Source organism: Acinetobacter sp. Marseille-Q1618 (assembly GCF_902809855.1).
GTDB lineage: Bacteria > Pseudomonadota > Gammaproteobacteria > Pseudomonadales > Moraxellaceae > Acinetobacter.
Window position 1 is genome coordinate 576,715 of the sequence record NZ_CADDWJ010000001.1, and the last position, 461,373, is coordinate 1,038,087.

General features: G+C 36.7%; 449 protein-coding genes, 3 tRNA genes, 3 rRNA genes and 4 pseudogenes (2 of these 459 cut by a window edge). 198 read left to right on the top strand and 261 right to left on the bottom strand.

Annotated features, from left to right (window positions below; translation table 11 throughout):
- Positions 1–705, top strand: the 3' end of a protein-coding gene (locus tag HUS24_RS02595; protein ID WP_173910483.1) for an insulinase family protein. The gene continues 2,235 nt to the left of window position 1, outside the view; 705 of the gene's 2,940 nt are visible here — the last part of the coding sequence; its start codon lies beyond the left edge, outside the window; it ends in the stop codon at positions 703–705.
- A gap of 20 nt (positions 706–725) precedes the next feature.
- The gene (locus HUS24_RS02600; RefSeq protein ID WP_173910484.1) at positions 726–1,877 is read left to right on the top strand and encodes a phospholipase A; all 1,152 of its coding nucleotides are present in this window, start codon (positions 726–728) and stop codon (positions 1,875–1,877) included.
- Positions 1,878–1,938: 61 nt separating this feature from the next.
- On the opposite strand, the gene HUS24_RS02605 is transcribed toward HUS24_RS02600, so the two are convergent.
- The 4 genes from HUS24_RS02605 to HUS24_RS02620 all read right to left on the bottom strand — a co-directional run bounded on the left by HUS24_RS02605 (position 1,939) and on the right by HUS24_RS02620 (position 5,175).
- Positions 1,939–3,291 (bottom strand): TrkH family potassium uptake protein, encoded by a 1,353-nt coding sequence (locus tag HUS24_RS02605; protein WP_173910485.1) that lies wholly within the window; start codon positions 3,289–3,291, stop codon positions 1,939–1,941.
- Position 3,292: 1 nt separating this feature from the next.
- A complete protein-coding gene (locus HUS24_RS02610; protein ID WP_173910486.1) occupies positions 3,293–3,946 on the bottom strand; it encodes a TrkA family potassium uptake protein in 654 nt (217 codons plus the stop codon).
- Between the two features lie 230 nt (positions 3,947–4,176).
- A complete protein-coding gene (locus HUS24_RS02615) occupies positions 4,177–4,785 on the bottom strand; it encodes a nucleoside triphosphate pyrophosphatase (RefSeq protein ID WP_173910487.1) in 609 nt (202 codons plus the stop codon).
- A gap of 6 nt (positions 4,786–4,791) precedes the next feature.
- Positions 4,792–5,175, bottom strand: a complete 384-nt coding sequence (locus HUS24_RS02620; protein ID WP_173910488.1) for a DUF2237 family protein — start codon at positions 5,173–5,175, stop codon at positions 4,792–4,794.
- Between the two features lie 140 nt (positions 5,176–5,315).
- Here HUS24_RS02620 and HUS24_RS02625 point away from each other — a divergent pair, with 140 nt between their 5' ends.
- From HUS24_RS02625 to fba, 3 genes are all read left to right on the top strand, one after another.
- Entirely contained in the window at positions 5,316–6,503 is a 1,188-nt protein-coding gene (locus tag HUS24_RS02625) for a phosphoglycerate kinase (RefSeq protein ID WP_173910489.1), read from the top strand.
- A gap of 147 nt (positions 6,504–6,650) precedes the next feature.
- The gene (locus HUS24_RS02630) at positions 6,651–6,932 is read left to right on the top strand and encodes a hypothetical protein (RefSeq protein WP_173910490.1); all 282 of its coding nucleotides are present in this window, start codon (positions 6,651–6,653) and stop codon (positions 6,930–6,932) included.
- A gap of 133 nt (positions 6,933–7,065) precedes the next feature.
- Positions 7,066–8,103, top strand: a complete 1,038-nt coding sequence (gene fba / locus HUS24_RS02635) for a class II fructose-bisphosphate aldolase (RefSeq protein ID WP_173910491.1) — start codon at positions 7,066–7,068, stop codon at positions 8,101–8,103.
- A 221-nt stretch (positions 8,104–8,324) separates the two neighbouring features.
- Here the strand turns inward: fba and HUS24_RS02640 are convergent, their stop codons facing one another.
- Both HUS24_RS02640 and HUS24_RS02645 read right to left on the bottom strand, forming a co-directional pair.
- A complete protein-coding gene (locus HUS24_RS02640; RefSeq protein ID WP_173910492.1) occupies positions 8,325–9,815 on the bottom strand; it encodes an amidase in 1,491 nt (496 codons plus the stop codon).
- Between the two features lie 27 nt (positions 9,816–9,842).
- The gene (locus HUS24_RS02645; protein WP_173910493.1) at positions 9,843–11,303 is read right to left on the bottom strand and encodes a GGDEF domain-containing protein; all 1,461 of its coding nucleotides are present in this window, start codon (positions 11,301–11,303) and stop codon (positions 9,843–9,845) included.
- Positions 11,304–11,561: 258 nt separating this feature from the next.
- Between HUS24_RS02645 and HUS24_RS02650 the strand changes: the two genes are divergently transcribed.
- Positions 11,562–12,047: a hypothetical protein gene (locus HUS24_RS02650; protein ID WP_173910494.1), complete on the top strand. Its 486-nt coding sequence runs from the start codon at positions 11,562–11,564 to the stop codon at positions 12,045–12,047.
- A gap of 114 nt (positions 12,048–12,161) precedes the next feature.
- On the opposite strand, the gene HUS24_RS02655 is transcribed toward HUS24_RS02650, so the two are convergent.
- Positions 12,162–12,941, bottom strand: coding sequence for a ferredoxin--NADP reductase (locus HUS24_RS02655; RefSeq protein ID WP_173910495.1), 780 nt, complete (start codon positions 12,939–12,941; stop codon positions 12,162–12,164).
- 107 nt (positions 12,942–13,048) lie between these two features.
- On the opposite strand from HUS24_RS02655, the gene tsaA reads away from it, so the two are divergent.
- Complete coding sequence (gene tsaA / locus HUS24_RS02660) at positions 13,049–13,798, top strand: tRNA (N6-threonylcarbamoyladenosine(37)-N6)-methyltransferase TrmO (protein WP_173910496.1); 750 nt, start codon at positions 13,049–13,051, stop codon at positions 13,796–13,798.
- Positions 13,799–13,848: 50 nt separating this feature from the next.
- Here the strand turns inward: tsaA and HUS24_RS02665 are convergent, their stop codons facing one another.
- Positions 13,849–16,809, bottom strand: a complete 2,961-nt coding sequence (locus HUS24_RS02665) for a hypothetical protein (RefSeq protein ID WP_173910497.1) — start codon at positions 16,807–16,809, stop codon at positions 13,849–13,851.
- A gap of 249 nt (positions 16,810–17,058) precedes the next feature.
- Positions 17,059–17,706 (bottom strand): hypothetical protein, encoded by a 648-nt coding sequence (locus tag HUS24_RS02670; RefSeq protein ID WP_173910498.1) that lies wholly within the window; start codon positions 17,704–17,706, stop codon positions 17,059–17,061.
- 99 nt (positions 17,707–17,805) lie between these two features.
- Here HUS24_RS02670 and ispF point away from each other — a divergent pair, with 99 nt between their 5' ends.
- Together ispF and HUS24_RS02680 are read left to right on the top strand one after the other, a co-directional pair.
- Positions 17,806–18,297, top strand: coding sequence for a 2-C-methyl-D-erythritol 2,4-cyclodiphosphate synthase (gene ispF, locus HUS24_RS02675; protein ID WP_173910499.1), 492 nt, complete (start codon positions 17,806–17,808; stop codon positions 18,295–18,297).
- Positions 18,298–18,545: 248 nt separating this feature from the next.
- A complete protein-coding gene (locus tag HUS24_RS02680) occupies positions 18,546–19,115 on the top strand; it encodes a 2OG-Fe(II) oxygenase (protein WP_173910500.1) in 570 nt (189 codons plus the stop codon).
- Positions 19,116–19,160: 45 nt separating this feature from the next.
- On the opposite strand, the gene HUS24_RS02685 is transcribed toward HUS24_RS02680, so the two are convergent.
- From HUS24_RS02685 to HUS24_RS02695, 3 genes are all read right to left on the bottom strand, one after another.
- Positions 19,161–19,685: a protein tyrosine phosphatase family protein gene (locus tag HUS24_RS02685; protein WP_173911381.1), complete on the bottom strand. Its 525-nt coding sequence runs from the start codon at positions 19,683–19,685 to the stop codon at positions 19,161–19,163.
- A gap of 56 nt (positions 19,686–19,741) precedes the next feature.
- Positions 19,742–20,833, bottom strand: a complete 1,092-nt coding sequence (locus HUS24_RS02690) for a 3-deoxy-7-phosphoheptulonate synthase (protein WP_173910501.1) — start codon at positions 20,831–20,833, stop codon at positions 19,742–19,744.
- A gap of 142 nt (positions 20,834–20,975) precedes the next feature.
- Positions 20,976–21,860 (bottom strand): sulfite exporter TauE/SafE family protein, encoded by an 885-nt coding sequence (locus HUS24_RS02695; RefSeq protein WP_173910502.1) that lies wholly within the window; start codon positions 21,858–21,860, stop codon positions 20,976–20,978.
- Between the two features lie 188 nt (positions 21,861–22,048).
- Here HUS24_RS02695 and lpxB point away from each other — a divergent pair, with 188 nt between their 5' ends.
- Positions 22,049–23,221, top strand: a complete 1,173-nt coding sequence (gene lpxB / locus HUS24_RS02700; protein WP_173910503.1) for a lipid-A-disaccharide synthase — start codon at positions 22,049–22,051, stop codon at positions 23,219–23,221.
- A 125-nt stretch (positions 23,222–23,346) separates the two neighbouring features.
- The gene (locus tag HUS24_RS02705; RefSeq protein ID WP_173910504.1) at positions 23,347–24,117 is read left to right on the top strand and encodes a hypothetical protein; all 771 of its coding nucleotides are present in this window, start codon (positions 23,347–23,349) and stop codon (positions 24,115–24,117) included.
- 59 nt (positions 24,118–24,176) lie between these two features.
- On the opposite strand, the gene HUS24_RS02710 is transcribed toward HUS24_RS02705, so the two are convergent.
- A complete protein-coding gene (locus HUS24_RS02710) occupies positions 24,177–25,049 on the bottom strand; it encodes a DUF2797 domain-containing protein (RefSeq protein WP_173910505.1) in 873 nt (290 codons plus the stop codon).
- A gap of 32 nt (positions 25,050–25,081) precedes the next feature.
- On the opposite strand from HUS24_RS02710, the gene HUS24_RS02715 reads away from it, so the two are divergent.
- The 4 genes from HUS24_RS02715 (at position 25,082) to HUS24_RS02730 (ending at position 28,957) form a co-directional block, all read left to right on the top strand.
- Positions 25,082–25,552, top strand: a complete 471-nt coding sequence (locus tag HUS24_RS02715; protein WP_173910506.1) for a DUF6231 family protein — start codon at positions 25,082–25,084, stop codon at positions 25,550–25,552.
- 270 nt (positions 25,553–25,822) lie between these two features.
- Positions 25,823–26,431: a YidB family protein gene (locus tag HUS24_RS02720; protein WP_173910507.1), complete on the top strand. Its 609-nt coding sequence runs from the start codon at positions 25,823–25,825 to the stop codon at positions 26,429–26,431.
- A 423-nt stretch (positions 26,432–26,854) separates the two neighbouring features.
- Positions 26,855–28,153, top strand: coding sequence for an MFS transporter (locus tag HUS24_RS02725; protein WP_173910508.1), 1,299 nt, complete (start codon positions 26,855–26,857; stop codon positions 28,151–28,153).
- A gap of 105 nt (positions 28,154–28,258) precedes the next feature.
- A complete protein-coding gene (locus tag HUS24_RS02730) occupies positions 28,259–28,957 on the top strand; it encodes a Sir2 family NAD-dependent protein deacetylase (protein WP_173910509.1) in 699 nt (232 codons plus the stop codon).
- A 14-nt stretch (positions 28,958–28,971) separates the two neighbouring features.
- Here HUS24_RS02730 and HUS24_RS02735 read toward each other — a convergent pair whose 3' ends face one another.
- The 5 genes from HUS24_RS02735 to HUS24_RS02755 form a co-directional block, all read right to left on the bottom strand.
- Complete coding sequence (locus HUS24_RS02735; RefSeq protein WP_173910510.1) at positions 28,972–29,460, bottom strand: GNAT family N-acetyltransferase; 489 nt, start codon at positions 29,458–29,460, stop codon at positions 28,972–28,974.
- A 192-nt stretch (positions 29,461–29,652) separates the two neighbouring features.
- A complete protein-coding gene (locus HUS24_RS02740; RefSeq protein ID WP_173910511.1) occupies positions 29,653–30,852 on the bottom strand; it encodes an acyl-CoA dehydrogenase family protein in 1,200 nt (399 codons plus the stop codon).
- Between the two features lie 39 nt (positions 30,853–30,891).
- A complete protein-coding gene (locus HUS24_RS02745; protein WP_173911382.1) occupies positions 30,892–32,178 on the bottom strand; it encodes an acyl-CoA dehydrogenase family protein in 1,287 nt (428 codons plus the stop codon).
- A gap of 247 nt (positions 32,179–32,425) precedes the next feature.
- The gene (locus tag HUS24_RS02750; RefSeq protein WP_173910512.1) at positions 32,426–33,799 is read right to left on the bottom strand and encodes an AarF/ABC1/UbiB kinase family protein; all 1,374 of its coding nucleotides are present in this window, start codon (positions 33,797–33,799) and stop codon (positions 32,426–32,428) included.
- Positions 33,800–33,964: 165 nt separating this feature from the next.
- Positions 33,965–34,270, bottom strand: coding sequence for a hypothetical protein (locus HUS24_RS02755; protein WP_173910513.1), 306 nt, complete (start codon positions 34,268–34,270; stop codon positions 33,965–33,967).
- A gap of 136 nt (positions 34,271–34,406) precedes the next feature.
- Between HUS24_RS02755 and HUS24_RS02760 the strand changes: the two genes are divergently transcribed.
- From HUS24_RS02760 to aroC, 4 genes are all read left to right on the top strand, one after another.
- Positions 34,407–34,631: a hypothetical protein gene (locus HUS24_RS02760; protein ID WP_065994985.1), complete on the top strand. Its 225-nt coding sequence runs from the start codon at positions 34,407–34,409 to the stop codon at positions 34,629–34,631.
- 307 nt (positions 34,632–34,938) lie between these two features.
- Positions 34,939–35,325 carry a lysozyme inhibitor LprI family protein gene (locus HUS24_RS02765; protein WP_173910514.1) on the top strand — a complete coding sequence of 129 codons (387 nt, stop codon included), beginning with the start codon at positions 34,939–34,941 and terminating at the stop codon, positions 35,323–35,325.
- A 92-nt stretch (positions 35,326–35,417) separates the two neighbouring features.
- Positions 35,418–36,428 (top strand): 50S ribosomal protein L3 N(5)-glutamine methyltransferase, encoded by a 1,011-nt coding sequence (gene prmB / locus HUS24_RS02770; protein ID WP_173910515.1) that lies wholly within the window; start codon positions 35,418–35,420, stop codon positions 36,426–36,428.
- Positions 36,429–36,440: 12 nt separating this feature from the next.
- Positions 36,441–37,535, top strand: coding sequence for a chorismate synthase (gene aroC / locus HUS24_RS02775; protein ID WP_173910516.1), 1,095 nt, complete (start codon positions 36,441–36,443; stop codon positions 37,533–37,535).
- Positions 37,536–37,601: 66 nt separating this feature from the next.
- On the opposite strand, the gene HUS24_RS02780 is transcribed toward aroC, so the two are convergent.
- Positions 37,602–38,066, bottom strand: a complete 465-nt coding sequence (locus HUS24_RS02780; RefSeq protein ID WP_173910517.1) for a hypothetical protein — start codon at positions 38,064–38,066, stop codon at positions 37,602–37,604.
- Positions 38,067–38,197: 131 nt separating this feature from the next.
- Positions 38,198–38,671, bottom strand: a complete 474-nt coding sequence (locus HUS24_RS02785; RefSeq protein WP_173910518.1) for a CinA family protein — start codon at positions 38,669–38,671, stop codon at positions 38,198–38,200.
- Positions 38,672–38,999: 328 nt separating this feature from the next.
- Here HUS24_RS02785 and HUS24_RS02790 point away from each other — a divergent pair, with 328 nt between their 5' ends.
- On the top strand, positions 39,000–39,233 hold the full coding sequence (locus HUS24_RS02790; protein ID WP_065994991.1) for a hypothetical protein: 234 nt from the start codon (positions 39,000–39,002) through the stop codon (positions 39,231–39,233).
- A 95-nt stretch (positions 39,234–39,328) separates the two neighbouring features.
- On the opposite strand, the gene HUS24_RS02795 is transcribed toward HUS24_RS02790, so the two are convergent.
- Together HUS24_RS02795 and HUS24_RS02800 are read right to left on the bottom strand one after the other, a co-directional pair.
- Positions 39,329–39,772 (bottom strand): universal stress protein, encoded by a 444-nt coding sequence (locus HUS24_RS02795; RefSeq protein ID WP_173910519.1) that lies wholly within the window; start codon positions 39,770–39,772, stop codon positions 39,329–39,331.
- Positions 39,773–39,937: 165 nt separating this feature from the next.
- Entirely contained in the window at positions 39,938–40,384 is a 447-nt protein-coding gene (locus HUS24_RS02800) for a universal stress protein (RefSeq protein WP_173910520.1), read from the bottom strand.
- 503 nt (positions 40,385–40,887) lie between these two features.
- Here HUS24_RS02800 and HUS24_RS02805 point away from each other — a divergent pair.
- Positions 40,888–41,448 (top strand): FxsA family protein, encoded by a 561-nt coding sequence (locus tag HUS24_RS02805; protein ID WP_173910521.1) that lies wholly within the window; start codon positions 40,888–40,890, stop codon positions 41,446–41,448.
- A gap of 165 nt (positions 41,449–41,613) precedes the next feature.
- On the opposite strand, the gene HUS24_RS02810 is transcribed toward HUS24_RS02805, so the two are convergent.
- Positions 41,614–42,342 (bottom strand): UDP-2,3-diacylglucosamine diphosphatase, encoded by a 729-nt coding sequence (locus tag HUS24_RS02810; protein ID WP_173910522.1) that lies wholly within the window; start codon positions 42,340–42,342, stop codon positions 41,614–41,616.
- Positions 42,343–42,429: 87 nt separating this feature from the next.
- A complete protein-coding gene (locus HUS24_RS02815; RefSeq protein WP_173910523.1) occupies positions 42,430–42,939 on the bottom strand; it encodes a peptidylprolyl isomerase in 510 nt (169 codons plus the stop codon).
- Between the two features lie 166 nt (positions 42,940–43,105).
- Between HUS24_RS02815 and HUS24_RS02820 the strand changes: the two genes are divergently transcribed.
- From HUS24_RS02820 to HUS24_RS02830, 3 genes are all read left to right on the top strand, one after another.
- A complete protein-coding gene (locus HUS24_RS02820; RefSeq protein ID WP_173910524.1) occupies positions 43,106–44,827 on the top strand; it encodes a glutamine--tRNA ligase/YqeY domain fusion protein in 1,722 nt (573 codons plus the stop codon).
- Between the two features lie 404 nt (positions 44,828–45,231).
- Positions 45,232–46,425, top strand: a complete 1,194-nt coding sequence (locus HUS24_RS02825) for a helix-turn-helix transcriptional regulator (protein WP_173910525.1) — start codon at positions 45,232–45,234, stop codon at positions 46,423–46,425.
- 379 nt (positions 46,426–46,804) lie between these two features.
- A complete protein-coding gene (locus HUS24_RS02830) occupies positions 46,805–47,947 on the top strand; it encodes a LuxR C-terminal-related transcriptional regulator (protein WP_173910526.1) in 1,143 nt (380 codons plus the stop codon).
- Positions 47,948–48,007: 60 nt separating this feature from the next.
- On the opposite strand, the gene HUS24_RS02835 is transcribed toward HUS24_RS02830, so the two are convergent.
- Positions 48,008–48,544: a lecithin retinol acyltransferase family protein gene (locus HUS24_RS02835; RefSeq protein WP_173910527.1), complete on the bottom strand. Its 537-nt coding sequence runs from the start codon at positions 48,542–48,544 to the stop codon at positions 48,008–48,010.
- Positions 48,545–48,733: 189 nt separating this feature from the next.
- Between HUS24_RS02835 and HUS24_RS02840 the strand changes: the two genes are divergently transcribed.
- The gene (locus HUS24_RS02840) at positions 48,734–49,495 is read left to right on the top strand and encodes a phosphodiester glycosidase family protein (protein ID WP_173910528.1); all 762 of its coding nucleotides are present in this window, start codon (positions 48,734–48,736) and stop codon (positions 49,493–49,495) included.
- A gap of 86 nt (positions 49,496–49,581) precedes the next feature.
- On the opposite strand, the gene HUS24_RS02845 is transcribed toward HUS24_RS02840, so the two are convergent.
- From HUS24_RS02845 to HUS24_RS02875, 7 genes are all read right to left on the bottom strand, one after another.
- Positions 49,582–50,643, bottom strand: coding sequence for an NADH:ubiquinone reductase (Na(+)-transporting) subunit F (locus HUS24_RS02845; protein WP_173910529.1), 1,062 nt, complete (start codon positions 50,641–50,643; stop codon positions 49,582–49,584).
- A 12-nt stretch (positions 50,644–50,655) separates the two neighbouring features.
- A complete protein-coding gene (locus HUS24_RS02850) occupies positions 50,656–51,018 on the bottom strand; it encodes a phenol hydroxylase subunit P4 (RefSeq protein WP_173910530.1) in 363 nt (120 codons plus the stop codon).
- A gap of 88 nt (positions 51,019–51,106) precedes the next feature.
- Complete coding sequence (locus tag HUS24_RS02855) at positions 51,107–52,657, bottom strand: aromatic/alkene/methane monooxygenase hydroxylase/oxygenase subunit alpha (protein WP_173910531.1); 1,551 nt, start codon at positions 52,655–52,657, stop codon at positions 51,107–51,109.
- A gap of 62 nt (positions 52,658–52,719) precedes the next feature.
- Positions 52,720–52,989 (bottom strand): MmoB/DmpM family protein, encoded by a 270-nt coding sequence (locus HUS24_RS02860; RefSeq protein ID WP_061524789.1) that lies wholly within the window; start codon positions 52,987–52,989, stop codon positions 52,720–52,722.
- A gap of 21 nt (positions 52,990–53,010) precedes the next feature.
- Complete coding sequence (locus HUS24_RS02865; RefSeq protein WP_173910532.1) at positions 53,011–54,000, bottom strand: aromatic/alkene monooxygenase hydroxylase subunit beta; 990 nt, start codon at positions 53,998–54,000, stop codon at positions 53,011–53,013.
- Positions 54,001–54,018: 18 nt separating this feature from the next.
- Entirely contained in the window at positions 54,019–54,306 is a 288-nt protein-coding gene (locus tag HUS24_RS02870) for a phenol hydroxylase subunit (protein WP_173910533.1), read from the bottom strand.
- Positions 54,307–54,657: 351 nt separating this feature from the next.
- The gene (locus HUS24_RS02875; protein ID WP_173910534.1) at positions 54,658–55,083 is read right to left on the bottom strand and encodes a hypothetical protein; all 426 of its coding nucleotides are present in this window, start codon (positions 55,081–55,083) and stop codon (positions 54,658–54,660) included.
- Between the two features lie 192 nt (positions 55,084–55,275).
- Here HUS24_RS02875 and mobR point away from each other — a divergent pair, with 192 nt between their 5' ends.
- Positions 55,276–56,946: a phenol degradation transcriptional regulator MobR gene (gene mobR, locus HUS24_RS02880; RefSeq protein WP_173910535.1), complete on the top strand. Its 1,671-nt coding sequence runs from the start codon at positions 55,276–55,278 to the stop codon at positions 56,944–56,946.
- 38 nt (positions 56,947–56,984) lie between these two features.
- Here mobR and ppk1 read toward each other — a convergent pair whose 3' ends face one another.
- The 3 genes from ppk1 to queG form a co-directional block, all read right to left on the bottom strand.
- A complete protein-coding gene (ppk1, locus tag HUS24_RS02885) occupies positions 56,985–59,075 on the bottom strand; it encodes a polyphosphate kinase 1 (protein ID WP_173910536.1) in 2,091 nt (696 codons plus the stop codon).
- Between the two features lie 265 nt (positions 59,076–59,340).
- Positions 59,341–60,333, bottom strand: a complete 993-nt coding sequence (gene bioB / locus HUS24_RS02890) for a biotin synthase BioB (protein ID WP_173910537.1) — start codon at positions 60,331–60,333, stop codon at positions 59,341–59,343.
- Between the two features lie 301 nt (positions 60,334–60,634).
- Positions 60,635–61,729 (bottom strand): tRNA epoxyqueuosine(34) reductase QueG, encoded by a 1,095-nt coding sequence (queG, locus tag HUS24_RS02895; protein WP_173910538.1) that lies wholly within the window; start codon positions 61,727–61,729, stop codon positions 60,635–60,637.
- A gap of 20 nt (positions 61,730–61,749) precedes the next feature.
- Between queG and HUS24_RS02900 the strand changes: the two genes are divergently transcribed.
- From HUS24_RS02900 to HUS24_RS02910, 3 genes are read left to right on the top strand one after another with little or no spacing between them, the layout of a single operon-like run.
- Positions 61,750–63,252 (top strand): NAD(P)H-hydrate dehydratase, encoded by a 1,503-nt coding sequence (locus HUS24_RS02900; protein ID WP_173910539.1) that lies wholly within the window; start codon positions 61,750–61,752, stop codon positions 63,250–63,252.
- Positions 63,239–63,511, top strand: coding sequence for an acylphosphatase (locus HUS24_RS02905; RefSeq protein WP_173910540.1), 273 nt, complete (start codon positions 63,239–63,241; stop codon positions 63,509–63,511). The genes HUS24_RS02900 and HUS24_RS02905 overlap by 14 nt, the downstream gene beginning before the upstream one ends.
- 40 nt (positions 63,512–63,551) lie before the next feature.
- Complete coding sequence (locus HUS24_RS02910) at positions 63,552–63,884, top strand: hypothetical protein (RefSeq protein ID WP_173910541.1); 333 nt, start codon at positions 63,552–63,554, stop codon at positions 63,882–63,884.
- 36 nt (positions 63,885–63,920) lie between these two features.
- Here HUS24_RS02910 and ruvC read toward each other — a convergent pair whose 3' ends face one another.
- On the bottom strand, positions 63,921–64,466 hold the full coding sequence (gene ruvC, locus HUS24_RS02915) for a crossover junction endodeoxyribonuclease RuvC (RefSeq protein WP_173910542.1): 546 nt from the start codon (positions 64,464–64,466) through the stop codon (positions 63,921–63,923).
- Between the two features lie 499 nt (positions 64,467–64,965).
- Between ruvC and HUS24_RS16995 the strand changes: the two genes are divergently transcribed.
- Positions 64,966–65,073 (top strand): hypothetical protein, encoded by a 108-nt coding sequence (locus HUS24_RS16995; RefSeq protein WP_254433793.1) that lies wholly within the window; start codon positions 64,966–64,968, stop codon positions 65,071–65,073.
- Positions 65,074–65,231: 158 nt separating this feature from the next.
- Here the strand turns inward: HUS24_RS16995 and HUS24_RS02920 are convergent, their stop codons facing one another.
- Positions 65,232–66,503 (bottom strand): mechanosensitive ion channel family protein, encoded by a 1,272-nt coding sequence (locus tag HUS24_RS02920; RefSeq protein WP_173910543.1) that lies wholly within the window; start codon positions 66,501–66,503, stop codon positions 65,232–65,234.
- 318 nt (positions 66,504–66,821) lie between these two features.
- Between HUS24_RS02920 and HUS24_RS02925 the strand changes: the two genes are divergently transcribed.
- The 8 genes from HUS24_RS02925 (at position 66,822) to HUS24_RS17000 (ending at position 72,228) form a co-directional block, all read left to right on the top strand.
- The gene (locus HUS24_RS02925; protein WP_173910544.1) at positions 66,822–67,160 is read left to right on the top strand and encodes a hypothetical protein; all 339 of its coding nucleotides are present in this window, start codon (positions 66,822–66,824) and stop codon (positions 67,158–67,160) included.
- A 114-nt stretch (positions 67,161–67,274) separates the two neighbouring features.
- The gene (locus HUS24_RS02930; protein WP_173910545.1) at positions 67,275–68,252 is read left to right on the top strand and encodes a tetratricopeptide repeat protein; all 978 of its coding nucleotides are present in this window, start codon (positions 67,275–67,277) and stop codon (positions 68,250–68,252) included.
- A gap of 110 nt (positions 68,253–68,362) precedes the next feature.
- Positions 68,363–68,992 (top strand): 2'-5' RNA ligase family protein, encoded by a 630-nt coding sequence (locus HUS24_RS02935; protein WP_173910546.1) that lies wholly within the window; start codon positions 68,363–68,365, stop codon positions 68,990–68,992.
- On the top strand, positions 68,989–69,534 hold the full coding sequence (cobU, locus tag HUS24_RS02940; RefSeq protein WP_173910547.1) for a bifunctional adenosylcobinamide kinase/adenosylcobinamide-phosphate guanylyltransferase: 546 nt from the start codon (positions 68,989–68,991) through the stop codon (positions 69,532–69,534). Before HUS24_RS02935 ends, cobU begins: the two co-directional genes overlap by 4 nt.
- Positions 69,531–70,583: a nicotinate-nucleotide--dimethylbenzimidazole phosphoribosyltransferase gene (gene cobT / locus HUS24_RS02945; protein ID WP_173910548.1), complete on the top strand. Its 1,053-nt coding sequence runs from the start codon at positions 69,531–69,533 to the stop codon at positions 70,581–70,583. The genes cobU and cobT overlap by 4 nt, the downstream gene beginning before the upstream one ends.
- Before the next feature lie 40 nt (positions 70,584–70,623).
- Entirely contained in the window at positions 70,624–71,256 is a 633-nt protein-coding gene (locus HUS24_RS02950) for a histidine phosphatase family protein (protein WP_173910549.1), read from the top strand.
- A 1-nt stretch (position 71,257) separates the two neighbouring features.
- Positions 71,258–71,998: an adenosylcobinamide-GDP ribazoletransferase gene (locus HUS24_RS02955; RefSeq protein WP_173910550.1), complete on the top strand. Its 741-nt coding sequence runs from the start codon at positions 71,258–71,260 to the stop codon at positions 71,996–71,998.
- An 83-nt stretch (positions 71,999–72,081) separates the two neighbouring features.
- Positions 72,082–72,228, top strand: a complete 147-nt coding sequence (locus HUS24_RS17000; RefSeq protein ID WP_302476100.1) for a DUF5713 family protein — start codon at positions 72,082–72,084, stop codon at positions 72,226–72,228.
- A gap of 63 nt (positions 72,229–72,291) precedes the next feature.
- Here the strand turns inward: HUS24_RS17000 and HUS24_RS02960 are convergent, their stop codons facing one another.
- Positions 72,292–72,987 carry an LrgB family protein gene (locus HUS24_RS02960; RefSeq protein WP_173910551.1) on the bottom strand — a complete coding sequence of 232 codons (696 nt, stop codon included), beginning with the start codon at positions 72,985–72,987 and terminating at the stop codon, positions 72,292–72,294.
- The gene (locus tag HUS24_RS02965; RefSeq protein ID WP_173910552.1) at positions 72,978–73,436 is read right to left on the bottom strand and encodes a CidA/LrgA family protein; all 459 of its coding nucleotides are present in this window, start codon (positions 73,434–73,436) and stop codon (positions 72,978–72,980) included. Before HUS24_RS02965 ends, HUS24_RS02960 begins: the two co-directional genes overlap by 10 nt.
- A gap of 99 nt (positions 73,437–73,535) precedes the next feature.
- On the opposite strand from HUS24_RS02965, the gene HUS24_RS02970 reads away from it, so the two are divergent.
- Positions 73,536–74,435, top strand: a complete 900-nt coding sequence (locus HUS24_RS02970) for a LysR substrate-binding domain-containing protein (RefSeq protein WP_173910553.1) — start codon at positions 73,536–73,538, stop codon at positions 74,433–74,435.
- A gap of 254 nt (positions 74,436–74,689) precedes the next feature.
- Here HUS24_RS02970 and HUS24_RS02975 read toward each other — a convergent pair whose 3' ends face one another.
- The 9 genes from HUS24_RS02975 to HUS24_RS03015 all read right to left on the bottom strand — a co-directional run bounded on the left by HUS24_RS02975 (position 74,690) and on the right by HUS24_RS03015 (position 85,123).
- Positions 74,690–75,502, bottom strand: coding sequence for an alpha/beta fold hydrolase (locus HUS24_RS02975; RefSeq protein ID WP_173910554.1), 813 nt, complete (start codon positions 75,500–75,502; stop codon positions 74,690–74,692).
- An 18-nt stretch (positions 75,503–75,520) separates the two neighbouring features.
- The gene (locus HUS24_RS02980; RefSeq protein WP_173910555.1) at positions 75,521–76,270 is read right to left on the bottom strand and encodes a hypothetical protein; all 750 of its coding nucleotides are present in this window, start codon (positions 76,268–76,270) and stop codon (positions 75,521–75,523) included.
- 844 nt (positions 76,271–77,114) lie between these two features.
- Positions 77,115–77,744 (bottom strand): 3-oxoacid CoA-transferase subunit B, encoded by a 630-nt coding sequence (locus HUS24_RS02985; protein ID WP_173910556.1) that lies wholly within the window; start codon positions 77,742–77,744, stop codon positions 77,115–77,117.
- A 4-nt stretch (positions 77,745–77,748) separates the two neighbouring features.
- Positions 77,749–78,453, bottom strand: coding sequence for a CoA transferase subunit A (locus tag HUS24_RS02990; protein WP_173910557.1), 705 nt, complete (start codon positions 78,451–78,453; stop codon positions 77,749–77,751).
- Positions 78,454–78,512: 59 nt separating this feature from the next.
- Positions 78,513–79,430 carry a hydroxymethylglutaryl-CoA lyase gene (locus HUS24_RS02995; protein WP_173910558.1) on the bottom strand — a complete coding sequence of 306 codons (918 nt, stop codon included), beginning with the start codon at positions 79,428–79,430 and terminating at the stop codon, positions 78,513–78,515.
- The gene (locus HUS24_RS03000; protein WP_173910559.1) at positions 79,427–81,421 is read right to left on the bottom strand and encodes an acetyl/propionyl/methylcrotonyl-CoA carboxylase subunit alpha; all 1,995 of its coding nucleotides are present in this window, start codon (positions 81,419–81,421) and stop codon (positions 79,427–79,429) included. The genes HUS24_RS02995 and HUS24_RS03000 overlap by 4 nt, the downstream gene beginning before the upstream one ends.
- A gap of 10 nt (positions 81,422–81,431) precedes the next feature.
- Complete coding sequence (locus HUS24_RS03005) at positions 81,432–82,229, bottom strand: enoyl-CoA hydratase/isomerase family protein (protein WP_173910560.1); 798 nt, start codon at positions 82,227–82,229, stop codon at positions 81,432–81,434.
- A gap of 10 nt (positions 82,230–82,239) precedes the next feature.
- Complete coding sequence (locus HUS24_RS03010) at positions 82,240–83,841, bottom strand: carboxyl transferase domain-containing protein (protein ID WP_173910561.1); 1,602 nt, start codon at positions 83,839–83,841, stop codon at positions 82,240–82,242.
- 109 nt (positions 83,842–83,950) lie between these two features.
- Positions 83,951–85,123, bottom strand: a complete 1,173-nt coding sequence (locus HUS24_RS03015; protein ID WP_173910562.1) for an isovaleryl-CoA dehydrogenase — start codon at positions 85,121–85,123, stop codon at positions 83,951–83,953.
- A gap of 148 nt (positions 85,124–85,271) precedes the next feature.
- Here HUS24_RS03015 and HUS24_RS03020 point away from each other — a divergent pair, with 148 nt between their 5' ends.
- The 3 genes from HUS24_RS03020 to HUS24_RS03030 all read left to right on the top strand — a co-directional run bounded on the left by HUS24_RS03020 (position 85,272) and on the right by HUS24_RS03030 (position 88,475).
- Entirely contained in the window at positions 85,272–85,910 is a 639-nt protein-coding gene (locus HUS24_RS03020; RefSeq protein ID WP_173910563.1) for a TetR/AcrR family transcriptional regulator, read from the top strand.
- Between the two features lie 101 nt (positions 85,911–86,011).
- The gene (locus HUS24_RS03025; protein WP_173910564.1) at positions 86,012–87,700 is read left to right on the top strand and encodes an AMP-binding protein; all 1,689 of its coding nucleotides are present in this window, start codon (positions 86,012–86,014) and stop codon (positions 87,698–87,700) included.
- Between the two features lie 100 nt (positions 87,701–87,800).
- Positions 87,801–88,475 carry a class I SAM-dependent methyltransferase gene (locus tag HUS24_RS03030; protein ID WP_173910565.1) on the top strand — a complete coding sequence of 225 codons (675 nt, stop codon included), beginning with the start codon at positions 87,801–87,803 and terminating at the stop codon, positions 88,473–88,475.
- Positions 88,476–88,524: 49 nt separating this feature from the next.
- Here the strand turns inward: HUS24_RS03030 and plsB are convergent, their stop codons facing one another.
- Complete coding sequence (plsB, locus tag HUS24_RS03035; RefSeq protein WP_173910566.1) at positions 88,525–90,690, bottom strand: glycerol-3-phosphate 1-O-acyltransferase PlsB; 2,166 nt, start codon at positions 90,688–90,690, stop codon at positions 88,525–88,527.
- A gap of 298 nt (positions 90,691–90,988) precedes the next feature.
- Between plsB and cysK the strand changes: the two genes are divergently transcribed.
- Together cysK and HUS24_RS03045 are read left to right on the top strand one after the other, a co-directional pair.
- Complete coding sequence (gene cysK / locus HUS24_RS03040) at positions 90,989–91,987, top strand: cysteine synthase A (RefSeq protein ID WP_173910567.1); 999 nt, start codon at positions 90,989–90,991, stop codon at positions 91,985–91,987.
- A 225-nt stretch (positions 91,988–92,212) separates the two neighbouring features.
- Entirely contained in the window at positions 92,213–92,686 is a 474-nt protein-coding gene (locus HUS24_RS03045; RefSeq protein WP_173910568.1) for a hypothetical protein, read from the top strand.
- Between the two features lie 124 nt (positions 92,687–92,810).
- On the opposite strand, the gene nfsB is transcribed toward HUS24_RS03045, so the two are convergent.
- The gene (gene nfsB / locus HUS24_RS03050; RefSeq protein ID WP_173910569.1) at positions 92,811–93,464 is read right to left on the bottom strand and encodes an oxygen-insensitive NAD(P)H nitroreductase; all 654 of its coding nucleotides are present in this window, start codon (positions 93,462–93,464) and stop codon (positions 92,811–92,813) included.
- Positions 93,465–93,674: 210 nt separating this feature from the next.
- On the opposite strand from nfsB, the gene hpaI reads away from it, so the two are divergent.
- Entirely contained in the window at positions 93,675–94,472 is a 798-nt protein-coding gene (gene hpaI, locus HUS24_RS03055; RefSeq protein ID WP_173910570.1) for a 4-hydroxy-2-oxoheptanedioate aldolase, read from the top strand.
- A 399-nt stretch (positions 94,473–94,871) separates the two neighbouring features.
- Positions 94,872–95,411: a hypothetical protein gene (locus HUS24_RS03060; RefSeq protein ID WP_254433795.1), complete on the top strand. Its 540-nt coding sequence runs from the start codon at positions 94,872–94,874 to the stop codon at positions 95,409–95,411.
- Positions 95,412–95,459: 48 nt separating this feature from the next.
- On the opposite strand, the gene HUS24_RS03065 is transcribed toward HUS24_RS03060, so the two are convergent.
- Positions 95,460–95,879 carry a hypothetical protein gene (locus HUS24_RS03065; protein ID WP_173910571.1) on the bottom strand — a complete coding sequence of 140 codons (420 nt, stop codon included), beginning with the start codon at positions 95,877–95,879 and terminating at the stop codon, positions 95,460–95,462.
- A gap of 321 nt (positions 95,880–96,200) precedes the next feature.
- On the opposite strand from HUS24_RS03065, the gene HUS24_RS03070 reads away from it, so the two are divergent.
- From HUS24_RS03070 to HUS24_RS03080, 3 genes are read left to right on the top strand one after another with little or no spacing between them, the layout of a single operon-like run.
- On the top strand, positions 96,201–96,614 hold the full coding sequence (locus HUS24_RS03070) for a YeeE/YedE family protein (RefSeq protein WP_173910572.1): 414 nt from the start codon (positions 96,201–96,203) through the stop codon (positions 96,612–96,614).
- A gap of 2 nt (positions 96,615–96,616) precedes the next feature.
- Positions 96,617–97,030, top strand: a complete 414-nt coding sequence (locus HUS24_RS03075) for a DUF6691 family protein (protein ID WP_173910573.1) — start codon at positions 96,617–96,619, stop codon at positions 97,028–97,030.
- Between the two features lies 1 nt (position 97,031).
- A complete protein-coding gene (locus tag HUS24_RS03080; protein WP_173910574.1) occupies positions 97,032–97,901 on the top strand; it encodes an MBL fold metallo-hydrolase in 870 nt (289 codons plus the stop codon).
- A gap of 21 nt (positions 97,902–97,922) precedes the next feature.
- On the opposite strand, the gene HUS24_RS03085 is transcribed toward HUS24_RS03080, so the two are convergent.
- From HUS24_RS03085 to yddG, 3 genes are all read right to left on the bottom strand, one after another.
- Positions 97,923–99,347 (bottom strand): PLP-dependent aminotransferase family protein, encoded by a 1,425-nt coding sequence (locus tag HUS24_RS03085; RefSeq protein WP_173910575.1) that lies wholly within the window; start codon positions 99,345–99,347, stop codon positions 97,923–97,925.
- A 14-nt stretch (positions 99,348–99,361) separates the two neighbouring features.
- On the bottom strand, positions 99,362–99,523 hold the full coding sequence (locus HUS24_RS03090; RefSeq protein WP_173910576.1) for a hypothetical protein: 162 nt from the start codon (positions 99,521–99,523) through the stop codon (positions 99,362–99,364).
- 162 nt (positions 99,524–99,685) lie between these two features.
- A complete protein-coding gene (yddG, locus tag HUS24_RS03095) occupies positions 99,686–100,612 on the bottom strand; it encodes an aromatic amino acid DMT transporter YddG (protein WP_173910577.1) in 927 nt (308 codons plus the stop codon).
- A 283-nt stretch (positions 100,613–100,895) separates the two neighbouring features.
- Between yddG and HUS24_RS03100 the strand changes: the two genes are divergently transcribed.
- Positions 100,896–101,783: a DMT family transporter gene (locus HUS24_RS03100; RefSeq protein ID WP_173910578.1), complete on the top strand. Its 888-nt coding sequence runs from the start codon at positions 100,896–100,898 to the stop codon at positions 101,781–101,783.
- Between the two features lie 179 nt (positions 101,784–101,962).
- Here the strand turns inward: HUS24_RS03100 and HUS24_RS03105 are convergent, their stop codons facing one another.
- Complete coding sequence (locus HUS24_RS03105) at positions 101,963–103,336, bottom strand: ATP-binding protein (RefSeq protein ID WP_173910579.1); 1,374 nt, start codon at positions 103,334–103,336, stop codon at positions 101,963–101,965.
- Positions 103,333–104,016 carry a response regulator transcription factor gene (locus tag HUS24_RS03110; RefSeq protein WP_173910580.1) on the bottom strand — a complete coding sequence of 228 codons (684 nt, stop codon included), beginning with the start codon at positions 104,014–104,016 and terminating at the stop codon, positions 103,333–103,335. The genes HUS24_RS03105 and HUS24_RS03110 overlap by 4 nt, the downstream gene beginning before the upstream one ends.
- Before the next feature lie 110 nt (positions 104,017–104,126).
- On the opposite strand from HUS24_RS03110, the gene dsbD reads away from it, so the two are divergent.
- From dsbD to dsbG, 3 genes are read left to right on the top strand one after another with little or no spacing between them, the layout of a single operon-like run.
- The gene (gene dsbD / locus HUS24_RS03115; RefSeq protein ID WP_173910581.1) at positions 104,127–106,073 is read left to right on the top strand and encodes a protein-disulfide reductase DsbD; all 1,947 of its coding nucleotides are present in this window, start codon (positions 104,127–104,129) and stop codon (positions 106,071–106,073) included.
- On the top strand, positions 106,070–106,909 hold the full coding sequence (locus tag HUS24_RS03120; protein WP_173910582.1) for a TlpA disulfide reductase family protein: 840 nt from the start codon (positions 106,070–106,072) through the stop codon (positions 106,907–106,909). Before dsbD ends, HUS24_RS03120 begins: the two co-directional genes overlap by 4 nt.
- Positions 106,910–106,965: 56 nt before the next feature.
- Positions 106,966–107,676, top strand: a complete 711-nt coding sequence (gene dsbG, locus HUS24_RS03125; protein WP_254433824.1) for a thiol:disulfide interchange protein DsbG — start codon at positions 106,966–106,968, stop codon at positions 107,674–107,676.
- Between the two features lie 290 nt (positions 107,677–107,966).
- Here the strand turns inward: dsbG and HUS24_RS03130 are convergent, their stop codons facing one another.
- Positions 107,967–108,857, bottom strand: coding sequence for a LysR family transcriptional regulator (locus HUS24_RS03130; RefSeq protein ID WP_173910583.1), 891 nt, complete (start codon positions 108,855–108,857; stop codon positions 107,967–107,969).
- A gap of 174 nt (positions 108,858–109,031) precedes the next feature.
- On the opposite strand from HUS24_RS03130, the gene HUS24_RS03135 reads away from it, so the two are divergent.
- The 6 genes from HUS24_RS03135 to HUS24_RS03160 all read left to right on the top strand — a co-directional run bounded on the left by HUS24_RS03135 (position 109,032) and on the right by HUS24_RS03160 (position 116,342).
- Positions 109,032–110,549, top strand: coding sequence for a CoA-acylating methylmalonate-semialdehyde dehydrogenase (locus HUS24_RS03135; RefSeq protein WP_173910584.1), 1,518 nt, complete (start codon positions 109,032–109,034; stop codon positions 110,547–110,549).
- Positions 110,550–110,583: 34 nt separating this feature from the next.
- The gene (mmsB, locus tag HUS24_RS03140) at positions 110,584–111,474 is read left to right on the top strand and encodes a 3-hydroxyisobutyrate dehydrogenase (RefSeq protein WP_173910585.1); all 891 of its coding nucleotides are present in this window, start codon (positions 110,584–110,586) and stop codon (positions 111,472–111,474) included.
- Between the two features lie 86 nt (positions 111,475–111,560).
- Complete coding sequence (locus tag HUS24_RS03145) at positions 111,561–113,219, top strand: AMP-binding protein (RefSeq protein WP_173910587.1); 1,659 nt, start codon at positions 111,561–111,563, stop codon at positions 113,217–113,219.
- Between the two features lie 111 nt (positions 113,220–113,330).
- Positions 113,331–114,458, top strand: a complete 1,128-nt coding sequence (locus tag HUS24_RS03150; protein WP_173910588.1) for an acyl-CoA dehydrogenase family protein — start codon at positions 113,331–113,333, stop codon at positions 114,456–114,458.
- Between the two features lie 50 nt (positions 114,459–114,508).
- On the top strand, positions 114,509–115,282 hold the full coding sequence (locus HUS24_RS03155) for an enoyl-CoA hydratase (protein WP_173910589.1): 774 nt from the start codon (positions 114,509–114,511) through the stop codon (positions 115,280–115,282).
- 10 nt (positions 115,283–115,292) lie between these two features.
- Positions 115,293–116,342, top strand: coding sequence for an enoyl-CoA hydratase/isomerase family protein (locus HUS24_RS03160; protein ID WP_173911385.1), 1,050 nt, complete (start codon positions 115,293–115,295; stop codon positions 116,340–116,342).
- Positions 116,343–116,394: 52 nt separating this feature from the next.
- On the opposite strand, the gene HUS24_RS03165 is transcribed toward HUS24_RS03160, so the two are convergent.
- Together HUS24_RS03165 and HUS24_RS03170 are read right to left on the bottom strand one after the other, a co-directional pair.
- Positions 116,395–117,435, bottom strand: coding sequence for an LD-carboxypeptidase (locus HUS24_RS03165; protein WP_173910590.1), 1,041 nt, complete (start codon positions 117,433–117,435; stop codon positions 116,395–116,397).
- 198 nt (positions 117,436–117,633) lie between these two features.
- Positions 117,634–118,071 (bottom strand): DUF2147 domain-containing protein, encoded by a 438-nt coding sequence (locus HUS24_RS03170; protein WP_173910591.1) that lies wholly within the window; start codon positions 118,069–118,071, stop codon positions 117,634–117,636.
- A gap of 447 nt (positions 118,072–118,518) precedes the next feature.
- Between HUS24_RS03170 and HUS24_RS03175 the strand changes: the two genes are divergently transcribed.
- Together HUS24_RS03175 and HUS24_RS03180 are read left to right on the top strand one after the other, a co-directional pair.
- Complete coding sequence (locus HUS24_RS03175) at positions 118,519–119,433, top strand: LysR family transcriptional regulator (RefSeq protein ID WP_173910593.1); 915 nt, start codon at positions 118,519–118,521, stop codon at positions 119,431–119,433.
- Positions 119,434–119,684: 251 nt separating this feature from the next.
- Positions 119,685–120,674 carry an AraC family transcriptional regulator gene (locus HUS24_RS03180; protein ID WP_173910594.1) on the top strand — a complete coding sequence of 330 codons (990 nt, stop codon included), beginning with the start codon at positions 119,685–119,687 and terminating at the stop codon, positions 120,672–120,674.
- 61 nt (positions 120,675–120,735) lie between these two features.
- Here the strand turns inward: HUS24_RS03180 and HUS24_RS03185 are convergent, their stop codons facing one another.
- The 4 genes from HUS24_RS03185 to antA form a co-directional block, all read right to left on the bottom strand.
- On the bottom strand, positions 120,736–122,082 hold the full coding sequence (locus HUS24_RS03185) for an MFS transporter (RefSeq protein ID WP_173910596.1): 1,347 nt from the start codon (positions 122,080–122,082) through the stop codon (positions 120,736–120,738).
- Between the two features lie 193 nt (positions 122,083–122,275).
- On the bottom strand, positions 122,276–123,310 hold the full coding sequence (gene antC / locus HUS24_RS03190) for an anthranilate 1,2-dioxygenase electron transfer component AntC (RefSeq protein ID WP_173910598.1): 1,035 nt from the start codon (positions 123,308–123,310) through the stop codon (positions 122,276–122,278).
- Between the two features lie 11 nt (positions 123,311–123,321).
- The gene (gene antB / locus HUS24_RS03195) at positions 123,322–123,813 is read right to left on the bottom strand and encodes an anthranilate 1,2-dioxygenase small subunit (RefSeq protein ID WP_173910600.1); all 492 of its coding nucleotides are present in this window, start codon (positions 123,811–123,813) and stop codon (positions 123,322–123,324) included.
- Positions 123,814–123,815: 2 nt separating this feature from the next.
- Complete coding sequence (antA, locus tag HUS24_RS03200; RefSeq protein WP_173910601.1) at positions 123,816–125,228, bottom strand: anthranilate 1,2-dioxygenase large subunit; 1,413 nt, start codon at positions 125,226–125,228, stop codon at positions 123,816–123,818.
- A gap of 325 nt (positions 125,229–125,553) precedes the next feature.
- Between antA and HUS24_RS03205 the strand changes: the two genes are divergently transcribed.
- Positions 125,554–127,755 carry an OsmC domain/YcaO domain-containing protein gene (locus tag HUS24_RS03205; RefSeq protein ID WP_173910603.1) on the top strand — a complete coding sequence of 734 codons (2,202 nt, stop codon included), beginning with the start codon at positions 125,554–125,556 and terminating at the stop codon, positions 127,753–127,755.
- A 46-nt stretch (positions 127,756–127,801) separates the two neighbouring features.
- Here HUS24_RS03205 and HUS24_RS03210 read toward each other — a convergent pair whose 3' ends face one another.
- The 3 genes from HUS24_RS03210 to HUS24_RS03220 form a co-directional block, all read right to left on the bottom strand.
- Positions 127,802–128,368: an FMN-dependent NADH-azoreductase gene (locus HUS24_RS03210; RefSeq protein WP_173910604.1), complete on the bottom strand. Its 567-nt coding sequence runs from the start codon at positions 128,366–128,368 to the stop codon at positions 127,802–127,804.
- Between the two features lie 160 nt (positions 128,369–128,528).
- Positions 128,529–129,302: a glutathione S-transferase family protein gene (locus HUS24_RS03215; RefSeq protein WP_173910606.1), complete on the bottom strand. Its 774-nt coding sequence runs from the start codon at positions 129,300–129,302 to the stop codon at positions 128,529–128,531.
- A gap of 211 nt (positions 129,303–129,513) precedes the next feature.
- Entirely contained in the window at positions 129,514–129,714 is a 201-nt protein-coding gene (locus HUS24_RS03220) for a heavy-metal-associated domain-containing protein (protein ID WP_173910608.1), read from the bottom strand.
- Positions 129,715–129,853: 139 nt separating this feature from the next.
- On the opposite strand from HUS24_RS03220, the gene dapB reads away from it, so the two are divergent.
- The gene (gene dapB, locus HUS24_RS03225) at positions 129,854–130,654 is read left to right on the top strand and encodes a 4-hydroxy-tetrahydrodipicolinate reductase (protein WP_173910609.1); all 801 of its coding nucleotides are present in this window, start codon (positions 129,854–129,856) and stop codon (positions 130,652–130,654) included.
- 166 nt (positions 130,655–130,820) lie between these two features.
- On the opposite strand, the gene HUS24_RS03230 is transcribed toward dapB, so the two are convergent.
- From HUS24_RS03230 to HUS24_RS03240, 3 genes are all read right to left on the bottom strand, one after another.
- On the bottom strand, positions 130,821–131,276 hold the full coding sequence (locus HUS24_RS03230) for a hypothetical protein (RefSeq protein ID WP_173910610.1): 456 nt from the start codon (positions 131,274–131,276) through the stop codon (positions 130,821–130,823).
- On the bottom strand, positions 131,266–131,604 hold the full coding sequence (locus tag HUS24_RS03235; RefSeq protein WP_065992380.1) for a hypothetical protein: 339 nt from the start codon (positions 131,602–131,604) through the stop codon (positions 131,266–131,268). Before HUS24_RS03235 ends, HUS24_RS03230 begins: the two co-directional genes overlap by 11 nt.
- Before the next feature lie 199 nt (positions 131,605–131,803).
- Positions 131,804–131,971, bottom strand: coding sequence for a hypothetical protein (locus HUS24_RS03240; protein WP_173910611.1), 168 nt, complete (start codon positions 131,969–131,971; stop codon positions 131,804–131,806).
- Positions 131,972–133,054: 1,083 nt separating this feature from the next.
- On the opposite strand from HUS24_RS03240, the gene aroQ reads away from it, so the two are divergent.
- The 5 genes from aroQ to HUS24_RS03265 all read left to right on the top strand — a co-directional run bounded on the left by aroQ (position 133,055) and on the right by HUS24_RS03265 (position 137,042).
- The gene (aroQ, locus tag HUS24_RS03245; RefSeq protein WP_065992388.1) at positions 133,055–133,510 is read left to right on the top strand and encodes a type II 3-dehydroquinate dehydratase; all 456 of its coding nucleotides are present in this window, start codon (positions 133,055–133,057) and stop codon (positions 133,508–133,510) included.
- An 18-nt stretch (positions 133,511–133,528) separates the two neighbouring features.
- Positions 133,529–133,951: an acetyl-CoA carboxylase biotin carboxyl carrier protein gene (gene accB, locus HUS24_RS03250; protein ID WP_171531933.1), complete on the top strand. Its 423-nt coding sequence runs from the start codon at positions 133,529–133,531 to the stop codon at positions 133,949–133,951.
- Between the two features lie 16 nt (positions 133,952–133,967).
- Positions 133,968–135,332, top strand: a complete 1,365-nt coding sequence (gene accC / locus HUS24_RS03255; protein WP_173910612.1) for an acetyl-CoA carboxylase biotin carboxylase subunit — start codon at positions 133,968–133,970, stop codon at positions 135,330–135,332.
- Positions 135,333–135,460: 128 nt separating this feature from the next.
- Positions 135,461–136,312: a DMT family transporter gene (locus HUS24_RS03260; RefSeq protein ID WP_173910613.1), complete on the top strand. Its 852-nt coding sequence runs from the start codon at positions 135,461–135,463 to the stop codon at positions 136,310–136,312.
- Between the two features lie 124 nt (positions 136,313–136,436).
- Positions 136,437–137,042, top strand: a complete 606-nt coding sequence (locus HUS24_RS03265; RefSeq protein WP_173910614.1) for a GNAT family N-acetyltransferase — start codon at positions 136,437–136,439, stop codon at positions 137,040–137,042.
- Positions 137,043–137,104: 62 nt separating this feature from the next.
- On the opposite strand, the gene HUS24_RS03270 is transcribed toward HUS24_RS03265, so the two are convergent.
- From HUS24_RS03270 to HUS24_RS03300, 7 genes are all read right to left on the bottom strand, one after another.
- Positions 137,105–138,145 (bottom strand): helix-turn-helix domain-containing protein, encoded by a 1,041-nt coding sequence (locus HUS24_RS03270; protein WP_173910615.1) that lies wholly within the window; start codon positions 138,143–138,145, stop codon positions 137,105–137,107.
- 275 nt (positions 138,146–138,420) lie between these two features.
- On the bottom strand, positions 138,421–139,284 hold the full coding sequence (thiM, locus tag HUS24_RS03275; RefSeq protein ID WP_173910616.1) for a hydroxyethylthiazole kinase: 864 nt from the start codon (positions 139,282–139,284) through the stop codon (positions 138,421–138,423).
- A gap of 9 nt (positions 139,285–139,293) precedes the next feature.
- Positions 139,294–140,379, bottom strand: coding sequence for a hypothetical protein (locus tag HUS24_RS03280; RefSeq protein ID WP_173910617.1), 1,086 nt, complete (start codon positions 140,377–140,379; stop codon positions 139,294–139,296).
- Positions 140,380–140,602: 223 nt separating this feature from the next.
- Complete coding sequence (locus tag HUS24_RS03285; protein ID WP_173910618.1) at positions 140,603–141,682, bottom strand: porin; 1,080 nt, start codon at positions 141,680–141,682, stop codon at positions 140,603–140,605.
- A 253-nt stretch (positions 141,683–141,935) separates the two neighbouring features.
- On the bottom strand, positions 141,936–142,349 hold the full coding sequence (locus tag HUS24_RS03290) for an HIT family protein (protein ID WP_173910619.1): 414 nt from the start codon (positions 142,347–142,349) through the stop codon (positions 141,936–141,938).
- A 52-nt stretch (positions 142,350–142,401) separates the two neighbouring features.
- Positions 142,402–142,671, bottom strand: a complete 270-nt coding sequence (locus HUS24_RS03295) for a YARHG domain-containing protein (protein ID WP_173910620.1) — start codon at positions 142,669–142,671, stop codon at positions 142,402–142,404.
- A 353-nt stretch (positions 142,672–143,024) separates the two neighbouring features.
- Positions 143,025–143,309 (bottom strand): hypothetical protein, encoded by a 285-nt coding sequence (locus HUS24_RS03300; protein ID WP_173910621.1) that lies wholly within the window; start codon positions 143,307–143,309, stop codon positions 143,025–143,027.
- Between the two features lie 293 nt (positions 143,310–143,602).
- Between HUS24_RS03300 and HUS24_RS03305 the strand changes: the two are divergent.
- Positions 143,603–144,582, top strand: a pseudogene (locus HUS24_RS03305) (transposase).
- A gap of 173 nt (positions 144,583–144,755) precedes the next feature.
- Here HUS24_RS03305 and HUS24_RS03310 read toward each other — a convergent pair.
- The gene (locus HUS24_RS03310) at positions 144,756–146,267 is read right to left on the bottom strand and encodes an aldehyde dehydrogenase family protein (protein WP_173910622.1); all 1,512 of its coding nucleotides are present in this window, start codon (positions 146,265–146,267) and stop codon (positions 144,756–144,758) included.
- A 308-nt stretch (positions 146,268–146,575) separates the two neighbouring features.
- Here HUS24_RS03310 and HUS24_RS03315 point away from each other — a divergent pair, with 308 nt between their 5' ends.
- Positions 146,576–147,760, top strand: a complete 1,185-nt coding sequence (locus HUS24_RS03315) for a transcriptional regulator (RefSeq protein WP_173910623.1) — start codon at positions 146,576–146,578, stop codon at positions 147,758–147,760.
- A 17-nt stretch (positions 147,761–147,777) separates the two neighbouring features.
- Here HUS24_RS03315 and HUS24_RS03320 read toward each other — a convergent pair whose 3' ends face one another.
- Together HUS24_RS03320 and HUS24_RS03325 are read right to left on the bottom strand one after the other, a co-directional pair.
- Positions 147,778–148,743, bottom strand: a complete 966-nt coding sequence (locus HUS24_RS03320; protein ID WP_173910624.1) for an alpha/beta hydrolase — start codon at positions 148,741–148,743, stop codon at positions 147,778–147,780.
- 211 nt (positions 148,744–148,954) lie between these two features.
- Positions 148,955–150,127 carry an iron-containing alcohol dehydrogenase gene (locus HUS24_RS03325; protein WP_173910625.1) on the bottom strand — a complete coding sequence of 391 codons (1,173 nt, stop codon included), beginning with the start codon at positions 150,125–150,127 and terminating at the stop codon, positions 148,955–148,957.
- Positions 150,128–150,403: 276 nt separating this feature from the next.
- Here HUS24_RS03325 and HUS24_RS03330 point away from each other — a divergent pair, with 276 nt between their 5' ends.
- The 3 genes from HUS24_RS03330 (at position 150,404) to HUS24_RS03340 (ending at position 154,664) form a co-directional block, all read left to right on the top strand.
- A complete protein-coding gene (locus HUS24_RS03330) occupies positions 150,404–152,437 on the top strand; it encodes a hypothetical protein (RefSeq protein ID WP_173910626.1) in 2,034 nt (677 codons plus the stop codon).
- Between the two features lie 60 nt (positions 152,438–152,497).
- Positions 152,498–154,213 (top strand): AAA family ATPase, encoded by a 1,716-nt coding sequence (locus HUS24_RS03335; protein WP_173910627.1) that lies wholly within the window; start codon positions 152,498–152,500, stop codon positions 154,211–154,213.
- Positions 154,214–154,304: 91 nt separating this feature from the next.
- Positions 154,305–154,664 (top strand): 5-carboxymethyl-2-hydroxymuconate Delta-isomerase, encoded by a 360-nt coding sequence (locus tag HUS24_RS03340; RefSeq protein ID WP_254433825.1) that lies wholly within the window; start codon positions 154,305–154,307, stop codon positions 154,662–154,664.
- A gap of 184 nt (positions 154,665–154,848) precedes the next feature.
- Here the strand turns inward: HUS24_RS03340 and HUS24_RS03345 are convergent, their stop codons facing one another.
- Positions 154,849–155,574 carry a glutamine amidotransferase gene (locus HUS24_RS03345; protein WP_173910629.1) on the bottom strand — a complete coding sequence of 242 codons (726 nt, stop codon included), beginning with the start codon at positions 155,572–155,574 and terminating at the stop codon, positions 154,849–154,851.
- A gap of 167 nt (positions 155,575–155,741) precedes the next feature.
- Positions 155,742–156,323, bottom strand: a complete 582-nt coding sequence (locus HUS24_RS03350; RefSeq protein ID WP_173910630.1) for a TetR/AcrR family transcriptional regulator — start codon at positions 156,321–156,323, stop codon at positions 155,742–155,744.
- A gap of 104 nt (positions 156,324–156,427) precedes the next feature.
- Between HUS24_RS03350 and HUS24_RS03355 the strand changes: the two genes are divergently transcribed.
- The 5 genes from HUS24_RS03355 (at position 156,428) to HUS24_RS03375 (ending at position 162,090) form a co-directional block, all read left to right on the top strand.
- Positions 156,428–157,180 (top strand): SDR family oxidoreductase, encoded by a 753-nt coding sequence (locus tag HUS24_RS03355; protein WP_173910631.1) that lies wholly within the window; start codon positions 156,428–156,430, stop codon positions 157,178–157,180.
- 84 nt (positions 157,181–157,264) lie between these two features.
- The gene (locus HUS24_RS03360; protein WP_173910632.1) at positions 157,265–157,858 is read left to right on the top strand and encodes a 2-hydroxychromene-2-carboxylate isomerase; all 594 of its coding nucleotides are present in this window, start codon (positions 157,265–157,267) and stop codon (positions 157,856–157,858) included.
- Between the two features lie 147 nt (positions 157,859–158,005).
- Positions 158,006–160,483, top strand: coding sequence for a heavy metal translocating P-type ATPase (locus HUS24_RS03365; RefSeq protein ID WP_173910633.1), 2,478 nt, complete (start codon positions 158,006–158,008; stop codon positions 160,481–160,483).
- Between the two features lie 65 nt (positions 160,484–160,548).
- Positions 160,549–160,953, top strand: a complete 405-nt coding sequence (gene cueR, locus HUS24_RS03370) for a Cu(I)-responsive transcriptional regulator (RefSeq protein ID WP_173910634.1) — start codon at positions 160,549–160,551, stop codon at positions 160,951–160,953.
- A 543-nt stretch (positions 160,954–161,496) separates the two neighbouring features.
- Positions 161,497–162,090 (top strand): SRPBCC family protein, encoded by a 594-nt coding sequence (locus HUS24_RS03375; protein ID WP_173910635.1) that lies wholly within the window; start codon positions 161,497–161,499, stop codon positions 162,088–162,090.
- A 68-nt stretch (positions 162,091–162,158) separates the two neighbouring features.
- On the opposite strand, the gene HUS24_RS03380 is transcribed toward HUS24_RS03375, so the two are convergent.
- The 4 genes from HUS24_RS03380 to HUS24_RS03395 are packed head-to-tail and all read right to left on the bottom strand — an operon-like array spanning position 162,159 to position 166,537.
- Positions 162,159–163,637 carry an NAD(P)/FAD-dependent oxidoreductase gene (locus tag HUS24_RS03380; protein WP_173910636.1) on the bottom strand — a complete coding sequence of 493 codons (1,479 nt, stop codon included), beginning with the start codon at positions 163,635–163,637 and terminating at the stop codon, positions 162,159–162,161.
- Between the two features lie 25 nt (positions 163,638–163,662).
- Positions 163,663–164,568 carry an alpha/beta fold hydrolase gene (locus tag HUS24_RS03385; RefSeq protein WP_173911386.1) on the bottom strand — a complete coding sequence of 302 codons (906 nt, stop codon included), beginning with the start codon at positions 164,566–164,568 and terminating at the stop codon, positions 163,663–163,665.
- Position 164,569: 1 nt separating this feature from the next.
- Entirely contained in the window at positions 164,570–165,478 is a 909-nt protein-coding gene (locus HUS24_RS03390; protein WP_173910637.1) for a metal-dependent hydrolase, read from the bottom strand.
- Positions 165,479–165,496: 18 nt separating this feature from the next.
- Positions 165,497–166,537 (bottom strand): NAD-dependent epimerase/dehydratase family protein, encoded by a 1,041-nt coding sequence (locus HUS24_RS03395; protein WP_173910638.1) that lies wholly within the window; start codon positions 166,535–166,537, stop codon positions 165,497–165,499.
- 146 nt (positions 166,538–166,683) lie between these two features.
- Between HUS24_RS03395 and HUS24_RS03400 the strand changes: the two genes are divergently transcribed.
- The 6 genes from HUS24_RS03400 (at position 166,684) to HUS24_RS03425 (ending at position 173,698) form a co-directional block, all read left to right on the top strand.
- Complete coding sequence (locus HUS24_RS03400) at positions 166,684–167,706, top strand: AraC family transcriptional regulator (protein ID WP_173911387.1); 1,023 nt, start codon at positions 166,684–166,686, stop codon at positions 167,704–167,706.
- Between the two features lie 119 nt (positions 167,707–167,825).
- Positions 167,826–168,386, top strand: coding sequence for a 1-acyl-sn-glycerol-3-phosphate acyltransferase (locus HUS24_RS03405; protein ID WP_173910639.1), 561 nt, complete (start codon positions 167,826–167,828; stop codon positions 168,384–168,386).
- 111 nt (positions 168,387–168,497) lie between these two features.
- A complete protein-coding gene (locus tag HUS24_RS03410) occupies positions 168,498–169,247 on the top strand; it encodes a YebC/PmpR family DNA-binding transcriptional regulator (RefSeq protein ID WP_173910640.1) in 750 nt (249 codons plus the stop codon).
- Between the two features lie 454 nt (positions 169,248–169,701).
- The gene (gene pepN, locus HUS24_RS03415; RefSeq protein WP_173910641.1) at positions 169,702–172,311 is read left to right on the top strand and encodes an aminopeptidase N; all 2,610 of its coding nucleotides are present in this window, start codon (positions 169,702–169,704) and stop codon (positions 172,309–172,311) included.
- A gap of 276 nt (positions 172,312–172,587) precedes the next feature.
- On the top strand, positions 172,588–172,926 hold the full coding sequence (locus HUS24_RS03420) for a hypothetical protein (RefSeq protein ID WP_173910642.1): 339 nt from the start codon (positions 172,588–172,590) through the stop codon (positions 172,924–172,926).
- A gap of 22 nt (positions 172,927–172,948) precedes the next feature.
- Positions 172,949–173,698, top strand: coding sequence for a GGDEF domain-containing protein (locus tag HUS24_RS03425; protein WP_173910643.1), 750 nt, complete (start codon positions 172,949–172,951; stop codon positions 173,696–173,698).
- A gap of 95 nt (positions 173,699–173,793) precedes the next feature.
- Here the strand turns inward: HUS24_RS03425 and HUS24_RS03430 are convergent, their stop codons facing one another.
- Positions 173,794–174,666 carry an NAD(P)-dependent oxidoreductase gene (locus HUS24_RS03430; protein WP_173910644.1) on the bottom strand — a complete coding sequence of 291 codons (873 nt, stop codon included), beginning with the start codon at positions 174,664–174,666 and terminating at the stop codon, positions 173,794–173,796.
- A gap of 3 nt (positions 174,667–174,669) precedes the next feature.
- Positions 174,670–175,767 (bottom strand): alpha/beta fold hydrolase, encoded by a 1,098-nt coding sequence (locus tag HUS24_RS03435; protein WP_173910645.1) that lies wholly within the window; start codon positions 175,765–175,767, stop codon positions 174,670–174,672.
- Between the two features lie 138 nt (positions 175,768–175,905).
- On the opposite strand from HUS24_RS03435, the gene HUS24_RS03440 reads away from it, so the two are divergent.
- From HUS24_RS03440 to trpB (HUS24_RS03480), 9 genes are all read left to right on the top strand, one after another.
- Positions 175,906–177,093 (top strand): O-succinylhomoserine sulfhydrylase, encoded by a 1,188-nt coding sequence (locus HUS24_RS03440; protein ID WP_173910646.1) that lies wholly within the window; start codon positions 175,906–175,908, stop codon positions 177,091–177,093.
- Between the two features lie 92 nt (positions 177,094–177,185).
- Positions 177,186–177,515, top strand: a complete 330-nt coding sequence (locus HUS24_RS03445) for a YbaB/EbfC family nucleoid-associated protein (RefSeq protein WP_065992301.1) — start codon at positions 177,186–177,188, stop codon at positions 177,513–177,515.
- A 14-nt stretch (positions 177,516–177,529) separates the two neighbouring features.
- A complete protein-coding gene (recR, locus tag HUS24_RS03450) occupies positions 177,530–178,126 on the top strand; it encodes a recombination mediator RecR (RefSeq protein ID WP_173910647.1) in 597 nt (198 codons plus the stop codon).
- Positions 178,127–178,525: 399 nt separating this feature from the next.
- On the top strand, positions 178,526–179,662 hold the full coding sequence (locus tag HUS24_RS03455; protein WP_173911388.1) for an HRDC domain-containing protein: 1,137 nt from the start codon (positions 178,526–178,528) through the stop codon (positions 179,660–179,662).
- A 150-nt stretch (positions 179,663–179,812) separates the two neighbouring features.
- Positions 179,813–180,118, top strand: coding sequence for a YcgL domain-containing protein (locus HUS24_RS03460; protein ID WP_173911389.1), 306 nt, complete (start codon positions 179,813–179,815; stop codon positions 180,116–180,118).
- Complete coding sequence (locus HUS24_RS03465; protein ID WP_173910648.1) at positions 180,111–180,527, top strand: hypothetical protein; 417 nt, start codon at positions 180,111–180,113, stop codon at positions 180,525–180,527. The genes HUS24_RS03460 and HUS24_RS03465 overlap by 8 nt, the downstream gene beginning before the upstream one ends.
- Positions 180,528–180,547: 20 nt before the next feature.
- Positions 180,548–181,399 carry a MoxR family ATPase gene (locus HUS24_RS03470; RefSeq protein ID WP_065992307.1) on the top strand — a complete coding sequence of 284 codons (852 nt, stop codon included), beginning with the start codon at positions 180,548–180,550 and terminating at the stop codon, positions 181,397–181,399.
- A 15-nt stretch (positions 181,400–181,414) separates the two neighbouring features.
- Positions 181,415–182,602 (top strand): VWA domain-containing protein, encoded by a 1,188-nt coding sequence (locus HUS24_RS03475; protein ID WP_173910649.1) that lies wholly within the window; start codon positions 181,415–181,417, stop codon positions 182,600–182,602.
- A 60-nt stretch (positions 182,603–182,662) separates the two neighbouring features.
- The gene (trpB, locus tag HUS24_RS03480; protein WP_173910650.1) at positions 182,663–183,871 is read left to right on the top strand and encodes a tryptophan synthase subunit beta; all 1,209 of its coding nucleotides are present in this window, start codon (positions 182,663–182,665) and stop codon (positions 183,869–183,871) included.
- Between the two features lie 80 nt (positions 183,872–183,951).
- On the opposite strand, the gene HUS24_RS03485 is transcribed toward trpB (HUS24_RS03480), so the two are convergent.
- The 3 genes from HUS24_RS03485 to HUS24_RS03495 all read right to left on the bottom strand — a co-directional run bounded on the left by HUS24_RS03485 (position 183,952) and on the right by HUS24_RS03495 (position 185,323).
- Entirely contained in the window at positions 183,952–184,383 is a 432-nt protein-coding gene (locus HUS24_RS03485; RefSeq protein WP_173910651.1) for a CBS domain-containing protein, read from the bottom strand.
- Between the two features lie 191 nt (positions 184,384–184,574).
- Positions 184,575–184,952: a DUF2750 domain-containing protein gene (locus HUS24_RS03490; RefSeq protein ID WP_173910652.1), complete on the bottom strand. Its 378-nt coding sequence runs from the start codon at positions 184,950–184,952 to the stop codon at positions 184,575–184,577.
- A gap of 137 nt (positions 184,953–185,089) precedes the next feature.
- Positions 185,090–185,323: a hypothetical protein gene (locus tag HUS24_RS03495; protein ID WP_107007724.1), complete on the bottom strand. Its 234-nt coding sequence runs from the start codon at positions 185,321–185,323 to the stop codon at positions 185,090–185,092.
- 230 nt (positions 185,324–185,553) lie between these two features.
- Here HUS24_RS03495 and HUS24_RS03500 point away from each other — a divergent pair, with 230 nt between their 5' ends.
- Both HUS24_RS03500 and HUS24_RS03505 read left to right on the top strand, forming a co-directional pair.
- Entirely contained in the window at positions 185,554–185,913 is a 360-nt protein-coding gene (locus HUS24_RS03500; RefSeq protein ID WP_173910653.1) for a hypothetical protein, read from the top strand.
- A 163-nt stretch (positions 185,914–186,076) separates the two neighbouring features.
- A complete protein-coding gene (locus tag HUS24_RS03505) occupies positions 186,077–186,400 on the top strand; it encodes a hypothetical protein (protein ID WP_173910654.1) in 324 nt (107 codons plus the stop codon).
- 37 nt (positions 186,401–186,437) lie between these two features.
- Here HUS24_RS03505 and HUS24_RS03510 read toward each other — a convergent pair whose 3' ends face one another.
- Both HUS24_RS03510 and HUS24_RS03515 read right to left on the bottom strand, forming a co-directional pair.
- Positions 186,438–188,000 carry a pitrilysin family protein gene (locus tag HUS24_RS03510; RefSeq protein ID WP_254433796.1) on the bottom strand — a complete coding sequence of 521 codons (1,563 nt, stop codon included), beginning with the start codon at positions 187,998–188,000 and terminating at the stop codon, positions 186,438–186,440.
- 16 nt (positions 188,001–188,016) lie between these two features.
- Positions 188,017–189,345, bottom strand: a complete 1,329-nt coding sequence (locus HUS24_RS03515; RefSeq protein WP_254433826.1) for a pitrilysin family protein — start codon at positions 189,343–189,345, stop codon at positions 188,017–188,019.
- A gap of 281 nt (positions 189,346–189,626) precedes the next feature.
- On the opposite strand from HUS24_RS03515, the gene ftsY reads away from it, so the two are divergent.
- The 5 genes from ftsY (at position 189,627) to HUS24_RS03540 (ending at position 193,558) form a co-directional block, all read left to right on the top strand.
- Positions 189,627–190,721: a signal recognition particle-docking protein FtsY gene (gene ftsY / locus HUS24_RS03520; protein WP_173910655.1), complete on the top strand. Its 1,095-nt coding sequence runs from the start codon at positions 189,627–189,629 to the stop codon at positions 190,719–190,721.
- Positions 190,722–190,908: 187 nt separating this feature from the next.
- Positions 190,909–191,592 (top strand): nitroreductase family protein, encoded by a 684-nt coding sequence (locus tag HUS24_RS03525; RefSeq protein WP_173910656.1) that lies wholly within the window; start codon positions 190,909–190,911, stop codon positions 191,590–191,592.
- A 163-nt stretch (positions 191,593–191,755) separates the two neighbouring features.
- Positions 191,756–192,349, top strand: coding sequence for a nitroreductase family protein (locus tag HUS24_RS03530; protein ID WP_173910657.1), 594 nt, complete (start codon positions 191,756–191,758; stop codon positions 192,347–192,349).
- Between the two features lie 146 nt (positions 192,350–192,495).
- Positions 192,496–192,723 carry a hypothetical protein gene (locus HUS24_RS03535; protein WP_171531002.1) on the top strand — a complete coding sequence of 76 codons (228 nt, stop codon included), beginning with the start codon at positions 192,496–192,498 and terminating at the stop codon, positions 192,721–192,723.
- 151 nt (positions 192,724–192,874) lie between these two features.
- Positions 192,875–193,558: a DUF2057 family protein gene (locus tag HUS24_RS03540; RefSeq protein ID WP_173910658.1), complete on the top strand. Its 684-nt coding sequence runs from the start codon at positions 192,875–192,877 to the stop codon at positions 193,556–193,558.
- Positions 193,559–193,641: 83 nt separating this feature from the next.
- On the opposite strand, the gene HUS24_RS03545 is transcribed toward HUS24_RS03540, so the two are convergent.
- The 7 genes from HUS24_RS03545 to HUS24_RS03575 all read right to left on the bottom strand — a co-directional run bounded on the left by HUS24_RS03545 (position 193,642) and on the right by HUS24_RS03575 (position 200,531).
- Entirely contained in the window at positions 193,642–194,586 is a 945-nt protein-coding gene (locus HUS24_RS03545) for a phosphatidate cytidylyltransferase (RefSeq protein WP_173910659.1), read from the bottom strand.
- The gene (locus HUS24_RS03550) at positions 194,583–195,284 is read right to left on the bottom strand and encodes a 1-acyl-sn-glycerol-3-phosphate acyltransferase (RefSeq protein WP_173910660.1); all 702 of its coding nucleotides are present in this window, start codon (positions 195,282–195,284) and stop codon (positions 194,583–194,585) included. The genes HUS24_RS03545 and HUS24_RS03550 overlap by 4 nt, the downstream gene beginning before the upstream one ends.
- A 252-nt stretch (positions 195,285–195,536) precedes the next feature.
- Positions 195,537–196,469, bottom strand: a complete 933-nt coding sequence (locus HUS24_RS03555) for an HpcH/HpaI aldolase/citrate lyase family protein (protein ID WP_173910661.1) — start codon at positions 196,467–196,469, stop codon at positions 195,537–195,539.
- A 4-nt stretch (positions 196,470–196,473) separates the two neighbouring features.
- Positions 196,474–197,628, bottom strand: a complete 1,155-nt coding sequence (locus tag HUS24_RS03560) for a cysteine protease StiP domain-containing protein (RefSeq protein ID WP_173910662.1) — start codon at positions 197,626–197,628, stop codon at positions 196,474–196,476.
- On the bottom strand, positions 197,621–198,403 hold the full coding sequence (locus tag HUS24_RS03565) for an HAD family hydrolase (RefSeq protein ID WP_173910663.1): 783 nt from the start codon (positions 198,401–198,403) through the stop codon (positions 197,621–197,623). The genes HUS24_RS03560 and HUS24_RS03565 overlap by 8 nt, the downstream gene beginning before the upstream one ends.
- On the bottom strand, positions 198,393–199,514 hold the full coding sequence (locus tag HUS24_RS03570; protein ID WP_173910664.1) for a phosphoribosyltransferase domain-containing protein: 1,122 nt from the start codon (positions 199,512–199,514) through the stop codon (positions 198,393–198,395). The genes HUS24_RS03565 and HUS24_RS03570 overlap by 11 nt, the downstream gene beginning before the upstream one ends.
- Positions 199,515–199,523: 9 nt before the next feature.
- Positions 199,524–200,531, bottom strand: a complete 1,008-nt coding sequence (locus HUS24_RS03575; protein WP_173910665.1) for an ATP-grasp domain-containing protein — start codon at positions 200,529–200,531, stop codon at positions 199,524–199,526.
- Positions 200,532–200,889: 358 nt separating this feature from the next.
- On the opposite strand from HUS24_RS03575, the gene HUS24_RS03580 reads away from it, so the two are divergent.
- The 12 genes from HUS24_RS03580 to HUS24_RS03635 all read left to right on the top strand — a co-directional run bounded on the left by HUS24_RS03580 (position 200,890) and on the right by HUS24_RS03635 (position 215,694).
- Positions 200,890–202,131 (top strand): TerD family protein, encoded by a 1,242-nt coding sequence (locus HUS24_RS03580; protein WP_173910666.1) that lies wholly within the window; start codon positions 200,890–200,892, stop codon positions 202,129–202,131.
- Between the two features lie 41 nt (positions 202,132–202,172).
- Positions 202,173–202,748 (top strand): TerD family protein, encoded by a 576-nt coding sequence (locus HUS24_RS03585; protein WP_130073413.1) that lies wholly within the window; start codon positions 202,173–202,175, stop codon positions 202,746–202,748.
- Positions 202,749–202,762: 14 nt separating this feature from the next.
- Entirely contained in the window at positions 202,763–203,872 is a 1,110-nt protein-coding gene (locus HUS24_RS03590) for a DUF475 domain-containing protein (protein ID WP_173910667.1), read from the top strand.
- A gap of 3 nt (positions 203,873–203,875) precedes the next feature.
- Positions 203,876–204,454 (top strand): TerD family protein, encoded by a 579-nt coding sequence (locus HUS24_RS03595; protein WP_065995109.1) that lies wholly within the window; start codon positions 203,876–203,878, stop codon positions 204,452–204,454.
- Positions 204,455–204,565: 111 nt separating this feature from the next.
- Entirely contained in the window at positions 204,566–205,876 is a 1,311-nt protein-coding gene (locus HUS24_RS03600; RefSeq protein WP_173910668.1) for a VWA domain-containing protein, read from the top strand.
- A gap of 11 nt (positions 205,877–205,887) precedes the next feature.
- Positions 205,888–206,604: a TIGR00266 family protein gene (locus tag HUS24_RS03605; RefSeq protein ID WP_173910669.1), complete on the top strand. Its 717-nt coding sequence runs from the start codon at positions 205,888–205,890 to the stop codon at positions 206,602–206,604.
- Positions 206,605–206,614: 10 nt separating this feature from the next.
- Positions 206,615–207,202, top strand: coding sequence for a TerD family protein (locus tag HUS24_RS03610; protein ID WP_173910670.1), 588 nt, complete (start codon positions 206,615–206,617; stop codon positions 207,200–207,202).
- A gap of 504 nt (positions 207,203–207,706) precedes the next feature.
- The gene (gene kdpA, locus HUS24_RS03615) at positions 207,707–209,431 is read left to right on the top strand and encodes a potassium-transporting ATPase subunit KdpA (protein ID WP_173910671.1); all 1,725 of its coding nucleotides are present in this window, start codon (positions 207,707–207,709) and stop codon (positions 209,429–209,431) included.
- A gap of 11 nt (positions 209,432–209,442) precedes the next feature.
- Positions 209,443–211,485 carry a potassium-transporting ATPase subunit KdpB gene (gene kdpB, locus HUS24_RS03620; protein ID WP_173910672.1) on the top strand — a complete coding sequence of 681 codons (2,043 nt, stop codon included), beginning with the start codon at positions 209,443–209,445 and terminating at the stop codon, positions 211,483–211,485.
- A gap of 18 nt (positions 211,486–211,503) precedes the next feature.
- The gene (gene kdpC / locus HUS24_RS03625) at positions 211,504–212,106 is read left to right on the top strand and encodes a potassium-transporting ATPase subunit KdpC (protein WP_173910673.1); all 603 of its coding nucleotides are present in this window, start codon (positions 211,504–211,506) and stop codon (positions 212,104–212,106) included.
- Positions 212,107–212,268: 162 nt separating this feature from the next.
- On the top strand, positions 212,269–214,920 hold the full coding sequence (locus HUS24_RS03630) for a sensor histidine kinase KdpD (RefSeq protein ID WP_173910674.1): 2,652 nt from the start codon (positions 212,269–212,271) through the stop codon (positions 214,918–214,920).
- Between the two features lie 57 nt (positions 214,921–214,977).
- On the top strand, positions 214,978–215,694 hold the full coding sequence (locus HUS24_RS03635) for a response regulator (protein ID WP_173910675.1): 717 nt from the start codon (positions 214,978–214,980) through the stop codon (positions 215,692–215,694).
- 208 nt (positions 215,695–215,902) lie between these two features.
- Here HUS24_RS03635 and HUS24_RS03640 read toward each other — a convergent pair whose 3' ends face one another.
- Positions 215,903–216,775, bottom strand: coding sequence for a LysR substrate-binding domain-containing protein (locus HUS24_RS03640; RefSeq protein WP_173910676.1), 873 nt, complete (start codon positions 216,773–216,775; stop codon positions 215,903–215,905).
- A gap of 123 nt (positions 216,776–216,898) precedes the next feature.
- Between HUS24_RS03640 and HUS24_RS03645 the strand changes: the two are divergent.
- Positions 216,899–218,298, top strand: a pseudogene (locus HUS24_RS03645) (aspartate ammonia-lyase).
- Positions 218,299–218,369: 71 nt separating this feature from the next.
- Here the strand turns inward: HUS24_RS03645 and HUS24_RS03650 are convergent.
- On the bottom strand, positions 218,370–218,960 hold the full coding sequence (locus HUS24_RS03650) for a uracil-DNA glycosylase family protein (protein WP_173910677.1): 591 nt from the start codon (positions 218,958–218,960) through the stop codon (positions 218,370–218,372).
- A gap of 118 nt (positions 218,961–219,078) precedes the next feature.
- On the opposite strand from HUS24_RS03650, the gene HUS24_RS03655 reads away from it, so the two are divergent.
- Both HUS24_RS03655 and HUS24_RS03660 read left to right on the top strand, forming a co-directional pair.
- Positions 219,079–220,374, top strand: a complete 1,296-nt coding sequence (locus HUS24_RS03655; RefSeq protein WP_173910678.1) for a type II toxin-antitoxin system HipA family toxin — start codon at positions 219,079–219,081, stop codon at positions 220,372–220,374.
- Positions 220,374–220,652, top strand: a complete 279-nt coding sequence (locus HUS24_RS03660) for a helix-turn-helix domain-containing protein (RefSeq protein ID WP_173910679.1) — start codon at positions 220,374–220,376, stop codon at positions 220,650–220,652. Before HUS24_RS03655 ends, HUS24_RS03660 begins: the two co-directional genes overlap by 1 nt.
- A 106-nt stretch (positions 220,653–220,758) precedes the next feature.
- Here the strand turns inward: HUS24_RS03660 and HUS24_RS03665 are convergent, their stop codons facing one another.
- The gene (locus HUS24_RS03665; RefSeq protein WP_173910680.1) at positions 220,759–221,472 is read right to left on the bottom strand and encodes an SGNH/GDSL hydrolase family protein; all 714 of its coding nucleotides are present in this window, start codon (positions 221,470–221,472) and stop codon (positions 220,759–220,761) included.
- Positions 221,473–221,639: 167 nt separating this feature from the next.
- Here HUS24_RS03665 and HUS24_RS03670 point away from each other — a divergent pair, with 167 nt between their 5' ends.
- Positions 221,640–222,323 (top strand): SH3 domain-containing protein, encoded by a 684-nt coding sequence (locus HUS24_RS03670; RefSeq protein WP_173910681.1) that lies wholly within the window; start codon positions 221,640–221,642, stop codon positions 222,321–222,323.
- A 69-nt stretch (positions 222,324–222,392) separates the two neighbouring features.
- Here the strand turns inward: HUS24_RS03670 and HUS24_RS03675 are convergent, their stop codons facing one another.
- The 4 genes from HUS24_RS03675 to HUS24_RS03690 form a co-directional block, all read right to left on the bottom strand.
- Positions 222,393–223,136 carry an SDR family oxidoreductase gene (locus HUS24_RS03675; protein ID WP_173910682.1) on the bottom strand — a complete coding sequence of 248 codons (744 nt, stop codon included), beginning with the start codon at positions 223,134–223,136 and terminating at the stop codon, positions 222,393–222,395.
- Between the two features lie 66 nt (positions 223,137–223,202).
- Positions 223,203–223,901, bottom strand: coding sequence for a histidine phosphatase family protein (locus tag HUS24_RS03680; RefSeq protein ID WP_173910683.1), 699 nt, complete (start codon positions 223,899–223,901; stop codon positions 223,203–223,205).
- Positions 223,898–225,019 (bottom strand): phosphotransferase family protein, encoded by a 1,122-nt coding sequence (locus HUS24_RS03685; RefSeq protein ID WP_173910684.1) that lies wholly within the window; start codon positions 225,017–225,019, stop codon positions 223,898–223,900. The genes HUS24_RS03680 and HUS24_RS03685 overlap by 4 nt, the downstream gene beginning before the upstream one ends.
- A 93-nt stretch (positions 225,020–225,112) precedes the next feature.
- Positions 225,113–226,351, bottom strand: coding sequence for an acyl-CoA dehydrogenase family protein (locus HUS24_RS03690; protein WP_173910685.1), 1,239 nt, complete (start codon positions 226,349–226,351; stop codon positions 225,113–225,115).
- An 88-nt stretch (positions 226,352–226,439) separates the two neighbouring features.
- Here HUS24_RS03690 and HUS24_RS03695 point away from each other — a divergent pair, with 88 nt between their 5' ends.
- Positions 226,440–227,363, top strand: a complete 924-nt coding sequence (locus tag HUS24_RS03695) for a LysR family transcriptional regulator (RefSeq protein ID WP_173910686.1) — start codon at positions 226,440–226,442, stop codon at positions 227,361–227,363.
- Positions 227,364–227,729: 366 nt separating this feature from the next.
- Positions 227,730–229,334 (top strand): ATP-binding cassette domain-containing protein, encoded by a 1,605-nt coding sequence (locus HUS24_RS03700; protein ID WP_173910687.1) that lies wholly within the window; start codon positions 227,730–227,732, stop codon positions 229,332–229,334.
- 379 nt (positions 229,335–229,713) lie between these two features.
- On the opposite strand, the gene HUS24_RS03705 is transcribed toward HUS24_RS03700, so the two are convergent.
- The gene (locus tag HUS24_RS03705) at positions 229,714–230,148 is read right to left on the bottom strand and encodes an I78 family peptidase inhibitor (protein WP_173910688.1); all 435 of its coding nucleotides are present in this window, start codon (positions 230,146–230,148) and stop codon (positions 229,714–229,716) included.
- Between the two features lie 182 nt (positions 230,149–230,330).
- Positions 230,331–231,440, bottom strand: coding sequence for an S-(hydroxymethyl)glutathione dehydrogenase/class III alcohol dehydrogenase (locus HUS24_RS03710; protein ID WP_173910689.1), 1,110 nt, complete (start codon positions 231,438–231,440; stop codon positions 230,331–230,333).
- Between the two features lie 195 nt (positions 231,441–231,635).
- Between HUS24_RS03710 and HUS24_RS03715 the strand changes: the two genes are divergently transcribed.
- Entirely contained in the window at positions 231,636–233,114 is a 1,479-nt protein-coding gene (locus HUS24_RS03715) for a phospholipase D family protein (protein WP_173910690.1), read from the top strand.
- Between the two features lie 23 nt (positions 233,115–233,137).
- Here the strand turns inward: HUS24_RS03715 and HUS24_RS03720 are convergent, their stop codons facing one another.
- Together HUS24_RS03720 and HUS24_RS03725 are read right to left on the bottom strand one after the other, a co-directional pair.
- Positions 233,138–233,761: a class I SAM-dependent methyltransferase gene (locus tag HUS24_RS03720; RefSeq protein ID WP_173910691.1), complete on the bottom strand. Its 624-nt coding sequence runs from the start codon at positions 233,759–233,761 to the stop codon at positions 233,138–233,140.
- Between the two features lie 155 nt (positions 233,762–233,916).
- Positions 233,917–235,305 (bottom strand): integrase family protein, encoded by a 1,389-nt coding sequence (locus HUS24_RS03725; RefSeq protein ID WP_173910692.1) that lies wholly within the window; start codon positions 235,303–235,305, stop codon positions 233,917–233,919.
- A gap of 160 nt (positions 235,306–235,465) precedes the next feature.
- Here HUS24_RS03725 and HUS24_RS03730 point away from each other — a divergent pair.
- Positions 235,466–235,542, top strand: a tRNA-Ile gene (locus tag HUS24_RS03730).
- Between the two features lie 477 nt (positions 235,543–236,019).
- Positions 236,020–236,331 carry a helix-turn-helix transcriptional regulator gene (locus HUS24_RS03735; protein ID WP_173910693.1) on the top strand — a complete coding sequence of 104 codons (312 nt, stop codon included), beginning with the start codon at positions 236,020–236,022 and terminating at the stop codon, positions 236,329–236,331.
- A gap of 182 nt (positions 236,332–236,513) precedes the next feature.
- Here HUS24_RS03735 and cas6f read toward each other — a convergent pair whose 3' ends face one another.
- From cas6f to HUS24_RS03785, 10 genes are all read right to left on the bottom strand, one after another.
- On the bottom strand, positions 236,514–237,116 hold the full coding sequence (gene cas6f, locus HUS24_RS03740; protein ID WP_173910694.1) for a type I-F CRISPR-associated endoribonuclease Cas6/Csy4: 603 nt from the start codon (positions 237,114–237,116) through the stop codon (positions 236,514–236,516).
- Positions 237,117–237,119: 3 nt separating this feature from the next.
- The gene (gene csy3 / locus HUS24_RS03745) at positions 237,120–238,133 is read right to left on the bottom strand and encodes a type I-F CRISPR-associated protein Csy3 (protein ID WP_173910695.1); all 1,014 of its coding nucleotides are present in this window, start codon (positions 238,131–238,133) and stop codon (positions 237,120–237,122) included.
- A 19-nt stretch (positions 238,134–238,152) separates the two neighbouring features.
- Entirely contained in the window at positions 238,153–239,040 is an 888-nt protein-coding gene (gene csy2, locus HUS24_RS03750) for a type I-F CRISPR-associated protein Csy2 (protein ID WP_173910696.1), read from the bottom strand.
- Entirely contained in the window at positions 239,040–240,290 is a 1,251-nt protein-coding gene (gene csy1, locus HUS24_RS03755) for a type I-F CRISPR-associated protein Csy1 (RefSeq protein ID WP_173910697.1), read from the bottom strand. The genes csy2 and csy1 overlap by 1 nt, the downstream gene beginning before the upstream one ends.
- Positions 240,291–240,302: 12 nt before the next feature.
- Positions 240,303–243,677, bottom strand: coding sequence for a type I-F CRISPR-associated helicase Cas3f (gene cas3f / locus HUS24_RS03760; protein ID WP_173910698.1), 3,375 nt, complete (start codon positions 243,675–243,677; stop codon positions 240,303–240,305).
- Positions 243,674–244,642, bottom strand: coding sequence for a type I-F CRISPR-associated endonuclease Cas1f (gene cas1f / locus HUS24_RS03765; RefSeq protein ID WP_173911392.1), 969 nt, complete (start codon positions 244,640–244,642; stop codon positions 243,674–243,676). The genes cas3f and cas1f overlap by 4 nt, the downstream gene beginning before the upstream one ends.
- A 194-nt stretch (positions 244,643–244,836) precedes the next feature.
- Positions 244,837–245,439, bottom strand: a complete 603-nt coding sequence (locus HUS24_RS03770; protein WP_173910699.1) for a nitroreductase family protein — start codon at positions 245,437–245,439, stop codon at positions 244,837–244,839.
- Positions 245,440–245,720: 281 nt separating this feature from the next.
- The gene (locus HUS24_RS03775) at positions 245,721–246,212 is read right to left on the bottom strand and encodes a hypothetical protein (protein ID WP_173910700.1); all 492 of its coding nucleotides are present in this window, start codon (positions 246,210–246,212) and stop codon (positions 245,721–245,723) included.
- Between the two features lie 105 nt (positions 246,213–246,317).
- On the bottom strand, positions 246,318–247,712 hold the full coding sequence (gene fumC / locus HUS24_RS03780; RefSeq protein WP_173910701.1) for a class II fumarate hydratase: 1,395 nt from the start codon (positions 247,710–247,712) through the stop codon (positions 246,318–246,320).
- A 110-nt stretch (positions 247,713–247,822) separates the two neighbouring features.
- The gene (locus tag HUS24_RS03785) at positions 247,823–248,827 is read right to left on the bottom strand and encodes an SDR family NAD(P)-dependent oxidoreductase (RefSeq protein WP_173910702.1); all 1,005 of its coding nucleotides are present in this window, start codon (positions 248,825–248,827) and stop codon (positions 247,823–247,825) included.
- Positions 248,828–248,897: 70 nt separating this feature from the next.
- Here HUS24_RS03785 and tusD point away from each other — a divergent pair, with 70 nt between their 5' ends.
- From tusD to HUS24_RS03805, 4 genes are read left to right on the top strand one after another with little or no spacing between them, the layout of a single operon-like run.
- Positions 248,898–249,266, top strand: coding sequence for a sulfurtransferase complex subunit TusD (gene tusD, locus HUS24_RS03790; RefSeq protein ID WP_173910703.1), 369 nt, complete (start codon positions 248,898–248,900; stop codon positions 249,264–249,266).
- A gap of 43 nt (positions 249,267–249,309) precedes the next feature.
- Entirely contained in the window at positions 249,310–249,660 is a 351-nt protein-coding gene (locus HUS24_RS03795; protein WP_173910704.1) for a hypothetical protein, read from the top strand.
- Between the two features lie 38 nt (positions 249,661–249,698).
- On the top strand, positions 249,699–249,983 hold the full coding sequence (locus HUS24_RS03800) for a DsrH/TusB family sulfur metabolism protein (RefSeq protein ID WP_173910705.1): 285 nt from the start codon (positions 249,699–249,701) through the stop codon (positions 249,981–249,983).
- Positions 249,984–250,034: 51 nt separating this feature from the next.
- Complete coding sequence (locus HUS24_RS03805) at positions 250,035–250,346, top strand: TusE/DsrC/DsvC family sulfur relay protein (protein ID WP_173910706.1); 312 nt, start codon at positions 250,035–250,037, stop codon at positions 250,344–250,346.
- A gap of 17 nt (positions 250,347–250,363) precedes the next feature.
- On the opposite strand, the gene HUS24_RS03810 is transcribed toward HUS24_RS03805, so the two are convergent.
- Positions 250,364–250,840, bottom strand: a complete 477-nt coding sequence (locus HUS24_RS03810; protein ID WP_173910707.1) for a helix-turn-helix domain-containing protein — start codon at positions 250,838–250,840, stop codon at positions 250,364–250,366.
- Positions 250,841–251,191: 351 nt separating this feature from the next.
- On the opposite strand from HUS24_RS03810, the gene HUS24_RS03815 reads away from it, so the two are divergent.
- A complete protein-coding gene (locus HUS24_RS03815; protein ID WP_173910708.1) occupies positions 251,192–251,770 on the top strand; it encodes a LexA family transcriptional regulator in 579 nt (192 codons plus the stop codon).
- A gap of 17 nt (positions 251,771–251,787) precedes the next feature.
- On the opposite strand, the gene HUS24_RS17005 is transcribed toward HUS24_RS03815, so the two are convergent.
- Positions 251,788–251,988, bottom strand: a complete 201-nt coding sequence (locus HUS24_RS17005) for a hypothetical protein (RefSeq protein WP_254433797.1) — start codon at positions 251,986–251,988, stop codon at positions 251,788–251,790.
- A gap of 319 nt (positions 251,989–252,307) precedes the next feature.
- Here HUS24_RS17005 and HUS24_RS03820 point away from each other — a divergent pair, with 319 nt between their 5' ends.
- The 5 genes from HUS24_RS03820 to HUS24_RS03840 all read left to right on the top strand — a co-directional run bounded on the left by HUS24_RS03820 (position 252,308) and on the right by HUS24_RS03840 (position 257,552).
- Positions 252,308–254,170 (top strand): ABC transporter ATP-binding protein, encoded by a 1,863-nt coding sequence (locus HUS24_RS03820; protein WP_173910709.1) that lies wholly within the window; start codon positions 252,308–252,310, stop codon positions 254,168–254,170.
- A complete protein-coding gene (locus tag HUS24_RS03825) occupies positions 254,171–254,620 on the top strand; it encodes a MaoC family dehydratase (protein WP_173910710.1) in 450 nt (149 codons plus the stop codon).
- A 91-nt stretch (positions 254,621–254,711) separates the two neighbouring features.
- Positions 254,712–255,743 (top strand): AraC family transcriptional regulator, encoded by a 1,032-nt coding sequence (locus HUS24_RS03830; RefSeq protein ID WP_173910711.1) that lies wholly within the window; start codon positions 254,712–254,714, stop codon positions 255,741–255,743.
- Between the two features lie 77 nt (positions 255,744–255,820).
- Positions 255,821–256,195, top strand: a complete 375-nt coding sequence (gene gcvH, locus HUS24_RS03835; RefSeq protein ID WP_173910712.1) for a glycine cleavage system protein GcvH — start codon at positions 255,821–255,823, stop codon at positions 256,193–256,195.
- A 178-nt stretch (positions 256,196–256,373) separates the two neighbouring features.
- Entirely contained in the window at positions 256,374–257,552 is a 1,179-nt protein-coding gene (locus HUS24_RS03840) for an MFS transporter (protein WP_173910713.1), read from the top strand.
- Between the two features lie 52 nt (positions 257,553–257,604).
- Here HUS24_RS03840 and HUS24_RS03845 read toward each other — a convergent pair whose 3' ends face one another.
- The 9 genes from HUS24_RS03845 to argC form a co-directional block, all read right to left on the bottom strand.
- Positions 257,605–257,817: a hypothetical protein gene (locus HUS24_RS03845; RefSeq protein WP_173910714.1), complete on the bottom strand. Its 213-nt coding sequence runs from the start codon at positions 257,815–257,817 to the stop codon at positions 257,605–257,607.
- Positions 257,818–257,981: 164 nt separating this feature from the next.
- The gene (ybaK, locus tag HUS24_RS03850) at positions 257,982–258,449 is read right to left on the bottom strand and encodes a Cys-tRNA(Pro) deacylase (protein ID WP_173910715.1); all 468 of its coding nucleotides are present in this window, start codon (positions 258,447–258,449) and stop codon (positions 257,982–257,984) included.
- 259 nt (positions 258,450–258,708) lie between these two features.
- Entirely contained in the window at positions 258,709–258,924 is a 216-nt protein-coding gene (locus HUS24_RS03855; protein ID WP_065995319.1) for a hypothetical protein, read from the bottom strand.
- 178 nt (positions 258,925–259,102) lie between these two features.
- Positions 259,103–261,091: a transketolase gene (tkt, locus tag HUS24_RS03860; RefSeq protein ID WP_173910716.1), complete on the bottom strand. Its 1,989-nt coding sequence runs from the start codon at positions 261,089–261,091 to the stop codon at positions 259,103–259,105.
- A gap of 360 nt (positions 261,092–261,451) precedes the next feature.
- Positions 261,452–261,805 (bottom strand): YnfA family protein, encoded by a 354-nt coding sequence (locus HUS24_RS03865; RefSeq protein ID WP_173910717.1) that lies wholly within the window; start codon positions 261,803–261,805, stop codon positions 261,452–261,454.
- Between the two features lie 106 nt (positions 261,806–261,911).
- A complete protein-coding gene (gene clpA / locus HUS24_RS03870; RefSeq protein ID WP_173910718.1) occupies positions 261,912–264,188 on the bottom strand; it encodes an ATP-dependent Clp protease ATP-binding subunit ClpA in 2,277 nt (758 codons plus the stop codon).
- A gap of 9 nt (positions 264,189–264,197) precedes the next feature.
- Positions 264,198–264,614 carry an ATP-dependent Clp protease adapter ClpS gene (clpS, locus tag HUS24_RS03875; protein ID WP_173910719.1) on the bottom strand — a complete coding sequence of 139 codons (417 nt, stop codon included), beginning with the start codon at positions 264,612–264,614 and terminating at the stop codon, positions 264,198–264,200.
- Positions 264,615–264,632: 18 nt separating this feature from the next.
- The gene (locus HUS24_RS03880; protein WP_173910720.1) at positions 264,633–265,382 is read right to left on the bottom strand and encodes a DUF6776 family protein; all 750 of its coding nucleotides are present in this window, start codon (positions 265,380–265,382) and stop codon (positions 264,633–264,635) included.
- Positions 265,383–265,461: 79 nt separating this feature from the next.
- Positions 265,462–266,517, bottom strand: coding sequence for an N-acetyl-gamma-glutamyl-phosphate reductase (gene argC / locus HUS24_RS03885; RefSeq protein ID WP_173911393.1), 1,056 nt, complete (start codon positions 266,515–266,517; stop codon positions 265,462–265,464).
- A 432-nt stretch (positions 266,518–266,949) separates the two neighbouring features.
- Here argC and metK point away from each other — a divergent pair, with 432 nt between their 5' ends.
- Positions 266,950–268,116, top strand: a complete 1,167-nt coding sequence (gene metK / locus HUS24_RS03890) for a methionine adenosyltransferase (RefSeq protein ID WP_173910721.1) — start codon at positions 266,950–266,952, stop codon at positions 268,114–268,116.
- 122 nt (positions 268,117–268,238) lie between these two features.
- Positions 268,239–268,553, top strand: a complete 315-nt coding sequence (locus tag HUS24_RS03895) for a monooxygenase (RefSeq protein WP_173910722.1) — start codon at positions 268,239–268,241, stop codon at positions 268,551–268,553.
- Between the two features lie 77 nt (positions 268,554–268,630).
- On the opposite strand, the gene HUS24_RS03900 is transcribed toward HUS24_RS03895, so the two are convergent.
- Positions 268,631–268,882 (bottom strand): hypothetical protein, encoded by a 252-nt coding sequence (locus HUS24_RS03900; protein WP_173910723.1) that lies wholly within the window; start codon positions 268,880–268,882, stop codon positions 268,631–268,633.
- A gap of 291 nt (positions 268,883–269,173) precedes the next feature.
- Here HUS24_RS03900 and HUS24_RS03905 point away from each other — a divergent pair, with 291 nt between their 5' ends.
- Complete coding sequence (locus tag HUS24_RS03905) at positions 269,174–269,398, top strand: hypothetical protein (RefSeq protein ID WP_173910724.1); 225 nt, start codon at positions 269,174–269,176, stop codon at positions 269,396–269,398.
- On the opposite strand, the gene HUS24_RS03910 is transcribed toward HUS24_RS03905, so the two are convergent.
- The 51 genes and pseudogenes from HUS24_RS03910 to HUS24_RS04160 form a co-directional block, all read right to left on the bottom strand.
- Positions 269,352–269,981: a LysE family transporter gene (locus tag HUS24_RS03910; RefSeq protein WP_173910725.1), complete on the bottom strand. Its 630-nt coding sequence runs from the start codon at positions 269,979–269,981 to the stop codon at positions 269,352–269,354. The two genes, HUS24_RS03905 and HUS24_RS03910, sit on opposite strands and share 47 nt — an antisense overlap.
- 752 nt (positions 269,982–270,733) lie before the next feature.
- Positions 270,734–271,306, bottom strand: coding sequence for a hypothetical protein (locus HUS24_RS03915; RefSeq protein ID WP_173910726.1), 573 nt, complete (start codon positions 271,304–271,306; stop codon positions 270,734–270,736).
- Positions 271,307–271,319: 13 nt separating this feature from the next.
- A complete protein-coding gene (locus tag HUS24_RS03920) occupies positions 271,320–271,787 on the bottom strand; it encodes a M48 family metallopeptidase (protein WP_173910727.1) in 468 nt (155 codons plus the stop codon).
- Positions 271,788–271,808: 21 nt separating this feature from the next.
- A complete protein-coding gene (locus HUS24_RS03925; protein ID WP_173910728.1) occupies positions 271,809–272,027 on the bottom strand; it encodes a hypothetical protein in 219 nt (72 codons plus the stop codon).
- Between the two features lie 63 nt (positions 272,028–272,090).
- The gene (locus HUS24_RS03930) at positions 272,091–272,618 is read right to left on the bottom strand and encodes a DUF6714 family protein (protein WP_173910729.1); all 528 of its coding nucleotides are present in this window, start codon (positions 272,616–272,618) and stop codon (positions 272,091–272,093) included.
- Positions 272,618–272,962: a hypothetical protein gene (locus HUS24_RS03935; RefSeq protein WP_173910730.1), complete on the bottom strand. Its 345-nt coding sequence runs from the start codon at positions 272,960–272,962 to the stop codon at positions 272,618–272,620. The genes HUS24_RS03930 and HUS24_RS03935 overlap by 1 nt, the downstream gene beginning before the upstream one ends.
- A gap of 240 nt (positions 272,963–273,202) precedes the next feature.
- On the bottom strand, positions 273,203–273,736 hold the full coding sequence (locus tag HUS24_RS03940; RefSeq protein WP_173910731.1) for a hypothetical protein: 534 nt from the start codon (positions 273,734–273,736) through the stop codon (positions 273,203–273,205).
- A 13-nt stretch (positions 273,737–273,749) separates the two neighbouring features.
- A complete protein-coding gene (locus HUS24_RS03945; protein ID WP_173910732.1) occupies positions 273,750–274,103 on the bottom strand; it encodes a hypothetical protein in 354 nt (117 codons plus the stop codon).
- Positions 274,104–274,166: 63 nt separating this feature from the next.
- Positions 274,167–274,697, bottom strand: coding sequence for a hypothetical protein (locus HUS24_RS03950; RefSeq protein ID WP_173910733.1), 531 nt, complete (start codon positions 274,695–274,697; stop codon positions 274,167–274,169).
- 2 nt (positions 274,698–274,699) lie between these two features.
- Positions 274,700–275,044 carry a hypothetical protein gene (locus HUS24_RS03955; protein WP_173910734.1) on the bottom strand — a complete coding sequence of 115 codons (345 nt, stop codon included), beginning with the start codon at positions 275,042–275,044 and terminating at the stop codon, positions 274,700–274,702.
- Positions 275,045–275,139: 95 nt separating this feature from the next.
- Positions 275,140–275,658, bottom strand: coding sequence for a hypothetical protein (locus HUS24_RS03960; protein WP_173910735.1), 519 nt, complete (start codon positions 275,656–275,658; stop codon positions 275,140–275,142).
- 4 nt (positions 275,659–275,662) lie between these two features.
- Entirely contained in the window at positions 275,663–276,700 is a 1,038-nt protein-coding gene (locus HUS24_RS03965) for a hypothetical protein (protein ID WP_173910736.1), read from the bottom strand.
- Positions 276,701–276,800: 100 nt separating this feature from the next.
- Complete coding sequence (locus tag HUS24_RS03970) at positions 276,801–277,553, bottom strand: TIGR02594 family protein (protein WP_173910737.1); 753 nt, start codon at positions 277,551–277,553, stop codon at positions 276,801–276,803.
- Positions 277,537–277,815 carry a holin gene (locus HUS24_RS03975; protein WP_173910738.1) on the bottom strand — a complete coding sequence of 93 codons (279 nt, stop codon included), beginning with the start codon at positions 277,813–277,815 and terminating at the stop codon, positions 277,537–277,539. Before HUS24_RS03975 ends, HUS24_RS03970 begins: the two co-directional genes overlap by 17 nt.
- A 45-nt stretch (positions 277,816–277,860) precedes the next feature.
- A complete protein-coding gene (locus HUS24_RS03980) occupies positions 277,861–279,873 on the bottom strand; it encodes an SGNH/GDSL hydrolase family protein (RefSeq protein ID WP_173910739.1) in 2,013 nt (670 codons plus the stop codon).
- 41 nt (positions 279,874–279,914) lie between these two features.
- Positions 279,915–282,404, bottom strand: coding sequence for a phage tail protein (locus tag HUS24_RS03985; RefSeq protein WP_173910740.1), 2,490 nt, complete (start codon positions 282,402–282,404; stop codon positions 279,915–279,917).
- A 1-nt stretch (position 282,405) separates the two neighbouring features.
- Positions 282,406–282,828, bottom strand: a complete 423-nt coding sequence (locus HUS24_RS03990) for an NlpC/P60 family protein (protein WP_107009919.1) — start codon at positions 282,826–282,828, stop codon at positions 282,406–282,408.
- The gene (locus HUS24_RS03995; protein ID WP_173910741.1) at positions 282,825–283,682 is read right to left on the bottom strand and encodes a DUF2163 domain-containing protein; all 858 of its coding nucleotides are present in this window, start codon (positions 283,680–283,682) and stop codon (positions 282,825–282,827) included. The genes HUS24_RS03990 and HUS24_RS03995 overlap by 4 nt, the downstream gene beginning before the upstream one ends.
- Complete coding sequence (locus tag HUS24_RS04000) at positions 283,679–284,329, bottom strand: DUF2460 domain-containing protein (RefSeq protein ID WP_173910742.1); 651 nt, start codon at positions 284,327–284,329, stop codon at positions 283,679–283,681. The genes HUS24_RS03995 and HUS24_RS04000 overlap by 4 nt, the downstream gene beginning before the upstream one ends.
- 10 nt (positions 284,330–284,339) lie before the next feature.
- Positions 284,340–288,380: a cell envelope integrity protein TolA gene (locus tag HUS24_RS04005; RefSeq protein ID WP_173910743.1), complete on the bottom strand. Its 4,041-nt coding sequence runs from the start codon at positions 288,378–288,380 to the stop codon at positions 284,340–284,342.
- Between the two features lie 100 nt (positions 288,381–288,480).
- A complete protein-coding gene (locus HUS24_RS04010) occupies positions 288,481–289,269 on the bottom strand; it encodes a hypothetical protein (RefSeq protein ID WP_173910744.1) in 789 nt (262 codons plus the stop codon).
- A gap of 75 nt (positions 289,270–289,344) precedes the next feature.
- Positions 289,345–289,569, bottom strand: coding sequence for a hypothetical protein (locus tag HUS24_RS04015; RefSeq protein ID WP_254433827.1), 225 nt, complete (start codon positions 289,567–289,569; stop codon positions 289,345–289,347).
- Positions 289,570–289,595: 26 nt separating this feature from the next.
- The gene (locus tag HUS24_RS04020) at positions 289,596–289,910 is read right to left on the bottom strand and encodes a hypothetical protein (protein ID WP_173910745.1); all 315 of its coding nucleotides are present in this window, start codon (positions 289,908–289,910) and stop codon (positions 289,596–289,598) included.
- Positions 289,911–289,916: 6 nt separating this feature from the next.
- Entirely contained in the window at positions 289,917–290,684 is a 768-nt protein-coding gene (locus HUS24_RS04025; protein WP_173910746.1) for a hypothetical protein, read from the bottom strand.
- A gap of 64 nt (positions 290,685–290,748) precedes the next feature.
- Positions 290,749–291,189, bottom strand: a complete 441-nt coding sequence (locus HUS24_RS04030) for a hypothetical protein (RefSeq protein WP_173910747.1) — start codon at positions 291,187–291,189, stop codon at positions 290,749–290,751.
- On the bottom strand, positions 291,182–291,661 hold the full coding sequence (locus HUS24_RS04035) for a hypothetical protein (protein ID WP_173910748.1): 480 nt from the start codon (positions 291,659–291,661) through the stop codon (positions 291,182–291,184). The genes HUS24_RS04030 and HUS24_RS04035 overlap by 8 nt, the downstream gene beginning before the upstream one ends.
- A 7-nt stretch (positions 291,662–291,668) precedes the next feature.
- The gene (locus HUS24_RS04040) at positions 291,669–291,857 is read right to left on the bottom strand and encodes a hypothetical protein (protein WP_173910749.1); all 189 of its coding nucleotides are present in this window, start codon (positions 291,855–291,857) and stop codon (positions 291,669–291,671) included.
- Between the two features lie 9 nt (positions 291,858–291,866).
- The gene (locus HUS24_RS04045; protein WP_173910750.1) at positions 291,867–292,250 is read right to left on the bottom strand and encodes a DUF4054 domain-containing protein; all 384 of its coding nucleotides are present in this window, start codon (positions 292,248–292,250) and stop codon (positions 291,867–291,869) included.
- Positions 292,251–292,260: 10 nt separating this feature from the next.
- The gene (locus tag HUS24_RS04050) at positions 292,261–292,581 is read right to left on the bottom strand and encodes a hypothetical protein (protein WP_173910751.1); all 321 of its coding nucleotides are present in this window, start codon (positions 292,579–292,581) and stop codon (positions 292,261–292,263) included.
- A gap of 13 nt (positions 292,582–292,594) precedes the next feature.
- Positions 292,595–293,575 carry a major capsid family protein gene (locus tag HUS24_RS04055; protein ID WP_173910752.1) on the bottom strand — a complete coding sequence of 327 codons (981 nt, stop codon included), beginning with the start codon at positions 293,573–293,575 and terminating at the stop codon, positions 292,595–292,597.
- Between the two features lie 3 nt (positions 293,576–293,578).
- Entirely contained in the window at positions 293,579–294,049 is a 471-nt protein-coding gene (locus HUS24_RS04060) for a hypothetical protein (protein WP_173910753.1), read from the bottom strand.
- An 18-nt stretch (positions 294,050–294,067) separates the two neighbouring features.
- Complete coding sequence (locus HUS24_RS04065; RefSeq protein WP_173910754.1) at positions 294,068–295,270, bottom strand: DUF2213 domain-containing protein; 1,203 nt, start codon at positions 295,268–295,270, stop codon at positions 294,068–294,070.
- A 53-nt stretch (positions 295,271–295,323) separates the two neighbouring features.
- Positions 295,324–295,620, bottom strand: coding sequence for a hypothetical protein (locus HUS24_RS04070; RefSeq protein ID WP_173910755.1), 297 nt, complete (start codon positions 295,618–295,620; stop codon positions 295,324–295,326).
- Positions 295,621–295,670: 50 nt separating this feature from the next.
- Positions 295,671–296,483 carry a phage minor head protein gene (locus tag HUS24_RS04075; protein WP_173910756.1) on the bottom strand — a complete coding sequence of 271 codons (813 nt, stop codon included), beginning with the start codon at positions 296,481–296,483 and terminating at the stop codon, positions 295,671–295,673.
- The gene (locus tag HUS24_RS04080) at positions 296,425–297,765 is read right to left on the bottom strand and encodes a DUF1073 domain-containing protein (RefSeq protein ID WP_173910757.1); all 1,341 of its coding nucleotides are present in this window, start codon (positions 297,763–297,765) and stop codon (positions 296,425–296,427) included. Before HUS24_RS04080 ends, HUS24_RS04075 begins: the two co-directional genes overlap by 59 nt.
- 8 nt (positions 297,766–297,773) lie before the next feature.
- Positions 297,774–299,135 (bottom strand): PBSX family phage terminase large subunit, encoded by a 1,362-nt coding sequence (locus HUS24_RS04085; RefSeq protein WP_173910758.1) that lies wholly within the window; start codon positions 299,133–299,135, stop codon positions 297,774–297,776.
- Entirely contained in the window at positions 299,101–299,550 is a 450-nt protein-coding gene (locus HUS24_RS04090) for a DUF2280 domain-containing protein (RefSeq protein WP_173910759.1), read from the bottom strand. Before HUS24_RS04090 ends, HUS24_RS04085 begins: the two co-directional genes overlap by 35 nt.
- Positions 299,551–299,606: 56 nt before the next feature.
- Positions 299,607–300,245: a putative metallopeptidase gene (locus HUS24_RS04095; protein ID WP_173910760.1), complete on the bottom strand. Its 639-nt coding sequence runs from the start codon at positions 300,243–300,245 to the stop codon at positions 299,607–299,609.
- 54 nt (positions 300,246–300,299) lie between these two features.
- Positions 300,300–301,217, bottom strand: a complete 918-nt coding sequence (locus HUS24_RS04100; RefSeq protein WP_173910761.1) for a DUF4882 family protein — start codon at positions 301,215–301,217, stop codon at positions 300,300–300,302.
- Between the two features lie 76 nt (positions 301,218–301,293).
- Positions 301,294–301,752, bottom strand: coding sequence for a hypothetical protein (locus HUS24_RS04105; protein WP_173910762.1), 459 nt, complete (start codon positions 301,750–301,752; stop codon positions 301,294–301,296).
- Positions 301,753–302,683: 931 nt separating this feature from the next.
- Positions 302,684–302,785 (bottom strand): annotated as a pseudogene (locus HUS24_RS17010) (M23 family peptidase); the annotation flags it as partial.
- 775 nt (positions 302,786–303,560) lie between these two features.
- Complete coding sequence (locus HUS24_RS04115; protein WP_173910764.1) at positions 303,561–304,367, bottom strand: hypothetical protein; 807 nt, start codon at positions 304,365–304,367, stop codon at positions 303,561–303,563.
- Between the two features lie 196 nt (positions 304,368–304,563).
- Positions 304,564–305,100: a hypothetical protein gene (locus HUS24_RS04120; RefSeq protein ID WP_173910765.1), complete on the bottom strand. Its 537-nt coding sequence runs from the start codon at positions 305,098–305,100 to the stop codon at positions 304,564–304,566.
- A 5-nt stretch (positions 305,101–305,105) separates the two neighbouring features.
- Positions 305,106–305,504 carry a hypothetical protein gene (locus tag HUS24_RS04125; protein WP_173910766.1) on the bottom strand — a complete coding sequence of 133 codons (399 nt, stop codon included), beginning with the start codon at positions 305,502–305,504 and terminating at the stop codon, positions 305,106–305,108.
- 6 nt (positions 305,505–305,510) lie between these two features.
- Entirely contained in the window at positions 305,511–305,714 is a 204-nt protein-coding gene (locus HUS24_RS04130) for a hypothetical protein (RefSeq protein ID WP_173910767.1), read from the bottom strand.
- Positions 305,707–306,483 carry a hypothetical protein gene (locus tag HUS24_RS04135; RefSeq protein WP_173911395.1) on the bottom strand — a complete coding sequence of 259 codons (777 nt, stop codon included), beginning with the start codon at positions 306,481–306,483 and terminating at the stop codon, positions 305,707–305,709. Before HUS24_RS04135 ends, HUS24_RS04130 begins: the two co-directional genes overlap by 8 nt.
- Positions 306,484–306,508: 25 nt before the next feature.
- Entirely contained in the window at positions 306,509–307,417 is a 909-nt protein-coding gene (locus tag HUS24_RS17015) for a hypothetical protein (RefSeq protein ID WP_173910768.1), read from the bottom strand.
- A complete protein-coding gene (locus HUS24_RS04145) occupies positions 307,417–307,680 on the bottom strand; it encodes a hypothetical protein (protein ID WP_173910769.1) in 264 nt (87 codons plus the stop codon). Before HUS24_RS04145 ends, HUS24_RS17015 begins: the two co-directional genes overlap by 1 nt.
- Positions 307,677–308,024, bottom strand: a complete 348-nt coding sequence (locus tag HUS24_RS04150) for a hypothetical protein (RefSeq protein ID WP_254433798.1) — start codon at positions 308,022–308,024, stop codon at positions 307,677–307,679. Before HUS24_RS04150 ends, HUS24_RS04145 begins: the two co-directional genes overlap by 4 nt.
- 3 nt (positions 308,025–308,027) lie before the next feature.
- The gene (locus tag HUS24_RS04155) at positions 308,028–308,366 is read right to left on the bottom strand and encodes a hypothetical protein (RefSeq protein ID WP_173910770.1); all 339 of its coding nucleotides are present in this window, start codon (positions 308,364–308,366) and stop codon (positions 308,028–308,030) included.
- Between the two features lie 9 nt (positions 308,367–308,375).
- Positions 308,376–308,639, bottom strand: coding sequence for a hypothetical protein (locus tag HUS24_RS04160; RefSeq protein WP_173910771.1), 264 nt, complete (start codon positions 308,637–308,639; stop codon positions 308,376–308,378).
- A gap of 116 nt (positions 308,640–308,755) precedes the next feature.
- Between HUS24_RS04160 and HUS24_RS04165 the strand changes: the two genes are divergently transcribed.
- A complete protein-coding gene (locus HUS24_RS04165; RefSeq protein WP_173910772.1) occupies positions 308,756–309,529 on the top strand; it encodes a S24 family peptidase in 774 nt (257 codons plus the stop codon).
- A gap of 56 nt (positions 309,530–309,585) precedes the next feature.
- Positions 309,586–310,662, top strand: a complete 1,077-nt coding sequence (locus tag HUS24_RS04170) for a hypothetical protein (protein WP_173910773.1) — start codon at positions 309,586–309,588, stop codon at positions 310,660–310,662.
- On the opposite strand, the gene HUS24_RS04175 is transcribed toward HUS24_RS04170, so the two are convergent.
- Positions 310,626–311,312, bottom strand: a complete 687-nt coding sequence (locus tag HUS24_RS04175) for a sce7726 family protein (protein ID WP_254433799.1) — start codon at positions 311,310–311,312, stop codon at positions 310,626–310,628. The genes HUS24_RS04170 and HUS24_RS04175 overlap by 37 nt on opposite strands.
- Before the next feature lie 246 nt (positions 311,313–311,558).
- Between HUS24_RS04175 and HUS24_RS04180 the strand changes: the two genes are divergently transcribed.
- The 6 genes and pseudogenes from HUS24_RS04180 to HUS24_RS04205 all read left to right on the top strand — a co-directional run bounded on the left by HUS24_RS04180 (position 311,559) and on the right by HUS24_RS04205 (position 314,718).
- Positions 311,559–312,020: a hypothetical protein gene (locus HUS24_RS04180; RefSeq protein WP_173910774.1), complete on the top strand. Its 462-nt coding sequence runs from the start codon at positions 311,559–311,561 to the stop codon at positions 312,018–312,020.
- Complete coding sequence (locus tag HUS24_RS04185) at positions 312,020–312,784, top strand: hypothetical protein (protein WP_173910775.1); 765 nt, start codon at positions 312,020–312,022, stop codon at positions 312,782–312,784. The genes HUS24_RS04180 and HUS24_RS04185 overlap by 1 nt, the downstream gene beginning before the upstream one ends.
- A gap of 10 nt (positions 312,785–312,794) precedes the next feature.
- On the top strand, positions 312,795–313,844 hold the full coding sequence (locus tag HUS24_RS04190; protein ID WP_173910776.1) for a hypothetical protein: 1,050 nt from the start codon (positions 312,795–312,797) through the stop codon (positions 313,842–313,844).
- Positions 313,841–314,059 (top strand): annotated as a pseudogene (locus HUS24_RS04195) (response regulator); the annotation flags it as partial. The gene HUS24_RS04190 and the pseudogene HUS24_RS04195, both read left to right, overlap by 4 nt.
- Before the next feature lie 147 nt (positions 314,060–314,206).
- Positions 314,207–314,431, top strand: a complete 225-nt coding sequence (locus HUS24_RS04200) for a hypothetical protein (protein WP_173910778.1) — start codon at positions 314,207–314,209, stop codon at positions 314,429–314,431.
- Positions 314,431–314,718: a DNA-binding protein gene (locus HUS24_RS04205; RefSeq protein ID WP_065995093.1), complete on the top strand. Its 288-nt coding sequence runs from the start codon at positions 314,431–314,433 to the stop codon at positions 314,716–314,718. The genes HUS24_RS04200 and HUS24_RS04205 overlap by 1 nt, the downstream gene beginning before the upstream one ends.
- On the opposite strand, the gene HUS24_RS04210 is transcribed toward HUS24_RS04205, so the two are convergent.
- Both HUS24_RS04210 and HUS24_RS04215 read right to left on the bottom strand, forming a co-directional pair.
- Positions 314,715–315,734: an integrase gene (locus tag HUS24_RS04210; RefSeq protein ID WP_173910779.1), complete on the bottom strand. Its 1,020-nt coding sequence runs from the start codon at positions 315,732–315,734 to the stop codon at positions 314,715–314,717. The genes HUS24_RS04205 and HUS24_RS04210 overlap by 4 nt on opposite strands.
- Before the next feature lie 144 nt (positions 315,735–315,878).
- On the bottom strand, positions 315,879–316,463 hold the full coding sequence (locus tag HUS24_RS04215) for a YceI family protein (RefSeq protein ID WP_173910780.1): 585 nt from the start codon (positions 316,461–316,463) through the stop codon (positions 315,879–315,881).
- 389 nt (positions 316,464–316,852) lie between these two features.
- On the opposite strand from HUS24_RS04215, the gene HUS24_RS04220 reads away from it, so the two are divergent.
- Both HUS24_RS04220 and HUS24_RS04225 read left to right on the top strand, forming a co-directional pair.
- Positions 316,853–317,290, top strand: a complete 438-nt coding sequence (locus HUS24_RS04220; RefSeq protein ID WP_173910781.1) for a MarR family winged helix-turn-helix transcriptional regulator — start codon at positions 316,853–316,855, stop codon at positions 317,288–317,290.
- Complete coding sequence (locus tag HUS24_RS04225) at positions 317,287–318,483, top strand: MFS transporter (RefSeq protein WP_173910782.1); 1,197 nt, start codon at positions 317,287–317,289, stop codon at positions 318,481–318,483. Before HUS24_RS04220 ends, HUS24_RS04225 begins: the two co-directional genes overlap by 4 nt.
- A 66-nt stretch (positions 318,484–318,549) precedes the next feature.
- On the opposite strand, the gene HUS24_RS04230 is transcribed toward HUS24_RS04225, so the two are convergent.
- On the bottom strand, positions 318,550–319,965 hold the full coding sequence (locus HUS24_RS04230; RefSeq protein ID WP_173910783.1) for a PLP-dependent aminotransferase family protein: 1,416 nt from the start codon (positions 319,963–319,965) through the stop codon (positions 318,550–318,552).
- Positions 319,966–320,101: 136 nt separating this feature from the next.
- Between HUS24_RS04230 and HUS24_RS04235 the strand changes: the two genes are divergently transcribed.
- Positions 320,102–320,974 (top strand): DMT family transporter, encoded by an 873-nt coding sequence (locus HUS24_RS04235; protein ID WP_173910784.1) that lies wholly within the window; start codon positions 320,102–320,104, stop codon positions 320,972–320,974.
- A 92-nt stretch (positions 320,975–321,066) separates the two neighbouring features.
- Here HUS24_RS04235 and HUS24_RS04240 read toward each other — a convergent pair whose 3' ends face one another.
- The 3 genes from HUS24_RS04240 to HUS24_RS04250 all read right to left on the bottom strand — a co-directional run bounded on the left by HUS24_RS04240 (position 321,067) and on the right by HUS24_RS04250 (position 325,131).
- Positions 321,067–322,368, bottom strand: a complete 1,302-nt coding sequence (locus tag HUS24_RS04240) for a DcaP family trimeric outer membrane transporter (RefSeq protein WP_173910785.1) — start codon at positions 322,366–322,368, stop codon at positions 321,067–321,069.
- Positions 322,369–322,470: 102 nt separating this feature from the next.
- Positions 322,471–323,844, bottom strand: coding sequence for an MFS transporter (locus tag HUS24_RS04245; RefSeq protein ID WP_173910786.1), 1,374 nt, complete (start codon positions 323,842–323,844; stop codon positions 322,471–322,473).
- 369 nt (positions 323,845–324,213) lie between these two features.
- Positions 324,214–325,131 carry a LysR family transcriptional regulator gene (locus HUS24_RS04250; protein WP_065995100.1) on the bottom strand — a complete coding sequence of 306 codons (918 nt, stop codon included), beginning with the start codon at positions 325,129–325,131 and terminating at the stop codon, positions 324,214–324,216.
- Between the two features lie 408 nt (positions 325,132–325,539).
- Here HUS24_RS04250 and benA point away from each other — a divergent pair, with 408 nt between their 5' ends.
- The 9 genes from benA to HUS24_RS04295 all read left to right on the top strand — a co-directional run bounded on the left by benA (position 325,540) and on the right by HUS24_RS04295 (position 335,709).
- Positions 325,540–326,940 carry a benzoate 1,2-dioxygenase large subunit gene (gene benA / locus HUS24_RS04255; RefSeq protein ID WP_173910787.1) on the top strand — a complete coding sequence of 467 codons (1,401 nt, stop codon included), beginning with the start codon at positions 325,540–325,542 and terminating at the stop codon, positions 326,938–326,940.
- A complete protein-coding gene (gene benB, locus HUS24_RS04260; protein ID WP_173910788.1) occupies positions 326,937–327,437 on the top strand; it encodes a benzoate 1,2-dioxygenase small subunit in 501 nt (166 codons plus the stop codon). The genes benA and benB overlap by 4 nt, the downstream gene beginning before the upstream one ends.
- A gap of 92 nt (positions 327,438–327,529) precedes the next feature.
- A complete protein-coding gene (gene benC / locus HUS24_RS04265; RefSeq protein ID WP_173910789.1) occupies positions 327,530–328,546 on the top strand; it encodes a benzoate 1,2-dioxygenase electron transfer component BenC in 1,017 nt (338 codons plus the stop codon).
- Between the two features lie 70 nt (positions 328,547–328,616).
- Positions 328,617–329,402 carry a 1,6-dihydroxycyclohexa-2,4-diene-1-carboxylate dehydrogenase gene (locus tag HUS24_RS04270; protein ID WP_173910790.1) on the top strand — a complete coding sequence of 262 codons (786 nt, stop codon included), beginning with the start codon at positions 328,617–328,619 and terminating at the stop codon, positions 329,400–329,402.
- Between the two features lie 287 nt (positions 329,403–329,689).
- Positions 329,690–330,901, top strand: coding sequence for a benzoate/H(+) symporter BenE (gene benE / locus HUS24_RS04275; RefSeq protein WP_173910791.1), 1,212 nt, complete (start codon positions 329,690–329,692; stop codon positions 330,899–330,901).
- A 426-nt stretch (positions 330,902–331,327) separates the two neighbouring features.
- Complete coding sequence (locus tag HUS24_RS04280; protein ID WP_173910792.1) at positions 331,328–333,076, top strand: SulP family inorganic anion transporter; 1,749 nt, start codon at positions 331,328–331,330, stop codon at positions 333,074–333,076.
- A 163-nt stretch (positions 333,077–333,239) separates the two neighbouring features.
- Positions 333,240–334,436, top strand: a complete 1,197-nt coding sequence (gene sstT / locus HUS24_RS04285) for a serine/threonine transporter SstT (protein WP_173910793.1) — start codon at positions 333,240–333,242, stop codon at positions 334,434–334,436.
- A gap of 46 nt (positions 334,437–334,482) precedes the next feature.
- Complete coding sequence (locus HUS24_RS04290) at positions 334,483–335,157, top strand: YoaK family protein (RefSeq protein ID WP_173910794.1); 675 nt, start codon at positions 334,483–334,485, stop codon at positions 335,155–335,157.
- Between the two features lie 15 nt (positions 335,158–335,172).
- On the top strand, positions 335,173–335,709 hold the full coding sequence (locus tag HUS24_RS04295; protein ID WP_173910795.1) for a DUF2058 domain-containing protein: 537 nt from the start codon (positions 335,173–335,175) through the stop codon (positions 335,707–335,709).
- 144 nt (positions 335,710–335,853) lie between these two features.
- On the opposite strand, the gene HUS24_RS04300 is transcribed toward HUS24_RS04295, so the two are convergent.
- From HUS24_RS04300 to HUS24_RS04315, 4 genes are all read right to left on the bottom strand, one after another.
- Positions 335,854–336,057: a hypothetical protein gene (locus tag HUS24_RS04300; protein WP_173910796.1), complete on the bottom strand. Its 204-nt coding sequence runs from the start codon at positions 336,055–336,057 to the stop codon at positions 335,854–335,856.
- A gap of 211 nt (positions 336,058–336,268) precedes the next feature.
- Entirely contained in the window at positions 336,269–337,330 is a 1,062-nt protein-coding gene (locus HUS24_RS04305; RefSeq protein ID WP_173911398.1) for a 3-deoxy-7-phosphoheptulonate synthase, read from the bottom strand.
- A 380-nt stretch (positions 337,331–337,710) separates the two neighbouring features.
- Positions 337,711–339,846 (bottom strand): bifunctional diguanylate cyclase/phosphodiesterase, encoded by a 2,136-nt coding sequence (locus HUS24_RS04310; RefSeq protein ID WP_173910797.1) that lies wholly within the window; start codon positions 339,844–339,846, stop codon positions 337,711–337,713.
- A 386-nt stretch (positions 339,847–340,232) separates the two neighbouring features.
- A complete protein-coding gene (locus HUS24_RS04315) occupies positions 340,233–340,997 on the bottom strand; it encodes an alpha/beta fold hydrolase (protein WP_173910798.1) in 765 nt (254 codons plus the stop codon).
- A 293-nt stretch (positions 340,998–341,290) separates the two neighbouring features.
- Here HUS24_RS04315 and HUS24_RS04320 point away from each other — a divergent pair, with 293 nt between their 5' ends.
- The gene (locus tag HUS24_RS04320; RefSeq protein WP_173910799.1) at positions 341,291–342,496 is read left to right on the top strand and encodes an amino acid aminotransferase; all 1,206 of its coding nucleotides are present in this window, start codon (positions 341,291–341,293) and stop codon (positions 342,494–342,496) included.
- A 73-nt stretch (positions 342,497–342,569) separates the two neighbouring features.
- On the opposite strand, the gene HUS24_RS04325 is transcribed toward HUS24_RS04320, so the two are convergent.
- The 7 genes from HUS24_RS04325 to HUS24_RS04355 all read right to left on the bottom strand — a co-directional run bounded on the left by HUS24_RS04325 (position 342,570) and on the right by HUS24_RS04355 (position 350,035).
- Positions 342,570–344,099 (bottom strand): helix-hairpin-helix domain-containing protein, encoded by a 1,530-nt coding sequence (locus tag HUS24_RS04325; protein WP_173910800.1) that lies wholly within the window; start codon positions 344,097–344,099, stop codon positions 342,570–342,572.
- 64 nt (positions 344,100–344,163) lie between these two features.
- Positions 344,164–345,933, bottom strand: coding sequence for a PP2C family serine/threonine-protein phosphatase (locus HUS24_RS04330; protein WP_173910801.1), 1,770 nt, complete (start codon positions 345,931–345,933; stop codon positions 344,164–344,166).
- 41 nt (positions 345,934–345,974) lie between these two features.
- On the bottom strand, positions 345,975–347,027 hold the full coding sequence (locus tag HUS24_RS04335) for a TerY-C metal binding domain-containing protein (protein WP_173910802.1): 1,053 nt from the start codon (positions 347,025–347,027) through the stop codon (positions 345,975–345,977).
- A 76-nt stretch (positions 347,028–347,103) separates the two neighbouring features.
- Positions 347,104–347,739 carry a VWA domain-containing protein gene (locus tag HUS24_RS04340; protein ID WP_173910803.1) on the bottom strand — a complete coding sequence of 212 codons (636 nt, stop codon included), beginning with the start codon at positions 347,737–347,739 and terminating at the stop codon, positions 347,104–347,106.
- A gap of 50 nt (positions 347,740–347,789) precedes the next feature.
- On the bottom strand, positions 347,790–348,431 hold the full coding sequence (locus HUS24_RS04345) for a TerD family protein (RefSeq protein WP_173910805.1): 642 nt from the start codon (positions 348,429–348,431) through the stop codon (positions 347,790–347,792).
- Between the two features lie 102 nt (positions 348,432–348,533).
- Positions 348,534–349,172, bottom strand: a complete 639-nt coding sequence (locus HUS24_RS04350) for a VWA domain-containing protein (protein WP_173910806.1) — start codon at positions 349,170–349,172, stop codon at positions 348,534–348,536.
- Positions 349,173–349,414: 242 nt separating this feature from the next.
- Positions 349,415–350,035 (bottom strand): cation transporter, encoded by a 621-nt coding sequence (locus HUS24_RS04355; RefSeq protein WP_173910807.1) that lies wholly within the window; start codon positions 350,033–350,035, stop codon positions 349,415–349,417.
- Positions 350,036–350,127: 92 nt separating this feature from the next.
- Between HUS24_RS04355 and HUS24_RS04360 the strand changes: the two genes are divergently transcribed.
- A complete protein-coding gene (locus tag HUS24_RS04360) occupies positions 350,128–350,532 on the top strand; it encodes a MerR family DNA-binding protein (protein WP_173910808.1) in 405 nt (134 codons plus the stop codon).
- 11 nt (positions 350,533–350,543) lie between these two features.
- Here the strand turns inward: HUS24_RS04360 and arsB are convergent, their stop codons facing one another.
- From arsB to HUS24_RS04375, 3 genes are read right to left on the bottom strand one after another with little or no spacing between them, the layout of a single operon-like run.
- On the bottom strand, positions 350,544–351,581 hold the full coding sequence (arsB, locus tag HUS24_RS04365; protein ID WP_173910809.1) for an ACR3 family arsenite efflux transporter: 1,038 nt from the start codon (positions 351,579–351,581) through the stop codon (positions 350,544–350,546).
- Positions 351,582–351,591: 10 nt separating this feature from the next.
- Complete coding sequence (locus HUS24_RS04370; protein WP_173910811.1) at positions 351,592–352,065, bottom strand: arsenate reductase ArsC; 474 nt, start codon at positions 352,063–352,065, stop codon at positions 351,592–351,594.
- 14 nt (positions 352,066–352,079) lie between these two features.
- On the bottom strand, positions 352,080–352,403 hold the full coding sequence (locus HUS24_RS04375; RefSeq protein ID WP_173910812.1) for a metalloregulator ArsR/SmtB family transcription factor: 324 nt from the start codon (positions 352,401–352,403) through the stop codon (positions 352,080–352,082).
- A gap of 162 nt (positions 352,404–352,565) precedes the next feature.
- Here HUS24_RS04375 and yegQ point away from each other — a divergent pair, with 162 nt between their 5' ends.
- Positions 352,566–353,966 carry a tRNA 5-hydroxyuridine modification protein YegQ gene (yegQ, locus tag HUS24_RS04380; protein WP_173910814.1) on the top strand — a complete coding sequence of 467 codons (1,401 nt, stop codon included), beginning with the start codon at positions 352,566–352,568 and terminating at the stop codon, positions 353,964–353,966.
- Positions 353,967–353,968: 2 nt separating this feature from the next.
- Positions 353,969–354,226: a YfhL family 4Fe-4S dicluster ferredoxin gene (locus tag HUS24_RS04385; protein WP_173910815.1), complete on the top strand. Its 258-nt coding sequence runs from the start codon at positions 353,969–353,971 to the stop codon at positions 354,224–354,226.
- Positions 354,227–354,379: 153 nt separating this feature from the next.
- On the opposite strand, the gene HUS24_RS04390 is transcribed toward HUS24_RS04385, so the two are convergent.
- Positions 354,380–355,237 carry a LysR family transcriptional regulator gene (locus tag HUS24_RS04390; protein ID WP_254433800.1) on the bottom strand — a complete coding sequence of 286 codons (858 nt, stop codon included), beginning with the start codon at positions 355,235–355,237 and terminating at the stop codon, positions 354,380–354,382.
- Between the two features lie 145 nt (positions 355,238–355,382).
- Here HUS24_RS04390 and HUS24_RS04395 point away from each other — a divergent pair, with 145 nt between their 5' ends.
- Positions 355,383–356,039 carry an FMN-dependent NADH-azoreductase gene (locus HUS24_RS04395; protein WP_173910819.1) on the top strand — a complete coding sequence of 219 codons (657 nt, stop codon included), beginning with the start codon at positions 355,383–355,385 and terminating at the stop codon, positions 356,037–356,039.
- Between the two features lie 193 nt (positions 356,040–356,232).
- On the opposite strand, the gene ahpF is transcribed toward HUS24_RS04395, so the two are convergent.
- Positions 356,233–357,798 carry an alkyl hydroperoxide reductase subunit F gene (gene ahpF / locus HUS24_RS04400; protein WP_173910393.1) on the bottom strand — a complete coding sequence of 522 codons (1,566 nt, stop codon included), beginning with the start codon at positions 357,796–357,798 and terminating at the stop codon, positions 356,233–356,235.
- 582 nt (positions 357,799–358,380) lie between these two features.
- Between ahpF and HUS24_RS04405 the strand changes: the two genes are divergently transcribed.
- The 3 genes from HUS24_RS04405 to HUS24_RS04415 all read left to right on the top strand — a co-directional run bounded on the left by HUS24_RS04405 (position 358,381) and on the right by HUS24_RS04415 (position 361,042).
- Positions 358,381–359,250, top strand: coding sequence for a MetQ/NlpA family ABC transporter substrate-binding protein (locus HUS24_RS04405; protein WP_173910821.1), 870 nt, complete (start codon positions 358,381–358,383; stop codon positions 359,248–359,250).
- A 74-nt stretch (positions 359,251–359,324) separates the two neighbouring features.
- Positions 359,325–360,350 carry a methionine ABC transporter ATP-binding protein gene (locus tag HUS24_RS04410; RefSeq protein ID WP_173910823.1) on the top strand — a complete coding sequence of 342 codons (1,026 nt, stop codon included), beginning with the start codon at positions 359,325–359,327 and terminating at the stop codon, positions 360,348–360,350.
- Positions 360,347–361,042 (top strand): methionine ABC transporter permease, encoded by a 696-nt coding sequence (locus tag HUS24_RS04415; protein ID WP_173910825.1) that lies wholly within the window; start codon positions 360,347–360,349, stop codon positions 361,040–361,042. Before HUS24_RS04410 ends, HUS24_RS04415 begins: the two co-directional genes overlap by 4 nt.
- A gap of 252 nt (positions 361,043–361,294) precedes the next feature.
- On the opposite strand, the gene HUS24_RS04420 is transcribed toward HUS24_RS04415, so the two are convergent.
- On the bottom strand, positions 361,295–361,504 hold the full coding sequence (locus HUS24_RS04420) for a hypothetical protein (protein ID WP_173910827.1): 210 nt from the start codon (positions 361,502–361,504) through the stop codon (positions 361,295–361,297).
- A gap of 844 nt (positions 361,505–362,348) precedes the next feature.
- Between HUS24_RS04420 and HUS24_RS04425 the strand changes: the two genes are divergently transcribed.
- The 3 genes from HUS24_RS04425 (at position 362,349) to putP (ending at position 366,641) form a co-directional block, all read left to right on the top strand.
- On the top strand, positions 362,349–363,977 hold the full coding sequence (locus HUS24_RS04425; RefSeq protein ID WP_173910829.1) for a long-chain-fatty-acid--CoA ligase: 1,629 nt from the start codon (positions 362,349–362,351) through the stop codon (positions 363,975–363,977).
- 168 nt (positions 363,978–364,145) lie between these two features.
- Positions 364,146–364,763: a riboflavin synthase subunit alpha gene (locus HUS24_RS04430; RefSeq protein WP_173910831.1), complete on the top strand. Its 618-nt coding sequence runs from the start codon at positions 364,146–364,148 to the stop codon at positions 364,761–364,763.
- A 372-nt stretch (positions 364,764–365,135) separates the two neighbouring features.
- A complete protein-coding gene (gene putP / locus HUS24_RS04435) occupies positions 365,136–366,641 on the top strand; it encodes a sodium/proline symporter PutP (RefSeq protein ID WP_173910833.1) in 1,506 nt (501 codons plus the stop codon).
- A gap of 86 nt (positions 366,642–366,727) precedes the next feature.
- Here putP and HUS24_RS04440 read toward each other — a convergent pair whose 3' ends face one another.
- The gene (locus HUS24_RS04440) at positions 366,728–367,225 is read right to left on the bottom strand and encodes an Lrp/AsnC ligand binding domain-containing protein (protein WP_173910835.1); all 498 of its coding nucleotides are present in this window, start codon (positions 367,223–367,225) and stop codon (positions 366,728–366,730) included.
- A 117-nt stretch (positions 367,226–367,342) separates the two neighbouring features.
- Between HUS24_RS04440 and putA the strand changes: the two genes are divergently transcribed.
- Positions 367,343–371,095: a trifunctional transcriptional regulator/proline dehydrogenase/L-glutamate gamma-semialdehyde dehydrogenase gene (putA, locus tag HUS24_RS04445; protein WP_173910837.1), complete on the top strand. Its 3,753-nt coding sequence runs from the start codon at positions 367,343–367,345 to the stop codon at positions 371,093–371,095.
- Between the two features lie 667 nt (positions 371,096–371,762).
- On the opposite strand, the gene rrf is transcribed toward putA, so the two are convergent.
- The 9 genes from rrf to HUS24_RS04490 all read right to left on the bottom strand — a co-directional run bounded on the left by rrf (position 371,763) and on the right by HUS24_RS04490 (position 381,311).
- Positions 371,763–371,877, bottom strand: a 5S ribosomal RNA gene (rrf, locus tag HUS24_RS04450).
- 183 nt (positions 371,878–372,060) lie between these two features.
- A 23S ribosomal RNA gene (locus HUS24_RS04455) occupies positions 372,061–374,953 on the bottom strand.
- 378 nt (positions 374,954–375,331) lie between these two features.
- A tRNA-Ala gene (locus HUS24_RS04460) sits at positions 375,332–375,407 on the bottom strand.
- 46 nt (positions 375,408–375,453) lie between these two features.
- Positions 375,454–375,530, bottom strand: a tRNA-Ile gene (locus HUS24_RS04465).
- Between the two features lie 59 nt (positions 375,531–375,589).
- Positions 375,590–377,128, bottom strand: a 16S ribosomal RNA gene (locus HUS24_RS04470).
- The 16S, 23S and 5S rRNA genes sit together here with 2 tRNA genes alongside, the layout of an rRNA operon.
- A gap of 442 nt (positions 377,129–377,570) precedes the next feature.
- Positions 377,571–378,599, bottom strand: coding sequence for an alpha/beta hydrolase (locus HUS24_RS04475; RefSeq protein WP_173910839.1), 1,029 nt, complete (start codon positions 378,597–378,599; stop codon positions 377,571–377,573).
- Positions 378,599–379,747 carry a YdcF family protein gene (locus HUS24_RS04480; RefSeq protein ID WP_173910841.1) on the bottom strand — a complete coding sequence of 383 codons (1,149 nt, stop codon included), beginning with the start codon at positions 379,745–379,747 and terminating at the stop codon, positions 378,599–378,601. Before HUS24_RS04480 ends, HUS24_RS04475 begins: the two co-directional genes overlap by 1 nt.
- A 7-nt stretch (positions 379,748–379,754) precedes the next feature.
- Positions 379,755–380,789 (bottom strand): UDP-N-acetylmuramate dehydrogenase, encoded by a 1,035-nt coding sequence (gene murB, locus HUS24_RS04485; protein ID WP_173910842.1) that lies wholly within the window; start codon positions 380,787–380,789, stop codon positions 379,755–379,757.
- 12 nt (positions 380,790–380,801) lie between these two features.
- Positions 380,802–381,311 carry a low molecular weight protein-tyrosine-phosphatase gene (locus tag HUS24_RS04490; protein ID WP_173910844.1) on the bottom strand — a complete coding sequence of 170 codons (510 nt, stop codon included), beginning with the start codon at positions 381,309–381,311 and terminating at the stop codon, positions 380,802–380,804.
- A gap of 121 nt (positions 381,312–381,432) precedes the next feature.
- On the opposite strand from HUS24_RS04490, the gene HUS24_RS04495 reads away from it, so the two are divergent.
- The gene (locus tag HUS24_RS04495) at positions 381,433–382,590 is read left to right on the top strand and encodes an iron-containing alcohol dehydrogenase (RefSeq protein WP_173910846.1); all 1,158 of its coding nucleotides are present in this window, start codon (positions 381,433–381,435) and stop codon (positions 382,588–382,590) included.
- Positions 382,591–382,626: 36 nt separating this feature from the next.
- Complete coding sequence (locus HUS24_RS04500) at positions 382,627–383,061, top strand: thioesterase family protein (protein ID WP_173910848.1); 435 nt, start codon at positions 382,627–382,629, stop codon at positions 383,059–383,061.
- 1 nt (position 383,062) lies between these two features.
- Here HUS24_RS04500 and dnaX read toward each other — a convergent pair whose 3' ends face one another.
- From dnaX to HUS24_RS04535, 7 genes are all read right to left on the bottom strand, one after another.
- A complete protein-coding gene (gene dnaX, locus HUS24_RS04505) occupies positions 383,063–385,222 on the bottom strand; it encodes a DNA polymerase III subunit gamma/tau (RefSeq protein WP_173910850.1) in 2,160 nt (719 codons plus the stop codon).
- Between the two features lie 126 nt (positions 385,223–385,348).
- Positions 385,349–385,813, bottom strand: a complete 465-nt coding sequence (locus tag HUS24_RS04510; RefSeq protein ID WP_173910852.1) for a copper resistance protein NlpE N-terminal domain-containing protein — start codon at positions 385,811–385,813, stop codon at positions 385,349–385,351.
- A gap of 191 nt (positions 385,814–386,004) precedes the next feature.
- The gene (cpaB, locus tag HUS24_RS04515) at positions 386,005–386,628 is read right to left on the bottom strand and encodes a metalloprotease secretion chaperone CpaB (protein ID WP_173910854.1); all 624 of its coding nucleotides are present in this window, start codon (positions 386,626–386,628) and stop codon (positions 386,005–386,007) included.
- A 5-nt stretch (positions 386,629–386,633) separates the two neighbouring features.
- Complete coding sequence (cpaA, locus tag HUS24_RS04520; protein ID WP_173910856.1) at positions 386,634–388,418, bottom strand: metalloendopeptidase CpaA; 1,785 nt, start codon at positions 388,416–388,418, stop codon at positions 386,634–386,636.
- 72 nt (positions 388,419–388,490) lie between these two features.
- On the bottom strand, positions 388,491–389,753 hold the full coding sequence (locus HUS24_RS04525) for a serine hydrolase (protein WP_173910858.1): 1,263 nt from the start codon (positions 389,751–389,753) through the stop codon (positions 388,491–388,493).
- Between the two features lie 77 nt (positions 389,754–389,830).
- Positions 389,831–390,685 (bottom strand): MaoC/PaaZ C-terminal domain-containing protein, encoded by an 855-nt coding sequence (locus tag HUS24_RS04530; RefSeq protein WP_173910860.1) that lies wholly within the window; start codon positions 390,683–390,685, stop codon positions 389,831–389,833.
- 129 nt (positions 390,686–390,814) lie between these two features.
- Entirely contained in the window at positions 390,815–392,206 is a 1,392-nt protein-coding gene (locus HUS24_RS04535) for a 3-oxoacyl-ACP reductase (RefSeq protein ID WP_173910862.1), read from the bottom strand.
- A 241-nt stretch (positions 392,207–392,447) separates the two neighbouring features.
- Between HUS24_RS04535 and HUS24_RS04540 the strand changes: the two genes are divergently transcribed.
- Together HUS24_RS04540 and HUS24_RS04545 are read left to right on the top strand one after the other, a co-directional pair.
- Entirely contained in the window at positions 392,448–393,977 is a 1,530-nt protein-coding gene (locus HUS24_RS04540) for an acetyl-CoA C-acetyltransferase (RefSeq protein WP_173910864.1), read from the top strand.
- 161 nt (positions 393,978–394,138) lie between these two features.
- Positions 394,139–394,546 (top strand): hypothetical protein, encoded by a 408-nt coding sequence (locus tag HUS24_RS04545; protein ID WP_173910866.1) that lies wholly within the window; start codon positions 394,139–394,141, stop codon positions 394,544–394,546.
- Between the two features lie 117 nt (positions 394,547–394,663).
- Here the strand turns inward: HUS24_RS04545 and HUS24_RS04550 are convergent, their stop codons facing one another.
- Entirely contained in the window at positions 394,664–395,881 is a 1,218-nt protein-coding gene (locus HUS24_RS04550; RefSeq protein ID WP_173910868.1) for an alkane 1-monooxygenase, read from the bottom strand.
- A gap of 181 nt (positions 395,882–396,062) precedes the next feature.
- Between HUS24_RS04550 and HUS24_RS04555 the strand changes: the two genes are divergently transcribed.
- A complete protein-coding gene (locus HUS24_RS04555; protein ID WP_173910871.1) occupies positions 396,063–396,998 on the top strand; it encodes an AraC family transcriptional regulator in 936 nt (311 codons plus the stop codon).
- A 71-nt stretch (positions 396,999–397,069) separates the two neighbouring features.
- On the opposite strand, the gene HUS24_RS04560 is transcribed toward HUS24_RS04555, so the two are convergent.
- Positions 397,070–397,546 carry a hypothetical protein gene (locus HUS24_RS04560; protein ID WP_173910873.1) on the bottom strand — a complete coding sequence of 159 codons (477 nt, stop codon included), beginning with the start codon at positions 397,544–397,546 and terminating at the stop codon, positions 397,070–397,072.
- A 101-nt stretch (positions 397,547–397,647) separates the two neighbouring features.
- Between HUS24_RS04560 and HUS24_RS04565 the strand changes: the two genes are divergently transcribed.
- Both HUS24_RS04565 and ygaH read left to right on the top strand, forming a co-directional pair.
- Positions 397,648–398,403: an AzlC family ABC transporter permease gene (locus tag HUS24_RS04565; protein WP_173910875.1), complete on the top strand. Its 756-nt coding sequence runs from the start codon at positions 397,648–397,650 to the stop codon at positions 398,401–398,403.
- A 1-nt stretch (position 398,404) separates the two neighbouring features.
- On the top strand, positions 398,405–398,746 hold the full coding sequence (ygaH, locus tag HUS24_RS04570) for an L-valine transporter subunit YgaH (RefSeq protein ID WP_173910877.1): 342 nt from the start codon (positions 398,405–398,407) through the stop codon (positions 398,744–398,746).
- Between the two features lie 20 nt (positions 398,747–398,766).
- On the opposite strand, the gene HUS24_RS04575 is transcribed toward ygaH, so the two are convergent.
- The 5 genes from HUS24_RS04575 to ftsB all read right to left on the bottom strand — a co-directional run bounded on the left by HUS24_RS04575 (position 398,767) and on the right by ftsB (position 402,328).
- Complete coding sequence (locus HUS24_RS04575; protein WP_173910879.1) at positions 398,767–399,390, bottom strand: protein DA1; 624 nt, start codon at positions 399,388–399,390, stop codon at positions 398,767–398,769.
- 21 nt (positions 399,391–399,411) lie between these two features.
- Positions 399,412–399,903 (bottom strand): hypothetical protein, encoded by a 492-nt coding sequence (locus tag HUS24_RS04580; protein ID WP_173910881.1) that lies wholly within the window; start codon positions 399,901–399,903, stop codon positions 399,412–399,414.
- 112 nt (positions 399,904–400,015) lie between these two features.
- Complete coding sequence (gene rodA, locus HUS24_RS04585; protein WP_173910882.1) at positions 400,016–401,152, bottom strand: rod shape-determining protein RodA; 1,137 nt, start codon at positions 401,150–401,152, stop codon at positions 400,016–400,018.
- A 77-nt stretch (positions 401,153–401,229) separates the two neighbouring features.
- The gene (gene ispD / locus HUS24_RS04590) at positions 401,230–401,961 is read right to left on the bottom strand and encodes a 2-C-methyl-D-erythritol 4-phosphate cytidylyltransferase (protein ID WP_173910885.1); all 732 of its coding nucleotides are present in this window, start codon (positions 401,959–401,961) and stop codon (positions 401,230–401,232) included.
- On the bottom strand, positions 401,933–402,328 hold the full coding sequence (ftsB, locus tag HUS24_RS04595) for a cell division protein FtsB (RefSeq protein ID WP_173910886.1): 396 nt from the start codon (positions 402,326–402,328) through the stop codon (positions 401,933–401,935). Before ftsB ends, ispD begins: the two co-directional genes overlap by 29 nt.
- Before the next feature lie 218 nt (positions 402,329–402,546).
- Here ftsB and HUS24_RS04600 point away from each other — a divergent pair, with 218 nt between their 5' ends.
- A complete protein-coding gene (locus HUS24_RS04600) occupies positions 402,547–402,885 on the top strand; it encodes a hypothetical protein (RefSeq protein ID WP_173910888.1) in 339 nt (112 codons plus the stop codon).
- Between the two features lie 169 nt (positions 402,886–403,054).
- Here HUS24_RS04600 and eno read toward each other — a convergent pair whose 3' ends face one another.
- The 3 genes from eno to HUS24_RS04615 are packed head-to-tail and all read right to left on the bottom strand — an operon-like array spanning position 403,055 to position 406,919.
- Positions 403,055–404,344 carry a phosphopyruvate hydratase gene (gene eno / locus HUS24_RS04605; protein WP_173910890.1) on the bottom strand — a complete coding sequence of 430 codons (1,290 nt, stop codon included), beginning with the start codon at positions 404,342–404,344 and terminating at the stop codon, positions 403,055–403,057.
- A 48-nt stretch (positions 404,345–404,392) separates the two neighbouring features.
- A complete protein-coding gene (gene kdsA / locus HUS24_RS04610) occupies positions 404,393–405,250 on the bottom strand; it encodes a 3-deoxy-8-phosphooctulonate synthase (protein WP_173910891.1) in 858 nt (285 codons plus the stop codon).
- 28 nt (positions 405,251–405,278) lie between these two features.
- Positions 405,279–406,919: a CTP synthase gene (locus tag HUS24_RS04615; RefSeq protein ID WP_173910893.1), complete on the bottom strand. Its 1,641-nt coding sequence runs from the start codon at positions 406,917–406,919 to the stop codon at positions 405,279–405,281.
- Positions 406,920–407,145: 226 nt separating this feature from the next.
- Here HUS24_RS04615 and HUS24_RS04620 point away from each other — a divergent pair, with 226 nt between their 5' ends.
- The gene (locus HUS24_RS04620; protein ID WP_173910895.1) at positions 407,146–407,622 is read left to right on the top strand and encodes an internalin; all 477 of its coding nucleotides are present in this window, start codon (positions 407,146–407,148) and stop codon (positions 407,620–407,622) included.
- Between the two features lie 110 nt (positions 407,623–407,732).
- On the opposite strand, the gene HUS24_RS04625 is transcribed toward HUS24_RS04620, so the two are convergent.
- The 3 genes from HUS24_RS04625 to HUS24_RS04635 form a co-directional block, all read right to left on the bottom strand.
- The gene (locus tag HUS24_RS04625; RefSeq protein WP_173910896.1) at positions 407,733–408,812 is read right to left on the bottom strand and encodes a YheT family hydrolase; all 1,080 of its coding nucleotides are present in this window, start codon (positions 408,810–408,812) and stop codon (positions 407,733–407,735) included.
- A 121-nt stretch (positions 408,813–408,933) separates the two neighbouring features.
- On the bottom strand, positions 408,934–409,341 hold the full coding sequence (locus tag HUS24_RS04630) for a nuclear transport factor 2 family protein (protein ID WP_173910898.1): 408 nt from the start codon (positions 409,339–409,341) through the stop codon (positions 408,934–408,936).
- 187 nt (positions 409,342–409,528) lie between these two features.
- The gene (locus tag HUS24_RS04635; RefSeq protein ID WP_173910900.1) at positions 409,529–411,553 is read right to left on the bottom strand and encodes an NADPH-dependent 2,4-dienoyl-CoA reductase; all 2,025 of its coding nucleotides are present in this window, start codon (positions 411,551–411,553) and stop codon (positions 409,529–409,531) included.
- 164 nt (positions 411,554–411,717) lie between these two features.
- Between HUS24_RS04635 and HUS24_RS04640 the strand changes: the two genes are divergently transcribed.
- Complete coding sequence (locus HUS24_RS04640; RefSeq protein WP_173911399.1) at positions 411,718–412,269, top strand: PadR family transcriptional regulator; 552 nt, start codon at positions 411,718–411,720, stop codon at positions 412,267–412,269.
- Positions 412,270–412,279: 10 nt separating this feature from the next.
- Positions 412,280–413,209, top strand: a complete 930-nt coding sequence (locus HUS24_RS04645; protein WP_173910902.1) for an alpha/beta fold hydrolase — start codon at positions 412,280–412,282, stop codon at positions 413,207–413,209.
- A 198-nt stretch (positions 413,210–413,407) separates the two neighbouring features.
- On the opposite strand, the gene HUS24_RS04650 is transcribed toward HUS24_RS04645, so the two are convergent.
- The 4 genes from HUS24_RS04650 to trpB (HUS24_RS04665) all read right to left on the bottom strand — a co-directional run bounded on the left by HUS24_RS04650 (position 413,408) and on the right by trpB (HUS24_RS04665) (position 417,505).
- The gene (locus tag HUS24_RS04650; RefSeq protein WP_173910904.1) at positions 413,408–414,328 is read right to left on the bottom strand and encodes a LysR family transcriptional regulator; all 921 of its coding nucleotides are present in this window, start codon (positions 414,326–414,328) and stop codon (positions 413,408–413,410) included.
- A 662-nt stretch (positions 414,329–414,990) separates the two neighbouring features.
- Entirely contained in the window at positions 414,991–415,350 is a 360-nt protein-coding gene (locus HUS24_RS04655; RefSeq protein WP_173910906.1) for a hypothetical protein, read from the bottom strand.
- 165 nt (positions 415,351–415,515) lie between these two features.
- Positions 415,516–416,295: a tryptophan synthase subunit alpha gene (gene trpA, locus HUS24_RS04660; RefSeq protein ID WP_173910908.1), complete on the bottom strand. Its 780-nt coding sequence runs from the start codon at positions 416,293–416,295 to the stop codon at positions 415,516–415,518.
- A gap of 4 nt (positions 416,296–416,299) precedes the next feature.
- Entirely contained in the window at positions 416,300–417,505 is a 1,206-nt protein-coding gene (trpB, locus tag HUS24_RS04665) for a tryptophan synthase subunit beta (RefSeq protein ID WP_173910910.1), read from the bottom strand.
- A 98-nt stretch (positions 417,506–417,603) separates the two neighbouring features.
- Here trpB (HUS24_RS04665) and HUS24_RS04670 point away from each other — a divergent pair, with 98 nt between their 5' ends.
- Positions 417,604–418,491 carry a LysR substrate-binding domain-containing protein gene (locus HUS24_RS04670; protein WP_173910911.1) on the top strand — a complete coding sequence of 296 codons (888 nt, stop codon included), beginning with the start codon at positions 417,604–417,606 and terminating at the stop codon, positions 418,489–418,491.
- A gap of 230 nt (positions 418,492–418,721) precedes the next feature.
- Here HUS24_RS04670 and HUS24_RS04675 read toward each other — a convergent pair whose 3' ends face one another.
- Positions 418,722–419,192 (bottom strand): Lrp/AsnC family transcriptional regulator, encoded by a 471-nt coding sequence (locus HUS24_RS04675; RefSeq protein WP_065993943.1) that lies wholly within the window; start codon positions 419,190–419,192, stop codon positions 418,722–418,724.
- A 242-nt stretch (positions 419,193–419,434) separates the two neighbouring features.
- Positions 419,435–420,199 carry a glutathione S-transferase family protein gene (locus HUS24_RS04680; protein WP_173910913.1) on the bottom strand — a complete coding sequence of 255 codons (765 nt, stop codon included), beginning with the start codon at positions 420,197–420,199 and terminating at the stop codon, positions 419,435–419,437.
- Positions 420,200–420,576: 377 nt separating this feature from the next.
- Here HUS24_RS04680 and HUS24_RS04685 point away from each other — a divergent pair, with 377 nt between their 5' ends.
- From HUS24_RS04685 to HUS24_RS04720, 8 genes are all read left to right on the top strand, one after another.
- Positions 420,577–421,782: an SfnB family sulfur acquisition oxidoreductase gene (locus HUS24_RS04685; RefSeq protein ID WP_173910915.1), complete on the top strand. Its 1,206-nt coding sequence runs from the start codon at positions 420,577–420,579 to the stop codon at positions 421,780–421,782.
- A 27-nt stretch (positions 421,783–421,809) separates the two neighbouring features.
- The gene (locus tag HUS24_RS04690) at positions 421,810–423,051 is read left to right on the top strand and encodes an SfnB family sulfur acquisition oxidoreductase (RefSeq protein WP_173910917.1); all 1,242 of its coding nucleotides are present in this window, start codon (positions 421,810–421,812) and stop codon (positions 423,049–423,051) included.
- Positions 423,051–424,493, top strand: a complete 1,443-nt coding sequence (locus HUS24_RS04695; protein ID WP_173910919.1) for an LLM class flavin-dependent oxidoreductase — start codon at positions 423,051–423,053, stop codon at positions 424,491–424,493. The genes HUS24_RS04690 and HUS24_RS04695 overlap by 1 nt, the downstream gene beginning before the upstream one ends.
- A gap of 139 nt (positions 424,494–424,632) precedes the next feature.
- Positions 424,633–425,496 (top strand): MetQ/NlpA family ABC transporter substrate-binding protein, encoded by an 864-nt coding sequence (locus HUS24_RS04700; protein ID WP_173910921.1) that lies wholly within the window; start codon positions 424,633–424,635, stop codon positions 425,494–425,496.
- An 11-nt stretch (positions 425,497–425,507) separates the two neighbouring features.
- The gene (locus HUS24_RS04705) at positions 425,508–426,344 is read left to right on the top strand and encodes a MetQ/NlpA family ABC transporter substrate-binding protein (RefSeq protein WP_173910923.1); all 837 of its coding nucleotides are present in this window, start codon (positions 425,508–425,510) and stop codon (positions 426,342–426,344) included.
- A gap of 12 nt (positions 426,345–426,356) precedes the next feature.
- Positions 426,357–427,427, top strand: a complete 1,071-nt coding sequence (locus HUS24_RS04710) for a methionine ABC transporter ATP-binding protein (RefSeq protein ID WP_173910925.1) — start codon at positions 426,357–426,359, stop codon at positions 427,425–427,427.
- Positions 427,408–428,067, top strand: coding sequence for a methionine ABC transporter permease (locus HUS24_RS04715; RefSeq protein ID WP_173910927.1), 660 nt, complete (start codon positions 427,408–427,410; stop codon positions 428,065–428,067). Before HUS24_RS04710 ends, HUS24_RS04715 begins: the two co-directional genes overlap by 20 nt.
- Positions 428,068–428,228: 161 nt before the next feature.
- Positions 428,229–428,927, top strand: coding sequence for a haloacid dehalogenase type II (locus HUS24_RS04720; RefSeq protein ID WP_173910929.1), 699 nt, complete (start codon positions 428,229–428,231; stop codon positions 428,925–428,927).
- A gap of 11 nt (positions 428,928–428,938) precedes the next feature.
- Here HUS24_RS04720 and HUS24_RS04725 read toward each other — a convergent pair whose 3' ends face one another.
- The gene (locus HUS24_RS04725; protein ID WP_173910931.1) at positions 428,939–429,259 is read right to left on the bottom strand and encodes a hypothetical protein; all 321 of its coding nucleotides are present in this window, start codon (positions 429,257–429,259) and stop codon (positions 428,939–428,941) included.
- Between the two features lie 117 nt (positions 429,260–429,376).
- Between HUS24_RS04725 and ychF the strand changes: the two genes are divergently transcribed.
- The gene (gene ychF, locus HUS24_RS04730) at positions 429,377–430,468 is read left to right on the top strand and encodes a redox-regulated ATPase YchF (RefSeq protein ID WP_173910932.1); all 1,092 of its coding nucleotides are present in this window, start codon (positions 429,377–429,379) and stop codon (positions 430,466–430,468) included.
- A 188-nt stretch (positions 430,469–430,656) separates the two neighbouring features.
- Here the strand turns inward: ychF and HUS24_RS04735 are convergent, their stop codons facing one another.
- The 3 genes from HUS24_RS04735 to HUS24_RS04745 all read right to left on the bottom strand — a co-directional run bounded on the left by HUS24_RS04735 (position 430,657) and on the right by HUS24_RS04745 (position 433,571).
- Positions 430,657–432,522, bottom strand: a complete 1,866-nt coding sequence (locus tag HUS24_RS04735; protein WP_173910933.1) for a SurA N-terminal domain-containing protein — start codon at positions 432,520–432,522, stop codon at positions 430,657–430,659.
- Positions 432,523–432,652: 130 nt separating this feature from the next.
- Positions 432,653–432,925, bottom strand: a complete 273-nt coding sequence (locus HUS24_RS04740) for an HU family DNA-binding protein (protein ID WP_065993948.1) — start codon at positions 432,923–432,925, stop codon at positions 432,653–432,655.
- 148 nt (positions 432,926–433,073) lie between these two features.
- A complete protein-coding gene (locus HUS24_RS04745; protein ID WP_173910934.1) occupies positions 433,074–433,571 on the bottom strand; it encodes a phasin family protein in 498 nt (165 codons plus the stop codon).
- Positions 433,572–433,766: 195 nt separating this feature from the next.
- On the opposite strand from HUS24_RS04745, the gene HUS24_RS04750 reads away from it, so the two are divergent.
- The 8 genes from HUS24_RS04750 (at position 433,767) to fdx (ending at position 439,979) form a co-directional block, all read left to right on the top strand.
- The gene (locus HUS24_RS04750) at positions 433,767–434,420 is read left to right on the top strand and encodes a hypothetical protein (protein WP_173910935.1); all 654 of its coding nucleotides are present in this window, start codon (positions 433,767–433,769) and stop codon (positions 434,418–434,420) included.
- Between the two features lie 144 nt (positions 434,421–434,564).
- Positions 434,565–435,038 carry an Rrf2 family transcriptional regulator gene (locus HUS24_RS04755; protein WP_173910936.1) on the top strand — a complete coding sequence of 158 codons (474 nt, stop codon included), beginning with the start codon at positions 434,565–434,567 and terminating at the stop codon, positions 435,036–435,038.
- Position 435,039: 1 nt separating this feature from the next.
- Entirely contained in the window at positions 435,040–436,257 is a 1,218-nt protein-coding gene (locus HUS24_RS04760; protein WP_173910937.1) for an IscS subfamily cysteine desulfurase, read from the top strand.
- A 106-nt stretch (positions 436,258–436,363) separates the two neighbouring features.
- A complete protein-coding gene (gene iscU, locus HUS24_RS04765) occupies positions 436,364–436,750 on the top strand; it encodes a Fe-S cluster assembly scaffold IscU (protein ID WP_173910938.1) in 387 nt (128 codons plus the stop codon).
- A gap of 40 nt (positions 436,751–436,790) precedes the next feature.
- Positions 436,791–437,111: an iron-sulfur cluster assembly protein IscA gene (gene iscA, locus HUS24_RS04770; protein ID WP_065993954.1), complete on the top strand. Its 321-nt coding sequence runs from the start codon at positions 436,791–436,793 to the stop codon at positions 437,109–437,111.
- Positions 437,112–437,216: 105 nt separating this feature from the next.
- Complete coding sequence (gene hscB / locus HUS24_RS04775; RefSeq protein ID WP_173910939.1) at positions 437,217–437,732, top strand: Fe-S protein assembly co-chaperone HscB; 516 nt, start codon at positions 437,217–437,219, stop codon at positions 437,730–437,732.
- 32 nt (positions 437,733–437,764) lie between these two features.
- Positions 437,765–439,624, top strand: coding sequence for a Fe-S protein assembly chaperone HscA (hscA, locus tag HUS24_RS04780; RefSeq protein ID WP_173910940.1), 1,860 nt, complete (start codon positions 437,765–437,767; stop codon positions 439,622–439,624).
- 16 nt (positions 439,625–439,640) lie between these two features.
- Positions 439,641–439,979, top strand: a complete 339-nt coding sequence (gene fdx / locus HUS24_RS04785) for an ISC system 2Fe-2S type ferredoxin (RefSeq protein ID WP_173910941.1) — start codon at positions 439,641–439,643, stop codon at positions 439,977–439,979.
- A 63-nt stretch (positions 439,980–440,042) separates the two neighbouring features.
- On the opposite strand, the gene HUS24_RS04790 is transcribed toward fdx, so the two are convergent.
- The 13 genes from HUS24_RS04790 to HUS24_RS04850 all read right to left on the bottom strand — a co-directional run bounded on the left by HUS24_RS04790 (position 440,043) and on the right by HUS24_RS04850 (position 456,432).
- Positions 440,043–443,195, bottom strand: coding sequence for an efflux RND transporter permease subunit (locus tag HUS24_RS04790; RefSeq protein WP_173910942.1), 3,153 nt, complete (start codon positions 443,193–443,195; stop codon positions 440,043–440,045).
- Positions 443,185–444,471, bottom strand: a complete 1,287-nt coding sequence (locus HUS24_RS04795; RefSeq protein WP_173910943.1) for an efflux RND transporter periplasmic adaptor subunit — start codon at positions 444,469–444,471, stop codon at positions 443,185–443,187. Before HUS24_RS04795 ends, HUS24_RS04790 begins: the two co-directional genes overlap by 11 nt.
- A gap of 1 nt (position 444,472) precedes the next feature.
- A complete protein-coding gene (locus HUS24_RS04800; protein WP_173910944.1) occupies positions 444,473–445,831 on the bottom strand; it encodes a TolC family protein in 1,359 nt (452 codons plus the stop codon).
- A gap of 48 nt (positions 445,832–445,879) precedes the next feature.
- Complete coding sequence (locus HUS24_RS04805; protein WP_254433801.1) at positions 445,880–446,263, bottom strand: cation efflux protein, CzcI-like; 384 nt, start codon at positions 446,261–446,263, stop codon at positions 445,880–445,882.
- 666 nt (positions 446,264–446,929) lie between these two features.
- Positions 446,930–447,757 carry a phosphonoacetaldehyde hydrolase gene (gene phnX / locus HUS24_RS04810; RefSeq protein WP_173910946.1) on the bottom strand — a complete coding sequence of 276 codons (828 nt, stop codon included), beginning with the start codon at positions 447,755–447,757 and terminating at the stop codon, positions 446,930–446,932.
- A 57-nt stretch (positions 447,758–447,814) separates the two neighbouring features.
- Positions 447,815–448,963: a 2-aminoethylphosphonate--pyruvate transaminase gene (phnW, locus tag HUS24_RS04815; RefSeq protein ID WP_173910947.1), complete on the bottom strand. Its 1,149-nt coding sequence runs from the start codon at positions 448,961–448,963 to the stop codon at positions 447,815–447,817.
- A gap of 56 nt (positions 448,964–449,019) precedes the next feature.
- Complete coding sequence (locus HUS24_RS04820; RefSeq protein ID WP_173910948.1) at positions 449,020–450,174, bottom strand: TIGR03364 family FAD-dependent oxidoreductase; 1,155 nt, start codon at positions 450,172–450,174, stop codon at positions 449,020–449,022.
- A gap of 111 nt (positions 450,175–450,285) precedes the next feature.
- On the bottom strand, positions 450,286–452,001 hold the full coding sequence (locus HUS24_RS04825; RefSeq protein WP_173910949.1) for a putative 2-aminoethylphosphonate ABC transporter permease subunit: 1,716 nt from the start codon (positions 451,999–452,001) through the stop codon (positions 450,286–450,288).
- Entirely contained in the window at positions 451,995–453,206 is a 1,212-nt protein-coding gene (locus HUS24_RS04830) for an ABC transporter ATP-binding protein (protein ID WP_173910950.1), read from the bottom strand. The genes HUS24_RS04825 and HUS24_RS04830 overlap by 7 nt, the downstream gene beginning before the upstream one ends.
- A gap of 87 nt (positions 453,207–453,293) precedes the next feature.
- Positions 453,294–454,337: a putative 2-aminoethylphosphonate ABC transporter substrate-binding protein gene (locus HUS24_RS04835; RefSeq protein WP_173910951.1), complete on the bottom strand. Its 1,044-nt coding sequence runs from the start codon at positions 454,335–454,337 to the stop codon at positions 453,294–453,296.
- 104 nt (positions 454,338–454,441) lie between these two features.
- Positions 454,442–455,173, bottom strand: coding sequence for a UTRA domain-containing protein (locus HUS24_RS04840; RefSeq protein WP_254433802.1), 732 nt, complete (start codon positions 455,171–455,173; stop codon positions 454,442–454,444).
- Positions 455,174–455,287: 114 nt separating this feature from the next.
- Complete coding sequence (locus HUS24_RS04845) at positions 455,288–455,788, bottom strand: hypothetical protein (RefSeq protein WP_173910953.1); 501 nt, start codon at positions 455,786–455,788, stop codon at positions 455,288–455,290.
- A 104-nt stretch (positions 455,789–455,892) separates the two neighbouring features.
- Positions 455,893–456,432, bottom strand: coding sequence for a hypothetical protein (locus tag HUS24_RS04850; RefSeq protein WP_173910954.1), 540 nt, complete (start codon positions 456,430–456,432; stop codon positions 455,893–455,895).
- Between the two features lie 277 nt (positions 456,433–456,709).
- Between HUS24_RS04850 and HUS24_RS04855 the strand changes: the two genes are divergently transcribed.
- The 3 genes from HUS24_RS04855 to HUS24_RS04865 all read left to right on the top strand — a co-directional run bounded on the left by HUS24_RS04855 (position 456,710) and on the right by HUS24_RS04865 (position 460,614).
- Positions 456,710–457,870, top strand: coding sequence for a cupin domain-containing protein (locus HUS24_RS04855; protein WP_173910955.1), 1,161 nt, complete (start codon positions 456,710–456,712; stop codon positions 457,868–457,870).
- 66 nt (positions 457,871–457,936) lie between these two features.
- Positions 457,937–458,800, top strand: a complete 864-nt coding sequence (tehB, locus tag HUS24_RS04860; protein WP_173910956.1) for an SAM-dependent methyltransferase TehB — start codon at positions 457,937–457,939, stop codon at positions 458,798–458,800.
- 143 nt (positions 458,801–458,943) lie between these two features.
- Positions 458,944–460,614, top strand: a complete 1,671-nt coding sequence (locus HUS24_RS04865; RefSeq protein ID WP_173910957.1) for an FMN-binding glutamate synthase family protein — start codon at positions 458,944–458,946, stop codon at positions 460,612–460,614.
- 71 nt (positions 460,615–460,685) lie between these two features.
- Here the strand turns inward: HUS24_RS04865 and HUS24_RS04870 are convergent, their stop codons facing one another.
- A protein-coding gene (locus HUS24_RS04870; protein WP_173910958.1) for a transporter crosses the window boundary here: on the bottom strand, positions 460,686–461,373 show its 3' portion. 245 nt of this gene lie beyond the right edge of the window; the window shows 688 of its 933 coding nt (coding positions 246–933); its start codon lies beyond the right edge, outside the window; its stop codon occupies positions 460,686–460,688.

The following is a 461,373-nucleotide window of genomic DNA, read 5'->3' on the forward strand; positions in this document are numbered from 1 at the left end:
CAATTTTTATTGGTGTGTGAAGAACATCATTCTGATCGTTTAATTGAAGAAATTCAAAATGTTTGGGATAAGTTAGAGGTAGATAGTTCACCAGTATTATTAACCCAAGTAGAACAATCATCCAGTGATGCTGATGAAGCGTGGTTGATCCAAGCCAATGTGCAATTCTGTGCATCTGCATATCCAGCAGTTGAAGTATCTCATCCTGATACTGCACCATTGATGGTTTTGGCAGCGTATTTACGCAATGGTTTCTTGCATAGTGCCATTCGTGAAAAAGGTGGCGCGTATGGTGGTGGTGCAAGTTATGATGGCAATGCTTGTGCATTCCGTTTCTATAGCTATCGTGATCCACGTTTGGCAGAAACTTTTGCAGATTTTGAAGCAAGTTTGAATTGGTTAATGACAGAAGAACAAAAGCCACATCAGCTTGAAGAAGCAATATTAGGTTTAGTTTCCAGTATGGATAAACCAGGTTCACCTGCAGGTGAGGCGATTACCGCATGTTATGCGTTGTTGCATGGGCGTACACCAGCATTTAGACGCCAAATGCGTGAGCGCTTACTCAAAGTGAGTCTAGAGGATTTGAAACGTGTTGCACAAACTTACTTAATCGGTCAAAAGCCAACAAAAGCAGTGGTCGCACCATTCGCCAAAAAAGAGGCTTTAGAACAATTAGGTTTTGACATTAAAAAAGTAAATTAAAATTCTTTTTGGAGAATACTATGTCGTTCAAAACTTTTGAACGCACACCATTGAACCTGAGCATCTTAATGATGCTCAGTTTTGGTTGGGTGACTGCTACGCATGCTGAAGATGCTGCGCTAATTAATCCTGCAAGTACTCAAGCATGTGTCGCTTTAGAGTCAAATGCAGATCGTTTAGCTTGCTACGATGCAATTTTTAAAGTGGGGACAACTGAACCTGTACCTGTAATTGTTTCAGAACAACGTGCAGCCAAAGAATTAGAAGCACCAAAAGCTGAGCCGCAAGGTATTAAAGCCAAAATTGAAGATAAAGTCGAAAGCTTATTTTCAGTACATGGCGCAAAAATTGATCCCAATACCTCGTTGTTAGATAAGCGTTGGGAATTATCGCCAGACAGTAAGCTAGGAACATGGAATATCCGCGCACATCAACCTGTGTATTTATTGCCTGCTTATTGGACAAGCGATAAAAATGAATTTCCGCACAGTCCAAATCCACAAAATACTGTAAAAGAAGCGCAAGATTTAAAATCGACAGAAGCCAAATTTCAACTTTCTTTAAAAACCAAAGCAGTGGAAAATATTTTTGGCAATAATGGCGATCTATGGGTGGGTTATACCCAGTCATCACGTTGGCAAGTTTATAATGAAGATGAGTCTCGTCCATTTCGTGAAACCAACTATGAGCCTGAAGCGAGTTTGATGTTTAGAACCAATTATGAGGTGTTGGGTTTAAATGGACGTTTGCTGGGATTGACTTTAAATCACCAGTCGAATGGGCGTTCAGATCCTTTATCACGTAGTTGGAATCGTGTGATGCTAAATATTGGTTTTGAAAAAGATAACTTCGCTTTAATGCTACGTCCTTGGTATCGCCTAGACGAAGATGCTGGTGATGATAATAACCCTGATATTAAAGACTATATTGGGCGTGGCGATTTAACGGCATTTTATCGTTGGAAAGATCATGATTTTACTTTGATGTTACGTCATTCACTCAAAGGAGGGGATGATTCACATGGTGCTGCACAATTCGATTGGGCATTCCCAATCAAAGGTAAACTTCGTGGACATTTCCAGTTATTTGATGGTTATGGTGAAAGTTTGATTGATTATAATCATCGTGCAACTTATGTAGGCTTAGGGGTTTCATTGATGAATGCTTATTAAGCCCTAAGTTGAATCAAAAAACCGCTCGATGTTGAGCGGTTTTTTTAATCATTAAAACTATTTAACCCACTTGAATTTCGGCAGTTGGATGGCTAACACGACTTTTCTTCGGTGTGGCGATTAAATACGCTAAAGTCAACGGCCCTAAACGCCCAGCAAACATCAGTAGCATTAACGCAACCAGACTGCCTGAATGTAAATCTTCGGTAATTCCACGAGATAAACCGACAGTACAAGCTGCTGAAACCGCTTCAAATAATAAATCTAAGAAGCGTTTATTGGGTTCTAAAATTAATAAAGTAAAAAAGCCAATTAAAATCAGCATAGACGTAATTGAGATGACTGCCAAAGCTTTAAACGTTGCTTGATAAGAAACAGAATGCTTAAAAATCGTGAGTTCATCTGAACGTCTTAGGAATGTGATCACGCTCAATACCATAATGGCAAACGTACCTACTTTAATTCCCCCTGCGGTACTGAGAGAACCCCCACCAATAAACATCAACACCATCGTTACTAAGGCAGAACCATTACTCATATTACCGACTTCAAGGCTGTTAAAGCCAGAAGAACGAGGCACAGTCGCATGGAACCACGCATTTAAGGCTTGATCTCCAACCGACATCGGTGCAAGGGTAAGTGGATTTCTAGCTTCTAATAGCCAAATAGCAACAAAGGCAAATAGATTTAAAATCGCAATGGTCGATAAAATTAATTTGCTATTTGGACTGAGTTTTTTCCAACGTTTCGCTCGCTTAATATCCATCAAGACCACGAAGCCGATACCACCAATGATATACAACATACTGATGGTAAACGTCACCATGTATTGATTAGAGAAACTCATTAAGCTATTGGGAAATAAAGAAAAACCACCATTATTAAAGGCGGAAATACTATAAAAGATGGCATAAAATAAAGCGTGTTTGAACTCGTATTGTCCAGTCCAAGCAATGGTTAAAATAATGGTACCAATTAACTCAAAAAATAATGAATAAATCAGTACACCTTTCACTGTAAAAGTCGCTTTAGATAAACTGGTTTGCCCAATGGTTTCTTGTGCCATGATTTGTTGTTTTAAACCAATTTTGGGCGACAAGCTCAGTGCTGCCAAAATTGCAAAGGTCATAAAACCCAAACCACCGCATTGAATCAAAAGCATGACAACAATTTTACCAAACAAAGTAAAAGAGTCACCGACATTCACAACGGACAGTCCTGTGATCGTGACGGCTGAGGTGGCTGTAAATAAAGCCTTAATCCACGGTAATTCGCCATGATGGGCAAAAGGAAGTTTGAGTAAAAGCGTTCCAATCACAATAAAACTTAAAAACCCTAAGGCTAAAAGACTAGGTGGGCTTAAGTTAATTTGATTATGCTTTTTATTAATCAGCTCTTTTTTATAAAATTTCATTTTATAAGAAACGATTTGAAAGTTGTCTTAATTGTTCCACAGGACCCTCTACGATTAAAATATCTTTTTCCTGTAAAATTGTGCCTGGTGCAATTTGATAAAGCACATGTGAACCACGTTGTAATAATAACGTTTGGATTTCACTATTGGTATCATCCATCAAGCTTTGAAATTGAGCACCTTGTAAGTTTGAAGCAATTTCGATTTTGACAATATAACGTTCATTATTCAGCGCCATATAACGACGAACCATTGGATAACTGAGTGATTGAGCAATTCGAATTCCCATATCTTCTTCGGGATGAATGATTTGATCGATTCCCAAATGCGATAAAATCATATGATGCGCTTTAGATTTTGCTTTGACTAAAATTTGTTTAATGCCTAAATTTTTTAAATGTAATACACACAAAATACTGGCTTCAATATCATCCCCAATCGCAACCACCACAGCATCACAATTTTGAATATTTAATTCTTCAAGTACATGCTCATCTGTGCCATCTGCAATGACGGCATGGCTAATTTGATCTGCTAAATTTTCTACATTTTTTTTGAGGGTATCAATGCCGATAACATCATGTTTTAAATGAGTCAGTTCTAATGCAACTGTACCACCAAAACTGCCCAAACCAATGACTGCAAAGAGCGCCATAATTTAACCTTATCCTTACATCTGCAGATCAATGACTGAATAATAACTGATATTTTGCAAAGTTTAACGCATGTTCGATATTGAATCCTAGATTAAGTCAAAAATATGAACTGGATTATTCTCAATTTTTGCTATTTCAACAGCCTTTATGAGATAGTCTAATAAATCAATATTGCAAATATATCTTGCAGCAATGGATTGAATCTATTGATAATATTTCAAAACTTAAGCTAGGGCAGTTGAATCCCAAACTTTCTCAAAATCTCACACAATTGAATCATTGGCATCCCCATGAGCGTGGTTTGATCTTGTCCAATCATTTGCTCGAACAAAGTTATTCCTAAACTTTCACACTTAAAACTGCCTGCACAATGTAAAGGTTGATCTTTTTCCACATAACGCTTGATCTCAGTCCTGCTTAAATCTCGAAATTTCACATGATAATGCTCAACCAAAGTGTGTTCAAAACCTGAAGCGCAATGTTGCACACTTAACGCTGTACTAAAAAATACATTTTTTCCTGAGTTGGCTTGTAGCTGTTGGATGGCATTTTCTATAGATAAGGGCTTGCCAATAAAATCCTGTGGTGCATACTCTCGCCATGCCACTTGATCCGAACCAATAATGATGGCATTTGGATATTGTTTCGCAATCACTTGCGCTTTTTCAAACGCCAAACGCTTGGCCAAATCATCAGCATGTATTTCACCCTGAGCAGATTCATCAATATCAGGAGAAATACAACGATAATCCAAGCCTAAACGATTCATTAAATCTTTTCGGGTTTGACTAGAAGAAGCCAAAATGATTTCACTGAATGAGGTTGTTAAAATAGTCATAATGAATTAAACAGCATATTCCATCAAAATATCTAAAGGCACATAAGACAATACGGCTTGATGACAAGCTTCTACTTTAACTCGTGGTGCCTGACCATCTTGATAAGCCTGAACCCAACGTGTAACACATAAACACCAAAAATCACCAGGTTGTAAACCTGGGAAGCCATGTTCAGGCAGTGGGGTAATGAGGTCATTGCCCATTTTTTGTGAATAACTGAGAAAATCTGAAGTCAATTCAACACAAACCGTGTGTTGTCCAACGTCACTGGGTGCAGTATGACAAAAACCATTACGAAAATAGCCTGTGATCGGTGAAAAACAGCAACTTGCCAAAGGTTCGCCAAATACATTTAAACCATTAATTTTAGGATCAGGATGGAAAGACATAAGCACATAAATATTTAAAGTTCTCCTTATAATAATCAAATCTCGATATTTCTACAGCTTTTCTACAAAAGTCGCTAACCTTTTTTTGTGTAATCATTTAGAATCGATGCGATTTTTAATATCTATAAAGTGAGCGATACATGAATTTTCAGCGTATGACTGACCTTGATTTAACGGGCAAGCGTGTTTTGATCCGTGAAGATTTAAACGTTCCTGTTAAAAATGGTGTAATTACCAGTGATGCACGTTTACGTGCTGCATTACCGACCATTAAATTAGCACTAGAAAAAGGTGCAGCGGTCATGGTTTATTCTCATTTAGGTCGTCCTGTTGAAGGTGAAGCAAAAGCTGAACAATCTTTAGCACCTGTAGCAGCATATTTAACAGAGGCTTTGGGGCAAGACGTTAAACTGATTACTGAATATTTAGATGGCGTTGAAGTTGCAGCAGGTCAAGTGGTGTTACTTGAAAACTGCCGTTTTAATGTCGGTGAAAAGAAAAATAATCCTGATCTTGCTGCAAAATACGCAGCACTTTGCGATGTATTCGTCATGGATGCATTTGGTACAGCCCACCGTGCAGAAGCGTCAACTGAAGGCGTTGCACGTTTAGCAAAAGTTGCAGCAGCAGGACCTTTACTTGCAGCAGAATTAGATGCTTTAGGTCGTGCATTACAAACCCCTGAAAAACCAATGGTCGCAATTGTTGCAGGTTCAAAAGTATCCACTAAGCTTGATGTTTTAACATCACTTTCTGATATTTGTGATCAATTGATCGTTGGTGGCGGTATTGCTAATACCTTCTTGGCGGCAGCAGGTTATAACGTTGGTAAATCATTATGCGAAAATGATTTGATCGATACTGCAAAAGCGATCGCAGCAAAAGTGTCCGTACCACTTCCTACGGATGTGGTTGTTGCGGATGCGTCTGAAATTAACTTTGATGATTTCTTAGGCTCGTTAGCTGTTGCAAAAGCAACTGTGAAAAAAGTAGCAGATGTTGCTGACAATGACATGATTTTAGATGTAGGCCCTGAAACAGCAAAAGCATTTGCTGAAATTCTCAAAACATCAAAAACGATTCTTTGGAATGGTCCAGTGGGTGTATTTGAGGTTGACCAATTTGGTGAAGGTACGAAAACATTGTCTTTGGCAATTGCTGAATCTGAGGGTTTCTCTATTGCAGGCGGTGGTGATACTTTAGCTGCGATTGACAAATACGACGTTGCTGACAAAATTGGTTATATCTCTACAGGTGGTGGTGCATTCCTTGAATTTGTAGAAGGCAAAACACTGCCAGCAGTTGCTGTTTTATTAGAGCGTGCATAAGCATAGCAACAATCATTTTGATTAGTTATGACAGAAGGTTGACTAGGGTCAACCTTTTTCATGGGCTATTCATTTTTCAGTCATGAAAATGAAATATATCTGAAATAAACTGATAGATATTAAATCACCCGCTGTGGAAATTACGTGATGAAATTAAATCTTGCACTTGCTGTACTTCTTATTGCTCCTTTAACTCTAGTTGCTTGTTCTAAACAAGAAAAAGCACCAGCTGCTGAACAAGGTGCAGCTTCTGCTGCCGTGGCAACTGAAACAACTTCAGAAAAAGTAACAGCTGAGCAACAAGCTGCAATTGATGCAATCGATCAGCCTGTTTTAGATGAGAAAAATACAGATGTTCCTGCTGAAAAAGCCAATGCACCAGCCGATGCTGCAACACCTGCTACTGAAGAAGAAGCTGCTGCACACTAAACTTTTCAAAGTTTTGTAGTAGTTTGTTTAAAAGTCCCTGCAAATGCAGGGCTTTTTTTTGAAATAGTCAATATTGTTGCTGAATTGAAACAAATCACAAGGTAGAATATGCGACATTACCTGGGAGGATATTATGGCTCTTATTTCATTGCGCCAGCTCTTGGATCATGCCGGTGAACACAGTTACGGCGTTCCAGCGTTTAACGTAAACAACTTAGAACAAATGCGTGCAATTATGTTAGCCGCAGATGCAACAAATTCACCTGTTATTGTGCAAGCTTCTGCAGGTGCACGTAAATATGCTGGTGCACCATTTTTACGCCATTTAATTTTAGCAGCCATCGAAGAATGGCCACATATTCCAGTGGTAATGCACCAAGATCATGGTACTAGCCCAGATGTATGCCAACGCTCAATCCAACTAGGCTTCTCATCCGTTATGATGGATGGTTCTTTGGGTGCTGACGGTAAAACACCAACAACTTATGAATATAACGTTGATGTCACACGTCGTACTGTAGAAATGGCACATGCGTGTGGTGTTTCTGTTGAAGGTGAAATCGGTTGTTTAGGTAGCCTTGAAACAGGTATGGCAGGCGAAGAAGATGGTGTGGGCGCTGAAGGTGTACTTGACCATTCTCAACTGCTTACTTCTGTTGAAGAAGCAACACAATTTGTAAAAGATACCAATGTAGATGCTTTGGCAATTGCAGTCGGTACTTCACACGGTGCATACAAATTTACACGTCCACCTACAGGTGATATTTTAGCGATTGACCGTATTAAAGAAATTCATGCGGCACTTCCAAATACACACCTTGTTATGCATGGTTCAAGCTCTGTACCACAAGAATGGTTAGCGATCATTAACCAATATGGCGGTGACATTAAAGAAACTTATGGTGTTCCTGTTGAGCAATTGGTTGAAGCAATCAAACATGGTGTGCGTAAAATCAACATTGATACAGATTTACGTTTAGCATCTACAGGTGCAATTCGTCGTATGATGGCTGAACAACCAAGTGAATTCGATCCACGTAAGTTCTTTGCAAAAACTGTGGATGCAATGAAAGATATTTGTGTTGCACGTTATGAAGCATTTGGTACAGCTGGAAATGCCGATAAGATTCGCCCTATTTCTTTAGAGAAAATGGTAGAGCGTTATAAATAATTCGTTCTGAATGATTTGTACAAGTGTATCTTGACTTAATTGTAGTCAATTAAATAAAAATCTAAAATATTGTAAAATGAGTGTATGTAAATATGCTCATTTTTTTATGAATTTTTTCTGCGAGTTTAGATTTAATCCAAATTTTAAAAGTAATTTAAATCAACTTATAAAATGTGGGAATTTATGAATTTTAATGCTTACTATAAATTCCCATGAATCTCTTAAACCACAATGTTTTTATATTTTGGCATCCAAGGTTGTGCTTGTTCAAGCTGTGCTGCAAGTTGCAATAGCAAATCTTCTCGTCCAAATGGCGCAATGAACTGAGAACCAAGTGGTAAGTTATTTTTATTCCAATATAAGGGTACTGACATGGCAGGTAAGCCTGTGATGTTAGCCAGTTGAGTAAACGGAACCCATTGCAAGTTATTTTTAACCAAGTGCTCAACTAATTTACCTTGGGCCAGTAAGTGTGCCTGATCGAGTTTTAATAAACCTTTTAAAATTGGTTTTTGCCAAAAAGGTGTTTTAATTTCTCCATTTTTAGGCGCGACAGATGCTGTGGATGGGGTCAGGTAAAGGTCATAATCATCAAAAAAATGATTCATTTGTTGCACATGGTTGCCCCAGTTATTAAGGTTTTGAATGTAATCTAAAGCGGTCGCTTTTGCACCAAACGCAGCAATAGCTAAAGTATCTAATTCAAAATCTTGGTCTTTTGCACCAAACTCACGTTTAAACTGTTGTACAGTAAAAGCACATTGGCTAAACCATGTGGTGATGAAGTCTTTGGCGAGTTGCATACCATCAATTTTTGGTGCAGCTTCTTCGACATGGTGACCGAGGGATTCTAATAATTTTACCGTATCTAAAATGGCAGCTTTGGCATCTTGAGAAACCATTGTTCCAATTGGAGAGTCTGTAGAAAATGCAATTTTTAAAGGTCGTGGTACGTGTTGAATAAGTTCTAAATACTTGCCTTGAGGTTGTTCAATTTTAAATAAAGATCGATGTTCAGCACCTTGTGTCGTATCTAACATGGCAGCACTGTCACGTACGCTCTTGGTGAGGACATGTTGAGAAACTGCACCATGCATGGCTTCACTCACTTTTGGTCCCCAAGGAGTGCGACCACGACTAGGTTTTAAACCAAATAGTCCACAATAAGAAGCAGGAATACGAATCGAACCACCGCCATCACTTGCACCTGCTATCGGTACAATGCCTGCAGCTACTGCGGATGCTGAACCACCTGAAGAACCACCACTGTTATGCTTTAAATGCCATGGATTATGGCAAGCACCCCATGCTTCAGGTTCAGTAATGCCTTTGATGCCAAACTCAGGCGAATTGGTTAAACCAAATGGAATTGCCCCAGCATTTTCCCAACGTCTTACGATTTCAGCGTGTTGAGTAGAAACGTAATTAAGTTTTTTAAATGTATTAGAACCAAAAGAAGTCGGAACACCTTGATATTCTTGATGTAGGTCTTTGAGTAAAAAGGGAATACCTGAAAATAAGCCATTTTGTTTTTGCTTTGACTTTTGAAATGCTTGTTCATACATTGTAATGACAATAGCATTTAGTTTTGGATTAACTTGCTGGGTACGTTGCCAAGCAAGCTCTAATAATTCTGTGGTGGTCACTTGTTGAGTTTGAACAAGTTTGGCTAAACCTAAGCCATCATATTGGATATATTCTGCGTATTTCATGGAATTCCTATTCAAAATACAATTGAATTAGAAAGAGCTTTGTAAGCCTGTTTCTAAACAAATTTGATTACGTCCTTTTTCTTTTGCCTGATACAAAGCCTGATCTGCACGATTAATTAATTGTTGTAACGGTAGAGAGTAAGGTAGCTGCTCAAAACTTAAGCCTATACTCACACTAATAAAAATTTGTTTATGCTTATCTAAATCTATCGGGGAGGATTGGATAATATCTCGGATTCTATCTGCAATACGGATACTTTGCTTGAGACTGACATTTTTTAATAGAATCGCAAATTCTTCGCCACCTAGACGACCAAACAAATCATCTTCACGCAATACAGATTTAATTCTTTCACTAAAAATTTGTAAGACTAAATCACCGCTATGGTGCCCATATTGATCATTTATATTTTTAAAATGGTCGAGGTCTAACAATAAAATAGCAATACTTTTTTCTGTCTGCGGTTTGTTTTTTGCCTTAATAATGCCTTCACTTTGTTCATAAAAAAAGCGACGATTCATGACAGTCGTCAGGCTATCGTGGTTGGCGAGATATAAAATTTGCTGATAAAGTTTTTGTCGATTTAAACTGATAATGGCTAAGGTCAATGGTCCAAGTGCAAGCATAAATAAGCCAATCCGTATAGAAATCGCCGTAGTTAAAAATGCATCAGAAGATTGATCAATGTAAAATTCATTCAAAGTATTGTTCAACAGCATACACACAGCACAATTGATGAGTGCAACATAAAACAAGTTATAACTCAAAGATGCCCAGACCAAAGCTGCAATCGGAAACATAATTGCACCAGGTCCAATGAAAAAATGTGTCAAACCCACAGAAATAATCACCGCAATTAAAGGCAGTAAATCTTGATAAGAAAAATTCTTGAATTGAAGGTCTTGCAAATAGCTTTTAATATTTTCTTTATCTGGAATAGCCAGCACAATGGGTAAAAAGGCGATCATATTTAAAATTTCACCTGACCACCACATACCAAAATCTATCCACACTCGCTTTGGTGTCATGAATGTATTTTCAACATAGGGAATGGTCAATGCGGCAAAGGCAGGGCTTGCTAAACAGCCTCCAATCGAACAAAGTAAAAATAAATAGAGGAAAGTAAGCCCTTTATTATATTCCTTATAGTTGAGCTTAAAAACTGCAATTAGGGCTAAGGTGATAATAGGATTAAGTAAATTAGCAATCGTTAATAAAAAAGTGACTAAAAGTGTATTGCCGGTTAATAAATCGGCAAGCATAAAACCTATAAATGCACCGAACCATCCACTAAAATTATTAAGCGATTTAAAACGAAGAAATAGACCCAATAACACGGCATTGGCAGGCCAGCAAATAGAGAGGAAAAATAAAGGTCGTGCTAAAATGCCAAATAGCGCACAGATAAAAATAATGCTCGCAACAATGACCAAAGCATTTAAATGCTGCTTAAAACCTTGTTGAAATGTTTGAGCAAATACAGGCAAATCGATGATCCTACACGATACAAGGTGTATCACTACACAAATTATTTTATTCAGTGAATGGTAACGTTTAATTATTTCATATAAATGCTTATTTTTGTATAAGAATTATTTTTTTTGTAGCTGAATTTAAGAATTTTCACCATTTATTTTATTAAAATGAAAAGATATAAAATATTGTTCGTATATGGTTATTTTTACATGCTTTATTTACAAAATATGTTAGTTTAAATACAAACAAATCGCGGTATACACTTAGGTATGAAAAAAACATTATTAATTCCTTTATTGGTTTGTGCATCAAATTTGGTATTTGCTGAATCGCCTACAGTTAAATCGGCGGCGACTACCCAAGCAACAGCAGCTTTAGCGGCAAATACTATTCGAGTTTCAACACGTCCTGAAATTTTAGGGTTGTGGGGGATGGAAATACCCAATAATAAAAAATGTGTAGAATATTATAACTTTCGTGGTGGGAATGAAGTTGTTGTAAATAGTGGTAAAGAGTGGTCAGCGGGTTTGTATGATTACCAACCTTCACCCGATAATTCCAAAGACAAACCACCTGCTCTAATCATGCAAATTAAGTATGAAAATAATGAAGTGGACTGTTCTGGTCGTCAGGAAAATCAAGCAGGTGAGGTATCGCAATATTTTGTACGCTGGAAAAATAACAATACAATAAACTTTTGCGCCTCTGAAAAAGAAGAGCAATGTTTTGCTACGCTAAATCGTGTTTTACCATGATTTTAAGTACGACTTAAATGTTGTTATTTCGGCTTATTTGAAAATCCTAAGCATTAAAAATTGATAAATAAAAAACCGAGTTAATTTAAACTCGGTTTTTTGTATATATAAAAATTATTTTTCTACAAAGGCACGTTCAATCACATAATCGCCCAAGACACCCATTTTAGGAGATTCTTTTAAACCGTGTTGATCAAGAAGTGCTGCAACATCATCAAGGAAAGCAGGGCTACCACACAACATTGCACGGTCAGTTTCAGGGTTAAAGCGTGGCAAACCAATTTTTTCAAACAATTGACCAGACTCAATCGCAGTAGTAACACGACCTTGCGTATGGAATTCTTCACGTGTCACTGTTGGGTAATACACTAATTTTTCTTTCGCACCCAATTCTGAGAAAAACTCATGATTTGGTACTTCATCCAAAATTAAATCTTGATATGCCAGTTCTGAAATAAAACGTGTGCCATGCACCACGATGATTTTTTCAAAACGTTCATAAGTTTCTGGGTCACGAATGATAGATAAGAATGGAGCAAGACCTGTACCAGATGAAAGAAGGTATAGATTTTTACCTGGATTTAAGTCATCTAGTACCAAAGTTCCTGTTGGCTTTTTAGAAATTAAGATCTCATCGCCCACTTTTACTTTTTGTAAAATAGAGGTTAATGGACCATCAGGAACTTTAATAGAGAAGAACTCTAGCTCTTCTTCATAGTTTGCGCTTGCAATTGAATACGCACGCATTAAAGGCTTACCATTCACCTCAAGACCAATCATCACAAATTGACCATTTTTAAAACGGAGTGCGGTATCACGTGTTGTTTTAAAACTGAATAATGTGTCATTCCAGTGGTGTACGTGAGTAATCTTTTCGACGTTGAAAGCAGCCATTAAAGGTCTCAATATAAATTATCAGATTAGAACAGCTTGCTATTCTAATCTAAAATCATTCTCTATAAACTGAATATATTTAATTGAACTTATCAGAAAAAGTGATTATGCCTGATCTTCAACTCCCTATTATCGGATATATGCACTCACCTTATCAGGAAAAATTTGGAATCCCACGCCAACCAAATTTAGTACAAGTTGAATCTTATATTGAGATGATTGCGCCATATAATGATGTATGCGCTTTTGAAGGCATCGCTGAGTTTAGCCATTTATGGTTGGTCTGGCAATTTCATGAAAATAAAAATATTAATGAAAATCATAAATTTAGACCGCAGGTTAGACCCCCTAGACTGGGTGGGAATCAAAAAATCGGTGTGTTTGCTACTCGCAGTATGTACCGTCCTGCACCAATAGGTTTGTCTGTTGTGCAACTTAAAGCAGTAAAAAAAGTAGGGAAATCAGTACATGTTTATGTAACTGGAAGTGATCTATTGGACGGGACACCGATTATTGATATTAAACCATATATCCAATATTCCGATGCCATCCTGCATGCAAAAAGTGGTTATGCTCAGCAAGAACCTGTGAAAAAACAAGTTGTTTGCTCTAAAAATGTACAATTAAAAATTCAACATTTGATCGAAATGCACAAAATGACAGCTCAGATGCAGAATGAGTTAGAGCAAGTGCTGTCTTTAGACCCACGACCCGCTTATCAAGATGATGAAAATCGTATTTACAAAATGAAATTTGCTGGTTTCGATGTAAGTTTCACTGTACATGAACACGAGGTGAGTGTTATTGATATTGTTGAAATTGGCTCAATTGATTTATTGAAAAACTATTGTAAATAAAACAAAATTTTGAAAATAGATGGGAAATGTACCATCTATTTTCTATGATCTTATTTAAAAATAATAATCAGTATGAGCACAACACTGATACCGATCAAAATACGGTTCACCCATTGCGCCGTGGTTAAAGGTTGATCTATCTTGTTCATATGTCGTCTACGTATTGTGCTTCCCTTTAACTGCCCAACCTCAGGTTTTTCTGCGGTTGCACGATCAAACTCTGCTGCCAAGCCTAACAACCATTCTTCAATCTCAGGATCATTTTTATTTAAATCATTGCTCGGAGAGGCATAAAAACGCATGGCATTTTTGAAAGACGCTTCATCCATTTGAATTTTAGCGGTTTCAACCAAGTAGAAGAAAGCTTGTTTACTGTCTTTTTCTACATATTTTCCTTCAGTATGAAAATGTGCCATCAGTTGCATGGCTTCAGGATCATCATTCATGACTAAACTGGCAATAATACCAATCGCTTGTTGAGCTTTTTCTTGGTCATCTTGATTGGTTTTTAAGATTTCAAGCGCTTTGATAAGGGCAGGATTACTTACCTCAGGAATAACATCAACTGCGGAAGTTTCTTTATTTACTTCCACTGCTTGAACAGGTGTATTTGCTGGCGTTATTGATGATTTTGTTGTTTCGGACAGCGTAGTTGTTTGGTCAAATCTTAATTCATCATTAAAAATCTTATTTAATTTAGGGTGTAATAGATTCGGTTTTTGTACAAATTGCATCAACTTTTTTTGAATGTAGCTAAGATCAAATTTATGATCTTCACCATATTGTTCTGCTCCTGTTTTTAACCATAATTCCACTAAATTTTGTGGCCAAAATAAAGATGGGCAAACCATAGTTTCACCCGCATACTTAGGATCATCACATAAAATAATGGGAAATATAGGCAGACTGAGCATACCATTTGGCAAGTGTAAGCGCCAAAACCAGATGCTTGATATTTTTAAGGGGATTTTACTTAAACTCTGAGGATATGGATAATTTACCACGCGTGTGATTTCGTTACTAATATGCTCTGCGTATGCCAATTGATCAGCTTCAACAGGTGTGGTGTTTTTCAGTTGATATAATGCCTTTGCGTAGTCATGTAATTGTTCAATATCCATTTGCCCTGTAGGATCAAATACAATTTCACCCGGACAATTTACGTCGTCTGGTTCAAACATGAGTTTATTGGCTTGAACTAAAGCTGCCCAAACTACACGTCCTGATGTATAAAAAGTTGGCATGGCTTCAATTTGTTTAAATAACTCATCAGTAAACATCCAATCAGGTGGAATGACTTGTAGATAAACTCTTAAGTTTTCAGGAAGTTCAGAAATCTGTTTTTTTAAATCTATTTGTAATGAATTAATTTCTGAGGAATTTTGCTGAGATGTTGAGGAGATAATCTCATCAAAACTTGCCTTGAATTGTTCAATAATTTCATCATGCAAATGAGGGGCTAATAAGTAAGTTGCAGGTCTTCGCAAAATCTTATCTTTAAAATGCGCTTGCCAAAATGATTGTTGGGTAAAACTGTCTTGGAACTCAAAGGCACTTTGGTAAAATGCAGTCATGGCTGCTTCAAATTGAGCAAGCGACAAATCAGAAGGCGTGTATTGAACCACTGAATAAATATCTTCAATCTTATTGTCAGCATTTTTAGTGTAAGGAATCACTAAACTTACAGAGCTTTCTGTGGGTGTATAAATATGAATTTTAAGATAAATTGCATCAGTTCGCCCTGTCGGCAAATAAGCATGAATATCTTCACAAAAAATCTGGAATGGATGGTTCTGCGGATTATTTTCAAGTTCTGCAAATGCTTTTTCTCTCGGATTGTCTTGCATAAGCTTGATAATTTGAATTTTATTGTCTTTGGTGACCAATAGACATGGATTTAAGACTGAGCCATCAAGCATAAAACTTGCATAACCTGCTAAAAAGCCCGCATGTTTAAATGCACGTATAATATTTGCGGTAATTTCAGGTTGTTCGACATCTTTTAAAGATGAGGGAAAATAGACTAAAGGATCAGACGACAGCGCAACGTATTTTTGCACATATTCAAGACAGCTTTGAATTGGTTGTGAAGCATCAAATAAAATAGCGGTAAGCACGCTCATCGGAAAAGAAATTTGATTTTGAAATACAAATACTTGGGCCAACTCATAGCGGAAACTTTCGTTTTCATCCTGACTAAAAATGGCTTTATATTCTTCAAAACTAAACCATTTCCCACTACTCAGTGTTTGATGAGCAATCGTTGTGCCAAGATAATAACTCAGTGCGACTAAAAAATTACATTTTTCTTTATTTTGCATAAAGTCAGCATATTTTGAGGGATTGAGCTGTTCATGCTGACGGATGCTATTTAATAGTAAATCTATTTTTTGAATGCTGGCTAAAGAAAAGTCAAAATCAATTAAATCTGTGGCTTTGCGGTAGGCATTTCCCCCTGAAATATAAGCATGTTGTTGTAATGCTTGAACATAATGAGCACAATATTCATTAATATTTCGAGTGCTTGAATCCTCAATAACAGTTTGACGAGAGTGCACATAATTTAGACAAGTTCTTTCAGATGCTTGCCCTTGTGTGAGCAGATCAGCAATCACCCCTAAAGGTAAACAGACTTGGTGATGAATAATTGCAACCATTGAGCTAAAAAAGTCGAGGGGTAACTCATAATCTGAAGGTAAAATTTTGATGGCTTCGTAATAATTATACCATTCCACTTTTTGTTGGGTACGTTGTGAAATGACATCGCAAAGATAGCCAATCACCACCATTAAAAAATTTGAGCATTCTTTTTCAGTAACAAGATCATTTGGATGAATATTTTGATGATGTAATGCAAGTAAAAGTTCATCAATGTGTTGTAAGCTTTCATCACTAAAATCAGCTTTGATTTTAAAAAGATTTTCTGCATATTTTAAGCCGAGTGGTGGCATTTCCTTTTGATAGAAACATTGCAGTAAATCTTGCATGTCTTGTTGAGTTTTTCGGATCATGATGCACTTGATTATTGGTTTTTTTACAGATTATCATAAATAAAAACAGTGATGTAGCTATTGATTTGGTTAATTGAACTATATTTTTACGAAAAGTGACTGAAAATCAAAAAACGTTCAAATGTATAATAGAAACATGAATAGAAGGGTATGATTTTTATAATTTAAAGATTGCTCTGAGTTTGTCTAATCAAGAATATGACTTAAATTTTTGCATTTTAATACAAGTCTTACATAAGTTTTATCGCATTAATCATATAAACGATAAATTCCACTGAAGCGTTCACAGCCTTTTTGTTCAGTTTTTACAGTTAAAATCGACTTTTGGAAATTCATTTGATATTTACAGTCATGCTCATTGTCCATAATCTCATTTTTTTTGTCAGGTGTCGTATAAGCAAGTAGGGGGATAGTTTGTTTATCTTGACGATTATTCGGGCTACGATAAGCTAAACCTTCGATTTTAATACGATCTTTGGTGAGTTGGTGTACTTGGATGTGAATCGGTTGTTTGGCAATTTCACCATGTTCATATTTAATAAAATGTTGGGTTAAGCTTTGATTCATTGACGTATAAAAATTTAGATCTTCAAGGCGAATATCGAATTGTTGCTTAAAACATTCTGTACTTTTACATTGTTGAATGCGGTTTAACCAAAGTTGATTGGTGTCATCAATTAGACGAATAGGTGCATCTGTAACCAAATAAGCAGTAAGATATTTTTCATTTAATTCATTGCGAAGCGTTTCAAAATCGGCACTACATATTTTTGTGGTTTTGTTTGCTTGAGCTGAATCACATTGCACAGGAAAAGCATGCGTAACGATACAGACTCCATAAACAAAGAGACCTGAAATTAAGCTTTTAATCGGATTAAATTCTGTATTCAACAGCATGATCGCTTATACTTTCACTATGTTTGCATCCGTACTATACGAATTAGAAAGTACGAATACAAGATGATTCAACTTAAAATCTGTATAAAGGAGCTGAAAATGATCATACCAATTCGCATTGGACAAGGAATGGATGTGCATGCTTTTGAGGATGGTAATTTTGTGACTTTGGCAGGTGTTCAAATTCCGCATACGCAAGGTTTGAAGGCACATTCTGATGGTGATGTAGTGTTACACGCTTTATGTGATGCGTTGTTGGGTGCTTTAGCTTTGGGTGATATTGGGCAGCATTTTCCAGATACAGACCCTGAGTTTAAAGGCGCAGACAGTCGTAAATTACTCAAGCATGTTTATCAACTGATTTTAGATCGTGGTTATGTGTTAAATAATGCAGATATTACCGTAGCTTGTGAACGTCCAAAATTGGCAAAGTATAATCTAGCAATGCGTCAAAGCATCGCAGATGTACTCGATGTTGATGTGACACAGATTAGTGTTAAAGCGACAACTACTGAAAAACTTGGCTTTACAGGTCGTCAGGAAGGAATTTTATCGACTGCGACTGTTTTGTTAAGTCATCATGTTAAATAGTTGATATTTCATTTAAATCTTTTAAGAGTAAATAGTGTTTATTTACTCTTTGACTTTGTAGAATAAATCAACAGAAATAATATTTCATATTTTTTACTAAAGTTTTACCTAATCTTTTACTATAAACCTATTAATATTGTAGTTAACATTTATATAAGTGAGAAAATAATCATGGGATAAGCGCAACATTTTTAGAAAAAGCACAAAAAAATAATAAAATTAAGATTTATCAAACAGATCCATTGATCATGACTGTAGATCAAGTATTTACACCTAACCAATGCCGTGAGTTTATAGATTTTAGTCATCAATTTAATTATGAAGTTGCACCGATTACGACCAATAGCAAAGCAGGTATTTTCGAGCTTCGAACAGATATTCGTAATAATCAACGAGTCATTTATGACGATCTACAGTTTGCCGAGCGAATTTTCCAACAGGTGAAGCAATTTTTACCTGAGGCATTATTTGAATGGCATGTTTCGGGCTTAAATGAACGTTTTCGTTTTTATTTATATGAAGATGGTCAGACATTTAAACCGCATTTTGATGGCAATTATGCAGTCAATGATTGGTATAGTAGTCAACTTACTTTATTAATTTATTTAAGTGGGAATTTTGAAGGTGGGGAAACTAAGTTTTTTAATCAAACGCATCATGTTCCAACTTCCACTATTCAACCTAAAACTGGACAGATTTTAATTTTTGAACCCCGTCAAATGCATTCGGGAGCACCTGTTTTTTCAGGGCAGAAATATGTTTTACGGACAGATGTCATGTATAAACACGCTGTATTTAATCGTGACAATAAAAGTTAAAATCGCTAAAAAGACTCAAGCTCAACACTTGAGTCTAAAATACTTTTAAGCAAAATGATCTGCATTCATTAAAGAATGTTGTAAATCAATGGTTGATTTACGTCCTTGCAATTGTAAACTCACAGCATGGATCAAACCTGTCCACGTTTCATTAGGTTCCCAAATTTCATGCATCAACTCTTGTGCAGTGGGCATGTCGATATCCATAAAATATTGACGATACAAATACATCAAACTACTGACACGCATGTTTTTAGCACAGTGTACCCAAACGATTTTTTCTTGCACAAGATGCGCAATCATGTCTAAAACAAATAGACACTGATCATCGGCAGGCGTATCCCAAGAGATTGGAATTTGAATATAGTTTAAACCCAGCTCAACGCAGATTTTATCTTCATGAGCAAGATGTGGCTCAGCGTCGTTAAAAGCCAAATTGATGACTGTATCTACACCATATTCTTTAATATGTTGTAATTGTTCAGCCGTAGGTTGCCCAGAGGTAAACAAATGTTCATGTACAAATTGAAAATTTGCAATGTGGCTTAATTCAGTTTCAAGTTCATTCATAATTTTCATTCGGTTATTTCAATAAAAAAGCCATCCCATCGGATGGCTTCTTGTGATTAACGGTTTGCTAATACATCTTTTAAAGCAGCATCCATTTCAAGTAAAGTCTTTTCAGTGGTTTCCCAGTCAATACAACCATCAGTAACTGATTTACCATACTCCAAATCGCAAAGATTTGCAGGAATGTCTTGACGACCACCTTTTAAGTGACTTTCAACCATAATACCCACAATAGATTTATTACCATCTAAAATTTGTTCAGTAATATTTTTTAGAACCAAAGGCTGTAAGTATGGGTCTTTGTTTGAGTTTGCATGGCTTGCATCAATCATGATTTTGTTGCTGACTTTGGCTTTGGCTAAAGCATTTTCAGCTTCAGCAACCGAACCTGCATCATAGTTTGGTTTGCCATTGCCACCACGAAGTACTACATGTGCATAAGGATTGCCTTTGGTACGAATGATCGACACTTGTCCTTGATCATTCAAGCCTAAGAAGCTATGCCCATGTTTTACAGATTGCATTGCATTGGTTGCAACGGTTAAGCCACCATCGGTACCATTTTTAAAGCCCACAGGTGAAGACAAGCCAGAAGACATTTCACGGTGAGTTTGGCTTTCAGTAGTACGTGCGCCAATCGCAGACCAAGAAATTAGATCTTGGTAATATTGAGGTGAGTTTGGATCAAGAGCTTCTGTTGCGCAAGGCAAGCCTTTTTCATTTAACTCAAGTAAAAGTTTACGACCAATGCGAAGACCTTTTTCAATATTGAAAGAGTCATTCATGTCTGGGTCATTAATTAAACCTTTCCAGCCTACTGTGGTACGTGGTTTTTCAAAATAAACACGCATCACGATGTAAAGCGTATCTTTGACTTTTTCACTTAATGCTTTTAAGCGATCTGCATAATCATGTGCAGCAACAGTGTCATGAATAGAACATGGTCCAATCACAACAAAAAGACGTTTATCATTTCCATCTAAAATATTACGGACAGTTTCACGACCATGAAGAACTGTTTGATAAGCTTTGTCATTTAATGGTAATTCAGCTTTTAATTCTGCAGGAGTAACTAAAGTTTGAATGCTTTGTACATTCACATCATCAATATCTGATTGAATAATAGGATTAGAATTAAGTGTATTCATTGCCGTCACTGGTAGTAGATCATACAAAACTATTTATAGTAGCTTGAATATAACACGATTTTATTGATATTTTGCGAAAAGAAAACATCAATAAAATCTATAGGTCACATTAATAAAATTTGTGAGTTGAATCACTTTTTGATCAAAGAGTAGAAGCTTGGGTAGTCTGTTGGCTAATGAGCATTGCCGTTTGTGGTTTTTCTACAGGTTTAGATTTTACTGGATTAACAATAAAATTAATGCCAAGTGCAAACAGCGTAATACCTAAAACCTTGCGAATTAATTTTTCAGGCATACGAGAGCTAATTAAAGTTCCCAAAATAATTGCAGGAATTGAACCCGCCAACAACCAACCAAGTAAATGAAAATCAACATTTCCCGAAGTCATGTGTGCAAAACCCGCAGCAGCCGTCAGCAACACCGCATGTACCACATCTGAGCCGATAATACGAATCATAGGTAAATTAGGGAACATTAAAATTAAAGCCATAATTCCAAATGCACCTGCGCCTACAGATGAGAGTGTCACAAATATACCCAAGACAATGCCCATGAATACCACAAAAAAACGTTTGCCTTCGATTGAAAATTTTTCAGCGAGTAGATCATCGTGTTTTTTGTCACGAAACTTGGCAAAGAACTTTTCGATTTGCGCTCGAAACATAATCGAAAGACCTGTGATGGTGAGCATAAAGCCAAGTACCATGGTCAAAATAGCTTTGTAGTGGGTTGAGCTACTGAGATAATTATCTAAAACCCAATGTGTGGTAAATGAAGCCGGAATACTGCCCAGTGCCAGCCAAAGCACGATAGGCCAGACGATATTCAGTTTTCTGGCATGTACCAAAGAACCACAGAATTTGGAAATTGCGGCATAAAGTAAGTCAGTTCCGATGGCAATATGGGGTTCGATTCTAAATAAACTAATCAGGATCGGGGTCATTAAAGAACCACCGCCTACGCCTGTAATACCGACGCAGAAACCAACCAATACACCGGCTAAAATAAATTCGACTGGACCAACCATGACTACAAATGCCAAATATCAAAAAACTGGCATATCTTATGACTATTTTATATAAGTGGTTGTCTTGATTGTTGATTTGCTTATTCAAAAAAATGCTAAAGATGATTCGTCAGCATTAAATCAACTTAAATAATTTGTTTGGAGTGAAGACATGCTAAGATAATTCTGTTTGTTAAGAGGACGTTATTTTGCAAAATCGAAAACTTAAAATAGGTATTGTGGTGGGTGAGGTGTCTGGTGATACTTTAGGTGCAAAGCTTATCCGTAGTTTTCGAGAGCAAGGCATTGATGCAGAGTTTGAAGGCATTGGTGGGCCGCAAATGATTGCTGAAGGCTTTCACAGTACGTACCCGATGGATATTTTGTCGGTGATGGGTATTGTTGAGGTGCTGAAAGACATTAAAAAATTGTTTGCGGTGCGTGATGGCTTAGTTGAAAAATGGACTGCAAATCCTGTTGATATTTTTATTGGTATTGATGCGCCTGATTTTAATTTACGTTTATCAAAGAGTCTAAAACAAAAAAATCTACCAATTAAAACAGTGCAATATGTCAGCCCATCAGTATGGGCATGGCGTCAAGGACGGGTACATGGCATCAAAGCCAGTATCGATTTGGTGTTATGTTTATTTCCATTTGAAAAAACTTTTTTTAAAAAATTCGATGTTCCTGCGGCATTTGTGGGGCATCCATTAGCCAGTGAATTGCCTTTAGAAAATTCAATTTTAGATGCAAAACAAGAATTAGGTTTAGATATAAGCCAAAAACATATTGCATTGTTGCCAGGAAGTCGTCGTGGTGAAATTGAGCGTTTAGGGCCTTTAGTTTTAGATGCTGCACACATAATTTCTAAAAAATATCCTGAATATCAGTTTATTATTCCTGCAATTAATGATGCACGGAAACAACAAATTTCAGATTTATTAAAGAACTATCCGCAAGAGTTAACCGATAAAATTCATTTACTGGAAAATACCGATAAAGAATCTAAAGTAGGTCGTCAGGTGATGAATGCTGCCAATATTGTCGCATTAGCATCTGGGACAGCAACCCTTGAAGCTTTGTTATTGCATCGTCCGATGGTGACATTTTATAAGTTAAATTGGTTGACTTATATCATTGCTAAGTTAATGGTGAAAATTCAGTATTATTCTTTGCCCAATATTATTGCGGGTAAAAAAGTCATTCAAGAGTTGATTCAATCCGATGCAACACCTGAAAACTTAGCTACTGAGATTGAAAAGTTAATGAATATAGAAACGTCTCAGATTCAGGTAATGCAGCTAATCACCATGCATAAGCAGTTATTGTCGGATAATAGTGAAGACCCTGTGCAGGTGGTTTTGGAATTATTAAAATAGCCTAAGTTTTTCTTGTAGTGATTATTCTAATTGGCTGAATGATTTAAAAAAATTGACATGGATGTTTGGGTATCAATAATTTGTTTAAAGAGAAATGAATAATGACAATCAAGGGTATAAATAAAATGAAGAAATATTTATTAGGCACAATGTTTTTGCTCCCTGTCTTTATTTCAGGCTGTGCCACAATGTTGTTAAATGAGCATACTTTTGAATCAAAAACAGAACAAGGGATTTTATTGGAAGATACACTCATTGCTGTTGGCACACCAAGCAAGCCTATCCGTGGTTATGAAGATGCTTTGGCCATCGCGGGGGACAAATATAGTTATTTGGTTAAACCAAGCATAAAGTATTTTGATAAGACGATTCAGAATCCACTGCCTATTAAAAGTATTTTAAATGAAGTGGATTTGGCATATCTAAGTGTTGGGCAATACAAGCAAACCCGAAGTTTATCGGAAGATACTGCGGAAATGAGCTTATTTCCATCTTTCGATTTATTGGTAACAAACACTAAAAGGGCGATGAACCATACGATTGAAGCTACCGAAATTACATTTATGTATTTAAAGCAAAGTAATTTAGTGAAAATGGGTGAAATAGAACGCTTACAATCACTTGGATTTAAATGTGAAGCTTATAAAAAATACCAACGTTGTTTCCAAAAAGGGTTTGTCGATATAACGGTTACAAAACCTGTTGCTAACAAAGAGCAATTACAACACTTATTGAAAACCCCAATTCCATTAAATGTACGGTATAGCATAGATAAAGTAAATCCTAAAATGGTTGCAAGTTATGCGCTTACACCATTTACAATTGCATTTGATATCGTGACAAGTCCGATACAGCTCGTGGGATATTTAGCGCTTGCATCAGCTTTGTCACCTTAAGGTTTCATTAAATTTTAAATGTGCTTCTCCCACCGATATATAGTCGTGGGAGATTTGTGTTATTCCGCCCGAACTTTAATCTCATAACCTGTATATTTACGGATATTAATCACACCTGTATCTAAAATCAGATATTGACCTTTAATGCCTTGTAGTTTGCCTCGAATAATCGGAGTTTTATCCAAATTATGTGATTTAATCTTTTCAGGATAAATATCAACAGGGTAGACAAACTCACGTGGCAATTCATCTTCAAGTAATTCTACAGTTTCATTAAACTCAAGATTTTGTGCAAATTCATCACGAATGGTTTGGATTTTTGGTGAAAACTCTTCAACTAATTGATCACGAATTTCAATTAAATTAATCGGTTCAGCCTCACCTTTTAGTAGCTTGCGCCAATCGGTTTTATCGGCAACCTGCGTACCAAACATGACTTCAAGTTGACCTGAAAGACGACGAGAACCGACTTTCATAATCGGTAGTGCTTGCGTTGCACCTTGATCTAACCAACGTGTTGGCATCTGTCCAAGACGGGTAATTCCCACTTTTAAGGCACTTGAATTGGCTAAATACACAATATGTGGCTGAAAACAAACCTCATGAGCAAAATCATCTTCACGGCAAGTACCTAGATGATAATGACAAGTTTCAGGCTTCATAATGCACATATCGCAAGATGCTTTGGTCTTCATACATTTGAAGCAGTGTCCTTGCGAATAAGATTTTGGTGTTTTTGCACCACACGAGACACAATAAATATTACCCGTAGCTTCGATTTCGATTTCTTGACCTAAACTAAACGGAAGATCGATTTCTGAGCGATCTAAGATAAATTTATATTCAACATTTGCCTTATGTGTTTGCTGATCAGTTAAACTAAGGTCTTTAAGACCTGCATGCATTTTGTGGCAAATGCCTTGTAGTTCCATGTTTAATTACTCACTTCAATAAAGGTGCAGTTATGGCTGAACAAAATGTCATCACTTCAATGCTAGACGATTTATCAACAGAACAGCCAATTCAAACTGCATTGTGTATTGGGCAAAACTTGGCACAATACAATACAAATCATTCAATTCAATGGACTCATTTTAACGTATCTGAGTTTTTAAATCTGCCTTTTACTGGGCGATATGACTTAGGTTTTGTGTTATTTGATCTTGATGAGATGGCAAACTTAGCAGTACAACAAAAATCTCAAATTTTGGTCAAATTACGTGATTTATTTGCCAAGCGTATTGTGGTGACTTGTAGATTGGCTGATGAGCAATTATTGAGATCATTAGGCTTTACCCAATTGATTGACAAAACCTCACATGAGCAAAATTTTGCATTATGGCAATTTAATATTTTAACTTATAAGCATGTACCAGATTGGTTCAACTCTAAGTTTTGGGCAAATCCTGAAAATTGGAATAAGTTTCGTTGGTAATTTATCTAGAATAAATTTAAAAAATATTTTTAATTTTTCTATCGTTTTTTGCTAATGCCATAAAAGTTTATAGATCATGAAAATGATTATATAGACATTCTTATGGCTATTTTATTTGCTTAAAATAGCCAAAATATCAAATTACGATAGATTGTTATTTATCGAGTATGGTTAAGCCTTGCAAAAACATAACAATTTGTGTTTTGGTAATTGCCAAAAAGCACAGTATTCTTAAATTGAGCAGATAACATAAATTGATCAGGAAAAAACATGACAAACTTAACAAATATTGTAGAAATTTTGGCAAAACAAGCATTGGGTGGACAACAACAATCACAACAAGGCGGACTCGGTGGGATTTTAGGTTCAGTTTTGGGTGGTTTAGGCGGTGGTCAGCAACAGTCACAACAAGGTGGTCTAGGTGGTGTGTTGGGTTCAGTTTTAGGTGGCTTAACAGGTGGGCAGCAACAACAAGCACCGCAAACACAACAAAGTGGATTTAATGCTCAGTCTTTATTAATTGCTGTTGTACCTTTAGTGTTGGCGTGGATTCAAAAAAATGGCGGTTTACAAGGTGCGCTAGATCAACTTAAAGGACAGGGGTTAAGTAGTCAAGTGGATGACTGGGTGTCTACTGGTGAAGGTGCAAACGCAAGTGTCAATCAACAACAAGTTCAAAACTTATTTGATCAAAATGAAGTTGAACAAGTGGCACAACAAACTCAAGTACCAACTCAGGATGTATATAGCGCAATTTCTTCTGTTTTACCTGAAATTATTGACTCGCTTACACCACAGGCTGAGCAAACAGATCAAAAAGAAGCCAATGATGATATCCAAAATGTATTGAATTTAGTATCTGGTTTTCTTAAGCGTTAATACTTTACTTAAGAGCCTTTAACAGATGTGATGCTTATTTGAATGAATAAGCATCATTGATTTAAACACGATAAAGAGAGTTTTAAGGAGAGAAAGAGAGGTTAAAACCAAGGTAATCATAATAATAACAACAGCAAATGACAGGTAATGAAACGACTCAAGCATAAACTTTATATGTATTTCAACACACTTAAATATCTATCGATCACAATAGCCTATAAGTTTATTGAAATGGATATTTCAATTTAAAAGTAAATGAAAACCAATATCTATCTGTGGTTTAAGTGATTTAGATTGTGACATGACTACAGGTTTTGATTGAGTCAAGCTATACCAAAAACAGTTTAAAAATCAAATATAGGGCTATATCAACCACATCTATAGATTTCATGCTCTGATCTATAGCGAATATAAGGAAATCCTATGAGTGAGACACATGTTTACCATCCCCACGAAAAGCGTAATCGGATTATGTCCATCGTGGGAGCAGCATCGGGTAATTTAGTTGAATGGTTTGATTTTTATATCTATGCAGCTTTTGCCATTTATTTTACCCATGCGTTAACAGCACCTGATATGAGCGAATCCACCAAAGCGATTTATGTTTGGGGTGTTTTTGCTGCAAGTTTCTTTATGCGTCCAATTGGTAGTTGGTTGTTTGGACGCATTGGAGATAAGTATGGACGCAAACGCTCCATGATTATTTCTATCAGTTTAATGGCTGTAAGTTCATTTTTATTTGCCTGTTTACCGACGTATGAACAAGTGGGTATGGCAGCACCATTTTGTTTGCTAGCAGTGCGCTTGTTACAAGGCTTGTCTGTAGGTGGAGAATACGGAACTGTCGCAACTTATATGAGTGAGGTGGCTTTAAAAGGTCAACGTGGTTTCTATTCATCATTTCAATATGTAACTTTGGCAGGCGGTCAGTTACTAGCGAGTTTGCTCGGTGTGATCATGTTGGCACTCATGAGTAAAGAAGAACTGATGAATGGTGGATGGCGTATTCCATTTATTATTGGTGGTGTGGTCGCAATTTTATCATTCTTTGCACGCCGTCATTTAAAAGAAACCTTGTCAGAAAATGACAGTCAAAAAGAAGGATCGGGCAGTTTAAAAGAGTTGTTAACCAATAACTGGCGTACCTTCTTATTGGTGGTTGGTTATACCTCGGCAGGGTCTTTATGCTTCTATGTCATCACGGTGTATTCAAAGACTTATATTAGTAGCTTAGGTTTTGAAGATCGTACAGTCGGTTATATGATGACCATTGCACTGTTTGTGTTTATGTGTGCTCAACCATTATTTGGGATGTTAGCAGACCGAATTGGTCGCCGAGCATCGATGATGACTTTTAGTATCACATGTGCGATTTTCATTTATCCTGTGATGGTTATCCTTATGCCTCAGTTTAGTGGCTCTGCGTTCATCGTGACTTTGCTTCTTATCTTTTTAATGTTGATGTTGAGTTTTTATACATCTATTAGTGGCTTGGTCAAAGCAGAAATGTTTCCACCGCATATTCGTGCTTTAGGTGTTGGTTTTGCCTATGCAGTCGGAAATGCCATTTTTGGTGGTTCTGCACCTGCGGTTGCATTGAAATTTAAAGACTTAGGACATGAAAATACCTTCTTTATTTATGTGGTCGTGATGCTGATTATCTGTTTGTTTTGTAGTATGCAACTGCCAAAACAACCGAAATATTTACATCACGATGTATGAGTATTTCCTCATTCAAAATCAAAGACTGAACGGAATGTTCGGTCTTTTTTATTTTGGGGGCAGTTATTGTATGATCATCTTTAACATAACAATGAAATATGAGGCATGAAAAAAATTGTAGTATTTTCAGGTGCAGGTATGAGTGCGGAAAGTGGAATTAGCACTTTTCGAGATAGCAATGGCTTATGGGAAAATTATGATGTTCGCCAAGTCGCCACACCAGAGGCATGGAATGCAAATCCAGCTTTAGTACAGGATTTTTATAATCAAAGACGTAAAAATATCTTAGAGGCTGAATCAAATTTAGCACATCAGATCATTGCTGATCTGGAAATGGATTTTGATGTGCAAGTGATTACTCAAAATATTGATGATTTGCACGAGCGAGCAGGGAGTACGGATGTTTTACATTTACATGGCAATATTCGTTTGGCAAAAAGTTCAAAACCTGATGCACAATATGCGACCGAGTTTTTTCCTATCGAAGGTTGGGCATTGGATTTAGAAAAAGACAAATGTCCAGAAGGTTATCCCTTACGTCCGCATGTCGTTTGGTTTGGCGAAGCTGTACCCGCTTATGAGCAAGCAATTCAGTTGCTACACAATGCTGATATTTTCATCGTGATCGGTTCAACCTTGAGCGTTTATCCTGTTGCAGGTTTGATTCATGAAATATCGGCACAGTGCCAAGCTTATTATATTGACCCTGAAGCGAGCTATGCACGTGTGCCACAGCAATATCAATGTCTAAAAATGAATGCAACAGAAGGTATGCAGCATTTGGCAGAACAATTACGGGCTTAATTTTAACTTTTCATTTATTCAAGTGTTTTAAGCATCCAAATTTCACAGGCATGGCTATGTCCTGTGTTGCCTTTGGGTGCTGTTAAATGTTGAAAACCTAATTTTTCATAAAGTTTTACCGCTTGTTGTAATTGCGATGTGGTTTCTAAATAACAAGCTTCAAAGCCTTGTTGTTGGGTAAAATCAAAAGCCAATTCTAAAATTTTTCGGGCAAAACCTAAGCCACGAATTTCAGGTAAAAAATACATTTTTTGAATTTCTAAAATCCTAGCATCACCTTGAAGAGGGGATAAACCACCACCGCCAAATACTTGTCCTTGTTCATTAACGATAACCCAATATTGACTATGAGACTGTGCATATACTTGAGACAGTTCATCCAAAATTGGGTCGGCAACAGCAAAGCCAGACTCAGCTGCTAAACCAAATTCTTTGGAAACTTCACGTATAATGTGGGCGATTTGGGCATTATCTTGGGGTTGAATGGGGCGGAGTGAATACATGCGTTTAAAAGTATAAAATCTAAGAATAGAATTTTTATAACAAATAAATCTTAGTTTGGGTAATTTTTTGAGAGATAAGCGCTGAAATATTGACTAAGCTTAGGTGTAAATTTTTTATTATCAATAACTCAACCATAAAAAGCCTCCTTTATATAAAGGAGGCATGGAAAATAAGCATACTTTAAATAAAACTTATTTTAATTCACTTGAAGATTTGCCAAGTTCACGACGTGCAATAATCAATTGCTGAATTTGCTGTGTACCTTCAAAAATATCAAGAATTTTAGAATCACGTGCCCATTTTTCTAACAACTCTTCTTCGTTATAGCCCACACTTGCTGCAAGCTCAACGCATTTTAAGGTAATTTCATTGCCTACACGACCAGCTTTGGCTTTGGCAATCGATGCTTCACGAGAATTCGGCTTTTTATTGTCTGCCATCCATGCTGCTTTAAGCATCAGCAGGCGAGCTGCTTCCCATTCTGCTTCCATGCGGTAGATTTGCGCTGCAATATTGGAGGATTGTAAATATGGCGTGGTATAGCTAGCATCCAGTTGGTCTTTAAAAATCTCTTTGATCCGTTCTAAAGAAGCTTTGGCACAACCGATCGCCATCGCTGCCACCAATGGACGCGTATTATCAAAAGTTTCCATCACACCCGCAAAGCCTTTGGCAACATCGATTTCAGCATTGCCTAATAAGTTTGCAGCAGGCACACGACAGTCAATAAAACTAATGGCTGCAGTATCTGAAGCTTTAATGCCCAATTTATGTTCAAGGCGTTCAACTTTCATACCTGGTGTGCCTTTCGGTACAACAAAAGATTTGATCGCAGCACGACCCAATTTTTTATCCAAAGTTGCCCAAACCACAACTGAGTCAGCACGCTCACCTGAGGTAACAAAGATTTTTTCACCATTTAAAATATAATCATTACCATCTTTGGTGGCTGTGGTACGAATTGCTGCTGAGTCAGAACCACATCCTGGTTCTGTAATTGCCATGGCTGCCCAAGTCCCTTTGAAGCGTTCAAGCTGTTCGTCATTGGCAACCGCAGCAATTGCTGAGTTCCCTAAACCTTGACGTGGCATAGACAATAATAAACCTGTATCGCCATAACACATTTCAATGATACCGAGAGCAGTTGACATATTGGTACCATTTTTATTGCTCTTATCTTGGTCGCCACGTTTGTTAATGGCTGCGCCTGCATTTAAGCCATCGCCACCTTCATTCATCCCATCCAGTAATGACGCTAACATGTCTAACTCTTTGGGATAGGCATGTTCTGCTTTGTCATATTTACGTGAAATTGGACGTAATACATTTAATGCGGTTTCATGAGCTTGATCAACCAACATTTTAAATTTTTTAGGATTTTGTAAATTCATGATAATTTATTTCCTTGAATTTTCTATTTTTATGGTTGATTAAGCATGTAAGCCAGATTGTAAAATCGCTGTAGCACGTAAGTCACGATACCAACGTTCAACAGGGTGTTCTTTGGTAAAACCATGTCCACCTAGGATTTGTACGCCATTGGTTCCGATTTGCATGGATTTTTCAGCGCAAAGTAAACGTGCAAGGTAGGCTTCACGGTGAAATGGTTGACCAGCTTCAGCTAAACTTGCTGCATTTAAGACCAACATACGCATCGCATCAATTTCAATCGCCATATCTGCGATCATAAATGCCACACTTTGACGATGTGAAATCGGTTCGCCAAACGCCGTACGTTCATTGGCATATTGGATACAATAGGTTTTGACTGTTTCACACGTCCCCACCGCCATCGCACACCACATTAAATTACCCAAATCTAAGAATGCGGTATAATTAAAATCGTCATCACCTAAGCGCAGCGCAGGGCTTTGATTAAATTTTAAAGTGACTGTTTCAGTTCCTTTTAGCCCCATTGCAGGACTTTTTTGATAGCTGATGCTTTCATCACGTTTAACAACAAACACATCAGGCTTGCCATTAAAGTCTGCGCTGACAATGAAAATTTCAGCACTTTCACCGAGTAAAACTAACGTTTTTTCACCTGTGATACTAAAAGTACCATTGTTTGAGGTTGCTTTAGTTTTCAAACGATAAGGATCAAAAGCAGGCGTCGCTTCTTGAACTGCAAAAGTGGCTTTGAGTAATGGATCTTCTGCAAAAGCTGGCAAATAGGTCGCTTGTACTTGTGCTGAGCCCCAAAGGGTGATGGCATTAATACTACTAAAGGTCGAGAGTAGACCAGCAGCCAGTGAAAAATCACCTTTGGCTAAGCTTTCAGCAATTAAAACATTGCTTAAAATATTTTGTTCAGTGGCTACACCGCCTAAAGCTTCAGGCAAAGCATAGTAATTAATACCTAAATCAAGACTATGTTGCCATAACTCTTCTGGATACTTTTCATCGTGATCAGCTTGATGGGCAAGCGGATAAAGCACTTCAGATGCAAATTGTGACATTGCATCAACAGTCATTTGCTGTTCTTCAGTAAGGTTTAAGTCAAATAAATTTTTAGACTGTGCAGGTAAGCGTTGTTTACTGGCATCTTTTTTAGGTTGGAACGCTTTTTGTGATGCTGAAAGTGTTTTAAAACCTGCTTTAGAACCTTGATAAAGTGATTTTTCTACAAATTTGCGAAGTTTTAATTGGTCTAATAATTCACTTCCTGCAATTTTTGTAATGAGATTTAAGCCCAAGCCTTGCGCTTTATTTACCATGTTGGTCATTTGAATACCTGAATCAATATTGTGGTGGTATGCAAACTATCCTGACATGTGCTTTTATAAAAAACTATGTCAAAGCTGACGAAGTCATATGAACTTGATAAATGGAAAATGGGATTGCTTTTATTTATTTAACTGATTGATTTTTATTTATAATAATTAAAGTTTAAAAAACAACAAAAGTTGGATATTGACTAAAATGACAATAATAAAAATTTGCCATTTTAGTCAGACGAGCTTTTTAAATAAAAGGCGTGATCATTTTGCGTACATTGGTTTTTGCATCGATCACCGTCATGAAAGTATAAGCACCAATAAATTTACGACTAATAAACATAAATTCTTTCGGGGGTACACTGAAATAACGAGAAGCCATTGATTTTGAAGCCTGTTGCATCACACGACTATGTAATTGGCTTTTTTTCCAATCATAACGATTGTGTTCATCCATCACGCCTTGTGGCAGATCATGATTATTCATAGGTGAACTAAATGCTTCAGTTGCCAATAAAAAGACTTTTGCCATATCAGGTTTAATGCTTGCAGGCATACCATCAAAAAACTCATAACCCGTCATGGCATTGACCATTTCATTGGCATCGTGATCATAACCTGCTTTAATCAGGTTGCGTGCAACCTGTAAAAGCTGTGCATCAAACTGACGAATCGCCCCGAAGTCGAGCAAGATAATTTTATCTTTAATGTCCGTACCATTCCCCAAACGAACCAAATAGTTACCAAAGTTCGGGTCGGTTTGCATTTCACCCCATTCAAAAATTTCACGTACGGCGATTTCTAAGGATGCTTCACCGAGCGCATTACGACGTTCTTGGGGTAAAGACAACATTACAGGACTATTAATCGGGACCCCACGTTCAAATGTCATACATAAAACACGGTCTGTACAATATTGATCGATGATTTGCGGTACAGCATAACGTGCATCATTTTTTAGGCGTTCAGCAAAACGACGTGTGGTTGCAGCTTCAACATGATAATCCACTTCACGATGCATCATGTCACGGACTTCATCAAACCATTGGTCAAATTCACGTGTTTGCGGCACCATACGTGTTAGCTTGAGCATATTTCTAAATAGGCTCATATCTGAATCAATCGCTTCGGCAACACCAGGATATTGAATTTTTAAGACCAGTTCTAAACCATCAGATTTGCGGGTAGCACGATGTACTTGTGCAAGAGAAGCTGTACCAATCGGTTCATGATCAATGGTTAAATCATCTAGTTTAGAACCTAGTTGGCTGACCAGTTGTTCTTTGATAGCAGGCCATGCCAATGCAACGGTTTGATTATTTAAAGTATTTAACGCTTGGGTAATTTCCTCTGGCAAGAAATGTTCACCATACAGCGCCATCATCTGCCCAATTTTGACAATTGACCCTTTGAGTTTGCCAATTTCAGCGACTAAATAATCCGCTTGCTCTTTCATGGCTTTTTTACGCTTTTTTTCTTTTTCTTCTTCACTTGAAAAGATTGAACTTGCGCTCGAAGCAGCCCAACGAGATCCTGCTAACAAAGAGGCTTTGGCAATTGATAAGCGTCTGTCCAAGGAAGATGTTTTTAACTGTTTAAGCTTATCGTTCTGATCTGACATGAAGATTAAATCCTTTAAGTAAGCAAGTGAGCGTACGATAGTGTGTAGCATATTACATGCTATCCACGTATTAAAATAGTTGTACCTGACCAATATCGTGTATTTTCAATATAAAAAACTTGAATATTCACATAGTCTTAAAAACAATCTATAAAATGGATGGAATTACATGCGGTACTGAATTTTCAGGGATTCATGCTTCATTAAACTACTTTTATTTTCATGAATATATTGGGAAATCATGTTTTTAATGTCACTGTTAGTAAAGCCAAGTGCATAACCTTTAACAATAATAATACTCGGTAAACTAAAGAAAAAATATTTTACATCTTCAGGCGTAGGTGCTTGAAAGACACCATGCTCGATCAGAAGTTGTTGAAAAAATTGCTTTTCTACTTGTACAGCACTGGTTTCTACATCATTCCAATAGCGTAAACGCATTGCCATCAAGTTGTTGTGTTTATAGCTCATTTAAATTTGCCAATAACAGAATTCATTGAATAAATGGAGGAGTTTAAAAGCAAAATCAAGGTTAAATTTCAAATTTCTGTCATAGAAGTGCAAATTAAACATGCTAAAACTATAAAAAATATGAGGTGTTTGGCAGATGAAAGAAATAAATTTAAAAGTGATTAACGACGCGATTGAAGAGTTTAAAAAAACGGGGAATACTCCAGAAAAGTTAGAGATAGGCTATAAAACGTATTCTCGTTTAGTCGGTCAAGACAAGTTTTTTGATCATGTGACTAAGTCGGAAGACAGTCTAAATCGCTTTTATAAAGGCATTAGAATAAAGCTAGTGGCAGAAAAGCATTTTTTTGCTGTGAAATAATTTTGCCTGAACAATTTGATGCTTGGTAGCAGTATTTAAATGATATTTGCAATTTCAAAAAAAGTGGATACGTAATGCAGTTTTACTACTGATTATGTCGAGATAAAAGTATATTGAATCTGAATATTTTTAATTTGAGCTAGGAATCCAGTGTGTAATATCAGTGAACAAGGATTTAAAGATAATAATAAATGATTCTTGCACTTAATCATCTATTTTACTTTGCAATTTTCTCTGAGTCTTTTATTATTTTAGGCTTTATACTGATTTGAAATAATAAATATTAAATCGTGATTTGGGGAAAAGCATGAAATTAGCATTTTGCGGTCTGGCGTTGTTTGGGATTTTCACTACAAGTAGTTATGCCATGGGATATTCACCAGAATATTTAAGTTGTATGAACAATTCACAGGCATCGACTGCTCAAGCTGCGATGTGTATGAAAGCAGAATTGAAACAGCAAACCAAACGTTATAACTATTTTGCAGATATTCATGTAAAAGCCTTGTCCAAAGACAAACGTAAAGAACAAGAAAAAGTAAATAAGAAATGGTTAGATTTTCGTGATGAACAATGTTTGATCAAAAATGTAACATTATCAGTTGGACATGCCAGTAAATACTATTCTTGTGCGCTAAAAATAACCCAAGCCCAAGCAGATATGCTGGAAAAACGAGCGTATAAATATCGTTGATTTTATCTTGAAGCCATTTAAAGCATTATAAATGTAAACAAAACAAGGTATCATTAAGCAGTTTTTAAATACTGCTCTTGGAGAAACCTTAAGTGGATCGACCGACTATTAGCCCTGAACATTTACAGGAAGCTGCTGAAAACCTCGTAACAATACGTGATTTTATTCGTTTTGGGGTGACAGCATTACGTCAATACGATGCACATTTAGGTCAAGGTACAGAAGATTATTTTGCAGAAAGCTCAGCATTAGTTTTGCAAACTTTATCTTTGGATTGGAATGCTGACGCAGAAATTTTAGAAGCAAAATTATTACCTAGTGAAAAAGCGGAGTTTTTGAGTTTATTGGAACGTCGTATTAATGAAAAAGTACCGACGTCTTATTTGCTGAACTTAGCCTATTTCTTTGGTAAACCATTTTATGTGGATGAGCGTGTGTTGATTCCACGCTCACCAATTGCAGAATTGATAGAAAATCGCTTTGCACCGTATTGCTTAGATGAAAATGGGCAAATGCGTGAAGCAGATAATAATTTACCTGAAAATGCACATCCGAAAACACCGCAACGTATTTTGGATATGTGCACTGGCTCAGGTTGTATCGCAATTGCACTGGCTTATGCATTCCCTGAATCTGAAGTCGATGCAACCGATATTTCCAAAGAAGCCTTAGAAGTTGCTTCTATCAATACAGAGCATCATAATAAACAATATCAAGTGGCATTACTTGAGTCAGATTTATTTGAAAAAATTCCTGCTGAAAATCAATACGATTTGATTGTTTCAAATCCACCTTATGTAGATGCAGAAGACATGGCGGACTTGCCTGAAGAATTCCACCATGAACCAGAACTTGCACTTGCTGCAGGTCAAGATGGTTTAGATCTTGTGCGTAAAATGTTGGCTCAGGCGGCTGATTACTTAACTGAAGATGGTTTAATTGTCATTGAAGTAGGTAACTCTGAATGGGCAATGAAACAGAATTTCAATACCATTGATTTTTATTGGTTGCAGTTCCAAAAAGGTGGTACAGGAATTTTTGCACTGACTGCTGAACAGTGTCGCACATTCCGTGATTTATTTATTCAATCTATTCAAGCTTAAGGAGTCATGAGCGTGGCAGGTAATAGTATCGGACAACTTTTTCGTGTAACGACTTGTGGTGAATCTCACGGTGTAGGCTTGATGGCGATTGTGGATGGCGTGCCACCAGGTATGGAGCTATGTGCAGAGGATTTACAAAAAGATTTGGACCGCCGTAAACCGGGAACGTCTAAGTTTGCAACACAACGCAAAGAACCAGACGAAGTGGAAATCATTTCAGGGGTATTTGAAGGTAAAACTACAGGAACTCCGATTGGTTTGTTGATTCGCAATACCGACCAAAAATCCAAAGACTATGGCAATATCGCACAAACTTTCCGTCCAGGGCATGCCGATTATACTTATACACAAAAATATGGTTTCCGTGATTATCGTGGTGGTGGTCGCTCAAGTGCACGTGAAACTGCGATGCGTGTAGCTGCGGGGGCAATCGCCAAGAAATTTCTTGCAGAAAAATTTGGTATCGTGATTCATGGACATGTGACACAAATCGGTCCTGAAGTGGCGGAAAAGCTAGATTGGAATGAAGTTCCGAACAATCCATTTTTCTGTGGTGATATTGAGGCTGTTCCACGTTTTGAAGCATTGGTTACTTCTTTACGTGAGCAAGGCACAAGTTGTGGTGCAAAACTTGAAATTCTTGCTGAGAATGTCCCAGTAGGTTGGGGGGAACCTGTATTTGATCGTTTAGATGCTGACATTGCACATGCCATGATGGGTATTAATGCGGTAAAAGGGGTGGAAATTGGCGATGGTTTTGCTGTTGCAGGGCAGTTTGGGCATACAACCCGTGATGAACTCAGTACAGAAGGCTTTTTAGCCAATCATTCTGGTGGAATTCTAGGTGGGATTTCAAGTGGTCAAACCATTCGTGTGGCGATTGCTTTAAAACCAACAGCCAGTATTACTACACCGGGTAAAACCATCAATATGGATCGTGAAGATACAGATGTATTGACCAAAGGTCGCCATGATCCTTGTGTGGGTGTACGTGCGACACCGATTGCAGAAGCGATGCTTGCAATTGTGTTAATGGATCATTTTATGCGTCATCGTGCACAAAACGCTGATGTGGTTGCACCATTTACACCGATTGAACCGAAATAATTTTTACCGTTTGATTTGCATAAAAACCAGACATAAGGTCTGGTTTTTTATTGATTTATATCTTAATTATTGTGCAGCTTCGCCTGTATAACCTTTTAAGAAAGTTAAATATGCTGAAGACTTTTGTCCATCGGCCGTTAAAATTGGACGATCAATTTCACCTTGATCTGTAATAAGTTTAAGAGAAATATCTTGACCATTACGGAAAGAATTCAAAAAGCTTACAGGGACAATAATCGAGTTAGATGAAACTTGTTCTGTGTATTGGGTTGGGTTAATTGTTGAATACGTATAAGGTTGCCCATCCACTAAAAACACAAATTGTTTGATATCGTATTTTGTCGGGTTATTGATTTCAGCTGTAATTTTAAAACCATCACGTTTTTCATCAACCCAACGCATTGCAAGTTCTGGACAAACTGCTCCAGATTCACAAATTAATGGTCCTTTAGTTACAACGCGTTCAGGATAAGAACCCGCACAACCTGTAAATAATGCAACTGTAGCAACTAAAGCCAATTGAAGTTTCATAAAATTACCCATCGTTATGTGATTGTTATTTCTCTGTAGAGAATATGTTAAATTTAACGTTTTAATCGTCAAAAGTGAACAATTGTTAGCAAATTTAAAGTTTTAAATTGTATTTAAGTTGAAAAATATCCTTATGACATAAGATTTAACAGTTCTTTAGCAACCAATTCGGTCAATTGTTGTAGTTTTTCCTGCGGTGTTCCCTCAATAAAATATTGAAAATTATAAATATCGGCAGCGTAATAAATACAAATATAAAATGTACCTACTGGTTTTTGTTCAGACTCACTACCGCCATGTTTGAGTAGTCCTGTACAACTGACAATAAAATCTGCTTGATCAAATAATTTCTTGCCTTTGATCGCCATTTCAGTAGTGACTTCAGCAGATTCAGCCGTATATTTTTCAATAAGTTGTGGGTTAATACCTAATATTTTTATTTTAATAGATGGATCATAGCTGACCAAACCACCGAGTAGAATTTCCGCCCCACTATTTTTATAAATGGAAAATTGTGCGCTTAAATGCCCTGAACTGGCACTTTCAATAAATGCCACTTTTAAGCCTTTTTGCTCAAGCACATCACAACATTGCTTTAAGTACATAGGATTTTTCCTACAATATCAAATATGTAAACATTGTAAATATCACAGTATAAAGAACATTTTGCATCAAAAAATTCTTTAAGATAAGGTTTAAAATTCAATTTATGGATAAAAACCGCATTGAACAGATACGCTTTAAGCGTTTACTGATCTTATTTTAAAAATATACAGATGATGTTTGTTTAGAGCAAAAAAATTAAAAAAATGAAATATTTGACTTATTTAACTGTTTGAAGAAATAGTAGGCGATCTTAAACATAAATTACTTTATTGTTGTGCAAAAGCTGTTATAACTAAAAATAAAGGGGATGAAAAAAGGGAGTAACTTATGAAAACGACTGTAAAATATGTGGTTTTGAAAAGTAAAGACTATCAGTTAGGCACACCATTATTTGAAGAAAATCTAGAAGCTGGAAGTCAGTATTTTGATGAGATTCCCAATGTTATTCAATATCAAAATCATGACTTTAAAGTGAAATCCAAAGAACTGAGCCGTAAGCAAATTTTTGATGATTTTGAAGAATCACAAACCATTTTAGTGAAAGTGATTGCGATTAATTAAAATAATAATCATATTATTTATTTTAAATTTATTGCAAGTCTAGCGTAAAAAGAAAGCCTGTATAAAACAGGCTTTCTTACTTGGTAAAAGTGATTTTATTCTTTTACAATCAGTACAGGTAGAGTGGTTTGATTTAAAACATCTTGCGCAAAACTACCCAAGAAGAATTTTTTGAAGCCTTTACGCCCATGTGAACCCATTACAATTAAATCAACATTTTGCTTTTCAGCAGTATCAATAATGGTTTCCGCAGTAACATAACCTTTCACCACTTCAGTATTGACTGTGACACCCTCAGCGGCTGCAAATTGTTTCACTTGATCTAATGCTTTGAGTGCATTTTTCTTGGCTTCTTCTAAATATTCTTTCATCATCGATGCATTGTAATAAAAGTCTGCACCTGAGAATGGGTCTTCAGCAACTAAGCAAATCGCTGTAAGTTGACAATTGAACGCTTTTGCAATAGAAATTGCTTGTTTTGATGCAGCATAAGAAATTTCAGAACCGTCTACAGGGACTAAGATATGTTGATAAGCCATTTTGTTCTCCATTATCGTTGTGTCTTGGTCATACAAAAGAATGAATCTAAATCATAAGTAACATATAAATTCATAATCGCCAATGTCGAGTTAACATTTTCTAAAAATAATTTAATGTTAATGTGATGTGAATCATAAATATAAAAATTAGAGAGAAATTCAGTACTACTGTTTTACGATTAAAACAGGTACAAAGCTTTCACCAAGAACTTCCTGTGCCACGCTACCAAGTACAAATTTCTTTAAACCTTTACGCCCATGTGAACCCATAACGATTAAGTCAGCACCGATTTCATTTAAAGTATTTAAAATACCTGTTGCTGGTGAAACCTCTCTGATAATTTTAGTCGTAACCTCAGTGACCCCATGTGCATTTAAAGTAGTTTTGATTTCATTTAATCGTGCTTGCGCATTTTTTTCAGCAGCTAAAACGTACTCAGTAATAGAGGGGGCAACCTGATAAAAATCCACACCAAACATAGGATCAACGGCAAGGACACTCACTACGGTCACTTTTGAGTTATTGCTTAAAGCTAACTCTTCGGCGTGTTTTAAAGCGGCATAAGAAATAGGGGATTCATCAACAGGGACAAGGATATGTTCATACGACATAATTATTTACCTCCTAAAGCATTAAAATAGTTTAAAAAATCAGATTTAATAAAGTTATTGATATATCAAAGTAAATGCTCTTTCTTTAGTTATAGCTTAAAAGCAGGATAGATTCACTATTATTTTGCATAAAAATTAAATCATAAAATAGCCTAAGTAAATATTTGATTGTTCTCTTATTCTTCGTGGATATTGGTTTTAATTTGAATGTAGGATTTTTACATCATTTACTTGAATCTTGAGAATAAAAAATTCAAGGTCATGTAAACGTACACATTTTTGTAAAGGATAAAATTATAAGTTAAAGCTAGGAAATTAACTCATGTTAAGCACATTTACGCTTGTCAAAGCGTGTTATTTTTATATATTGTTTGTATGTAAGTCTTATTTTCTTAAATTTTGCTAACCAACACTTTAAAAATGTTGAAATGCCCATATAAAACTTTCAAGTATGCAAAAAATGTATGCACCTTTTTATTTAAGTTGAGAATAGATTAATTTTCATGAAATTAGCTCTGGTTGTATTGGTTGGTTTAGTCTTAGAAATTTTTGTCTGGATTGGGGTAGGTGATCTAGTCGGAAGTATGTGGTATGTGTTTTTTTGGTTCGTGATCGCCTTTTTTATTGGTTTAAATCTTGTACGTGCCAATGCAACAGGTTTTATGCCACAAATGCAGCAAATGCAAATGGGGCAAATGAATGCAGACCCACAACTTACCAATAATTTACCTAAAATCTTAGCAGGTATTTTGTTGATTATTCCAGGTTTAATCACCGATATCTTGGCTGTTTTAATTTTAATTCCTCCTGTGCAACAAGCTTTTAAAAATGCCATGATGAAAACCATGATGAAGCGTCAACAGGCGATGATGGAAAAGATGATGGGTGGAATGATGGGAAATATGGGGGCAGATAACGGACAAAACCCATTTGCTGATTTAATGCGTCAAATGCAAAATCAACAAGGTAGTCCATTTCAAGATTCTTCAGTTATTGATGGTGAAGCACGTGAAGTTCAGCCAGAAAATAAGCAAATTGAATTAAAAGATGTAAATAAAAAATAACAGCTTAGAGCTACACATTATAATTATTCTGATCTGATGAGTATTTAAAGTTTATTTAGCTCATCAGTTTTTGCCTATTCATTTGACTATAACTATCAAATAGTTATTCAAAATATAAATATTTTCAAAGCTAGGTTAAACAAAATACAACATCTAGTGCTATTTTTAATACCTCCAGCTTTTTAATGTCAATGCTAAGTTTTTAGTTGGATCAATTTCTAAAATTTTTGCCTGATCTGCTCGCCAATCACCTAATACGATTCTCGTTTTCCCATGCACATCATGAATATAAGGTCGATGTGTATGCCCATGAATCAGTACGTTGACATCTTCTAAAGCATTTTCTACCGCAGATTGATTCACATCCATAATATTATAGGATTTGAATTGTTGAGCTTGTCGGCTTTTTTTTCGAAAGCCATTTGCCAGTTTTTGCCTAAAACTTAAAGGTGTACTTTTTAAAATAGTAAGTACTATGGGATGACGAATGATCTTTTTAAAGCGTTGATAAGCTATATCATCGGTACACAAGGCATCCCCATGCTCAAGTCTAAATGTTTGATTGGCAATTTTTAAAATATATTCATCGGGTAGTAATTTAGCATTAAATTGGTCAAGGAACTTTTGACCTAAGGCAAAATCCCGATTACCGACTTGAAAGTAGATTTGGTTACCAGCTTGAGTAAATCGTTGTAAGTGCTCAATAATTTCATCAAGCCACGTTGCAGTATAATCATCTCCAATCCAAGCATTAAACCAATCACCTAGAATATAGAGTTGGGTTGGTTTTGTAGTATCGTTATTTTGATAGTACTGTAATAAATCTAAAAACCCCCGAATAAGTCGAGGGTGTTCAGGTGACAAATGTAAATCAGCGATAAACAGGTAGGTCACTTTTGTTCCTAATTCAATAATCCCACCCAACCTCCCTTTTTCAAAGGGAGGAGTTTCCTTCTTTCATAAAGAGGGATTTAGGGAGATTTACTCAGAAATAATTTTTGCAGATTCAATCACAACATTTTCTAATGGAACATCAGCGTGATAACCACGGTTACCCGTACGAACGCCTTTAATTGCATTTACAACGTCCATGCCTTCAACAACTTTACCAAATACAGCATAACCCCAACCTTGTGCAGTTTTGCCTGTATGATTAAGGAAAGCGTTGTTTTTCACGTTAATGAAGAATTGTGCAGATGCTGAGTGAGGTGCTTGAGTACGTGCCATTGCAATCGTACCTTCGTCATTGCTCAAACCGTTATCAGCTTCATTTTCAATCGAATCGCGAGTCGCTTTTTCTTTAAAGTTTTCATCCATACCGCCGCCTTGAATCATGAAGCCATCAATAACACGGTGGAAGATTACGCCATCATAAAAACCATCACGAACGTATTCTAAGAAATTAGCCACAGTTTTAGGTGCTTTTTCAGAGTTAAGTTCAAGAACAATGCGTCCTTTGTTGGTGTTTAATTCGACTTGAGGAAAACTCATTCTATAATCTCCTAATCATGACAAAAATGTCATGGGTTTTTGGTTGAGAGAAGCATAAGCAAACTGTAAACTACATAGCAAGCAAAAACGTGATTTTCTTTGTTAATATTTTCAGAAAAACGTTTTTATTGATCCTATTTTAACTTTTAGAAGTGATTTATCAACTATGAAGCCAAATGATGTTGTTTCAGAACTGCCGAAGACCCCGACAACCAGTACTACTCCTGTCGATGCTGTGCAGCAAGAACAACAGGCGGGCTTAGACTTTGTGCGTCAAGTTATTACTGACGATTTAGAAGCAGGACGTACACAAACTGTTGTGACTCGTTTCCCACCTGAGCCAAATGGTTACTTGCATATTGGTCATGTTAAAGCAATTTGTTTGAACTTTGGAATAGCGCAAGAGTTTGATGGTTTATGTAACCTACGTTTTGACGATACAAATCCAGATGCTGAAGAGCAAGAATATGTGGATGGTATTGCCAATGATGTAAAATGGTTAGGTTTTGAGTGGGAAGGTCAACCACGTTATGCATCTAGTTATTTTGATCAATTGCACACTTGGGCGATTCAATTGATCAAACAAGGTGATGCTTATGTGGATTTGCAAACACCTGAAGAAATTAAACTGAATCGTGGTAATTTTGTTGAACCTGGTAAAAACTCACCTTATCGTGAAACTAGTATTGAAGAAAACCTTGCGCGTTTTGAAAAAATGAACAATGGTGAGTTTGCTGAAGGTGAAGCTGTATTACGTGCTAAAATTGATATGGCATCGCCCAACGTACATATGCGTGATCCAATTTTATATCGTGTATTACATTCTGAGCATCACCAAACAGGTGATAAATGGAAAATGTATCCAATGTATGATTATGCACATCCATTGTCAGACGCAATTGAAGGCATTACCCATTCATTATGTACCTTAGAATTCCAAGATCACCGTCCATTCTACGATTGGGTTGTTGAAAAAGTTAAATCTCCTGCTGTGCCTCGCCAATACGAGTCTAGCCGTTTAAATATTGATTATACCATTACCTCTAAACGTAAATTACGTAAGTTGGTTGAAGGTGATTATGTGAATGGTTGGGATGACCCACGTATGCCTACGGTGGTGGGAATGCGTCGTCGTGGATTTACCCCTGAAGGTTTACGTGACTTCTGTAAACGGGTGGGTGTCTCTAAAACTGATGGTATTGTCGATGTGGCAATGCTTGAGTTTTGTATTCGTCAGTCGCTTGAAAATACCGCAGCACGCGGTATGGCTGTCCTGAACCCATTAAAAGTGACATTAACCAATCTGCCTGAAGATATGGATTTAAGCCACGCACGTCATCCAAATGTCGATATGGGTGATCGAGTGATTCCTTTAACATCTGAGATTTATATTGATCGTAAAGACTTTGAAGAAGTGCCACCAAAAGGCTTTAAACGTTTAATTCCTGAGGGTGAGGTACGCTTACGTCATGCCTATGTGATCAAATGTGATGAAGTAATTAAAGATGCAAATGGTGAAGTGATTGAGCTGAAATGCTCGATTGATCCTGAAACTTTAGGTAAAAACCCAGAAGGGCGTAAAGTAAAAGGCGTGATTCATTGGGTTTCTGCAAGCAAAGGTATTCCTGCGGAAGTACGTGTTTATGACCGTTTGTTTACTGAAGCTGCGCCTGATGCAGATGATGACTTTCTGAAACATTTAAATCCAGATTCTTTAAAAGTTTTACAAGCCGTGATCGAGCCAGCTTTAGCACAAGCACAACCTGAAGATCGTTTCCAATTTGAACGTGAGGGTTATTTTGTTGCAGATCAACATGATCACACAAGTGCCAAACCTGTGTTTAACCGTATTTTAGATTTAAAAGACAGTTTTAAACCTGGAAAATAATTACCATCGCAATAGCCCTATCTTCGGATGGGGCTTTTTTATATCTGTTTTAATTTTTAATAATATTATTTTAAATAAACCTTAGTTAATTTAAGGATATTTGTTTTTAAACTTGATTAAGTGGTCTATACAAATTAAACATGTAATAAATTTCCTATAATTCATACAAAACAGGCAATACAAAGCTTTTATTACATGTTTACTTAAAACCTATTACTTATCATAAATCAAATAATTTATTGAATTTTAATTTAAATTTTTAAAAGTTTATCTTAGATTTTATCAAAGATTAAAATTATAAATAAAATGCAAATGTAAAATTACTATTAAAAACGTATATATATTGTAATCACGATCTGAGTTTATTATTATGCTTGGATGAAAGCAGTAAATTATAAAATGCAATGGAATTATTCGAAAAATATTATGAGGAACTACGTGCGTTAATTTATAAAATTCCATTAACCACAGATGGATGGTTTTATTTTGCGAAAAGATTATTAACAGTATTAGATGTTTCTTATATCCATCTTCAAGCCATAGATATGACTTCTAATATTATTTCTTTTAGTAATGGTGTTGGTGTTTTATCCTCTGAAGTTTATGCAAATGCTGAATTAAAATACTTAAGATATCCTGTAGATGCAGATCCACGTTGGGCAAAATTTTTAGATCCTGAACGTCAGGGGTGGTATCAGTGTCATACTCATATAACTGATGATTTTGTAAAAAATTCTGAACTATATCAAGATATTTTACTACCAATCGGCTTAAGATATGTTGCAACAAAAGAGCTTATTTGGGATGAAAAAATGTGTATTTTTTGGAGTATTAGTACTGCAGAACAACGCCAACCTTTAAATACACAAGAAATATACTTTTTAGATCAACTATTACCTCATCTAAAAAAAATAATCATTGCACAACGTCATTTATATGAATTGTCCATAAATAATATTGTGGGTTATAATTTAATTAATCATTTAAATCAGCCTATAGTTCTCCTAAGTTTATCTGGACAAGTGGTGTACTATAATCAAAAAATGAAAGATTTTTTTGAGGCTCAAAATGTAATTCAGAATAAAAATAATCAATTTAATTTACCAGTCTTTGAGCAAAAAAAGTTTTTTAATATTTTATATAAGATTGAAGAGGCTTTTAGATATAAACATAGCGAAATTCATGCTTTTAGAAATATTATATTTCCAATCACTCTTAGTAAAAACAGTAAAGTTGAGTTTACAATCAATTTTTTAGCTTCTGAAAAAGAAAAATCTTTTTTTGGCATCCGTCCATTAGTGATGTTGACATTTCAATCATATGAAAATGAAGCCATTGAACATTTTAATAAATTTAAACACTATGCCTTGCCGCACTCTTACTTAGAAAGCCAATTCCATTTAACTAAGCGAGAATTCGAAGTATGTGAGTTGTTTGTGAATGGTAAAAATCTAGAAGAAATTGCACAAACTTTAAGTTTAAAAGTAATTTCAATCCGTACCTATATCAAAAATATTTTTGTAAAAATGCATTGTAATTCTCAAGTGGATTTAATGAAGTTGTTAATCCAAATCAGTAAAGATGCCAAAAATAAATAATATATTGATTTAACACTACCTCTCAAATGGGAACTATACATATTTTGATAAACGGTTAATAATAGTATATAGCTAAAAATGATAAGGTGATTTTATCTTCAAAAACTTTTATATATACATAAACTTAAATATAATTTTTGGTAAATTTTTATTGTTTTAAATGCGGAAAAGTCCTATTCTGCACTATGAACAGTAAATGAAATAAAGTTAACAAAAAGTATAAAATTTTAAATTAATTGAAAATTCAATATTATGTGTTGGATAAATGATTCTATTTGCTTAAATAAATCTTAAAACTATCACCATATGGTGATGTTCATCTTCTATGCCCTTACTTTAGCATATCCCTATTCATGGAAGTGTTTGGGGGAGCATGGAGATGTTAGTTGAACAAGAAAATAAAATTATTGGTATGATTTATGACGCAGCTTTAAATCCACCACTCTGGAATGAGGTTTTAGCAGAAGTTGTAAAACTAACAGGAAGTAGCACTGCTATTTTAAGTATTACCAATCAATTGTTTCCAACACAGGATATTGTATTTACACATAATATTTCTCAAGAGTGCTTGCGTGTTTACCAAGATGAACAAGTCAAAGTAATAGATATGCGTTTACATGCGCCTTATTGGGATCATAAAACATTAGGAGATACAGTTTTAAACTCATTTACATCATATGCGAATATGCCAAATACAGATCATTTCATTTTTTATGAAAAATGTGTGAAACCGACTAATATTGCACATGTTGCCGCAGTTTTATTGGAACGTAGCATGTATAGTTGGGCTGTTTTTGCTGTACATCGTGCAACAGAATTAACGGAATATTCTGAACAAGAAGCACAAATTCTGACACGATTGGGCGTGCATTTAAGTCGAGCATTAAAAATTTATCGGCAAGTAGTTTTGTTGGAAAATGAAAAAAATGATATTTATCATGTTTTAGATCAATTAAGAGTAGGTGTTATGCTTATAAATCAAGATTTAAAATTGACTTATAGTAATGCAATTGCACGTAATACCTTAGAAAAAACTGATATTTTAAAATTAGATCAAAACAACCATTTAAAAACTTTAAAGCAGTATCAAAATAATTTAAATAAACTGATCGGAAATGTATTATTTGAAGACTTTGATATTTTGAGTAAAGCTGGAGGGTGTTTAGCATTAAATAACGAAGAATCCAATGAGTCTTTGTTGCTCAGTATCCTGCCGTTCAATGCGACAAAGAACTGTAATCTCCAGAAAAAAGCGGTCATTTTTATGAGTCAGACCAATCAAAAGCAATATTTAGCGAATGATTATTTAGTACAGCGTTATAAACTTGCAAAACGTGAATTGTTATTTTGCGAATTATTTGTAAATGGGCAAAAGTTAGAACAAATTACGGAAAATATGAATATTACTTATGGAACAGCACGTATGTATATCAAAAATATTTTTGCAAAAACAGGCTGTACCTCACAGACAGAGTTAATGCAGTTATTAATGAATACATGTTTTGAATTTGAGTTTTCCTGATGTAACACGGATTGTTGATTTTGTGTATAGAAGCAAAAATTATCTTCAAACACTTTAGGACTATTTTTTAGGATGTTGCTCTCGCAAAGATAAATAAGTTGCTAAATCCATTTTTGCTCGTTCACGCAGTTTCATTTTGATATATAAAACTAAAGCAAAACAAGTGGTTGCAATGGTAATAAACAAACCATTCATATAGGTCATGATTGAACTTACATAGCCGATAGTAGTGAGTCGATGCATCATTTTAACTACTTGTGGGCTGCTTTCAATGCCTGTGATTGCCCAAGTACATAAATGTTCGCAATTATTGACAATTAAATGATAATTATTTTCGTGCATACGACTACGCATACGACGAACAATATGACGACCTTTAAATTTTGGTTGATCATATGAGCGAATAATTATTTTTCGATTTCGTGCAAATTTATCTAAGGTCGTAATTTCAATAGGTTGTTTTTTAAAGAAATGGGCAAAACCAGAGTAATGAATCACGCGACCTTTACCTGCGTAAATGCCGTGATGACTATAACCAAAGTTTTTTACAATCAGATGAGCACCGATCGGGTACCGAACGAAACGTTTTGTTTGCATATTCCCCTTGTTTCCAATAAAAGTATACAACTGTATTTTATTGAAAGATGAATCACATTATAACTAAGATACAATAAAAATGTAGTCACAAACTGAACAATTAAGTAAAGATTTATAACTCAACATTTCAATTCTACTCATTCATAATTTTTACAGGTATGATTGATCGAAATGAAAAATGGTCTAAAAATGAAAATCTTAAATAAGGCTGAACGTGGTTTATTGGGTGTTTTTGCGCTATTTGCACTTTCTACCGCAAATGTTCATGCAACAACTGAATATATTAAAATCGAAAAAAATCAGAAAATTGTTGCCGATGTAGTGCGTATTCAACAGTTGGATCAGCTTCAATTATTTTTAAATAATGCAAAGCATCAACCTTACAAGAAAATCAAAGCTGTAGCGAAAGATTTACCTCAATGTCAGTTTTTAAGCTTTGCGATGAATGCAGGAATGTATCATGCGGACTATTCTACAGTGGGCTTATACATTGAAAATACTAAACAATTTTCTAAACTTAATACGCAAACCAAAGGGTTTGGAAATTTTTTAATGCAACCGAATGGTGTTTTAGCTTGGAATAAAAAACGGGCAACGATTCAAACTACACAAAACTATGCACAGTCCAATTTTCACGCTGAATATGCCACGCAATCAGGGCCGATGCTGGTGATTGATGGCAAAATTAACAGTCTATTTTTACCCCGATCCGACTCTTTAAAAATTAGGAACGGTGTAGGTATTAAAAATAATCAACTTTATTTTGTGATTAGTCGGGAACGTATTAGCTTTTATGATTTTGCACAGATTTTTAAACAAGACTTAAAAATTGATCAGGCATTATATTTGGATGGTTCGGTGTCGAGTGCCTATATTCCACAAGCAGGGCGGAGTGACAATCGTTTTAATTTAGGTCCTATTGTTGGTTTTGTAGAGCAGAAAAATTGTTAATAAATCCATTTTAAATTATTAAGTTTGAGGAAAAAATAGCGAAGCTTCATGTGAAACTTCGCTTTAATTTTATAAAAAATAAACCCTTATATATGCTTAAATAATGCTGAACGTGATTGCCCATTTGCACCATCTGCTGCACTTAAGAAGCGTTCGGTATGAATATCTTTTTCAAATAAACGACTCTGCATCAGTGTGGAAATCGCTGCATCAATCATTGGCGGAGGACCACACAAATAGGCTTTATGCCCACTGCATTTATTTTCAAAATGATTAGCAACAGCTTCATGCACAAAACCCGTAAAGCCTGTCCAAGCATCTTCAGCTTTTGGTGCGTTCAACGCAGGAATGTAGTGAAAATTTGAATGTTCTTTGACAAGATTTTCGAAAATTTCACGGTTATACAATTCTGAAACATCACGTGCGCCTTGGAATAAATAGATATTGCGGGTTTCACCTGCTTCTAATAAATCCAAAATCATTGATTGTGGGCTGGATAAGCCAGAACCACCTGCGATGAAAATCACACCACGATCATCTGATTTACGTACAAAGAATTGTCCATAGGGCCCTGAAATATTGAGTTCATCGCCTTGTTTTAGATTTTCATGTACATAAGTGGTGGCTGCACCGCCTTCAACTTTACGAATATGCAGCTCAATGATGCCTTCTTCATTGGGCGAGTTGGCAATTGAAAATGCACGTGTACCTTCAATATTCGGCAGTTGAATATTTACATATTGACCCGCCTGAAATTGCATCGGACGATCAATCTGTAAACGAACACCTTTAATCGTTGGTGAAAGGTCTTTAATTTCAATTACTTTTGCTTGGTAGTCTTCGACCAAATAGCCTAAGAAATCCTCATCTTCATCGACATCCGCTTCAATGACCATGTCAGATTCTGGTTTGCAGCAACAGGCTAAAACTTTATTTTCCTCACGCTCAATGTCCATGAGTGCAAAAGGAGAGGCTTCACCGACATCGTAAAAACCATCAGTTACTTGCACTTTACACGTGCCACAGGTGCCATGTCCACAAGCGAAAGGCAACCAAACCCCTTGACGCAAAGCGGCATCAAGGATGGTTTGATCTTCTTCAACTTCAATCGTCGTACCGATTGGTTCAATGGTAACTTGATAACTCATTGATGTACTCCCTTAAACATGACTGCCTTTGTAACCCGTTAGATTTGGCGTCACAAAGCGTAAAAGAGATTTATGATCGAAGCCTTGTTCCGCCAATGTCTTAGAAAAATCGGCATGAAGTGCTTCACGATTCAAGGTAAATTGTACAGTTGACCAATCAATGTCGCTAAATTCAGGATGTTGGCTGAATCCACCTGTGATTTGTTGATCAATCAATTCTTGTAAAGTTTGCTGTGGTGACACCACAAAAGCATGTGCTGAACAAAAAAGGGTGTGATGATCCCAACCAATAAATAACAGCATGTTATCGCCATAATTTTTTTGTTGATCAAGAGCTTCAAATTGATAATTGTCTTGGATTGCTTGTACTGGCATGAGAATACTCCTAAATTCCTTGAGAAAAGTCATGCTGTGTATTCACTTTTGAATGGTTCACACAGCAATCAACTTCATCTTTTATTCCTTACGATGCTGATGCACCTTTCCATTTTTTCCAGCGTTCTTGGTCTGGTGAACCTTCAATATCTAAATTGTCTGCACCGACATTAAAGTTGTAATAGTCACGTAAAATTGTTTCTAAATCTGGACCACCACAGTTACCTTGTAGGATTTGGTTCACTGGTAACCATGCTTGGATGTATTTCTCTGGTTCACGCTCGAAAATGTCATGACAACCATCTGAACAGGTATGATAACGCTCGCCTTTATAAATGCTGTCACGGTAACTAAACATGGTTTGGTCGCCATCCATTTCGGTAAAGGTCATTGGAATCTGGCAGATTTGACAGAGTTGCGGTAAGCCGTTGCTATAAAAACGTTTGCCTTCAGCTTCTAATTTACGTGCCAATTCCCATTTTGGACGATAGTATTTATCGAAAGTATCAGGGTATTTTGCAGATAACCAATCCATTTCTTCATCGGTTGGAATCCAAGTGTGGAAACCTGCTGCATGACCGAAGTTATAGAAAATCCACCATGCTTGATGGGAAACGTGTTCTTTCTCTTTTTCGATCACTTCTGAGTATTTCGGCATACGGATACCATAACGGCTCAAGTCTTTGAACAATGCACCGCCAGCTTCTTCAAAATAAGTTTCCCATGCTTCTTTCCACGACATGACTTTATTTGGAAGCATGTAATCCATCATCATGCCAACGATTGAGAGTAGGCGAGTACCACGCCAGAACCATTTATCAATCCATTCTTGAACGATTGGTACGTTGTCTTCATGTTGTTCAAGTAAGAATTTGACTATTTCCAAACCAAGTGTCATATGACGTGCTTCATCAGACTGTGCTGAGAAACCAAAAGTCACGGTTGCCATGTCGCCGTTGTAAGCCGCTCCCGACATGAAAGGAACGAACAATAAGTTAGTGAGTACATACTCAAATGCAAAACTGATCGCCAATAAAAACTCGAATGGACCTGCCGAACGTGCATCTTCAAAGAATGATTTAGGTACAGACAAATACCACACACGATCATGCATGTGCGACCAGTCTTGGAAACCATCAAAGAATTTGTTGTAGTGGCTCATCGCATGAATTTGAGTTTGCACATGACGCAATTCATCAATTGATTGCATTTGTGATGCGATACGTGCACCGATGCCACTAAACTGACGACCAACATGGGCATAGCCTTGATATGCTTGATATTCCAGTGGTGTAACTGCGGTTAAAAACAGTTTGATTGCATTTAAATAACGTTCATTGGAAACATTCATTTGCCCATTATTTTGCGCAAAAGCATCGAAAATGGCATAAAGTTTTTTCTCTTTCTCAGCCTGATATTTCCAATATGAATCCATAGTCAAACGGAATGGATCTTCCCATTTTGACCAGTCGGTGATTTTAATCCCTTCAAATTCTTCATAAGGAAAAGCATCTTTACGATCTGCATAGGAAAAGTCCCAATCCAAATCACGAGTTAGCATGCGATAACGGTCTTTGGCATTGAGCTTTTTGGTTGCAGTTTTACTTGCTGTTTTTGTATTTTTAACGTCAGTATTCATTTTGATCATCCTGTTCAATCATTGAAATGCTTTGTTTTAAAACTATTTTGTTTTAAGGTTATTTAGTTCCATTTCAGGGTAAAGGTGTCATCGTCTTCGTCAACGTTGCCACCGAGTGTGATCATATTCAGTTGTAACTCTTGAATATCCCAATCTTGTCCGAGTTTTTCAGACACCGTTTCTGCACGAATGATTAAACCTGTTTCACTTTCCACACGGATCATGGCAGGTAAATATTGAATCGTGGCATCAGGATTATCTTGTTCAATCGCTTCGATGATGTAGCGAGAGGTATCATTGTCTTGTAGTGCTAAATAAACTTTTGAAGTCATGGTGCAATTCCTTATGCAATATTAAATGTCAGCTAAACCCGCTTTTTTACAACGTTCTGTGATCAGCGTAACTGCTTGTTCAATGTCGTCATTTTCTAAAGCAAGCGTTGCCCATGCGCTAAATGCTGCTTGAACTTGGGGGAGTAGTTCTGCGATCCAGCCTTGGATTAGGGTTTTATTTTCCTCAGATTCAGCAATGGCAAGTTTGAATACAGGATCAGACCATTTGCGTAAATCAGTTAAGCAGTCCTGCATAAACTCAGTCAGCATTGCCACATCACGTGCGCCATTTTCCACTAGGTATTGATCAAACTGTCCATAGACCAGACTTTGCATACAGCTATCAATGAGTAGATTTTGTAGTAGATACAGTTTGAACCAATCTTGCTCAGTTAGACTCTGTTCGCAGAGTTTACGCAGTGGTTGCCAAGCGGCGTCATTCATCCAGGCATCTTTGGCTTGCTGTAAGGATTCACCCGTATTGCCATCAAGTGCCAAGCCAATACGTGAAATGTACTGTGCCATGCCTAAACGATCCATTGCTGCAAAAATACAGGCTTGAGTAATCACTGTGCCATAACCATAGGCACTGCCTGACATCATGTGCAGGTTGGCTGTTTGCTCCACATAACGAAATGGCAGTAAGCAAGCGATGATTTTTTGCTTTATCTCGTCGCTAATATTTTCAGCCAAGAAACGCTTTTCAAAGAAGGCATAATTGCTTTCAGCGACATCTTGTAAACGCGCACGATGTTGCACATAAGCGCCGTAGTAGAACTGACGTGGATCTTTAAATACATACCAATCTTGCATTTGTAGCGCAGTATGGGTTTTGTCGTTCAACGTTTTATCAGGCTTCCATAACGGGCGATAATGGAAATTTGTGGTTGCTTGTACATCAAAACTTACTTCTTGATAGCGAGTTGCTGGCTTGTTGCCAAAACGGCGTTCAATGTACGCATAAGTTTGGCGAATTGGCGCTAGGTTTGATGTTTTAATTTCTAAAGTCATCTTGATCTCCGTATAGACTTAAGCGTGATCGTCTTGATCTGCATTGGTTTGGGCTGGGTTGAGGACAGTCGGTTCGACGCCATAACGCCATTTATCTTCCTGTGCGTCATTCCATGCTTGCTGTTTTTCCGTCATTTCAACGACTTGGTTAATTTCACAAAAATGCTGAAAAGCATCTTGGGGTAAAACCAATTCTACAAATAAGGTTGGATCTTGAATTGCAAAATCAAATTCAACAAATTTGGCATGACGATCACCAGTAATACGAATGTATTTGGTGAGTGGGTCTTGTTGTGTCTGATGCATAGCGATCATCCTTCTATCTCTGCACTAACATTTGGTCAGTGACGCAACCTTGCGTTTGTAATGTATATTCCAAGAACTGTGCCAACTTTTATAATTTTATATTTTTCAAATAGTTATTATTTTTTAATAAAAACTTGAGTGAATTAATCAGATTAATTTCATGATTTGATGAATAGATGTTTAGAGGATTTTCATGATTTGATGAATTAAAAATGACAACGTTGAAAATAAAGAAATTTAGATTTTAGCAATCATTAGATAGGCTGTAATTTTGAAAATAATGACAGCATTTATTTGTATTGAGAGATATGAATTTTTTTAAGTTAAAATATTTAGAGTTGATTCATCTACTTAGGAAATAAAAGTCAAATATGCCTGTTGAAGCGCTTGCGCATCTGCTAGAGCATGATGCGGTTGGGTTGATAAAATAGCAGTCGAGCGTTGATCTAACCATAATTGCATAGTAAGCGGTGGTGTGACCATACAACGACCTGCTGCTAAAATTAGACTGCGGTTGAATAACGCCAAATCTTCTGGCCAATCCGCAATAATATGAATATGCTCATATTTTAATAAAAAATCATGTAGAGTACTTTGAAATTGATCCAGTGAAATCGCTGTTTTATTTGTCATGGGCAAAACATGTTGTTTCACCCAAGCAATGGGCTCAGCACAGTTTAAAACCTCATAAAAATATTGCCCTTGCTCATCGACCAATGCCATCGAAATCAGTTCACCACCAAAGCCATTAAATTCACAATTTAAAAATAAATGCATGATGATTCTCCTTGAGTTTTCTGTATTAAATATCAAAAATAGACAAGATAAAATCGTATATTGATAGATGGAAGTATAAAAGCATGTGATCATACTCAAAAGGTATGCTGTTATGCTTTTAAGTGCATATTTATTCTGTTCGTGAATTAGGTATGATCATAGGTGGACATTAGCCAAGGATGGAAATGAGCCATGCCTCAAGCCAAAGATGCAAAGCTGTATAAACACTATTTTGAGCATAATAAAGATATTCAAGACCTGCTCGATAAAATCCATTTTGATACTGAGAATGGTCAAATTTGGTTTGATGAAAATCGCATGTTGTTAATGCATACCAACATGATGGGCTATCTACGCAAAGATTTATATGAAATGTTGGGGTGGGAACGCACCAAACGCTTTTTTATACGCTGTGGCTATCAGGCTGGTATGCGTGATGCACAAGTCACTTCAAAATTACGCCCAAATTTAAATGAAATAGATGCATTTATGGCAGGGCCGCAAATGCATGGAATTCGTGGCATGGTACATGTTGAAGTGAATGATTTGCATATTAGCCATGATTTAAAAAAATTTTATGCAGACTTTAACTGGAGAAATTCTTTTGAAGCTGAAGTGCATCTGAACGAGTTTGGAGTAGCAGAAGAACCATCGTGTTGGATGTTATTGGGTTATGCGTGTGGTTATACCAGTTTTGTTATGGGACAAACGATTATTTACCAAGAAACGCATTGTGTGGCACAAGGTGATGCATGTTGCCGCATTGTAGGTAAACCTTTAGGGGAATGGGAAAATGCCGATGAACTGATTCAATTCATGTCACCCGATCCTGTTTCGGATGAAATTATTGCCTTACAAGCTGAACTCAACGCACTCAAACAAAATATTTATACTGATGCTGAGTCAGATTACACCATGTTTAAAGCCGTAGGAGAGTCGGCAGCGTATCGTAAGGTCTGTGATTTACTGAAAAAAGCCGCAGGCAGCAAGGTCGCCATTTTACTTCAAGGTGAAACTGGTGTGGGGAAAGAAGCCTTTGCACGCGGCGTGCATGAAGGTAGCCAAAGGCGACATCAACCTTTTGTTGCAGTGAACTGTGCCTGTATTCCACCTGATTTGATTGAAGCTGAATTATTTGGCGTAGAGAAAGGTGCTTTTACAGGTGCATCACAAACCCGAATTGGTAAATTTGAACGTGCGCATGGCGGTACAATTTTTCTGGATGAAGTGATTGAGCTATCACCAAGAGCGCAAGCAGCCCTGCTGAGAATGTTACAAGAAGGTGAGTTTGAACGTGTAGGCGACCAACAAACCCGTAAAGTTGATGTGCGTATTGTTGCTGCAACCAACGAAGATTTGGAACAGGCGGTGAAAGATGGACGTTTTCGGGCAGATTTGTATTATCGTCTTAATATTTTTCCTGTCCGTATTCCTGCATTGCGTGAGCGTCGTGAAGATATTCCCTTATTAATTGAATACTTTATTCAACGCTTTGAGAGTTTATATAGCAAAACTTTAAAAGGGTTGTCAGATAAAGCGTATAGTTTTGTGATGAAATATGATTGGCCGGGTAATATTCGTGAGTTGGAAAATTTATTGGAAAGGGCGACATTACTGACTGATCATCAACAAGAAATTAAATTAAGTAGTTTATTTCCACAATTAAATGAATCTGCACTTGAGCAAGCGCCTGCAAAAAACTCTTTGGATGATTTATTGGCAGATGGTTTTTCTTTGGATCTATATGAACAAGAAATTATCTTAACTGCCATGAATAAGTGTAATCAAAATGTGTCTGAAGCAGCACGAATTTTAGGCATTAGTCGAGCAACGCTGGATTATCGTTTAAAGAAAATGGCTTGAGTTGATTCAAGCCATTTTCTTACTTTAAAAAGTAGTGATTAAGCGATCGTTTTAATCACGCGTTGATCCATTAAATATTGTTGTGCAATAAATGCTGTTTCGGCACTTTCAGGGCTTAAGGCTGTCCATTGTGCATCAGCATCGAGTTCCCAAGCACGCACATTGTCTTTTAAATAGTTGAGTAAACCATCTTCAATGATTTGTTTACGCAGTTTTTTATCTTCAATCGGGAAACAAGTTTCGACACGAGAAAATAAATTACGTCCCATCCAGTCAGCACTACCACAATATAATTTTGTATCGCCATTATTATGGAAATAGTAGACACGAGTATGTTCAAGGAAGCGACCAACGATAGAACGTACGATAATATTTTCTGATAAGCCTTTAACTTGTGGACGTAAACAGCAAATTGAACGAATAATTAAATCGACTTGTACACCAGCTTGTGAGGCTTTATACAGTGCTGAAATTAACTTGGGCTCCGTTAAGGCATTGACTTTAATAATAATACGTGCAGCTAAACCTGCTTGTGCGTGTTGTATTTCTTGTTCAATCAGATTTAGAAGCTGTGCATGTAAAGTAAATGGTGCATGGAACAGTTTTTGCGATTTTGCCATACGTCCCATGCCTGTGAGTTCTTGGAAGATTTTATGTACATCTTCACAAATATCGGCATCAGTGGTCATTAAACCATAGTCGGTGTACATTTTGGCATTACCTGCATGGTAATTACCTGTACCTAAGTGTACATAACGTTTGAGTTTATCCGCTTCACGGCGTACCACCAAAATCATTTTGGCATGGGTTTTATAGCCAACAATTCCATATACCACCACCGCACCAGCTTCTTGTAAAATATTGGCAACAGTAATATTGGACTCTTCATCAAAACGTGCACGTAACTCGATGATTGCTGTAACTTCTTTGCCGTTACGCGCTGCTTCAGCCAATACTTGTACGATTTCAGAGTCAGGACCACTGCGATATAACGTCTGTTTGATTGCAAGTACATGTGGATCTTTGGCTGCTTCTTTGAGTAAGTTAATCACAGGCGCAAAAGAGTCAAATGGGTGATGCAACAACACATCACGTTTGCTTAATACTTCAAAAATTTGTGCTGTACCACGCAACGCTTTTGGAATGACCGCTTGATACGGTTTAAAACGTAACTCTGGAATATCAAAGTTGGTCACCAAACGTGCCAAATTCACAGGCCCATCAACCTTATATAAATACATTGGGTCAAGGTCAAATTGTTCAAGCAAGTAACTACTAATGTCATTTGGACAATTTTTCGTGACTTCCAAACGCACTGCACGTCCAAAACGACGAGAAGAAAGCTCATCTTTTAAAGCGACTGCCAAATCATCGACATCTTCAGCCAAAGTCAAATCGGCATTGCGCGTGACACGGAATTGATAACATTGCGTTGCCACCATGCCTGGAAATAAGTCATTAATATGTTGCTGAATAATCGCCGACAATAAAATGTAATGTTCCTCACCGCCAGTCAGTTCTGATGGGAGCTTAACCAAACGAGGCAACGAACGGGGCGCAGGTACAATGGCAAGCTCGATATTTCGACCAAAAGCATCTTTACCTTCTAGTGGAACAATAAAATTGAGACTTTTATTGACCAGTCTTGGAAATGGATGCGCAGGATCAAGACTGATCGGAGTCACCACTGGTTGTACTTGTTTAAAGAAGTAGTCCTTAATCCATGCTTTATGCTTTTCTAAAATATCTGCAAACTGGATATAACGAACGCCATAAGTTTGGAGTTGTGGCAATAAATCATAATTTAAAATTTTGTATTGTTCTTCTAATGCTTGATGTGCAATCTCTGAAATTTGTTGAATAATCACTTCATTGGGAATACCGTCAGGTGAAGTGGTAATGCTATTCATATCCAGTTGTTTAATTAGACCAGCCACTCGAATCTCAAAAAACTCATCAAGATTTCGAGAAAAAATGATTAAGAAATTCAAACGTTCTAGCAAAGGATGATTTTCATCTTTTGCTTGGGCTAAAACACGTTTATGAAACTCTAAAAGTGAAATTTCACGATTAATATAAGTATCTGAACTATGTTGAAAATCTTCTAAATTGGGCATGATCTGCGTCATTTTTAAGTGTCTGAATTACCTTGCATGGCATACTATGATTTATATATGACAATTATGTTACATTGTTAAAATTTAAAAAATATTTTAATTCAAGAAGTAACCATATTGCACAAGGAAAAATCTTGGGTGAGAGAAGTATTCTGTTTTAGGTACGTTAAATATTGCTTTGAAAACAACTTAATACTAAATCACAAGATACGAGATCACAAGGCAACATCCAGGTTGCCTTTTAGATCATCATAAAATATTACTTTATATTCAGCGTTTAAACTGCCATAGCATCAATAGAGAGTTCAGCAGCGGTAGGTTTAGCTTTTTCAGCTCTTAAACCTAGCTTATCAAACAATTGTCTGTCTTTGCCTTCGCCAGCATTTGGTGTAGTCAGTAATTTCTCACCACTAAACAATGAGTTTGCACCTGCCATAAAGGCTAAGGCTTGATCTGAATCACTGAGTGCTTCACGTCCTGCTGATAGGCGGATATAACTTTGTGGCATGATGATACGTGCAACCGCAATGGTACGAATCCATTCTGTAACATCTAATTTTTCTACATCTGCTAAAGGCGTCCCATCAATCGGTACTAACATATTGATTGGCACAGATTCAGGATGAGTCGGTAAAGTTGCAAGTTCTAGTAATAATCCAATTCGATCATTACGATTTTCACCTAAACCCACGATGCCGCCACTACAAACTTTCATACCAGCATTACGTACATGGTCTAAAGTATTCAAACGATCATCGAAAGTGCGTGTACTGATGATATGAGAATAATATTCACGTGAGGTATCTAGGTTGTGGTTATAATAATCTAGTCCTGCTTCATGTAAACGTTCAGCTTGCGATTGATTAAGCATGCCTAAAGTCATACAGGTTTCAAGCCCAAGCGCTTTAACTTCACGCACCATTTCTAAGACATAAGGCATATCACGCTCATGCGGATTGCGCCAAGCACCCCCCATACAAAAACGTGAAGAACCTGAAGCGAGTGCTTCTTTGGCTTCACTAATGACTTTATCGACTGCGATACGTTTTTCTGCTTCAAGTTTAGAATCATAATGCGCAGATTGAGAACAATATTTACAATCTTCAGGACATTTACCTGTTTTGATCGAAAGCAAAGTACTGACTTGAATGGTGTTTGCCTCAAAGTGACTACGGTGAATTTGTTGTGCTTTAAACACCAAATCTAAAAAAGGCTGTTCATATAAGGCTTGGATTTCTTCACGTGTCCAATCATTTCTTACTAAAGGCATAGGTCAAATCCCTGATATATTGCTATCTTTATTTATCATACACAAAGCATGCCAAAGCCAAAGGGCAAAAATGTCCAATTGCTTATTGGTATATTGACTCAAGATTAGCATATAAATTAAAAATAAAAATAGTGATTTACTCACAAAGTTTGCCGATTTTCCTGTTATTTCGCTGCATAAATGTATTTGTGCTACGGGCTAATTTCTGGGTATTTGTCACTAAAAAAATGAAATTTGCGTGAGTTTGCTCACAACGTGCTTAGATGAAAATGTTGTGAAAAAATTAAAACACAATAAAAAATTATTTTGATTTGCTATGTTGTTCTGCAATTGCCCAATCAATATGGATTTGCACAATCTCATCATGACTGGCACGTTTTTGTTGCAGTGCTCGTAAAATTTCAGCAGAAAAGGGTGCATTTCCCAAGCCAATGGCAATATTTCGCATAAAACTTTGGTAGCCTGTACGTCGAATTGGGCTACCTTCAGTGCAACTTAAAAATGTTGCTTCATCCCAGTGCCATAAATCTAAAAGTGTTACATGGTCTAAACCATGACGAGGATAAAAATCTTCGACTTCAGTTTTTTGAGCAAAGCTATTCCACGGGCAAATTAACTGACAATCATCGCAGCCAAAAACACGGTTTCCGATGCCACGTCTTAACTCTTCAGGAATCACACCTTTATACTCAATCGTCAGGTAGGCGATACATTTACGTGCATCCAACATGTATGGCTCAACAATGGCTTGGGTTGGACATATATCTATACAGGCTGTACATGAACCACAATGTTTCGTCGTGGGTTGATCAAAAGGTAAATCTAAAGACGTAAATAATTCACCCAAAACAAAAAATGAGCCTGATTTTTTATGAATTAACAGTGTATGTTTGCCTGTCCAGCCCATTCCTGCACTTTCAGCCAAAGATTTTTCAAATATGGGCGCAGAGTCGGCAAAAGGACGAGATTCAAAATCGCCTACTTTTTCTTTTATTCGATTGGCTAAGGTTTTCAAGCGCCCACGCATGACTTTATGATAATCCCGTCCACGCGCATAACGGGCAATGATGGCTGAATTGGGTTGATCTGGTACATAGCGAGCTTTGGGTGTTTCCACCAAATAATTCATACGCACACAAATAATGCTTTTGGTGTTTGGTACTAATAAAGTTGGATCAGCACGTTTTTCTAAATTTTCCTCTAAAAATTTCATATCCCCATGATAACCCCGTTTTAAATATTCTTTAAAACGTGTTAATTCTGCTTGAGCATCTGGTTGAGCAATGACACAATCAGCAAAGCCAAGTTGCAAAGCTTGCTCCTTAATCCACGCTTTAAGTTGTTCAGGATCAATCTGTTGTAGAGCAATGTGTGTTGCTGATGAAGAAGCCGACATAGAAAATATGGGAAAGAATAATGCATTCGCAAGTTTATCATAGTCATGAGATTCAAGCATGGGAAGGGCGTTGGTTTCGTCAACAAAATAGCTCTTTTGGACTGATGCAACAAGTTGCTTGGTTAATTGCACAGCGCCTAGATGATGTATTTTCTACTCAGCAAAATATTCAGTCCATTGCAATCTGGTGTGGTTCGGGCAATAACGCTGGTGATGGTTATTGTTTGGCAAAATATTTACAAGATCTAGGTTATCAAGTCACTGTTTTTGCAGCAGAACGTGGGCAGTCAGCAGATTTAGAAAAAGCATGGCAACTTGCACAAACACATCATGTGAATATTCAAGCTCATTTTAAGATTGAAAATAGCTTTGATTGTCATATTGATGCACTTTTTGGAATTGGTTTAAACCGTGATTTGGATGAAGCTTGGCAAGATATTATTCAGCTCTTTAATGCACAAGTGGGTTTCAAAGTTGCGATCGATGTGCCGAGTGGTTTAAATGTCAATACAGGTCAGCCTTTACCAACTGCGATTAAAGTTGACCGAACTTATACTGTACTAGGGCTTAAAGCAGGCTTATTTACAGGTCAAGGTAAAGAGTTTTCTGGAAAAGTCGAGTTAATTTCTGCGATACCCAGCGATGATCAATTAAAAAAACTCGCTGATTTATCGCCTACAACAGTCACTTTAGCACAGCGCCAAGCTTTTGGTCACAAGGGCAGTTATGGGCATATCCTAATCATTGGTGGACATGCCGAAATGGGTGGGGCAGTGATGATGGCTGCTGAAGCGGCATTTAGTGCTGGGGCTGGTAAAGTAACTATTGTTTGTGATGCCAAGCATCATACAGCGATTTTAGCAAGATCACCGAATATTATGCTGCGCGATATCAATGCCTTAAATGATATTGAAATACAAAATCTGCTTCAGCATGTAGATGCTGTAAGTTTCGGTATGGGATTAGGTCGGGATGACTGGGCAGAACAACAGTTTTTTAAATGGTTCCCTAAAATACATCAATCACAACATTTACAGACCGTGCTTGATGCGGACGCTTTATGGTTTTTAGCCAAGCATCCTATACAGCTTAATGCGCACACTTATTTAACGCCACATTCTGGCGAGGCAGCAAAACTGTTGAATTGTCATGTAAATGAAATTGAAGCCGATCGTGTGGTTGCGATTCAAAAACTGCAACAAAAATATGCAGGGCAATGGGTATTAAAAGGTGCTGGGAGTTTAATTTTAGAGGAACAACTTTGGATCTGTACTGCAGGAAATGCAGGTATGGGTACAGGTGGGATGGGCGATGTACTCGCAGGGATGATCGCAAGTTTAAAAGCACAATTTAAAGAGAAAATTCACTTACATCAGATCGTAACGCTGCATGCTTTAGCAGGTGATTATTTAGCAAAAAAAGGGCAACGTGGATTACAAGCGCAGCATATGCGAGAAGCTGTATATTATGTTGTAAATCATCATGATGATAAAAATAAGGTAAAATCAAATGAAAGCCGTTAAATTGATTATTCAAGGTAAAGTACAGGATGTGGGATATCGCCGTTGGTTTGAGAAAGAGGCAAATATTTTAAATTTAAAGGGCTATGTGATGAATTTGCCTTCAGGTGAAGTTGAAGCAGTAGTGCTTGGCAATGAACAAGATATTTTAGAAATCATTCGTCATAGTTATGTGGGGCCTTTGCGTTCACAAGTGAGCAGTATTGAGCAAATCGCATTACCTGATCTACCGAATTATCATGAATTTACCATGATTCGATGAAAATATTTTTAACATTCTCACAAAATAGGCGCTAGAATAAATGGAAAAGTATTTAATCGTTGCAATTGTAGTCGTGGCATGTATTTTGTTGGTCATTTATACGCAAATTGATCATTCAAAATCCTCAAAGAAACTCAGTTTAAAAGAGAAAATTCAACAAGAATTTCCACAATATAAAGTGATTGAGCGCAATGAAAATATTGTCATCTGTAAGCCAATAGCAGGTTCTCGTATTGATGAGGAATTGGCTTTAATCCGCATAGATCCAAACCAAAACAAAAACTTAAGAACAGTAGGCAAAATGTTGATAGCAACCTATAGCAAACCACCGTCTCTTCGTGAAATTCGCAAAGATGTTGCAGGTTATGTTTAATTTTTTAGCGTTGAATTTTTTAGAAATAATAAGCTATTAGCGTCTTCGTCCACTATATCGACTACGTCCTCGTGCCATACCACCTAGGGCATTGAGAACTGCAAGTTTGCTCATACTGCCTGAAGCATGGGCATGACAAATTGCAGCCGCAAGGGCATCGGCAGCATCCGCTTGTGGTTGTATAGACAAATTTAATAGCTTCATCACCATCATTTGGACTTGTTCTTTGTCGGCTGCGCCATAACCTACAACAGACTGTTTAATTTGACGGGCTGTGTATTCTGCAACTTGTAAATCTAAGTTGACTAAGGCTGCAATCGCTGCACCTCTGGCTTGTCCAAGTTTTAATGCTGAATCAGGATTTTGAGCCATAAATACTTGTTCTACAGCAGCTTCAGTTGGGCCATGAAACTTAACAATACGGTCTATGCCCGCAAAAATTCGCTTTAAACGTTCAGGCATTTCAGTGGTTTCTGTACGAATTGTTCCTGCATCTATAAAGCTTAGTTTTTGCCCATTTTTTTCAATAATGCCATAACCAGTCAATCTTGAACCAGGATCAATACCGATAATCAGTGACATATGCTTACTTAAGATATATAAAATTAAGTTAATTATATGATTTTTTGAAAATAATTTCTGTATATTTTTAAAGCTTAAATTTCAAACGTATTCATAAGGCATGATATAGCAATGTACTGTATCTCAGCTAAATATATATTTATCAAAAAATAACAAGTGAACAATGATGCCTTAGTTAGACTGTTCTAAAAGGTCAAATTTAAAAATCGTAATTTTCTAGATATGGGATATATTGCAAATAGATGTAATGGTTGAAAATACAGCATTTTTTATGTAAATAAATGTAGCTAATGCAAATAGGAATTTATTTCATTTTAGTATTTTTACATTTATATGTATGTGTATAATAATTTAAGTAATTGATTTATATTTAGTATTTTAATAGTAAAGATAAAGTGAAATATACAGTATTTGTTAAATTTGAATTTGAGTGTAAGTGTGCATTTCTATGAATTATTGTATAATTTATGTGAATTTGTTTGATATGCTGTTGCTTTTTATGAACATTGTTAAATTTTTAGTCAGTTTTAATACGGTTAATACATATTTAATCTTAGCAATTTGTGCGTTATGTGCAATTTGTGGTTATTTTTATTTGAATCCGTAATTCTCTCAAAAACTAAAAAAGCCTGTTTTTATACAGGTTTTTTTGTCCATAAATTTACAATTTAATAAATATTAAATCAAGGTAAGTATCTGATTTTTTTAAATTAAATAACTTTTAATTTCATTGCACTCAAACAGAGTGCAATGAATGAATTAGATTTAAGATGAAAAATGCTGCTCATTTCTCTGAGCATTATTTTGATGATATAAGGCTTGTAGATCTGTACCTGATGGCGCTTGATAAATTTTCAAGCCAAACTCAGGCAGGATCGCCATTAAATGATCAAAAATATCGGATTGAATCATTTCATAGTCGCCCCATATTGTCGTATTGGCAAAGGCATAAATCTCTAAAGGTAAACCTTCACTCGTAGGTTGTAACTGACGAACCATAATGGTTTGATTTTGAGAAATGCCTGAATGTTGCTTTAAATAAGCGGTTACATAGGCACGGAAAGTTCCAATATTAGTTAAACGGCGTTGATTAAAAGCAGCATCATTTAAAAATTGTTGATTAAACTCTTTCAGTTCATTCTGTTTTTCATCTAAATAATGATCTAATAATAAAAAAGATTGTAGCTTTTTCTGTTCTTGGGCACTCAGAAAATGGACGCTGTTTTGGTCTATGAAAATAGCACGTTTAATCCGTCTCGCGCCTAATTGCTTCATTCCACGCCAATTTTTAAAAGTATCGGTCACTAATTTATTGGTAGGAATGGTGGTAAACGTTTTATCAAAATTTTGAACAGTGATCGTATGTAATGACATATCAATGACATCACCATCAGCATTTAAAGATGGCATTTCGATCCAATCGCCAATACGCACCATGTCATACGATGAAATTTGTACGGAAGCAACCAAAGATAAAATCGTATTTTGAAAAACCAACATCAATACTGCAGCCATTGCACCAAAGCCTGCCAGTAAACTAAAGACATCTTTTTTCAGGAAGGTACCTAAGATCAATAAAGCACAAACAATATAAATAATCAGTTTCACTAACTGTAAATAGCCCTTAATCGGCTTATTACGTGACTTCGGGTTTTTTTGATAAACTATATTGAAAATACTTAAACATTCACTAATCGCAAGGGCAATGGTCAAAAATATAAATGCTTGTCCAAGCATTTGAATCAGTGTGATGACTTTTTCAGATAAATGTGGAACCGTAGGAATCCCGTTAATAATGACAATGGCAGGAACAATATTCGCCACTCTACGAATAACATTGTGTTCTGATAAAACCTCACTATTAGCAAATTTTAATTTTAAAATAAGTTTACGAATACCACGAACTACAACTTGTTTTGCGATAAAATTTGCCAATACAGCAAAAAAAATCAGAAGGCTGAGCGAGGTCAACATCTCTAACCACGGATATTGATCTGACCAATCCTGAATGTTTTGGATAAAAGCAAACTTTTCCAAAAGAGAAAACCTCTATTTTATGTGATAATTGTTATTCTATTGATTTATAATGACAATATCCTTGTTGATAACGATATAGCTACATTTAGTTAACTTTTCTCACTTAAAAATGATTTTTTTGATGTAAATAAAGGTGCATGCTTGTAAATAGAATTAAATAGCCTAAGTAACCAATTAGTGTTGAAATTGAAAAATTACTTTTGTTTAACTTAAAAAATGATTATCATAATAGACTCGAAGTTTAAAATAAAAAATGTTAAATTTTAATAGTTTAACTCGTTATGATTTATCATTCACTTAAAACAGATAAGAAATAATATGCTTATAAAATCTAAACCTTTATTATTTATCTTATTTATTTCTATCATTTTTTTAATTTTATTTAATTCACAAAAAAACAAAGACGGTTTAGATCAGTCGCTTGAACTTATTCATTTTTATGCTTTACAAGGACGACCTGATGCGCAATTCGAGTTAGCAACACGGATCGAACAAGCAGTTCAAAATCAAACACAATTATCAGATCAACAAATATTTCCCAAAAAACTTTTGGATTTTAGTTATCAATTATTTTTTGATCATTCGAGTGCTGAACCTAGTGTTTTAGATCGATTCTTTGAACCAATATACAGTAATTCAGCGGAAGCTTTAGCATAGTATCAAGTCGCTGCAGCGCAAGGACATAAAGATGCGCAAACCAAATTAGCAAACTATTATTATAATGATGGTCGAGGTCCTCATTTCGAACAGGCATTTCCTTGGATTTCTATTTTGGCGAAAAGAGGTGATGCTTTTGCTCAAGCTCAATTGGGTTGGTTATATTTTTCAGGTTCAGGCGTAGAACAAAACTATAGGTTGGCTCATCAATGGTTTTTAAAAGCAGGTTTACAGGGAAATCGTAGTTCATCTGCATATCTGGCTTGGATGTATTTAAATGCACAAGGCACGCAAGGCAATAATACAGAAGCTTTTAAATGGTATGAAAAGGCAGCACAGTATGGTGATGAAGAGGCAAAGATGATCACCATTGCCATGTATAAACTCGGTGTAGGCACAGAAAAAAATATTGAAAAATCTGAATATTGGAAAAATAAAGTTAAACAAACGGGAGATCAAAATTTTGACCTTCATTATCAACTCAATGATTATGAATATAAGTTGTTATATTTCGCAAAGATCAATGAGGAAAATAAGGACAAGTATATTAGCAATGAATTTTATCAAAAATATAATTTAGCTTTAGACTATAAAAACTCATCAGATAGTAATAAGCAACGTGCATTTGAAATTTTTAATGAGTTATTGGCAAGCCATAAAAATCGAGCAAATGTTCAATACCAAATTGCAGAACTATATGAGAAAGGTGTAGGTACAGCGAAGGATATACATAAAGCCATTGAATTTTATGAACTGGCAGCCGCACAAAATGATGTGATGGCATTATTACGTTTGGGCGATCTTTATTTTACTGGAGATGCTATAGCGCAAGACTTTACACAGGCTTTGTTTTGGTATCGAAAAATAGAAGCATTAGGACAACAACATGTCCACATGAAGCTAGGCGATATGTATATGAAGGGCTTAGGTGTGGCAAAAGATCCGAAAAAAGCTTTTCAGTATTACTTACCTTTAGCAGAACAAGGTCATGAAGAAGCGATGAGAATAGTCGCACATTGTTATGAAAATGGTATTGGTACACCTGAAAATTTAAAAAAGGCACAAAAAATCAAAGCAAAGCTTAGAATTTAAACAGATATGAAGAGAATTCATTTTTAAGTTGAAGATTACTCAAGCGTGATTTGAAATAATTCTATTAATTTATGTTCTAATATATATCTCCATTTATGTAAAAAATCATTGTGCTTCTACAACCTTTATCACATGCCATTCCGACACTTTCTCATGACTATGCTGAATGGCATCAGGGCAGAGAAAATTATGCATTGTGGTATATCGAAATTACAGAACCCACATTATTAAAATATTTGAATAGATTGCGAGAACACTTTTCAGCATTTTTATTTCAACCCAACATTCGCCAATTTCACATTACCTTATTTATTTGTGGATTTTTAACACAAAATAATCCTGTTTTAAATGATGATTTTCCCACATTACATTTAGAACAACAGATTCAAGAGATTATTCAGCAAGCATTTAAAAGCTTTAAGGTTTCTACTGGAAATATTCAAAGTTTTGATAGTGCATTATTTGTTGAAGTTCTTGATCTTAAAAATAGCCTAAGTAATATTAGAACTTTACTTGCAAAAAATCATAGCGAAATTGCTGCCTTGCAATATCTACCTCACATTACCTTAGGACTTTACAATCAAGCATACAGTGCAACTCAAATTTTTCAGACCATTGAAAATATTCCGCAAAAACATTTTGAAATTAACATTGAGCATTTAACATTTGGTTACTACAAAGCCAAAATTATTCAAGGGCAATTATTTGCTCACCAACATATTCACTTGAGTTCACTATGATTCAACTTATTTTAGGTGGCGCACGTTCAGGAAAAAGTCGTTTAGCAGAACAGTTTGCTCAAACATCGCCATTTGAAGTGACTTATATTGCGACAGCGCAAGCGTGGGATGCAGAAATGCAATCTCGTATTCAACATCATCAAAATCAGCGACCTACAGACTGGAATGTAGTTGAAGAACCAATTTATTTAGCAGATTTATTAGAGCAAATAGATCAGCCGAATCATGTGATTTTGGTAGATTGTTTAACATTATGGATGACTAATTTATTGTTGAAACAAGATGAGAATTCACAAAATGTCGAAAATGCCGAATTACAGATTCAAGAGTGTGAAAAGTTATTAAAAATATTACCGACTTTACAAGCACACATTATTTTAGTGAGTAATGAAACAGGACTTGGTGTCATCCCGATAGGTGAAATTAGTCGCAAATTCGTAGATGAATCAGGTCGTTTACATCAACAACTCGGAAAAATTGCTGATCAAGTGATTTTTTGTGTGGCAGGTTTTCCAATGTATTTGAAAGGAGATAAACAGTGAATTGGTGGTTAGAGGCATGTAAAAATCCAAGTGTTATTGCAAAACAGCAGGCAGAACAACGCCAACTGCAACTGACCAAACCGACTGGTTCACTTTCAACTTTGGAAAATGTCGCTGTACAATTAGCAAGTTTACAAGATCAAGCCAAGCCAAATGTTGATTTTCCTTGGATTTGTATTTTTGCTGGCGATCATGGTGTGATGGAAGAAAATATTTCTGCCTATCCGCAAGCCGTAACACGCCAAATGTTGCAAAATTTTACCACTGGTGGTGCTTGCATTAGTGTGATTGCGAAAGAATACAATGCCAAATTACAAGTCATTGACTGTGGTTCTGTAGGTGATCCGTATGAGTATCAAGGGGTTGAGCGACATTGTATTGCACAAGGTACAGCAAATTTTGCAAAAACAGTCGCGATGAATGAAGCCCAATGTCAAGCAGCTATGCAACTGGGGAAAAATAGTGTGGATCAGGCTTTTGCACAAAATGCTTCGATTTATGTGGCTGGTGAAATGGGCATTGGCAACACTTGTTCAGCATCGGCAGTTGCGTGTTTTTTATTGAATGAATCTGCTGAAAAATTAACAGGTGTAGGCACAGGTATTCGTGCTGAACAGTTGCAACATAAGAAAAATATTATTGATCAAGCCATCAAGCTTCATCAAGACTATGTAAATGGTGATGCTTTTAGGGCACTTTGTGCGGTCGGCGGTTTAGAAATTGCGGCGATGACAGGGGCATATATTCGCTGTGCGCAAGTTGGTTTGCCAATGGTCGTAGATGGATTTATCAGTAGTGTAGCTGCATTGATCGCTGTTCGTTTAAACCCACAAGTTCGTGAATGGATGCTGTTTGGGCATCAATCCGCAGAGTTTGGACATCAACGTTTATTGGCTGAATTAAATGCTGAACCATTATTAAAACTCAATTTACGTTTAGGTGAAGGGAGTGGTGCGGGGGCAGCACTTGGTGTGATTAAACTTGCATGTAGTTTACATAACCATATGGCGACTTTTGCTGAAGCTGCGGTGATTGGTGAAAAAGTTTAATTTTTTGATTATTCAAGTGTTTAAAATTTAGAGTTCTACAATGAAACTGAAGATTGATCTACTTCGACATGGTGAAACGACGTTGAGTCATACTTTAAGAGGCTCAACAAATGACGCTTTAACTGAAATAGGGCAAGCTCAAATGCAAGCAACCATTCAGACTTTTTTAGATCAATCTTCAGGGCATATGGTTTGGCAGGCAATTTTTAGCTCAGATTTGCAGCGCTGTCAGTACTTTGCTGAAAAACTAAGTGAACAATACGATAAATCTTTAGTTATCGAGCCGAATTTACAAGAAATGCATTTTGGCAATTGGGAGGCGCAATCGACACAATGGATTTATGATAATTTTCCAGAACAACTGAGCCAATTTTGGCAAACACCCACTCAATATACTCCCCCTAATGCTGAAACTATGCTGCAATTTAAACATCGAGTTTTACAAGCATTTGCTAATATTCAGCAGCATATGTTAGCCAATCATTGGCAACATGTTTTACTGGTAACGCATGGCGGTGTGATTAAACTGTTAAAATGCTTAGCCACACAACAACACTTAGATGATATTTTAAAAATGTCTGCTGAACTCGGTACATTACATACGTTTGAGCTGGATACAGGTAGCAAAGAAATAAATTATTTATCAAATAATTTTAACGGTAAAGAATTTTAAAATGACACCATTTTTCATTGCATTACAGTTTTTAACAACATTTCCAATTCAGTTAAAAAGTATGCCAAGCCCACAGCAAAATGGACAATCCTTATTATTTTATCCAGTTGTTGGGTTATTAATCGGGCTTATACTATTTTTTATCGCTTATATTTTCCAAAATTTACCCATTATTTTATTGGCTTCCATCATTTTATCTGTTTGGATTTGGTTGACAGGAGGCTTGCATTTAGATGGTTTGGCAGATACTGCTGATGCATGGGTAGGTGGTTTTGGTGACAAAGAGCGAACTTTGGCAATCATGAAAGACCCAAGTTGTGGGCCAATTGGTGTATTAAGTTTAATTATCGTGTGTTTACTTAAATGGTCGGCAATTTATGTGCTTCTTCAACAAAAAATCTTGCTCGCTTTTGTGATATTTCCTATTTTAGGGCGAATCGCTCCTCTGATTTTATTTTTGACTACACCTTATGTTCGAAAAAATGGTTTAGGAACAGCTTTAACAGAATTTATTCCAAAACAATGGGCAATTTTTATTGTTTTGATATGTTTGATTATTCCTGTATATTTTTCATGGATGGGTATATTCAGTAGTTTAATTTTTATTTCATCTTTATTTTATTTACGGTTTAAATTTATCCAAAGAATAGAGGGGATTACAGGAGATACTGTAGGAGCAAGCATTGAAATTTTGGAAATGCTTACATTGTTTAGCTTTGTGGTTTTGAGTTTTTATGTTTAATTTTTTTAGAGTGGGCTAGATTTGATCTAGCATGTTTTAATATAGGAAATTTAAAATAAATCATCTTGTTATAATGATGAAAAATAAATAATTTACAAGCTGCTTTTGCTGAAATTGAAACTGTAATGCGTGATAGCATTGCTATGGATTTTGACTTTACTGCCAAAGCCTATGATTATGAGGATGCTAATGTAGATGAGTTGATGGTGTCTATATTACTAAGCTTGTGATTGAGAAATTTTAGATAGCAACCACCATATTCACAGGATAATTGGCCGTTTTAATTTTCTCGATCAACCTGCAAAATATAAAATCATTTGTACCAAATAAGGTCCAAAAATCACCATAAAAATACCTGCCAAAACCATAGTCAAGCTTGCAACCACACCTTCTTGTTGATGACGCATATAGGCTTTGCTGGTACCAAATCCATGTGCTGCATTCCCTAAAGATGCACCCATGGCAAAGTGTGATTTCAAATGAATCGTTGCTAAGACCACATCACCAAAACACATCCCAATCAATCCTGTAATAATGGTGAACAAAATCACCAATTCCACAGAACCACCAATATGTGCAGTAAGCTCCATCGCAAAAGGTGTAGAAATAGAACGAGCCATTAAGCTATAAGTGGTACTTTGATCAAAATGAAATAATTTTGCCAAATAAAATGCACTCAGCATTCCAGCAAACATCCCAATACAAACGCCCATTGAAATAGCTAAAATATGTTGCTGAATCACTTTGCGATATTCATAAATCGGAATTGCAAATGCGACTGTTGCTGGCCCAAGCATCCATACGATCCATTGACTATCTGCCATATAAGTATCATAGGAAATATGAGCGCTGAGCAAAATCAGCATAATAACTACAGGAACTAAAATCGCAGGTGAAAAAATCAAATATGGAAATTTGCGATAGAGTTTTTTTGCTAAAACATAAGCGATTAGTGTTCCTATAAAACATAAAACTGAAATTAAAGACATTTACGTTGCTCCTGCTCAGTCGCAGATTTTTCACGATGTTGTAAAATCAGTTGTTTAATTTTATTTTCTAATTTAAAACCAAGATGTACACTATACGCAGTAAACACCATCACACAGATTGTGCCAACAAATACTGCAACCAAAAGTTGCCAACCTTCTGTTAAAAATAGATTTTTATACTTCATTAGCCCAATGAAACAGGGAATAAAAAACAGTACCAATTCTGCTAAAATAAATTCAGCACCTGCTTTAATCCATTGCAATTTGAATACACCACTCAACAAGCACAATAATAAAATCATTAAGCCAATAACGGCTGCTGAAATTGGAAGTTTAAATAATTTTTGGACAAAACTTCCGATACTGAGAAAAACTAACAATATACCTATTTGTAAAATGATTTTAGCGATGAACTTTATATTGGAGCTAAAAGTGTGTAAATGAAACATACATTAGGGCTTATAGTGAAGATAGGCATTATTGTATTGTGATTTTTTATGTTAAATTATGAATAATTAAATTATTATTATTCTATGTGGGAATAATTTGTGGATTTAAAAACTTTAAAAATATTTGTGACCATTGTTCAACAACAAAGCTTTAGTATCGCTGCTGAACATTTATATTTAACGCAACCAAGCATAAGTAAAGCGATAAGTAATTTAGAAAATGAATTAAATACTGCATTATTTAAAAAGGGTGAGGCAGGGCGTAAGCGTGAAGTTCAATTAACCTATACGGGGGAATTAATTTATCAACATGCGTTGACCATGTTAGATGAACAACAAAAAATTTATGACACTATTCAACAAGTACAACATCTGAAAAAAGGCAAATTAACCATTGGTTTACCACCGTTGGGTTCAGTGTTATTTAGTTCATTAATTGCATTATTTCATCAACAATATCCTGAGATTGAGCTGAAATTTTTAGAAGTTGGTGCAAATGCAATAGAAGAAGCAATTGCCGCTAAGACGGTGGATGTTGGTATTTTGCTGGGAAATTTAAGACCAAATTTTTCTGCTATTCCTGTTCTAGATTCTCCTATGTATTTACTTTCTAGCAAGCATTCAAAGTGGAAAAATAGAGTAAATGTTGACTTGATTGAATTGAAAAATGAATCATTTCTATTGTATGAGGATTCATTCACCTTAAATAAAGTGATTATTGATGCTGCGCATTCTGTTGGATTTGATCCACATGTCGTGTGTAAAAGTGGGCAGTGGGACTTTATTTCAAAAATGGTTGAATTGGATATGGGGCTAGCGCTGTTACCTAAAATTTATTGTGATCAATTAGATACAGAACGATTTAATATTGCGCTATTGACTGAACCAAACTTACATTGGACATTACGTATGGCATGGAATACTTCTGTGGCAATGAGCCCAGCGACTCGTGCTTGGTTAAATATTGTTCATAAAAATCGTGATAAAATTCATTTTTAAGATCTGATGAATTTTAAATAATTAGATCTTAAAATCAATGGATTAATAATTTTAATGTGTGTTTATCGCTAAAATAAAAATAAGGCTCTAAACTCAATTTTGTATATTTAAAAAAACTGATAAAAAACAAGTTGAAGATCCACAAAAATCGCAACGCATGCAATTAGCTGTTAAATTTCAGTAGAAGCGTCAAGCAATGCTTTTTATCATAACCGTTGTATTACTGACAGTATGGGCTTATGTGATTTATGTATTTAGCCATAAATAAATTGCTCTACGATATTTACAACTTCTTCAGGTTGTTTGAGCCAAACACTGTGTTGATTGCCCTTTAAGGTTTGACTCAGATCAAGTTGTAAAATATGTGGATTTTTAAAGTAATGACTGAGTCCAAGTGTAGATGACATTGGTGCAAAATCATCATGAATAAACTGTATAAATAACGCTTCATTTTCAGAAAGCGTTTCTTCTGCCAAGATATGTCGATAATTCCCTGTAAAAATCACTTTTGACCAATCCTGCATTAACGTTTTGGCTTCTTTCTGTCCAAAACCGACTTTATGACCTGCGAGATAGCCATCTTTTAAAATCATACTATTAAAAATAGCTGCAGCTTTTAAAATATTAAATTTTCCTTTGATATTCCAATATCTTAACCCAATATTACCTGTAGCAATACCGATGACTTTAATTTGATGATGCTGTGCGTATAATGTAGCTAAATGCCCACCTAAACTGTGGCCCAATAAAACAGGTGTTTGTGATGAAATTTCTTGTGCGATTTGCACGAGTTGGGGGATAAAATAACCCAATAAGTCAGCATAACCAAAATCAAATGTTGCAGAAACTTGTGGGCTATTACGTCCACAGCCAGGATAATCTGCGGCAATGACATTTAAACCTTGTGCAACTAATTGCTGAATAAGTTTTTCATATTTTTGAATTGCAACACCCAGTGCTGGTAAAATAATAACGACATGTTGTTGCTGAGGAATTTGATAAACATCCACTAAAATCGGATCGCTCTGTGGAAATGTAATATGGCGTTGTAAATAAGTTTTGTTCATCGTCATCTTTCCTTGTATTTATTTGCGATTGAGTTGCAACATTAACTTTAAGCCCAAAGTACTTAGTAATGCAGTTCTAGAATGTGGATGTTGCTGAGTTTCTTGTTTAATCAAATCTTGAAAACGTGTTTTAAAATGATCTTTAGGATAGTGCGCTAAGATTTCAGAATAATAACTTTGGGCAATTAAATGAGGCTGCGTACCGATTACATCATAAGCAGTGGCTTGTTGTAACAGTAAAACTTCTTTGGCGATCTTCTGATCATTTTCATCTAAATATCCATTCATATGTAAACAAATGGCATCTGAAATTTGGTGAGTTTTATATTCTGGATAATCATGCCGTTGACACAAATGCTCTGAACGTAAGGCACTTTCAAATGTAAAGCATTGGCAGCTTTGATATTCGACTTGGTGATCAACTAAGCCTACATCATGCATTAAACTTGCGATTAAAAAGTTTTCATCATCAAATTGCCATTGTTTTGCATGGGCAATGGCAACACCCCAAAAGAAACAACGCCAAGAATGTTGAATGATTTCACGTGATTTGGTTTGTTCTAATTCTGAAATAGCTTCTTTAACTATAGCGGTGTCAGGGATATGAATATTGCTTAAAGTTAAATCACTTTGTAATACAGATCTAGAGAATTTTGACTGAACAAAACTCAGTGTTGCGGGCAACATCACCGTTTTCATCAATGTTATTTTGTCTTTAAAATTTAACTTGCCTTGCGTAAGTGTCATCCACTCTCGATCACCAATCATTTTTATGCCTTTTATTAAAATTAGAGTAATTACTCTAATTATTGTGCAAGAATATTCTTGAAAATGCAATTCTTTAAAATAAATGTAAGTTCAGTGAAATTTGAGCTGGTTTTATGCACTGCATGATTGAGTTTTAAAACGACATTTGTATAAATTTTTAGGCGAATAGTTATAATTAAGCTTATATAAATAAAGTAATTTTTAATGAGATATTGATCAGATTAGGCAGCATTAATATTACTGCTAGTTAAAGCAATCATTAATATCTTGCAAAGAGTACTTCTCAAGAGCAATAAAAAATTTTGACTCTTTTGTTGATCTCTTGCTTACCGTTCAAAAGAGTCGCATGGTTTACACAAATTTATTTTAATATAAAAATAACAGCGAACATTTAGATCAATATTTATTGAGCACATTGAATTTATTCGATTAATCCAATAACTTTTATGCTTTGACAAGTAAATTATCTATTTACTTTGATAGAATAAATTCCCAAATAATATAACCTAAACTAAAACCTAAAAGTGAATAAGCTGTAATAATGAAAAATACAAAACTTGCTTTATTTTTCTTTCTTAAAAAACTCATTGCAATCAACCTTTATTCAGATGATGTTTCATTTTGAAGTATTTTCTAGAAAATGAAAGATATAAAAACACTTAAAAAAACTATAACAGATTGGGGGTTTTTGTAGCTATTTTAGTAATTTTTTATCTCATTTATATTGGATTTTACGATGTTGTATCAATTTAAAAATTAGTCATCTTCTTATAAAAGCGAAGCAAATCATTCTTTGCTTTTGAAACAAAGAATGATGTTAAAAATTAAAATGTGTTGAGAAAATCTATTTTAAGAGAGTCACACCCGTCACTTTTTGAACGTCTTCAAAGCTTACGCCTTCAGCAAGTTCAACCAGTTTGATGCCATTTTCGGTCACATCAAATACGCCTAAGTCCGAAATGATTCGGTCTACCACTGCTTTACCAGTCAGTGGCAAGCTGCAATCTTTCACAATTTTAGCTGAACCATCTTTGGCAGAGTGTTCCATGAGTACGACAACACGCTGTACGCCTGCAACCAAATCCATTGCACCGCCCATACCTTTGACTTTTTTACCTGGAATCATCCAGTTGGCTAAGTCGCCTGTTTCAGAAACTTCCATTGCACCTAAAATTGCAATATTAACTTTGCCGCCACGAATCATGGCAAATGATTGAGAGCTTGAGAAAAAAGAAGCTCCTGCACGCGCAGTGACCGTTTGCTTGCCTGCATTGATCAGGTCTGCATCTACGGTTTCTTGTGTTGGAAATTCACCGATGCCTAATAAACCATTTTCAGACTGTAGCCAAACATCCATATTTTCAGGAATATAGTTTGCCACAAGCGTTGGTAAACCGATGCCTAAATTGACATAAAAACCATTTTCAAGTTCTTTTGCGGCACGTTGTGCCATTTCATTGCGTGTCCATGCCATGAGCTTATCCCTCTGATTTTAATGTCAATTGTTCAATACGTTTTTCAGGTTGCGCATTGACAATAATACGATGCACATAGATTCCTGGAAGATGTACGTGATCTGGATCAAGTTCACCAACTTCAACCAATTCTTCAACTTCAACTACAGTGATTTTACCTGCAGTGGCACAGTCAGGGTTAAAGTTACATGCTGTTTTACGGAAAATTAAATTACCAGCTTTATCTGCCTTATAGGCTTTGACCAGTGCGATATCCGCAGTTAGTGATTCTTCAAGAATGTGATCTTTACCATTAAAACTACGTACTTCTTTGCCTTCAGCAATCAGTGTACCTACACCTGCTTGCGTGTAGAAAGCAGGAATGCCTGCGCCACCTGCACGCAGTTTTTCTGCCAAAGTGCCTTGTGGGGTGAGTTCCACTTCAAGTTCACCATTTAAAAACTGGCGTTCAAATTCTTTATTTTCACCGACATAAGACGCGATCATTTTCTTAATTTGTTTGGTTTCAAGGAGTAACCCTAAACCAAAACCATCTACGCCTGCATTGTTGGAAATACAAGTGAGATCTTTGACGCCTGTCGCTTTCAAGGCTGCAATCAGTGCTTCTGGCATACCACATAGACCAAAACCACCAACAGCCAAAGTTTGTCCATCTTGGACGATATCTTTGAGTGCATCATTGGCATTTGCATAGACTTTATTTAGCATATTCCACCTTATTATTACGCTCTTATTCCATTAATATTTTTCAATTATGCTGGTTGATCTCATGAAACACATTGAGTTTGCCAATAGGCATTTGCATAATTTGAAGGATTTGTTCGATTTAAAATTTGGCTGACATTTCGACTGGCTTGCATCAGTGCATCAAGATGAATACCTGTTTCAAAGCCCATTTTTGACAATAAATAATACAAGTCTTCTGTGGATACATTACCCGAAGCACCTTTGGCATAAGGACAACCACCCAGTCCTGCAATGGAGGAGTCAAAGACACGGATACCTTGTTCAAGCGATTGATAAATATTGGCAATTGCCATGCCGTAGGTATTGTGAAAGTGTCCTGCTAAAACTGTGTGATCCAGTTCTGCTAAACACGCATTCCAGACTTTTTTAACACGATCAGGTGTGGCAGTGCCGATGGTTTCACCTAAAGACACTTCATAACAGCCCATGTCATACAAACGTTTGCTCACATAAGCCACTTGTTTTGGATCAATTGCACCTTCATAGGGGCAATCGACAATACAAGATACATAACCACGCACTTTGATGTTGTTGGCTTTGGCTGAGGCTAAAACATCCGCAAACTTTTCAAAACTTTCATCAATTGAACAGTTGATATTTTTACGGGTAAAGCTTTCAGATGCTGCGGTAAAGACCGCAACTTCTTGACAACCTACTGCAAGCGCAGACTCAAAACCTTTGAGATTGGGCGTAAGCAAGCTAAATGTAATATTTGGGTCTTTGGGTAACTCCGCAAACAGTTGATCACTATTTGCCATTTGTGGTACCCATTTTGCTGAAACACAAGAGCCAACTTCAATCGATGTCAGTCCTGTTTGCATCAAGTCCATGATCAAGTTTTTACGCTGCTCAAGCGTTAGCGGTGTTTTCTCATTTTGTAGTCCGTCACGAGGACCAACTTCAACGATTTTAACGAAGTTGTTGTGGGTAACAGTCATGCAACATTCTCCGTTAACGCTTCAAACTCAACTAACTCATCGCCTGCTTTAACTTGATCGCCTGCTTGGAAATAAGCTGCTGCAATGACACCATCATGTGGCGCGCGAATGGTATATTCGATCTTCATTGCTTCAAGTGTCAGTAAAATATCATCTTTTTTCACTTGGTCTTTAGCAGACACAAGGACTTTGGTAATCACACCTGGCATTGGTGCTTTTAAGTTCGCTTCATTCGCTGAGCTGTCTTCATTACTGGTTTTTGCCAAAATTTGTTCAAAAATATAATTTTGAGCATTGGAAAATACAGTCAGGGTTTGAGCATTGCGACTAAAAGCGACTTTTTGTTTTAAACCATTTAGGTCGATTTGTATGGTATTTTCATTCAATAATTGACCAGAGATTTGTAATTGTAAATCTTGATATTCAGCGATGAACTGATCACCCACGGCTCTAAAATTCACTTGAATTTGCGTATCAGCAAGTTTGAGTTTAATCGGATACAGTCCAGTTTGGTTTAAACGCCAAGTCGATTGGTTTTGCCAAACAGGGTTATTGGCGGTTTGGTTTTGTTGAAAACGACTGAGTAACTCGGTAAATGCGGCAGTAATGATCAGATTGGTATCTGCAGTACGGATATTTTTAAATAAAAATTCATCTTCACGTTGAATGAGATTAGTATCTAATTCTGCATTTTTAAATGAATCACAACGAATAATTCGGTCTAAAAATGCAATGTTATTGCCCAAACCTTCGACATGGAAATGTCCAAGCGCATGATGCATTTGTACCAAAGCTTCATCACGGTTTTTACCCCAGACGATCAGTTTTGAAATCATTGGGTCATAATAAGTGGTGATTTCATCACCTTGTACGATGCCGCTATCGACACGAACATGCTCATTTTGTTCAGGATAATGTAGGTAGTGAATTTTACCAATTGCAGGCAAGTAGCCTTTTTCAGGTTCTTCTGCATAGATGCGTGCTTCAATCGCATGACCATTGATGCTAAGTTCATGTTGTAATTTTGGTAATGCTTCACCGCTTGCAACACGCAGTTGCCATTCTACTAAGTCTTGTCCTGTAATCATTTCAGTGACAGGATGTTCAACTTGTAAACGGGTATTCATTTCCATGAAATAGGCTGTACCATCTTGTTCTACAATGAACTCGACTGTTCCAGCACCTACATAATTCACTGCACTGGCTGCATCAATCGCAGCTTTGCGCATCGCCTCTAATTTTTCTTCATTAATTTTTGGCGCAGGTGCTTCTTCGAGTACTTTTTGGTGACGGCGTTGCACAGAGCAATCACGTTCAAATAGATGCACATAGTTGCCGTGTGAGTCACCAAAGACTTGTACTTCGACATGGCGAGGATTCACCACGTAGCGCTCTACCAAAACTTCATCATTACCAAAGCTTGATTTTGCTTCATTTTTACAGGAAGACAGTGCATCTAAAAAGTCAGCTTCACGCTCGACTAAACGCATGCCTTTACCACCACCACCCGCGCTGGCTTTGATTAAAACAGGATAGCCAATACCATCGGCTTGTTGTTTTAAAAAAGCCGCATCCTGATTGCTGCCATGATAACCGGGTGTCAAAGGCACGCCCGCTTTTTCCATCAGTGCTTTTGAGGTTGCCTTAAGTCCCATTGCCAAGATCGCAGCGACAGGTGGACCGATAAACACGATATTATTTTTTTCACAAGCAAGGGCAAATTGGTCATTTTCAGACAAAAAACCATAACCTGGATGAATCGCTTGTGCGCCTGTATCTAAAGCTGCTTGGATAATACGATCGACTTGTAAATAACTTTGTGAAGCAGGGGATTCACCGATATACACCGCTTCATCTGCTTGTTTGACATGTTGTGAATTTGCATCTGCATCTGAGTATACCGCAACCGTTGCAATGCCTAGTTTTTTCGCTGTACGAATCACACGACAAGCAATTTCGCCACGATTGGCAATTAAAATCTTTTCAAACATGGTGTTATCCTTATTCTGATGTGTTTGTAATCCATTCAGGGCTTTGTTTGTTTAAAAACGCCTGTAATCCATTTTTTGCTTCAGCACCTTGGCGCACATGTGCGATATGCTGAGCTGTTTGAATGAGTAAATCTTCGGTCAAGCTTTCTTGACTGACCATTTGAATCAGTTGCTTTGAAGCATGCTGTGCTTGAGGCCCACCCAAGAGTAAAGTATCAATCATTTCTTGAATTTTACTGTCAAGTTGTTCAGGTGTTGTGACTTCATGCACTAAACCGATGGTTTTAGCTTGTTCCGCAGAAATACGTTCAGCAGTCAGGAAATAACGTGAAGCTTGACGAGCACCAATCGCACGAATCACATAAGGACTGATGGTGGATGGCGCTAAACCTAAACGCACTTCTGAGGTCGCAAATTTTGCATCGCTACTTGCCACACAAATATCACACGCAGAAGCTAAGCCCATACCGCCACCAAATGCCACACCTTGTACACGTGCAATGGTCGGCTGTTTTAAAGTGGCTAAACTTTGTAGCATTTTTGCCAATTTTAAAGCATCAGCTTCATTGTCTGCCTGTGAGGCTTCACCTGCTTGTTTCATCCAATTCAGGTCAGCACCTGCGGAAAAACTTTTGCCACGACCTGCCAAAACCACTACACGAATGTCATCACGCGTATTTAAATGCTGAAAGCATTGATCAAGTTCTTCAATGACTTGGGTATTAAAGGCATTATGCAGTTCAGCACGATTAATCCATACTGTTGCGACTTGCTGCTGTTGTTCGAGTTGTAAATATTGAAAATCCATGTTGCACCTCTTACATGCGGAACACGCCAAACTTGGTTGGTAAAATTGGTGCATTCAGCGCAGCCGCCAAACTTAAACCTAAAACATGACGAGATTGCGCAGGGTCAACCACACCGTCATCCCATAAACGTGCTGATGCATAATACGGATGCCCTTGATGTTCATATTGGTCACGAATCGGTTGTTTAAATTGATCTTCTTGTTCAGCACTCCAGCTTTCACCTTTGGCTTCGATTTGGTCACGTTTTAAGGTAGAGAGTACGCTTGCAGCTTGTTCACCACCCATGACTGAAATACGCGAGTTTGGCCAAGTCCATAGGAAACGAGGCGAGTAGGCACGACCACACATACCATAGTTACCCGCACCAAATGAACCACCGATCACCATGGTAATTTTTGGAACATTTGCAGTTGCAACTGCCATCACTAGTTTTGCACCATGTTTGGCAATGCCTTCATTTTCATAGTGACGACCGACCATAAAACCTGTGATATTTTGCAGGAATAGCAAAGGAATATTGCGCTGGGTACATAGCTCAATAAAGTGTGCACCTTTTTGTGCCGACTCTGAAAATAAAATCCCGTTATTGGCAATGATGCCGACTTTGATGCCATAGATCGAAGCAAAGCCAGTGATTAAAGTTGTACCAAAACGCGCTTTAAATTCGTCTAAACGTGAACCATCCACAATACGAGCGATGACTTCACGAATATCAAAAGGTTTACGTGTATCGGTTGGTATGATGCCGTAGAGTTCTTCCGCTGCATAAAGTGGTTCTTCGATTTCAACATTATTTTGATTTGGCGTTTTATTTAAATTTTTAACAATATTTCGAGCAATTAAGATTGCGTGTTCATCATTTTCAGCCAAATGATCGGCAACACCTGAAAGACGTGTATGGACATCACCGCCACCGAGGTCTTCTGAAGTCACGACTTCACCAGTCGCAGCTTTCACCAGTGGTGGACCACCCAAGAAAATTGTACCTTGGTTACGGACAATAATGGTTTCATCTGACATGGCAGGGACATAAGCACCACCTGCGGTACAACTCCCCATCACAATGGCAATTTGAGCGATGCCCATACTCGACATACGTGCTTGATTGTAGAAGATACGTCCAAAGTGGTCGCGGTCAGGGAAAACCTCATCTTGCATCGGTAAGAACGCACCACCTGAGTCCACCATATAAATACACGGTAAATGATTTTGTTCAGCGATTTCTTGCGCACGTAAATGCTTTTTCACTGTGAGTGGATAATACGTTCCACCTTTGACCGTTGCATCATTTGCCACGATCATGCAGCTTACGCCTTGCACTTGACCGATGCCTGCCACCACACCCGCAGCAGGAACGTCATCTGCATAAACATTAAAACCTGCAATTTGACCGATTTCTAAGAATGCAGTCCCTGCATCAATCAATTGGTCAATACGATCACGTGCGAGGAGTTTGCCACGCGCAATGTGTTTTTCACGGGCTTTTTCACCGCCACCCAAAGCAATGGTTGCGACTTTTTGTTTAAGATCATCGACCAATTTTTGCATAGCTGCTTGATTGGCTTTAAAATCTTCGCTTCGAATATTAATTTTGCTTTGTATTTGGTTCATCTGGAACATCCTTGTCTTTTTTATATTCGATTATGGATTCAGCAGAGCTGTTGTTTAAATGATCTTGACATGGATTTACATCTCAAGATCATTATGAAAATAACTTTAATTATTTGGTTTCGTTAAATAATTCACGACCAATCAACATACGGCGAATTTCTGATGTGCCTGCACCGATTTCATACAGTTTTGCATCACGCCATAGACGACCTGTGTCGTATTCATTGATATAACCATTACCGCCTAAAGTTTGGATTGCTTCACCTGCCATCCAAGTGGCTTTTTCAGCAGAATATAAAATTGCACTGGCTGCATCTTTGCGTAAACCACGATCATGATCCGCTTTGTCACAAGCCGCACCTACCGCATAAACCAACGCTTTAGAGGCTAACCATGTTGAATACATATCAGCAATTTTGCCTTGCATCAGTTGGAACTCACCCAATGCCTGACCAAATTGTTTACGGTCATGAATGTAGGGAATCACCACATCTAAACAGGCATCCATGATGCCAAGCGGCCCACCACTAAGCACGGCACGTTCATAATCCAAGCCACTCATCAGAACTTTGGTTCCGTTGCCCACACCACCTAAGACATTTTCTTTTGGGACTTTGACATTATCAAAGAACAATGGATAGGTGTTCGAGCCACGCATACCAAGTTTGTCGAGATGCGTGCCATGACTAAAACCTTCCATATTTTTTTCAACAAGGAATGCAGTCATGCCTTTTGCACCTGCGGCAAGATCAGTTTTAGCGTAAACCACCAAAACATCAGCATCACCACCGTTGGTAATCCACATTTTTGAGCCATTTAACACAAAATGATCGCCTGCATCTTCAGCTTTAAGCTTCATACTGACGACATCTGAGCCTGCATTCGGTTCAGACATTGCCAGTGCACCAACATATTCACCAGATATTAATTTAGGCAAATAGCGTTGTTTTTGATCTTCATTCCCATTTCGGTTAATTTGGTTCACACATAGGTTAGAATGAGCTCCATAAGATAGACCAATGGATGCGGAGGCACGGGAAATTTCTTGCATGACCAAAATATGTGCAAGATAACCTAAGTTTGTACCACCATACTCTTCACTGACAGTTAGACCAAGTAAGCCCATATCACCAAATTTTTTCCATAAGTGATGGGGAAATAAATTATCTTGATCAACTTGTTTTGCAAGTGGTGCAACTTCCTTTGCACAAAATGCTGCGACTGAATCACGGAGCGCGATTAATGTTTCATCTAGTCCGAAATCAATACTTTGTAGGTTCATCGTCCTGTCATCCTGAGGGTTATAGTTGTTGTTCCAAAAACACACTTTTTGTTGTTCCTGAAAATACAATACATGTTTTTTTTGAAAAAGTGAATATAAATTCAAAAATTGATTTACAATTCATTTTAATTGGTTGAGAATATAAAATATGAGCTATAAACGATCATCTTTAATGCAAGAGCGAATGGCACAAAATCGCAAAACGATTTTGCAGTCCGCACGGGAGCTGATTGCACAAGGAGGATTTAAAGACGCACAGATACAAGCGATTGCTGATCGTGCAGGGGTATCAAGTGGCTTGGTCTATCGTTACTTTGCCAATAAAAGCCAAGTGCTGATAGAGGTATTAGACGATGCCATCCATGTCGAAGTTGATATTCTGAATCATATTGCAGCAAGTGAGTTAACTGCGACTGAAAAGTTACATAAAGCAGTTACCACGTTTGTAAGACGTGCGATGAATAGTCCTCAGCTTGCGTATTCACTGATGTTTGAACCCGTTGATCCTGAATTAGAGCATGGACGTTTCCGTAGTAAACAATTGATCAAACAGACCATGAAGGAAATATTGGCACAAGGCAAAACTTCGGGTGAATTTGGTTTTGAAGATTTAAATACCGCTGCATTGTGTGTGGTTGGCGCAATGACTTTTGTGGTAATTGAACCTTTAAATCCCTCTCGAAATGTCATGTTTGATCAATCGTATAAGGATTATTTTGTGAAACAGATTGCCGATTTTTGTGTAAATGCTGTAGAAATAAAGGAGTCATCACATTTAACCAAGTAAAGGAATACACAAAAAATCTGTTTCGACAAGTGATCACGGAAAAACAATTAAATTACAGATTAAAAAGAGCAAAATCACAAAGAATCAAGGAGTATGATTCAATGTCGCAAGTACGGTTAAGTTACGCATATGGAACAAGTCAAGCCCCATTGGTGGGAATGACCATTGGTGAAAAATTTGATGAAGCTTGTCAAATGTATGCTGATCAGGATGCGGTGGTCAGTCTTCATCAAAATGTAAGACTCAGCTATAAAGCATTACAACAACAGGTGAATGCCTTTGCTTGTAGTTTATTGCGCTTAGGTTTGCAAAAAGGCGACCGTTTGGCTATTTGGTCACCGAACTGTGTAGAATGGACAATTACCCAGTTTGCAGCCTTTAAAGCAGGGATTATTTTAGTTAATTTAAATCCTGCCTATAAAAAAAATGAGTTGGAATATGTTTTAAATAAAGTGTCATGCAAAGGATTGGTGATCGCTTCGGTATTTAAGACCTCGGATTATCAACAAATTTTAATGCAAATCGCCCCTGAGCTTACAGATGCGACAGATAAAATATTAAATGCGGAAAAATTACCCCATTTAAAATATGTGATAAAAATTGATGAACAACAACATCAAGGCATTCATCGTTTTTCTGATTTACTCAATGAACCAAGTGCCGAAGAACTTGCACAGCTTGCAAGCATTGCGCAAGACCTACAATTTGATGAAACCATCAATATTCAATTTACCTCAGGGACAACGGGTAATCCCAAAGGTACTATGCTGACCCACAATAATATTTTAAATAATGGTTATTTTGTGGGAGAGGGTATTCATTTAACCCCGAAAGATCGCGTCTGTATTTCTGTGCCACTGTTTCATTGTTTTGGAATGGTGATGGGCAATCTTGCTTGTATCACGCATGGTTCAACCATGGTTTATCCTGCTGCGGTGTTTAATCCTTTGGAGAGTTTAAAAGCCATTGAACAAGAAAAATGTACAGCAGCTTATGGTGTGCCAACCATGTTTATTGCCATGCTGGAACAAGAAACTTTTGATCAGTTTGACCTCAGCAGTCTTCGTACAGGCATTATGGCAGGTAGTCCATGTCCACGAGAAATTATGCAACGTGTAATTGAGCGTATGCATATGAGTGAAATTACCATTTGTTATGGCATGACCGAAACTGCGCCTGTCAGTGTGCAAACTTCAACGACTGATCCAATTGAATGTCGAGTTGGAACAGTAGGACGTGTTCAACCTCATTTAGAAATTAAAATTATTGATGAGCAAGGTAAAGTTGTACCACGTGGCAAACTTGGCGAACTCTGTGTACGTGGTTATTCTGTGATGCTCGGCTATTGGGAAGATGAAGAAAAAACCAAAGAAGTGATTGATGTTGCAAAATGGATGCATACAGGTGATATTGCTGAAATGGACGATGAGGGCTTTGTCAAAATCAAAGGACGTATCAAGGATGTAGTGATTCGTGGTGGTGAAAATCTATTCCCGAAAGAGATTGAAGACTTTTTATATACCCATCCTGATGTTTCAGATGTGCAAGTGATTGGCTTACCTGACCCGCGTTATGGTGAAGAACTTTGTGCATGTATTATTTTACATGAACATCATGAGGTGACTGAGGAATGTATTCGTCAATTCTGCAAAGAGCATATTTCACATAATAAAGTACCGAAATATGTCCGTTTCTTTAAAGAGTTTCCGATGACTGCTTCAGGTAAGGCACAAAAGTTTAAGTTGCAAGAATTTATGCGGAATGAATTGAATTTGCAAGAAATTGCATAATTCAGCTATAAGCATCAAGCCGCCCTTTTTTTAAAAAGGAGGGCGGCTGAGAGTTTTATAATTTTTAATTGTATTCAAGAAATCAGAAAAGAGTGATGTAATGGCCAAAGATTTTAATCATCCAAAAGTCGTGGAAAGTTATGATGAACACATCCGAAAACTGATTCCTGGTTATGAGTTGATTCATTTACAAGTCAATGCCTTACTTAAAACTTATGCACCACAACATGCAAATATTTTGGTAGTGGGTTGTGGTACAGGACATGAGTTACGTTATCTTGCTAAACAGTTTCCACAATGGACATTTACAGCGATTGATCCAGCACCGAATATGCTTGAAAAAGCCAAAGCATTATTAGCGGCTGAAAATTTAGATCAAAATATTAGATTTATACAAATGGATACATCAGGTTTAAAAGATTTAAAGCAAAAATTTGATGTTGCGCTGTCGATTTTAGTTTCGCATTTCATTCCTGAAGCTGCGAAGACAGCGTATTTTCAAGAGATTTATCACGCTTTAAACGAAAATGGATTTTGCTTGAGTTATGATCTGACCCAAATTCAAAATCAACAACAATTAAAAGCGTTGCAACATTTAGCAGAACTCACAGGTTTAGCAGAAAAGCAAAGTCAGGCAATGGTTGAGCGTTTAGAGGATGATTTTTTCTTAATTTCGAATCAAGCTTTACAGAATTTATTGATCAATGTCGGTTTTCGTACAGTAGAAAACTTTGCCCAAGTCTTGAATTATTATGGTATTTTCGCTGTGAAATAAAAAACCGAAGATAGACTTCGGTTTCATGGTCTCCGTTTATGGTTTTAGTTTAGGCTTTGAGATTCACTGTATATAAGTGAGCAAAAGCTTTTAATAAACGTAACGACTCATCTGTCTGATCTATATAGATAGTTTGATCTTCAACTTTCACTAACTTTTCAGCTTCAAAAAAAGTTAAAATATGTGTTATTTCAGTTGAAATTTCAGTTACTTCCCATTTTAAAAAATAGGTATTTTTCAATTCAGGATAGAGTTGCAGCGCTGAATTTAACAATTCATCTTTACTGATTTTTTCAATGACAGGCTCTGTTTGTGCCGTCAAAATATATGCGACCAACGCAGGTAAAATCAGCGTATGCAAAATATTATTGCTGAAATATTTGAGTAAAGCTTCTTGTTGGTTACAGACCTTGAGCCAGCGTTCATTGTCATGTTCAATAAATTCAACTTGTTTCAGTTTGATCGCGTATTGAATAATTTCATGATTAGAAAGTGCAGTGATTTGCATTCTTTCATCATATTGATGATGTTTTAGCAATGACTTAAATTGTTCTAAGCGCAGTAATACATCACGCTCGGCAAGCGCATGAGTCGGGGCATTCAGTAATATGGTTGCCAATAAATTAACAGGATTGATCACTGCCGCTTTATTGATATTTTCTAAAATATCGTCAGCAACCTCATCCACAGCAAGTTTGACTGAGTCAGGTAATTCTTCTTGTAAACCTACATGCGGAGGTACTTGATTTTTCTCTAAAATATCTTTGAGGAAAACAGGCTCACCAAAGTTAACATGTACCATTCCAAAAACTTTTTCAATTTTTTGAATAGATTTGAGTAAGCCAAACAGCGATTCAGCTTGTTTTTTCTGTCCCCCCAGTTCTTTGATATAAGATGAACCTTCAAGTAATTTTTCATAACCAAAATAAGTTGGAATAAAAGCAATTGGTTTACTATTGCCACGCAAATGACTTTGGATGGTCATGGCGAGCATGCCTTTTTTGGCAGGCAACAATAGGCCTGTACGTGAGCGACCACCTTCAATAAAATATTCCAAAGGCGTATTTCGGCTGAGTAAACTATGCACATATTCTTTAAAAACAGCCGTATACAGCGCATTACCACTAAAGCTACGGCGAATAAAATAAGCGCCCGCACCACGCATTAACTGTCCCACTACAGGCATATTTAAATTAATGCCTGCAGCAATATGTGGCACCATTAAACCGCGTTTATAAATCACATAAGACAATAATAAATAGTCGATATGGCTACGATGACAAGGTGTGTAGACGATTTCATAATCTTTGGCGAGTTCACGTACCACTTCAAAATTATGAACTTGGATGCCATCGTAAAGCTGTGTCCATAATTTTGTTAATGCAATTTCAGCAAAACGCAGTGTTGAATAGGAAAAGTCTGAAACAATCTCATCTAGATATTTTTTAGCTAAATCTTCAGCGTGTTGTACACTGATTTTTTTATGAATACTTTCGGTTAAAACAGCTTCTTTGATCACATCCGAAGTCAATAATTTGTTAATGACATTACGACGATCTGATAAGTCTGGTCCTAAAATTGCTTCTTTGTATTGATTAAAGGATTGATTCAGTTGCGTCACCACATAATGGGCTGGTGCAAAGTTTGGGGCAACTTCAAGTGCTGTGTTGATTAATGCTCGTAAAGAAATGGCTTGATGAAATTCGATATAATTTTCACGACCATAGAGCGTGATATTTAAAGCTTGTTTGATTCCTGTAGGTTTTGCCCAAGCATCCGCCATCAAGGCTTTGTACCAACTATCCTCATTTTCAGGCGCACGTCCCCATAAAATGGTCACAGGAACAAATAATACATCCTCATCAGCATGTTTGAGTAAATATTCCACTAAGCGAATCAATTTATCAGGATAATAAGCTGAAGCATTGCTTTTTGATGATTCAAGCACTAAAAATGAGTCGTCTTCTTGTAACTCATTTAAAATCAAAGGTGCAAATGCAGAGTGTAAGGCTCTTTTTTCAGTTTCATTGTCAATTAAAACTTTATTAGATGTCGAATTATCTTGAATGACATAACAAACAGTCACATGGCTATCTTTTTCTTTTATTGTATTTTCAAGTACTTGTGTATCACCAAGGACTTGAGGGCTGACAATTTTATCTAAAACTTTTTTGGTAAATTGACGATAAAATTTTTGATAAGCATTGTTTCCCATATAAATCTCAATACTATTGCTTGATAAATTCTATTATGTCTAAATTGGCATTAAATGTATAAGACAATTTGCAGATTGCTAGCATAAACCTAATTTATTCATCAAAAAAATGTTTCAATCTATAAAGTATACAAAAATTGGATTTGTGAAAACTTTATAAAAACTAGGCTTTTGATTTTTATCAAATAAACATTTCACAAATTTTTATAAATAAATCACTTTACTGAATATCAACCATGTGTAAAAAGGCGATATGATAGTTAAATACAGATTAATTTTAAAATTTAAGGAAAATCTCATGGCGACTGATTCTACATTTCCACAAACTGAAAATTTAGGCATTGCTGTTTATGCCAATAATGCTGAAGCGATTGGCAATACACCCTTAGTACGTATCAATCGTTTAGTATCAAATGCTGCAACTGTTTTAGCAAAAATTGAAAGCCGCAACCCAGCATTTTCTGTGAAAGACCGTGTGGGTGCGGCATTGGTTGAAGATGCTGAAAAAAGTGGAAAACTCAAAAAAGGAATGCATATTGTTGAGCCAACTAGTGGTAATACAGGAATTGCTTTGGCTTATGTTGCTGCTGCAAAAGGTTATGATATTACGCTGACCATGCCTGCAAGTATGAGTATCGAGCGTCGTAAGGTATTAAAAGCATTAGGTGCAAATCTAGTCTTGACTGAGCCTACTAAAGGCATGAAAGGGGCAGTAGATGAGGCGGTGCGTTTAGCAACAGAGCAGCCTGAATTGTATTATTTACCACAACAATTTGAAAACCCTGCCAATCCTAAAATCCATGAAACGACGACAGGCCCAGAAATTTTTGCAGCAACGGGTGGAAAAGTCGATATCCTTGTGGCTGGGGTTGGGACTGGCGGTACGATCACAGGCATTTCACGTTATTTTGAACAAGTAAAGAATCAGCCCATTTATTCTGTGGCAGTTGAACCTGCTGATTCTCCAATTATTGGACAAGCAAAACGTGGTGAAGATTTAACTCCTGGCCCACACAAAATCCAAGGCATTGGCGCAAACTTTATTCCAAAAAACTTAGATTTAGACTTGGTAGATGAGGTAATCGCGATTGAAAATCAAGAAGCGATTGATTTTGCACGTCAATCTGCAACTCAAGAAGGGATTTTTGTAGGTATCTCAAGTGGCGCAGCGTTGGCAGCAGCAGCGAAATTAGCTGCACGTCCTGAAAATGCTGGCAAAACCATTGTCGTAATTTTGCCAGATGCAGGTGAACGTTATTTATCTTCTGTGTTATTTGAAGATATTTCTGCTGAATGATTCGATTATAAATTAAACTAAGCCTATTGATTTTATATTATTGAAAAATAATAAGTAAAATTAATAGGCTTTTTTGTGCTTTGATGACAGTTGAGAAATATATTTTTAATGAAAAAAATAAGAGATAAAAGTATAGAAATAACAATGAAAAACACCCTTAAAATCTACTTTTTACAAATAAATTAAGCTAAAATTTCGACAAATTTTCATAAAATAGAAAAAACGATGTATACAAAGACTTATGCCTTGATTAGTACGCTGATGCTTAGTTTAATATCTATGCAAGGCTTTGCTAAACAAACAGAAATAGATCCCTCGCTCATCGCAGGCGAATGGATGTGTACACAAGAAATCAAAAATAACAATGTCATAATCCAGTCTAATGATCAGTATTATGAAAATGGAACATATTTTTCTGATTCTAAGATTCAGTTTGGAAATGATACAAAAACGATTCATACTCAAATGAAAACAAAAAGTGCATGGGCATTAGATGAGAATCAGATACTTGTTTTTAGCAAGACTAAACTTTTAAAAGTAGATTCTGATGATAAAACCTATGAAAAAGCGCTAGAGAAAGAATATGAGCAATATCCAAATGCTGAAGCTAAAATTTTAGAGTTGAATAAAAAGAAAATGCGTTTAGAAGTGACCAAGCCTTTTAAAGTATTAGAACCTATTGAATGTACACGAAAATAAAAATGCTAAAATAATCTATCTGATTTATTATTTTAGAGTTTTTGTTTTTATAATAAATACTTATAAGAACTTATTCTGTGATAGGCAGCATCAGAGGAAAGATTCCTCTGATTATGCTAGATATTTAAAGTTTAGTAAAAATCTCTTGGGTATTTAAACGGGATTTTGGTAGCTTTGCATTAAAATCCTGTTCACTACGATAACCCAAAGTCAGTAAAACGGAAGGGATAAGCCCTTTTTCTGTTAATCCCAATTCCTCAGTAATAATTTCTTCATTAAAACCGCCAATCGGTGTGGCATCAATTCCTTCAATTCCTGCTGCTAATAATGCTTGCCCAAGTGCGATAAAAGTTTGATTTTCTGCCCAACGTTGAATATCACCTTTTTCGTTGCGGTAATAATCAACATAACCTGTACGGCTGTCTTTTTGTCCTTGTTTAGCGGTGTCATCTTTAAAACGACCACTGCGATCATCTTGTGCGAGTAAATTATCAAGATGCTGTTCAGAAATATCAGCTTGGGTACAAAAAACAATGGTATGGGATGAGTCTAAAACTTTGGCTGCATTATAGGCGTATTTTCCAACCAAAGCTTTTGCAATACGTTGTTTAGCTTCATCATGATCTGCAATAAAAAAATGCCACGGTTGGATATTAATAGAAGAAGGGCTTAGACGTAAGATTTCGAGTAAACGTTGAAATTTTTCTTGAGGAATTTTTTGAGTGGCATCATATGCTTTGGTGGTATAACGTTTTTGAGCAATCTTGAGCAAATCCATACTTCAATCCCGTAAATTGATAATGACTGATTTTACTTTAAACTTCATGTAAATGGGCAAAGAATTTTGCCAAAATGATTGTTTTAAATATTATAAGCTATTTTAGATTAAGACATTTTAGGCATGATGTCATATGAAATCTATATTGGCACTTTGATTTAATCAGCGTTTAATAAGCATGAAAGTATCATACCCTAAAGAGTGAAGTATATGATTGATTATACTAATCATTTTAAACAGAAATTAAAAACGCAACAGCAAATTGGTTTATGGGTAGGTTTAGCAGATGCTTATGGCACTGAAATTGCTGCAAATGTGGGTTATGACTGGCTGTTGATCGATGGGGAACACGCACCAAGTGACTTAAGAACAACTTTATCGCAATTACAGAGCATTGCTGCTTATCCTTCACAAGCTGTTGTACGTCCGCCGATTGGTAATGTGCAACTCATCAAGCAACTTTTGGACATCGGTGCGCAAACGTTGTTGATTCCTATGGTGGAAAGTGTTGAACAAGCGGAATTAATGGTAAAAGCGGTGCGTTATCCGCCACAAGGCGTGCGAGGTGTGGGTGCTGCGTTGGCACGGGCAACGCGTTGGAACAGTATTCCTGATTATTATGCAACAGCACATGAAAATATTTGTTTATTGATTCAAATAGAATCAGTTGCAGGTTTGGCACATTTAGACGATATTTTAAATGTGGACGGTATTGATGGGATATTTATCGGTGCTGTAGATTTATCTGCAACGATGGGCTATCAAGGTGATCCAAATCATCCAGTGGTGCAAAAAGTAGTGATGGATGCGATTCAACGAATTCGTGTTGCTGGTAAAGCCGCAGGAATACTTTCAACTCAGCATGAAGCGACACAAAAGTATTTAGACTTAGGGACTGAGTTTGTAGCGGTAGGCGTAGATACCAGTGTATTGATGAATTCACTCAGTGAACTATTAGCTAAATATAAAAAAGATTATAAAATATACAATAAATCAAATGGTTATTGATGATATTTGTTGTTCAAAAGATTAAAATGAGTGTACATGCATTTTAAATCAGCAATATAAGAAATAAAGTGCATGTAAAATCATGAAAATCACATATTTTTCTTAAGTTTTTATGCAATATCTTGATATAATTGTGATTAAATTCACAACTTTTTTGTAAAGTCATCAAAATGGGGGATGACTGTATAAAGTGAATAAACTTAATCAGCTGATTTTCATTAGGGTAGATCAATCTAACTATGGCTTATATTTGCTGCTAGTTATTTGTTATTTAAGTTTATTTTTTCAAAAAGTAGTGAAATTTTTCTATTTTCAGGTATAGTGCAACCAAATTTATTCATTATTATAAATTGCTGTTTCTATATCGAATTTCAGCAAGAATTTAGCAGAGAAAATTGTATGCTTAACAATACATTACGATTGGGGTCGTTAATTTTTTTTATTTCAGGGGTTGCTACAACACAAGTAAATGCCGCTGATGATCAATTATCTTCTTTGATTACCAAAGTAAGTAGTCAAGCAAAAAGTGATGCAATTACGGATGTAGAAAATAAATTATTGGGGCGCGCAAGTTGGAAGATTAAATGCCAATATAAAGCATTTGACGATATTAAAGCTTGCGTAATGAGCAAAGGTCCGATTTCGGTTTTACATTTAAATAATCAATATATTGTGAATATTGGTGAAAAACATGAAAAAAATAGCATTGCCTATGTGCGCATAGACCAAGGAAATACTTTACAAGAACGTGAAGGATTATTTAGAAATGCCAATGGTGTTATTGGACAATTAAAACGTGGCAATTTTGCTTTTACTCGTTATCAAAAAGCCAAAAATCAACAAATCGAGAATAAGATTTCGCTTACAGGTTTTACTGATGCGTTTAATGATATGGAAGCACAATTTTCAAAACTTGGTGATGATAAAAATAAGTTTTAAAATTATTTAAATGAAAGCCTTAATATATGAAAATTAAGGCTTTTATAATTAATATGCATATTTTAGATCAGTATATTTGGTCAAAGACATTTCAACATGATCTTCAATAAATTTTTTAATATCTTCTGGTGACATAGCTTTACCTTGATTGGTAATCACATGTTCAGAAGGCGTTTGACCTGAAACAGTAAGACGATAAACAAAATTACGTGCAATTTGATATGTCTCATTTTGTTTAACAATACAAGTACTATATAAATAAGTATGTTCTAAGTTGAGATCAGTATGAGAAAAAATGAATTGTTCAAATAACTTAAGTGCTTTACCATCTTCTAAATTCTTTAATTCTTCAATAATTGCTTTTTCATGATGAATATCATAGCGTTCAGAAATAGCTTGACCATCAATTAATAGGGCGACTTTGTCATCTGCATGTTCAATGACGGTAATATTGCTAAAGTTAGACATGGAAAACTCATGATTTAAAAAAGAATACGCAGAAGTATCTTAGAAATCATCTTAAAATCAAAGTCACCCCAAAGATAAAAGTCTAAATATTCAACAATAAGATTATCTTAAAAGAATATTTTTAAACTGATATGGTGTTATTTTTATCATACTAATTTATTTTCTCTGGTGTTTGAATATCCGGATATGCTTATATTCTGTTTCGCTTTGAGAGGAATAATGTTTTATGAAAATGGCTACGATTAATTAACATTATCCTATTTTAAAATATAGTTAAATAATATATTATAAAAACATATAATGTTTATTGAGTAATCAAATATGCACGCATATTTAAATGCCTTTTTGGGCGGTGCGCTTTTAGGTGTCGCTGTCGTTGGCTATTTATATGTTAACGGTAGAATTGCGGGAATTAGTGGACTGGTTGGACAACTTTTTAATAAAGAAGCTTTGTTCCAACGACCTGCAACATGGTTTTTATTGGGTTTATTTCTTATCCCATTTGTTTATGGACTATTTTTTAACCCTCAAATTGAGATCCACGCATCGCCATTGGCAATGATAATTGCAGGTGTTCTAGTTGGATTTGGCACACGTTTAGGTTCTGGCTGTACCAGTGGGCATGGTATTTGTGGGATGAGCCGACTTTCAACACGTTCAATGGTGGCTACAAGTTTATTTATGCTTGCTGGTTTTATTACGGTTTACATCATGCGCCATGTACTAGGACTATAATCATGAAAAATATTTTAGCTTTTATTTTTGGTGGCTTATTTTCAATAGGTTTGATGTGGTCAGGCATGGCAAATCCTGAAAATGTACTCAGTTTTTTAGACTTATTTGGTAAGTGGAATGCCAGTTTGATGTTTGTCATGATTGGTGCAATTTGTGTCGCATTTATTCCATTTCAAAAGGCTATTCGTAAGCCTGTAACCCTATTTAATGAAAAAATTGAATTGCCTATCTCTCAGCAAATTGACAAACGTTTATGTATAGGTGCTTTAATTTTTGGGATTGGTTGGGGAATTGCTGGAATTTGTCCAGCGCCTGCTTTTACTTTGATTGGTTTAGGTTATTATCAAGCAATCTATTTCATTGCCGCAATGTTCTTCGGCGTGTGGTTACATCGAAAATTTGTTGGAGTAAAATGATATGCCAAAACCTGTTATTCAACATTTTTTTGATGAAAATACCAATACCTTTAGTTATGTGGTTGCCGACCCAGAAACTTTACAATGCGCCATTATTGACAGTGTTTTAGATTATGATGCAGCTTCGGCAAGTACGCAAACCACCCATGCCGATTTGATCATTGCTTACGTTCAAGCACATGATTTTAAAGTACAATGGATTTTGGAAACGCATGTACATGCTGATCATCTCACAGCCTCTCAATATTTAAAGGAAAAATTGGGTGGTCAGATCGCAATGAGTGAAAAAATCAGTGAAGTACAAAAAGTTTTTACTGAAATTTATCATTTTAAAAATACTACACATTTCAACATTGCTTTTGATTATTTATTTGAAGCAGGTGAAACATTTCAAATTGGGCAACTTGAAGCTTATAGTATTGCGACGCCTGGACATACGCCTGCGTGTTTAAGCTATGTCATCGAAGATTGTGTATTTGTCGGTGACACTTTGTTTATGTATGACTATGGTACGGCACGTTGTGATTTTCCTAAAGGTAGTGCATCACAACTATATGATTCAATACAAAAAATATTTGCTTTGCCAGAACATTATCGCATATTTTTATGCCATGATTATTTACCAAGTACACGCACAGAATATCTGTGTGAAACAAGTGTAAGAGAGCAAAAATTAAAGAATATTCATGTGCATGAAGGCGTTAAAAAAGCAGATTTTGTCGCTATGCGAGAGCAACGTGATGCAACCCTAAGTATGCCGCAATTAATCTTACCCGCGATCCAAATCAATATGGTTGCAGGACATTTTCCTGAACCTGAAGCAAATGGTGTACGTTATTTAAAAATTCCATTTAATTATTTTAAATCTTAGAAAATTCAATATATTAAGTAATTATTGCGCTTGCGTCTGATTGATTTTATTTTGAATACTGCGGATTAAACAATCTAGTCCATATTGAATATCTGTAGTCCATATAAATGAACAATTCAAGCGTAAATAATGCTGCTGTGAATTTAACATATTAAATAATTGACTGGGCGCTACATCAATATTTTGTTGAATAAGATCATGATAAATGTCCATACTATCGACAAAAATAGGGAGTTTAATCCAAAGAAAAAAACCACTGGCATAGGAAAAAATTTGGCATTGCTCAGGTAAATGCTGTTCTAGGTAGTGAAAAATTTGTTTTTTATTACGTTCTAAGTTGCGTCTGAGTTGACGTAAATGTTTTTCATAATGATGATGATGTAGAAACTCGACCAACGCATTTTGTAAAAGCGAGTTAGTTGAAATAGTGCTCATTAATTGTAAGTGCTGAATTTTATTTGAAAATTTACCTGCATGTACCCAGCCGACACGAAAATTTGCACCTAAAGTTTTCGAAAAAGAAGAGCAATGTAGTACCCAATTGTGCCGATCAAAATATTTTACGGAAAGCGGCTTTTTCTGTCCAAAATACAGCTCTTCATAAACATCATCTTCGATCAAATACACTTGATATTGCTGTAAAAGTTCAGCAATTATTTGTTTGGTTTCATCACTTGCTGTAAAGCCAATTGGGTTATGGCTATTCAGCATGAGCCAACAAACTTTAATTTGATAATTTTTTAAAATATGCTCAAAAGCATCGAGATCAATGCCTAAACGTGGGTGTTCAGGGACAGTAATGACTTTTAAACCTAACCTTTCAGCAGCCTGCCAAGCACCATAAAAAATGGTTTCTTGTAAAATGATATAATCTCCCGCCTGTGCTACTGCAGCCAAAGCCAAGTTTAAAGCATCTAAACATCCCGAAGTAATGACCAAATCGTCTGCGTGGCTTGGGATACCGTGTAGGCTATAACGTTGGGCAATAATTGTGCGCAGCTCTAAATTACCTGGTGGAAAGCTATCCACATGTAAATAGCTATTTTTCGAACGGGATAATTGCCCCATAATTTGAGCTAATTTTTGTGAATAAACCAACTCAGAGGATGGAAAGGCTGAGCCTAAGCCTAAATTTTCAGCCGCTTGAATAGATTTGAGGTATTTAAAAATTAGTGAGTTTATTTCAACTTGTGTGTTGATAGATACAATGGTTTGCGTATTTTTTGATTTTTCATTTAAAAAATCACTCACAAAATAACCTGATTTTTCTTTTGAATAAATTAAACCTTGTGCCTCCAACGCTTGATAGGCGTTCATAACCGTCATTAAGCTAAAACCAGAACGTTGAACTTGATCTCGTAAAGAGGGTAATTTTTCGTTTGGTTTTAGCGTACCATTTTCAATCAATTGTCGAAGATGTTGGGCTAATTGCTCAGATTTATACATAAAGACTCAAAACATTAATTTAAATAACTATGGTCTGCACCCACTGCAAAAATAACGCCAACACAAAATAAAGTACAGTAAATAAAAAACCACAGAATCATGCGCTTAAAAGCTTTATCAGAAATAGAGCTATCTGCATATTGTGGTGCTTTTTTTGAATCTTGATCGTGGTTCATGTGTTTGATCTCATTTCAGACTGTTTTTATAGTATGGAAAAGATCAAAATAAATCACTAGACACAGAACTGTACTAAAAAAATATAACAGATTAGTAATAATAACGAAATCTGTTATAGCAAATACTCATATATTGATAGGTTTGGAAATGCGGGTATTAACTTAAAATTGCAATTTTATGCTTTGAATTCGAGGTTTGATTTGCTCCCAACTGGTAGATATCCAACAAATCAGTGAACCTAAAGTGACTAGACAAACACCATGCCAAAATTCTAAAGAGAGTACAGTCTGTAAAATCAGCATTGAAAATAAAGTTGAAAATATTGGACTAAAATAAGAAAGTGTCACTAAAAAAGTGATATTTCCTTTGATAATTCCGATATTCCATGCGGCATAACCTAGAGCTGTAGCAAAACCTACAGCAAGCAAATAAGGTAAAACTTCAAGATTGATATGAGGTAATGTATCAACTGAATGTGTCATCAGCAGTTTTGTCCATAAAACCACACTGATCATGACAAAATATAATGCAATGGGGTTATGGCCTTGACTGTATTTTCGGGTAATTACACAATAAGTTGCCCATAAGATTGCGCCCATTAAAGCCAAAATATAGCTTATTGGGTTTGCCATAAAATGTGCCCACAATGTTGCTAAGGAAAATTGGTTATTGCCCGTTTGGATTAAAATTATTCCGCTCATGCTGACCATTAAACCGAAAACGACAAACACACTAAATTTTAATTCTTTAAAAATGATCAACATAACCACGGTTAAGCTGGGCCATAAGTAGTTAACTAAGCTGATTTCTATGGCTTGCTGGGGTGTCTGGGCAAGTGCAATTGCATAGGAGAAACACAATTCATAGACTAAAAATAATAACGACGCACCAATCAGATATTTTTTCGGAATGATTTTTAAGTTTGGAATTTTAAAAATAATCAATAAAATAACAGTGCTTAAGCTATACATCAGTGTAACAGCATAATCTGCACCCAGCAGGCTACTTAGTTTTTTTAATAATCCAACCAAAGATGACCATAGCAAAATAGCACTAAAGCCAAGAAGCGTAGCGAGATTTTTTGACATGACGTAGTACTACTTTTGCCTAAAAATTAAGGCATTTTTGAATGGAAAATTATGTGCATAGTATAGTGCTTTTAAAAGTAAATAGATGACGGATTTTAAGATAGAAAAGGCAGTCTTAAATGGATTATTTGAATATCTGGTAAATTTTTGGAATCTTAGCACTTTAAGATCACAACACTACAATCAAAGAAAAATTATCTAAACTTTCATGCAAAATCATATTTTGCTGATTGAAAGGTGTATATTCAAGTTTGTTTGAAATTTATCTTTAAAGTAAGGCTTTATGTCATCCATTTGGATTTTTTTTACGGTCATGGCTGCATTTATGCAAGCATGGCGCAATGCTTTTCAAAAGCAATTGAGTCTTACTGTTGATGTCTATGGCGTGACTTTAGCACGTTTTATTTTTGGACTTCCTTTTGCGATTTGCTATATTTTTATACTCTATCAGCAACAACCTTTGGCTCAACACGTTGATTTTACGCCACGTTATTGGCTGTATGTTATCATCGCAGGAATCAGTCAAATTGCTGCAACTGCATTAATGGTACAGTTATTTAAACAAAAAAATTATGCCATTGGCGTCGGCTTAGCTAAAAGTGAAGCCATTTTAGCTGCAATGATTGCGGTGATAGCTTTAAGTGAAAAATTAACTGTTTTGGGTTGGGTTGGTGTTGCTCTTGGTGGGGTTGCAGTATTTTTACTGAGTAACGGCAAGAAAAAGCAAGATATTTCATTACAAACTTTGTCGATTGGTATTGGCAGTGGACTGTGTTTTGCCATTACCTCATTGTTGGTTCGTGAAGCCAGTTTAGAGCTTGATACCTTGCCATATTTATACCGTGCAGCGTGGGTCTTGCTCAGCATTATCGGTTTTCAATGTTTATCCATGCTATTGTTTTTAAGCATTTTTAGCCGAAAAACTTTAGTGGCAATGTGGCATAAAATTGGATTGACTTTTAAAGTCAGTGTTTGTAGTTTTTTAGCTTCTTTGGGGTGGTTTACAGCGATGAGTATGCAGTCTGTCGCAATTGTGAAAACTTTGGGACAAATAGAAATACTGTTTAGCTTATTGATCTCGGTTTATTTCTTTAAAGAAAAATTAGCAAAAACTGAGCATTTGGGATTGATTCTGGTAGTGATTGCTGCAATTTTGGTGATTTGGGCATGAGAATATTTAGCTAAATATCGCTTAAATAAAACTTTCCCAGTGTTATCCCAAGATATATCCACAGATTTTGTGGATTTATTTTAAATATAACTAATTGAAATATATTTTAAAATTATATTTTTGTTGATTTTTTGAGCTTTATTTTTAAGTCTATGTACTATTTATCCATAACCAGAGAATTATTTCTTTTCATCTATATTTTCAGAAATAATAGCTTTTAAACCGTGTGGAAAATTATGCTCAAAAGTAATGTTGTGAGCATTTTTATTGAGCAGAATATTGACTAAAGCCAAACCTAAGCCATGACCTGTGTTTTGTGCAGATTTACGCCAAAAACGTTTGGTTAATAGCTGAAGATCTGTAGCATTTAAACCTATACCATTATCTTGAATAATCAAATGATTATTTTGCATAAAAATCTCAATAGTTGTATAAGATTGTGCATGTAAAAAGACATTTTCAATCAAATTTTTTAATACAATATACAAAGTAGAAGCAGGCAGTTTGAGTGTAGAAAGACTGTTCCAATCTATCTGTAGGCAGGTATTTGCTACTGAATATTTATGCTTTAACTCTTGAATAACCTGACTCAGCACCTCTGCAATATCTGCATTTTCATACTGCGAAGTGCTGTGTAATTCAGTCTTACTGAGTAGGAGTAATTGTTCCAATAATTGTTGATAACGTTGAATACTTTGATCAGCTTGTTGTAAATTTTGTGCAAGCTTAGAGTGCTGCTCGCCAGATTGTTGTAACATCAGCAAGCTGAGTTGCACATTGGTTTTAATGGCGGTTAGGGGACTGCGTAATTCGTGTGCTGCAAAGGCACTGAAACTTTTTTCATTTTCAAGACTTTCATGTAAGTTTTGAATGAGTTCGATCAGACTGTCGACAAAAGGTTGAATTTCAGTGGGAATATTTTGAGTTTTAAGTGCCAATAAATAACTTGCTGCTTCTGATAATTTTTGCTTTTTTTGTGTGACATGTTGTGCAATTTGATCTAGGGGCTGAAACTCAACTCGAATAATCCATAAAATCAGAAAAACACATAAAATTAAGGTGAAAATTAATGGTATCAGTACAGATTTTAAAATTTGCGCCAATAGCGTTGAGCGTAATTCTAATTTTTCAGCAGAAACGACCTGAATCTGCCCTTTTTTTAAAGTATAACTACGCCACTCAATCCCATGATCAACCCAAGTGCTAAAACCTGTATTTTGGCTACTTAAGTTATCTGGTGCATCTTGGGTACGTGCTATCACTTTTTGGTCTGTGGAAATATGTGAACTAAAAAATGAAACTTCACATGCAATGAGGTTCTGATTGGCATTTTCAGCATTCACAGACTCTAGAACATCAGGTAAATCATGCACGGGTAAATGTCGAATTAAACGATAAACCATTTGTGCCGAAGCAGAAAGGCGTTCATCTAAAGTTTGTTGTAATTGTTTTTGTAAATCATAGTATAACCAGCAAAAAACCATCGACCAAAGCAGAATAAAAACTATCAATAAGGTCGAAACTAAACGCCATTTTAAACTATAGCTTTTCATGATTTTTCTTCTAGTTGCTCAGAGGGTACTTTTAAAATATAGCCAACACCACGCACCGTTTGGATTAAATCAGGATGGGTTTTTTGGCGTAAATGATGGATATGTACATTAATGGCATTACTTTCAATACTGTCTTGGAAGCCATAAGTTTTATCAATTAATTGTTCTGTTTTTAGCACTTGATTTGGGTAGAGCATAAAAGTTTCAAGCAGGCTATATTCTCGTCGTGATAGATTTAAAACTTGTTGTTGATAGTAGGCTTGTTGCGTATCTTGGTTAATTTCTAAATCCGCAATACTCAAAACATTAGAAGAATAACCTCGATGACGCCGAGTTAAGGCATGAATTCGAGCGATAAGTTCAGTTAAATCAAAAGGTTTGGTTAAGTAGTCATCTGCACCAGCATTTAAAGCGTCGACACATTGTTGGGTTTGATTACGTGCGGTGAGAACGAGCACTGGCACATGTAGTTGATCTTTACGCCATGAGGCAAGCAGTTCTAAGCCATCTTGATCAGGCAAACCTAAATCAAGTAAACACAAATCCACCGCAGTTTTTCGAATGAAGTAATCCGCAGCTTGGGCTGTGTCGACATGCTCAATTGAAATATTTAAATAATCCAGCGCAGCAACGATGCTTTGTGCAATATAAGGATCATCTTCCACCAACACGACAAACATAAATACTCCTCTGATAATGTTGATATTTTACAAAGAAAAACAAGTCTTAATGTTCTCTTAACCCTTTTTCGATGATAATGCATTTAGTCACATTATTTAGATTGATTGATATGTTTATCAAAACCTTAACAGGTGTCGTACTGAGCTTGGCTTCGACAGCTATTTTTGCGAATGAGGATTTCTTACCCCCAGATCAAGCTTTTAAATTTCAGGCACATTCTATTTCACAACAACAAGCTGAACTGAATTGGCAGGTTGCGCCCCATTATTATTTATACCATGACCAATTTAAAGTCAGTGTAGCGCAAAAAGAGTTAGCACTAAAATTACCCAAAGGGCATGAAAAAGATGATCCAACCTTTGGTAAGACCAATGTGCATTATAATCAAGTTACAACAACGATCAATGTTAAACCAAATCAAAAATATAATGTGCAATGGCAGGGCTGTTCTGAGGATGGTTTGTGCTATCCATTGCAACATACCACCATCCAAACTGATGCAGCAGGTTTATTACCACAACAAAAATTAGCTAAAGTTGGCGTGAATCCGTCTGAAAAGTTATTGGAAAATAATAATAATGCAAATGATCGTTTACTAAAAAATAAGGTTGTAGAAGATTCTGCGCTTATTCAAGAAAAATCATCTGATGTAGATGAAGCAAAAAATCTAAATCCTGAAAATACGCTTGCACAAGAAGAAGTATCTGCAAGCCAAGCACAAGCTATTGAACCAGTACAGTTAAATGCAACAACACCGAAAGCTGAGCAACAAACCGAATCCTTACAAAATGAATGGAACAATGATCAATTTTTCTTAAAATTACTGAGTCAGCAAAATATCTTTTTTAATATTTTCGTATTTTTAGCTTTAGGTGTTTTATTGGCTTTTTTACCGTGTTCTTTGCCTTTAATCCCAATTTTATCAGGTATTTTAGTGCAACGTAGTAAAGGTTATAAAGCCGCCGCTATAGTATCTACTTTCGTGATCTGTATGGCTTTGGTCTACGGGTTAATGGGCGTAGTCGTGTCACAACTCGGTTTCGGTATCCAGCGATGGTTTCAAAACCCAATATTTATCAGTATCTTTGCGATTTTATTCATAATATTTGCATTAAATTTATTTGGTTTATATCAACTGTCTTTACCTCGTGGATTATTGCAAAGCCTAGACAAGTTACAACAGCGTCAAAAAGGCGGAACGCTGGTCGGTGCAGGCATGATGGGTGCAATTTCAGCACTGATCGTGGGACCGTGTATGAGTGCGCCTTTGGCAGGGGCTTTGCTATATGTTTCACATCTTGAACAGCCGTTATTTGGTGGTTTTTATTTATTTTTACTGGGTTTAGGAATTGGGATTCCGCTGTTCATTGCCAGTGTATTTGGTGCGAAATATTTACCAAAACCAGGTTTGTGGATGGATCGACTCAAATTTAGTTTTGGCTTTGTTATGTTGGCAATGGCGGTTTATTTTGCTCGCCCATTACTGCCTACCAGCATTTATTACGCTTTATTTGCAGTTTTATTTTTTGCATTGGCACTCTATTTGATTGTGATTATTCGCCATGTGATGAACTTTTCTTATAAATTGCTAATTTTATTGATTGTTGTTGGTGTGATAAGCGGAGGTGTTTGGCAAACTCGTCAAGCCATTCAACAATTTAATGCCATAGAAAAAGTAGAAAATTTAAATGCTTGGATTAAAGTCACCAATGCACAGCAACTTGAACACGCTTTAGCTGAAAATACACAAAAACCAATTATTATTGATGTGTATGCAGATTGGTGTGTGGCATGCCAACCAATTGAAAAAGAAGTCTTCCCGCGAGCAGATGTACAAGCTGCTTTGCAAGATGTGGTACGCATCAAACTTGATTTGACGCACCCTGAAGCTTCGCAAGATGCGTTATTGAAAAAATGGCAAATCTTAGGTCCACCAACCATGATTTTCTTAAATTCCCAACAGCAAGAAATGCGTGATTTACGTTTAACAGGTACATTTACAGCAGCACAATTTTTGCAAAAACTTGCACAGTTAAAACAAGAGAGTGGACAATGATTTCTGCTGAAGCGATCCATTTAGGTCCTTTTATGCTGCCATTTCCATTGCTTTTGGTGCTTTTAGGTTTAATCGTTGTCTATGTTGTCGGCAAGATTTTAAACAAAAAACAGCAATGGTCAGCGCAAACTTGGCAGACTTTTTCTGATTCTTTATGGACAACGTTGTGGGTGGATTTGATTGCAGCACGATTGGTTTTTGTGTTGTTGAATCTAGAGGTATATTTGGCATCGCCCATCGACATTATCAAGGTTCAAGACAAAGGCTTCCATTTATATGGTGGTGTAATTGCAGGTGTGGCATGGTTTTTATGGAAAAATCGAGCATTTAAACTGGAAAATAAAGTCATTTTTGTGACTTTTTTCACTTTAATTTGCGCATTCAGTCTAGCTTTAAAACAGTGGCAGAAGCCACAAAGTTTTTATCCTAATATGCAGTTTAGTAGCCTTGAACAGCAACAAATTCCATTAAAACAATTTGTGGGTAAACCGACTGTAGTGAATCTTTGGGCAAGTTGGTGTCCGCCGTGTCATCGGGAAATGCCTGTTTTGGCTCAAGCACAAAAAGATTTTCAACAATTTAACTTTGTCATGCTGAATCAAGGTGAAAGTAGTGAAAAGGTTCAAGGTTATTTAAATAAAAATCAATTTTCTTTTCAACATGTATTACTAGATACACAAGGCGAATTTGCTAAAGAAATGAAAATGTTTGGTTTGCCAAGTACGCTATTTTTCAATGCACAAGGACAATTGGTCGATAGACACATGGGCGAACTTTCTCCTGCCATGTTGCAACAATACTTAAAGAAAATTTCCAATTCTGATCATTTAAAATAGGTGACATTATGCTAAATATGGGTTACTTCTCACGAAAAATTGCTTTAACTTTATGTATGTTAGGTGGTGCAAGTTCAGGCTTTGCACTGACACCATTGCAACAACAAATTGCCAAAGAAGGTTTTGAATTTGTCAAAGAAATTCCTGCGCCTGCCAATATGACAGGTTGGGCGGGACATAAAGAGCAATATCCTGCAACCGTATTTATTTCCAACGATCAAAAATATTACATCGTGGGTGATCTATATAATGCCAAAGGTGAAAATTTATCGGTGGATGCTTTAAATACTCATGTCAAAGATGCAGTTTTGGATGATGTATGGAAATCACTGGAAAAATCAACCTATATTCAAGATGGTAAAAAGGATGCACCTCGTATCATCTATGTATTTTCTGATCCAAACTGCCCGTATTGTCATCAGTTTTGGCAAAAAGCACGTCCTTGGGTTGAGTCAGGTAAAGTTCAATTACGTCATATCCAAGTTGCTGTGATCCGTAAAGAAAGTCGTGGTCAAGTGGCAACTTTATTAACCTCTAAAAATCCTGAGCAAGTATTTAGTCAACTGAATTTAAAATCGGGAGATCAATCTTTAAAACCAATGCAAAATATTCCTGCTGAGATTGCGGCAAAAATTGATGCCAACCAAGAGTTGATGGATAAATATGGATTTTTTGCAACACCTGCGGTAATTTGGAAAAGTCAGCAAGGCGAGTTTAAATCGACCCAAGGTATGCCGAAAGATTTAAAAGAAGTGTTTGAAAAATAGTTTTCGAGTTGTTAATTATTTTATAAATCTAGTGAATAAGACCTTGATTTAGTAATGCTGATTAATTAAGCAAAATTATTGTATAGATTCCAAAAATCTCCTCCTAATCCTGAGCCTTATGGCATAAAGGAAAAAGTGAATTTATTGCAATTCAAATGATTTTTAGTAATCTTACCTAGCAATGCTCTTCATTTCGCCTGAAAGAAGAGGACTAAAGAGAATTTAAAAACCTTAACAAGATTGCATTATTAAATTCAGGATCTTATTCAAGTCGTTTAAAAAATAAAAACTCAATCCATCAATAAATGTTGGTATTCATCTGCTTGTTTGCGTAAAAAATCCCACACCAATTTAATCCGTGGCTCATGCTGCAAATCCACCAAAGTTAGCATCCAAAAAGTATGTACAAAACGCACTTCAGCACTTAGAACTTGTTCAAGCTCGGGTTTTTCTTCAGCTAAAAATTTGGGCAATATTGCCAATCCTGCATCTGCACAAACAGCAATTTGTTGTGCCAAAATACTGCTACTTCTAAAATTGGCATTCAGTTGCAAAGGGATTCGCTCTAGGCAATACAATTCAGGACTGTAGACTAAATCATCAATATAATTAACAAAGCGATGCTGTTTTAAATCCTCAAGTTTATGAATAGGTTGTGAGTTATTTAAATAGTTTTTACTGCCATAAATTTTTAAACAATAATCGCTTAATCGCGTAATGATATACGGACCAGATTTAGGTCGATCAATCGAAATCACAATGTCTGCTTCACGATGTGACAGCTTAATCATTTTCGGAACAGGAATTAAATCAATGGTTAAAAGTGGATATTGTTTGGACAGTTCTGCCAAGAGTTTGGTTAAAAATGCTGTACCAAATCCTTCAGGTGTGCCAATTCGCACACGTCCTTGTAAAGGTTGATGTGGTTTCTCAATTTGTAAAAAAGCGTGCTCCATTTGTTCAACACGAGGAACAAGTGCCAAACCTTCCTGAGTTAGTTCATAACCTGTGGCTTCACGTTTAAATAGCGGTGTCCCTAAAGCTAGCTCTAAAGCTTGTATTCTGCGAGAAACGGTACTGTGTTCAACCCCAATCAAACGGGCTGCATTGGTCAACGTCTTGGCACGTGCCAAAACTAAAAAGTATTGTAAATGGTCCCAATCTACTTTATCGACTTTCATTATTGCTGTTCTTCCCTGTGCATATTTGCACAACTATCGTGCATGAATTTCTATTGGTCGTCAAAAAATTCTTTGCTAGTCTGATTTGAAACAGGAATTTAGAAAATACGGCTTTTGGTTCTCATTGTATTTTCAACTGCTGCAACAACAAAAAATACAACCTATGGAGAGGTTATGAACACAATGTCAAATATTCAGTCAACGACAGCAAAGCTATTGATTAATGGTCAGTTTGTAGAGTCAAAAACACAAGATTGGCAAGACATTGTCAACCCAGCGACACAAGAGGTTTTAGGTCGTGTGCCAATGGCGACTTTGGATGAAGTTGATGCTGCTATTGCTGCTGCACAAGACGCATTTAAGACTTGGCGTTTAACTCCAATCCAAGCACGTATGCGTATCATGTTGAAGTTGCAAGATTTGATTCGTGACAACATGAAAGAGATTGCAAAAGTTCTCACCGCAGAACAAGGCAAGACTTTAGCGGATGCAGAAGGTGATATTCAACGTGGTTTAGAAGTGGTTGAGCATGCCTGTTCGGTGGGTACTTTGCAAATGGGCGAGTATATCGAAGGTGTGGCGCGTGGTGTAGATACCTATACTTTACAGCAACCACTTGGCGTGTGCGCAGGTATTACTCCATTTAACTTTCCAGCGATGATTCCACTGTGGATGTTCCCAATGGCGATTGTCTGTGGCAATACTTTTGTACTGAAACCTTCTGAGCAAGATCCATTGTCAACCATGATGTTGGTTGAACTGGCGGTACAAGCAGGTGTTCCAGCAGGTGTGCTCAATGTGGTGCATGGTGGTAAAGAGGTGGTTGATCGTCTATGTACTCATCAAGACATTAAAGCGATTTCATTTGTCGGTTCAACGGCTGTGGGTACACATGTCTATAACCTTGCAGGACAACATGGCAAACGTGTTCAATCCATGATGGGCGCAAAAAACCATGTGGTGGTGATGCCAGATGCCAATAAAGAACAAACCTTAAATGCCTTAGTTGGTGCAGCATTTGGTGCTGCAGGTCAGCGTTGTATGGCGCTTTCAGTCGCAGTCATGGTCGGTGAAAGCAAAAATTGGGTCAATGAACTAGTCGAAAAAGCCAAAACTTTAAAAGTGAATGCAGGGCATGAGCCAAATACCGATATTGGTCCAGTGATTTCTCCACGTGCCAAAGCCCGTGTGATGGATTTGATCAATAGCGGTGTAGAGCAAGGTGCTGAGTTGTTACTTGATGGGCGTGATGTGCAAGTAGTGGGCTATGAAAAGGGTAACTTTGTCGGCGCAACGGTATTTAACAATGTCAAAACCGACATGCGCATTTATAAAGAAGAAATCTTTGGTCCAGTCTTAGCAATTATCAATGTAGACACTTTAGATGAAGCGATTGAGCTGATTAATGCCAATCCATTTGGAAATGGTGTTGGTCTATTTACCCAAAGTGGTGCAGTGGCACGTACCTTCCAAAATACCATTGATATTGGTCAAGTGGGGATTAACATTCCAATTCCTGTACCTGTGCCATTCTTTAGTTTTACAGGCTCACGAGGTTCAAAACTGGGTGATCTAGGTCCTTATGGGAAACAAGCGGTACAGTTCTATACACAAACCAAAACCATTACCAGCCGTTGGTTTGAAGATACCCAAGAAAAAGGTGAAGTGAATACCACGATTAACCTTCGTTAATACCAATAGATAATAAAAATACAGGAGTTCAAGGATGAATATTGCTTTTATCGGTTTGGGTAATATGGGCGGTAAAATGGCGCAAAACCTACTTAAAGCAGGTTTGAAAGTCATGGGATTTGATTTGAGTGAAGTCGCGATTCAGCACTTCACAGAAGCAGGTGGCATTTCCTGTGAAAGTCCACAAGCCGCTGCTAAAGATGCTGATATCGTGATTAGCATGTTGCCCGCTGCTAAGCATGTGAAAGAGGTGTATTTGGGTGAAAATGGCGTTTTATCAGTCCTTAAAGCAGGTAGCTTATGTATTGATAGCAGTACCATTGACCCACAAACGATCAAAGACATTGCTGCGGTTGGCGCTGAAAAAGGTATTAAAATCTGTGATGCGCCTGTATCAGGCGGAACCATTGGCGCGCAAGCTGGTACTTTGACCTTTATGGTCGGTAGCGATGATGCCGTATTTGAACAAGCTAAGACTGTTTTACAACACATGGGTAAAAACATTGTGCATTGTGGTGATGTGGGTGCAGGTCAAATTGCCAAAATTTGTAATAACTTAATTTTAGGTATTTCAATGGCTGCGGTGGCTGAAGGCATGGCACTTGGTGCAAAACTTGGCATTGATCCACAAGCACTTGCAGGTGTGGTGAATAGCTCAAGTGGTCGCTGTTGGAGTTCTGATGTGTGTAATCCATGGCCGGGTATTTCTGCCAATGCACCAGCAGGACGTGGTTATACCGATGGCTTTGCCACTCAACTGATGTTGAAAGATTTAGGCTTAGCGATCGAAGCCGCAGGGCAAGCCAAACAGCCTATTCTTCTCGGTGGTTTAGTCCAACAGATGTATCAGCAGTTATGTATGCAAGGCAATGCACACTTAGATTTCTCAAGCATTATTCAACAATATTTACCTCAAGAAAGTTAAGCTTTTAGCTTTCTTGAATTGCCTATGGATGGCAAATACGCATTAGCCGTGTCATGAATAACAAAAAATCTAGACGGAGTTAGAAAATGTTGAACTATCAGGATGTAGCAACAGCATTTGATTTGGATCATGCTGCAAAAGAAATGTTAACAGGCAGTTTAGAACAGCTCAATGCCAGTTATGAATGTTGTGATCGCCATGCCGAAGCCGATCCAAATAAAGTTGCGCTGTATTGGCAAGGCAAAGATGGACGTAAAGAACAATATACCTTTAGTCAACTGAAAACATGGTCAAATCAATTTGCCAATTTTCTTAAATCACAAGGTGTAGAAAAAGGCGATCGTGTTTCAGGCTTATTGCCAAGAACTGTAGAGCTGTTGGTGGTGATTTTGGGCGCTTGGCGCATTGGTGCTGTGTATCAACCCTTGTTTACTGCCTTTGGTCCAAAAGCGATTGAACATCGTGTGCAATTGGCAAAAAGTAAATTGGTCATTTCAGATGTGGGTAATCGCAGCAAACTTGATGAAGTTGCAGATTGTCCGCAAATTGTGACAGTAGCAGATCGTGAAGGGAATGGGGTTCAGCAAGGTGATTTAAACTTTTGGGATGTGGTGAATGCACAATCTGATCAATGTGAATTGGTTATGCAAGACATTCAATCACCATTTTTACTGATGTTTACCTCAGGGACTACAGGGCCAGCAAAACCGCTTGAAGTACCATTAAAAGCGTTGATTGCTTTTGGTTACTATATGCAAAATGCGATTGGCTTAACAGCGCAAGATTCTTTTTGGAATATCGCTGATCCCGGTTGGGCATATGGTTTGTACTATGGCATCACAGGGCCACTTTTATTAGGTCATGCGACTTTATTTTATGAAGGTGGTTTTAGTATTGATAGCTTGTGTCAGATTGTCGATGATTATCAAATCACTAATTTGGCAGGCGCGCCTACCGCATATCGGATGATGATGGCGGCTGATCCACAGCAAATGCAACAGCTTAAAGGTAAATTCCGTGTGGTCAGTAGTGCAGGTGAACCCTTAAATCCAGAAGTCTTTCGTTGGTTTAAACACGTCTTAGATGCCCCGATTTTTGATCACTATGGGCAAACTGAAGTGGGCATGGTGGTCTGTAATCATCATGGATTAAGTCATGATGTCAAAGCGGGTTCAGCAGGTTTTGCAAGTCCGGGCTATCGTGTGGCAGTGGTTGATGAAGCAGGAAATGAGCTTCCAGCGGATACACCGGGAATCTTAGCAGTGGATATTGAAAAATCACCGATGATGTGGTTTGGAGGTTATAAAGAAAGTCGTAAGTCGCCGTTTGTTAAACACTATTATTTGACAGGTGATACAGCTGAGCTACATGCAGATGGGAGTATGAGCTTTGTTGGGCGTAGTGATGATGTCATTACAACATCAGGCTATCGTATCGGCCCATTTGATGTAGAAAGTGCTTTACTTGAACATGATGCGGTGATTGAAGCAGCGGTGGTCGGTGTACCTGACCCTGAACGAACCGAGATCGTCAAAGCTTTTGTGATTTTAGCTGAAGGTACAAATGCATCTAATGAATTGGCTGAGCAATTGGGGCAGTTTGTCAAGAAACGGCTTTCAGCGCATGCTTACCCACGCCAAGTTGAATTTGTCACGGAGTTACCGAAAACGCCAAGTGGTAAGATTCAACGCTTTTTATTGCGTAATCAAGAAATTGCCAAGCAGGCGGCAAGTAAAGCCAGTTAAATGCACATACAATAAATATTGGACAGTATCAGACTTTCATCGTGTATTTAGCATGAAAACAATATGTTAAAAATTCATGGAAGTCTAAAAAATGATGTAAGGGAAAAAGAGATGCAATTTACCGAAGAACAATTGTTAATTCAGGATATGGCGAGAAGTTTCGCACAAGAACAAATTAAGCCGAATGCAGCCGAATGGGATCGAAATGGTACATTTCCCAAAGATGCATTGTCACAAATGGGACAATTGGGTTTTTTAGGTATGTTGATCTCAGATCAATGGGGTGGTTCTGATACAGGCAATCTTGCTTATGTATTGGCACTTGAGGAAATTGCAGCAGCAGATGGTGCGACCTCGACCATTATGAGTGTGCATAATTCTGTCGGTTGTGTGCCGATTGCCAAATTTGGTACAGATGCACAAAAAGAGAAATATTTAAAACCTTTGGCACAAGGTGAAATGATCGGTGCATTTGCTTTGACTGAACCGCACACAGGTTCAGATGCCGCAGCAATTAAAACCCGTGCAGTGAAAGAGGGTGATCATTGGGTGATCAATGGCGCAAAACAGTTTATTACTTCAGGACATAATGCAGGGGTAATTATTGTTTTTGCTGTGACCGATCCAAGCGCAGGCAAAAAAGGCATCAGTGCGTTTATTGTGCCACGCGATACGCAAGGTTATGAGGTGATTCGTACCGAAGAAAAACTCGGTCTGCATGCCTCTGATACTTGTCAGATAGCACTGACCGATGTACGTGTGCATGAAAGTCTGATGCTAGGTAAAGAAGGTGAAGGCTTAAAAATCGCCTTAGCCAATCTTGAAGGTGGTCGTATCGGCATTGCAGCACAAGCGGTAGGTTTAGCACGTGCAGCACTCGAAGAAGCAACGAAATATGCCAAAGAGCGAATTACCTTTGGTAAGCCAATTTTTGAACATCAGGCAGTCGCCTTTCGTTTAGCCAGTATGGCGACTGAAATCGAAGCAGCACGTCAGCTTGTGCATCATGCCGCACGTTTAAAAGAAGCAGGGCAACCGTGTTTAAATGAAGCATCCATGGCGAAACTATTTTCATCAGAAATGACGGAGCGTGTTTGCTCGGCAGCTTTACAAATTTTTGGTGGTTATGGTTATTTGAAAGATTTTCCGATTGAACGAATCTATCGTGATGCACGAATTTGCCAAATTTATGAAGGAACCAGTGATATTCAGCGTTTGGTAATTGCTCGTAGTTTATGATTTTATTTAAAAAAATACGAGATTGATGTTGAAAATTAAGGAATTTAAAAATGCAATTTGAAACGATTTTATTAGAGAAGAAAAATGGTGTCGGTCTAATCACTTTAAACCGACCTAAAGCACTCAACGCTTTAAACTCACAACTGATCAGTGAAGTGAATGCAGCACTGGATGATTTAGAACAAGATCAAAGTATTGGTTGTATGGTTCTCGCAGGATCAGAAAAAGCGTTTGCTGCGGGTGCAGACATTAAAGAAATGGCGAATTTAACGTTCCCGAATATTTATTTTGATGATTTTTTTCATTTGGCTGATCGCATTGCGCAGCGTCGTAAACCCTTAATTGCTGCGGTAAGTGGTTATGCGCTAGGTGGTGGTTGTGAACTGGCACTGATGTGTGATTTTATTTACTGTGCGGATAATGCCAAGTTTGGTTTACCTGAGGTCACTTTAGGGGTCATTCCAGGGATTGGTGGAACACAACGTTTGACCCTTGCAATTGGTAAAGCCAAAGCGATGGAAATGTGTTTGACTGCCCGTCAAATGGGTGCGGCAGAAGCGGAGCAATGTGGTTTAGTTGCACAAGTATTTAATAAAGATGAATTACTTAAACAGACTTTACAAACTGCCGAAAAAATTGCTGAAAGATCATTGACTGCGACCATGATGATCAAAGAATCAATTAATCGTGCCTTTGAAGTAAGTCTTGCAGAAGGTTTACGTTTTGAACGCCGTACATTCCACTCGATTTTTGCAACTTTAGACCAAAAAGAGGGCATGCAAGCTTTTGTAGAAAAACGCCCAGCCAACTTTAAAAATCAATAAGGAGGCGATGATGAGTACAGAAAATACTGTTCCAAATACTTCACAGAATAATTTGCAGATCGAGCAACAAGGTGCTTTGGGCATCATCAGTTTAGATCGAGTTGCCAGTTTAAATGCACTGTCTTTGGACATGATTCATGGTATCCAACTGCAACTCGAAACGTGGCAAAATAATGATGCGATTCAAGCAGTTTTGATCAGGTCGAATAGTCCAAAAGCATTTTGTGCAGGTGGGGATATTCGCTATCTCTATGATAGTTATAAAAATGGCAATGAAGATTACAAGGCATATTTTCAGTCTGAGTATGACATGTTGAATGCCATCCGTGCATATTTAAAACCTGTGATCGTCTTTTTAGATGGTTATGTTCTCGGTGGTGGTTTTGGTTTGGCACAAGCATGTCACATTATTGTCAGCAGTGAAAAGTCACGTTTTGCTATGCCTGAAACAGCGATTGGTTTCTTCCCAGATGTTGCGGCAACGCATTTCCTATCACGTTTAGATGATATAGGCGTGTATATGGCGACCACAGGTGATCAAATCAGTAGCAGTGACGCACTGTATTTAGACTTGATCGATTATCACGTACCAAGTGAAAAACTTGCCGAGTTGCAAACAGTACTGAGCCAACTAAATCCTTTGAATAAAGAGCAAATACAACAGGCGATTGCGCAATTTATTACGCATCCTGAACAGAGTCAACTGAGTTTAGTTTCTGAAAATATTCGTAAACATTTCGGCTTTGAAAGTTTAGAAGAAATTGAAAATAGTCTTGAAAATGAACAAGATGAAAAGTATCAGGAATGGGCAAGCAAAATTCTTGCTACTTTACAACAACGCTCGCTTACTGCCAAACAAGCCAGTTTAAAACTGCAACATATTGGACGTGGTTTGTCCTTACAACAATGTATGCAAATCGAGCGTGATTTACAGGATGTTTGGTTTGAACATGGTGACATCGTGGAAGGCGTGCGTGCGCTGATTGTAGATAAAGACAAACAACCGAAATGGCAACAATCAAGCCCAGTTTTAGATAAAATTCTAGCTGAATTGGGTTAATAATCTTGAAAATAACAACCGAGTTCAGGCAACTCGGTTTTTTATCTACGAATTACAATTTTTCTTGAAAAATCGAGCAATAATCAGAATCTTGTGGACAAGCAATATGTGCTTTTTCACCCAAAATAAACGGTTTATTGACTTTTCCATGTCCAAAATAAGGATAATAATACACAGGAATATGACTTTGTTCTGCAAAAGTACGAATCACCTCTTTATAAATTAAACGCTCACCATCATTGGTTTTACTTGGATAAAACTGCCCAAAAACAATAGCTTTGGGTTTAAAATCCTTCTTAAATAATATTTGATGTAATAAACGATCAAGCTGTTTATAAGTCACGCTGATATCTTCCAATAATAAAATTTGGTTGTCCCAAGAGCGTTCGTATTTAGTCGAAAATAAAGTTTGTACTAAAGTTAAATTACCACCTGTTAAAGTACCTTCGTAGAAATGCTGTTTGGCTGTACTATTTAAAGGTAAAAGACCTTGATAATGTACGCCATTTTGGATGGTTGTAAAAATTTCATTGACTACATCATTTTGATTTTCATCATGATTAATGAGATTACTTTTTAAAGTCGGGGACTCTAAAGATGCTGCTGTTGTATTTGGTACATTCATAATTTTACCCGTTGCTGCGGTTGTCCCATGAATACTTTTCCAACCAATTTCATTATTGATAAAATAATGAATCGCAGTAACATCACTAAAACCAATTAAAATTTTTGGTGTGCTTTGCTTGATTGGTGCAATCTCAGCGTGAAGCTTTGGCAATAAATTTAATGCACCCGAACCACCACGCACAAACCAAAGATATTTCACTTGATCATTCTTTAAAGCATGAATCAAATTTTTGGCACGTTCATGGTCAGTATTGACATAACCAAAGTCTGAGAGTTGTTGATTTAAATATTGGGTACTGACGTTAAACCCTTTATTTTGAAATGCTTGAGTGATTTTTGGAATATAGCTCTCATCATATGCAGATGAACTAGAAATAAGATAAATGGTGTCTTTGGCATGGGATGAAGAAATTGAAAAATAGAGTGAAATTGCCAGTGTTGATATAAATTTCAAACTTATTTTCATTGCAACGCATACCTAATTTTAAAAATATAATTGTAGGAAAGTTATTAACAAAGACCTAGCGTTATTGCAGAATCTAAACAAATTCATTGAGTTAAAAGCATTACACTCATTTAATTTTATGATAAAAACATTTACTAAAAAATAAGCCTTTAATTTATAAAGACTTATTTCTAGTAAATCGCACATTTAAGTAAAAGCTTAAGGCACTCTGTGCCATGTTTGTGAGCGACCAAGTGCAGATACGCCAATAAAACCACGACCTTTTAAAACTTGACCATTTTCCGATAAATTGGCATTAAATTTATAGGTTTTACCTGTTTGTGGATCAGTAATATGACCGCCCGTATATTTATTATGCCCAACGCTTTTTAAATTAGAAATAATATTTGCACCAATTAAAGGCTTGTTTTGATATTTACCCACACATTTTGTACATTTTTGTGCTTGGTTTGTTTCAAAAACTTTTTGAATATTTGCAGATAATGTTCCGTTACTATTTTCAGTAAATTTTACAATCGACATAGGTTTTTGAGTTTTATCATCAATGGTTTTCCATGATGTGCCATTCAAAGGATCGCTGGCATAACTTTGTACAGAAACCAATAATACAGTTAATACACCAAGATATTTTATCATGCTAAGCCTCATTAATATGATCTCTATCATAGTCAATCATACACAGTAAAAAATTAGTTTAACACTCTCACAGACTTATCCAATATGGACTGGAATTTGGCATAAAAAATGAAGACTTTGTGTTGTTTTTATTCATTTAAACTTTTTTGTTTTTATATCTAACTTAATGGTGCTTAGATTATAATTAAATAAAATGATTAAATTTAATTTATTGAAAATATGTAAATAAATCAATATTTTTTAACTTTATTAATTTATAAATGATCATTTAAATGAACGAAGTAAACAATAAAATCGAGTCACTTATTATTAATATGGGAAAAATTGAATCAAAATGCTGATTATTTAATCAAAAATAAATGAATTTTTATATTTAAATTCAGTTATTATTCAAGTGGAGTAAATGTAAATGGATTGATTTATTCAAATGCAATACAAGGGAATGTTATGGAGCTTAGACATTTAAAATATTTTGTTGCGGTGGTTGAACAGCAAAGTTTTACCAAAGCAGCGGAGAAATTATTTATTGCACAGCCACCACTCAGTCGACAAATACAAAATTTAGAATATGAATTAGGGATTCAACTTTTTGAAAGAGGAAGTCGTCCTTTAGTTACTACTGAAGCAGGGCATTTTTTCTATCAGCATGCTTTACATTTACTCAGTCAAGCAGATGAATTAAAACTGATGACCAGACGAATTGGTGTGATTGATCGAACCATTACTTTGAGTTTTGTGGGATCATTATTATTTGGTTATTTATCGAAAATCATTTTTTTATTTAAACAACGAAATGAACATTTAAAAATCGAATTGGTGGAAATGTCTTCGGTCGAGCAAATTCAAGCTTTGAAAGATGGACGAATTGATATCGGTTTTGGTCGTGTAGACATTCCAGACCCAGCCATTAAAAGAATACATTTAAGGGAAGAGCCTTTAGTCATCGCTATCCATGCAGGACATCCTTTAGCACACTTTAAGGAAGGAATATTCCTCAAAGATTTAGTGGAAGAAGATTTAATTTTTTATCCTAAAAATGATCAAATCAATTTTTCCACCCAAGTGCATGAATTATTTTCACAACAAGGTTTAACGCCTCAACATGTTCGCTATGTTCGTGAAATGGCATTGGCTTGTGGTTTTGCTGCGGCAGGCGATGGCATTGTAATTGTACCGAAAAGCGCTGAAAATATTCATTTAACAAATTTGAAATTCATCCCAATCTTAGATGAAAATGCTTTAAGTCACGTGGTTATGGCAGTTCGTGATATCGAATGTACGGATGATATTCAAGCATTTTTTGATTGTATTTATCAAGTTTATGATCTTGAAGGGATTGCTTATCAGCGTTTAGATGTATAGCTCTGATGTTGTATTACGCCGATTTCCAAAATATTGATTTACTCTATAAATATACCTTTTAAGTATGGTTTTATGACTTAAATATGCTTAACAATTATTATTTTTTAAGTTTTAATAAAGTAGACTATTTCTATCGGAAATTAAATTTTTAACATAACAAGATCAGCCAAAATGATGTTTTAAGCTATTTAAATGGATAAAAATTTTAAATAGTACATGGACGAGATAAACCTCAGCGAGGTGCAGGGAAAATGCAGTCATTTAGCCAACATACGGATTTAAAACATAATACTAAGCAAGCAGATTTTGCTCAAAACTTGATGTCGAGTATTTGTGGTGATCATCGTTTAGAAACGACGTATCGAGATACTTTGGATTTTCAATATGATGGTTTACGTTTGCCTAAAAAACAGATGACCATTGGTTGTATTCAATATGGTGCCAATGTTGCGATTAATATTGCAAACTTAAAAGCATATAGTATCAGTTTACCGATACATGGTCGTCAATCTTTAGCGATTCGCGGTGAACAATATCAATCAGATCAGCAGAGTGGATTGATCGTATCGAATAATGATTTTCAGGATTTATTTATTGATAAAGACTGTAAAAAATTTCAGGTGGTAATCCCTGAAAAGAGTATGCAATCGGTACTTGCAGATTTATTAAATCGCCCAATTAATGACAGTATTATTTTTAATCCAAGAATGGATTTGAATCACGATCAAATGATCGCAGCTTGGTGGTCAAATATTCAAAACTTTATGTTGGTTAAATCGCAATATATTGGATTTTATGGTTTACAAATGTTTTCTGAGGACTATGAAAACTTCCTAATAAAAGCACTACTCTTGTCCCAAGAAAATAATTTTTCGGCTGCACTACGGGATATAGCTCATCAAAATGAACCGCCTCATATTCGCAAAGTAAAACAGTTTTTAATTGAGCATGCCCATGAAAATATTACTGTTGAAATGATTTTAAATATTGCGAGTGTGTCTAAAACTAAGCTATATGAACAATTTCAACATCATTATGGCACCAGTCCAATGGCTTTTTTAAAGAAGTATCGTTTACAGCAGATTTATAAAGCCTTGTCATTAACCACAACCCAAGATGTTTCTATATCTACATTGGCATATCGTTGGGGGTTTACGCATTTAAGTCGGTTTTCTCAAGAATATCGTGATGAGTTTGGTGAAAATCCGAGTGAAACTAAGGCAAAATCTATACTAAATTAAAGTTTATTTTCTTATAAATAAGAACCTGTTATGCAAAAATAACAGGTTTTTTTTTAGGTGTTTATGCTAATTCACGTGAATTGATGCTGTGTTTATTCTTTGCTTTTTCGCCCATGACTTTCAAGCTGAGTGCAATGAAAGAGATTAACGTTGGAATTGCCAAGACATAGAAGATACCACTTAAGCTGAGTTCAAAAGTAAAGATCAGTGAGCCAAAGAAAGCACCTAAAATTGCCCCAACACGTCCAATACCATGCATCCATGACACGCCTACCGCACGACATGTTGACGGATAGAAGATTGCGGATAAAGGCAATAATGAAGATTGCGCACCAGCAAGTAAAGCACCAATCAAGAAAATGCTAATACCAAACAACAGAATATTTGAGCTAACAAAGCCAGTTAAAATAAACAGCAAGAATGCTAAGAAATACGAGTACTTAATCACATTGGTTGGATTCATTTTATCCATATAATATCCCATAACAGTTGCACCGATCACGCCACCGAATGGGAAAATTGCTGCAATTAAGCTGAATTGCTGTGTATTAAAACCTGCTGTTTTTAAAATAGTTGGCATCCAACTGGTCAAAAGATAAAACACCAATAAACTCATGAAGCAGCATAGCCATAACATGCTTGAACCCCATAGATATTTACCCAAGACTTGCTTTACAGGGCTTTCATCTGTGTTGTTACTTTCAGTTGCGGTTAATTTAAATTGCACATTTTCAGTAAATGGATGACCTTGAATTTTTTCCAGAATAGTTTGTGCTTGTGTATTATGGTTATTTTTGACTAAATATTGCGTAGATTCTGGCAGTTTTAAAATTAAAAATATCACTAAAATTACAGGAATAATTCCACCAATAATAATAACTTTTGCCCAACCTAAATTTTCTAGCAAAAAGGCTGAAAGTACACCACCACAAGAGATACCAAGCATAAAGCCACAACCTGCCAGTCCAGTGAGAAACGCTTTACGTTTGCTTGGCATATATTCAGATACGATGGTGCTGATGTTTGGCATCGCAGCACCCAAACCTACCCCTGTAATGAAACGATAAATCATGAGGTCATTGGTCGAGGTAGCAAAGCCACATAAGATGGTAAAAATTGCAAAAAGTAAGGTGGTGGTAACAATGACTTTTTTACGTCCAAATTTATCTGCCAGTGGTCCAGAAATGATCGCACCTATGGACATTCCTACTAAAGCTGCACTGAGTACAGGTGCTAGTTGTGGTTTACTGATGCTCCAATCATCCAATAATGAGGGTGCGACAAAGCCGATAATGCCTGTGTCTAATCCATCACAGAAAAAGACCAAAAATCCAAGCAAAAATACGAGCCACTGTAATGGCGAGAGTTTGTCACGATCTATGACGGTATTAACATCGATTGTTTGCATAATTATTCCCTTAATAATTGAAAATCGATTGTGTTGAGTGACTATGTTTGATGTTGCAAAAATATCCATACTATTGAGCGTGTTTTAGTAAAATTTCCATTTATTTAACTAAAATATATCTTTAAATATTTTCAAAAAGCGTTTGAGATTTCCTTCTTTGCAAAGCAGAAAATCTCATGAACATTGAAAGTTTTTAAGCTTTATTAACAGTATTACTCGATAAAAACTTTTCGCTATAAATCTTAAAGTTCGTTAAAGCTGTTGTGTCTAACCACGTTTTTACTGCTTCAATCATCGGCGGTGGACCACATAAATACATATCAAAGGCATTTTCAGCCAGTTGATCTTTATTTAAATGTTCGTGGATAAATCCAGTTTTTCCAGACCATGTTTCAGTCGCTTGGGTAACGATTGGGTGATAATTAAAATTGGCTATTTTCTGGGAATAAGCTTGTAAACGTTGTTGTTCACACAAATCAGCTTCTTTATTTACTCCATAATAAAGTTCGATTTTGGGTGGGTTAGGTTGCTCAGCAAAGTTGTCCAACATACCTAAAAATGCCGAAAGTCCTGTTCCACCTGCGATAAATACCAACGGTTTTTCAACTTCACGTAAATAGAAGCTACCTAATGGTGCTTCCATCACAATGCTTTGTCCGGCTTGGCAACGATCACGTAAGTAGTTACTCATCACACCATCAGGCAATAATCGAATTAAAAATTGCAGTTGATTATTTGCATTTGGACGATTGGCAAACGAATAAGAGCGCCATTCATCGGTATCTGGAATTTGCAAACGTGCATATTGTCCAGGTAAATACTGTAATTGCTGTGTATGACTGCTTGCATCTACGTGTAAAATTGCTGTGGTTTCAGATACGAGTTCAACTTGAGTGATCGTTGCAGCAATTTTTAAAGTATCGCCTGCATTACAAATATTTGAATCATGATCAAAGAAGAAAGCGGCATCTGATTGGACACGCGTTTGACAGGCTAACATTTTACGTTCAGCCAAATCACGTGTGCTGAGTGCTTCTTCATCGACATATTCTTGTTCATAAATACCAGTTTCGCATTGTCCCTGACAAGTTCCACACACACCTTCACGGCAGTCAAGTGGTAAGTTAATGCCTTGACGAATCGCAGCATCAAGCAATAATTCATCGTTATTCACAGAGATAAAAAAGGTTTTACCATCTGCAAAATTTAGTGCGACAGAATGTCCCATTTTAAAACTCCTTAAACATGATAGAAGTCTAAAACAGAATCAATTTTGTCATTCAGCAACACAGTATGTTGTTTGCGAATGCGGAAACTGTCTTCAGTTTGACGCAAAGTATAAGTGGCATGACCATAGAAACAGCCTTCCAAACCTTGACGATTATATAAGGTTTGCCAAACCACTTTAGCTTCGATCAAACCATCAGCCAATTCTTTAACACGAACATTGCTAATAAAATGTGCGGTGCGTGGCAGCGGTGTTGCAGATGCTGCCTTGCCAGTTTCGATACGGAAGACACGATCTTCTAAGCCTGTACGGTCTTCATAATAAATATAAGACATGCCTTGATTTGGATCCGTCACATAAGTATGGTCATCGATCCATTGGGGAATGTGATATTCACTGTCTTCATCGTACAGTTCTAAATAGTCATTCCATTGATAATTGTCGCAATATTCAGATTTTTGGTTTAAAAACTGAGTCACGGCAAAGGTTAATTGCATGTTCATACTTAGATCTCCTCAGTTTCTGCGTGTTGCAAAGTAATGTCATGCATTTTCAAGGCATTTTTATTTAAGCCATCAAGAAGAAGCTTTCTCCAATGTCCGTGTTGGTTGACATATAGGCCTTCATGGGTAATTTCACGTCCCGTAATCACAGGTTTGATACCGAGAATTTCGGCATTTTTGCTTGTGCCATAGTTCCAGTTTTGATGACCACGCGAAATGTCACTCCAACGCTCTAAACGTGCTTGGAAACCTTTCTGTTGTTCTCTAAATTCAACCAAATCGTCTGGTGTGCCTAAGCCTGAAACATTAAAGAAATCTTCAAACTGACGAATACGATTACGGCGAGCTTCTGCAGATTCACCTTTCACACCGATACATTGGCTAATGACTTCTGTTTTGTTCCATGCTACAGGACGTACAATACGCAATTGCGAACTGATTTGATCCATAAAAAATAGGCTAGGGTATAGGTTTAAATTACGTAAGCGATGCATTGCCCATTTGGCACGATCTTCCCCATATTTTTCCACCAAATAGGGCATCACTGTTTCATAACCTGGGCGTACTGTTGGGTTTGGCATGTCACTAAATAACACGCTGTGACCATTTTTAAAGCTAAAGAAACCATCATCAGTGTCGCCATCACCTGCGCCTAATTTACTATAATCAAGCGTGTCCATATCTTGACCATTTTCAGCATTGACTTGTTGGCGGTGCTGCACTGTCGATACATAGTTATAGTGAACAGTACTGACGTGATAGCCATCTAAGCCATTTTCATCTTGCAGTTTCCAGTTGCCTGCAAAAGTATAAGCAGATTTACCTTGTAAAACTTCGAGTTCGCCAGTAGGTGACTGCTCCACCATCAAATCCAAAAAAACTTTGGCATCCCCTAAAAACTCTTCTAGAGTATCTGTTGCTTGTGTATCAAGGCTGACAAATACAAAGCCACGATAGCTTTCGATGCGACCTTGTTTTAAACCACGGCTAGATTTATCAAAATCATCGCAATATTCACTTGGACCTTTGACTTTGATTAAGCGACCATCAGATTTGTAGCACCATGCATGGAATGGACAGGTAAATGTAGATTTATTGCCTTTTGCGACACGAGTTAGGGTTGCACCACGATGTTCACAGGCGTTCACAAGGGCATGGAGTTGCCCATTGCCATCACGACTAATAATCATCGGTTGACGACCGATTTGCACAGTTACAAAATCATTGTTATTTGGAATTTCACTTTCATGACAAGCATAGATCCATACTTTTTCAAAAATATGTTCCATTTCTAAGTCGAATAAGTCTGCTTCTATGAACATTTCACGGGCAATGCGGTATACGCCGTCTTCAGGACGAAAATCTAAGCAATTGTTAATAAACGCTTGCCATTCGGCTGTATTTCGAGCTTCCATTCGTTATTCTCCATTTCAATACATCTTTAAGATGATTGAAACCCGAATCAGATATTGGCTCTATCCATTTTTTCCGTTTCTTTATCCTCTCAGTGCATTTATTGAAAATTTAAGCAAATTCATCTCGAATGGCAGACAAACATTATCAACTGCCTAAAATCTCTTTATAATAGTGCTCATTCTTTTCGAGTTGTGTTTGTTGAAATATTGAAATTTCATTGATCAACTCGTTTTTCTATTTTTAGTCAATTGCTACAATTCGACTGATTTAAATATTTCGCAATTTATGTGCTTGTAAATACACATAAAAGCTTTAGGTGCTCACATGGAAATCAAAGTTAATTATCTCGACAATCTTCGACAAGAAGCGAAGTTTGATGATTTTACGGTGATTGCCGATCAGCCGATTCGTTATAAAGGTGATGGTTCTGCACCGGGTCCATTTGATTATTTCCTTGCATCTTCGGCTTTATGTGCAGCATATTTTGTAAAAGTGTATTGTGCTGCACGTAATATTCCTACCGATAATATCCGTCTTTCACAAAATAACATTGTTGACCCTGAAAACCGTTATAAGCAAATTTTTAAAATTCAGGTGGAATTGCCTGCGGATATTTCAGACAAAGACCGTCAAGGTATTTTACGTTCCATTGACCGTTGTACTGTCAAAAAAGTCATTCAAACGGGTCCTGAGTTTGTCATTGAAGAAGTAGAAAGCATTGATGCGGATGCTCAAGCCTTGCTTATGCCTGATTTGGCAAAAGAAAGTACGACTTTTATTGTTGGCAAAGATCTGCCTTTAGAAGAAACTATTGCCAATATGTCAGGAATTTTGGCAGGTTTAGGCATGAAAATTGAGATTTCTTCATGGCGTAATATTGTGCCAAATGTTTGGTCATTGCATATCCGTGATGCCCAATCGCCGATGTGTTTTACCAATGGTAAAGGCTCAACCAAAGAAAGTGCCTTAGCATCGGCTTTGGGTGAGTTTATCGAACGTCTGAATTGTAATTTCTTCTATAACGACCAGTTTTGGGGTGAAGAAATTGCCAATGCAGCATTTGTACATTATCCAGATGAAAAATGGTTCCAACCCGGTCCAAATGGTGAATTACCAACTGAAATCTTAGATGACTATACCCGTGAAATTTATGATCCTGAAAATGAACTTTTAGGCACGCATTTATACGACACTAACTCAGGCAATAAAGCACGTGGCATTTGTTCTTTGCCATTTGTACGTCAGTCGGATGGTGAAACGGTGTATTTCCCATCAAATTTGATTGAAAATTTATATCTTTCTAATGGGATGAGCGCAGGCAATACCTTAGCGGAAGCGCAAGTGCAATGTTTGTCTGAGATTTTTGAGCGTGCGGTGAAACGTGACATTATCCAAGGTGAAATTGCATTGCCTGATGTTCCTGAAGCAGTTTTGGCAAAATATCCAAAAATTGTAGAAGGAATTAAAGGCTTAGAAGAGCAGGGTTTCCCAGTTTTAGTTAAAGATGCTTCACTTGGTGGGCAGTTTCCTGTGATGTGTGTCACTTTGATGAACCCTCGTACAGGCGGTGTGTTTGCATCATTTGGCGCACATCCAAAACTTGAAGTGGCTTTAGAGCGTAGCTTAACCGAATTATTACAAGGGCGCAGTTTTGAAGGTCTCAATGACTTACCAAAACCGACATTTAGTCGCAATGCAGTGACTGAACCCAATAACTTTGTAGAACATTTTATTGATTCAAGTGGTGTGGTGTCATGGAAATTCTTTAGTTCACAGTCTGATTACGACTTTGTGGATTGGGATTTTACAGGCAACGGTGACAATGAAGCTGAAGCTGCAACTTTGTTTGGTATTTTAGAAGAGATGGGTAAAGATGCGTATATGGCAGTTTATCAGCATTTGGGTGCAACAGCTTGCCGTATCTTAGTGCCTGATTATTCTGAAATTTATTTGGTTGAAGATTTGATTTGGGACAATACCAACAAAGCTTTAGACTTCCGTGAAGATATTTTAAATATTCATCGTTTGGATGAAGAACAACTCGAAGCTTTGGTTGAACGTTTGGAAGAGCTTGAAGTTGATGATTATACGGATATTGTGACTTTGATCGGTATCGAGTTTGATGATAATACCGTATGGGGACAATTGACCGTTTTAGAACTTAAACTTCTGATTTATATTGCATTGCAAGCGTTTGAAGAAGCTAAAGATTTTGTTGAGCAATTCTTACAATACAATACCAATACCGTAGAACGTGGCTTATTCTATCAGTGTATGAATGTAGTATTAGAAGTTGAATTGGATGATGAACTTGATCTGAATGACTATGAGCATAACTTCCGCCGTATGTTTGGTGATGAACGTATGGATGCGGTGATTGGCTCAATGGAAGGAAGCATTCGTTTCTATGGTTTAACTGAAACAAATATGCAACTTGAAGGTTTAGATCGCCATTTACGTTTAATAGATAGCTATAAAAAACTGCATGCAGCGCGTGCAAGATTTGTGGCTGTCTCTAAAGGTTAATTTATCCACAAAAAAAGCGTGAATTTATCACGCTTTTTTGTATTTTTTAAAGCGTTTTAATACGATTTAAGGCTTCTTCAATGGCTTTGTCTTTTAACTCTGCACCCATATTGACACCTTCTGCACGAATAATTTGAATATCAGTCACACCTGTAAAATTCAGTACAGTGGTTAATAAACCTTCTTGGAAATCCATAGGATTATTTTCACCATAAATACCACCACGACTACTGGCAATATAAGCTTTTTTGTCGCCTGCTAAACCGATTGAACCATTCTCAGTATATTTAAAGGTTCTGCCTGCAACACTGATGCGGTCAATCCATGCTTTTAAGGTTGATGCCAAACCAAAATTATACATGGCAGCACCAATCACCACGATGTCGGCATTTAGATATTGTTGAATTAACTTTTCACTGAGTTGGCTTTGTTCTGGATTTTGACCCATTAAAATTTCAGCAGTTAAATGTGGAATAGGTTGAGCTGCAAGGTCTAAGTATTCAACATTCAAATCGGTATTTTGTTGTTGTAACTGAGTGATGATCGCTTGACTCAACTGGCGAGAAATCGATGCATCTCCTAAAATACTTGAATCAATATGTAGAACGTTCATGTTAAGACCTTGATATATAAAACATGAAACTGAATATATCAAAAAAAGAAAGACTTAAAATCTATAAAGTTATGACACAGTATTCTATTTATAGAACACAATAACTTTCAGGCTATTTAAATATTTCAATTATTCTCTAGATATTTTTCTACTTTTGCATTCATTGTTTAATATTTACAGCATTAAATGAACGGTAGTCATGGTATATTCTCAGTACCCATTGACCTACAACACTGTCCCTAAGTTCTTGCCGCTGTTGGGATGCAACTTCAGGTAATCTTGAGTCAGCCCAAGGACTATTATCTGGCCCAATCAGTGGTGCAAGCATACTTGCCGCAGTTAAATCGGCTAAACTAAACTGATTGTTTACTAAATAATTTTTTTCATTTCCATTTAAATGTTTTTCCAATAAGCCTAAAGCATCAGTTACTTTTTGATTTGAATTTATCACTTGTGGTTCATAAATTTGAAAGGTTTTACGGATCATTAATCTTAAAATGCTCTCACTATAATGGGTTATGAAGCGTTGCAATGGACTATATCCAGTGAAATTAAAAAAAATCTCTACGATTTCAGGTTGTTGTATAACCATACTCCAACACAGCCTACGCACATGATCACCAAGTTCATCAAAATATTCTTCATATTCTAATACTTGTTTTTGTGTTGTGAGTTCAGAGGGAATCAGTGGACATTGTGAATATTGATTTTCTAAATATAATGCAATATTTGTAGAATCTCCAACGACTTGTTGATCATCTCGTAGAATCGGAAGGCTTCTTTGCTGAGCAATTGCCCATGCAGAAAATACATGCAGTCCGGGTAAAAGGTTTTTGCATGAATAATCTAAACCTTTAAAATCCAAATTCCATCGCGTTTTTTCACAATAAAGTGATAGTGGAAATTGATAAAGAATTCTTTTACTTTTTTTCATCAGTTTTCATTTTTAGTTTTTAAATGACGTTTTGATAGTACAGAACTCAGAATAACTTAAGCAATAGTTACAATTTAGGATTTTAGTGAAATAAGTCATGTATTTTTTAAATAACACAATATGCTGTGATGATTATAAAATTTGTCTCAAATTAAAAAGCCAAATAAGTAGACTTATTTGGCTTTAAAGGATTTATAATCAATCACTTGAATTACTGGACTTTTGCAGGGAAACCATCTTCTGCCAACGCTTCAGTAATTTTGTCTGTACTTGCAGTTGTTTCTACAGTCACGATTTTAGTGCTCAAATCTACATCAACTTTTGCATTAGCATCCACATCTTGAATGGTCGCTGTTACACCACGCGCACAACCGCCACAAGTCATATTTTCAATTAAGAGTTTCATTTTCATTCTCCTAGAAAAGTATTTTCTGACTTAAGTGTAAACCTTATCATGATGGTAAGGTCAAGGTTTAAATTGAGTCTAAAAATGATTAAAATAAGTACTGCAAATGGATAATCTCCTTATATTTAAAATAAGTATGACTAAAATGAATGATGAAATAAAAATTGCAATCGTTGGTGTTGGCGGTCGAATGGGACGCTATTTGCTACAAACAGTTTATAATGCAGGTTGCTTGGCTGCAGCGATTGCACGTTCTGGAAGTGAGATTATTGGGAAAGATGCAGGTGAGTTTGTCGGTATAGAACATATCGGTTTAATGATCACAGATAATTTACAACAAGTTATTAAAGATATTGATGTTGTTATAGATTTTTCAACATGCTCATCGACACTTGAACATATTCAAATCTGCGAGCAGAGTAATACACCTATTGTGATTGGAACAACAGGTTTTAATTCTGAGCAATTGGCAGCTATTCAAAAAATATCAGAAAAAATACCGATTGTACTTTCTGCAAACTATTCAGTAGGTGTAAGCGTTTCTTTGAAACTAGTTGAATTGGCAACTAAAATACTTAAAGATTCTGTAGATATTGAAATAATCGAAGCACATCATCGACATAAAATTGATGCTCCATCTGGAACAGCATTGATGTATGCAGACGTTATTGCCCAAACTCTAGGGCATAATTTACAAGACATTGCAGTATATTCAAGAGAAGGAAGCACAGACAAGCGACAACAGCAAAGCATTGGTTTTTCTGTAGTACGTGGTGGAGATATTGTCGGTGAACATACAGTGATGTTTTTAGGAAATGGTGAATGTTTAGAAATTTCTCATAAGGCAATGAATCGTACGCATTTTTCGAATGGTGCGCTGCAAGCTGCCAAATGGATTATTCATCAAAAACCTGATCTGTATAATATGGATGATGTATTGGCTTAAATACAGATGAATTGATTAGAGTTTTTATAAAAAACCCGCCTTTGAAGGGCGGGTTTTTGATGTATCAACTTTTACATTGATATTTTAAAACACGGCACAATAAGACCAGGGAAAATCTTTATCGCATTGTTTTAATGCGACAATTATCGCTAAAAAAATCTTTGAACTAATTATCATTTTTAGCCATTTTTATGTCATTTTCTGACAATTTAATGTTTACTGAAGCACAAAACACTTCTTGTGTCATACCAGATGCAATAAATGACTGCTTTTGACGCTCTAAAAACTGATTGGCAATGATAAGCATCATATTTGCAGTATCTAAATTTAGATTATTTTTAGAAATATCTGCAATTTGTTGATAGGCATATAAACGTGTACAAAAAGCTTGCTTTTGTGCGGATGCATCTGCATTTTCAGATTCATCCAGTACTTTTTTAGTTGCATTGACTTCATTGGTAAATTGGTCAATCAATTGATTATATTGATCTTGTGTCAAGTTCTGGTTTTTGATTTTTGAATTTTCTTGTGCAAAGGTCAATGTTGCACTGAATAAACTGATCCCAAAGAAAATCTGTACGCAGGTTTTCAAAATTTTTATTTTAATTGGCTTAGAATGCATCTGCTTTCCATACATCTTCATATTCATCAGCATCAATCATAAAACGGAATCCTTGTTCTAATGCCAAATATGGAATAGCGTCTGGAAAAATATCTTCTAATTCTTTAACCGTCACCAATTCAAAGTCGTCCTGATCAGCAGCAATTTCCCCACCGTAAATAAACCATGCCACCTGATTTTCATCAGGCGCTTTACGCAGACCTACAATCGGTTCTTGGTTTAATGTGTGCTTTGCAATGGCAACCACATCTGTTTCATTTACTTTGATATAGCGAGAGTCAAACTCTTCACATACCAATTTTTGTTCTTCAATAAAATCTTGCAACATGAGGTATTTCACACAAATAAGTTTGTTTTAAATTCTATGCATTTCAAGGTGGATGTACAATGCAGCATGATGAAAATAATTGAATTAATTTTATAGTAAGGTTAAGCATTTTTTTAAATTAAAATAGATTTTCTCACATGACAAAACCCCGAAAAATTCGGGGTTTTGTCACTTCTATCCATGTTATGTATTTAAAAAACTATTTCTGCTGACCTTGTTGCTGTTGAGCATTTTGTTGACGTTGTTGATCAGATTGTTGCTGCTGTTGTTTCTGATCGTTTTGTTGATTGTGCTGTTTTTGACCCTGTTGGTTAGATTGTTGTTGCTGACCATTTTGTTGGTTATGCTGATTGTGTTGATTAGCCATTTTCATCATCTTCCTTTTAAATTATGGGAATGCCGTATGAATAACGACAAGACTTACTTTAAAACTTTTTCAGCATTGGACAAGCGCACAAATGTGTCATTTTTAAACAATGTAAGCCTTAAAATATAAGCCTTTCAATTCAAATAAACTTTTAAATAGCCAAATTACGTTGGTTACTTAAGTCAATTTAAGTGTATTTTCTGGTTACATTGCATAATTTTTATTCATTGGTGTTGTGCTTATAAAAACTAAAAGTAACAAAGCTGTTTTCACGATAAAACATCTTCGCAACACAACAAGAATGTTTTGCCAATGCAAGTTTTTATGAATTGCGTGCAATCTGCTTAGTCCTCATACAGTCGCTGAGCAATTCGGTCAATTTCAAAGATATCTAGGTTTTGGCTATCTTCAAATTTCTTTTAAAGCGAGCTTTGATATGAGCTTAGACAAGTTTCTATTGATTATTGATATCAGTGAAAGTTGAAATTTTTTAATTATTCAATCCATCTAATAGCGTCAATTTCGCGTTTATTTAACTACCTATAATTTTAGTGCTATGTGCATATAAACAGATTAAAAATTAATTTAAGAATATATTTTTAAAAGTAATTTTTTATTTTTTAAATAATGATAGAGTGCTTATTCTTTAAAATCGTTTTCAGTTCTATTTTAGAAATAAAGAAAATCTTTACTCGTTTCCAAGTACAAGCAATATTTATATCAGTAATATCCTAGGTTTTTAGGCAGAGTGCGTAATTTAAATCAGTTTTTAGTTAAATTGCATAAAGTTATGCATATTTTTATAAAATTGTTTATCTCATCTCTTACTGATTATACAAATTAAAACAACAGTTTTGGTCAATTGCGTTTAGACTAGAAAAACTTAAAAAAACTATAAAATTTGTCATATTTTAACATTGTTATTTAATGGCAAAATTCACAATATATAGCACATCGTCGGTATGTGATTTCTACACCAATTAAAACAAATTATAAAATTCATGTGGAAAATTGTGCCATAATACGCAAACTTTGCAGGCATCTTGCAAAGATTTTTGCAACTTTGAAATTGGAGTAGGCTCAATGAGTTCGACCATTTTGGTCATTCACGGACCAAACTTAAACTTGCTAGGAAAGCGCGAACCAGAAGTCTATGGTCACCTTACTTTAGAAGACATTAACCAACAACTTATCACTCAAGCGCAGCTGTCAAATATGACATTAGACACATTTCAAAGTAACTGGGAAGGCGCTGTCGTAGATCGTATTCACCAAGCCCAACAAGAAGGCGTGAAATTCATCATTATTAATCCTGCTGCATTGACGCATACTTCAGTTGCAGTTCGTGATGCTTTACTGGGTGTCGCAATCCCTTTTATCGAAGTTCATTTATCTAATGTGCATGCACGAGAAGCATTTCGACATCACTCATATTTATCCGATAAAGCCGTTGGCGTGATCTGTGGTTTAGGTGCAAAAGGGTATTCTTTTGCATTGGACTATGCGATCGAAAAAATTAATTCTTCAACTCATTCATAATATTAGGAATACGAATCCATGGATATTCGCAAAATCAAAAAGCTCATCGATTTGATGATCGAATCTGACCTTCAAGCCATCGAAGTTAAAGAGGGTGATCAGTCGATTGCATTGACGCGTCGTAATCCTGTTGTTGCTGCAAGTGTTGCAGCACCAATCGCAGCTCCTGTAAGTGAAGCACCTGTTGTAAAAGCAGCGTCACGTGGTGCTGTTGAAACTTCTCCAATGGTTGGTGTGTTCTATGCAGCGCCAAATCCAGGAGAAGCACCATTTGTAAATGTAGGTCAAACAATTTCTGCGGGTGAAACTTTAGGGATCATCGAAGCAATGAAAATTATGAACCCGATTGAAGCAACGCAAAGTGGTGTGATTGAAGAAATTTTAGTGAAAAATGGTGATGTTATCCAATTCGGTCAACCTTTATTCCGCTACCGCGCGTAATCGCTAGGGGGTTGATATGTTGCAAAAAGTTTTAATTGCAAACCGCGGTGAAATTGCATTACGCATCACGCGCGCTTGTAAAACTTTAGGAATCAAAACAGTCGGGATCTATTCAGATGCTGACAAAGATTTGATGCATTTACGTTTTGTTGATGAAGCTGTCTGCATCGGTCCGGGTGCAAGTAGTGAAAGTTATTTAAATATTCCTGCGATTATTACTGCTGCCGAAGTTACGGGTGCTGATGCCATCCATCCGGGCTATGGTTTTTTATCTGAAAATGCTGAATTTGCTGAAATTGTAGAAAGCTCTGGGTTTATTTTCATAGGCCCACGCCCTGAACATATTCGTTTGATGGGAAATAAAGTTTCAGCAATTATGGCTATGCGTAAAGCTGGCGTACCCACTGTTCCAGGTTCAGCGCACGCAGTCACACCAAATAATGCTTTAGCTGAAGCCAAAGAAATTGGCTTCCCATTGATCGTTAAAGCTGCTTCTGGTGGTGGTGGTCGTGGTATGCGCATCGTTGAACGTGTAGATACGTTACTTGAATCAGTTCAAGCAGCACAACGTGATGCTGAAATGTGGTTCGGTGATGACACTGTTTATATGGAGCGTTTCCTACAAAAACCTCGTCATGTCGAAGTGCAAGTATTAGCAGATGGTAATGGCCATGCTGTACATTTATATGACCGTGACTGCTCATTACAACGTCGTCATCAAAAAGTGCTTGAAGAAGCACCTGCACCGGGTTTACCAGAAGAAGCACGCGCAAATATTTTAGAAGCATGTGTAAATGCTTGTAAACTCATGCAATATCGTGGTGCGGGTACTTTTGAATTCTTGTTTGAAGAAGGTGAGTTTTTCTTTATTGAAATGAACACCCGTGTTCAGGTTGAACATCCTGTGTCAGAAATGGTGACAGGCATAGATATTATTGAACAACAATTAAGAATTGCAGCAGGCTTAGGTTTGAATCTTCAACAAGAAGACATTCATGTTCAAGGACATGCAATTGAGTGTCGTATCAATGCTGAAGATCCATCAACCTTCTTGCCTTCACCAGGTAAAATTGAAAATTTTTATACACCGGGTGGTGCTGGTATTCGTTTAGATTCTCATATTTATCAAGGGTATAGTATTCCACCATACTATGATTCTATGATTGCTAAACTGATTTCACATGGTAAAGATCGTGATACTGCGATTGCACGTATGAAACAAGCGTTAGATGAAATGATTTTGACAGGTATCAAAACCAATATTCCATTACATAAAGACTTAATCTTGCAAGATAAAAACTTTTGTGCACAAGCTATGGATATTCATTACCTTGAAAAACATTTGCTTAAACAAGTGCAAGGCCATGAAAACGATGCTTAAGTCTTGTATTTAGATCAATACATAACACCCGAATTTATAATAATGCCAGTTAGTTCAGCTAATTGGCATTATTATATTTATGGGCTTTTTATTAAAAAATAGATTGGGAATATTGTAAACAGACCATTATGGAACTCATTTTTTCAGCTGCATTGTGCAGCGTGTTGGTGTCGATTCTCTTAAAGTTTGCTAAAAATAAAGGCTTTGATGCCTTGCAAATGATTGCATGGAATTATGCTGTTGCGAGTTTTTTATGTTTTGTATGGTTTAAACCTGATTTGGTACATATTTCTATTTCCCATACACCGTGGTGGCTGATTGCTACATTGGGAGTTATTTTACCGAGTATTTTTCTATGCTTAGCAAAATCGCTAAATACAGCAGGTATTCTCAAAACAGAAATTGCGCAGCGTTTATCTGTAGTTCTCTCGCTTTTAGCAGCTTATTTTTTATTTCAAGAACAATTTAATTCATTAAAAATCACTGGAATTATTTTAGGTATCGTTGCAGTTCTTTGTATTATTTTTCCGCAAGCAACATCAACACAGCCTTCATTCAATCACAAAGGCATGTTTTATTTATTTAGTGTGTGGTTTGGCTATGCTTTGGTTGATATTTTACTAAAATATACCACCAGTTTAGGTTTGCAGTTTGCAGTAACACTTAACTTGATGTTTATTTTTGCTTTTATCTGTTCAGTGCTGTATTTACTTTTAAGAAAAACTCAATGGTATGCTAAAAATCTTGTTGCTGGGGCAGTTTTAGGGGTATTGAATTTTGCAAATATCGCTTTATATGTAAAAGCACACATATTCTTAAAAGATTCTCCTGCAGTTGTTTTTGCAGGTATGAATATTTTGGTGGTGTTATTTGGTGTGATTGCAGGATTATTAATTTTTAAAGAAAAATTAAAATTATTGAGCTGTATCGGTTTAATTTTAGGTTTGGCTGGAGTCATTTGTTTAGCTTTGGCCATTTAATATAAAAACTTTAGCTATGTAAATAGTATGCAATAAAGTCATAAAATCATCATTTTCTGATCATAAAATTTAAAAAAACATAGCGGAAAATAAGCGAGAGCTTTCTTCACAATGGTGTAAGACCATGAATCAAGATATATTTTCTACGTTATATGCTTCACTTTATCAAAATCAGGTGCAGCTCATTCCATTGCGTGAAGAGCATGAACAAGCTTTGGTTGAAGTCAGCCAAGACGGTCGTTTATGGGAGTTAGAGTATACATTTGCACCGCACTATTTGGAAATGCGAGAGTATATTCAGAAAGCTTTAACACAAAAAGCAGAGGGAAAGCGAATTCCGTTTGTTGTGATGGATCAAACGTCAGGGCGGATTGTTGGAACAACCAGTTTGCGTGATTTTAATTGGGATGTTCGTCGTATCGAGATTGGTTATACGTGGTATGCACAATCTGTACAACGTACTCATATCAATACCAATTGTAAATTTCTATTATTACAACATGCGTTTGAAGTATTACAGGCAAATTCAGTGATCCTACGAACTGATATTTTAAACCTAAAAAGTCAAAAAGCGATTCAACGTCTAGGTGCAAAACGTGATGGCGTTTTGCGACAGGATGCTTTAAGAAAAGATGGTTCGATTCGAGATACGGTGATGTTTAGTATCGTGCGTGATGAATGGTTGGGTGTGAGACAACACTTATTGGGTTTAATTCATCAACATTGTTGAAGCTGAATTCAGCAATTTATTGAATTAAATTTGGAAAATTACAGCATCCTTTAATTTTACGTTCAACAATAAAACTCCTCTCTAAAACTTTCAACCAACTCAGGCGGTACGCGTGTGGTTTGCCCATTGGTACGCATAAATAATTCACCTTTGTAATATAAAGGGCGATCAGCTTTATTACACTTAAACACTAAAATGGTTTTACCATGAATTTTAATATCTTCAAGTGTTGAATAAATATTTGAAATTTTATGACTTTCATGTGCAAGTTTATCGATTAAACTACGTTTCATTAAATCTAAAGAATTATTATAAAAATCCTTCATTTCCTGTTCAATTCCTACGATTTTTAAATCATCCGAAACCCCAATAAAAACATAGCCATTTCGTGTATTCATAAAAGCAAAGCAGGCTTTGACCCATTTGTCTGATTTTCGATTAGTTAATAGATCCGTCGTACGTTCTTTAAATTCAACACGTTGATTTTCACCCAGTCGGATGAGGTTGAGATAATAATCAATATAAGATTTTTGTTGATAATTTTTGAGAATATTTTTAATTTTTTCTAGTGACTTATAAGCTGTTACAGTTTCTAAATTTTGGATATTCTGCCACTGATAAATTAGCTTTATTTTATGCTCAATGGCAACATTTATATCCGCTAAAAAATCAAAGCTTTGGCTTAAGATTTTTAAAATTTCAGTATAAATTTCATGGCTATGAATAGGGATTGAGATTTTATTAAAAGTTTCTTTGATTCTTTCGATTTTTTTATGAAGTTCATAAGGTTCTTGGTGAAAGCTAAGATATTTAAACTCATTTAAAATATGTTCATAGGGGCGATGAAAAGAAACAGGAAATAGTTGTTTCGGAGGAGTGTGAATATGTTTTTCTATTCTTTGAAAATAATGTTTTAAGGTTGGATATTGTAAAGATTGATAAATGTTAATTTCAAATTTTTCTGAAAGCTCTTTGGCGGTATAAGATTGAAAAAAGAGTAAGGTTTGGATTTCTTTATAAGTATTGGGGTAGTCGTGCCAATGCGTTTCTAAAAACTCATTGAAGTTCTTAAATTTATTGGTGATATATGTGTTTAAATCCATCACACACCTTTTCCTTCGTGATTTGGTGTTTTGTATTTACAACAAATATGTCATCGGACTATTTATATAGTTTAGATATAAGTGATTTAGCTGGATAAATAAAGATGAATAGTTAATTTTAAGCATTAAAGTTGTTAGAAAATATGCCAAATATTTCAGTTTGGTGACTGCTAAACTGTATTGTTTCTAGAGTCTAGTTTTAAGTTTTATCCGTTGAAATAGAAAATTTAAAAAAACTCTCTATTTTTTTCAATGAGTTAAAAAATTGAATAGGTTTATTGAATTACAATAAAATCAGCATATGCATTGATCGTTTCAGCATTGATTTCATAAATAGCATCTAAAAAAGCAACGTTGAAGCTACCTACCGATTGTGATTTTTCAAAAGCAAGTTTTCCTGCAATTGCAAAATGGATATGTGCTGAAAGCGTGGCTATGGTAGGTGTTGCGACGCTACTATACGCTGCAATTAAAGCGCCTAAAGCACAACCTGTTGCTGTAACTTTGGGTTGTAAATAACTACCACCATTGACCTGAATTACACAATTTAGCGCTTTTGATAAAATAAAATCAGATTCACCTGAGATAGCAACACATTCACAATATGCCAAAAGCGGCATCGCTTGTTGATAGACTTCATGGCTGGCAACTGTACTGTCAACACCTTTTGATTGTACTTGGTTTCCTGCAAGCCCGCTGATTTCAGAGGCATTTCCTCGAATAATCGTGGGTTGCAATAATAATAGTTCATCGACCATTTCACTGCGCCATTTTAAAAATGGCCCATAACCGACAGGGTCTAGCACCCAAGGTGTTGCTTTAGTACCAACAGTTTGAGCTGCAATACGCATAGCTTGCATTTGTTCAGACGTAGGTGTGCCAAGGTTGATGCTGAGAGCAGCAGTGATATTGGCGAAGCTTTCTGCTTCAAAAGGATTATCAATCATAGCAGGGGATGCGCCTGCTGCTAAAAGTACATTTGCGACATAATTTGCAGCGACATTATTGGTAATACAATGCACAAGCGGTTGTTGTGTTTGTAGTTGCGTCCATGCGTTGATTACTTTTTCAAGTAACACATCGGTTTGAATAATTTTTAGTTCAGAATGAATATTTTGAAGATCTTCAAGGTGGTTCATATTCAGTCCTCACTTAGTAAAATAATGATCTTGATGTTTGCAGCGGTTACAAAACGTAGAAATTGATTGATTGTCGTCATATTCAATACTTAAATCTGTCGAACCACAATACATACAGTTAAATTTTGAAAAAAATTCCATACGCGGTTTAATATTTTGCCAAATAGAAGGAATCGTTTGTGCAACATAATTTTCATCGAGCTTAATTAAATGAAATAAAAATATTTCACTGACTCGACTAAAATGTAAATCATAAGGACGGGGCAGGGTTGATATTTCAAATTTTCTGGTAATAGAGTTTTTTCGATATTCTTCTAAAGTTTTGCGTAGTTTATTGGTATTATTAAAATCAGTATTTAATGAATCAAGTGCATTTTTTTGTTCAGATAGATAATCTAATGCTGTTTGCACCATATAATAAATTTGCCCCAACGATAAATAGTTTAATAAGTAATAACAATATTCTTTAAATTTTTTATTACCAGAAAACTTAACACCTAATCGTTTGCAGTAATATTGGGTGAACTCCAAAATTTCATGATAAAAAATAATAAATAAGGTGCTATGTACCTCTTCGGCTTGCTGAAAAGGTGCGCCAAATTTAAAGTCTTCAAAAAACCATTGTTTTAGTTTTTGGTGAATGGCATATAATGATGGCTCTAAAAATCGATCCACTCGGACATTTAAATAAAAGTCATTATCACTATCTTTTAATGTCACCATTTTCTTTTTAGTAATGACATTATATTTCTCTAAACGATATAAAATCGTATTTTGTAAAGAATAGGTTGAAGTTACTTTTTCCCATTTTATATTTTCAAAATTAATAAATTCATTTTGAAAATAATCATTGTTTGATATTTTATCTAAAATGGCGAATAAAAATAATTTGTCGATTAAATATAAGCTTGATAAGTTTCGAACATTTAAAACTTTTTTATTTTGTTGAGAACTAACTTTTTCTTCGAGCAGTGCATTTGAACATGCCTGACAAGTACAGTGGATTAGACTTGAGTCAGAGATTTTATGTTCACAATGTGTACATTCAAAATATTCAACAGGCTCATCATTCAGTTCCGCAGAAACAACGAACATGGATGCCTTACAAAGGGGACAAAAGCTACTTTCATCATGTTCTTTTTGCAGAATCAGTAAAGCCATAATTCATTAAAATATTCAAGTTAAAGTGATTATAGGGGCTTATAGCCTAGATTGATACTGCTTTAGATTTTTGTAAAATGAAATCACTTAAAATAGGTGTAAAAGAAAAGGAATATGATTGCTCATATTCCTTTTTTAGTTTGTAAGCGATTTGATATTAGAAATTATATTCCATACCTACACCAACAACAGTTTTCTTGTCTTCAGCTTTCCAATCATGCTTCTGCTGAGCCAATACACCATAAAAACGAGTTTGTTTGTTGAAGTTGTAATCAACGCCTACACCATACTGGTCAATTTTACGATCAGCCATACCATTTGCAGTTGTTTCAGCAGATTGATATTGCGCTTTTAAGGTCACTGGTGTTTCAGGAATTGTATAGCCAGCAGTAATCGCCCAAGCTTCTTCTTCAGCAGACGCTGCAAATGGGTTTAATTTTGCAGCAGTTAAAGCAGCAGTAGAAGGAGAGTCTGAAAGTTCAGCATGTTGCCATAAAGCACCAAATACTAAACCTTTAGCACCTAAAGTACCCAAGTCTAATGAGCCAGTAATACGATATGCATCAGATTCAACATCTTTTAAACTAAGAGCAGCGTAGTCACCAGGTACTGCAAAGTTACCAGCAATTGCAGCAGCTAAACCAATGTCTTTGTTCTCATAAGAAATTGAGGTAGAAACGCCACTAAAACTATCATTTTCTTTGGTTGAATATTGAGTAGAATTATGTTCACCCACAAGCGCCATAATATTGAATTGTAGACCTGGAACAATTAAATTTTTGTCTGTTTCAAAACCTACAACGTTTTTAAGACGTTCTTCACCATGCATAGTTTTCGTGATATCTAGGTTTGTATCATCATTAAAGATATCTTGGTATTTACCTGCAGCAGTTTTGAAATAAGAATCGTAGTTACCTGCTTTTAATGTACCGACACCTTTAAATTTAAGACCTAAAAAGCGGTTACGAGCACTCCAGTCAGTATCTGAGCCTGAACCATCTGTAGAAACAGCCCATTCTGCTTGATATACTGCTGCAATATTATCTGTTAAAGCTTCTTCGCCTTTAACCCCAATACGAGAAGCGTTTGAATTTAATTGAGTTTCATCATTATCTGCAAAATCATAGTTTTGAACTTGGTTTAACGAAACATTGAGCTTACCGTACAATGTTGGCGCTGCTTGCGCTGCGCTTAAGCCTAATGATGCAACTGCGGCAGCGAGTAGCACTTTTTTCATTGAGATTTCTCCAAATCAGTTCTGTCGGGCTTGAGCCTGTCACTTTATTGAGTAAGCAAGAAACAAATCTTTACGTGACTTACTAACTTGGATGCAGTATCTGTAAACTTTGTTACAAATGGGTGAAGAGTAGATGACATTTTGATGACGAGATGCAATATCTGATAAAAAAGCAATTGAAAATTGTAAAAAAAATATAATTTAGAATAAAAAATGAGGCTTTAAAGCCTCATTAGAAATATCTGTTTGCGTGTTAAAGCGCAGCTTTGATTTTTTCAGCAAGTAGCTTAATTTTTTCTTGATCACCCATTTGAGCAGCATGTTTACCCAGTTCGTGTACAGAACTAGGAATGAGATGAAAATGTACATGAGGTACAGTTTGACCCGCTGACTCACCTGATAACTGCATGAGGACAATGCCTGGAACATCTAATCCTTTTTTGATTGCATTTGCAATTTTTTGAACGACTTGAATGGTATATGCAGCGGCATCTGGAGGTAAATCAAGTAATGTTATAGCAGGCGTTTTGGGAATGACTAAGGTATGACCATCAGCTTGTGGCATAATGTCCATAAAGGCAAGGACTTGCTCATCTTCGTAGACTTTGATTGCAGGAAGTTCACCACGTAAAATTCGAGCAAATATATTTTGATCATCATAAGCCATTTTTAAATTCCTTATTTGCAATTTTAAAACTATGAAATATTACTATCATACCTTATTTGCATTTTAATTCTTTTTGGCGTTCTGCTATTTGATCGAGTTTTTGTTGTTCTTTTTCAGAAAATTTAGGCTTAGACGTAAAGCAATTTTCATTACCAAACTTTGCTTTTGCTTCTGGATCTTTAAAGCAGAAGCCTTTAGATGCATAAATAACATTATAATCATCTTGAAGCTTTTTACACTCTTGTGCGTTATCTGCTGCAAAAGCAGAAGAACCAATGAACAAGCTGGTTAATGTAAATGCTGTAATAAAAACTTTTTTCATGAGTTTGCCTCAAATGGACATATTGAATTGTCACTTATAGACTTAGATTATAAAGGGCTATTCCTGTTTTTCAATGACGAAAAATTATTGATGTGTAATTTAGATTCATAATTTCTTCATAATAAATATTTAAATAACAAAATATAAGACTAATTAATGTCTAAGCTTATAATATTATTGGTTTTAATTTTTATAATATAATTATAAAACAAAATAGAATATAGCCTAAACGATCCAAACAGGAATTGTAACTAGGAAGAGTAGAGTGTTATAGCCATTTTTTAAATATAATGACTAAAAATCAGAAAAATAAGCTAAACCTCCTTATTCGGAGGTTTTTAAATAAAATATTGTTATGTTGCTGTCATTAAACTATTTTGTTGCATATCCTCAAGCCAGTCGCTAATATCTAATTGATTTGCAATAGAAAAATTATCGTTAATTTGAAAAATGAGCAAGGAATCATGAATACTCATCATATTTGCCAAATGTTGACGAATAATACCAGCTTCATATTTGGTGTTAATTAACCATGTATTTTTGTTAATACGAATTGAATGGTCATAATCTTCAATTGTTTTATGAACCTCATCAAAATGATCTTCATAAATTGAATTTAAAATAATCAAATAGTTCATTGGAACAACCTCCATAAAAGACACTTAAAAATGTCTTTTATTTAAAATGTGATCGATATCACTGTATTTTTAATCTAACATTAAATTTTTATGAAAATTTAGGAAAGTGTCCGACAATATTGTCCTAATCGTTTTTGTTTGGTATAAATTTCCTATTCGATTTACACTACTAGGACTTACGCATTGACAGTATTAAAAAAATGATAAATAAGCTGTATAACATCTAGATGATCAGACAAACCAAACATGCTTCTACAGCTCAATGTACTTTACCCATTTATATGTGATTTCTTATGACAGAACCATATTCTATAAGAGTTGTACGCAACTTGCTGATACCTATCAAATCTCTCACGACAGTGTAAATCGCTTTTTAGAGCGTGAAAATTATTGTCCACAAAATTTATACAACGAGGCTATTCAATACATTGATAACAATAGACTTATTGTCAGTGTAGATGATACTGTATTAGATAAATCTTATAGTCAACATATGGATTTGGTTGGTTTTTTCTGGTCTGGTAAACATCATCGTTCAGTAAAAGGCATCAATCTTATTACCCTGTATGCCACAGATTTGCATGGTAAAAATGTGCCAATCAATTTTAGACTTTATGATAAATCTGAAAGTAAGACTAAAAATGACTATTTTATAGAGATGTTAGAGGAAATTCTTTTATGGGGAGCAAATATTTCTTATGTCACAGGTGATAGTTGGTATGCTGCAACTTCAAATCTAAAAACCATAAGAAATCATGGTATTCGATTTATGTTTGGTATGGACAGTAATCGCAAGGTATCACTTGAAAAAGGGATTTGGCATCAGATTAGGCAGTTACCTGCATTTGAAAATGGGTAAAAAGTGTGGCTCAAAGACTTTGGATTTGTACAATTATTTAAGACTCAGCTCAAAGAACAGCAGAGATTTTATATTGTTTATGATGCTGATGAGTATTTAACCATTGAAAGGTTTCAAAATTTACAGGCAAATCATTGGAAAATTGAGCAATATCACCGAATCATTAAGCAAGTATGTCATATTGAAAAGTTTCAGGTTAGGCGAGCGAAGCTCATTAACAATCATATTTTTGCATCATTAATGGCTTATGTGCAGATACAAAAAATACAATGGAATGATACTTTTATGAATATTTATCAGTGGCAGAAGAGTCTATTTAGACCAATTATTAAGAATTTTATTGATAGTTTTATTTTAAACAAAAACCATCTTCTGCCACAAAAAATTAGTAAAAGAATAGTGCGTAAGTCCTAGATATTTAAAAGTCAGAGATATTTTCATTGTATATGTTCAGATAGAAAATATTGAGTTTTGATGGCTAAACTTAGATTTGAGTAATTCATCATCTTAAATACCAAGTATAAAAACAAAAAAGCGAACCGAAGTTCGCTTTAAGACTTGTATGTTAAAACTCTTTCAGCTTAAGCTTAGAAGAAGCCCATAGCTTTGGTTGAATAGCTTACAAGTAAGTTTTTGGTTTGTTGATAATGATCAAGCATCATTTTGTGGTTTTCACGTCCGATTCCTGATTTTTTATACCCACCAAACGCTGCATGAGCAGGATAGATATGATAGCAGTTTGTCCAAACGCGTCCTGCTTGAATCGCACGACCCGCACGATACGATGTATGTGCTGAACGTGACCAAACCCCTGCGCCTAAACCATACATGGTGTCATTGGCAATTTTAATGGCTTCGTCATAATCTTTAAATGTGGTCACAGATAAAACTGGTCCAAAAATTTCTTCTTGGAAAATTTTCATACTGTTATCACCTTTGAAAATGGTCGGTTCAATATAGAAACCTTGACCAACTTCTTGACGATCACCGCCACCTGTAAGGATTTGAGCGCCTTCAGCACGACCTGTTGCGATACAACCTAAGATTTTATCTTGTTGCTCTTGTGATGCTTGAGCACCAATCATGGTATCGGTATCAAGTGGATGACCCGTTTTAATGCGTTTTACACGCTCAACTGCCATTTCAAGGAATTTATCCGCAATGCTTTCTTGAATCAATGCACGTGAAGGACATGTACAAACTTCACCTTGATTGAGTGCAAACATTGCAAAGCCTTCAAGCGCTTTGTCTAGATAATCATCTTCTTTATCCATCACATCTTCAAAGAAGATGTTTGGTGATTTACCACCAAGTTCCAGTGTCACAGGAATAATATTTTCAGTCGCATATTGCATGATCATTTGACCGACTTGGGTGGAGCCAGTAAATGCGATTTTGGCAATACGTGGATTGGTTGCCAGTGGACGACCGACTTCAACACCATAACCATTAACAATATTTAATACACCTGCTGGAAGAATATCTTGAATCAGTTCTACAAGAACCAAGATACTCGCAGGGGTTTGTTCCGCAGGTTTCAAGACTATACAGTTACCTGCTGCCAGTGCAGGTGCAAGTTTCCATGCTGCCATTAAAATCGGGAAGTTCCATGGAATAATTTGACCAACTACACCTAATGGCTCATGGAAATGGTAGGCAATGGTATCTTCATCAATTTCAGAAATACCGCCTTCTTGTGCGCGTAAGCAACCAGCAAAATAGCGGAAATGGTCGATACATAGCGGAATATCTGCTGCTAAGGTTTCACGGATAGGTTTACCATTTTCCCAAGTTTCAGCAACAGCAAGAAGTTCTAAATTTTCTTCCAAACGATCAGCAATTTTTAATAAAATATTTGAACGTGTGGTAGGTGAACTGCTGTTCCATGCGGCTTTAGCTGCATGTGCGGCATCCAGCGCCAACTCAATATCTTCAGCAGAAGAACGAGGCACTTTGGTAAATACTTGACCATTGACTGGAGAAATATTATCAAAATATTCACCTTTTACTGGTGCAACCCATTTGCCACCAATAAAGTTTTCATATTGTGCTTTAAATTGTACTTTTGAACCTTCAGTATTTGGATCTGCATAGCGCATAAGAATTTCCCTTTACTTATTTTAACGTTGCAAGGATGACGAATAATTTCGTCAGTTTTGGTTGATTCGAGCTTATGAAATAAAAGGTTGGTAAAAGGTTGGAGTTAAAAATTAAGATTTGAGCTATGCTTTAAATTTTAGCAGTATTTTCTTTTATATAAGATGTTTGAGAAAATTAGATACACTTTAAATTTAACTAACGCTTTGGTAGTAAATGCCTTGACCCTGATTGAATATTTTGCAAACAATGGTGTAAAGAGGGGAACAATAAATAGAATTGCACGTAAAAATGACATGGATGTAAAAGGGTGTTGAATATGCAAAACTTAATGCAAAAGCGTCAGCAAATTGAAAAGTTTAGACAAAGTAGTAGCTTATCCTTACATCAAGCCGATCAACTGGGTCAAAGTATTGTAAGTTCTTGGCAACGCTCACAACAAGCAGATATCCCGATTGACCGTGAAGCAGCGCCATTACAAACTCAAAAAAATAATAAAAATAAAGGTGCCTTAGAAGTTGCATTAGATCACTGTGCTGATGAGCTTAAACATATTGCAGAACAATCAGCAATGGTGATTGCAGTAGGAGATGTGGGCAGCACCATTATGTGGTCTGCTGCGAGTGGAAAAATGCGTAATGCAGCGGAGAAAGTCCATTTTGTTGAGGGTGGACAATGGCGTGAAGATTTAGTCGGTACCAATGCTTTGGCATTGTCATTGAAAACACAGCAGTCAAGTTGTGTTTTTTCCAACGAACATTATATGAGTTCCATTCATGATTGGGTGTGTTATGCAGCACCTGTGATTGACCCTTATTCCAAAAATGTTTTAGGTGTGATTGATCTATCAACCACATGGAATAATCACAATAGTTTAGGTTTGCTGGCGGCTGAGCGCTGTGCATCCATTTTGCAGTCCGCATTGTTAAATTATCAGCAGCAACAATTATTTATTCGGGCTTTTGCCGTTCCTCAAGTTTTATTTAATGGCAAAATTGTGGTGCTTACGCCACGTCAAATTGAAATTTTAACTATTTTGGCTTTATGCCCACAAGGTTTGAATTTGGAAAGCTTACATCAGGCTTTATATGGTGAACGTAAAGTCAGTATGGGAACTTTAAAAGCGGAAATGTCTCAGCTACGTGAAATTTTAGGTGGAATGTTAGGTTCTCGTCCTTATCGTTTACTGGCACACGTAGAAGCAGATTTTTTACAAGCTGAAAATGCATTAGATGCAGGCTATACCGAGTCAGCATTAAAATTATGTAAAGGTGTATTTTTAGCAAAAACAGAAAGCCCATTTTTATGTGCGTGGCGTGACTGTTTAGAATCTCGTTTGAGTGAAGCCATTTTTAAAGCCAATGAGTCGGATGTTCTACTCAAACATTTGGCACATTTCCCAGAAGCGATTGACGCTGTTGAGCGATTGATTGAGCTGACACCTGTAGAATATCCAGCACATCAAATGCTCATGAAGTATAAAGATGAGCATTGATGTGTGTTTTTAGGCGTTTATTTTTGCTTTTCAGCAAGCCATGTGAAAAGTTTGGAATACACTTCGCTACGAACAGGTGCTTCTGACAAAACTAAATCATGTAGTCCATTTTGAATTGTCATTACAGTGACATCACCTTGTAATTTTTTTGCGAATTTGATGATGTCTTTTACTTCTAAGATCACATCAGTTGTTTGTGCATCTCGATTAAATTTCTTGGGATAGGTGGTTTTGTGTGAATGCATAATTAATGCAGGTACATTGATCTGAGCGCCTTGATGTATTTCTTTTTGAGCTTCAAAAATTGCACGGACAAAGCTTAAATAAACAAAAGGATAGGCTTTTTTCTTCCAGTCTAAATTGAAATCCCATTCACCTTTTAAGCTTTGATGTAAACTGCTTGTATACCATTTATTTAATTCGCTGGGAAATTTAACACTAGGAAGATGTTTGGCTAAAGCACTCAGTTTAGGCAAAGCAAATTTCTTTTTCCAAAGTGGCGCATTAAAATCATAAAATGGGCTATTACACCATAATGCTTTGATCAATGGATGCTGTGGATGATGCGCCGCATATAAGGTAGCCGTTAGTCCACCCGTAGAATGTCCTGCCAGTACTACATGATCATGCTTTTCTTGTCCAATAATTTCAAGTGCCGCTGTAATTTCTGCATTATATTCGTTTAAATTCAGCACATAATAATATTTTTGATGGGGCAAAATTGAGCGACCATATTTTCTTAGATCAAGTGCATAAAAATCATAACCATGCTGATTAAATTGTTCAGCCATTTCAGTTTGAAAAAAATAGTCGATAAAACCATGAATATACAGAACAGCTTTATCGGTTGCTCGTTGCGCTTTTTTTCGAACAAGTGTTGCAACGACTTTGCCTTCATAATCATCTGGAAAATTTAAAGTAAGTTGTTCATAACCTGCACCTAATAGGTCTGGTGCGTAAGTTGTATTATGCTGTATTGCCATTTTTATACCCAAATCAAGTGAGTTGTTTCTCCTTGATCATAAAATGTTTTTGCTCAATGATGAAGTGCTTAATTTTTATTAAACTTTTTAATTTAAATAACACGTGATTTTTAATTCGCTATGAGACAATCTTTATAAAAAAAGGAATATCACCGAAGTGATATTCCAAAGGTCACAGGAAGTAAACTAAAGATTTGGGAGAGGTTTTAACTTACATAGCCGCTTCAAAAATTGAAATAACTTGTGCATCTGTCGCTTTACGCGGATTGGTCAGCATACAAGCATCTTTTTGTGCATTTGAGGTCATGACTGCATGATCTTCAGCTTTTACCCCAAGCTCTGCTAAACCTGAAGGAATACCAATCGATACAGATAATTCACGGATGGCATCAATCGCAGCATAGGCAGCTTCAGTTATTGTTAATCCTTCTGTATTTACACCCATGAGCTGTGCAATTTTTGCATAACGGTCTGGGCAAGCGATCAAGTTAAATTCACAAACATGCGGTAATAAGATCGCATTACACACGCCATGTGGAAGGTTGTAGAAACCACCCAGTTGGTGCGCCATGGCATGCACATAACCGAGTGAAGCGTTGTTAAATGCCATACCTGCAAGATATTGTGCGTATGCCATTGCATCACGTGCCTCGATATTTTCACCATTGGCAACGGCTGGGCGTAACCATTCACTGATCATACTGATGGCTTTTTCAGCACAAGCATCTGTAATTGGGTTGGCAGCAGTCGATACATAAGCTTCTACTGCATGCGTTAAAGCATCCATTCCTGTTGCTGCGGTTAATGCAGCGGGTTTAGCAATCATGAGCTTAGGATCATCAATAGCAACTAACGGTGTGCAACGCCAGTCTACAATTGCCATTTTGACGTGTGTTTCAGTATTGGTAATGATACAGAAACGGGTCATTTCCGATGCTGTACCTGCTGTGGTATTGATTGCGACAAGAGGTGTCATCGGCACTTTACTTTGATCAATACCTTCATAATCACGGATATGACCACCGCCTGCAGTAACTAAACCAATTCCTTTGGCACAGTCATGCGAAGAACCCCCACCTAAAGAAACAATAAAGTCACAGCCATTATCCGTATATTCTTTTACCCCATTATGGACGTTGATATCCGTTGGGTTTGGCTCAGCACCCGCAAAAACGTGACTGTCTACACCAGCATCTTTTAAATAACCTACAATAATGTCAGCAACGCCAAACTTAAATAAACCTGCATCTGTGACAATCAATGCTTTTTTAGCACCTAAATTTTGAGCTTTGTTACCTACCTCTTTGGCACAACCTGGTCCAAAGAGTGAAACACAAGGAATGTAAAAACCGTTTGTTTGATCTGCAATATTTTTAAAAGCCATGGTGCGATTCCTTCTACCATATTTGTTATCGTCCGAAAGGTGTGGATCACCTTGAGAATGAGTATTGCGTGAAGGATTGTATTTTTATACCTACTAAATACCTACCAAATAAAAAGTAAATAAAATAAATACTTTATTTAAAATTCATCTCTTAAAGTTAATTTAAACTGAGAAAATAGTCACAAAAAATAAAGCTAAAAATAAAACAAATCTCTAAATGAGAAGGCTTATAATAAGTTGGGGTTAGGGAATACTTGAAATGAGAAATATATTCATATGTTGCAATTGGATGAACAACAACACATAAATCCACATCAGTGGACGGCACAAAAGCTATTGGCTATTGCGCCAGTATTGCAACAGATATTTCATGATCAATGGGTATTTTTAGCGGATATGAATGCCCAAAATATGTTGCAAATGCATGTGGAAACTAAGCAACTTTCTATAGCAAATGGATTATTATGCATTGATTTTAATAATGAAAATGATCTATTGCAGTTGCGTGTTCAAGACACACAACTGAGCTTTGATAAAATTTCTAAATTTATTTTACAAGAAATTACTTTTTTTACAGGGAATCGTTTATCGCAACATCCAACCACAGTAAAAACCAAAGTTCAGGTTTTACGTCAGATGCTGATGGAACAAGTGTTTGAATGGGTAGATGCTGAAAATCATATTGAACAATTTATTTATACGATTTCAGAACAAGATGCTGAGCTGATTGATCAACTTTTGATGCAACAGCACTATTATGACCAACCGCATCTAACTGAGTTTGCACAACAAGGCAGACAAATTCCTTTGGAAGTTGAGCTCAATATCAAGCATTTATGTTTGGTCAATTCAGTGAAAGGTGAACACTTTATTGCCGTAAATGAGCTGATCCCGATTTATGAGGAATTATGTTTTTCCGCACAGCAATTTTTACCTGAAGAAATTTATCATTTACTACAGTGTTTTTATCCTGAACAGTTTAATTTAATTCATTTACTTGATCGACAACAAGATTTTCAATTGTTACGTCAACATGCGAAAGAAAAACCCAATGTCATTGCCTATGCAAAATTAATGCATCGTGGCTATTGGCAATATCAAGACTTACTCGATAAAAAGCATTTCTTAGATGCAAAATGTTCGTATTGGGATGATACGAAACTGACGCATTTACCTGTTTTTTATCAAGTTAAAGCAGTGAATTGGCTATTTAAACAAAATCTTGAATTGAATTTGTGGCTGAGTCAATCTATACAAAATCCAAACTTACGAGTTGCGGTGACCGCATTAAGTTTTGTGGATTGTAGTCGTATTCAGCCAAATGTGATTTTATTGACGTTAAAATATTTTCAAAATATTGCTGCGCGTTTATTTTTATTCGATTGCCAAGATCTCTCAGAACAACAACAGTGGTTTTTAAATCCTGAAAATCAAAAATACCGTTTAAATGAAAATCGTGAGCATTTAGATCAGAAAATTGCCATCAGTGCTTCCATGTTATACATCGAAGAATGGTTAGAATTGGTTCATCTTTTATCTCAAAATAACACAAAACGAGTTAAGCAATGTTATGCAAAACTCAGTCGAGTGATGCAAGCTTATATGCTGTTTTTACAGCAGCGTATACAAAACTTACCTAAAGCATTGTGGGATTTTATTGATCCTAAAACTCATCAACAGCATGATTTTTTTAAGGCTTTAAGACGGTCAAAATTAGAAGTTTCTGAGTTTCGTCAATATTTTCGACACCAATTCAACAACCAAACGCGTTCAATCAGCATTTTTGATGCTTATGTGGCTGATTATTTACTTGATCATTTTTCACAACATCATGTTTTAAATAAAAATCTGACTTGGCAAGGATTATTCCATCAAGCATATCAATGGCATCAACAACTTGAGTTTGATACGACTTTAAACTATTTGAAAAATAGAATTGATATTGAACAATGGCAACGGATTTCACCTGAAGCGATTATGTATTTTGAGGGTTGGTGCTTTGAGGAACTACATCAATTAGAACGTGTCATTCAAGAATCCGTAGATTATAAACATTGTTTAGCGCATTCATATACTGAACGTATGTTGGCACAGGAATATGTGGCATTTCACATTTACCCAGAAAAACAGCCTGCACAATGTTTAACTTTGGGTTGTATCTATAAAGAAGATCAATTGCATTTTGATCAACTGAAATATCCCAGTAATCGTGCTGCGGATGAAGCGTGTTTAAGCAAGGTTTATGCATTCATTGCAGAATTTAATTTGATGCTACGAAAACGACGTGCAGATGAACGAATTTTGGCTTAAAACTTAACTTTTTTGTCAAAAATCGTTAGGCTATAGCGGTCTGATAAGGTCTAGGTTGTTATGAAACAAGAAACTGCACTGAAACTCATGAAAACAGGTGAAAATGTCTTTTTGACAGGTTCCGCAGGTGCAGGAAAAACCTATACATTAAATCAGTATATAAATTACTTGAAAGTTCGCAAAGTGCCTGTGGCGATTACTGCATCGACAGGGATTGCAGCAACGCATATGAACGGAATGACCATTCATACATGGGCAGGTATCGGCATTAAAGATGTACTTTCAGATGATGATCTGAAACGCATGAAAGAACGTAAATATTTAAAAGAGCATTTGGAAAATGCCCAAGTATTGATTATTGATGAAATTTCGATGTTGCATGCCAAGCAACTGAATCTGGTTAATCAAGTTTTAAAATATTTTAAAGAATCGGATGACGCTTTTGGTGGGATACAAGTCATTGCCGCAGGAGATTTTTTCCAGTTACCCCCTGTAGGAAAAAATGATGAAAAAAACCGTGATAAGTTTTGTTTTATGTCAAATGCATGGGTCGAAGCTAAGTTTCGGGTATGCTATTTGACTGAGCAACATCGCCAAGATGATTCTGCTCTAAATGATATTTTAAATGCAATTCGTTCACAGAACATTCAACAGCAGCATATCCAAGCTTTACACAACACTCGAAATCAAGACATTGGTGATACTTATACGCGTTTATATACCCATAATATGGATGTAGACAGCATTAACTTTAAACATTTAAATGAAATTTCAGGCACAGAGCACCAATTTGTTGCGGTCACAGACGGCAATGAAAAATTAATTGAAACTTTAAAATCTTCGGTACGTGCGCCTGATGAGTTGACTCTAAAAAAACATGCTAAGGTGATGTTTGTTAAAAATAATTTTGACATGGGCTATATTAACGGCAGTTTAGGGGAAGTGATTGGTTTTGAAGAAGATGATGAACTCGGGGTATTACCAAAAGTAAAACTTACCGATGGTACGACGCTATTGGTTGAGCCTGAAACATGGTCGGTAGACAATGACGCAGGCAAAACTATTGCCAGTTTACAACAAGTGCCTTTACGTCTGGCATGGGCGATCACCATTCATAAGTCGCAAGGCATGACTTTAGAAGCTGCTGAAATTAATTTGTCGCATACTTTTGAAAAAGGGCAAGGCTATGTGGCATTGTCCCGTTTAAAATCAATAGACGGCTTACGCTTACTTGGTTTTAATGAACAAGCTTTAGAGTTGGATAGTTTAGCCATTAAAGCAGATCGTCGTTTTCAGGAGCTTTCACTTGAGGCGGAACAGCATTTCTCTGAAGAAGATTTAACCGTTCAACATAATGCTTTTATTCGCCATTGTGGTGGAACATTGAACGCTTCAGAAATTCAACGCAATGAGAAAAAGTTAGAAAAAAGTGCAGGCAAAACCAATTATGCCACCGCAACTTTAGATGAAACGCGTGAACTATTTGAAAATGGCTATGAAATTCAAGATATTGCTCATGAACGAGGCTTGACACCTGCAACCATTATTAATCATTTGGCAAAACTGCATCGTGAGCAAGGCTTGGATATTTCTGTGGCAAGTCCAGGTGAAGATGTATTAGAACAAGTGCGTAAAATTTATAAAAAATTGCAGAAACGCCAAGACCCTAATCATTTTAATGAAGATGGTGCAATTAAACTACGCCCGATTGTTGAGTTGAGTAATCCAAAAATGGGTTATGATCAAGTACGTTTGGCTTTATTGTTCATTGAGTAGTTTTTAATATTGAAAAAGATATTGAATATTACATTAAATTACTTTAATTTGATCAAGTAAAATTTTTAGAAGGAACTTTGTTGTGCCACAAATGATTGTTGAATATTCAGATAATATTAGAAATCTGGATCATCACGCGCTTATGTTAGATTTGAATCATGCATTATTTAATACAGGTTTGATTGATCATCCTTTTAATATCAAAACACGTATACGTGCAAATCAAGATTTTTTGATTGGTTTTGGTGACAATAACCAAGCATATATTCATGTACGTTTAGGCATCATGACAGGACGTAGCTTAGAACAACGAAAATTAATTTCAGATCAATTATTTGGTTGTTTAAAAAACTTTGAAAAATATCAAGCAACAGGCTTAGAAGTGCAATTATGTGTAGAAATTGCTGAGATGCTTAGGGATGTTTATGGAAAAACCAGCGTTCTGAAGTGATGTATAAAGATTATCTATTATATAAAAAGAGAGGTTTAGAATAATCGTGTCATATTATTTTTAAAAACAATATTGCACTATTATTCTTATTTTCCATAAATAATATCAGTTAGTTACAATTAAAACATGGCTATGAAGTAAAGCTTGATTGAGTGCTTTAATTCGGATGACAATCACGTTTATTTCACTGTAACTTTGAATCCTGTTGTAATTGTTGCAAATATAGCTGAAAAATTTCTTGTGCTTTCGGTTCTAAGTGTGCTGCAAATTTTTGATTATCAGCACGTAAAGTGGGAATATTCAATCCAGCATTGCGTAACTCACACGTATGTCCGATTAACCATTTTTCCAAACTATTTGCTGCAACTTCTATATGAAACTGTAAAGCGAGAATATTCGATTCAATACGGAAAGCTTGGTTTGGATACAGGTCTGAACTTGCAAGCAATTCAGCATTTTCAGGTAAATCAAAAGTATCGCCATGCCAATGTAAAACTTCAGTATTTTCTAAAGCGAGTAGAGGGTTGTTGGGTAAATTTTTAATGTCTAATTTAGACCAACCAATTTCTTTTTGATGTCCTGCATAGACTTTTGCACCCAAAGCATGTGCAATCAATTGTGCACCTAAACAAATTCCAATAGTTGGACGTTTTTGTTGAAGACGTTGTTTTAGATACTTAATTTCATCATTTAAAAAAGGATAATCTTCGGTTTCATAAACGCCAATTGGGCCACCTAAAATGATGAGTAAGCCTTCATGTTCAAAGGCTTTTCTAAGATCATCAACGCCAGCTTCAAAATAACGTACACGATAACCGAGTTGATAAAAAATATCTTCAAGGCTGCCTAAGTCTTCAAATGCTAAATGTTGAATCGCATAAATGGTTTTAGGAAAGTTGCTATTTGTCATGCGTTTTTATCATATGTAAAATTTTAAAAATACTGTAGCAAAAGCGCAGAAAAAAATAAAAGCCATTCCAGAAAAATTGATAGACAATACACAAAAAGCACACGAATTTAAGTAATTTTTAAATAAGTAATTCTCAACAAATGTTCACTGTAATTTAAGTCTTTTACTTAAAGCTTCTGTTGAGCTTGATGTTGTTTTAGTGCGGTATGAATAAAGTATTTACTTGATTCTAAAATAGATCGTCGAATGTTGTCATCTAACACACTTCTTGCCAATAAAATTGCACCTACCAATTGCGACATAAAACCCCAAGCCAATTGCGCATCACCTAAATGTTGTTCAAAAAGCTGATAGCCTCGTATGAGTTCTTGTTGATAGGCAAGTTTAATTTCATTGTCAGCACGTGCAACTTCAACGGCAAGAGTAGGTAAAATACAGCCATGATCGGGATGATTTAAGTGTTGTTCCGATAAATAACGCTCAAGTTCAAAATCAACCCACGCTCCAATTTCATTGTGTGGATTTTTTTGCCATAAATGAACGCTACGTTGTAATTCATTTTCTAATAGTGCTTTAAAGAGTTCATTTTTAGAAGAAAAATGCGAATAAAAAGCACCACTGGTCACACCAGCAGCTTTCATAAAACTGTCTACACCTGTGGCTTGAAAACCATTTTTTTTTGCTAACTGTCCAGAGATTGTGAGCAATTCTTGTCGTTTTTGTTGTTTATAACCTGCTTTATATCGCATACAAAATCCCACTATCTTTTTCTTGACGCTGTTTAAAAACTATAACATAGTAATCGTTATGGTAACGATCGTTATTTTATAAAAATGCGAAAAAGGAACAATAAATGAGTGAAATATTGCATGAAAATCAGCAACAGAAAAAAGTCGCATTAGTGATTGGTGCGGGTGATGCAACAGGTGGAGCAATTGCTAAACGCTTTGCCAAAGGTGAGTATACCACTTGTATGACACGTCGTAATGCCGATAAATTACAGCCTTTAATTGAGGAAATTCAACAACAAGGTGGTGAAGCTTATGGTTTTGCTTCTGATGCACGTAAAGAAGAACAAGTCATTGAGTTGATTGAACATATAGAAAGTAATATCGGTGCAATTGACGTACTCATTTTTAATATAGGTGCCAATGTGCCCTGTAGTATTTTAGATGAAACTGCACGTAAGTATTTTAAGATTTGGGAAATGGCATGTTTTGCGGCATTTTTGGTGGGTAGAGAAGTTGCAAAACGTATGGTCACTCGCCAACAAGGAACTATTATTTTTACAGGTGCAACAGCAGGCTTGCGTGGCTCTGCCTATTTTGCTGCATTTGCAGGAGCAAAGCATGCTTTGCGTGCATTGGCACAAAGTATGGCACGTGAGTTAGGGCCACAAAATATTCATGTGGCGCATATCGTGGTAGATGGTGCAATTGATACAGAATTTATTGAAACTACTTTTCCAGAAATTTATGCAAAAAAGGATCAAGATGGTATTTTAAACCCTGACCATATTGCTGAAAATTATTGGCATGTGGCACAGCAACCAAGAGATGCTTGGACGCATGAATTAGATTTACGACCGTGGATGGAGAAATGGTGAGCAAATGGTGATCTTGATTTAAACTATCAATTTAAATAAGTTTGTAACTAAGAAAAAGTAAGTTAAACAAAAAAGGAATCAATCATGAATATTATTGAGTTTTATTTTGATGTTGGTAGTCCATATAGCTATGTGGGATTTCATCAAATTCAAAAAATTGCTGAAAAATATCAAGCAGAAATTATATGGAAACCGATTTTGTTAGGTGCTGTTTTTAAAGCGACTGGAAATAATAGTCCGATGGCTGTACCTGCAAAAGCTCAATACTCTATGACCGATTTGAAACGTTGGGCAAAATTGTGGAATATTCCTGTAAAAATGAATCCTAATTTCCCAATCAATACTTTAAATGCAATGCGTTTAATTACCGCTACTCAACTCTTTCAACCTGAACAGTTTTTAAAAGTTCTCACAGGTGTTTTTGATGCGATGTTTCATCATCCTAAAAACTTAAATGAGTTAACTGAATTGCTTCAAGTTGCTGAAAATGTTGGCTTGGATAAAGACCAAGTAGAAGCTTGGCTGAGTGATGAAAAAGTTAAAAATGAGTTGAAATTTTTAACTGAAGAAGCCGTTAAACGTGGTGTTTTTGGTGCACCGACTTGGTTTGTTAAAGATGAAATGTTTTGGGGTGTCGATCATTTACACTTTGTTGAAAATAGCTTAGAGAGCGTTTAAATAAAACATGCCATTGTATATATGCTTGATTATTTATTGCGGTAAATGATGCATGATTTATATTTTAAATTTATCTTAAAAAACTGCTTGACCTTACCATGATGTCAATCTGTATGCTTAAAACAGAATCTTAAATGGGAGGTCAATATGAGCTCACAACAAACAAATGCAGCAGCATATCAAGAAACGTTAACCATTGAGGGGATGACCTGTGCCTCATGTGTAGGACGTGTTGAGAAAGCGCTCAAAAAAGTTGAAGGGGTGGATAGTGCAAATGTCAATCTTGCGACTGAAAAAGCAGTTATCAGCTCAGCACAACCTTTAGATCGTCTTCAGTTAATCAAAGCTGTAGAACGGGCTGGCTATGATGTGGTCGCAGCTCCTGCTATTGAGTTAAGTATTGAAGGGATGACTTGCGCATCTTGTGTAGCACGTGTTGAAAAAGCACTTAAAAAAGTCGAAGGTGTGCAACAAGCCAACGTGAACTTAGCCACTGAACAAGCATGGATTCAAGCAGATGCAAGCGTGAGTAGTGATCGCTTGATTCAAGCTGTAAAAAAAGCAGGCTACGATGCCAAACTCGTTTCAGACAATAAAACTGAACAACAAGATAAAAAAGCCAATGAACTGAACGAATTAAAACGAGATTTAATCATTTCTCTGGTTTTGGCTTTACCTGTTTTTATTTTAGAAATGGGCTCACACATGATTCCTGCATTTCATATGTGGGTCATGCACAATATTGGACAACAACAAAGCTGGTTGATTCAGTTTGTATTAACTACCTTGGTGTTGATTTTTCCTGGCCGTAGATTTTATCAAAAAGGGATTCCTGCATTATTGCGTTTTGCACCCGATATGAACTCTTTGGTAGCAGTCGGAACCTTGGCAGCATATAGCTTTTCATTGGTTGCTACATTTTTACCGCATGTGTTACCCAAAGGTACGGTCAATGTCTACTATGAAGCCGCTGCGGTGATTGTTAGCTTGATTTTGCTTGGACGTTATTTTGAAGCTAAAGCCAAAGGGCGAACCTCCCAAGCTATTCAACATCTCATCGGCATGCAACCGAAAACAGCACGTATTCATCAAAATGGACAGGTGTTAGAAGTCCCAATTTCACAAGTGAACAATGACAATATTGTTGAAATACGTCCAGGTGAGCGCGTGCCTGTAGATGGTGAAGTGGTCGAAGGGCATAGCTATATTGATGAGTCGATGATTACAGGTGAACCTATTCCTGTAGAAAAATCAGAAGGTCAATCTGTTGTCGGCGGCACAATTAACCAAAATGGAACTTTAAATATTCGTGCCACGGCGATTGGAGAGTCTTCAGTTTTAGCACAAATCATTCGTATGGTTGAGCAAGCGCAAGGTTCAAAGTTGCCGATTCAAGCCTTGGTCGATAAAGTTACCATGTGGTTTGTGCCTGTGGTAATGGGCTTAGCACTGTTAACATTTTTGGTTTGGTTTATTTTCGGTCCTGAACCTGCTTTAACTTTTAGCTTGGTTAATGCTGTGGCGGTACTGATTATTGCTTGTCCTTGTGCAATGGGATTAGCAACGCCAACCTCAATTATGGTGGGTACAGGGCGTGGTGCTGAAATGGGCATTTTGTTCCGTAAAGGTGAAGCATTACAATTGTTGCAAGATGTACAAGTGGTTGCAGTCGATAAAACCGGTACATTGACTGAGGGAAAACCGACATTAACCGATTTTCAGGTCTTAGATGGCTTTCGGCGTGAGCAGGTTTTACAAATTGTCGCATCAGTTGAAGCCAAGTCTGAACATCCGATTGCTTTGGCGATTGTGGATGCAGCGCAACAGGAAAATATCAGCTTCTTGCCTGTAACAGCATTTGATTCGGTCACTGGTTCAGGGATTCAAGCCGAAGTAGAAGGGCAAGCTGTTCAAATCGGCGCAGACCGTTATATGCATGAAATCGGTGTGGATGTAAGTGCTTTTGAATCTGAAGCTGCACGTTTAGGTAATGAAGGGAAAACCCCGATTTATGTAGCAATTGGGCAGAAATTAGCGGCAATCGTTGCGGTTGCAGATCCGATTAAAGCATCAACCTATGCTGCAATTGAGGCATTACATAAACTAAATCTCAAAGTTGCGATGATTACAGGCGATAATCGACATACCGCTCAAGCCATCGCCAATAAATTAAAGATTGACCAAGTCGAAGCAGAAGTTTTGCCTGATGGCAAAGTCGATGTGGTGAAACAATTGCAGCAAAAATATGGGCGAGTTGCTTTTGTGGGTGATGGTATTAATGATGCACCTGCTTTAGCGCAAGCGGATGTCGGGATTGCCATAGGTACTGGGACTGATGTCGCAATGGAAGCTGCAGAAGTGGTATTAATGTCAGGCAATTTACAAGGTGTTCCCAATGCGATTGCGCTAAGTAAAGCCACTATTCGCAATATTCACCAAAATTTATTCTGGGCGTTTATTTATAATATCGCTTTGATTCCAATCGCTGCAGGGATTTTATATCCAAGCTTTGGAATTTTACTCTCACCAATCTTTGCCGCAGGCGCAATGGCATTATCCTCAGTATTTGTTTTGGGCAATGCCTTACGTTTAAAATATTTTAATGCAGTTAAATTTGAAGTATAAAAGGTCTCATTTTCAGGGTTTAAATGATCATTTGTTTAAACTCTGAAATCAATCAGGAGCTGAATATGAACATTGGTCAAGTTTCCAAACAGTCTGGCATTTCCAGCAAAATGATTCGTTATTATGAGCAAATTGGTTTATTAGATGAGGCAAAACGTGCCAGTTCAGGCTATCGGGTGTATTCAGATCAAGATTTAAAAACTTTGAGTTTTATTCGCCATGCCCGTGACTTGGGTTTTTCCTCTGAACAAATGAAAGAATTATTGTCTTTATGGAAAAATACCGAACGGCAAAGTGCTGAAGTCAAGCAACTGACGTTACAACATATTCAAGTGTTGAATGAGAAAATCGCACAATTACAAGCGATGGTGAATTTATTGCAACATTCAGCCAATCACTGTTCTGGAAATGAACAAGCAGATTGTGCGATTTTAAAAAATATTGAGTTGGGTGTTGTGGAAGAGAATTAAGTATAGTTGTTGTTTTCGACCTTTCATACATCTAAGTTTCTTAAAATTAATGGAATAATGCGAAATACTCCAAACAATTTGTGATTTATTTTGCAATTATCTCTAATGACGTGTTTTAAATTTAATATGTTAATGTTATTATAATAATATGTGATTCAAAGTTTATACCTGCATCTAACCCAATCGATGCAGGTTTTTTTATTGTCGAAATAATTGAGTAGGTAGCCAAGATTGCTATTGAAAAATTAAATAAAAATGAACTTGAAGAACAATCACCTGAGTCAGCGCAAAAGATCGGGTGAAGCCTTGCAGAGATGCAAGGCTTTTTTGTTTAAGTAGGTAGAATGTATTGCAATGCTTTTATCTAAATAAATCAATAAATAGAACAATCTGTTTCATGAAAGTGAATCGTATTAGCCTAAATATCAGGTTATGATGAATCATTAATCAAGTTTTTGTTTCATACCATTTTATTTGTAAATCGAGTTATGTTGTATGTTTTAATGGCATGCAAGGCATTCTTATAGTGAAGAGGGTTGTTTCATGAAAAAACTTTTATCGGCAACGGTTTTATTGGGCGTGTTGATTTCAGGTGCTACACAAGCAAAGCCTGTGGAAAATGCCCAACCAGCTGAACAAGCAACGAAAAGCGCAGCATTAAATTATTCAACAGGTGGTTATGCCGTTGTTGAAATTCAACGTCCTGTATCAGAGGTTTTTAAAACTTTAACCAATGTGAATAATTGGCCTGAGATTAACAAAGGTGTTACTCAAAAAATTGCGCCAGAAAATGTTCAGGTGGCTAAAAATACAAAGTTTAAAGAAACAATTTCAAGTCTTACGCCAGGTATTAAAGACTGGACAAATGAATGGAATGTTGAAACATATATTCCCAATAAAAAGTTTGTGATTTCAGGCCTAGAAACGTTTGCCTCAGTGCCGATACATTCTCGTATTACTTATGAGTTTTCGGAAAAATCAAAAAATGTAACTACATTTAAACGTTCGATCGATGTAACCCTCGATACAAAATTTATGCAGGGTGCAACAAAACAAGAGATCGAAGCTTTATATATGTTTTTAGGATCGCAATGGGCTATGGCAGATCATCTTAAAAAATATGTGGAAAGCAAATAATCAATCTAAAAAATCATTTAAGATTAAAGCTCACTTCAACCAAGTGAGCTTTAAAATTTATAAATTATTTAGTGCGTTGTATTATATTCTTTCAAATTGACCTGATTTAATTTACGTTTAATCACAAAGCCGAATTCAGGCCAAATAATATGATTACGTCCTGCATCGTCTAGATAATAGCTTTTACATACATCAGGTCGCACAGGCATTTTCACTAAGCGTTTATCAATTTTACTGTTAAATTGATCTTGGATCACTTGCTTGACTTCAATACGTTTTAATCCCTTATTCATCAGTTTCTTAATGGTTTTTGCAATATAAATCGACTGTTGTTCAGAAGTCCACATCACAGATCCTACTGTATTTTGCGAGTTAGGCCCCAGCATCATAAACATATTCGGGAAACCATGAATTGCCATACCCATATAGGCACGTGGTTTACGTTGCCATGTTTGGCTTAATGTTTTTTGATTTTTCCCTTGAATAATACTGTAAATTGCAGGTTCAGCGACCGCATAACCCGTACCAAAAATGATGGTATCTACCGCAATTTCTTGACCATCCTCACCCACAACACCATTTTCAGTAATATGCGATAAGCCTTGAAATAACACACTCACATTCGGTTTTGCTAAAGCGCTGTACCAATTGTTTGAGAATAAAGGACGCTTACATCCTAAGGTATGATCAGGAGTGAGCTTTTCACGCATTGTTGTATCTTTGATACTTAGATGAATATTTAACTTACCTAGTGCATGGAGTTTTTGCATGATTTTTTCATTCATAAAAACAGGCAAAGAAGGTTCTAAACTCCACAGAGCACTTTCACGAATGACTTTTTCAAGCAGAGGAACTTTTTTGAATGCTGTTTTTACGAGCTTTGGAACAGCAAAATCAGGCTTAGGCAGTACCCAAGAAGGTGTACGCTGAAAACTATAAATATGTCCAGTTTTGGGCTGAATTGCAGGTAAGAACTGAATGGCAGATGCACCACAGCCAATAACTGCCACTTTTTCACCTGTTAAATCATGTTGGTGATTCCATTTTCCTGAATGAAACATCGTACCTTTAAACTTTTCCTGACCTGGGAAGCTAGGCATTTTTGCCTCGCCAATAAAACCAGTAGCAGGTACAAAAAACTGAGCAACATACTCTTGACCATCACGAGTTTGGATATTCCAAACTTTTTGAGTTTCATTCCAGATGGCTTGAGTTACTTCAGTATTGAGTTTGATTTGTTCTAAAATTTTAAATTTAGTTGCAACACCTTCTAAATATTCACGAATTTCAGCTTGTGGTGCATAAGTTCTTGACCAGTTTGGATTGGGTGCATAGCCCAAAGAATACATTTCACTTGGCACATCACAGAATAAACCAGGATAATCATTCAGTGCCCAAGTCCCCCCAATACGGCTTGCCATATCTAAAATGATCGTGTTGCGAATGCCTTTTTCATTCAGTTTAATACAAGTACTTAAACCTGAAGGTCCTGCACCAATAATTAAAACATCAACGTGTCGTATGTTGTTTTGATCTGTTTTTTTCATATCTTTTAAACTCTAAAATGCTGAATTAGTTTGTAAATGCTGAATTGGCTTGAAAATGTTGAAGCAGATGCGCAGCAACCTCAAAGGGTTGTTCTGCCTGTAAAAAATGCCCACAATCCTGAAGATAAGCCGTGTTTAGATCAGCTTGGAAATATTGCGACTTGGCTAAAGTTCGATGCAGTTTGATGTTCATACAACCATCATCCAAACCTGCAAGCGCAAGCGTGGGGACAGCAATCGGTGCAAAAAGTTGCTGATTGGCAGTGAGATTCTTACGTTGATGGATCGCAAATAAGTTGCGGTAATAACGTGTTGCTGCCCATGCAATTTGACGCTGCTTAAAAATCTGTCGTGTCGCCGCAAAATCTTGCTCTGAAAATTGCCAAGTCGGAGACCATTCTTTCCAGATATTCTCAACAAATTTTGCTTGATTTTTGGCGAGTAAATACGGTGCAATTTTTGATTGCATCAGCAGCATATATGAGGACATCAGCAATTGTTTTGGCATCGCTGAAATGGCTTTATATAAAAACTGCATTTCTGGAATCGGTGGTACTGCTAACAAACTGATACTTTTCAGATGTTCAGGATGTTGGCTTGCATATGCCATCGCAATCGCTGCGCCCCAATCATGTCCAACCAGATGACACGTTGAAATATTGAGAGATTGCAACCATGCACGCACATCCGAAGCTGCTGAAGCAATGCCGTAATGTGCATTTTTATTGACAGATTCAAGTGTATAGCCACGAAGCCAAGGGACAAGCACTTGATAACCTGCATGCACAAGTTCAGGGTAAACTTGGTCCCAACTGCGTGGTGTATCAGGAAAACCATGCAGTAAAATCACCAAAGGATGATTTGCATCACCATATAGATTGGCAGTCAAACGTAATTGATCGACATTGATATGAAGTAATTTTCCTTGCATCTCAACCTGCCTGTGCAATTCGTGCTGCATTAGATTTCTCTAAATAAGCCAGTGCTTTTTTCACATCACCATCATGTTCAGGGTGATAACTCAAAGTCGACCAATGTTTCAGTGATTTAAAAATCATGCTTAAACTCGGTACACGATTCTGCTTGGAAGACTGATGAAATTGTTTTAAGGCGCGAATCGGATTTTTAAAGGCATATTTTTTGGCGTTGGCATGTGGGTCGATATGACACAGATAAGATGCCGTTCCTAGCCAACCGATTGCCATGACAGGGAAGGCAATTGCAGCACTGCTTTGACGCAATACATAGGCACTTAAACCATCACCAACAAGCCCACGAAAGGCATCATACGCCACCGTACGATGTTCAACTTCTTCCGCACCATGCCAACGTAAAATGTCGAGCATCACAGGATCGGCATTGTCCAAACCATCGGCATCCAAAACCCACGTACCAAAGGAACAGAAATAATGCTCCCATACTGCAATCATGCCCATACGATAAGCCAGCCATAATTTTTGTAGCTGCGCTGTTGGGAGTGTTATACCCAAAGGCTGATCTGACAAAATATCTTTAAATGCCCAATCCAGAAATTTTTTATAATCCTGAATGTTAATATCGTGTTTACGGAAATATTGCTCAGCACCTTGATGTGCCATTGCATGTGCGCCTTCTTGTGCGATAAACCCTTTAATATCTGCAACTAAGTTTGGGTCAGACACATGCTGTAAGGTTTGATTTGCCAAACGACAAAACCAATGCTCAATTTGGGTAATGGCGATATTCAGCACATTCATGACATGCGTTGCATAAGCATCGCCCTCGATCCAATGCACAGGGGTTTGGCTAAAATCAAACTTTAAACGTCGTGCGGTAATTTGATGATTGATAAATTCGCCCATCACAAAACTCCTAACCTTTTAAATTGAAATATTTTCAATTTTTTTGATTAATGATTTATTGTGGATATAGCCATTTTGCGCAAACCATTGCAGTGAATCCCGAATGGCGATTTCAATCGGTGTTTGTGGCAAACCAAGTTCTGAAATGGCTTTACTACAGTTGAATGACGTCCCCATTTGACCAATTTTGGCTGCGGATGGCGTGACAAGGGGGGCTTTATGAGTAATATGCTCCGTAACCCACAGCGCTAAATGACCTGCCATTTGTGAAGACACACCTTCAATCAATGATGGAATCGGCATAACAGGACGCCAAACGCCAAGTAAACGATGCACCATTTTCGCCATTTCAATGCCAGATAAATCACGATTACCTAAGATATAAGTTTCGCCTGTACGCCCTTTTTCAGCAGCAAGTAAATGTCCTTTGGCTACATCACGGACATCGACCATATTGTTGATTGCAGCAGGAACGGCAAGTGCAGGCATCGCTGCTACTGTTAAAATTAACTTTCCTGTTGGCGTTGGTGCAATATCACAAGGACCTACAGGACCTGTTGGGCAGACAATCACAACATCTAAACCACCTGCGGCAAATTGCAATGCGACCTGATGCGCTTCAAACTTAGTCAATACATAGGCATCACCTGTCACGCCCAAAGCGAATGGGCTATTTTCAGTGCCTTGAATGCCTTTCGGTTGACCTGCAAAACACGCACCTGTACTGGTGTAGACCACACGTTTAACACCTGCTTTTTTGGCAGCATTTAAAACGGTACGTGTGCCTTCAACATTCACTTTGCGCATCAGTTCAGGTTTTGCTAACCAAAGTGCATAAATTGCTGCGGTATGAAATACCCAATCACAACCCTTAACTGCCTCGTCCATTTTTGCAGCATCAGTAATGTCTCCAGCAATCAGCTCAACCTCTAGACCTTTTAAATTGTCTAATTTTTCATGAGGTAAATGCAGTACATGTACCTCATGCTGTGCATCAAGCAAGGTTTTTACAATATGTGAGCCAATAAAACCTGCGCCACCTGTTACTAGAACTTTCATGTTTATCTTCCGAAATAGTCTGTGGTATTAAAATAAAATTTTAGTTTTCGGCGACACTATGCTTGAACATGAAACTATGGCATAGTTCATAAGCTGACAGTTTTTACCATTTTACGCCAAGATGACAGAAAAATAAGATGAATCAGATACAGCCTGCATTACCTGGCACTTATGTGCATTTACTCATTGACGTGGTGCAACGTTGGGACATTTCCATCGAACAACTCTTAAAGTCGACCAAAATCCAAGCCGAACAGTTACAACAAACTTTTTGGTATGTGGATTTTATTGAGTTTAATCGCTTACTTGAAAATGCTGAACGACTGACCCATGAACCTGCACTTGGAATTTATTTGGGTTTACAAATGACCGTGTCTTGTCATGGCAGTGTGGGGATGGCTGCAATGGTTTCAAAAAATTTGGGTGAGGCCTTATCTGTGATGGAGCAGTTTATTGGAATGCGCTGTGCAGCACTGAAACCACGTTTAGACATTGAAGGTGACATCGCGTATTTGTACTTAGATCAGCCTTTGCCTGAGTATCGTTTGAATCAAACAGGGTTAATTTTTATGATGCTGGGTTTTGTGCAAATGTCTAAAGCTTTAACAGGGCAAGATTTATCAGGTTGGATAGAGTTTGACTTTGCGCAACCTGAATATTTTGAACGGATTCAGTCTGAACTTCCGACCAAGTTTGTATTTAATCAATCTGTTAATCGTTTAGTTTTTCCCAAGCAACACTTAGAATTTGGTCTAGTCATGGCAGACCCAATGATTGCACGTTTAGCACGTGAACAATGTAAACGTGATATTAACCAGCTCTCGATTAAATTGGGGGAGAAAAATCAAACCAGTTTATTGGTCAAGGAGTTGTTATTTGATGAAGTACAGGGTTTTTTTAAACTGAATGAAGTGGCGGAAAAGCTCAATATTTCTGAGCGGACTTTACAACGTCAACTTTCTGCAGAAGGGACTACATTTTTAAAACTTCAAGATGAAGTCCGAAAAAAACATGCAAAGCTATTATTAAATAATGAAAAAAACTCGATAGAGCAGGTAGCTATACAATTAGGATATTCTGAAACATCTCAATTTACCCGAGCGTTTAAGCGCTGGATGAAAATGACCCCAAAAAACTATCAGATGATCGTAAAAAATAAATTACTTTAAATATAAGTGGCTTGCACATCACTACAAAGGAAATGTAAAACACAAATAATATATCATTGTAATTTTAATGAAATACTTTCAAAATTCGCATTTCCATATCAGTCATGGGTTAGATTTAAATGAAAAAATTAGGTGAACTTGCCTTCAAACTTGCTGGAGTAAAATATCATGTTGAGCCTGATGTCTTAGAAAAAAAACAAGTAATTATTGGTTTTGAACATACTTCAATGATGGATGCAGTCCTTTCATTGGCGATTTTCCAAATTTATAATCTTAAAATTCATACTCTAATTAAAAAAGAACTGTTTAAAGGGCCATTTAAACCTGTGCTTGAGGCATTGGGGGGAATTGCTGTAGATCGTAAATCCAATAAAGACATCGTTTCTCAAATGGTTGAGCATTTCCAAGACAATGATGAATTTAATCTTGTGATTGCACCTGAAGCAACACGTGCTAAAAATGGTGAAGCACGTAAACCTATTCGTACTGGGTTTTGGCATATTGCCAAAGCAGCGAATGTTCCGATTGTGTTGATGTACATCAATAATAAAAATAAGCAGGGCGGGATTTTTGGTAAAATTTATCCAACTGAATTAGAGCATGATTTGGCATTGATCAAAGAGCTTTATAAAAAGCATGCAGATTTGGATATTGTTATTCCAGAAACTCAAAAAAGTTAGTTATTTGTATATTTTCTCAAAAAAAGACACTTTCTCAAAAAAAAGTGCTTATGGTAGAATCACTTTCAATTTGATATGGCATAAGGCCATTCTACAAGGAGCATATTTCGCATGGCGGGTCATTCCAAGTGGGCAAACACCAAGCATCGTAAAGCAAAACAAGATGCGAGCCGCGCTAAAGTTTTCACTAAATTTATCCGTGAAATTGTAACAGCAGCTCGACTTGGCGGTCCAGACGTTGCAAGTAACCCTCGTTTACGTGCTGTAGTAGAAAAAGCATTGGTTGCAAATATGACACGTGACACGATTAACCGTGCTATTCAACGTGGTGCTGGTGGCGAAGATAATGAAGATTTAAAAGAAGTCACTTACGAAGGTTATGGTGTTGGTGGTGTTGCAGTTATTATTGAAACCATGACTGATAACTTGAACCGTACCGTTCCAGAGGTTCGCCATTGTTTCTCTAAAACTGGTGGTAACTTAGGAACTGCAGGCTCTGTGGCTTACATGTTTACCAAGCGTGGTGAGATTACTTTTGAAGATGTGTCTTTAGAAGATAAGATCATGGAAGTTGCTTTAGAAGCAGGTGCTGAAGACATCGAAGTAGCTGAAGATGAAATCTTAGTGATTACGACACCAGAATCATTTGGTGAAGTCCAAGATGCGCTCGCAGCAGCAGGTTTGAAGTCTGATAATGCCGAAGTGGTCATGAATCCATCGACTAAAGCAGAAATCACAGATATTGATCAAGCTAAACAAATCTTGAAAATGATCGATATGTTTGAAGACTTGGATGACGTACAAAACGTATATACCAACGTTGAATTTACGGATGAAGTACTTGCTGAATTAGATGCGTAATCGATTCAAGTAAAATATGTTTTAAAAGGAAACGCCTAATTTAAAATTGGGCGTTTTTCATTTTAATTATTTTTAATTTTTTAGCTTTCTTATTTAATCTAAAATATTTCTATATATTCAATCTGTTTATGCAACGTGATAAAAAAATGATGCTTAAAAATAGCCTAAGCATAATTTTATTTAATAATTGAATAAGTTTTAAATACATTCTCAATCCAATCTTTCAAAAAAACATCAATTTAAAAATTCATCAAATATAAAAATCATTTGTTTAACTAAGACGCTATAAAAATAAGCTTTTGCATATTTTTCATAACACCACGATTGAAAATAAATGTACAAAGACCCATATACAAAAACAAAGCTTTACACAGACAAATTGTGAAATTTGACCTATGATCAAATCACCTCACAGATTATAAGTCTAAATCAGACAATAGGATTAGGACATCATATGAATATCGCCGCAAACCCAGTAATTGAAGCAGATCAAACTGTTTATTTAAAAGACTATCAAAAACCTTCTTATCTTGTTGATTCGATTGATTTAGATATTCAAGTCTATGATGACCATACCAATGTTAATGCCAAACTCGTCATGCAACGTCAGACTGCAGGTGATTTGGTTCTTCTAGGGCGTGACTTAGAATTAAAAAGCATTTCTTTAAACGGTAAACAGTTAACTGAAAATGAATACCAATTAGATGCAGAACAATTAGTTATTCAAAATGCACCTGACCAAGTGATACTTGAAACGTCAGTGGTGATTCATCCTGAATCAAATACTCAGCTTGAAGGTTTGTATCAAGCAGCAGGTGATTTATTTGTGACTCAAAATGAGCCTGAAGGTTTCCGTAAGATTACCTTTTATCCAGATCGCCCCGATGTACTTTCAGTCTTTACTACACGTGTTGAAGCAGATAAAAAATTCCCTGTACTCCTTGCAAATGGTAATTTGATCGAAGCAGGGGAAGCGGGCGAAGGTCGTCATTATACGATTTGGCAAGACCCAACTAAAAAACCGAGTTATTTATTTGCCTGTGTGATTGGTGATTTGGCGGTGCTTAAAGACCGCTATACCACTTCTGAAGGGCGTGATGTTGCTTTGGAAATTTATGCAGAAGAAAAAGACATTCCTAAATGCCACATTGCAATGGAAGCTTTAAAACATTCAATGCGTTGGGATGAAGAGCATTATGGTCGTCCTTATGATCTTGATAATTATATGATTGTAGCAACCAGTGCTTTTAATATGGGAGCAATGGAAAATAAAGGCTTAAATATTTTCAACACTTCATGCGTTTTAGCAGACGAAGAATATACGACTGATGCGGCAATTATGCGTGTTCAATCAGTGATTGCGCATGAATATTTCCATAACTGGACAGGTAATCGTATTACTTGCCGTGATTGGTTCCAATTGTGCTTAAAAGAAGGGTTAACGGTTTTCCGTGATCAATCATTCTCAGAAGATTTACAATCTGCTGCGGTACAACGTATCGATGATGTTGCAGTACTAAAAGCACATCAATTCCCAGAGGATTCAGGGCCATTATCACATCCACCACGTCCTGACCATTTTGTCGAAATTAATAACTTCTATACCGCAACTGTATATGAAAAAGGTGCGGAAATTAACCGTATGATGGCGACTCTGCTCGGTAAAGAGAAATTCCGCCAAGGTACAGATGAATACTTTAAACGTCATGATGGTCAAGCGGTCACGGTTGAGGATTGGATTGCAGCATTAACTGCGGGTTCAGGTGTTGATTTGTCAGCATTTTTAACGTGGTACAACCAACCAGGAACACCAAAGTTAGAAGTACAAGCAACTTATGATGCTACAGCACAAACCTACACCTTGAATTTTAAACAAAGTTTAAAAAGCAATGCTAAATATCCAAATTTAAAAGCAGTGCCGATTCCTGTAGCATTAGCACTTTTTGATGCAAAAACAGGGGAGCAATTGCAACTTAATTCGGAAGCCTTGTTTGAAAATGGCGTCAAAGATGGTGTGTATTTATTTGATCAAAATGAAGCAACTATTCAGTTTACTGGGGTAAAAACTCAGCCTGTAGTATCGTTATTGCGTAGTTTCTCTGCACCTGTAAATCTTGAGTTTGATTATTCAGATGAAGAGCTTGCATTTTTATTGCAATATGAAACCAATGGTTTTAACCAATGGCAAGCTGCTCAAACTTTACTTGAGCGTATTTTACTGAATGGTCATGATGCACAAATTTATCTTGATGCGATTCAAAAAACTTTACCGTTCGTGATTGCCAAAGATCCATTGTTGGCTTCACGTTTGTTTGATGTACCGTCAGAAGGTTATTTGGGTAGTCGTATTGATACAGACTACAATCCTATAATCATCAATGAAGCACGTGAAGCATTATTAAATACTTTGGCACGAGGTTTAGGTGATTTTGTCAAAGATACTTATTTGAGCCTTGATCCTGTCGCACAAAAAGAGTTTTCTCAAGCAATGGGTGTCCGTGCGTTGAAAAATATCATGCTGAATTTTATGGCACGTCAGGGAGATGTTGAAGTTTTTGATTTAGCCTATGAGCAATACCAAAACACAGGCAATATGTCTGAGCGTTTAGGTGCTTTAAAAGTTTTAGTTTGGAATGATGCACCACAAGCTCAAGAAGTTGTACAAGATTTTTATACTCGTTTTAAAGATGAAGCTTTGTCTTTAGACCAATGGTTTATGATTCAAGCAGCACATCCAAAAGCGACAGCCGAAACGATTCAATATTTAACTTCACATGAAGATTATGATTTGGGTGTTCCAAACCGTATTCGCTCTGTGAGTGGTGGTTTAAATGCTAATCCTGTCAATACTTGGAGTTTTGGGGTTCAGCACTTTATCCATCTTGCGCAGTATTTAGATGAGAAAAATCCAATTATTGGTTCTCGCTTATTACAAGCATTATCTCGTTGGTATACTTTGGCTGAGCCACAACGCAGTCAAGTAAAAGCTGAACTCGAAGCATTAAAACCTCAAGTAAAGTCTAAAAATGTCACAGAAACTTTAAATAGTATGTTGAGTGTTTAGTTTAAATATTTGTTATTTGCCTTGTTTTTAGCAGGGCAAATAACAATTTTTAATATAAAATGTAAAAGTTAATTTTAGAGCAAGTTGTTGGTAAATATAAATTTCTACTAAATAAAAATTAATATTAAGTTGAATAAGAAGAATAAGTAAATGAGTGAATAAAAAATATTTATAAATTTGTTTTTTAGATGGTAATATTTAATTTAGATAATTTTATTATCTTTTATTTACAAAATATTTATATTTAAATGCATAATTTCTCATAGGAAATGTAACTTGAATATTCTAAAACAATTTCTAAAAATTGTTGATTGGAACTTGTTTTCGAAAATACAATTAATTTTAGTAACCTCTGTATTTATGGATATAGGGTTGCTTTATATGTCTTTTAAATTAATGCAGCACCCAGTAGCAAATGTGTCTTTTTTATTATTAGCAAATAAAGTGTTGTTTGCTTATATTATGATAGGTTCATTGCTATGTTTGCTTGGTTTTTTATTAAAAAAAATTAATAAGTTTAGCTTATTATATGCACATATTGGTGTGAATTATAACGCAATTTCATTGATGGTAGCAGCTTTTGCAATAGGATTATTAATATTACCAATGGTTTAATTTTTATTGGTAGTTGTTTGATTTGTATGATACTTATCCCAAAAGAGTTTTTTATGTTAGCCTTTTTAATACCACAACGTTATTTATTGGTCTAATTTATTTAACTGTTATAGGTAAAATAAACTATGCTCCTGCATTACAACCATATGTTACGTTTTCAATTGATATTCAAAATTTTTATTTAGTTCATTCTAGTATTTATATGGTGTTTTATTCTGCTTTAATTATTGCTGCTTTAAGCATACTTTTAGAAAGTTGGAATAAGAAAACTAAGCATATTGAAAGGTTGTACTTAACAGATAGTTTAACTGATGTTTTAAATAGAAGAGCTTTAGATAAAATAAAAAATGAAATGATAATTAATGGCTTACCTCAAGATTATGGTTTAATCGTAATTGATGTGGATAATTTTAAACATATAAATGATCAATATGGACATTTTAATGGTGACTTAGTTTTAAAACATGTTGCTCAGATTTTAAAAGATAACTCTAGAGTTTCGGATAGTGTTATTCGTTATGGAGGAGAGGAATTTTTATTATTACTTAAAAATACCAACAAAGAAGATTGTTATCATATCGCGACAAGAATATTAAAAGCTTTAAACCAAACCCCAGTCTGCTTAGATAAGAAACAAGAGTTTATCGTCACTGCAAGTTTTGGGATAGCATATAGTGATGATCAAGTTTTTGATTTTGATAGTTTATTTAAAGTAGCTGATCAGCAGCTCTATTTGGCAAAGTCTTCAGGGAAAAATAAAATTTGTATGTAAAATATCAATAAGTTTTATTATAAAGTTATTCATCATAAAATGCATAGAGCTGTAATCATTAAGCAATGACAGCTCTATTTATTTCCCTATAAAAATTATTCTAAGGTAATTTTACTCCAAGATTCATAGAGTTTTACTGCGGTAGAAAAATCACTATTCGGTTCTGCTAAAGCATTGGCAGCTTGAATTAAGCTTTGGGTTAAACCTATAACAGGCGCTGATAATTTTGCTTCTCGGATTAAGTCTATGGCAATGCCTGTATCTTTAGCCAAAAGCGGTAGGGCAAACGTTAAAGGAAATTCACGGCTGAAAATACGTTGTGGTAAAGCAGTTTCGGTAACACCACTTTTACCACTCGAAGCATTAATACATGCTAAGGCTTCATTTAAATTCACACCATGTGCTTTAAGGGTAGTAAATCCTTCTGCTGCTGCACAAAGATGGACAGCCATCATCATATTGTTAATGGCTTTGACGGCAAAACCCGCACCAGAGCCACCCACAAGTTTAATCAGTTTACCCATCGCTTGCATTGCAGGCAGGGCTTGTTCAAAAGCGTTTTGATCTCCACCCACCATAAAGGTCAGCGTTGCATTTTCTGCGCCAATAGTTTGTCCACTAACAGGTGCATCTAAAAAATGAACACCTTGCTCAGCTAAGTATTTCGCTTGATTTTTGGCTGATTCGGGCACACCACTGGTACAGTCTACCCAAATACTGCCTTGTTTAAGCTGTGCTTGTGACAAAATTTCATCAACTTCTAGACTGGTGGGTAAGCAAGAAAAAATCACATCAGCCTGAGTGGCTTTTTGCAAATCAACAGCGTGTGTACCATATTCAGCTGCATGTTGTTTGGCTTTGTCCTGATTTCTATTCCATACATAGACTTCATTAAAATGTTTAGGTAAGTGTGCAGCCATACGATAGCCCATTGCGCCTAAGCCAATAAATGCAACTGATTGGATCATTATTTAGTCCTTAAATTTTGTTGAACGTTCATCTAACCATTGGGCAAGCATCGGCCAAAATTCTTCAGCACTTTTTAAACTCGACATCAGTCCCAAATGCCCACCAGGAATAAGAGTAAACGTGACATCACTACTATTTGTCAATTGGCTCAAAGGCTTAACCGAAGCTGCTGTGACCATTTGATCATTCATTCCTGCACCAACCAATAAAGAACAATCAATATTTTTTAATTCAATAATTTTATCTCGTAATCGAATTGTGCCTTTTTTTAGTGGATTTTGCAGCCAAATATTAAACAACATGTCTTGGTTTACGCCACCCGGATAATCAATCATATGATTTAAAAAATTCCCCAAAGTTGCATGTTCATGTAAAAGCTGTTCATTGTCTAGATTTAATAGAAGCTGCTTATGTCCTTCATACCAACCTTTTGGGTCTAAAATTTTAAAACCAATTGCATTTAAAATACCAGGCGTGTGAAGTACCTTTTTAGGAATGATGCCGTGGTAGATGGTTTTTTGGATTTTACGATTTTTAGACAACAGCATATTAAGATGTTTATACAACTTACCAATACCCCCTGATGAATAGCTGTCAATCGGACTGCCTAAAACAATCAGGTTTTTGACATAATTGGGCTGTCTAAGTGCTGTATAAAGCAGTACAAAAATGCCTGCCATGCTCCAACCATGCAAAGAAATTTGTTCACTTTTAGAATGTTCACGAATTCTATTTATACAATAGGGAATTGCTTCATCAATAAAGTTTAAAAAATTGAGATAACGATGTTTATAGCTTAATTTGCCCCAATCCAATAAATAAACATCAAAACCTTGTTCAGTAAAATACTTAATCAAAGAGCGGTAAGGATATAAGTCATAAATCGACATATTAATCGCAAGTGGCGCAACAAAAACCAGCGGTTCTTGGTATTTTCGTTCAGCTGCCGCATAAAAACGAATTTTGGCATGATTGTATTGAGCAATCACTTCATAGGGGGTACTTTGTGATAAAACTAATGATTTACCATTGAAAATACGTCTAGACAGGTTTTTAATTTTGCTCGAATGAACTTGGGAAATACTCTTTAATTGTTCCATGAGGCTTTTTTGTCCAAAAATCATAAAAGTTTGATCGAAGTCTAAGCGATAATTTTAGATTATACCTTGACCTTAAATACATTAGGCGCTCAAAATGTTAGCAATACTTTACAAAGGCAGTGGATAACTGAATTTAACATGAGCCATCAAGACGACATAGAATACCAACTTGATACATTAGCAATTCGCACAGGTCATACACGTAGTTTTGAGGGTGAGCATAGTGAGCCGATTTTCTTAACTTCATCTTTCGTTTGTGAAAATGCGGCAGATGCTGCTGCTAAATTTTCAGGGCAAATTGAAGGCAATACCTATTCGCGTTATACCAATCCAACGGTACAGGCTTTTGAAAAACGTTTAGCAGTTTTAGATGGCGCAGAACGCGCAGTGGCAACCAGTTCAGGTATGGCAGCGGTACATGCAGTATGTATGGCATATCTTAAAGCGGGCGATCATGTCATTTGTTCACGTGCTGTGTTTGGTTCAATTATTTCTTTATTTGAAAAATATGTAGTTAAATTTGCAGTTGATGTTACTTTTGTAGATTTAGAAGATTTAGATGCTTGGAAAAATGCTATACGTCCAAACACGCGTTTACTTTTCATTGAAACGCCTTCAAACCCATTGGCTCAAGTCGGCGACATGCAAGCCATTGCGGATATTGCGCATGCGCATGGTGCACTGTTTGCTGTAGATAATACTTTCTGTACGCCTGTTTTACAGCAACCAATAAAATTTGGTGCTGACTTGATCGTATATTCATCAACCAAATATATTGATGGTCAAGGTCGTGCATTAGGTGGTGCAGTGGTCGGTAAAGATACATTGGTTGAAGAAATTAATAGTGTCATTCGTACCTTAGGTAATTCAATGAGCCCATTCAATGCATGGGTGTTCTTGAAAGGTTTAGAAACTCTTAGCTTACGCATGAAAGCACATTGTGAAGGTGCTCAAAAACTTGCAGAGTGGTTAGATGCACATCCAAAAGTTGAAAAAGTTTATTATGCAGGTTTACCAAACCATGCAGGGCATGAGTTGGCGAAAAAACAACAATTAGGTTTTGGGGGCGTGGTATCTTTTGTTGTGAAAGGTGGGCGTGAAGGGGCGTGGACAGTGATTGATCATACCCGTTTCTTGTCGATTACAAGTAACTTGGGCGATGTAAAATCAACGATTACTCATCCTGCAACGACTTCTCATGGCAGAATGTCGGCAGAAGCAAAACAAGCAGCAGGTATTGTTGAAGGTCTTATTCGTGTATCTGTCGGTTTAGAAAACATTGATGATATTATCGGTGATCTTTCTCACGGCTTAGATTTAATTTAGAATCTGTTGGAATGCAATAACATTCTCAAGTTTAAATTGTACTTTAGACTTGAGAAATGAAAATTTGAATCACTTTATGTTCGGAGAATTTTATGAACATTAATATGCTCATGCAGCAAGCTCAACGCATGCAAAAAGAAATGGAAAACAATGTCAAAAAGGCAAAAGAAGAGCTAGCTCAAACTGAAGTTCATGCCGAAGCAGGTGGTGGTTTAGTGAAAGTTACGATGACTTGTCGCAATGTAGTAAAACGCATTGAAATTAGTCCAGAATTATTACAAGACGATGCAGACATGATCGAAGACTTGATTGCTGCTGCGATCAACGATGCTGCACGCCAAGCAGAAACAGTATCAGAAGCAAAAATGAAAGAAGCAAATGCAGGCATGGGTTTACCTCCTGGTCTTGCAGGTATGTTCTAAGGATTGCGTAGTAGGTGTTTAGCAACCGTTTTGATCAGTTAGTACAAGCTTTAAGAATATTGCCAAGTGTTGGGCCAAAGTCAGCGCAACGCATGGCGTTACATTTGATTATGAAAAATAAAGAAGGTGCAATTGCTTTGGCACATGCTTTGAATGAAGCGACTTCTTATATTCATGAGTGCAGCATTTGTCATTCTTTAACTGAAAATGAAATTTGTGATATTTGTCAGTCTACAGAACGTAATGATCAGATTTTATGTGTGGTCGAGTCACCTGCAGATGTGATGGCAATTGAGCAAAGTGGTAGTTTTAAAGGTAAATATCACGTTCTAGGCGGACATTTATCGCCTTTAGATGGGATAGGTCCTGAAGAAATTGGCATTCCTTATCTTGTACAAAGGTTGTCCAATGGGCAGATTCAAGAAGTGATTTTAGCAACCAATGCTACTGTGGAAGGACAAGCCACTGCGCATTATTTGGTAGAAGCAACTAAGCATTTGGGTATCCAAATGACAAGGATAGCTCAAGGTGTACCGCAAGGGGGAGAGCTTGAATATGTGGATAGTCATACCCTAAGCCAAGCCGTTCATAATCGAATGCAAATGAAATAAGCACGCTCTGTGCTTATTTTTTGCTAGAACATCTGATGGGGCATTATCTTAAAAAGAGATATGGAAAAATAAATAGAATAATAAATTGAGCTTTCAGTGGCTTATTAGTCTAATATAAATGTTTACAAATGTTCGTCAGAATTATAATTTAAAAATTGCATTTTTATGTCACGATGCCTATAAAGCGAGTTAAGGTGATTGTTTTTAAGTGATATTTGGATATAAATAGACTTATAGAATATTAAGTTTTAAAAACTATTGGTTAAATAGTTTTGTTGTACTGATATTGCTGAAAAATATAACTTTTGTTGTGAATTACTTTAAAAATATTATATTTATATTTTATATATTAAGGTAAAATCAACGTTCATCTAAATGCAACATTTGACGCAAACAGGCATGTTTCAATTTATTAATCAGCAAAACGAACTTGATCACGTTATTCACTTAATGCGTCAAAGTTCAATTTATGGGCTAGATACTGAGTTTATCAAAGTCGATACTTTATGGCCAAAACTCGGTGTATTTCAAATCAATGTCTGTGATCAAGTGTTTTTACTCGATGGCACCACACTGGATTTGTCTGCATTTTGGGCATCTATTTACCAAGCAGAGCAAAATGTTTTTCATGCTTGTAGTGAAGATATTGATCTGATTTATCATTATTCACAAAAAAGTTGTTTGGAAAATGTCTTTGACACGCAAGTGGCAATGTCTTTTTTAGGACATGGTTTACAAGTTAGTTATCAGTCTGCTTTGAAAACAGTTTTGGATATTGAAATTGATAAAGATCAAACGCGTTCAGATTGGTTGGCACGCCCATTAAGCTGTAAACAAATGAATTATGCTGCCAATGATGTTCTATATATCATGCAGTTAGCGACAGATTTAAAAAAACAATTAAACGATAAAAGTCTTTATCAATGTGTAGTGGAAGATTGTAACCATTTAACTTTTGAAATCGCACAAGAAACACCGAAAGACAAACTTTATAGTGATATTGGTAATTATCGTCATTCACGTAAACAATTGATGCAATTACAACAATTAAGCTTATGGCGCGAGGAATTAGCAAAAGCACTGAACCAACCGCGTAGTTTTATTTTGAAAAACTCAACCATGAATGATCTGGTTGAAAAAAATCCAAAGAATAACTTTCAGTTATCACAAGCAAAAGATATTCGTCCTCACATTGTGCGTGAACATGGGAAGACTATTTTAGATTTATTGAAATTTTTGCCAAATGTAGAGGAGTGGCCTTTACGTATTGCACGACCGATCAAACATTCTTCGCAAGAAATCTCACAGGCGATGGATGATTTGATTTTAAATACAAGCATTGAAATGGACATTCCAAAAGAAGTCCTTATGCGTAAAAAGTGGCTGAATGCGTTATGTCAGCATGTGGTTTTTCAACGTGATGAGCAGGATTTACCTCGTTATTTGTTGGGTTGGCGTTATGAGGTATTGACTCAGCCATTACTTAAAATATTGTCCAAAGATAAACAATATTTAACGACTCAAATGGAAGTGTAGAATTTTCTTAAATAAAAGATGCAAAATTGGATTGGTTAAAGAATTTACAAACAGCATAAAATAACGACTGATGCGTTAACAAACGCTAATGTATCCATTGTTTTTTTCATGTATGCTGTCGCTTGAGTTTTAGTTATGCCGTTGAATAAAATGCATTGTGATATTTATAAGTCGAGCAAAAAAGATGAAATGTATCTTTATGTGGCTCGTCCGAATCATTCAAATGAAGCTGAAAACACAGATCCATTAGAGGTTTTGTCTGAAGCTTTGCGTGTTGCATTTGGTCGTGCAACGCATGTGATGCATTTGGAATTAAGTGAATCTCGTAAACTCGCACGCGTGAATGTTTTGCATGTGATGGATTCATTACAAACCAAAGGCTACTTTATTCAAATGCCGCCAGAGGGGTTAATTAATCCAAATGCGGTAGAACCAGAGGGACTGCGTGGTGCTTGAACAGTTATCAGGAATATGGGCAAATTTCCTCAACCTATTTGATTCTATACCAGAAGACAATATTGCGATCACCGTCTATATTCTTGGAACACTGATTATTTTAAGGTGTTGGTATTCGATTGCAAAACGATTACCTTCGCCAGTCGGTGGGATTACATGGATTATTGTATTTGCAATCATTGCAACCCCGACAATTTCAGAAGGACCTAACTCTGCGATTGCACCAGCATTTTTTGGATTGTTATTTGGTATTTTAACCAAAGATTCTCCATTGATTTGGTCAAATGCAGCATTGATTACTTTTGTGATCGGTATTGGCTTGGTTGTTGGCTTTTTTTGGTCGAAATACAAAGCAAATAAAAATTCAGTGCAAAAACCAACTGCGACTAAAAATATTTCGCCACTTTAAATAAAAAATAAAGGTTAATTATGTCTGTTGAAGCTCAACAATTTACAGGTACAGCGCAGTATATCGCGACTGATAGTTTAAAACTTGCGGTAAAGGCTGCACGTGCGCTACAAAAACCACTTTTGGTCAAAGGTGAGCCGGGTACAGGTAAGACTTTGCTTGCTGAACAAGTTGCTGAAAGTTTAGGTCTTAAACTCATCACTTGGCATATTAAATCAACTACCAAAGCCCAACAAGGTTTATACGAATATGATGCGGTATCACGTTTACGTGATAGTCAGTTGGGTGATGACCGTGTTTATGACATTAAAAACTACATTAAACCGGGTAAGCTGTGGGAAGCTTTTACCAGTGAAGAACGCTGTGTTTTATTGATTGATGAAATTGATAAAGCAGATATTGAATTTCCAAATGATTTGTTGCATGAACTCGACAAAATGTCATTTTTTGTCTATGAAACAGGCGAAACCATTACTGCAACACAACGCCCAATTGTGATTATTACCTCAAATAATGAAAAAGAACTTCCTGATGCGTTCTTGCGTCGTTGTTTCTTTCATTATATTGAGTTCCCTGATGAAGCCACCATGCGTGAAATTATTGCAGTGCATTTCCCTAAAATTTCATCGACTTTGGTTTCTGAAGCATTACAAGTTTTCTTTAAACTTCGTCAAGTACCTGGTTTGAAAAAACCACCTTCAACTTCGGAACTGATTGATTGGTTAAGTTTATTGATGGCTGATGATATGCCTGAAGATATTTTGCGTAATCATGATAAGTCCAAAGCAATACCGCCTTTGTATGGTGCGTTGATCAAAAACGAGCAAGATGTGCAATTGCTTGAGCGTTTAGCCTTTATGTCACGTCGTTAATAGGGGGATCGCCAGATGTTTGTGCGATTGTTTTATACCCTTAGAAAATATGGCATACCTGTTTCAACACGTGAGTTGATTGATTTAAATCAAGCTGTTGCAGCAGGTTTGGTATTTGCAAGCCAAGAAGATTTTTATCAACTTGTAAAAACAGTCATGGTCAAAGATGAGCGATTCTTTGATAAATATGACCGTGCCATGAAAGATTATTTTGAGGGTATTCAGACTTTTGATGTGGATGATTTACTGAGTAAAGTTCAAAAGTTACCCAAAGATTGGTTTGATTTAGAGTTACTGGAAAAGCATTTAACCCCTGAACAGCGTGCCGAGTTAATGAAAGCAGGTTCGCTGGAAGAATTGATGAAAATGTTGGGAGAGCGCTTGCGTGAACAACATAAAAAACATCAAGGTGGCAATCGCATGATTGGTACAGGGGGAACATCGCCATTTGGTGCATTCGGAGATCATCCTGAAGGTGTGCGTATCGGTGGACCAAGTCGTAAAAACTCTGCAGTGAAAGTCTGGGAGCAACGTAAATATCAAAACCTAGATGATGAGCAAATATTAGGAACTCGACAAATGCAAATGGCATTGCGTCGATTGCGTAAGTTTGCTCGACAAGGTGCTGCTGAAGAACTGGATATTCAAGGTACGATTTACGAAACTGCAAAGCAGGGTATTTTAGATGTACAGATGGTGCCTGAACGCCGTAACCGCATCAAAGTTCTTATGTTGTTTGATGTTGGTGGCTCAATGGATGCACACATTGCCCAATGCGAAAAACTGTTTAGTGCTGCGAAAACTGAGTTTAAAACTTTAGAATACTTTTATTTTCATAACTGCTTATATGACTATGTTTGGAAAGATAATTTCCGCCGTTCATCTACCCGCATGAATACGTGGGATTTGTTAAATACTTATGGTAAAGATTATCGGGTCATTGTTGTCGGTGATGCGAGTATGGCACCTTATGAGTTAAGATCAGTCGGTGGCTCAGTTGAATACATGAATGATGAAGCTGGCGAAGTTTGGCTACGCCGTCTGCGCAATCATTTTGAAAAAACAGCGTGGTTAAACCCAGAACAAGAAAATTATTGGCATTACACCCAAACCATCGGTTTAATTAAACAAATTTTTGAAGATCATATGTATCCAATGACGCTAAAAGGGATTGAAGATTTGACTAAATACTTATCCCGTTAGACTGGAAAAATATTTATAATTTTGATTTAGTTTAAACACTTATGTGATCAGAGGAATAAGATGACACATCAAATTAATGGTATTGCCTTACCCAATGAAAATGGTTTTTTTGGTGAATATGGCGGTCAATTTATTCCACCACATCTAAAACAAGCAATGGATGAAATCAATGTGGCATACGAAGAAATTCGTCACACTGAGGAATTTCAAAATGAGCTTGCTGATTTATTTGCACATTATGTGGGTCGTCCAAGTCCATTATTTCATGCAAAGCGCTTATCTGAGCAACTGGGTGGCGCACAAATTTATTTAAAACGTGAAGATTTAAACCATACTGGTGCGCATAAAATTAACCATTGTTTGGGTGAAGCTTTACTTGCCAAATATATGGGTAAAACCAAAGTCATCGCTGAAACGGGTGCAGGGCAACATGGCGTAGCGCTTGCAACAGCATGTGCGTTGGTTGGGATTCCATGTGAAATTCATATGGGGCAAGTGGATATCGAAAAAGAACATCCTAATGTTGTAAAAATGAAAATTTTGGGTGCAAATCTAATCTCTGTGACACGTGGTACTGCAACTTTAAAAGATGCTGTAGATAGTGCTTTTGAAGAATATTTAAAAGACCCGAAAAACTTTATTTATGCGATTGGTTCTGTGGTAGGTCCACATCCATTTCCTAAAATGGTGCGTGACTTCCAATCCATCATTGGTGATGAAATTAAAATTCAGACCAATCAACGTTTTGGTACAAATCCTGACTATGTTGTGGCGTGTGTAGGCGGTGGCTCAAATGCGATGGGCGCATTTACTGCATTTTTAAATGAAGAAAATGTCAAGCTTGTCGGTGTTGAACCTGCTGGACATGGTTTGGACACGGATCAACATTCAGCAACATTAACTTTAGGCAAGCCAAGTCAGCTACATGGTATGGCATGCTATGTACTTGAGGATGAAAATGGTGAACCTTTGCCAGTACATTCGATTGCTTCAGGATTGGATTATCCTGGTGTGGGACCACAACATAGCTTCTTAAAGGATTTGGGGCGTGTTGAATATTCAACAGCAACAGATCAAGAATGTTTAGATGCTTTTATGACTCTGTCACGTGTTGAAGGGATTGTTCCTGCATTAGAAAGCTCTCACGCAGTCGCTTGGGCAATTCGTGAAGCTGCTAAACTACCAAAAGATACAAAAATTGTTGTAAATCTTTCAGGTCGTGGCGATAAAGATTCTGATTTTGTTGCAGAAAAATTAGGATTGAACTGATTTTTATATAAGTTAAAACCTAGCTTCGGCTAGGTTTTTTATGCAAACTTTAATTGGTCTCAATATATTTATTTAGAATACTAACCAGAAATATATTGTTTTAACTGTTCGATCAGTTGACGTTGATCTTCCATAGCTGCTTTAACAAGGTCACCGATGGACACAAAACCGATTAATGCTTCATTTTCAATCACAGGTAAATGACGTAAGTGACGATCTGTCATTAACCCCAAGCATTCCTCTACAGTATTGTTACGTGTAACAGAAATAACTTTTAGTGTCATGATCTCTGCAACAGTGGTGTGATCAGAAGTACGTTGCATCAGTGCAATTTTACGTGTGTAATCACGCTCAGATAAAATTCCAACAACTTTTTCATCCTGAGTGACCACTAACGCACCAATACCTTTGTTTGCCATGATCGTGATCGCTTCAAGAACGGTATGTTCAGGTGAAACCGTAAAGATTTCTTGTCCAATTTTATTGTGAATGACTTGAGCAACGGTGGTCATAATTATTGTTCCTTTCGATTTTTATTGCATTCTTTTAACTTAGCTCTATTTTAAAAGAATGCAAATACTTTCGTATGACAATTTCAGGAAAAAACAATGTTTTGTTTAATCTTTCATCAGAAATATTTGAATTTTCTGATAAATGGTAAAATTATAACTTTAAGCCTAGATAAAAGTCTTAAAATTTAAGTTTAAATTGCTTGAAACTGCACCGAATTATTAAAGAAAAAATGGTGCATTTGTGTCGTAGATAATTTGAACTTACGACCTGAAGAATTAAATAAAGCAGGCTTTACATTTAAACGGGTTAAGGTTGGAAGTAGAGCATCTTGAAAGTCTTTAGGTGTAATTCTCTTTGGGGTATATTGTGGCCAATGTAAGCTAGCATATTGATATGCTTGCAAAGAATTAAGCCAAAATGGAAAATAAACATCATTTTTATCGGTTTTCATTGCCCAACCTTGATGGTATAAGCCCCATAAAACACCGCAGTACATTAAAGATTTTAAAATGGAAAGTTTAATAATAAGTTCTTTAGAAATTGGTTGAAGATGAATGTATTTTTTCATGATTAAGCAATCGAATTTGATTCCCTGCTATTGTAAGCGATTCGGCAATTTTTTTGATGAAAGCTTGATGTTAATTCGTAAATAAATATGAACAGAAAAAGGGTGGCATTAAAAAACGCCACCTAAGTGACGTTTGATTATGCTTGCATCGTGGCCATTTTTTGCCAGTATTGCGCTTTTAATGAGTCACGTTCTACACGGAAACCTTGATAATAAAGTTCTGCTAAGAACATTGCTGCTTTACCATGACCTGCTTTTGCTGCATCTTCTAACTGTTTAACTGCATCTATAAAATTCATTTCAGAATGAATTGTATTTACCGCACTTGCATAAACATGCTCTAAGTCATGTTGAGAGATTTGATGAATCATATATAACTCCTTATTGTAATTATGATCATTTTTCAAGACCTCCCTTGAGGTCTTTTTACTTAATGCTACTAATCTAATCTATCTATATTAAACTAATATTACAATTTACTTAACTTGTCAACTATTTTTATACAAACAGATTGAATGATTTATGATTACATGATTAAACATTAATCAAAACTAATTTTTATTAAAATCTATATGAGGAAAAGACTAAAAGGAGAACAAAGATGACAAAAACAATCGATGGTTTTAATTTTGATGTACCTCCAGCTGAGTCTCAAATAGTTGCACTTGCTCAGTATCACCGCAAACAATTGGACGATGCAATTTTTCACCAAGAGATTCATCTGGGTGATTTTTGCTTGGCACAACGAAAGCGTATTTACGATTATACACGAAATTTGGAGCCTTTGCAAAAAGCAGGATTCTATCGTGTTTACGATGGCGAGTTACGTCGTTTGGCAGACGATGATGACTTGCATCCAGCAGATGCAGAAGCTGGTGTCAGTATTTTCGCAGTGTTCTTAGCTTTGGCGATTATTGCACTGATTTTATACTTTGCCGTTATTCGTTCAGTTTTAAGCTAAAGAAAGAATGCTTAGTTGAGAATTACTTATAAATTTATCTCTTATCACAGAGGATTATTCAGCTTTAATAGGTTTAATAATCCTCAAATTTATATACATTTAGCTGAAATACTATATTTTTAAAGCTTTCGAGCTTAAACTACCTATATATTCGAGGTAGTACATGCTCATATCAAAAGATCAATTTTTAAAATTTAAGTCTAAAATGACTTTGGAGTCTGTTTTGAAAATGGGGATCATACTGATCGTGATCTTTATTTTATGGGTTGCAAGTTTTGCATTGTTTCGCCCGATCAGTATTGAAAAATATCAACATGTTAGCCAATTGTCACTCCAAGCAACTTATCCGCATACACAAGCATTTGCCCAGCATTTACAAGCGCAGCCACAAATTTTAACGCATGAGTATTTGAGGTTAATGCGAGCGTATGCCTATGAAGCTAAGCATGTTAAAGAATATCCAGCAATGGCAATTGAAGATGAATAGGCATGGACTAATTTTTGATTAAGTTTGTACAGTTACTCTAATTTTTTGACTCAGTTTTTTCATTTTCAGATTTATTTTTTGTATCAATATTTACACCTGTCATAGTTTTAATTTCGGGTGTTGTGTGAATACCTAAATTTTCATTTAACATTTTCTTTAAAGCTGCTTGGTCAAGTGTATTGGCAACAATCACAAAAGTGAGGCGATCAGCACGAATATGCTTTTGTAAAGCAGCTTGTACTTGTTTGGCGGTGATGGCACTCAATTGTTGTTGGTATTGTGAAAGATAATCTGCAGGTAAATGATAAAAACCAATCGATGCTAATTGTGCATTGATATTAGCATTACTGCTAAAAGACATTGGGAATGAACGCAACATTCCTTCTTTGGTTTCTTCTAATTGTTTACGTTGAATCGGTTTTTGTACAAAATCTCGCAGTGCTTGATGAGCCACTCGAATACTTTCCATCATTTGTTCTTGTTGTGTGGCATAACTTAGACTAAAAAGTCCACGTGATTGCATTGAGGTCAGATTACTATAAGCACCATAAGTATAGCCACGCTTGACTCTTAACTCTTTCATTAAGACGGAGTTAAACCCACTACCGCCAAACATTTGATTGGCGACTTCGAGTGCAACTCGATCAGGATTTTCACGGTTAATGCCGAGATGTCCCATTATGATGTTAGCTTGGGTAGATTGGTAGGGGATAAACTGAATATTAAAATCTGCTTGCTCAAGTGGTTCTGGCAGCTCAGGTGCTTTTTCACCTTGGGGTAAGTTTTGTAGCAATACATGACTTAAATTAGTTGCTTGTTCACTGGTGAGGTTGCCTGTGATCGCAATATTCATATTTTGCGCGACCAAAAATTTATTTCTAAATTGTACAAGCAGTTCAGGGGTGATTTTTTGAATACTGGCATTTGTTCCTACACTTGGTTCAGCATAAGGATGGGTGCCATAAATTGCACGATAAAAGCGAATTCCCATTAAGCGGTTAGGGTTTTCTTGGATTTGTTTTTGTCCAACTTTGGTATTATTTAAAACAAGATTCAATCCAGAATTGTTAAATGTCGCATGTTTCAGTATGTGCAACATCATATCAACAGCAGGATTGAGCTTATTGGGATCAGACAGCACGCGCAGACGTACCGTGAACATATCTCGATAGGCATTTACACTGAATTTTGCACCTAAGCCTTCAAAAGTACTGGCTATCTGCTTTGCAGTATATTGCTCTGTGCCTTCAGTCATCAGCCTTGCCGCCATATTCGACAGCCCATACAGACCTTTTGCGATATTTTCATCTTGTGCCGAACCTGCATTAAATGTCAGTTGAATATCAACGATAGGTAAGTCTTGTGTGGAAACAAAAAGAGTTCTGACTTTCTGTGGGTTATATAGCTCTTGGACAAAAGGCGCTTGATAGCTTTTTTGTTGACTTAGGTTTTTGAGACTTTGTAAAGTCGTGATTGACTTTAATGGTGTGTCATCGAGTAAGGCATCTGCATCTGCTTGATTATCTAGCTCTAGTTCAGCCCAACTCCATGGTGAACATAGTAAAGCAGAAATAACGAAAGCATATTTAAATTTTTGCACTGATATCTCCTGATTTCTATTTCTTGTTATTTGATTCAGGACTTAAGTACAAAGTGCTTAAGTTATCTCGAACAAAATAAATATTGGCAATACGCTGTAAATCTTGTGGTGTGACTTTGTCGTAATGTTGAGGAAGTTCATCCATTAAACGAAAACTTAAACCATTCACTTCTAAATTTCCAATCATGTTGGCTTGCCCAATAATATCGTCTTGGCTGTAAACTAGATTAGAAACGAAATTATTTTTGACACGTTCTAGTTCAGCTTGATTAACTAATTCTGTTTTAAATAAATCCATTTCTTTTTCAATAGCGGCTTGTGCTTGTACCAACGTGACATTTTCAGAAGGTAAAGCAGAAATCACAAAAAGACTATCACCACGATTATAAGGGTCATAACTGACGCTAATTGCAGTCAGTATTTTTTTATCTCTGACTAAACGGTCTTGCAGTCGGGCAGAGATTCCACCATCCAGTAAGGATTGGATAATGGTTAAAGCATAAGCATCTTGTGGATTTTTTGCCGTGGCTAATGAGCGAACATTCCATGCCATAAATAAGTTTGGCACTTGAACAGGCAATGATAACTCCATATGACGATAGCCTAAACGGTCAAACTCAAGCACATCATTACGGTCGGGTGTGGCTTTTTTAGCGATACTCCCAAAGTATTTTTCGACTTGTTTTAGGGCTTGTTCAGCATTGACATCCCCCACAATCACCAGAGTTGCATTATTTGGGGTATACCAAGTTTTGTACCATTTTTTTAAATCATCTAATTGAATATTTTGTAGATTTTTCATATAGCCAATGACAGGTTGGCGATGATGGCTCGTCGGATAAGCAATCCATTTAAAGCGTTCATAAGCGAGATTTCGAGGATTATCATCAGTACGTTGACGACGTTCTTCCATCACTACTTTAATTTCAGGCTCAAAATCTTGTTGGCGTAGCACTAAATTTTGCATGCGATCTGCTTCGAGTTCTAATGCCAAAGGAAAATATTTTTTGGGATAAAGCTGATAATAATTGGTGTAATTGGTGTAGGTGGCAGCATTAATTCGCCCACCATAGATACGACTTAAACGTGTAAATTCATCATTAGGAACTTTATGCGTACCTTTAAACATCATGTGTTCTAGCACATGCGACATTCCTAGTAAATTCCCTGATTCATCGCTACTACCGACACCATACCAAATTTGGGTCATTACAATAGGAGCGCGATGATCTTCTCGAATAATCACTTTTAAACCATTGTTTAAACTGGTTTCAAAGGTGGTACGAGCGAGTTGACTTTGTGTGTTGGCAATACTGCTTTGACTAGAAAATGTTGCCAGAATAATACTGCCACATAGGGCAAAACGAGATAAAGTAGTTGAAAAAATATAAAAAGGTATTTTTTTGATATTGAGCACTACCTATCCTAAAAAGTCTAAAGTATGTATCTTATTCTTAAAAAAAATATGTTTTAAATCAATATTGAAATGTTGCATTTTGGTTGATTTGTAAAAACATCGGCTTAAACATTCAAAGCAGGCACTTTAATACAGCTTAAACGCTTATCAATAGGGCAATCTGTGCTAAACTCTTTCTTTTTTAATATTATGCTTTTCAAGGAATCGGCATGCAAGAACAGCAAAATAAATTCTTGATTGATGCAGATATCGGCGATGACGATGTCACATTACCTAGTTTACCCGCCGTTGATGTGCCTATCGTTGAAAATAAAATTGAACCTGTAGAAACAGTAATTCCTGCTGTGGCAGAGGTTGTAGAAGAAGAAACAAAAGCAAAAGGCGGCTTCTTTAGCCGAATGAAAGAAGGCTTAAGTAAATCTCGTAAAAATCTTGCTGATGGTATGGTGAATATCCTCATCGGTGGGAAAGAAATCGATGATGAATTGCTTGAAGAAGTTGAAGAGCAATTATTAGTTTCAGATATTGGTGTGGAGGCAACTAAAACTATTATTGCCAATTTAACTGAACGTACTGAACGTGGGGATTTGATTTATTCACATTCTTTATATAAAGCTTTACAAGAAGAGTTGGTGGCTTTACTTGCGCCACGAGTCAAACCGTTACATATCGACCCAAATAAAAACCCATTTGTGATTTTGGTGGTGGGTGTTAATGGTGTAGGTAAAACGACAACTATTGGCAAGCTTGCAAAACGTTTACAAGGCGAAGGTAAAAAAGTCATGTTGGCTGCGGGAGATACATTCCGTGCCGCAGCGACAGAGCAGTTACAAATTTGGGGTGAGCGTAATAATATCCAAGTGGTTGCACAAGGGCATGGTGCAGACAGTGCTTCAGTGATTTTTGATGCTTTTGAAAGCGCACGTGCCAAAGGTGTGGATGTGCTGATCGCAGATACTGCAGGACGTTTACATAATAAAAGTAACTTGATGACTGAGTTAACCAAAGTTAAGCGAGTTATGCAAAAAATTGATGCTACTGCACCCCATGAAGTGATGCTTGTGGTGGATGCTGGTACGGGTCAAAACGCCATTAATCAAGTCGAAATGTTTGATGAAGCAGTGGGCTTGACAGGTTTAACCATTACTAAATTGGATGGTACAGCCAAAGGTGGTGTGTTGTTCAATATTGCAAGTCGTACCCATGTTCCGATCCGTTTTATCGGTGTCGGTGAGAAAATTGATGACTTGCGTCCATTTTCTGCAAAATCATTTGTTGCTGCTTTATTTGAAACTGAAAAATAATTGACTTAACCTTGCGTTGAATAATTATACAAAAACTCCATCTATTACGGAGTTTTTTGTTTTTTAAAGATTTTTTGCCTTAAAAATAGCCATTAATGTCAAGATAAAATATACAAAACCTAGACCTTAGAGATAAAATACCTAAAAAAATTATGCCTTTATTTTTAGCTCTTTTGGGGAAATGAAAATGACGATTCTGTCTAAAATTGGTCATGTATTAACAACAGAACTATCCAAAGATTTACTTTTTAAAAAGAAAGAAAATCAAGCGGATGAATATCAATTTTTAGATGATCTGCGCAAGCGTCGCAGTATTTATCATTTGGGTAAAAAAGTTAGTTATAACCAAGAACAGTTGATCAATTTAATCAAGGAAACGGTGTATTGTTGTCCTTCAGTGCTGAATTGTCAGAGCGCGCGCGTGGTGATTTTGATACAAAATTCACATGAGCAATTTTGGAAAATGGTCAAAGATATTCAAAAGCAACATCTCCATGAAAAAGCCTATGAGGGCATAGCAATCAAAATTGCGGAATGTACTGCGGCTTATGGCACAATTTTATTTTTTGAAGATTTAAATGTTGTTAAAAAATTGCAAAAATTCAGACCATTACAAGCCAATGATTTTGAAGTTTGGTCAGAGCAAAGTTCAGGCATGGTGCAGTTTGCCGTATGGAGTTTACTGGCGAGTTTAGATCTGGGCGCAGCGTTGCATCACTATAATCCAAACATTGATACACATGTAACGGAACATTATAGCCTTCCTCAACATTGGCAACTTAAGGCACAAATGACTTTTGGTTCTATTGTCACGCCTGCTGATGTAAAATCTTATGAAGATGAAAATCAAGTATTTAGAGTGTTTTCATAGTGGATATGGTATTAAAAGTTATTGTAAACTACTAAATAGCGTTCTATTTCTGCAACGGAATGTCATAAAGATAATACTGACGAAAAGAGTTGGAATACAATACACTTATACCATCTTAAGAACACGACCAAAACGGTCAAAGAAATATTTGAGGATTACTACAATGTCATTTTTAGATCAAATCAAACAACGTCGTTCAATTTATGCAATTGGCAAAAATGTAAAATTAGACAATGTAAAAATTGAAGAAACCATCAAAGATGCAATCAAACTTAGTCCATCTGCATTTAACTCGCAAACTTCACGTGCAGTGACTTTATTTGGTGATTCTCATGTAAAATTCTGGACAATTGTTTTAGAAACTTTACGTAAGATCGTTCCTGCTGAAGCTTTTGAAGGTACAAGCAATAAAATTAATAGTTTTATTGCAGGTTATGGCACAGTGTTGTTTTATGAAGATCAAGATGTAGTAAAAAGTCTTCAAGAACAATTTGCGCTTTATGCTGATAACTTCCCAGTCTGGTCAGAACACTCTACAGGTATTGCACAATTTGCAACTTGGACAGCACTTTCTGAAGCAGGTTTAGGTGCGTCATTACAGCACTATAACCCAATCATTGATGAAGAAGTGGCACAAACCTTTAACGTCCCAAGTAATTGGAAATTGCGTGCACAATTGGTCTTTGGTTCAGTTGAAGCACCAGCAGGTGAAAAACCATTTATGGATGACAAAGAACGTTTTAAAACATTTAACTAATTTAAATGTAAAATTTAAGAGCGCTTAGGCGCTCTTTTTTATTTTAATATGGCTGAAATTGCTGTTATTAAAATGCAGAATAACAATTGATTCATAAATCAGTGGCAAGTTAATATTCACAAAATTTTAAAAATAGAAATATTTCAATGAAAGAAAAATGTTTGTCTTGTGGACGATATAGTGTGCCGACTTACCGAGGAAGTATTTTTATTACCTTATTACTTTTATGTTTTGCCATTATTCCTGGTGTGATCTATGAATTGTGGCGTAGACATCCAGGAAAAGTATGTCGACATTGTGGTGCACAAAATTTTCAAATAGAAAATGAATCTTCAAGCACTCTAAAAAATCAAAATAAGCATACAGAGTCTTGAGCATCACGACTTAAGATTATTTTATAAAAATATATTTTTTCAAATGCTTAGCCATGAAAATGTTATGAAAAACTGAATTGTCATAAAATTGTCATGAGGACATAGCATAGTGCATTAAATTTTACAGTTTATTGACATTCGAGAAATACCTATGCGTTTTAAATTTGCAGCAAGTGTAATCGGTTTGGGCTTGGTCATGAGTGGCTCAACTTTTGCGGCAGTGACCATTACTGCACCTGAAGAAATAGTTGTTTTGGCTGTGAATGATCAGGAAGTAAATACAGGTATTTTTAGAACCAAAAAAAATGAATATAAAGTGGATGCTGGTCAGGTTGCAGTGAGTGTTCGTTATCAGCAGTATTTTGAACATTTAAATAACGAACATGATATTTTAAAATCAGGTGTGGTCACCATTACAGCACCGAATTTACAAGATGGCAAAACCTATAAATTAAATTTGGTTAATGCACCACAAGATTTTGATGCTGCAAAAAAATATGCTGAACAACCGACAATTGCTTTGTATGATCAAAATAATCAGATGATCGTACAACAAACGGGTGCAAATAATGAAGCTAAACCTTGGTTATCTGGTGGAATTTTTGGTCGAGTATTTGATTTAACCACCTCTAAAAAGGCTGAAAATCAACCTGCACCAGTTTATGCAAATGCACCACAAGCTGTAGCGACGACCAATACAAATGTGACAACTGCAACAAATCTTAGTTCAACAAACACAAATTTAAATTCAGCAGATCAACAGATGATTCAAATTTGGCAAAAAGCATCAAAAGCTGAACGTCAACGCTTTATGAGTTGGTTGGCAGAACAATAATTTATCTATTAAAAAAGGATGGGAAATATTAGATTTCCCCATCCTTTATATGTTATTGATTATTATATAAAAAATATAGTTTCTTAACTCCACCAATAACGCAAGATATGAAAGAAAATAGGGGCTGAAAAGCAAATCGAATCAATACGATCTAACATGCCACCATGCCCATGAATCAACTGTCCCCAGTCTTTGACTCCACGATCACGTTTGATTGCAGACATGACTAAACCACCAAAGAAACCAAAAACGCAAACAATTAATCCTATAAAAGCAGCCTGTAAATGAGTGAAGGGAGTGAGCCATGCCATGAGCACGCCTAAACCTGTAGCAAGAATGATGCCTCCAACTAAACCCTCAACCGTTTTGGAGGGTGATAATACAGGTGCAACTTTATGTTTTCCAAATAATTTTCCACAAACATATTGTAAGACATCAGATGCTTGTACCACCATAATCAACCAAATTGCTAACCAAATCTTCTCTCCATCAAAGCCTGGAAGTTTCAAATTTAATAAGGCAGGAACGTGAGAAATACAAAACACACTGACCATTAAGCCCCATTGGATTTTAGAACTACGCTCTAAAAAATGGGTCGTGTCTTCTTGCTTTAGGCTGGCGATTGGAATCAGTAAAAAGACATACAGGGGAATGAAGATCGAATATAAACCATACCAGTCGGTATAAATTAAATAATATTGATAAGGAATAACAAAGTAAAAAGCGATCAGTAAGGGAAAATAATCACCACGCCGAGTCGGTAGTAAACTAATAAACTCACGTAATGCAAATAAAGAAATAATACCAAACAGAATGATAAATGCAGTTTTTCCGAGCAAAATCGCTGCACCAATCACAATTAACATCACCCACCATGCATTGATGCGCGCATTTAAATTGTCAATGACAGGCGAGGGTGCTGTACCTGCACGCTGCTTTAAAACAAATCCAACTGTTGAGGCAAAAATTAAAATCGCTGCGAAAATACCAAATAATAAGTAAGTTTGTTCTAAGTTATCTAAGGTCATTGGTTTTCAACCTCTTTTAATTTCAGGAGTTGTTGTTGTGCATATGCTAAAAATTCGGTTTTATCCATTTCAAAATGCTGCTCCAGAGGACAACCAAAACAGACAGTAGACAATAAAGGCAAAGGAATAAATGCTCCTTTAGGCATCACACGTTTTAAGTTTGAAATCCATACAGGGACAATTTCGATCTCAGGAAATTGTTGATGTAAATTAAACAAACCACTTTTAAATTTTAATAATTCAACATCATCATTTAAATTACGCGTGCCTTCAGGAAAGAAAATAATAGAATAGCCTTGTTCTAAAGCATCTTTAATCGGTTGTAATGGGTCTTGGTTATTCTCACGATTGCGCTGAATGGTGACGCCATTAAAGGTATTATGGATCAGAAAACGGCGCATGCCATCTTTAAGCCAATAATCAGATGCTGCCACAGGTTTGGTTTTTCTGCGTATCGCAGTGGGTAAAGATGACCACAACAAAATAAAGTCAATATGACTATTATGATTGGCATAATAAATACGTTGTTTGCACTCTTCAGGCTGGCAGCCGACCCATAAACTACGTGCACCGGTCAATAAACGTGCGCCACGCCGAGTTAAAAAAGAGATAAAACGAGCAAGATAGTTTGAAACCCCTGTTTTTTGTTGGGTTGTTAAATGTTGTTGATTATTATCCTGTGGTGCTATTTGCGTCATAATAAAACCAAGTTTGTTATTGTACGAATAAGATGAAATAAAGCTATTAAAGCAAGATATTACATGATGAGTAAAGTAATTTATAATTTCAAGCACTTAAACGCATTATATCTTTAACAGGTGATGTAATTAAAATTCACAGTAAATCTGCTGGCTTAGAGCCTAAAAATTTATACTTTTTAAATATTGATAATTTTTGAATGAAAGAAAATAAAAGTGAAAAAGCAAAAATTGCAATTTCACTATGATTTGCTATGCATTTAATTTAAACACATCACTTTGTTGAATTAAATTTGATTTATTTAAACCAAAGGTTTTATAGCGTAAAAGTACCATTTCAGCCCAATTGCGATGTGTTGCAGGTTCTAACATTGAGCCTTGACTTTTAAATACGCTCTTGGCATCAATCGCTAATACTTGTTGTGCTTCTTGAAATTCTTCATTAGACACTTGAAATGCCTGATGAATAAAATCAATTTGTGTTGGGTGAATGGCAGTTTTGGTATAAATACCATTATTCATGTCTTGTATGAGTTCACTCGATAAAATCTGTGTATTTTCGATATGTTCACACACTGGAGAGCTGAGTTGAAAACCTGCAGGAATGTATAAACCTGCCAGTTGTGAGATCAGCATACCCACAGGGGTTTGATAAATAGTCGTATTTTTCGGACGGCGCAGATGTAAACATGACAATAAATCATTACCACCGATTCTTAAACATAATGTTTTATGAAAATCATATTTTAGTGCTTGTTGTAACTCAACATTGTGACCCATATCAAAAATTTCTTTGGTTTCAAAGGTTGGCATTAAATTGATATGAGAAGGCAAAACCTCCATCCATTGCATTAAATTATGCAAGGTAAATTTCGGTAAAATCATACCGCTAATGGTATGGTGTAAATCCCAGTCTACAATATATTTTGCCATTTCGATATGGCGTGGACGGATAAACAGTGCAGGTGCTTTCAGGTTTGGATGTTCTGCGCGTTTTTGCAAGAGTGCTTTTAAATTCACCATTGCTGTTTGTACATCTTTTTCTAAAACAGCATCTTCCAAACATACAGCAATAGACTTTAGATTGGTAAATTTATTACCTTCCGTCACGTCCCATAAATTTTCATGCGTGGCAGGAATATACATGGTCGCACCAAGTTCAATGGCGTGTTGTAATTGCTTCATTGTATTATTTTCCAATTTTTTTAATTAAAGTCACTGCATGATATGGGCCTAATTTTGAACCTAAAATGTCGACTGGGACATGCTGTTGTTGCGCAAAATGTAACAGTAACTGAACGTGAGGATTATGTTCATCTCGAATTAAAATACGTTCAGGCACACGTCTAAGTACGGCACGGGTCGCTTCTGCAATACTCGGTTTAATATGGTTAATGTTATCGATGTGATATTGTGTAGCAATCCAGTCAACCGTAGCTAAACACTGTTTTTGCTGGGCTAAACGAATGTGGTTATTCCATTCAATCTTTTCTTGCGTTGGCTGTTGCTCAATAATATTTAAAATATCTTGGATGAATTGTATAGATAAATCGTGTTGCTCAAGATGTGTATAAATCACACAATCATGCCAGTTTTCAGGGTTATAACAAGCGGATTCTGCTTCTGTTTGGTCAATATCTGCACGTAAAATACTGCGTGAAGTTAAACCTGAAATGACTGAACCTAAGATGCCAAAAGGGATGAGCCAATCTTCACAACTGGCACTGAGCCAAGAATAACCGCCTAAATCAGACAAGGTGACAAGGCGAGGAATCTCCCAACCCGCATCAAATAGTTGAGGATAGTTTTGTAGGTTTTTGGTGAGTTCACGGCAAATCGCACCTTTGCCTGTCCAACCATCGACAAAAACAATATTTTCAGCACCATGTTGTTGAATGATGGCATTCAGCGCAGCAAAATCAATGCCGCGATCACGAATGATGCTAATCCCATAATGAAAACAAGCTTGATGTTTGCTAATACAATGTTTAAGTAAAACGCCTAAAGGGACACCTGCACGCACCAAACTTACCAAAATAATAGGCTGATTTGGAAAGCGAGTCATTAAAGCTTGACTGAGTTGTTGAACTTCTCGTGCTAAGCGTTCCGCACCGTGTTTGAAAGCATGTTGAAAATGTTTTAAATGTTCAGATGACGGGGCTTTTTCCTCACTGATCATTTCTGAATAGTGTTTTTTGCCTGATTGAATCAGGCGTTCTTTTTCTGCTACAGGCGTGGGTTTAAGCTTGGTGATATTAAGCAAAAATGTAATATCTTGTGGACGATAAGAGCCATGAAAACCAAGATTTGCCAATCTTTGATTAATATCATTTAAATTAGACATGCCCTAAGAATCCTTTCTGTCGATGATCACTGCTTAAGTTGTGTGCTAAAAACTGGTCAAGTTGACTGTTTTTTGGCATACCGAACCAATCACAGCAGCCCAAAAAACCTGCATCAGACAGGCTATCGCCCCAACCCAAAATGACACGTTCGCCTTGAGGGTCATATTTTTCAATAAAAAACTCAACCGCTTTTTGTTTAGAAACAAACTTTGGAATAACTGCTAAATTATTGCCATTAATATGGATATAGCAATGTTCTAACACATCTTTCGGTAAATGTTGTACCAATTGGTCTAAAAAAAGCCCATCTTCTGGTTGGTTTTGTTTGGCAACAGTATAAATTTTGAGATCATTTTCCTCGACTGTCCACGTGCGAATCGAGCCTAAGTCATGGGCTGTTTTTAGTAAAATATCAGGTAATTCTTGTAATAAGTCATTTAAGTCAGCAACTGCTTGTTGTTGAATGTGAAACCAATCCATATCAATATTTTGTTGTGCATCAATAATGGTACCGCCATGTGAACAGACTGCGCCATATTGAAAAGGTAAATGCACACGTTGCAAGGCTTCAACTGAACGTGCAGTCACAGGCACAACTTCAGCAGAGTCTAATAACCAGTTTACAAAAACTTGCTGTTTGGGCTTCATATAAGACAAAGGTTGCCCAGACTTATCTGTAGTTGCAATCTTATGCAAATCAGTTGGTGTGGATTTGCGATTGGTTTGGAATAACGTGTCGTCTAGATCAACAAATACCAAAGGCTTATGCTTCATAATGAATCACTTCTAAATTTTCAATTTGCTCAAAAAGTGTAGGGTCTACACTGTGCTGTTCTGTTTCGATGACCAATAACACACGGTCAAACTGTTGATGTCGGACGTTATAGGCATAATTGTTAATATTCAGCCCATAATTATCAGTAAATGCACAAATACTTTGAATTGCATGTCCTTGCATGATCGGTGAACGGGTAGTGGAGCTGTAATAGACTTCTGCACCTTGTTGTTCTAATTGTTCTGCAATTAGAAAAGGAATCCAACTGAACTCACCTGAACCTAAAACTAAAATTTTTTCATTTGGCTTTTTAACCTGAACATTAGCCCAAGCTTGGCAGTCTAGGTAACTCGGCTCACGCCCCCAATCATGTGGTGCAATAATGCGCTGTGCTTCTTGGTTGGTTTTATTAACATCAGGCATATTGATTTCAATTTGATTTTGATTGGCTTGCCAATGCCACGAACCATGCAGCAGCGAAACAACTTCAATGGGAATACCCACATCAAGATCATTTAAATGTTCTTCTGCCCAATTAACCAATGTCACTAAAATAATACGCTCAACCTGTTCAAGCCCTGATTTTTTTAGGCTCATGATCAGGTTTTTAAAAGTTTTTCCTGTAGAAATTTCATCATCCACCAAAATCAAAGTTTTAGATTGAATTAAATGTTGATGTTTTTTTGCATCATGACTGCTCAAAATAAACTGATCTTGGGCGTGACTATGTTCTTCTAAAAATAAACCTAAAGTAGGCAAAGCATCGACAGGATGACGTGTCGTTGTCACAAAAAGCGCATTTTCAGCAAAATCTTTTTTTAGTTCACGGTACACGCCTGCACCTAAACCTACAGCCGTTTCCGCCATACCAATCACAGTAATTGGATAAGGTAAATCTTTGGGAACTAAGGCACATAAGTCTACATAACTGCGTTGCATGGTAGAGGGTGCTACAGGAATATGTTTACCTAAGACTTTGGAAACAAATAAAAAAGCACGTTTTGGGTTAATTCTTTCTGCAAAACCTAATAATTGATCTAAATCCCAATGCGGGTGATGTTGACGAACCGAAACACGAATACAACCACGACTTAATTCAATTTCTTTCATTGATAAATCTTAATCCATTTTAAAACTTTGTACTAAAGGCAATACTTTGACAGGTGAAATAGCTTTTTCACACGCTATATTGATGTTTAATTTTTTGGCGAAAAGTGCTGCGACCAAGTTCACCCCAGTATGTAAGGTGTATGCAAATCCACCTGCTGGACGCGCATTAATTTCTAAAATATGCCATTGCTGTTGTTGGTCTTTTTTAAATTGAATATTAATCAAACCGTCACAGTTGAAATGCTGAACCAGTTGTGTGCAAATTTCATGACAAGGATGTTGTAAAAAGCACTCTTGATGAAATTGATACTTAATACGTGTCACCTGTGCCAAAATTTTGCCTTGATCGCAAGCAATGTCAACTGAACATTCTTCACCATCCAAATAAGGCATGATCAAATAATCAATGGGTTGACTAAGCTGCGCATAGGCTTCTATAAATTGTTGCGTATTAGCGATAAATGGTGATTTAAAATGTTGAAAATAATTAATATCATCTTTTAAGCGTACAAAACCAGCCCCATACACGCCATGCACAGGTTTGGCACAGATTTCACCAAACTGTTGTTTAGCTTGTGAAATCGCTGTGTTTAATGTGTCGATACAATTCGCTTTGATTGCGGGAATATAAGGCAAATCTAAAGTTCTGCATTTTTCAGTAAATACAAATTTATCATCTATGCTTTCAAGCTCGTTGAGTGACATCGCACCCGTAATCAGTTGAATATTGTGTTTTTCAAATTGTTGTCTATGCAGCTCAATATATTGCGCTCTTTTTCCACAAAACAGTACATCAACTTTATGTTGAATACACTGTTGTAATAACCAATCGGCAGCATCCGCAATATTGGGTTGCTGAATAAAAACATCGGCAATATTTTGTAACTCTGGACGAAGTAAACTATGTGAGCAAATGATTTTCAAATGAGGCGCAAGTGAAGAATCTTTTAAGGCTTGAATAATATCCTTTTGACAAGAAAAGCTTTCAGCGATCCAAACTATATAATGATCTCTCACAATAAATTTTATTCTCAGTTCAGTTGAATTTTAAAAATTAAATAATAAAACCTTCACAATTTTTAAGTATTTCTCAATATAAGAGAAAATAAACAGCTTATAAAAGTCAGGTTGCTATTATTTTAGATAAATGAATAAAAGCGAGCGCAATATATAATTAAAATAGAATGACTTGCAATATTTTTTTACAGCGTCTTTGTTTGTATTTTTGTTAAAAAAAAGATTTTTATACTATGGCGTGTCATATTTTTATGTTAAAACTAAGCGATTCAAATATATTAAACCTACTTAGTTTAAATTTTGATTTCATTCAGAAATTCATTTTTTATAGATTTATAACAACGTCTTTGAGGATAATATGCAATTGATTGCAGGTGGTAATACTGGCTTAAATCAACAAAATGTTGAAATTTTAATAAAAACAAATGTTCCTGCGCATATTGATTTAGATATTACAGCCTATCTACTGGCGCAAACTACGCAAAAAGTCCGTGGCGATCAAGATATGATCTTTTATGGGCAGAAACAAACTGCAAATCGCAGTGTGACTTTAACTGAGTCTGCAAGTAAAGCCCCCTATGTGACCAAGTTAAGTGTCAATACTGCTTTGATTGATCCTCAAATCAACAAAATCGCAATTTGTGCGACCTTAAGTGAACCCCATGCAGTCAATGCCTTAGCACCGATTCAGCTTGAGTTGCAGGAAAATGGTCAAGTTGTTGCAACTGCAACCGTTGAAACGCAACAAAAGACTGAAAAAGCTTTAATTTTAGCGGAAGTGTATAAGCACAATGATAAATGGAAATTCCGTTTTGTAAATCAAGGTTTTAATGGTGGATTAAAGCCATTGGCAGAAAACTTTGGTGTTGAAATTGCGGCAGACACGACGCAAGCTTCGCCAACGCCAACGCCAACGCCAACGCCAACGCCAACGCCAACGCCAACGCCAACGCCAACGCCAACGCCAACGCCAAGCTCAGGTTTAAATTTATCTAAAATTAAACTCGATAAAACCAATTCAAGTATCAACCTCACCAAAAAAGGCTCAGGTTTTGGCAAAATTTCGGTGAATTTAAATTGGAACCAAGGGCAAGCGGCTCAGTCAGGTTCATTCTTTAAAAAATTGGTCGGTGGCAATAAAACAGTCGACTTAGATCTGGGTGCAATGATTCAGTTTAAAGGTGGTCAGATTGCATTGGTACAACCTTTGGGCAATCAATTTGGACATTATGATCGTCCGCCGTTTATCCATTTAGATGGCGATGACCGTACAGGTGCGAGAAGTACAGGTGAAAATTTACATATTAATGGTGATCGTTGGGATGAAATTGAACGTATTGTGATTTATACCTATATTTATTCTGGTGCAGCACAATGGGCAGCAACGGATGGTGTAGTAACGATTCGTATTCCAAATCAACCTGAAATCGAAGTACGTTTAACCGATGGTAATCACTTGACTACCTGTGCCATTGTCGAACTTAAAAATGTTGGTGGCAGCATTCAAGCCAACCGTGAAGTTCGTTATTTCCAAGATCAACAATATTTAGATCAACATTACCGTTTTGGATTCCGCTGGACACAGGGTTCTAAAGACTAATATTTTTTACATTCAATTTCATAGATAGAAGGATATGCGATATGGCTATTTCTTTAAATAAAGGTGGAAACTTATCACTAAGTAAAACAGATCCATCATTATCACAAGTACTTGTCGGTTTAGGTTGGGATGCACGTGCAACAGATGGTGCTGATTTTGACTTGGACGCATCTGCATTTTTATTAGGTGCAAATGACAAAGTTCGTGGTGAGCATGACTTTATTTTCTATAACCAAACCCGTTCTCCGGAAGGTTCTGTTGAACATACAGGGGATAACCGTACAGGTGCAGGGGATGGCGATGATGAAGCAGTTAAAATCAATTTAGGTTTAGTTCCTGCGGATATTCAAAAAATCGCAATTACTGTCACGATTCATGATGCTGAACAACGTGGTCAAAACTTTGGTCAGGTACAAAATGCGTTTATTCGTGTGGTCAATGATCAAAGTAATGTTGAAATCGTACGTTTTGATTTAAATGAAGACTATTCAACCGAAACAGCAATGGTGTTTGGCGAGTTATATCGTCATAACGGTGAATGGAAATTCCGTGCAGTTGGTCAAGGTTATGCGGGTGGCTTGCGTGCAATGTGCCATCAGTATGGCATCAGCATCTAAGATGAGTGGAATGAATGAAGCATTTTAGATTTTCGATAATTTTCACCATTATATGTTTAGCAATCTCAGCATATTGGGGTTTTACGCACGGGCCTGAAGCAGGTCTGATGATGATGCTTAAAGTATTGGCGATCACCAGTATTTTGGCGATCATGGAAGTGTCATTGTCCTTTGATAATGCCGTGGTCAATGCATCAGTATTGAAGCATTGGGATGCATTTTGGCGTAAGTTATTCTTAACTGTCGGTATCATCGTTGCTGTTTTTGGTATGCGATTGGTCTTCCCATTGCTCATTGTTGGTGTGACTGCTGATATGAGTATGGTTGAAGTGGCAAAATTAGCCCTGAATGATCCTAAAACATATTCAGAAAAACTGATGGATCATCATGCTGAAATTGCGGCTTTTGGTGGTATTTTCTTATTACTTGTGTTCTTAAACTTCCTTTTTGATGATGAAAAAGATGAACATTGGTTTCATTGGTTGGAATCAAAACTGGCAGATTTAGGTAATATTCAAGCAATCTCCGTTTTTATTTCACTGATCGTACTGTTAGTCATCGCAGGTTTTGTTCCAGATGCACAGCGTCTAGTTGTGGTGATGGCGGGAATCTGGGGTATCGTGGTTTATGTCGGTGTGCAAGTCATTGGACATTTACTTGAAGGCAGTGGCTCAGATGAGGATGAAGACGAAAATGAGAAATCTCCATCCAATGGCAATGCAACGGTTACAGGTACAGTGGTGAAAGGTGGTATCGGTGGCTTCTTATATCTAGAAGTTTTAGATGCTTCATTTAGTTTCGACGGTGTAATTGGTGCTTTCGCAATTACCAATGATGTTGTTGTGATCATGTTAGGTTTGGCGATTGGTGCGATGTTTGTTCGTTCTATGACCATTTACCTCGTTGAAAAAGGTACATTGGATGCCTATGTATATCTAGAGCATGGTGCACATTATGCAATTGGTGCTCTGGCATTGATTATGTTGGCAAGTGGTACAGGTGTGCATGTACCAGAAGTTGTCACAGGATTAATTGGTGTGGCGTTCATCGTATGGGCGGTTTTCTCATCAATTTCTTATAGTAAAAAGCAGCAACAACTCGAATCAAATCAAGAAGGAAATTAAAAAATGGCAATTAGCTTATCTAAAGGCGGTAACATTAACCTCTCTAAAACTGCACCTACCATGAACAAGGTAGATTTAGGTTTAGGTTGGAACCCACGTGTAACTGACGGTAAAGCATTTGACTTAGATGCTGTGGCATTTTTAACAGATGAAAATGGCAAAGTAACAGGTGACGGTGGTTTTATTTTCTTTAACCAAAAAGTTTCTCCATGCGGTTCTGTCACGCACCAAGGGGACAACCGTACAGGTGATGGCGACGGTGATGATGAAACCATTTCTGTAGATTTGTCTAAAGTTCCTGCGGATATCGCAAAAGTTGTATTTGCAGTAACCATCCATGAAGGTCAACAAAATGGTCAAAACTTTGGTCAAGTGGACAAAGCCTATATCCGTGTGATCAACCAAGATGCAAATGGCGAAGAGCTTGCACGTTTTGACTTGTCTGAAGATGGTAGTACTGAAGTTGCGATGATTTTTGGTGAATTATATCGTCACAGTGGTGAGTGGAAATTCAAAGCAGTAGGTCAAGGCTTTAACGGTGGTTTAGGCGCATTGGCTGCAAGCTATGGCGTTGCTGTTTAAGTTGTAATTTAAACACCAGTACTAAAAGAGCAATCTTTTAGTACTTGAAAATGATTTTATTCCTTTGGCTATTTTATAGATTATTTTCAAGTACTAAAATAGAGAACAATTATGCAATTGGTTTCAGGACAAAAGTTCGCATTGGCACAACTGTTACAGTCTACTTTACAATTTACTGTACGCGTTCAAGTGCAAGCCAGTTTTGAGATTGATATCTCTAGCTTTGGTTTGGGGGAAAATAATAAGCTCTATCATGATGATTATATGACTTTTTATAATCAACCTAAAACGCCTGAACAAGAAGTACAATATGCTCAACAAGCCCAACAGCATATTTTTCAATTTGATCTGAGTCAGATTGATATTCAAAAAACACCTCGTTTTGTTATTTGTGCGACCACCGACCAAGCAACTTTAAACAATATTCAACAAATTCAAGTCGAATTGCTTAATCCACAAGCGCAAGTTTTGGCAAGTTACCATCTGACAAGTACACATTTCCAGCAAGAAAAAGCTGCAATGTTGTGTGAAATCTATTTTAAAAATGCTGCTTGGCGTATGGCTGCGATAGGTCAAGGTTTTAATGGGGGTTTAAAAGCTTTGGTTGAATATTTTGGTGGGAAAGTTGCAGATGAAAATGTCTCTGCTCTGGTGGAAAATACCACAACTTCACAAAATATTTCCTCAACTACCTCAACTTTAGATTTAAAGAAAAATTTAGTTTTAGATAAAATCGAAAAATCTGCACCACAACTTTTAGACCTCACCAAAAAATCATTACTGAGTTTAGAAAAAAATAATTTACTCGGTGTAAAAGCACGTGTGGCATTGGTACTAGATTATTCAGGTTCAATGAATCAGCAATATAAAAAAGGTGATGTGCAAAAAGTGCTAGACCGCATCATGCCTTTGGCAGTGAATTTTGATGATGATGGTAGTTTTGAATGTTGGGCATTTGCACAGTATGCTTTGCGTTTAAGTGACGTGCATTTGGGAAATTTAAAAAATTACATCAATACTGAACAAGGCGGGCACAAGAAATGGGATGCAGGGGCACGTTTTAATAATGAACCTGTGGCGCTCAATGCTGTAATTGATTATTTTACCCAACAAAGCCGCTCCGATGTGCCTGTTTATGTAGTGTTTATCTCAGATGGTGGTGTGTCTGAAACCAAGAAGATTAAACAAATTTTAAAAGACGCATCGAATCAACCTATTTTTTGGCAATTCGTAGGTATTGGTGGTCGAAATTATGGAATATTAGAACAACTCGATGAAATGTCAGGTCGAGTAGTTGATAACTGTAATTTCTTTGCAATGGACAATATTGACAGCATGCCTGAGTCGCAACTGTATGATTTATTGTTAAATGAATTTCCAATGTGGCTCAAAGCTGCACAACAGAAAAATATAATCAAATAGGACAGAGAGCAATGGCAACATTTACCTTAGTCGGTAGTCCAGAACCTTTTTTACATGTCAATATGAAACATGGTGAGTCGATTTATTGTGAATCGGATGCCATGGTGATGGTAGAACAAAATCTTGAAGTCACAGGAAAATTACGTGGCGGTGTATTTCAGGCATTCATGCGTAAATTTACTTCAGGTGAGTCTTTATTTCAGCAGCAAATTAAGGCATCAAAAGGGGATGGTGAATGTCTATTATCCCCAAATTTAGATGGTGATATGCAAATTTTAGATGTTGGGCAACGTCAATATATTTTGTCAGATGGTGCATTTGTTGCTGCAACTGAACATACCAATATCAAAGCCAAAGTTCAAAGTAATATTGGTGGTGCATTGTTTGGTGGGACAGGTGGTTTTGTGGTGATGGAAACCAGCGGGCAGGGACAAGTCTGTATCTCAGGTAGCGGTACTTTACTTGAATTAGATATTACCCCTGAACAAGGTGAAGTGACGATTGATAATGGTCATGTCGCAGCATGGGATGCGTCTTTGAACTATAACATTGGTATGCCGACTTCAGGTGGAGGCGGTATTGTTGGAAATATTTTTAATAGTTTAACCAGTGGCGAAGGTTTAGTGATTAAGTTTCGTGGGCATGGCAAAGTAGTCGTGTGCTCACGAAACCGTGCAAGTTATTTACAATGGTTGGCATCAGCTTTAGGTCGTGGAAACTCAAATTGAGGGAAAATAAATGGGTATTAGTCTAGTCAAAGGTCAAAAAATTTCGTTAGAAAAACCAGATGGTTCTTCTTTAACAAAAATTTATTTGGGCGCAGGTTGGGATGTTGCGAAAGGCGGGGGCTTTTTAGGTGGTTTATTTGGTGGTGGTGGCGGTTCTATTGATTTAGACGCTTCTGCAATTTTATTTGATGCCAATAAACAAGTACTTGATAATGTTTGGTTTGCTCAGCTTCGTAGCCGTGATGGTAGTATTCAACATTCAGGTGATAATTTGACAGGTGAAGGCGATGGAGATGATGAGAAAATCTTTGTGGATTTGACACGCGTTCCTGCACAAGTTCAACAAATTGTATTTACGATTAGTAGCTTCCGTGGTCAAACTTTTGAAAAAGTGGAAAATGCATTTTGTCGTGTAGTCGATGAAACCAACAATACTGAAGTTGCAAAATATAATTTGTCAGCACAAGGTAATTACACTGCATTAATTATTGCGAAAGTGTATCGTCATAATAATGCTTGGAAAATGGCTGCGATTGGTGAAACCTGTAATGGTAAAACCATTCATGACATCGTTCCTGCGGTGTTGCCATTGCTATAAAAGAGCCTGTTAGTTGAAATTGGAGAGCTCATGCTCTTCAATTTAATATGACTAAAAATTGGATGAGTATTTAGACTGGTATTATAAATACCATCATAATTTAGTCGTTCTTCTTATGTTTACCTAAACCTAACTTTATAATGTTAAATATTATTTGGAGATTTTTATAGGTCTATATAAAATAAATTCAAACCATAATTCAGTAAATTCATCAACTTATAAATCACCTGACTATTTTATTTAAATTTGTTCTAACAATTGCTCTATTTAATATATTTTTACGCAAATTTTACGCTTAAGACATAGGCATGAATAGAGAATTTACGTTCATATTTTTCATACTTAGACATGGAATATCCCATAATTTAGGATGAAAGAGATGAGCGCTCAACACACCGCACATCAGCAAGTACAGTATTCAATAATATGCCTTGTACCTCAATTTAAACATCATATAAATAGCAGGATTTCTCCTTTAAATCATAAAAAAATAGGAGAAACACCATGCTAGAGTTCTTCTTAATTTTACTCATTGTGACAATTTTGGCTTATCCATTGGGTAAATATCTTGCCGCAGTCATGCGAAATGGTGAGATGAAAATAGACCCACTGTTCAATTGGGTCGAAAAGCCCATTTATGCTGTTTTAGGCACAAATCCAAAACACGGCATGAATGTCAAAACATATTTATTCAGCTTCGTGTTTAGTTGTAGCGTCATGGGGATACTGACTTGGATTCTGTTTATGGTGCAAGCGAGTTTGCCGTTGAATCCAAATCATGCCCCAAATATGTCATGGGATTTGGCTCTGCATACCATGATTTCATTTTTAACCAATACCAACCAACAGCACTATTCAGGGCAAGCACAACTCTCCTATTTATCACAAATGGTCGGGATCGTTGGTTTGCAAATCATCACACCAATGATGGGCTTAGCTATGGTGGTTGCAACAGTTCGCGCATTATTTTTCAAACAATCAAATGAAATGTCTGAATTTGGGCAACATGCAAGCTTGAGTAGCAAAGTTCAGCAGATTAATGTTGGGAACTATTGGGCAGATGTGATTCGCCCCACATGTCGCTTTTTGATTCCATTATGTATGGTTTGGTCGCTACTCCTTAATAGTCAAGGTGTGCCATCCACCTTTCAAACTGGACCAGAAGTTCAAGTCATTGACCAAAGTAGTGAAATAAAAACCCAAAAAATTCCTTTAGGTCCTGTTGCACCTATGGTGGCGATTAAACAACTTGGGAGTAATGGAGGTGGTTGGTACGAACCAAACAGCACAGTTCCTTTAGAAAATCCAACGCCATTATCTAATTTATTGGAAATGTTAGCAATTTTATTGATTCCCATTTCTGTGATTTTTATGTTGGGCTTTTTTACTAAACGTGCCAAGTTTGCAGGTTTTGTTTTTGGCTCAATGCTATTGATGTCTGTTATTTCCGCAAGCAGTGCGATTTGGTCAGAAAGCTTATCCTCAACTTCAATATTGCTATCAGCAATGGAAGGTAAAGAAGTCCGCTTTGGTGAAACTTCTTCTGCGATTTGGGCTGCAATCACCACACAAGTGAATAATGGTTCAGTCAATATGATGCATGATTCGTCTGCACCACTAACAGGTTTAGTGGCAATTGCCAACATGCTGATTAATGCGATTTGGGGCGGGATTGGTTGTGGCTTACAGCAATTTATGATCTATCTATTTTTAGCAGTCTTTATTGCAGGTTTAATGACAGGGCGTACACCTGAATTATTTGGACGAAAAATTGAAGCTGGAGAAATTAAATTGCTTGCTGTGGTGATTCTCATCCAATCGATTGTTATCCTCAGCTTGACTTCTATTGCTGTGTTTTTTTCTGAATTAACTGGAAATAGTAATCCGCAATATCACGGTATTTCTCAAGTTTTATATGAATATGTTTCTGCATTTGCCAACAATGGTTCAGGTTTCGAAGGACTTGCCGACAATACTGTGTGGTGGAATGTGAGTTGTGCAATTGCCTTATTGCTTGGACGTTTCCCAACATTAATTATTCCTTTATTGATCGCAACACGTTTAGCAGCCAAACGCCAAGCGCCTGAAAGTAGCGGTAGTTTGCAAGTAGAAACCCCAACATTTGCATTGACCTTGATTGCGATCGTGGTGATGTTGACCTTATTACAATTTATGCCAGTCCTCGTCTTAGGACCGATTGCTGATCATCTGTTATTGGTTCAAGCTTAAAGGTGAGTACAATGAATCATTCAAAACAAACTGCTCAAACGCAGCAAAACACAGTCACTTCAACGTTATTTCAAGCTGAAGCATGGAAAAATGCTTTTATCAAGTTATTACCGCAACATGTGATTAAAAATCCAGTCATGGCGATTGTTTGGCTCGGTACACTGATTACATTGATAAGTACGATTCTAGGGCAAGCCAGTCTTTTGTTTGGCTTATTGGTGACACTGATTTTATTTATCACCGTTTTATTTGCCAACTATGCAGAAGCAGTTGCAGAAGCTAAAGGTCGTGGACAAGCATCATCTTTACGTCAAGCACGTCAAAATTTAACAGCACGTCGCTTAAGTTCTAAAAATGATAATGAAGGTACGCAAATTCCTGCAACTGCATTGAAAATGAATGACTTGATCGAAGTCCGTGCAGGCGAGTTGATTCCTGCAGATGGTGAAATTATTCAAGGTTTTGCCACCATCAATGAAGCAGCGGTGACAGGTGAATCTGCCCCCGTACTGCGTGAAGCGGGAACCGATAAATCAGGAGTGATTGGGGGTACAAAAGTACTCACAGATCGTATCATCGTCCAAGTAACTGCTGAATCAGGCAATAGTTTCCTTGATCGAATGATTGCTTTGGTTGAGGGTTCAAATCGTCAAAAAACACCAAATGAAATTGCTCTAGGTATTTTACTCACTGTGATGACAGTGACTTTTATCATGGTGGTGGTGAGTTTGCCTTTTATTGGACATTTTCTACATATTGAAATCAATCCAATTCTATTAGTGGCATTATTGGTATGTTTAATTCCAACTACGATTGGTGGTTTATTACCTGCAATTGGTATTGCAGGGATGAATAGAGCCTTAAAAGCCAATGTAATCGCCAAATCTGGTAAGGCTGTGGAGGTTGCAGGTGATGTCGATGTATTACTGCTCGATAAAACAGGGACAATTACCTATGGTGATCGTCAAGCAACCGCTTTTTATCCATTAACTGGTGTAACTGAGTCGGAACTACGTCAAGCAGCTGTATTGACGTCATTGGCAGATCCAACACCAGAAGGGAAGTCAGTTATGGCTTTAGCAAAAGATCAAGGTGAACGAATTGTTGAGCCTACGCAAGCTGAATTTATTGCATTTAATGCGGCAACCCGAATTTCAGGGGTGAACTTACTGAATGGTGAGCAAATTCGTAAAGGAGCTTTGGATGCGATTTTAAAATTTACGTCACAACACATTGAGCAGCAAAGTGAATTAAAAACTCGTGTCGAGCAAGTAGCATCTAAAGGTGCAACACCTTTAGTCGTGGCAAAAGATAAAAATATTCTTGGTGTGATTGAACTTTCAGATGTGATTAAACAAGGCATCAAAGAAAAGTTTGCACGTCTACGTGAAATGGGCATTAAAACAGTTATGGTAACAGGGGATAATCCTTTGACTGCGGCTGCAATTGCTGCCGAAGCAGGCGTGGATGATTATATTGCCGAAGCGAAACCAGAAGACAAATTAAGCTGTATTCGTACTGAACAAAATAAAGGGCATTTAGTGGCAATGGTGGGTGATGGTACCAATGATGCACCTGCTTTGGCTCAGGCTGATATTGGTCTTGCCATGAATTCAGGCACGCAAGCAGCCAAAGAAGCAGGCAATATGGTGGATTTAGATTCAGACCCAACCAAATTATTGTCCGTGGTCGAAATTGGTAAACAGCAGTTGATTACGCGTGGTGCATTAACCACATTTTCTTTAGCAAATGATGTATCTAAATATTTTGCGATTTTACCTGCTTTATTTGTTGCAGCAATTCCGCAAATGAATGTTTTAAATATCATGCAATTAACAAGTTCAGAAAGTGCAATCCTTTCAGCTTTGATTTTTAACGCAATTATTATTCCGTTATTGATTCCGATTGCATTACGAGGTGTAAAGTTTAAACCTTCAACTTCAACACAATTATTGCGTCGTAATATGCTGATTTATGGTGTTGGCGGTGTTTTATTACCATTTGTAGCCATTAAAGTGATTGATTTAATGATTAGCCCCCTGTTTTCACTTTAATTTACGAGGATGATAAAAATGAATACTCAAAATAATCAATTAATTGATCTATCAATAGTTAAGTTAATGCGTGGTTCTCTTGGATTAAGTGTTATTGCATTGGGCTTATGTGGTTTTGTTTATAGTTCGATTGCAACAGGGCTTGGACAAGTGATATTTCCAGAGCAAGCCAATGGCAGTATGATCATTGAAAATAATCAAATTCTAGGTTCACGTTTGGTTGCACAGCCTTTTACACAAGCGAAATATTTTCACCCACGACCATCTGCAGCCAATTATGATCCCATGGCAATGTCTGGTAGTAATATGGCAAGAACCAATCCAGAATTAAATAAAACCATTAATGAACGGTTAAATAAAATCGCAGCACAGGAACAGATTAATCCAACAAATATCCCAGCGGATTTAGTCACTGCTTCAGGTAGTGGCATAGACCCTGAGATTAGTGTTCAATCTGCGATGATACAAGTGAAACGTATTGCTCAGACAAGACATATTGCTGATCAAGATGTGATGGAGTTGGTACAGCAACATACAGTTCAACCGACTTTTGGTATTTTGGGGCAGGCACGTGTCAATGTGCTTGAGTTAAATTTGGCTTTAGATCATATCGGGAAGTAATTTGAATCATTCGATCATTAATGTATTATTTTTAATAGATTTTTATTGAAAAGAAAAAACGTAATGTAAGTTTCCTCTCCTTAATAGGAGAGGGCTAGGGAGAGGTTTTATATGCAGAGTACCTTACTTTCTAACCTTCTACATTAAATAAGAAGCCCTAATATGACCGACCAACGAAGTAATAAAGCTGATGTCTTGCTACAACATACCCAACGTTATCAATCTGGACGTCTGACTATATTTTTAGGCGCTGCACCAGGTGTAGGTAAAACTTTTGCGATGTTGGTTCGTGCGCACGAGTTAGCTTTGCAAGGCATCAATATTGTGATTGCTTATGTAGAAACTCATGGGCGGGTTGAAACAGAAAATTTGATCACAGGTTTAACAGTCATTCCACGTAAAATAATTAACTATCAAGGTCATCAACTTGAAGAGATGGATTTAGACGCAGTATTGGAGAGAAAACCGAGTATTGTACTAGTTGATGAATTTGCACATACCAATATGCCCGGCAGTCGGCATGAAAAACGTTGGCAAGATATTAATGAATTATTGGATGCAGGTATTGATGTTTTTACCACGATGAACATTCAGCATTTAGAAAGTCTAAATGATGTCGTGTATCAAATTACAGGGATCCGTGTAGCTGAAACTGTGCCTGATCGAGTGTTTGAGCGAATACGAGATATTCGCCTAATTGATTTGCCTGTGAATGAATTACTAGAACGGCTAAATCAGGGCAAGGTATATGTGCCTGAGCAAGCACAACAAGCATTACAGCGTTTTTTTAATCACTCCAATTTAACCGCTTTACGTGAGCTTGCGATGCAAACAGTCGCTAGTCATGTGGATAGTGATGTTCGAGAAAGTTTTGCAGTGCATGGTATCGCACCAATTCCATTAAAAAATCATATCTTGATCATGATAGAAGGGAATGGGCATGCTGAAGCATTGGTTCGAGCAGGTTGCCGTATTGCAGAGCATCGTTTAGCACAGTGGACAGTTATAACATTTTCCAAAGCACCGAATCTACAAGCACAACCAGAAACAATACAAAGCCGAGAAATTGAAAGCGCTTTTAATTTGGCGCGTCAATTGGGGGGGATGACAGACGTTTTATATGGTCAGCAACATGCGCATACACTGTACGACTATGTTATGGATCACGGAATTTCAACGCTAGTTTTGGCACAAAGTTCCTCACAAAAGACATGGTTTCATTTTAAGCCAAATCTCGTTGAGCAGATTTTAAAACGGCAACCGAGTTTTGAACTCAGCATTGTACCAATTGTATCTGAGCATCGGCAGCAAAATTTTATTCCACAACAAGGAGCTTTTTTAACCTTTAGAGAAACTTCGTATGTATTGCTGACTACAGCAATCAGTATCGTCATTGCCAGTTTAGGAGAGAAATATCTTGGTATTGAAGAGCTTTCAGTTGTTTTTATTACTGCAGTAGTTTTTGTTGCATCTAAAACTCGCATGATTGCAGCCGTATTTTCAGCTCTTTTATTTTTCTTAGCGTATAACTTTTTCTTTATTTCACCGAAATTTACTTTGCAAATTTCAGCACATCAAGGCGTGATCACGGTGGTGGCTTTTCTTGGTGCAGCCTTGATTGCCAGTCGTTTAGCATCCCGCTTACGTGAACAGGTAACAGCATTAAAAGCAGCCAATAGTTATAACAGTATTATGCAGGATTTGGGACAAAAACTTTCAGTTGCCGTAGATCTTAGACAAGTACAAGACATTGCCAAAAGGAGTCTAAGCAAAAATTTAAAAGCTCAAATATGCTTATATTGTCCCGAAGCTTCAGATGCAAAAGCTATTTTAAAACAACTTACTGATAAGGAAAGAATTTCATTAGAATGGACATTTAAAAACTTACAAGCTTCAGGTCGTTTCACGCAAACTTTAACTGAAAATGCTTGGTGGTTTTTGCCTTTACTTGCCTCTAAACAATGTCTAGGTGTTATTGGCATTAAATTCTTACATGACCAAACCATTCTCAGCACTGAGCAAAAGTGCTTGGCAGAGGCAATGGTTGAATATATTGCACAAGCCATTTCTCGTACACAATTAGCCAAAGCGTTGGAAGCTGCTAATGTAAGCTCAGAAACTGAAAAATTGCGTTCAGCACTCTTATCTTCGGTTTCACATGACTTACGCTCACCTTTAGCTTCAATGATTGGCGCTGCAGATACATTGACTCATTATCGACATTCGATGGATGAACAAGATCAAAATAGCCTTTTAGAAGCGATTCATTTAGAAGGTGAGCGTTTAGATCGTTATATCCAGAACTTACTTGATATGACTCGTTTAGGGCATGAAGGTTTAAGTTTAAAACGTGATTGGATTGGTGTGGATGAATTGGTAGGTTCTGCTGTAAGACGCTTGCAACGCTATATGCCGCAAGCCATTATTGAAGTGTATTTGCCTGAGCAATCTCTAAATTTATTTGTTCATGCCGCATTAATTGAACAAGCCATTTTTAATGTTTTGGAAAATGCAGCAAAATTTTCACCAGAGCAACAAGCTGTTATTGTTGAGGTAATAAAAATTAATGATAATGAAATCGAGATTTCAATCAGTGATCAAGGTCAGGGCATCCCAGAGCATGAACGAGATCGGATTTTTGATATGTTTTATACCATGGAGCGAGGAGATCGTGGTCAATACGGTACAGGATTGGGACTAACTATTGTCAAAGCGATTATCGGCGCACATATGGGGAAAATTAGCGCATCATCTGCAAAGAATAATCACGGCACATGCATCCGAATTACATTACCAATTCAGCAGATTACATAAAGTGAAGTAAGATCAAAATCGGTAAGTCTTAGTTATCTAGTTGTGTAAGGAGTAAAAATGTCCGAGCAAAATGCCTCAGCGAGTTCCATGACGCATATTTTAATCATTGATGATGAAACACAGATTCGTAAGTTTTTAGATATTGCGCTGCGAGCACAAGGTTATAAAACATTATTGGCAGAAAATGGACAAAAAGGCTTAGCTTTATTGGCATTACAAGGTGCTGATTTAATTATTCTTGATCTTGGTTTACCTGATTTGGATGGCTTTGAAGTACTTGAGGAGTTGCGAATATGGTCAAAGACACCTGTGATTGTACTTTCTGTACGCGCGGATGAGGAAGAAAAAGTAAAATTACTAGATGCAGGGGCAAATGACTATGTGACTAAACCATTTAGTGTGCAGGAGTTAATGGCAAGAATACGTGTTTTATTACGACAATTTCAACATGCAACTGTTGAAACATCATTTTTTGACGATGGTGTTCTAAAAATTGATTTTACACAAAGACAAGTTTTTCTAAATCAACAGCTTATTTCACTTACCCGCAAAGAATATCAATTATTAAGTTTATTGGCTCAACATAAAGGGCAGTTGATAACTCAACCACAGATTTTAAAAGATCTTTGGGGACCATCACATCAGGAAGATACTCATTATTTACGAATCTTGGTAGCTAAGTTACGTGCCAAGCTGAATGATAATGCGGTGCATCCTAAATACATCGTGACAGAGCCTGGTATTGGGTTAAGGTTTTTGAATGTGTCAGCTTAGTATAGTTATTAGTGGTAATTTGAAAGATAATATCAAAGAGATTCATGTTGCCGAGCTGTGACACCAGTAGCGACTGCGTAGGTCACAGTCTTGGATATCTTATTTAACATAATATACATTATGCGAAATCCTTACTATAAAAACTAAACGATCTTACAATTATCATCCATAATCATGAATTAAATGCCACACTCATTAAAACCAGATATTAATGATGGATCAAATTTTCCCAGACCAGTTGTAAGTTTGGATTACGATTAATTTTACTTTTTAAAATATAAATCTCCTGAGTGAAATAAAAATTCGTATCACCAATAATTTTTAACTTATTTTGCTTAATTTCATTATTCACTACATTTCTCGGTAACCATGCAATGCCCAACCCTTGCAAAACAAGCTCTTTTAAATCAAGTGCATTGTCTGTTTCATATAAAATTTTATAATCTAATGATTGAATAATTTTATCGACATACTTACGTAAATACGCCTTTGAACCATAAGTTAATAACGGTAAATGTTGATCATTTTTTAAATCATAATTTTGTTCAGTTGTACATACTGGAATAATTTCCATTTCACCCAATTTACGGTATGTAATCAAGCTATTGTCTAGTGAATTAAGCAAGGTTGTATCTGCATAACAAATTAAAAAATGACAAATGCCCTCTTTTAAATTTTTCAGTCCTTCTCCGACATTATTGGTGGCAATTTCAAGATGAAAATCTTTCAATTTTTCAGGTAAATATTTAACAACTTGAGAAAAATAATTCGACATTAATGAGTGTGAAACTGAAAATTTAATAATTTTATCTTGTGTATTGAGCTTGTTTAACAAACTTAGAGTGAGATCGAGTTGATCTTTAATGTTTTTGGCTGTTGATAAAAGCACTTGTCCAACTTCATTAAATTCAATATTTTTGCTATTTCTGACTAAAATTTCTTGTCCTAAATCCAGCTCAATTTGTTGGATTCTTCGTGTAAAAGCGGATTGGCTCACAAAGCGATGTTCAGCAGCTTTTGAAATAGATTTCATATCATCTAGTGCCAAAATATCTTCAATCCAGCGAATATCTAAACTCATTTCTATTTCAACAATCTGCTTAAAATAACAATATTATATGCAAAATTTGCATACATTTTTTATTTTTTGCATTAGCCAGACGAAATTTTTAATTTTATGCTTTTATTAAATCCTCATTGGACAATGTTCATGTCTCATCATCGTTTAGAATCAGATTTACTTGGTCAAAAACAAATTCCCGCTCAAGCTTATTATGGTATACAAACCTTAAGAGCATTAGAAAATTTCAATTTAAGTTCAACTAAACTTTATCATTTTCCTTTATTTATCAAAGCACTTGCAATGGTTAAATTGGCATGTGCTGAAGCGAATCACAATACCGATAAACTTTCTTCAGAAAAGTTAAAAGCCATTCAATTTGCATGCAATGAATTAATACAAGATCGTTATCATGACCAATTCCAAATTGACATGTTACAAGGTGGTGCAGGTACTTCGACCAATATGAATGCCAATGAAGTCATTGCTAATATTGGTTTAGAGTTTTTAGGCTATGCAAAAGGTGAATATAAACATTTGCATCCAAATAATGATGTCAATATGTCACAGTCCACCAACGATGTTTATCCAACTTCAATCAAATTAGGCTTGTTACTAAGTTTGGAAAAATTAACGCAACCCTTTAATGAACTGGTAGAAAGCCTTGCACAAAAAGGCATTGAGTTTGCCAATATCGTTAAAATGGGACGTACACAATTACAAGATGCTGTACCGATGACACTTGGACAAGAATTTTCAGGTTTTTCAGCCACTTTAAAGAAAGATATTGAAAAAATTCTAGACATTTCTTCTGAAACATTATGCTATGTAAATCTAGGCGGTACTGCGATCGGTACAGGTATTAATGCTTCAGAACAATATAAGAAAAATGCACTTTCTGTACTTTCTGAAATTACGCATAGACCTATGATGAGTGCGCCACATTTGATCGAAGCAAGTTCAGACATGGGTGATTTTGTATTGCTTTCAGGGTTATTAAAACGGACTGCAACAAAATTATCCAAAATTGCCAATGACTTACGTCTACTTTCGAGTGGTCCACGCACAGGTATTAATGAGATAAATTTAGAGCCTCGCCAACCAGGCAGCTCAATCATGCCTGGTAAAGTAAATCCTGTGATTCCTGAAGCTGTGAATATTGCCTGTTATCAAATTATTGCCAATGATTTAGCGATTACACTTGCAGCAGAATCTGGTCAGTTACAACTCAACGCAATGGAACCTTTGATTGCACTTAAGTTATTTGAATCAATTGATCTGTTAGAAAAAACTGTAAAAATGTTCAAAAATTACTGTATTGATAGCGTGACTGCAAACGCATCACACTGTAAAAATTTAGTGGATAATTCTATTGGTATTATCACTGCATTAAATCCCTATCTTGGCTATGAAACTACGACACGGATTGCAAAAGCCGCGAACGAAACAGGCAAAAGTATTCTTACTATCATTGAAGATGAAAGCTATTAAGTAAGCAATCTTTGGATGATATTTTTTCGATTAAAAATTTAGTAAATTTCTAAATGTGCTATAAAACCAATAAAGGGAAAATGCTTTGGTGTTTTCCCTTTTTATTTTTAATTTAAACTAAAAATTATAACAAAATAATTTCTTTAAAAAACTGTTGATATACTTTGGCTTTTTCCGTCAATGCTAATGGATAAGCACGTGATGACGATGGCATACGATATAAAGTAATTTCTCGTTGATCAAATACGGTATGCACTGCATGACCAATTTGCGGCTTGTCAGTGTCTTCTGGCATAGACAACATCAAAGTATCTGTAGCTTTATCTCCAGTAGTCATGATGTTATTACATTCAGGCATTTGATCTAATAATTGTTTTAAATCTGTGGCTGTTTCGATCTGTAGAAATTTATCCGAAGCATTACCCTTTAAACGAATCACTTGGTATGCCGTATCAAATATTGCGATGCCCTTTTCATTTAAAAAATCACGTATTTTATCTTCTTTAAAATTTTTATTGGGCAAATCTAAAAAATGCTCTTTATCTTGAAAAAAGACTAAGCCAAAGATTCTCCACATATCATTTTGATAATTCGGATAATAAAAATCCATTTTCCAACGCGTTTTTGGTGGTGGAAAGCTACCGAGCATCAAAAGCTTAGCATTTTTAGGTAAAAATGGTTCTAAAGGATGGGTTTCTATCAAACTGTCTGTCATTGAACAATATTTTTAAGTGACTACTTGGTTAGTCTAACATATTATTGAATATCTATTATTTTATTATAATAAATAGATATAGTCTTTATTTCTTGTATAAATCCATTATAATAGATTTATGAATACTTATTGTACAATTCAGATTTTTAATCAACAACAATGGCAAGACTGTGCAATTGTTGAATTATTAGATGCTTCGAGCTTAGGTTGGGAAGCCAAGACACGCACATCTTATCTTTTTGAGTATGCAATTTCACATATGGATCAGCGTGACGCATATGCTTTAAGCTATCATTTTCCTGTCAATGTACAAAGTCAAAGTTTGAATACTTGGCCAGCATTTTTAATAGATTTATTGCCTCAAGGTTTTGGGCGTAAAGAGTTATTACAACAACTTAATTTTCCTGAAAATGCACAGCAGCAGGCAGATTGGGCATTATTAAATTCGGGTGCAAGTAATCCGATTGGAAACTTACGAATTAAAGAAGCACATGAATGGCTACAAGCCAATTATCCCAATACGATTAAGGGATTTACGCTACAAGAAATCATTGAAAGAAAAGAACATTTTATTGAGTCTCTTGCATCTTTTGGTTTATTTGTAGGTGGTTCTTCTGGGGTACAAGGTGAATGGCCAAAGCTGCTCCTTACTCAAGCCAAAGATGATTTATTTTATTTAGATCATACACTTGTGGATGATCAAGCTAAAAAGCACTGGTTGGTAAAGTTTAGTCGTGGCCAAGATTTACGACTAGAAAAAATTTTAACGCAAGAAGCGCTGTATATGAAAATTGCGCAGTATTTACAATTAAATGTTTATCAAGAATTGGAAATGCATGGGCGAACTTTATTTATTCCAAGGTTTGATCGTAAAATTGAAAATGGACAAGTGATACGTATTGCACAAGAAAGTATTGCTTCACTTGGGCAAAAAGCTGGATTTGGAGTAAAACTTTCACATAATCAAATCTGTGGCTTACTTATGGAAAGTTGCACTCATCCTGAAAGTCAAATTTTTGAATATTTAAAACGTGACCTTGCCAATGTTGCTTTGGGAAATAAAGATAACCATACACGCAATACTGCGATTCAAAGAAATGATCAAGGACTTATACAATTAACTCCTTTATATGATTTTGCACCGATGTGGTTACATCCTGATGGGATTGCCCGAGCGACACGTTGGGAACAAGATGATCATGGAGGCGCGCCGATTTGGCAATCTGTCATTGAGCAAGTTTCAGAGCTTTGTAAAATTGAAAAACAAAGGTTAATTGATATCTTTAAGCAACAGTTACCCTATTATCAAAATTTAATTGAATTTATGCAAGAGCTTGGAATTGATCAAGAAATTATTAACAATAGCCAACCAAGGATTGAAAATATTTGTCAACAATTGAGTGAGTTATCATAATGGATAAACGTTTTAAGTCGCTCAGTCCGATTGAGCAGATGCAAAAAAGACAGGAAGTTTTGGATACCATAGAACAGCATCCTGAGTGGGAAATTTATCAAGTTGCAAAGTATTTACGAACTGAATTAAGACTCACTTTGCCTGAAATGGCGAAAATTACCAAGATTGCTCCACAAACACTACAGAAAATTGAACAACCTGAGTCAAATCCTACCTTAAAGTCTATTTTGAAGTTGTTAAATGCCTTTGGTTTGGATTTGATGGTGAAACGCAATTAAGGCTTTGCTAGAGCGATAAATATTTTCCTGAGCTATAAATCTATCTCGAATTAACTTTTAACTCTATTACATTGCTGGCAGGTACAAAGTTAGATCTGATATTCCATTAAAACATTAATCTGATTTTATTCGACAATTCTTGTGCCCAAACTTGATAAATTTCTTTGCTAGGATGAAAACCATCCTCTGCCATTTGTAAGTTTAAAGCTTTAAAATGAGCCAAATCAAATTGAATTAATTGATAATTCGCTTTTGCAGCAACAAACTCTGCAAGTTTTTTATTCATTTCACTTGAGTATTGTCCAAACAACCATCCCAACGGATTGGGCAATGCAGGAAATAAATGCATCGGTGGTACACCTGTCACCAAAACCATGTGTGGAGTAAACTTTCTTTCAATGGTTGCATAAAATATCTGCTGTTGCTGAAGCCATTTTTTCGGTGAAATAAGTTTCGTCACATCATTTACGCCAATTGAAGTGATCACGACATCGAAATGTTGATGTTCAAGTTGTTGTGTGCGTTCTAAAACTTGTAGCGTTGTATCACCAGTTTTGGCTTCAAGTTGATACTGAATTTTAAAATCAGGTTGTAATGTAACAAGTAAAGCACCTAATAATGCATCTTGTTGCTGTGTAACGCCAACACCGGCAGCAGCAGAATCGCCTAAAATCAAAATTGATAACGGTTTTCCTTGACCAATACTGCCCTTTCGCATGCCTTCGGGTTCAGGCAAACGAAGTGTATTTTTTTTGACTTGGTAGCCTTGTATCAGTAATGACGGAATCAAACCGAATGTAATGAGTTTGAGTGGTAGCATAAGGATAATATTCAATCATGGTCACGATATTGCCATGATTATACTGCTTAATTTTAATAAATACTGAATAGTCAATATATATGAGATATGCTTTTAAAGCATAGTATCTTTTCATATAATGTGACAAATATCACAAATGATATTTTTAATGTTCATGGGGATGAATTTTGAATACAAAACTTGAGCACTATTCAAATAAAATGCAAACATCTAGATTTATATCTACTCTAAATTCTGCACCTGAATTACAAACTTTTATTCATTTTCTAAGAAAATCCATTAACAATCATAAAAATTTAACTATTTCTCAGCAACGAGATGATCTTTTAGAAAATATTCAACTTATTCAAAAGCAGCCTTTTCTTTCCTTACAATTACAACGTGTTTTGAATAGCGAACGACAAGACTCTGATATTGCAAAATATTATACTGCTTTTAAAGAGATTTTAGAGGATTATTCGATATCAGTTCAACTACAGTCTAAGCTGTGTTTAGATACCAACTATAAAGCGAATATGTTTAGCTCAGCTATTTCAAATTATCAAAAATACTTACTCGATCTGCTGTTTATTATTTATTGCTTTAATTTTGATAATGTCGACTTCACCGTAGATTTTATTGAAGATTATTTAAAATTTATTCATCAAATCCATGCAGCGCAGGTGACAACTAAAATTTCATTACGTGAACAAGCCACGATTAATAGTTCGATACTCGTTGAAATTCCACGTAATAGCATGGTTAAAGTTTATGCCAATCCAGTGAATGAATATTGGGTCAAAGTTTTATTTGTTCATCATGATACTGAAATTGAAGGTTATATTCAGTCGATTTATTTAAAGAATAAATAGTTAGCGTGTTTTTAAAAAAGGGTTAAAAGATTTTTTAAAACTTCTTTTAACCCTAATTATTCAATAAAACTACCCTAATTTATTCACAATTTTCAGAGGTAATACTTTCATTGCCAGTCCTAATGGTAACCAAGGCCATTGTGGTACATAGGCCTTAACAGGTTGTTTTTCAATGGCTTTGACCAATAAATGCGAGCCTGTTTCCACATCAACTTCAAAAGGTAATTTTTTTGCACCTTCATTAATTTCAGTACGAATATAACCAGGGAAAATCGTTGAAACTTTGATTTTTGTATTAATCAATTCTGCTCGGATTCCCTCTGCCAATGCTGCAACCCCTGCTTTGCTTGCGCCATAAGCAGTTAAATGTTTTGGCATACCACGAATCGCACTCATGGAAGAAATGACAACCAGATGCCCAAATTTTTGCTCACGGAAAATTTCAACTGCTGCTTCACATTGTGCTAATGCTGAAATAAAGTTAGTTTCTACTGTTGCACGATTGATTTCAAATTTTCCATTTCCGATACGACGACCATCACCAACCCCTGCATTGACAATAATACGCTCAATCGTCCCAAAATCGTTTTTAAACTCACGAAAAACTTGAAAAACTTGTTCGTAGTTGGTCACATCCAAGGTTTTAGCAATAACTTTTACACCATATTTTGACTCAAGTTCTTGCTGTAAGTTTTCTAAACGTTCTAAACGTCTTGCACAGATCGCTAAGTTATAACCTTTTTGTGCAAATTCACGTGCCATACCTGCACCGATGCCTGAACTTGCGCCTGTAATTAAAATTGTTTTCGCCATTACTACATTCCTATTTTATTTGTTTTTAACCCTATTTTATGTGAAAGATGAGATTAAAAATCCAGTTTAAATCCACGTAAGAAGGTTAATATCTTGTGCTTTTAAAAAGTGATGTTCATTTAAACTTAATAACTGCGGTTCATTTCCAACTAACCGCATCGTGGTTAAACTGGTATTGGCAATCGCCCAGTTTAAAGCAAAAGTACGATTTACATTCAGTTCCATGACTTTTCCTGCGGCAACAGAAATCACACCACCCGAAGTAAAAACTACCGCATAGCGTGGTTTGGTTTGTGCGAGCTCATCACATAAATTTTGCAAAGCCGATTCCACACGATTTTTAAAATTTGGCCAAGACTCATCATATTCATGATGAAAATCCCCACCCGTCCATCGTTCAATCGCACCATCAAAAATTTTAGCCAAATATGCCCGTGGACTTTGTTCTTTTGCGACTTCTTGTTTTAATAAATGCGGTTCATTGAAACGAGGATCGTACTGAGCAAAGACTTGTTGGTGGTTAAACTCATTCCAAGCAGGATTGATATGAATTTGTGTTTCAGGAAAACATTCTGCAAGCGCAAATTCAGCGGTTTGTTGATGGCGTTGCATCGAACCAGCCACAACATAAGGCTGTTCTTTTAAAATATCTTTAAAAAATTGACCTAATACTTTGGCTTGTTGCTCACCATGACACGATAATTTATCGTAACTTTCCGCACCAAAAGACGCTTGCCCATGACGGACGAGATAAATTGTGGTCATTTTCCTAAAATTTCCTTAAATTTAGCCATATATTCTTGTACGAGTTCATTTGCTTCAATTTTTTGCTTGGCAATCAATTTTAAAGCACGAATATGTAGCGCATGAATCACAATCCAAAAGTCTTTAAACGCAGGATTATTGGTTTGCTTATGATAATAACGATAATAAATTTGCTGAGCGATAACCGCTAAACGGAAAATACCAAATACTTCATAAAATGCCCAATTCTCAGGTTGTAACCCAGTTTTTTCTAAGTAGTAATCCACTACTTCTTTGCGTGTAAACATCCCTTTTAAATGAGTAGGTTGGCGACGAGTTGATTTAAAAATTTGGTTATCGGTGTCTTCAACCCAATAGGCCAATGCCGACCCTAAGTCCATCAATGGATCACCGATCGTTGCCATTTCCCAGTCTAGAACCCCAATCACTTGAGTTGGATTTTTAGGATCAAGAATGACATTATCAAAGCGCCAATCATTGTGAATCAAGCAACTGGTTGAGTCTTCAGGAATATGCTCAAGTAGCCATTTACGCACAAACTTAAAACTTGGCACATTGATAGTATGCGCTTTTTCATAGCGCTTGTCCCAACCTTCCACTTGTCGGCGACAGTAGCCATCCCCTTTACCCAGCTGTTCAAGTTTTGTGCCTTTATAGGGAACTTGATGTAATTCAATCAGTTTATCAAGTACATTGACACATAATTCATGCACTTGCTCTTCATTAAACTTTAACTCTGGTGGAAGTTTTGCTCGAGGAATAATGCCTTCGATACGTTTCATCACATAGAAATCACATCCAATCACCGATTCATCTTGGCATAAGGCAACCATTTCAGGGAGAACAGGATAATACGGCGCAAGCCAACGTTGTACGTTATATTCACGAGCCATGTCATGCGCTGATTTTGCTTTTGTGCCTTTCGGTGGACGACGTAAAATCAAGTCAGCATTGGCATATTTCAAACGATATGTCCAATTGGATGCGCCTCCTGAATATTGAGTCACTTCTACAGGCCCTGAAATTTCAGAACCATTTTCAATTAACCAATTTCCAACAGCTCGAACATCGAGTTCTTCACCTTCACGTACATTTCCACCAACATCAATCACCGACATGATTTTTCCCTGATTGTTTAATTTTCAATACTGATCATTTTTCCATATTATCATTTCACAGAAAAATGACGTTTTTAATTCATTCAAATTAGATTACTTTTTACGGCTAGCATAACCCCGTTTTTTTAATTCAAGTTTAGCAATCATCCCTTTATGTACTTCATCTGGCCCATCTGCCAAACGTAATGCCCGAGCCTGAGCAAAGAATCCTGTCAGTGGTGTGTCATGTGACAAACCTTCACCACCATGAATTTGAATCGCCATATCAACGACTTGTTGCAATACATTTGGCGCAACCACTTTAATCGCTGAAATTTCAGTTAATGCTGCCATATTACCTAAAGTATCCATTTTATAGGCTGCATACAAGGTTAAAAGTCGTGCTTGATCAATGGCGACACGAGCTTCAGCGACACGTTCCAAGTTTCCACCGAGTTTTAAAATTTCTTTACCAAACGCTGTTCGACGCATACCGCGATCAATCATCAGTTCTAAAGATTTTTCAGCAGCGCCAATACAGCGCATACAATGGTGAATACGTCCTGGTCCTAAACGCCCTTGTGCAATTTCAAAACCTTGTCCTGCACCACCAATAAAATTTGAGATCGGCACACGAACATTGTCAAAGCTGACTTCGCCATGACCATGAGGCGCATCATAGTCACCAAATACAGGTAACATACGTTCGATTTTTACACCTTGCGTGTCTACAGGAACCAAAACCATAGAATGCTGATGATGGCGATCTTTACTTACGTCTGGCGTATGTGCCATAAAAATAATAATTTTTGCATTTGGATCGCCTAAACCCGATGACCACCATTTACGACCATTGAGAACAATTTCATCCCCTTCCACAATTGCTGTTGCTTGCATATTGGTGGCATCGCTAGATGCAACTTCTGGCTCAGTCATACAAAAAACAGAACGAATTTTTCCATCCAATAGCGGTTTTAACCATTGTTCTTTTTGTGCTTCAGAGCCATAACGCCATAATACTTCCATATTGCCACTGTCGGGTGCATTACAATTAAATACAACAGGTGCAATTAAACTACGTCCTGAAAGCTCAGCAATATGCGCATATTCTTGTACAGATAAACCTTGACCAAGTTCGGTATCAGGCAAAAACATATTCCATAAATCTGCAGCCTTGGCTTTTTGTTTTAATTGTTCGAGTTGCGCTGGCCACTGCCATGTCGTCCAATCATCCCCTTGATTGAGATGATGCATTTCCTTCCAAAACTCAGGCTCAATCGGTTCGATTTCATATTGAATAAATTGCTTGGTTTTTTCTATAAATTCTTGTGCTCTTTTGGAAAGTTCAAACATTTTTATGTCCTTGAAAATGTGAATACGCTTTACAACAGCATACTGTTAACCCTACTATGAATAAAATGATTTAATTAGATACATTGGTATGAATCATATTCATAATCAAAACGGATTAGATTTATCGGTCTTTCATCGTATAGACATTAATTTATACCCTGTTTTTATTGCAATTTATCAACAAAATAGCATTACCCAAGCGGCACATCTTTTGTGTGTGAGCCAATCTGCGGTAAGTCATGCCTTACAACGCTTACGTCTACTCTTAAAAGATGATTTATTTGTACGGCATAATCAGAAAATGCGTCCAACACCATTTGCAGAACAGATTTACCCCCACATTCTTCAAGCTTTAGCCCTACTACAAAAGCTCTCTGAACCGCAGCAAAGTTTTGCGCCGAGTATGGTAAAAACATTAAAAATCGCGATTCATGATGAAATTGAACCATTAATATTTCCTAAATTATTCAAACATTTTCAAAATTTAAATTTAGATATTCAATTTTTGAGTAGTAAATTAGATCGTAAAACTGTTCAAACCGAACTCGTCACGCAACAAATTGATTTTGCGATTGATCTTCAACAAAACTATGCGCATAACATCGAGTTTCAAACCCTGATTCAGGATAAATTTGTAGTATGTTCACAACAAAAAAATATGAATAAACAACTTTATTTTGCTGCAAAACATATTGGGGTGTCCTCTCGACGCACGGGTGTTTTATTAGAAGATTCATTTATTCAGCAGCAGAATTTTTCTCGGGCGCTGTTATTACGTTGTCAGCATTATTCAACCGCTTTACAAATTTTAGAAAGTAATCCAAATGCTGTTTTGACGATTCCCCAAGAGGTTTTAAGCCATTTATCAATTTCCAATCAAATTTGTATATTTAAGCATCCTTTAGATTTACCTTTGATTAATATTGGAATGTTTTGGTTTAAGGATTTGCAATCAAATCCCAGACATACTTTTTTAAGAAATGAGCTATTGCGAGTTTTTAAGCATTTTTAAAATAAATTTGCTTAGGCTATTTTGGTTTATTACTAAAGTAGTCTTCTTGAAGTATAAGGCTTTTTATAAAATGCAAGTCTATATTCATTTGACAAATTGCATTATTTTTATACAATAAGTTTCCTACTATTTCTGTTTATAGAGTAACGCCAATGAAGTAAGTCATTTTCTCATCAAATTCCATCCTTTTATTTTTGATGTGCAAAATGTCTGAATTGGTTATTCTGTTTATATCTTCAAGTGCTTATTTTTATTGGTTTTATATCATTTTGAATATAAAAGCATTTACTTGAAAATATCTCCACTAAAAGTACAGTTAATTTTTAATATTCAATATTTTGTACATCCTGTTTTATGAGGTTTATTATGACTCAACAGGCATGTATCGTTTCACAACTTGGTTTAACCTTCCCTCATCAGATTTTATTTCAAAATTTAAATTTTAGCCTCTACCCGCATCAAGCCAGTGCTTTGATTGGTCAAAATGGTCAAGGCAAGTCCTTACTCATGCAGCTATTACAAGGTTTTCAATCAGAAAATTTTCAGAGCAGTGGGCAGATCATATGGAATTTAGCGTATGCATATTTGCCACAGTTTTACCGTTTACAAGCTCAAAATATTGCTCAAGCTTTAGGTGTTGAAGATTTACATCAAGCTTTCCAACGTATAAAACATAGTCTAGGCAGTTTAGAGGATTATGAAAGCGTTGAAGGTGCTTGGCATTTACCCAGTGAGTGGGAAAATAGTCTAACTCAGGCAAATTTACCTACGGATTTAGATTTTCCGACTATAAAACTGAGCGAGGGTCAGAAAACTCGCTTAGCTCTGTGTGCCTTATTCCAAAAGAAAGATCATTATCTTTTGCTGGATGAACCCAGTAATCATCTTGATCAAGCGAGTCGCTTGTGGTTGCAACAGTCTATGTTAAAGCATCCTGCGGGTGTCTTGGTGATTAGCCATGATCGTAACTTATTAGAACATATGCAGCATATTTATGCTTTAAATGTACATGGTATCCAACATATTCATGGGAATTATAAAGTTTATCAACAGCATATAAACCTTCAAACCAAAGCATTAAATCAGACTGTAGAACAGCAAAAGCGACAGCTTAAACAGTTGAAACAACAACAGCATCAAAGTTTGATGAAAGCACAAAAACGTCAACATCAAGGGCAACGTTTACGTGAAAATACGTCACAAGCTAAAATTTTATTGGATTTTAAAAAGGAACAGTCAGGACAGAGTCTTGCGAAACTCAAAGATCAGCAAAATAGGCAAGTTTTAGCTGCTCAACAACAATTGAGCGATGCGAGAAATCAACAAGTACATGTAAAGTATCAAAAACTACAGTTTATATCCTCGCCACACAAAACTGGAGAATTAATACGTTTCAACAATTATATCTTACCATTTGCTAGCCAAAGCCCGATTCATTTTTCCCTCAAAGCTGGTGAAAAATTGCATTTATTAGGTAACAATGGCGCAGGAAAATCGACTTTATTGAAGATGATTGCTCATCAAAAATTTACTGATAATAATCAGGTTTTTATCACAGGTCATGTCGTTTATTTAGATCAAAACTTTAGTTTTTTAGATCCTAAATGTAATGCGATTGAAAATTTAAAAGCATTTAATGCAATTTATTCTGATACAGAATGGCGCAATTTATTGGGGCAACTGCGTCTAGGGGGTGACAAAGCGATTTTAGCAGTTGAGCATTTAAGTGGTGGTGAAAAACTTAAAATTGCCTTACTTGCGCTAAGTCAGTCTGAACACACGATTGATTTATTATTATTGGATGAACCTGAAAATCATTTAGATATTGATTCACGGGAATTATTAGCTGGTACGATACAAGATTTTTCAGGCGCTGTTATTTTAGTTTCACATGATTCACACTTTGTAGAAGATTGTGGCATTGAAATGTCTTATGAATTAATACCATTCTTTGAAGATAACATAATATAAGTGATTTTTTTGACGGAGTCTTACATCTAAAGTTTGTCTTTAGGGATTAGCCTTCGGCTCGACCTACTTTTGTTTCGACAAAATGAGCAGTGAAACTGCGCAAGGAAACCATCTTGCGAAGCTTTGCTTCTCACCGTAAAATTCGACAAATACCACAAATTGATTGATGTATTGCAAAAACATGCTCAATCATTTGTAGTCCTGCCTCAAACAATTATGGATGACGTTTTCGAGTCTCAATTTATGATTGGAAACAGAAAAAATTATTCTAAAGATATATTATAAAACTTTTATTGATTGGTATAATTTAAACCAAATAAATAATTCAACGATGATTGAATTGTTTTATCAATCATCGTCATATATATGGATTTAAGACTTAACCACAATTCGCACGCAAGATTTTTTTGCTTGCAGGATCAATTACTAAAGTCAAACGATCAGAACGAAAATCCATTGTCATCGGTTGGTTAGGTGCAACACGTCGAATGGTTTCAGCTTGGGTGTGTTGTTTTAATTGAGCATCATCTTGATCATCCTGCCCCACTAATTTTTTAGCTTGCTCTGGAATACATTGTGCTTGATTTTGGCGAAAAAGCGTCCACTCTTCTATTTTTTGTCCATTTTTCAAATGACAATAGCCGATTTCGCCTTGTGCTTCTTTCACGATTTCTGAACGACCGCCTTGCTCAATGCAATATTGACTGGCTGGATTTGCCATACCGATTGTTTCTGAAGACTGTTGTTGAGGTTGAAGCGATGAACATGCGCTAAGTAAAAGCAACATTGAACTTAAAAATGCAATATTTTTCATAAAGATAATTTAGAATTAAAAGCATACTATAGCAATTTTTTATTTTCTAAATGTCGACTTTCTGCAACAGCTATTTTATTTAAAGAAAGTGTGAGTTATAACTTGAATCTTTATTTAAATAAAAAATCAGTGAAATTTAAAATTCCACTGATTTAAAACAATCTTGATTTTAAAGACCTAATTTAGAAGTGAACCACTGTACGAATAGATTTACCTTCGTGCATCAAGTCAAAGGCTTCATTAATATCTTTTAAACCCATGGTATGCGTTACAAAAGGCTCAAGTTGAATTTCACCTTTCATTGCATCTTCCACCATACCTGGTAATTGGCTACGCCCTTTCACACCACCAAATGCTGTTCCCATCCATTTGCGTCCAGTAACCAATTGGAATGGGCGTGTAGAAATTTCTTGACCAGCCCCAGCAACACCAATAATTACCGACTGTCCCCAGCCACGATGCGCGCATTCCAGTGCTGAACGCATAACATTGACATTACCAATACATTCAAAGGAATGATCCACACCCCAACCCGTCATTTCGACAATGACTTGTTGAATAGGCTTGTCATAATCTTTTGGATTGAGGAAGTCGGTTGCACCAAACTCTTCCGCTAATTTGAATTTGTCTGGGTTGGTATCTACCACGATAATGCGCCCTGCTTTGGCTTGACGTGCGCCTTGAACCACAGCTAGACCAATTCCGCCTAAACCAAATACTGCAACACTGTCACCCGCTTGTACTTTAGCGGTATTGTGTACAGCGCCAATCCCTGTGGTCACACCACAGCCTAGTAAACAGACATGTTCTGGATTTGCTTCAGGATTGATTTTTGCCAAAGATACTTCAGCAACAACTGTATATTCACTAAATGTAGAACATCCCATATAGTGATAAATTGGTTCACCATTGTATGAAAAACGTGTAGTACCGTCAGGCATGACACCTTTGCCTTGTGTAGCACGTACTGCAGTACACAAGTTGGTCTTTCCTGACTTACAGAATAAACATTCTCCACATTCTGCTGTATAGAGCGGAATCACATGATCGCCTACAGCAACAGAAGTTACGCCTTCACCTACTTCTACGACGATACCTGCGCCCTCATGTCCAAGCACTGCTGGGAATACACCTTCTGGATCATCACCTGACAAGGTAAATGCATCTGTATGGCATACGCCTGTATGGGTAATTTTTACCAACACTTCACCTTTTTGTGGTGGTGCAACATCAATTTCCACAATTTCTAAAGGTTTTCCTGGCGCAAAAGCCACCGCTGCACGTGATTTCATACACGATCATCCTTCTCAGATTTGGTTTTCTTTAACAGATTCGCTACAGTAACCTTTTTCGCTTTGATGATTCAACCACTAACTAATGTTATGATTTCTTAAAATTTAACAATTTCTTGCATAAGAATGAAACATGCCTCTTCTTTAGTCATCTTCACGCTAAGTTTTACTTTTTTATCTGGATGTAGTTTACCTATGAATCAATCTCATAAAGAAACTCAAACCCAAGTCCATAGCCAACATTGGCTCAATGAAAAAAATATTGACAATAAATTACAACAAGGTTTAACCGCTTATTTGGCAATGAATGATGCTTTTCAAAGTATCGCTGCACGTGTGCATCTTATCCGCCAAGCAAAATACAATTTAGACTTACAATATTATATTTGGAGTGATGATTTTATTGGTAATTTAATGCTACATGAGTTGTTAAAAGCAGCAGATCGTGGTGTTAAAGTGCGTTTACTGATCGATGATCAAAATGGCACAAAAATTGATACGCAACTCAAAGCACTCAGCACGCATCCCAATATTCAAATTAAATTGTATAATCCTTATAAATTTAGACACTTACGATTTTTAGACTATATTTTCCGTTTAAAACAAATTAACCATCGTATGCACAATAAATTAATCATTGCAGATGGCATTATTGCCGTTACAGGTGGACGCAATATCAGCAGTGAGTATTTTGATGCCAGTGAATCATTCCAATTTACCGATATGGATGTTTTATTTTTTGGAACAGCGGTACAACATGCCAATTCTGTTTTTTCTGATTTTTGGAATCATGATTTAAGTTATCCTAACCAGCAGTTTATTCGCACAGGAAAACAGAAAGATTTAGAAAAATTAAGACTGAACTACCAAAAACTTGAACAAAAAGAAAACCCTACAGATATTAAACTAGATACAGAACAAAAAGAACTGGCAAATGAGCTTAAACAAAATCATGTCAGTTGGGCACGAGCACATTTTCTTGCAGATTCACCGAAAAAAACTCTTGGACAAGCATCAGAATCAGAACTGATTTCCTATCAAATTCGGCAACATTTGGGAGAACCTAAGCAAGAAATGGATTTAATTTCAGCTTACTTTGTACCCACTAAAACAGGAACACATTATCTGAGCCAATTTCCCAAACAAGGGGTTGATGTACGGGTTTTAACCAACTCTTTTGTTGCTAATGACGTTGCGTTGGTACATGCTTTTTATCAAAAATATCGGGTAGATTTATTGAAAAGTGGTGTAAAACTTTATGAGTTTAAGCCGTATATCGAACGAAAACGACGCACATGGTATGAAGTATTAACAGGAAATGTCATTCCTAAAAAGGGCAAAGACAAATCAAGTTTACATGCAAAATTTATTGATATTGATAGTAAAGTCTTTATTGGTTCATTTAACTTAGACCCACGCTCTTTTGACTTAAATACTGAGGTCGGTCTGGTCGTTGAATCAAATCAATTGCAAGAACAGATTTCTTCATTGCTCGACTCATCATTATTAAAAGTAGCTTATGAATTAAAGCTTGATGCGCAAGGTGAACTGATTTGGTATGATCATCAACCTGATGGAACAATCAAAAAATACACCGAAGAGCCTGAAACCACTAGGTTTCAGCGTGGTGTGATGCATACTGTGTCTTATTTACCGATCGAATGGATGATGTAAGTTCTATATCATCTCATTCAAAATCAAAGTTTGGCTTCAAATAAGCATAAGCCGTGTTTTTCCATGACTAAGTCAACATCTTTAAAGTTCGCTGCTTTTAAACTGTGCACATGTTCTTGTTTTGACATAAATAATTCATGATTGCTCATCGCATTCTCTGCAAAAACGTGATCGCATACCAAATAAATAGCATCCGCTTTGAGAAGTTTTTGAACTTGACAATGAAAGTTTGTCGCATAGGTTTTGTGTCTAAGTTCATGTAAAGCTTGATGTATAATGACCACATCGTATTCCGCTAAGTCTTTGCTCCATGCTTCATGTTTAAAATCAGCAATATAATACTGTGTTTGTGCTAATTCATTTTCAGTAAGCTTTTCTTGAGCTAAGTCATGCATGGCTTGAGAAAAATCGACAGCACTGTATTGAATCTTTGGACATTTTTCTAATAAATGCTTTGCTAAAAAACCCGGACCAGCCCCCAACTCTAAAACATGAACAGTTGGAAAATTCAAACGATTAATCAAGGCTGCATAATAATCAAAGAATTCATAACGCCACGGACGTTTTAAGTTTGCTTCTGCCGCCCATTGTTGAGCATCTTGTGAATCTCTTAAGTCAATCGGACTTGCAACTTCTTGTATAGACATAGTTTTAATCAATCATTTTTAATGATGTTTATTTATACAGAATAAGGTACTAACATTGCAAAGCTTTTACGTTTATCTATATTTGGCTTAAGATATTATTTTTTATAAATTTTAAAATTTTTGACAGCTTTTTATTTCTTTTTATCAAATTTGACTCAGGGTTGCATTAAAATTTTAAGTTGATCAATTTTCGACAAGGCATCTGACTTCTTTTCTTCTAATTTTAAAGACATCGACTTTTCTAAATAATCATGATGGCGAGTTGGAACTTTAAACTGCCTATTTTTAATAATCGCAAACTGTTGCGCTGTAAAAATAACTTGTTCTATCTGAGTCATCGCCAAGTATAAATCTTCAAAAGACACTTCTCGATAAACACTGGTCATTTCTGTATGATCCAGTGAATGATGAGTTAATTTTTTAATAGTGTATGCGCTAATATTTATCCTATTCGCAATATTTAAAAAAGTACGTCTTAAATCATGGTAGGTAAACGCTATTCCACTTAATTCGCTAATTTTATATCTTGCTTTACTTCGATTAGTTATATGCCCTTCGCCCTGCCTTGCTTGAAAAACATAAGGCTTATTGCCCGAGCGTTCAAATCTCGTGTGTATAATATACTGTAAAATAGGTCCCATAGGTAAAGTGATAGAACTAGTATTGTTAGAATCTATAGCAGTAATTGTTCCAGCTTTAAAGTCAACATTTTCCCATTGTAAACACTCCACTTCTTCACGTCCTAAACCCGTCAAAAGTAAAATCAGTAAAAAATCCTGATTGGTATAAGCATTATGATTATAATAATTCTGCCCTACCCACTGCGTTGATAACACCGTATCGATCCAATGAGGCAACTGCTGTTTAGTAATATATCCTTTGCTTTTGTTAAGCTTGTTCCACGTATTTTTAGCACTCAAAATATTTACAGGATTTGAAATATCTAAAATGCTTTTACCATTGCTATCCAAATAATATTTTATTGCAAAATTAAACACGGCACGTAAAAAACGCATAGATAAATTTGCACGTGCTTTAGATCTTAAGGTTAATTCAGCATGTTTCTCTTGAACCATTTGGGTTGTGATATCAATGAGTTTTATAGCTTTCCATTCAAATAAATAATCCTCAACACACATTCTATAATCTTTTAATGTTTTTTCTCCAAGCTGCCTGTGCTTTATGTAGGCGTTGTAGGCAGTCATTAATGTGGGTTGCTCGGTTGGTATAAGATTATTTTCAAGTTTAGATTTTTTATTTTTCTGCTTTTGCTTGTTTGGATTTATACCTGAAGCCATTTGTGTAAGCAGTATTTGCGCTTTTTCTCGTGCTTGTTCGAGGGTTAATTCAGTATGCCTTCCTAGCACAACACGAACAGAAGATTTACCATCACCAATTCGCCTTTCTACAACATAAACCTTAGATGCGGTTACACGCAAAGCAAAACCGATCAGCTCCGCATCCCGATAAAAAAATTGCTTATCAGGAGATAAGGGCACAGAATCGACAAATGTTTTTGTGAGCTTTGTTTTTTGATTTGACATCGTATAGAATGCTGAGCGTTAGCAATAATATACAATCAGTATAGCAATTTATTTAGTGCCTACACAGCGCCTACAAAAAATGATATTGCAATTAAAAAACTTATTGTGTATTATGCGATTCAAGTTAAAGATATTGATATATATAGCTTTTAACTTTATAGGGCCTGTAGCTCAGTTGGTTAGAGCAGCGGACTCATAATCCGTTGGTCCCCAGTTCAAGTCTGGGTGGGCCCACCAGATAAAACAACCACTTAGGCGTACTAATCCTAAGTGGTTTTTTATTATCTAAGTTTATGTAAGCATTCAAAAATATAAACATCCTTTAGAGTCGCTTTTAAATCAAATTATCAGCTTTAAATATTCTGAGAAAACAAAGCTTATATTTGGTGTTTATTTTCAAATTAGATTTACTTAAGAAATCATTATTATTTTTGATAGACACGGCTTTAAATAAACCACATCATTATATTGTTTTTATTTTTCAAATAATTAATTTTAAAAACCAATATATCTGTTTATTTCATATAGATATATCAATATTTGAATTGCATAAAAATAATATGGATTATAAAAAAAATTGAAGATGATTGTGAAATAAAAATTTCAATATTCATGATAGGATGATCAATAGCCTTGAGCACTTTAAAAGATGCTACAAATATGAATATTTTAGTGAATATTCAAACCAGTTTATGTTAGGAGTTTCTGATCTTCATGAGTCAGAGTTTTCAAATTGATGCAATGCGTGCATCAGCCACTGATGTGGTTTCTATCTTAAAATCTTTAGCGAATACAGATCGTTTACTCATTTTATGTCATCTGGTTCATCAAGAACTCAATGTTTCTCAAATTGAAGAACAAACTCATATTACCCAACCCACACTTTCACAGCAATTAATGATGTTACGCAAAAGTGATGTTGTTACAACTCGTCGTGATGGTAAACAAATATACTATTCAATCAAAGATCCTAAATTAAATCTGGTGCTGAATACACTTTATGACTTGTACTGCCCTAAGTTATAGATTCTCCTTATTTAGAATAAATTATTTCCATTGGTTTTAATCACTTATAAATATAAAACTAACTGTATACTGTATATAGAACTATAGAAAAATTCACGACCACGCTACGAATTAGAGATAAAATCCAATACTTTAATTCGTAGCTTTATTATTAAACTGTCCCTTCCTCTCCCAATAAAAGCTTAAAATTCAGGGACGGATGATACTGAACTTAAACCATAAGTGCTAAAAACCTGAGTTTCAGATTTTTCAGCAGGTTGCTTTTTGATAAAAAGCTTAAAACTTTTATCAGAAGTTAAACTTTTCATTTGGATATAAGGTAAATCTGTCGTTGTTATGACATTGCTATAACGAGCCAAAGCCTCATCAAAACTAATATCACCACGTTTCACACGATGACGAGCCAAGCGTTCAGCATTAGTTTTGACTTGTTTACGACTATATGTTGCATAACCTGTAACTTTACTTTCAGGGACTTCTCGAATAGATGTGATATGCAAGTAATCTGTCAAACGCTCAAGCCATTTTGAAATATTTAATTTTTCTAAATCTGCCTGACATTCAGCAAACAGACGAAGTTTATCTCCCAAATGTACTTTTGATTTTTGAGTATCACTGCCCTGTTCATAAATATATTTGGGGAAACTTAACCCAATATTCACTTTATCATTTGTATCTTTGATTTCTGCCAATCCGATGTGTAATTGGGTATAAAGCTTAGACCAAATGAAATATGGGGAAATTTCAGCCTGATCAATCAAGGTGATTTCCTTATAGTATTTCATACATTAATCCTTACTACTTTGACCAAATACACCACCACGTACAAGCACAGCCATTACATAATGCTCTTGTTCTGTATTTTCCAAACTTTCCCCAAGTGCATATTTATCAAATAAACTAAAAAAGTCTTGCTTAGCTTTAGGCGTTCGATACGCTTTACCTAAATTAGTTACGGCACCATATGGTTCAATCGCAATCGCTGTTTTTTTATCATCAAATTCAGGATACCAAGTATCAATAGTACGCAATGCATTACCAATTTTTTGTGAATGCATCGCAGCAACATCATTGACTTGATATAGAATTTTACTTTTATCACCTTTGCCTTTATCTAAGACCAGTTCTTCACTTGGATAAACTTCCTGCGCTTTGCCCACCAAAGCATAGGCTTCGATTTTAATGAGCAAATAAGGTACTTCACCTTTTAAAGCTTGAGCAATTTGATCAGCCAACTGCTGAACTTTTGCATCGACGTTTTCAAAATCATGTAGTGGATAATCAAAAGCATCAAAAGTTACAGCTTCCAATTCATTTACAGTAACAACAACTTCGACTTTCTCAGCACCAACACGGTTACGCCATAAAAAGCGTGCATTGGCAATATTTAATGCATAGCGTTTTGATAGCTCACTAAAACCATATTGTGCGATATAGTTTTTTGCCACAGTTTGATAAGAGTTAAAAAAAGTTTCATTATTACAAGCAGATGGTTGCTCGATTCCGCCTAAAACTTTCAGGGTAAATGTCACCTTTAAAGTGTCTTGATTTTCACCCAATGCGCATGCATCTACTTTTTGTAGGTTAGCTTTTTCCACTTCTGCATTAAGCTTTAATGGATCACCTGCAACCGCAGGTTTTAAACGATTTGAAATCGTCCCTCGTACTGATTTTTCAATCAATTTTAAAGCCGATTGTTCCGTACGATTTTCCCATGTCGTACCATAAAAATAGCCATCAGATGGAACTAATTTCTTTTCAAATGCAAGTACACTTGCAACCGCTTTTTCATTTTTAGCCATGAGTATTTCCCTTTTATAATCAATTGAATGTTGTTAAGTTTTGGCAAAGATATAAATCATTTTCTAAATCAACATGGTATTGCCACAACAGTTGATCAATACTTTCTATACGGAACGGCATAACAAATTCACCTAGAGTCAATACACTTTCAGCAAAGCGGTGTGGTGTGTCGGCATCTCGCTGATTTTTTGCTTGTCCAAGTTCAGAAATTCCCTGAAAACCAACTGCAATCGGTACAAGCCAACCTTGCGCTTTCCGTTTTGATGTCCAAGTGACTTTGCCTTCTTCATCTTGAGTCGAGCTATGTGTGACTTTGAGAAAATCTAAAACGCTATCCAAAGCATCTTTGCCTTCTTGCATGCTCGTTAAAACAAGATCACGGCGTTCAATCAGCACATGCCCAAGCATGAGTTTATTTAAAATTGGACGTAGTTGTTTTTCTTGATCGTCATCCTCATCAAAATCCAAAACACTACAATTTTTAACCGACAGGACATCGCCACTGGCAAATTTCATACTTGTAACAATCCCTTGTACACTCTCTAAAAGTTGCTCTCTCTTTTTCTTCGATAAAGACTCTATTTCAATCAAAAGCGATACATCTAAATGACAACGTGCTTCTTCGATAAAAGCAGGACGATTACCATCTTTATCAAGTGGATTGGCTGTTCCCACAATTGAATGAACAAAATCGCCACGACCTTTGTAAGTCTGTAAATTAAATTTATGACAACTCACTGCAACTTTGCTCAAATTTAAATCACACCCTTGTTGATTTAATTTACGCTGTAAAGCATGTACTGCACCTAACCAAGCTGTCATTGCAGGAAAGCCAATGGTATATGGACTACTCATCGCATTGGCGTTATGGAGTTGAAGATGCGGAATAAGTAAAAAATGGCGCATTAGAAAAACTCCTTCGCTTGTTGCAGTGATTTTTCAACAAGTTGTCTAACTTCATTAATTTCGCCTGTTCCTAATTTAAAGGCATCATTAATGACTTTTTCATAACTGCGTAAAACCCAACGTGCAATATCATCACTCAATTCATTACGCCATTCGCTATCGTCTTCTCGCTGCGTAGCATAAATTTGATCCAGCCAAACACGCTGTAACTTCGGCAAACTCGCGTAATAATCTTGCTGTGACCAACCTTCAGGATAATATTCCCTAATCTTGAAGCCTTGTAATAGCACTTGATCAATCACAAATTGAATAATGTTACGAATCGCAGTCCGAATATCATCATTGTTTAAATTCAGCTGTATAAATTTATGCAATTGAATAAATCTGTCCTGAAAGTTTTTGCGATATAAGCACTGTGCAAAAAAATCAGTTTTAGGCAAACGAACTGCACGTTTTTCTAAAACAGGTGGACAGCTTGAAAGTAAATAGGCACGACCTGCATTTTGACTGTTTAACACGCTAACGTTTTGCGGTTGTGTACCACCATAAGCAGTAACCGTAAAATCGAAAATGTCGGCATAGCCTTCCGCATCATGTTCATTCTTTTTACGTTTCTCTTTTGCTTCTTTTGTGGCATCTGAAAAACGCAACTGATCAATACTTTGCTTTAATCTTGTAATCAAACCCGATGGTGTCAAAATGGATAACAAATGGTATTCATTATTTTCTAAGGGAAAATAAACCTGTTTTACCAAATGATCAGTCTTGCTTGAAGCATCATCATTTTTTATGACCAAAAAAGCATGTTTTAAACTTGCAAAGTCCAAAGAAGATTTTTCAATCAAGCTTATTAGATCCTGATCATCCTTTTCAAAGCCTGTCAAAACAGTAGAGTCTTCCGTTAAACTGAGCGATAAAAACTTATATACATCCATCGCAGCCGCATTTCCAAATACATCTAATGGATAATGCACATTACCACTACGCAAATAACCATCTTGAGCAGACTTAACCTGTGCAATAACACTGGAGGTTTTCGCACTTGGATGACTGAATTTACTCGGATGGCTCACCATGGATAACTGAGATACCCGCTTTGCAGCATCAGGAAGCCATTCTTGTAAACTAAATTTATCATCAGCCTGTTGCTGTAATTCTGCAACTTGCGTGGCATTTTCAGCCTTTTTTATACGATCTTTTAACCAAAGCTCTTTTCTTTCATTTAAGAATATCTGAATACTTTCTGTCATTTCCCCCTCCCTTTATTTTGAATATTGAACCACTAAACCAAATTGGTCTGAATACACTAGCGTTTTATCTTCATCATATTGTGGCAACATGATTTCCCCATAACGTCTTGATAATTTTTCTACTTCATCATCAATATGCTGATTTTCTGAGATTTTTTCAATAGTCATACGACATAAAGTGTCGTAATAATTTCGATTCAGCCACAATCGTTGCTGTTCCAACTCATTTAATTCATGAGGCTTAATTTTATAAAAACCATTGCGATCAATATAACGACCTAAATCATCTTTCTCAGAAAACACAAGCTTACGATCTTTGTATACCGCAAAAAGCTGAATATTTGGTGAACTTTGTCGAAATGGGGTAAAACATTGCGGTAAAGCAGTTAAAAACCAATACTGTGTCAGCCATGCATTGAGTGGTTTTGCCCCTACTTGTTTATAATTGGTAAGGCTATGCGCTAAAACAGCATGTTCTAAATCTGCTAATTTTTCAGTAGTTTTTAACGGATTATTTTCTTGAATACGTGGAATTGCATTAATTTCTGCATTTTCATTTAAATCAATTAACTTAGATAGATTTTTGGTTGTTAATCTGAATTTTGCATTATTGATTTCAAAACCAGGTTTCTCAAATGCTACTTTTGCCCCCCGAAGCCCTTTGAGATTGTATTGCAACAAACCAATGTTCGGTTTTTGAATATCATGTTCTAATCGACGATGACGCAAAACTCGCCCTGCCAACTGAATAATCGAACGATATGAAGACGGCTCAATAATTGCCCAATCAAAATCATGATCACGCCCGACCTCTTCCACAGGTGTTGCCACTAAAATAAAAATCACATGCTCAGCCTCTACACTGTCCAAATGTTGACGAATCACTTCATTTGAAAATGCCACAGGCTGCTCACCTTGTTTTTCTTTACGTTTTAAAATTAAGTCTAAATGTCGCTCCTGTTCACTACGCAATAACAACACCTGACGACTGTGATATGCCATTGAACGTGGTGCAATATTTTCAGACCATTCAGCATTTAACAGAAATTGTGTCAGTGCCACACATGGCGGAATATTGGCAACGCGTACCACGCCAAAAGAAACTTTTTTGCCTGTTTGGGCATCTATCGTGTGATGATCTTGATGTAATTTTTCAACACTCTGTCGTATACGATCAAAATATTGCTGTTGAACACTTTCATCGAGTTGATTTTGTTCTTTCTGGGTAACTAAATCATCACATTCAATCACATAAGCTTTGTGTTTAATGATTTGTTCAGCCAAAAACTTCGCCCGAACAGTGACAAAGGTATCATGACCCCGTTTGTAATCTTGAATAATTTTATTAAATTCGGCTAAATCTATAGTTAGAGTCTGTGCCTTAAACTCATCGACCCACATGCCTACCACTTGCGTCTGTTTTAACTTTTTAAAGGCGCAATACAGTTTCCATCCTTGCTGATAGACATTAAAAAATCCTTCAGCCAATGCAGGTGGAATGGTCGCCGATGAAATCATCACTTTGCGACCTAACATCGCTGTTAAATGAATGAGTCGAGCAATAGCAATTAAATCCTGCCCATTAAAATCATCCACTTCATCAATCACCAAATCTGAAGATGAAAGCCGCAAACTTGGTAAAATATATTTCCCACCACGTTTGGTTTCCGTTGCCGACATGATGTGGTCAATGGTGCAAACCAAAACAGGTTTATATAAAAAGGCTTTATTACGTTCAGCCTGCGCCTGTGGAAACAGCACATTCATAAAATCAGCTTGAGGCATATCTCCATAATCAAGCTCATTATCCAAAAGCTGTTCTAAAGACTCCGAACCAATTTCATCATAATTCTCAAGGACTTCATCATTTTGATCTTTTTGATTATTATGCAATTCCTGTACAGCTTTAGAACCAATTAAAACCGCTAACTCATCATTGTTTAAACCAATATCTTTACGGTATGAATCCCCTGTTTGCAAAGTTAAGGTTCTCAAACCCAGTGCCAGCACATAACGTAAAGACTGCCCATCATTAGACAAGGCTTGCATAATTTTGGCATTAGCAATGGTTTTACCCTTACCTGTACTTGCCATATTGACAATAAACCAACCTTGCTCAAGCACATCTTCATGTTTTTGTTTAAATAGTTTTATTTCTTTTACTGCGTTGTCCTGCCATTCAAAACCTTGTGGACTTTTCTTTTTAAGCTTTTGAATATCGTAGGCTGGTTCCATGTCATCTGCTAATCGACTTAATGACTGTGCCACACGCATAGCATTGTCACTGACACGAACCAAATGTTCATCTAAAAATTGTTTTGGTTGTTTACTGATGTGATCTGTATTCGCAATTAAACTTAAATTGGTTTTCCATGTTTTATCTGCTTCACAAGAGGAATAATAATGATCACCCATCATTAAACATAATCGTGCATGATGTAACACTACTCGCCAACTACCATCTGCTAAAACTTGTGCAATATTGTCTTTTTCCTGCAATAATCGTGCAGACCATTTTTTAATTTGTTTTGTCCATTCAACCGATTGGCTCAATAAACCTTGTTCAAACTGAAAACATTGTAAAAGCCGTTGTTGATATTCTTTTTCATCAAATTTATTTTGATAACCCCAATCTGCTTCAATAAATTCAAATAAATCAGCAATATTTTCCGCAGGTTCAGGGATAAAGGATGTTAGTTGTGCTTCATCTTTTAAATTGGGTAAACGATGATGTGAAACAATTAACCATGCGATAAGCTGTGCTAAAGGTGGTAAATGATCTAGAGCTTTAGTTTTATCCAAATTTTGAGCGACTGTATTTTTAAGTTTTTCTTCATCCCAAGCTTTATTGATTAATAAATTTAACCATGACTCATCAACTTTAGGATTTTCTGAAGAATGTACTAAGGCATTCAGTAATAAACACGATATCCATTCATGTCGTAGTGGATCACCTTTAAAATTGCTATTTTTAACAATAAGTTTTTGCTGAAATAAAACAGTCGCTTTCCCCCAATCATGCAATAGTGCTGAAATTGCGACAAGTGCTTTGATTAAAGGCAAATAATGCCAATCATTTTCCCATTTATTCTGATCAAGTTTTTTCTGAGTTCGATTCACAGGAACAATCCCCTCTGAATTAAACTTATTTCTATTCCCGACCACCCACAGCAGTTCACTTCTACGTCTGCCCCGAATCCAATGACAACTCACAGCTGTACTTTTCGTCACAGTTTTACGCAGCAGCTTTTTCACCGCAATCAAACCATCTTCCGTAATCACGGTCTGCCAAGTGTTATCCCCGATACGATCGGCAAAGGCATCAAGTACACGACGAGTGCGTGGAATGGCTTTCTTTTCACATTGAGAAATAAAGGTCACAATCATAATACTTCTCCATCTGTATCATGATTTTTACAAGCTTGTACTTTGACTTGATCAAACATAAAATCCAAACACTTGTGTTCCGTAAACTTCTGCAAAACTTGCTGACGAAACTCTTGCTCTGTCATCTTGTCTTTGGCACAGATAAAAGCATACGGCAAAATGACTGCATCTTTAATTAAATCAGCCACATCAAACACCAAAGCACCACGCCGAGTTTTACCATGCATTACCGCAAAACCATGTGGAATTCCTAACACCCAAAGCGTTGTTGCACCTAGCCCATAAGCAAGATAATTTCCGTGATTCAAGAAATCATTAGCTAAATCCCCCTGCTCAGGATTACGGTTAAAATCTTTTGAACCTGTTCGAGTTGCTGCGATTTTATAAAGTTGTTTGGTCATGGCAGCTTCAGCAAGAAGTAAATCACCGACTTTATTTAAATTTGGAATTTTTCTTTCAAAGCCATTTAAGGCATTTTGAATATCAAGATCATCCAAATAAAAACCTTCAGCTTTTAAATCACGGTCTTTGTCCCAAATTTTTTTAATAAATTCGATGCGTGCAAGCTGAAACTGTTTGGCAACTTCCAAACGCTTCTGATCATCAAACCAAAATTGCATCCAACCTTGTACATATTCGGTTGGACGATATTCACTTTGCGGTGTCATCCACTCAATTTCACAGCCCATAAACAATGGTGTTCCACCACCGCCACAAAAGCCAACCAAGACACCTGCGCTGGCCAGCATACGCATTGCTGCTTGGGTGATCGATGTGCCTGTACCAAGCATAATCACGGTCGTATTCGCAATCGGAATATTCCAATACTGATTTTCATTTTTGGCTTCGGTCAGATATAAAACTCGACCATCTTTTTGCATCACACGGCAATGCTCAAGATAATAAAGATTCGCTCGCTTAGAGTGTAAGATAGCTTTTAAGTCTGACGGGTTCAGTTGTTCCATAAACATTATTATTTTCAAGTTATTTCGTTTTAAAATAGCAGAATTAAAATGAAATCCTAGTTTTATTTTTAAGCAAACGACATTTTGTGTCGTTTATTTTTTATTATAAAATAATCTCTTATCTGTTTTTATAAAAGTCTACTCAATAAAAAAAACGAGCCATTTTTAGCTCGTTTTCCACCACAAATATAAATTTATTTATGGACTTTAAAACGTAATGCATCATCCATATACGTTTTCTCACCCGCAGGTGCTTCTATAGAACCAAACACCAATTGCGCTCGTAATTTCCATGTTGACGGAATATCCCATTCTGCATGGACTTGCTCATCCACAATCGGATTATAATGCTGTAAAGATGCACCTAATCCATCAGCCGTCAAAGCTGACCATGTTGCAAACTGTGCAATGGCTGTAGAGTGTTCAGCCCAAATTGGAAAGTTGTCCGCATAAGATGGAAATTGTGCTTGTAATGCTTTAACAACGTCTAAATCTTCCAAAAATAAAACCGTTCCAAAACCGGCTTTAAAACTATCAATACGTGCATTGGTTCTTGCAGCGCCTGCTTCATCTTTGGCATAGGCTTGTAATTTTTCTTTTACCATTTCCCAAAACTTTTCATGATGTGCATTGAATAAAATCACAGCACGTGAAGATTGTGAATTAAAAGAAGATGGACTTTGCTTGATTGCAGTTTGGATCAAATCAGTAAGTTGCTCTGGTGTTTGTTTTACATCACGACCAATCGCATAAATGGTGCGTCTATTTTGAATTAAATCTAAAAACTGATTCGACATTTTTAAAATTCCTTTGATATATCCTCGGGGAAATACGAGACCAATCACTAAAATTATTTAGAAATAATCAACAATCTACAAAATGTAGTGTCTACCTATTGCTATACTTTTATTAGAACAAAAAATTAATGCCAATTCACCTTAAGTATTGATAAGAATTGTAGATCGGGTATTGGATGATCAAAATTTAAGTAAAAAATAAAAAAACCAATGAATAAAAGATGACTCATTGGCTCTGTTTGAATTGAATATCTTGCAGCAAAATAATAAGGCGTTATTGATTAAAATTTTGCGTTTAATACATTCTCTTTCATTTGATTTTTCCAAATTTGACGTAAAGTAGGTAAATAGAATTTTTCACCTAACTCAACCAATTCAGCATCAATCAAAGCATGAATTTCATGTATAAATAAATAATCTAACTCTACTGTTGTCAATTGCTTTTGTGCTTTGGCAAACTCTTTCCGTTTGGCTTGTGCTTTTTTTACCAATTGATCAGCATAGTTTTTATCTTTAAATTTGCTAATCGCTTGTAAACGTAATTCAATCACGCCCCAACCACTCAGTAAGAGTTTAAATATTTCAAAATCCTGACTGGTTGATTCCCATGTCATCTTTTCTAGATCTTCGTCTGATGGCAAAACAGGTAATAATAATTCCATGACACTTGGGAAAATTTTCTTAAAATTCAAAATAAATTTAACAGGATGTTCACCTGGATAATCCTTAAATTGCACATTTTTCTGAACATCCGTCAAATATATATCTAGCATAACCAACCATCAGCAATAAAATTCTAGTGCGTATTGTACGCACTTCATTTCTAGATAGAAACTATTGCTGATGATTTCTGTACAGTTTGTGATTACTTATGGTGCTTACTTTGCATTTGGATGCACCATTTTTTCAGGTTGTACCACTTCATCAAACTGTTCAGCAGTGACTAGCCCAAGCTCAACCGCAACTTCTTTGAGGGTTTTACCTTGCTTATAAGCAGTTTTTGCCACTTTTGCTGCATTTTCATAGCCAATCACAGGGTTTAAAGCTGTTACCAACATCAGTGAGTTATGTAAGAAATAGTCGATTTTTTCACGATTTGGTTCAATCCCAACCGCACAATGCTCATCAAAACTATTACATGCATCACCTAACAGTTGAATGGACTGAATTAAATTATATGCAATGACTGGCATATAGACATTTAACTCAAAGTTACCTGATGCGCCTGCAAAGTTGATCGTGGTGTCATTGCCCATCACCTGTGCAACCACCATAGTCATTGCTTCACATTGAGTTGGGTTAACTTTACCCGGCATGATACTTGAACCAGGCTCATTTTCAGGGATGTGTATTTCTCCAAAACCACAACGTGGCCCACTGGCTAACCAGCGAATATCATTGGCAATTTTATTTAAACTTGCTGCCAATGTTTTAAGCGCGCCTGAGGCAAATACCGCAGCATCTCGTCCTGCCAAAGCTTCAAATTTATTTGGGTTAGTTACAAATGCTAAGCTTGTTAATTGTGCCAATTGCGCAGCGGCTTTTTCTGCATAATCTGGATGCGCATTTAAACCTGTACCAACGGCTGTACCACCAAGTGGCAACTCATATAACCACACCAAAGCTTGTTCTAGACGTTTAATGCCATTGTCGAGTTGTTGTACATAGCCACTAAATTCTTGCCCTAAGGTCAATGGCGTTGCATCTTGTAAATGGGTACGTCCAATTTTTACAATATCTTGAAATTCTTGTGATTTTAAGTTCAGCGTGTTGCGCAAACGTTTAACTGCAGGAATCAATAACTCATTAATATGTAGTGCTGCTGCAATATGAATCGCAGTGGGAAATGAATCATTGGTCGATTGTGCTCGATTGACATGATCATTTGGATGTACTGGTTTTTGTGAACCAAGTGGATTACCTAATTTTTGATTAGCGATATTGGCAATCACCTCATTACAGTTCATGTTACTTTGCGTACCTGAACCTGTTTGCCACACAACTAATGGAAATTGACTGTCCCATTTTCCAGAAATTACTTCATCTGCTGCATCAACAATATATTTAGCAAGTTCATCTGGAATTTGTTTGAGTTCGGCATTGGTGATGGCTGCGGCTTTTTTAACTAAGCCCATTGCCCGAATCATTGGGCGAGGCAAATGCTCATTGCCTATTTTAAAGTTTTGCACACTACGCTGTGTTTGCGCACCCCAAAGTGCTTCACTTGGAACTTCCACATCGCCCATAGTGTCATGTTCAATACGTGTCTGCATAGTAACCTCTTTTAAATTTAGATGATGAGCATATGATCAATATATTAAAGATTCATGCTAATCAATAATATTACAATTATAAACAATAATCATTATCAAATAAATTCTATCTATCCATTGTTTAATGTGTTTTGATAAAATTTCCATTCATCTTGAATCATTTTATTGATCGGACGTTTAGCTGTCCATTTCAAGATATTTTCTGCTTTTTTGCTGCTTGATCCCATCTGTGCAAGCTCTTCGTATTTATATACGGCATCAACTGTTTTAATTTCTGCTGAAGTCACCTCAGCCACGGTATTAATCAATTGTTGAATCGAACTTTGCTCACCTGCGATATCAAAAGCTTCGCAGACATTAAATTGGCTTTGTAACCAAAATAAACTCGCTTGAACCGCCTCACATACATCAAGCACATGCACAAAACTACGTTCTACTGTGCCATCTTTGGTATCCGCTTGATTTTGTAACTCAATTACATCACGCTGCCCTGCTGCAACTTGTAATAGCATGGGAACGATATTTTTAGGCAATGGGTTAACAAACTCGCCTAAAATTCCATGTTCAAACGCCCCAACCGTATTGGCTAAACGTAAAATTGCAATTCGCCATTCATTGTCCGTTTTACAGGTATCTTGGATAATTTCTTCGATCATCTGTTGTGATTTAATATAGGGATTTGGGTAAGCATAATTAAAATCGAGTTGTTCATTTAATCCCAAGCTGGATTTTCCATACACGGCTAAACTCGATAAATGTACCAAAGTCCGCACGCCAGTACGTTGCATCGAACGCAATAAGCTCATGATACAACTGACATTATCATTATAGTATTCAAGCGGTTTAAGTTTAGACTCTTCGATAGATTTAAAGCCTGCGGTATGCACCACTGCATCAATAGAATATTGCTCAAAAACTTTATTTAAAGCAGGTGTATTTCTCACATCAATTTTTACAAATGGAATATACATTCCAGAAATATATTCAAGTCGTTCTAAAGTTTGTAAATTTCCGTTGGCTAAGTTATCCACAATGACGACTTCTTGCCCTTGAGCAAGCAAGCTAATCACCACATGCGAGCCAATAAAGCCTAAACCACCAGTCACTAAAATCATTGTATACTACCTATTGTTATCAAGTGTAAATGACGCTGTCTTTATCATCTATTCTTCAAGTGAAGCTTCAATGAGTACTTTATTACTAATTACCTCTGCACCAAGTTCGATCCATGCTTGGCATGCTTTAGGGCTTGCCCAAGCCTTACAAGCAAAAAATCAAGATTTTCGTATCTTCTTCTATCAAGATGGTGTAATTATTGCCAATAATTTGCAATGGCTGCCCGATGATCAACGAAATTTGCTTAAAGAATGGCAAAAACTAACGGTGCGTTTACCTGTTTGTGTCAGTGCTGCCTTAGCGCGTGGCATCACTGATCAAGAAAATGCAAAACGCCATCAAATTCCAACACATAACCTTGCAGAGGGTTTTGAGTTGGTCGGTCTGGGAGAACTCGCAGATGCGGTTGAATCCTGTGACCGCCTACTTCAATTCTAGGATGTTATATTCAATTAAGTGTTGCAATTCAAAGGTAAATTGTGTGAAAACTGTACTCGTTATTATAACCCAAGCAAACCTCACTTCATTGCAGGTAACTGAAAGCATTTCTGCCACGATGGTGCTCGCCACTTTTGGGAGTAAAGTCAAAGTCTTAGTCAAGGATGCTGCGCTGAGTTTACTAAAATCTGAGCTTGATTTTGATGATCTAAAACATGCCTTTAAATTAGCCTCAAATATGCTGGATAGTTTTGAATTTTATGATTTAACGCCTGTTTTAGTAGAAAATAAGGATAAAAACTCGCCTTTCGTTACGCAATCTCAACAAGAAATTGAATTTATTGATTTAAATCCAACGTTTATCCAATCTTTTGATCATGTGCTGTATTGGTAATTGTTTGCTAAAGATTTTAAAAATGAAGAGAAATTAAAATGTCAGAACACACTCTATTTTTGGTTCAATCCGAGTTTGCTAAAACCAATACATGCCTAGATCAGTTATGCCAGATGGCGACAGCACAAGATACGATCATATTAATGGGAGATGCCGTATTATTTACACAAGATGTGCGTTTAAAAACATATTCTGTTGTTTATATACTTGAAACTGAAATGGATTTAATCGCAGACTCTTTGCCAAAACATATTAAAGTACTTTCTTATGCAGCTTTTGCTGACTTAGTTTTAGACTTTAAACGCTGTATTCGTTTAAAATAGTAATTTTCTCCCATTTTAAAATGAGTTTAGCTCATTTGCTTAGGCCATTTTATGAATTTAGAACTTGATCACGATGGACATTTGCTTGATTATACGGTTTGGAATGAAGACGTTGCGCAACAACTTGCTCAAAGTCTAGAGCTAGAATTAACTGCATGGCACTTTGAGGTTTTACACGCAGTACGTCAATTCTATGCGCAATTTGGTCACTCGCCTGCGACACGCCCTTTAATTAAATTTTTAATGAAAAATATCAGTGCAGACATTAACAATGCAGTGCTGCAAGAAAGATTTCATACAGGTTTAGTGGCACGTCATTTAAGTCGTTTAGCGGGTATTCCTAAACCTGCAAACTGCTTATAACTTTGAAAATATTTAAATTAAACTTGTTTTTTTGTCATACGTTGCATAAGCACCGAATTAAAAACAGGTTTTATCTGCTGTGCATCTAACAATTCACCACAGTCTGAACACACTAAAACTGGTTTTAACACGTGCTGACAAGTACGATGCACAAAATGCACCATCGGTGCTGGATCAGTTTTCATCCATTGATCTGACCAATTTGCCATCGTTAATAATAAGGGATAGAGCGCTTGCCCTTTTTCGGTCAAACAGTACTCAAAACGTTGTTGGCGATCTTGATAAGGCGTTTTCACTAAAACGCCATGTTCAACCAAACGTTTCAGGCGCTCAGATAAAACATGACGTGTGACACCCAAATTTTGCTGAAAATCATCAAAACGGCGAATTCCCATAAATGCATTTCGAATAATCAAAAATGTCCAACGATCCCCAATCACAGATAAAGTCCGTGCAATTGGACAAGGTTGTTCACCGATTTCATCCCATTTCATTATTGGCTCAAATTTTTAACTTATATTTTACTGTAATGATCCTGTGATGTTTTTAAAAGTATTATTTATAAGTAAATGCCAATATTTGTCTAAAAAATTTATCTATTTTTAAATTTTCTCTTTAACTTTATTTATCTTGGAAATAGTTAAATATTTAAATTTCAAGTTATTTTTCAAAATATGATATTTTTTGCAATTACATTATAATGACACTGTATATCTTTAAAATATACATTTATTTTTTAAAATAATTTTCTTTATATCTTTGAAACTAAATATATTTTAAATTTGATATTCACTATTTCTCACTATAAACTTTGAACAAGGTTTAGTTAATCAAGAATAAAAGACATGACGAATTCAGCTAATTTAAATTGCACTAGTGAAGTAATAAATCTATCCTCGACTCCAGATGAAGATACTGAAATTGTTCGTGTTCCAAAATCACAAGTAAATGAAGTCAAACAATATTTAAATAACAAAGCACAAAAGCAAAAAATTAGAGAAGTTGCCTCTATTTCAATTTTTGAATGTAAAACCTCGGCAGCTATTCCATTGGCTCAAAGTAAAATTGCAGCAGGTTTGCCCTCTCCTGTACAAGATTACACAGAGCAATCCATTGATTTTAATGAATATCTAATTCGCAACCCAAATACTACTTTTGTTGTCAAAGTTGCATCGTTGTCGATGTTAGGTGCAGGGATCGATGTTGATGATGATTTGATTGTAGATCGCAGCATTCCTGCAAAAAACCGCAATATTGTGGTGGCTTTAGTGGACAATGATTTTACAGTTAAGCGTCTAATGATTGAGGGTGAGAAAAAATGGTTACAAGCCGAAAATCCAGAATTTCCAGATATTCACTTTAATGATGGTCAAGAAATGGTGATCTGGGGTGTGGTAACACGTGTGATCAAAAATTTAAAATAAGGCTATCTATGCTCAAATTATAGCAATTTGAGCATTTGTCGATCTCTTTGGGTTAAGCCTAAAACTTTTCTACGCATTTGAATTTCTTCTTCAGAATAAGGTAAATGTTGACATAATTCCTGAAGAGATAAGTAATGATGTTCTATCAAATAACAGTCTTGGTCTGTCGTCCACGATGAGTGATATATTTGATTTTTCTGAGTGCGATGATTTTTCATTGCACGATAATAGCAAATTTTTTAGATGATTTTATTTTTTGATCACTTCATTTTATAGTGATATTGTGACTGTAATTTGTCTCAACAATCATTTGCATCAAATTTTGCAAAATATACAAAAACCTTAATTTCGTCCAACATTTTACTACTTCTTTTCACCTTGTTTTTGATATTGTAATTTTTAAAACCTTTGAATTGATTTAATATTGCAACTTGCTCATGTTATCCTACTTTTATGGATGTAAAAATCATATTCCTCGCATGTATATTTATGACACTAAATCAATATGATCCAGACTAAAGGATGTCGCTTTTTTGTATGAATAGTCTATTAAAGTGGTTCGAAAATCGTGTTGATCCCTATCCCAATGAAGGACTCAATGAGCCCTTACCTAAAACTTTCTTTGCGTTTGTTTGGCAATCTGCTTTTGGCGTAAAAAAGTATTTGGTTTTATTGATTTTATTTACTGCTGCAACGGCAAGTTTTGAAGCGATTTTTTTCTCACAAATTGGACATCTAGTAGATTGGTTAACGCAATCTACACCTGAGAGTTTTATTGAAAATCACAAGAATAATCTAATTATTTTATCTTTATTTTTAATTGGTAATATTTTCTTTGCCAATATGCAATCCATCATTCGCCATCAAATATTGTACAGTAGCTTTCCAATGCGTTTGCGTTGGCGTTTTCATAATTTGCTATTAGGTCAAGGACTAGATTTTTTTCATAATGATTTTGCTGGCCGTTTATCTGCAAAAGTGATGCAAACTGCTTTGGCAGTCCGTGAGTTTTGGGTAATTCTCGGCGATATGCTGACCTATGTGATTATATACTTTATTACCATTAGTGTTGTTTTAGGTGCTGTTTCTCCTATTTTACTGATTCCATTGCTGATTTGGTTAGCTCTTTTTATTTGTGCTGCTTATTATTTCATTCCCCGTTTAGGTGCGATTTCTAAACAACAAGCGGATGCACGTGCAGAAATGACAGGACGTGTTACAGATGCTTATACCAATATTCAAACGGTAAAACTGTTTGCACATGCAGGTCGTGAAAGCCAGTATGCCAAAGCTTCTATGCAAAAATTTATGCTGACTGTGTTTCATCAGATGCGTTTAGGTTCAATGTATGAAATTTGCATTAATTTACTGACTTTTGTTCTGTTTTTTGGGGTGCTTGGCACAGCAGTTTGGTTGTGGCTAGAAGGTCATGCAGCCATCGGTGTGATCGCAGCGACCACAGCCATGATTTTAAAGCTCAACAGTATGGCTGAGTTTATGATGTGGCAAACCTCAATGTTATTTGAAAATATTGGGACAATTCAAGATGGTATGAATACCCTAGGCAAACCCATTAAAATTCAAGACAAACCAGATGCTAAACCACTACAGATTCAACATGGCAATATTAATTTTGAAGATGTCAGCTTTGCTTATAATAATAAAAACGTGATTGATCATTTTAATTTAGACATCAAACCTGGCGAAAAAATTGGCATCGTTGGACGTTCTGGTGCAGGAAAATCAACTCTCATTCAACTACTTTTGCACTTTTACGATATCAACCATGGTCGCATTTCTATTGATGGACAAAACATTGAAGATGTCACTCAAGATAGCTTGAGAAAAAATATAGCTTTGGTCACACAAGATACTTCTCTATTACACCGTACTGTGGCAGAAAATATTAAATATGGTCGCCCAGATGCAAGTGATGAAGAAATGTTTGAAGCGGTGAGAAAAGCCAAAGCAGAAGAGTTTATTCCTCAGCTTTCTGACCTACGTGGACGTACAGGATATGATGCTTTTGTCGGTGAACGTGGCGTAAAACTGTCTGGGGGTCAACGTCAACGTATTGCGATTGCTCGTGTATTTCTAAAGGATGCACCGATTTTAATCTTAGATGAAGCAACCAGTGCTTTAGACTCAGAAGTAGAGGCAGCAATTCAGTCAAGCTTAAATGATTTAATGCAAAATAAAACTGTGATTGCGATTGCACATCGTTTATCCACCATTGCACAAATGGACAGATTAATTGTTTTAGATCAAGGTAAAATCGTTGAGCAAGGGACACATGATGAGTTAATTGCTCAAAACGGTATTTATGCACACTTGTGGCAAAGACAAACAGGTGGCTTTTTGATAGAACAACAGCGTATGAAAGAAAAGGAAGATGAATAAATGTTGTATTTAGAAGATCTAAACGTGGGTGACCAATTTAAAAGTCGTGAATACGAAATTACGTTGGCAGAAGTTTTAGATTTTGCACAAAAATACGATCCGCAAGTGTTTCATACAGATCCTGAAAAAGCCAAAGATCACCCTATTTTTAAAGGCTTAGCAGCGAGTGGCTGGCATACATCTGCTATTGTTATGCGCTTATGGACAGAATGTTTTCCTGTAGCGTATGGTTTGATTGGTTCAGATTCAAGCTTACGCTGGCCTCGCCCAACCCGTGTCGGTGATAAAATCTCTGTTGAAGTTGAAATTGTGTCCATTACCCCATCGAAAACAAAAACAGATCGTGGTATTGTCAGTTACATTACTCAGGCAAAAAATCAGCACCATGATGTGTTACTGATTTCTACCACAAAAATTGTAGTTTTTAAAAAAGACTTTGATAAACTTTAATCACTCAGTTGTCTTACAATTTTTTCATTATTTTTTTAAAATCATGACAATATGCACACTAAGAACATATGTTGAGAGCAACGGATAGCATATGAAGAATACTTCAGCTCGCCAAGATCAGGGAATTCCTGGTGTTTATGGACTTTTATTATTAGATATCGTATCTCGATGGGGATACAGCGCTGAAACTTTTTTTGCGCCATTTCCTTTTAAAAGTGAACAATTGGCTGAGCCTGATTTTCGTATCCCTACGCCTATGGCCAATGAATTGGTCAAACACGCTTTAAAACTGACGGGTGAAAGTACGCTTGGCTATCATATTGGGACACAAATGCGGATCTCAATTCATGGCTTTATTGGTTATGCGATTATGACTGCCAATGACATCACGGATGCCTTAGTACTTGCCAATCGTTTTATTCAACTGCGCATGCCCTTTTTACAATTGTATTTTTCCACTTTTGGAGAAAAAGCCACCTTACAATTGCAATGTGATATTGATATTGAACCCTTGAGAACTGAAATTGTCATGGGCTTAACTTTCGGTATTATGACCATGGCAAGAGCTTTGACTGGCATTGATAATTTACAAGGTGATATTGATTTTGATTTTCCAAAACCTGAAGGCTTTGATAAATATATAGAAAAATTACAAAATCGTTATCAAATGCGTTTTGAACAACCACATTTGATTGCAAGTTTTGACAAGTCTTATTTGGGTTTAAAAATGGTCAATGCTGACCCAATTGCCAGTCAAATTGCGATTAATCAATGTGAGGCTGAATTGTCTGCGATTGGTGAACGTCGCCGTTTATCGATGCGTGTACGTGATATTTTGACGCATTCTGAACAACACTACCTCAGCATTGAAAATGTAGCCGAACGTTTGCATATGTCTGATCGCACTTTAAAGCGTCAACTCGCAGCAGAAGGCACCTCTTTTTCCACTTTGGTAGATGAAGTACGTTATCGTCATGCGACCTCATTATTGTCCAGAACAGACTATACACTTGAGCAAATCGCTGATGAACTCGGTTATAGCGATGTTGCCAATTTCAGTCGTGCCTTTAAACGTTGGAGCGGACGTAGCCCAAGCAATTGGCGTAAAGACCCGTATTTATAACAGTTTTAAATCTTTTGTTTTGTCACAAAACCCTGTATAACACGTAGAAAAATAAATTGAAGCTTTAAGGAGTCATCATGAATCATCCTTCTGAACTGAAGTATGCTGCAACCCATGAATGGGTACGTATCGAAGGCGATCTAATCGTTACGGGTATTTCCGATCATGCGCAAGATGCGCTCGGTGACCTTGTCTATGTAGAAAGTCCAGAAGTTGGTCGTCAAGTGACTGCTGGGGAAGCTGTAGGTGTAGTCGAGTCAGTAAAAACAGCATCAGATATTCATGCACCAATTTCTGGTACTGTCGTTGAAATCAACGAAGCGCTTGATGATGACCCTGATTTTGTCAATGATGAACCGTATGGCAAAGGTTGGATCTATAAAATCAAAGCAGATAATCTTGCTGATGTAGAAAAACTACTCAGTCATACTGAATACGAAGCAGGTTTATAAAACTTACTGCGCAAATAACCGTATAAATGAAAAAGGAATCATCATGATTCCTTTTTTGCATTATCAAAGATGATATTTCAACTATACTCTTTCTTGCCAGTGTATTAAAATTAAACATCTTTTCTCATTAAATGACTTTTTAAAGTCTTTTAAATCTCCCTCAATACTCAGGTAATTTATGTCAACTGTAAATGCACAACATTTATGGAATAAATCCTTTATTCTTTGTTTAGCCAACAACTTATTTTTATTTATTTTTTACTTTGCACAAACCACGATCTTACCCATTTATATTTTAAATGACTTAGGTGGAAGTTTAGCCCAAGCGGGTTTGGCAATGACCTTATTTATGCTGTCATCTATCGCAGTTCGCCCTTTTAGTGGATTAATCATCGAAAAACTTGGGCGAAAAAAAACCTTATACATTTCTGAAACACTTTTTTGCTTATTTGCAGTGGCTTATTTACTAGCTGATAATTTAACCATGCTAATGATTATCCGCTTTTTACATGGGATTTGGTTCAGCATTTTAACTACAGTCACTGTTCCAATTGCAAATGACTTCATACCAGAACAACAAAAAGGCGAAGGTATGGGCTATTTTGTAATGTCCATCAATCTCGGTATTGTACTAGGACCTTTAATTGGCTTAACCTTGATTCAATCTACGTCATATCTGACTGTGACAGCAATTTTAGCTGGCGTTATTTGTTTAGGTTTTGCCTTATGCTTTTTGATTCCTATTCAGCAAACAGCCATGACATCAGTTAGCATAAAAAATAGAAAGTTAAATATTCATGATTTTGTTGAAAAAAATGCGATTCCTGTGTCTATCATGGCAATGATCACGTCATTTTCATATGCCAGTATCATGTCATTTATTTCTACTTTTGCAGAATCAAAACACTTACTTGCCTATGCGAGTGCCTTCTTTGTCGTTTTTGCGATCTCTATGATGAGCCTACGCCCAATTACAGGAAAAGTTTATGATCGTAAAGGTGCAAATTATGTGATTTATCCAGCAATTGCTCTATTTGCAATAGGCTTGGTTGTTTTAAGTCAAGTTGAAAATGTCAGTGGTTTCCTTATTGCTGCTGTGTTGATAGGTATGGGTTTTGGTTCAGCGCAACCTTGCTTACAAACCCTTGCCATTCAACGCTCACCTAAACAGCGAATCGGACATGCAACGTCTACTTTTTTTACCTGTTATGATATCGGGATTGCTCTGGGCTCTATTTTACTCGGTATGATCATTGCGGATTTTGGCTATAGTTTTACTTATTTACTGTGTGCAATGATCACCGCATGTAGCTTAATTTTCTATAAATTTATCGTAAATCACAAAGTAGTAATATAAAAAACGACAAATAAAATTGAGCCGTTAAATGCGGCTCATTTTTTATTTAAGACTAAAAATTTAAATCAATATTATCAAAAATAGAGCCGACTATATCTTTTGCACCTTTTCCCAGTTCCATCACCAGCTCAGTCAAATCAGTAAGATCAACACCTCCTAAACCATCCACACTCGAAGATTGCTGTTGTTCTTGCTCGGCTTGTTCTAACTGCTCTACATCGCCTTCTTTATTTATTACAGATTCTGTGGAAATAGATTCTTGCATAATTTTTTACTCTATTTTTAAAATCAACTTAATACAAAAATATCGGTTTGAATAGGAAGGTTGCAAATAAATATATTTTCTTAAGGTGGATTTCTGACAAGTCAAAATACACTATTTAAAATATTTTACTAAAAAATCAAAATTATTCACTGATATGAAAATAATTACTCATCCACAACATCGATAAAACTTGCGCCTAACACTTTGGCTAAATCTTGTGGTTTCACCCCAATATCCAACCCTCTTTTCCCGCCACTGACATACATGGTCATTAAACTTTCTGCACGTACATCGATCACTGTTTTTAAACGTTTTTTCTGCCCAACAGGACTGATCCCACCGACTAAATATCCTGTTAAGCGCTCAGCATCTTTCGGGTCTGCCATATGTAGTTTTTTCGCACCAAATGCCGCAGCGACTTTTTTCAAATTAAGTTGATGGCTTACAGGTAAAACAGCAACAAAATAATTTTTATCATCTGTCACCATCAAAGTCTTAAATACTTCTGCTACATTTAAAGCTAGTTTTTCTGCTGCCTCTAAACCAAAACTTTTTGCATTGACATCATGTTCATACTCATGGATTGAAAATTCGATTTTGTTTGATTTCAAAACTTTACATGCTGGTGTCATAATTTAAATTTTCAGTGAAAATAAGTGTTAATTATAAGCCATCTTTCTAAAAGATATTAAATTTGCTTAGGCTATTTTATCAGCACTTATTGTTATGTTTAGCAACTTTTTTCAGTAAGCGTTTATTTAAATTGAGTTAATCCTTTGTACTTTGTTATAGCCAATTCAAAATATTTAAATTAAAAAATTCAAGAAAATATAGAATAATCAATAAAATAAAGCCCCATTTTGGGGCTTCGTAGTTTACACACTGAAGTGTTTATAACTTTTCAACTAAAATTCGATCAATTTGCTTTAAACCTGTTTGCTTTTCATGATTTTTACGGCGAATTTTAATTTGCTTATCATCAGCTAAATCTTGTAATAACAACTCAACAGCAACCATTGACTCAAGTGGTAAATCCTGTCCAATCCACTTTTGCTCTCCTGCATCCATCAGGATAATTTCATCATTAATTTGATCATAAAGGCTCATATTTTCCTCACTTATGGCAAATGTTTCACCATATTTCAAGAACATTGGATGAATGGCACAACTATATACCTTTTGCTAAAAACTGCCAGTACAATTTGGTTATTTTACAAGCAATTTTAAAAGATATATCCAAAATAAAACGCCTCACGTGGAGGCGTTCCATATTTAACTTAAAAAGTTAAGCCGTTAATTCTTTTACAGCATTTACCACAGCTTCAGTGGTAATACCAAAGAATTGGAATAAGTCTTTTGCTGGTGCAGACTCACCATAAGTGGTCATACCGATCACTTTTCCATCTAAACCAACAAATTTCCACCAATAATCGACATGCGCTGCCTCAACCGCAACACGTGCGCGGATAGTTGCAGGAAGTACAGCTTCACGGTAAGCAGCATCTTGTTTCACAAACTCTTCAGCACATGGCATAGATACAACACGTACACCGTCAAGCTGTGCATATGCTTCCATTGCCAAGCTAACTTCAGAACCCGTTGCAATGATGATCGCTTTCAATTCGCCTTTTTCTTTCGCAAGAACATAACCACCTTTTGCAACGTCAGCAATTTGATCTGCTGTACGTGTTTGGAATGGCAAGTTTTGACGAGAGAAGATCAACGCTGTTGGGCCTTCCGAACGTAACAATGCAGATTTCCAAGAAATAGAAGCTTCTACAGTGTCACATGGACGCCAAGTATTTAAGTTTGGTGTACCACGAAGTGATGCAATTTGTTCTACAGGTTGATGTGTAGGACCATCTTCACCCAAACCGATTGAGTCATGCGTATAAACATGGATTACACGTTGTTTCATCAATGCAGACATACGTACTGCATTACGTGCATATTCCATGAACATGAGGAATGTTGCTACATAAGGAACGAAACCACCATGAAGTGCTACACCGTTCGCAATTGCAGTCATACCGAACTCACGTACACCATAATGCACGTAGTTACCCGCAGGATTAGATTCAACACCTTCTGCGCCTTTCCAAAGTGTAAGGTTCGAACCTGCAAGGTCAGCAGAACCGCCTAAAATTTCTGGAAGTTGTGGTGCAAATGCTTGGATTGCATTTTGGCTTGCTTTACGTGTAGCGATTGTTTCAGCTTTTGCATTGACTTCAGCGATATAAGCATCCGCTTTAGCAACAAAATCAGCAGGCAAATCACCATTTAAACGGCGTTTTAATTCAGCTGCTTCAGTTGGATATTTAGCTGCATACGCTGCAAAAACTTCATTCCAAGCTGCTTCAGATGCTGTACCTTTCGCTTTTGCATCCCAAGAAGTATAAACATCTTCAGGGATTACAAATGCTTCTTCAGTCCAACCTAAAGCTTCACGTGTTAATGCAATTTCGTCATTACCAAGTGGTGCACCGTGGCAATCTTCTTTACCTTGTTTATTTGGTGAACCTAAACCGATCACAGTTTTACAGATGATCAATGTCGGTTTAGCTGTTTCTGCACGAGCTTCAACAGTTGCAGCACGAATTGCATCGCTATCATGACCATCAACTTTGAGCACTTGCCAGCCGTAAGCTAGGAAACGCTGTTCTGTATCGTCAGAGAACCAACCTTCTACTTCACCATCAATAGAAATACCGTTGTCATCATAATATGCAACTAATTTTCCTAAACCTAAAGTTCCTGCAAGTGAACACGCTTCATGGGAAATACCTTCCATTAAGCAACCATCACCTAAGAAACAATATGTGAAGTGATCAACAACTTGAATATCTTCTTTGTTGAATTGAGCTGCTAAAGTTTTTTCAGCAAGCGCAAAACCAACTGCATTGGCGATCCCCTGACCCAATGGACCAGTTGTTGTTTCGATACCAGGCGCATAACCTAATTCAGGATGACCAGGTGTTTTAGAATGTAATTGACGGAATGATTTCAAATCTTCAATTGAAAGATCATAACCTGTCAAATGTAATAAAGCGTATTGAAGCATTGAACCATGACCATTCGACAATACAAAGCGGTCACGATTTGCCCATTGTGGATTGGTTGGGTTGTGGTTTAAAAATTCACGCCACACCACATCAGCAATATCAGCCATCCCCATTGGAGCACCTGGATGTCCAGAGTTCGCTTTTTGCACAGCATCCATTGCGAGTACACGAATTGCGTTTGCAATACGACGTTCATTCAGTGGGGTTGTCATAGATCAGAGTCCAATAAATTTGAAAATAGAACAAGATGAATAGAGATTCAAAACTTCTATATTGTCGTAAAAAAACGAGCAAGCGTAAAGCCTACAACGGCATATTTATCTATTCCTCACGTAAAAGAACAAAAAACATGCAACTCAACAATAGTTTAAACTGATAGATTTTATTGATTAGCAAATAAATCAATAGATATAAACTTCAATATCTTAAAAAATGATATGTAAAATAGATTCAATTCTGATTTACAGGTGATCAAAACTCTTTGGTATAAGTTTAAATCTCAATTACATCCATCATCATGCTTAAGTTTCATGAAATATTGATTAAAACTGAAAATAGCAACTTGAATAGATTTAACGGACTAAGCCATTTGGTTGTAAAATAATCAATGCTGCGCCACACAACACGACAACACCACCGATAATATCCCAACGACTCAAACTAACCTGATCAATAAATCTTAGCCACATCAATGCTGTAAAAATATAGATTCCGCCATAAGCAGCGTAAATTCGCCCTGAAGCCGCAGGATGTAAAGTTAACAGCCATACAAAAAAAGCTAGACTTAACGCAGTGGGTAGCCATAACCACTGACTTTTGGCTTGGTTTAAAATCAAATATGGAAAATAACAACCTAAAATTTCAGCAATCGCAGTCACAAAGAATAATATAAAAGTACTCAATATCTTTGTGATTTGTATGTCCATGATTCAAAACTCTATTTAAAAATTTCAACAAATATTAGCTTAGGCTAAATTAAAACACACATATAAAAAACCCGTGATGTACACGGGTTTTTAACACGATCCGAGTTTAAGCAGGTTCTGCAGTTTGATCTTCAAACACTTCAAGTTTCAGTCCAACTGCCTTACCATTTTCTTTTTTAACAGATACTGCAACATTACCACCATGATCAGCCAGCTCACCAAATAAAATCATTTCAGCAAGTGGTTTTTTCAAGTGCTCTTGAATCAAACGTTGCATTGGACGAGCACCCATTAAACGGTCATAACCATTTTCCGCCATCCAATCACGGGCAGATTGATCCACCTCAAGAACGACTTTTTTCTCATCCAATTGTGCTTGTAACTCAGTTAAGAATTTATCCACAACTGAATCAATCACTGTGGTTGGCAATGCTTTAAACTGAATCACACCATCTAAACGGTTACGGAACTCAGGAGCAAAGGCACGTTTCATCGCCTCTTGATTGTCATTACTGTTGTCTTGTTCAGTGAAACCAATACTGGTACGTGAAATACTTTCTGCACCGATATTTGTTGTCAAGACAATAATCACATTACGGAAGTCTGACTTACGACCATTATTATCGGTTAATGCACCGTGATCCATCACTTGCAATAACAAGTTAAATACGTCTGGATGCGCTTTTTCGATCTCATCCAGCAACAGCACGCAGTGCGGATTTTTATGGATCGCATCGGTTAATAAGCCACCTTGATCATAACCCACATAGCCTGGAGGTGCACCGATCAAACGAGATACGGCATGACGTTCCATATATTCAGACATATCGAAACGAACAAACTCAACACCAAGTAATTTTGCCAATTGCTTGGTGACTTCCGTTTTACCCACGCCTGTAGGACCTGCAAATACAAAACTACCCACTGGTTTATCTGGTGACTTCAATCCTGCTCTAGACAGTTTAATCGCAGATGCTAAAGCAGTGATCGCTTCATCTTGACCAAATACCACACGTTTAAGATCACGCTCAAGATGTTCAAGTACAGACTTATCATCTTTCGATACGGTTTTTGGTGGAATACGTGCAATTTTTGACACGATATCTTCGATATTTTCCACAGTAATGACTGTGTCATCTTGCTCAGCTTTTAATCGACGTTGTGCGCCCGCCTCATCAATGACGTCAATCGCTTTATCAGGTAAGAAACGGTCATTAATAAATTTCGCAGATAACTCAACTGCTGAAACTAAAGCTTGATCATCATATTTCACATGATGGAACTCTTCAAACTTGGTTTTTAAGCCCCGTAAAATATCAACAGTTTCTGAGATTGACGGTTCATTCACATCAATTTTCTGGAAACGGCGTGATAATGCATGGTCTTTTTCAAAAACTTGACGATATTCTTGGAATGTCGTTGAACCGATGCAACGTAAAGTTCCATTTGCCAAAGCAGGTTTGATTAAATTTGATGCATCCATCGTGCTGCCCATACTTGAGCCTGCACCAATAATCATATGAATTTCATCAATAAATAAAATAGCTTCTGGTTTTTTCTTCAAAGCGTTTAAGAGTTGTTTTAAACGTTTCTCAAAGTCACCACGATACTTTGTACCAGCAACCAAAGCACCGATGTCTAAGCTAAACACTTCTGCATTTGCAAGTGGCTTCGGAGCTTTGCCATTTACAATCAACCAAGCCAAACCTTCAGCAATCGAGGTCTTACCCACACCTGGATCACCCACTAAAAGTGGATTGTTTTTACGACGACGGCAGAGAATCTGCGCAGTACGCTCAATTTCTTTTTCACGCCCAATGAGTGGATCTGTTTTGCCTTTTTGTGCTTCAGTGTTGAGATTTAAAGTATAAAGCTCTAATGGACCAGCATTCACATTTGATGCAGATTCACCATCTAAATCTTCAACTTCTTCTTCAACCTGAATTTCGTCTTTACGTTGACCATGCGACAAATATTGAGTCAAAGTTAAACGATTAATTTGATGGCGTTTCAGTAAATACACTGCAAATGAATCACGTTCTGAATACATTGCCACCAAAACATCAGCACCTTCGACTGTGCGATCACCACCGCTCGATTGCACATGGAAAATTGCACGTTGCAAAATACGATCAAAACTTTCAGTTGGGTGTGGTGCTTGGTCGCTATTTTCGCCAAGTCTAGGTGTATGTTGCTCTACATATTCTTCTAATTCTTTACGAAGACTTACAATTTCTGCGCCACACGCTTTAAGCGCATTAACTGCAGAATCATTGTCTAATAAAGCCAATAGCAAATGTTCAACCGTAAGAAACTCATGTCTCTTTTGACGAGCCATGCTAACAGCCAAACGTAAAGAAACTTCCAATTGACGACTGAGCATGTAACCCCCTTATTCTTTTGGCTCAATCTGGCAAAGTAATGGATGACCTTGCGATCGAGCGTAATTATTTACTTGGTTGGCTTTCGTCTCCGCAATGTCTCTTGGATATACGCCAGCTTCACCTTTTCCTTCATAATGTACTGTTAACATTACTTGAGTGGCTTGGTCAAGATTCAAAGCAAAGTATTGTTGTAAAATTTCGATTACAAAGTCCATGGGTGTGTAATCATCATTCATTAAAATAACAGCGTACATCGGTGGACGTTTTAACTGTGGCGGTGCAGTTTCTACTGCCACATCGCCATCAATATCTTCATTTTGCTGCGAATCACTTAAGCGTGGATTAAAATGCCAATCAACATATCCTGTTTGTTGAAAGGATAATTTTATTTCATTTAAATTGGTTTTACGTTTATGGGTTCGCATATATTTTAAATTCATAAGTTATTGAGCATTGGCTTCAGCTTGAGGAATTTCAGAAGCAAATGCTGCTGAATTTTCTACAGGTTTACCTCTCGACCAACCAAAACGTTTTACTACGGGTGTTGCACCATTTAAACGAATTTCAATGAATTGAGGAGTAAAACCTTTCGGCATTGTCCAACGTCCTGTTAAACGTTCAAAGTCTTCAAAATTATAGCTCCCATCTTCCATTGGAATGGTGAGCACTTCTGTACCACTAATCAAGCGTAGCTCTGCTGAACCTGTTGCACGGCGATTATTTGGACTTACTTGCACCAAGTCAATCTGATATTCATAAGCATTTTCAGGTAAAGCTTTGACTGCAATATTTTGTACAGTCAAACTCAGACCACCACGTTGTTTTAATACATCACGATAAACCTTGTTTTTACCGTCGACTTGTTCTTTTTCAGCTTTGGCTTGATTTAATGCTTCAAACAAGTCTTTGGTATTGGTTACAGCAACATCACGCTCTTGCACAGCCGCATTCAGGCTTTTATTTAAATTGGTTAATGTAGCTTTTTGCTTTTCTACAACCTCGACCAATTGCTCCGCATCAGCATCATAACCAACAACCGTTAAACCTTGACGATGCCCAACGGTATAACCTAATAGCATACTTCCTGCACATAAGACGACACCACCCGCTAGAAGTGGCAAATTGCCATTCATTAAACTCTTTTTAGGCTTTGGCGCTGGTTGTGACGCAGTATTTGTTTGTGTATTTGGCATCGTCGTCTCTGATCAGTGATTGCATCAAAACACACATTTAACCGTAAAGTTAAATGTGTGTGAAGTTGAAAAGCGTTTTTTATGGTAATAATCCGATGCTTTGTAATCCAGCACCTTCATCAAAACCAAACATTAAGTTCATATTTTGTACAGCCTGACCTGCCGCACCTTTTACCAAATTATCTTGTACTGACAAGATGACCAACTTTTTCGGTTGTGGTTTATATAGTGCAATACGTAACTGGTTTGCACCACGCACTGAACGCGTTTCAGGTGAACTATTGGCAGGCATCACATCCACGAATTGCTCATTGGCATAAAATTCTTCATATAGACTTTGCACATCAAGTGCATCACCTGCCTCAGTTAAGTCAACATAAATCGTACTGAGCATCCCACGAATCATGGGTACTAAATGTGGCACAAAAACGATATGGTTAAATACATCCTTTTGTCCTGAAATATTTTCCAATGCTTCAACAATTTCAGGATGATGGCGATGTCCTGCCACACCATAAGCTTTAAAATTATCTGCATTTTCAGAATAGATCATGCCTAAGCTAGCTTTACGCCCTGCACCTGAAACACCTGATTTCGCATCAATAATAATGCTTTCTGGTTTCACTAAGGTGTCTGTATGTTTAAATAATGGTGCTAGACCTAATTGTACAGTGGTAGGATAACAACCTGGATTACCTACTACTTTTGCTTGTTTAATCTTGTCACGATTTAACTCAGACAAACCATAAACAGAATCTTTTAAAATCTCAGGACAGGCATGTTCAAGTGCATACCATTTTTCAAACTGTGCCAAATCTTGTAAACGAAAATCAGCAGCTAGATCAATGACTTTGCTATTTGCAGCAATAAGTTCTGCTGCATGTTTCATGGCAACCCCATGCGGTGTTGCAAAAAAAACCACATCACATTGTTTTAAAGTATCAATATCTAAATCTGAATATTGAAGATCGGTATGTCCACGCAAACTTGGGAACATATCATCCACACGCTTCCCTGCTTCAGTACGTGATGTAAGAACATTCACCTGTACATTCGGATGTCGCAGTAAAAGACGCAACAATTCAACGCCTGTATAACCTGTACCACCGACAATACCAACTGAAATCACGTTTATTACCTCAAATTCAAAAGTATCCATTTTTCATGTGCTAGTATGACAGGAAGTTTGTCTTTTCTAAACTATTTCAGTTGGTTTTCTTTTTATTTAAAATGAATTAAACAAAATAAAACAGTTCTTTGTCTGAAAATAGCCCAATTAAACTTAAAGCAATTTTTTATTTTGCTTTTTATTTTAGCCATAAAATATGAATCTTTGGGCAATAGAATATATACATGATATATATTAATAAATTTGATTTTAAACTGATTTATTTATCAAAAATTTCCGTTATCGTATATGAAGAGTTAATTGAAAATTAATGTTTTTTATCCGATTAAATGAATTATTTTATATATTAAATTCATTTTTTTCATGATAATAGCCTAGTGATTATGCACAACAAGATGTAACATAACGCATCGAAAAAATAATAGCCGTAGGATTTTCATGCGCGAGTACAGTGTTTTTACTTCTGAATCAGTAAGCGAAGGCCATCCAGACAAAATGGCGGATCAAATTAGCGATGCTATTTTGGACGCAATTTTAAAAGAAGACCCATATGCACGAGTTGCCTGTGAAACTTTAGTAAAAACAGGCGCGGTTGTTCTTGCTGGTGAAATTACCACCACTGCCAATGTGGATTTTGAATCTATCGTTCGTCATACCGTAAAAGGTATCGGTTATCATCATACTGATTTAGGTTTTGATGGTTCAACCTGTGCTGTAATCAATATGATTGGTAAACAATCTCCAGAGATTGCACAGGGTGTAGATCGTCAAAAACCAGAAGATCAAGGTGCGGGTGACCAAGGTTTAATGTTTGGTTACGCAAGCCGTGAAACTGACGTACTTATGCCTGCGCCAATTTTTTATGCGCACCGCTTAATGGAAAAACAAGCGGAATTACGTCGTAGTGGTACATTACCTTGGTTACGTCCTGATGCCAAAAGCCAAGTCACTTTTGCTTATGAAAATGGCAAAGCAGTACGTTTAGATGCAGTGGTACTATCCACCCAACACGATCCTGATATTTCACAAGCCAATTTAAAAGAAGCGGTAATTGAAGAAATCGTGAAAAAAACCATTCCAGCAGACATGTTTCATGCGGGAACAAAATTCCATATTAACCCAACAGGTTTGTTTGTGATCGGTGGCCCTGTCGGTGACTGTGGTTTAACAGGTCGTAAAATCATTGTTGATACTTATGGCGGTATGGCACGTCATGGTGGGGGTGCATTCTCAGGTAAAGACCCATCAAAAGTTGACCGTTCTGCAGCTTATGCAGGTCGTTATGTTGCAAAAAATATTGTTGCAGCAGGTCTTGCTGACAAATGTGAAATCCAAGTGTCTTATGCGATTGGTGTGGCTGAACCCACTTCTATTTCAATCAACACCTTCAATACAGGCAAAGTGTCTGATGAATTAATTATCCAATTAGTTCGTGAACATTTCGATCTACGCCCATATGGTATTACCCGTATGTTAGACCTTTTACAACCAATGTATAAGCAAACTGCTGCTTATGGTCACTTTGGTCGTCAAGGTTCTGATCATGCATTTACATGGGAAAAAACGGATAAAGTTGAGGCTTTAAAAGCATCCGCAAATCTATAATTTCTTATTGATTTATAAGAAGCTCGCTATATGCGAGCTTTTTTATTTAAAAATTTTCTGCCCAAACACTATATAAAATCATAGAATGATACCTTTGTAGCTTTCAAATGGAGGAGCTCCCAATGCCAGTATTATTGCAAGTTGACTTTCCTACTCAAGGTCCTTTTTCAGATGAAATGTCTATGGCTTTTAAAGAACTTGCTGAAAGTATTAATTTAGAAAAAGGCTTTTTATGGAAAATATGGACTGAAAATAGTCAAAACCAAGAAGCTGGTGGTATCTATTTATTTGATAATGAAGAAAATGCACAAACTTATGCAGAAATGCATACGCTACGTTTACAAAGTTTTGGAATCACAAATATTCGTACAAAATGTTTCGCAGTGAATATTCCTTTATCGGAAATCAATCAAGCTGATTTTCTAGTTAAAAAATAACTCCTACCAAGTTACTGGATTAAATAAAAAGATGCTTTTCAAACATCGACTTGAAAAGCATCTTAAAAATTTATTTTTCAATGAATACGCTTATTAGAATCTTGATTTAAAACATCCAACAGTGTGACTGGTTCAGGTGTATCTGTTTGATGATTATTTAAATAAATTTGCCCAAGTTTAAAACTAATTGCTGTAAATAAACATGCAACAATACAAAACATCCAAAACCCATAAGGACTTCGAATATGTTGTGAACCACAATGTTGGCATTCTTTATCGTTTGCAGTAACTACCTTATTACAACAAGCGCAATGATATTGGTATAGCATATATTCCTCCTGCTATTAAAAAACATTTATTGTTTTTCTAGACGTGACCATTTTATTTTTACAAGATGTCACTATGATTAAATAATCAGATATGTGTGAACTTTACAATCTATTTTTTGTATCTATTTTTCAAAATTATTCAATTTTTATGATATTTTTAATTTTTATCAAATAATTAAATTTAGTTTTAAAATATTTTCCATTTCAAAAAATATATTTAGAATCTCGCTAATATTCCCCTATTCACATAAATTCTTTAAAATATGCGCAAATTATGAAGAGATTTTGATTGTGATTAAACTGATTAAAAAAGGTGGCTTACGTGAGCGTGCAAATCGCAGTCGTCGCTATCAAGGTTCTGAAAATACTGAAACTACACTAACAGCAAATACCTATCAGCCTAGCCAAAAACTAAAACCCACACTAAAACAAAGTGACGATGAAAAGATTGTAGTGGATCAAGCCCAACCTACAACAGATGAAACGCATCCAACCACAACCACACAGCAAAAATAACAAACAAAGTACCAGATATAATATCAATGTAGCTGCCTGATTTTTGATAAATATTTTTTACTTTAGGCATAGACATAATGAACATAAATACTGTAAATACTAAAAATGTTTGAATGGGAATAATGATTGCCAATTGTGTTTTTAGATGGGTACTTGCAGATGAGCTGAGTGCTAAAGAAAATACACTACTAAAATAAATCAAAGTTTTAGGATTAGATAAATTTGTTAACAGACCCAGCATAAAATAGTTTTTAGGGGATTGTTCAATCACACCCTGTAATGTTGTTTCTTGTTTTAAAGTTAAAATTCCTCCTTTTAGCATCGTATAACCCATTTTTACCAAGAATAATCCACCAATTAGCATGAGAATTTGCTGAATCCAAGGCCATTGTTCAATTAAAACCGTAAACCCCATCAGTGTTAGCAACACCCATACGACAATTCCTACAGAAATTCCCAATACAATTTTCAAGGTATTTTGACGTGTGGTGGAGGCAGAACTTTTTGCAACAAGTAAAACATCTGGGCCTGGACTAAGCTGGGCGAAGAAATGCAGTGAACAAATGGTCAATAACAAAGACATGTAGCTTAAATGATGAATATAAAAGATTTATTATACGCTGTGTGAAAAAGATTAGGTGATTTACAATATTAAAAAGCGCAACTTAAAAGGAATATTTTATTGGTATAATTTTTGGGTAATTAATTTAAAATTATAGTTATTTTAGAATGAAAATAGATCAAATACGCACTTTTAGCACAGCATACACAACAAAAAAACTTGTGCTGAAAAACATTATTTCAGCATAAGTTATTGATTTTATTATTTATTTACAACCACAGAAGCTTCAGTAGTAATGTTTACAGTGATTTTATCACCAACATTTGGCATGTTAATTAACTCATTAAAATTCAGTTATTTAAATTTATTTGGCGAATTTTTGGCGTAATATTAACTTTATCCACAGTTATAAATAGCAGAAAACCGACTTAGATTGCTTCTAAATCGGTCTGATATTTCAATAAATATAGCATAGATTTTTATTCAAATAATATAACTATCTTTTAATTTCAATATGGCAAGTTTTATTCACATTTCAGATGGATAATTTTTATGTACGTTTACATTCTGAGAGTAAAGAAGCTGAGCAAACTAAGGACACAGCCATTGTTGGGTGTTTTGTTAAAAAAATTTGAAAATGATGTTTATATTTTTAATTTGTTTTTGAGTTGTAATGAGTACCCCTACCTAGCAGGATCGGGGTACAGATTTTGGATGATAATTTTATTAAAGGTTAGTTCATTGAAATAATTTAATAGGTTTAGCTTTTACAGTTAATTTAAAAAAGGATACCAAAATTTAGCAAAGGTACTCTCATCATCTGCTGAAGGGGGTGATAAATCAATTTTTTTTGTTTCAGGATCACAACATAAGAACAATGCTATCGTTTTTAATTGGTTATGATTAAGTTCTTTTGATAAGATATTGATATAATAAGAATTTAAATCTAAAACATCATACCATCTTAAAATATTTGAAGATGAATTAGAATCAATATTGTTTAAAATAATCAAACACATAAATCCTGAAAGGTAATATATTAAATTATGGGTATTTAAATTAATAGTACCTCCAAAACTAAATGCATTGTAATACCATAGAGGAATTTCTGACCAACTTCCAAAAGGCTCAATATATTTATTTTCTACTATATTGCTTATTATAAAATGAGCAATATTTTCATTATAATATTTTCTTAATTCCACATATAGATCATCTTTAGAGTACTCAGCAAAACTTTTTGAATATGTATCATAGAAATCAGATTCGGCTAAGGTAAAATCTTTAGTAAAATGAAAATTAGAAAAATTTTCGTAAATACTTGTTTTAATATCTAAAAAATTCATAAAACATTCTCTATTATTTTTCTGGTGATGCATCTGGATTAGGTTGACTATCATTTTTAAAGGCTTGCTCACACTCTTTTTTTATTTTTTTTGCCTCATTTAAATAATAGTCTTTACGAATTTCCATTTCAGTCTTAGGATAATTATCACTAAGAGTAATTTCTATAATAGAATCACAAATATCTATTGCAGAATGATACTTTTTAGACTCATAACAAAGAAACTTTGCATATAACAATAAAGAAATTAAAGATTTTTTTGTTAATGTTATTGAGGAATCGTATAGTTCGAAAGCTTGCTTTTCATCCCCTTTTAAATAAACTAATGAACCTAATCTCTGAAGTAACATCGATATTGTATCATCATCATCATAAATATTTTCTAAGCTTTTTTTTAAAAAAAATTCAGCCTGATCTAAATCACCAATAACGAAAAATTTCATATAATTTATATAGTTTTTATCCATTGATAATTTTTGCATGTCCAACTCCATAAATTCACATTAAAGTCTAAAAGGTTGTCTTGGCGAATTTTTCATACATCTGCTTAACTCTTCATGAGCCCAAGAATGACAAGCTATATTATCTCTATTTTTATAATTGTTATCACACCATTTTGTATCGCTTACCCATTGCTGAATACAATAATTATTATTTGCATTCCTCTCCAACTCATCTTCAATTGGTTTAGCTTTAGCCGCATCCTTTTCAGCTTCTGACAAAATATTAGTTGAAATGAGTACCCCGACCTAACAGGATCAGGGTACGGATTTTAGGAGGTATTTTTAAGAGTCAGATATCCAAGAAACAAATCCCTTATAATGTTCTTTTACAAATTCAATAATAAACTTTTTTTGAGCATCATTAAAAACGTGTTGATCTGTTTCCCATTGAGAATTCAATCTAAAAACAAACCAATCCATATAAGCCTTATTTTCATCAGTTGATAGGAAATAATATAGTGCAGCAGGTAAAAAAAATTTATAGCCTTCAGAACTTAAAAAACTACAGTTATATCCGAAATAATATAGATATTCATAACTGACATCTTTCCATGTATTGATGCCTTCTTGTGGTCTCGTGCGTGAACGAGCCGCCTCTAGTCCAGCTTGTAAATAAAATTCAGGCCAATCAAAACCCCATTTAATAAGTAAATCTTCTGCTGTCATTTCAACGGCAGATAAGTAATTATCTTCAATTCGATCAAAATATCTACGATGAGTGTCATAAAAATCACATTCAAGTAAAGATCGATTTTCTCCTAATGGGAAAAGTGGAAAAGTTTCTTCAAGAAATTTTTTTGTAATCATCATTAATTCTCACATAAAATTAAGGCATTTTTTGCATCATTCAATGCTGTAATATGATTTTGATGACTAGGTGACCAACAAGCATTTTCCTGACTTCTCGCACGTATTAAATTCCTAAATAAAACAGCATTAGCCGCTTTAATTGCAGAATCTGTTAAATATTTACAGCTCTTGTTTCTTGTTGCTTCTTTAGCCTCCTGTGTTGCTCGAGTCATAGGTTTATTTAAAGCCTTATCACAAATCCAACAACTACCATTCTTAACAATACCACTTGGAAATTTAGCATTTCTTTCCAGTTGGTCTGCAATCGCTTTTGCTTTTAACGCATCCTTTTCAGCCTCCGACAATATATTATTCGCTGCTGCTGCAACTGCAAATTTAAAAACAAAATAATAAAAGCTGCTTTAACAACTTTTATTAAGTAGTCTATACAAATTAAACATGTAATAAATTTCCTATAATTCATACAAAATAGGCAATACAAAGTTTTCATTACATGTTTACTTAAAGTGTATTACTTACTTATATGTCGTATTAAAATAAAAACTTGAGAATTATTTTTACTCTTTAATTTTATATTTTCAACTTTATAAAAAGTTGTTTTCTTTTATAATTTTAGACTCAAAAAAACAACTAACACTATGATCTTTATCTATATTTTCTAAGATTTTCTCAAGCTCTTTGGTTGCCTCTAATTGATACAAATCTTCTCCTAACCTATTAATCTCACTACTATAGCCTGTAGTATCACCCCCTAACATACTTATATAAGTATCTTGATTTAGAGGGTTATGTTGTAATGCTAGTTTATCATTAATAGCATCTAAAAAATTAAAAGTATCTTTTAATGAAATCAACTTCAATTTAAATTTAACATAAATATAAATAGCTTGATCAAAGTAGATATTATCAATATTAAAATCGTAAATAATATTTTGCACTTCAATATTTGAAATACTACTAAAATCTATACTAATTAACCTAAAATAATACTCCTCACCCATTTCATTTTCAAACTCTTCGAGATTACTGTATAAAAATGATTCAAATTTTTTTAAGCATAAGTCATTACACATAAAACTAGATAAATTAAATCTTATATTTAAATTTTTAATGAACATAGAATAATCCTAATCAGCGTTTTTTAAATTTCAATTCAACATTTTTATAACTAGATAAACTATGAAAATAGTGTATGACCTTTTGTTTACCATTAGAACATGTTTTTTTATGTTCTTTTTTAATCCAAGGACCCATTCCATAATGAGCAATTAATCTAGGTTCATCTCCTATTTTTGCATCATGCATAATTTGATATCCAGCGCCAGCTTTTGCTTCTGCCAATACTAATTGTTCACAGAGATCTTTTGGCTCTTCATCACATATTGCAGGCTTAGATACATTATTTTCAGCACGACACGCAGCATTCTTCTCCAACTCATCTTCAATCGGTTTAGCTTTAGCCGCATCCTTTTCAGCTTCTGACAAAATATTAGTTGAAATGAGTACCCCGACCTAACAGGATCAGGGTACGAATTTTAGGAGGTATTTTTAAGATTCAGATATCCAAGAAACAAATCCCTTATAATGTTCTTTTACAAATTCAATAATAAATTTTTTTTGGTCATCATTAAAAACATGCTGATCCTTTTCGCATTGCGATTCTAATCTAAAAATAAACCTGTCCATATAAGCTTTATTTTGATTAGTGGTTAGAAAGTGGTAAATGGCAGCAGGTAAAAAGAATTTAAATCCATCAGAACTTAAATAACTACAATCTCCACCAAAATAATATAAATACTCATAATTTACATCTTTCCATGTTTTAATTCCCTCATTTGGTCTACTACGTGAACGAACTGCTTCTAGTCCAACTTGCATGTAAAATTCAGGCCAATCAAAACCATATTCAAGAATTAAACCTTCTGCTGATGTTTCTATTGCAGACAAGTAAGTATCATCAATTTGGTCAAAATATCCATAATGAGCATCGTAAAAAGCGCATTCAAATAAAGTACGAGTATTACCCAATTGTAAAGGCGGAAAAATTTGCTCTATGGATTTCTCTATGTTTGTATTCATAATCAATTTTCACAATGACTTAAAGCAATTTTATCTTCAGCAAGCCGTGAAATATGATTCGGATCTGGTAGTGACCAACAAGCATTTTCCTGACTTCTTGCACTTATTAAATTCCTAAATAAAACAGCATTAGCCGCTTTAATTGCAGAATCTGTTAAATATTTACAGCTCTTGTTTCTTGTTGCTTCTTTAGCCTCCTGTGTTGCTCGAGTCATAGGTTTATTTAAAGCCTTATCACAAATCCAACAACTACCATTCTTAACAATACCACTTGGACATTTAGTATTTCTTTCCAGTTGGTCTGCAATCGCTTTTGCTTTTAACGCATCCTTTTCAGCCTCCGACAATATAATTCGCTGCAGCTAAAACTGCAAATGAGGGTATGGAATACTAAAAAGAAAATAATAAAAGCTGCTTTTGCAACTTTTATTATTTAGAAAATTTATTTTAATAATAATTTCTGAACCGCCTCATCTAGATATTGCATTTCAATATCATCAATAGTTTCAAAATTTTCAAGAGGTGTATCTTCACTACGTTCATTTCCATCAGCATCATATTCTATGCTGTTAATCAAAATATAATGCAGTTTCCCTTTGCCATCATAAGCAGAGCATTTTCGCTTGGAATAAATATCAGATGGGTTTAATGGTTCATTAATATAACGATGAATCAGGATAAACTCATTATTAACAAGCTTATAATCTTCAAATATTATTAAATCATCATCAGAATCCCGAATAATTTTCCTGAAAGCCACCACTTTATAATCAGTACCTACAAGTATTGTAATTGTACTAATTTCATTTCTGGTAGAGTCCAAACACACTCTTTCCAAAAGAGGTACCCCATTTAGGGTTTGATATACTGTACGAAAATTAAATTGTAACTCACTAGAAAATATAATTTTTTTTATAATTTCACCATTATAAGATAATTCACTAATTTTAACTTCAATCATTTATTTATCCTATGGAGTCTTCACCAGGTTTTGGTGGTGGATCTTTCTTAACCCATCTTTGAGCATTTGGTGTTGCAGGGCATCCATCATTAGAGGCTTTTTTAATTAATATACTAAGATCCACTTGAGCAATTCTATACTGTGTAATATGCCCAGCCCAAGAACCTTTGTTTTTGCCATTTAATATTAAGGGATTCGCTTCATCTGGATATTTATTATATTGATCAAATCTATCAGCGTACATATCATCATATCTCTGTTTCACATAAGCCGCCTGACTATCCATATTTATATTATGCTTATTGCACTTAGGATCTTTATTCCTCTCTAACTCATCTTCAATCGGTTTAGCTTTAGCATCATCATTTTCAGCTTCCGATAAAATATTATTTGCTGCTGCTAAAACTGCAAATTGGGCATCAATATTATTGTTTTGAGCATTTTCGATGACTTTTTGAGCAACGGTTTCGAGAGAGAGGGTCGCTGGTTTATAGTTAGGATTATAAGTTTTACTCCCCCATGATCCACTTGATCTGTTCCCAGTAATAGGTCCTACAATTGTACCCATAAGGTAACAAGTTTCAAAAGCTGTATGATTGGGCTTACCAACATCGGGATTCCAAAAAATTTGTCCCTGTTTACAGGCTTCTTCAAAAGAAGAAACGTACTTTTTTTGAGAGCCATAACTCGCTTCATACAAAAATTGATTGGCTGGATCGATTGGATTAGCTGGCTTTTGATATCTAATCTGATTATTCGCAGGATCAAGCACCCAATCTACGGCATCTAATAGCTGATCAACCGCATAAGACAAAGCAAATCCAGCACCACCACTCCGTAATACTTTGGCAACCTGAGTCGCATTTGGTGTAATTAACACGGATGAAGTAACAGCACCTTTTGACCCATTAAACAACATAGATGCATTAATAGCTATTGGGTTGTTAGGGAAAAGCCATTGATTAAACGTATAGGCATTGGTCAATGTTGAATTGAGGATTAACAATAGGCTGATTAAAAAGACCATTATTCTTTTGATCATAGATTTAACTCTTTATGTGTTTGTTATTAATTTTTAAGTTAAACTAAATATAACATAAAGAATAATATAAAAAAGACCCTCCAATGAGGGTCAAATGGTTTTAAACCTCACTGACCTTTGTTGTACTTACACCATTCAACATCTGTAATCTATAACGAGATTCCGAGGGTCGGCTCGTTTTTCCATACCAGCGAAATTCTTGAAAATCTGAATCATTATATAAGGCATAAGAAACTGCATTGCCTTGGTTGCCACCGATACAAACTAATTTTCCTGATTTTTGGTCACGCCCAACCACAAAACATACATGACCACCACCTTTGCGAGTTTTAATGGCTACACATCCGTAGGCAGGCTTTGCGAGTTTAGTTCCGTAGTTCACATAATCTAAGGCACGGTACCAATGTTTTGGATATTTCACATCGGCAGTCTTTAGGCAATGAGCAACAAAGGTTCCACACCACGGCGTTTCATCATCCGTGAACCAACCACCCAAGCCTTTAATCCATCCCAAAATGGTTTTGTTATGTTGCTTACCCACAATTTCACGCAAGCCAATATGTTTTTTCGCTTCAACCATCCATGCCAAATCATTTGAGTTTTGCTGTGTGGCCAAAAGGCTATTGATACCATTTAATTGTGGTGCGTGTAACTCTGGTTGATAGATCTTCTTGCCGATCAAGCTAAGCAATGGAATTACAATTCCAATAATGATGGCTTCGTGTTCTTTTGGAATGAGCTGAAAATCTAATGCCCATTGCAGCAATGGAATTAGTACAAGCATAAAAAAAGCTCCCAACATTGGGAGCTTTACTGACAAATATTGCCATGGGTTTTCATTGATTAGTTTCATGTTTTAACTCACTTTTTAAATTTTTCATTCGTTGCTGATATTCTGCTGTGCGCATTTCATGTTCGATTTGTTCACGCTTATTTCGTTGAATTGAGAAATAAAATTGAATAAATAAACCAACTATTGCCACTATTAAGCCACCCCATGCAATCACATCAACTTTTGCTATAAATGCAAAAAATGATGTTGCTCCTGCTGAGTACGTTACTTTTTGTGTAATTGCAACAGCACTTGCTTCAAGTACTGTCTGTGTTTCAGACATATATTTCCCCTATTTTTTTGGCAATAAAAAAGCCCCGATTGGGGCTTATGACGCTAAACTTAAAATAAATTGTTCGACTCGATTTGCGTACCATGTGTGACCCGATGCGTTTGGATGCAAGCCATCGGGCATGTAGGTAGTTTTGAGCGTTTCGCTGTCACGCGGATTAAAGCCGAATTTATCACAACCAACCCACACTTCGATTCCGTAATACGAGCAAACATCTAATATTGCTTGAGTTTTAAGCCATGCAATATTGTTTTTCTCGTTGCGCATGTAAGGTTGCCAGGTGCTTTGAATTTGTGAAATGTACCCAATACGAGCGAGTGGAAATTTATCACGTAGCCCTTTTAATAGCACATGCAAAGCACCATAGAACGTGCTTGTTGTGCGATCTGACATTACACCCAAGCTGCCTTGCGCTGACACAGTTGTACTTACGACATTGTTATCGGACTTATTGACTTTTAAACCTGTAGTTTCATTTACTTCAAATCCGAAAAAGCCTGTACTATCTGTTGTTGATTCTGCTAGAACTTTATCACTTGAGTCTTTTAAATACACTTTCGTACTTGCAGTTGTGAAACCAGTTAAGCGATTGAAACGATCATTCACCCCACACGCAATTGTGATCAAGTCGAACTGCGTTGTTGTTGTAATATCTTGAAAGCTCTCAGAAAGCACACGGGGAATACCTGCCATCGTCCCTTTGTGCACCCACGTACCATCCAAGGTGTGTTTTGTTAAAATCGCAGAATGTCTTGCTGCTAGTTGAACAGCATAAGATTGCGGATTGTTTGTAATTGAATCACCAAGTGCTAACCATTTTTTATTTGTTAACTTTGACGATTGTTTAATATTTGAAATTGCAGCAATTGTAGAGTTTTTTGCGAATTTCGCTTCACTTGACTCAACAGTTTGTAGCTCTGTCAAATTAGCATCTGTAAGTAAGTAAACAGCAGATGTAGCAACTAGTGATGCACGTAAACTCAACATCACATACTTAATCTCTTTAGCGTAAGCAGAAATCGGAATTGTATGTTTTGTTGCATTCGTTGTGTATGCAACTCCTAAAAAGTTTTTATCTTTATCTAAATAAATGACAGAATAGCTATCCATGTTATTTGTGTAATAAAGCGTCAATCCTTCTTGAGCAGCAAGTGCAGGCGTGTAGTTCCATGCTTTATAATATTCACCTGAGGTTGTCGGAACTTTACTCGCACCACCGTAAAATCCCTCTTTTAAGCCAAGAATTTCACCTGAATAAGACGTCCACGGTCTTAAAGAAAACAATAGATTATTCGCAAATAAAAAATCACTTTTACTTTTAGCTTTTGAATTTGCTAGATTTAATGTATCAAGAGGAATACCAACACCGCCAACGAACGCATAGATTGCAGCCTTTTGCATCGTTTTAGCGATTGTAGTGGCTTCATCATCAGCAATGGTTCCTGCGCGACGAAAAGACACACGAATTTGTTTTGGTGTGCCTGTACCCCCACTTGTTTTAGTTGATAAATCAACAATCGTATTTACATTGTTTGTTTCGACTGTATTTGTTCCCGCATACCACAAATTTTGTTCATTTCGGATTGTGTAACTATAAATATTACCGACAATTAACAAATGGGTTGCTGCTGCGGGTATATCAATAAATGCAGATGTAACCCAAGCTTTTGAAAATACAGCATCATCAGTCACTGGTGATAAGCTATTGTTTAAATAGCCAATGGTGCCACTTTTATCTACAATCAAATTCTTAACAGTAACATTTTCGCTTTGAGTTGTGATTGCAGTGTCTGAATATGCTTTTGCATTTGCTAAAACTGTTGCATCTTTTACTGCTGCATCAGCTTTCGCTTGATCTAACTTCTCACTTGCAATCACATCTGCTTCAGTAGCAGCTTCCTGCACAGCCTCTTGCTTTGCTGTACTTACATCCTCTTTAGATGAGGCATTATCAATAAAATCACCTAAAGCAGTTTTAAACCCCTGCTCTGTAACATTTGCACCAATCAGTACACTCTTATCTGGTAATGGCATAAAAATCTCACCCATAAAAAAGCACCCGAAATGGGCGCTCATGTTGTTAATCAAATTTAAGTTTCAGAAGTACTTTGAACATACTGATCTGAATAATTCCAAACTGTGTCTTTCCATACATCACATGCAGCAACTCGCACATAGTAGATCGTTGTAGATGTAAGCTTTTCAAAGGTATGAGATAGATCTGATCCAACCCACGTTGGTGCAACCGAACTTGGATCAAAGTTTTCCGTTTGACTCACCCAAACTGCATAACCTTTTAAATCAGGTGCTTCACTTGGATTCCAGCTTACAGTCAATGTGTCTTTGGTCGCTGTGGTATATACATTTAAGAGTTTGGCAGGAATCGGATTGCTGATATTCAACTCTGCGAATGAACTCACATTACTCCCACTTACACTAGCAACTCGAATTGTATAGGAACGCCCCAAACCATCAGATTTAGCTTCCTCAAAAGAATAACTATAGTCTGTATTGGTTGTCTGAACTTCACGTAGCAAAATACCATTTGAAAGTATTTGCACAACATAGCCCGAAGCACCCACAACAGTTTGCCACTGTACTTTAAAACTCGTACCGATAAATGGTGACTGTAATGAGAGCCCTTTTACACCTGTAGGCTTTCCACCCACCAATGTGTAGCTATAAGCAGTTACTTCATCTAACGTTTGCTCTTGCTGCTGTAAGCCATTGAAACTAGTAAATTTCAAATGGATCTGTTTGCCAATAAGATTTTTATTAAAACCATGTTCAAAAATAGCTTTATCAATACGGACAAATGGCTCGCCTGCAATATGTACTTGAGCATTATTAAAACGTCCACGTAGTACATCATCTAATGTATACAGACCTGATCCATTCAGTGTTGCCACTTGATAGTTCAAATATTCACCACCCAACCAGCATAATGTCGCATCCGCTTCAGCATCCTCTAAAGTCCCACTGAACATTTGACTTGGTGTATTAAGTTGGACTTGTAAGGCAGGGTCATCTGTATCAATAGCTGCAACCAATTGACCATAACGTGCTGAACCATAAATGGTCCCGATCATGTCATAAGTAGTGTTGTCTAAACTTGCCCAGACATTACAACCACCAAAATTCACCCCACCTGATACGGCGATCCACACTTGATTGATACCATTGGTCAAATCTAGAGGTGGTTCGAAAATGACAGGTGCATTCACATGTCCTGGTTCTTCATTTCCTCCCTGATAACCATTAGATGCCTGTAGGTCATACTCAATCGCTGAGTAAGATCCAACGGACAACTCATTTGCTGTAACTGTGAGTAAGCCCTCATCATCTTCTTCAATCCGTGTAATGCGTACAGGAAATTGATCCAACCCTAAAGAGATGTCTGTAATTGTCACAATATCCATGGGTTCTAGTCGGCAGTACTTCCAACCAAGCTGAAACTCGTATTCATTTCGGACATACAACAAACGCTGTAAACGTAGCTGACAGGCATGCCGAGCAATTTTGGGCTCACAAAAGAAATCAAGTTTTACCGCGTCCTCTGTACGCAGACCAAACATTTCAATATTGGCTTGGTCTTTGGCTTCCACTGTTTCCGTGTTGTATTGGTTATAACGGTTGGTATATTCAATTTGCGTATGATTAAAAGCATCCGTATCACGACTACGGCGCACTCTGATAGGCTCATCTTCACCAATAAAATCATCATCTGTTAAATGATAAACAGGAGTTAAATCGGGTGTAAATGTGACTCCATGTCCAGTCAAAGCAGCATCACCATAGGTTTTAATTTTTAAACCATCTGGGCTAGGTACCACTGCACAATTCACCGCCTCAACAATCGTATTGATCGTTTCATACGCTTCGGCTTGTTCTGTAAATGCTGGGCTAATTAATAAATTTGCTGCTCGGCAATAGGTTCTAAATTCTGCCAAATCAGCCATATTTAAAATAGGTGCCGCACCGTAGCGTGGATGTGTAATAAAATCCTCAATCACATCCGCAGGATTGGCATCATGCACTGTATCTGACAATGTAATATCGCTAATGACTTCAAAGGTATGATTGGAAAGACTAGCACTATTCCCTAAATCATAATTCGCACAGGCAACATAACCAAGAAAAGGATAATGTAATGCCTGATCTGGATGCTTGGTCTGTATATATCCCCAACGCGGATTATCATTACCATCAAATAATTCAAAACCTAACTGATCAATAGGGCTTTTGGTTATACCATTTTCAGTTTTATTGATAATCTGATCTTTGTCTCGCCATACAATTCCAATATCTCGGATCTTGTTTTCACATAACCCTAGCATTAATGAAGCATTGTAGGTGAATGTTGTATTTCGAGTTTTAGAGCTACCACCTTTACCCCCTGATTTAGTTACAGTGGTATGCGGTGTTGCGGTAAAATCACCATACCAAAACATATTAGCAGTCACTCGATTTTTACCATATACCAATGGTTGACAAAGACCATACGCAGATTGCTGAACACGCATGGAGTTAATACGTGTTTCAGTTGTACTTGTGGTACCACCACCAAATAATCCACCCATATTATTCTTTTAGCCTCTTCATACGAAAAAACCCAGCTATTCGCCGAGCTAAACTTCCTTTGGTACCATCTTGGATAATGACACCCTGATGGATATATGAATGGATCACCGTTGGCCATTCCACAACGATGGCACCATGACTGATACACTTTCCAAAGTGATATAAAACAATATCACCCGGCTGTGGTTCATCCACTTCAAAACATACACTCTTCACATGCTCTAAGTATCGTTGACCCAATTGATGCATGTGCCAATCAGGCGGGTAGGGTCGTGGATCCAAATGATCCATTAAGCCCACTTTTTCATACACTTCACAAATTAAGGTACCACAATCTACCCCCACACCCTTTACTCGTCCTTGGTGATGGTATGGTGTACCCAACCAAGTCTTAGCTTCTTCAACTGCTGCTAGGTTTTTCATACAGCAGTCTCCGGCACAGGAATAAATGGCTTCCCTGCAAAACGATTACGATTATTAAAGCGATTGGTGCATGTATCTAAACGTTTATCGCATCCAGGATAAACTTTGATTTTTTGACCTGCTTTGGGTTGTTCAAGTAAAGGTAATGTCAAAACTAAATTGCCAGACTCATGCAAACGAATCGTGCGCTTTAAGCCTTTATTTCCACCCTCTAAAAAATCCACCACACCTTGTGTGAACCAACCTTGTGGCTGTGTCAAAGTACATATAATTTGTGAAGTACTACTGTTTACTTCGATTGTTGTGCTTATAGCAAAATTATCACGCAGCAAACCACAACCATAATCGAATAAAGTATTGGAACAACTTGGTTGGTATAGGTTACGTGGCATTTGAATATGAAGATCATCAATATCTGATGCCACATTAAAATCAATCACATTTCGATCGAGTTCGGGTTCAATAATTCGACCTTCAAATAATTTCAATGTTCCTGCACTTGTATCTGTAGGCGTATGCATATCCATAAAGACCCGTTCTAACTTAAAACGCGCACCATCCATTTGACCATTGTGAAAAGCCTGAACTACACGCACATCATTAAAATGCTGATCATTCGTAGTATTAATGCTGACAGATAAATTATCGACCTCAATACCTAGTGATAAACTGATTCCCTCACGGCTAATTATAGGTCCATCGGCCTTAAAAACTTGGTTGGCCACAATCAAGTCATAATCATAATTGGTGTAACGGTACACATCACCTTGCACTGTGGTAATCGTATATAGATCTGCCATTAAGAACTGATCTTGATCTAATAATGCAATTAATTTTGTCGATGCCTCTCTCATATCTTCATTCCTAATGTACCGACCAATTCGATTTTTTGTGCTTTCCACAGTTTGGCCATAAAATTGGAATACTGTTGTTCATCATCAGCAAAGCGACAACGATAAAAGAATGTACCTTTAACTGTAACCTCCTTACCTACCGCTAACGGTGTATTCAGCATATATTTCCCATCTTTGCTAATACTCGCCATTTCGTTATTCCACATAGGTTTTTCAATGTCGCTATCCCACATATTTTTGGTTTCAACTTGATTCCACATGTTGGGATTAATTGGTTGCGTCATCTGCATCGTATTGCTCACTGGCATATGTAGAGAATGCATTTTCTTGAAGATTTGGTAGGTTGTTGTGCTTCCATCCCCAACAAAAGTACATTCAAACTGATTGTCATCTGGCATCTTGTAGAGAAATGAATCAAAAGCACCACGGCGCTCGGTAAAGAAGCCTTCTAGTTGCTGTAACTCATTTCGCCCTTTGCTCTCTCGCAAGAAAGCAAAGGACATAGTGATGTTATATTTTGGAATTGCTTGATAACTCGCTCGCAGTTCACGACCATTGATTGAGGTCATAATTTTGGTATTAAAAATGGGAGTCTTTGTCAGCTCCCATTCCAATCCTGGTAATTCAGGAAATAATTCATCAGACATGTGTTACTCCTTACTTACCAAAATTACGCCCATACCCTTTTAAGCCACCTGCCAATTCACGGCCATGTTTTTTCATAAAGCGGCGAAGATCTTTAGAGTCCCAACTTTGGAAGTTAAAGTTGTTAATATCACCACCACTCACACCACTTGCTTGTGACATTGGTATAGAACCATCACCCATCACTGATTTACCTAATGCACGAATGGTGTTGGCATGCTGTTTAGGTAAAACCATCTCTTCTTCATGCAGTTGCGTCATCGGGTTTACACCTGCAGGAATGTCATAACCTCCTCGAGCAGAAGACACTTTACCCACAATTGCCGAAACTCCAGCAAAAGCAGCAATACCTGCAGCCACACCTAATGCAGGACCAATAATAGGAATTGCTGACATTGCAGCCCAAGCTGCCGCCATCGCCTCCCATGCTGACATCATAATGGACTTTAAAGTTCCTGCGAGTTTGATTCCCAAACGAGTGAGTACACCAGTAGAAGTTGCGGCAGTCTTAACGCCTTCACCTGCAACAACCGCTGTTGTTTGTGCTGCTTGCCCTGAAACCTCAGCAGCAGTTTCTGCCTTAATTAAACCTAATTTCACAGCCAAACGCGGTGCCATACTTGCTACATATTTTTTCATTGGTGCTGTGATCATGTTTTGAATGAACTCAGCTGCTAATTCAGAATAAATTGCATTCATGGCATTTTTCCAAGTCAACGTACCATTCATCATGGCTTGAATGCCTTGATCCCATAAACTTGACATGCGTGAAGTCAAACCACCAAACTTTTTCTCAAAGTCTGCCATTTGGGCATCATTCATTAAATTTGGTGTCTGAATATCAGAGATCGATTTTTGATGGTCTAAATCCACAATGGCATTAGTTGTAGCAGCTTGCCCTTCAGGTTTACCTGTAATCTCTGAACGAGCACTTTGTAATTCTAGGCGTCTAAGTAAGCCATCTCGTTTGATTAAATACATCTGATCTTCGAGTTGCTTTTCGAGTTTTAGCTTTTCAACGTTAGAAATTCGACCAGCATCAAATGCAGCCTGAATATTTGCTTTTTCAATCTCAAATATCCGTTGTGCTGTATCCAATTTAAACTGAATCTCTTGCTCATCAATGGCTTGCTTCTGCTCCAAAGCTCTAAGGTTAATTTCGACCATTTGTGCTTGAGCTTCTTGTTCTGCCTTGATGCGATAAGTACTTTTATCATCAGTTGAAGCTGTTGAATCATTAATACGCTGAATTGCTTTCGCTAAATCCTGTTCCACCTTTTCTTGCTCAGTGGCATATCTGTATTTCAACTCAAGTCTTTCTTTTTCAGCCTGTTCAGCCTTACGTTTTTGCTCCTCTAAAAACCGTTCATATTTATCATCTGAACTCGATTTTTTACTGCTTTTAACTTTGTCATTTTTTACAAGAGCAAGATATTTATCGGCATCCGCTTGTGAATTAAAACTGACATGAATATGACCACCTGTAGCCCGCTTAGATGGATCTTTATATTCATCTAAAACTTGAGCATTTACACCATTTTTACCCAGCATTGAACGCAGTTCATTCGTGACCTGCCCACTTTTATTTGGATTTTGTAGTGTGAAATCTAAAGCTAAACCTTTAGCGTGTTGACTGGATGTACCTTTATGATATTGATCATTAAATGCTGTAAAGCGGGTGATTTGAAATTTATCTTGAATTAGTCCAGCGAGATCCAAAATGCCTTGATGCGCTTTACCACCTGAATAAGCCTCTGCACTCTTGATCCGTAGATCTGAATATGTAGTTGGCTCATACTTAGATTCCGTAGACTTTGAAGAAGACTTCTTGTCATCATCTTTCGTACCTGTGCCAATCCCCTTATTTGAGTTAAAAGTATTTGGTGGTGGCTTAATAGGTGTGGGTGCCTTAATTTCAGTGGGATTTTTTAAGAACAAATTAGTAAATTGTTTGTTACCATCATTCGTAGAATTAACAATACTATCTTTTGCTACACTTAAAGCATCAACTGATTTTGTTACCCCACCATTCCAATCGGACTTTAACCAATCCATACGAGTACTCATTTTTGATGAGTAGCGATCAGTGATATCACTTAAATCCTGAAATCCTTGTTCATACGCTGCTTTTGCACCAGAAAAATCAAAACTCAAAATACGACTGACAATATTGCCAAAAGTTCTAAATTTAGTTCCTAGGTAGTCCAAACCAAACTGAATCGTTTCTTTTAATGCACCAAAGCCATTAAGCACACTTGAAAATGCAATTGTAATCGCCTGACAAACCGTCGTAATGATTGCTCGAATGCCTGCAAAAGCAATCTCAACTCCAACTTTCAAACCAATTGCAACTGTAGCAAAGCCTTTCATTGCTCCTACAACCAAGTCCATAAACGTAATCTGTTGCAGTGATCCATCACCTATATCTTGAGTGAGATCCGACCAAAGATCACCAATTAAACCTACAACTGAGCTGCAAATACCACCTAGACTTTCAAAAATAGTAATAATGGTGGTAATTGCCCCATCCACAGCTCCTTTTGAATCTGACAAATAACTCAAAAAGTTATTTGCCATTTGCTTTAATGCGGGCGCAAGATCTGCAACAACATTCGCCACGACACCTTTAATGGTAGAACCGATCAAACCTAAAGAACCTTGGAAGTCCTTAGTCGCTTGAATGGCTTCATCATCAAGAATCACACCAAGATCATGTGCTTGTTTCGACATTTCCTTGAGCTTTTCAGCATTATTATCGAGCAAAGGTGCAAGTAAAGTTGCATCATTAGCGATCGACTCCATGTAAAATGTCATTTCGGCTTGCGATACATTGGCTTTTTGTAAAGTCTGATAATATTTTTCAAGAATTTGAGGACCTGATAACCCTTGAAACTCTTTGGCAGTCACACCCACCTTAGGTGCGATTTTTTCGAAGAAATCTGCCATTTCTCCACCACCTGTTTGCATGAAGTCACCAAACTTATCGTTCACATCTTTCATGATGTCACCAAGTTTTTCTTGACTCACACCTACAGAGGATGAAGCAAAAGCCCATTCCTGAAATTCTTGTGTGGTTGCATTAGCAAGGCGTGACATATTTTCAATTTCACGCGCATTGCGGATTACTTCACCTGTTAATGCACCGATTTGTAAAATCAGTTCACTTGCCATGTTTGCGAGAAAGTTTCCTGCAAAACTGGTTAATACCCCAGCACCTCCACCAGGTCCTGAACCACCACCACCTGATGGTCCTCCTCCACCGCCACCACCTGCACCAAGCCGTTGTCGCAATAAATCTAATGCAACTTTGACACGGTCAAGTGATGCACGTAATAAATTGCTCGTGGCATCAATATCAATTGCTAAACCGCTGCTTAAGTTGCTTAGCATTGAACGTGCAAGATTAATTTGATGATTTAAATAAGTTAAATCTATCCCCAATTTTACTTTGTAGGTTTTATTGGTTAAAACCTCTAGTCTTGTCCTTAAATTTGAGATATCTGCCTGTAGCAAACTCGGAACAACTTTAACCTTAATACCTGTTGTAAATGCCGCATTTAATCTATTTTTAATGAGTCCAATTTCAGCGGTCAGTGAAGGATTATCTAACTTGGGTTTAACTTTAATAATCTGTGCACCAAGTTGACTAAACTTTTGCTGAATCTCATGTGTATCAATATCTAAGCGGATATTTTGAATTGGCAAAGATGCTAAACGAGTTTGAATTAAACTTTCTGCTTGATTCAACTCGGAATTTAGCGATGTAGAATCAATATGTAGTTTGATCTTGGTATCATCAGCAATACTATTGATGCGCGTTCGAATCGTATCTACAGCACTATTTAAACGTTGCTGCATATCACTCATATCAATATTCAAACTGATATCAATATTTTTAAGTGAATCACGTACACCATCAAATGCATTTTTTATGGTGTCTGCAATACGATTAATATCGACTGCCGCAGCTTGAACTTTATCAGTTGCCTGATTCATGCCCTGACTTAATGCCTCAGTTGAGGCTGTGATTTTTACTTCAACTTCGTTAACCATTACTTTTCCTTAGGCGTAAAAAAACCACCCGAAGGTGGTTGATTGAGATATTTAAAATTATGAGAAAAAGTAACTTTTCAAAAAATTCTTTGATATATTTTTATTGTTTTAGTCCGTAGAACAATACAGAATTTTGCTTACCACTATTTTCACCAACTGCCATTAATGTATTATCAGATGGATCAAAATAACTTACACCATTAATCGCTTGACCAGACATGTAGCAAGGTGAAAAACCAAATACTAAATTTAATTTAAAATAAGGTGTATTTGATACAGGTGTAATATTTCCACTAAAAGTACATCCACTAGCCCCTCTTCCACTAATTTTTCCAGTAGTAGAAATATAAAGTACTGCTTTCTCAGATCCTTGCAGAATAATTGAACTTCCATTAAAAGTTCCAACAACATCAGACATTTTCGATATTGTTTTATTAGCTTCTAGATCATATTGCGTTTTGAAAGTGTTTGTATTGGATGCATTATAGGAGATACTTCCGTTAAGAAATTTTTTAGTTTCTGCTGTTACTTCAATGCTCGGCTTATAAATGGTTTGACCTTCAAAATTGTAATCAACACTATTTGTAGATTTAAACACTGCACCTGAAGCTGCTAAGTCCCCTGAAACTACCCCTGCTATACCATTAGCATATGGTGCTGTATAAAAAAACCAATATTTATTATTTTTGTCTACCAACCCTACGACTGATTGCCCTCGATTTGTTTCTCCTGAATACAATCCTGTTAGCTCAACTTTAGTAGATTCCCCCCCCTCAGAAGAGCCGCCACTCTGACCATTATCATTTGATGAATACGAATCGCCACCACCCCCACCACCACAGGCGGTTAAAAGAGCCGCCAATACACCCAAACTTAAAATTCTTTTCATTACATTTCTCGATTTTTATGAAGTCTTGCAGACTCTAAACAAATCAATTAAAAAAATCAATCAGGGCAACCGAAGTCACCCCTGTGGGAATGCGCTTAACATCTCTTCCAAATCATCTTCTTCGGATTCTTCCTGTTGTTGATTTTCTTCAATTCCCATAAATGCCTCTAAAATACGACAAAGTCGCTGTACACCAATATCAGCGGGAGGAAATTTAAGGTGATACTCATTGAGTGCATATAATCTTGGCAGATCCATTTGATCACGCACATAGTCATAATCCTTACCTGTGGTGAGCACCAAGTGAGTATAAATTTCCTCCCAGTTTATTCCCCCGACTCACCGCCGTTTGAATCTTGTTTATTTTTCAAACCTGAAACTGACATGACTGCGCCCATCACTTCTTCGAGTTGGTCCATATAAATCATATCTGAAACATCATCACGGCTGATATCAGGATAATTACGCTTCAATGATTTATGTGCAACATCAATCACAAGCCCTACATCATGGGGCTTAAATTCTTGCAGTGCAGGTAAAAGTTTTTCAACTGCTCCCAAAGATAACGGCGCAAAAACAAAAGACTGGCCATCAATGACAACAGTCGTACCACGTGGGTTTTCAACTTGATTAAATAACATGAATAATTACTCCGAAGTATTCCAGCGAAAGACGCGGTTAAGATCATCTGCCATGGGCTGAAACTCAAACTCTGGCAGATCGTAATCATCTTGTTTTGAACTAAAGCCGAGTTTATTACTAGTACAACGGAAGAACTCCATGCCCATGAATTTACCTTTATATTCACGCTGTAAGTTAACTGAGAATTCAGGGGTATAACCCATATCCAGGTTATTGACTAAACCTGACTTAGCACCTGCGATGGTCGCTGAATATTTAAAACTGATAAATACTACCTTACCGACATCTGCCACAGCAAAAGTATAAGCGCCTGTAGCTTCATCTACACTGTATTGACTTGTTGCTGGTGCAGATGCAACACGCTTCAATGGAATTGCCTTAGCATCGGTTACACCCAAGTCTTTCACAAATGTACCTGCGTTTGGTACAACAGGTGTTAATGTTCCACCTGTGAGAATTTTTTCACCATTTATGGTTTGGGTAACAACGTCCATCCCACCTTCAGCAACAACCCCACCAAAGAAAATCGAGTTGAGTAATGCACCACTGATGCGACCGACAGTAGCTTTACATTTAATTGAACCTTTACCTCGTGCAGCATCTACTGCAAACTGTCCACGACCAAACAACTCTTTTAAGTCATAAGAAATATCGACCGACACTGACTGCATAACACCAATCTCAACAGGTGTGGGATTAGCAATCGGTTGTCCATATACATCTAAAATTGGTGTGGCAAATAACTTACCTGCGCCAAATAAATATTGAGACATTGATTTAGACCTCTATAAAATGAAAAAACCACCTTAAGAGGTGGTCATAATGTAAATTAAATCATTAGTTGGTGGTTAAAATTCGAATCGGGATAATTGCAATTCCTTGTCCATCAATCATCCCCTCAACACCTTCAAAAACTTCAATCGTGCCATCGATCCAGCAATGCTCAACTAAACCGCCTAAGGTTTGGTATTCACACATTTCAGGATATTCAGGCTTAATCGCTTCTCGAATAGCATCCAGGTAATGATTGATCTGCGAACCTATCGCTTTTTCAGAATCAGCTTCATAGATATACAAATAAACTTCTGCAGCGAGTTCAATCTTGGCATTTAAACCTTTAACTGCATTTTCATCCTGATTGCCCTGAGTAATAAATAACGCAGGACGTTGCTCATTAGCCACATGATTAAAATGACGTAATCTACGGCTGACTGTAACCATGCCATTGATATTGGCAAGCTGATCAAACAAAGCTTGGTAAATAGCTTCACTATTCATTTTTCAATCCTCGCTCAATCGCTTTTTCAATATTCTTTGGCACAATTTTACCGATCTCATCTAACGAATCTCGCATAAAACGACGTTCATCAAATTTAATTGTTCGACTGTGCGCTTTCACTAATACATCCTTTGGTGTAATAGGTTTACCAAACGCTTGTTTAATACGGCGTAAATGACTTTTGATACTCAGTGCTGCAGCTAAGCCGAACTCGTGGATAAAAACATATTTCACATACGCACCGCCAGCCGACACAATTCCTTCAAACATTTCTGCTGACTCAGTAATACGTGAAGCCAATGAACCACGTAAACGACCCGATTGGACATTTAATCGTTGCCCGCTCAGCATATCTTCTTGAATGGTTCGCTGTAGTTTTAAGGTTAATGCTGTGATGGTCTTGCGGATCTCAGTTTTTATCTGATTGTTTTCATCATTTAAATGAATTTGTACATCAACCGAATCAACCATAGATCACCTAGCTTTTGGTGGTGACAACTGCGGTTACTTTAGGCTCTTCAACATAACGAGTAAAACCCATTGGTTGTAGCGCAAAGTAAATATCTTCTTTAGCTTCAACTACACCGCTTTTTACTGGGTAGGTCTGACCAGCAATCACAATGCATGTGGATTTATATGAATCAGGCGCTTGATATTTAAATAACATGATTTTCTCCTAAATAACAAAAGCACCAACACGCAGATTGTTAGGGTTAGTGCCTTTATCATCGATTGGAATAGAGTTTTTTAATGCCAAATAGCGTTGGCCATAAATGCTTTGGTCGTAGAACGTTTCTTTTGCAGAACGCGAAAAACCAACGCTTTGTCCTGCAATCGACATATTGCTTGCATTTGAAATGGCGGTACCATTTGGATTGGCTTTTTGAACTTTTAAAATATGTGCTGCATAAAGACCTACAGCCCGTTCTTTTAACTGTCCAAATTCCACGACCGATACCACAAGTTCCGCTTCTTCCAAAGCATCTTGGATTTCTGATTCACTTGCATTGTAGAGCTGAGAATCTGATTTAAATCTTTCTCGGAAAGTCTGTAAGTCCATGCATCACCCATTATTCTTTGGCTTGTGCGAGTTTGGCTTGCAGCTGCTCTAATGTTTCATCATCTGCATAGCTCACATCCAAAGCTTTTAACTCGGTACGTACTTTGTCGAGTTCAGGGTCTGACTTACTTGTACCTTTACGACTTGTAGCTTTACCGTCCTGCGTATCATCCACTGACAGATCACCCAACTCAAGCAAAGCCTTAAAGACTTTTCCCTTTTGCAACTTGGTCAACTCAGCACCAGTCAGCTCAATGGTTTGACCTTTGCCGATCTGAATCCCATCAAAAGAAAAAGCGGCTTGTAAGCCGCTGTATGTAATTTTCGCCATGGTTTATTTTTCCTTATTCCACATCGTAGTAACGTAATGAATCAACGCGCTTTAGATACACACCTTCATACATATAATGCCCTGGTGTGCGAATTGCATAATTGATTGGCTGTGCTGCCAAGAACTCAAGATCATTACAACGGAAAGTAATACAGTTTGGATCACGGCGATAAATAATACTGCGGTCTGTACCCCCTACACCTTTACCTTCCAAGTAACTTTCTGAAGTAAAGGTCATTGTTTTACCCTGCATTGCAAAGGTGTTCTTTTCCTTAATATATTCAAGGAAAGTTTTACCTGCAGAATCAGGAACGATACGACTTGCTAAAATTGTGAACTTATTTTCAGGCATCACAAAGGTATCAGGCTGCACACTGGCATCAAACTTCGATGCGTTGGTTGCACCTTTGATGGCTTTGTTAATATCCGCTAAAACCGCTTCAATGGTCGCTGCTGCATAATCCACAGTAGATGCAATCACTTCCACACCTGTTTGATTATAGAAACCCAGTAAACCTGTATCAGACTCACCAAACCAAGCCACATCACTCATATGGTTTTCATATGCCAAACGCGCTGCCGTGATTTTATCTGTCGCCAATGAAATGCCTGCACGTAATGCTGCTGCAGTTTCAAAGATCGTAGTTTCATAACCAATCACACCAACTTGGACAGTCAGCTTTACTTCGTCATATAACACTTCAGCCAATGGTACATCATTACCTAAACCCGAATGACGTTTACCACGACCTACACCACGTTTACGCTGTAATACACTTGCCGAGCCTACTACCGCACCCGTCAGTGACTCAAGCGGTAGGTATTTTGCATAAGCTTGTGCTTCTGCAAGTTGTGGTGACATTTCATCAACCGATTCAAGCTTGATGAGTAACTTGGCAAATGTATCTAAGTTAAAGGCATCACCGACTGCTGCTTGCACCCCATGTGCCACCGCAGTTAAGCGGATTTTCATTTGTTCTAATTGTTTAGACATGTATTACGCTCCACGTAAACGAAGAATTGCCATACCATCTGCACCCGTGATGGTTTCCCATGCTGCATTCGGTAATTCAGTTGAATCCAAAGCAGCCGATGAAAGAGATCCTAAAGGCGCATCTACTGTTGCATTGGCAGTACGTACATAAACCTTGGCATTAATATCTGTAACAGGCGCAGTGGGTTTTACCCATACAGAACCAATCTGCATGATCGGTGCGCAGTCTTTAACCTGATAAGCTTCAAGACCTTTCGCATTTTTTCCCGACTTGCCAATATGCTGAAATACCACCACACCAAATTTAGTATTGGTCGCACCTACTACAGCCGATACAGTTTTACCATCTGTAGATTGCACCACCACATCACCATCACTGAGTACAGTACTACCCGAAACAGGTAACGATAAAATTTCTTCAGGCATGTGCAAACGCGCGCGCATACCTGGAATTGCTTGAGGTGTTAAAGACATGCTTAATTCCCCTATAAATTAAAATGATTGTTTCCAAGCATCTTGCTTGCTGCTTGGCTTTTGTTGATTGGTATCAGGATTTTGATCCCCAACATTGGTGGGTTGATGCTGGAACTGATTCAATGCTGTATTGACCGAGTTGGTAGGCGCTACACCTTTCACCGCAGATAAGGCACGAAATACAGTATCAATCTGGTCAGGCTTGGCATCACCTACCGACACACCACCCAATACAGCAGTCACAAGCGTGTCACCTGCTTTGGCGCTAATCACATCACGCTTAATCTGCTCACAGGTACAACCTTCAGTTTTAACGTTGGGTACAAGTGCTTTAGCATCAGCAATCACTGTTGCACGTTCTACTGCAGCGTGTTCTAACTTTTCAGGGGTCATTTGATTTTTTTCTAAATCACCAACTTGCTGTTTTAACTGCGTGTTTTCAGTTTGTAATGTATCTACAACTGCCTGAACTGCCGCCATTTCATCACCAATTGAAAATTGCTTATCACCGACTTTAAGTTTTGCGGCTTTTAAATTCTCAATTTGGGTTTGTTGGATTTTCAAAGCATCTGCCAATGGTTTGTTATCACCAATGTCAAAACGCATACCATTTACAATAACTTCCATGAAGTTTTCCTCTTGTGGAGTTGGGTTTTGGTCACCGATCCGACAATCACCACCACAGCGACCGTATTTCACCAGTGCCACATGATTGCCAATAAAATTAATAAACTTTGCTTGGTACGGCGTACCATCAGGTGCATTACCATTTTCTAAAACAAGGAGTGCCGCATAGCCGAGTGACATTTCAATACGCTCATTACTTTGAATGAGATCGATACTGATCTTGTCCTTAATAAGCAAATCACCCACCAGATAATCACCTTCTTGGCGAACGTTCTCACAATAGCCAATGTGATAATCCTTCCAGTTGGAAGCATTAATCTCATTCTTGGGTGGGTGATAGTCCGTAGCATCTACACCTGAAAAACTCGCTACCGACTCAGGCTTAAAGAGTTCGTCTGCAGGTGTATAGACGTTAATGATTTGATCAGCAGTGAATCCCTCTAATGAAGGGAATTCATAGGCGTAGTACTGCCGTACTTGTGGTGCTTTGGCTAAGCGAACGTTGACACACTTCAAATACCCTTCTTTGGTAAATGAACGTGACGATTCACTTGGTGCAAAATCACCAATTTTGAGTTGATATAGAGTTTTCATAAATTTTGCTCAATAAAAAACCCACCGTGTGGTGGGTTTTGTTAATATAAATTCTAAGGTATTGAAATATCAAAAATACTGCTTGCTAGATTTGTATCCTTATGCACAAATTTAAAAAAAGTAAGTATGTGATCTAGCATCTCTGAATCATTTTTGCCATTCCTTGGATATTTTGTTTTCTTTCCATCCTTAGTTTCAATTTCAACATATCCATACATGGAACCTGAGACCATAAAATCACTTGTTGGTAGTTCTTTACCAAACTTAAAACCCTTCAACTCTGTTACATCTATTTTAACTTCTACACCTTCAAAATTTTCCAAAACTAGGTCATTAGAATACAAAGTCATGTTCACCCCCTATAATTATCAGCATTAATAATTTGAACATATTTTTTAATTTATTCAACCAAAATATCATCATAATTCGGCAACGCCACACAACGACAGCGAATAGGCTCACCAGGATGTCCACCACTTGGCGGTTCATCCCATCGAAAAGTTTTACCTTGCTTATGTCGATGATCTGTTCGAACTCGCTCATCTTTGGCGGTCTGCCATGTATAAGACTCAACGCCCAAATCCAACTGACGTTGTTTATTAATATTCGAATTGATCTTCCCCATCTGATCCGCAGCAATTAAACGCGCTCTAGACTCTGTACTTTGACCGAGTTTATGAATTTCTTTAGCGAGTTCTGCATTGGTCTGTCCTGTCTGTAAGGCATTTAAAACCAAAGCTTCCAACTTCTGAGCGTATTGCTGTGGAATAGACTTAATCAATGCTACATTTGCATCAATATTATAATCAACCGTACTTTGAATATCAGAAGCTTGATATAACGGTGTCAGATCCAGTCCAATCACAGATTTAGTATGATTAGCAATCTGACGATCCACCTCCTGCATAACATCAATGACAATCTTGGTTGCTAAGGGCTTTGATACCTCAGCAATATAATTGTCAAATCGAGTACGCAACTTACCAAACATATCACCCAACCAACTATCACCAATGTTTTCACCTACAGTCGGCAAAACCATATCCTTGGTTTGATCTTGGCAATAACGCGCTATGGCAAGTAATTGGCGAGTGTAATACAGCTCAGTTTTACGATTGGCTTTAATAGGCTTAAGCTTAGGTTTACGCCCTTTCTTACTCTTCTGGATCTGTAATAGTTGGGGTTTTAACAGTTGAATGATCTTCGCTGTCATCTGTATCCACCATAAGTTCCAATTCTTTAATGTGCTGATCATCAATCACAGAATAAACACCATCAATCTGTAATTGCCGTGCAATCTGTGGCTCAGTGATAATGCCCATATTCAAATACTTTTCATCGCGTTCCGCATTTGCCTTTTCCACTTCTGAGCGAATCTTGGCATCAAGCTGCCACAACGGATTAAACACTACATTTAAATCGGGGAACTGCTTACCGAATGTAGATTGGCAAATTAATGCTAAAAACTTCATTAGAATGGGTTTCAACATCCATTCCTGTTTAGTAGCAATCGAATCATAATAATTACGGGTATCATGTTCACCAGTAGCATTCATCCCTGCAGGAGATTGACCAAATAAAATGGTATAGGGAATATCGGCAGCACCTGCAGTTTGAATGGAGAACTCGTGCATCAAATCAGGTAAACCACCAAAGGTGTAAGTCTTAGAGTCATATTCCTCATCCTTATCTAAAACCATCATGCCATTTAGACTTTTTAGAAATCCCACACTCATAAAGCGATCGACAACAGACTTCATATCTTCTTTAATTTTTTCAACCAAACTCGGTGTGCGAATAATGTCGATTTTGGATTCATGTACCAAACTCGCTGTACTACGCTTTACACTGGCATGATCTAACAAGTCTTCATAGACCTCCTGCAAAATGCTCTGAGGTTCTTCACTCACCACATCAGCATGGCAAATCTTAATTAGACGACTATGGTGAATACGCTTTTCAGGTGTGCCATCATTAAAACGTAACTTATAAAATTCAGGCTGTTTGAGTAATCCACAACACGCTGAGGGTGGTAAATAACTACGAGTATCTTCCGTTAAGTACTTTTTCTTAATCACTGTGAAAAATTCTAAACGTCCCACACCGAGTTTATTTAGAATAAAAGGCTGATCTAGGTTTTGACCATCTGCAGATCCAATCAACACATAAACCTTTCCATATAGACGTGACAGAATCAAACTTGATAGCAACACCTGATTTAACTGGTAATGCTTACATGCTTCTTCGAGTTTTTTTAGATTACTCCCTTGAATATTTTCAAAGAACCAACCTGCTCGAAGCATGTCTGATGCGGGACGATTGACAATACGTTTCGCTAACCAATTCTGGTAAACCGCTTCGAGTTGGTCATCCGGAATATCACGGCGTACAAATTGCCCATGTGATGCTTTATCTCGTGCAGTACCAATATTGGAGGCAAAGTTGCTATATGCCCCTGCATCGCCAATTGCATCGGGCTTGATATTTTCAGCCATAATTTTTCCTAATCGAATACTGAAGATGCATTTGCTGTCGGTGCAAATGACATCACCACAGCATCAGCAATGTTGGGGCTAGGTATGCCGCGTTTTGCTAGATCCTTTTTACTTTCAACTTTGACACGCCCATCATCAGCAAACTGTCGTCTAGGTGCTGACAATTCATCTATCAACTTATCTAAATTTGAACAATCACCTGAAATACTAATCAACTTATCAATGGGGTATTTATGACCTTTGGTGATAGCGTTGTAAGTATTGCGAAAACGATCTGCCAAAAGCCACCAAGACTGTGCCTTCAAGTTATAGAACATATCTTTATTTTTGGTTTGGGTACCATCATAAATCGCATCAGGTGCATGCACAGCATCAGAAGCATTGAACTTGATGTATTTAATAAATAAACGGCGTTGCTCATTCAGTTCTTTAAACTTAGCACCTGAAGATGCACCCACACCAATCGAGTCATAAATAATCCGTGCCTGATATTTCTCAGCAAGTGAATACGTTCGAGTACAACTTTTCAGTAACTCATCTTCTTGCCCTTTCCACTCATCTGTATCATGCAAGATAGATCCATGTGCCAACGCGTTCGCACATTTATCATCACCATCATCTGCAACGTCAAATCCAACGCGCTTGGTACCTAAACCGATAAAATCGAGTTCCAAATGTGCATCGACCGCCGCAAGAATCCATGAACGTTTAATAATGACTGAATCATCATCCTCTTTCGGTTGCCCTAAATAGATATGATTGTAATTTTCCTCATCTTCTGCCTTTGCTGCAGCCGCTACAGCCAAAGCCGTCTTAGATAAGAAAGGATTATCAGGATAGTTGATCTTTCGTACCACTGTATTGGGTGGTGGACTAGTCACAAAACGGCGATATACAAAATCTGTGGTCAGCTTCGGATTAAAGATAATCCAGAACTGAGAATGCTCTTTACGAATAGTTGGTTCTAATATTTCCCACTGTTCTTTCGAAACGTTATGCGCTTCTTCAAGCCAACAAATATCAACACCCTCAAGCGACTTGATTTCGTCAATGTTTCGCCACAAACCATAAAATAAGAATTCTGAACCTGTGTAAATATTCTCTATCTTATTGTTTAGAACTCGAAAGCGATCCTTTAAACCAAAGCGCTCTATTTGCACCTTGAGTAATGAATACACCGACTCTTCAATTTTGTTCTGGAATTGCCGTGCACATAAAATACGAAGCTTGTAGTTATCAGCAAGAAAAATAGAGAATCCTGCTGCATCCCAAGACTTGGAACTAAAACGACCACCGTATAAAACTTTATTACGTGCAGGTTCTAACCAAAAATCTTCAAGTATCGGATTTAGCGTTGCTTGATCGCCCATAGAAGTGCCCTAACCCAGATGGATATGAAGTCTCATTTTTGATTGAACTTTCAGTTTTATTAGTGAACTGACCACCACTGTCTTTGGCAGCTTGTTCCATGATTTTTAGAGCCATCACCGTGTTCTTAGTTTTATTCAGTAATTTGTCATATTGCTTCATACGGTAATGCTTAATGGCGATCGGAATATCAATTAATCCCTCATCAAACTTCTTGCGCGTTTCTTCAAAAAGGTCTTTGAATTTTTTACTTAAGTTTTTCCCAGCAACTTTGGTTGGATCGTATGACTGACACTGTTTTCGATCGATTGTTACCCCAAACTCTTGTAAGACCTGATCAGCAACTTCTTGAGGGGTATCACGGCATGCAAGAGACTGAATTATAAAAATTTTTACAGGCTCTTTTAAGGCTGCCATCACCCACCTCTTGTCTAACTACGTCTAACAAAATAGCCAAAAAAAAGCCCTAAGGCTCAAACCACACACGTCCCACAACACTTGGAAATATCAACATCGGGAACAAAAGGCGCATTCTTTGTGATTTCGACCAAACGCTTAACTGACTCATTCGCTCCCCAACGCCTAACCACACCAAAGAACTCTTCAACGTCATGACCTGCTAAATAATGTTTAGGTAAACCTGTCATATCGCTATACAGTATTTCACCATCTTCATCACGTTCTACACCGATGTGATAAAGCTCATGATCCAGTAACGCACAAAAGTTACGGTCATTGCTCTTTTCACAATAACTCGCATCGATCGTAATCAAATAAGTGGGTACAAATCCAAACCAGTCCCGCATCTGTTGTTCTTGTCGTGCTTTCTTCCAACCGCCAACATTAAACATCACCTTTTCACATTGACCCAATACCATACGTTTTTTAGATTGAGCCGCAGATGATGCCCAAGCAAATGCCAAGAACTCGTCATTGTCGTGAAGTAGTTCTGCAATATGATCATGGTCAGGATTATGTAACGCGCCACCAATGGTAAGAAAGTTTTTAACCACCCAATCTTTTAGATCTGGTGCAGGTGCCAAGCGAATTGTTTCTTCTTCCTCGGCTTGGTCAATCAACTCGGTCGGTGGAAATGGTCTGTTTTGTTCCATATTTCACCTATAAAAAAAACCACCCTAATGAGTGGTCTTATTGAAACTTTAAAACTAAAGAGCTACTCCACAGATATCTGTTGTACCTGTTGGGTACTGACCTGTTATTTTACTGCTATCCGTCACTAACTCAATAGAAACCTCTTTATTTAAATCTGTTGGCTGAATATCTCGATAGGCACTCGCTAGACTAAATGCAACATTTTTTGCTCTTCCTGGTAAAGTATAAACGTAACCTAAGTTTTGACCATTCGAAATTATTCCTATTTGATTTGAAGACTGATTAAAGTAAATACCGACTTTTTGAATTTGTGCAGGATTAGTCACATTGAAAAGTGCTATCTCCTTTTGATCCTGTGTTCCAGTAGCTAGATTCATAGACCCAATAACTGCGGCAAAACCATTTGTTGAGCTAGATGCTTCTGTTGAATATTGATTTCCATAAAATATAGCTATTGCATATCCATTTCCATTTACAGTGTCACCACCAATTCCAATAGGGAAATGTATTACTTGACCATCTGGAGTTAAATTATCGGGAACTTTAAAATTAAATTCATAAGCAATAATTCCTGTTTGAGAAATTGGTTTATCTCCCGCCTCAACTTGTTGACTCACTGCTTGATTTAAACTTCTTAAACTTAGATTTTTAGTCTGATTACTCAGCTTATTTGTAATTAAAGATCTATTCAAAGTTGCATTTTGTGTGCTTTGGGCTGCAATAGCTTTATCTAAGTATGCTTTACTAGCTGCCGCATGTACCCTATATGCTCCACTAGCCCCCACTGGTAATCCTGCCAGTAAATTAAACCCAAACTTCTGTCCAGTAACATTAGGGTATAGAGTTCCATTTGGTGCTCCACCATAAAGAATATTAAGTTGAGCTTGCGTTGCGTCAAAATTGTAAGTACAAGCACTCCAAGCAGTTACACTTGCCAATCCAATACTTAGACCTAAGATAATTTTTTTCATTATTTCATCTCAATTTTATTATGAAGTTTTACTTTACGATAAAATTAAAATTTACATTGTTACGTTCAAGTAAAAATCATTCAGAGTTGAGATTTTCATTTAAAACATGCCTCTTCAAATTCTGAAGCCACTGACTAGAAAAATTAGCTTCAACCTGCAATGGTCCATCTTCTTGAATTTTATATCTCGGCACTAACTCAATTCGTACAACGGTGTAACCCAATTCAGCAGCTACATCGTAACGATCCACACTCCATGCTTTATTTGCAAGTTTACCTTTACGACCACCTGACCAAGGACCACCTGAAATTTCAACTAAAATCCTATGCTCAATTAATAGAAAATCAAAACGCCAATGCTTAGTAGATTTAATCTGAAATTTCTTTTGATATTTAATTTCAAATACATTCAATGCGTGTTCAAATTTCTCTTCAGCTTCTATGTATGCATCTTTAGCTTTGGGTAGTGGGCGAGTTTTAGATTTTCTTTTTATTTCTGATTTTTGGGTGAGTTTGGTGTATTGAGATATGTCCATAATTTTTGTTCAATAACAAGGATTTTGAATTCAACATATTGACTCTTGCTTGTTTAAATATTATTGAATAGTATTTAAAGTATGTTTTAAATAATGAACCACATGCAAGAATTCATCCTATTCATTGTTGTAGTTGTCTTATCTCTATATTTTAAAAACAATGCATCTGAAGGAATCGGCCAATACGTTTTATACTTAATCATTGCTTCTTTACTGGCAATTATTTACCGCTATATTCGATATTCTTAACAGATCCACATTTTCAACACTCTTTCAAAATATAGCAGGGCAAAATATAAAATTTCCATTTAAAGTTTTTAAGGACTTATCGGGCATACATAATATTCATGACCTGATATGCTGCCGAGAACCCATATAAAGAAATGCTTTCCTCATAAGAGTCACTCCAATCATAGAATCTAGTATAAGCCATATTCCCCTTTTGCATTTGATGAATGATATTTAGCGCAGTTTGCCCCCAAAAGACACTGTTTGTTTTAAAAGGTGGATTTTTGTCAATCCGTATATAATGGTGTTTGGCAAAACTTAACTTTTCAGGCTCTTTTGTAACTGACAATCCCATACCATGCTTTGATGTCTTCAAAACCATTAAATCAAATTTTGAAATAAAACATGACTTCTCATCAGTTATATGATCTTGTTTACAGGCTACTAACCAGCCATTTTTAACAGGATGATCATTGTCCATATCTACGATCGTAGCTACCTTAGTTTCTAGATCATAGATCATCATAACATTATTAGAAAAATACTTCGTTTCAGAATAATTTTTATGCTTTAACGAATAGCTGACTTCTGAATCCTTAAATAATGGTTTAAGTTTTAATTTTTTAAAGTCTTCTGGAAATACTCTTTGGTAAACCAATTCTTCTTCATTTCTTTCTTTTAATTTAGGTTGAAATACTACAGAACTAGGTATTTCCATATCATCTGGGTGTGTATAACTAGAGTTTGATAATGTTTTACTCAATTGTTCAAGCCTGTCAGGTGCTGAGTTATAGCTAGAATCTAACTGCACTAAATCCGAATGACCATATTGACCCACTAAACTTAATTTAGTGATCAGAAGTACATATAGCCCAACACGCTTAAATTCAATTTTTGATAAATATTATAACTTTATAACAAATAATTTATAATGCTATTCTAAATTATTACATTAAATTTTATACTGAAATTTTATACTTAGAACAATTAGCCTTATATAAAGTCCAACTATCCCTATTCACAAATATAAGAATAATTATCATTAGACAACAAAAAAGCCCACCTTTTGATGAGCTTCTTTGCTATAGAAATCTCTCTAACCCAAACGAAATATTCTAATCAAATAAATTAAAGTAGTTAGTAATACAAACAGCATAAAAAAGAACACATAGTTTAAATATCTAGGAATCATATTATTTTCCTTTATCATTTTGTTCTTTTTTTATACAATTTTTCTTTTAATTATTCAATATATATAACAATAAATTTTTTTTATAACCATATATAGGTTTCTAATATAAAAAAATACCCACCTTAGGAGGCGGGTATATAAACTCTAAAATTGTGTGGATTACCATAACTTCGTCCACTATAGCTGAAATATGCCATATCCCTTGTACAAGGTCAATAATTTGAATGAGACTTTTTATTCCATTAACGACTTTAAAAGTTTTTAAATCTATTTAAAGCCCACATTTTTTCGAGCTTTAAACGGTTTAAATTTTTATAATATTTTTCAATTACGATCGTTAGGCTTTAAAAATTCTCAAATACAAAGAATTATATATGCATGCTTATTTTTAACTTAGGGTTATCGTACTAATACCTTGAATAAATACCACTATGAAAAATGCATATATAAAGAAAGCTAAAATCATATAAACAGTTTTTGAGTAATTTTCCTTATTATCAGCAAACTTGCTTATACTGAACAAACTTGAAAACAATGCAGTACCTAATAAAATCATATTAAAGAAAAAGAATAAACCTATTTTAACTATATCAAGAATGCCAATGTATTCGTTTGATGCACTATAAGGAAAATTTAAAAGATAAACAACGAGATGAAGTATCACCACTACTCCACCAATTGTACGCCATAAAAATTTACCGCTTTGATCTATAATACTTATCACGATAAAGAGAGTTAAAAAATACAATAAACTTAAACCAATCTCTAAACCAATTACTGTGTTAAAGATTTTAAATATCGCACGTGAAAAAATGATTGCTGAAATAAATAGTGCAAGTAGTGTAGATTGATTAAGCGCAAAATTTAAAAACTCATTCTTAAGATTGGTATTTTCATGATTTTTAATTCGATGAAATGAGAGATTGGTCGAAATTTTATCTTGTAGCTCCTTCAAAGCCTCTGGGTGTATTTCACAAATTTTACCATCTTGCTTCCACAAGTTTCCATCAAAGATCTTTACTAATTCCACTTCCTTTGAATTTAGAAGGTTTAATTTTGAAACTAATTTAGATCTCAACATACTTTTTTTATTTACATAACAACACTTCCCCTCAAAAGATGAAACCTCTTCCAACCAGTTTTCCAAATCTTGTTTAGTGCATGATGATTCTTGCGTTGAATTTAATAAACTCACTGAAATATTCCTAATATTCATATACATGAACCTAAATATACTTTTTTATTAAGAATAAACAATCATTGAATATTTCATAATTAATACAATTTAATCATTGAGTTTTGTTGTAAAAATTGGGAAGATTCATTTTTAAATAGCACCGATTTTTCCTAAATTGATGCTATTTTTTGATTACAAATATAATTAATTTTTTTTAAAATTCAATAAATCCATATCGACAATGCAATGTAGCTAAACCACACTTCACATCAAATCTTGCATCCATTTCAGAATATATCTTTACCATTTTTCTTGTATCACCCACCCATTGCATTTCCCACTCAGTCATTTCGGACCAGCTATTAAAATAAAAATATCGATCTATAATCGCATCAAGCCACCCATCCATCACGCTAGACTGACCACGTAAATCAAAAATGAGGCGTTGCACAGCACGAGCTTCATTGTCATTAATTTCACAAACTATATCTTTCGGGGTTTGTTTCTTATTTGGTAAAAGATCAGCATCACTAAGCATTGCATCAGCAATAATTTGACGTTGTTTTCTAACACCTAATTTCATTTTTTTACGCTTTATAACAGCCTGATCCATAGCTTGAGCAATTGGATTTAAAGATCTACCGCATGTTCCTTTTATAGAGTTTTGCCACGCACCAAACTGATATAACCATTCCTCTAGACTGAACTTCTTCCAATCCGTTGCTTGCATAATCGTAACCGCCGCATTCATACCCATCACCCAATCAACCGTCTAATCTCATCAATCGCCTTACCGCTTTTCACTTGCTCAGTGCTATACCGATACACTGAATAACCCAACTTTTGCGCTGAATTATATTTTTCCATGTCTGCTATGTAACCTTTCCCTCGTGTATGCCTCCCATTACTCCAGATACCGCCTTCAACCTCGATCAAAACATTGCTACCCACAATATAAAAATCTGCCCTCCACTTACGTTCTGGATTAAATTGAAACTCTGCCTGAAACTCGATGTTGTACGACTTTAAATGCTGAACGAGCGTAGCCTCGCCCTCGCTCATCACACGTTCTTTTTTCACTGAAACACGGTGCTTAGATTTACGTCGTGGTTTTGCGTATTTGGCTTTATACTCTGCGATGGAAATGTTGGTCACTTTGAATTATTTCCTAACTTTTTCAAAACAACTATTCATCCCTGTATATGAATACCCACGCTCATCTAAAGCTTTCATGATGAGTTGCCCTGTTCGCTGTCCTTTAATAATGGACACTATTCTCAACTCACCTTGTGGATTCCAACCTGCTTGGGATTTAGCATCCTTGTCAGGTTTGACAAGATCTCCTATTTTTAACGAATCAAACATGACGACCTCCCAACTGCTTACGAATCGTTGCAGGTACCACACAACCATCCAACTGGCATTGTTTTAAGTACTCATCGGGTTGTTCAAACGGATCTGGCCATTCATTAACAATTGGCATGTTAAGTGGCTTAGGCTTAGATTTTAATTCTCGGGGTTTGTGGATTTTTCTATTTTTCAAATTCCACTTCGCCATTAAATCATTAAGATTCTTTTGAGCCTCTTCATTAGAAACAGCGACATGCTCTACTCGCTTTTGTTGAGCATTGTCCCAAGTCAATTGCTTTGGCTCTTGGTACCACTCTTGAACACGCCCTTTCAATTGAGCTTCAGCTAGATATTCACCATACAGCTTTACGAATTCTTCTTTCGCTCGATGCATTTCACCATCGTTAATCAACAAACTGACTTGATCTAAAGCAAATTTTGCGATCGTAGTAATTTCCTGAAACTGAAATACATCTTTCTCAATTTCAACAGCCTTATGCTCAATGATTTTGGTGTACTCACATGCTTTCACCCATGCTTTTTCAGCATTCCACCAATCTTGGCCAATACACATGGTTCGGAACTCGGCAAAGCTTGGCATGAAGGTTTTACCAGACGTACTCAGTAAAACTAAACCTCGCTGGAACTGGTGTGGCATTACGCCTGCCAATGTGTTTGAAGCAATCTGTTCAACGATATTCATCGGGATTGCATTTTTGCCATCTACAGGAAAGTTTTTATTGAACTGTGTTGCGTAAATCGTTCTCAACGTTGCTATCAGCATTTTGATATCGTTTTGGCAAATTAGATTATTCACGGTAAACCCCTCCTGCCACAGCTAAGTTCTCGTAATCAGGTGTTACATCGATCACATTGGATTGTTGCTGGTTCTGAAAAATTTGAGCAAAGTAACTTGGTTCTTCAGGTGTATTTGAATTCTGGAACTGATTTGAGTGTGTTTCAGGTTTTGGTGGATATACACCCTGATAACTTCCGATAATTGAGTTTTCCAAGGATTGGTTTGCTAACACGCCAAAAGACTCGAGTTTTTTCAAAATGAGTTTTACAGCGTTTTCCGTCAGTGGTTTTTTAATACTGGTTCGCATTTCAACAAATTGGTTCCACAAATCACGATCAATTGAATTTGGTAATTCAGTTAATTTCGGATCGTATGAAGTTTTAGAGTTTTTCTTATTTTTGCTCTTAGTAATCTCTTGCGTAGTCTCTTGATATTCTCTTGTATTATAGATTGGTTCATTTTGACCCAATGATGATTGGTTCATTTTGACCTCATCCATTGGTTCATTTTGAGCTGATGCATTAGTCCATTCTGAGCCAATGCATTGGTTCATTTTGACCTTATCAATAGAATCAATTACTTGCTTATCATTTTGTTCAATTTCAGCCAGAATATCGTAATTAATTGCATAATAATTAACTTGATTCGATCTTTTGTTATCAAACTGCTCAACACACAATAAACCTTGCTCTTTGAGGGATTTTATTGTCCGTTTTAGAGTAGATATTGAAATATATTTCAGTTGATCCACCCACTCAGCATAGGTGTTATAGATCCACTTTTTCTCATTACGAATAAATTTAGATGCACCTAACCAGTAATGTAGTTGTTGTAGAAAAATAGCCTCATTTAAACCAATTAACTTTGCTAAGGTTGGTTGAACCTGAAGAGGAGATTCATTAATCAAGAGTTTTGACATTAGTCACCTTCCTTAATCTGCAAAAACCGACCGTAACGCGCCACTCTTCCAGCACGAACTAAACTCGCAGTAATTTCACTCGCTTGGTAAAGTGAGATCCTGTGACAATTCATCAGTGATTCTAAAAATTCCTGCTGTAGCACCATTGCATTCGCTTCATCACGATTGATTTTGCGTAAATTGGCTTTACGATCTGTAAGCAATGAATTCAACGTGTGTAATGCTGGTTCATGCCATGATTGAATGATTTGTTCTGTGTTCATGACACCTCCGCCAAAGCGAGTTCTGCTTCGTTTAAACGGCGATTGGCGTGGAGTTCGGCGACTGATGCATTTCGGATTTGGTCTTTATGGATAGGTCCACAAGCACCAGTTTTAAGAATCCTTACTCTGTACAAATCATTTGTATATTTATGCTGAATTATTTCTAGCAATACATCCTTGGTTCCAGCTGCAGTAAGCACAACCACATCACCGACCAAGAAATCACTTTCGGTCGATTCTAATTCCATCGAGTTCGCTGGAATTAAACAGTGATTGCACTGCTCTTCTTTAAACTCGCTACATTTGCCAGAGCATGGGTGTTTTGGTATATTAGGGTTCTTCATTGTTTATCCTTGTGATAAATGAGCAGAAAAAGCTTGAGCCGCAATCTCGAGCTTTTTTTGTGCCTCAGATTTGGTTAAAAAATTAAATAAACTTTTGAATACACCTGTATTCTTTGGTGTATACGATGTATTCAATGTATACGTTGGTATACATTTGGATTTATGCGAAAACTGAGACTCAGTTAAATCAATTAGGTTTTCAGCTATGAGTCTTTGTTTTATCGCTTCACGTATCCAGTCACTTCGATTAGCACTAATACTGTCTATTGCTTCATTCCAGTCGGCTGGAAGTCTTGCTGAGACTAGAGTTCCTAGTTTTGGTTGGATGAATGCGGATGACATAGATCACTCCTATTTAAGTTGACTTGCTATTTGAAGGTTGCTATTACGCAAATAGTTGAAATCAGCATCAGGGCAAAGCAAGTCACAAGAAACCTGCCCATTGCTGGCTTTATCAATGCGAATAGCCAGTGGGGCTCCACACTTTTTATTGACGTAAATAATTTGCTGTAAATTACCCACGGTGGTTAAACACTCTTTTGCAAAAGATTCACGTCGATCTGGAGTTAAGCCTAAGAAGTAACTCTTGAGTTGTTCAGTATTTGATGAAGTCATTCTTATAACCTTTGCTAAATTATTTAGTAAATACTAATTTTATTTATTTTCCGTGTCAAGAAATGTTTAGCAATTACGAATTTACTTTTTACTAAAAACTATATGAAATACTAAATATGGATACGATCACATTAAGACGCAAAAATTTGCGCACAGCTATTAATGCTGCTCTTGAAAATAACGGCTTTAAATCAGATGTCGCTTTTTGCGAACACTATGATTTAAATCCTAGTCATATCTCTCAACTCATGAATGGTCATGGAAGTTTTGGAGAGCGAGCTGCTCGTAATCTTGAAAAGAAAGTTGGGTGGGATGCAGGTTTGTTAGATAAACCCATCTTAAATTTAGAAAAAAATATCAAAGAATCAGAATCATTAGATCATCCTAAAAGTGATATTTACTTCGCTCCAGTTGAATTTAGAAGTGCTGATACAAAAGGTCGCCCAAGCAATGTTCGTATCCCAATTTATAAAGATGTAAAAGCATCTTGCGGTGCGGGTATTGAAAATTTTCTAGAAGATGCGAGTGAATATCTAGACATTGATCCGCAGATCCTAAAGCTTATGGGTATACAAACTAATCCCAAAAATTTAAAAATTATCTATTCTGCTGAATACAGTATGTACCCTACTGTTGCTCCTGATAGTCCGCTGTTTGTAGATGTTTCTGATAAAGATCCTAACAATTTAAAAAATGGCAATGTATATGTGTTTACTCATAATCATGAGTTAAGAATGAAGCGTGTTTTTGTAAGTTATGGATCTAACACAGTGAAACTTACAAGTGATAATCCTGATAAAAATAGATATCCAGATGAGTTTATTACCAATGAACAGCTTAATGAAATTAATTTTGTGGGACGTTTAGAGTTGGCTTTAGTGAAACCCTAAATACTAAAAAAACTGCGAACCCGACGCAGTCCTTAAAATGATCGGTGGAGACAATAATGTTACAAGAAAAAATTTATGTTCCTTTTTTACGCTCTGGGGCTTCAGAACTAAATGCACTTACAGCATTGCCGCCAGAACATAAATCCTTAATAGCACCGCTATTATTTTTAACGGGTAATGATTGGAATAAAATAACTAGTTTTATTGATTCATATGAATCGCATCTATGGATTGATTCTTCAAAGTTTAAATTGGATGAAGAAACACCTATAAGCATACAATTAAACGATAGTACTGATAATTACGACTTTAAATTCAATAAATATATTGAATTGCAGAAAATAAATGAAAATATAGCCCCAATCATTACACTATATAATGAAGACAATACAAGAAATACCATAAAATTAATAAAAAAATTTACTCATAATTTTAGAACTGTTGGCATAAGAATAAATCCAACATTGGAAAATTATAAAGATATTATAAATTTACTCGATAAAATCTTACTCTCTTTTGATGATATTACTATTCATAATTTAGCAATATTTTTAGATTTAGGTAAAATTGACTCATCAGAACAAACAGAAAAAGAGCATGTAATAAATTTTACAAAATATATTCAAGAAAATCTTTCACCTAAGACTATTGTGACATCAAGCACATCATACCCACCAAAGCCAGTTGGTATTATCTATCAGGAGTGCTTTGACCCAATTTGGCAAGAAACAATAAAGCATAAACTCTCAGATTTTAAATTTATATATGGAGATTATGCGGCAACATCTCCTACTGACATCATTAAACCAACAACAAATATGAGACCTAGACCAGCAGCTACATACCTATTAAATAATTTAACTTGGTATATAGAAAGCCAAGGAAAAGCTCAGGAATTTATTAAATTCATTCAGATTGCAAAAAATATAAGAAATTTAGATGGTTATCATGGAGATGATTTTTCATGGGCTAATGAAGAAATAAAACGAATTAGTCAGATTACCGATCCAACTCAAAAGGGTTACGGTGGTCAGCAAACATGGAATGAAATAAAAATCCACCAACATATATGCGCCATGCTTGAATCCAAGATTAATCAACTTGATAATCCAGAAGAGTTTGAATACTGGTGACTTTTCCTTATTTTTAATTGTGTCAAAACATAATCTCTAACAATATTAATTGATAGATTTTCTGCTAATATTTCACGCACTTCATTTTTAGTTGTGCGTGAATTAATTTTAATTTGATTCAATTTTGCTAAAGTATTTAATTCTTCTCTCCAGAGTAATCCTGAAAGATCATAAATGTTATTATTATTATTCAATTTTGCGTGACGAACGATTGCAACTGATTCGTAATCATCGATCAATAATATCCCAATATTTTTTGGTGTTATTTTCAACCCATCTTCTAAATGTTTACTATGAACACAAAGCCAAACTTCATCAAAAACATTATTATAAGCAACCATTTGAGATGCCCATCTTTTCAAGTTGTCTTTTTCAGATTTTATCTCAAAACCAACTAAACGCCCATTAGCTAATGCTAAATCTGCACGAAAGGAATTATCGATTGTAGAGTTAGGATCCTTATTACAAAAACCAAGTTCATTAATTAAAATATCGTTTTGTTTAAGCTCAAATCTATCGTGAATCCAACTTCTTAAAGCTGATCTGATATCGTTTGGTCCTAAAGTCTGATTTTTAGTTAACACTACCCAACCTCTTTCAAAAACACTAATACTACCTACAAAGGTGATATTGGCTTTAGCAAATATCATAAAATTGGAGTTTCATCAAGAAAAAGAATTTTCATTTTTCTTTATCCAGATCTTGATAATTGTAAAATCATCAATTTAATCATTTTTCTTTTGCCAATTAAAACATAACACTAAACAAAAACACTAAATATTTAGTAAAAACTATTGACAATATATTTAGTAAACACTAAATTAAATCTCATCAAAAACAAAAAAGCGGCTTGAAGTTCGAAGGTCAGCCGCTTTTACTCAAAGAGTGAGATTAGTATGAATGCAAAACTAAATTCCATCAAGCCATCAGTTACACATCGTGTACCTACGAGCTTTCTAAAAGTAGCTGCTGCTACGAGTTTATTCGCTTTTGGTGCTATTTCTTTAGCTTTTGATCACAAAGCTACTGAATACAAACCACCTTTAGCATCTGAATACATCCCCTCTACCTACGCTGTGCAAACCGTTGAAATCACATCAATGAGCACTGGTTACGCCGTTATTCAACTCGATGACTTTACTGTGAAGTTCCCTTTTAGCTATGAAGCACATAAAGATAACTATGGTGTGCCAGGTTCTGACTTTACTACTGTAGAGATTAAAGAACTCGGAGAAATTAAAGTCTTTGATGATAAAGGCAATCCATATCGCGACTTCACCGATCAACTCGACCACCGCAACTTTAATAACTTGCTTATTGGTTTTATTGAGAAAAATCATTTAGTGGAGGCTGTGTAATGTCAAATCAAAATCCTATTACAAATTTAAAGATTTGGAATGATGTAAAACAAACTCCAACTAATTTCTTAAAGAAAATTGAGTTTGGTTATCTCAAAGGTAAATCTGACATCAATCCACAATGGCGCTTAATGGCAATGACGCAGGCATTCGGCCCTGTTGGCCATGGGTGGACTTATCGAATTGTCCGAACTTGGTCAGAAACAGCACCATGCGGATCAGTGATGTGCTTTGCAGAAGTTGCAGTAAAAACCAAATTCGAAGGTGCTTGGGGTGAAGAATTCTCTGGCGTGGGTGGTTCTGAAATTGTAGAACTCGCTAAAGGGCAATTAAAAGCAAATGATGAAGGTTATAAAAAAGCGGTTACTGATGCTCTGGGTGTTGCGTTTAAAGCGATTGGTGTAGCTGCTGATGTATATCTTGGAAATTACGATGGTAGTAAATATTTATATGAATACGACCATGCTTATCAACAAGGTCAAGCATCTGACCAACAGCAAAACTCAAATATACAACAACAGCAAGTTCAACAGCCGAAACCTAAAGACAATCGTACTCAAGAGCAACTATATAACGATGCTTTGAATGCAATCAAAGATGCTCCTGACACAAAAATCTTAAATGCTGCAATGAAGAAATTTAAAGGCACGCTTTATGAGGCTGGTATCAAAAATGCCTGCTGTGCACGTGCTGACATGATGGGATGGCCAATCAAACAAGCTCAACTAAATCAAAACTCAAACCAGCAAGCAATGCATCACTGAGGGATAAGATATGAATATTTTAAATGGTAATGAAGCATTCGCAGCATTAATGGCAGGCAAAAATATCATGTGTCGTACTGCTGGTGAGTTAATTGAGTTTGATGACTTAGACCAATTCCCTGCTACTGTTTTTGCAATGCCAAATTATGAGTTTTGTATCAAACGAGAAACAACCGTATTGGCAGACATTCAATTTACTAAACCTGTTATGCCCCATGATTTAGAGGCTGGCCAAGAAATCTATATCGTTATGCCCACTTGTATCTTACGCACCCAATATGACCACGAACATGGTGATATTTGTCTAAGTGTTGCGAATGGCTTTGCGCAACTTGATGCAGAAAATGCAAAGTTACAACTTCAGGCATTCGGTAAATCTTTTGGAAACATGATTACTGAAATTGAGGTGAAAGACGGTTTTAACGATAAGCCTAAAAAAACTCGAGCTTCTCGTAAAAAATTAGATGCTCCTGAGCCTGCTAAATCTATCAGTGAGGAGCACTCTGAACCTAAAGTTGAAATTTCAATCGAAACTGAACTGCAACTTTATTTAGATGGAATTAAAGCTTGTAGAAGTGAAGAAGAAATTAACTGCACCTTGTTTGATGTTCATAGAGTTGGTTTCAATGAGAACCAGCTTAGTGAAATCACAGTTGCTAAAGAATGCAAACTCGTTGAACTTGGTTTGGATTTAAATACGCCTCAAGATAATCAATATAAAAATTTATTGAATGAATTACTTGAAAAAGCTGAAGAAGCTAAAACGCCAGTTGAAGCAACAGCTTTAACCACATATACAAAATCGTGGACTGAAGAACAGCGCAAGCCGTTAATTGATGCAATTCATAAACGCTTAAATGAGTTGAATGTGGGGGTAGAGGCTGATGTTCAACTGCCTTCGCTAATGGTTCGTATTCAAAACTCAAAAAATGAACACGAGCTAAATGAGTTACTACCTGAAATTCGATCTCGTCATCCAGACATTCAACCAAAACTCATGGGTTATGTTCGCGCACGTCGATTTGAGTTAGAGAATGGACCTAATGGAGCTGCTCAATGAAACAGGTTGTTAAACCGAAGAACCTAGATGCGTTTCGCATCTGGTTCGACAAACTCGGATATCAAGTTAAATGCCTAGATGGTCAAGGCTTCACTGCCCACACCAATGATCGATATATAAAAAAGTGCTTTCACTATGTATTAGTCACTGACTCACTAGGTGGTAATGATGCAGCTTTTAAACTCGGCAAAGAATTTGAAGATCATCTTAGCGCACCTGAACAAACTTGTACAGAAAAAGCAGAAATGGAAATTCTGCATATTATTAAAGGTGAATCACATGGAATGGGTTATCTGGTGGCTTGAAATTTTCTTTGTGGTAAACGGAACGATTGTAATTAATTTTGATTTGTGGAGGTGGTAATGGATTCGGCTAAGGATTTTCAAAAAGAAGTTGCTAGTAAGAATTTTGAGAATGCTAAAAATAAAGTGATCAAAGTCTTACAAAATGAACCATTTGGATTATCAGTAAGTCAACTAATGACGGCTGCTAGACTGAGTGCAAAAACAGTTAAGGTAATTCTTCAATGTACTGAATTTAAAATTGAAAACGACGTTTGTTTTTTGGCAAATGGAAAGGTGGTGTGATGGGAGCATTGCAAGAATATTTAATTGTGGTCGAATCTAACAAGCCACCCCATGTCACAATTGGGCAAAATATTGGTGGTGCCGTTGTTAAAGAATTGAAAGAAGTTGAGGTTAAATTAGTCTCAGCAGCTCAACTTGCCAAAATTTACAACCTCAGTGTAAATACAATTCGAGATAAATTGGTCAGTATTAATCAAGGCACAGCGGGAAAATGTTTGTACAACCCCCAACTTGCACATAATGTACTTACTACAAAAAACCAAAGAGGTAGACCGAGAGCTAATTAGCTCTCGGTTTCATTAAACATTTCCACAAGATCCTGAGCATCGGGGTTGTAATAAGTATTAATCAATATATTAATTGTTTTGTGACCTGTAATTTTAGCTAACACTTCCACAGGTAATTTTCTTATTTTAACCATTCTCGTAATCGCTTCATGTCGTGTGTCATGAAAATTAATATTGTTTAAACCCGCCTCGCCTCTTACTCTAATCCATGTTCTGCCTAAAGACTTTTGCTTTACAGGAACAATAATATCTTGATCTAGCGGTATAAGATCTAAAAGCCTTTTGGCTTCTTTTGAAAGCGGTACGTTTCGGGATTCGCCATTTTTAGTCATTGGTAGAAATATAAAGCCATTCTTTATGTGCTCACGCTTCATTGCTAGTATTTCGCCTTGACGCATTGCAGTTTCAAGCGCAAATAACATAGCCCAACATGTATAGTGCATGACCCTTGTTGGTTTTGTTGTGGTATTCCATTTAAAAAATTTTGTTAATTTTTCTTGATCTTCAAAACTAATACGCTGACTGCGCCCTTTACCTTTATCTGGCTTTACAACTGTTTGCCAAACATTATTTTCAATTAAAAATAATTCTTTTTGAGCGTAGCTAATAATAGATGAAAACATTGCAAACTCTCGCAATGCAGTACTGCTTTTAACTTCTTGTATGCGCTTATTTCGCCATCGAACAATGTCATTTGGTTTTATATCGTGAATTGATTTTATTGCAAGATCACCAAGAATCCTGTGAATATTATCTAGTTTATTTCTTATGACTTTGGCAGATTTTAATTTATTACCCTTTTCTAAATAATATTTTTCACAAAGCTGATCAAAAGGAAAAATTGGCTTTATGCCTTGATCTTCTTTTACCTTACCTGTTTTTAACTCCAATAATTTTAATGCAGCCCATTGTTCACATTCTTTTTCAGTGTCTCTTGTGGCACTAATTCTCTTCCCATTAAACATTAATTCAATCCGGAAAGAGTTACCTCTTTTACGTGGTTTTGGAATCTTCATTTCTGGCGTAATCTTGGCGTAATAAACTCACTATTATTCTTATTTTATAGTAAAAATAGGTAAAATACTCACCTTTTAGCACAACATATACGACAAAAAACTTGTGCTGAAATTAAACCTATTCAGCACAAGTTATTGAATTTATTATTTATTTGCAGCAACAGAAGCTTCAGTGGTGATGTTTACAGTGATTTTATCACCAACATTTGGCACATATCCACCGACATTAAATGCTGAACGATCAAATGAAGTGGTTGCATTAAAACCAATTGACTGAGCTTTAGTCATTGGGTGCTCACCTTGTTTATTAAGTACTGCATCTAAAACCACAGGCTTAGTTACATCTTTTACTGTTAAGTTACCCGTGATTTTGTATTTATTCTTACCTAAGGCTTGAACTTTAGTACTTTTAAATGTGATGTTTGGATATTTTTCAGCATCAAAAAAGTCTGCTTTTTTCAAGTGTTCATCAAGCGCTTTTACGTTCGTATTCAAGCTTTCAAGCGGAATAGTCACATCTACAGATGAGTTTGCAGGTTTTTCATTATCAACATTAATTGTACCTTGAATGTTGCTAAAGTTTGCAGAAGGTGTAGAGAAACCAAAGTGATTCCAAGAAAATACAGTTGCTGTATGAGTTGGATCAATTTGATATGCTACAGGTTTTGCCATAGAAAATGTTGCAACGGAAGCAACAGCTAAACCAAGTGTTAATGCTTTAAAGTTCATGTTTTTAATCTCGCTTTTGAATGATTGTTAGTTTACGCTTTTGAGATATTAATGCAGCTTTATCCATAAAACGATATGTTGCATGAATAGAACGATCTGAGCATTTTTCTACTTTTTAAATAAAAACACATCTTAAGAGCAAATACATAAATTATTTTATTTATATTTTTCAAGTACTTAAATTATAGTATTTTTATTAAGTGAATATATTAAACTCTATTTTATTGAAAATTTCTTTTTATTTTGAATACTCAAATACCGTAATAGATACAAAAACATAACACGCTATAGGCTGCATAAACGTCAATTAGCACACAATTTAATCTCAGTTGATTTTTTAAATCAACAAGCGTATATTGCCAATAATTTAGTTACCCTAGTTAACTATTATGCCTAAAAATCAAACCTTGCGTGCTTTAATTCTAAAATGTGCTCGAATGCTCAGTGAAGGTATTAATCAAGTTTTAGAAACAGAAAATTTAAATTATTCGCTTTGGCAAGTGATCTATGTAATTCATTTCAAAAAACATTGTACGTCGCTTGATATTGCAGAATATTTAAATGTTTCTAAACCCTCTATCACCAAACGTGTGCAAATTTTGGAACATATGAATTTACTTACACAACTTGAAAGCACAGATAAAAGACAAAAAATGCTGGCGCTTTCTCCCGAAGGAAAAAAAGTCTACCAAACCTGTTCAATATTTATTGATGAGTTTGAGCAGCAATTGTTGGGTGATGTATCTGAAGAACAGCAAAGCGAAGCAAAACTCACCCTAATGTTAATGATGCAACAACTGCAACAAATGAAATCGAGAGTGATATGAATAGCCAAGCGCCTTTGTGGACACGAAACTTTATTTTAGTCAGTGCAATCAACTTTCAATTGGTATTGATTTTCTATCTCTTGGTAGTCGTCATTGTTGGTTATGCTGTATCTGAACTCGCTGCAACTACCGCCCAAGCAGGTTTGGTGTCTGGATTGTTCATTGTAGGGACACTTATTGGGCGTTTATTGGTGGGGAATTTCTTAGAAAAATTTGGTCGTAAAACTACTTTAATTGTCGGTTTAACTGGTTTTCTAATATTTTCTGGCTTGTATTTTATCAAGTTTGATGTAGGCATGTTGCTGTTAGTACGGTTTATGCATGGCTTTATGATGGGTATGGCCTCTACAGTTTTAGGCACAATTATTGCTCAAATTTTACCACCGACTCGGCGTGGTGAAGGTATTGGTTATTACAGTATGAGTAGCACTTTAGGTACAGCGATTGGTCCATTTTTAGCAATTTGGATGATGTTGCATATTGGCTACCATGCTATTTTTATTTTGTCTTCTATCATTGCTACATTCTGTTTAGTTGTGGCTTTGTTTATTCAAATTTCAGATTTACCACAAACAAAATCCCCTCAAAGTACAGTCAGTATTGAGAAAAACAGTTGGCTTTCTCAATTTGTTGAGAAAAAGGCCTTACCTATTTCCTTCATTATGCTGTTGACTTCAATTTGTTATTCTGGGGTTTTGTCTTTTGTTAATTTTTATGCAAAAGAAATTAATTTGGTTGAAACAGCCTCTGTTTTCTTTCTCATGTATGCAGTTGCAATTTTGATTTCGCGTCCATTTACAGGACCTTTAATGGATCGTAAGGGTGAAAATATCATTATGTATCCTGCATTTGTCATTATGGCAATTGCTTTACTGCTTTTAAGCCAAGCACAAAATTCATGGATGTTATTGCTATGTGCCGCATTGCTCGGTTTGGGTTATGGGAATATCCAATCTGTCTGTCAAACTGTGGCAGTAAAAAGTGCCAGTATCGAGCGTATGGGTTTTGCAACGTCGACCTTTTTTATCTTTTTGGACGCAGGTTTAGGCTTTGGTCCTTATTTTTTAGGAATGGCTTTAAACTCAATCAGTTATTCAATGCTTTATATGTATAGTGCGATTGCTTCATTATTGTGCATCATCATTTATTATACTTTACATGGAAAAAATGTTAGAGCTAGAAAGCTAGCTTAATAAATGTAAGAACAAAAAAATCAAGATCTAGAATAAGCTACTTAACTCGTTTTGAATAAAATACGATCAAGCTATTTTATGACAAGACGAGTTAAATCTAATCTTTTTAATCTCATCAATAGCATTTTCTAAAACATCAAAAACCTTTTTGTCATTACATTGTGCAACATTGAAACGCATATATTGGTTGGCATGGGGTGAATGGCTAAATGAGTTTCCTGGCGCTAAAATAACGCCTTGTTTTAAACATAGTTTTGACAAAGTTGATGCCTCAATATTTTCAGGTAATTTACACCATAGAAAAATACCTGCTTTAGGCGTATGTACAGGTTCAATTCCTAAGACTGCTAAACGCTGTAGTGTCAATTGCATTGCCTTTAAGAGCTGTTTTTTCAAACCATCTAAATGTTTTTTATAGCTGCTATCTAATAATGCTTGGTGAATAATTTCGGCATTTAAATGTCCGCTACTAAAGTTAGTTGCAATTTTTAAATCAATACATTCATCGATAAATTTTTCATGTGAAATAATATAACCACATCGAATTGCGGCTGTTAAAGTCTTAGAAAAACTTCCTATTTGTACAACACGTTCAAAGCCCATCAAAGATGAATAACGAGGTGCTGGCGAAAACTCAAATTCTGAAAAAATATCATCTTCAATGATAGTTAAATTCCCCTGTTCTGCAAGCTTTGCAATTTTATATGCAGTAGCGATTGATAAACTTGCGCCTGTAGGATTATGAATGCCTGCATTGGTCAAATACAACTTTGGTTGATGTAATAAAGCCTGTTTAAAATGTTCAACACTTGGGCCATTTTCAGTAAAAGGAATCGTGATAACTTGTAAATGATGTACTTTGGTTAGCGCTAAAAAATTAAAATAACAAGGATCATCAATTAAAATCACATCCCCAGCTTTTAATAATTTTCTAAAAATCAAATCAATAGACTGAGTCGCTGAATCTGTGATTAAAATTTGTGAAGGATTGAGTTGAATATCATCATTTTCATTTTTTCGGGCAATCCATTGTCTTAATCCTAAATGACCATGTGGAATTGGATAATCGACTAAGATAGATGCTTGTGCTTTTGCAACATGCTTGAGCGCTCTTCTAATACTAACTTCAGGCATCCATTCTACAGGCAACCAACCACAACCAGCCTTAATTACCTCAGGTTTAGCATCTAAAGATTGTCTTGAAATCCACAAAGGATCTATTTCACGTTCATATTGTACCGTAGCTTCAATAACTTTTAAGCTTGGTTTTTTGCCTACCACATAATAACCAGACCCCATACGGGATTCGATTTGCCCTTCTGCTACTAAACGTGCATATGCTTCAACCACAGTAGATACAGAACAATCCAAAGCTTTTGCTTGCTGTCGTACAGACATAAGTCGTGTACCTAACATCAAATTTTTGTCACGAATTTGCTGTTTTATCAATGTCCTGACATATTCTATTTTTGTTGTACTCACTTCTAATGACTCAAAAATTTTTTAAAATTGTACTGCATACACAAGCATAACAGTTTCTTTAAATTGTATTGTAGTGTTTCTTTTTTGAACCTATCAAAACTACTTAAATAGCATTTATTTAATCAAGAAGTTTGTCATGAATAAGCAAAATTTAGGTTGGTTTAATGGTTTAATAGGTGTCATTATTTTTGCTGGTTCTTTACCAGCGACACGTATTGCGGTACAAGGTTTTAGTCCCGAATTTTTAACTGTCGCAAGAGCTTTTATTGCAGCAGTTTTAGGGTTATTGTGTTTACTATATTTTTATAAATTTAAACTTAAATTTCCAAACTACGTACAAATAAAATCTTTAACTATTGTTGCTTTCGGTGTAGTGATTGGTTTTCCATTATTTACAGCGCTAGCTTTACAAAGCATCCCTTCTGCACGTGCTATTGTTTTTGTAGGTTTATTACCGCTTTGTACTGCTATTTTTGGGGTTTTACGCGCCCATGAAACACCTAGTTTAAAATTTTGGTTATTTGCATCGCTTGGTAGTAGTTTTGTTATAGGTTTTATGTTGTTTAATCGTCCTGATTTACATTTAAGTATCGGCGATATTTATATGATTCTTGCGATTATTTTATGTGGTTTAGGCTATGCTGAAGGTGGTCAACTTTCACGTGTATTAGGTGGTTGGCAAGTGATTTGTTGGGCGCTTTTACTTACTGCACCAATGATGGCAATTTTGAGTATTTATTATTTTCCTAAAGATTTTTCACATGTTTCAATGTCTGTTTTCTTAGGATTAATCTATGTGTCTGCTTTTAGTATGTTAATCGGTTTTTTCTTTTGGTACAAAGGTCTGGCTTTGGGTGGTATTGCTCAAGTTGGTCAAATCCAGTTATTACAACCTTTTATTGGATTTATGTTATCTGCAATTTTATTAAATGAATCGATTACACCGACAATGATTCTGGTAAGTTTTTGTGTTGTGATCTGTGTGGCATTGGCAAAAAAATATGCATGAAAAATTTCTAATTAATCAAAAAATAACTCAAAACTAAAAATCCAATAAGCCAAAATCAGCTTATTGGATCAATGTAGAGCAATTTATATAAACTAAAAGTTATAAATTGCGACTGCATTTACACGGTTGTCTTCACCCGTTTTACTACCATTCGGTGCTGCACCAAATGCCTCACGCTCACCAAAGACGTATTCAACCCCTAAACTAATCGGCTTGACAGGGCTATAGAAAACATTTCCCCATGCTTGCCATAAGTCTTTATTGGCTTTGGTTTTATCTGCAAGTGCATTGACATAGCGGTCATTATTGTCCGCTTTCATATAACCGTAGCCTAAAGTACCCCGTAGTTTTTCATTAAATTGCTGTGTAATACCTACAGTGATCGAATCAAATTCATTGGTTTCAAGAATTTGATTATTTGCATCTGTAACAAAACCAGGATTTGTCCAAGACACAAAGCTACTGTCACCATTGACATGATAATAGTCTGCTTTAATTGATGTTTTTGGTGTGAGGTCATATTTCACGCCGACACCAACACCCCATGCTGCTTCTTCATCTGCTTTGGTGCGTTTTTCAGTCACCATTGCACGTGCACCAAGTGATAAATTGTCAACCAATTTATGATTTACACGGGCTGTTAATGCAGGTAAACGCATATTCGAACTTGCATCTTTAGAGTCTTCTAGTGCATAGACAAAGTTGGTATCCGCATTTAATTTTTGCGTATAGCGAACTTGTGGTGTACGTTTGACTGCACCGCCCACAAAACCTAAAGCATCAATAGTTTCTGGCATAAAATCAGGTGGTGCGAAGTTTGACCATGTTTGACCAATCAACCAATTTCCATAAGTTAGGTATGCGTGACGGATACGCAAGTTATCAAATGATGAACCACCTAAGAAATCGACTTCAACTTTACCGCCAACGTCTCCTGCCGCTGTTGGCGTTTTGAAATCAAAACCCAAGCGTGTTGCAGCAAGGGTTGCTTTCAAATTATCGCTATTTTCATTTACACCATCTAAAGCAACACTGCTGATTTGGTTATATAGACGATCTGCAGCCCCACCCTCAATTTGGTACTGCATATCTGCACGTACATTACCGTAGAAAGTCATTTCAGCACCACCTTTGGTGAGAGTTAAACCACTACGCTGAACTGCGTTATCTTTATTTGAAAGTTGAACTTTCTCCGCTTGATAGTTTTGTAGCTGAACCGCTTGTTGCTGCTGTTGTTGAGTTTGCTGATTTAGCAATTGGCGTAATTCATTAATTTCATTACGTAACTGCTCAATTTCAGGATTTACATCTTTTGCATGTGACATTGCTGCACTGCAAACACCCATTGCCAATAAAAGCGTTTTAACTTTCAAGTTTTTGTTGTGAGTATTCATCCAAACCTCATTTCTTAATCATAGTGGCATCATCCTTTGATGCCACGTTTAAATGTATCTGATTCAAAAAAATAAAGAAAATTTAAATTATTTTTCTTTGGTTTAATTGACAGAAGACTCAATCACTGATTCATTTTTAGCCAATGATGACTGTTTCACAGTTTTTGTTTGATCTACCGATGCTTTCAAATTCACTAAGAAAATTGCCAAAGCTGCAATCACACCCGGAATTGCGATTGCCATAAAATTCATTTGATGTGGCAACTGTAAAGTCAGCAAAGCACCAGTTAAAACGGGCCCAACAATTGCGCCAATACGTCCAATTCCCGATGCCCACCCCATACCTGTTGAGCGTACTGCTGCTGGGTAAAACTGTGCAACGAAGGTATACAGTAAAATTTGTGAACCAATTGTGGCAGCACCAGCTATAGCGATTAAGCTGTAGAGAATGGCTTGTGGACTTTTGAAACCCAGTAAAATTAATGCAATTGCACCCACCGTAAACATAATCGTGAGTACAGGTTTTAAATGGAATCGGTCAGACAATACACCTCCACCAATTGCACCAACCATTCCACCAATATTTAAGGCAAATAGGAAAAGCATACTTGCGCCAAGTGAATAGCCTGCTTGGATCATCAGTTTTGGCAACCAACTGCCTAAAGCATATACCATGAGCAAACACATAAAGAACGCCACCCAAAACATGAGGGTGCTAAAGGTACGTCCCTGCTGAAATAAAGCGCGTAGTGGTGCTTCATCTCCTGCTGTTACTTCATTTAACACAAATACTGTGTCAGCCGTGATGACTCTTTCAGGTGCAATTTTTTGTACAGTTTGGCGGACTTGTTCAGTTTTGCCTTTATTGGTCAAAAACATTAACGATTCAGGTAAAAATTTCCAAATAATAGGCAGCGCAATAAATGGAATACCCGCGATATAGAACATGATTTTCCAACCATAATCTGTTACTAACCATGCTCCAAGTAATGCCGAAGCCATTCCACCAATGGCATAACCACTAAACATCACCGCAACCAAAGTACTGCGGATTTTTTTCGGCGCATATTCAGTCATGAGTGCCACAACATTTGGCATCACACCACCAATACCTAAGCCAGCCAAGAACCGTAAAATACCGAACTCGATTGGATTGGAAGCAAAAGCACCTAAGAAAGTAAAACCACTGAAAATTGCCACACAGATCATAATGGTTTTCTTACGACCTAATTTATCGGACAACGTTCCAAAAGACATTGCGCCAAACATCATGCCAAATAAAGCCGTACTGGCAAGCATTCCCGCTTGTACAGCCGTTAAGCCCCATTCTTGCATCAATAATGGTAAGGCAACGCCATAAATCACCAGATCATAACCATCAAAAATAATAATTAATAAACACCAAATCAGAACGTTCCAATGAAATGGGCTGAACTTCGCTTCATCCACAATTGTATTTATATTGAGATTCGCCATGCACTTGCGCCTCCTGCGCGTGAACGGTTTAAAATTTCTCAAACAATGAATTAAACTATTTTTAAAGTCCAAAACCGATTACGTATAAATGTATACCTTAAAAGTAGACTTTATTTTTATATTTTAAATAACAATAAGTTAAATACTGAAAACTTTAGATTAAATTCAAAAATTAAATAAAAAAAATCATTTTTATTAGTTTATAAATTATGATTTAAAATATATTCACACTAAGAGAATTAATTAAGAAAACATGACGAAATTAAAATAATGATGATATTTATTCTTTGTATATGAATATAACTTATTTTTATTGATTATAAATTTTTTGGGCGATAAAGAATTTTAAGCTTAAAATCTAACGAGTACTTAAAGCACTCGCCGATCATATTCGATATGTTCTAAATCATAAACTTGATAAACACAGTCAAACAAAGAGTGAATATCGCTATTTTCATCCATATTGCGCATTGCCATAAAAATCGGACTAACCGCAGCATCATCCAGTAATGGAATAAAGTGTAAGTGAGACAAATGAATATTTTGTGCACTGCTTGGAACAATTGAAATACCTTCTGCGGCTGCCACGAAACCAAGCGCTAATTGCAGTTCACGGACTTCACGCACATTTTTTAAGTCCAAACCATACTCAGAAAAAAGATGTCGAACTTGTGTCGAAAAATTTGGTTTATGATGATTTGGATATAAAAGCATGCGTTGGTCTAATAAATCAGCCAAATGGATACCATCTTTATATTGACGTACCAAAGGACTGCTGCCATGTACAGCCACCATTAACGGCTCTTCACGTAATAACACGCGTTTTACGGCTGGATCAGAGATACGCAAACGTCCAAAACCAACATCTATGCGTCCTTCTTTCAGCGCTTCGATTTGATCTGTAGTGGTCATTTCGATCATTTCGATTTTGACATCACGATTTTGTTGTTTAAATAAATAGACAATATTTGAAAGTAAACCGAACAAAAGCGAACCGACAAAACCGATATTTAATGTACGATCAGCAAGTCCAACCCGTTTGGTCATGGATTTAACTTCTTCCGCATTAGACAAAAGTTTAACAGCGTGTTGATAGAAGAATTGCCCTGCTTCTGTGGTCTTAAGTGGACGACTCCCTCTCACAAACAGCTGAACATCCAACTCATTTTCCAAATTTTGAATCTGACGGCTCAATGGTGGCTGCGCAATGAATAGTTTTTCAGCAGCTTTGGTGAAACTCTGTTCTTCAACCACGGCAACAAAATAACGTAAGTGTCTAAGTTCCATGACAACGAATACCTTTAAAGTATAAAAAAATACATATTTGATCTTCGACAAGACCTGATTCATTCATTTAAGGTATATAGCATGAAGCAAATAAGCAGCAAAGTGAAGTTTTTTTAAACGGAATTTCATTCCGAACCTTAAAAAGAATAAATGCGTTGCAAATACATTTAGGCCAGCCTGTCAGCCAGCTACAAAAGGAATGCTTGTCGCTCAGGATGTCTCATACGCTAGGAGCATAGTATGAATTGTCACCTCGTCAATAAATCTATTAGAAAAATCAATGAAGTTGATTTTATCGCATTTTAGTAAACCCTATTTTTTGATTTAAAAACACATTTGGAACCGAAAAATTTTAATGTTTGAAAATGATTCGGGTCTTACCCATATTTGGACAGTCGGAGAACGGACATGCCACGTATTCCAGTAATTAATACCAGTCATCTTGATCGCATTGATGAGCTTCTTGTCGATGATTTTGAAACAGGTGAATTTAAACTTCATCGTTCAGTATTTACCGATCAAACTTTATTTGACCTTGAAATGAAATACATTTTCGAAGGTAATTGGGTATATTTGGCGCATGAAAGCCAAATTCCAAATAACAACGATTACTACACCACGCATATTGGTCGTCAACCGATCATCATTGCACGAAATCGTAATGGTGAATTGAATGCCATGATCAATGCCTGTTCGCATCGTGGTGCGCAGCTTTGTCGTTATAAACGTGGCAATAAAGCAACCTATACTTGTCCTTTCCATGGCTGGACATTTAATAACTCAGGCAAATTACTCAAAGTTAAAGACCCAAGCGATGCAGGCTATTCAGATTGCTTTAATAAAGAAGGCTCACATGACCTGAAAAAAGTTACTCGCTTTGAAAGTTATAAAGGTTTTTTATTTGGCAGCTTAAATCCTGATGTGCCATCTTTGGAGGAGTTTTTAGGCGAAACTACCAAAATTATCGACATGATTGTCGATCAATCTGAACAAGGTTTAGAAGTTTTACGTGGTTCATCAACCTACACCTACGAAGGCAACTGGAAACTCACTGCTGAAAATGGTGCAGATGGTTATCACGTATCTGCGGTGCATTGGAACTATGCTGCAACCACACAACATCGTAAAGAAAAGCAACAAGAACTTGATAATGTGCGTGCCATGAGCGCAGGTTCCTGGGGTAAACAAGGCGGTGGTTCATACGGTTTTGATCACGGTCACATGCTACTTTGGACACAATGGGCAAATCCAGAAGACCGTCCAAACTTCGTCAAAGCTGATGAATATACAGCAAAATTTGGCGCACCAATGTCAAAATGGATGATCGAACGTTCACGAAATTTATGTCTATATCCAAATGTATATTTAATGGATCAGTTCGGCTCACAAATCCGTGTCTTACGTCCAATTTCTGTCAATAAAACCGAAGTAACCATTTACTGTATCGCACCTGTAGGTGAAGCGCCTGAAGCTCGTGCACGCCGTATCCGCCAATATGAAGACTTCTTTAATGCTTCAGGTATGGCAACACCAGATGATCTTGAAGAATTCCGTGCATGCCAAGCAGGTTATGCAGGGATTGAACTGGAATGGAACGATATGTGTCGTGGTTCAAAACATTGGATCCAAGGGCCTGATGATGCAGCCAACGAAATTGGTTTAAAACCTGCATTGAGCTGTATCAAAACAGAAGACGAAGGCTTATACCTTGCTCAACATCAATATTGGTTAAAAACCATGAAACATGCAATTTCTGCTGAAAAACAACTTGCAGAATTAGAAACAGCAACACAAGGAGAAACGGCATGAGTACACAAGATAAAGCATCTTTAGAAAACATCGCACAATTTCTCTACCGTGAAGCACGTTTTTTAGATGATGAACAATGGGATGATTGGTTGCAGTGTTATGCGCCTACAGCCTCATTTTGGATGCCTGCTTGGGATGATGATGACAAACTCACGGAAGACCCTCAGTCTGAAATTTCATTGATCTACTACCCTGATCGTCAAGGTTTAGAAGATCGTGTATTTCGTATCAAAACAGAACGTTCGTCTGCAACCATGCCTGATACACGTACAACCCACAATATTGCCAATATCGAAGTTGTAGAACGTCATGGTGACAAAGTGACTGTGCGTTTTAACTGGAACACGTTAAGTTTCCGTTACAAAACTAGTTATAGCTACTTTGGCATGTCGCGCTATGAAATTGATTTTTCAGGCGAACAACCACAAATTTTAAGTAAATACGTGGTACTGAAAAATGACTATATCAACCAAGTGATTGATATTTATCATCTCTGATATTTCTCCCTCTAAAAAAACACAAGGATGACATTCAGCAAACTCCCCATGCTGAATGTCAAAAGTAACATCATTTAAGTAGGATTCTAGCCATGTCAAACCATCATGTTGCACTTCAATTTGAAGATGGCGTTACGCGTTTCATCAGTGTTGCCCAAGGCGAAACCTTGTCAGATGCTGCATATCGTCAAAAAATTAATATTCCTTTAGACTGCCGTGACGGTGCTTGCGGTACATGCCGAGCATTTTGTGAATCTGGCGCTTATGACATGCCTGAAGAAAACTATATTGAAGATGCTTTAACGCCTGAAGAAGCAGAACAAGGCTACATTTTGGCCTGTCAATGCAAACCTACGTCAGATGCAGTCTTCCAGATTCAAGCAACTTCAGATGTGTGTAAAACACAAATTCATGAGTTTCAAGGGACTTTGGCTCGTGTAGAAAATTTATCTGACTCTACCATTACTTTTGATATTCAACTGGATGAAGGTCAACCTGATATTCATTTCCTTGCAGGTCAATATGTCAATGTTGCATTGCCAGAAACTACAGAAACACGCTCTTATTCATTTAGTTCAAAACCAGGCAACCGCTTAACAGGTTTTGTGGTACGTAACGTGCCAAATGGCAAAATGAGTGAGTTTTTAAGTATCAACGCCAAACCAGGCGATAAAATGACCTTTACAGGGCCGTTTGGTAGCTTCTATTTACGTAATATTGTTCGCCCTGTACTGATGCTCGCAGGCGGTACAGGCATTGCGCCATTTATGTCAATGCTGCACGTATTAGAAGAAAAAGGTTCTGAACACCCTATACGTTTGGTCTTCGGTGCCACCAATGATTGTGATTTGGTTGCGATTGAAAAACTCAATGAATTACAAGAAAAATTTCCTTGGTTTGAGTATCGCACAGTGATCGCACACCCTGACTCAAGCCATGAACGTAAAGGCTATGTGACCGCACATATCGAAAATGATTGGCTAAGTGCAGGTGATGTAGATATTTACCTGTGTGGTCCAGTGCCAATGGTTGAAGCAGTTAAAGGTTGGCTTGATACAGAAGGCATTAAACCTGCCAATTTCTTATTTGAAAAATTCTCTGCAAATTGATGTGAGTACAAGCCTAGTTAAAACACTAGGCTTTTCCTCTATTGAATAAACAATGATTAAGGAGAATAAAATGTCAGAGCGTCAAAGATTTTTAAATAAAGTGGTGATTGTCACAGGTGCTGCGCAAGGCATAGGACGTGGCGTTGCATTACAAGTTGCCGCAGAAGGCGCAAAAGTTGTACTTGCAGATCGATCAGATGTCGTTGATGAAGTCTTAGCGGAAATTTTACAACAAAATACAGAGGCAATGACTGTTCATGCCGATCTAGAAACTTTTGCTGGCGCTGAGTCAGTTGTTGCACAAACTATTGCACAATATGGTCGTATCGATATCTTGATCAACAATGTAGGCGGTGCGATTTGGATGAAACCCTTCCAAGCGTTTTCTGAAGAAGAAATTATTAAGGAAGTAAATCGTTCTTTATTCCCAACCCTATGGTGTTGCCGTGCTGTACTCCCTGAAATGATTAAAAATCAGAGAGGTACGATTGTGAATGTATCTTCGATTGCTACACGTGGGATTAACCGTGTACCGTATTCAGCATCAAAAGGTGGTGTCAATGCGCTCACCGCAGCAATAGCCTTCGAACATGCTAAACACGGTATTCGAATCAATGCCGTTGCAACAGGTGGTACAGAAGCTCCACCACGAAAAGTGCCACGTAATACAAATCCATTATCAGATGATGAAAAACAATGGATGCAGGAGGTGGTTGACCAAACGCTTGATCGTACTTTCCTCGGTCGTTACGGTACCATCCAAGAACAAGTAAATGCGATTTTATTTTTGGCTTCGGATGAATCCTCCTATATCACAGGTACAGTGGTTCCAGTTGGTGGCGGAGATCAAGGCTAAACTAATCTTTTAGTTTAAAAGATTTCATGCCACTTTTTGTGATTAAGCGAATAAAAAGCGGGTTGCTTTTATAGCAACTCCAATGCCCTTGGTAATATCACATTTTAATGTATTTTGAATAAGTAAAATGTGGCTGTGCCAATTTAAGCATGAAAATGAATTAACATTGGCAACATAGTAAAAAAATCTATATGACGATGCGGATTTTCCTTTTTCTTTAAAATATATGATGTAAAACATAATTCAACAGGATCATTGAATTAAACATGCATGGAGGCAGATACTGAATGGCAACCCTGTTTAAAACTTTAAAACAAGATTGGTCAATTTCAGCGACAGTTGCAGGCTTTTTGGCGGTGTTGATTTCCTATTCAGGTCCCTTGATCATTTTTTTCCAAGCTGCACAACAGGCCAACGTCAGCAATGCTATGATGATTTCGTGGATTTGGGGTATCTCAATAGGCGCAGCAGTCGCAGGGATTTTTTTATCCATCAAGTTTAAAGTACCTGTCATTACCGCATGGTCTGCACCTGGCACAGCGCTATTGGTCACACTATTTCCAGATATTTCCTTAAATGAAGCTGTTGCAGCCTACATCACCTCAGCCGTGGTAATTTTCTTAATCGGAATCTCAGGTTCATTTGATAAATTACTCAAATGGATTCCACAAGATGTTGCCGCTGGCATGATGGCAGGGATTTTATTTCAGTTCGGACTTGGTTTATTTAAAGCGACAGATACCATGCCGATCATCGTGTTTGGTATGCTTGTGGTCTACTTGGTTGCAAAACGGATCAACCCACGTTATGCCATGATTTTTGTACTTATATCAGGTGTGATTTTAAGTTTAGTATTAGGCAAAATGAATCCTGTTGATGTCAATTTCTCGTTGGCGATCCCACAATTTATCATGCCTGAATGGACATGGAATTCAACGCTAAATCTTGCCATCCCATTGACTCTAGTCAGTTTATCGGGACAGTTTTTACCGGGTATGGCAATCATGAAACTCAGCGGTTATGACACCCCAGCCAAACCGATTATTACTGCAACCAGTCTTGCTTCAATGGCTGTAGCATGTGTCGGCGGGATCACCATTGTACTTGCCTCGATCACAGCAGCTTTGTGTATGGGTAAAGATGCACATGAGCTGAAAGAAAAACGTTATATTGCAGGCATTGCCAATGGAATTTTTTATATTTTAGGTGGTTTATTTGCTGGTAGTATCGTTATGCTTTTCACTTTACTGCCTAAAGAATTGGTCGCAGCTTTGGCAGGACTTGCACTGCTCGGTGCGATTTCTACCAATATCGCTGTGTCTATGAAAAATGAAAATCAACGTGATGCAGCACTATTGACTTTTTTAGCAACAGCTTCAGGGATGAGTTTTCTAGGTTTAAGTTCGGTGTTTTGGGGGATTTGTATCGGCATCGTGGCACATTTAATTTTAACTAAACGTCAAAATATGTCACAAACGCAAATGGGAAGTTCAAAATAGCAAATAACTCACTCAAATGAATTTTGGGTGAGTTTTTCATTCTATTGCTCAGTCTTCCCTTTCATATAATGCTTATGTTTTTGCCTTTTAGCTAATCTTTGCGAGAAATTATTCTTCATGACGACCATAAATCGTTTTGCTTGCCACAAGAGATCATTAAGAATTCCACATTAATTGATCGCAAAGATAAATTAAACAATAAACTCCATACAATATCAGAGTTTAATTTAATAAAAGCATTATTATGATTTTGATATATTACGCATAACATAGTTTTTAATTGCGAGTTGCAAAATCAACATACCCGTAATTTAACTAAATATTTTATTGGATTAGAAAGATATTCGCTTCAGTGTTAAATTTGTCACTATAATTCTTAGCATTTTTTCTGCATAATATATATATAAATGTGATATAGGTTTTTTTATGCCTAAGCCTCAGTTTAAATTGAGTTTAGTCTTTCCTGCTTGGCAGTGGCTTCAACACTATAATGTTTCGTTTTTTAAAGCAGACTCACTTGCAGCACTGATTGTAATTGCAATGCTCGTCCCTCAAGGTATGGCGTATGCAATGGTGGCAGGCTTACCACCTATTACAGGTTTATATGCCAGTATTTTACCGATGATTGTTTATGCAATTGTCGGAGGTAGCCCAACTTTGTCGATTGGGCCAGTCGCACTGATCTCAATGATGACATTCGCTACCTTAGAACCTTTGTATGAAGTGGGCTCGCCTGTATATATTCAAGCTGCATGTCTATTGGCGGTACTGGTCGGTATACTTTCAACTTTACTCGGTATTTTTAGATTTGGTTTTCTAATTCGTTTAATCAGCCATCCTGTCATTAAAAGCTTTATTATCGCTTCAGCAGTTTTAATCGCTTTAAGTCAACTCAAGTTCTTGGTAAATCTTCCCTTAAAGTCTGGAAATATTATTGAATTTGCACAATCTACTTTTGAATATATTGCACTGATCCATTTTCCGACTTTAATTTTTGGCATTAGCGCTATTTTATTATTGATCTATGCCCCTCAATTGATTGGCTTTTCTTTAGCAAAATTAAATAAAAATATTATTATTTTTATTAACAAAGCTATTCCATTATTTCTAGTATTTTTTTCGATTGCTTTGGTGCAATTTTTTCCTTTAGAACAGCTTGGATTAAAAACTGTTGGGGAAATTCCATCAGGATTTCCGCCGCTTTCAATGCCGTTTTGGTCTTGGGATTTAGTTATTCAGCTTCTTCCAGGTGCTGCAATGATCACGATGGTAAGTTTTGTAGAATCGATTTCGATTGCACAGGCTACCGCATTTCAAAAAAGAAGTGAGTTAAATAGTAATCAAGAGTTGGTTGCATTGGGTTTAGCAAATTTAAGTGCAGGATTTAGCTCTTCTTTCCCTGTTACAGGAAGTTTATCTCGTACTGTAGTCAATGCCGATGCAGGCGCAAAAACCCCAATGGCGGGAGTGTTATCTTCCCTTCTGATTATCATTGTGAGTTTATATTTCACTGGAATTTTCAAAGCATTACCCCTTGCAGTCTTAGCAGCAACGATCATTGTATCTATCTGGAAATTGGTGGATTTTAAACCTTTCATTGAGGCTTGGCGTTATTCAAAAGCCGATGGCATCGCCATGTGGGTTACTTTCTTTGGTGTGCTGTGCATTGATATTTCCACAGGTTTAATTATTGGTATTGTTTCAACTTTTATATTGCTTCTTTGGAGAATTAGCCGTCCACATATCGCAGTGATTGGCTTGGTGGAAGGGACTCAACATTTTAGAAATATTTCCCGACATGAAGTCGTTACCAGTGCCAATATTATTTCGATTCGTATTGATGAAAATTTAACTTTTTTAAATGCCAATACCTTGAAAGAATTTATTATTTCCGAGGTTAGTAAAAATCAGCATTTACATCATGTGGTGATCAATTGTTCTAGTATCAGTAATATTGATCTTAGTGCTTTAGAAGCATTAGAAGATATTAATGCAGAACTCGCCAAGTTAAAGATTCAACTGCATTTATCTGAGGTCAAAGGCCCTGTCATGGATCGTTTAAAAATTTCTAAATTATTGCAAGAATTAAGTGGAAATATCTATTTAACTCATTATCAAGCCATGTATGAATTAGATGCGCAAACCTTTTGTTATGGGCAAAACAATGTTAAATGATTATTCATTATCCAATTATTTAATCTTTATTTTTTAAAATTTATATATTTTTTAATGGTTTATTTTTTATATGAAATTGTTTCAATTTATGAGAAGTTTTAGGTATAGAATAGCAGGCTTGTTTATCGATTTTAGCCCAGTTTAAGGCAACTCAGGTTTCACTATGTTCGCTGCCCTAGCACGTTTAAGTTTAGTTACACGTATTCTTATTGCCATTGTACTTGGCTTTATAGTTGCATATCTTTTTCCAGATGCGGCTGCATATGTCAGTATTTTAGGTGACATTTTCATTAAAGCATTAAAATCTGTTGCACCGATTTTAGTATTTGTCTTGGTGATGTCATCCATTGCCAATTTTAGAGTTGGGCAAAGCAACCGTCAGTTGAAACCTATTTTAATGCTATATGCGGTTGGCATGCTCTTAGCAGCATTTAGTTCTGTATTTGCTAGCCTTATGTTCCCAAGCACCTTGATGTTTACGAGTGCTTCTGATGTTGCCTTACAACCACCTGGTAGTGTTTCAGAAGTCTTAAAAAACTTACTTCTAAGTTTTATTACCAATCCTGTCACAGCACTTTCTGAAGCAAACTTCATTGGTATTCTTGCTTGGGCTGTAGGATTAGGCGCAGCTTTACGTCATGGCTCAGATACCACCAAACAAGTAGTCACAGATGTTGCTGAGGCGATTAACTCGATTATCCGTATTGTGATTAGCCTTGCACCAATTGGTATTTTTGGTTTAGTTGTTGCAACTTTTGCGCAAGCGGGCTTAGAAACCTTAGAAAACTATGCGCATTTAATCGCAGTACTTGTTGCAACGATGTTCTTTGTTGCTTTGGTGATTAACCCATTGTTGGTGGCGATCGTGATGCGCCGCAACCCTTATCCATTGGTATTCAAATGCTTAAAAGAAAGTGGGATTACTGCTTTCTTTACACGTAGCTCTGCGGCAAATATCCCTGTAAATTTAGACTTAGCCAAACGTTTAGGGGTCGATGAAGCTACTGCCAGTGTTGCTATTCCTTTAGGGGCTACCATTAATATGGCTGGTGCAGCAGTTACAATTACCGTACTGACTTTAGCTACTGTGAATACGCTAAATATTCATGTAGATTTTGTAACCATGATGATTTTATCTGTAGTGGCTGTGGTTACCGCATGTGGTGCTTCAGGTGTTGCGGGCGGTTCTTTACTATTGATTCCTGTTGCATGTGGTTTATTTGGTATTCCAAGTGAAATCGCCATGCAAGTCGTTGCGATTGGTATGGTGATCAGTGTGCTGCAAGATTCAACTGAAACTGCGTTGAACTCATCTACCGATGTTTTATTTACTGCCGCAGTAGACCTTGCTAAAAAATAAACTCGTCTTATACTGAATCAAATCTTGTTTTGATTCAGTCAGTTTAATGCCTTTTCAAAAACTCCCGCTTTGGATTCAGCTCGGTGCTTTCATGCTTGCGTTAAATGCAGGCATGATTAATGTAATCGGCTTGATTACCCTATTACATCAATCCGTGTCACATATGACAGGAAATGCCAGTATGCTCGCAATGAGCATTATTCATGGCGATTTGTCGAATATTATTTTCTTAACCTTAGTGATCCTAAGTTATGTGCTCGGCTCCAGTTATAGTGGTTTTATTTTGGGAAATAGCCATTTTCAACTTGGTCGCCGTTATGGTCTACCCCTAAGCTTAGTCGCCTTATTTATTTTATTGAGCTGGTTTTTTATCGCAGACTACCCACGTTATGGTTTGCTGTGGGCTTGTGCCGCAATGGGCATTCAAAATGCAATGGTAAGCCATTATCAGGGTGCAATTATTCGAACCACTCATTTATCGGGTGTGTTAACTGATTTAGGACTTGCTTTAGGTTATTTATTTAGAGGTTTAAACGTTGAAAGAAAAAGAGTAATTTTACATTTACTCATTTTAATTGGATTTATCTTAGGTGGAGTAATTGCCACATGGGCATATCCTTATTTAAAATTACAAACATTCCTAATTCCTGCACTGTTAAGTTTTGGCTTAAGCTGCGTGTATTGGTTAATTTATTTTCGTATTCATTATCTTAGCAAGTAAAAATAGGTTGTTCACATGGTTAAAAATGCTTTAGCGGCTCAATTATTAAAAGCGGGCTTAGTCGATAACAAAAAGGCAAAAAAGTTGTCGAAACAAGCACAACATGAACAGCGTACAGGTCAAAATAATGACGCTGAACTGAAAGCTAAAATCGAACAAGACAAGCAAGAAAAACTTGCCAAAGACCAAGCATTAAACCAAGAAAAGCAACGTGTTTTAGATGAAAAAGCCCTTGTTGCAGCGATCTCTCAAATGATTGCTCAACATAAGATTAAAAACACTGATGGTGAAATCAGCTATCAATTCATTGATGCGTCTAAAATCAAAAAAGTATATATTAATCAACAAATTTACAATGCACTTGTGTCAGGTAGCTTAGTCATTGCCAAGGAAAATAATAGCTACGCATTTTTACCAAAAGCTTTGGCTGAGCGTATTAATGAAAAAATGACAGGTTTCATTATTGTAAATAATACTGAGAATAATCAAGCAACCACTGATGAAGAAGATCCATATGCAGCATATGTGATTCCAGATGATTTAATGTGGTAAATCAGTGTTTTTACTATTAATGTAATAAAATCGATCTACCAGTAAACCCTTAGATTTACTGGTTTTAAAAATAGCAAATTCGTTTAAGGAAATACAAGCAAATAAAAAAGCTATGTTGTATTTCCTAGCAGCTAAATTTGAGGATTAAATATTTCTCGGAATCTCCATTTCCTCATCAGATGCCAACACCACTGACATCAGAATTGGAATACCTAAGATCACAGGTACGGTTAAAATCCATAGAATAATCACTGTTGGACCTGAAAATAAAAACTGGATAACAAGTGCATCTAATAACACAACAAAGAACAAGATCACTGCAAAACGAAGTATGAATTTAAGAGGCATTTTTTGCTCCTATCTATTTTTCGATGAGTTAAAGTATATAGACTATTTAATATTTCTCATCTAAGCACATTGGCTATATTAAATACTCAAATAGTATAGCATGGATATATTACTCAACTTAGTTTTATTTAATTTATTGAAATATAATTATTTTTTAATTTTGCAGCATTTCTAAAAATACTGCAAAATTTGATCTTTAGCAAATAATACACTAAGCACATGACATTTGTTTTGTAGTTAAACTTTGCAGTTGTGCATGTGTAGCTAACAGTAAATCTTGTGTTTTAATCCAGCCTAAACAACCATCGGTGATAGATTGCCCATACACCAAATCATCAGAAATTTTCTGCTGACCATCAACCAAATGACTTTCCAACATCACACCACGCACATGCGTTTCATGACGTTCTTGGATAATTTGAGTCAGTACTTCTGGCTGCAGTAATGGATTTTTAGCACTATTCCCATGGCTACAATCAATCACCAATGCAGGCAAAGTCCCTTGATGACGTTCACGAATGGCTTTTATGGCATTTAAGTCATAGTTTGAACCAGAGTTTGAGCCACGTAAGATTAGGTGTGCCAAACGGTTACCTGTACTTTCTAGCACACACGGCAAGCCATGCTGTCCCATTCCCATAAATTGGTGTGAATGTGTTGCAGATTGAATGGCATCTAAAGCGATTTGAATTGAGCCATCAGTTCCATTTTTGAAACCAATTGCAAAAGGCATATGACTTGAGATTTCACGATGAATTTGTGATTCACTGGTACGTGCACCAATTGCACCCCACGCCAGTAAATCATCAAAATAACCCGTTGCCATTGGACTTAAGATTTCACTGGCAATCGGTAAACCCATCTCGATAATATTTAAAAATAACTCACGTGATTTTTCTAAGCCCAATTGTAAGTTAGAAGAACCATCTAAATGAGGGTCATACATATAACCTTTCCAACCGATTGTGGTTCTTGGTTTTTCAATATATGTACGCATCACAAGGAAAATTTGATCTGACACTAAGCTTTGTAAATGTTTTAATTTTTGCGCATATTCTAAAGCAGAAACGGGGTCATGTAGCGAACATGGGCCTGTAATCACCAGCAAACGCTGATCTTTCCCCGAAAGAATGTTCTGGATGGTTTGGCGATGCTCTGCAATTTGCACAGCAAGAGAATGACTTAACGGAAATTGTTGTTTTAATTGAATAGGTGTACTGAGTTGTGTTTCTACTTTGCTTGTTTGTTGTAAAGCCTGATTTAACATGTTCATCATTATTTCCTTGGGACTTTAAGTCCAATCTTTTATTTGAGCTTATGGGGTCTATTCGATTGCAAAATACGCATCATCACTTGATTAAAGTTAAACCAATAAAAGTAGCTAAAGTATGTAGTGTTAAATGTGTTCATCATATTCTCCAAAAATCTAAAAATTAAATGCATAAAAAAACCTGATCGGTGTTGCCGATCAGGTATTAACTTTGAAGGGCAACTTTTTTGCCCAAACGTATTCAGGCAATTACTTAAAGAACTGCCAAAAATAATAAGATACGTTATTGATCAAAGGTTTAACTAGCATTTTATTCACATAAAAAATCTCTATAAATTTAAAATACTCGCACTTGACTCATTTGACAAGTACTTTTTGCAAAATTAATATTTTTTTAATTGAAGATAGTGCTTGCTCAGCATTTCCGTAACATGTGATGCGTCAATAGCTCGGCTAAATAGAAATCCCTGCCCTAAACTACATCCGACTTGTTTTAAACTCTCAAGTTGTTCCTCAGTTTCAATCCCTTCAGCAATGATATCTAAAGATAAAATCGGTCCAAGTTGCGAAATACCTTGCACAATTGCGTGAATAGGCAGCTCACTATTCATACGACGTACAAAACCACAATCAATTTTTAGGCTATCGACTGGATAATCATGTAAGTGTGTTAATGATGAATGTCCTGTCCCAAAATCATCCAAAGCAATGCGCACACCTTCTTGTTTGAGTTTATTTAAAGCCCGAGCTACATAGATATAACCTCGTTCCGCTAAAATATGCTCTGTAATCTCGATTTCTATCAAATGATGAGGAATTTGATAGTGCTCAAGGCGTTTCAATAAAATTTCTGCATAATTATCGCGCATAAATTCAACAGGCGAAGCATTAACTGAAATAGGAACCAGTGCTAAACCTTGTTGAATCCAATGCGCTATATCATTAAAAATTTTAATATGCATTGTTTCAGCGATTTTGGTTGCCAGCTCATAATCATTAAATGCTTCTGCTACCGTACCCGGCAACTGAATATGATTCTGTGTATCTTTCCAACGTAATAATGCTTCAAAACCAATAATCTTACCTGTTTCCAAATTCACTTTGGGTTGATAGTACGGTTCAATACTATTTTCACGGACAATTTGACGTGCAGTTTCTAATTGTTTGGCTTTTTGAATGGTAATATCCAACATTTCTTGATTAAAGAAACGTACACCACCACGCCCACCTTCTTTTAAGTTGTTTAAAGCTGTATCGGCGAACTTGAGAAGATTTGAACTGTCTTTTGCATCATTAGGATACATTGCACAGCCAATACTCATACCACCATTGATCAACTTACCTGTATAGGTGATTGGTCGGTCTAATTGTTTTAAGACCCTTTGTGCTGCTTGTTTGAAATATTCAATATCTTCAATATGGTTTACAACTACCGCAAACTCATCGCCACCTAAACGAGCAACATAGGTATTTTCATCACAACTATGACTTAAACGTTTTGATAAAACTCGCAGTAGATGATCCCCCGCAGGATGTCCAAGCGTATCATTAATATGCTTAAAATGATCCAAGTCAATCAGCATTAGACCAAGCATCTGCTTACTACTTTTGGCTTTTATCAGAGATTTTTTGAGTTGTTGTTTAAAGGAACGACGGTTCATTAAACCCGTTAATTCATCTCGTTCACTGCTGATGCGTAATTTATTTTCAGCCATGCGCTGTAGAGTAATATCACGTGAAACACATAAAATACTGGTCGTTTCACCTTCTTCATTCACGACAGGAGTTAAAATATTATCCCAATATTGTCGCCCCTCACCTTCTCCACTCATCCCTGCAAAGCGTGCATTTTTACCTTTTGCAGCAGCGCTAATTGCCAATTGACCTTTATCTCTAACCTCAGGGGGTAACAGACTCAACCACTCCATATCAAATTTTTTGACTTTCTCTTGTCCAAGCAACGCCATACACCCAGAACGATTCATATGAGAAACTGTGCCATCTGGTCGTACAATTTTAATGCAATCCACACTCACATCGAGCATATCTGTATGCGCTCTTAGCGTATCGGTTGTTTCACGTAATAATAGAGCGCGTTCGTTGATATTGGTACAACTAATCGTCCAATCAAATTGGTTTGCATCAGTTAAATGACTTTGAGTAATAACGAAGAACCATTGATAATTACCATAGACATCTCGAATACGGCATTCTTTTTCAAATTTTTGTCCAGTTTTTTGTGCAATATTCCAAAGGTTATAGAGATGTTCTGCATCTTCCTGATGAACACATTTTAATAATTCACAATATGCAATAGCTTGATGCTCTGCACCAATATAATCTTTTAAATTACTATTACAATAACTCGCATCCCCTCGTTTAATCCAAATCAAATGTGGTAATAAGTCTAAGTTTTGTTTTACTTCATCACTAATCACTGCTTTTACAACAGGTTTAGTCGCTTGTGATGTATCCGTCTGATTCGTTTGTGAATCGTAAGGCAAATCTAGCATAGCCATAACTATCCTTTTGCAAAAGAGATTAGGTGATATTTATCAATATTATTTCAATCATATATATTAATAAATAGGAATTTATATCTAATATTCAACTAACATTAAATATAAATAGATTTAAAAAACTTGTATATACTACCTATGATTTAAACACATTAATAAAAGCAATTTAGTTAACAAAATACAGAGTTTAATATTCTTATGTAAACTATATCACACTTTACCAAATGGTAAAAATTATTTTTATTTCAAATTTTTAGCAAAAATATTAATATATGCGATTGATTTTATTATATTTTATATAAAAACAACATATAGGCTTAAGTTATAGTTTTTAGAGTTAAACATAACTTAAGCTTATATTATGTAAATTTAATTAAAAAGTTAATTTATTTTAAATACTTAAAAATATAATCAAGCACTTGTTCTGGCTGTTCTGCATGTAACCAATGCCCTGCTTTTTCTACCGTTTCTATATTTACATTTAAAAATTGTGAATGTATGGCATTAATATAAGTTTTTTTTGCAATATATGGCGATTTTTCACCCCGAATAAATAATGTTGGTTTATGCCAAGGTTGAATCTCTGTCCATGATAATATTTGGTTATAGGCTGTATATAAAGCATCCACATTAAATAACCATTGCCCTTTACTAAATGATTTTAATAAAAACTGAATGACCATATCTTCTTTTAAATATGTGCGCATAATTTCAGTGGCTTCTTTACGGCTTTGAATGTTGGCATTTTTAACTGCAAATAATGCTTTAAAAATTTGATCATGATGATTTTCTTGATAAGCAGATGGCGCAATATCTAAAACAATCAGTTGTTGTAAACGATCAGCAGCCAGTTCAGTTAATTTCATCGAAATTTTACCGCCCATACTATGTCCAATCAGTGAAAATTGTTGAATATTTAAGTGATCAAGCGTGTCTAAAATATCTTGCGCCATCACTGTAAAGTTCATTTCATCTGAATGGGGGGACTGTCCATGATTACGAACATCAACCTGAATCACTGGATATTTTTCGTATAATGCACGCGCAATTCCGCCTAAGTTACTTAAACTACCAAATAAACCATGTATAAGCACAATGGGCGTTTGTTGCTGATCTGGCGATGGTTGGTGATATTGATAATTTAATAACATAAATATTATCCAAAGCATTTTGTAACGATAATTAAGTCTCTATCATCGCAATATCTATAAAATTGAACAATGTTTTATTGTATCTCTCTTATTTTCTGACTTATTTTTTAGCTAAAACGAGGAGATTTTTTTATTTTCTTAAGCAATCAGCTTTTAAAAAGCTATATTTTGAGGTGTATAAAATAAAGTTAGACCAATGATAAGAATTTATCTCTAATCCGCTGTTGAGTCATCGCAAATATCGCTTATATTATCTATACACAATAACTTCGTTTGATTTAGGACTTTCAATCATGTTTCAACATGTCGATCCTTATGCTGGTGACCCGATTCTTTCACTGATGGAAGAATATAGTAAGGATGAACGAGCGCAAAAAGTAAATTTAAGTATTGGTTTATATTATAACGAGAACAGCATTGTTCCTCAGTTAGAAGCTGTTAAAACTGCGCTTAAAAATATTGAACCTTTGAATGATAAAGTAAAACTTTATTTACCGATGGATGGTTCTAAAACCTATAATCAAGCGACACAAGCATTGGTGTTTGGGGAAAACTCACAAGCACGCAAAGATGGTCGTGTGGTGACAATTCAAACTTTAGGTGGTTCAGGTGCGTTAAAAGTTGGGGCAGATTTCTTAAAAAAATATTTCCCTGAGTCTGACATTTGGGTCAGCCAACCGACTTGGGATAATCATATTGCTATCTTTAATGGTGCAGGGATCAACGCTCATTTTTATCGTTATTTCGATGCATCGACCAATGGTGTCAACATCGAAGCCATGCTTGAAGATTTAAATAATATTCCCGCAAAAGGCATCGTTTTGCTACATCCATGTTGCCACAATCCAACAGGTGCAGATTTAACACCTGCTGAATGGGATCGTGTGATCGAGGTGCTCAAAGCGCGTGATCTCATTCCATTCTTAGACATTGCCTATCAAGGTTTTGGTCAAGGTTTGGAGGAAGATGCCTATGCCATTCGAGCTTTAGACAAATCAGGTATGAATTTCATTGTAAGCAACTCTTTTTCTAAAATCTTCTCCCTATATGGTGAGCGTGTTGGTGGTCTAAGTTTTGTTTGTGATGATGCTGAAACTGCACAAAAAGTTTTAGGTCAATTAAAAGCAACTGTTCGTCGCATTTACTCTAGCCCAGCAACAACAGGTGCTTTGATTGTAGATACTGTTTTACATGATGAGAAATTAGCTGAAAATTGGAAAGCTGAGCTAAAAGAAATGCGTGAGCGTATTATCAAAATGCGTGAACTGCTTAAAATCAAACTTGAAGCAGCATTGCCTGAGCGTGATTTTAGCTATCTTGTGAAACAACAAGGCATGTTCAGTTACACAGGTTTAAATGCTGAGCAAGTAGATACCTTGAAAGATCAATATGGTATTTATTTAGTGCGTAGTGGTCGTATGTGTGCGGCAGGTTTGAACTTAAATAATATTGATGCAGTAGCCAATGCTTTTTCTAAAGTGATGAAAAAGACAACTTAAGTTTGTTTCTATATGAATGATTTTAAAAAACCAGCTATAGCTGGTTTTTTAATTTGAGCTTATATTAATCTAGCTAGGCTTCAACCATTTGCACGACAACCAAACGTCCGCCATCTTGTTTAGACAGTAAAATTTGTGCACCATCTTTTAACTCAACTTTTCCACCAATTGGAATTGCTGTCTTTGTGGTCACATCGGTTAAATCAGGTAAATCTTCATTCACCAACCACCAACGCTCTTGATGTAGCACAAAATAGCCTTTGCGCTTGGTTTGTTCAGGCGTCAAGCGTTCATTCGGTGCAATCATACTATTGGCATGCCATGCAAACAAAGACTGTCCTGTCCATACCATCAAACGATGATTATCTGGTCGATAACTTGAGCCTTGACGTGCTGAATAAAGATTTAAAATCGGCAACTTACCTTTAAATGGCGTTTTACAAAATGGACAACTAGGCTTGGTTGTATTATCAAAAACATACCATTTATGACTACATGATGGGTTCAAACACGGTTGTACCAAATCCACAGTTTTCACCAATGCAATTTCCCAATCATTGGCAGAGGGACGCTTACTAGGTTCGTGCAACCCGTCAATAAAACTTTTATTAAACAGTTCAGTTAAATAAGGACCTGTAACTGTATAAGGAATTTGTGCTGGAACTGCCCAAGGCAATTGTGATGGTTTAAGCTGGTTAGCTTTGACACGATTGCTCTGATCTGTAGGATGTTCTACAAATAACGCGCGCTCACCCATACCGAGATTTTCATCTTTTTGTGGATCATCCATATCATGGATTTTACCGCCACGTAATGGATGACGATACAATAAATACATATAAATCAAAACAGCTAGCGCATGTTTATCGGTCGAAATACTTGGCAAGATTCGTTTTGGATCATCTTTATTTAAATGGCTAGTCATCACCACTTCAGGTGCAATGAAGTCAGGTGTGCCCACCACATCAGGTGGAAATTTACCTGGCACAACCAAACCATCGACATCAATCACACATGCACTCCCTGTCACAGGGTCGATCAACACATTTTTATAGGATAAATCTGAATGTGCCAAACCTGCTGCATGCATACGACGCACTGCACGTGAGATTAAGATGCTAATTTTTAAATAATTAAGCCAATTTCCTTTTTCACGATCATCTAAAAAACGGTTCTGGTTATTGGCACTAGCAAACCATTTACCTTCTTTTTCTTTACCTTTAATGTTTAAAAAATCATTATTTTTTGAGCCATAATCAAAGAAAAATTGTTTTTTATACGTTGGTGCTGTAATACCTAACAAGTCGTTATATTCCACCAAACCATCAGGCCAACAAAAGATATTTTTCCAATAATCGCCACCGACACCATTAAAAATACCTTGCCATTTATTACCAACAATTTCTTTTAAACGGTCTTTTTGCTGTTCTAATGCAGTTTTGGATTGATAAAACTTATTTTTTTCTTTACTAAAAAAACACACCACATAACTACGATCAGGTGAAAAATAAACATCTTTCATCGCCCCTGATCCAATGACTTCATCCACAAACTCGATTGGGCGACCATCCACTGTAGTACATTTTACGATTTTTGCCGACATGTTTAACTACCTAATTTTTTAAATACTTACTTAAACTTGTTTAGTTTCCAACTTTTAGCAACGTTCAATTTGCTTGATTTTTCTTATATAAAGCTGCCAAAGTTCGGTCATCATGGTGTCCTGTCTTAAAGAAATGCATCCATTCCAATAATGCTTGTTCTGGCGGATCCTGTTGAAAAATCGGCTCAAGTTCAGCATACAAGTCTAACCATTTTTGTTGATTGGCAAGTCCTGCATCGGTTTCAAAAATTGGATCAGAGATACCATCCGTCATCAGTAACACAGCTTTTAAATCTTTAAAACAACCGATCTTAACCCGACTGCCAAGTTCTTGGTGAATGCTTCGATCCAAAAATTTGGTCTGTCCAGCATATTCACCACCGTCGGCAACATTCATAATTCTCACCATGTCCTGACCAAATGCAGCTATCGCACCATCACCGACTGAGAATGTACTGATCAAGTTTTTATCTGCATGTTGATAAACCACAGCGACTAACAGTGTTGTTGAAAATGCTTTTGTTGCAATATTATTTTCAGCAGCTAACTGATCTAACTGGGTCAAAATTGAACGATAAATCTCATAATAAACATTATAAAATTGTTGGTTAAGTTTATTGGCAATTCTCTGCGTTTCTGCATGTTGTGGCTGATCTAACTGCCATTGCTTTATATCCTGATTTAACGCATCAATGGTATGTTCATTTAAATAACGTTGAAATTCTTTTTGTACAATCTCTACTGAAATTCGAGAACCTTCACGTGAATATTCTGCACTGCCTGCACCATCTGCGACAGCTAACACAGACCAATTACTATTCGCAATCTGCATCAAAGAAAAATCATCATCACGGAAACTGCCTGCGTGCTCATGTGACCGACCTCGACGACTTGCTGCAAGCAATTGATAATGCTCGGCATCTATACACAACTGATCTGTATGAGCTTTGACAAACATTTGCCCTGCTTCAGGCTCTATAACTTTCCATAAGCTACGTGGGTCAGCAATTACATTTAAGCGACACTCTCCTGTATATATTTCACCATTCACACGATATTGAAATGAAAAATTAAACTCATCCGCTTGGTTTGGCTGACCTTGAATACTTTCTGTGGCTTCATCAAAATAAAAAACATCATTTGGAAATTTAAAACTTTCTGTAATGTATTCTATATCTTCAATATTTTGTGCAGAAAATATTTGAATTTTTGAATGATATGCTTGACCTGCACGAGCATTATCTACTTGAAATCTTAAATCATTAACTCTTCGTTGGGTAAACACGTCTGTAATCTCTGCTCTATTCTTATCAATTTGAGCTTGTTGCTCTTGCTTCTTGCTGTGTAGTTCATCGTCTATGATGATTTCATCAGTAAACTCATTTGAATTATTTAACTTATTTTCTTGAATATTTTCATCAATTTGATTTTGAACAATATCTAAATTTTGTGCTATAGGTAAATTTTCTTGAGTTGGTTTTTCTGGATTAGATATTGTCAAATTACTTAGGCTATTTTCTAAAATATTTAAATCTTCATCTAATCTGTTTTGTTGTGTTGCTAATATTTGTGCTTCACTCAAACCCAATTCGTGCTGAGATTGGTTAATTTCTTCAGTATTTTCACTTAAATTATCATCTTTATTTTCTGTGGAATTGGGTTCTAAAATTTCAGTCAGTAAGGGCTGAGTTGCAAATTGTTTTTTAAGTTCATAGACCAATTTGGAGAGTTGTTGTAACTGCTGTTCTGTTTTAAAAAACGCGATAAATTGATCATCTAAACCCAGTTCATTGACTGCCAAAATTTTTTTGATTTTACATGTTAATTCCTGCATATTTTCTTCTTCCAATGATCAATACATATTTTTTTAAAGACCTAGCCCTGCCCACGTGTCAGATCAAAGTCCCCACCTTCAGCACTAAAACTTACCTGACGACGACACCACGGACAAACCACATATTCACTATATCCGTCATAACACATAAGATTACCACAGCCACACATGGCAAAAGCTGTATCCGCATAGCAATGTGGGCATTGCGACCAACCTTCTAATTTTGAAGTATTAATTTGTGGTTTTTCAGCACTATGATCTGTCCAACTAAAATATTCTTCACTAATCGCCTCACAAGTTTCTAATTTAAAATTGTACAAGTTAATATTTAAATCAGATAAGCCCCCATATTGTAAATTTCGGCTATATTTCAAAATATAAGGATGCTGTAGTTTTTGACAACGTCCAACAAAAGTCACTACGCGATCATCGGCATGGGTTTTTCGAAAAGTTAATTTTGACTTAGCCAAATTCATATAACGCTGATCGAGCGGAATTAATTCTTCTGAATTTTGGAAATTTGCCACACTGACACTTTGCGATACGACAGATGCACTGATCCATTTACACAGACCTTTAACATATTCTTGATTGATTTGATCAACCGAAATACAATGCTCAGTCAATTCTTTTAAAATAGAAAAATCAACATCTTGACCAAGACCGATGACAATTAAAGTTACACGATGGCTATATTTGGCTTTCCATTGCTGAATTGCATCCTGATAATCATCAGTTGGACGACCATCGGTAAATAGATAAACCACAGGTTTCCAATCACCTTTCACATCTGCTGTGGTTTTAATCACGGAACGGTCGATTTCTTTACCTAAATGTTCCAGTGCCTTACCCAAATGCGTTCCGCCACCCAAAGGCAGTTCACATCTTTGATAAGCATACAACTCAGTGAGGGGTACCAAAGTCCGCACAATCCCTGCATAAGCAATCACTGAAACATATACCGTTTCAAGTGCATAAGGGTCAGTTCGCAGACTACTCATGATAAAGTCAACGCCTTCTTGCACAGCGACCAAAGGTTGACCCGCCATAGATTCTGAACAATCAATCACAAAAAACACAGGTAATCGACGCATAAACTCACCTTTTTAATTGTTGTTATTCCAAGCCTTTTGAGTTAAAAAATACATTGCATTCAGTCTTGCAAGTATTTTACAAAACCAATTGAATTTCAGAGGGTGGCGGTGGCAACTCAATTGCATCCACGACACCTGCACTGCTACTGCCTGCTACCACGCTTGCAGATACCCATTTAAAGAAACTTGCAAATGAGTTTGAATCCATCGAATCTAGCACGACAACCTGATTGGTTAATTGTTGTAATGCCTCAGTTTTAGCCTTGGGACCTGCGGCACACGCTACAATTGTCGCAAAGTTAAGCTGCTGAATGGTTGGAATAATTTGCTGATATGCATAAACATCTGAAGGTGAACCATCCGTCATCAAAAACAAGAGAGGTCGCCAGTCACCTTTTTGATCTTCTGTAGTTTTCTTAATATTTTTTTGCACATCCTCTGCCAATAACTCCAACGCTGCCCCCATAAAAGTTGCACCCACACTCGGCACTTCAATTTCAGGCAGTTGCACTTGGTCTAAAGGCGTTAGAGGTAAATAAATCTTTGCTTGTATATCAAAGGTAATAACACTTAAATGTACACTTTCCAGCGCATAAGGGTCTTGCCTCAGTGCGCTGAGCATCGACTGTAAGCCCACATTCACCGAGTGAATAGGCTCGCCACGCATAGAACCTGATGTATCTAATAAAATATAAACGGGTAGTCGACGCATATTTTTCTCTGGTTATGTTGATTTATAAAATTGTTGGATCAATCACGGCATTAAACATATTGTTTTAACCATTCTACAAAGTTATCTGAATCAGACGATGAACCAATGGCATTAAATTTCCAACCTGAATTTTCACGCACCAGCTCTGCAAAAAGCAAGGAACGCTGTTGTTCATATTGTCCCTGACCAGACAAATTAAAACGTACCATTTCTTTGCCTGAAGCATCAACTGCACGAATGAACGCATTTTGTACTTGTCCAAAATGCTGTTTATTTTTATGACCTTCATAAATTTGTACAATAAATACAATTTTATGATAATCCGTTGATAAAGAATTTAATTTAACAATAATCTGCTCATCATCACCATCGCCCGCACCTGTACGATTATCCCCTGTTAACCAGATATGACCAGATGGATGTTTGAGATTATTAAAGAAAATCACATCACTATTGTTTAAAGTCGGATGACCCGAAGCATCTCGCCCTAGATTTTGAACTTTGCCATTGGCATCGCATAGAAATGCAATCACATCTAAATCATATTCAGCAGATTGACCGCCAAAAAATCCCCCTAAAAAACCTTTTTTCTGTTCAGCAATATCCCATCCAAGCCCAATGGTGACCAATGATAGATTATTTTCTGCTTTCTCTAAGGTCAGACCTTGTCCTTTTGTTAATGTAATACCCACACGATTTTCCTTTTTTCTTTTAGTTAAATGGTACAGACATTGAAAACCTTGACTCTCAATCACCCAATTCAATATCTATATCAACTGGTTATAAACTTGAAATCACAAAACCACATTTACTTCTGGTGGTGGTGGTGGCAAATCGCTCAAACCAGTCACTTCTTTCTGTCCTGCGTCCACTTTTTGACTGCCTGTTGAAATACTTGCAGAAACCCATTTAAAGAATGCCTTAATGGTATTTGAATCTGCTGTTGCAAGTTCTACGACCACTTCTGTGATTTGTTTTAAAATACTGGTTTCAGCATTGTGTCCTGCTGCACATGCAATCACCATACCTGTTTTGACTTTTTTCAACTTTTCAAAGCCTTTTTTCCAGTCATCAGTTGGTGCACCATCAGTCATAATAAATACCAATGGTTTCCAGTCACCACGTGTATCTGGTGTCGTTTTTTGCACTTCTTGTTCAATTTTATCCGCCAACAATGACAAAGCCTCACCCAACTGTGTTGTCCCTGTTGCTTGTAGATTCGGTGTATTAAACATTGCCAACTCAGTCAGTGGCATAAGTTGTTTTGCGTTAGTATCAAAGCTAATAATTGAAAGATAAGCAGTTTCTAATGCATAAGGGTCTTGTCTTAAAGATGACACCAACATTTCCACACCATTTTTAACTGCTTCAATGGGTTCACCTAACATAGAGCCTGATGTGTCGAGCAGTAAATAAACGGGTAATCTTCTCATGTTTATATGTCCTTGTTATCAATTTTAAAAATGTCGAATAAAAACATCTTAGCTGAATTATAAAAAAGTTAAACATGCTATGTGCATTTTTAAAATGCCGATGTTATTTTAATAAAATGTGAATTTCTTTTGACTATCGTATTTTTCTGAATTTACAGTAAATTATTCACTGCTGTAAACAGAAAATATAAAAATAAAAGACGACTTTTGAGAGTCGTCTTTTATTATAAAATTTTACAAATTTAAAATGCTTGAGTGTCACGTCTTTCTTGTAATGCTTTTTGAACCACTTGATAGCCACCTGTTAATCCTAAACTCGCCATAATCACAGCAACAAAAATATCAGGTAATAAACTTCCTGTACCAAATACCCCTACTGCTGCCAAAATCACAGCAATATTCCCAATCGCATCATTACGACTACACAACCAAACTGATTGCATATTTGAATCACCATCACGAAAAGCATAGAGAATTACTGCTGCGACCACATTTGCAAGCAATGCCAAAATACCAATTGCGCCCATAGTAATTGCCTCAGGTGGGATACCTTGGATATAGGCATATATTGTTTTAGCAATCACGACAAAACCAAACAATGCCATGGTTAAACCTTTGAGTAATGCAACCGTTGCCCGCCAATATAAACTTGCGCCTAACACTGCAAGTGAAACAGCATAGTTCACAGTATCACCAAAAAAATCTAAAGCATCCGCCCACAGCGCTGATGAATGTGCATATGCACCACCAATTAACTCTACAAAAAACATAGCTAGGTTAATTACCAGTGCAATCCATAATGCAGTTCTAAATTTACTATTTGGTTTTTGTGGTGCGGGTTCATGACTACATGTACATGCCATTACACATCCCTCTTGCTTAAATCTTCATCTATATTATGCTATTTAAAACTATGGACTAACTCCAAGGTCAAGCCATTTTTAGGACAATTCAAATGCAACATTATTTAATTAGTGATTTAGCAAAAAAGACTCAACTCAGTACTGATACCATCCGATTTTATGAGAAGAAGAAACTCATACACGCCAGCTTTAGAGCAGAAAATAGTTATAAATATTATGACAATGAAACACTAAAGCGCTTAATTTTTATCAAACGCTGTCGTGCTTTAGATATGACATTGCAAGAAATTGTGATGTTGCTTGAACAAATTCAACATCCAGAACGTGGCTGTATCATTGTTGATCAAATGATTGAAGAACATATTCAGCATGTTGAAACACGTATTGCTGAGTTACAGTCTTTTAGAACCGAACTCATGCAGCTTAGACAATCTTGTAAATCTGACAGTACCATTGATCATTGTCAGATCGTAAAAAATTTAGAAAAATCAGAATAGTAAAACCTAGTTTAATCCATCTTATATTTTTTCTTTAAGTACAATGCCACACTGACTAAGGCAATCAATACAGGCACTTCCACCAAAGGGCCGATCACTGTGGTAAATGCCACAGGTGAAGCCAAGCCAAAAGTTGCAATGGCGACAGCCAAAGCCAATTCAAAATTATTCCCCGCAGCCGTAAAAGAAATTGCGGTCGTTTTTGCATAATTATTACCCATCCATTTACTCATAAAAAAGCTAAGCGCAAACATCAGCACAAAGTAAAGAACCAATGGAATCGCAATTCTCAACACATCCAAAGGCAATGCAACGACATCAGCACCTTTCAAACTAAACATGGCAATAATCGTAAAGAGTAAAGCAAATAAACTCAGTGGACTAATTTTTGTAATAAATCTGTTTTGATACCAGTCTAAACCTTTATATTTAACCAAAATTAATCTTGTCAAAAAACCAAGTAAGAATGGAATTCCAAGATAAATCAATACTGCTTGGGTAATTATCCAAAAACTGACTTGAATCACTTGCGCTTCAACACCAAAAAATGGTGGCAAATACGTTAAGAAAAACCATGCATAACTACTAAAAAACAAAATTTGGAAAATACTATTAAAAGCCACCAATGCTGCAACATATTGATGATCACCCTCAGCTAAATTATTCCAAACTAAAACCATAGCAATACAACGTGCTAAACCAATTAAGATGAGCCCAGTCATATATTCAGGATAATCTTGCAAAAATAAGATTGCGAGTGCAAACATTAAACACGGCGCAATCAACCAATTTTGTACTAAAGATAAGATTAAAGTTCGCTTGTCCTGAAAAACTTGGCTTAAATTTTTATAATCTACTTTGGCTAAAGGTGGATACATCATCAAAATTAGACCGATAGCTATCGGTAAATTGACTGTTCCTACACTCATTTGATTTAGATTTTCAGCAAATTTTGGCAAAAACACGCCTATCGCAATCCCAATAGCCATTGCGATAAAAATCCAAAGTGTAAGATTTCGATCTATAAAAGATAATTTCTGAATTGACATAGATGAATATTCATGCAATTAGAGCAATTTTTTCGAGCTCTTTGGCTAATTCTTGTGCATTCAAATTTTCAAAATTGAGTGCAAAAAATGCTTTTAAACGCCGCTGAATATGCTGAACGGTTGAATTAAATGCTTGTAATTTTTCTTCTTCTAGCAAATCTAAATGTGATGGATCATCCAAACCCCAGTGCACTTTTAATGCATTTCCTAAATACAATGGACATGTTTCATTGGCAGCTTCACTACATACAGTTACGACAATTTCAGGCGCAAATGCTTCACATGCCTGCATATTTTTACTGAATAAATTTTCAGTTGCTAAATTTAAACTTTGCAAGGTTTTCAACGTCATCGGATGAATCTGACCTGACGGATGACTGCCTGCACTACAGGCTTGAAAACCTGTTGGAGCTTGTGCATTAAATAATGCTTCCGAAAGAATGCTACGGCAACTATTTCCAGTACATAAAAATAAAATTTTCATATTAATTCATCGAGTTATGGACAACATTTTGAATTTTCAGAATACGCATTTTCAGTTAAATCAAAACGCTGATCCTGCTCTGCAAGTTTAAGTAAAATCTCTTTACACCACGGTGCTAAATCATGATGTAATTGATAATAAATCCATTGTCCTTGGCGGCGATCTTGCAAAATTTTTGCAGATCGTAACAAAGCCAAATGCCGTGAAATTTTCGGCTGACTCAGCTCTAAACTTTCAGTCAAATCACAGACACACCGTTCACCTTGCTTCACGAGCATCAGTAAAATATCAAGTCGCGTTTGATCAGCTAAACATTTAAAAAAATCAACTTGGTTCATATTTATATATGTATATTCGAATATACATATATATTACCTTTAAAAATTCTTCATTGCTATTTTTATGCGCAAAAAATATTAAATTCCGAGTTTTTTACTAGGTTGAATCTATTTTTTTTATCACTAAAATAATACCCATAAAGTTTTTATGCCTTTTACGACATGACTATTTCACACGTTACCGAACTTCTCTCTCCTGCTGGTTCACTAAAAAATATGCGTTATGCTTTTGCTTATGGTGCAGATGCAGTGTATGCAGGTCAGCCACGCTATAGTTTGCGTGTTCGTAACAATGAATTTGATCATGACAATTTAAAAATTGGGATCACAGAAGCACATGCCCTAGGTAAAAAGTTTTATGTGGTGGTCAATATTCAGCCACATAATTCTAAGTTAAAAAACTTTATCCGAGATTTAGAACCTGTTGTTGCGATGCAGCCTGACGCCTTAATTATGTCTGATCCTGGTTTGATTATGATGGTACGTGAACATTTTCCAGAAATGTCGATTCACCTATCTGTTCAAGCTAATGCAGTCAATTGGGCAACGGTCAAATTTTGGAAAAATATGGGTTTAACACGTGTGATTTTATCACGTGAATTATCCCTCGAAGAGATCGAAGAGATTAAGCAAAATGTACCTGATATGGAAATCGAGGTTTTCGTACATGGTGCGCTTTGCATGGCTTATTCTGGTCGTTGCTTACTTTCAGGCTATATGAATAAACGTGATGCCAATCAAGGCGCTTGCACCAATGCTTGTCGCTGGGATTATAAAGTTCACGAAGCAGCAGAAGATGTACTTGGGGATGTCATTCCAGTTCAACAACTGGAGACAACATCGACATGCTGCACCCATAAAGATGCCGACGAGCAACACGCCCAAAATCAAAATCAATTTGGCGAGCCAGTTTTATTACAACGCAATCAAGAAGATATGTTTGCCGCAGAAGAAGATGAACATGGCACATATTTCATGAATTCTAAAGACTTACGTGCTGTTCAACATGTGGAACGTTTGACCAAAATGGGAATTCATTCTTTAAAAATTGAAGGTCGTACCAAGTCCTATTTTTATTGTGCTAGAACAGCACAAATTTATCGTAAAGCAATCGATGATGCACTAGCAGGAAAAAACTTTGACCCTGCGCTGATGACACAACTAGAAGGTTTAGCAAATCGAGGATATACCGAAGGTTTTTTACGCCGTCACGTGCATACTGAATATCAAAACTATGAAACTGGTTCTTCTCGTTTTGATCATCAACAATTTGTGGGGGAAGTACTAGAACGCCACGGAAATTATTTGAAAGTTGAAGTGAAAAATCGTTTTGTTGTGGGAGATTCATTAGAGTTAATGACGACATCTGGCAATATTACTTTTGAGCTCACTGAAATGCGAGATAAAAAAGGTAATCCTATTTCTGATGCAAAAGGTTCTGGATATATCGTTGATATTCCTGTTCCTGCCGATGTGGATATGCGTTTTGCTTTACTCATTCGTAATTTACCTGAGTCTAGTGCAGATATTTCAGCATCTTCTTTGGCTTATCAAGTGAGCTAATTATGGCACTATTTATCACAAATGAATGTACCAATTGTGACATGTGTGTTCCTGAATGTCCCAATCAAGCTATTTTTGAAGGTGAAAAAATTTATGAAATCGATGTAGAGCGTTGCACAGAATGTGTTGGGTTTTACGAGCATCAAACATGCGTAGATGTTTGTCCAATCGAATGCATTATACCGCATCCAGACCATCGAGAATCTAAAGAAAAATTACTGGAAAAGTTTCATGCTTTAAACTTATTTGATCGTTCCTAAGTAAATGTAAGGATAACGATAAATAATAAAAGAAGTTGAGAGGATCAGCTTCAAGATTAAAAACAATAAATCTTGTTAGGGGAAACGAAAGCCAAAGTGCAATTGGGGGAAGTTGGGGAACACTTTGGCTTTCAATTTAAATAAAGTCTTTATTTAAACAAGCTTATAGCTTTGTTCCAATTTATTTCGGCACCACTGTTTTGTACCCAAAATTACATCATCCTGTTTTAATGATGATAAAAAATAATAATTTAAAGCATCTATACGGTGAGAAGATACGATTTTAAGCACTCCCATATGTAAATAATGTGCAATAGCAACCTTACTCAATAAAGCAATGCCCTGACCTGCTAAAACTGCACGAATGGCATGATTTTCTTCATTATAAAAAACCTGACGTTGCCTCATATGGATGTGCATATTTTGTTCATTGTACCATTTTTGCCAATTAATACGTTTAGGACAATATTCATCTCCCCACGAGAAATGAATCAATGGCACATTTGTCCAATCAATATGTTCCACAATCAGATCAGCATGACTTACTGCAACATATTCATCTACCGCCAGTAACTCCACATCAAGTGCTTGATAACCACCTTGCCCATAGCGAATCGCTAGATCATATTGTCCCGAATGCATATTTACAGGATCATAACTGGCATGAACTCTAAACATTACATCTGGATATAGCGCTTGTAATTCAGGTAAATATGGAATTAACCATTCACTGGCATATGGCGGTGTTGTCGTGATGGTAAATAAACGCTGTTGATTTTGGTTGAGCTGTATCAGTGCTGTTTGAATATGCTCAAAGCCAGTTTGCACATGTTTGAGTAAAAACTCTCCTTCAGCCGTTAATGCGATTGTTCGTGTTTTACGTTCAAATAATTTCAGATTTAATTGATCTTCTAATTTTTTAATGCGATGACTCAGTGCTGTTGGCGTTAAATGTAAACGCTCAGCAGCTTTCTTAAAACTCATGCTTTCCGCAACATATTGAAAAGCCAAAAGTTGCTCTAAAGAATAATGCAGCTCCATGATACCAATTTAACATAGATGAATATAATTCATTTATAGCATGTATTTTGATCGTTTGTGGTAACTTCATAACGCTATAAAAATGTAATTCACCTATTACATTGAGCAACGATAAATGACCAATATCTTAAGAATAGATTCAAGTGTACGTACAGGCATTGCAGGCAAAGTTTCTCATGGCTCACAAAGTCGTAGATTAACTGAACTTTTCATACAAACTTGGTCTGAATCTGATTCATCTATTCAGATCAAACATCGTGACGTAGGGAAAAATCCCCCCCAACTGATTGATGAGGAATGGATCATCTCAGAATTTGGCTATGCTGAGTCTAAAGAAAAGGCTCAACAACGTCTAAAACTGAGTGATGAGTTTATTGCTGAACTGCATTGGGCAGATTTAATTGTGGTTGGTGTACCTATGTATAATTTTGGGCCACCTGCTCATCTCAAAGCTTATATTGATAATATTGTTAGAAAAGATAAAACCTATGCTTTTGATTTAAATCAAAATCAGCCTTATTCAGGATTACTTGATCACCAAAAACCCATGATAATTTTATCCTCTCGTGGTGGACATGATTTTGATGCAGTAGATGCTCCTTTCAAAAACCATGTGGAAGCTTCTATTAAAACAGCATTTAATTTTATAGGTATTGAAAATTTTTATGAAATCGCGATTGAGTACCAAGAATATGGTGGGGAGCTATTTGAAAAATCTATTTTAGATGCTGAACGACAGGTTAGAGATTTAGTAGCACAATTAACACCTTAGCTTTAATTCACATCTAAAACTATACTTTTAGGAATTAAAACTCCACATATAGGAATTAAACTCCACATATTTTCATACAAAAAAAGGAACTTTGAGTTAGCTACAAAGTTCCTATAAAGTGTAAATCAAGTTTGTATTTTTAAAGCGAAAGTAACCTAAGTTCCTTTCGCTTCAAACACTTCAGTTTAATCAATTACTGCCCAGAACGAATAATATAATCAAAAGCAGACAATGACGCTTTTGCACCTTCACCAGATGCAATGATGATTTGCTTGTACGGTACAGTCGTACAGTCACCCGCAGCAAACACACCTTTCACATTGGTTTCGTTGCGATCATTCACCACAATTTCATTACGGTTTGAAAGCTCCACTGCAGTGTCTTTTAAGAAATCGGTATTTGGTAATAGACCGATTTGCACAAAGATTCCTGCGAGTTCAACCGTATGCTCTTCATCAGTCGCACGATCTTTATATTTCAGTGCGGTCACTTGCGAACCATCACCGATGACTTCAGTAGAAAGTGCATTCATAATGACTGTGGTATTTTTCAAGCTATGTAATTTGTCTTGAAGCACTTGATCCGCACGAAGTTTGGTATCAAATTCAACCACAGTCACATGCTCTACAATACCTGCAAGGTCAATTGCTGCTTCTACACCTGAGTTACCCCCACCAATCACCGCAACACGTTTTCCTTTAAACAATGGACCATCACAGTGTGGGCAGTATGCAACACCACGGGTTTTATACTCTTTCTCACCGGGTACATTCATTTCTCTCCAACGCGCACCTGTCGAGAGGATTACAGTTTTCGATTCAAGTTTGGCACCATTTTCCAGTTCCAACTCAACTAAACCAGTCGTAGTTTGATCAGCACCAACAATATTTTTCACTTTTTGTAGATTCATGATATCCACACCGTACTCACGCACATGTGCTTCCATATCTGCTGCAAATTTTGGACCTTGGGTTTTTTGCACTGAAATGAAGTTTTCAATGTCCATGGTATCCATCACCTGACCACCAAAGCGTTCAGCGACAATACCTGTACGAATACCTTTACGTGCAGCATACACTGCAGCAGTTGCACCCGCAGGTCCACCACCGATGACTAAAACATCAAATGCATCTTTGGCATTTAATTTTTCGGCATCTTTGGCAGCCGCACCCGTATCCAATTTTGCTACGATTTCTTCCAAAGTCATTCGACCTTGACCGATATGTTCACCATCTTGGAATACCATTGGTACAGCCATGATTTTGCGTTCTTCGACTTCGTCTTGGAAGAATGCACCATCGATCATGGTTGCAGTAGTATTTGGATTGTTAATTGCAATCAAGTTTAAAGCTTGTACAACATCAGGACAGTTATGACAGCTTAAAGAAACAAATACATCAAAGTTTGCTTTTAGGTCTAGGCTTTTAATTTGCGCTAAAACTTCATCAGATACTTTAGGTGCATAACCAGACACTTGTAACAAAGCTAAGATCAGTGATGTGAATTCATGCCCCATCGGTAAACCCGCGAAGAATACACGCGGTTGCTCGCCAGCTTTTGCAATACCGAAGCTAGGTTTACGCTCATTTTGACCATCAAAACGTGCAGTAACTTGGTCAGAAAGCGCAGCGATTTCAGTGACCAATTCTTTGATTTTGTCTGATTTATCAGAATCGTTTAAAGAAGCCACGATATCAATTGGGCTTTCTAAGCGTTCAAGTAAAGTTTTAAGTTGTGCAGAAGTATTGGTATCTAACATGCTAACAATCTCCAAGGGAGTAAATTTATTCATTGAGCTTATAATAAGTTAAATTCAATCATAGGTAAAACAGTTTATATTTATACATACAATCGAAATTACAGATCAATAATTATTTATTTCTACTTTTTATTTTTATATTCACTACAAAAAGCTTTTATATGCATTTTTTAGCTAAGCTTTCCATCATATTTTATATAATAAGAATAAACAGAAAATTCTCTACATTTATAACACAATTCAACAAAAGTTTTTGTTTTACTTATTTTTTTAATCAATTGATTCTTTTTTAAAGCTTTTTTCTAAGTAATACAAATCTTTAGCCTGACTATGTATAAGTTAAATTTATTGGTATGATAAATAAAAATTTAGTCTTGGTCGTATTTAGTTACGCTTTTTATTATTGAATATTCATTGAATCAATAAAAAGCCAAGCAAACCAATTTCAAATTGAAAAATTTTTGTATGTCATATCAATCATCTAGAGAAGACGCAAATTTGTTTTAAGCTGTATTGGGTAATTGAGCATATTTATTTAAAAGTGTAGTCATTGACATACACAATATTATTCAGGATTTAAACATGAACAAATTGTTTGGTGTTTTACTCAGTGCATCTGTACTTTCTCTTGCAGCTTGTGGCAAACAAGAAGCACCTAAAACTGAAACTACATCTGGTGATGCAAAAGAACATACTGTTGTTATAGCATCAACTGGGTCTGATGCAGATATTTGGCGCTATATCGCAACGCTACCAGAAACCAAACAAGCAGGTATTAAACTCGAAGTCAAAAACTTTACTGACTATGTGTCCATGAACACAGCAGTTGCGAACAAAGAAATTGACATTAATGCTTTCCAATCTTATGCGTACTTGGTTGCATTTAATGACTCAAACAAAGATAAAATTGCACCTATTTCAACCACATACTTAGAGCCAATGGGGATCTACTCAAGCAAAGTTAAAAAAGTTGAAGAGTTTGCACAAGGCGCAACGATTGCCATTCCAAATGATGGGGCAAATGAATCACGTGCCTTATTGTTATTACAATCAGCAGGTCTGGTGAAATTAAAAGCGGATTTTGATAATGTCAAAGGCACGCCTGCTGACATCATTGAAAATAACAAAAAAATCGTGATTAAACCGATTCAAATGGCAACTGCGGTACGTGCAAAAGATGAAGTGGACGCAATTGTTTTAGGAAATACTTTGGCAATGGAAGGTGGTTTGAATGTATTAAAAGATTCAATCTACTATGAACCAATTGACCAAAGCACCAAAATGAACGTGAATGTTCTTGCTGTTGCTGAATCACGTAAAGATGATCCAATCTTGAAAAAAGTTGGTGAACTGTATCATGTTGCTGCGGTAGGTAAATATGTACAAGACCATTTTGGTGGAACTAAAGTGGATGTAAACAAACCTGTTAGCTATTTAATAGAAAACAAATAACATCTATTCGGATGTCCATGAAACAGGCAAAATGATTTTGCCTGTTTTTTCATTTTTGTATAGTTTTTGACAATATGATCGAATTTAAAAATATCTCAAAACATTATGATCTAAAAGGTCAAACCGTGCGTGCCTTGGATGATATTAACTTACAGATTCCAAATGGTAGTATCTTTGGCATTATTGGTTATAGTGGTGCAGGAAAAAGCACCCTCATCCGTATGATCAATCTCTTGGAACGTCCAACCCAAGGGCAAGTGATCATTCATGACCAAGACTTCACTGCATTGGATGCACGCACATTACGTCAAGAACGTGCAAATATTGGTATGATTTTCCAGCATTTTAATTTGCTTGAAACCAAAACTGTTGCAGCAAATATTGAAATGCCGATGAAACTATTAGGTTATTCTAAGGCTGAACGTGAAAAACGTTTAAATGAATTGCTTGAATTTATCGACCTCAAACATAAAAAAGATGCTTTTCCTGATGAGCTTTCAGGTGGTCAAAAACAACGTGTAGGAATTGCACGTGCTTTAGCCAATCATCCTAAAATTTTGCTTTGTGATGAAGCAACCTCTGCACTCGACCCACAAACCACTAAATCTGTTTTAGCATTGCTCAAGAAAATTAATAAAGAACAAGGCATTACTATCGTCATGGTGACGCATGAAATGGACGTGATTGAGTCGATTTGTGATTATGTTGCTGTGATGGAATATGGAAAAGTGATTGAAACAGGCTCGACTATTGATATTTTTAGCCGCCCAAAACAGCCAACCACACGTAATTTTATTCAAACCGTTTTACAGCAACAACTCCCTGTTAACATCTTGAATAATCTTGAAAATAAAAATCATAACAGTATTTATAATTTACAATTTTTAGGAACATCAGCGCAAGAAACTGTAATTCAGAAATTGATTCAGCAGTTTGATATTAGTTTAAATATTTTATTTGCCAATATGACCGAAATTAATGGTTCAGTAATTGGACAAATGTTTGTGCAGTTACTCGGTGATCCGATTGTGATTCAACAAGCGGTACAATTTCTTGCCTTACAAGGTGTCAAAGTGACGCAATCAGGAGTAGCGGAATGAGAGATTTAATCGTTCAATGGCTGACTGAAATCACTGCGCCCTATTGGCAAAGCTCATTGTCTATCGATCAATTTGTGACAGCGATGCAAGAAACCATGCATATGGTGTTTTTTGCGATGTTGTTTGGAGGTATTTGGGGCTTTATTCAGGCCATTATTTTATTGGTAACGCGTCCAAATGGAATTTTACCCAATAAAGTGATCTATCACGTACTCAACCCTATTGTAAATGCGCTACGCTCACTCCCATTTATCATTTTGTTGATTGCGGTTATTCCTCTCACCAAAATGATTGTAGGAACATCTATCGGCACTTGGGCTGCTATCGTACCATTAACGATTTACGTAGGTCCTTATATTGGGCGTTTGATTGAAACTTCACTTTTAGAGGTAAATGAAGGCATTGTTGAGTCTGCGCAAGCAATGGGCGCGTCACCGTGGCAAATTATTTTTAAATTTATCATTCCTGAAGCACGTAGTTCATTGATTTTAAATCTAACCACTGCGACGATTAGTTTAATTGGTGCTACCGCGATGGCAGGTGCAGTCGGTGCTGGTGGTATTGGTGATTTAGCTATTTCTTATGGTTATCAACGCTTTGATACCAGTGTAGTGATTCTGACCGTAATTGTCTTATTGATCTTAGTGCAACTGGTACAAAGTTTGGGAGATTGGTTATCTAAATTAAGATAATCCTAATCTTTTACAAATTATCTGCAATGAAAAAATTAAAACCAGTGCTTGTTCACTGGTTTTTTGCTTTTAGAAGCTTAGGTGATGATCATCTCTTCAGGTTTTGTACTATTTATCACACGCATTGATTCATCAAAATTAAAACCTATGTCTTTGTAAATTATCAATTATTATCTATTGATAAAATTTGCTTAAAAATTGAATTCCATTTCTTTTAATTTGCCTTACATATTTACTTAAAGCCAAACTTTATTAAGCAATCTGTTGATGCAATTTTTGTAAAAAAGTATCCGCATCTAATTTACTTGGGAACTCTTTATGATAAATGCCAGTCGCTTTTTGATTATTTGGCGTGTATTCAATATCCACAAGAAAGTTTTGATTAATCATGTTCTTAGAAACATGTATCGCAATAATATGCGATGAGTTCAAGTAAAAACCATCTTCGATTTTAACTAACATAGCACAACCTCAAACTTTAAACATTAGAAGTAATAACAAAAAAGCTCACCATACGATGAGCTTATTATTTAACTAATTTAAAGTGAATATTACACCAAATTAATGAATAGTAAAAATTTTTAGTTTTTTATATGTAACTGAATAATTATAGCTATTGTAATTGTAGTTAGGACTTACGTAATATTCTTTTACTATTTTTTGTGGCAGAAGATGATTTTTGTCTAAAATAAAAACTCAAAATATGAGAATGAATAGTTTCAATTAAAATACACTTGAGGTGTTATCATTAGAGGATATATTTTTGCATATCATCATACTCACTGTTTAAAACCATAATATGATGATATGGCAGACAAATTCTCATAGAAAATCAGTGACAAACTCCGCATTTACGACATTCTTTTTTCACCACAGCATTCGCATCAATTTCATATTCAAATTTGTGTATACACAAGATTTTCTTTAAGGTTTGTAGCATTCATTCTCTCCTATTGTGAATCCACCTTTCATTTATGTTTTATCCTAAAACATCATTTTTTAATAAAGGTGTCTCATATTTTTAACATATCTGTGCGCCAATTCAAGTTATTTATCCAGTAACACGCTAAGACTTTAGTCTATATTTTATGCTTAATTTTCAAATCATGAGAATTTGATAAGCCTCTGTTTTTCATCATCAATTAGCTTTGCTGTAGTTACGAAAAATTGTCAATATTTTCATTGCATTCAGATTTTTTTTGGTTAGGATGAAATTATGTTTTTTCTATTTAATAGTTTTTAAATGGAATGGATTGAATAAACATAAATTAAATCAACCAATCACAACAAAATAAAAGGATATTGTATGCAAGGAAATATGATGTTTCAGCCCCTGTTGATTAGTAATTTAATCGAACATGCTGCACGTTATCATGGCGATACCGCAATCATTTCTAAAAATACCGATGGCACAATTACCACGACCAATTGGACGCATGTCGCGGAAAACTCAAAACGTTTTGCAAATGCTTTGGCTGATTTAGGCGCAGTACATGCCGATCGTATTGCGACGATTGCTTGGAATAATCATCGTCATTTAGAAGCTTGGTATGCAATTTCTGGTAGCGGTATGGTTTGTCATACAATTAACCCGCGTTTATTTCCAGAACAATTAATTTTTATTATTAATGATGCAAAAGATAAAGTCGTTTTATTTGATAAAACGTTCTTGCCTTTGATTCGTGCGGTTAAGGCACATACGCCAAATGTTGAACATTTTATTTGTCTAAGTGCGTTTGACCAAGAAGTTGTTGACGCTTTGCCTGATGTCAAATTTTATGATGCATTAATCGCAGACCATTCTGCACAGTTTGAATGGCCAAGTTTTGATGAAAATACTGCAAGTTCACTGTGTTATACCTCTGGGACGACAGGTAATCCTAAAGGTGCTTTATACAGCCATCGCTCTACCATTTTACATACTTACGCAATCTGCCTTCCAGACTCACTCAATCTATCGGCCAATAATGTCATGTTACCTGTTGTGCCGATGTTCCATGTCAATGCTTGGGGAACCCCTTATGCTGCGGCAATGGTAGGTTGTACTTTTGTGCTTCCAGGACCAGGCTTAGATGGTGCAAGTCTCGTCCATATGATTGATGAATATAAGGTAACAGTGGCCTTAGGCGTACCGACCATTTGGCAAGGATTACTTGCTGCAGCCAAACAAACAGGGAGTCAGTTAGCAAGCTTAAAACATAATGTTGTCGGTGGCTCTGCTTGTCCACCTGCCATGATGAAAGCTTTCCGAGATTTGTATAATTGTGAAACCATTCATGCTTGGGGCATGACGGAGATGAGTCCACTTGGCACGAGTAATCAACTTAAAGCCAAACATCATAAATTATCAGCAGATGAGCAACTTAATGTGCGCTTATCACAAGGTCGCCCTCCTTTTGGAGTCGACTTACGTATTACGGATGAAGAAAATGGTACGCATGAAGTCAGTCGAGATGGACATAGCACAGGTAATTTACAAGTCAAAGGACATTGGATTATTGAATCTTATTATGGCAAATCCGATAACGCCCTAACTGCTGATGGCTGGTTCGACACTGGTGATATTGCCTCTATCAATGAAGATGGTTATTTACTGCTTAGTGATCGTGCCAAAGATTTAATTAAATCAGGTGGTGAATGGATTTCATCAGTTGAATTAGAAAATATTGCCATGAGTCACCCTGAAATTGCGATGGCTGCTGTTATTGCGGCAACACATCCAAAATGGGATGAACGCCCTGTAGTGATTGCGATCAAACAACAAGGCTCAGAAATCACTGAAGATGATCTTTTGAATTATTATGCGGATAAAATTGCCAAATGGCAGATTCCAGATAAAGTCATTTTTGTTGATTCCATTCCTTTAACAGGGACAGGTAAAATGCTGAAAAAGGATCTACGAGATCAATACGGCTCAGTTTTATTAGAAAATTAATTGACTTAAAAATATTTACAGTATAGACCTTAAGTTTTATCACTTTTAATTTCCCTCTTTGCCAAAAGAGGGAAATTTCACATTGTTTTCTAGTATAAACCTGAATGCAAATATCTTAATTTATGTTATTAATAGCATCAGCTTTCAAACATAGAGATGAGATTTACCATGTACACAGGTATCGTGCTTGGCACTGAAAAAATTCACCAGATCGAAAAACATGAAGGCTATGCCACGATTTTTGTTGAAAATAGTCAAGGATTTCTCGATGATGTGTTTATTGGTGCGAGTGTGGCGATTGATGGCACATGTTTAACCGTAACAGGGATAAATGTAGATAAAAGTTTAGTCAGTTTTGATATTTCTGACCTAACATTATCCGTTACAACGCTTGGTAATTTAAAAGAGAATAGCTTAGTTAATATTGAGCGTTCATTTAAAATTGGTATGGAGAATGGTGGACATAACTTATATGGACACATCGAAGGGACAGCACAAGTTAAAAATATTCTAAAAAATGGTCAAACTTTACATTTAGATATTGAAATACCAAAAGAAAAAATTAAATACTTTTTCCTCAAAGGATTTATTGGTCTACATGGATGCAGTTTAACTGTAAATCAGGTAGATAAAGTAAATCATCTCATTTCTGTTGATTTAATCCCAGAAACTATTCGCCTAACCAATTTTTCAGAATTACAAGTTGGGGATTATTTAAATTTTGAGATCGATCAAACTACACGCACATTGGTCGATACTTTAGAAAATATTCATGCAAGAAACTAAAATTTAATAGCGAACTCTTAAAGTCTCTGAAAATATTTATAAATTTTTAAGTTTCACTTTAAAAAGTAATCTTTATTGAGCAGCATCTATATTTTTTATATAGATGCTTTTTTACTATTAAATCACTTTAGGTTTAACTCAGCAATATGGTTAAAATGTCTTCAAAATTATTTAAATCTGCTTTTATTTAATGAATAAACTTATAAATCTTGAGTTTTGTAACTAAAATTACAATTTGCAACATAACTATCAATGAAATACTTTAAAAAAGTCACAGTAAAAAAATTACTTCCATGTTTGAATCTGCATCTTAACGAAGTACGATAAAAATAATCTTGGACAGGTAAATCCAAAGGATATAAGGATGAATCAATGAGTTTTCTCAACCCAACCGTTATAACATTCGTGTTATACATCATCGCTATGGTCGCTATTGGGCTATATGCGTATAAATCAACTTCAAATTTCTCTGACTACATTTTGGGGGGACGTAGTTTAGGGAGTGTGGTCACAGCACTTTCAGCGGGTGCATCTGATATGAGTGGCTGGTTGTTAATGGGGCTACCAGGTGCAATTTATTTATCAGGATTATCAGAAGCTTGGATTGCTATTGGTTTAATTGTTGGTGCTTGGTTAAACTGGTTATTGGTTGCTGGACGTTTACGTGTACATACCGAAGTCCAAAATAATTCACTTACCCTGCCCGATTATTTTACCAGCCGTTTTGGGGACAAAAAGAAAGTGTTACGTGCCATTTCGGCATTGGTCATTTTAATATTTTTTGCAATCTACTGTGCCTCGGGTATGGTCGCAGGTGCGCGCTTATTCGAAAGTATTTTTGGTTTATCTTACAGCACTGCTTTATGGATCAGCGCTATTGCAACCATTAGTTATGTGTGTATTGGTGGATTCCTTGCAATCAGTTGGACAGACACTTTCCAAGCAGGTTTAATGATTTTCGCCTTACTCATTACTCCAATTATGGCGTACTTAGCCATCGGTGATATATCCCAATTTAATCACTTGCTTGAAACTGCTCGTCCGCATGCAGCCAATATATTTTCAGGTTTAAGTGCTGTGGCGATTATTTCATCTTGTGCTTGGGGCTTAGGCTATTTTGGTCAACCACATATTTTAGTCCGTTTTATGGCAGCAGATTCGGTCAAAACCATTCCAAATGCACGACGTATTGGTATGACATGGATGATCTTATGTCTAGGTGGTGCTGTAGCTGTGGGCTATATCGGAATTGCCTATTTTCAAGCACATCCAAGTAGTGTAGTTGCACAAAACCATGAAACTATTTTTATGGAATTGACCAAAATTTTGTTTAATCCATGGATTGCTGGGGTTGTTTTAGCAGCGATTTTAGCGGCAGTTATGAGTACTTTAAGTTGCCAGCTTTTGGTGTGCTCAAGTACTTTAACTGAGGATTTATACAAAGGTTTTATTCGTAAAAATGCCTCACAAAGTGAATTAGTTTGGGTCGGTCGTTTAATGGTTTTAGCCATTTCGGTATTGGCAATTATTTTAGCATTTAACCCAACCAGTAAAGTTTTAGGCTTAGTCGCATATGCTTGGGCTGGCTTTGGTGCCGCATTTGGTCCATTGATTATCTTGTCTTTATTCTGGAAACGCATGACTTTGAATGGTGCAATCGTGGGGGTGGTTGTCGGTGCAGTAACCGTCATCGCATGGGAAATGACATTGAAACAAGCAACTGGTTTATATGAAATTGTACCAGGCTTTGTATTGTCATTTATCAGTATCATTGTGGTGAGTTTATTAGGTAAAGCGCCATCAAATGAAGTCGTTGAACGTTTTGAGCATGCTGATCGTTTGTATAAACAGGAAATGCAAGAGATGAAAACTAAGTAATGGATTGGTTAGCTTAATCTTTATGGAGCCTAAGCTAAAATCTATATCACATCTGGGGCGCTAAGCCCCATTTTTATTGATTAATATCATTTTTTACTGCGAGGTTTAAAGTTCAAATGTAATTGTGAACTGTCTTTAATCACTTCCATCACTGGATAACTGCGTGTTTCTTTTACACCTGGTAAGCGCCATAACACATTGCCAGAAATTCGTCGAAATTCATCCATATTGGCACAGCGAATTTTGACTAAAAAATCAAAGCCACCACTAATCATATGACATGCCATGATTTCAGGATATTGAACAACTGCCTCTGAAAATTCATCCAAAGCATTTGGTGTGGTTTTATCCAATAATATTTCAACAAAAACCACAAAATTTGCCCCTAATATCAACGGGTTTAATTTGGCTTCATACCCTAAGATATAGCCATCCGCCGTTAATTTTTGTACCCGTGCCAAAGCAGCTGTTGCTGACAAATTGACTTCCTCTGCCAATTTGGTATTTGAAATTCGACCATCTTTTTGTAGGATATCTAAAATCTTGATATCTATTCGGTCTAAACTTAAAAATCCGCCATCCATTTGAATTATTCTCTAAAAATGATCTAAATTATAGTGAGTTTCACTATGAATATTCTGTAATCATAAATTATATAAGGCAATTTGCTCAACATAAATTTATCGTCACAGGATGTTGACATGAACACAATCGATCTCAATTCTGCAATGGATATTTCGTCAAAAAATCCAGATTACATTACTGAATTTAAAGAAAAAACTGATTTTGAAATCGCAATTAATACTACTTGGCGACGCTCAGAACCTGAATGTGTTGAAAACTTATTAGAACATACACACATCTCAGATGAGATGAATCATAAAATTTATGACATTGCATTTAACTTGGCGCATAGCTTAAGAGATCGTAAAAGCTCCTCGGGAAAAGCAGGTATCGTGCAAGGTTTATTACAAGAATTTTCTTTGTCTTCTCAAGAAGGCATTGCACTGATGTGTTTGGCAGAGGCTTTGCTGCGAATTCCTGATGCAGCGACACGTGATTTACTGATTCGGGACAAAATTAATCAAGGAAATTGGAAAGAACACTTAGGGCAAAGTAATTTAATGTTTGTCAATGCTGCAGCATGGGGGCTCATGCTGACAGGTAAATTGATGGAAACCCCAAAACAAAAAAGCTTATCGAGTATCTTAACTTCACTCTTGGCACGTACAGGTAAAGGCATTATCCGCAAAGCAGTCGATGTTGCTATGCGCATGATGGGTGAGCAATTCGTAACAGGTGAAACCATCGAAGAAGCCTTAGACAATGCCAAAACTCTTGAGGACAAAGGCTTCCGCTATTCGTATGATATGCTTGGTGAAGCAGCTCTCACAGAACATGATGCAAATCGTTATTTTGAAGATTATACTCAAGCTATTCATGCGATTGGTAAAGCATCTGTAGGTAAAGATGTTTATTCAGGCGCAGGAATTTCTATTAAATTATCCGCTTTACATCCTCGTTATCAACGTGCGCAAATCGAGCGTGTACATAATGAACTCTACCCTCGCATTTTAAATCTCGCACTTTTGGCAAAAAAATATGACATCGGTTTAAATATCGATGCTGAAGAAGCAGACCGTTTAGAGCTATCTTTAGAATTGTTGGAACGCTTATGTTTTGAACCTGCATTGAGTGATTGGAAAGGCATTGGTTTTGTCATTCAAGCCTATCAAAAACGTTGTTTCAATGTGGTTGATTATATTATTGACCTTGCAAAACGTAGCCAAAAACGCCTGATGATTCGCTTAGTAAAAGGTGCATATTGGGACAGTGAGATCAAAAAAGCGCAAATTGATGGCATGTCTGACTATCCTGTATTTACTCGAAAAGTACATACAGACTTGTCTTATATCGCCTGTGCCAAAAAATTGTTAGCAGCACCTGAGGCGATCTACCCACAATTTGCAACGCATAATGCCCAAACATTAGCCACTATTTATCAATTGGCTGACCCTAGCAAATATTATGTCGGTCAATATGAATTCCAATGTTTACATGGAATGGGCGAACCTTTATACGAGCAAGTTGTTGGAGATAAACAAGACAATAAACTTGGTGTACCTTGTCGTATTTACGCCCCTGTTGGTAATCATGAAACTCTACTTGCGTATTTGGTAAGACGTTTATTAGAGAATGGTGCAAATACCTCATTTGTAAACCGTATTGCTGATAAAAATATTAAAATAGAAGATTTGATTGAAAACCCAATCCAAGAAATTACTGAAAATGCAAAACATGATCATGTCATTGGCATGAAGCACCCTGCCATTCCATTACCTAAAGATCTTTTACAGCCTATTCGTCAAAACTCAATTGGTTTAGATTTAGCAAATGACAGTGAGTTAGCACAGCTCAATGCAACTGCTCTCAAGCTCTCAAGTTACCAATGGCAAAGCCACAGTTTAGTTGATCAATTAGAGATACAAACTTTAGATCATTTACCTAAAGTGGAAATTCGTAATCCTGCCAATCATCAAGATCTCGTTGGAACAGTTATTGAAGCAGACACAGCTCAAGTTGATTTAGCTTTACAAAATGCACAGTATGCATTTGAAACATGGAACAATACCCCTAAAAATCAACGTGCTACATATTTATTCAAAGCTGCGGATTTGATGGAAGCACGTCTTGAAGAATTGATGCTGTTGTTGTGCCGAGAAAGTGGTAAAACCTATAGCAATGGTATTGCAGAAGTACGTGAAGCTGTTGATTTTTTAAGATATTATGCTGCACAAATGCAAAGTATTTCAAAAGCTACTGCATTAAAAGCGCTTGGTACTGTACTATGCATTAGCCCTTGGAATTTCCCACTAGCAATCTTTACAGGACAAGTTGCAGCAGCTTTGGTTGCAGGCAACACAGTCATTGCTAAACCTGCTGAACAGACCCCACTGATTGCAGCGCAGGCAATCCAAATACTCTGGGAAGCAGGCATTCCAAAAGCCGTTGTACAGTTATTACCAGGTCGTGGTGAAACAGTCGGTGCAAAACTTTCACAAGATGAACGTATTCAAGGTATTATGTTTACTGGCTCTACTGAAGTTGCCAAAATTTTACAGAAAACCGTTGCACAGCGTGTTAGTCCAACAGGCCAACCTATTCCGTTAATCGCAGAAACAGGCGGACAAAATGCCATGATTGTGGATTCATCTGCACTCACGGAACAAGTGGTTTTAGATGCCGTTAATTCTGCTTTTGATAGTGCGGGTCAACGTTGCTCTGCGTTGAGGGTGCTATGCGTACAAGAAGACAATGCAGATGTTCTCATCAAAATGTTAAAAGGTGCGATGCAGCAACTGCGTATGGGCAATCCTATCTTGCTCAAAACAGACATTGGCCCCGTAATTGATGTAGAAGCTCAGCAAAATATCGAAAAACATGTTAATACAATGCGAGATAAAGGTTATCCAGTACATCAATTGGCATATACAGATGATGAGCAATTAAAGTCGGATCAGGGGACTTTTATCACACCAACAGTGATTGAACTCCCTAATTTAAATGATTTAAAACGTGAAGTATTCGGCCCTGTTTTACATATTATTCGTTATAAATATGGTGAATTAAAACAGTTATTGGCACAAATCAATGCCAAAGGTTATGGCTTAACCATGGGTTTACATACTCGAATTGATGAAACTATTCAAACCACTATCGCACATGCCGAAGTTGGAAATTTATACATTAACCGTAATATTGTTGGTGCGGTTGTAGGTGTACAGCCATTTGGTGGCGAAGGCTTATCTGGTACAGGACCAAAAGCTGGCGGCCCAATCTATTTATATAAATTAATGCAACACTGTCATCTGCCTGAACAGCCTTTTGGTATTATCAAAACGATAACTTCTCCAGAAATTAATCCTGTTTATAATGCTTTAAACCTTTGGGCAAGTCAGCATTATTCAGACTTTAAATTAAACGTTTATAATAAGATTACAGGCTTATACGAGCTTCCTGGACCAACTGGTGAGTCAAATCAGTACTGTATTTTACCAAGAGCTAAAGTCTTGTTAATAGCCCAACATGAACATGCTGTTTTACAACAGCTTGCAGCTGTTTTCTCAGTAGGTGCTCATGCCGTTTTCTCTAATCAGAATGCAATAGCCTTGCAGCTTTTACAAAAATTACCACAGGAGATTCAACAGCATATTTCCCTGATAGATGATGTGTTAATAGGTGATTTTGATGCCGTACTGAGTCATGGTGATATTAATTCCTTACGCGAATTACAACAACAAATCAGCAAGCGTGAAGGTGCTATTATCAGTATTTATCATACAAATCATGAAAATGATCATATCCCATTAGAACGTTTAATTATTGAACGTGCAATCAGTATTAATACTGCTGCTGCAGGTGGTAATGCAAGTTTGATGACTTTAGAAAGTTAATAGGGATAATTTTCTTTCTAAAGAATAAAAATAATAACTCCATCAAATTGATTCTGGTAACCCAAGTTTTCAAATAGAAAGCTTGGGCTTTTTCATTAAAGTTAAATGCTCAATTTCCTTAAAATCACACATAGATTATTTACTTAATTCATCAATTATAGAATTAAATAAACTTAAACCTATTAATCTGAGATTTTAGAATCAGAAACACTTGTTGTATTAACTAGATGAAATCTAGAATAAAAAACAAAAGATTATCATCAGTTAAGCAAGTTAGATAAATTACAATCACTTTGAATTTTCTACTCACAATTATAAATTCTATATTTAACGAAGTATGTTTTAAGTATAGACCATGAAAATGAAGTGAAATTGACTGAAGATGATGTGATGAGTTTGTTGGATTAATTTAAGAATCGATTGAATATAGTGAGATCAGGAAGGAAATAATATAGAAAGCCTAACGAACTAATGTAAACCCTCATCGAGAGGGTGATTTGATTTTTTCTGAATGTAAGCTTATATAATTTTCGATTGCAATACTCTCTTCACATAATTGTTGAGAAAATCTTTGTGAACCGTCTTTCTTTTTCTTTCTAATTTTATCTTTCTTTTTTGCATAAAAAAATCCCCCTGCGCTATAAGCGTCAAAGGGATTTGAATAATGAGCTGGCGATGACTTACTCTCACATGGGTAACCCCACACTACCATCAGCGCTAAGAGGTTTCACTTCTGAGTTCGGGAAGGGATCAGGTGGTTCACTCTTGCTATTGTCGCCAGCACAACTGTTTATGGATACTTGCTTAGTCTTACTTGTTTGCTAAGGTTTTTTCCAAAAGAGTTATTAACAGAATTTAATTTGAGCGAAATTGTATGTTCAAGCGTTATCTGAATCAAGTATTTTTAGATCATTTGATCTTTAATGAATCAATTAAGCTTTATACAACAACTGTTTGGGTGTTGTATAGTCAAGCCTCACGATCAATTAGTATTGGTCAGCTTCATACGTCGCCGTACTTCCACATCCAACCTATCAACGTCCTAGTCTTGAACGGATCTTTAGAGGACATAAAGTCCTAGGGAAATCTTATCTTGAGGTAGGCTTCCCGCTTAGATGCTTTCAGCGGTTATCCCTTCCGAACATAGCTACCCGGCGATGCGACTGGCGTCACAACCGGTACACCAGAGGTTCGTCCACTCTGGTCCTCTCGTACTAGGAGCAGATCCTCTCAAATTTCCAGCGCCCACGGTAGATAGGGACCGAACTGTCTCACGACGTTCTAAACCCAGCTCGCGTACCTCTTTAAATGGCGAACAGCCATACCCTTGGGACCTGCTTCAGCCCCAGGATGAGATGAGCCGACATCGAGGTGCCAAACACCGCCGTCGATATGAACTCTTGGGCGGTATCAGCCTGTTATCCCCAGAGTACCTTTTATCCGTTGAGCGATGGCCCTTCCATACAGAACCACCGGATCACTAAGACCTACTTTCGTACCTGCTCGACTTGTGGGTCTCGCAGTTAAGCGCGCTTTTGCCTTTATACTCTACGCGTGATTTCCGACCACGCTGAGCGCACCTTCGTACTCCTCCGTTACTCTTTAGGAGGAGACCGCCCCAGTCAAACTACCCACCAGACATGGTCCTCGCTCCAGATTATGGAGCAGAGTTAGAACCTCAATATTACCAGGGTGGTATTTCAAGATTGGCTCCACCGAAACTAGCGTCTCGGTTTCAAAGCCTCCCACCTATCCTACACAAGTAAGATCAAAGTTCAATGTCAAGCTGCAGTAAAGGTTCACGGGGTCTTTCCGTCTAGCCGCGGGTACACCGCATCTTCACGGCGATTTCGATTTCACTGAGCCTCTGCTGGAGACAGCGCCCCCATCATTATGCCATTCGTGCAGGTCGGAACTTACCCGACAAGGAATTTCGCTACCTTAGGACCGTTATAGTTACGGCCGCCGTTTACTGGGGCTTCGATCAAGAGCTTCGCTTACGCTAACCCCATCAATTAACCTTCCAGCACCGGGCAGGCATCACACCCTATACGTCCACTTTCGTGTTTGCAGAGTGCTATGTTTTTAATAAACAGTTGCAGGGGCCTAGTTTCTGTGGCTGCCAACAGCTCATCCCGCGAGGGGAATCACCACCGGCAGCGTACCTTCTCCCGAAGTTACGGTACCATTTTGCCTAGTTCCTTCAGCAGAGTTCTCTCAAGCGCTTTGGTCTACTCGACCTGACCACCTGTGTCGGTTTCGGGTACGATTCCTGTGTAACTGAAGCTTAGAGACTTTTCTTGGAAGTATGGTATCAGCCACTTTACTGTACAAGTACAGCTTGATATCAGTTCTCAGCATAGAGTACCCCGGATTTGCCTAAGATACATGCCTACAACCTTTCACCTGGACAACCAACGCCAGGCTGACTTAACCTTCTCCGTCCTCTCATCGCATTACACAGAAGTATTGGAATATTAACCAATTTCCCATCGACTACGCCTCTCGGCCTCGCCTTAGGGGTCGACTCACCCAGCCCCGATTAACGTTGGACTGGAACCCTTGGTCTTTCAGCGAACGGGTTTTTCACCCGTTTTGTCGTTACTCACGTCAGCATTCGCACTTCTGATACCTCCAGCAGACTTCTCAATCCACCTTCATCGGCTTACAGAACGCTCCCCTACCACGTATACATTGTATACATCCGCAGCTTCGGCATATAGTTTTAGCCCCGTTACATCTTCCGCGCAGGCCGACTCGACTAGTGAGCTATTACGCTTTCTTTAAAGGGTGGCTGCTTCTAAGCCAACCTCCTAGCTGTCTATGCCTTCCCACATCGTTTCCCACTTAACTATAATTTTGGGGCCTTAGCTGGCGGTCTGGATTGTTTTCCTCTTGACTACGGACGTTAGCACCCGCAGTCTGTCTCCCGGATAGTACTCATTGGTATTCGGAGTTTGCATCGGTTTGGTAAGTCGGGATGACCCCCTAGCCGAAACAGTGCTCTACCCCCAATGGTATTCGTCCGAGGCGCTACCTAAATAGCTTTCGGGGAGAACCAGCTATCACCGAGTTTGATTAGCCTTTCACCCCTATCCACAAGTCATCCCCTGGCTTTTCAACGACAGTGGGTTCGGTCCTCCAGTTAGTGTTACCCAACCTTCAACCTGCTCATGGATAGATCACCCGGTTTCGGGTCTATACCCAGCAACTATGCGCCCTATTAAGACTCGATTTCTCTACGGCTCCCCTATTCGGTTAACCTTGCTACTGAATATAAGTCGCTGACCCATTATACAAAAGGTACGCAGTCACCAAACAAGTTGGCTCCCACTGCTTGTATGCATGCGGTTTCAGGATCTATTTCACTCCCCTCACAGGGGTTCTTTTCGCCTTTCCCTCACGGTACTGGTTCACTATCGGTCAGTCAGGAGTATTTAGCCTTGGAGGATGGTCCCCCCATATTCAGACAAGGTTTCACGTGCCTCGCCCTACTCGTCATCATTATATGTGCCCTTTCGTGTACGGGACTATCACCCTCTACGGTCGCACTTCCCAGAGCATTCCGCTAAAACACATATAACTTAATGGGCTGATCCCCGTTCGCTCGCCGCTACTGAGGGAATCTCAATTGATTTCTTTTCCTAAGGGTACTGAGATGTTTCACTTCCCCTCGTTCGCCTCATATGACTATGTATTCATCATATGATACCTACCTTATGGTAAGTGGGTTTCCCCATTCAGAAATCTCCGGATCACAGGATATTTGCCGCCTCCCCGAAGCTTATCGCAGGCTATTACGTCTTTCATCGCCTCTGACTGCCAAGGCATCCACCACATGCACTTAATTACTTGACTATACAACCCCAAACAGTCGTTAACCCCTACAAGTAGGATTAAGACAATTAAGTAAATAATAAATTATTTATTTAATTTACAGTTCGAAGTACTGTGTATCTAAACACTGTACAGCTTCAATTAGATTCATATACCAAAACGCTTGATTCAGTTTTATCGCTAGTTACTCATTTCATTTAACTTTCACAATTGCTTGCTAAGTTAACTAAAACGAGTATGAACAATTTATTTCAACTCAAATATATTCTGTTAATGATTAACTACCGCCTCGTCAGCAAGTAGTAAACTGTGATAAATCACAGAAATTAATCAATTCAATTTTCATCAAATTCATTAATTTCTATAATCTATTATTTAGCCCGTACTCTTTAAAGTACATGGTGGAGACTAGGAGAGTCGAACTCCTGACCTCCTGCGTGCAAAGCAGGCGCTCTACCAACTAAGCTAAGTCCCCAGTTAAGATCTTAATGTATTCTGCTTTTCTGCACTCTTATCAGTAGTGGTGGGTCTGACAAGACTTGAACTTGTGACCCCACGCTTATCAAGCGTGTGCTCTAACCAACTGAGCTACAGACCCTCAGATACATCAATGAAGAACAACTTGTTGTGGATTCTTACCAATCGTCAATCTTTCGTTAAGGAGGTGATCCAGCCGCAGGTTCCCCTACGGCTACCTTGTTACGACTTCACCCCAGTCGTCGACCACACCGTGGTAAGCGTCCTCCTTGCGGTTAGACTACCTACTTCTGGTGCAATAAACTCCCATGGTGTGACGGGCGGTGTGTACAAGGCCCGGGAACGTATTCACCGCGGCATTCTGATCCGCGATTACTAGCGATTCCGACTTCATGGAGTCGAGTTGCAGACTCCAATCCGGACTACGATCGGCTTTTTGAGATTAGCATCCTATCGCTAGGTAGCAACCCTTTGTACCGACCATTGTAGCACGTGTGTAGCCCTGGTCGTAAGGGCCATGATGACTTGACGTCGTCCCCGCCTTCCTCCAGTTTGTCACTGGCAGTATCCTTAAAGTTCCCATCCGAAATGCTGGCAAGTAAGGAAAAGGGTTGCGCTCGTTGCGGGACTTAACCCAACATCTCACGACACGAGCTGACGACAGCCATGCAGCACCTGTATGTAGATTCCCGAAGGCACCAATCCATCTCTGGAAAGTTTCTACTATGTCAAGACCAGGTAAGGTTCTTCGCGTTGCATCGAATTAAACCACATGCTCCACCGCTTGTGCGGGCCCCCGTCAATTCATTTGAGTTTTAGTCTTGCGACCGTACTCCCCAGGCGGTCTACTTATCGCGTTAGCTGCGCCACTAAAGCCTCAAAGGCCCCAACGGCTAGTAGACATCGTTTACGGCATGGACTACCAGGGTATCTAATCCTGTTTGCTCCCCATGCTTTCGTACCTCAGCGTCAGTATTAGGCCAGATGGCTGCCTTCGCCATCGGTATTCCTCCAGATCTCTACGCATTTCACCGCTACACCTGGAATTCTACCATCCTCTCCCATACTCTAGCTTCCCAGTATCGAATGCAATTCCCAAGTTAAGCTCGGGGATTTCACATCCGACTTAAAAAGCCGCCTACGTACGCTTTACGCCCAGTAAATCCGATTAACGCTCGCACCCTCTGTATTACCGCGGCTGCTGGCACAGAGTTAGCCGGTGCTTATTCTGCGAGTAACGTCCACTCATCTTGGGTATTAACCAAAAGAGCCTCCTCCTCGCTTAAAGTGCTTTACAACCATAAGGCCTTCTTCACACACGCGGCATGGCTGGATCAGGGTTCCCCCCATTGTCCAATATTCCCCACTGCTGCCTCCCGTAGGAGTCTGGGCCGTGTCTCAGTCCCAGTGTGGCGGATCATCCTCTCAGACCCGCTACAGATCGTCGCCTTGGTAGGCCTTTACCCCACCAACTAGCTAATCCGACTTAGGCTCATCTATTAGCGCAAGGTCACAAGTGATCCCCTGCTTTCCCCCGTAGGGCGTATGCGGTATTAGCATCCCTTTCGGAATGTTGTCCCCCACTAATAGGCAGATTCCTAAGTATTACTCACCCGTCCGCCGCTAGGTCAGTTACCGAAGCAACCTCCCCCGCTCGACTTGCATGTGTTAAGCCTGCCGCCAGCGTTCAATCTGAGCCATGATCAAACTCTTCAGTTAAAATCATTTGTGCCTTTATTATAGAATAAGACACCAATTCTGGCTCATCAATTACTGACAAATTCTCTCAAATAAACTTCGAGTAATTTAAACCAATCAATCAATGATAATATTTCGATTAATCAATCAGTAAAAATCCACACAAGTTGTTCTTCATATTCTCTTAATGAATTATTTATCACCTCGTCAGTGATAAATAAAACGCAATAAACATTTAACAACTTAACCCGTTAAGCTAAGTTTGTTTGCTGTATCGCGTTGAGATGCAGCGTATTCTATAGAGTTTTTAAATGAACGCAAGCCCTATTTTTATTTATTTTCATCATCTGTGCTCTTTTTAATCACTTTTAGCTAAAAACTTCTTTTTTGTATATTTCATGACCATTTTCCCAGCAATAATCTAATAATGCTTAAAATTAGAGTTATTTTAGCCCCATATTACCTAGTAATATGAGCCAACTGAATTGGCATGTAAAAATGCTGGAATTAAACCCGTTAATGCTGCACGAATGTCTGCCCGTTCATTAATGAGTTGATGTGAGCCTTCTTCTAACATTAACAATGTCTGCAAACGAAATTTATGTCTTATAAATTCGATGTTGTATCGCCAATCAACCGTTTGGTCTTGTGCGCCTTGTGCAAGCCAAACAGGAATACGACAAGCTGGACGATTTTCCATTTCTTGCATCCATTTTGACATCGCTAAAATCCAATCCATCCCCATCATACGGGGTTGTAATGGGTCTTTAAGTCGCACAAAACGCAAAAATTCAGGATTGTGATTATTGCGTTTAAAGTGACGTGGCACTTCCCTTTTTATTCTACGGATAATGCCTAAACCAACAGGATTATGCCACCATGCTGATTTTGCTGGTCGTATTAAAGGTGACAGTAACAATACTCGTTCAATAATTGGATTTTCTCGGCGCTGTGCGTATTCTAATAAATGATGCATTAAAATCGCAGCACCCGTACTTTGTCCAATCCCCAACCACGGTTTAGGCAGTTGATTGGCGTTTTTTACATATTGATAAACTGCATGTAAGACTTGTTGATAATGATCAAAGTTTTGAATATTGGCAGGTGATCCATTGCTTAAACCATGTCCGGGTAAATCATAAGTTAAGACACTAAAACCCTGCTCAAGGATTTCTTGGATAATGGGTTGATAAATACCACTATGCTCAAGATAACCATGCAGTAAAAAGACTGTTCCTTTAATTTTTTCTACATCAGGCTGAAAGACTTGCACATGTAATTTAAATAAGGGCATTTCCACAAAGCCCTGCCAATGCTGCCCTTGTAATTGATTTAAGCCATATAAACGGCGATATGCATCAATCTCTCGAGAAGCGTGATAGGGTTTATTTAGATTTAACACTTCTAAGAGTTGTGGCGTTTCTTCTCGATTTGGAACAGGTAAATCAAGCTGTTTTAAAATCGTTGGATTTAAAAATGGAATATTTGACATTATGGCACCTCACGACAACCGCTAGAACCAAATAAAACATCTCGAATAGTAGCTAATGTTTCATAGTTTGCACGACGGCTGTGATTGTAATTTTGTTGGCTAGGTTGCCATTCTGTAAGTGGGGTTGGCATAGGTGCTTCAATTGGAATGGTTTCTATGCCATTTAAAGCAAATAAGCGACGAGTTCTAGGCATATGGTAACGATCAGTAATCAACAATACTGTAGGCGCTCCACCTTTCTTTTGTAATAGTAATGAACTAAAACGTGTATTTTCACAGGTATTCATACTTCTATTTTCAAGCAGATTAGCATCTACACCACGTGCTTTTAACCATGCTTGCATATAAGGTGCTTCAACACCACTTAAAACAATTGGCAATTTTACTTTTTTCTCTAACGCCACTGTAGTTTCTAATCTTAAACGGGTGTAATCGTTTACAATAATATCTTTTTGATTTTTATCCAAGGTGAGTCCACCACCCAACACTACAATTGCATAAGGTTGATTTGCAGCTTTGTTTTTTATATTCGCTTGGTTCTGTAAGCTGGCAATATCTTCTTGCACTTGTGAACTTGCCAATTGATCGTGCTGAGCTCGTTGCTGTGTCTCTGTATTTGGCTCCTCAATTGGATGTGTCTTTAAAAATTTAACATATTGATCCATTAAGGCTTTATTACTTTCATTATTTAAATCCAACAATGCTTTTACTGTTGCACCAGATTCATCTGCTTGCACTTCAGAACTCGCAGGCTCCATAACCAATGGAATCACTGGTTTATCCTCTTCATCTTGTTTTTCTTTTTGCTTTTCTACAATTTGCTCTTGTAATGCTTTATATCTTAATTGTAGTGTCGTTAAATCTTGAGCATTTTGCGTGTTGATCTCCTGCTCCATCAACTTCAAATAAGCTTGTCTTGCAATCCACAGATTTGATCCCGGTTCTAGATTTTCACTTTCCGAAAGAGCAGCATTTTGCTGACTTTGCGCAGCCAGTTGATTCACTTCAACAGGTACAAATGTATTAAGCAACTTGACCATTAAATTTGAATAAAATGGCGTATACCAAAAAACCATTAGACCCGCCAAAAGTACGAACAGAATCGAGATTCTTCGTACAACTTTGACCATCCAATGCTGTTTTTTCATGTTTTATTTACCTTAGATGTGGCTCAATCAAACCTAGTTCATTAAACAATACAGGTTCTGGCTCTAGTAAAACATTAAATTTATTGTAAACGTCTTGTTGTACCGCACGATAAGTCGCTTGCACATCATCTAAAGTTGCATCCGTATAATTCACCAAAACCAAAGCTTGTTTTTCAAACATTCCCACCTGATTTAAGCGTTTACCTTTCCAACCTGTTTGATCAATTAACCAACCTGCTGCAATTTTAACTCGTTCATTTGCTTGAGGATAATGCGGAATATTCGAAAATTCCAGACATAATTGTGATAAATCTGACTGAGAAATAATCGGATTCTTAAAAAAACTGCCAACATTAGGAAATACTTTAGGATCTGGCAACTTGCCTTGGCGAATACAAATCACTTGTTTTTGTAAATTTTCTGCAGAAAGATCATCTTGCATGGCTGCTTTTAAGTCGCCATAGTTTATTTTTAGATCAGGTTGTTTTAAAAGTTTAAAAATAACAGCCACGATCACATAGCGATTTGGATCATCTTTAAAAATACTATGTCGATATGAAAAATGACACTCTTGGGCAGTAATACACTTAAATTGTTGCTGCTGACGATCATAGACTTCAACTGACTCAATAAACTCACCCGCTTCAACCCCATATGCACCAATATTTTGTACAGGTGCTGCACCCACTCGTCCAGGAATTAGTGCTAAGTTTTGTAAACCATACAGCTTCTGGTTGGTCGTCCACAACACAAAATCATGCCAAACTTGTCCTGCTCCAACTTTTAAAGTTTGACTGCTTTCATTTTCAGATAAAAACTCAATGCCTTGAATATCCATATGCATCACCAAAGCATGAATATTCTTCGGTAATAACATATTACTCCCACCAGACAAAATCAAAACATTTAACTGTTCCGACTGAGCATAAGCCAATGCATCAATAACATCTTGTTTAGAATTGATTTTGACATAATCAGACACCAATACATCTAAATTCAGCGTATTAAACGCTTTAAGAGAAACGTTTTTTTGAATGTTCATGCAAAGCCTTAATTAATAGTGTGCTTGTTTTTTAAAATATTCAATCCATGCCTGACTGCTCGATTCGCATTGATCAAGCACACGTTCAAAACCTTCTGCACCGCCATAATAAGGATCAGGTAAGGCTTGCTTTAAATACTTAGGATCATACTCACTCATTAAAGCAATTTCTGCGCGAATATAACGTCCAAGATATTCACGTTCAGTTTTATTTTTTAAATCTTGAATATCTTGTAAATTTTCTAAGTCCATCGCCAAAATCAAATCAAACTCAAAAAAATCAACCATTTTTAATTGACGTGCGCGCAATGCGGATAAATCATAACCACGTGCTTTGGCATGAAATTGACTACGCTCATCAGGCGCTTTATTGGGATGGTAATTACTTGTTCCAGCGGAATCGACTTGAATATTGAGTTGATGCTTGTCGCAATATTGACGCAACACAACTTCGGCAGTAGGAGAACGGCAAATATTTCCTAAACACACACATAACACCTTGTATGGCGTTTTGGATGACATAACAACCTCAATTAATCATTTCTTTTTTCAAAGCTTATGTTAAGTTATTTGACAGACGAATCCCAGCGTAAGACAAAACAATAATGTTTAATTTATGACGAATAGATTAAGGATAATACACATGAGCCATTTTCAATTTCAAACTGTTGCCAATATCATCTCAGGTTTAGGCTCGATTCAAGAATTAAGTAATATTTTAACTGCTCAAAACTGCCAGAAAATACTTCTAGTCACTGATGCGGGCATGATTCAACACAATTTGCATCGTCCTATTTTAAATATCATTGAACAATTAAATCTAGATTATGTCATTTACGCTGAAGTACAAGCCGACCCTGCTGAGCGTATAATTTTAGATGCGGTAGATTTTGCAAAAAATCAAAATGTTGACAGTGTGATTAGTTTCGGTGGTGGCAGCTCAATGGACGTTGCTAAAGTCATTGCCATTTTAGCTGAACCACAGCAACAACAAACCATCCAAGATTTGTATGGGGTAAATAATGCCAAAGCTCCACGTTTGCCTTTGGTACTGATTCCGACCACCGCAGGTACAGGTTCAGAAGTTACCCCTATCTCAATTGTCACAACTGATGAAACTACCAAAACAGGCATCGTTGCACCAATTTTATATGCAGATGTTGCGATTTTAGATGCCAATTTTACAGTCGGCTTGCCTGCACATATTACCGCTGCGACAGGTATTGATGCGATGGTACATGCCATAGAAGCCTACACCTCTAAGATTAAGAAAAATTTCTATGCAGATATGCTCGCCAAACAAGCCCTTAAGCTTTTAAATAAAAATTTAGCGCTGGTTTTGCAAGATGGTTCAAACCTAGAAGCACGACAAAATATGTTATTGGGTTCAATGCTCGCAGGACAGGCATTTGCGAATGCACCTGTGGGCGCTGTACATGCATTGGCTTATCCGCTCGGTGGACATTTTCATTTATCGCATGGACATACCAATGCATTAGTATTGGTCGAGGTTTTAAAATTTAACGCGCCACATGCCAAACAACTTTATGCCGAACTGATGCAATGGCTTGACCCTTATAGCAAAGGCAGCACCGAAGGTTTATGTGATTTGTTTATTGACCACATGCAACGCCATTTAGATGAAAGTGGTTTAACCCTTAAACTCAGTCAACTGAATGTACCTGAAAATATGCTCGAGCGCTTGGCAGAAGACGCAATGTTACAAACGCGTTTATTGCAAAATAATCCAAGAGAAATGAGCAAACAACATGCTTTAGAGATTTACCAAGCGATTTATTAATCCCTTATGTTTATTGATTTTAATTAGATGAAAAATATGAAACCCGAAATAAAAACACGTTCAGCCTATTCGTTTTTATTTCCCATCCAAACTCGATGGGCAGACAACGACATTTATGGGCATGTCAATAATGTGACTTATTATAGTTATTTTGATACTGCAGCAAATGCGCTGTTAATTGAAAAAACAGGCTTTAATATTCATCATTCGCCAATTATAGGCTTAGTGGTTAACTCATCTTGTAATTTCTTACAAGAACTGACGTATCCTGAAATTATTGAAGTCGGTGTGGCAATTGCGAAAATCGGCAATTCTTCCCTCACTTATGACTTGGCTATTTTTAAACAAGGGCAAAATCAAGCATCTGCACAAGGCAGTTTTGTGCATGTTTTTGTTGAGCGTGAAACGAAAAAAAGCACCTCGATTCCACAAGAAATGCGCGATGCTTTACAGGCTTATTTAGTTGAATAAATTAAATTTTCAACTGAATATTTTGTAACTCACCATCAAAAGCATCCAATAGATTTTTGATCACAGGCTCAGCATGTAGCATCTCTGTTGCACGATTAAATGCACGAACTTTACGCTCATTTTGCATGTGAAATGGAGTAATACTCTCCACTTCACCATACTGCACATTAAACACAGTGTTTGACCATTGCTGTTTTAAAGATGCTTCCAACGCATGTTGGGTTTGATGTAATAAATTTTCATATTGTTTAGAGATCTGAAAGGTCGAATGACCATCAATTTGTCCGATCATGACACCATGTTGTGCTAACTCTTGAACAGCGGGTGATAAATTACTATTTCTAAACCAAAATTCCCATTTATCCACATTCCATTCACCTTCGAGCTGTTGTGGAGCAAGTTTTAAAATCTCTTGTGGGCTTTGTTGCGAATCGGATGATTGCTCTTGAACAATAGCGCTTAGATTTTGTGTAGAAATATGTGATTCAACATTTTCACTCACTAGCTGCTCAGGGATATTTTTTGAGATCGGCTGTTCAGACGGCGTTGATACATCGGCTGCAGGTGCTAGAAAAAATATATCTTCTGTGGCTGCAAGATTTTGTATAGGTTGCATATTTTCAGAAAAATCTGTGCCAAATGAAGTTAAACTCAAATCATCTGAATCTTGCACCTCCTTATTGTGTATTTGATTTTCATTTAATTGTTCGACAACTAAATTATCTTGATGCTGTGAATTTGCAACTACAGTACTTGTATCCTCAATCATTGTTTGAGGATTTAAGGTAGTGCTTGGATCTGCAATTTGTTCAGAATGAGAAACGATTTGTTGCTCAACATGATTTTGCGTTGCAGTTTCAATTTGTTCAGAAATTGCTTGCTGGGTAAGTTCAGGCTCAGGTACTAGGTCAGAAATAGAATCTTTAGTTGTATTTTCAATCTCTTGTGCTGTTATCTGTGTCTGAGTTTCATTTCTTTCAAAAATATCTTGTTCAGTAGATACAGCTTGTTGTTCTGAGATTTTGGATGCAACTTGTTGCGTTTCCACAGTTGGTGAAATAGTAATTTCATTGGTTTGCAAAGGTCTAAATGCTAGCAAACGCAACACAGTCATTTCAAAACCTTGTTCTTGCGTTACGGCAAGTTGCAAATCAGCCCGTCCTTTACATGCAATTTGATAATACAATTGTAAATCTTGCGCAGAAACCAACTGCGATAATGTCATGATTTTTTTATTAATTTCAGCGCTATATTTAAGGCTTAAATCTGGTAAGTATTGCAACATTGCCAACTCATGCAAGGTTGAAATAAACTGATCCAAAACCAAAGACACATCCAAAGCCTGTTGTCTAAATTGTAATAATAACTGACTAACACGCTCCCGTTGGTTTTGATGAATTGCCAAAATCAAATCATAAATAATAGTTCGGTCAATTAAACCGAGCATTTCTTTGACATCTTGATGATGAATCGCACCTTGACCATATGCAATTGCTTGATCTGTTAAAGACAGTGCATCACGCAATGAGCCTTGTGCAGACTCTGCAATTTGCCAAATCGCATCTTGTTCCGACTGAATACTTTCTTTATTTAAAATATCACTGAGATGATCAGTAATTTCGTCTACTGCCAAGGGGCGTAAAGTAAACTGCAAACAACGAGAAATTACGGTAATCGGTAACTTTTGTGGATCAGTGGTTGCAAATAGGAATTTGACGTGTGCTGGCGGCTCTTCCAAAGTTTTTAGCAAAGCATTAAAAGAATGCGTAGACAACATATGCACTTCATCAATCAAATAAACCTTGAAGCGACCTTGTGTTGGCGCATAAGGCACGTTATCTAACAACTCACGTGTGTCTTCAACTTTGGTTCTTGATGCAGCATCGATTTCAATCAGGTCAATAAAGCGCCCTTCATTGACTGCTTTACAGGTTGCACAAACTTCACATGGCGTAGAGGTAATTCCCGTTTCACAGTTTAAGCATTTAGCTAAAATACGTGCAATGGTCGTTTTACCCACCCCACGTGTTCCAGTAAAAAGATAAGCATGATGTAAACGTCCTCGATCTAAAGCACTGGTCAAGGCACGTGAAACATGATTTTGTCCAACCAATTCATTAAAATTTCGTGGGCGATATTTACGTGCAAGTACCTGATACATGAAAACTCCTCATTACAGCGTTAAGGATACTGTTTTTTTGCCTCAGAGTGAATGAACTATTCTAAATCTCATGCAATCTCTTTCATAGAAATCACCGAAACACAGAGAATTGGGTTAAAAATAGACTTAAACAACTTTTTCTAAAATAAACTCATGCCCTGATTCATAAGGTTGAGCGGTCAGATCATTTAAAATCTCAAATTGATCATTGTCATGATCATAAATCAAAGCATGTCTTTTTTTGATATTGCTTAATTCGAGCTGACTTTGTGCAGTATCTTTAAAGTACATTTTCCCTGTCAGTACTTGAGCGGTGTTTGCTTCTGACAAGCTTTCTAGCCGCAACTCAAAACTTTGATCAGGTTTTAAAGTCAAATCAACGGCTGTTCCCTCGCAACCTTCACAACGTGTTAGACAGTTTTCACAAGGTGTAACGCCTTGATAATGTCCAACCCATGCAATATTACTTTGCTTTTGCTCAAGCGTTTTTACTTCTTGATCTTGTTGTGCAAATGCTTCGGTATTAGACGAGTCGGAACAAGCGAATAAAACAGTGGTTGAAATAAAAGGAAATAATACCCATTTGTCCATAACAACTATTTTTCACATAAAAAGAGAAAATAAAATAACATGAATGAGATATTATTTGAAACAATATAACATTACCAAAAATTTTACTTTTGTAATGCTGACATCTAAATATAAAAGCGCTTAAAACATTTTTACAATTAAGCGCTAATATTTATTAACAGTAGAATCAATCTCATATTTGCATGCTTTGATTAATGATCATGCGTATCATGATAATGTTCACCGTCATGCTCATCATGGCCAATTCCTTCACCTAATGGTACAGCAGAACCCACGCCATTTTTTATTTCAGCCACAAAAGCACCTTTATCGGTAAATATTTTCATCACCGCATAAGCATCTTTATCTGCTTGGGTAATGGTAAAATAATTTATATCCTCAGGCAAACCTTCAAAACGCCCCCGCCAACGTACGATTCCTTCATCTAAAATATCTTTACTGACTAAAACACCATCTCGATTTAAGCCAAATTGCAACATTTGAATTTGAACATGATCACCTAACTGTTTAGCAGCTAAGCTCTGATGATCAAAAGAAAAATGATAATGTTGATCATCTTGTTGAGTTTCAGGTGAATGGCTAACCAATAATTGCCTATTCATTTCTAGCGGTTGCATGATTTGTGTATTTTCATGCGCTGTTCGATTTTTAAGGGTTTTTGCATCATGATCTGTTGGGTTATTCTGTCCATTTTTTTCATGCGATTGTTGTTTAGCAACCACTTCAGGAGAAGTCATTACACTTGGTTTAAAATAAAAAAATAGCATCGCAATCAGTACAATTGCGATGGAGAACATCAAAATTAACTTATTCATCAAGGTTATGATTGCTTAAATTGTGCAACGATCGGTGCATTCTTATTGATCAAACTCACAGCATCAATTTCATTATCCACACCCAAACGGTAGCCATATTTTGGATGATATAAACTTGGACTAGAATAATAAGGTAAACTGTTTCCGCCCATCACTGTACTACCGAGTGGATGTTCAAAGCCTTGTCCAATGGTGTTTGAGTTATTATGATTCAATCCTAAATTATGTCCAAACTCATGGCGCATCACCCCCACATTACAACTCAAATTCCCAGCACTAATCATATTAAATTCAGAAGGTGTAATATTTACCCAGCCCCACCCACATGCAGCAGGATCACTCTCTGCACCTTGATAATAAACAGCATCAGCAAAAACACGATTACGTTCATTTTGCACTGTGGTATCTGTACGACCAGTGCTTATGACATCCAGTAAACGTGTTTGTGATGGAATTTTATATTCTAAATATCCAACATTTCTAATATAAAACTGTGCATTTGAATTTTCAGCAGCGTTATTGGTTAAATCCGAATCTTCCAATAAACGAAGTTTGGCTGCGCTTGCTCCTAGCTTTTGTGATACTTCAGGACTATTGACCAATAAAATATCAATCGTTGCACTATCAGCAACCCATCCCGTAGCAGTATAGATATAGCGTTGCGTTTCATCCTTTTTAATGACTGTATTTAAGCCATTTTTTGCAGTGATTTTGGTGTTCCAAGCTGCTAATGAATTTAAAATAACTTTATCGCCAATCTTAGCAGTCAATGGTAAATTCAGACTACTTTGCCAATTTGAGTTTGCGATCTGCACCCGTGTAGTGGGTTGCTCCATATTTGGAATTTGCTGATTGGTTAAATCTTTTGCTTGAAGTCGTAGCACAGGGGCAGACATTAAAATCCATTGTCCACGATCCGCCACATACATAAACTCATAGCGACTGTCTTTTTTAAGTTTTAAAGTCGCCTGTGTATTGGTATTGGTGTTTTGAATATTGGCTGCCCAATCTGCACTGGAGCGCACAATAATTCGATCACGATCACTGGCTTTTTGAGGCAATGTAAATCCATTCACCCAATTGCCATTAGAAAATACCACTTCTGTGATTGGTGCTTTGACCTGAGTAAGCGTTGTTCCTAGACTTGAAACATTGACTTGATAAGGTTTAATTTGTTCAGGAATCCAACGGTTCAAGGCTTTATTATATTTAAACCAAAATGAATCGCCTTTTTTCAAAATATAGCTACTAGTAAATAATAAATTGCTTCGATTTACACTTGATTCTTTGTCTGCATCAGAACTAATTTGGACAAGTTGCCCATCTGTCGCAGCATCAGGCAAACTGATTTGTTGCGCCCATTGGTCAGTTTTCAATGTAATTTTAGGGATAGCCGATGTAATACTAACATTGTAATTTGCAACATTATGGGTTGGATAGACGATATTTCCCGAAAGAAGCCATTTTTGTTGAGCTCCATTAAAAACAAATTGATAAGAAGTATTATTTTTTATTTCTAAAGATTCTAACGGAATATCCGTATTTGAAGTATCCAGATAGGCTGAATAGCCTGCTGTAGAATTAATGGTAATGCGATCATTATTTTTCGCTGTTTTAGGCAAATATAAATTTTTGATCCAATTCCCATTTGCAAGATTAAACTCCAGCTCAGTATAACCACTTGGAATTTGACCACTTTGGTTGTTTGTATTTGGCGATAAAATCGTACTTGCAAAAGCAGTTCCCACCAAACACAAACTTAAAGCAATAACGAGTTTTTTGTTTTTCACGCGACTTTTATTCCATTAAAATATTGATACACAGTTCCATTATTGCGTATTTTAAAACTTATCTTAACAATACTAAAACCAACCTTTACTCCCTTTCAGCTCAGCATCTGCACAGCGCAACGCTTCTTGCGACAAGCCCCACAGGCGATAATCTCCAGTAATCGAACCAATCGCAAAATTATGGGTATATGCAAAACTAAGTCCACGTTGCGGATCGCACCAAGCACCTGAACCATTGTAACCAATATGCCCAAAGCCTTTTTTCGCACGCTTGCCCATCGTGATAACGCGATGATAACCTAATCGCCATTTCATTGGAATAGGCATAACTCTGTCACGTTTTATGTTCTGAATTTTACTTAGTTCCGCAAATATTTCAGGTTTAATCAGCACTTGTCCTTCCCACACGCCTTTATTGGCAAGCATGGCATAAATTTTTGCTAAACTTTTGGCTGTAAATACCCCGTTTGCCGCAGGAATGACGGCCTGTAATCCTTCATCACTAAAGAAACTAAATTCTTTCATACTCTTAGGAACCATGGCATCTAAAAAGTCTTGTGGGTTTTGCCCACTGAGTTCGATTAATTTATCTGAAAATGAAATTTTAGATTTTTTCTTGGCTTTTTTAGGTTGTGCCACCTGTTCAGCGATTTGCTTTTGTGCTTTCGGAATCAGCCTTGCGACATTGACCAATTCAGCACTTGGTACACCAAAATAAGCACCATCAAGAGCCAAAGGATCAACCAAATATTTTTGCATTAACCATTTTAACGGCTGTCCAGTGGCTTTTTCTAATACACCACCCACCAACCAACCAAAGGTTAAAGCTTGATAGGCAATATCTTGACCGACTTGAAAACGAGGTTTTGCTTGCTCAATCACTTTGAGCATATGCTGCCAATCTGCCATTTCTTTTGCATGGGCAATCATATTTCGAATATCAAACATACCGCTTTGATGGCTCAAAATATGCCGTAAGGTGATTTTTTCTTTGCCATTTTGCCCAAACTCAGGCCAATATTTAACCACTGGCGTATCATAATCAATAAAGCCTTCACTCACTAAAATATGAGCAAGTGTTGCTAAAATTCCTTTTCCTGTGGAATAACATACAGATAATGTGTCGGATGTCCAATTTTCAGTTTCTGACTTTTTCCCTGTAAAAATATCAACGACTTTTTCACCTTGAAAATAAACTGTCAACGCTGCGCCACCAAATTGGGTACGACCATCTTGTAAACGGCTAAACTGTTCTGCTAAATCTACAAAACGTTCATCTACATAACCTTGAAAGTTTTTCTTATCCGCAAACAAAATTTCCTTGATCGCACTCATGGCTTCACCCTTATTGTTATTTCATCTCAAAAAAAAACCTAAATCATCTCGACTTAGGCTCTCTATCTTATTTGATCTTATTGTGTTTTGACTATACCTGCAACATGCGGTTTGTGTGATTTTTCATTGCGAATCAGAAAATCTGTTGTTTGCGTTTGTTGTGCTGTCAAAAACTCAACGGTTGAAGGCAAGAACATTGGCAATTTAAAATAAACATCAGCCTCATACGCATCTGGCAAAGTTAAACTCGCCAATGCGCGTGCTTTACTCCACATACCGTGTGCAATCGCCTGTTTAAAACCAAATGCTTTAGCCGTTAAAGCGTGTACGTGAATCAAGTTAAAATCGCCTGATACTTTCGCATAGCGACGACCTGTATTTTCAGCGACATTCCAAACAGCTTGCACTTGATAATCAGGTGCTGGGTTTTCTTTGGCTTTTTCGGTTGTTGTCGCATCGGTTTTTTGACGGGATAGATAGGTCGTTAAACCTTCCATGATGACTTCATTGCCGACTTTTGCAGTGGTAATAAAGTCAAATTGTAAGCCTTTGTCATGTGGTTTCACTTCACCAAATGCACATGATAAGGTCAGTTTTTCATTTACCCCGATTTTACGTGTTTGTTTGATTTGATTACGAATATGTACCAAACCTAAAATTGCAAATGGAAATGCTTCAGTTGTCATCATATGCATTTGCAAACTTTGCGACAATACCGCTAAGTAAATCGCAGGAATATACCCATTATTTTTAAAGCCACAAACTTCATTATAAGCTTTTAAATGGGATTGATCGACCTGAAAAGAATCCACCACATATTCAACTTGTGGTAGCACTTTTTCACCTTTCGGTTTTTTAATGATCAAACCTTGTACGACTTTTGCATAAGCCACATAAGGTTTTGGAAGTTGACTAAAATGGCGAGTATTCATACTAGACCTTTACATGTTTTATTTCGATATTTAAAGCCCCTTCTCCCTCGGGGATGCGGAGTATGCTCCGCAAGAGGTTGAGGGTGCTAGTCACCCTCTCCTTAAAGGAGAGGGAATAAAGCGATGTTATTAAGCTCCTAGCAAGCTTTGACCACAAACACGTACCACATTACCATTTAAACCAGTCGATGCAGTTGCTGCAAATAATGCAATCGTTTCTGCAACATCAACAGGTTGACCGCCTTGGCTCATCGAGTTCATACGACGACCTGCTTCACGGATTGCAAATGGAATCGCAGCCGTCATTTGTGTTTCGATGAAACCAGGTGCAACCGCATTAATGGTAATTCCATCTTTTAAAATTGGTGCAGTAAATTTCACCAAACCAATTACACCTGCTTTAGACGCTGCATAGTTGGTTTGACCCAAGTTTCCTGCAATACCTGAAATAGAAGATACACATACGATACGACCATTGGCATTTAAACCTTTATTTGCCAATAAATAATCGTTAATACGTTCAGCCGCAGACAAGTTAATGTTGATCACAAGATCCCACATTTCAGGCTTCATATTTGCCAAAGTTTTATCTCGTGTCACACCTGCATTGTGTACGATAACATCTAAACCACCTTGTGCAGCCGCAGCAGCTTTGATCTTCTCACCAGCATCAGCAGCCGTAATGTCAATTGCCAGTGTTGAACCACCAATTTCACTTGCAACACGATCCAAATCAGCTTGTTGTTGTGGAACATCTAAACAAATCACATGTGCGCCATCACGTGAAAGCACATGTGCAATCGCTTCACCGATCCCACGACTTGCACCCGTCACCAAAGCAGTTTTACCTGCTAAAGGTTTTGCCCAGTCCACATCAACCACATTTGCTTTTGAAACATGAATAACTTGACCAGAAACATACGCTGAACGTGGTGAAATTAAGAAACGTAAAGAAGATTCTAAGTTTTTCGCAGCATCTGCATCGACAAGGATTAAGTCAGCAGCAATACCTTTTTTAAATTCTTTAGCAACAGACTTTACAAAACCTTCTAAAGCACGTTGTGCAATTGCTTGTTTTACAGTCGGTGCTGTTTCAGGTGTTAAACCAATCACAATCACACGACCAGAGTTTTGAATTTGGCGTGCAATTGGGTTAAAGAATTTATGAAGTTCAATTAAGTCTTCTGAGTTTTGAATGCCTGAAGCATCAAATACGACAGCTTTAAACTTCGATTCTTTATCGCCTTCGTTAAATGCGCCAACAGTTAAGCCTACCTTTGCAGCTTCTTGTTGCAATTCAACATTGTTGCCTACATAACTATTGGCATGGATATTACTTAATACTTGAGCAATTTCACTTGAAAACAATCCTTTAGGTGCAGCACCCAATAAAACCGCACCTTTTACAACAGGGCTTGCTGATTCAAAACGATCTAACTCAAGTGGTGAAGGTAAACCTAAATTTTTGATGACAAATTTACCAATTGGGGATTTTGCGAATGCTTGGTATTGATCAGTCATGGTGATAATCTCTCAGTAAATAAATTTTTAAATAAGCCAGTAGGTACCCTTTAACTTCAGTGTAATCTCAGATACTTATAATTTAATAGGCTTATTATGTTTCAGCTAAATAATACTTGAGTTGTACGCCACATGTCTTGACCTGAATGCAATGGCAAATGTCATTATAGTCAATTCGACTACAGCACAATTATGATAGTGTTACACCCAAGAAGATTAGCCACATGCTTGGAAAAGCCTTATGAGCAAAACAACTCAAGAAAATCCAACAGTCAAAAATTCTACGACGGAAGAAGTGTCAAATACATCAAAGCCACGTACACGCGCCAGCAAAAGTACCACGACAACCACACGTGCTACCAATAGCACGAGTAAACCACGTCGTACCAGCGCATCAACTGCACGTAAAACGACTGCTTCTACATCACAAAAAGCTGATCCAGTTAAAACTCCATCGACTTCTCAAACTTCTGTTTCACAGGGAAAAACCATGAGTCAAAATACCATTCGCCGTGTTGCAATTATTGGTGGTAACCGTATTCCATTTGCTCGTTCAAACGGTGCATATTTTAAAGCAACCAACATTGATATGCTGACTGCGGCACTCAATGGTTTAATTGAACGCTATAAACTACAAGACCAACGTTTAGGTGAAGTGGTTGCAGGCGCAGTATTAAAACATAGCCGTGATTTTAACATGACACGTGAATGTGTTTTAAACACTCAACTTGCACCTGAAACACCTGCTTACGATCTTCAACAAGCATGTGGTACTGGTCTACAAGCAGCTTTTGCTGTTGCCAATAAAATCGCACTGGGTCAAATCGAAGTCGGTATTGCGGGCGGTGTAGACACAACTTCTGATGCACCAATTGCTTTTGGTGATGGTTTACGTAAAGCTTTACTTGAGCTCAATATCGCAAAAACTGGTAAAGATCGCCTTAAAGCATTAACAAAAATTAACGTAAAAGATTTACTCGATGCACCTAAAAATGGTGAACCACGTACAGGTTTGTCTATGGGTGACCATCAAGCAATCACTGCGCTTGAATGGGGCATTTCTCGTGAAGCACAAGACCAACTTGCTGCATCTTCTCATCAAAAAATGGCAAAAGCCTACGAAGAAGGTTTCTTTGACGACTTAATCACACCATTTATGGGGCTTGAGCGTGACAACAACTTACGTGCAGATTCTTCTGTAGAAAAACTTGCAAAATTAAAGCCTGCTTTTGGTAAAGGCGATAATGCAACCATGACTGCAGGTAACTCTACTCCACTGACTGACGGTGCTTCTGTGGTGCTTTTAGCATCTGAAGAATGGGCAAAAGCCAATGGTCACGAAGTGCTTGCTTATTTATCATTCTCAGAAACGGCTGCGGTTGATTTTGTAAACAAAAAAGAAGGCTTATTGATGGCACCTGCTTATGCAGTTCCTCGTATGCTTGAGCGTGCTAACATGAAACTTCAAGATTTTGATTATTATGAAATTCATGAAGCATTCGCATCGCAAGTTTTATCGACTTTAAAAGCTTGGGAAGATCCAAAATTCTGTAAAGAACGTCTAGGTTTAGATGCGCCTTTAGGTTCTATTGATATGTCTAAACTCAATATCAATGGTTCTTCACTTGCTGCGGGTCACCCATTTGCTGCAACAGGTGGTCGTATTTTGGCAACTGCTGCTAAAATCTTAAACCAAAAAGGTTCAGGTAAAATTTTAATCTCGATCTGTGCTGCGGGCGGTCAAGGTGTGACAGCGATTGTAGAAAAATAATTTTCTATTTTTGAAGTAAAATCAGAATCCCCATAGGACTTGAGCTTATGGGGATTTTTGTTCTTTAACCGTTTGCTGATGATATGGATGGATAAATTTAAAGGTTTTAGGATCGATTATGCTTCAGTAAAATATAATTTTATATTTTTAATGATTGACTTATGAATGAAAGATTAAAAGTATTAGTATTAAAAAACAAAATTAAACATTTTATGAGCCAACTTAAAGGCGTGGAGAACATTTCCATAAAAGAGTATTTTGATGGTTATCCTGAAATCTATGAGAAAATTAAAGCATATTATAAAATTAATTCAGTAGGGAAAGTGATCTTAAATTGTATTGAGTTAGAGGAAGAAATGGGGAAATTATTAGATAGATATGATTACTACTATATTCCTTTTGAACGAGAATTTTTTGTTGAATTTCAATTTTCAAATATGCGGGATTTCATAAAATCATGGAAAATTTTAAATCAAGGATATGATTTAACTGTTTTTAATAAAAAAATTATTTTTGTTATTAATGATGACGAGACAAACTTATCCGTTCATATTCAAGAATTATCTTAAAGTATTCACTCATATGATATATAGTAATATTCTTAAAGAATGATTATTTTAATAGAAAAAACAATTCCAATAAAAAAGAGACTTCAGCAAGTCTCTTTAATATTCAAAAATACAGCACTATTGATTCAATAATTTATCAACTACCCCAAACTTCTTAAATAGTTTTGCACGACGTTTGGGATAAATGTTGGCTTTGTTTAAATCACCGTTATAGTGATCAAATACACGCTTATCCATCATTTTAAACCAAATTGCTGGGATGAGTGCAGGCAATAACATCGTTGCATAACCACTTGGTAGTTCAGGTGCTTCATCAAAATGACGCAATGCTTGGAAAGGTCGAGTTGGATAAGCATGATGATCAGAATGACGTTGTAATTGATACAAAAATAAATTGGTCACAATGTTGTTATTATTCCAACTGTGTTCAGGCATAGTACGTTCATATTTACCATTTTCATCTTTTTGACGTAGCAAACCATAATGCTCAATATAGTTAATCACTTCGAACAAACCAATTGAATAGGCAGACTGAGCAATAAGGTACGGCAAAGTGCTTTTTCCAAAAAGTTTAAGCATTGTGCCGTGGAAAGTTGCACTCATTGACCAACCTTGTAACAGCTCATTTTCTTTTGTCCAGAAATCTAAGCCCCTTCTTTTTAAACGACGTGTTTCGATTTCAATGGCAGATTTAAAAGAACCAATCACTGTGCGTGGTAAAAACTCATAAAAAGTTTCGCCCATTTGTGCTGAAGCTGGATCTTCAGGTGTTGCAGCACGTTTATGATGCCCATAAGTGTGTTCGATACGGAAATGATTATATCCCGAAGGTGCAAGAGCTAAATGTGAAGCATATTGATCAAATTTATTATGTTTATGACTAAGTTCATGTGCAGTATTAATCGCAATTCCATTAATCGCACCCATTGAAATACCCAATAAAATCTTATCTAGGAAAGAGGTATTTTCACGGCTGACCAAATAACAGGCATAAACATTGGCAAGATATTGAAAAGGAATAAAACTTTTTACTAAACGTGCGTAATATGGATCTTTCTCAAGGAGTTTAATATCTTCATCAGTCGGATTGTTGGTGTCTTTTCCAATAATCGAATCAATTACAGGAATGACCAAGTGCAATACAATCGGCCCACCCAACGCAAAAACTTTTTTTAAAGGTTTAGGTGCAAATTGATAACCTGCTAAAATACCAATACCAATTACAGGTAAGGCTGGGCTAATCGCCCAAAGATAACGCTTTTTATCGAGTTCTAACAAAGATTTTGTCGATACTTCCTGTAATTGCTGTTCATTTAAAATTACTGGCGCATTCATAATAATCATCCTTTTATTTCTTATCTTTATCTTTGCTAAATTTATGCAAGCAAAACAGTTGTAAGCGTCCAAAAAAGCTATGAAAAAGTCTTTGGCTTGTTTAAGCTAGAGATTGTCCTTTAAGCACATGTTTTAATAGCAATATCACTTCTATGCTGTATTTTTGATATTTTTTACTTATATGGATGCTCTCAGTAAAATCTTTGATGATATTCATCTTAACCATTCTGAATATCTTTATTTACAAGCTCAAGGCAATTGGGCATTTCACAGTGCTGCCCAAGATGCTGTGATCGCACATATCATTTTGTATGGTACAGCGCATTTACGCTTTTCAGATCAGCTAGATATTCATTTAAATACTGGAGATATGATTCTAATTCCTGCGGGCTTAGCCCATGCAGTTTCAAATCAAGCCAACACGAAATTAGTAGAATCTTTAGATATTAATCCTTTGTTTTGTGGTTTACGACATGATGCAATTGAGTTTGGAGAAGGTAATTCTGAGAAAACACTGATTTTAGCAGTACGTTGTCATCTCAATGCGATCATGGCTCGCCCATTAGTTAATGCACTGCCGCCATTTATTCATATCAAAAATGCATTGAGCGATACTGCGCCAGAGTGGTTACGCATCGGTTTGTACTTTGTCGCTTCCGATACACAAAGAACCTTAGCAGGCAAAAATAAAATTATGGATCATATCGTCAGTATTATGATGATCGAATGTGTACGTGATTATATCGAGCAATTGCAAGACCAAAATAACTGGTTAAATGCCTTAATTCATCCTGAACTTTCCAATGCACTTGCGGTGATCCACAGCCAACCTGAAATCGCATGGACGGTTGAGAGTTTAGCTGAACAATGTTGTATGTCGCGTTCTAAATTTGCCAGCTTATTTAACCAAATTGTCGGTGAAACACCACTCGCCTATTTGCAACAACATCGTTTGCGTTTAGCCAGCCAATATTTAAAACAAGGACAATTAAGCATCCAGCAAATTGCTCATCAAGTCGGTTATTCTTCTGAAACTGCATTTAGCCAAGCATTTAAGAAACAATTTGAAATGAGCCCAAGTCAGTATCGTCACACATCATTTTCTAACCTTAATTAAAAGTCAAAAAAACTTAGGCTATTTCAATGGACATTAAACTTGTTAAATCCGCAAAGGATTTAAAACAGATTTTAAAATAAATTTGTGTTGGCTTTGGTATTACCTAAACTCGGATTGTCAATTGCATCTTTACATTGTGCTTTATCACGCTCGTAATCTGCTTTCTTTTGGTTCAAAGCTTTGTCTTTTTCGAGAGTTGCACGCGCAAAATTATCCAAACTGGTTAATGATTTTCGACATAAAGCATACTTTCCTTCTGTCACTGAATCCGTCATTTTGACATTGATACGCCAGTCTGCACTTAGTTTTCGAACAGGTTTTCTTACTTTTTCTTCTATTAAATTCAGTTGCTTACGGTAAACAAAAGGCTCAACCTCATTGATTAGCTTCCAAGCTGCTTGCGCATAAGCTGTTGCGTCATTGGTGAGTTTTGGTGCTGGTTTCAACGGTGCTTTAGGTTCAGATGATGAATTACCACAGCCTTGCACCAGTAAAATACTCAGTATTAAGCCTGACTTAAGCAAAGAAGAAAATTTCACTGAAAACATAGCACATCGCCAAATTAAACAATTAAGCACTATGCTAGTAAATTCAGGTACAATACACAATCTTGATTTTACCTTTTGTTTTACTCCCAATTAGGTGTTACGTGTCCCAACACACAACTTCCTCCGTCAAAGCTGCTGGTTTTTGGCAAGGCGCTAAAGATAGTCAAGCGATTATTTTTACTTATTTACCAGTCTCTTTTGCTTTCGGTGTTTCTGCAACACAATTTGGTTTTACTGCTTGGGAAGCATTGTTTCTCTCTTGCTCGATGTATGCAGGTGCGAGTCAATTTTTAGTGGTGGCATTACTTGGTAGTGGTACCTCGATTTGGATGACTGCACTGACAGTAATTGCATTAGACATTCGCCATGTTCTATATGGTCCTGCACTACAAAACCTGATTCAAGATCGTTTAAATTTAAAGAAAACAGCAGTATGGGCTTGGGGTTTAACTGATGAAGTTTTTGCCGCAGGTATGATTAAGCTGTCGCAAAGACGTCAGGAATGGTCTGAATCTTGGATGCTTGGCCTCAGTTTATGTAGCTGGATATCTTGGGCTTTAGGTTCGCTTTTAGGTGGTTTATTCTCCGATCAAGTGGCAAATTTACCCAAGTTTTTACAGGCCGCATTGGACTTTTTACTGCCTGCTTTGTTCTTAAGTTTTCTTTTGGCTGCTTTTGAAAAGAAACACACCCTTGTCGTGAGTGTATCTTTGATTGTGGCTGCGATTTCTTGTTATTTCATCAACTTATCTGCTGCGATATTTATTGGAATACTCTCAGGAATACTGGCAGGCATGTTCAAATATTATGTATTAAAGCAACATGATGATGTCGCTATGAATCATTCAGGAGAATAACATGGATCTTGAAATTATTTTAGTCGGCATCATTGTAGGAATAGCGAATTTTGCTTCACGTTTTGGCCCACTATTTGTGATTCAAAAGAATCAAAAAAATCAGCAAGCACGTGGTGCGACATGGCTAAAAATTGCTTTGGGAAGTATTGGTATTGCCGCGATTAGTTCTATGTTGGTCGTTGCTACCTTGCCACCCTTGATTGAAACACCCAATAAAAGCTTTGCCATATTAGTGGGTTTTGCGGTCTTAACGGGGATTTATTTTAAGTTTAAAAAAATCGTGTTAGCGACTTTAATTGCAGCGATTTCGTATGGTTTGGTTTATACCTATTTACCGCTTTAAAATGATAAAAGTTTAACCAATTATATAAATTTTTGAAAATATTGTGAAAAGCCTTGTTGTTGATACGCTGCATAGGCTTTTCGTAATTCATCGCCATAGATTGGATCAGGGTTATTCAATTCTTTATGTAATACCCTCGGCATTAAAGGATTTTGTGATCTTTGACTCACCAATAATGCAATGAGCTGACAAAAACCTTCTTCTTCAGCCATGCTGTTAAATTGATATTGATGTTGTGACAGCAACACATGCCCTATTTCATGGCTTAAAACCCAAACTAGATTTGCAGTCGGCATACCGTAAATGACATTAATTTGCGCATGCAGGTGATGATTTTTTAAAAACATATTGGTACTAACCGTATTGGTTGCTAAACCTTCGGCATGATCATAGCCCAAATTTTTCATTTTTTCTTTACTGATCAAACTGACATGCGTATAACCACGCATAAACCGCAAACCTAAAACTTCAATTTGTTTGAGCACCCATTCTGCAACAAGCTGTAAATTTTCTGTGGTAACAATAATGTGTTTAGCACAATCTTTACATAACATCCGCCCATCAGCATAACTTAGTGTATCTTCTTTGAAATACTGATGATGGCAATAATAACAAGGATATAAGGTTTGTACATTTAACCACATGGGTATCACTTCAATAAGTTACTATTGCCTTGCAAGCATTTTTAAGTTTTGCAAAGCTTCTATTAGCGTTTGATTTAACTGCATGGAATTCGCTATTAATTTTTCTTTTTGCTTCTCATCATTTTCCCATTGCTCTTGATTTTTTAGCAAATAAATTGAATCATCATTATAAGCCACAAAAGCAGCTTTAACTTTTTTACCTTCAGGCGTTATAAACTTAGCTTGATCTAGTGATTGACTTAAAGCTTGTAAATTTTTTATCACTTCAGCCACTTGTGCTTTCTGCTCAACCCTTGAATTTTCTTCGCCTTCTTCTGTCATCATTGTCATTTTCTGCATATCTACTTGCTCCATCAAACGGATGAACAAATTAAAATCAGCTTGATGACTTGCACTTGCTTTTGATGTTTCAGTTGCAGTTTGTACTTCATGTTGTTGTGATGCCGCATATGTAGGTGTTATAGCAGCGCAACTTAAAATAACAGCAGTTGCAAATAAAAAACGGTGGATCATAGGTGATTTCCTTTATTTTTTAAAAAGCGAAAATATTTATATTTAGCGAGCAACAACTTAAATTTATTTTTGCAAATAAAAGGGATATTTTGTCAAATATCCCTTTATTATCTTATCGATGGGTATGAATCGACATCACAATCCCGAAACTCGCCAAGAGTGTAATAACCGCTGTCCCACCATAACTCATCAAAGGCAATGGATCACCAGTCACGGGTAAAATGCCACTGACCATGCCAGAGTTAACAAACACGAAGAAAAATAAGGACAAACCAATCGTGCCTGCCAAAATACGACCATAATTATGGAAACAGTTTAGGCTGATCATCATACAACGGAAAATAATCGCAGCATACAACACAAAAAGTAGAAAAACACCAATAAAACCAAACTCTTCTGCATAAGTCGACATAATAAAGTCAGTGTGATGTTCAGGTAAATATCCTAATTGTGACTGCGTCCCCCCTAGATATCCCTTCCCTGTTAAACCACCTGAACCAATGGCAATTTTAGACTGGATAATATTCCAACCTGCCCCAAGAGCATCCGACTCAGGATCAAACAAGGTTAGAATCCGTTTCTTTTGATAAGCTTGTAATACAAACATCCAGACCAAAGGCAACGCCATCCCAGCCGCTGCAATCGCTCCAATGATCAATGTCCACGACATTCCACTTAAAAATAATGCAAATACTCCACCGATCACAATCCCGATCGCCAAATCGGGTTGTAATAAAGCTAACCCGAATGGCAGCACCATCAAAATCAAAGCACCAATCACATGCTTAAACTTTGGCGGTAACGGTTGCCGTGAAAAATACCATGCCATCACCATAGGCATAGCAAACTTGGTAAACTCACTCGGCTGCATACTGCCGATCCCAGGAACAGTTAACCAACGCTTTGCCCCAAGTCGCACATCTCCAACCAAGAGCACTAGAACTAACAAGAGTATGGCTATTCCATAAAACCATGGACTAACGGCTTGATAAACTTTTGGGGGGACTTGAGCACACAAGAACAATAAAACAAACCCAACTGCAAAACTAATCGCTTGGCGTGTCAACATACCGACATCTTGGTCGGATGCGCTATACACCATTAATAAGCCCAAAATAGCATTGATGATTAGAAAAGCTAATAACCAAGGATCTAAATGCAATTTATCCCATCTTGAGGTATTTTCATTAAAACTCCGACCATCCCTCAAGGAGTGTCGCAAGAAGCGATATTGCTCAGTAGGTTGCATGTTATTTTCTACAACAAAAACGGGAAAACAAAATTATAAAGAGAAATGAATAAGAATACAGCCTTAGATCGTATTTCTCATTCACGAGAAGCTATTGTATCTTGCTGTGCAGTTAAAATCAGGCGTGCTAACTCCAAATCATCAGGATAAGTAATTTTAATATTGTCCGAGCGACCTTGCACGACTCGTACAGACTCACCGATATACTCTAATGCACTTGCTTCATCTGTAATGACAATGTCATTTTTTAATGCCGTTTCTATAGCATTTTTTAGTTTTCCAAGACGTGAAGCTTGAGGTGTTTGAGCCTGCCAGAGTTGCTCACGACTGACAGTCTGCTCAATGTCATGATTATTTACAATTCGTTTTAAAGTATCTCGCACAGGGATCGCTAAAATGGCACTTGATGCTGAATTTACAACCGTACTTATAAGATCATTCAAACACATTGCTGTTACACAAGGTCGAGCTGCATCATGTACCAAAACAATATCCTCAGGCGCAGCTATCTTGCTTAAATAAATCAAAGCATTTAATACAGAATGCACGCGTTCTGCACCACCAAGGCAAAAATGGATATTTTCAGTATTTTCAAATTTCAATGCTTGTGCAACATCATCTTGCTCGCCAATCGCTAAAACACAGCCTGCCAATGTCAATTGGTTCAAACGATTTACAGTATGTTCTAAAACTGTTTTGTCTTGAATACGTTGGTATTGTTTTAATTCTGTTTTTGAAAACCGACTTCCAGACCCCGCAGCAGGAATAATTGCCCAAATTTTAAGGTTGTGATGGTGCGGTGTCTGCATTACTGTCTTCATTGGTTCTATTATCTACATCTGCATTTGGATCGATATAAATCGGCTTGTAATGAGTGCTAATGGTACTCATTTGTACAAAGGTTTCATGTGGTTTGATCAGCCCCAAATCAAGGCGTGCATGTTCTTCAATAGCTTCAGCACCATTCTTTAAGTCATAAACTTCTGCCGCAAGAATACGGTTACGTTCTTTGAGCTCGTTATTGACTTCAGTTTGTTGTTGAATTTGTTGTAGCAGCGCTTGATGTGGAAAGTATCCACCTTCGCCAAACCAATAACGGTATTGGAGCACTGCAATGATTATCAATGCAATGACAAGAATAATTTTACTTGAAGTTGATTTGAGGACTTCTGGCATAGTGTATGTGGATTAGAGCAGCATTAAATTATGCGTTCAATATACATCAAATCAGAGGGATGGAGAACGCTTTACTGTGGTAAATATGCAAATGGTGGAGAAAACTTTAGAATAAATATTCTCTTAATTTATCAATCAGAAAAAAGTTCACAGTCATTAAAATGAATAATGGTGATATCAATGAGTCTAATCGCTCCTGTAACCTATGATATAGAAAATTGTCAAAAATTCCGAGTATTTGGAAAGAAACGCTCGTAGAAATTATCGAAAGTTTAAAAAATAAAGATATTCTGAGATTAAATTCAATCAAAGATGTTGAACAAATAGATATTTTACATGCTCAAGATATTTTCAATAGTGTGGATGATTATGGAGTAACTTTTATACCGAACGAATCTTGGAATACTTCAGTATGTCAATATTTTGGTGGAGGTTGGAATGTTTATATCGATCTTTATACAAAAGAAGAAGGATTAAGTGATTTGATCATGTCAACGAATGTCTTTGAAGTGAATAAGAAATTTATTTTTCTTTTAGATAATATTTATGTGCCTTAAGTTTGACTGGTTGTAAATTTAAACAAGCAAGTGACTATCTTATGGAGTTCATATGAATGCTTTTATAAGAATGTTAATAGGTACAATTTTCACTTATAAAGCAATAAACTACAAAAGAAAAACCACCCTTTTCAGAGTGGTTTTTTTAATCTAAAGTAATTTATAAAAATTAATTCAAACCTTTAAATTCAGCTTTACCACGGTAAACTGCATGTGTTAATTCTTCGATACGAAGCAATTGGTTATATTTCGCAATACGATCAGAACGTGAAAGTGAACCTGTTTTGATTTGACCTGCAGCAGTACCAACAGCAAGATCTGCAATTGTAGAATCTTCAGTTTCACCAGAACGGTGAGAAATTACAGTTGTATAACCATTTGCTTTAGCAAGGTAAATTGCATCTAAAGTTTCAGACAATGTACCAATTTGATTATATTTGATTAAGATCGAGTTACCGATTTTCTCATCAATACCACGTTGTAAAATCTTAGGATTAGTTACGAACAAGTCATCACCAACCAATTGGATTTTATCACCAAGGATAGAAGTCAAATAAGCCCAACCTTCCCAATCAGACTCATCCAAACCATCTTCGATAGAGATAATTGGATATTGCTTCACAAGACCAGCTAAATAGTCAGCAAATTGGTTGCTTGTGAATGCTTTGTTGCCTTCACCTGCAAGCACATATTGACCATTTTTATAGAATTCTGAAGATGCACAGTCAAGTGCAAGCATGATGTCAGAACCTGCTTTATAGCCAGTTTGACCAATCGCTTCAAGAATCGCAGTAATCGCTTCTTCGTTGGTACGAAGGTTAGGTGCAAAACCGCCTTCATCACCAACCGCTGTATTTAAACCTTGTTTTTTAAGTACAGATTTTAAAGAATGGAAAATTTCCGCACCTGCACGTAAAGCTTCAGCAAAAGATGTGAAACCTACTGGCTCGATCATGAATTCTTGAATATCTACAGTGTTATCTGCGTGTGAACCACCATTGATGATGTTCATCATTGGAACAGGCATAGATAACGTCGTTTGACCACGTAAATCTGCGATATATTGGAACAATTCAGTTTTCTTTTCAGCAGATGCAGCACGCGCAGCAGCGAGTGATACCGCCAAAGTTGCGTTAGCACCTAATTTTTCTTTATTTTCAGTGCCATCAAGCGCAATCATTTTGTCATCAATTGCTTTTTGTTCAAATACGTTTTGACCTTTTAATAAGTCTTTGATTGAACCATTTACGTTTTGAACCGCAGTGCGAACACCTTTACCTAAGTAACGTGCTTTGTCACCGTCACGAAGTTCTAAAGCTTCACGAGAACCAGTTGAAGCACCAGATGGTGCACATGCACGGCCTACAACGCCAGAGTCCAAAATTACGTCTGCTTCGATGGTAGGGTTACCACGAGAGTCCAAGATTTCACGTGCACGAATGTCAACGATTTGGCTCATGAATATTTCCTCAGTTGATTAATAATAAGATGCTCAAAAATAAAAGCATCAATGCGTATCTAACTTTTTGAATCCTTTAACTAAAGTATCCAATTCTTTTAGCTGTGCTAAGAATGGCTCAAGTTGAGACATTCGTAATGCACAAGGTCCATCACATTTGGCTTTTTCAGGGTCTGGATGCCCTTCTAAAAATAAACCTGCAAGGCCTGTCGCCATACCCGCACGTGCAAGTGTGGTAATTTGCGCACGACGTCCACCCGCAGAGTCAGCACGACCACCTGGTGTTTGTAAAGCGTGTGTCACATCAAAGAATACAGGCACATTCATTTCTTTCATGATGTCAAAACCAAGCATATCAACCACCAAGTTGTTATAGCCGAATGACGTACCACGCTCACACAGAATGAGTTTGTCATTACCTGCTTCTAAACACTTATTCAGGATATGACTCATTTCACGTGGAGAAAGGAATTGTGCTTTTTTGATGTTAATAATGGCTTGCGTTTTTGCCATCGCTTCAACCAGATCAGTTTGACGGCTTAAAAAAGCCGGAAGCTGGATAATGTCTGCAACTTCAGCAACAGGCGCAGCTTGATAAGGTTCATGCACATCGGTAATGATCGGTACATTAAAATGTTTTTTAATGTCAGCAAGCCATTCGATGCCTTTTTCTAAGCCCGGTCCACGAAAAGAGTTTAAGCTTGAACGATTGGCTTTATCGAAGCTGGCTTTAAAAACATAAGGGATGTCTAGGCGTTTACAGATATCCACATAGGTTTCTGCAATTTCAAAAGCTAAGTCTTTCGACTCAAGTACATTCATTCCGCCGAATAGTACAAATGGCAAATGATTTGCCATTTGTATATCGCCTAAACGTACAATTTCTTGTGGTTTTAATTGTGACATTTAAACTTCCTAGTTATGTTTTGCTCGCTTATTTACTTTTTTGATACTGTTTTTTTGCAGCATCAATAAAACTTGCAAATAATGGATGTCCATCACGTGGTGAGCTGGTAAATTCTGGATGGAATTGTACAGCAATAAACCAAGGATGTTCAGGAATTTCCACAGTTTCTACTAAATGTTGATCTGCTGAATAACCTGAAATTTTCATACCTGCTTGCTCAATCGCAGGAATGAAACGATCATTCATTTCATAGCGATGACGGTGACGTTCGATAATTTCTGCATTCCCATAAACGTCACGTGTCTTGGTACCTTCAACCAATTCAGATTTTTGAGCACCCAAACGCATCGTTCCGCCAAGGTCAGAGTTCACAGAACGGTGCTGAATCTCACCACGCTCATCTAACCATTCAGTGATTAAACCAATGAGAGGGAATTTAGTAGAACGATTAAACTCAGTTGAAGTTGCTTCAGGCATACCAGCAACATGACGTGCAAACTCGATCACAGCCAACTGCATACCTAAACAAATACCAAGGAATGGCACGCCATTTTCACGTGCATACTGAATTGCTTTCATTTTACCTTCAGTACCACGTTCACCGAACCCACCCGGAACAAGGATCGCATCTGCATCTTTTAACACTTCAGCAGGGTTTTGACCTTCTAAATCTTCAGCATTGATATAATCAATCTGAACTTTGACACGGTTTTGAATACCCGCATGTAAAAGTGCTTCATTTACAGACTTATACGCATCTGGCAGTTCGACATATTTACCGACCATCGCCACACGAACGATATATTCGGGATTTAACAATGCTTCAACTACATTGTCCCAATCGCTCAAATCAGCTTCTGGTAAATTGTCATAACCAAAACGTTCACAAATTAAATCATCAACATTTTGCTCATAGAAAGTACGAGGAATCTGGTAAATCGAACGTGCATCTTTACAGACCACAACTGCACGTGCTTCTACGTTAGTAAATAATGCAATTTTACGAGTCGTATCTGCATCAACATCATGCTCTGTACGACAAATCAAAATGTCTGGTTGAATACCAATTGACAATAATTCTTTAACCGAATGTTGAGTTGGCTTGGTTTTAAGTTCAGCCGCAGATTTAATATATGGAAGTAAAGTTAAGTGCATGAGCATGGTACGTTTATGACCCAGCTCAACCATAAGCTGACGCACAGATTCCATGAATGGGAGAGATTCAATGTCACCTACTGTGCCGCCGATTTCAACAATCGCAACGTCATAACCTTCGCCTGCACGAAGTACACGCTCTTTAATATTGTCTGTAATATGTGGAATGACTTGGACTGTACCACCAAGATAATCACCACGACGCTCTTTATTTAAAACGTCTTGATAAACACGACCAGAAGTAAAGTTATTTAACTTGGTCATTTTGGCACGACGTAAGAAACGTTCGTAATAACCCAAGTCTAAGTCCGTTTCAGCACCATCTTCTGTGACAAAAACTTCACCGTGTTGGAATGGGCTCATAGTCCCAGGATCGACATTAATGTATGGATCCATTTTGACCATGGTTACTTTTAAACCACGGGCTTCTAAAAGTGCAGCAACTGAAGCAGCTGAAATACCTTTACCTAGTGATGATACAACACCACCAGTCACGAATATAAAATGGGTCATTAAGTTTCTCGTACAATGGAGCCTAAATTGGCCTACAATGTTGTGCGATTTTACTTTACCTTGTACCTAGAAAGCAAAGTCAATTCACATCAATTCATAGAACAATAAACAATTGGCTATTCTATCAGCATTTCCAATAAAAAATTAACATTACAAGACATGATTTTTATCTCTAATTTTATTGTTATAATAGGCGTACTCTCTAGAAGCTATATTTTGTGTCAATATGAATAAGAAACTTTTAATTTGTGGTTTGATTGCAACAGGTCTTGTTTTAACAGCATGTGTGAAAAAAGAAGAACCTAAAAATGATGAACCTGAAAAAGTTGAAACCACTCAAACGCAGCAACCTGAACCACAGCCTGCTCAGTTTGAAAATCTTGAAACAGTGGATCAAGATCATGATCAACAAATCAATCAGGGCGGTTCTTCAGAACAAGTGAATTCAGGTCAAACTGAAACAACAACTCCTCGTAATGATGTTCAGCCAGCACCAACACCACGTGTTGAACAACCGAAACCTATACAAACTACTGAGGTTGCTCGTACTGAACAACCAAAACCAGCTGCGCCAAAGCCTGCTCCTGTTGAAACTGCACGTACAGAAACTCCAGCACCAAAGGCAAACTCGGGTACAGCTCAAACTGAAGATGATGCTGTCGCTGCTGCAATCGCTGCTGCTACACCTGCATTGAAAAACTAATATTGGTTTTTCAATGCGCAATAAAAAAACCAGTCGTTATAAATAGACTGGTCTTTTTATTCGCTAAACGATGTTTAATCTTGTGTAAATATATGCTCTACCGCATAGCACTAAAACTGTTTTAAAAAGTCTGCGATTAACTTTGATGCCCAAGATTTGGTTTGAAAACCTTCATAATAACCACAATGACTACCCTTTTTAGTTGTCACCACCACCATATTTTGCATCTGTTGTACAGTTTGTTTATAAGGTTCAAAATTTTTAATCGAACAAACAGGGTCATCTTCTGCATTTAAAATCATGAGTGGAATTTTCACATTTTCAAATACATAAATCGGATTAATCGCCTGATCATAACTTTCATAATCAGCAAAACCCGCCATTTCAAAATAATTTTCCTGAAACTGTTGTAAGGTTTTGGTTTTTAAAACAAATTGAACAGATTGGGTATGCTGCCATGTATTTTGATAGGGTTGAATAAAAGCTTTAAATAATTTTTTGGTCATCACCTTACTATAAAACGGGTGTACATTTTCAAAACCATCTTTGGTGTTGTAGCCAGGACATAGCGCAAATGCTGCTTTAAATGGTGTTTCCTCTGCGACCTCTCCCAGATAGCGCACTAATAATCCTGTACCCGCAGATGAACCAACCGCATACAAGTTCGATTGCGGAAATTTTCGCTGAATAAATTGAATTTGTTCACGTAGATCTGAAGTTGAACCAAAAATCGACATTTGTGGTACTGGCATAGGCAACCCTGCATGACCACGACGTAAACATAGTGCAATCCGCCAACCGGTATATTCATGCAAATCTTTAACCAATTCACGCATACTTTCAGGCGAACCTGTAATCGTATGCATAATTACTATAGTCGGTGTGTCTACTGGTAAAGCATAGCCATACCAAGCAATTGCCGTTACACCGCCATCTCGCATGGTCAATGATTCTATTCGATCGTATTCGAGTTTAATCGTTTTTTTCTTAATGATATCAAAATACAGTAAATGCACATGATTGTTACTGAGCCAAGGCGTTGGTCGATATTTTTGTTGTAATTGCGGGAGTTTTTCTAAAACTGATTTGAGTTGTCCTTGTGCATTGTAATAGAGTTTTGGCTGCTCTGCACCGATGATGTGATCTAAGACATCTTGGGTAAATTGACTAAATTTATTCAAAATTGGCATAAGCTTTCTCTAACTTTGTACGCGAACGCTTTGATCATGACTTAACTTTATAATAGCTTGCCTAGAAATGACTTACATTTCTAGGTGAATACATTTACGCTTAGACTATTTCATAAGCCAATTATTGTGCTTGATATTTTGCAAAGCGTTCACCCATTTGCACAGCTAAAGCCTGTAAACCACTTAAAGGACGAATCATAACTTCAAACTCAACAATTTGGCCTTGTTCGTTAAAGCGAATCATATCAATGCCTTTGAGTTGTTTTTCAGACACTTCAGCTGAAAACTCAAGTACAACATTTTGCTCATCTTCACTATAAAATTCACGATGATAAGTAAAATTTTCAAACACTTGAATAACATTGGTTAAAATAAAAAATACCACTTGCTTGCCTTCATACGGCTTAAATGCAACAGGTGAACGAAAAACCACATCGTCAGCAAGTAATTCATTCAAAATACTCATGTCACGGTTTGCAAGCATGTCATGCCATTTTTGAATAGCTGGTTTGGTGTTTGGATAGTTCATTTTAATATTTCCCTTCAATGAGATTAATCTCCCCTAACTCCTCCTTTAAAAGGAGTGAAAATCTGCATAGCAAAATTTTATTTGAAATGCAGAATTCCTCCCTTTTATAAAGGGAGGTTGAGAGGGATTATTTTTAGATAGTATTAATTTTTGAAAATAGATCTTTCATTTCATAAAAATACAAGGATCAAATCACCATCGCCAATTCAGCACCCTGACGAATGGCACGTTTCGCATCTAACTCGCCAGCCTCTTTCGCACCACCAATCAAATGTACAGATTTTCCATCCGCTTGAAGTTGATCAAACATCGCAGTGTAAGATTCTTGTCCTGCACAAATCACGACATTATCTACCTCTAACACCATGTTTTTTTCACCCACGGTAATATGTAAACCTTGATCATCAATTTTATCGTAACTTGCACCTGCAATCATATTGACATGGCGATGTTTTAAACCTGTACGATGAATCCATCCTGTAGTTTTTCCTAAACCAGCACCGACTGAATTAGTTTTACGTTGTAGTAAATAAATTTCTCGTGGTGATTGCTCAATTACAGGTTGTTTTAGTCCACCAACATGTTCATAAGAGGTATCAATTCCCCACTCATCATAGAATTTTTCAGGGTTTAGACTGCCACTTTCACCTTCGTGAGATAGATACTCTGCGGTATCAAATCCGATGCCGCCAGCACCAATAATGGCAACTTTTTGACCAACAGGCTTACGGTCACGCAACACTTCAATGTAACTCAATACCTTAGGATGATTAATTCCTTCAATATTTAACTGACGTGGTGTGACACCTGTTGCCACCACGATCTCATCAAACTGTTCAGCACTAAGTTCTTCATAGGTAGCGACATGATTCAGCACGAGCTTGATATTGGGTTGTAATTCAATTTTACGCTTGAAATAACGTAAAGTTTCATAAAACTCTTCTTTGCCTGGAATGGTTTTGGCAATATTAAACTGACCACCGATTTGATTTGACGCTTCAAAAATCGTGACTTTATGCCCACGATCGGCAGCATACGTTGCAAAGCTTAAACCTGCTGGCCCTGCACCAATCACTGCTATGTTTTTAAGCGTTGCTGTCTCTTTAAAAATGAGTTCAGTTTCATAACATGCACGTGGGTTGACCAAACACGTTGCAATTTTCATCGAAAAAATATGATCTAAGCACGCTTGGTTACAACCGATACAGGTATTGATTTCATCTGCACGACCTTGTTCTGCCTTAGCAACAAAATGTGAATCTGCCAACATTGGACGTGCCATCGACACCATGTCTGCGTCACCTTGTGCCAATACACTTTCTGCCATTTCAGGGGTGTTGATACGGTTTGAGGTAATTAAAGGCACTTTGACTGAACCTTTTAATTTCTTAGTAACCCAAGTAAATGCAGCGCGAGGAACTTTAGTGGCAATCGTTGGAATACGTGCTTCATGCCAACCAATCCCTGTGTTGATAATGGTTGCACCTGCTTTTTCAATTTCTTGAGCGAGTTGAATCACTTCTTCTAAAGTTGAACCGCCCTCAACCAAATCAAGCATAGATAAACGATAGATAATAATGAAGTTTTCACCTACTGCTTCACGGGTACGGCGCACAATTTCAATCGGAAAACGAATACGATTTTCATAGCTTCCACCCCATTCATCATCACGGTGATTGGTACGTGCAGCGATAAACTCATTGATCAGATAACCTTCTGAACCCATGATTTCTACACCATCATAACCCGCCACTTGTGACATTTTTGCACAATTGACAAAATCAGCGATGGTTTGCTGAACTTCCGCAGAGCTTAATGCATGCGGTTTGGTTGGGTTAATCGGCGCTTGAATCGCAGAAGGTGCAACGTTTTCAGGCTGATATGAATAACGCCCTGTATGTAAAATTTGTAAGGCAATTTTTCCACCTGCATCATGCACTGCTTGAGTAATGACTTTATGCTTTTCCGCTTCTTCTAAAGTATCAAGTTTTGAACCACCAAAAAAAGTCACGCCATGATCATTTGGAGAAATACCACCTGTTACGATCAAAGCAACACCGCCTGCTGCACGTTCTGCATAAAATGCAGCCATACGTGCATAACCACCTTCAACTTCCTCTAAACCAACATGCATTGACCCCATCAAGACACGGTTTTTTAATGTGGTAAAGCCTAAATCTAAAGGCGCAAGTAAATGCGGATAATTAGACATGTGAACTCCTTGGCGTGCTTTCGCTAGCTCGTATTTTTAATCTATTTTATGAAATCTTTAATGCAACAAGTTGCATAATGGATTTATTTATAATCGAGATTTGCATTTTATGCAACATGTTGCATAATGATTTTATCTTCATTTTATTTGCGAAATATGACCAAATGTCCTTAGCCCATGTTTTATTGACGAGCTTAATCGAGAAACCTAGTACAGGTTTTGAACTCGCTCGCCGCTTTGATCGCTCTATGGGTTTCTTTTGGAATGCAACGCATCAGCAAATTTATCGTGAACTGAACGCAATGCAAAAAAAAGGCTGGATCTCTACATTAGAAGATCAAGCAGATACAGGTCGTAAAAAAACCTATCAAGTAGAACAACTTGGTCGTATTGAACTGACTGACTGGTTAGTTAAACAAGGACAACCAGCGCAGTTACGTGAAGAGTTAATGGTGCGTCTAAGAGTCGAAGCACAATTTGGTGGAAATACTGTTTTACCAGAGTTACAGCGTCATTTAGAATTACACCGTGACAATTTAAAGCTTTATCAACAAATTTTTGCCAAAGATTTTGCCCATGCAGATCCCCAAGATCGAACTTTGTTTATTCATAAAATGATTTTACAATTAGGCATAGATTTAGAACGTGGTTGGATTGATTGGTTAGAACAACTCATTCCAACTTTGCAGCAATTCGAACGCGATACAGAAAAATAAAGGAAACGCCATGCCCCACTACACAATGCCAGATGGTGAACAACTTTTTGTCCGAGAAATTGGCAAAGGTGAACCTGTTTTAATTTTATCTGGTTTAGGAATGCAGAGCTGGCAATGGCTGCCTTTTATTTTCACCAACCTTAAAAATTATAAATTTATCATTCCTGATTGGCGTGGTTTTGGTGGTTCACGGACCTGCAAAATTCCACAGGATTTGGATGCTATTCATAACCATTGGCGTGACGTTGATAGCCTCATTCAACAAATGAATTTGGATCAATTTATGCTCATTGGTTACTCAATGGGTGCAACTACAGCCATGCATGGCATGCAATATGGAAACTTGGCAGCAAAGTTAAAAGCTTATTTGCATATTGACCAAACCCCTAAAATCCCAACAGATGATGCTTGGCAATTTGGTTTATTTGGGAAAAAACATCTTAAATTTAAACGTTTTCTCAAAGACTATTCGGACTTTTTACATCAGTACCAAGATTATCGTTTTGTGGATGAGCTTCCACCTGAGCCGAGAACTGAACTGGTCCAAATGTGGATTAATTTCATTAAAATTCAAGGCAGTAACAAGCTTAGTCCGTTTATTTTTAATTTGGCGCTGAAACGACCACAATTACAAAAACATCTTTTACCGATCAGACGTTTAGACTATATGACATGGTATATCGATAACTATTTAAATCACGATGAGGACTATCGTGCTGCAATTACCCAACTCAACTGTCCAACAACATTCTTTATTGGTGAACAATCTACTTTATATCCTGCTGAAGGACAAAAACGTATTGCCAATCAATTATCAAACGCACAAAGCATTATTTTTGAACGTTCTGGGCATACACCTTTAATCACAGAACCCGTGAAATTTGGTAAAGAAATTTCTGCTTTTTTAGTTAGACATGCGCAGTTAAAACAATCAGCTTAAAAATAGATTGATCACAATTTTTCCATAAACAACATAGCTATCTTTCTTTATGTTGTTTATGGAAGTTGTTCTTTTTATTTAGTTTTTAAATCTCAGTTAAATCAACCCAATAACAATGAAAAACTACTGTCCACAAGGCTTATATGCTTAAAGAGCATGATTAATTTTATTTGAATAAGACAGCATTATTTAAACCTGTTAAGCGTGATAATAAACCATCCGTTTTTTTGAAAAACGATCTAATTGATTCAAAAATCCTTCAAAATAACTTTTCTGTTTTTCTTCAATACGATAGCCTGCATATAAAGTACGCCGCAACCCATTTTCAGCAACACAATCTAAACGTCGTGATGTCACCCAACCTTTTTGTTCATACTCATTCACAACCCAATCAGGTAATGCAGCAATTCCTCGTCCACTGGCAACCAACTGAATCAACATTTGGGTTAAATCTGTCGTGCGAATTTGTTTGGGTTGAATATTTGCAGGAAGAAAAAGCTTCGACATAATATCTAAACGATGTTTATCTACAGGATAAGTAATCAATGTTTCTTCTGCCAACTCTTGCACCGTAATATGCGTTGCACGTACCAAAGGATGTGTATTTGACAAGACCAAACGTGATTCATATTCAAAAATTGGAAAATACTCTATGCCTTTTAAAGCAATAGGATCTGCGGTAATCAACAAATCAAACTCACCAATTTGTAATAACTCATGCGGATTTGCCTCAAAACCAGAAGCAAAATCTAAGTCAACATCAGGATATTGTGAGCGATATTGATTGAGTAACGGCATGAGCCAATCAAAACAACTATGACATTCTGAAGAAAAAATGATTCGACCCGTTTGCCCATGTACGATACGGGTGATGTCAGATTGGGTAATCTGAATTTGCGGCAAAATATCATCTGCAAGTTTAAGTAACCGCTGACCAACATTCGAAAAAGTCACAGGTCGACTACGACGATTCACCACTTCAACGCCGTACCAATTATCCAACTCTTTGAGTTGATGAGAAATTGCTGATGGGGTTAAACACAAGTCATTTGCCGCAGCAACCAGTGAACCGTGCTCACGCAAAGCGGTTAAAGTTTTGAGGTGACGAATTTCAAGCATGGATCATCCTGTAGAATAATATAGTTTGGGGAGATAAATACGCATCAGATTTAACTCAAATGAACCAGAAAACATGTCTTTAGAGTGCATTTATGAGTTCTAAAAGCAGATTTTAAAACGCACTCATCGAGCTATACATCCAAGGAATAAAATCCAAAAACCATACATTCATAACCATTTAATCATAAAAAACATCTAGTTTAGCCTTTGAAAATAACTAAATTCAATAAAAAATAGATGAATTTATTTCACCACAACATGAAATTTATGCGTTTGCTTAAAACTGAATTTTATTTAATGATGAACTGGTTGAGTGAATTAAATTCATTTAAACCACTCAGGTAAAAATATAGATTTAAACTTATCTTTTGAGCCATCTAAACAGCGTTTAAACGCTCAGAGTTTGATTGAATCGTATCAATAAACCACTTCACACTAAAAATAAATAAACTAACACTTTATAAAACATAAAAGAATGCGCATAACCTCATGATCATTTTTTGTCATGAGGAATTTTTCTAAAATTAAATGATTATCTATGAATCACTTATCATAAATTCTCTATTATCACTCTTAAGCTTAAAACATAAAATAAATTTGAAACGTTAAAATATATCCTAAAACTTAGGATAAACATTTAAGTTAAATAATAGTGAATTATGTTAAGTTTCCCACTCACCCAACTGAGGATCATATTTAGCAAACTCACCTGTATCTGTAAACTCCGAGGCAGTCATACAAATCTCAAAAATAGCATTTTGATTAAAACCTGAAGAAAAATACACAGCATACTGCGTCAAACAACACTGCAAGGTAGATTCTTCAGCCTGTTTGTTAAAATAAATTGTATCGTTGTCTATATGTTCTATTACATAGCCATAATTTATCAATCTTTGCTTGAGCACTGAAAACTGTTCACTTGAAAAAGGCACAAAATTTTCAACATGCTCAAAAAATGTATCATCTGTATGATCGAAATTGTGCATCGTCTGAATAGAATATAGCTGAACAGCATAACCCATTTTATTATCCTTATATGCTCTGACGCTGAAATTGCTTTGAAATGAGTTTAACAACCTTATAAAGATTTCGATATAAATTAAAAATAAAAAGCCGAGTTAGTCGTTTAACTCGGCTATAGTGTAGAAAGTAGCTTTAAATTTTAAAACTTATAAATCCTTATTGATTTATGAGCTTAAAACCTCAGCAAAAGCTTTGACTTTTTGCAAAGTCGCATCTACCCCCAAATTTGCAAAACAATCTACCAATGTCGTTCCCACGATCACTAAATCAGCTTTATTTTTTAGAGCAGCAACATCTTGTTCTGTTTTAATCCCAAAACCAATCCCTACAGGTATATCAAAGTATTGCTTTAACTGGCTGATTTTCTGATCAAGATTTTGCTGTTTACGTTGCATCCCTGTGATACCATTTTCCGAAACATGATACAAAAAACCTTGTGCATTTTCTGCAATTAAAGCCAAGCGTTCTTCGGGAGTAGATGGTGAAGTTAAACAGATAAAATGTATATGATTTTCTTCAATTGCATGCAAATACTCACGTTGATATTCATAAGGTAAATCTACAATTAAAAGTCCATCAATCAAACCCTTAGCATCTTGTAAAAACTGTTTAAAACCATATTGTAGAATGGGATTAACATAGCCCATCAAAACAATCGGTGTTTGATCATCTTTTTTACGGATTTCTTTGACTAACTCTAAGGTTTTTGCCAAAGTATGTCCCTGTGCAATCGCCCGATGATGTGCCGCCTCGATCACTTCTCCATCCGCCACAGGGTCTGAAAATGGCATGCCTAATTCAATAATATCTGCCCCTGCCTGACCAATTTGCGTAAACAACTCAACATTACTTTGATAATCAGGATCGCCTGCTGTGAAATAACACACCAAACCACTACGTTGCTTTTGTTTTAACTCAGCTAGACGAATATCTAAACGATTCATTTGTTCATTCCTCATTTTTATAATTTTTTACGGTATGCATGTCTTTATCACCACGACCACTTAGGTTAACGATAATGACCTGTTCTGGACGCATTTTTTTTGCCAATTGACACGCAAAAGCAACCGCATGCGAACTTTCTAAAGCAGGAATAATGCCTTCTTTTTGCGTGAGTAATTTAAATGCTTCAATCGCTTCTTGATCTGTGGCACTAACATACTCAACTCGTCCTGTTTCTTTTAACAGCGCATGCTCAGGCCCTACACCCGGATAGTCTAAACCAGCGGAGATAGAATGAGCCTCTTGGATTTGACCATCTTGGTCTTGCAACAAATAAGTCAAATTTCCATGTAATACACCTGGTTTACCCCCTGATAATGACGCTGCATGGAAAGCTGTATCTAAACCTTTACCTCCAGCTTCTACGCCAAAACATTGCACATTTTCATCTTTTAAAAATGCATGCATTAAGCCTATCGCATTTGAGCCACCGCCAATACAAGCCACCAAAGCATCAGGAAGTTTTTGCTCTTTGAGTAAAATTTGCTCACGCGCTTCTTTACCAATAATTTTTTGAAACTCTCGCACCATCATCGGATAAGGATGAGGTCCTGCACCTGTTCCCAAGAGATAATACGTGCTCTCTACATTACTGATCCAATCATGCAATGCTTCATTCATCGCATCTTTGAGGGTTGCATTGCCCTTTTTCACACTATGTACTTCTGCCCCTAACAGGGTCATACGCTCAACATTCATTTGCTGACGTTGTACATCTGTTTCCCCCATAAAAATCACACATTTCATGTTAAATAGTGCGCAAACCGTAGCGGTTGCTACCCCATGTTGCCCTGCACCAGTTTCAGCAATAATGCGTGTTTTACCCATTTTTCGAGCAAGTAAAATTTGCCCAATACAATTATTAATCTTATGTGCGCCAGTGTGATTTAAATCTTCACGTTTTAAATAAATTTTTGCCCCACCACACAATGCTGTTAGATTTTTTGCATAAAATAATGGACTAGGACGACCTACAAAATCATTTAATAATTGCTGATATTCTGCCCAAAATTCAGGGTCATTTTTTATTTCATTAAAAGCTGCTTCTAATTCATTAATCGCCAACATCAAGCTTTCAGGCATATATTTACCACCAAACTGCCCAAAACGACCCAATTGATCTGGTCCATCACCTGTATATAAATCTGTCATGTCTTCTATCCACTTTTTTCATTAGTTTTATTTTATGGATTTTGCAGCGTTTGAAAATTGATATAAACTCAAATCATTCTGTGAAAAAAACTAACATCATGGCAAAATATCAACTTCCACCGCTCAACTCGCTACGCATGTTTGAAGCAGTTGCACGCAATAACAGTTTTAGTTTGGCAGCCGAAGAGCTTTGTGTAACGCATAGTGCAGTGAGCCACCAAATTAAACAACTTGAAACATGGGTTGGGAAAAAATTACTTGTTCGTCATGCACATGGCGCAACACTTACTTTAGATGGACAAGCTTTATTTAGTAGCTGTGTACAACTATTTAGTGGGCTTGATCAGTGCCTTGAACAAATTCGCCAGCAACCCACACATCACAGCTTAACTTTAGCGGCACCAAGTAGTTTTATGGCGCATTGGTTAATTCCAAAGTTAGAAAATTTTGAAGCACAATATCCTGAAATTTCCATCAAATTAATGACCAGCAATGATTTAAAATTACTAGAAAAACATCAGGTTGATATGGTTATTCTCAACCATACGCAGTATGAAAACTTTCCAGAAGAGATTCAAAATATTGCACTTTTTCAGGATCAAATTGGTCCTGTTTGTACGGCTGAACGTGCACAACAATTACAACATAAATCTGATATTTTTCAGCAAACACTGTTACATACACAGTCGAATCAACATGCTTGGCAAATGTGGGCAGCACAAAACGATTTAGACCTAACCCAAGTAAAGCAACAACGTCATTTCGATCATCTTAATTTAATGATTGAAGCGGCTGCCTCAGGCTTAGGCGTTGCGATTGCACCACAAAGTTTAGTTGAAAAAGAACTTTTAAATGGGCGTTTAGTTGCACCTTTTGATTTTATCGAATGTGGTTTATTGTTTTCTTTATGTTGTCAAAAAACACGATTAAAAGATGAAAATATTCAAACATTTAAACAATGGTTATTAACCCAAGTTGAGCAATAATGTAAAGTAATCAGTTCGATTTATACTTCAACGGTAACACTCTTAAAAGTCGAGCGACTCAAAAAATACATGTGTAATCATGGTATAGGAAATCACTCGACTTTAAAAAATGGTGTAAAGGTGGCTAAACTATTCATAGTCAAATGGCTGAAACTCACACGAAAAATGAAGTCAAAATATAAGAAAATATCAAACTACTTTAATATTATTTTCCATGTGATTTAAAAGACTTAAACTCTGCTCAACAAACCACTACAATTAAAAACGTTGTATTCTTTGATCACAAAACTAGAATGCAATGCCACTACAAACTCAATCTTACCAATGCGTTTAAGTAAAATTTCACTATAGTTTTCCATATCTTTAGCAACAACTTCGACTAAAAAGTCAGCCGACTGACCTGTAACTAAAAAAGCATTGATCACTTCGGGAATATTTTCTAATTCTTCTAAAAACTTAGCAAATGTATCGGTATCGTGTTTGCTTAATGATACTTGCAAAATCACATGCAATTTAAAGCCCAATTTCTCGTAATTAATATCACGTTTTAAATTGGTCATGATGTCCGTTTCAATCAAATGCTTGATACGGCGATGCACAGAACTCACCGATAAGTTGATGCGTTCAGATAGCTCGTTTAGATTAATATCCTCGTGCGTCAAAATTTCTAAAATTTGCTTATCGTAACGATCAAGTTCCATTAAAAACTCCATGATTCAGTATAATTGATATTGATTATGCTAAATTATAGCGTTTTATTTTGATAAAATATTTCGTAATTTATAATTATTTTGAAAATATTTTTCACTACATATTTACTATGCATCATATAGAAACTCTCTGAATATTTGCGTCTGTAAGCAACTATTAAACAAGAATATTCAGATCATTACTTTGAAATCAAATAACTAACAACAATTAAAATATCAAAAATACTCAGTGCTTAAATCCCACGCCAGTCCACGCGCGCATTACGTTCTGTCAAATAAATCCGTTGCACGTATTGTCCGATTGGCATACTTAATAATGCTTCCTGATAGCTTTTTACTTCATCAGATAAACTGTCTTCAAACTCGGTTTCCCAAGGTGTGCCATCGATAAATAACAAAGGTGCAAGCATTGAACACACGGCAATATCTGCCAAACCTAAACGCTCACCAACTAAATAGCGACACTGATTTTCAACTAATTTTTCATTTAATTGTTGGATGATTTCATCCATTTTATATTTAGATTCTACAACTTTTTCAGCATCCAATTGATAACTTTTGGACACTAAAGTTTTTAATATTGGCTTAGAAAATTTCTCAAATTGACGCAAATAGCCTTTTTCACCAATCATTATTTCAAGCGGTTCATCACTGACTGAAAGTGCTTGAGCCAAGCCCCAACGGCGAACATGCTGACCCAATTCATTTGAAATTGCATTAATTTCTAAGGCCTGTTGACGTAAATTGGAGTCTAGGCGTAACAAGGTGTGTTCTGGGTAAACATCATCTAAATACAGTGCGATTTGGGTTGAATCTGCAATCCAACGATCAGCATCTTTTAAAATTGGAAGCTTATTTTGCCCTGTTTTTAGTTGAGCAAATGCCCGATGTACCCCAGGTATAATATTCTGCGCTACAAAATCTAATTCTTTATGATCAAGTAACCAACGTGCTTTTTCACAGTAATGCGATAAAGGAAATTGGTAAAGAATGCGCATAAAATCTCCAAATTATTTTTTTAATCAAATCTTTAGGATAATTCCTAGTAATTGCATTTACTTTAGCGACTCAATTGTTAAATTACAATGTACTTTTTGTTCAAAAAATCAGTCAAATATTCAAATCTAAGTACTAAAATTTATATCTCTTTATTCAATCTTTATTCTTTTATGGAATATTAAACTCGTTTATCTTATTAAAAATTCATTTAATTATTAATTTTTCCTTATTTTTCAAAACATTAATTTATTCAAAAATTTGATTATTTTTGCAGGTTTTTTATTTAAAACTTATTGAGATAAGTACATCACAATACTTCGTTTAATTTTTCATGCTTTTTTGCTTAGCGTTTCGATATCAACTAAAGGATATCAATATGTCTAACTTAAATTTTGAACAGCGAGTACAACTTATTGAAAATGATCAGCAAGCGCTTAATGCTGCGTATCAAATTGCTGACTTTGCTTTAGTGGAACGTAATCAGCGTGATCAACAAGGGATTTTGCCTGTTGATGTAATTGAACAATTTAGCCAAAAAGGCTTAGGGGCGATTCGTATCGCCAAACAATATGGTGGTGCTCAAGTCTCCCATAAAACCTTAGCACAGGTTTTTCGTATTTTATCCAAAGCCGATGCCAGTGTTGGGCAAATTCCACAAAATCAATTTGGTTTACTCAATGCAATTGAAAGTATCGCCAGTGAATCACAAAAACAATTTATTTATAGCGAAATTTTAAAAGGTAAACGCCTTGCCAATGGTGGACCTGAACGTTATAGCAAAGACACCAAAACCATCACCACGCAATTAAGCTATGTTGATGAGCAATATATTTTAAATGGCGAAAAATTTTATTCTACCGGATCGACTTTTGCAGACTGGTTAGCGATACGTGCGCTTGATCCAACAGGTAAAACGGTATTGGTGATTGTGGATGCCAAAACTCAAGGTGTTGAAATCCTGAATGATTGGGATGGTTTTGGGCAACGTAATACAGCAAGCGGTACGGTTAAATTAAACAATGTTGTAGTTGATCCTGCACTGATCATGGATGAGCAAGCATTGTCTGAGCCTAGCAAATTTCGTGGCGCATATTCACAACTATTACAAGTTGCAATCGATGTCGGTATCGCAGAAGCTGCTTTTGCAGATACCTTAGCCAGCATTCATAAAGCTCGTCCAATCGTTGATGCCAATGTCGAAAAAGCCAGTTTAGAAGCATATACCTTACAAGAAGTCGGAAAGCTCAATATTTTACTAGATGCTGCAATCTTATTATTGGATGAAGCGGCTGAATATTTAGATCAATTAGAGGCGCAAGACATTGTTCATGCAGAACAAGCCAGCAAAGCATCCATTATTGTGGCTGAAGCCAAAGTGTATGCAAACGATGCTGCTTTACACATATCTGAAAAATTACTGGAATTAGGCGGTAGTCGTTCGAGTTTAGCGACTCATAATTTAGACCAACATTGGCGCAATGCGCGAGTACATACCTTGCATGACCCTGTACGCTGGAAATATTTCGCCATTGGAAACTTTTATTTAAATGGTGCACAAAACCAAAGACATGCGTGGATTTAAAACTTTATTCTATTCAGGGAAATACTCATGACAACATATCAAGATATTCATAAGACTTTAAATAGTACAGCTAAAAATTCTGCGCAAGCACATATCATTCGCTCTGATGCAGAAGCACTAGAAATCGCGCAACAATTAAGCCAACAGTTTAAACAAAATGCAGTTTTACGAGATGCTGAACGGATCTTACCTTTTGAAGAAATCGAGTTATTCAGCCAATCAGGTTTATGGGCAATCACAATTCCAAAGCAATATGGCGGGGCTGAAGTTTCAAGCCATACAGTCGCAAAAATTATTGCGCTTTTCAGTGGCGCAGATGGTTCTATTGGACAAATTCCCCAAAACCACTTTTATGCTTTAGAGGTTTTGCGTAATACAGGCAGCGAATCACAAAAACAAAAATTATATGCAGAAGTTTTAGGTGGCGCACGTTTTGGTAATGCATTAGCTGAGTTTAAAACCAAAACAGCGGCACAAAAACAGACTTTAATTAGCGTTGCCAATACTGAAGAACAAGGCTATTACGTAAATGGTGAAAAATTCTATTGCACAGGCAGTTTGTTTGCTCATCGTATTCCAACACTTGTGCGTGATGAAAACAATCGAGAGTTCTTAGCTTTTATTCCATCCGATGCACAAGGTTTACAACGCATTGATGATTGGACAGGCTTTGGACAAAAAACTACAGGCAGTGGCACTGTCAAATTTGATCAAGTGTTTGTGGCTGCTGAGGATGTGATTCCTTTTGACACAGCATTTGAAAATCCTAGCTTAGTCGGTCCTTTTGCACAGATTATGCATGCATCGATCGAGGTTGGAATCGCCCGTTCAGCATTTGAAGAAACCTTACAGCGTGTTAAACAAGCACGTGCTTGGATTGATGCCAATGTTGAGCATGCTGACCAAGACCCATTAACCATTTATGAGATTGGTCGAATTGCAGCGAATGTGCGAGCAAGTGAAGCATTACTCAAACAAGCAGCGCAAAGCATTGATTTAGCAAAACCACAACCAAATGCCAAAAATATTGCCAAAGCATCTATTGATGTTGCAAAAGTACGGGCACATAGCACCGAAACCGCACTAAAAGCCTCATCTAAATTGATTGAATTAGCAGGTAGTCGAGGCAGTCAACGCATAGATGGTTTAGATCGACATTGGCGTAATGCACGTGTACACACTTTACATGATGCTGCACGTTGGAAATATTATTTTATTGGGAATTATGTCTTAAATCATACTCTCCCTCCACGTAGAGGGACATTGTAATGACAAATACATTTCAAAATACAGACAAAAGTATCCATAAAAAGCAAATTTTACTCAATGCTTTTGATATGAACTGTGTCGGTCACATCAATCATGGACTCTGGACTCATCCACGAGATGAATCCCATCGTTTCAATGAGCTGAGCTATTGGACAACACTTGCCCAAACTTTAGAACACGGTTTATTTGATGGTCTTTTTATCGCAGATATCACAGGCGTTTATGATGTCTATCAAAATGGCATTGATTTAACTTTAAAAGAATCCATCCAACTACCCAGTCATGACCCTACGACTTTGGTTTCTGCGATGGCAGCCGTGACTAAAAACTTAGGCTTTGGTATTACCGTAAATTTAAGCTACGAAACGCCTTATCAGTTTGCACGACGTTTTGGCAGCTTAGATCATCTTACGCAGGGACGAATTGGCTGGAACATTGTTACAGGTTATCTAGACAGCGCTGAGCGTTTAATTGGACAAAAAGGTCTTAAAGACCATGACCTACGCTATGAACAAGCTGATGAGTTTTTGACACTTTGTTATAAATTTTGGGAAGGCTCTTGGGAAAATGATGCCATACAAAAAGACAAGCAAAAACGCATCTTCACTGATCCGAAAAAAGTACACCAGATCAATCATGAAGGACACTTTTATCAAAGCCAAGGAGTGTTTCAAGTTTCACCTTCACCACAACGTACACCTCTACTTTTCCAAGCGGGTGCTTCAGCACGTGGTTTAGCATTTTCTACTCAACATGCAGAATGTGTATTTATTGGCGGTGATCAAGCGGATAAGATCAAACAACAAGTAGATAAAATCCGTGAACTGACAAAACAACAAGGACGTAATCCTGAAGATATTAAAATATTTGTCGGGATTACCGTTGTTACAGCAGAAACCGATCAATTGGCACAACAGAAATTAGAGGAATATGCCAGTTATGCCAATCCAGAAGCAGGACTTGCGCATTTCTCAAGTTCAATAGGTATTGATTTATCGCAATATGCAGATGATGAGGTGATTCCCTATCAATCTACCAATAGTATTGTGTCGGTAAATAATAAATTTAAAGACCAACAAATCACACCCAATGATCTGAAAGCTCAGCATTTATTAGGGGGACGTTATCCGTTATTTGTTGGAAGTGGCAGCACTGTTGCTGAAAAACTAATTCAACTGTTAGATGACACTGGTATTGATGGGTTTAACCTAACACGCACCGTAGCTCCTGAATCACATCATGATTTTATTCGTTTGGTCATTCCTGAATTACAGCAACGTGGCAGATTTAAAACCCAATATACACAAGGCTCTTTACGCAACAAAATTTTCAATCAAGGCGACTATTTAAATTCACAACATCCTGCTTCACAGTTCCGATGTCATAACAATAAAGATAAACACAACATCGTGAAAGAAACAGCAGATGAACAAAGCGCTTAAAAGAATGAGCGTAGCGCAAGAGGGAGAGGATTCTTAAGAGCCCCTCATCCTAGCCTTCTCCCTGAGCCATATATGGCGCAAGAGAAGGAATCTCTTGATCATTATTTTAAGGTAAAAATTAAATTTTAAGGGGTTAAACATGACTCAAACCAATTCAGCCACCAACAATGCGTCAAAGAATAAATTCATTATTCTTGGCATTGTTATTATTGCCGTAATTGCAGGACTTATTTATTGGAACCAACATAAAAAATCAGGCTCAGCAGAAATCACGATTGGCATTAGCCCTCCTTTTGCCAAACCTTTACAGGTTGCAGTAGATGAAGCCAAACAAAAAGGCATAAATGTTAAATTGGTAGAGTTTTCGGATTGGAATACGCCCAATATCACTCTCAATCATGGTGATATTGATGCCAATTATTTCCAACATCAGCCATTTTTAAATAATGCGCTTAAAGAAACTGATTTTAAACTAAAGCCAATTGCCACAGGTGTTGCCACCCATGTAGGTTTGTATTCTAAAAAATACAACAGCTTAGACGCTGTACCTGAACAAGCACGTGTGGTTATTCCAAATGATCCTGTCAATCAAGGACGTGCCCTTTTACTGTTACAGCAAGCCAAACTGATTAGTTTGAAAAATCCTGACAACCATTTATCAAACTTGCAGGACATTACCGCAAATCCAAAGAAATTTCAGTTCATTGAAGTAGAAGGACCTCAAACTGCACGTGCGGTAGATGATGCTGATCTTGTGTTTAGTTATCCATTGTATTTACGTTTAGCGAAAACCATTGATCCCAATAAGGCTTTGCTATTGGATGACAATACCAATACACGTTATGCGATTTTATTTGTAGTCACAGATGATTATGAACAAAAGCATCCTGAAAAAGCACAGCAACTTAAAGAATTTATCAAAATTTATCAAACTTCTGCCCAAGTTAAAAAAGCACTGAATGATGATATTGGTGAAAATTTATGGTTTGCAGGTTGGAAATAAGGAAGTACAACATGTCTCAGATTTCCAAACTTAAAAATAAGAATGTTATGATCGGATTGATTGCTGTTCTGGTGATATTGGCATTATTGGGCTATCGCTATGTGAAAAACCAACAGCAAGGTGAGGTATTAAGTATTGGCATCAGCCCACCCTATGCAGAGTTACTACAAGCTGTTGCGAAAGAAGTCGAAAAAGATGGAATCCAAGTCAAATTGGTTGAGTTTTCGGACTGGCAAGCGCCCAATGTTGCGGTACAAAACCGAGATATTGATGCAAATTTTTTCCAACAAAGTGTATTTTTAAAAAATGCGATTCAACAAACGCATTATGACTTACATGCCTTTGGCACAGGCAGCGGTAGCCATGTCGGTTTATATTCAAAAAAATATCAATCTTTGGATGCCTTGCCGCAAAATGCCCGTGTCGTGATTCCAAGTGATCCTGTAAACTCTGCACGTGCTTTGATTTTGTTACACCGTGCAGGATTGATTCAAATCAAAGATATCAATAATGAACTTTCAACATTACAAGATATCGTATCAAATCCCAAACAATTGAAATTTTTAGAAGTAGAAGGTCCACAAACTGCGCTTGCTTATGATGATGCGGATTTAATTTTTGGCTTTCCACATTACTTAAATATGGCGAAAAAAGCAGATCCGCACAGCGCCTTATTTTTAGACCCTATTGATAAAAAATACGCCATTCTTTTTGTGACACGTCGTGATTATCAGGACAAAAATCAAAAGTTAGCCAAATTCATTCATGCTTTCCAAAACTCACCCCAAGTACGAGAGATTTTAGATCGAGATTTTGGCAAAGGTATGTGGTTTGAAGGTTGGAAATAAGGAGAATAAAAAATGGTTAGTTTCGGTTCACAAGTTGATTTTTCAGTCCCACATATCAAAATTCGTAATCTGAATAAGTTTTATGATGGTAAAGATCAACACATACATGCACTTAAACACATCAACTTAGATATTCCGCAAGGAAAAATTTTCGGCATTATTGGTAAAAGTGGTGCAGGTAAATCTTCACTGATTCGGACTTTAAATGGTTTGGAAAAAATTTCTGAAGGAAGTATTCACATTCACCAACAGGATTTAGCTGAACTCAATCATGCAGAACTCATTCAAATCCGTCAAAAAATTGGCATGATTTTCCAACATTTTAATTTAATGTCCGCTAAAACAGTTTGGGAGAATGTGGCACTCCCCTTAAAGATTTCAGGTATTGCTAAACCAGAGATAGAAACACGGGTCAATGCAGTTTTGGCATTGGTCGGGCTAGAGAATAAAGCTCAAAATTATCCAGCACAGTTATCGGGTGGTCAAAAACAACGTGTAGGGATTGCGCGTGCTTTAGTACATCAACCTGAAATTTTACTGTGTGATGAAGCAACTTCCGCACTTGATCCAGAAAGCACCTCGATTGTATTAAGCTTATTAAAAAAAATTAATCGTGAATTAGGCATTACCATTGTTTTAATCACTCATGAAATGCAGGTCATTCGTGAAATTTGTGACCAAGTTGTGGTGATTGAACATGGTGAAATCGTTGAATCGGGGCAAGTTTGGTCGGTATTTTCTCAACCACAACAAAAGATCACCCAAGAGTTGCTGAACTTAGAACAACTTGATTTACCGTTTCACGTGAGTCCAGAGTTGCGGACAGATTCAACGCATACCATTTTAAAGCTACGTTATGAAACCGATCCAAAACACTCTCCCGATTTAACCCAAATTTTTCAAGCGTTTCAGGGTTCAGTGCATTTGTATCAAAGCCACATTGATAATATTCAGGGGCATTTGATTGGGACTTTAGTGGTTGGAACAACACAAATAGATTTTGATCTACAACATTTACAAGAACAACTGAAACAGCACATTGCACAAATAGAGGTACTTGGCTATGCAAGACCAACTCATTGATTTATTACTTACAGGAACAATTGATACATTGATCATGGTCGGTGTATCTGCGGTGATTGCATTTTTAATTGGTTTACCTTTGGCGGTAATTTTAGTAAATACCTCTGAACAAGGCATTCACCCATCGAAAAAAATTAATCATGGTTTGGGGACGGTTATTAATATCACACGTTCTGTACCATTTTTAATTTTAATGGTCGCATTGATTCCTTTAACCCGTTGGATTGTTGGCACCAGTTATGGCGTATGGGCTGCCGTTGTACCGCTTACCCTAGCAGCAACACCATTCTTTGCGCGTATTGCCGAAGTGAGTTTACGTGAAGTTGATCAAGGCTTGATTGAAGCAGCTCAGGCAATGGGCTGTAACCGTAAACAGATCATTTGGCATGTATTACTTCCTGAAGCCTTACCGGGAATTGTGGCAGGTTTTACGGTCACAATCGTGACTATGATTAACTCCTCAGCGATTGCAGGTGCAATTGGTGCTGGGGGTTTAGGCGATATCGCTTATCGTTATGGTTATCAACGTTTTGATATGCAGATCATGCTTGCGGTGATTGTCGTCTTAGTTGCATTAGTCATGCTGGTGCAAGCTTTTGGGGACAGTTTGGCAAGCCAGTTGGATAAGAGAAAAATTTGATTTTTAGTTGCTCATCTCACAACCCATGCAAATATCGGATGAGCAATGATTTTGTTGAAAAATAATGAACAGATTGAAATGAAATGCCCTGTACTCTATTTAAATGCAGCAAAATAAATTATAAGAATAATTCTGAATAATAAAAAATAGTGGAATAAATCATGTCAAAGCTCAATCACATCCAAGTACTTGCTTTTGATGTTTTTGGTACGGTTGTCGACTGGCATTCCTCGATTGTAAAAGAATTCGATGCAATGAATTTAGAGATTGATGCTAATCAATTTGCATTAGATTGGCGAGCGGGTTACCGCCCTGCAATGGATAGAGTACTTTCAGGTGAATTACCTTGGACATCAATTGATGAGCTGCATCGTATCATTTTAGATGAATTAATCATTCGATATGATCTACATAGACTAACTGAACTACAGCTTATTCATCTCAATCACGTCTGGCATCGACTACAACCATGGCAAGATTCAGTTTCAGCATTAAAACAGCTCAAAGAAAAATATATTATTTGTACTCTCTCTAATGGAAATATCCGTTTATTGGTGGATATGGCGAAAAATGCGAAGTTACCATGGGATTATATTTTTTCAGCCGAAAACTTTAACGCATACAAACCCTCAACGAAAACTTACTTAGGCGTAGCTGAACTTTTAAATGTTAAACCTGATCAAGTCTTAATGGTCGCTGCACATCATGATGACTTAGCTGCTGCACGCTCATGTGGTTTACTGACCGCTTATATCGAAAGACCTTTAGAATTTGGTTCATCTCAAATTAAAGATGTCTCACCATGTGCTGATAATGATGTGCATGCGACTGATTTGTTGGATTTGCTTAAATTTTTATAAATCTAATATTTTTAAATAGAATGCTGTACAACTAAATCACGAAGACCTTCAACATAAGGTAAATCCAAATCGTAAGTCCCCAACCAAGTCAGACGTTTATCTTCATATTCTTTTGAACAATATAGAATCGTAGCAACTTTTTGAAAAGCTAAGAACAAAGCCTGGACTTCATCAATTCCCATTGCATAACTTTCTATTACATTGGCGAAACCAATGATTTGAAACTCAGCTCGATAATCATCTTGATCAGGCTTCGCTTTAAATATTATTATTTCTAAATCAAATTGCCCATCCAATTCATAAGTTCTTTTCGCTGCAATGATTCGGCTCATAATTTTATTTCATTAAAACTTATTCATTTCTTTTATCTTAAGTCTAAGACCTGACTTTGTCATGGCTTTCATGTAAAATCATCCACAATTTTTAGATAACACTGTGTGAGTCATTTCATGGGTTTTAATTGCGGTATTGTCGGCTTGCCGAACGTTGGTAAATCTACACTTTTCAATGCATTGACAAAAGCTGCTATTGCTGCAGAAAACTTTCCATTTTGTACAATTGAACCAAACACAGGTATCGTACCTGTACCTGATCCACGTTTAGACAAATTAACAGCCATCGTAAAACCACAACGTGTCATTCCAACCACAATGGAGTTCGTTGACATTGCTGGTTTAGTTGCAGGTGCGTCTAAAGGTGAAGGCTTAGGTAACCAGTTCCTTGCAAACATTCGTGAAACAGATGCGATTGCACATGTCGTACGTTGTTTCGAAGATGAAAATGTTATCCATGTAAATGGTAAAATTGATCCATTAGATGATATTGCAACTATTAATACTGAACTTGCACTTGCTGACTTAGAAACAGTCACTAAAGCAGTTACTCGTTTAGCAAAATCAGCAAAAGGTGGCGACAAAGAAGCGGTTGCAACCAAAGCTGTTTTAGACAAAATCTTACCTTTACTTGATGAAGGCAAGCCTGCACGTGCTGCAGACCTTGATGATGATGAGCGTAAACTGGTGCGTGGTTTTGGTTTAATGACTTTAAAACCGACGATGTATATTGCCAACGTTGCAGAAGATGGTTTTGAAAATAATCCACATTTAGAAGCTGTTAAAAAATTAGCTGCTGAAGAAAATGCCATCGTTGTTCCTCTTTGCAACCAAATCGAAGCAGAAATTTCACTTCTTGAAGATGAAGATCGTGCTGAGTTCTTAGAAGCTTTGGGAATGGAAGAACCAGGTTTAAATGTAGTGATTCGTGCAGGTTATGCATTACTTGGTCTACAAACTTACTTTACTGCGGGTGTTCAAGAAGTTCGCGCTTGGACTGTTAAAGTGGGTGCAACTGCACCACAAGCCGCAGGCGTGATTCACACTGACTTTGAAAAAGGTTTTATCCGTGCTGAATGTGTGGCTTATGATGACTTCATCCAATATAACGGTGAAAATGGTGCAAAAGAAGCGGGTAAATGGCGCTTAGAAGGTAAAACTTATGTGGTACAAGATGGCGATGTTCTACATTTCCGTTTCAATGTCTAAATTCTTCTAACCCTTTATCATTCATTTTAAAGCATCCATTTGGGTGCTTTAATTTTTTAGAATTCTTATATTTTATTTACTACATTTCCCTGACCTAAATCTAAGACAGTCGCTATTTTTATTAGGTATTTTCTTTAAAGCAGAAAAAACCCCAGTCTAAACTGAGGTTTTACTCTTATCAAATCCAATTACTTAATTTTTGCATTGGCTTTTAAGTATTGCGTGTAATCATCCAACAATTGTTGACCACGCATTCTTTGATATAACTGAGTTAACTCTTGTGCTTGTGCTGGATCTAAGCTATCAACAGGTGCTTTTTTCACTTCAGCAACACCCACAACCACCATTTCATCAGGTAACGATGTTGTAGTTACTGACCACATACCCGCTTTAGGTGCTGGAACACTGAATGCAGCACGTTCGATTTCACGTTTTAAACCTTGAGAACGTGTAAACATTCCTGCTGATTCAAAGCTAAATGGATGCTTCGCTAACACTTGTTGTGCAGGAAGTTTCTTAAAGTCCTCCAGCATCGCTGCAATTTTTGCTTTTGCCGCAGCTGCTGCTTTGTCTTGGATCAATTGTGCTTTGACACGTGCAGTTGCTTGCGCTAGAGGTTGAACCCCTGCTGCATGGTAATCACGCACTTTTACCCAAATGGTATTACCATCTTTTAACTGAATGCTGCTCGACACATTACGATCACCATTTTTTACATCATCGCTAAAGATTTTTGCTTTGACACTTGGATCAGCCAATACAGGATTGGTTGTTGCAACTGTAATACCTTTAACAGATTCGATTTTTGCAGTTTTTACTTCACTTGGAATAATGTCTAAAGCATCATTGCTAACAACTTGTTCGTTCAAGCTATTTACAGTATCAGCAAATAAATTCGCTGACTTAGACTTCAGCACATCTTCAGTCAATTCTGCTTTTTTCGCTTCAAATGTTGGGATCTCTCCAACAGCACTCTGTACTTCAATCAGATGATAACCATATTGCGTTTTTACAGGGCGAGTAATTTCAGCATTTTTTGCTGATTTCACAGCATTGTCAAAACTACTGTCAAATACCCCTTCAGTATATTCAATCACACCACCATTGGCTTTTGATGAATCATCTTCAGAATACTGTGCAGCAGCTTGAGCAAATGTCATACCTGCTTTGATTTTTGCATAAACATCATTGGCTAACTTTTCTGCTTGTTGCGCATTACGGTTATCTGTGGTGATTAAGATATGCTTAACTTCACGTTTAGCATTCTGTTTTTGTTTATCTACAAATGCTGCATAAGCTTTTTCCAACTCAACTGCCGAAACTTCTTTACTTGCTTGCGGCAACATCGCTGGCGTAAGGACAACATAATCGACATCAACAGAGGCAACCTGCTTAAATTTATTTTGATGTTTATTATAATAATCTGCTATTTCTTGATTACTGACTTTGACGTTTTGCTTATATTCATCAAGTTTTACACTTGCTAAATAAAGATTACGTTGCTCAGTTTGTAAGTTAGCAATCAACTCTAAGTCTACTTTACTTACTAAAGCGTTATTGGTAAATGTGCCCATTAACATTTGTAATGCGTGGTCTTGACGAAGATTCGCAATCAAAGCTGAACTGGTAATCCCTACTGAACGCAAATAGTTTTCATATAATGGCTGAGAAAATTTACCATTTTCTTGAAAACTTGGTTGCTGCGCCAACATTTGCTCAATTTGACCATCACTTAAAGAAATGCCTAATTTTTCAGCTTGCTGAACCAACAAAGCACGTGCAATGAGGCTGTCCAAAGCTGCATTTTTAATAAATGCATTATTCAATAACGATTCATCACCATTGACCATTTTCAAATATTGATCTTTCAGACCCTTGGTTTGTGCTTCTAAATCTTTATTGGAAATGTCTTGACCATTTACAGTCTTCGCTACGTCTGCTTTATTTCCCCCACTGAAATAACCTTCAATACCAACCAATGCCAATGGAGTTAAAAATAAAACCAGTAGGACTTTTCCGAGCCAGCCTCTTATGAGTTTACGAAACGATTCCATAAATCTTCCAATATTTTATTTGCTAGGGAGTTTAACTGATATTCGTATATGAATGAATGCGCTAAGTTGAATTAATTGCTTTATTCCATAAAAAACGCGCCCTAAAGGCGCGTTTAGAACTTTTTTAAGATTATGCAACTGAATCTTTAAGTCCTTTACCTGCTTTAAAACTAGGTACTTTACTTGCTTTAATTTGAAGTTCTTCACCAGTTTTAGGATTACGACCTGTACGTGCTGCACGTTCTTTCACGCTGAAAGTACCAAAACCAACTAAAGTTACAGTGTCTCCGCCTTTTAACGCTTCACCAATTGAAGCAATAGTCGCATCTAATGCTTTACCAGCATCAGTCTTAGACAATCCCCCTTTTTCTGCAATCGCGTCAATTAATTCTGATTTATTCATGAAGATTACATCCTCTTATATCGTTCGTTTAAGATTCAAGGTTGTGGTTTGAAAGGCCATGCTGACTTTATAGCAATGCTTAGGGGGAAAACGCAAGACTACACCATCGCTTTTCTTAAAAATAAGCACTAAAAAATGAAAAATTAGCTTATTCAAGCGATGTGTTGACTATTTTTTGCAGTTGTTCTGATAGATTTTTATTTTCTTCTATCACCCCATCAAGCTTTTGGTGTAGCTGTAAAATTAAAGCTTCCAAATGCTGTATATCTTTGGCTGTGACCAAACCAATTCGATTTAATGAATGATTGACATGCACATCTAATGTCTTTTCAAACTTTTCTTTGGTTTCTGCAACTGTTTCTTTGGTTTTCTCAACCACTTTTTGAGTTGGTTGTTCAACCTCAGTATCATCGACCTCTACACTTTTAGACTCAAGCTCTTCACCCACTTTTACTAAAGAATCAAATAACTTATTACCTTCTTCTTCTGCACGAGAAAAAGCACCTAAGCCTGCCAACCAAATTTGTTTGGTATATTTTCTAAAATCAAGAGAAGACTTTCGTGAAGATTTGGTTCTTATATGTGTTTTTTCTTTTTTTGCTTGCGCTCTAAGATCATCCTTTGATATTTGGCTCTCTACATCCATTCCACTTCTCTCCTGTATATTTTCTATACAATATAATCATTAAAATGCGAAATATCGTTATAATAACAAATAAATCACTTGAACCTTTTGTAAAACTGTTCTACAAAGCAAAGTAATACTTTATTTAAATGTGAGCTAGTTCTCCATAGATATTACACGGGATCGGATATTCTGTTTGGATTATAGGAATTTTTTATGAGCGAATCGCAACAAAAACAGGGTCAAAGTCGTTTGTTGCTTAATACTCTAATGATTATTTTGGAAACATTTTATTCATTTGTATTAAAACACGACCGTGTTGTTCGCTTGCAAGCTAAACATTTTGTTGCAAAGCAAATCACGATCAAAATGAATAGTTATATTCCCTATGTTGACTTTTACATCCAATTTACAGACAAAGGCATTTTATTTGACTTAAAAGAACCAGAAAAGCCTGTGGATTTGACTGTGAGTAGTACAGTCTTGGACTTGATCCAAATCTTTGCCTTTGCCAACCGCCGTAGCATGAAAAAAATGCGTATTGAGGGTGACGAAGTTCTAAAAGAACAATTTCGAGATCTAATTTTACCATTTACAGTACCTAAATTACTTTCTGACTGGAAACAATGGCTTACAAATCCAGAAAATGATGAGTCAGGTGTAGGTTCACGCAAAAGGATTGCACCACTTTTAGAGAAAATCGATCAGCAACGTTCTAAAATCAACAGCTTACAAGTTGAAGTAAAGCAATATCAAAATCGTATCCGTCGTATGGAGCAAAAACAAAAAACCACCAATATCATTTTGTCTGTGATTTTTGTTCTATTTATTACGTTAATTGTGTATAATTTATGGCAAATATTTTCCTGATAAATAATAGGAAATTTACAAAATAAAAAGCAGTTTAAAAAATACCTTACTATTTTAGTCTGAATTATTCCTAAAAATACTTGACTATTTTAGTCAGGATTCATAGAATCATCTTATCTAGTCTAATAACATGTGTATCGAATCATGCGCCTAACTACTCGCGGTCGCTACGCAGTGACTGCTCTACTTGATCTAGCTTTGCAGCCAACTGAACAAACGATCACGCTTGCTGAAATTGCAGCTCGCCAAACTATCTCAGTCGCTTATCTTGAGCAACTCTTTGCCAAACTTAAACGTCATGGTCTAGTTTCTAGTGTTCGTGGAGCCAACGGTGGGTATCTCCTAGCGCGCAATGCTGAAGAAATAACAGTGTTAGAAATTATTGAAGCCGTAAATGAAACTGTTGACGCAACACGTTGTGACCATAAAGGTAACTGTCAAAACGGTGCAATGTGTTTAACACACGATTTATGGCAAGAACTCTCCCATCATATTGCCGATTATTTAGCTAAAATTACGCTTGCCGATCTTGTTGCGCGTGACAATGTTCAAACAGTTGCACTCCGCCAAAATGCTCCAAGTTTAGATTCAGCCCTTCTATCGGCTACAGGTATTTGACATGAAACGTCCTATTTATCTTGACTATGCAGCAACTACTCCTGTCGACCCTCAAGTTGCTGAACGTATGATGGAATGCTTAACCTTTGATGGTATCTTTGGGAATGCAGCATCACGTTCACATGCTTACGGATGGCAAGCAGAAGAAAAAGTTGAATATGCACGTGAACAAGTCGCTAACCTCATTAAGGCAGATCCACGTGAAATCGTGTGGACATCTGGTGCAACTGAATCAGACAACCTAGCACTTAAAGGTGTGGCTCAGTTCTATGCGTCTAAAGGCAAACATATCATTACTTCTAAAATTGAACACAAAGCAATTTTAGATACCTGTCGTGAGCTTGAAGAAGAAGGCTTTGAAATTACTTATCTTGAGCCTGAAGAACGTACAGGTTTAATTACACCTGAAATGGTTCAAGCAGCACTTCGTCCAGATACTATTCTTGTTTCACTCATGATGGTTAACAACGAAATCGGGACTGTTACTGACGTTGCTGCCATTGGTGAGCTTACACGCGCCAACAAAACTTATTTCCATGTAGATGCTGCACAAGCTGCTGGTAAAGTGGAAATTGACTTAAGTACCATGAAAGTTGATTTGATGAGTTTCTCAGGTCACAAAGTTTATGGTCCTAAAGGAATTGGGGCTTTATTTGTACGCCGTAGCCCGCGTGTTCGTATCAAAGCACAAATGCATGGTGGTGGTCATGAACGTGGTATGCGTTCTGGTACATTGGCAACGCATCAAATCGTAGGTATGGGTGAAGCGTTTGAACTTGCAGGTAAAAACTTACACGCTGAACAAGCACGCTTACGCATTCTTCGTGACAAACTTTGGAATGGTTTACAAGACCTTGAACAAGTGTTCTTAAACGGTCATCCAGAGCATAACGTTGCCAACTACTTAAATGTCAGCTTCAACTTTGTTGAAGGTGAGTCGTTAATGATGGCACTCAAAGATGCTGCGGTATCTTCTGGTTCAGCATGTACATCTGCAACATTAGAACCGTCTTATGTATTACGTGCTTTGGGTCTATCTGATGAGCTTGCACATAGTTCAATTCGTTTCAGTTTTGGTCACTATACCACTGAAGAAGATATTGACCATGTGATTCAAATCACCAAAGCTGCGGTTGAAAAATTACGTGCCCTTTCACCTCTTTGGGACATGTATAAAGAAGGTATCGACCTAAATTCAGTTGAATGGGCTGAACATTAATTCCAGATATTATTAAGGCACTTTTTGAATAGATCATGTTGATAATCAAAAAGATGCCTCAATATTATATATTATCAACGCTGACCCCGAGGTTTGGAGAAGCATCATGGCTTATAGTGAAAAAGTAATTGATCATTACGAAAACCCTCGTAATGTTGGTGTGTTAGATAAAAATGCTGAAAACGTGGGTACAGGTATGGTCGGTGCGCCTGCTTGTGGTGACGTTATGCGTCTTCAAATTCAAGTAAATGACAATGGTGTCATTGAAGAAGCACGTTTCAAAACTTATGGTTGTGGTTCAGCAATTGCATCTAGTTCACTGGTCACTGAATGGTTGAAAGGTAAAACTTTAGACGAAGCACAAGCGATCAAAAACATTGATATTGCCAATGAGCTTGCACTTCCGCCAGTGAAAGTTCACTGCTCTGTACTTGCAGAAGATGCGATCAAAGCGGCTGTTGAAGATTATCGCAGCAAAAAATCTAAAGCTTAATTTCTGTTTTATTCACAGAAAATAAATTAACGGAGTTTTCATGATCCATTTAACTGAAAATGCAGCAACTCATATCAGCAATTATTTAAAAAATCGCGGTAAGGGTGAAGGTATTCGTCTGGGCGTGAAAACTTCAGGCTGTTCTGGCTTGGCTTATGTGCTTGAGTTTGTCGATGACATTGATACACATGATCAAATCTTTGAACAGTTTGGTGTAAAAGTTTTTGTAGACCCTAAAAGTTTGGTGTATTTGGATGGCATGGAAATGGACTATGTAAAAAATGGTCTGAATGAAGGCTTTGAATTCAATAACCCAAATAAAAAAGGTGAATGTGGTTGTGGTGAATCTTTTACCGTTTAAGCGAACATTGATCTTTAATATGCATTAAAACAGTGTTCTACACTGTTTTAATCACATTTAATTCTGCTATTTTATACAAAACCCAATCGTGGATGAACTTTTCCCATGAGTCATTTTGAGCTGTTCGATCTCCCAGAAGCACTCGATATTGATTTAGCAACATTAAAATCAAATTTTTTAAACTTGCAGCAACAATATCATCCAGATAAAGCCGAAGATAAAGACCACGCTTTGATTAAATCAAGTGAGATTAATCAAGCTTATAAAGTCTTATCTAATGTCGACAGTCGTGCTGCCTATCTCCTCTCTTTGCAAAAGCAAGATCATCATTTAGATCAATCCATTAATGATTTTGAGTTTCTACAATCTGCTTTAGAAATTCGTGAGCAATTAGATGAAGCGCAAAACGTTGAAGAATTGTACTCGCTTAAAAACGAAGTCCAACAATGGATCGATGGTTTGGTGCGTGAGTTTAAAATTGATTATGCTGATGAAGATTGGGCGGATGCTCGGGATACTGTGCGGAAATTGCGTTTTTTTCAAAAAGTCATGAATGACATTGATAAAGCTGAGGATCGGCTTTTAGATGACGAAGATTTTGACTTAGATGATGATTTTTAATTTATTTATTTTTTTATTAAGGATGTAACACAATGGCACTCTTGCAAATTGCAGAACCAGGACAATCAAGTGCGCCACACGAACACCGTATCGCCATTGGTATCGACTTAGGAACCACACACTCTTTAGTTGCTACGGTGCTTTCAGGCAAAGCTAAAGTTCTCAATGATGAACAAGGTCACGTGTTACTTCCTTCTATCGTTCATTATTCAAAAAATACTTCTGAATATGGCGATGCTGCCAAACCATTTGTTACCACTGATCCTAAAAATACCATTGTTTCAGTCAAACGCTTTATGGGGCGTTCGAAAGCGGATATTAAGTTTCAGCATCCTTATACCCTTGTCGGTGAAGACAATCAAATGCCTGCGTTTGAAACAGCACAAGGGCGTAAAACTCCTGTTGAAATTTCTGCTGAAATTTTAAAACAGCTCAAAAAGCGTGCTGAAGCGTCTTTAAATAATCCTGTAAATGGTGCTGTGATCACCGTTCCTGCTTATTTTGATGAAGCACAACGTCAAGCGACCCGTGATGCAGCACAACTTGCAGGTTTAAACGTGCTTCGTTTACTCAATGAGCCAACTGCTGCTGCAGTGGCTTATGGTCTAGACCAAGACACCAACCTTGCAACCGATCGTAATTATGTGATTTATGATTTGGGTGGGGGTACTTTTGACGTTTCTATTTTACGTTTCGCTCAAGGTGTATTTGAAGTCTTAGCGACAGGCGGTCATACCGCACTCGGTGGTGATGACTTAGACCGCTTAATCGTGAAATGGGCAAAAAAACAACTGAATATTGAAACACTTGATGATGCTGAATATGCTCATTTTGTGGTTGCCGCTCGTAAAGCCAAAGAAGCATTAACTGATCATACATCTGTTGAACTGAAACTTTTAGATCAAGTCTTAACTTTAGATCGTGAAAATTTTGAACGAATTATTAAAGTCGCTTTAGATAAAACCATCAGTGTATGTAAACGTGTATTACGTGATGCAAAACTGGAACTGGCTGACATTCAAAATGTGGTTTTAGTTGGTGGCTCTACCCGTTCTTATGCCGTTCAAAAAGCGGTTGCTGAAGTATTTAACCAAGAACCGCTTTGTACGATCAACCCTGATGAAGTGGTTGCAATCGGTGCTTCGATCACAGCCAATCAACTGATTGGAAACAGCCAAGACGGCTCATTGCTTTTAGATGTGACACCCCTTTCTCTTGGCTTAGAAACGATGGGTGGCTTGGTCGAGCGTTTAATTTCACGCAATACTGCAATTCCTGTGGCACGCCGTCAAGAATTCACCACCTATCAAGATGGTCAAACTGCAATGTTGATCCATGTGGTACAAGGTGAACGTGATTTGGTTGAACATTGTCGTAGTTTAGGACGTTTTGTTCTACGTGGTATTCCACCGATGACTGCAGGTCAAGCACGTATTGAGGTGACTTTCCAAGTTGATGCCGATGGCTTACTGACTGTTTCAGCCAAAGAAACCACATCGGGCGTACATGCTGAAATCGACATCAAACCATCTTATGGCTTGTCAGATACAGATACCGAACGTTTGTTGTTAGATGGTTATAAATTTGCCGAAGAAGATAAACATTTACGTCATTTGCATGAAACCAAAGTTGAAGCACAACGTGAATTGGAAGCTTTAACACAAGCACTGAAGGTTGATGCTCAATTACTCACGATTGAACAGTTAGATGCACTAAATCAAGCCAAAGCGCATTTAACGGCACAACTGACCACAGATGATATTCAAGCCATTGAAGATGCTGTGGAAAAATTAAAAACTCACAGTGATGCTTTTGCTGCTGAACGAATGAATCAACATATTGATCATGCACTCAAAGGCACAAAACTTGATGATTGGTCAAACTCAAACTAATTTATAGGTAAAGACTATGCCACGTATTAAAGTACTACCTCATGCAACAATTTGCCCAAATGGTGCTGAGTTTGAAGTTGAAGCGAATAGTAACCTTTGCCAAAGCTTATTAGACAATGGAATCAAAATCGAACATGCTTGCGATATGTCCAAAGCATGTACCACTTGCCACGTTGTGGTACGCAAGGGTTTTGATGATCTTGAAGAAATGGATGATGTTGAAGCAGATTTATTAGATCGTGCTTGGGGTTTAGAGCCTGACTCTCGTTTATCTTGCCAAGTTAAAATCACCGATGAAGACATGGAAATTGAAATTCCAAAATACACCATTAACCATGCTTCTGAAAATCACTAATTTTTAGAAATTCCCCATAAAAAAGCGGTTTTATATGTTTATAAAACCGCTTTTTTAATGATTTTACTGTGACTTTTCATTCATCCAACGATAAAGCACAGGTAAAAGTAACAAGGTTAATGCGGTAGAGGATAAAATCCCACCGATGACCACAGTTGCTAATGGTCGTTGCACTTCTGCGCCCGTTCCTGTTGCCAATGCCATCGGTACGAAACCTAAAGATGCGACACATGCAGTCATCAATACAGGACGTAAACGCATCACTGCGCCTTGCCAAGTCGCATAATGAATATCGAATTGTTGACGTAATTCTTTAATAAAAGTCAGCATCACCAAACCATTTAATACAGCGACACCTGATAGCGCAATAAAGCCAATGCCTGCTGACATCGACAAAGGTATATCTCGAAGCCAAAGTGCAACCAGACCACCACACAGTGCAAAAGGTACCCCTGAAAAGACCAACACGCTTTCTTTCATGTTATGAAATACCGCCATCAATAAAATAAAAATCGTGATCAAAGCCAATGGAATCACCAATTGCATACGAGCCTTGGCTGATATTAGATTTTCAAACTGTCCACCATAATCTAACCAATAACCACTTGGTAAAGTCTCTTTGACTAAAGTACTTTGTAACTCATTCACAAAAGAGCCCAAGTCTCGCCCTTCTACATTGGCGGTCACGACCACACGACGTTTGGCATTTTCACGACTGACTTGGTTGATTCCTAAAATATTTTCAACTTTTGCGACATCTTGCAGTTCAATCAAACCACCATTCGGTAGTTGAATCGGAAGCTTTACTAATAGCTCAGGTGTACGCTGCGTTTCATCCAAACGCATCACAAAATCAAAACGCTTGTCGCCCTCTAAAATCATACCTACACTTTGTCCACCCATACTCATCGCCACTAAGTCTTGAATAGATTTTACAGATAAACCATATTGTGCAGCTTTGGTATTATCGATATCAATATTTAATAAAGGCAGCCCACTGGTTTGTTCAACATTGACGGCTGTTGCCCCTGAAATAGCCCGAACTTTTTGTGCAATACGATTGGCTTCTTGGTTCAAAACTTCCATATCATCACCAAAAATTTTGATTCCTACATCGCTACGTACACCTGAAATCAGCTCATTAAAACGTAGCTCAATCGGCTGTGAAAACTCACTGTTATTTCCAGGTAAAGTGTCCAAAAATGCAATCATACGTTGACGTAATTCATCAATGCTTTCTTTTGGATTTGCCCATTGATCACGTGGCTTTAACAATAGAACAGCATCGGAAATATTGGGTGGCATGACATCCGTTGCAACTTCTGCTGTTCCTGTTCGGGCAAAAATTGCTTTTATTTCAGGGAATTTTTTTAACAATAATTTTTCTGTATTTTCTTGCATCCGTAAGGACTGCTCTAGCCCTGTACTTGGTGAGCGCATTTGTTGTACTGCAAAATCTCCCTCACTCAGTTGTGGAGCAAACTCGCTGCCAATTTTTGTAGCTAAAACTCCCGTTAAAACTAAAATACATAATGCAACTGTTAAAACAAAACCTCGAAATTCGTATGCCCAATCCAATATTTTTTCATAGTGTGTTTTTAAACCATGCATCCAACGACTTTCAGTTTCTTTAACTGCACCATTGACAAACAATGCTACAGCCGCAGGAACAAAAGTAACGGATAAAATCATTGCACCGAGTAAAGCTAAAACCACTGTCATTGCCATCGGATGAAAGAGTTTTGCTTCAACCCCAGACAAAGCAAAGATCGGTAAATACACGACAAGAATAATCAATTGACCAAAAATTAAAGGACGTCGTGCCTGTTTCGCTGCTAAAAAAACCTCAGTAAAACGTTCGGAACGTGTCAATAAACGCCCTCGATGTTTTTGTGCTTCAGCAAGGCGTCGAATACAGTTTTCAACGATGACCACCGCACCATCCACAATAATCCCGAAATCCAATGCCCCTAAACTCATTAAGTTGGCACTAATTTTTTGTTCTGCCATGCCTGACAAGGTAAACAACATGGATAAAGGAATCACGCAAGCAGTAATTAAAGCTGCACGAATATTTCCCAAAAATAAAAACAGAATGATGATGACTAAAATTGCGCCTTCAACCAAATTTTTTTGTACAGTTTTAATGGCACGATCAACCAAATGCGTACGATCATACACCGTTTCGATAGTCACGCCTTTAGGCAAACTTTGTTGAATAGTTTTAACTTTATCATCAATCGCTTGGGCAACAGTTCGGCTGTTTTCTCCCATCATCATCATAGCGATCCCAAGTACAGCTTCTTCGCCATTATAGGTTGCTGCACCTGTGCGTAAATCGTGCCCAACAGAAACTGTAGCAACATCTGCAACACGAATTGGGTAGCCATTTTTATTAGTGATACTGATATTTTTAATATCACTTAGGCTATTGAGTGTTCCAGGTACACGAACAGTGAGTTGTTGTCCATTCTTTTCAATATAACCTGCACCACGGTTTTCATTATTTTCAGTTAAAGCTGTTTGTAAATCACTTAATGGAATTTGTAATTGCTGCAAACGTGTTAAATCAGGGGCAACAACAAAGGTTTTATTAAAACCACCAATACTATTGACCTCAGCAACGCCAGCAACTCGCTGTAACTGTGGACGTACCACCCAGTCTTGGATTTCGCGTAAATCCATTGCGCTATAGGGCGTTCCATCTGGTTTTTTTGCATTTGGCTCAGCTTTAATCACCCATTGATAAATTTCACCTAAGCCTGTAGAAATCGGGGACATCGTGGTCTGAATACCGACAGGAATTTCACTTGCAGCTTCTTGTAGACGTTGATTAATCAACTGCCGTGCCCAGTAAATATCGGTTCCATCTTCAAAAATAATGGTGACTTGCGATAGACCATAACGTGAAATCGAACGTGTTTGTTCGAGTTTTGGCAAACCTGACATCGCATTTTCAATCGGATAGGTAATGCGTTGCTCAGTTTCTAAAGCCGTAAAACCATTGGCTTGGGTATTAATTTGCACTTGCGTATTGGTAATATCAGGAACAGCATCGATGGGTAATTTTTGATAGCTATAAATTCCTACACCCATCCACGCCACCACAAAGAGCATGACCCAAATCGCATTTTTAATAGAAAACTGAATAATACGGTCAAACCAGCCTTCGGGCTTGGGTAAATGATGTTCGTTCTGAGGCGAGTTAGTGTTCATGGGTCGCCTCTCCTTTTTCTAATTCTGATTTTAGTAAGAAACTCCCTTGCGCTGCATATTGTTGTCCAACACTGACACCAGAAATCACACTCACCCATTCAGGATCATCGATTTCAGTATTTAATTGTACAGGCTGGGCGCTAAACTCTATTTTTTGATCATGATTTTTCGGAATAAATACAACACTTTGTCCTTCAACTTGCTGTATTGCACTTTTTTGGATACGAATGCCTTGTGTCGTGCCTTGTTCTAATAAAATATTGACCATTAAATTTGGCTTCAACTCTGCCGACTGTGACAAGACTTTAGCTCTGACTTGTAAACGTCCTGTATGTGCATCTGCTTCAGTATTTAAACTTTGCACTTCTGCTTGAAAATGATTGCCTGACTGTAATGATTTAAAGTTAATTTTTCGGTTTGGACTAAAATGTTGTACATCGGCATGCGGCACAATAAATTCAAGCCATAATTGATTCAACTGATCAATCACAAAAAGCTGATCTGCAAGTTGTACATTTTCACCCACGACCAAATCTTTTTTACTGATCACACCTGAAATGGGAGCTTTAAGTTGGTATTGCCCACGACTTGAACTTGCTGCACCAAAAGCATTTAAGCGAGATTGAACCGCTTGTACTTGAATTTGTGCTTGTTGGTACGCGTTATAAGCACGTTGATAATCTTGTTTGGCAGAAATACCTTGCTGCCAAAGTTGACGTTCACGCTCATAGTATTGTTTTACTAGTTGTAAATTGGCTTGCTCTAATTTTAAATTAGCTTGTTGGTCAACCAAATCAGGCACAAGTAAAGTTGCCAACACTTGCCCTTTCTGAACAGATTGTCCCAACTGCACATAAACTGCCTCGACATGACCGCTAAAATTAGGTGAAACATGGGCTTGCTGGTCGGTATTCACCGTCAATTTTGCAGGATAAGTTGCCAACTTCATTACACTGCCTTGTTCAACTTTAGCTAATTGAATCCCTTGTTCAACCAACTGTTGCGCAGTTAGAGTTATACTTTCAGTACGCCCTTCTTCTGCATGTTCACCTTCATCATGTGCATGCCCTTCCTCACCTTCTTCATGTGCATGTTCTTTTTCGTCTGCGTGTGATTCTTCTGCAGCATGTCCATTTTCATCTGTTTTGGCTTGATCTTTCGTCCACCAAATCAATGCTGCGGCTAAAATTGCAGTACTGATGACCGCAATGAGGATCAAAATAGACTGAGAAACTTTTCCTGACTGTGTATTTAAATCTAATTTTTGTTTGATCATTTTAGTTTCCCCCTACCGTTGGCAATGACTGAATATTCTCCCAAAGGCTTTGATTGATTCCTGCTAAGCCATCACTTGACATCACAGCGTTGGGTTCTAAACCAAGACTTAAACTTTCAGCCGTGATGGCGTTTTGCCATGCGCGTTTTAACAATTCAACTTTACGCTGCCGAATCTCTTGCAGTTGCAAAGTGGCTTGCTGTACATCAGTCAGTGCAAACTTTCCAGCGCTAAATCCAAGTAGAGTTTTTTGTTGTACTTCCATTGCTAAAGGTAATTGAGTTACTTCAATATCTTTAAACTGAACTTCTAAACCTTGTAATTCGGTCAATAAAGTCCCAATGCGTAAGGCATTTTGCTGCGTATAAAAAGATTGTTGTCGTGTTAATGCTTCTTGTTTTTGCTGCTGAATCTGCACGCGATATTGCTGCCGATCAAAAATATTGAGTGGCACACTGAGCCCCAACATCATTTGATTTTCAGTTGAATTTTCGGGTGCTTTACTACGATTTACACCAAAGCTTATCGTTGGATTTGGACGACTAGCAGCTTTGATTTGTTCGATTTGTGCTTTAGACGTTTTTAACTGTAATTGACGAGATTTTTCTCGATAATTTTCTGCCAAATAACGTTGTACATTGGCATGACTTGCACTTGGCCACAACTGATTTGGACTCTGCTCTACCTGTAGAGTTTTATCTGATTCACCCCATAAATTGGACAGTTGTTGCTGTGCCAATTGAACTTGTAAATCCGCTTGTTTAAATAAACGTACATTTTCACTATAGCTAAGTTTTGCACGTTTTAAATCAACTTCTGCCACACTGCCTGCTTGAAAACGTTTTTGAATGGCATTGGCATTGGCTTCACTCACCCTCAACTGTGCTTGTACAATATTTCGCTCTAACTCCGCAATCGCCAACTGCGACCACAAATATTTCACTGCGAGTTGAAGTTGTGCTTGGTAAATCTGTTGCTGCAATGCACTTTGATCTTTTGCCAATACCGCCAGTTGACGATTGGCTTTTCTGACACCAAACACATCCAGTTCTTGTGAAATACCAATGGATAGCTCTTGTTCTTGATTAGAATCAAAACCCGTTTGCTCAATACTCAGCTCAGGATTTTTCCACAACTGACTTTGCTTCATATTGGCAGTATCAATATTGCTTTGTATTGCCCAAATTTGCTGTGATGTCTGATAATTCTGCGTTTTTTCAATGGCTTGTTCAAGTGAAATAAAGGTCGCATTTCCCCATGAACTCAGCGTGAATAAAACCACACTATAAGCCATCTGTTTAAGCCTAAGGTACGGCTGTACAACAACATGTGATTGTTGTTGAAAGTATTTTTTTGACATGAATATGCCCCACTTTTATAAATAAAGAAAAGTGGTGGGCTGTTTGGACTACCCCACCTGTAGTGGGGCTAAAATTGGAGGTGGGGTATTCAAGCCCAGATCTGGAGATTGATAAAAATTATACCAAGGGAAAAGGTTGATTAATGCAATGATTTGACGACTTGAAAATATAAAATTATCTTGTTCATCCACCAAGATCATGGCATTAAAAGAAGGTAAATGATCCTGATGATCATCCTCTAAAAATGAAAAATCACTGGAAGAATGCGTCTGTATTTCTGAGATTTTAAAATCACTTTGACAAGATTTTGTTATCTGATGATGACCAAAATGTTGTGCTGAAATATTATTGAGTGTTGTTTCTTCATGCACGCAAAATGCTGCTGCGACATTCCAAAGACTTTGGAACGTGAGCAAAGCAAATAACAACATGATGAAATGACTTCTTTTCAGCATTATTTCATTGAGCAACTTAAAGACTCGAACAGCATACCTAAATTTTGCTTGTTATAAAATTACAAATGTATCTTTCAGAAAAGATTTTCACTGTATACGGTCAAATAACTTAATTGAAATTTCAAATATCTAAAAATATCACTTACGACAAACTATACTTCGCGACATGCCTTCTGCTTTTCTTCTTTACTACGCATATCAACAGGATTTTTAACACACTTACAATACTCATAATACTTGTTTTTATCCAGTCCTTCAGGCGATTCTACATCTTTACATTCCGTGAGTATTGTCGCTAATCTAGGAAAAGTTTCAGTTTCTTTAGTTTTGTTACTTATAGATTCCACAGGCATGTCAGGTTTGTAAATTATGATAAGTAGTGACACTATGGTTGTGAATAAAAATATATATTTCACTGAGTGAATAAAACTCCTCTAAATTAAATTATGCATCTATTTCTAAATCAAAGTGATATTCAATCAAGGCTGACTTGGCATTTGGTGAGTAACAATAATTTTAATACTTTGTATAAAGTATGCTGACATTCAATCCATTTATTATTGATATAAAAACAAGCTAGATCAACAAGTTTAAAACGAATACTAACCAAAATATTGGTTAGTATTCGTTTTTAGTAAAAAATTAAGGTTTTTCACCATTTGCTAATCGTTGTTCAATCGCATCTAATACCGCAGGCAGATCAGCAATACTATCAATCACATAATGCGCACCTGACGCATTCATTTTTGCATAGGCTTTTTCTTTTAAGCTTGTTTGTTCAGATGCAGAAAGTGCAGACCATTCTGCAAAGCTTAAACCCACTTCGTTACCACTCACAGCCAAACCGACCGTCCAACAACCACCATTTAACCCTTCTTCGATACCAACTACAGTATCATCCACTTTCACCACAGTTTTAATGTCTAAGACATCTAGTTCAATCAAATTTTTCCACAACATTTCAGGATATGGACGCCCATGTTTCACATCACTTGCGGTAATAATACAATCAGGTACATAACCTTGATCAGCAGCATCTTGTACCAATTGACCAATCATCATTGAGGCATAACCTGTGTTACTACCAATTTTTGCACCACGCGCACGAATATCTGCAAAAGCTTCTAAAGCACCCGGAATCAACTTTGAACATTGTGGAATGGTTTTTAATTGGTATGGAATAAAGTCTTGATATAAACGGTCAATGTCTGCCACAGTCACTTCTGCACCATGTGCTTGTTCCCATGCGTCTGCAACTCGTGGCATTTTTAGAACTGCTGCAATGTGATCACGTTTTTCCAAACCCATTGGTGCACGAGCTTCTTCAATTGAAATTTCAACTTGATTGTCTGCAAATAATGCCATAAATGCCAAAATTGGTGCGCGTGAACCAAAGTCTACGGTTGTACCTGCCCAATCAAAAACTACGGCTTGTAATGCTGCTTGCGGTTTAGCGTTTGAAGTGTTCATAAGTTTGTCCTAAAAGTTTGTGTATTCAGTGGATCAATAAAGGGGGGAAATGAAAAATTAAGCCTGACGATAGTGCTGAATTGCCGTTAAAAGTCGTTCAATATCATCCAAATAAACTTCACCGATATTGCCAATACGGAAGCAATTTAAATCGGTGACTTTGCCGGGATAGATCACAAAACCTGCTTGTTTTAGATTTTCATACAAGGCTTGAAAGCTAAAATCTGCTTCATTTGGATATAAGAATGTGGTGATGATTGGGGATTGCGGTGTGTGTTGATCTAAGACCATTTCAAAACCAAGTGCTTGCATACCTGCTGCTAGACGTTGTTGATTTTGCAAATAACGCTGATAACGTGCAGTGATACCACCTTCTTGTTCCAGCTCTAACAGCGCTTGATAAAATGCACGTACCACATGGGTTGGTGAGGTAAAACGCCATTTACCTTCGTGTTGTTCCATCGTGTTCCATTGGTCATAGAGGTCTAAACTCACGGAACGTGCTAAGCCTTTACACGCTTGTAATTGTTCACGTTTTACCAGAATAAAACCAAAACCTGGTACACCTTGGATACATTTATTTGCACTCGAAATTAAAAAGTCGATCTCTAAATCTGCAATATCCATCGGCACGCCACCAAATGAACTCATCGCATCCACGATCCATACTTTATTTTTAGCTTTAACAATGCGTCCGATGTCTTGAATCGGGTTCAGTAAACCTGTCGTGGTTTCGCAATGCACACATGCCACATGGGTGATGCTGTCATCTTCAAGTGCTTTTTCAATATCCGAGAGTTGAGGAGTTTGCATTTCAGGATAGCCTAACTCCACCACATCAATGTTGAGGCAACGTGCCATTTGTACCATACGTGCACCATAAGCACCGTTATTGATAATTAAAATTTTTCCATCTTTGGGAATCGCAGAACCTAAGACGGATTCAACAGAAAAACTGCCACTACCTTGCATCAACACCGCACTATATTGTTCAGGTTGTGTCGTTGCCAACACCACCAAACGACTGCGGATATCTTGTACCAAAGCGTTATATTCTTTGTCCCACGTACACCAATCACGTTGCATCACACGACGGACACTTGCTGAGGTCGACAAAGGTCCAGGTGTCAGCAGTAAGTATTTATTTTCAAGACCTTTTTCAAATGATTTTTCAATGTCGTTTGTCAGTTCAATTTGTGCGTTCATTTCGCCTAACCTTTGTTCAATTTGATACAGTATAAATTAATCTGGTTTAAACCAGATTACAAAATATAATTTTCTAACATTTCTTTCATAAATCCTGCGCCTGTGGTCATGCCTTTTCCTGCAATCGCACTGACGAGGAAAATATTGCTTGCCGCTTCCGTCACACATGCCAACTCGGTGGGATGCGTGAGGTAATAACCATTCCAACGAGATTCAATTTCAGGCAGTTCTAAGCCGATATTTTCTTTGCAATATTGCAAAATGAATTGGTTAATTTCTTCACGTTGATTAAATTGTGGTAGGTCTTCGATTGGATAATATTCATGGCTATCACCCAAAATAATTTGTCCAAACTGATTTTGTTTAATTAAAATATGAATGCCATATTGTCCAACTAGACCTGTCTGTGATTCATTTTTAAGGCTTTGGTGACTTGGACAAATTTCAAAAGCAGGATAGCGAGAGATCGATAAACCAGAATAAATCGACGCATTTAAATTCACGTTTAGCGGTTTGGTTAATGCCATTTGCAAGGTACAGCGCAACAAACCTTTTTGCTGTAATAGATCGGGATACAACAATTGCGTCACTTCACCGTGACAAATCAAAACTTTATTCGCGGTATAGGTTTGCCCTGTCGCTAAGCGGATTTGTGCTATGCCTTGACTAGATTGTGTGTGTACCACACAGGCATTGCACTGAATATCTACCCCAAGCTTTTCTGCATACTGTAACAAACGTAGTCCAACCAAATGGGGCTCTACTGAATAATCTTCATGAAAAACCATGCCACCACAAGTTGGTGTTTTGGTATTTAAATAAGCATATTGATCAAATAATTGTTGCTTGGATAATAGACTTACAGGAATCTGATAATCAGGCGCAGCTTGGGCAAACTCGTTCAACACTTGCCATTCCAGCTCAGTATTTGCTACATACAAACCATTACGTTGCTGAAATGAAATATCCGTTTGTGCCTGAATCCGTTGATAAAATTCACGTGTTGCCAAAGCATATTCACGCCATTTTTCATCAGGACGACTGAGTGTCGATGTGCCAACCATGCCAAAGTTCCGACGTGTTGCACCGACAGGTTGTGCATCTTTTTCAAAGACTTGCACCTTTAAACCTTGTTCTGCCGCTTGGATTGCAGCCGAGATTCCTAAAATGCCTGCACCGACAATAATTAAGTCAAATTGTGCTGTATTCATGCTATTTTCCACCTTATTTACTTTTTTCAGGACGCAAAATCCCAGCGCCTAAAGCAAGCGTTTAATTTAAGTATCTGAGTTAATTAAAAAGAATATTGAATGATCAGTCTCTTATGAAGAGCTTTGCTCACGCCAACGTTGTGTTGATGCCATCATTTTACGAGTCAGTAACCAATGCAATAATTTGACTGCGCATGAAGTGAGTAAAATCAAAATACTCATCGCCACTGCTGCTACAGTATCGCCCGCATCATCCATATTCAGCACCGCCACCGATGCCAAATTGGTATCTGGTGAGTAGAGAAAAATTGCAGCTGAAACCGTGGTCATGGCATTGACAAATAAATACACCGACACATCACACAGCGCAGGGAAGGTTAAAGGTAAATAGACTTTACGAAACATTGTCCAATGTGATGTTCCTAAACTTTGTGCTGCATGATCGAGTTGATTCGGAATCTGCTGAATCGCATGGGTCAAGGTCAAATGCGGTACAGTGTAATAATGAATAATGGTTGAAATCACCAACAACGTCATCGTACCGTACAGCACAGACATTGGATTTTGCGGTGTATTAAAGAACAAGATATACGCAATACCCAATACTAGGCCAGGAACAGCCAAAGGCAGCAATACCAAGACTTGTACATAATTTTTCAGTAAAGGATGTGCTTTAAAACGTGCGCTAAATAAAGCAATGATAAAGATCAAGATCGTACCAAAAATCGTGCTGAACAATGCCAATTTGATCGAGTTAAAATAACTTGCCCAACCACCACCATCGACATAATCAAAACGATAATGATTTAAGGTCAGTGATAAATCATAAGGCCAATAGCGAATAAATGAAGCAAGAATCGCAGTAACAATAATCAGTAAAATTCCGCCTGAAATCACACCACAAAACACAGTTAATGCTTTTTCAATGCGTGGATTGCTACGTACACGATAAGGTTGAATTTGAAAATTTTGATAACGTTCCTGACGACGGCTTTGGTAACGATCAAAAATAAATGCCAACAGTGCAGGACACAATAACAGAATCGAAATTACTGCACCCATATTCATATTCTGCTGACCAATGATCTGCTTATATACATCCAATGCCATCATATTGAATGAGCCACCGATCACTTTAGGAATCCCAAAATCGGTAATCACATAGGTAAATGCCACCAGACACGCACTGACCAAACCATAACGAATCGCAGGAAAAGTCACCGCCCAATGGGTTTGTAAGGTATTTTTCCCTAAGGCATGTGCAGCTTCAATCAAGCGTTGATCAATATGGCGAAATGCACCCATCATCAACATCACTATGGCAGGAAATAACCAAAAACAATAACTGATTAAAATGCCAAGTGGCCCATAAATCTCCACCTCGCCCATAATGCCTCTAAACACACCTTGCTGACCGAACAAATACACCAATGCCAATGAAGGCAAAATCGAAGGTGCAAGGATCGGTAAAAATGCTACCGTTTTAAAGAAGGCTTTGCCTCGAATATTGCAATTGGTCAAAGCAAATGCATAGACACTAGCCAAGCTGACCGTGATCAGCATCGCAGTGATGGCAATCCATATCGAGTTAAAAATCGATGAAATCAAAGCAGGATTGGAAAAATAAGCGACAAAATTATCCAAACCAACAAATTGATGCTGTTCATTTAAAAATGCACTTTGCATCAGTACAATTAAGGGCGCGATCAAACTCAAAGTTAATAAAATCGCTGCGATAAATAACACCGCACTTGAACGCAATGAATAACGAGAGCGACGCGCTGTCTGCCCTTTTAATAAAGCATCTGCGACGGGTTGATTTAACATCTCGCATGCCCTCGTGAATCAAACACATGCAAGGCACGAATCGGCACTTGCAGATACATTTCATCTTGAACAATCGCCAGATACTGATGATCAACATCGACTTGCAATATGTTCTCTTCTGCCTGAGCTTGCTTTGAATTTACATTTTGATTTTTAATTACACAAAATAAACGGCGTTTTGCACCCAAAAACTCAGTATTCACAATACGTACTGCTAAATTTAAATATTCATTCGACTGTTCATCTTGTGCCACAAGTTTGACATTTTCAGGGCGAAAAGCGATTTCAAAATGTTCAGCTTGAGTAAATGTTAAATGTGGAAAATCAATAAAAGTTTGCTCATCTATTTTCAAATGATGTGAATCTACTGCCACCGCCTGCATAAAATTCATCGAACCGATAAACTGCGCCACGAAACGTGTTTGTGGTTTGTAGTAAATATTATGAGGCGTATCAAGTTGCTCAATCACGCCTTTATTCATCACTGCGACACGATCAGAAATGCTCAATGCTTCTTCCTGATCATGCGTCACCATGATCGCAGGCAGATTCAGTTGACGTTGAATCGTACGAATTTTTTGGCGTAGGTTTAAACGTACCAAAGCATCCAATGCTGACAAAGGCTCATCCAACAATAAAACATCAGGATTGGGTGCAATGGCACGAGCTAAAGCGACACGCTGTTGCTGACCGCCAGACAATTGATTGGGATACTTTTCAGCAATGTTGGGCAACTCAATTAAATGCAATAATTCATTGATACGAAATTTAATTTCCTCTGTAGACCAGTGTTTTTTATGCAAACCGAATGCAATATTTTCCGCCACAGTTAAGTTTGGAAAGAGCGCATAGTTTTGAAACACGATGCCACATTTACGCTTTGCAGTATTGAAATGAGTAATATCCACATCTTGCTTCACCACCTTGCCATAATCAGGCTGTTCAAGCCCTGCAATGATGCGTAGCAAAGTGGTTTTACCACAACCCGATGGACCTAAAAAACTGACAAATTCACCTGCTTTTAGATCTAGGTTAATGTGTTCCAATACCCGACTTGATCCAAATGATTTTTGAATATCAATCGCTTCAAGTACGGTTTTGGATTCGGACATTTTAAATGTTCTTAACGTTGAGAGCAGATGCCCTGCCGAATTTGGCATGCTTTGCCCTGTCCTACTATTTTGTAAATGTGCTGGGATTTGCATATTGCACCTAATTTTAAATATTGAGTTTTTAATACTTAATTTTGACTAACTATTTTTTGCATCATTGCTTTTATGTCAATGCTGCAATTATTTTTCAAATTGTGCTGACCATTGTTTGAGGATGGATTCACGTTGCTCAGCCGCCCAATAAAAATCATTTTTGACTAACTGCTGAGCTAGATTTTTCGGGAAGTCTGCATTTTTACTTTGGACATTTTGATGTGCCACCATTGAGAAGTTTTGTGCATAGGCTTCATTGGCAGCTTGACTCACTGTCCAATCAATAAACTTTTCTGCGCTACTCAGTTTTTTTGTACCTTTGACAATCGCTGAGGCTTCCATTTCCCAACCTAAACCTTCTTTGGGGTAGACAATTTCTAAAGGTGCGCCACGAGATTTGAGTTTAAAACCAGGATAACCAAACGAGATACCAATGACCGTTTCGCCTTGCGCTGCCATCTTGCAAGGCTTCGAGCCTGAATGTACATATTGAGCAATATTTTTATCGAGTGCCTGCATGTATTGCCAAGCTTGCTTTTCACCAAAAATCTGCATCCATGCCGTCACATCCAAATAACCTGTACCACTCGAGGCAGGATTTGGCATCACGATTAAGTCTTTATAGATCGGTTTTGTCAGGTCTTGCCATGTTTGCGGAATCGGTAATTTTTTCTTAGCAAGCTCAACCGTATTAACACAAACAGCCGACTCCCAAGCGGTCATCCCTGTCCATGTTGGGATGTCTTTTTGACTATAAAAATCAGTTTTTAGTTGTTCAACATTTTTAGGACGATAAGGCTGCAATAAGTCATTTTTTTCCATGACCAGCAAACTGGTCAACGCAAGTCCCATCACCACATCGGCTTGTGGATTTTTTTGTTCTGCTAATAATTTTGCGGTGATCACACCTGTTGAATCACGCACCCATTTTACTTTTAATTCAGGATGTGCTTTGCGTAATTCCCATTGATAACGCTTGAGTTGATCCGCCTCAACGGCAGTATAAACGGTGATTTGCTCGACATCATTCGAGCTTGAAGAGGTAGTACATGCTGTACTGACACAAGCCAATAAAACACTTGTACCAATAGCAAGTAATTTTTTTTGCTGCTGTTTTAGATACGGGCTCATTATGACATTCCTAACGAATGCTGCTTCTTGATAACCTGTATTTCAACAAAAGTTTGTGACAGTTTAATTAATCTGGTTTAAACCAGATTAATTATTTTAAACTCTTATTCTGACGCTTCAAAATGCAAATCGAGTACATCATGCAACCAATATTCTTGGTCAACATCGGTTATTACACCATTTTGATCACAGTTAGTACGACAAATATATAAGCCCATACTGCCCACATTTACATGCAAGGCTTTGGCTTGTTGCTCTGACAATGCAGTGGGATAAAGGTTGATATGCGCGCGGGTTAATTGGCGTTGATAATGCTGCGCCATCAGTGTGGTCATTGAACCTTCTAAATCTTGCTCTAAAAAATTTACAAATAAACTTGCATTGACATGCAAATGTTCCACCACTGCTGGACGACCATTAATGCTACGACGTCGCCAAATCGAATAAATCTCTTCACCAACGGTGACTTTTAAATGTGCTGCATCCCAAGCCGTTGCCTGTACCACTTCAGCAGAAAGCAGTTCCGTACTCGGTACACCGCCTTGTTCCGTCACATATTGATTAAAACTTTTTGTAGATTGCGGACGATAAATAATACGTGGCGCACGCACAAACCAGCCCCGCCGATCTAAACGATAGATTAATCCGTCCATTTCCAAAGCTAAAAGTGCTTCTCGCACTGCTACACGTGTGGTTGCAAACTGCTCTAATAACACACGTTCAGAAGCGAGTTTGGTATTGGCACTCCATTGCCCAGACTCAATTTCATGGGCAATGGCATCTCGGATGGCAATATATTTAGGAATACGTGAAGACGTGGTTTCGCGAACAGGCATAAACATTTATTTTGTGAAAATTTGTTCTAATATACTCAAATATCATGTCCAAGCGATGAATTTTTTAAAATATCGGTTAAAACACACTTGTTACTGTTGCACAGTCAATCTGGTTTAATACACACTCATACTTAAATTCGTATCTTGAGCAAAGTGCTGATTAAACGCATCTGCAATTTGCTGTAATTGCGATTCATCTTGTGATGGCACAACCAACCAATATGGATTTTCTCGAAAAACAACCAGTAATGACAATTGCTTTTGTGCAGCGAAAGTTTTAATTTGATCAAATAAAATTTCTTCAATTTTTTCCTCAATTTCAAAACGAGCTTCATAATCCTCAAGTTGATCTTCGTCTAAACTGTCAAATAATTCATCCACAGTTTCTTCAATCGCTTGATTTAAAGCTTCTGTATCCACTTGTTTTTGTTGAAATATCGTGCTTTCATCAATCCCATTATCATAATATTCTTTGATTTCAACATATTGAATAAAAGAGTGTTCTTGATTTAGCCAATCACAAAAAATACTAAATTCGTTTAAATCTTCAGGTAAAGTTTGCTGTTTAAGTTCAGGAAAAATATCCTGAAAAATCGCATAAATATTTTTTGTCATGGTGTTTAGTCTATTGTTGTAAAAGTCAGTCAATAATTAACCAGATTCATATTTTAAATGTGGTTTAATTTTGTAAGTATTTAATGTCATTAAATATTAATCAATTAAGTTGAACGGCTACAAACATACTGCTCATAATGTTCAATCATGACATTTTGATCTTTAAACTGTTTGTTAAATGACTTACAAAATTTTTCAATCTTTGCTTCATCATTTGGCACCAATAACCAATAATAATCTTCGGCATAAATCAATAAAAGTTCAAATTGAATGGGTTGTGCCACAGTTAAAATTTCTTCTAAAACAATATCTAAGATTTGATCATTCACATTATAATAACGCCCAATCACCGCTTTATGTTGTTCATAATGCGCTAAAATTGGCGCAGCTTTGGCTTCAATATTACTTTTTAATACAGCAAGATCGATCTGAAAATCTTGAAAAATGGTCGACTTTTCCATTTGATTTTCAAAAAAGCAATCAGGCTGCATTTTCATCATATAAAACTGATCGGCAAAACTTGCCTCTTTCATCCATTGCAAAAAGTTTTCAAAATTTTGTCGATGTTTTTTCTTTGGAATATCTTCATTTTTTAATAAAGGAAACCAATGCTGAAGGATTTTATAAATTTTTTTATCGTCCATATTTAGCTGACCTGTTCTTGTTCGCAACCGTAATCTAATCTATTTACTTTGAACTAAGATGACACCCCGCTTTAATTTTGTAGACTTTTGGTTTTTTTGTTCAATAATCAATAAAGTGTTGTATTTTCAAACTTAAAAAACAGAAATCTAAGTAGATAGCCAATTTATGCATTTTAATAGCATCCGATTTACAGCTTAATTCGACAAAGACTTGCGCCTTGCTGAATCACATACGACAATAAGCTATATTTGATTTAAACTTGCTTAGGCTATTTTCATGTCACACCCTTTAGACGTTTTAGGCGAAATCACCGCAGAACAATTTCTCTGTGAATATTGGCAAAAAAAACCACTCCTTGTGCGTAACGCTCTCCCTGAAATTGCCAATATTTTAGTTCCTGACGATGTAATGGAGCTAGCACTGGATGAAAATGTCACAGCACGTTTGATCAAACAAAAAGACAAAGACCCAAACCAATGGACAGTAAAAAACTCGCCTTTGATCAAGGGTGATTTCCAAAAAATGCCAAAATTGTGGACACTTTTGGTACAAGCAGTAGACCACTACTCTTTTGATTTAGCTGAACTTTGGAAAAAATTTCCATTTATTCCACAATGGCGTCGTGATGACATCATGGTGTCTTATGCACCACAAGGCGGATCAGTTGGAAAACATTTTGATTTTTATGATGTTTTTTTAGTACAAGGCTATGGGAAACGTCGTTGGCAACTCGGTCAAATGTGTGATGCTGAGTCTGAATTTGTTGAAGGTCAGCCTCTTAAATTATTGCCTGAGATGGATGTTTATTTTGATGAAGTTTTAGCCCCAGGCGATTTACTCTATGTTCCACCAGGACTGTCGCATTATGGTGCTGCTGAAGATGATTGTTTAACCTTCTCGTTTGGCTTTCGTATGCCAAACGTGCCTGACATGATGGATCGTGTCTGCGACAAGTTTTCAGAAAATGAAGCTTTAAAAAATCCATTACACGATATTATTCGTGATCAAGCTTCTCGTGCAGGTGAAGTCACTGAGAATGAACTCAGCTATTTAAAAGCAGAAATTTTCAAACAAATGCAAAACTCGATGGTACTCGATGATGCCATTATGAGTTTAATGTCTGAGTCGAAATATCCTGAAAATATTCCTGAGGCTGAGGAAATTGGTACAGGTGATTTAGAAGATGCCTTAGATCAGGGTTATTTGCTGCAACTTGAACCTGCTTCACGTTTGCTTTATTCAGATCAAGATCAACAGGTGCTATTTTGGGCAAATGGTGAAGGGCTTTGTATTTCCGAACAATTTACGCCTTTTTTGCAAAAAATCGCAGATGGTCAAGCCATTCCGCTCAATTTAGACTTGGCAGATGAAGAGATTTTAGAAGACGTGGTTATGCTGTTAAATGAATCTATTTTGATGCTTGTACCAACAGAATAATAACCCTATATTCTAAGAAGTCTAGGATCAATCTTAGGCTTCTTTTTAGCTTAATAGGGGCAAAATATGAATGACTTACGTTGTTATCAACAATTACCCATTTGGCATCATGACACTCTTCCAGAAGGCTTTAAAAAACAACATAATACTAAAGAAAATACGTGGGCAAAATTAAATATATTAAATGGCAATCTAGACTTTGCAATGCTCAGTGAACAAGGTGAAATCTTGTCTGAACATCAATTTAGCGTAGAACACCAACCGCCTTTTATCGCACCACAAGCATGGCATAAAATTGTATCGACCAGTGATGATATTGAATGTCAACTCAGTTTTTATTGTGAACCTCAATTTTACTTTACTAAAAAATATCAATTAACAGCCACCCATTCAGAAATTTTAGCCGCAGCTCCCTCAATTCCAGTCGGAAAAGCCTTAGATGTTGGATGTGGTACAGGACGAAATAGCCTTTATTTAAATCAACTTGGATTTGAAGTTGATGCTTTTGATGTCAATCCAATGAGCATTCAAAAGTTAAACGATATTATTCAAGCGGAAAAATTAACGAATATTCATACTGAAATTCGGGATTTAAATGCAGACCAACAGATTACGGGAAATTATGATTTTATATTTTCGACCGTAGTCATGATGTTTTTACAACCTGAAACGATTCCAGCCCTGATTCAAAATATGCAAAATGCAACCCGTTCAGGCGGTTTTAATCTCATTGTCTGTGCGATGGATACTGAAGATTATCCTGTATTGCCAAATTTCCCTTTTAGTTTTAAACCCAATGAATTACGAGAATATTATCAAGATTGGGAAATCTTAAAATATAATGAAAATGTCGGTGAATTACACCGCAAGGATGAACAAGGCAATCGAATTAAACAGCGTTTCGCAACTTTGTGGGCAAAAAAACCATAATTTGATCATTGATTTAATGATTTTTAGAAAGATTCTAAGCTTATGAATTAGAATCTTTCTTATTTCTAACAATTCGACACTTGAGAATATTCTATAAAATTGGCAACTTAGCGATATAATATTCAGTTGGACAAACTATTCATATGGCAAGCCCTGCTCAAGCGATCAGAAGTAAATTTTTTAATACTTTTTTTTCTCGATATTCCGTTTGGTTTCTTTGTTTATTTATTGCGCTTTATCTGACATGGACGATTTTCCTGCATGAATCGCATTATATTTATTACTTTTTTTCGGACACTGTGCTGCATATCACTTGGGTGATCAGTATTATTCTGAGTGTGGTCGGTTTTTATGACATTTTACAACGCAAACATGCCATTCTAAGAAATTACCCAATCATGGGGCATTTTCGTTTTTTCTTTGAAAGTTTTCGACCTGAAATTCGTCAATATTTCATCGAATCCGATGAAGATGCACTGCCATTTTCACGTTCTCAACGCAGTTTAGTTTATCAACGTGCCAAGAATGAAAATGCTGATAAACCTTTTGGTTCGATTATTGACGTTTACCAAGATGATTATCGCTTCTTAAATCATTCACTCGCACCATGCACACCTGCCGATCATAATAGTTTCCGTATCAATATTGGCAATGAGCAATGTAGCCAGCCTTATAGTGCCTCGATTATGAATATTTCTGCGATGAGTTTTGGAAGTTTAAGTGCCAATGCCATTCGTGCTTTAAACAAGGGCGCAAAGATGGGAAGTTTTTACCATGACACAGGTGAAGGCAGCCTAAGCCCTTATCATCTTGAATATGGTGGAGATATTGTTTGGGAACTTGGTAGTGGTTATTTTGGTTGTCGCACCTTAGATGGAAAGTTTGATCCTGATAAATTCCAACAACAAGCTGCCAATCCTGTAATTAAAATGATTGAAATTAAGCTTTCACAAGGTGCTAAGCCCGGTCATGGCGGTATTTTACCTAAAAATAAAATCAGTGAAGAGATCGCTCAAATTCGTGGTATTTCTCGTGACCATGACTGTGTTTCGCCAGCTTCACATTCGGCATTTAGCACACCGATTGAAATGATGCATTTCATTCAAAAGTTACGTGATCTTTCAGGTGGTAAACCGGTTGGTTTTAAGCTCTGTATCGGGCAGCCGTGGCAGTTTATGAGTATTGTAAAAGCCATGCTCAGCACAAAAATTTATCCTGATTTTATTGTGGTGGATGGTTCTGAGGGTGGTACAGGTGCAGCGCCAATTGAACTGATTGACCACATGGGTACACCATTACGTGAAGGTTTGTTGTTTGTACATAATACACTGGTTGGGGCGGGTATCCGAGATAAAGTTAAGATCGGAGCAAGTGGTAAAATTATCAGTGCGTTTGATATTGCCAGCACTATGGCGATGGGCGCAGACTGGGTTAATTCGGCACGTGGCTTTATGTTTGCAGTTGGTTGTATCCAAGCACAAAGTTGTCATACTAACCAATGTCCTGTTGGTGTTGCAACCCAAGACAAAGAGCGTCAAAAAGCCTTAGATGTTCCCTCTAAATCAGAGCGAGTTTTTCATTTTCAACAAAATACCTTAAAAGCTTTGGCTGAAATGATCGCTGCAGCAGGGTTACAACATCCTATACAGATCAAACCCCATCATTTAGCACAACGCATCAATGACCGTGAAATCAAAAACTATGCACAATTGTATTTTTGGATGAAACAAGGTGAATTATTAAATTGTGAAGAGAAAGATCAAGAAAACTTTTATTTTAGAATGTGGAACTTAGCCACTGCTGAAAAGTTCTAATGTTGTGTTTTTTATTTTAAATCAATCAGAACAGCATATTTTAAATATGCTGTTCTAGTTTTAATTCATTATTAATGAAAATGATGAATGTAACGGAAAATTACACTGTCCCCTTGTGGGCGATTTTCAGCATCTTGCTCAAAATAAGCATTTAAAGCCAGATGATCATGTTGATCGAAACTATACATTGCACCTGGTCCTATCGCCCAAACTTGCTCCTTACGCCCCTCCACATCCTCACCATTTACTTGCGTATCGGTGATTTGCTTGAGCCAGTAACCATTTAAGCCTAAACGAAGTTGTGGTGAAACCGCATAACTAGTTGCGAAGTTAGCATGAACTGCCTGCCCTGCTTGGATATCATCCGCATCACCAAAACTATAATTTGGATCATCATTTTTAAAATTATATAAATAATGGATACGGGTAGAGGCTGTCCATTTTGGATTGAACCAATAGGTCGCAGACCAATATGGATCTAAAGAAACAGCATTGGCACTTGGGTTTATGTCTTTATTTCGATCATATTTGCCAGTAGGTACATTCACCTGAAATTCAATACGATGTGAAAATTTAGGACCATTTTCGCCCATGATTGGATCAAATTGGATAAACGGTCCAATCATTATATCGCCCATGCCCCGCTGTGACTTAATGGCTTGATTATTTAAACCATCATCCACATCCATATGTCCCAACACAGGAATTAATAAATTCAAACCAATATTGCCACCTGCAACTTTTACATCGGATAAGTAA

Coding starts and splice junctions, on each gene's coding strand:
- hpaI (WP_173910570.1), top strand. CDS start 93,675: ATGATTGATTATACTAATCATTTTAAACAGAAATTAAAAACGCAACAG.
- HUS24_RS03665 (WP_173910680.1), bottom strand. CDS start 221,472: ATGCTACCACTCAAACTCATTACATTCGGTTTGATTCCGTCATTACTG.
- HUS24_RS17005 (WP_254433797.1), bottom strand. CDS start 251,988: ATGAAAAATCATCGCACTCAGAAAAATCAAATATATCACTCATCGTGG.
- HUS24_RS04145 (WP_173910769.1), bottom strand. CDS start 307,680: ATGAACACAGAACAAATCATTCAATCATGGCATGAACCAGCATTACAC.
- HUS24_RS03405 (WP_173910639.1), top strand. CDS start 167,826: ATGAAAAAATTAGGTGAACTTGCCTTCAAACTTGCTGGAGTAAAATAT.
- HUS24_RS03155 (WP_173910589.1), top strand. CDS start 114,509: ATGCAATTTGAAACGATTTTATTAGAGAAGAAAAATGGTGTCGGTCTA.
- HUS24_RS04710 (WP_173910925.1), top strand. CDS start 426,357: ATGGTTAGTTTCGGTTCACAAGTTGATTTTTCAGTCCCACATATCAAA.
- HUS24_RS04625 (WP_173910896.1), bottom strand. CDS start 408,812: ATGCCAATTTTGAATAAATTTAGTCAATTTACCCAAGATGTCTTAGAT.
- yddG (WP_173910577.1), bottom strand. CDS start 100,612: ATGTCAAAAAATCTCGCTACGCTTCTTGGCTTTAGTGCTATTTTGCTA.
- HUS24_RS04185 (WP_173910775.1), top strand. CDS start 312,020: ATGTCAAATCAAAATCCTATTACAAATTTAAAGATTTGGAATGATGTA.
- benA (WP_173910787.1), top strand. CDS start 325,540: ATGCCACGTATTCCAGTAATTAATACCAGTCATCTTGATCGCATTGAT.
- HUS24_RS02995 (WP_173910558.1), bottom strand. CDS start 79,430: ATGACTGTTACCCACAACAACTTCGTTAAAATCGTTGAAGTTGGTCCT.
- aroQ (WP_065992388.1), top strand. CDS start 133,055: ATGAGTTCGACCATTTTGGTCATTCACGGACCAAACTTAAACTTGCTA.
- HUS24_RS03940 (WP_173910731.1), bottom strand. CDS start 273,736: ATGTTCATTAAAAATTTAAATATAAGATTTAATTTATCTAGTTTTATG.
- HUS24_RS03390 (WP_173910637.1), bottom strand. CDS start 165,478: ATGGGCGAATTTATCAATCATCAAATTACCGCACGACGTTTAAAGTTT.
- HUS24_RS03135 (WP_173910584.1), top strand. CDS start 109,032: ATGAACACAATGTCAAATATTCAGTCAACGACAGCAAAGCTATTGATT.
- HUS24_RS04030 (WP_173910747.1), bottom strand. CDS start 291,189: ATGAATAGTGAAGCTATTTACCAAGCTTTGTTTGATCAGCTTGCCAAT.
- HUS24_RS04200 (WP_173910778.1), top strand. CDS start 314,207: ATGGATTCGGCTAAGGATTTTCAAAAAGAAGTTGCTAGTAAGAATTTT.
- HUS24_RS04395 (WP_173910819.1), top strand. CDS start 355,383: ATGACCAATATCTTAAGAATAGATTCAAGTGTACGTACAGGCATTGCA.
- HUS24_RS04165 (WP_173910772.1), top strand. CDS start 308,756: ATGGATACGATCACATTAAGACGCAAAAATTTGCGCACAGCTATTAAT.
- HUS24_RS03800 (WP_173910705.1), top strand. CDS start 249,699: ATGTCAGAACACACTCTATTTTTGGTTCAATCCGAGTTTGCTAAAACC.
- HUS24_RS03130 (WP_173910583.1), bottom strand. CDS start 108,857: ATGAAAGTCGATAAAGTAGATTGGGACCATTTACAATACTTTTTAGTT.
- HUS24_RS03880 (WP_173910720.1), bottom strand. CDS start 265,382: ATGCCAAATACACAAACAAATACTGCGTCACAACCAGCGCCAAAGCCT.
- HUS24_RS03565 (WP_173910663.1), bottom strand. CDS start 198,403: ATGAAGCATAAGCCTTTGGTATTTGTTGATCTAGACGACACGTTATTC.
- HUS24_RS03680 (WP_173910683.1), bottom strand. CDS start 223,901: ATGACCACAATTTATCTCGTCCGTCATGGGCAAGCGTCTTTTGGTGCG.
- HUS24_RS04725 (WP_173910931.1), bottom strand. CDS start 429,259: ATGAGCCGAATCATTGCAGCGAAAAGAACTTATGAATTGGATGGGCAA.
- HUS24_RS03655 (WP_173910678.1), top strand. CDS start 219,079: ATGAATACTTATTGTACAATTCAGATTTTTAATCAACAACAATGGCAA.
- HUS24_RS04760 (WP_173910937.1), top strand. CDS start 435,040: ATGAAACGTCCTATTTATCTTGACTATGCAGCAACTACTCCTGTCGAC.
- HUS24_RS03150 (WP_173910588.1), top strand. CDS start 113,331: ATGCAATTTACCGAAGAACAATTGTTAATTCAGGATATGGCGAGAAGT.
- tehB (WP_173910956.1), top strand. CDS start 457,937: ATGAATGACTTACGTTGTTATCAACAATTACCCATTTGGCATCATGAC.
- HUS24_RS02985 (WP_173910556.1), bottom strand. CDS start 77,744: ATGGCATGGACACGCAATGAAATGGCACAACGTGCCGCAAAAGAACTT.
- HUS24_RS04065 (WP_173910754.1), bottom strand. CDS start 295,270: ATGAAAACTCTATATCAACTCAAAATTGGTGATTTTGCACCAAGTGAA.
- HUS24_RS02760 (WP_065994985.1), top strand. CDS start 34,407: ATGAAAGAAATAAATTTAAAAGTGATTAACGACGCGATTGAAGAGTTT.
- HUS24_RS03965 (WP_173910736.1), bottom strand. CDS start 276,700: ATGATCAAAAGAATAATGGTCTTTTTAATCAGCCTATTGTTAATCCTC.
- dsbD (WP_173910581.1), top strand. CDS start 104,127: ATGTTTATCAAAACCTTAACAGGTGTCGTACTGAGCTTGGCTTCGACA.
- HUS24_RS04280 (WP_173910792.1), top strand. CDS start 331,328: ATGCCTAAGCCTCAGTTTAAATTGAGTTTAGTCTTTCCTGCTTGGCAG.
- HUS24_RS04220 (WP_173910781.1), top strand. CDS start 316,853: ATGCCTAAAAATCAAACCTTGCGTGCTTTAATTCTAAAATGTGCTCGA.
- HUS24_RS02620 (WP_173910488.1), bottom strand. CDS start 5,175: ATGTCTTTCCATCCTGATCCTAAAATTAATGGTTTAAATGTATTTGGC.
- csy3 (WP_173910695.1), bottom strand. CDS start 238,133: ATGGCTAAAAATGAAAAAGCGGTTGCAAGTGTACTTGCATTTGAAAAG.
- ychF (WP_173910932.1), top strand. CDS start 429,377: ATGGGTTTTAATTGCGGTATTGTCGGCTTGCCGAACGTTGGTAAATCT.
- HUS24_RS04120 (WP_173910765.1), bottom strand. CDS start 305,100: ATGAATGCGGCGGTTACGATTATGCAAGCAACGGATTGGAAGAAGTTC.
- HUS24_RS17015 (WP_173910768.1), bottom strand. CDS start 307,417: ATGTCAAAACTCTTGATTAATGAATCTCCTCTTCAGGTTCAACCAACC.
- HUS24_RS04705 (WP_173910923.1), top strand. CDS start 425,508: ATGTCTCAGATTTCCAAACTTAAAAATAAGAATGTTATGATCGGATTG.
- HUS24_RS03825 (WP_173910710.1), top strand. CDS start 254,171: ATGTTGTATTTAGAAGATCTAAACGTGGGTGACCAATTTAAAAGTCGT.
- HUS24_RS03815 (WP_173910708.1), top strand. CDS start 251,192: ATGACGAATTCAGCTAATTTAAATTGCACTAGTGAAGTAATAAATCTA.
- HUS24_RS04755 (WP_173910936.1), top strand. CDS start 434,565: ATGCGCCTAACTACTCGCGGTCGCTACGCAGTGACTGCTCTACTTGAT.
- HUS24_RS04500 (WP_173910848.1), top strand. CDS start 382,627: ATGAAACCCGAAATAAAAACACGTTCAGCCTATTCGTTTTTATTTCCC.
- HUS24_RS02965 (WP_173910552.1), bottom strand. CDS start 73,436: ATGTTTCATTTACACACTTTTAGCTCCAATATAAAGTTCATCGCTAAA.
- HUS24_RS04235 (WP_173910784.1), top strand. CDS start 320,102: ATGAATAAGCAAAATTTAGGTTGGTTTAATGGTTTAATAGGTGTCATT.
- HUS24_RS04655 (WP_173910906.1), bottom strand. CDS start 415,350: ATGGGTTATGCTGTTCAGCTATATTCTATTCAGACGATGCACAATTTC.
- HUS24_RS04135 (WP_173911395.1), bottom strand. CDS start 306,483: ATGCTGATAGCAACGTTGAGAACGATTTACGCAACACAGTTCAATAAA.
- dapB (WP_173910609.1), top strand. CDS start 129,854: ATGAATGATGAAATAAAAATTGCAATCGTTGGTGTTGGCGGTCGAATG.
- HUS24_RS04555 (WP_173910871.1), top strand. CDS start 396,063: ATGGATGCTCTCAGTAAAATCTTTGATGATATTCATCTTAACCATTCT.
- ygaH (WP_173910877.1), top strand. CDS start 398,405: ATGGATCTTGAAATTATTTTAGTCGGCATCATTGTAGGAATAGCGAAT.
- putA (WP_173910837.1), top strand. CDS start 367,343: ATGAACACAATCGATCTCAATTCTGCAATGGATATTTCGTCAAAAAAT.
- HUS24_RS03805 (WP_173910706.1), top strand. CDS start 250,035: ATGAATTTAGAACTTGATCACGATGGACATTTGCTTGATTATACGGTT.
- plsB (WP_173910566.1), bottom strand. CDS start 90,690: ATGGGAAACAATGCTTATCAAAAATTTTATCGTCAATTTACCAAAAAA.
- HUS24_RS03230 (WP_173910610.1), bottom strand. CDS start 131,276: ATGCATTCTAAGCCAATTAAAATAAAAATTTTGAAAACCTGCGTACAG.
- HUS24_RS03020 (WP_173910563.1), top strand. CDS start 85,272: ATGAGCTATAAACGATCATCTTTAATGCAAGAGCGAATGGCACAAAAT.
- hscA (WP_173910940.1), top strand. CDS start 437,765: ATGGCACTCTTGCAAATTGCAGAACCAGGACAATCAAGTGCGCCACAC.
- HUS24_RS03960 (WP_173910735.1), bottom strand. CDS start 275,658: ATGATTGAAGTTAAAATTAGTGAATTATCTTATAATGGTGAAATTATA.
- HUS24_RS03920 (WP_173910727.1), bottom strand. CDS start 271,787: ATGCAAAAATTATCAATGGATAAAAACTATATAAATTATATGAAATTT.
- HUS24_RS03005 (WP_173910560.1), bottom strand. CDS start 82,229: ATGGATTTTCAATATTTACAACTCGAACAACAGCAGCAAGTCGCAACA.
- HUS24_RS03345 (WP_173910629.1), bottom strand. CDS start 155,574: ATGACAAATAGCAACTTTCCTAAAACCATTTATGCGATTCAACATTTA.
- HUS24_RS04225 (WP_173910782.1), top strand. CDS start 317,287: ATGAATAGCCAAGCGCCTTTGTGGACACGAAACTTTATTTTAGTCAGT.
- HUS24_RS02900 (WP_173910539.1), top strand. CDS start 61,750: ATGCATTCGCAAGTTTATCATAGTCATGAGATTCAAGCATGGGAAGGG.
- HUS24_RS03970 (WP_173910737.1), bottom strand. CDS start 277,553: ATGAAACTAATCAATGAAAACCCATGGCAATATTTGTCAGTAAAGCTC.
- HUS24_RS03110 (WP_173910580.1), bottom strand. CDS start 104,016: ATGTTTGTCGTGTTGGTGGAAGATGATCCTTATATTGCACAAAGCATC.
- HUS24_RS03100 (WP_173910578.1), top strand. CDS start 100,896: ATGTCATCCATTTGGATTTTTTTTACGGTCATGGCTGCATTTATGCAA.
- HUS24_RS03545 (WP_173910659.1), bottom strand. CDS start 194,586: ATGACCTTAGATAACTTAGAACAAACTTACTTATTATTTGGTATTTTC.
- HUS24_RS16995 (WP_254433793.1), top strand. CDS start 64,966: ATGAACATTGTTAAATTTTTAGTCAGTTTTAATACGGTTAATACATAT.
- HUS24_RS03685 (WP_173910684.1), bottom strand. CDS start 225,019: ATGTCGGTGATTGATGTTGGTGGAAATGTACGTGAAGGTGAAGAACTC.
- antB (WP_173910600.1), bottom strand. CDS start 123,813: ATGAACATGCAATTAACCTTTGCCGTGACTCAGTTTTTAAACCAAAAA.
- HUS24_RS02875 (WP_173910534.1), bottom strand. CDS start 55,083: ATGCATTTATTTTTAAATTGTGAATTTAATGGCTTTGGTGGTGAACTG.
- iscA (WP_065993954.1), top strand. CDS start 436,791: ATGATCCATTTAACTGAAAATGCAGCAACTCATATCAGCAATTATTTA.
- antA (WP_173910601.1), bottom strand. CDS start 125,228: ATGGAAGCTCGAAATACAGCCGAATGGCAAGCGTTTATTAACAATTGC.
- HUS24_RS04310 (WP_173910797.1), bottom strand. CDS start 339,846: ATGGCTATGCTAGATTTGCCTTACGATTCACAAACGAATCAGACGGAT.
- cas3f (WP_173910698.1), bottom strand. CDS start 243,677: ATGATTGTGACCTTTATTTCTCAATGTGAAAAGAAAGCCATTCCACGC.
- HUS24_RS03065 (WP_173910571.1), bottom strand. CDS start 95,879: ATGTCTAACTTTAGCAATATTACCGTCATTGAACATGCAGATGACAAA.
- HUS24_RS02740 (WP_173910511.1), bottom strand. CDS start 30,852: ATGAATTTACAAAATCCTAAAAAATTTAAAATGTTGGTTGATCAAGCT.
- HUS24_RS03910 (WP_173910725.1), bottom strand. CDS start 269,981: ATGTCTTTGTTATTGACCATTTGTTCACTGCATTTCTTCGCCCAGCTT.
- csy1 (WP_173910697.1), bottom strand. CDS start 240,290: ATGACAGAAAGTATTCAGATATTCTTAAATGAAAGAAAAGAGCTTTGG.
- HUS24_RS04320 (WP_173910799.1), top strand. CDS start 341,291: ATGTTTCAACATGTCGATCCTTATGCTGGTGACCCGATTCTTTCACTG.
- antC (WP_173910598.1), bottom strand. CDS start 123,310: ATGGGACATTCTGTCGCACTAAATTTTGCAGATGGTAAAACCTTTTTT.
- HUS24_RS02715 (WP_173910506.1), top strand. CDS start 25,082: ATGGCTGAACAAAATGTCATCACTTCAATGCTAGACGATTTATCAACA.
- benC (WP_173910789.1), top strand. CDS start 327,530: ATGTCAAACCATCATGTTGCACTTCAATTTGAAGATGGCGTTACGCGT.
- HUS24_RS04420 (WP_173910827.1), bottom strand. CDS start 361,504: ATGTTAGTTAAAATCGAAGATGGTTTTTACTTGAACTCATCGCATATT.
- HUS24_RS02695 (WP_173910502.1), bottom strand. CDS start 21,860: ATGGTTGGTCCAGTCGAATTTATTTTAGCCGGTGTATTGGTTGGTTTC.
- HUS24_RS03720 (WP_173910691.1), bottom strand. CDS start 233,761: ATGTCTATACAAGAAGTTGCAAGTCCGATTGACTTAAGAGATTCACAA.
- HUS24_RS03185 (WP_173910596.1), bottom strand. CDS start 122,082: ATGCAAACAATCGATGTTAATACCGTCATAGATCGTGACAAACTCTCG.
- ispF (WP_173910499.1), top strand. CDS start 17,806: ATGATCATACCAATTCGCATTGGACAAGGAATGGATGTGCATGCTTTT.
- HUS24_RS04295 (WP_173910795.1), top strand. CDS start 335,173: ATGGTTAAAAATGCTTTAGCGGCTCAATTATTAAAAGCGGGCTTAGTC.
- HUS24_RS04035 (WP_173910748.1), bottom strand. CDS start 291,661: ATGGTTGATTCGGTTGATGTACAAATTCATTTAAATGATGAAAACAAT.
- trpB (WP_173910650.1), top strand. CDS start 182,663: ATGACACATCAAATTAATGGTATTGCCTTACCCAATGAAAATGGTTTT.
- HUS24_RS04325 (WP_173910800.1), bottom strand. CDS start 344,099: ATGTCGGCAAAAATCGTAAAATGTACTACAGTGGATGGTCGCCCAATC.
- HUS24_RS02705 (WP_173910504.1), top strand. CDS start 23,347: ATGAAGAAATATTTATTAGGCACAATGTTTTTGCTCCCTGTCTTTATT.
- benE (WP_173910791.1), top strand. CDS start 329,690: ATGGCAACCCTGTTTAAAACTTTAAAACAAGATTGGTCAATTTCAGCG.
- cpaB (WP_173910854.1), bottom strand. CDS start 386,628: ATGAATAAGTTAATTTTGATGTTCTCCATCGCAATTGTACTGATTGCG.
- HUS24_RS03355 (WP_173910631.1), top strand. CDS start 156,428: ATGAGTGAAATATTGCATGAAAATCAGCAACAGAAAAAAGTCGCATTA.
- HUS24_RS04270 (WP_173910790.1), top strand. CDS start 328,617: ATGTCAGAGCGTCAAAGATTTTTAAATAAAGTGGTGATTGTCACAGGT.
- bioB (WP_173910537.1), bottom strand. CDS start 60,333: ATGCCTTTAGTAAGAAATGATTGGACACGTGAAGAAATCCAAGCCTTA.
- HUS24_RS04370 (WP_173910811.1), bottom strand. CDS start 352,065: ATGAAAATTTTATTTTTATGTACTGGAAATAGTTGCCGTAGCATTCTT.
- HUS24_RS04050 (WP_173910751.1), bottom strand. CDS start 292,581: ATGGCGAAAATTACATACAGCGGCTTACAAGCCGCTTTTTCTTTTGAT.
- tsaA (WP_173910496.1), top strand. CDS start 13,049: ATGCCTGATCTTCAACTCCCTATTATCGGATATATGCACTCACCTTAT.
- HUS24_RS04330 (WP_173910801.1), bottom strand. CDS start 345,933: ATGCAGGAATTAACATGTAAAATCAAAAAAATTTTGGCAGTCAATGAA.
- HUS24_RS03485 (WP_173910651.1), bottom strand. CDS start 184,383: ATGACCACCGTTGCTCAAGTCATTCACAATAAAATTGGACAAGAAATC.
- cysK (WP_173910567.1), top strand. CDS start 90,989: ATGGCGACTGATTCTACATTTCCACAAACTGAAAATTTAGGCATTGCT.
- thiM (WP_173910616.1), bottom strand. CDS start 139,284: ATGAACCACCTTGAAGATCTTCAAAATATTCATTCTGAACTAAAAATT.
- HUS24_RS04510 (WP_173910852.1), bottom strand. CDS start 385,813: ATGGACAAATGGGTATTATTTCCTTTTATTTCAACCACTGTTTTATTC.
- clpA (WP_173910718.1), bottom strand. CDS start 264,188: ATGCTCAGTCGTCAATTGGAAGTTTCTTTACGTTTGGCTGTTAGCATG.
- HUS24_RS03700 (WP_173910687.1), top strand. CDS start 227,730: ATGACTCAACAGGCATGTATCGTTTCACAACTTGGTTTAACCTTCCCT.
- HUS24_RS03950 (WP_173910733.1), bottom strand. CDS start 274,697: ATGAATACAAACATAGAGAAATCCATAGAGCAAATTTTTCCGCCTTTA.
- cobU (WP_173910547.1), top strand. CDS start 68,989: ATGATTCAACTTATTTTAGGTGGCGCACGTTCAGGAAAAAGTCGTTTA.
- HUS24_RS03330 (WP_173910626.1), top strand. CDS start 150,404: ATGTTGCAATTGGATGAACAACAACACATAAATCCACATCAGTGGACG.
- HUS24_RS03435 (WP_173910645.1), bottom strand. CDS start 175,767: ATGGAACAATTAAAGAGTATTTCCCAAGTTCATTCGAGCAAAATTAAA.
- HUS24_RS04475 (WP_173910839.1), bottom strand. CDS start 378,599: ATGTCAAATATTCCATTTTTAAATCCAACGATTTTAAAACAGCTTGAT.
- HUS24_RS04790 (WP_173910942.1), bottom strand. CDS start 443,195: ATGAACACTAACTCGCCTCAGAACGAACATCATTTACCCAAGCCCGAA.
- HUS24_RS02830 (WP_173910526.1), top strand. CDS start 46,805: ATGTTAGTTGAACAAGAAAATAAAATTATTGGTATGATTTATGACGCA.
- HUS24_RS03340 (WP_254433825.1), top strand. CDS start 154,305: ATGATTGTTGAATATTCAGATAATATTAGAAATCTGGATCATCACGCG.
- HUS24_RS04800 (WP_173910944.1), bottom strand. CDS start 445,831: ATGTCAAAAAAATACTTTCAACAACAATCACATGTTGTTGTACAGCCG.
- HUS24_RS04835 (WP_173910951.1), bottom strand. CDS start 454,337: ATGAGCCCGTATCTAAAACAGCAGCAAAAAAAATTACTTGCTATTGGT.
- HUS24_RS04170 (WP_173910773.1), top strand. CDS start 309,586: ATGTTACAAGAAAAAATTTATGTTCCTTTTTTACGCTCTGGGGCTTCA.
- HUS24_RS03060 (WP_254433795.1), top strand. CDS start 94,872: ATGCTTAACAATACATTACGATTGGGGTCGTTAATTTTTTTTATTTCA.
- HUS24_RS04160 (WP_173910771.1), bottom strand. CDS start 308,639: ATGACTTCATCAAATACTGAACAACTCAAGAGTTACTTCTTAGGCTTA.
- HUS24_RS04715 (WP_173910927.1), top strand. CDS start 427,408: ATGCAAGACCAACTCATTGATTTATTACTTACAGGAACAATTGATACA.
- HUS24_RS03310 (WP_173910622.1), bottom strand. CDS start 146,267: ATGCGCTATGCAGATCCAAATACTGAAGGTTCAAAAGTACAATTTAAA.
- HUS24_RS04575 (WP_173910879.1), bottom strand. CDS start 399,390: ATGTGGTTAAATGTACAAACCTTATATCCTTGTTATTATTGCCATCAT.
- HUS24_RS04080 (WP_173910757.1), bottom strand. CDS start 297,765: ATGGCTGAAAATATCAAGCCCGATGCAATTGGCGATGCAGGGGCATAT.
- HUS24_RS04550 (WP_173910868.1), bottom strand. CDS start 395,881: ATGAATGCGCCAGTAATTTTAAATGAACAGCAATTACAGGAAGTATCG.
- HUS24_RS03120 (WP_173910582.1), top strand. CDS start 106,070: ATGATTTCTGCTGAAGCGATCCATTTAGGTCCTTTTATGCTGCCATTT.
- HUS24_RS03290 (WP_173910619.1), bottom strand. CDS start 142,349: ATGGCTTATGATGATCAAAATATATTTGCTCGAATTTTACGTGGTGAA.
- HUS24_RS04530 (WP_173910860.1), bottom strand. CDS start 390,685: ATGAATACTCGCCATTTTAGTCAACTTCCAAAACCTTATGTGGCTTAT.
- accB (WP_171531933.1), top strand. CDS start 133,529: ATGGATATTCGCAAAATCAAAAAGCTCATCGATTTGATGATCGAATCT.
- HUS24_RS04355 (WP_173910807.1), bottom strand. CDS start 350,035: ATGGCATGTACATGTAGTCATGAACCCGCACCACAAAAACCAAATAGT.
- HUS24_RS03810 (WP_173910707.1), bottom strand. CDS start 250,840: ATGAAATGGGATGAAATCGGTGAACAACCTTGTCCAATTGCACGGACT.
- HUS24_RS02950 (WP_173910549.1), top strand. CDS start 70,624: ATGAAACTGAAGATTGATCTACTTCGACATGGTGAAACGACGTTGAGT.
- HUS24_RS03395 (WP_173910638.1), bottom strand. CDS start 166,537: ATGAAAGTTCTAGTAACAGGTGGCGCAGGTTTTATTGGCTCACATATT.
- HUS24_RS03895 (WP_173910722.1), top strand. CDS start 268,239: ATGCCAGTATTATTGCAAGTTGACTTTCCTACTCAAGGTCCTTTTTCA.
- HUS24_RS03540 (WP_173910658.1), top strand. CDS start 192,875: ATGCGTTTTAAATTTGCAGCAAGTGTAATCGGTTTGGGCTTGGTCATG.
- arsB (WP_173910809.1), bottom strand. CDS start 351,581: ATGTCAATTCAGAAATTATCTTTTATAGATCGAAATCTTACACTTTGG.
- HUS24_RS03690 (WP_173910685.1), bottom strand. CDS start 226,351: ATGTTTGAACTTTCCAAAAGAGCACAAGAATTTATAGAAAAAACCAAG.
- HUS24_RS03710 (WP_173910689.1), bottom strand. CDS start 231,440: ATGAAATCACGTGCAGCGGTGGCTTTTGCGCCAGGAAAACCTTTAGAA.
- HUS24_RS03775 (WP_173910700.1), bottom strand. CDS start 246,212: ATGCTAGATATATATTTGACGGATGTTCAGAAAAATGTGCAATTTAAG.
- HUS24_RS02785 (WP_173910518.1), bottom strand. CDS start 38,671: ATGTACTTAAAGCAATGTTGTGATGTGCTTGAGCAAAAAGGCTTAAAA.
- kdpC (WP_173910673.1), top strand. CDS start 211,504: ATGAATACTCAAAATAATCAATTAATTGATCTATCAATAGTTAAGTTA.
- HUS24_RS02960 (WP_173910551.1), bottom strand. CDS start 72,987: ATGTCTTTAATTTCAGTTTTATGTTTTATAGGAACACTAATCGCTTAT.
- HUS24_RS04690 (WP_173910917.1), top strand. CDS start 421,810: ATGACAACATATCAAGATATTCATAAGACTTTAAATAGTACAGCTAAA.
- ftsY (WP_173910655.1), top strand. CDS start 189,627: ATGCAAGAACAGCAAAATAAATTCTTGATTGATGCAGATATCGGCGAT.
- HUS24_RS03460 (WP_173911389.1), top strand. CDS start 179,813: ATGCATTGTGATATTTATAAGTCGAGCAAAAAAGATGAAATGTATCTT.
- HUS24_RS04650 (WP_173910904.1), bottom strand. CDS start 414,328: ATGCTTGAAATTCGTCACCTCAAAACTTTAACCGCTTTGCGTGAGCAC.
- HUS24_RS04415 (WP_173910825.1), top strand. CDS start 360,347: ATGAGAGATTTAATCGTTCAATGGCTGACTGAAATCACTGCGCCCTAT.
- HUS24_RS04290 (WP_173910794.1), top strand. CDS start 334,483: ATGCCTTTTCAAAAACTCCCGCTTTGGATTCAGCTCGGTGCTTTCATG.
- HUS24_RS03410 (WP_173910640.1), top strand. CDS start 168,498: ATGGCGGGTCATTCCAAGTGGGCAAACACCAAGCATCGTAAAGCAAAA.
- HUS24_RS04720 (WP_173910929.1), top strand. CDS start 428,229: ATGTCAAAGCTCAATCACATCCAAGTACTTGCTTTTGATGTTTTTGGT.
- HUS24_RS04820 (WP_173910948.1), bottom strand. CDS start 450,174: ATGAATACAGCACAATTTGACTTAATTATTGTCGGTGCAGGCATTTTA.
- HUS24_RS03865 (WP_173910717.1), bottom strand. CDS start 261,805: ATGGACATACAAATCACAAAGATATTGAGTACTTTTATATTATTCTTT.
- HUS24_RS03605 (WP_173910669.1), top strand. CDS start 205,888: ATGGCAACATTTACCTTAGTCGGTAGTCCAGAACCTTTTTTACATGTC.
- HUS24_RS03770 (WP_173910699.1), bottom strand. CDS start 245,439: ATGTCGAATCAGTTTTTAGATTTAATTCAAAATAGACGCACCATTTAT.
- dnaX (WP_173910850.1), bottom strand. CDS start 385,222: ATGTATCAGGTACTTGCACGTAAATATCGCCCACGAAATTTTAATGAA.
- mobR (WP_173910535.1), top strand. CDS start 55,276: ATGCCTCAAGCCAAAGATGCAAAGCTGTATAAACACTATTTTGAGCAT.
- HUS24_RS03830 (WP_173910711.1), top strand. CDS start 254,712: ATGAAGAATACTTCAGCTCGCCAAGATCAGGGAATTCCTGGTGTTTAT.
- HUS24_RS03500 (WP_173910653.1), top strand. CDS start 185,554: ATGACAAAAACAATCGATGGTTTTAATTTTGATGTACCTCCAGCTGAG.
- HUS24_RS02825 (WP_173910525.1), top strand. CDS start 45,232: ATGGAATTATTCGAAAAATATTATGAGGAACTACGTGCGTTAATTTAT.
- HUS24_RS04700 (WP_173910921.1), top strand. CDS start 424,633: ATGACTCAAACCAATTCAGCCACCAACAATGCGTCAAAGAATAAATTC.
- fumC (WP_173910701.1), bottom strand. CDS start 247,712: ATGCAGACACGTATTGAACATGACACTATGGGCGATGTGGAAGTTCCA.
- HUS24_RS02625 (WP_173910489.1), top strand. CDS start 5,316: ATGAATTTTCAGCGTATGACTGACCTTGATTTAACGGGCAAGCGTGTT.
- HUS24_RS04440 (WP_173910835.1), bottom strand. CDS start 367,225: ATGGATGGCGGATTTTTAAGTTTAGACCGAATAGATATCAAGATTTTA.
- HUS24_RS04150 (WP_254433798.1), bottom strand. CDS start 308,024: ATGAAGAACCCTAATATACCAAAACACCCATGCTCTGGCAAATGTAGC.
- HUS24_RS04155 (WP_173910770.1), bottom strand. CDS start 308,366: ATGTCATCCGCATTCATCCAACCAAAACTAGGAACTCTAGTCTCAGCA.
- HUS24_RS03380 (WP_173910636.1), bottom strand. CDS start 163,637: ATGAAAAAAACAGATCAAAACAACATACGACACGTTGATGTTTTAATT.
- HUS24_RS03045 (WP_173910568.1), top strand. CDS start 92,213: ATGTATACAAAGACTTATGCCTTGATTAGTACGCTGATGCTTAGTTTA.
- HUS24_RS02745 (WP_173911382.1), bottom strand. CDS start 32,178: ATGGTAAATAAAGCGCAAGGCTTGGGCTTAAATCTCATTACAAAAATT.
- hscB (WP_173910939.1), top strand. CDS start 437,217: ATGAGTCATTTTGAGCTGTTCGATCTCCCAGAAGCACTCGATATTGAT.
- HUS24_RS03555 (WP_173910661.1), bottom strand. CDS start 196,469: ATGAAGCAATTACAACACGCCATTGAACTTGGTGCGACCATGTATATT.
- HUS24_RS03535 (WP_171531002.1), top strand. CDS start 192,496: ATGAAAGAAAAATGTTTGTCTTGTGGACGATATAGTGTGCCGACTTAC.
- HUS24_RS03550 (WP_173910660.1), bottom strand. CDS start 195,284: ATGACGCAAATAGCACCACAGGATAATAATCAACAACATTTAACAACC.
- phnX (WP_173910946.1), bottom strand. CDS start 447,757: ATGAACACTTCAAACGCTAAACCGCAAGCAGCATTACAAGCCGTAGTT.
- HUS24_RS04540 (WP_173910864.1), top strand. CDS start 392,448: ATGAGCAAAACAACTCAAGAAAATCCAACAGTCAAAAATTCTACGACG.
- HUS24_RS04845 (WP_173910953.1), bottom strand. CDS start 455,788: ATGACAAAAAATATTTATGCGATTTTTCAGGATATTTTTCCTGAACTT.
- HUS24_RS03570 (WP_173910664.1), bottom strand. CDS start 199,514: ATGAAAGAAATTGAATTAAGTCGTGGTTGTATTCGTGTTTCGGTTCGT.
- HUS24_RS02840 (WP_173910528.1), top strand. CDS start 48,734: ATGAAAATCTTAAATAAGGCTGAACGTGGTTTATTGGGTGTTTTTGCG.
- HUS24_RS03085 (WP_173910575.1), bottom strand. CDS start 99,347: ATGTATAAATCTGAGCAATTAGCCCAACATCTTCGACAATTGATTGAA.
- HUS24_RS04095 (WP_173910760.1), bottom strand. CDS start 300,245: ATGGAACAAAACAGACCATTTCCACCGACCGAGTTGATTGACCAAGCC.
- gcvH (WP_173910712.1), top strand. CDS start 255,821: ATGAATCATCCTTCTGAACTGAAGTATGCTGCAACCCATGAATGGGTA.
- HUS24_RS04375 (WP_173910812.1), bottom strand. CDS start 352,403: ATGAACCAAGTTGATTTTTTTAAATGTTTAGCTGATCAAACGCGACTT.
- kdsA (WP_173910891.1), bottom strand. CDS start 405,250: ATGTCACAATTAAAACCACAAGAAATTGTACGTTTAGGCGATATACAA.
- HUS24_RS04100 (WP_173910761.1), bottom strand. CDS start 301,217: ATGAAAAAAATTATCTTAGGTCTAAGTATTGGATTGGCAAGTGTAACT.
- HUS24_RS04745 (WP_173910934.1), bottom strand. CDS start 433,571: ATGGATGTAGAGAGCCAAATATCAAAGGATGATCTTAGAGCGCAAGCA.
- HUS24_RS04300 (WP_173910796.1), bottom strand. CDS start 336,057: ATGCCTCTTAAATTCATACTTCGTTTTGCAGTGATCTTGTTCTTTGTT.
- HUS24_RS03475 (WP_173910649.1), top strand. CDS start 181,415: ATGTTTGTGCGATTGTTTTATACCCTTAGAAAATATGGCATACCTGTT.
- HUS24_RS03440 (WP_173910646.1), top strand. CDS start 175,906: ATGAGCCATCAAGACGACATAGAATACCAACTTGATACATTAGCAATT.
- HUS24_RS02610 (WP_173910486.1), bottom strand. CDS start 3,946: ATGGCGCTCTTTGCAGTCATTGGTTTGGGCAGTTTTGGTGGTACAGTT.
- HUS24_RS04825 (WP_173910949.1), bottom strand. CDS start 452,001: ATGTTAAATCAACCCGTCGCAGATGCTTTATTAAAAGGGCAGACAGCG.
- HUS24_RS02870 (WP_173910533.1), bottom strand. CDS start 54,306: ATGCATCAGACACAACAAGACCCACTCACCAAATACATTCGTATTACT.
- HUS24_RS03705 (WP_173910688.1), bottom strand. CDS start 230,148: ATGAAAAATATTGCATTTTTAAGTTCAATGTTGCTTTTACTTAGCGCA.
- HUS24_RS03170 (WP_173910591.1), bottom strand. CDS start 118,071: ATGATAAAATATCTTGGTGTATTAACTGTATTATTGGTTTCTGTACAA.
- HUS24_RS03445 (WP_065992301.1), top strand. CDS start 177,186: ATGAACATTAATATGCTCATGCAGCAAGCTCAACGCATGCAAAAAGAA.
- HUS24_RS04630 (WP_173910898.1), bottom strand. CDS start 409,341: ATGAACTATCCAAACACCAAACCAGCTATTCAAAAATGGCATGACATG.
- HUS24_RS03385 (WP_173911386.1), bottom strand. CDS start 164,568: ATGCAAGGAAAATTACTTCATATCAATGTCGATCAATTACGTTTGACT.
- HUS24_RS04085 (WP_173910758.1), bottom strand. CDS start 299,135: ATGGGCGATCAAGCAACGCTAAATCCGATACTTGAAGATTTTTGGTTA.
- HUS24_RS04105 (WP_173910762.1), bottom strand. CDS start 301,752: ATGGACATATCTCAATACACCAAACTCACCCAAAAATCAGAAATAAAA.
- fba (WP_173910491.1), top strand. CDS start 7,066: ATGGCTCTTATTTCATTGCGCCAGCTCTTGGATCATGCCGGTGAACAC.
- HUS24_RS04480 (WP_173910841.1), bottom strand. CDS start 379,747: ATGAAAAAACAGCATTGGATGGTCAAAGTTGTACGAAGAATCTCGATT.
- HUS24_RS03595 (WP_065995109.1), top strand. CDS start 203,876: ATGGCAATTAGCTTATCTAAAGGCGGTAACATTAACCTCTCTAAAACT.
- HUS24_RS04850 (WP_173910954.1), bottom strand. CDS start 456,432: ATGGACGATAAAAAAATTTATAAAATCCTTCAGCATTGGTTTCCTTTA.
- HUS24_RS04865 (WP_173910957.1), top strand. CDS start 458,944: ATGGCAAGCCCTGCTCAAGCGATCAGAAGTAAATTTTTTAATACTTTT.
- HUS24_RS04425 (WP_173910829.1), top strand. CDS start 362,349: ATGCAAGGAAATATGATGTTTCAGCCCCTGTTGATTAGTAATTTAATC.
- trpA (WP_173910908.1), bottom strand. CDS start 416,295: ATGAATCGTTTAGATATTCGTCTAGCTGAGTTAAAACAAAAGCAACGT.
- HUS24_RS03145 (WP_173910587.1), top strand. CDS start 111,561: ATGTTGAACTATCAGGATGTAGCAACAGCATTTGATTTGGATCATGCT.
- HUS24_RS04670 (WP_173910911.1), top strand. CDS start 417,604: ATGGCAAAATATCAACTTCCACCGCTCAACTCGCTACGCATGTTTGAA.
- HUS24_RS02800 (WP_173910520.1), bottom strand. CDS start 40,384: ATGTCGTATGAACATATCCTTGTCCCTGTTGATGAATCCCCTATTTCT.
- HUS24_RS03735 (WP_173910693.1), top strand. CDS start 236,020: ATGAGTCAGAGTTTTCAAATTGATGCAATGCGTGCATCAGCCACTGAT.
- HUS24_RS03280 (WP_173910617.1), bottom strand. CDS start 140,379: ATGTTCGTTGTTTCTGCGGAACTGAATGATGAGCCTGTTGAATATTTT.
- HUS24_RS04315 (WP_173910798.1), bottom strand. CDS start 340,997: ATGTTATTAAATTATCAATATCACCAACCATCGCCAGATCAGCAACAA.
- putP (WP_173910833.1), top strand. CDS start 365,136: ATGAGTTTTCTCAACCCAACCGTTATAACATTCGTGTTATACATCATC.
- HUS24_RS04675 (WP_065993943.1), bottom strand. CDS start 419,192: ATGGAACTTGATCGTTACGATAAGCAAATTTTAGAAATTTTGACGCAC.
- HUS24_RS04685 (WP_173910915.1), top strand. CDS start 420,577: ATGTCTAACTTAAATTTTGAACAGCGAGTACAACTTATTGAAAATGAT.
- HUS24_RS04735 (WP_173910933.1), bottom strand. CDS start 432,522: ATGGAATCGTTTCGTAAACTCATAAGAGGCTGGCTCGGAAAAGTCCTA.
- HUS24_RS03030 (WP_173910565.1), top strand. CDS start 87,801: ATGGCCAAAGATTTTAATCATCCAAAAGTCGTGGAAAGTTATGATGAA.
- HUS24_RS04410 (WP_173910823.1), top strand. CDS start 359,325: ATGATCGAATTTAAAAATATCTCAAAACATTATGATCTAAAAGGTCAA.
- HUS24_RS03525 (WP_173910656.1), top strand. CDS start 190,909: ATGACGATTCTGTCTAAAATTGGTCATGTATTAACAACAGAACTATCC.
- HUS24_RS03820 (WP_173910709.1), top strand. CDS start 252,308: ATGAATAGTCTATTAAAGTGGTTCGAAAATCGTGTTGATCCCTATCCC.
- HUS24_RS03295 (WP_173910620.1), bottom strand. CDS start 142,671: ATGAAAAAAGTTTTTATTACAGCATTTACATTAACCAGCTTGTTCATT.
- HUS24_RS02860 (WP_061524789.1), bottom strand. CDS start 52,989: ATGACTTCAAAAGTTTATTTAGCACTACAAGACAATGATACCTCTCGC.
- HUS24_RS02820 (WP_173910524.1), top strand. CDS start 43,106: ATGAAGCCAAATGATGTTGTTTCAGAACTGCCGAAGACCCCGACAACC.
- HUS24_RS03090 (WP_173910576.1), bottom strand. CDS start 99,523: ATGAACCACGATCAAGATTCAAAAAAAGCACCACAATATGCAGATAGC.
- HUS24_RS03580 (WP_173910666.1), top strand. CDS start 200,890: ATGCAATTGATTGCAGGTGGTAATACTGGCTTAAATCAACAAAATGTT.
- HUS24_RS03365 (WP_173910633.1), top strand. CDS start 158,006: ATGAGCTCACAACAAACAAATGCAGCAGCATATCAAGAAACGTTAACC.
- HUS24_RS02630 (WP_173910490.1), top strand. CDS start 6,651: ATGAAATTAAATCTTGCACTTGCTGTACTTCTTATTGCTCCTTTAACT.
- HUS24_RS03210 (WP_173910604.1), bottom strand. CDS start 128,368: ATGAACGTTCTACATATTGATTCAAGTATTTTAGGAGATGCATCGATT.
- HUS24_RS04005 (WP_173910743.1), bottom strand. CDS start 288,380: ATGGTTAACGAAGTTGAAGTAAAAATCACAGCCTCAACTGAGGCATTA.
- HUS24_RS02710 (WP_173910505.1), bottom strand. CDS start 25,049: ATGGAACTACAAGGCATTTGCCACAAAATGCATGCAGGTCTTAAAGAC.
- HUS24_RS03650 (WP_173910677.1), bottom strand. CDS start 218,960: ATGACAGACAGTTTGATAGAAACCCATCCTTTAGAACCATTTTTACCT.
- HUS24_RS03995 (WP_173910741.1), bottom strand. CDS start 283,682: ATGAGAGAGGCATCGACAAAATTAATTGCATTATTAGATCAAGATCAG.
- HUS24_RS02670 (WP_173910498.1), bottom strand. CDS start 17,706: ATGCTGTTGAATACAGAATTTAATCCGATTAAAAGCTTAATTTCAGGT.
- HUS24_RS04010 (WP_173910744.1), bottom strand. CDS start 289,269: ATGAAAAGAATTTTAAGTTTGGGTGTATTGGCGGCTCTTTTAACCGCC.
- HUS24_RS02680 (WP_173910500.1), top strand. CDS start 18,546: ATGACTGTAGATCAAGTATTTACACCTAACCAATGCCGTGAGTTTATA.
- HUS24_RS03785 (WP_173910702.1), bottom strand. CDS start 248,827: ATGATTTTAGTGACTGGTGGTTTAGGCTTTATTGGCTCGCATGTGGTG.
- HUS24_RS03285 (WP_173910618.1), bottom strand. CDS start 141,682: ATGAAAAAAGTGCTACTCGCTGCCGCAGTTGCATCATTAGGCTTAAGC.
- rodA (WP_173910882.1), bottom strand. CDS start 401,152: ATGCAACCTACTGAGCAATATCGCTTCTTGCGACACTCCTTGAGGGAT.
- HUS24_RS02845 (WP_173910529.1), bottom strand. CDS start 50,643: ATGAGTTATCAAGTTACCATTGAACCAATCGGTACGACGATTGAAGTT.
- HUS24_RS02765 (WP_173910514.1), top strand. CDS start 34,939: ATGAAATTAGCATTTTGCGGTCTGGCGTTGTTTGGGATTTTCACTACA.
- ppk1 (WP_173910536.1), bottom strand. CDS start 59,075: ATGACGCAGATCATGCCCAATTTAGAAGATTTTCAACATAGTTCAGAT.
- HUS24_RS03855 (WP_065995319.1), bottom strand. CDS start 258,924: ATGAGCCTTTATGATCAAATTAATGATGAAATTATCCTGATGGATGCA.
- yegQ (WP_173910814.1), top strand. CDS start 352,566: ATGACTATTTCACACGTTACCGAACTTCTCTCTCCTGCTGGTTCACTA.
- HUS24_RS04070 (WP_173910755.1), bottom strand. CDS start 295,620: ATGACTTTGTATTCTAATGACCTAGTTTTGGAAAATTTTGAAGGTGTA.
- metK (WP_173910721.1), top strand. CDS start 266,950: ATGCGCGAGTACAGTGTTTTTACTTCTGAATCAGTAAGCGAAGGCCAT.
- nfsB (WP_173910569.1), bottom strand. CDS start 93,464: ATGGATTTGCTCAAGATTGCTCAAAAACGTTATACCACCAAAGCATAT.
- kdpA (WP_173910671.1), top strand. CDS start 207,707: ATGCTAGAGTTCTTCTTAATTTTACTCATTGTGACAATTTTGGCTTAT.
- HUS24_RS02815 (WP_173910523.1), bottom strand. CDS start 42,939: ATGAGTTTTCCTCAAGTCGAATTAAACACCAACAAAGGACGCATTGTT.
- HUS24_RS03220 (WP_173910608.1), bottom strand. CDS start 129,714: ATGAAAATGAAACTCTTAATTGAAAATATGACTTGTGGCGGTTGTGCG.
- HUS24_RS02735 (WP_173910510.1), bottom strand. CDS start 29,460: ATGTATTCACTCCGCCCCATTCAACCCCAAGATAATGCCCAAATCGCC.
- HUS24_RS04855 (WP_173910955.1), top strand. CDS start 456,710: ATGTCACACCCTTTAGACGTTTTAGGCGAAATCACCGCAGAACAATTT.
- HUS24_RS03160 (WP_173911385.1), top strand. CDS start 115,293: ATGAGTACAGAAAATACTGTTCCAAATACTTCACAGAATAATTTGCAG.
- HUS24_RS04535 (WP_173910862.1), bottom strand. CDS start 392,206: ATGACTGATCAATACCAAGCATTCGCAAAATCCCCAATTGGTAAATTT.
- HUS24_RS03260 (WP_173910613.1), top strand. CDS start 135,461: ATGGAACTCATTTTTTCAGCTGCATTGTGCAGCGTGTTGGTGTCGATT.
- HUS24_RS04045 (WP_173910750.1), bottom strand. CDS start 292,250: ATGGACTTACAGACTTTCCGAGAAAGATTTAAATCAGATTCTCAGCTC.
- HUS24_RS04175 (WP_254433799.1), bottom strand. CDS start 311,312: ATGATATTTGCTAAAGCCAATATCACCTTTGTAGGTAGTATTAGTGTT.
- HUS24_RS02835 (WP_173910527.1), bottom strand. CDS start 48,544: ATGCAAACAAAACGTTTCGTTCGGTACCCGATCGGTGCTCATCTGATT.
- HUS24_RS04025 (WP_173910746.1), bottom strand. CDS start 290,684: ATGTCTCAATATTTATTTGGCGCAGGTAAGTTATTTGCCACACCAATT.
- HUS24_RS02865 (WP_173910532.1), bottom strand. CDS start 54,000: ATGACTTTAGAAATTAAAACATCAAACCTAGCGCCAATTCGCCAAACT.
- HUS24_RS04430 (WP_173910831.1), top strand. CDS start 364,146: ATGTACACAGGTATCGTGCTTGGCACTGAAAAAATTCACCAGATCGAA.
- ruvC (WP_173910542.1), bottom strand. CDS start 64,466: ATGTCACTGATTATCGGTATTGATCCTGGTTCAAGATTGACTGGTTAT.
- HUS24_RS04490 (WP_173910844.1), bottom strand. CDS start 381,311: ATGTCATCCAAAACGCCATACAAGGTGTTATGTGTGTGTTTAGGAAAT.
- pepN (WP_173910641.1), top strand. CDS start 169,702: ATGAATATCGCCGCAAACCCAGTAATTGAAGCAGATCAAACTGTTTAT.
- HUS24_RS04190 (WP_173910776.1), top strand. CDS start 312,795: ATGAATATTTTAAATGGTAATGAAGCATTCGCAGCATTAATGGCAGGC.
- HUS24_RS02790 (WP_065994991.1), top strand. CDS start 39,000: ATGAAAACGACTGTAAAATATGTGGTTTTGAAAAGTAAAGACTATCAG.
- dsbG (WP_254433824.1), top strand. CDS start 106,966: ATGTTAGGTGGTGCAAGTTCAGGCTTTGCACTGACACCATTGCAACAA.
- HUS24_RS03640 (WP_173910676.1), bottom strand. CDS start 216,775: ATGAGTTTAGATATTCGCTGGATTGAAGATATTTTGGCACTAGATGAT.
- HUS24_RS04640 (WP_173911399.1), top strand. CDS start 411,718: ATGTCCTTAGCCCATGTTTTATTGACGAGCTTAATCGAGAAACCTAGT.
- HUS24_RS03000 (WP_173910559.1), bottom strand. CDS start 81,421: ATGTTTGAAAAGATTTTAATTGCCAATCGTGGCGAAATTGCTTGTCGT.
- HUS24_RS04405 (WP_173910821.1), top strand. CDS start 358,381: ATGAACAAATTGTTTGGTGTTTTACTCAGTGCATCTGTACTTTCTCTT.
- HUS24_RS03985 (WP_173910740.1), bottom strand. CDS start 282,404: ATGGGTGGATTATTTGGTGGTGGTACCACAAGTACAACTGAAACACGT.
- HUS24_RS02780 (WP_173910517.1), bottom strand. CDS start 38,066: ATGAAACTTCAATTGGCTTTAGTTGCTACAGTTGCATTATTTACAGGT.
- ispD (WP_173910885.1), bottom strand. CDS start 401,961: ATGCAGACACCGCACCATCACAACCTTAAAATTTGGGCAATTATTCCT.
- HUS24_RS03205 (WP_173910603.1), top strand. CDS start 125,554: ATGGAAATCAAAGTTAATTATCTCGACAATCTTCGACAAGAAGCGAAG.
- HUS24_RS04750 (WP_173910935.1), top strand. CDS start 433,767: ATGAGCGAATCGCAACAAAAACAGGGTCAAAGTCGTTTGTTGCTTAAT.
- HUS24_RS03335 (WP_173910627.1), top strand. CDS start 152,498: ATGAAACAAGAAACTGCACTGAAACTCATGAAAACAGGTGAAAATGTC.
- HUS24_RS04615 (WP_173910893.1), bottom strand. CDS start 406,919: ATGACCCATTTTATATTCGTGACTGGTGGTGTTGTATCATCACTAGGT.
- HUS24_RS02795 (WP_173910519.1), bottom strand. CDS start 39,772: ATGGCTTATCAACATATCTTAGTCCCTGTAGACGGTTCTGAAATTTCT.
- HUS24_RS04215 (WP_173910780.1), bottom strand. CDS start 316,463: ATGAACTTTAAAGCATTAACACTTGGTTTAGCTGTTGCTTCCGTTGCA.
- iscU (WP_173910938.1), top strand. CDS start 436,364: ATGGCTTATAGTGAAAAAGTAATTGATCATTACGAAAACCCTCGTAAT.
- accC (WP_173910612.1), top strand. CDS start 133,968: ATGTTGCAAAAAGTTTTAATTGCAAACCGCGGTGAAATTGCATTACGC.
- HUS24_RS02975 (WP_173910554.1), bottom strand. CDS start 75,502: ATGAACAAAACTTATTTACAACGCCATATTACATTTCCACAGAGCGAT.
- HUS24_RS04335 (WP_173910802.1), bottom strand. CDS start 347,027: ATGCGTCGATTACCTGTGTTTTTTGTGATTGATTGTTCAGAATCTATG.
- phnW (WP_173910947.1), bottom strand. CDS start 448,963: ATGAACGCACAAATTGAACTGACAAACGACATTGAAAAATCATTTGAA.
- HUS24_RS04180 (WP_173910774.1), top strand. CDS start 311,559: ATGAATGCAAAACTAAATTCCATCAAGCCATCAGTTACACATCGTGTA.
- cueR (WP_173910634.1), top strand. CDS start 160,549: ATGAACATTGGTCAAGTTTCCAAACAGTCTGGCATTTCCAGCAAAATG.
- ybaK (WP_173910715.1), bottom strand. CDS start 258,449: ATGACACCAGCATGTAAAGTTTTGAAATCAAACAAAATCGAATTTTCA.
- HUS24_RS02805 (WP_173910521.1), top strand. CDS start 40,888: ATGAAATTAGCTCTGGTTGTATTGGTTGGTTTAGTCTTAGAAATTTTT.
- HUS24_RS04245 (WP_173910786.1), bottom strand. CDS start 323,844: ATGGCGAATCTCAATATAAATACAATTGTGGATGAAGCGAAGTTCAGC.
- HUS24_RS03180 (WP_173910594.1), top strand. CDS start 119,685: ATGCAGTCATTTAGCCAACATACGGATTTAAAACATAATACTAAGCAA.
- HUS24_RS04695 (WP_173910919.1), top strand. CDS start 423,051: ATGACAAATACATTTCAAAATACAGACAAAAGTATCCATAAAAAGCAA.
- sstT (WP_173910793.1), top strand. CDS start 333,240: ATGTTCGCTGCCCTAGCACGTTTAAGTTTAGTTACACGTATTCTTATT.
- HUS24_RS03165 (WP_173910590.1), bottom strand. CDS start 117,435: ATGAAAATAAGTTTGAAATTTATATCAACACTGGCAATTTCACTCTAT.
- HUS24_RS02750 (WP_173910512.1), bottom strand. CDS start 33,799: ATGTCAGATCAGAACGATAAGCTTAAACAGTTAAAAACATCTTCCTTG.
- HUS24_RS04350 (WP_173910806.1), bottom strand. CDS start 349,172: ATGAGAAGATTACCCGTTTATTTACTGCTCGACACATCAGGCTCTATG.
- HUS24_RS03975 (WP_173910738.1), bottom strand. CDS start 277,815: ATGTCTGAAACACAGACAGTACTTGAAGCAAGTGCTGTTGCAATTACA.
- HUS24_RS04840 (WP_254433802.1), bottom strand. CDS start 455,173: ATGCCTGTTCGCGAAACCACGTCTTCACGTATTCCTAAATATATTGCC.
- HUS24_RS03600 (WP_173910668.1), top strand. CDS start 204,566: ATGCAATTGGTTTCAGGACAAAAGTTCGCATTGGCACAACTGTTACAG.
- HUS24_RS03715 (WP_173910690.1), top strand. CDS start 231,636: ATGAATCAATCTCATAAAGAAACTCAAACCCAAGTCCATAGCCAACAT.
- HUS24_RS03015 (WP_173910562.1), bottom strand. CDS start 85,123: ATGAACCTACAAAGTATTGATTTCGGACTAGATGAAACATTAATCGCG.
- HUS24_RS03175 (WP_173910593.1), top strand. CDS start 118,519: ATGGAGCTTAGACATTTAAAATATTTTGTTGCGGTGGTTGAACAGCAA.
- queG (WP_173910538.1), bottom strand. CDS start 61,729: ATGTCGGCTTCTTCATCAGCAACACACATTGCTCTACAACAGATTGAT.
- murB (WP_173910842.1), bottom strand. CDS start 380,789: ATGAACATTCAAAAAAACGTTTCTCTTAAAGCGTTTAATACGCTGAAT.
- HUS24_RS03560 (WP_173910662.1), bottom strand. CDS start 197,628: ATGTCTAATTTAAATGATATTAATCAAAGATTGGCAAATCTTGGTTTT.
- HUS24_RS03300 (WP_173910621.1), bottom strand. CDS start 143,309: ATGAACTATTTGATTATTTTAAATTCAATTTATGAAGATCATTTTGAT.
- cas6f (WP_173910694.1), bottom strand. CDS start 237,116: ATGAAATACTATAAGGAAATCACCTTGATTGATCAGGCTGAAATTTCC.
- clpS (WP_173910719.1), bottom strand. CDS start 264,614: ATGCGAACCCATAAACGTAAAACCAATTTAAATGAAATAAAATTATCC.
- HUS24_RS04360 (WP_173910808.1), top strand. CDS start 350,128: ATGCAACATTATTTAATTAGTGATTTAGCAAAAAAGACTCAACTCAGT.
- HUS24_RS03675 (WP_173910682.1), bottom strand. CDS start 223,136: ATGGCGAAAACAATTTTAATTACAGGCGCAAGTTCAGGCATCGGTGCA.
- HUS24_RS02955 (WP_173910550.1), top strand. CDS start 71,258: ATGACACCATTTTTCATTGCATTACAGTTTTTAACAACATTTCCAATT.
- HUS24_RS04075 (WP_173910756.1), bottom strand. CDS start 296,483: ATGACAGCGAAGATCATTCAACTGTTAAAACCCCAACTATTACAGATC.
- HUS24_RS03010 (WP_173910561.1), bottom strand. CDS start 83,841: ATGAACCAAATACAAAGCAAAATTAATATTCGAAGCGAAGATTTTAAA.
- HUS24_RS04130 (WP_173910767.1), bottom strand. CDS start 305,714: ATGTTTGATTCGTTAAAAATAGGAGATCTTGTCAAACCTGACAAGGAT.
- HUS24_RS04040 (WP_173910749.1), bottom strand. CDS start 291,857: ATGTTATTTAAATATCAAGCGCCTGATTCATATAAATCCACATGCATT.
- fdx (WP_173910941.1), top strand. CDS start 439,641: ATGCCACGTATTAAAGTACTACCTCATGCAACAATTTGCCCAAATGGT.
- HUS24_RS04740 (WP_065993948.1), bottom strand. CDS start 432,925: ATGAATAAATCAGAATTAATTGACGCGATTGCAGAAAAAGGGGGATTG.
- HUS24_RS02980 (WP_173910555.1), bottom strand. CDS start 76,270: ATGATTGGTGATCGAGAGTGGATGACACTTACGCAAGGCAAGTTAAAT.
- HUS24_RS03240 (WP_173910611.1), bottom strand. CDS start 131,971: ATGGCTAATCAACACAATCAGCATAACCAACAAAATGGTCAGCAACAA.
- HUS24_RS03660 (WP_173910679.1), top strand. CDS start 220,374: ATGGATAAACGTTTTAAGTCGCTCAGTCCGATTGAGCAGATGCAAAAA.
- HUS24_RS04545 (WP_173910866.1), top strand. CDS start 394,139: ATGAATGAAAGATTAAAAGTATTAGTATTAAAAAACAAAATTAAACAT.
- HUS24_RS03320 (WP_173910624.1), bottom strand. CDS start 148,743: ATGGCAATACAGCATAATACAACTTACGCACCAGACCTATTAGGTGCA.
- HUS24_RS03215 (WP_173910606.1), bottom strand. CDS start 129,302: ATGAAAAAAAGTAAAAGAATTCTTTATCAATTTCCACTATCACTTTAT.
- HUS24_RS03585 (WP_130073413.1), top strand. CDS start 202,173: ATGGCTATTTCTTTAAATAAAGGTGGAAACTTATCACTAAGTAAAACA.
- HUS24_RS02685 (WP_173911381.1), bottom strand. CDS start 19,685: ATGAATGAACTTGAAACTGAATTAAGCCACATTGCAAATTTTCAATTT.
- HUS24_RS04635 (WP_173910900.1), bottom strand. CDS start 411,553: ATGTCTAATTATCCGCATTTACTTGCGCCTTTAGATTTAGGCTTTACC.
- HUS24_RS03990 (WP_107009919.1), bottom strand. CDS start 282,828: ATGAAAAACCTAGCAGCAGTTGAAGAAGCTAAGACTTGGTTGGGTACA.
- HUS24_RS03900 (WP_173910723.1), bottom strand. CDS start 268,882: ATGCTATACCAATATCATTGCGCTTGTTGTAATAAGGTAGTTACTGCA.
- HUS24_RS02690 (WP_173910501.1), bottom strand. CDS start 20,833: ATGAATACACTTAATTCTAATCCTATTATTCAATCAGATATTGATGAT.
- HUS24_RS03845 (WP_173910714.1), bottom strand. CDS start 257,817: ATGCAAGAATCTATTTCCACAGAATCTGTAATAAATAAAGAAGGCGAT.
- HUS24_RS03080 (WP_173910574.1), top strand. CDS start 97,032: ATGCCAAAACCTGTTATTCAACATTTTTTTGATGAAAATACCAATACC.
- HUS24_RS04495 (WP_173910846.1), top strand. CDS start 381,433: ATGAGCCATTTTCAATTTCAAACTGTTGCCAATATCATCTCAGGTTTA.
- HUS24_RS03930 (WP_173910729.1), bottom strand. CDS start 272,618: ATGATGATTACAAAAAAATTTCTTGAAGAAACTTTTCCACTTTTCCCA.
- HUS24_RS03590 (WP_173910667.1), top strand. CDS start 202,763: ATGAAGCATTTTAGATTTTCGATAATTTTCACCATTATATGTTTAGCA.
- cas1f (WP_173911392.1), bottom strand. CDS start 244,642: ATGGAACAACTGAACCCGTCAGACTTAAAAGCTATCTTACACTCTAAG.
- HUS24_RS03980 (WP_173910739.1), bottom strand. CDS start 279,873: ATGGGTGAGATTTTTATGCCATTACCAGATAAGAGTGTACTGATTGGT.
- HUS24_RS03695 (WP_173910686.1), top strand. CDS start 226,440: ATGAATCATATTCATAATCAAAACGGATTAGATTTATCGGTCTTTCAT.
- HUS24_RS03270 (WP_173910615.1), bottom strand. CDS start 138,145: ATGGATTTAAACACATATATCACCAATAAATTTAAGAACTTCAATGAG.
- HUS24_RS04210 (WP_173910779.1), bottom strand. CDS start 315,734: ATGAAGATTCCAAAACCACGTAAAAGAGGTAACTCTTTCCGGATTGAA.
- HUS24_RS03725 (WP_173910692.1), bottom strand. CDS start 235,305: ATGTCAAATCAAAAAACAAAGCTCACAAAAACATTTGTCGATTCTGTG.
- HUS24_RS03070 (WP_173910572.1), top strand. CDS start 96,201: ATGCACGCATATTTAAATGCCTTTTTGGGCGGTGCGCTTTTAGGTGTC.
- ftsB (WP_173910886.1), bottom strand. CDS start 402,328: ATGCCAGAAGTCCTCAAATCAACTTCAAGTAAAATTATTCTTGTCATT.
- HUS24_RS02615 (WP_173910487.1), bottom strand. CDS start 4,785: ATGACTATTTTAACAACCTCATTCAGTGAAATCATTTTGGCTTCTTCT.
- HUS24_RS03360 (WP_173910632.1), top strand. CDS start 157,265: ATGAATATTATTGAGTTTTATTTTGATGTTGGTAGTCCATATAGCTAT.
- HUS24_RS04090 (WP_173910759.1), bottom strand. CDS start 299,550: ATGGCAGCCTTAAAAGAGCCTGTAAAAATTTTTATAATTCAGTCTCTT.
- kdpB (WP_173910672.1), top strand. CDS start 209,443: ATGAATCATTCAAAACAAACTGCTCAAACGCAGCAAAACACAGTCACT.
- HUS24_RS03455 (WP_173911388.1), top strand. CDS start 178,526: ATGTTTCAATTTATTAATCAGCAAAACGAACTTGATCACGTTATTCAC.
- HUS24_RS03265 (WP_173910614.1), top strand. CDS start 136,437: ATGAATCAAGATATATTTTCTACGTTATATGCTTCACTTTATCAAAAT.
- HUS24_RS02640 (WP_173910492.1), bottom strand. CDS start 9,815: ATGAAATACGCAGAATATATCCAATATGATGGCTTAGGTTTAGCCAAA.
- mmsB (WP_173910585.1), top strand. CDS start 110,584: ATGAATATTGCTTTTATCGGTTTGGGTAATATGGGCGGTAAAATGGCG.
- benB (WP_173910788.1), top strand. CDS start 326,937: ATGAGTACACAAGATAAAGCATCTTTAGAAAACATCGCACAATTTCTC.
- HUS24_RS02850 (WP_173910530.1), bottom strand. CDS start 51,018: ATGCCAGTACAAGCAATCCAAGACAATTATCAATTTGAAGCTCTTGAT.
- HUS24_RS04305 (WP_173911398.1), bottom strand. CDS start 337,330: ATGAACATGTTAAATCAGGCTTTACAACAAACAAGCAAAGTAGAAACA.
- HUS24_RS04580 (WP_173910881.1), bottom strand. CDS start 399,903: ATGATCCACCGTTTTTTATTTGCAACTGCTGTTATTTTAAGTTGCGCT.
- HUS24_RS03075 (WP_173910573.1), top strand. CDS start 96,617: ATGAAAAATATTTTAGCTTTTATTTTTGGTGGCTTATTTTCAATAGGT.
- trpB (WP_173910910.1), bottom strand. CDS start 417,505: ATGACAGATTTATATACAGGTGATGGACCAGATCAATTGGGTCGTTTT.
- HUS24_RS03470 (WP_065992307.1), top strand. CDS start 180,548: ATGTCTGTTGAAGCTCAACAATTTACAGGTACAGCGCAGTATATCGCG.
- HUS24_RS03610 (WP_173910670.1), top strand. CDS start 206,615: ATGGGTATTAGTCTAGTCAAAGGTCAAAAAATTTCGTTAGAAAAACCA.
- HUS24_RS02605 (WP_173910485.1), bottom strand. CDS start 3,291: ATGAAATTTTATAAAAAAGAGCTGATTAATAAAAAGCATAATCAAATT.
- HUS24_RS04645 (WP_173910902.1), top strand. CDS start 412,280: ATGCCCCACTACACAATGCCAGATGGTGAACAACTTTTTGTCCGAGAA.
- HUS24_RS03915 (WP_173910726.1), bottom strand. CDS start 271,306: ATGAATTTTTTAGATATTAAAACAAGTATTTACGAAAATTTTTCTAAT.
- HUS24_RS02855 (WP_173910531.1), bottom strand. CDS start 52,657: ATGAATACTGACGTTAAAAATACAAAAACAGCAAGTAAAACTGCAACC.
- tkt (WP_173910716.1), bottom strand. CDS start 261,091: ATGACAACCCCACTGAATGAACGTCGTATTGCAAACGCAATTCGTGTA.
- HUS24_RS02730 (WP_173910509.1), top strand. CDS start 28,259: ATGAAAAAAATTGTAGTATTTTCAGGTGCAGGTATGAGTGCGGAAAGT.
- HUS24_RS02665 (WP_173910497.1), bottom strand. CDS start 16,809: ATGATCCGAAAAACTCAACAAGACATGCAAGATTTACTGCAATGTTTC.
- HUS24_RS03105 (WP_173910579.1), bottom strand. CDS start 103,336: ATGAAAAGCTATAGTTTAAAATGGCGTTTAGTTTCGACCTTATTGATA.
- HUS24_RS04830 (WP_173910950.1), bottom strand. CDS start 453,206: ATGCAAATCCCAGCACATTTACAAAATAGTAGGACAGGGCAAAGCATG.
- HUS24_RS04000 (WP_173910742.1), bottom strand. CDS start 284,329: ATGTCTGATGAATTATTTCCTGAATTACCAGGATTGGAATGGGAGCTG.
- csy2 (WP_173910696.1), bottom strand. CDS start 239,040: ATGCGCCATTTTTTACTTATTCCGCATCTTCAACTCCATAACGCCAAT.
- HUS24_RS04620 (WP_173910895.1), top strand. CDS start 407,146: ATGAATAAGAAACTTTTAATTTGTGGTTTGATTGCAACAGGTCTTGTT.
- HUS24_RS04060 (WP_173910753.1), bottom strand. CDS start 294,049: ATGTCTTTAACACCTCAAGCAATTCCAGGTATGCGCGCGCGTTTGCAC.
- HUS24_RS02990 (WP_173910557.1), bottom strand. CDS start 78,453: ATGCTAAATAAAGTCTATGCAAATGCCAATGATGCACTCAAAGATATC.
- HUS24_RS04020 (WP_173910745.1), bottom strand. CDS start 289,910: ATGTTATTTAATCAAGTTGAAAACCCACGTGGTACGACTGTTGTCATT.
- HUS24_RS04385 (WP_173910815.1), top strand. CDS start 353,969: ATGGCACTATTTATCACAAATGAATGTACCAATTGTGACATGTGTGTT.
- HUS24_RS02905 (WP_173910540.1), top strand. CDS start 63,239: ATGAAAGCCGTTAAATTGATTATTCAAGGTAAAGTACAGGATGTGGGA.
- HUS24_RS02725 (WP_173910508.1), top strand. CDS start 26,855: ATGAGTGAGACACATGTTTACCATCCCCACGAAAAGCGTAATCGGATT.
- HUS24_RS03495 (WP_107007724.1), bottom strand. CDS start 185,323: ATGATTCATCAAATCTCTCAACATGACTTAGAGCATGTTTATGCAAGT.
- HUS24_RS03375 (WP_173910635.1), top strand. CDS start 161,497: ATGAAAAAACTTTTATCGGCAACGGTTTTATTGGGCGTGTTGATTTCA.
- HUS24_RS04240 (WP_173910785.1), bottom strand. CDS start 322,368: ATGAATACTCACAACAAAAACTTGAAAGTTAAAACGCTTTTATTGGCA.
- HUS24_RS04525 (WP_173910858.1), bottom strand. CDS start 389,753: ATGAGTGCGATCAAGGAAATTTTGTTTGCGGATAAGAAAAACTTTCAA.
- HUS24_RS04795 (WP_173910943.1), bottom strand. CDS start 444,471: ATGATCAAACAAAAATTAGATTTAAATACACAGTCAGGAAAAGTTTCT.
- tusD (WP_173910703.1), top strand. CDS start 248,898: ATGAGTACTTTATTACTAATTACCTCTGCACCAAGTTCGATCCATGCT.
- HUS24_RS02600 (WP_173910484.1), top strand. CDS start 726: ATGTCGTTCAAAACTTTTGAACGCACACCATTGAACCTGAGCATCTTA.
- HUS24_RS04560 (WP_173910873.1), bottom strand. CDS start 397,546: ATGTTTTCAGTGAAATTTTCTTCTTTGCTTAAGTCAGGCTTAATACTG.
- HUS24_RS03235 (WP_065992380.1), bottom strand. CDS start 131,604: ATGTTGCAAGATTTTATTGAAGAACAAAAATTGGTATGTGAAGAGTTT.
- ahpF (WP_173910393.1), bottom strand. CDS start 357,798: ATGTTAGATACCAATACTTCTGCACAACTTAAAACTTTACTTGAACGC.
- HUS24_RS04205 (WP_065995093.1), top strand. CDS start 314,431: ATGGGAGCATTGCAAGAATATTTAATTGTGGTCGAATCTAACAAGCCA.
- HUS24_RS04055 (WP_173910752.1), bottom strand. CDS start 293,575: ATGTCTAAACAATTAGAACAAATGAAAATCCGCTTAACTGCGGTGGCA.
- HUS24_RS04340 (WP_173910803.1), bottom strand. CDS start 347,739: ATGCGTCGACTACCCGTTTATATTTTATTAGATACATCAGGTTCTATG.
- HUS24_RS02925 (WP_173910544.1), top strand. CDS start 66,822: ATGCTTATAAAATCTAAACCTTTATTATTTATCTTATTTATTTCTATC.
- HUS24_RS03530 (WP_173910657.1), top strand. CDS start 191,756: ATGTCATTTTTAGATCAAATCAAACAACGTCGTTCAATTTATGCAATT.
- HUS24_RS03350 (WP_173910630.1), bottom strand. CDS start 156,323: ATGCGATATAAAGCAGGTTATAAACAACAAAAACGACAAGAATTGCTC.
- HUS24_RS03490 (WP_173910652.1), bottom strand. CDS start 184,952: ATGAAAAAATACATTCATCTTCAACCAATTTCTAAAGAACTTATTATT.
- HUS24_RS02650 (WP_173910494.1), top strand. CDS start 11,562: ATGAAAAAAACATTATTAATTCCTTTATTGGTTTGTGCATCAAATTTG.
- HUS24_RS02755 (WP_173910513.1), bottom strand. CDS start 34,270: ATGAGCTATAAACACAACAACTTGATGGCAATGCGTTTACGCTATTGG.
- HUS24_RS03630 (WP_173910674.1), top strand. CDS start 212,269: ATGACCGACCAACGAAGTAATAAAGCTGATGTCTTGCTACAACATACC.
- HUS24_RS03505 (WP_173910654.1), top strand. CDS start 186,077: ATGCTCATATCAAAAGATCAATTTTTAAAATTTAAGTCTAAAATGACT.
- HUS24_RS02720 (WP_173910507.1), top strand. CDS start 25,823: ATGACAAACTTAACAAATATTGTAGAAATTTTGGCAAAACAAGCATTG.
- HUS24_RS02910 (WP_173910541.1), top strand. CDS start 63,552: ATGGAAAAGTATTTAATCGTTGCAATTGTAGTCGTGGCATGTATTTTG.
- HUS24_RS04250 (WP_065995100.1), bottom strand. CDS start 325,131: ATGGAACTTAGACACTTACGTTATTTTGTTGCCGTGGTTGAAGAACAG.
- HUS24_RS04680 (WP_173910913.1), bottom strand. CDS start 420,199: ATGCGCATTCTTTACCAATTTCCTTTATCGCATTACTGTGAAAAAGCA.
- HUS24_RS04805 (WP_254433801.1), bottom strand. CDS start 446,263: ATGTTGTTATTTGCTTTGCTCACGTTCCAAAGTCTTTGGAATGTCGCA.
- HUS24_RS03430 (WP_173910644.1), bottom strand. CDS start 174,666: ATGATCCAATCAGTTGCATTTATTGGCTTAGGCGCAATGGGCTATCGT.
- eno (WP_173910890.1), bottom strand. CDS start 404,344: ATGAGCCAAATCGTTGACATTCGTGCACGTGAAATCTTGGACTCTCGT.
- HUS24_RS03025 (WP_173910564.1), top strand. CDS start 86,012: ATGTCGCAAGTACGGTTAAGTTACGCATATGGAACAAGTCAAGCCCCA.
- HUS24_RS03840 (WP_173910713.1), top strand. CDS start 256,374: ATGTCAACTGTAAATGCACAACATTTATGGAATAAATCCTTTATTCTT.
- HUS24_RS03325 (WP_173910625.1), bottom strand. CDS start 150,127: ATGGCTTTTAAAAATATTGCAGATCAAACAAACGGTTTTTACATTCCT.
- HUS24_RS02655 (WP_173910495.1), bottom strand. CDS start 12,941: ATGGCTGCTTTCAACGTCGAAAAGATTACTCACGTACACCACTGGAAT.
- HUS24_RS03635 (WP_173910675.1), top strand. CDS start 214,978: ATGTCCGAGCAAAATGCCTCAGCGAGTTCCATGACGCATATTTTAATC.